The organism is Streptomyces sp. NPDC001828, from assembly GCF_042892175.1.
Taxonomy (GTDB): domain Bacteria; phylum Actinomycetota; class Actinomycetes; order Streptomycetales; family Streptomycetaceae; genus Streptomyces.
This window is the reverse complement of record NZ_JBIATV010000001.1, coordinates 1,073,440-1,477,680: the sequence shown is the minus strand read 5'-3', so window position 1 is coordinate 1,477,680 and position 404,241 is coordinate 1,073,440. Positions and strand designations below refer to the sequence as shown.

The following is a 404,241-nucleotide window of genomic DNA, read 5'->3' as shown; positions in this document are numbered from 1 at the left end:
AGAGGCCTTCCGAAGGGAACAAGGACGGTCGCGGCATGCCGGGGCATACGTGAGCCACTCACACGATCGGGAGGGCTCGTCTGCGGCGGATGAAGCACCCGTGCCGCTCGGCGACTCATCCAGTTCTACCGACGCCCCGATGGCCTGGCAATGCCCCCCTCCTACTAACGGACTTCGCAGCCAGCCCATACGGCCTCCCCACCACCGGCCGGGGCACGGCAGCCTCCGCACACTCCGCGGGCGGGCAAGGGCACGGCCAGAGCACGCCGACGGCCACTAGGCCTGCTCGTATGTGACCTAGGTCCTGTGGGCCGCCTCACCCGAGATGTCTCAAAATATTACGCATTGCGACTATTTGTAACCTTTGATGGTCGGAGCGCCGAGCCCGAGATGCTTTCCGATCGAAGGAGCGGGATCGGCCGGGCCACGTATCCGAAGGCCGTAGCCGCTCCCCCGGTCGGTCTGACGACAAGACCCGCCCTCGCCGGAACCGGGGCAGGGGAAGGACGTGCACTGCAGCCGTAACGATGCCGAACGGACGTCCGAGCATCCGGCGGCCGGTCGCCGGGCTCCGTCACCGTTCATGAAGTCGACCGGCCCCAGCAGCAGGTCGCTGGGGCCGGTACTCACGATGGCGGGAGCCTGTCGCTCAACCCACCTGCGTCCGGTCCCCGATGATTTCGTCGCCGAGGTTGCACCAAGCGGTGCTCTCCGCGCTGGCCCACACCCAGGGGCCGTAGTGGACGTACTGGTAGCCCCCGAGGGTCTCGCACGTGATCACTTCGCGGTATCGGCCCGAGTTGCACCAGGTCTTGTTCCCGTGGTGGCCCGCACTGCCGACCACCCGCTGGCCCCAACACGACACCTGCGCGGAGTCGCCGGCCAGAGGAACGGTGGTGGTCGCCGAGCCGCTGTCTGCCAGTGCGCTCGGCGCGATGGACAGCGCCCCTCCCAGAACGAGCGCTGTTGCGGCTGCGGTCCTTGCGATACGGCCTTTGATCATGCCGGTCTCCCAGTTGGCGATGAGATGTGCGATGGTCGTCCCCGCCGCGCGACGGACACCCGTGCACGCAACTGCCTTCGCTGTAGCGGTGGTTGCTCCTTCTCGCTCTGTCCGGCGGGACGCATACGATGCTGCCGCCGGACCCCTGCCACCGACAGGACGTCCAGCGGACGTTCAGCGGACGTTGTGCCGGATGGGCCACAGTCCCGCAGAGAAGGGAAGCCGTGGGGCGCGATGCCGCGCGGTGCGGGCCTTCTGGGAGAGGAGGAGGAGATGCCGGAGCGGTTCGACACGGTGCTGCGTGACTACAGGCGGCGGGCCGGCCTGACGCAGGAGGAGTTGGCGGACAGGGCCGGACTGTCGGCCCGGACCATCCGCGCGCTGGAACGCGGCCAGGGCCGGGTGCCGCGCGTCGCCTCGGTGCGGGAGGTCGCGAAGGCGCTCGGGCTGGGAACGGACGACCAGCGGCGCCTCCTCGCCACGGCCTCGGCCGACGAGTGGAAGGGCGCAGCAGGCCCAGGCCCCACGGAGCGTCGGCACTATCTGCCGTACGACATACCGGACTTCACTGGACGCACCACAGAGGTGACCCGTCTCGCGGATCTCCTCGGCGGCGGCACGAGCGCGGTGGTGGTGACGGCGATCGACGGCATGGCGGGCGTCGGCAAGACCACGCTGGCGGTGCACGCCGCCCATCTCATGGCCGAGCGTTTCCCGGACGGCCAGTTCTACTGCGACCTGCACGGCTTCACGCCCGGGCACGCGCCGACGGGACCGGCATCGGCACTGGAGGCACTGCTGCGCATGGCCGGCGTCGACGGCGCGCGCATCCCGCACTCCCTTCAGGAGCGATCGGCGCTGTGGCGTACCACGTTGTCGGGACGGCGGGCACTGGTGCTGCTGGACAACGCCGCCGATGCCGAGCAGGTACGACCGCTGATGCCGGGTTCCGCCTCGTGCGCGGTCATCGTGACCTCGCGGCGTCGGCTCCTGTCCCTGGAAGGTGCCGTTCCGCTGTCGCTCGACGTGCTGCCGGAGGCCGATGCGTGTGCACTGGTGGCCCGGATCGCGGGGCGCGGCAGGGTCGTCGACGCGCCCGAGGCGGTCGCCGAGATCGCCGAGTTGTGCGGCTACCTGCCGTTGGCCATCCGGATGACCGCGGCTCGGCTCGCCCACCGGCCCGCGTGGACGCCGGAAGACCTCGTGGCCGAGCTGCGCGCGGGCTCGCTACGGTCCGGGGAAAGCGGCAACCAGCGTGCGGTCAGTACGGCTTTCGCCCTCTCCTACGCGCGTCTGAGCCCCGACCTCCAGCGGCTGTTCCGGCTCCTCGGGCTGCATCCCGGTACCGATCTCGACGCCTACGCGGCCGCGGCGCTGGCAGGCACGGACGAGGCGACGGCACGGCAGGGGCTGGAGGAACTCGTCGATGTGCACCTGCTGGAACAGTACGAACCCCACCGCTATCAACTGCACGACCTCCTGCGGCGGCACACACAGGAGGTCCTGCGCGAGTCCGAGCCGCCCGCCCGGCAGGACGAGGCGGAGCTCCGGCTCCTCGACCACTACCTGTTCACCGCGCTCAACGCCCGCGAGGTGGTGGCCCCGGGACAGCGGCTGCTCGCGTTCGAGATCGACCGGCCGCCCGTGGACGCCCCGGACGTGAGCGCCCGGGCGCCGGCCCTGGCCTGGTACGAGGCCGAGCACGCGAACCTCGTCGCGCTGATCACCTGCGCCGCCGCGCGGGGCCGCGTCGAGCACGTCTGGCGGTACGCCCACGTGCTCCAGCACTTCTTCGACATCCGTGGACGCACCTTGGACTGGGTCGGTACCCATGAACTCGCCCTGGCCGCCGTCGAGCATCTCGACGACCGCCTGGCCCATGCCGAGATCCTCACCAGCCTCGCCATCGCCTGCTGGTACGCCGGACGTCACGAGGACGCCTTCAGCCGGGGCCTGGAGGCTCTGGCTCTGTGCCGCAAGATCGGTGATGCGTGGGGCGAGGCCGTCATCCTCACCAACTTCGGTGTCGCACAGAGTGCGTTGGGAGGCACTGAGGAGGCCATCGACCTCCACCGACAGGCCCTGGCCCTCTACGCCGACCTGGACGCCCCCTGGGGCGAGGCCCTGAGCCTGACGAGCCTGGGCTCCGTCTACGCCCGCCTCGGGCGGACCGCCGAGGCACTCGACCACCACCGTCGGGCCCTCGATCGGTACCGCGGCATCGGTGATCCCTGGGGCGAAGCCCTGACCCTCACGAACATCGGCACCGGCCACCGGCAGCTGGGACAGTTCGGTGACGCCGTCCGCCACCACGCCCGAGCGCTTTGGCTCGCCCGCCGGACCGGCGACCGACGCGCCGAGAGCGAGTTCCTCAACGATCTCGCTGTCACCTACCACGCGGCCGGCCGCCACGAAGCCTCCCGCCGTCGCCACCGGCGGGCGCTGAACATCGCCTCCGCCATCGACAACAGTCCGCAGATCGCCCGCGCCCATCAGGGCCTCGCCCATTCCCTCGCCGAGGACGACCCCGATGCCGCCCGCGACCACGGTCGGCGGGCACTCGCGATTCACGGCGAGCTCACCGCCCCCGAGACCTCCGAGCTCATCTCACGGCTCGCCACCTTCGACCAGGATCGCGACCGCCGCCAGGGCCTGTTGTGAAAGTCCCGCTTCCCTCTCGGTCGAGCAGCGGGATATCCGCATCAGGCACCCGGCGTACCGAGCAACCCGGTGGGGCCTGTCAGATCGTGGTCGGCAGAGCGATTTCGAAGAGGGTCTCCGCCGCTGTCCGTGCGTGCCGGCCGTAGTTCGACTCGCCCAGCACCATGGCGCGGCTCGCGGCGCCATCCGCGAGGGTCACGAGTTGCTCGGCGAGGACGGCGGGCTCGCGGCAGCCCAGTTCTGCTACCAGTCCGGTCACCAGTCGCACCATCAGCAGTTTCTGTTCGCGGGCGTAGGAGTGGACCGCGTTCTGGGGGTCGGGGAACTCCGCGGCGGCGTCGATGAGCGGGCATCCACGCACGGGATCCGTGCCGGTCGGGGGCGGGTCGAACAGTGCGAGGATTCGCTCCTTGGCAGGGATGTCCTCGCGTGCCGGCACGCCCTCCAGGGTGCGTCCCGTCGAGGACAGGTCCTTGAGATGGGCGAGGACGAGCTCGTCTTTGGTTCTGAAGTGCGCATAGAGGGTGCGCTTGGCGGATGGCCCAGGTAGCTGGAGGTGCCGTCCTTGTGGAGCGTGCCCGCCTATGCGGTGCGGAGCGTAGGGAATGCGGCCCCATCGCCTCGCCCCGTCTCCGGAACCGGCCGACGCTGAGACCTGCCGAAGCTGGTTACACACATGATCTGCGCTCGGCACAGCCGATGTGCTGTCACGGGCCGTCCGCACTTGCTGCCTCGTCGGCAGCGACGCAGTCGTTGCGGCGCACGACGAGGATGGCGGCGTCGTCACTCTGCTGATCCCCCGTGTGCCGCAGCAGATCAAGCCGCAACCGTTCCACCAGTTCGGGCGAGGGCAGATCGGCCCATGTGCTCAGGCGGTCGACCAGGGGATAGAAGACTCCCTTGCCGTCGCGTGCCTCGGTCACCCCGTCTGTACACAGCACCATCCGTTCCCCCGCGGGGAAGCTGCACCTCTGAGCCGTGCGCGCCTGCGGCGCCAAGTTGCCGAGCCCGAGCGGGAGTCCGGGGTCGTCGAGCCATATCTCTTCGGCCTTGCCACCACCGAGCCGGAAGGGTGCGGTGTGTCCGCACCCGACGATTTCAGCCCGCCCGGCCGGCTCCAGTTGCAGTACCAACGCGGTGACGAACCGCTCGCCGTCTCCGGTGTCCCGCGCGTAATGGTTGTGGCGCAAAAGCGCCTCTTCCATCCGGGTGCACACGCCGAGCAGCGAGGGTTGGTGGTACGCACCCTCCCGGAAGGAGGTGAGAACGGCGGCCCCGGCGTGGATCGCCGGGAGGCCTTTGCCTCGTACGTCCCCGATGAGCACCCGGGTGCCGTACGGCGTGGGCAGGACCTCGTAGATGTCACCGCCGATCAGGGCGTCCTGGGCGGACGACACGTACAGTCCATCCACCACCGCGTCGTCGGTGTGCAGCGGCAGTTCGCGCAGCAAGGTCCGCTGGGCGGCCTCGGCCGCGGACCGGACCCGTGCCAACAATTGCTCGCGTTCCCACCGGGACTTGCACAACAGGACGCAGGCGATCCCCGCCACGGCGGAGCCCGTGATCGAGGCGATCACGGTGGGGGCGCCCGAGTTGGCCAGCTCACTGGTGTAAACCACAGCCACCGAGGCGGTGTAGAACGCCCCCACCAGAACGACCTGCCGGGTGGTACAGAGCATCGCTGCTATGAGCGCCGCCAAGCCGGACAGATGGATGATCTGAGTTCCGGTGCCGGTCGCGAGGTCGATGACGGCCGTCACGCCGACCAGTGCGCACAGAATGGCCGTGGTCGGCTGCCGCCTGCGGTTGGACAGCCACTCATCCCAGCTCGGCCGGTCGCTGGTACCGCCGCGGGTTTGGGGTGTCATGGGGACTCCGGAACTCGGCGCTCGCGTACCGGATCACCACCACTCGGTGCGGTGCGCTTCCCACAATCCCAAGGGTACGCCGGTTGGTCCCCACGAACACTGTCGGAGCATATGTGCGATGCGACAGCGCGGGAATGTCGGAGACAGCGGGGCCCTTGGCGGATACCGACGAGCTGACCTCGCGGGGCGTTGGCTGTGACAGCTCCCTGATCATCGTCATCGGCAGTTCCACCCATGCGGTCGCCCTCGCCGAAAGGCGGCCGCGCCTCGGCACCCTGGCGCGCAGCGGCATCCCTCCCAGCACGTCCTGAGCCCCTCAGGCAGGCCGCAGGTCTCGGCAACCGCACTTGCCGGTAATGGCCCGCGGCCAGCCCCGCCCGCGCGCAGCAGTAGCGGGGCTGGCCGCGGCCACAACCGGGCCGAACACCGGCGAAGTCGTGCTCGCCAGCCTCCGGGAGCTCGGGCATCAGGATGTGCCGGGGTCGTGACCCGACCGGCCGCTTCGCTGTCCCACCGCAGCGCCACGCCTTCACGGGCCGTCCGGCCGAGAGGGCGTCCTCGCCCGGCCCGTCCGCCGTCCGAAGCCTCCCCGCCGAGAGCGGCCAGTGGCAGGTCAGCGACCAGTGGCGGGTCCGAGGTTGGGCAGGCCACCTGTCGGGGCGCCTTGCCCACGCCCCCTGCCCGGAGCGCCGGGTCACCGGCCGCCCGGGTCTGACTGGGTGAGACATCCTTTCGAGCCGCGGCACCCCCCGCGTGGTCGAGACATCCGGCGGCATGCTCAATGCGATCGGCCCAAGGCACGGATTCACCGCCATAAGCGTCCGCGATCGGTCATGTACAGCCTGGCGCGGTGAGCGCGCGGCCTGATCCTCACATCCGCGTCGCAGAACCGGGGCCGACTGAGCACAGCGCCCACCGCGTAGCAGCGGCTCGGTGGGCCTGTCGTCCCTACGCGTCCAGGTCGATGTCGCCGAATGGGATGGCCTGGCACGTCAGCGTGTCCGTGGCTGGCAGATCGAGTGACGGCTCGACCCGGTGGGTGACGTTTTTCCTCACGACCATGACCATGCGGAATAGGCGCGGTCGGCGAGCATCATGGAGGGGCCGGATCCGCGGCAGCGAAGACACCCTAAGGGCCGCGGCGCACCCGGCGGTCGGCCCACCGGCTTCTACAGCGAGCGGTACAGGAGGCACAACACCGTCGAACGCGCCATCAACCGGCTCAAGGGCTTCCGCGCCGTCGCCACCCGCTACGAGAGACAGTTCCTGGTTGGGCGAGGCCCGGCGGATCGGTAGCCGTCCGCCGGGCCCAACCATCAGGTGCGGTAGGCGAAGTAGACCGCGTTGGGGTACGAGGCGATGAGGCTCGCCAGCGACTTCCGATAGGTGTTCGTCGAGTGGTAGGTGAGGTACGGAGTTCCGGTGCTGCTCCGATAAGTCACCATCATGGAATGGTCCTTGGACCCGTCCCGGTCGAAGTCCATCTGAAGGACGTCGCCGACGTCCATCTGGTAGACGTTGGCCAGGTTGGTGGCACGCTGGTTGGAGAGCGTGAACCACGCGAAGTCGTTCACGCCGACCCAGGAGTTGGTCTGGAGGGCGCCGTCGTACCACCAGTTGCGATAGTCGGACGTCGAGCCGGGCGCGTTCTTCCATCCGCCGGCCTTCAGGGCCTGGCTGACGAAGTTGGTGCAGTCGCCGCCCGCGCCGTTGAACTGCCGGTAGGCCGGGTTGTAGTTCTTCCAGTACTTCTCGGCGTACGCGGCCATCGCGGCGTAGTCGTAACCCGTGCCGGTCTTCGTCTTGGGCTTGGCCGGCGCGGGGTACTTCGTGGACGCCGGAGTGCCGTCCGGGTAGGTCTGTCCGTCGTCCGTGACGGCGGCCTTGGCAACCGTCGGCTCGTTGACGGCGACCGGTCCGTTGTCCTTGGACTTGATCGAAGTCAACTCCCAAGCGGATCCTGCGGTGTTGGTGAGCGCGAGCTCGTACCGCGTCCGGAAGCCGGTCGTGGCCGGCTCGTCGCCACGGATCTTCTTGTAGGTGAGCGTGGTGTCCTCGGTGACCTCCACGGTCGCCCGGCGACCTGACACCGTCGCCTTGTTCACGGCGACGTGGGTGTCCGCGTCGGTGTAGCTCTCACCGAGTGCGTTCAGCCGTGCCTTGCGCGACCGCAGCGACGCCAGGGCCGCGTCCTCGTCCCGCTTCAACTGCGGCGACATACGGGCCTTGGCGCCGGTGGTCGTCGCAGTGTGGCGGCCGGCCCGGTCCTCAACCAGGGCCTGGCTGCGCTGCGTGAGGACGTCGCCGGCTATGCGGGCGAAGGTGCTGACGGTCGCGCTGTCCGCCGAGCCTGGCCTCGGGGCGGCACTGGCGAACGTGGTCGGCAGGAACGCCGACGACAGGATTCCGGCCAACGCGACGCCCATGGCAGGTCGGAATGTCTTTGATATCACTGTTTTCCCCTTGTCACCGGTCCACATGGACCTGGGGGGTCGAATTTTGGCATAAGTCGCCGCGTCTTCGAACCCGTTCGCAGGCCGCGACGGCAACCCGGCTTTGTTCGAAGGCCTCGGCGAACCCCTGGCTGGACGGATGGTGTGTGCGTCCGCCGTGCTCGGGCAGGCGCAACTGGCACGACGAGGCGTGACCAAGGACGGTCGCGTCAGCCGCCCGATCAGCAAGGAGGACGCATGGCGAACGAGTACGACGGCGAGGTCTTCGGGGTGACTTCGAAGCAAGGGCGACCCGATGGCGCCACCGGCCCCTTCACGTTCGACCCCGCCGTGGCGGACCGCTACCGGGCCGGCGACGTGGTCGAGCACGGCAGCGTCCGCTACCGCGTCGGCAGGACCCCGCCGTCCGGAACTCCGGGAACCGACGCGGCCGTCGGCTACACGCCGACCGCAGTCGACATCTGACGGAGCCTCAGTGCGGAACGTCACAGGTGCGGGGCCCGGCGGTATGCGCCGGGCCCCGCACCTGCACAGCTCTTCGGTTGGGCCGAACTCCTGCCGCCGGTTTCCTGCCGTCTTGCGCAAGCCCGCAGAAGCGGTTGCGAGCGGCACGAACAAACCGGGCCGCCCGCCCTGCGCCGGGTCTCTGCCGCCGCGCCCGCTGGGCTTGGTGCGGGAGGGGCGACCACAGGGACTTGTGGTACGACAGGCATGCCAAATAAGTTCTATATTCGCACCAACTATCCACACGCGGCGGCTGTGGCGATCATGGGGGACACAACTGCGATGGCTGACACCGACGACGCCTCCCGTGTTCCTGCGGAGTCCAGGGCCGTCCGGAAAGCGCGCAGGAAGGCGCAGAACCGCAAGAGGCTGGGAGTCGGCGCCGCCATCCTGGCGCTGGGCGCGACCGCTACCACCGCGTACGCCTTCACGGCGGGCAGCCCGTCCGACGCGGCCGAGCGGGCCAAGAAGGCCACGGCCTCCCCCTCCTCGGGGCCGGACGGAAAGGCCGGCCCCGGCAAGGGCAAGGAAGAGGCCTGGGACGGCAAGACCAAGGTGCTCGGGGACGGCTCCACCTCGTACACCGGCCCACAGCCCGGCCAGCTCAAGCCGCAGCGGCTGAAGCCGGGCGAGAAGCCCCCGCAGTTCGTGGTCTTCTCCTGGGACGGCGCGCTGGAGGGAGACGACCACCTCTTCTCGCACTTCCGCCAGGTAGCCGAGGCCAACAATGCACACATGACGTTCTTCCTGACCGGCATCTACCTGCTGCCCGAGAGCAAGCGGATGCTGTACCACCCGCCGCAGCACAGCCAGGGCTCGGCCGCGATCTCCTACCCCACCGTCGAGCACGTGAGGACGACCCTGGAGCAACTGCGCGGCGCCTGGGCCGACGGCGACGAGATCGGCTCGCATTTCAACGGCCACTTCTGCGGCCCCAAGGGCGGTGGAGACTGGAGTCCCACCGAGTGGAAGAGCGAAATAGACCAGGCGTACTCGTTCGTGAAGACGTGGAAGACCAACACGGGGTTCACCGACGAGGCGCCGCTCCCCTTCGACCCCGACCGTGAGGTCGTCGGCGGCCGCGCTCCCTGCCTGGAAGGGCAGAAGAACCTCATCACCGCGATCAAACCGTACGACTGGCGTTACGACGCGAGTTCGTCGGGCGACTTCCAGCTCTGGCCGAACAAGATCGACGGCATCTGGAACTTCCCCTTGCAACTCATGCCCCTGCAGGGCAAGGAGGTGCAAGTCCTCTCCATGGACTTCAACTTCCTCTACAACCAGTCCGGCGAGAGCACCCAGGGCGACCCCGCGAAGTACGCGGCGTGGCAGGAGCAGACGCGGAAGTCGTATCTGAACGGCTTCAACCGCGTCTACAACGGCAGCCGGGCCCCGATGTACATCGGCAACCACTTCGAGGACTGGAACGGCGGCATCTACATGAAGGCCGTCGAGGACGTCATGAAGGACGTCTGTCCGCGCGAGGGCGTGCGATGCGTGTCGTTCCGTGAACTGTCCGACTGGCTGGACGTCCAGGACCCGAAGGTGCTGGCCCAGTTGCGCCTGCTCGACCCCGCACAGGCACCGGACTGGAAGACGCTGGTCAAGTAGTCGAACGGGTCCGACGGGCAGAGCCGAGCCGGGGGTTGGTCTTCCTCCGGAGGCACTGCGGCGCGCGGTGCGCGGTGCGCGCCGTGGATGCCGGGATCACGTCGGCCGCGGTCACTTCAACACCTCCGTGTGGCGCCTGCCGGCTTGACGCGGGATGTCACTTCACCGCCCTGATGTAGTCCGACCACAGCCGCACCGCTCGGTCACTGCTCGGGGTTTTGGGCGCATCGCCGCCGAGGCCGGTCAAGGACAGCGGAATGAGATCGGTCAGGGACATCCGGTAGACGACCACTGCCGTCGATTCCTGTGCGGTGTTGGCCGCGAACCAGCCGACCGTGTTCCCGGCGGTGGTTCCGGTCTTGCCCCCGGTGCCCGGGTGCGCCGTACGCGCGCTCTTCGCGGTTCCTTGTGTCACCGCGTCCCGCAGGGCGTCCGTCACCGCACGGGCGGCCTTGGCCGACATAGCGCGGGCCGGCTGCGGCTTGTCGAGCGGCATCGCCGCACCATTGCGGGAAATCGCGCGCACGGAGTACGGCTCGGTGTGCATGCCTTCCGCGGCGAAGGTCTCGTAGGCTCCGGCGACGCGGATGGCGCTGGGCGTCGAGTTCTCGCCGAGAGCGAAGAGCGGAACGTGCGGGCCGAGGCTCGACGCGAGCAGGCCCGAGCGCTCGGCGAGGGCGTCGACCCGGTCGAGCCCGACATCAAGGCCGAGTTGAAGCATCGGGGTGTTGACGGAGTTGGCGATGGCTTGGCGCAAGGTGACCTGCCCCCAGTTCCGTCCGCCGTCGTTCTGGCCCTTCGCCACCTTGCCGCCGCGGTCCCAGTACGGGCCTTCGGGCGTCTTCACGGTGACGTCGTCGTTCCCGTTGTACTGGGCGGACGGGCTGATGGGGGTGCGGGGCTTGTCGCGCGAGCGCACGATGCCGTCATCGAGGGCGGTGGCGTACACGAACGGCGTGAAGACCGTCCCGACCGGAACGGTGGTCGCGTTCGACTCGTTGAAACCCTGCTTCAGGTAGTCGGGTCCGCCGTAGACCGCGAGCAGCCGGCCGTCAGGGGCGACGCTCGCCGCACCGATCTTCGCGTGCGCGTCGGTGGTGGGCCGCCGGGTGGCGTCGAAACTCTTCTGCGCCTTCTGCACGGCAGCGGTCAAGGCCGTCATGCGGGACTTGTCGAACGTCGTGTAGATCTGGTAGCCGCCCAGGTCGAAGTCGGCGTCCTTGATGTGACCGGCCCTGGTCGCATACGCCTTGGCCAGTTCCACCAGGTAGCCCGACTGGCCCTTGGCGTCGCCGGTGACGGTAGGCGCCACCGGCTCGGGAAACTTCGTGTACTTCGCGCGTTCGGCGCGGGTGAGAGCGCCGGTGGAGACCATCCGGTCCAGGGTCCAGCCCCAGCGATCCACGGCGCGCTCGTGGTTCTCCTTGCTGATGGCCGGGTCGAAGAGCGCGGCGCCTTTGAGGAGCGAGGCCAGGAAGGCACCCTCACTCGGATTGAGCTGGGAGACGTCCTTGCCGTAGTAGGCCTGTGCCGCCCGCTGGATGCCGTATGTGCCGCGCCCGAACCAACTGGTGTTGAGGTAGTCCTGGAGTATTTGCTTCTTGCTGGTCTGCCGGTCCAGCTTCACCGCGAGCAGGATCTCGGTGAACTTCCGCGAGACGGTGCGGTCCTGGTTGAGATACGCGTTCTTCACGTACTGCTGGGTGATGGTCGAACCGCCCTGGGACTCGCCGCCGGTGACCGAGGCCTTCAGGGCGCGCAGGATGCCGTAGGGCGAGACTCCGGAGTCGGTGTAGAAGCTCGCGTTCTCGGCCGCGAGTACGGCGGCCTGGACCTTCGGAGGCACCTTGTCGAGCGGCATCTCCTGCCGGCTGACCCAGCCCGTACGAGCCATCTTGGAACCGTCGGACCAGTAATAGACATTGTCCTGCTGTGTCGCGAAGGTATTGAGATCGTCCGGTATGTCGGTGGTCGCGTAGGCGTATCCGATCAAGCAGCACAGACCGAGGACACCGGAACCGGCGAGTCCGAGCCACTGCCGCCAAGACGGAACCCAGCGCCGCCAGCCGGCGCGGCCGGGCCGGGGGTAGGCGGGCCGCAAGCGCCTTGGCACGGTGCGCAGGAGGGCGACGATCGGCGAGAGTGCACGCCACCACCTCGCCATCGCACCGCTCGGGCCTCGCTTGGCGGCCGCGCGCCGACGCCCACGAGCGACGCCATGGCCGTCTTCCTCGCCACCCCGCCGCCCCAGCCCAGCCCCACCGCGCCTGCTCACACTCAGTGTCCCCTCTACTGCACTTCTCCCCCACACCCTAGAACAGGAGTACGCAGTGATCGTTGGGAGGTGGGGCGCGCTGGTGCGTGATGTGGCAGCAGGTGGCGCAGGCACAAGAGTCGCAACTGAGCCCCAAAGCGGGCATTCCGCTACGCATCGCGGGCCAGAGAGTATTCGGGCCGGTGCCCGCAGAGGTGGCGGGTCACATGGGCGAAGGCTCCATCGCCAAGACGCCCGACGCCTCCTCGATCCAGCGCTTCCGGCGCTTCCGGCGCGGCGTTGGCGGTACCAGGCCGCCCTGCACCAGAAGCGATCTCTGCTGGAACGTGGACGAAGGAAGAGGCGGTCCGTACCGCGCAACGGCTGTGGGCCAACGAGCAACTGCCCGGTGAACTGGCTCAAATCCTGCCCATCCCGGCCCACTTCGAGCAGGCGTCGGAGCTCGTCACATCCGACCGCGTACGCGACAACGTCAACTGCGGGCCGGATCCGGACGCCCGTGTGGCGGCGGTCAAGGAGTACGTGGACGCCGCGGCGAGAGCTTGATCAGAGGCTCGCCGCCGCGCCGGTCGACCCGCCGCTTCAGCACGATGAAGACCGCGTCCACCGCGGCACTCAGCCGCGCCAACTCCGCCTCACGGTTGATCGCTTCATCCGACAGCATCCCGGCTCCCCCAGAACGTGTGGCAGAGCCCCGCCCCGGCGGCACGCTGCACCCCGCGCGGTCGGCCCGCATGGGAACAGATCACTCACCTTGGAGGAAATCGGTAGCACGAGTGCGACGAACACGAGCATCTCCCAGAGGTCTGCGGGCAGCATGGCCGAGCCTTGCCCGCGCCGTGCCGTGCCGTGCCGCAGGTCCCTTGCCGACGTGAGAGATCGCCAAAGCTCAACCCACTGCCGTCCCATGGCCGTTCGGCCACGCCCCCGAGACGCTCCGGCCTACGGATCCGGCCTTTCGGGCCGGCCTCGGCCTATCCGACAGCGGCGTTCGGCGGTAGGTTATAGGTCGATCACTAACAGAGGAGTGAAGATGACACTCAAGGAAGACGTCGCCCGCCGCGCCGCCGCGCAGCATGCCGTGGCCGAGCACCTGCGCCTGACCGCCGCAGGACGCACCGAGGAATGGGTGGAGCTGTTCGCCCCCGACGCAGTGCTCGAGTTCCCGTATGCGCCGGCCGGCGTGCCTCAGCGGGTAACGGGGCGAGACGCACTGGTCGCACACATGAGCAATTTTCCCGAGACCTTCGACGTCGAGTTCGTCGACCTGGTCTTCCACGACACCGTCGACCCGGGTCTCGTGATCGCCGAGTTCCGCTCGAAGGGCACTGCCCTGGCGACCGGCAAGCCGTACGAGCAGACGTGCATCTCCGTCGTCCGGACCGATGATGACGCGCGCATCACCCACTATCTGGACTACTGGAACCCTCTGGTGGCGATCGAGGCACTCACGCCCGACGACGTGCCGTCCGACCCCGACCTCGGCGTGACTTTTGGGCGCTGAGAAGAGCCGTGTTTAACTGACGCCCATGCCCGCGCCCGGCACCAGCACGAAGAGCGACGAACGACGGCAGACCATCATGGCCGCCGCGGTCGACTGCTTCGCGCGAAAAGGCTTCTACGGTACGACGACACACGAGATCGCCCAGCGGGCCGGTATCTCTCAGCCGTACCTCTACCGCCTCTACCCGAACAAGGAAGCATTGTTCGCGGCGGCGGTCGATCACGTGTCCGTCGTCATGACCGAAACACTGGTCACTCACTCACCGGCCCAGGGTGGCGCCGCGCCGGCGCCCGAGGCAGCGGTGGATGCCGCACGCAACGCCTACACCGCGCTCGTCGCGGACCGCACGATCCTGCGCTTCCTCATGCACGCGAACTGTGCCGCCGGCGAACCGCTGGTGGCACAGGCGGTGCGCCGGTGCTACGCCAAGCAGGTCGCCACCGTCCAGCAACTGCTGGGCAACGACGACGCCGTGCGGCGCTGGTTCGGCGCCGGCATGCTCGACAACGTCGTCGCCGTGCTGGGCCTCGCAGACATCGACGAGCCATGGGCGCACACTCTCACCGCCCGATGAACCGACACCGGCTTCGGAACGACAGCCCCGAGCCTTCCCCGCAGACCGCCAGGCGCCCCCGGCCCCGGCACGGGCACGGGCACGGGCACGGGCACGGGCACGGGCACGGGCACGGGCACGTCACAGTCTTCGGCCGGACGGCTTGAAGCAACCGACCCGCTGGACCTACCGAAGCGACCGCCTGCCAGGCCACCGCCAGCCTCGTGTTCGACCGCACTGTGCGGGCCTGAGGATCAGCCACGGAGACGAGAAACACGCCTGATCCACCATCACGCACCCACTCGTAAAGCTTCATAGGCGGCGGGATCGGCTCTACGGCAGGATCGGAGGTCGGAGGCGGGACTGGAACCGAAGGGGTGTCGAGCGTGACAGAACCGATGGTGCGGGCGAACGAGACGACAGTGCCGGTGATGCCGTGCGTGTCAATTGAGGAGACGCTGGAGTTCTACCAGGCGCTCGGATTCGAAGTCACCTACCAGCAGGCCCGGCCCTATATCTACCTGGTGCTGGAATGGAGCGGCTTCGCGCTGCACTTCGGGACGCCGCCGAAGAACATCGACCCGGACCAGGAGGACGCCGGCGCATGCCTGGTCATAGTCGACGCGGTCGCGCCGTACCACGCGGAGTTCAGCCGGGCCATGCGCGCCACCTACGGCAGGGTCCTGGCCAAGGGCAGGCCGCGCATCACCCGGTACCGGCCCGGGGCGAGCCGATTCACCGTCATCGACCCGTCCGGGAACTCGATCATCTTCATCCAGCGGGACGAACCCGCCGAGCTGGAATACGGCGGCTCCAAGCACCTCACGGGCCTGGCCAAGGCGCTCGACCACGCCCGCATCCTCGCCGAGTTCAAGACCGACGACCGCACCGCCCTGCGCGTGATCACCACGGCCCTGCGCAGGCACGGAGACACCGCCCCGCCCTTGGAGGTGGCCCACGCTCTCGCTCACCTCATCGAGCTCGCCGCCGCCCTGGATGAGACCGATGGCGTCGACGAATGGCGCCGCCGGCTCAATGCCCTCGGCATCACCGACACCGAACGCCACCAAGTCGCCGAAGGACTCCGCGACGCCGACGCGCTCCACCTGTGGCGCACCGAGGCGAGTCCGGAAGTAGGGGCAGCGGACGCACTCTGACACGTTCATCGGGCCGGACCTCGCTGTCACGAACGGCCCGATGGTCGACGTTCGGCCTCGATGAGCTTCTTCGCTCCTCGCGCTGAGCCGGCCAGATTCGGGGTGAGGAGGGTTTGGGCGAGGCTGGTGACGCGGAGGGGGGAACTCTGCATACGCGCCGGTGGGGAGTTCGGCGATCCCTCCCGCGTTGGGCCGGTGACGTAGGCGAGCCGGGCGGAACACCGGGCCACACGGGGCGCGCCCAAAGTGAATGCCCTTGCTGGGCAAGGCACTTGTTCAGTCCACCAGCATGAGGTCGCCAGCGCGCCGCGCGGTCCGCGCCGACAAGGCGCCTATGCGCCGTCGTCGTCGGCGCGCAGGGAATCGATCATGCCCTGGAGGATTCCGAACGCCCTCGACTGCTCGGCTCCGGTCATGCCGGACAGCATTCTGACCTCGACGGAGCGGACCGCGACCGTCGCCTTTTCCAGGCTCCGCCGACCGCGAGGCGTGAGCCGCGCGGGAAGCACCTTCCCGACGGGCGCCGCAGCGGGCCTGGTCACATAGCCGTCACGTTCCAGGGTCTGGAGCAGTACGTTCATCGACTGACGGGTCACGAAGGCGCCGCGCGCGAGCTCCGAGTTCGACAGACCCGGCCGTTGCGCCAGCAGCTCCAGGCAGGAGTAGTGCGTCACGCTCATGCCGAGCGGCCGCAGCACCTCCTCCATGGCCACGCGCAAGGCGCTCGAGGCCTCTTTCAGCAGGTAGCCCAGTGATTTGTCCAGGTCGACGCCGGCACCCTTTTGACTCATGTCAGCATTCTGACATACCGTTGTCCGTGTCAGGAATCTGACACGAAGGCAAGGAGAGTCACCATGCCCGTCACCGGCCCCGACTTCATCTCGCTCCAGGCGCGCGACCTCGACGCGTCGCGTGTGTTCTACGAGCAGTACCTCGGCCTCGTCCGCTCACAGGCCGGGCCCCCGCACGCCGTCGTCTTCGAGACGAAGCCCATCGCGTTCGCACTCCGCGACATCGCGCCCGGCACCGATCTCGCATCCGTTCCGCAGCCCGGCATCGGAGCCGCGATCTGGCTGCACGCCACCGATGTCCAGGCCATCCACGACGCTCTCGCCGGCGACGGCCACACCATCGTCTCCGCACCCGTCGACGGCCCCTTCGGCCGGACCTTCACCTTCGCCGACCCCGACGGCTACCACATCACCCTCCACGACCGCGCCTGATGCGCCGGACGCCACCGGCGAGCACCGGCCGCCGGTGGCGCCGGGGCTCGAACACGTCGGCCTCACTCCCGGAGCCGGCATACGCCGCACCCCCGGCCGGCGCATCGGCGTCCACACCGCCGCGCCCGGCACCCCCGACCACCACGGGCTGCTCCTCATCGACATGACCGCGCCTCAGCCTGCCCCCGGTACGGCCCGACGGCGCGGTCATCTACCGCCGTCCTCCAGCAGTGGAAGGGGCGGCCGGGCAGCGCATGCCGAGCGGTGGCGGCGATTGCAGGTGGTACGTGTGGGCGTCAAGAGAGCGGGATGGTCACCTCGTCCTCGACCGGCGGATCGACCTCGTGGTCGAGGGTCCCGGTCGCCGAGTGGCAGCGCAGACGGATCTCGGCCGGTGTGACGTCCAGCCGCAGGAAGCATTTGAAGAACGGCGGGCTGTACGTCGCCGAACCCGGTGAGAAGAGCTGCGTGTAGAGCTTGCGCACCGGCAGCCGGAAACGCGCCCTGCGGTCGGGCCGCCGACCCGCACCGAGGAGACTGGCGACCAGGCGGATGCGCCGGGTGACGCGAACCGGCTCCCCCTGCGCGCGGACGGGCGGGACGCCCAGCCTTTCGGCGACCACCGCCAGGGCCTCGGCCTCGGTCAGCGTGAAGAAGCGCGGCATCCGCAGCCGGTTCCCGTACAGCCTGCTGTAGAAGGCCAACGAGTCGCCGCGCAGCGGATAGCAGCGGAAGTCGTGCTCCGTCACGCCGGCGACGGAGACCCGCGGGACCGTGTGCGTGGCGTGCATGAACGCTCCGCCGCCGCCGGCGACGACGTACTGGATCGTGCGCCCGCCGTCCACCCGAACCGGATACCGCTGGTAGTTGTGGATGTCGCCGCCGATCGCCGCGACGTAGTGGTTCTCCGGGTCGCGCACGATGGCGTCCACCGTGCCTCCGCCCTCGATGGCGCACGGGTGGTGCTCGCCGTCCACGTACAGCGGAGACCCCGTCACCAGGATCTTGGGCCGGTCACCGCGCGACACTTCACGGAGCCAGCGGCCTTGTTCGGCGTCGAGGGTGCCCAGCAGGCCCGTGTCGATGCCGATGATCCGTATCGGCCCGGCGTCGACGGCCCAGTACGGGCCCGGCTGGACGGCCTGTTGGGACGGCTCCGAGCGCAACGCCCGCGCCTGGGCGAGACGATGCTCGTCGGTGCTGCCCGGAGCGTGCCAGAGCAGCGAGCGCAACCAGGCCCGCGTCAGAGGGCGGGGGTGCGCTTCGGACGCCAGCGGCGGAGCCTCGCAGAAGACCCGCATGAAGCCCTGCAGGTCCTCGTACCAGTCGTGGTTGCCCGGTATCGCATAGATGGGCGCCGGATAGTTCTGGTAGGGGCGGAAGAACTTCGTGCCGTAGTCGTCGGTGCTCCCCACTGGGTAGATCACGTCACTGGCGAGCACGGCGAAGTCGGTTCCCTGACTGACCTTCAGGAAGCCGGGTATCACGGCGTATTGGGGATCGTCGCCTTCACCGGTGTCACCGATGACCATGAAAGAGAAGTGGTCGGCGTCCGTGCGGCGGACGACCGCGTCGGGGGGAGCGCCTACGGCCACGGCCTGCTCCACCCAGCGACTGCGGGTCCGGCCCGTCGGATCCCCGAACCAGGAGGCGAGGACGCCGTTCCGGGCGGCCCACAGCGTCCCGGGATTCAGCCACGACAGCTTTTCCACCCGAGCGGGCATCAGGCTTTTGTACGTGCCGAGTTGGGAGTTTCCCCAACCGGCGCCTTCCGGTGTGTCGCGTGAGGAGTGAGGCACGGGTGCACGGTAACAACCGGCCTTCCCTGTACCCGGAGCAGGGGCCCGCGCCCCGTGGCGGGGTTCCGACCGCGGTGCCGGCCTAGTAGTGCTCGGCGCAGCCGCCGGTCACTGGGCGCCCCGCCAACGAAAGCAGCAAAGATCGGGTGAAGGACGAGGAAGGCGGCGACCCCTGCGCCAAGCTCGTCGTGGGAGAGATGGCCTTCTGGGTGCCCGCACACGAAGCCGCATCGTCCTGGGTGAGAGTACGGCTCGCCGCGCTGAAAGGCCTGGGCGGGCTCCGCGACATCCTGGAGGCCGCCTGGCGCCAGGCGGCCACCGACCAACTGCTCGAAGCCCACCCCGAACTCGGCCCCGGCCGGCATTCCGATTCCGCCTGACCATGCCCCCAGTCACCGGCCGCCTGTCAGTAACGCCCCGCAGCAGCCGTCAGAGTTGGTTGATCGGCCAGACACGCACAGGGCCCGGTGCGCCCGGGCGAGGTGACGGGTCGCCTCCGGAGCCACCTGGTCAGGGCTTGGTGGCGGTGAGGACGAGGATGGCTTGGTCGTCGTCACCGTCGTCGCCTTCGTTGAATGCATGGACGGCTTGGACAACGGCGTCGATGACGTTCTGCGCGTTGGGCCGGGCGGGCGCGGTGGTCACCGCTCGGGAGAGGCGGGCGTCGCCGAACAGTTCGCCGTCACGACGGCGTGCCTCGGTGATGCCGTCGGTGTAGAGGACCAGGCTCTCGTCCGGCCCCAGGTGCAGCCGGCAAGGAGTGAGATGGGGGTCGGTCGCGACCCCGAGAAGCAGCCCTGGCGCGTCGACCGGGCAACTGGTGTGCCGCGCGTCCAGGTGCAGCGGTGGGGTGTGACCGGCGCGGACCAGTTCGATGTCCAGGCCGCCGGCGGGCGCTGGGGTGAGCTGGCCGTAGACGAGGGTGACGAAGCCGGTGCCGTGGCTGTCGGGCCTGTTGGTCAGCGCCCGGTTGATGGCTCTGACGACGTCCGCGGGGGCCGGCAGGAGCGGCGCGACGGCGCGAGCGGTGTGACGCACCAGGGCGGTAGTGGTCGCCGCGATCGCCCCGCGTCCGCAGACGTCGCCGAGCAGGAACGCCCACCGGTCATCCTCCAGCGGGAAGACGTCGTAGAAGTCGCCGCCGACATCGAGGCCCTCGCCGGCGGGGTGGTAGTAGGTCGCCACGTCCGCACCGGGAACGTCGGGCAGGTCCGGAAGGAGCAAGCCTGCCTGGAGGTCATGCGCGAGGGCGTGGCGATAGTTGTACTGGCGGGCGTTACGGGCCGCGGACGCGGCGCGGCGCACGAGCTCTTCGGCCAGGGCGACGGTGTGGCCGTCGAAGGCGTGCTCGCCGGTGGAGAGCAAGGTGACGGCGCCCAGGGGGGTTCCCCGGTCGGCCAGCGGTACGCACAGGTAGCCGGTGACCTCGAGGTCGTGCCAGGGGCCGGGCCCGGTGGGGGCACGCCGGGCGACCTCGCTGGTCGCGGAGGCGAGGACACGGGCGACGGCGTCGTCGGCGGCGTCGTAGACCGGGATGTGGGAAGCCAGGAGATCCCGGTCCGCCTCGGTGGGAGCGGCGGTCGCGATTCGGCGCACCCGGCCGCCCTCGATGATGTCGACGGCGCACAGCGGAGCCAGCTTCGGCACGCAGGAAGCGGCGAGGCGTGTCAGGACCTGGGTGACGTCGAGATCGGCGGTCAGTGCGGTGCTGGCCTCCAGGAGGAAGGCGAGGTCGTCGCGGGCTGCTTCCTCTCGGGCCTTGGCCTCCTTTTCGGCCTCCTCCGCCCGGTGGCGTTCGATGGCCAGGGCGGCGGTGTCGGCGAAGACCCGTGCCAGGGCCAAGTCGGCTTCCTGGGGCTCGCACGGCACCCGGTGATACATGGCGAAGGTGCCGAGCAGGGATTTGTCGCGGGCCAGGATGGGGGTGGACCAGCACGCCGCCAACCCGGCACGCTCGGCCAGGTCGCGGAACTCGTTCCAGAACGGGTCGGTGGCAATGTCGGTGACGATCACCGACTGGCGACGGTGCGCGGCGGTACCGCACGAGCCCACGCCGTCACCTGTGGCGATGCCGTCGATGGCCTGGTTGTAGAAGGCGGGCAGGCTCGGAGCGGCCCCGTGTCGCAGATGCCGGCCGTCGGCGTCGGCGAGCAGGACGGAGACCAGCACTTCCTCCGGAGCGAGGTCCTCGATGGCACGGGCCATGCCCTCCAGCACGTCGGGCAGGGGCGCCTGGCGGGCGATCTGCTCCAGCAGCACCCGGTGTTCGGCCGTCAGCCGCTGGGCCTGCATGACCTGGGTGGTCTCCACTCCGATCACCCGCACCCCCGTGACGTTGCCGCCGACGTCCAGGCTGGGCTCGTAGGTGAAGGTGAAGAACGCCTCTCGCGCATCGGCTCCCGTTCCGAGCAGCACGCGGGCGTGCCGGGCGGAGTAGGGCCGACCGGTGCGGTACACCCGGTCCAGGAGAGCGATGAACCCCTGCCCGACGAGCTCCGGCATCAGCTGCCCCAACGGCAGTCCGGTACGGATCCGGTCGGCGCCGATCGCAGTGAAGAACGCGTTGTTGGCCGTTTCGAGCATGTGGGCCGGCCCCGCCAAGCAGGCGAAAAGGGCAGCAGATTCACCGAACAGGGCCCGCAGATCATCGTCCCCGGCCTCGGCCGCGGTGCGTGTACCCGCCGAGCCCGCCGGCTGTGCCGCGGGCTGCTCCGGTACGCGCTTCATATACTTTGCCTCTCCTGTGTCCGCGTGGAGCCGTCCACGTCAGCAGACACCCTGTCATGACTGCTCACACTCGCTGCCAGGGCGTGGCCCGCCGTGGCGTACACGTCGAAGACCCGGTCCAGCCCCGTCAGAGAGAACAGACGAGCAACCGGATTGGGCACGGCGGCAAGTCGCAGTGCCCGCTCCTGGCCCGCCAGCTGGCGCAGCAGCCGTAGCAGCGCGTTGATACCCGAGGAATCGCAGAAGGACAGAGCAGTACAGTCGGCGACCACCAGGCCCCCGTCCCGCCCCCGGGCCAGTTCCCCGGCTCCGGCCTCATCCAGCTGCACCGTACTCTCGAAGTCGAGTTCGCCGCGCAACGCGAACACCACTCCCCGCTCTTCCTGCGTGACCTGCACCGAGAACACCCTTAGCTTCCTCCGTGTGAAGCGCCTGCCGACATCTCCCCCATCGTAGAAACCGACCTCGCACTCACGGCACCCGGGACCTGGCTCCACTCATGTCGTCAGCACGGGCGAATCGGTCCTCCGCCTCCGCGCCCCAGAGGCGGCCCACGCCCGGGGACGTCCTCAGCGGGAGTGCCTTTGGCCGCAGGGGGCCGCGCCACCATGGCACCGCATTCGCACGCTCCGCGCGTGGGAACACGCTTGCGCCCGTTTGTGGCGAGGTATCCGGGTCATCCGTTGTCGCGATGGAACACCCTGATCCTGGTAAGAGGAGTTGAGCGCTGTGGCAGGCGACGAGAAGGCGCAGTCGAAGGTCGAGCAGGTCAAGGGCAAGGTCAAGGAGGCAGCGGGCCGCGCCGTCGGCAACGAGCGCCTTGAGGCCGAGGGGCGCGCCGAGCAGGCCAAGGGCGATGCGCGTGAGGCCAAGGAAAAGATCAAGGATGTGTTCAAGCACTGACCTCGCCTGTTCCTGTGGCGGGGGCCGCCACCTTCGGGTGTCGGCCCCCGCTTCGGACATGTGGGGCGGCGTGACGCGCTCTGCCCAACGGGGCTGTCCAAGAAGTCCGGCAGCGGGGGGCACGGAGCTCGGGGCTCGATGACCGCGGGCCGGGCGCCAGTGGTCGCGTACTGCCGGAGCGGATCCCCATGACTGGCGGGGGTCGGTACCGTCGCGACGCCAGGCCCGGGAGCGTCGCCAGTCCCCGCCTATCGGGCGATTCCCGGTGTTCTCCCCAAGATCGCCATCGCTTCGGACGCCGGGTGGAGTGGCAGGTGTGCGAGCGTGCGAGGATTCCGCCATGCATGGTTTTCCCGACGGTCCAAAGGTGCTTGTCACCAGACTGGACGAGACACTGCTGGTCGCCGTGAGCGGCGACACGGACGCCGACGACGCCGATGCCCTCGCCGCGGTATGGGAAGCGGCCGACGTGGTCGGGCCGACAGTCACCGCGGTGGATCTGTCCGCGGTCGGCTTCGCCGACAGCATGCTGCTCAACGCACTCCTGGAAGCGCGGAGGCGGCATCAGGCCGTAGGGCGACGGATGGTCCTGCTCGGTCCTCTTCCGCCGCGCGCGCACCGGATGCTGTCCCTCAGCGGAGTGCTGGAACACTTCACCATCGTCGAGAACGGCCCCACGCAGACCGGTTGAAACCGATAACTCATACTCCCCCGCGGATACGGGTAGGCGTTCGTCACGCCAGAGAGACCACATGATCACACGTCAGGGACTACAGCCCAGGAATACCTTCATGGCCCTCCCGCCCGCACAAGACTTCGATGGTTCCCTCAGGGACAGCATCAGCTGGGGCGCTGATGGCTTTCCGATCGCTCACGCCCGCGAAGCGGTACGAGCGCTCCTCACCCGCGCCGGACACCCTGCCCACACGCAGACGAGCCAGGACGCCCAGCTCGTAGTCAGCGAACTGGTAACCAACGCCCTGCGCCATGCGCCAGGTCCCGGCAGGCTGGAACTCGGCGTGACCGACGACGCGCAGCTGCTGCGGATCCTCGTGCGGGACAGTTCCCCGCAGCCGCCGCAGCCCCAGGAGCGGGATACGACCCGGCCGCGAGGGCACGGCCTGTTTCTGGCGACCCTGCTGTGCACGGATTTGCGGACCACCACGTCCGACAGCGGCAAGGACGTCACCGCCGACTTCCCTCTCACGCCACGCTGACACTAACCCGCCTGCGGCCCTTGTCCGCGCACTTGCAGTCGCAGGTGCGCGGACCGGTCCTGCTTCGCGGCCGACACTCGCCGTCGGCGCACCGCACCGCGTTGTCCAGGAGGTGCACAGCGACCGTGAACGATGGCGGGTACCCGCTGCCGAACAGTGAACCCACTACGCAAGACCGCTCTGCCACGACGGACGGTTTGGCCTGCACCGGACCTAGGGAGTCGGAGCCCGTGGCGGCCTCGGCAAGGCGGGCGCATCGACGTGAGCGCGCCCACGAAGAGCCGCCGCGCAGTCTCGTCGTCGCGCGGGTCGTACGCGGAGATTGCACCGGGATGAGCACGGCGGACAGCCACCTTTGCCCCTACGGTGCCCCCAGCTCCGCGTACTGGCCCAACTGCCTTGATCCGCAAGGACTTTGATGCAGCGCGTCGGCACCGGATGGCATGTCTGGCAGCCGTTCGCGTCAGGCCGCGATGACGCAGCGCGAAGTCCCTGGCGACGGTCAGGCCGAAACTCTTCGACACCCCAGGCCCGAGCCGCACTCACTGAGGACCCCAGGTCATGAAGGGATGACAGGAGCCCAGCCGATGCGCATGTCCCCACCTCCTACCAGGGAACACGGTCGCCATGACGGTCCAGGAACTGGAGGCCGGGGTCGCCCGCCCGGGCCTCCAGGACGTCGACGACGGCCGGGATGCTCTCCTGGGGGTCGAGGGGCGCGTTGGGCCCGCCCAGACGGGTCCGGTTGTGACCGGGGTCGATGAGGAGCTTGGTGTGTCCGTCGTCGCCGTGGCGGGTGGCGTAGCTGCGCATCAGCTGGTTGAGGGCGGCCTTGCTGGCCTTGTAGAGCTCATAACCGCCCTCGGTGTTCAGTGAGACGCTGCCCTGTTCGGAGGACATGACCGCGACCGTCCCGCCGGGACCCACGAGAACGCGGAGCGTCTCCAGTGCGCGCAGCGGGCTAAGGGCGTTGGTCACCATCACCTCGGTGAACATCTCGGTCGAGACCTCTTCGATGGGGAGGTCGCCCCGGTCGATCGCGGCGTTGACGAAGAGCAGATCGAGCCGGCGGCCGGCCAGGCGCTCGCGCAGTGCGGCCAATTCCTCGATGCTCGTCATCTCCAGTAGTTCGACCTCCAGCCGTCCCCCGGAGGCATCAGCGGCCGCCCGTAGTGCGCCCCCGTCCCGACGGGCCGTGGCTACAACGTTCCAGCCCCGTGCGGCGAGTTGGTCGGCGAGGACGAGCCCCAGGCCTCGGGACGCGCCGATGACGAGGGCTCGGCGGACAGGTGAGACGGACATGTGTGCTCCCTCGGGGTGATGGGCCGGACCCGGAGGAGCTTAGACGAGACGTAGTGTCTGGACAATGCGTCCAGGCAGAACCCGGATGTGCCCCGGTGGGGTGACCACGGGAGTGCAGGTGGACGAGATGTCCGGCCGTGTTGGACGGGCAGAGCCCCTCGGCACGGCGCCCGGGCGGTCCTGGGCCGGCGCGGGCGGGTATCGTGCGCGTATGCCCGCCGCCAGTTCCCAATCCCGCAGGCCCCACTCCGGCAACCGGCGCGACGAGTCCGCACGCCTGGCGGTGCTCCACGCCGCGGACGATCTGCTCGTCGAAAGCGGCTTCGGCTCGCTCACTGTCGAGGCCATCGCCCGCCGGGCCGGAGTCGCCAAGCAGACGATCTACCGCTGGTGGCCCTCGAAAGTGGAGATTCTCCTCGACACCCTCATCGAGGACAGCGACAAGCGGATTCCGGTTCCGACGGAGAGGCCCACCGCGGCGAGCATTCGGCGCTATCTGCGCGGCTTCGCCCGCTTCGTCACCCGCGACCCCGCAGGAAAGGTGCTGCTAGCCCTTGTCGCCGAGGCACAGCACAGCGCCGATACGGCCCAGAGCTTCCACAAACGCTATCTCGGCCCGCGCCGCGCCCAGGAGCGCGAGATGCTCACGCGGGCGATCGAGGCGGGGGAAGTTGCGCCGCGGCTTGGCGCCGACGCCACGATGGACGCGCTCGTCGGCCCGATCGTGTACTGCGCCCTGACGGGTTCGAGCCTTCCCCGAGGCCTTGTGGACACCCTCGTCGACAATCTGCTCAGACCAGGCACCGATTGACCGCCGCCCGTCCGCCGCGCTCGCGCCGACCGCCCGGACCGAGTGCGCGGTGCCGTGGAGTGGCGCGCACCGAGCCGAGGAGGCTCAGGGCGTGGGCGAGCGGGAGCCGGGTTTCCGCGTGGGTAACTCCGCGCTGCTTTGGGTGAGTTCGCGGACGACAGCATGTAGCCGGGAGGGCCGGTGCAAGGCCCGTCGCATCGCGCAGGCCGGCCATGACCGCGCGGGCGGTCCTCGTCCACCGGGTGCGGAAGTGCCGGAACGTCCTTGCGGCACTCCCGATCAGTGCCGCAAGGGCGGTGAGGAGCGCTTCGGGACCCTCACCGACGGGAGGAATCGGTGGCCACCTTCCGGAGATGGAAGGCACTCCTCCCTTCGTTCCTGGTTCAGCGTCGTGCCTCAAGTTCGGACAGGGATTCCAACTCCTCGACCGGCCGCAGAAGCTGGATAGCGTTGCGTGGGGATTGGTGATGCCGAGCCGGTCCAGGCGCAGTTCGGCAAGCACCCGGCCGGCGGGAACCGAGTGGGAGCCGTCGTGGCCCAGGACGGCTACGTCGGTGGCACCGATCACCAACGGAAGTTGCTGATGGCGTTTGGCAGCCGACGGGGGCTCAGCTCGATGTGGGGGCGGATGTCGGCGTCTGGGTGCGCCGGGTGCGGCCGCCGGTGGGTATCCGGTCGAACAGCGGGGCAATCGGGCTCGACCGGTCTCCGTGGGGTGCTCACGACGCACTGTCGCGGGGTGAAGGCGCCGACGAGGAAGCTGGTGGCGCCCAGGAACCCCGCCCACGGGTCTGCCCGCCGGGCTCTTGCGGCTACGGGAAGCTCGGTGTCCACTGACACCGGACCCGGATCAATTGCCACCGAAGTTGGACCGGCTGCTTCCCACGCGAACAACTGGCGGGTGGCGGGCCAGTCATCCCCCTGGTCCCGGCCGAGGCCTGATCCATGGTCGGCGTGCTCGAGGGGTCGGTGCGGGAACCGGCGCTGGGACGGCACCCTCTTGGAGCACCTCGCGCGCGACGGCCACGAGGGCGACGACCCGCTCCCAGAAAGGGGCGTAGCACTCGTTGAACCGCTGGATCGCGTTCGCTTCGCCCCCGATCATGTCCTCCAGCGCCTGGTAGTTGTCGGACGTCGAGCGCCGCAGCCGGTCGGCGGCCGCCGCGGCCTCCTCGGGCCCTTCCAGCTCGACCACCCGCACGAGGTGGCGCAGCGTCGCGTACGCGTCGCGCAACCGTAGCCGCAGCTCTTTGAGGGTGGCCGTGCGCGACTCGGGGTCCGGGTCTGCATGGGCGTCGTTGACCTTCCAGTACAGGTCGCCCATCTTCTGCGCCTGCTCGATGACGTCGGCGTAGGCGGTGCGCCGCGCGGTGCGCCGCTGATCCGCCCGCTGGACCGCCGCCGTTGTCTCAGCCTGAATGCGGGCGGCACGCGTCGTACCCTGACTGGTCACCCAGCTCGCCACCACAGCGGTGCCCGCGGTCAGAACGCCTACCCACAGCGTGTTGTCGGCCATGGCGCCCATTCTCGGGCCGGGCCCTGATTTTGCGAAGGGCGCGACGGGCCAGGCAGGCTCCGAAAGAGACGCTGCCAGGAGGTGGGCGGTAGGGGCCGTGGTGGCCGTACGGGCATGCCCACTGGTAACCGGGCCGTTGCGGGCCCCAGGCCTGTGCGGAGGCCGAGCGAGTGGTTTCCGGCACCTCTCGGGGTTCTGACGTGGTGCGGGTGACCAGAGGAGAGTCAAGTCCGGCGGATCGAGAGTCCATCGAGCGCCTGACCGCCCTCGGCACCACCGCGTCCGCCGCACGGCTGGAGCGGTGGCGCCGGGCCGAACTACTGCCGGCACACGCACGACGGTGGCCGGGACGCGGACACGGCTCGGTGTCCGAACTCGCCGAGGAAGCCTCGTGCCGCCGTGCCGGCTCCCGGCAGCGCGCGCTGAGCTGGATCTATGCCAACCTCAGCCCCGTCAGAGCCCACAACCTGGCCCGCTGGTGGCATCGAACACCCGGCCCGCGTGGAGCAGTGCTCAGTGCGTCGGGCGGTAAGTCGCGATGATCACTCCGCTGCTGGTCGGCTGAGCGCTGACCAGCTCCAGTTTCTTCATGGCGGCGTCGTCGGCGAACAGCTTCTTGCGGCCCCCGCCGGCCACCACCGGGTGGATCAGCAGGACCAGTTCGTCCAGCAGGTCCTGCTCCAGGAGCGAACGCACCAGTGTGGGGCTGCCCGCGACGGTGATGTCCTTCCCCTCGCCCGCCTTGAGCTCATCGATCGCGGCCGCCAGATCACCGTTGATGAGCGTGCTGTTCGCCCAGTCCTCCACGCTGGACAGCGTGGAGGAGACGACGTACTTGGGCGAGTCATTGATCCACTTGGCGAAGCCGGCGTCCTCGCCGTCTGTCACCGTCGGCCAGTACCCGGCCCACTCCGTGAAGGTCGTCCGGCCCAGCAGAATCGTGTCGGCCGTCTCCAGCGTCTGTCCCAGCGCCGCGCCCATCTGCTCGTCGAAGGCGAACTGCCACTCGTTCGGCGACTGGGCTACACCATCGAGCGAGACGAACAGACCCGCGACGACCTTGCGCATGATTCCTCCGTGATGAGTTCGCGGGCCTCTGCCCGGTCCCGGCCGAACAGTGCTCCGGCCGAGGCGGGCCGATCCCGTCGGCATGTCACGAAGAGTATGCGGGCACCGAGGGGGTGGGCTTGTACAGAAGCGACAGCGGCTCCGCCCCGTCCAGAGCACTCAACTGCGTGGCGGTCCGGCCGATGAACCGGGTCAGGGACCGTGCCAGATGCGCCTGGTCGAAATAGCCCAACTGGTGCACGACCTCCTGCTTGGGCACTCCGTCCAGGATCAAAACCGCTGCCTCGCGGGCTCGGTGGATCTGCCGGATGGCACCCCGGGTGAGGCCGGTTGCCATGACGAAGCGCCGTTGGAGGGTCCGCTCGGTGACAGCGGGGGCCGCGCCGCCGAGCACCGCGGGCACGATCGGGTCGCAGTCCACGATGCCCTCACGCACCATGCGCCGCACGAACGCCTCCGCGTTGTCGTAATCGGGCACGTGCCAGGCGGAACCCTTCAGCCACACGGAGCGCCGGGTCACGTCCGGGATCTCCACGCTGCCACCCACAAGACGACTGATCGGCATGTGAGGCATGGAGGTCCCCAGGGCGAAGCTGATACCGAAGAACCTGGCGTCCTCGGGAACACGAGCCGGACAGGCCCGGGGCTCCGGACCCAGCACGGCCGCGTGAGTCTGGCCCTCGTGCTCCCAGAAGACAAGCTCCCCATGCGACGCCGCGATCGACGTCATCCGATCGCCCTCGAAGCTACGGCTGCGCCACACCCTCTCGATGTACGGCAACTCCGACGGCCGACTCTCGATCTCCAGACCCAACCGGATCGCCCCCGTTCACCGCCGCCCGCGCCGTCAGTGTGCCACGTCGCGCGGCAGCCCTTCCCGGAGTTCCTCGAACTCGGCCGGGTGCGTGGTCAGGCCGAGCGGTGATGTGGAGAAGGCCCTCCCATCACCAGGGTTGGGCCTTCCCGTGGCGGCGCTGTCGCTGGGCCGGTACAGCCGATAGAGATGGCTGGGCTCGCGCCGTAACGAACGAAGTGTGCTGATCAGTGGCCTGACGCCACGGGCTCCAGTTTGATGCTGAAGTGTCGGAGGATCGGGGACTGTCCGGTAACCCGGTAGCCGCGGACCGATTCAGGATTCTTCGCGATCTCTGCCAGGGTCGCGGCGACGTGGTCGTAGTGGCTGCGGGTGTAGACCCGCCTGGGAAGAGCCAGCCGTACCAGTTCGTAGGGCGCCGTCTTGACAGGGTTGCCGTGCTCGTCCTCCTCACCGAGGTACAGCGAGCCCAGCTCCGCCGAGCGGATGCCTCCGCGCAGGTAGAGCTCGCAGACCAGGGCGGTGCCGGGGTACTGGTGCGGAGGGATGTGGGGCAGGAGGCGCCCGGCGTTGACGTAGAGGGCGTGCAGACCTGAGGGTTCCACGATGTCGACGCCGGCCTCGCGGATGCGTGCGGCGAGGTAGGCGGCTATGTCGGCCCGCTCGGCGAGGTAGGACGGCTCGGTCACTTCGAGGAGGCCGCGGGCCATCATGTCGAGGTCACGTCCGGACAGACCGCCGTAGGTGGTGAATCCTTCGGTGGCGATGAGCAGACCCCCGCACCGCTCGGCCAGTTCGGCGTCCTTCAGGCCGATGAAGCCGCCGATGTGGACGATCCCGTCCTTCTTCGCGCTCATGACGCAGCCGTCGGCGAGGCGGAAGGCCTCCTCGGCGACCTGGCGCGGGGTGCGGTCGGCGTAGCCGGGTTCGCGCTGGGTCACCAGCCAGGCGTTCTCCGCGAACCGGGCCGCGTCGAGGATCATCGGCACGTTGTGACGGCGGCACAGTTCGGCGGTGCGGTGCAGATTGTCCATGCTGACCGGCTGGCCCCCGCCACCGTTGTTGGTGATGGTCATCAGCACGGCCCCGACGGGCGTCCGGTCCGCGTTCTCCAGGGCCTGTTCGAGGGCGACCAGGTCGATGTTGCCCTTGAACGGAAAGTCGCTGTCGAGGTCCTTCGCCTCGGCGCAGGGCAGGTCGTACGCCGTGCAGCCGGTCAGTTCGACGTTGGCGCGGGTGGTGTCGAAGTGCGTGTTGGACAGCACGCTCGTGCCGGGCCGCAGCAGCGAGGAGAAGAGGACGCGCTCGGCCGCGCGGCCTTGGTGGGCCGGCAGGATGTGGGGGTAGCCGGTGAGTTCGGAGACGACCTCGTGCCACCGGTAGAAGGAGCGGCTGCCGGCGTAGGACTCGTCGCCCTGCATTCCCGCGGCGAGCTGGTCCGCGGAGATGGCGCCGGTCCCGGAGTCGCTCAACAGGTCGATGGTGACTTCGTCGGCCCGCAGATCGAAGGGGTTGTAGGCGACCCGCTTCAGCGCGGCTTCGCGCTCCTCCCGGGTGGTGAAGGCAAGAGGTTCTACGACTTTGATGCGGTAGGGCTCCACGTGACTTCCTTCTGTGCGGTGTGCGGGCTGACGTGGGCGACGGCCTGGTGCCCGGGGTCCAGGACGCTCTGGGTGCGTTGCGCGGGCATCCAGGTGGTCCGCGGGTACTGCTCCTGCGGTGGCCGGACGCGGTAGGCCTCGGAGCTCAGGTAGGCGGTGAGCCGGGGTGGCCGGTTGCGCTCGTACACCAGGGCGAGGTAGGCGATCAGCCCGACGCCGTCGGCGAGGTTTCGCGGGGTGAGCGCTGCCAGGCTTCGGTTCAGGACGGTGGGGTCCAGGCCGGCCCGGGTCAACAGGGCCGTGGCGCGGGCGAGGGCCTCTTCGTCGTCGCGCACGTAGTCGCGTACGGGAATGTGGAGCGTGAAGCCGCTTGGCTTGCTGTCGCCTTGGGTGAAGGAGTGGCAGGTGAGCGCCGGCCGCCGCACCAGTCGCAGGGTGTCGTTGTCGCCGCGCTCGGACGGGGCGAGGGAGCCCGCGGCCGCGTGGAAGAAGTAGCGGATGTCGGCCGCTGCGGCTCCCGAGGTACCGCTGAGCGCGCAGGCGTCATCGGCTGACATGCGCGGGTGCCTCACGTAGACCTTGACGCGGGGGGACGTCCAGGCGCCCAGGTCCAGGGCGAGGAACGGATAGCCGGCCGCCGGGGGCAGTTGCTCGAAGGCCTGGCCGTAGCCGAGCCGCCGCAGTGCCTCGCGTACGGTACGGGCCGCGCTTTCCGGGCCGGAGGCGGAGGGATTCAGGTAGACCTTGACCCCCGGGACCCCTCCGGCGCGCAGATCGAGCGCGTACCACAGGGCCAGCGGGCCCTGGGCCGCAGTGGGGAAGAACAGGTCGGCGAGGGCGTCGAGTTGGTCGGTGTCGAAGCCCCAGCGGGCGCCCATCGCACGGATCACCGCGAGCCCGGCGCGGCCGCTGTCGACCATGTCGCTGTGGGCCCACCCGGGCTCTACGAGCACGCGCAGGGCCGGGGCGGCGTCCGGAGCGCAGGCGAGGGAGAACTCGACGGGGGTGTGGTCATCGGAGAGGAAGGCGGACGAGGCCGGCGGCAGGGACAGCGGCCGGTGGGCCGCGCCGGCGAGGGACTCGATCAGGACCTGTCCGTACAGCTCGGTGTCCGCCTCGCTCAGGCCCACCGTGGCGCCCAGGCGCCGCAGTTGACCGAGTACGTGGTCGCCGAGCGTCGTCTCGCCGGGGCTGCTCGCCGGTATGCCGGATCCCGGGCGGGAGGTCATCGTGCACCTCGCACGTCGTGGCGCGCGACGCGTCCGGACGGTGCGGGAGTACGGGGGCGTGCTCCGCCGACAAGGGAAGAGACGAAAGTCAGGCCGCTGCCGGGAGCGGTGGGTATTCGTTCCTGCGGCTGGTCGGGGTCGCCGCCCCCGCACGGGGTCCGTCGCCTGGGGGTGGTGCGCTGTGGGCCCGGTCGGGCGCTGGCCGATGGGGGCGCGGAGGTGCTTGCGAGGTCCACTGCCTCTCCTTCATCTTGTGTCACTCCAGACACTCCGCGCCGTCCTACCCAGGAAGTTGATCTTCTATGCAGGCTATATCAACTGCCCGTGCCACACGCATCACAGGGGGTGTGGGCTACTGGCCCGTCAGCCACTTCATGAAGCTGCTCCAGCGCCCGGCCTTGCCGCCGGGCTGCGACGCCCCGGGCGCGGGTGCGGCCGTGACGGGGGGTGCCTGGTGGCGGGGCACGGCCGTCGGCTCCGGCGCCGCCGCGGCGCGCGGGGTCACTGCGCTGAACCGGACGGGCAGGGAGGCCAGGGCCCGGTTGAAGGGGCCGGGCCGCCAGGCGAGGCTGTCGGCGGGGACGGCGAGTTCAACGTCGGGCAGGGCGTTGAACAGCGTCTCCAGGCCCGTCAGGGCGATCAGCCTGGCCGGCTCCTTCGACGGGCAGGCGTGCGGGCCCGCGCTCCAGGCGAGGTGACCGCGAGTGTCGGCACCCCGGTCCGCGAGCGCCGCGTTGGCGGCACCGAAGGACACCAGCACCAGGTCACCGGCGCGCACCTTGTCGCCGGCCACGTCCGTGTCGACCACCGGGTAATGGGGCGCGTAGTTGGACATCGGCGCATTGCGCCACAGAGTGTCGTCCACAGCCTTGTCGAACTGCCCCAGGCGCGCGAACTCCTCGTTGGTCAGCATCGTGTAGAAGGCGTTGCCGATCAGGTTGCCCTCCGGCTCGCCGCCCGCACCGAGGAGCAACACCAGCGTGTGCGCCAACTCCTCGTCGTGCAGCCGCGCCTGATGCTGCATCAGGTAGGACGTGACGTCCTCACCGGGCTGGGCGCGCTTGAGTGCCACCAGCTCGCTCACCGCTCCGAGCAGGACCTGACTGGCCGCCTCGGCGTTGACTCCGTCGAACATGCCAGAGATGCCGAACAGCACCCGGTCACCGATCTCCGCCGGGCAGCCGAACAGCTCGTTGAACACGTACAGCGGGAGCTGCTGGGCGTAGTCGCGGAGCAGGTCGGCGCTGCCGCGTGCGCTGAACTGGTTGATTAGGAACTGGGCTGCCTGGCTGACGATCCGGCTCAGCCGCTTGTTGCTGACGCGGGCGAAGGAGTCGGTGATGGCCTGCCGCAGCCGCACGTGCTCGGCGCCGTCGGTGAACATCGCGTTCGGCCGGTAGGCCAGCAGCGGCAGGACCGGGCTGTCGGGGCGGATGCAGCCCTCAGCCAGTGCACGCCAGCGGCGTGAGTCCTTGCGGAACGTCGTCGAATCCTGGAGCAGTTCCAGAGCCGCGTTGTAATCGGTCACCAGCGTCGCCTCCACGCCGGGGGCGATGGTGACCGGAGCGGTGGGGCCGAGCTCGCGCATGTAGCGGTAGTACGCGTGCGGATTGGCAGCGAACTCCGCGCTGTCCAGGGGTATGCGCTGCCCGCTGCCGTGTGCGGGGCAGCCGGGCGGAGGTACAGAGGGGGTAGTCATGCGTGCTCCAGGTCGGCGCGCTCGTGCAGATAGCGGACCAAGGTGATCAGGGCGTCGACGGACGACTTCTCGTCGCGTGCGTCGATGGTGACGACGGGGGTGTCGGGCAGCAGGTCGAGGGCCTCCCGGACTTCCTCCGGGGTGTGGACCGTACTGCCGTCGAAGTGATTGATGGCCACGGCGAAATCCAGGCCGTAGCTCTCGACCAGATCCATGATGTCGAAGGAGTCGGCCAGGCGCTCGGGGTCCACCAGGACCAGGGCGCCCAGCGCTCCGCGGGCCGTGTCGTCCCACAGGCTCACGAAGCGCTGCTGTCCGGGCGAGCCGAACAGATACAGGACGATGCGCTCGCTCAGCGTCAGCCGGCCGAAGTCCAGGGCGACGGTGGTGGTGGTCTTTCCCTGAACCCCCTTGAGGTCGTCGACGCGCTCCGAGAGCGTCGTCATCCGCTCCTCGGTGGACAGCGGCGTGATCTCGGAGAGTGAGCCGATCAGGGTGGTCTTGCCGACGGCGAAATGCCCGACGACCAGGATTTTCACTGCGGTCTGCTGTGCGCCGCTGGGCACGTAGGCATCCTCAGACAGTGAGAGCCTTGAGGCCATCGAGCACCTCCTTGAGCAAGGCCTTGTTGGTGGGTCGGGCCGAGGGCACCGGCGCCCGGGCCACGAGATAGCCCCCTTCGGCGAGGGAACTGAGCAGCACCTTGACCACCCCGAGCGGCAGCTGCGAGTACGCGGCGATCTCGGCGACCGAGAGGTAGCCGCTGGAGCACATGTCCAGGATCTGCTGCTCCTCGGGCGAGAGCCGCTGGGGGCGCTGCTGCTCGTCGGTGGCCGTCGTGACGAGAGTGATGAGGGCGAACTCGCCCTCCTCGGGCAGGTCACGGCCACGGGTGATGACGTAGGGCCGGACTAATTCGCCGGCCTCGGGCACGAACTCGGGCTCGGGCTCGGGCTCAGGACGTCCGGGTTCCGTCATGAGGTGACCGTGTCGCCGCGAAGGCCGGTCGACATCGCCTTGCCCAACCGGCTGACCAGCTGCTGCATCCGGTAGGTGATGTCCTGCATGTCGACTTCTACCGACGCCGCCACGGCAAGGTAGCTGCCGCCGCCCGCGGCGTTCAGGAACACCCAGCCCCCGTCGAACTCGATGAGGGTCTGGCGCCAGTTCGCTCCGTGCTCACCGCAGAAGAAGCTGACGGCCCGGCTGAGCGACTGCAGGCCGGAGACGGCTGCGGCCACCTTGTCGGCATCGCCCCTGTCGATCTCCGCAGTACGGGACATCTGGAGGCCGTCGGCAGAAATCAGGACCGCGTGGAGAGCATGCGGAATCTGCAGCGCGTCCTCAAGCATCCAGGACAGGTTGTCGCTCACTGGGCATCGAGTCCTTCGTGTGAATCGACAGTGGGATCGCCGTCGGCGGCCGGTACCTCCGCGCCTCGGCCGCTGAGAGTGCCACGCTGAAACGCGCCTATGGCCGCCACCCGTGCCTCTGCCGACCGGGCCGGCGGCGCTTCATCAGGCGAGCCCCCGCCGTCCGGAACGAGCGCCATGCCGCGCTTGTTCCGTCGCCGGGGCAGCCCGCCCTCCGTCGCCGTAGGAGCCGAACCACGGCTCGCGGCAAGGGCGTTGACTTCTCGCGTGGGAGTCTTGGGCTCGGGCATCTCGGTCAACAGCTCCTTCGGCACCATCACCACCGCGCGGACGCCGCCGTAGGGAGAGGTGCTGTCGATGGCGACCGTGAACCCGAACCGCGCACACAGGGCGCCGATCACCGCGAAACCGAACGCGGGAGGGTTGCCGAGCTCCGAAACGCTCACCGCAGACCCGCTGGACAGCAGAGCGGTGGCGTCCGTCCGTTCTTCCTCGCTCATGCCGACGCCGGCGTCGTCGATCACGATGCAGATGCCCCGGGGCACCGTCCGTACCTCGACCTCGACCATGGTGGACGGCTCGGAATAGCTGGTCGCGTTGTCGAGCAGCTCGGCCACCGTCAGCGCGATCGGTTCGACGGCACGGCTGGTCACCGCGAAATCGACCCGTGAGGCGATTTCGACGCGCTGGTAGTGCCGGATGCGGCCCTGCGCTCCGCGGATCACGTCATAGACGGATGCGGCCTCGCGCTGCCGGCCGAGCCAGCCACCGCACAGCACGCCAATGGACTGCGCACGCCGGTTGAATTGCGAGTTCATGTGGTCGATGTCCAGCATGTCCCGCAACACGGCCGAGTCGCCGTACTTCTTCTGCAGTCCGGAGATGGCCCGCTGCTGCTCCGCGGCGAGGCCTTGAAGGGTCCGCATGGCCGACTTCAGTACGGTGTTCGTGGCCTCCTCCGCCTCCTCCTTGGCCTGGCGGACCACCTCGTCGTAGCCGTTGCGCAGCTCGGTGACGGTTGACTCGAGGTCGGCGGCGCTGCCCTGCGATGCGGTCAGCTCACCTTGAAGGCCCTGCTTCTGACGACGTAGCGTCTTGATCGCTTTTCGCTGGCTCGTGATTACGGTGGCGGCGACAGCGACGCCGACGACAAGCGCCCAGACTGTCGGATCCTGCCAAAAATTCGTCATGTGACTCTCTATTGAGCGGCTGGAATCCAGCTCTCGATGTCTGCCCAAGCGGACCCTCGGCTGTGGGCAGACGTCACCGCCCGGAGAGCCCCCCTGGCTGTAGCCATGCCAAGGCGAAAGCTCACGTGGCATGTGCACGCGAGCGTACCACCGGAAGATCATGAGGCTCCGTCAAGTCCGCCACGCGGTCGCCCTGTTGGCGAAAAACGCATGTTCATGTCAGTGAAGAAGGTGTGCCCGCGAGGTGGAGACCCGTGGTGACGGAGCGCGCACCATGCCGCTCAGCCGTGTCGCACCTGGGTCTTGCAGCTCAGCGACGCATCTCGCCTCGCAGCGGGCTGCCACAGATATCCAGAGCAGGGCAAGTGCCATCCGGCCAACAAGCCTTCCTAGGGCACAAAATGGCCGATTCGAGAGCGAGCCGGCGACGAGTGACGCGAGCTGCCACTCAGGACATGCGACCGCAGCCTCACGGTCTGGGCTACCTTGCCGACCAGCAGCCCCGCCCAGAACGCCGCAACGCGAATTTGCGCAGCCGTCGTGGGGCATCTGGCAGGCGCTGCCGTGCGGGGTCGCCGACTTGCCGCCGCCGGTGGTGACGCTGACCAGGATGTGCGGGCAGTCGCCGTACAGGTCGACAGAGACAATCCGGCCGGCGATCCGGTGCGCGTGGATGGCCTTCGCCTTTCGACTGAGTGGCACAAGGAGCGACCGCGCCTTGACCACCGGGGAGAATCTGGACCTTCCTACGCTTCGGGAGCTCCGGCTGCCGCCCGGCGTCTTCGGCCACCCGACGCCCAAACCAATCCATCGGGCCTTCGGTCACGAATTCATCTTCAGAAGCCCTGTTCGATGCGCCCCGGACCCGGCGTCGGGTTTCTCATCACCACTGCCCCAGGCAGCTGGCGCACCCCGCCCGGAATACGGGCCGGGCACCGCCCCCTGGAGGAGTCATCGCACATCCGAGCGCCGCCACGTAGTTGGAGGAGAGCACGATGACGAAGAGGACAACGGCCAGGGTACTGGCCATGACGGCCCCGCTGGCGCTTCTCGCGCTGCCGCTGGCCCTCACCGGCCCGACGGCAAGTGCGCGGTCGAGCGACAGCACGACCTACATGGCAACGCTCAAGCCCCTCAACCACGCAACGGGCTCAGGCATGTTGATGCTTCAGCTGACCGGCTCCAAGGCCGTGATCACCGAGGACGTCAAGGGCCTCGCCAGTACGTTCATGAAGGCACCGTTCCCCCACGTACAGCACATCCACATCAACGGAATGGGCACGTGCCCCGACACCTCGGCGGACAAGAACAGCGACGGCGTCGTCAGCACCACCGAGGGCGGCCCCGCCTACGGAGCCATCGGCACCACGCTGGGCAAGACCGGCGACACCAGCCCGGCGGCCGGCACAGACATCAAGATCGCACCGTCCGGCGCCCAGTACCACTACTCCCGCACCATCACCCTGGACGCAGCGACCGTCGCCTCGATCAAGGACGGCAAAGCCGTCATCGTCGTCCACGGCATCGACCCCACGACACTGAGCGCCAAGGCCCAGGCCGAGCCGAGCGACCTCGTGCCGTCACTGCCGCTGGCCGCGACCTCCCCCGCGCTGTGCGGCCCGCTCGCCACCTCCCAGATGGCTATGGTCCCCGGCGGCGGCGTGAACACCGGCGGCGGCGGAACCTCCGGCGTACAGGAATCCTGGCTGTTCGTGACCGCCGCGGGCCTCACCGCGGCAGCCGGTGGCGCGATGCTCCTGCGCCGACAGACCAGCCTCGAAAAGTAGACCGTCACGGCCTGGCCGACACGACCCTTCGGTAACGGCCGCCGACACCCACTGGCGTCGGCGGCCACCGCCCTCCTCCTGACACCAGGAGGGACCCTGGCCATCGGGTCTCCAGCCAGCACCACGCGCCCCGGCCTCCGGCTTCGGCCGCGCTGCCTCCTGCGGGCCCGTCCACGGCCTCCACGCCCGGAAACCAATCGCCGAACACGTCCTCCGCGAACGCCTACTTCGAGTCGGTCCGCAAGGAGTTGGGCACCACCACACAGCTCACCGCCGCCCAGGACCTGGGCAACCCCGGGTACGAGTCGCCGGGCGGCACCGTCGTCATCCTCAAGGACGGCAAAACCCTGCGCGTCGACGCCACCGGGATGCCGACGGCCTCCGGGCCCCACAAGCTCTCCCGGGCCGAACTCGCCTACGAGATCGCCAGCGACATCCTCGGCTGCTGGAGCGAGTAGCCGTTGAAACCAACAGCCAGCAGCAAGGCAGGAACCTTACATCCCGCAGTAATCGCGCTACCGCATCAGACAAGGACATGACATGTCCAGATTCCCGACTCGCATCGTGCTTTCGGCGGCCGTGGTGCTGCTGGCCGCGGCAGGTTGCTCCTCGACGGCAACTCCGTCCACGCCGGCCGCGCCCACCGCGTCGACGGCGCAAAGCGCCCCCAGCAGCAAGGCCCCGCCACCTTCAGCACCCACAGCCGCAGCAGCACAGATCACAATCAACAACTTCGCTTTCAGCCCGGCGAAACTGACTGTGCACCCCGGGGAGACCGTCACCGTGGTCAACCACGACTCCGCAACGCACACCGTCACCGCGAGCGCCGGCAGCGCCTTTGACACCGGCCCCATCAACCCGGGCAAGTCAGCGACGTTCAAGGCTCCCGCCACCGCCGGCACCTTCGCCTACGTCTGCTCCATCCACGCGTCCATGCACGGCACACTGACGGTCGGGTAGGTGGCCCTCCATGGCGAGAATTCTCTTTGTCATGCGTGGTGCAGCAGCTGCGGGTCTCGCGGTGGACGCCTACGTCCACCTGGATCTGGCCCACCGCTACTCGCCGATCGCCTCGTCGATCCTCAGTGAAGGCGCCCTGTTCCGCATCGAGGCCGCCGCCGCCATCTTCGCGGCATTGCTCGTGGTGTTCTGGCGGCACCGGGCCGGAGACGCCTTCGCCTGGCTGACCGCCGCAGCCGGACTCGCGGCGATCCTGTTTTACCGCTACATCGACCCCGGAAGTCTCGGCCCGCTGCCAGATATGTACGAGCCCATCTGGTTCACCAGCAAAGTCTGGGCCCTGATCGGCCAGGCCATTGCGATCACGGCGCTGACTGCGCTGATCGTTGGGCAACGGGGAAGTCACAGTGGGCGGCGGCTCGGACCGGCCGCAGGGGACTCCCCCGGACAGGCTTGAACGTGCTCGCGGATCACTACGTCCGAGACATTCAGCTGCCGCTGCCGGGCGAACCCAAGCTGCCGCTAGAACAACCATGCCGTTCGCCGCCTGTTGAGCGTGCCGGACGAGGGAGCCCAGCCGGGCCGGACCCTGGGTGGAGTCGCGGCTGCGCTGGCGTCAGGCGGTTGATGTGATCGCGGTGAGCGTGAGACCGAGTCCGACGACGACCACGAGGAGCGCCGTCATCGCAGGGCCGATAGTGGCGAGTCTGCTCAGGACCCATTGCGCTCGGGGGGACAGGGTGTCACTGCGGGCTTCCAGACGGTCGCGGATGCGGACGAGGAGGAGTCCTGCCGCGGTGAGGGTGGCGGCCATGCCGAGACCGTAGGCGATGACGAGGAGCACACCGAAGGTCGTGCGTCCAAGAGCGACGGCTCCGAGCAGGACTACCAGCGCGGAGGGACTGGGGACCAGACCACCGGCGATGCCCATGCCGATCAAGCCGCCCTTGCCATGGGCGTGGTGGGGAGCATGCTGGCGAGGCGTGCCACTGAGGGCGTGCGTCTCCGGCTTGGTGAGTGTGGCGACGGTGCCGGGATGCGCATCTGCCGCTGGGGTGGGGCGGCGGCGCTGAGGCAGGCGCGGATGGAGGCCGCTTGGGGCGTGGTCGTGGGCGTGAGCCTGCTGTGCGTCGTGGTGTTCGTGCCCGCCGTCGTGATCATGATGATGGCTGTGGCCGTCATGGCTGTGGCCGTCGTGGCTGTGGCCGTCGTGGCTGTGGCCGTGATGGTGGTGGCCGTGATGGTGGTGGTGAGCATGGGTGGGTCGGCCACGCAGGTGGGAGATCAGCAGCCACAGGCCGATGCCGGTGACGATCAGGCCGCTTGCGGCTCCCAGCCAGGTGAGAACGGTTTCACCGGCGAGGTGGGTGGCGGTGGGGAGGGCGAGCCCGAGCACGAGGACGCCCGCGGTGTGAGTGAGAGTCACGGTTGCGCCAACGGCGACGGCGTCGCGTCTCGTTCCCCTGCGCCCCGCGAGGTAGGCGGCCATGATGGTCTTTCCGTGTCCGGGCAGCACGGCGTGCGAGGCGCCGAGGACAACCGCGAGGAGAAGGGCCAGCAGGCCCACAGGCACGGTGAGTTCACGCGCTCCGATCAGCGCGTCGAAGCGTGTGGTGATGGCTTCGACGAAGCCCGGCACCCAGCCGCTCCGGGGCGGGATCGCGGCACCGGTCCCGGCGTCGGAGCCGGCGATGAGGCTGTCGCCGGGTTCGGCGTGCAGGCGTGCGGTGTGCTGGTTCAGCGGGCTCGCGGTGGGATCGGGCGGATAGCGGCGCAGCTCGTCGGTGGGCGAGGTGGCGGGGAGTTCCGAACCACTGATCCGTACGCCTTGGCCCCGGGCGGTCATCTCCCGCCAACCGATGCGCTGGGTGTCGTAGGTGGTGCGGATGGTGAGGTCGGCTGCCTGGGTGAGGTTCGCAGGGGCCGTGTAGGTGCAGGTGAGGCGGCTGGTGTCGAGACCGGCCTGGCCCAGCTGGTAGGCGAGGTCCTGTGCGACCGGACTCCATGGGAGCGGGTGGCCGTTGACATCGGCCTCGAGTTGTCCGCCCAGCAGGGAGCAGGCACGGCGGCTGTAGGTGCGGAGCTCATCCAGGGACGTGTTGCTGTCGTGGTCGAGGTCGATGCGGGAGCGTTCCTGAAGGGTGGAGATCTCCGCGCGGTCGACGATGACCGTCGCCCCGACGTGGTCGGTGTGCAGGGTGAGACCCGTGTGATAGTTCACGGTGAAGTTACCGAGGGGGTGTGCGGGCGCGGCGCTTGCCGGAGAGAGCAGGACAGCAGAGGCGAGGGCCGCGGTGGCGGTGCCGATGGCCGTGCGGCGCAGGATGGGGTTCATGTCGTGGTGCCGATCCGGAGGAGCAGGGCACGCGCCACGGGGGCGTGCAGGGGATGGAAGTGGGGATCGAGCCGCAGAGCCGCCTGGATGTCGTCTCGGGCCGCGGCGTTGTCGCCAAGCGCGTGATGGATGACGGCGCGGTGGTAGTGGAACAGCGCGCTGTGCGTGCCGAGAGCGAGGGCCTGGTCTGCTTGTACGAGGGCCTCCTCATCGCGTCCTGCCTGGTGCAGGGCCCAGGCGTAGGCGTCGTGCACGGCGATGAACGGCCTTGTGTGCAGAGCTTCTTGACCCATGTCCGCGGCCCGTTCGGGACTGCCGTGATCGGCTTCGAAGAGGATCGCGTCGGTGTCGGCCGGGGTGTTGCCGGTGCGGCGGATGGCGTCCTGGGCACGCAGCAGTTCGTACTGCGTGTCGGCTTCGACTCGGTGGCCGAGGGACTCCTGGAGTTCGCCGAGGCCCAGCAGGTAGTGCGGCAGTGGCGCGACGGCGATGGCGGCCTCGTAATCGCGCACCGCGCCGAGCGAGTCACCGAGGGCTGTGCGGGCCCGGGCACGGGCTTCGAGGAGTGCGGAGTCGCCGGGGGTGGTGCGCAGCCCTTGATCAGCCTGTGCCAGGGCTCCTCGGGCATCACCGTCCTGCAGGAACAGGGCGGACAGGCACACTCGGGCGAAGGACTGTTCGCCGGTGGTGGCCGCGGCGGTCAGGGAGCGCTGCATGAGCTCGCGCGCCCGTGCGGTGTTGCCACGCAGCTCGAAGGTGTAAGAGGCGCGGGCCAGCGCCGAGGCGTCGGGGCGCAGGTCGTTCATGCGCTGAACCGCGGTGAAGGAGTCCTCGTAGCGGCCGAGTTGGGTGTAGGCGTCGGCGAGGACTCCGTAGGCGACCGCATTGTAGGGCGCTGTCGCGGTGGCCCGGCGGGCCCAGGTCAGGGCAGTGGGGAAGTCGTGGCGGGCGGCGGCCAGCGCTCCCATGGCGATCTCGGCGTTGGCGTTGCCGTCCGGCTGGACGGTCAGCGACTGTTCCAGTGCCTTCTGCGCGCGCAGGTAGGTGGCGGGATCCGGGGTGGTGCGGGCCTGTTGCACGTAGGCCATTCCCAGGGCTGCCCAGGCTCCGGAATCCCGGGGCAGATGTTTCACCCGCACGCGCAGAGCCTCGATCGAGCCTCTCGCCGCTGGTTGAGCGGCCGGTCCTGAGGCCGGATTCAGGCCGTCATCGCCGGGTGAGAGGCCCACGGCGCCGACGGTGAACATGACCGTGCCCAGGGCCAGCGCGGCGACGGCGCTGCGTACCGTTCGCCGGGCACGCCGTGGCCGGACGTCAGGTGCGGGGGCGTGCTGCTGCATGAGGTGTCCTCCCTTGGTGCGGTGCACGTGTCCGGTGGTGCGGTGCACGTGTCCGGCCCCACACCCCGAGGGCGGGGCCGGACATGTATGACTGCTGCTCTCCGGGGCGAGGTCAGCTGGTCTTCGTGCGGCGGCGCAGGCGCCAGCCGCCGGCACCCAGCAGGAGGACGCCGGCGGCACTGGTACCGGTGGCGATCGTCTGGCCGGTCACATCACCGCCGGCGGTGTGCTTCAGGGCGGACTGCTGGGCCCGGTCAGATCCGCCCGGTCCGCTGTTGACGGACTTGGTGTGGGGAAGTGCCAGGTAGGGGAATGTGGTGCCGAACGGCACCTCGTTGGCGTCGACCTGGTCGCCGTCGGCCAGGGCGGGGACGATCTGCCCGGTCTGGGCGGCGCCCTCGACGGCCTGCAGGGAGATGTCGATGGCGTCGTCCGTCAGCCGCCGGCCGTTCGGGAACCCGGCGAGGTCGCCTGCCAGAACGCCCAGTCGGTTGGGGTTCGCGGCCGGAGGCACGGCCATGTTGAGCCGCAGTTCCTCGGCCGGCACGATCCTGCGCAGGTTGGCGTCCTTGTTGAGGCGGTGGGCGTTGAGGTCGGCCTTGATCGGCCCGCATGCCTTGCAGATGCCGGTGAGGTAGATCTCGAAGAGATCCTTGCGCGGGGTGGCCGGTGCGGGAACCCCGTACACCTTCTGGATGAGCTTTGGCAGGATCGGGTCGAGGACCTTGTCCACGACCGGCTGGACGGTGCGGTCCTGGTCCGGGTTGAGGGTGTTGAAGGCGTCCTTGTACTTGAGCGGGACGACGACTTCGTTGACCAGCGGGTTGCCCAGCCGCGAGACCTGCTTCCAGCGGTCTCCGTGCTGGGAGCGGGAGTCCGAGACCTGCACGCCCTGGCGGTCGGTGGTCGACCAGATGCCGACCACCGGGTTGCGCAAGCTGTTGCCCTTGAGCGCGAGCTGCGACTTGGGGATCTGCAGGGCGACCGAGTTGACGTTGTAGCCGGCCAGAGTGTCCTGGCCGCGCTCGGAGAGGTTGCCGCCGTACAGGAGGTCGAAGACCCGCAGGTCCGCGAAGAACGGGTCCTCGGCCTGTCCTGCGAACGTCCTTCCGCCGCCGGGGAGGCTTCGGACGGCCTGGTTGCGCAGGGACGCGTAGTTCGGCATGGAGGCCGGCCCCACCCGCGACGGCGCGGCGGGGACGTCGTGGAGCAGGACCTTGCTGTCCCCGCCGTGGGAGAGCACCAGGTCGTAGACCTGACGGAAGTTGAGGTCCGGGTCGTTCAGGGAGGTGACGGGGCCGGTGTTGTAGAGGAACTGGTTGGCCGAGTCGCGGACCTTGTTGTGGAACCGCCAGGTGTAGGTGGTGTCGGAGACACCGTCTCCGTCGCTGTCGATCTTGATGTTGTAGCGGAGGTCCTCACCGAAGGCGTAGAAGTTCGGGCCGCCGTTGGGCTCCTCGAACGGGATCCAGTTCGCCAGCAGGGTCACGGAGTCGGGCTTGTCGGGGCTGGTGAACGCGTACACGTCGGTGTTGTCCGCCCGCGGGTCGCCCGCGATCAGCGGTGCCTCACGGTGACTTGAGGCCGCACTGACGCCTGGCGCCAGGGTCATGACGCCCAAGCCGGTCGCCAAGGCGCTTGCACCGAGGACGAGCAGGGAGTGGTCCAGTACGCGGCGCGATCGCGGCGTGCCGTGAGTTGCCTTCACGGAGATCCTTCCGAGCGGGAGCTCCCCCGGCCGGCGGCCTGGAGGGCGCGGCGGGGGAAAGAGGATGCGGCGGAATGACGTTCTGCATCTTGGATGCGTGAATCAGCACGCCCGGGACGCAGGAAAGGCAGCCGATGGGACTGTCGGGGGCTGGGACAGACCTCCAAGCGAACTGCGCAAGCGGCACGAAATCACGCCCGGTATGCCGCCGGGGCCATCTGCATACCCCTCCAGGGCTCTCGCGGGCCCGGGGCATCCGTTAAATCGCAGGCCAGGACGGCGCAACCGCACTGCGACGGCTCGAGAAACCGAGAGCGACACACCCTCGCGCCCTTAGCCCATATGTGCACCAGTAGCCCTATTGCAAACTTCTCGCAATAGCAGCAGGGCTCTGCGCCACTCAGAAACAACCTGGCCGGCCCAATGCAACCCGGTCCCCGCCGCCTACGACGTGATGACAGCACTCCGGTCTCCGTCTCACCCAAACCGGCCCACAACTGGACCCCGGGCCACGAAGCGCATGACGCGTCAGTCGGTAATGCCGAGGGCCCTCGATGCTTTCGTCGCACATCAACTCAACCCTGCCGTTGTCGCGAATCGGCCCGGCAGGGCGCGCACGTCCACTCGGTACGACGATCTTGCACCTGAGGGATGCGACGTCGAGCTGCTTGCCGTCGACGGTCCCACCGGACAGTTCGGGCACTCCCTTGGGTAGCCCGGCAAGGGACACGGCTAGCGCGCCAGAGCCCCTGGCCGCACACCCGCTGACCAACACGATTCCGTCGCCTTGCGGCGGACCACCCCGAGATCGAACGTCCCCTCCGCCGGGTTCCCGTAGTCGACCCCGTCGGGCCTGCGTCGGGCCGCCGTCGCGTGGAGACCGTACGACACCGCACCCGGCTGCTCACCGCTCGGCCCAAATCCCTGGCCGGCGCGGCTTCGTGGGCAGGCAGCGGCACCGTCACAGAGTTCTCACAAAGGCGGTTCCTAGCGTGCGATGAGCCGGTGCCGGGGCGAAGAGCTGGATCCCCGGCGGCCGCGGAACACGATGATCGGCGGATGAGAGGGATCGGTTGCCATGTTCGGCATTCGGCAGTGCCGCCCGGCCTCGGTGCTGGGCGTAGGACTCGCGGTGGCGCTCCTGGCCGCCTGTTCGGGCGGCGGCTCCGGGCACAGCAACGCGTCGGCCGGGACGACATCAACGGCTTCGGGTGGCTCCAGCACGCGTCCGAACATCGTGTTCGTCCTCACGGACGACCTGTCGTGGAATCTGGTGCAGTACATGCCGCACGTCAAGGAGTTGCAGAAGGACGGGACGTCCTTCTCGAACTACTACGTAACGGACTCGCTGTGCTGCCCGTCCCGGTCGTCGATCCTGACTGGTGAATTCCCGCACAACACCGGGGTGTTCACGAACAACGGCGATGACGGCGGGTACGCGTCGTTCAACCGCAACGGTGACGAGAAGAAGTGCTACGCGCCAGCGATGCAGAAGGCGGGATACCGAACCGGCTTCATGGGCAAGTACCTCAATGGCTACCTTCCCGCCGACAAGAACGGCACCTCCGCACCGTACGTGCCGCCGGGCTGGGACACCTGGGACGCGGCGGGCAACGGTTACCCGGAGTTCAACTATTCCCTGAACGAAAACGGCAAGGTCGTCCACTACGGGCATGACCCCAAGGACTACCTCACCGACGTGGTGGCCGGCAAAGCCCGCTCGTTCATCGACGCGGCGGCCACCGACGAGAAGCCCTTCATGCTTGAGCTGGCGACCTTCGCCCCGCACGCCCCTTCCACGCCCGCCCCACGTGACGCACACGCCTTTCCCGGCCTGAAGGCTCCGCGTACCCCCGCATACAACACCCCGTCCACTCCGACACCGAAATGGCAGAGCGGCCTGACGCCCCTGTCCTCCCAAGAACAGACCTCCATCGACCAGAAGTTCGCCAAGCGCGTCCGGTCGGTCCAGGCCGTCGACGACATGATCGCGGGCGTGCGCTCAGAGCTCGGATCCAAGGGCCTTGCGCGCAACACATACATCGTCTTCAGCTCCGACAACGGCTTCCACATGGGCGAGCACCGGCTGCGCCCGGGCAAGCAGACGGCGTACGACACCGATATCAAGGTGCCGCTGGTGGTGGCAGGACCGGGTGTCCCGGCCGGACACACCGTCTCCCAGCTCGCCGAGAACATCGACCTGAGCCCCACCTTCCAGGACCTCGCGGGCGCGGGCACCCCCACAACGGCAGACGGGCGCAGCCTCGCGCCACTCCTGCACGGGCAGAACCCGACCGACTGGCGGCAGGCAGTCCTGATCGAGCACCATCACCCGGTCTCGAAGACGGACGACCCGGACGCGGCCCCCGACAACAGCGGCAACCCGCCCACGTACGAAGCGATCCGCACGGCCAGCGCGCTGTGGGTGGAGTACGCCGACGGCGAGCGCGAGTACTACGACACCACCGCAGACCCGAACGAACTCCAGAACAAGGCAGCGTCGCTCTCCGCTGCCCGGCGCGACTCATTGCACGCGACCCTGGCCGCCATGCAGCACTGCGCCGGAACGACCTCCTGCGGGAAGGCGTCGGCCCTCCAGCCCACCGCAGGCGGATAGACCCGGCCGGCCTCGGCCGGGGTGATTCGGTGTGTATCCGAGGACCTCTTCCGGAACGTAACCACACATGCCTCAGCTTGAGCGCAACAAGCAGGTCGTCGTTGACCACTATCGGACGGCCTTCGGTGGAAATCTCCAGAAGGCGGTCGCCGAACACTTCGGAGACCGCTACGTCCAGCACAACGCCGACGTGGCCGACGACCCGGAAACCTTCAAGCTTCGGCACAGGGTTCACAACATGGGCCCGCCTCGCAGACGACTTGGCCAACGAGGACAGTCCTGCCACGGCCCATTCGGCCCGAGCCAACCTTCAGATCGTGCGGGCCAACCTCGACTGGTACGCCACCACGGCCCGCTACCGCCAGCGCATCCCCGGCGCTTCCTCGGCACTGCCACTGGTCACTTTCACCCTCACCGACACCCATCCTGACCACGACTGCACGACCCGGCCGCCCCATCCCTCCATCGCCTGGTGGTGGAAAGTCCGACACCACCACCAGCGCTCACATTTGCCCGTTCACCTCGATCGGGCTCGTGGCCGGCGCGACTGGGCCGTCACGCGGGGTCGCCGGTGATCTGGCCGTCTTCGAGATGCAGCCGCCGAGTGATTTGTACAGCTTCCAGGAGCCGGCGGTCGTGGGAGACCAGCAACAGGGTGCCGGTGTAGAAGCCCAGGGCGGATTCCAGCTGCTCGATGGCTTGCAGGTCGAGGTGGTTGGTGGGCTCGTCCAAAACCAGCAGGTTCACCCCTCGGCCTTGCAGGAGGGCGAGTGCGGCGCGGGTGCGTTCGCCGGGCGAGAGGGTGGTCGCCTCGCGCAACACGTGTGGGGCGCCCAGACCGAACTTGGCCAGAAGGGTGCGCACCTCGGCGGGTTCCGTCCCGGGCGTGGCGGCGCAGAAGGCGTCCAGCAGAGTTTCGGAGCCGTGGAACAGTTCACGGGCCTGGTCGATCTCGCCGGTCACCACGCCGGAGCCCAGCGCCTGGTGGCCGGTGTCCAGCGGGATACGGCCGAGCAACGCGGCCAGCAGCGTCGACTTGCCGGAGCCGTTGGCGCCGGTAATCGCGACGCGGTCGGCCCGGTCGAGCTGTAGCGACACGGGCCCGAGCTCGAAGTCACCGCGGTGCACGCGTGCTTCGCGCAAGGTCGCAACGACCGCGCCGGACCGGGGGGCGTCGGCGATCCGCATGCGCAGCTGCCATTCCTTGCGCGGCTCTTCGACCTCTTCGAGGCGTTCGATGAGCCGTTCGGCCTGCTTGGCCTTGGCGGCGAGGTTCTCGCTGTTCTCCATGCGCGCGCGACGGCCGAACTTGTCGTTGTCACGGCTGCGGCGCGAGGCGGTGCGCACGCCCTTGTCCGCCCAGGACCGGTGCACACTCGCACGGTCTTGGAGGGCTGCCTTGCGGTCGGCGTACTCCTCGTACTCTTCCCGCGCGCGCAGCCGGGCACGTTCGCGCTCCTGGAGGTAGGCGTCGTAGCCGCCGCCGAACAGGCGCACCTGCTGCTGGGCGCGGTCGAGTTCGAGGACCTGCGTGACGGTGCGGGTGAGGAACTCGCGGTCGTGGCTGACCACGACCGCACCCGCACGCAGGCCGCGTACGAACTGCTCCAGCTGTTCCAGGCCGACCAGGTCGAGGTCGTTGGTGGGCTCGTCCAGCAGGAACACGTCGTAGCGCGACAGGAGGAGCGAGGCCAACTGAGCGCGTGCGGCCTGTCCGCCGGAGAGCGAGACCATGGGCTGCTCCAGCCGGACGCCGAGGCCGAGCGTGGCGGCGATGTGCTCGGCGCGCTCCTCAAGGTCGGCGCCGCCCAGGGCCAGCCAGCGCTCCAGGCCGGTGGCGTATGCGTCGTCCGCGCCGGCGAGGCCATTGGCCAACGCCTGTGCTGCGCTGTCCAGGGCGTGCTGGGCCGCGGCGACACCAGTGCGACGGGACAGGAAGGCGTGCACGCTCTCGCCCGGGCGCCGGTCCGGCTCCTGGGGCAGATAGCCGATGGTCGCCCCGGCCGGGGCCGCGCGTACTTGTCCTTCCTCCGGCTGGGCGAGCCCGGCAAGCATCCGGAGCAGGGTGGACTTGCCCGCCCCGTTGGCCCCGACCAGGCCGACCACCTCACCGGCTGTGACGGTCAGGTCGAGGCCTGAGAACAGGGAGACGCCGCCGCGGCCTGCGGCGAGATTCTTGGCTGTAAGGGTTGCGGTCATGAGGTCACCTACCGGAAAAGGGTCCGTCACCTGAGGTGACGGGGAACGGGTGCATGAGGATCGGCACGCGCTCGGTATGGCGACGGGCAGGCGGGGTGCGGCACGTCCGACAGCGGACGCGGGGCCGGGACACAGGGGACACAGGGTTCCTCACCCGGCATCCAGAAGGGTCGGGGAGGGCGCAGAGGTCGCACGCACACCACCACCGCCGGCATGGCCGACCGCGGCAGGGCAGCACGGGAGAACGCCGTGCTGACAGCAGGGGCACGAACCTCAGATGCGCAAAGTCCACCTCAATCGGCGACAACAGAACCGCCAACCACGGTACACACCGACCGCATCAACAGGCCATCCATCTTTCGGCTGAGGCCCTACGAGGCAAGTCCCGGCTCTCTCCTCCAGCCCCCTGCCCGCTTTGCGAGGCCGGCGAATCGTCCCGTACGCTTTTCGGATCCCGTCGGCTCCGCCTCTATCGGATCCGGCCTTGCACGCTCCGAGGAGAATCCGATCCGCCAGGCCCTGTAGCCGCTCGTCTTGAGGCTCTTCCCAGTCGTCCGCCACGCCGGACGACTGACGTATGCCTCGACGACGGCGCCCTCCGATGGCCTGGGCTCCGTAACACCCTCTCTTGCTTCACCCTGTCGCGCTGCCGGCGTACAGGGGCCTGCCCAGGCACGCCCCTGCCCCGCTTCCCACCGCACGCGAACAGGAAACTCGTGTTCACCGACACCCGCCCGCGTCCCGCAGAGTCCGGCCACAGCACCACAGTCATCTTGGCCGTGGTGCTGATCGCCGAGCTGATGAACGCGCTCGATGCCTCCATCGTCTACACCGCCCTGCCCCTCATCCAGGCTGACACCGGCGCCTCCAGCGCCGCGATGCAGTGGATCCCCGCCGCCTACGCACTCACCTTCGCCCTCGGCCTGATCACCGGGGGCCGCCTCGGCGACCTCTACGGACGCAAGCGCGTCTTCCTCGCCGGAACAGCAGCCTTCACCTTGGCCTCGCTCCTGTGTGGGATCGCGACCGGTCCGCGACTTCTGGTGGCCGCACGCGCCCTCCAGGGCGTCGGCGCGGCGGTGATGGTGCCGCAGGTCCTGGCCACCATCGCGGTCACCTTCCAAGGGCCCGCCCGCGCCAGGGCGTTCGGCCTGTATGGCGTGGTCATGTCGCTCGGCGGCATCCTCGGGCCGGCCCTGGGCGCCGTCCTGACCGCTGCCGACATCGCCGGCCTGGGCTGGCAGATGATCTTCCTGATCAACCTGCCCATCGGACTGGCCACGCTCGTGTTCGGAAGCCGGTTCCTTCCGGAGTCCCGCGCACCGCGGGCCCAACGCCTGGACCTGGTAGGCGTCGTGCTCTCCGCCGCCTCGATGCTTCTGATCGCCTACCCCCTCACTGTGGGCGGCGAGCAGCACTGGCCTGCCTGGAGCCTGGCCATGCTCGCCGCCGGGGCCGTCGCTCTGGCCGCGTTCGCCCTTCAGCAGCGGGCCAAGACCGCCCGGGACGAATCGGCGCTCGTGGCCCTGCCCCTCTTCAAGAGCCGAGTCTTCACCGGCGGACTCGCCGCCCAGCTGGTCTTCGGCCTGATGCTCGGCGTATTCCTGCTGACCTGGGTCCTGTTCATGCAGGACGGCCTCGGCCTGACACCGTGGCAGTTCGCCCCGGCCAACATCGCCATCTCCGTCGGCGGCATGGCCGGCGCGATGCTCGCCTCCAAGTTTGCGGGCCGACACCTGCGCCGGGTCCCGCAAGCGGGAACGCTGCTGATCGCGCTCACTCTGGTCGGATACCAGTTGCTGATCTGCAGCCACGGCACCCACCTGCCGTTCGCAGCCGCGGCCGCCCCGATGCTTCTGATCGGGACCGGTCTGGGCGCCCTCGGCGCCGGACTGTCCGGGCTCACGCTCAGCCAGGTCGGCGTCGACAACGCCGGTTCCGCCGCCGGCCTGTTCAACACCGCCATACAACTGGGCACCGCCCTCGGATTGGCCACGGCGTCGGTCATATTCTTCAACCAAGCGCCCGCAGGCAGCCACGGCGTGGCCGTGACCACCGCCTTCGCCGGAACCATCTGGTACCTCATCGCAGCCCTGGCCCTGATGTGGGCACTCATGTTCACGCTCCCAAAACCCGCCAAGGACGCCTAATCCTCAAGTCCGCCTCTCGCCGGGGCGGGCCCTCGGCCCTATGCAGAACCGTCCATCTCCTGCGCCGCTCGCTCATTCTCGGCGCGGAGTCGTGTATCAAGGGCTGGCGCTCTGGGCGGAGCCGGCCAGGTCCCGCAGGTGCGGCTACGGGGCGATGGGGTCGGGCCGGTTCGGAGCGGGGCCAGCCGGTCGCCGATGATCTGCAGGGCCCATCGACGCGCTGGGAGCGCCCGTCACCGGTCGCGATGGTGCCCGGCAGACGAGCGTGGCCAGCCACGCCGGACGTTGTCGCCGCGCCCGGATGCCCCGCCCAGCGCTCGCTGGAACAGAACGGCAGGCGTGGGGCTTGCATCAGACCTTCAGTCCAGGCCCTATGACAGCGACAATCGTACTGTCAAGCAACATGGGGGGTGGCGGTGGCGCAGTCGGAAATCCCGGTGGCGTTCATCGGACTTGGTGGCGCGCTGGCCGGCGCGGCAGCCACCTTGGCCGTGGGTCGGATCTCGGGCCGGCACACCGTGAACGCTGCTGTGATTGCGAAGCTGGACGGGCTGCAAGACGAGTTGACCAAGTTTTGCTCTCCGTTCGTCGAAGCCAGGATCCATCTCTCCCCAGTTCTCAGTGGACAGGTCCCCGCAGATCCTTGGAGAGATCTGGCACCGCCGATGTCGCGGGGAGCACCACGCTGGACCTCGATGGTGGAGGAGCCGCTCCGGTTGTGGGAAATGCCGGGCAACGTTCGGCGAAAGGCCGACTACGTTGATGACGAAATGCGGTCGCATCAGTCACGAGGCGCCTTGCAACTCGTGCCTCTCGTGCACATGGCCGTCAGGGAGCTGTACCAGGAGACCCGGGTGCTGATCGATACCTACACGCGAGAGTTTCGGCTCCTGGCCAAGCGTGGGATGGGCGTCATGTAAAGCCAGCCCCGGGAGGACGCCTTCAGGATTGCCGGACTGCCCAATTCGCGGGGTGCTTACACCCCGTCTATGACTATCTGTCAGACAGTCCCCCCACGACATAGCAACCCCGTTTCGCTGGACTCCCCGGTGGGCCGGCCCGAAGCAGTTCGGCGGCAACCGATGCCGCTGGAGCACCAGCCTGCGCGACGGCCGGCCCTCCCCCATCACCTTGCGCGCGATCTCGTTCGCCGATCGGCATATGCGTCAACTTCACTTCCGAATCTGGGGTGTTGGGCGACAATTCCGGGTTGTCACACGCGCGGCCCGGAGCTCGACGGAGCGAGCCAGACGGCGCCCCCAACGCCACCGTGGCGGGAGGCACCGCCGGGTATCACCCCGTGCCGGTCCGGCAGGTGGTTCCTGATGCCCGTACCTTCGCGCGACCGGCTGTCAGGTGGGTTCGGCGCCGGCAGCGTAGCGACCTGCCACCAGTGATGCTGGGCTCGGTCTTCGGCGGGATCCGTGGCCGGACCCCGCGCGCCCGCCGACCTGCTGAGCCGTACCGTAAAGAGCTTCGAACGCCAGGCAATCACAGGCCCGGCACTGCGCACATCCGGATGCGGATCGCCTTGGCTCACCGGGCGTGGAGCGGCGCGGCGCCTCTCTTGGGCTGGACCGCTGCTGCCCCCGGCGGGTCGACGGCCGCGCAATGACTGTCCGGTGCTGGGGCTTTACCCGTCGTCAGGTAGTTGTCGACCGCGGCACGGACGCACGGGCTGCCGCTGCGGTCGTAGGAGGAGTGGCCCCAGCCGTCGTAGGTCAGCAGCGTGGTGGTGTCCTTCGACTGCTGATGGGCGTTGACCGTCCAGGCGTACGGCGTTGACGGGTCATAGAGCGCGTCGAGCATCAGAATCTGCGGAGCCTTGCGGATTTTCAGCGGGTGCTGAGGGTTGTTGACCGGATCGTGCACGCCAACGCACGCCGTGATGTCGGTGTGGCCGACTGTTCCGCCGCGCATGAGGGGAGCCAGCGCACGCTCCCGGGCCTCCAGCGCTTGATACTCGGCGAAGGTGCGGATCGGGAAGTTCCAGTCCGAACAGACCGCCGCCTGGTAGACGCTGTTCTCCTCCGGTCCGGCCGAAGTCCCCGGCCGGAGGGAATCGCTCTTGGGCTGCTCCTCCAGTCGACGCACGTAAGTGGCCAGCGATGCGTACTCGACCGGCCGGTACAGGGAGTACGACACGGTGTTGATCATGTCCTGCGCTCGCAGGCGCACACCGGGGTGGTCAGGATCAGTGACTTCGCCGCGGTCAGCCTTGGCCAGCACGTCGTGCCACAGCTGGATGACGTCCCTTCCGTGCAAAGCACAAGAAGGGGTTCTGCCGCACCAGCGCACCCATTCGGTGAAGGTGGCCTCCACGGCGGCAGACTCGGTGCCGGCGTAGTCCCAGATGCCCAGGCTGTGGTCCATGTTGCTGTCCAGCACCATCGTGCGGATCCTGTCGCCGTATCGTTCCGCGTACTGCTGTCCCATCAAGGTGCCGTAGGAAGCGGCGAAGTAGTTGATCTGCTGTTCGCCGAGCGCGCGCCGGATCCGGTCCATGTCCTGGGCCGTCGAAGCGGTGTCGACGTGCTCGGCGAGTGGTCCGGTGCGCCGGCGGCAGTCGTCGAGCAGTGTGCGGTTGTACGCTCCCAGAGCGTCGAACTCGGCCTGATTGACCGGAAAGATCGACGCCGGGTGGTCCAGCAGTTCGGTGGAGCACATCACCGGCCGGCTGCGGGACACACCGCGGGGATCCCAGCCGACAACATCGAAGCGGGCATAGATGTCAGGGCTGAACAGGTTCGTGCGCAGTGCGTAGTCCACCCCGGAACCGCCCGGTCCACCGGGGTTGATCAGCAGGACCCCGATCCGCTTGACCGGATCCGTCGCCTTGCGGCGAGCCACCGCGAGATCGAACGTGCCCTCTGCCGGGTTCCCGTAGTCGACCGGCAGACGCAGGCTTCCGCATTCCACGGTCGCGTCCTCGGGGCAGGCCGACCACTGGACCGTCGTGGCCGGCGCGGCTGATGCGGTTGCTGTAGGGAATCCAGCCAGCACACCGCCGAGCATCAACGCGCTGGTGAATAAGACCCCGAAGGTGTGAGCCATCGATCTCAAAATTACTCCCGAATTGTGGAGCGAAAACTTCAAACCTCGTCGCGGCGGAATGACGTCGGTGACCGGGCGACCGTCATGCGGTCATGACATCGCATCACCCCGGCGGGCTGGGCATGAAGTTCTGCTCGGCGTTGTCGGTCATCAGCCGGTATGTCGACTGCCGAAGTTCAGCACGAACCAATTTCGTGGACAAGAACCTATTTCGTCATGACGAACTGGCCATCTTCGCGGGCGTGGCTCGGCTCGTGCTGCGGCGCGACGAGGTCAGGTGCGTGTGATACGTACGGGACCCAATTAGCCAGGATTAGCCAGGCGCTCGTTGCGCCCCGTGCAGGTCGAGCGCCACAGCCTGGGTACGGAGCGCAAGACGAGAATGCCGCTCGTCCCCAAAACCTGGCCTTCGCCGACCGACCGTGGACCAGCCGACGAGGCGGGAGCGGGAGACTCAGCGGGCCAGCAGGTCACGGATCGCGGCAGCGATCTCGTCGGGTGCCTCTTCGGCCATGAAGTGCCCGGCGCGGGTCGGCCGGTGGTCCAGATCCGGCGCCCATGCCTTCCACACTCCGGCAGCGTCGAAGCCGAGTTGCGCTCCCCAGTCCTGCTGGATGACGGTGACGGGCATGGCCAGCTGCGATCCGGCGTCCACGTCCGCCTGGTCGTGCTTGACGTCGATGTCCGCCGAGGCCCGGTAGTCCGCGACGATCGACGTCACCGCCGCGGCGCTCGCACGCAGGTATTCGGCACGCACATCGGCGGGCATGGTGGTCGGGTCGTTGGCCCAGGCGTCGAGGAAGGAGCCGAAGAACGCGTCCGCGCTGGCGGCGATCATCGCCTCCGGCAGGCCCGGCGGCTGCGCCATCAGGTAGAGGTGGTAGCCGATCGCCGCCGAGGTGCCGTGCAGGACCTTCCACATGTCGAGCGTCGGCACGATGTCGAGGATGCCCAGGTGCGTGACGGTCTCCGGGTGGTCCAGCCCGGCGCGGAAGGCGACCAGGGCCCCGCGATCGTGGCCGACGAGGGCAAAGCGCTCGTGGCCGAGCGACGCTGCCAGCGTGACGATGTCGGTGGCCATGGTCCGCTTGGCGTACACGTCGGGGTTGGTTGCCGCCGGCTTGTCGCTGGCGCCGTAGCCCCGAAGGTCGGGACAGATCACCCTGTGCCCGGCGGCGAGCCGCTCGGCGACGTGTCGCCACATCAGGTGGGTCTGGGGAAAACCGTGCAGCAGCACGACCGGACTGCCGCTGCCGCCGACAGCTGCGACCAGCTCCAGACCGTCCGCACCGGGCAGCCGAACCTGCTCGAAGCCAGGAATCGTGAACGTCATACGGGACCACCTCTTCTGGTCGGGAACTTGACCGGATCAGCGTGGGCGAGAGCGATCAGCAACCGATCAGTGCGGTTGGGCGCGGGTGCCCATGGCGCGGAGGATGGGGGCATGCGAATCGACGTGCTCGGTGCGGTTCGGGCGCTCCATGACGATGGCAGCCCGGTTGACCTGGGCGGACCTCGCCATCGTGAGGTACTTGCCCGGCTCGTCGCCGCCGAGGGACAGCTGATCACCACCGACACCCTCGTCGACGACCTGTGGGCCGACCCGCCGGCCCGCGCCGTCGGCGCTCTCCGTACCTTCGTCGCCGCGCTGCGCCGCGCCCTCGAACCCGACCGGCCGCCCCGCACTCCGCCGACCCTCATCGTCACCGAAGGCCCCGGCTACGCGCTGCGCCTTCAGCGCGAGGACGTGGATGTCCATCACTTCCAGGACACGCTGGCCCGAGCCCGCCTCGACCCCGCGGCTGTGACCGACCTCGGCGCCGCACTCACGGCGTGGCGCGGACCGGCCTACGCCGATGTGCCGGGCTCCACCTGGGCGCAGCGCGAGCGGACCCGGCTGGAGGAATTGAGATTGGAGGGGGTGGAACTGCGCGCCCGCGTCCTCCTCGACTCCGGGCAAGGGACGGATCTCGTCGCCGAACTGGGTGCCCATGTCGCCGAGCACCCATGGCGCGAGCCGGCCTGGGAACTGCTCGCCCGCGCGCTGTTTCGCACAGGCCGCCAGGCCGACGCGCTTGCCAGCCTCCGCCGCGCCCGCGCCCAGCTCGTCGATCAGCTCGGGCTCGACCCCAGTCCCAGCCTCCAGTCCCTGGAAACGGAAATCCTCACCGGGTCGGTGCCCCTCGAAGGAGCGCATACCGCATGGACCCGCCCTGGTGTCCGGCTCGGCCCGCGCACTACCGTCGATCTGGCCCGCACCCTCGCACTGGCGGGCGGTGATGCCCTCCTGCGCTCACGGCGCGACCGCCTCGCCGCCATCCAGGCGGCGCAGCGCACAGGAGACCTCTTCCTGACCGCCCGCGTCATCGGAGCCTATGACGTGCCGGCCATCTGGAGCCGGGCCGACGACCCCGAGCAGTCCCGCGCGGTCGTGGCTGCCGCTGAGCGCACGCTCGCCGGACTCGGCCCGGACGGTCCCGCCGACCTGCGCGCCCGCCTCCTGGCCACGGTCGCCATCGAAAGCCGAAGCGCCGATCTCTCCGCAACCGAGCTGAAGCACGCGCAGCAGGCCGCGCGTCAGGCCGAAGAGCTGGCGAGGAACCTCCCCGATCCCGCCCTGCTCGCCTACGCCCTCAACGGGGTGTTCCTGCAGTCCTTCGGCAGCCCCGGACTCGCTGCGGCACGGGACAGGACCGGCGCCGAGACCCTCGACCTGGCCACTCGGCACGACCTGCCGAACTTCGCCGTACTCGGCCGACTGATCCGCCTGCAATCCGCCTCGGCGCTCGGAGACCTCGACGCCGCGACCGCGCACGCCCATGCGGCCGACCAGCTCGCCGCCACCAACGAGGCGCCCCTCGTCCCCGTCCTCACCGCGTGGTTCAGGGCCCGCGCCGCAGCCGCCCGCAGCACCGAACCGGGCGGACCGAGCGCGGCCACAGCGGCAGCCCACTACCGCACAGCCGAGGACACCCTGCGGACAGCCGGTATGCCAGGGCTGCACCGCGGCCTGTTCCCACTCGCCCTCCTGGGACTGCGCCTGCTGCACGACCGGCCCGCGCCCACCGACCCGCACCTCGACTGGGGCCCCTACAGATCCTGGACACGTCCCCTCGTGCTGCTCGCCCAGGACCGGGACGAGCAGGCCCGCGCGGCCCTCGCCGAGGTACCCGAACCACCGCATGACCACATGCAGGAAGCCATGTGGTGCCTGACCGCCCGTTCCGCCGTACTCCTCGGCGAACGCGGAATCGCCGCGCACGCTGCGGCTGCCCTGCGGGAAGCAGATACAGAACACGCCGGTGCGGCCAGTGGAATGCTGACCCTGGGTCCCGTGGCGCGATACCTGGCAGAGGCGCAGGCATGCGCCGCAGCGAGGTAAGACGCCGCTCGCTACACGTGTTCATTCCGCAGCCCCTCTGCCACCGGCCCCGTAGCGGGTGGCTGGTGGCTGGTGGCTGGTGGGGTGCGTAGCCGTGGACGTTCTCCCGTAGGGCCGAACATGATCAGATATTCGACCGGCCCGACGGATCCGGCGTTCGCGACTCCGTGGGAGACGCGGGTGTCGAACTCGATCGAAGGCGCCACCCCGCAGGCCACTGAGCGCTCTCTGCACCGCCTCGGCACGGCACTGCATATGTCAAAGGATTGGAGCCCTCGACCCGTCCCGGTCGCGTTCCCGATCAGCGGAATGAGTCGTCCAGCAGGTGCGGACTCGGCCCCGGTCCTTGCCACAACGAAATGTAGCGACGGTACGGGTGTTGGTCGATGTGGCCCCTTGAGCAGACCTGGTCCTTGCCGTGGCGAACGCGGGCGTGGGGATGGACCATCCTTCGATACAGGTGCGGGAGGGGGATGAGTGTCTTTGGCGCAGAGGCGGCCAGAGGGAGTGCCGTCTGCGCACGGGTTATGCCGGTGTCCGCTCACGTGGATGAACGGTGTTCGTGGGCGTCGTAGGCGGCGCGGGCGCCGTCTATGCGTTCCAGATGCTCGATGCTCCACTGGAGCAGCGGCGCGGTGGCCTGGCGCAGAGTGACGCCCATGGAGGTCAGCTCGTACTCCACATGGGGCGGCATGGCGTTGCGGACCGTGCGGGTGAGGATGCCGTCACGTTCGAGGTCGCGGAGTGTGGCCGTGAGCATCCGCTGACTGATGCCGTCGACGTCGCGTTTGAGAGCGCTGAAGCGCCGTGGGCCGCCGCTGAGGTGACGCACGATCAGCAGCGCCCATTTGTCGCCGACGATGGCCAGCACGCTGCGGGCCCGGCACGGGTCGTCGCCGTGCTCCTGGCCGTCGATGCGAGAACTCACGGGTTACCTCCGGGGAACCAAGGCACCTGAATGTGCCTGATTGATCGACCAGCACAGGTCGGCGCACAGTGGAGGAACGGTTCCTGAACGCTACCGAGGCACAGACAGGAACCGGCCCCTCCATGCCCTCCCACCAAACAAGGTCTGCACATGACGACATACATTCTGGTTCACGGCGCCTGGCACAATCCACAGTGCTGGCAGCGGGTGACCCCACACCTCGAAGCCGCCGGCCACCAGGTCCTCGCGCCCTCGCTGACCGGATACGGCGACAAGGCATCCCTCCTCGCACCGGACGTCGGCCTCGACACCCACGTTGAGGACATTACGACCCTGCTGCGGAGCGAGGACCTCCGTGATCTGGTGCTGGTGGGCCACAGTTACGCCGGAATGGTCATCTCCACTGTGGCCAACCAGATGCCAGAGCGGATATTGGGCACCTCGTCTACCTCGATGCGATGGTGCCCGAGCACGGTGAAAGCGCCGTCGACGTCCAGCCTGTGACACAGCAGCTGATCGACCAAGCCGCACGAGACGGCCACGGATGGCGGATCCCGCCGATGCAGCAGACCCCCAACGGCCTGTTCGGTGTCACCGATCCCGACGACATCGAATGGCTGACCTCTTTGCTCTCCGACCATCCCGTGCGCTGCCTGACGCAACCGGCCCAGCTGGACAACCCGGCGGTGAAAGCCATCCCGCGTACGCACATCCGCTGCGTCGGCAACCAACCCGCCGGCATCGTGCGCCGTCCCGTACCAGTGCCCCAGCCAGGCGATGCTCCCGCATACACCAGGGAGCTGGTCACCGGACATGACTGCATGATCACGATGCCTGAGGAGCTGAGCGAACTCCTCCTCGAATGCAGCCGCCACTGACCGAGTGCGGGGCCGGCGCTCACGGAACCCCGGCACGAATCACCGGGACGCACCGGCGGCCGGCACGTGCGGAGCGACCCTTCATGCCTGAGTCAGCGTCGCACACTGCGCGACGGGGGAACACGCTGTGCTTCTCCGAGGTCCTCACGTCCAAGAGGCGGCCCCTGACAGCCCCTCGAACTGCAGCCGTGAAACCACAGCACCTCAGCATTGAATCCCCTGATGCACACGCTGGCAGTCCCCGAGCGGCGCGTACACCTTTTGGCCTGACGGAACTGCACGGCTATTGATATAGCCGCTTAGCAGGACGACGTCCTGGACGACGACGTGCCCCATGACGCCGGCCTGCGGAGACTTACCAGCTGCCGACGATGGCGCGACCGTGGCCTCGGTCAGGGCGAAGGCCACGGTCGGTCATCTCAACCGCGGCACGGGTCAACTGCGGCACGGGGAAGGCCGACAAGCGCGAGACCCTGCTGGACGTCCTCGCCGCCGAACCCGATTTCGTCGCCTCACGTCCTGCCCGGACACCGATCGGCGACAAGAGCTACTTCGGCCGGGACTTCGAACACAAGCTGGCCGAGCAGCACATCCGGCTCCTGCGGCCGGCCCGCAAGGGCGAGCCGGAACGACCCGGCGCGCCACTGTTCAAGCCGTTACGGCAGATCCATCGAGTCGGGAACGAGACCTTCAAAAGCCAACTCGATTCCGAACGACATCGAGGACGCACACCAGACGGTGTCGTCGCCCGTGTCATGCATGCGCATCCTCGCGCCGACCGCCGCGATCTGGCACAACGACCCGACCGGACAGGCCGTCCTGCGCTAACTGACCGCCTATGACCACTGATCCCTTGGGAACGATCACCAGGCCGTGCTATTTTTGTGAGCAAGCGTTCAACTATGGAGGTCGGGATGGGACGCAGGCAACTCTGGGACCAGGACGAGGTGGTGGCCTCGGCCATGCGGCTCTTCCGCCACAGGGGGTACGCCGGCGCCTCGCTGCGGGACATCGAGGAGGCCACCGGACTGCACCCGGGGAGCCTGTACCGGACCTTCCAGAGCAAGGACGGCCTGTTCCGCGCCGCCCTGGATGCCTACAACGAGCGGGTGGTGCAGGGCCGGGTCCGGGTCCACCTGATGGAGCTGGCGGACCCCCTGGCCGGCATTCGCTCGTTCTTCACCTCCACAATCGAGACCGGCGCGGAGCCCGACCCGGGCTGCCTGCTCACCAACACCGCCGTCGAGTCCTTCACCGTCCCCCAGGCCGCCGCCGGCGTGCACCACGGCCTGGCGGTGATCGAAGGCGGCTTCGCCGACGCGCTGACCCGCGCCCGGCACCGCGGCGACACGCCGCCGGACCTCGATGTCGGGGCCACGGCCGCCCACCTGCTCGCGCTCTACCAGGGCCTGCTGGTGCTCGTCCGGGCCGGCCTGCCCCGCACCACACTGCACAGCGTCACCGACGGCGCGATGGCGTCGATCGGCTCCCTGAGGACTCCACGAAAGCAGGACGACCATGAGTGACACCCAGCGGCTTTGGAACGACTACGCCGCCTGCTGGTCGGCCGACCCCGCCGACCGGCTCGCCGCCCTCGGCGCGGTCGCGGTGGACGAGGTCACCTACCGCGACCCCGGGACCGAGGTCGCCAGCCTGACCGAACTCGCCGCCTACATGGCCGGTTTCGCCGAAGCCTTCCCCGGCCACCGGTTCCGCATTGACGAGGTGCTGGAGCACCACGACCGCTCCCTCGCCCGCTGGACCCAGCTCGGCGGGCAGGGCGAGACCGCATCGACCGGCATCAGCACCGCCCGCCACCACGAGGACGGGAGCCTCGCCGACATCACCGGCTTCTTCCTCCCGGCCTAGACGATTGATTTCGGCACACAGCGCCCGGAGACCGTGGCCCGGGACAGGTACCCGCTGCCTTCGCCCTGCTGGATGTCGGTGTGGTACATCCAGTCCACCGCGTGGTCGATGAGCTTGGCACGCGCAGGGTGTAGGTCAGGGGCGGGCAGGGCTCGGTGGGGTCGGTGCCGGCGTCGAGCACGTGATGACCACCCACCACGGCCGCCTGTGGGCGGACCGCGCGGACCTGCCGCGCGCCATCGCCGTCAGCTGCGGTGGCTACCTGCTCCTCAGCGGCTCCCCCGAGGCCTCGGCCCGTCCGCGATGGCGCCCCTGGCTCGTCAGTACGTGCTGGCGCTGCCCCGGTTCCTGACGGCGCTCTCCTCGGGTCTTGACCGGGTCACACCCTGGGAGCGAATGGTCTACGTACGCCACGAGCAGCCGACACTGCCGCGTATGTCACGAGGAGTGACGGTACGCCGCCTCGTCGCCACGGACTCCCACGCGGTGGCCTCGCTGGGCATCGACAGCGCCTGGATCCAAGCCAGTTGGGGAGGCACGGTCGGTCTGGCGGAGTCGGGGCACGCCTGGGGCGCCTCCCGCAAGGACCGGCTGCTCGCCGTCGCCTGCACGTACTTCCTCGGCAGCCGCTACGAGGACCTCGCCCTCATCACGGCCCCCGACCACCGACGCGAACAGCTCGCGCTCAGCTGCGTCGTCGCGCTCTGCGCGGACGTCGAGGCCCGAGGTCACCGGGCGAGTTGGACCTGCTCCCGCCACAACCGCGCCAGCCGCCTGCCAAGGGCACACTGCCCCCTTCGAGTCCGCGCTCATGCATCAGCCACCTGAGGCTCAGGCATGTTTGCCGATCGCTAGCGAATCATTAGCGCGGGGTGGGAAGTTCACGTGCGAACACGAGCACCGCCGATTGATCACTCGTTCGGGGTGTCCGTGAAGGTCCCGTCGAGCGTGCAGTGATCGGCGGTCGAGGAAGGAAGAAGGAGCTCATTCCGTGGGGTCTCACCGTCGTCCCAAGCCCGCGAGCCGCACTCGTGTGACCGTGCTCAGCGCGACCGCCGCCGCGGTCGTCGCCCTTACCTCGCAGGCCGCCCAGGCGGACCCGAAGCCCACCAAGGACGAGGTCAAGAGCAAGGTCGACAAGCTCTACGACGAGGCCGAGCAGGCGACCGAGGCGGCCAACGGCGCCAAGGAGAAGCAGGGCCGGCTCGAGAAGCAGATCGGCCAGATCCAGGACCGGGTCGCCCGTGGCCAGCAGGAGCTCAACACCCTGCGCCAGGGACTCGGTTCGCTGGCCTCGGCCCAGTACCGCTCCGGCGGCATCGACCCCTCCCTCGCGCTGTTCCTCTCCTCCAACCCGGACGACTTCCTCGACAAGGCCTCCTCGCTCGACCAGTTGAGCGCCACTCAGGCCGAGGCCCTGACGAAGATCCAGGGCAAGCAGCGCACCCTCGCGCAGCAGCGCAAGGAAGCCCAGGACAAGCTGAAGGACCTCGCCGACACCAGCAAGGTGCTCGACGACAAGAAGAAGGAAGTCCAGGGCAAGCTCGGCGACGCGCAGCGGCTGCTCAACTCCCTGACCGCGCAGGAGAAGGCGGCCCTCGCCTCGGACGAGTCGCGCGCCAACCGCTCCACCGAGCGCCCCAACCTCGGCAAGGACCTGCCCGCCTCGCAGGTCGGCGCCGCGGCCCTCTCCGCCGCCCAGACCCAGCTCGGCAAGCCGTACGGCTGGTCCAAGACCGGTATGGCGGCCTTCGACTGCTCGGGTCTGACGGGCTACGCCTACCGCCAGGCCGGCGTCAACCTGCCGCGTACCTCGCAGGAGCAGGCCAACGCGGGCACCCGGGTCGGGCGCGGCGAGCTCAAGCCCGGCGACCTGGTGCTCTTCTTCGGCGACCTGCACCACATCGGCCTGTACGCCGGCAACAACATGGTGCTGCACGCCCCGAGGACCGGCACGGTCGTGCGCTACGAGTCGATGGACAACATGCCGTTTCAGTTCGGTGTGCGCATCGGCTGACCTGCCTTTCCTCTCGTCAGCCGTCGGCCCACGGCCGAGTCAAACGTTCATGGGGTGGCCGGTTGCTCCGGGCCGCCGGCTCGTCCACGCGTCCGCATGCGGGACTTGTGAGAGTTGACCTCGGCCCTTGCCCGTAGCCGGTCGGCGTCCGCGTGACGCTGGTTCACGAATTTGGCGAGGAGACCAGCCTGATCGCCCGCAGCGGCGACGTCAGGCTCCTGAGCACGCTCGTCGACCATGTCGACGGCGTCCTGCGCGTCACCGTCGGCGCACTCGTCCACTCCTTGCAGGGACAGCCCGCCACACCGCCGGACGAGAGCGTCGGCGACTGGGCATCGTGTCACGGGTACCGCCACGGGTCAGGAGCCGAGGCGGTGTCCGCCCGACCTGGCCGCGCTCTCGGGTCGCGATGGTCGAGGAACCGTTGACCGTCCAGCACCCGACTCGGCGTTGCGGGCCGCCTGTTCGTCGGCCAGCGGGAGGTCGAGACATCGAGGTTCCCGCCATGCGCTCGGCGCGCACCGCCGTGGGCATGGCGACCGGCATCGCGCTGAGGGCGCTGAGGGAGCCGACGCAGCGCGACCTGTGCGACGTGGACGGAGGGACCGTCAAGAGCAGTGACGTCCCGCAGCGGTCATCCCGCCGGGATCCATCCTGACGCCCGCACTCCCCTGCCCTTGTCCCGACCGTCTGTCCTCTGCCGACCGGTCGGAGGCTGTAGCGATGCCGGGTCCCTGCGGCAGCGCGGGGCCCGGGCCGCAGCGGTCCCAGGGCACTGGGAACACAGGACTCCATGGGGCTGTCGCAATGCAGGCAGAATTGCATAAGTACGGTGCGCGATACGCGATGCCCTCAATTAATCCGCGCCTGCACACCACTTTGCACCGCAGCACCAAAAAGCATCACCGATGAATTCCCCCGCGTCAACGGCGAGATGCAAGCCTGGACGGTTGTGCCCGGCCGCGCAATCACTCCGTGCACGGAAGGGCAATTTCCGTTGCCCTCGCCCCGACGTCACCGCCCCGGCGCCCAGGGCGTCGGTGCGGGCGCCAAGCTCGGCGGTACCTCGAAAACTCGCCACCCCGGCAAGGCCGGTTCCGGCTGCGCGTCGCGCCGGAACCGGCCTCAGGCGGCCTGCGTCAGCAGACGGCGCAGGTCGTGCACGTGCGGAAACAGCTGCCCTCGCCGGAGATTGCGCCTGCGGCACCCTCCGACTCGACGTCCTGGATGGCGGTCTCGGTGAGGTCGATATCGAAGAGGTCCGTCATGTTTTCGGACATGGGAATTCCTTCCTCTGGAACCTGTCGAATCGCCGCCATTTTGGCGACAGAAACGGAATCTAGGCAACGGCGGGTGACATAGTCAAGGGGTTACGGGAGGGTTCGGGCGGGGTTAGTGTGGCGATGTAATGCCGAGGAAGAAGCCGGGAATTACCCAGTCCGTTTCATGGGGCATCAAGTTGGAGGGCGGGGCAGAGATGCGGCACGGCCATGGCGTGGAACCGGTGTTTCGCTGCGCGGACGGAGTGTTGCTGAGGACGCCACTCCTGGCCCGCTCCGGCGTGCGCGCCACCTGGCGGGACGGGCCCCGTGCCGAATCCGGCGGGCCTGGCCGGGAGGCCGATGAACTCCGCTCCCATCTCGTGGAGTTGCTTGCCGACCCACGCTTCCGCGAAGCGGTGGACGTCTCCAGCCCCTCGCTCGCCCGTACGGTGGACGCCGTTCTCGCGGGCTCGCCCGTGCCCCTCTCCGATCTGCGCAAGGCGCATCGGGCCGTGACCCGGTATCTGCTCCGGGCCGCGTCACGGCCCACCCCCTTCGGGCTGCTCGCGGGGGTGCTGTGGGGCTCGTTCGGCGCGGCCGCCAAGGGAGAGCTCACGGGCGAGGGGCACAGGGCGGTGCGGCCCGATGCCGGGCGGCTGGCCCAGCTGATCGCCCGGTGGGAGCGCGACCCCACGGTGCACCGCGAACTGAGTGTGGTGGCGAACGGACTGTGCTTCGTACGCGGGGGCCGGCTGGTCCTGCCGTTCGCCCCGGCCGCGCCTGGCCCGGATGCGGCCGGCTCCGGGGCCGGCGGCACGCCAGGAGACCGTCCCACGTCCCGGACGCTCCGCCACACCCCCGTCGTACGCGCCGTGGTCGAGGCCGCCGCAGGCCCGGTCCGCTGCGACGATCTGATCCGGGCCGTCGAAGCCCGGTTCCCCGGCGCACCCGACGGCGCCGTGGCCGGCCTCGTCGCCCAGCTGATCGGGGCGGAGGTACTGCTCACGGAGCTGCGTCCGCCGCTGGACGCTCCCGATCCGCTGGCTCACGTGGCGGCGCTGCTCTCGCCCGCCACGCCCGCCGCCGAATGGGTCGCCGGACTGCGCTCATCGCTTGACGACTACCGCCGCACCCCGCTCGGCGAGGGAAGTGGCGCCTGGCGCGGGGCACTTGAGCATGCGGCCTCGGGCCCCGAGCCCGGCCCGGGCACGGACGCCCGGGCCGCGAGCCGCCGGGCCCTGCCGGCGGACGCCGTTCAGGTGGACCTGCGCCTGGAGGGCACCGCCGTGCTCTCGCACGCGGTGGCCGAGGAACTGGAACGAGCGGGCGCCGCCCTGTGGCGCCTCGCGCCCCCGGCGCCGGGCCGGTTGACGGCGTACCACCAGGACTTCGTGGAGCGGTACGGGCTCGGCCGCCTCGTGCCCGTCAAGGAGGTCCTCGACCCCGACATCGGCCTCGGCGCTCCGGCCGGCTACCGGCTGCCGCCGAGTCACCGCCCGGACCCGGGCCCCGCACCCCTGGGGCCCGAGCGGCAGCGGTTGCTGCTCGGGCTCGCGGCCGAGGCGCAGGCACGCGGGGCGCGCGAGGTCGTCCTGGACGAGGAGTTGCTGCGCCGGTTCGAGTCGGCCGACCGGGACGGGACGGCCCGCACCGCGCGGCCGCCGTCACTGGAACTCGTCGTCACGGTGGCCGCGGAATCTGCCGCTTCGATGGACCGGGGCGACTTCACCCTGGTGCTCGTCGGCGCGGCCACCGCGTCCGGCGGCCTGATGGGACGGTTCGCCCATCTCTTCGCGCCCGCACATGCAGAGGCGATGCGAAAGACGGTGCGTGCCGCGCGCGAGTCCACCGGGCGGCTGCCCGTGCAGGTCCACCACCAGGCGTCGCATCACAGGCACGCCAACGTCGCCCAGGTACCGACCTGGCTGGACACACGGCTCGTCGTCGGAGCACATCCCGGTCCCGCCGCCCCCGGCGTCACCGACCTGGCGCTCGACTCCATCGCCGTCAGCGCCGACTCCGACGGGTTCCGGATCGTGTCCACGGAGCTGGGGCGGGAGCTGACTCCGTCGGCGCTCCACGTCCTCAACCGGGAGCTGACCGCACCCAACGCGGTGCGCTTCCTCATCGAAGCCGCCGCGTTCGGCCGCGAGCAGTGGCGGCTGTGGGAGTGGGGAGCCGCGGAGGACCTGCCGTTCCTGCCCGCCGTACGCATCGGTCGCACCGTCCTCAGCCCGGCCCGCTGGCGGCTGGAGGCGGACGGTCCTGCGCTCGACGCGTGGCGCGCGCTCTGGCGGGTGCCCGACCACGTCCAGCTCTCCGTGGGCGACCACCGCATCCCGATCAACCTCGCCGTCGCGTCGCACCGGGAGATCCTTCGCCGCCAGTGCGAGCGGACGGGTTCGGCCTTCGTCCACGAGCTGCCCCTCGGCGACCCAGCGGACGGAGGCTGGCTGCACGGGCCCGGTGGCGCCCATGAGGTGGAGGCCGTGGTGACGCTGATGCCCCTGCGGCCGGAGCCGACCCGGGCCCCCGTGCGCACCACCCGCGCCACCGTGCGCCGCGGCACCGGCGAGATCCCGCCCGGCGGCCCCTGGCTCTACGCGACGCTCTACACCTCGGCGGAACGTCAGGACGAGCTCCTGACCGGGCCCCTTCTCCGCTTCCTGACCGGGCCGGACTCCGGGCCGGGCGGACCGGAGGGCGTCGACCGCTGGTTCTTCCTGCGGTACGCGGACCCCGACCCGCACCTGCGGCTTCGGCTGCACGGCGACCCGGCTCATCTGAACGCCGTCGCCCTGCCCCAACTACACGATTTGGCGCGGCAGTTGGCCGCCGACGGGCTCGCCCGCGGGCTGCGCCTGGACAGCTACGCGCCCGAGACCGAGCGATACGGTGGTCCCGCACTGCTGGAGGCCGCCGAGGAGGTCTTCCACGCGGACAGCCGGCTCGTGCTGGAGCGGCTCAGGGCTCCAGCGGACGACCGGATCCTGTCCACCGCCCACGACGTGAGCGAACTGGTGCGGGCGTTCCACCGCGGCTACGGCGGCGACTGGCGGAGCTGGCTCACCGCCACCTATCCCAAACGGGAAGAGCACCACAAGGCGTTCGCCACCCGCAGGCGGGCGGCGCTCGCCACGATCACCCCGGACGGCCTGCCGGATCCGGTGGGGCGGCCCCACCTCGCTGCGCCGGAGCGCTTCGGGCGCCTGGTGCGCGCACAGGAGGAGCGGGGCACGCTGAGCGTCTCCCCCGACGGCGTGCTGGCCTCGCTCGTCCACATGCACTGCAACCGCCGCCTGGGCACGGACCGTACGGCCGAGGCGCAGACACTCGCCGTGGCCCGTGGCACCGTCCGGGCCCACCTCGACCGGGAAAGGGCCCGCGCATGACCGACGACCTCGTGGTGGAGCTGGCCGGACGACTGGCAGACCCGGCGGGACTGGCCGCACAAGTAGCCGCCGCCGAAACCCCCGAGCTGGCCAGGACCCGCTCCCTGTGGCACGCGCAGTCCCTCGCGGACGGCCATGCCGGAGTAGGACTGCTCTTCGCGACGCTGGCCCACGGCGAGCCCGGGTACGCCGAGGTCGCGCACGCCCATCTGTCTGCGGCGGTCACCGGGGCACGCAGGCCGCTGCGGGAGGGCCTGTACGCGGGGCTGCCCGCGGTCGCCTTCGCGGCCCGGACGGCCGTCGGACGCCCCGGCGAGTACGGCGGCCTGCTGTCCCAACTGGACGCGCAGGCAGCCTTGTTGGCGTACCGACTCGTCGAGGAGGACGCGCCCCGGGTCGCGGCGGGGACGGCGGGGGCCCCGATGGCCGGGTACGACGTGGTGGCGGGGCTCTCCGGCCTCGGCCGCCTGCTCCTCGCGGCGGGTCCTGAACACCGGGACACCACCGAACTGGTCCTGGCCCACCTCGTCGCACTCACCCGCCCGGTGACCGCCCCGGACGGCACGCGGGTGCCCGGCTGGTGGACCGGTGATCCGATCCTGTACAGCGAGCCGGACGGAATCCCCGGCGGGCACTTCAACGTCGGCCTCGCCCACGGCATCCCGGGTCCGCTCGCCCTGTTGTCCCTCGCCCTGACCGCGGGCGTGCGGGTACCGGGCCAGGAACAGGCGATCCGCACCGTCGCCGAGTGGCTTCTGGCCCGGCGCAGCCCGGACGGGGCGGGCTGGCCCAACGTGGTGCCGATGGAGGCCGAGTCGGCTGCCGCCGCCGGCGGCCGGCCCGAACTGGCCGAGGCCCGCACCGGCTGGTGCTACGGCACACCCGGGGTGGCACGCGCCCTCCAGCTCGCGGCGCTCGCGCTGAAGGAGCCCGAATGGAACCGCCAGGCGATCGGCGCGGTCGCCGCGGTCTGCCGCTCCGGTACAGCCCACGCCCTCGGTGATCCCACGTTGTGTCACGGCCTTGCGGGGTTCACCACGATCGTGTCCCTGATGGCCCGCGAGCCCGGAGGCTCCGAACTGGCCGTTTATATACCAGAGTTGACGGAGCATCTGGCGGCACTGGCCGACCCGGCCCGGCCGTTCCTCTGGGCAGCGGCCGAGCCCGGCGGCTCCGGCGTCGTGCACCGGCCGGGCTTCCTCGACGGCGCCGCGGGCGCGGCCCTCGCCCTGCACTCCGTGACCACTCCGCACGCGCCGCACGGTGCACTGCCCTGGCAGGCGGCCCTGCTGCTGTGCTGACGCCCACCGCGCCGCCCTCGCGCGGCGCCACCGGTTCCGGACGCCGTCCCGCCCGAAAGCCCCACAGCACCGGCCCCGCCGGGCGGTCCGCAGCCCCACCCCGAAGCGGCCCCGGGAGCCGAACCAACACGCATCACTCCCGTCAACCGAGGCCGCAACAAGGGATGTCGAGACAACCCGGCAGCCGAGGGAACAGGATGACAAGCCACGACGAGCTACCACTCAGTCTCGTCGTCGCGCTGGTCGTGAGCGAGGAGCGCACGGCATGAGCACGGCGGCAGCCACCTTCGCTCCTACGGTGTCCCCCACCTCTGCGCACTCGCCCAACTTCGCCAATCCGCACGGCCCTTGACGCTGCATGCCGACACCGGATGGCGTGTTTTGCGGCTTCACTTTGGCAAGAATTCCGTCTGTCAAGAAACGGTAATGCACGGGCAAAGTAGTGATGGCGGTCCGAGAGGACCGCTCCCCCCACCGGGCGGCCCGGAGCCCCTCCGTACGAACCGGGAACCTCTCCATCGAGCAGACCACACCGCGCCCGAACCCTGTCGAGACGGGCGCAGGAGGCAGGCCGACATGACGTCACCCATCCAGCACGCCCGCCCCTTCGCGACGACCGGCACGGCCCACCTCCGGCACCCCGGTATATGTGGGCCCATCGCTATGGCCGCCCAAAGAGCCCTCCACATAGGGAAGTTGACTCTCTCGCGGAGCCGGAGCGGTAGCCGTGAGCTCGAAGGGCGCGGCATATCGGCGAGGCAGGGCTCGGGTCACGAGTCTCACCAGCCCAACGGCCTCTGTCGCCCCTGACCCGGTGACCCCACCCGGTTCATGTCGGGCGACTGCTCAGGAAACCGACCTGCCGCCATGCCGTCACGCCCAGGACTCCCTTCCGGCGTACACGCCGGGTACGGGCTCCGTCGCCACGCCCGGCGCACACCAGGGGCCTCCGCCCAGGCCCGGCCACCGGGCCCCGCCCCCTCTCCCACCGGCCCGCCCCAGAGCAGAGGAACACCAACGTCCATGTCTCTTCCGCGCTCCTATCTGCGTTCCACTTTCGGAGGCCTGCGCCGGCCTCACGTACTCCGTCAGGATCTGCTCGCCTCCCTGGTCGTGTTCCTCGTGGCCCTGCCACTCTGCGTCGGGGTCGCCGTGGCGTCCGGTGTCCCCGCCGAACTGGGGTTGGTCACGGGCATCGTCGGCGGTCTCGTGGTGGGCTTCCTGCCCGGCAGCTCGCTGCAGGTGAGCGGTCCGGCCGCCGGACTGACGGTCCTGGTGTTCGAGGCGGTTCAGGAATTCGGCCTCGGCATGCTCGGCGCGATCGTGCTGCTCGCCGGCGCCCTTCAGATCGGGCTGGGCCTGCTGCGGTGCGGACGCTGGTTCCGGGCCATCTCGGGCTCCGTGGTCCAGGGCATGCTGGCGGGCATCGGGCTGGTACTGATCTTCGGGCAGCTCTACACCATGGCCGGCGCCCACCAGCCCCGATCGGGCCTGGGCAAGCTCCTCGGGGTGCCGGGCCTGGTCGTCGACGCCGTACGCTCCCCCGGCATGGCGACCGGAGTGGCCGTCGGGCTCGGAACCATCGCCGTGCTCGTCCTGTGGCCCAGGGTTCCCGCGCGACTTCGCGTGGTACCCGCGCCGCTGGCCGCCGTAGCCCTGGCGACCGGGGTCACCGCCGCACTCGGGGCGGACGTGGCCCATGTGACGGTTCGGGGTCTGACCGAGGCCATCCGGCCGCCCGGCCTCGACGACTTGGCGGCACTGGGAGGAGTTGCCGCGCTCGGGACAGCCCTCGCCTTCACCCTCATCGCCTCGGCCGAGTCCCTCTTCAGCGCGGCGGCCGTCGACCGGATGCACAACGGGCCGCGCACGCACTACGACAAGGAGCTGGTCGCGCAGGGGGTCGGCAACAGCCTGTGCGGCCTGCTCGGTGCGCTCCCCATGACCGCAGTCATCGTCCGCAGTTCGGCCAATGTCGCGGCGGGGGCCACCACTTCGCTCTCGCGGATCCTGCATGGCGCGTGGCTGTTGCTGTTCACGGCGCTGCTGCCCGTCGCCATCGGTGCCATTCCGCTCGCCGCCCTGGCGGGTGTGCTGGTGCACGCCGGCTGCAAGCTGGTCCCGGTCCGCGAGATCGGCCCGCTGCTACGGCGCGACCGGGGCGAGGCGCTGATCCTCGGCGCGACAGCGGTGGCGATCGTGACGACGAATCTGTTCGAGGGCGTGATCCTGGGCGTCGTTCTCGCGGTCGCCAAGTCGGCCTGGGACACCTCGCATGTCCACGTCGACGTCCGCGAGAAGGATCGCGGACACCTGGTGGTGGCGCTGTCCGGCACGGCGACGTTCCTGCGGCTTCCGCGCGTACTGGAGACGCTGGAGGCACTGCCGAAGGACCGTCCGATCGAACTGGATCTGTCAGGCGTCTCCCACCTCGACCTCGCCTGCCAGACCGCTCTGGAGGGCTGGGCACTGCGGCACAACCAGGCCGGCTGCGAGCCGGTGCGGCTGACCTCGGGCGGCCCCGGGGTGCCGGCACCCCGGTCCCGGAACGCGGGCCTTCCCGGCCCGGCCGGCGGACCGGTCACGGACGGCGTGCCGGAGTCCCTCGGAGCCACGGGGTCCGACGCCGGGAGCAGGTAAGCCCACCCATGTCGGGCGCGCCCGCGAGGGGTCCGTACGCGGACTCCCTCGCGGGCCACTGTGGCCTGCCCGCCCGGGGATCGACCTTCGCCCCGCACATTCACGCCAGTGGCTTTGACCAATCCTTGACGTTCAGTTGGCGTTCTCTTTACTGTCGCTGGGCGGGGCTGACGGGCACTGCTTCGTCTCCCCTCGACCAGGTTCCGCCAATGAGGAGGTCCTCGTGGACAAGCTCATCCAGCAGATGACCCAGGACACCGTCTGGGCCAAGTGGGTCGCCGCCAACTCGGCGCAGGGCGTCAAGGACGGCTGCATCAGCGCCACGGGCAAACAGGGCTGCATCAGCGCTTCGGGCAAGACCGGTTGCATCTCCTGACGCACGGCCCGACCGCGGGTGCCGCGGCCGGCCTCTCCGGCCGCGGCACCCGCCACCACGGAGGTTCGCATGAGTCCAATGCCCAGCCCCCATGTCGTGGACCGCGTTCGGGACATCCCGCTCTACCGCGAGAGCGTCGCCCGGGGCGACTTCCCGATCCTGGAGAAGACCCAGATCGCGCAGGGCTTCCCCGACAACTGGATGACACCCGCGCTCGCCGGCGCACTCGCGACGGGCGAAGCCGAGTACGTCCTGTCCACCGGCACCAATCACGCCCGGATGCAGCTCATCCGGCCGCCGCTCTTCCTCCTGCGCTCCTACTACCGGCTCTGGAGCGAACACCCCGACCTGCGCGCCACCTGGGAAGCGGGCGGCAAGCGCATCTCCCTCACCACCGTGCTCGCCACCGAGCACGTCGCCCGCGTCAACGCGAAGAACCCGGCGGCCACCCCCGGCGCACGCTGGCTCGACGACCGCACGCTCTATCTCAACCGCACCCACGACCCGGCCCACTGGGACCGGCCGGAGGTGTGCAGGATGCTCGCGGAGATCCGTGACATCGCCGACGCCCACCCGTCCGGCACATACCACCTGGACTGCTCGGGTCCCCATCTCGCCCATCTGGTAAGGAAGTTGGACGCCTGGGACCTGTGGGACGATTTCCCGCTCCCGGGCAGCATCGTCCACGCCTACGAATACACCCCGCTCAATGTCCGCGCCCTGCTGCGCGACCGCTTCGACTGCCCCGTCGTGGACCTCTTCGGCAGCACCGAACTCGGCTACCTCTACTCGAGCGACCCGCGCACCGGCCGCTACCGGCCGCACCTGCGGGACATGAGCGTCGAACTCGTTCCCGTCGCCCCCGGCAGCGGCATCCACAGTCTGATCGTCACCAGTCTGCGCAACCCCTTCATGCCACTGGTCCGCTACCGGTCCGGCGACTGCGTGCGCACCGCCGACGACTCCACCGACCCCGGGCTCATCACCGCCTTCTGCGGCCGGGAGAAGGAGCTCCTCGACACCCCGCACGGTCCCCTCGCCCAGGCCGATCTCGACGCACACGTCACGGCGGTCAGCGACCGGGTCTTCATCTTCCGGGTCATCGAAGCACCCGGATCCGCGGGCGAAGGGCAAGGCCAGGCGGCGCTCGAATACGTGACGTTCGACGACGAGCCGCTGGACGCCGCCCGGTCGCGGCGCCTCGCCGAGACCGTCCAGAACCTGCTCGGCAGGGACTGTGCGCCGGTCCACCGCACCCATGTCCCGATCGGCCGGTCGGGTAAGTACGCCTGGCTGGAACGCTCCCGCTGACACCGGCCACCCCTCCCCCACAAAGCCCCGCCCCGCCGGACCTCTCAGGAGGCAGCCCGTGAGCACGCCCACGCCCCGCACGTCCCATGCCCCGTCCATATCCGCACCGAGCGCCCGCGACCTCCTGGGCAGCGCGCTGTACGAGGAAGCCGTCGGGTACGCCGTCGCACGGACCGGATGCGCGCCCGGCCGGGCCGAGAGCCAGGTACGCGAGTGCCTGCGCTATCTCTACCTGGTCTCCCGCCACCGCGACCGGCTCGCGGGCCTGTTCCTTCCCGTCGAGCAGGACATCGACGAGATCTGGCACTTCCTCATCCTCCAGACCCACGAGTACCAGAGGCTGTGCGAACAGCGCCTGCCCGGAAGGCAGTTCATCCACCACCGCAGCATCGCCTACGGCGTCTACCAGGAACGCCACGCCCTCGACCGGGGACGCGAAAGGTCCGCGGAGGAGGCACTGCGGTGGATCCCGCTGTACACCGCGGCCTTCGGCCCCTTCGACGCGGACGCCATGCCGCACTGGACCGTCGTCCGCTTCCTCCACGAACAGTTGGGCATGAGCCTCGCGGAGATCTCCGCCCTGCCATCGCACACCCCCGGCCTGCGCCAACCCGAGCCGGCCGCATGACCGTCCTCGCGGCGCAGTACGACAAGGGGCCCGCTACGCCCCGGGTCCGACGCCGCCTCATGCGGGTGCTGGTGGCCTCGCAGGTCCTCGGCGGAGCCGGAACGGCCGCCGGCATCACCGTGGGCGCCCTGCTCGTGCAGGACCTGATCGGCTCCACCGGTCCGGCCGGCCTGCCCGTCGCCCTGTTCACCGCGGGTGCCGCGCTCGGCGCCCTGGCAACCGGCCGTGTCTCGCAACGGTGGGGGCGCCGCCCCGGCCTCGCCGCCGGACACGCGACGGCCGCGCTGGGCAGTGTCGGTGTGGTGGCCGGAGCCGGAACGCGCGCCACCCCGCTCCTGCTGGCCGCCCTGTTCGTCTACGGGGCGGGCAGCGTCACCACCCTCCTCGCCCGTTACGCGGGCAGCGACCTGGCTCCGCCACACGAGCAGGGCCGGGCAGCCGGCACGGTGTTGCTGGCCACCACGCTCGGCGCCGTCGCGGCACCAGTCATGATCGGCCCCACCGGGTCACTGGCGCGCCTGCTCGGACTGCCGGACCTGACCGGCCCCTTCGTCCTGGCGGCCGGCGCCTATGCGGCTGCCGCACTCGTCGTAGCTCTCCGGCTGCGCCCCGACCCGCTGTTCCTCGCGCGCGCCGCCCAGGAGGGCATGCCGGAACACGAGACGCCGGGACTCCGGCCGCACCCTCCCCGCCGGGCGGCCGTCGCCGCCGGCTCCGCGGTCATGATCAGCGGACAGCTCGTCATGATCGCCATCATGACCATGACCCCGATCCATCTGACGCACCACGGACACCACACCCAGGCCGTGGGCATCGTCATCGGGCTTCACATCGGCGCCATGTTCCTGCCCTCCCCCCTGACGGGCCGCCTGGTCGACCGCGTCGGAAGCCGTCCGGTCGCGGCGGCCTCGGGCGGTGCCCTCCTCGCCGCGGGGCTGCTCGCCGCCACCGTCCCGCCCGGCGGCACTGCCCTGCCGGCCCTCGCGCTCGTCGTGCTCGGCATCGGCTGGAACATGGCCCTCGTCAGCGGTACGACCATGGTCACCGAAGCGACCGCGCCCGAGACGCGGGCCTCCACCCAGGGCCTCGTCGACGTGGGGATGTCGATCGCCGGAGCAACCGGCGGCGCCGCCTCCGGCCTCGTCGTCTCCACGACGAGTTACCCGTTCCTCGCCACCGCCGGGGGCGTGCTCGCGCTGGCCGTCATCGCGCCGACCGCACTTCTCGCTCACCGGCGCGACCCCGCACACCACGACGGGAAGAAGCGCCCCGGCACACCGGACGCAGGGCGCGGCGGCCTGCTCCGTACGGCCAATGGCGACGGCGACGACCCGCACTGACCTGGCACCTCCCACATGCGCGGCCCTTCAGGGGCGCCATCATGTCCCGGGGCCCGAATCCCCCGCCCGCCGGTCCCGCCCTCACCGCCGTCGTGATCGGCGGGCCGCTGTGGGCGCACCACCTCGACCGATCGCGTCAACCGGGCCTGGGGACAGTGGAGTTCGAAGAGCAAGGCACGAATATTGCGCCGCGCGACATCCCCGCCGTTCTCGTACCCGACCTCGACCTCGACCTTGACCAGCGACGAGACTGGCCCAACTTCGGCCTGACGCCCATCTGACGCCCACCCGCCGCCCGGAGGCGTACGGAGCCCTCCCCCCTCCCGGCCCAGCCCACGCCCGGAGCGCTCACCGAGCAGCACATCCGCGTCTGAGCACACGCACCATCTGAGGGGCGCTTTCGTTGGCGGGATTCGCCGGCCGAAGCGCTCGGCGAAGACACCACCACAAAGGACAGGCCAGCCGCTGAACGGAACCGAGGTCACAAAGGCTGCGGGCTACCGAGGGACGAGGCCGGAGGTCGGCGGTGTCCGCGGCCGCAGTCGTTCACCCTGCGGCCCGAACAGGATCAGGTACTCGACCGGCCCGCCGGGTCCGGAGTTCGCCACCCCGTGCAGGGTGCGGGTATCGAACTCGGCGACGTCCCCGGCAGTCAGGACGAGGTCCTGATCACCGAGCGCGAGCCACAGCCGTCCGTACAGGACGCACAGCCACTCGTAGCCCTCGTGGGAAACCTGCCGAGGCCGTGCGGGCAGTTCCTCGACGGCGGGCAGGACGTGCTTGTGGGCGTGCAACCCGCCGACGTACCGGGTCAACGGCAGTACCGCCTTGTCGTCCCCGAAACTGTGCGGTGCCGTGCTGCGGCGCTCGGCCGAGGGCGCTGGCGCGATACCGGCCAGCTCGTCCAGGGAGGCGCCGTACTCCTTCGCCAGCTGCAGCACTACCTCCAGGGTGGGCTTACGCCGACCGGTCTCGATCCGCGACAAGGTGCTCGGCGAGATGCCTGTCGCGCGGCTGACACCGGTGAGCGTGGCGCCGTGCTGCTCGCGCACGGCCCGCAATCTGGGCCCCATCGCCGCCAACGTGCCGTCCAGGTCGTCGCCTGCCACCGTTCCAGCTCCTTCCAGCCGCACCACTGAACCGCCCCGGGCTGCGATCTTGCCAGACTGGCAACGCCGATCGCGTCCGGAGGCCGCCCCGCCGCATGATCGACGGGTACCCGCCTCCGTACGCGAACCGAGGAGAAGCCCATGCAGCCCGAGGCGCCCGCCGAAGTCCGCCACCGCACCATCGAGACCCCAGCCGGACGCCTGCACCTGGTCGAGCAGGGCACCGGCCCGCTGGTCCTGCTCGTGCACGGCTTCCCCGAGTCCTGGTACTCCTGGCGTCACCAGCTCCCAGCCCTCGCCGCGGCCGGCTACCGGGCGGTGGCGATCGACGTGCGGGGCTACGGCCGCTCTTCCAAGCCGGAGGCGCCCGACGCCTACCGGATGCTCGACCTGGTGGCCGACAACGTCGCCGTCGTGCGCGCTCTCGGCGAGGAGAACGCGGTGGTCGTCGGCCACGACTGGGGCTCCAACATCGCCGCCACCTCAGCCCTGCTCCACCCCGAGATCTTCCGCGCTGTCGGCCTGCTCAGCGTCCCCTACGCACCACCCGGCGGCCCCCGCCCCACCGACATCTTCGACCGGATCGGCGGCCCCGAGCAGGAGTTCTACGTCTCCTACTTCCAGGAGCCCGGCCGCGCCGAGGCGGAGATCGAGCCCGACGTCCGGGGCTGGCTCGCGGGCTTCTACGCGGCCCTGTCCGCCGACACCATGCCCGCCCAAGGCGCGCCCGACCCGCACTTCGTCGCCCACGGCGGCCGGCTGCGCGACCGCTTTCCCGCAGGCCCGCTCCCGGCCTGGCTGACCGAGGACGACCTAGACGTCTACGCCGGGGAGTTCGAGCGCACCGGCCTGACCGGCGCCCTCAACCGCTACCGCAACATGGACCGCGACTGGGAGGACCTCGCCCCGTACCGCGGAGCCCCCATCACGCAGCCGTCCCTCTTCATCGGCGGCGCACTGGACGCCTCCACCACCTGGATGGCCGACGCCATCGACGCCTACCCCACCACCCTCCCCGCCCTCACGGCCTCCCACCTCCTGGACGGCTGCGGCCACTGGATCCAGCAGGAACGCCCCGACGAGGTCAACCGCCTGCTGACCGACTGGCTCACCGCCCTCCAGGGTTGAACCATCGACGCAGAGTGCTGTTCCAGCGGCGCGAGGTGCCCTGCGGCCGGGATGACCACGGTCCGGCCCGCCTTGAGATCGCGGGCCAGTCCCTCTCCCTCGCCTCGCATGAAGAAATCGGGCAAGTCGTGTTCACCGACGCCGACCGAGGCGGGAGCGGTCAGTGGTCGCAGCGCGGCCGTTCCTTGGCCTAGCGGGTCCGTCGTCAGCGCCGGTTCGCTGTGGGCGAGTTGTCCGGTGAGCTGGTCGACGAGTACCAGCCCCTCGACCCGCTCCGGTGCCGGGACCGCGGTCTGGAGTGCCACCAAGGCGCCGAGAGAGTTTCCGGCACGGCGACGACGACGTCAGGCTGGTCGTCTGGTTCGACGACTGACGTCACCTCGCGGCCCAGATGACGATCCCGGCAATGTGGAGCGCGGCGAGATGGCTCGTGGCGGTCTTGTCGTATCGGGTGGTGTCGGCGTTCGGACTCTTATCCCCAGCTGCGTACGGACGAAAGCCCCCAGTTGTTTCCGATCCTGGTGCGCCATGCTGGCTCCATGACAACTAGGGGGTGGGGCATAGCGGCCGTGGCCTGGAGCGTGCTTGCTGTGCTGTTCCTGGGGATAACGGTGTCGACCGTGGCCTTCGGGCTCCTGCGGCTGGGACTAGCTGGGAACGAAGTCCAGGTTCGTCTTTCGCAGTGCCGGCTCAAAAGCACTCGAAGCGGAAGCTACGTTGAGTGCTCAGGTCGGATTGTGGGCGACGTGAGCATGGTCACCGTGACGGTTGGTTATGACGGCAAGCGAGGGGACGTAGTGCCCGTGGCCAGAACGCCGTGGGGAACCTTCGAGGTGGTGGACAAGAGCTTCACGTCGTGGGGGACGGCGGTTCTGATCCCGATCCTGCCTCTCGTTGCGACGGCGATGACGTCCTATTTCGCGTTGAAATCCGGCCGTCGAGCCAGGAGGCCGACGCCGTGACCTGCCTGCCCGCCTGCCGCCGTCACACCCGGATGGTGCCGGCCGTACTCCTTCCTGGCCGCCCGCGCGCCGGACGGACCGTCATGGACAGCGGTGCCGGACGCGGTCCGGCCGGGACCGCCGACGAAGCCCCCAACAGGCGCGTCCGCTGCGGTTCGACGAACCCAGGTCCCGGCTCAGCCTGGTCCTGCCACCGTCCCCGACGTTTCGCTGACCGCCGTGCGCACTTCTCCCGGTCGGGGAGATGCGGACCGTTCAGGGCATGCACGTGATCGGACACTAAAGGGCTCCTGTGAGAGGGGAGGGCAGCTCGGTGCATCCGAGTACTCGCGGACAAGATCCGCTCCGAGGAGCCTGCTGTCCACCGGCTTCGAGGTGGGGTTCTCCCCCGGGCCGCAGTCGTGGTCTCCCCTGCCTCGACCACGCACGACCACACTCGCCGAAGCACAGCAGACAAGCCTACCGACGAACTGGCCCTGGCTTGGCGCGAGTTATGGCATCCCCTGGCGTCGGCTCCGTGAGGAGCGTCCTACTGGCTCATCGGCCACGGCACCCCCGCCCCCTGAGGGACGGCCAGGAGGCGAAGGGGTGGTGCACAGTGGCTACGGGACGTGGAAAGCGGGGCGTTGTCTGCCGCAGGGCGCTTGCTGCTCCGCGACCGGACAAGGACTGTCGGTGCAGGCCCGTTGGCTCAGAGAAACCGGCGGATAGGAACGACTGCCAGTTCCTTGGCGCGCTGGAAAGGTGCGCGTCGCTTCCATCGTCCCCTCGTGATGAGTTCACTCTGCTCAAGGTCCTGTGCGAAGTGACGGTCCAGCGTTGCGGTGAACGTCTGGTCCAGCACGGCCAGCATGACTTCTTCATCGTGATCGAGGGAGCGGCGGTTGAAGTTGGTCGAGCCGACCAGTGCCAGCGTCCTGTCGACGGTGACGACCTTGGTGTGGAGCATCGTCGGCTGGTACTGGAAGATCTTGACGCCGCAGGCGGTGAGGTCCTCGTAGTAACGCTGGCCGGCCAGTTGGCAGACCCGCTTGTCGGTGTGCGGGCCCGGCAGCAGGATCTCGACCTCCACTCCGCGACGGGCGGCGGCGCACAACAGCTCGATGAAGTACGCGTCGGGCGCGAAGTAGGCGGTGGCCAGACGGATCCGTTCCTCCGCCGACTCGATCACCACACGGAACAGCGTCTGCATGTCCTGCCAGCCGAAACTGGCCGAGCCGCGCACCACCTGCACGACCGCGTCGCCCTGAGGCACGTGGGAGGTGAACCGGTCGCGGTCGTCGAAGAGTTCTTCGTGACACTCGGCCCAGTTCTGCGCGAACGCCGCAGCCAGACCGTCCACGGCCGGCCCGCGCACCTGGACGTGGGTGTCGCGCCATTCGTCCGGGTTGCGGGCGTCGCCGCACCACTCCTCGGCGATGCCGACACCACCAGTGAATGCCGTTTCCTCATCGACGACGAGGACCTTGCGGTGACAGCGGTGGTTCTGCTTCAGCGGCGACAGATAGAGGGGCTTGCGGAACCAGGCCACCTCCACACCGGCCCGCTCCATCGACTCCAGCTGGTCCTTCTCGATGAGCCGACTCCCGAATCCGTCCAGGAGCAGCCGCACCCTCAGCCCTTGCCGGGCCCGTTCCGCCAGCGCGTCGGCGAACTGCTGGGCGATCTCGCCCTTCCAGTAGACGAACGTCATCATGTCCACCGTGTGCTGGGCGGAGCGGATCGCGTCCAGCATCGCGGTGAAGATCTCGTCCCCGTTGCGGAGCGGGATCAGCATGTTGCCCTCGGTCGCGGCAATCCCGATGAGCCGCTCCAGCCTGCGTCTTATGAGCCGGGCCCGGTGCTCAAGAGTCGCACTCAACTCCCCCACGGCGTCGTCGGCGGCTGCCGCTGCCCGGACGGGCTCAGTTGCTTCAGGCGCGCCCGGCCCTGCGGGAGCGCTGTACGGGTGTGTCATGTCTGGACCTTCCTCGAACGACAGCCAAGAGGACGAACCAGACCGGCCTCGGCCGGGGTCGCCTGACGGTTGACTGTATTGACCCGCATGGTGCGCACGTCCGGTGGGTCCGGGCATCGCGGACGGCCGCTGTCGGACGCCCTCACCGCAGACGTGGCCCGCAGGCTCAGGACGGCCCCCGGGGGTGCGGGCCAACGCGACCGGCGACGTCAGGGGGGTGATTGCGATGGCGCCGGCAGCGGAACCCGAGGTACGGGACTCCCCGGCGTCGGCTCAGCCCGGTACCCGCCGTTCCACCGCGCTCATCCCGGGCGGCGCCAGGGCGGGGGAAATTTCCAGTACGGCGTCGGCGAAGGCGCGAACGCGCTGGTCCGTGTCGTCGCACGCGCGCCACACCAGACCGTGCTCGATCGGCGGCGCGTCGGTGATCCGGGCGAAGTGGATGTCCGGGCGCTGGTACAGCAGCGGCAGTTGCCCGTCGCCGGGCACCACGGCCCTGCCCGCCGACACCTGGCCGAGCGCCTCCGCGTACGTGGTGCACGGCTCGGGGCGCCGGCGGATCGGCCGGTCCGCCGGGGTCCTCACCGGCAGGTGCAGGTCGCTCCAGTAGCGGGGGACGGACTCGGGCACGCCGATGAACGTCTCGCCCGCGAGGTCCTCCATGGACACCTCTGCCCGGCCCGCCAGACGGTGGTTCACCGGAAGGGAGATGTACCTCTCACTGCGGGTGATCACCGCGCCCATGGTCATGTCCGGCTCGTCGACGGGCAGCGTGATCAGGAGCACATCGGCGCTTCCGTCACGCAACTGCGTTGCGTGGTGGTGCAGTTGGGTCTCGATGACGCGTACGTCGCAGTGCGGGTTCCGCTGTTCGAACACCTCGCGGGCCGCATAGAGGAAGCGGCTCGCCTGAGTCCCCATGAAGCCCACGGTGAGCGTGCCGTGCATGCCGCGCCCGGCCATCTCGGCACGGTCGAGGGCGCGTTTGATGCCCTCGTACAGCGGCACCAGATCTTCTCGCAGGCCGTGCCCGACGGGGGTCAGCGCGACGTGCCGGGAGGTGCGTTCGAAGAGGGCCACGCCGAGGCGACGCTCGATCTTCTTCACCGTCTTGCTGACCAGCCCGGTGGTGACGTGCAAACGCTCGGCGGTCCGGCCGAAATGCAGCTCCTCGGAGAGCGTCAGGAAGATCTCCATCTCCGCGCGTTCCATCGACTGCTCACTCCCCCTGATCGTTGAACTGCCGGACACGATCATGCCTCATCGTGAACCACGGCTCCACGGTGGCGAATACCCGCTCCGCCTGGTCAACGTGAGGGCGGCCCTCCGCTTGACGTCGACGGCATTGAACGTGAGTCAACGCTCGTTGCCGGACTGGCCGTTGATGATGCCGCCGCAGACGGCCATCGTTGACACGTACGCGATTCGGCCTCCTGGCGCCCCCATGTGGCCGAGATGGGCCGTTCCCGGCCATCGGGCCTGCCCGGCCCCCTGCACCTCCTTTCCCCGCTCCGTGCGCGCGTGCGTCGAGGCGCCCTGACCAGACCCGAGGAACGGAATGAATCGTTTTCCAGCAATCGCCGATCCCGAAGGCACCACGCCCGCGGGGCGACCGGAGCCGGCGGAAGGCGGGGCGAGCGCGCGGGAGACGCCGCGGCACAGCGCCCCCCGCTGGGTGCCGCTCGGAGCCATCCGGGCAGGCGCCCCCCGACCGCACCTCGCGGTGCGGTGGCACAAGCCACTTGCGGACGGCCCAACCTCGTCGCCCGCCGACCCCAGGCTCGCAATCCCCCGGCCCCCGACGTCGACAGCCCCCGAAGGCCACGGTCGTCCACTGCCGGGCTGAGGGCGACCGCGTACGCGCCGTACGGCGTCCCTCTCCATAGGCGCTCCGCCACACGAACGGAAGGTTCCCATGTCACGACAGTTCACGGCCGGCACCCTGCGCGGTGTCGACACCCTCGGCGGGGACCCTCCGGTGCTCTTCGTGAACGGCGGCCTCTCCACGCAACGGCAGTGGAAGCGCGTCATCACACGGCTCGACGGGCGATACCGCACCGTCACGTACGACGCACGGGGACGAGGGAGCTCCAACACCTCGACGGACCACTCGCTGCGCGGCGCCGTCGACGACGTCGACCGCGTCGTCGAGGCGACCGCACTCAGACAGCCGATCCTGGTCGGCTGGTCCCACGGCGCGACAATCGCTCTGTGTTACGCGGCCGAGTACCCGGAGCGGGTGAGCGGGCTCGTCCTCATCGACGGCGTCCATCCCGTGTCCGTCCTCGACGACATGGGCAGGGAGCGGGTCCGCAGACAGTGCCGTGGGCGCGGGCGATCCTCGCGGCTCCCGTCCGTTCTCGCCCCTGGGGTGAGGCTCGGCTCTCAGGACCGCGCGGATCTCGTCATCGAGACGGACGAGGTCAACGGTGACCTCGGCATTGGCTGGGAGGCCCTGCGCTGTCCGACCGTGCTGGTCGTCCCGGCGAGTGACACGGCCGGGGCCGCCGCGGTCGACGCCGTGGCGAGCGACGACAGTGTGACCTTCCTCGTGACCACGACGACCGACCGTGCGCGCATCCTCACCGAGGACCCCGACGTCGTGGCCGCCGCGATCGAAGAGGTGCGGCGCCGGCGCATGCCCGATCCGGACTTCCTCGCTCCCACCGCTCCCCTCAAGTTGGCCTCCCCGTCGCGGAGTTCCTGAGCCCTGGGGTTCGTAGCCCCTCTACGCCCCCGGCGTCCCGCAGTCGCAGCACGATCGAGGTCATGGACAGTTTCAACCGCGCCTTCACCGGCCGCGAAGCCGTCCTGCTCGAGGACCTGATCGCCGAGCGCTGCGTCGTGGAGAGCGAGCAGCCCGCGCCGAGCGGCGCTCGGGTCGTAGGCGCTAGGCCTGTGCGCGGTGGTGTACCGCGCTCGCGGAAGACCCCGGTACACGGTTCACCCGGCAGGAGGTCATCGTGGCGAGCGAGGGTCCGTTGGTTTGCCGAGCCGGCTTGGTGCGGCGCCGGAAGGCGACTGCGGCGAAGTGCTTGCGCGAGCGGGCTCGGCGCCGGCCTGTAGCGGCAGTGCGGCCACACCGGCCATCAGCCTCGCTTGAACGCGTTCAAAAAAGCTGAGAGGATGTGTTGCGCCGCAACCGGGACTGAGGGGGCAAGTGATGGTGAGTGCGCTGCTGACACCGCGCAGGCAGGCTCGACGGGCCGTCACCGATGGGCGCGGTTCGAGCGGGGGGACGGTGTCCACGCGAGTTCTCGACTGGGAACATCCGCGTGTTCAGTCCGCAGTGCGAAGCATCGGCATAGTGCTCCAGGAAGGGGCTGGGCCCGCAACGAAGGTGGCGGCCCTTCGCCGCGCACACCAGTGGATCTCCGCAACGGTTCGTCCTGTGTACTCGGTGCAGGAGGCGCGACCGGTATCAGAGGTTCTCCGGCTCGGCCGGGGCTCATGCAGTCAGCGCATGGCCGTCCTGGAAGGAGTCGCGCGGGCGTGGGGCATTCCCTCGCGCGTGCGTGGCCTCGTAGTGGACGGCTCGTTTTGGTACCCGCGCTTCCCCCGGCTGCGTCGACTGGTTCCGGACCAAGTCGTTCTGGCCTGGCCGGAGTTCCGTATCGACGGACTGTCGGAGGTCGATCACACCGCCGCACCCTGGCTGCCTGTGTCTGAGCTGTTCACCGGCGCCGGCGGCCCGCGTGGCCGGGGCGGCGTCTTCACGAACACCGGCCCCGAGACGCTCTTCGAAGCGCTGTCCAGGACGAGCGTCAACTGGGACAAGGGCACGGCCTGCCCCACGTCGAACGGCTCGTGCGACCTCTCGGCGTACCTGCTCACGGACCTTGGTCACTTCGCCTCCCGAGACGCGCTCTTCGCCCAACACGGCCAGACCCTGTGCGGCCCTGCGCGACTCCTGGCCGAGCCCGTCTTGGGCCGACGAGCGGCCGGCCTGTAGCACGCAAGAGGGCAGTGAGATCGTCGGCGTTTTCGATCAGGCGGTGACGGCAGCCGGGGCCCTTCCTCCGGGTCGGCCACGATCCACGTTGAGCGCGCGAGCAGGCCAGACGCCCATCCCGAGGGTGAGGGCCGGACGTCGTGGATGACCCGCACACGGCATCCACACCTGTCGGAGGCGAAGGCGAAGCCAACCACGTGGTGCGGCTCGGTACCCCCTGGGGGGCCCGCGCCGACGGTTCGCGCGGCGAGGGAAGACTATGTTGCCCCCGGTCTTGCCCTGCCGGCCCTTTGCGGAGCCGGACCGGTCCCTCAATCATGACGGTTGATCAAGGAGGGGAAGCAATGCGCGCGCAGGCTTCATCGGAGGCGGAGTACACCCAGGCCCGGGCGGCGTCGAGGCGCGGTGCCGAACGCGGTGGGACGTCCATGAGCGGGGCGATGCTCGCCCTTCAGCGCAGCGCGGGCAACGCCGCGGTCAGCGCCATGGTCCAACGCAGCCGTCACGAGTGCGGCGACGGGTGCGGCGGATCCAAGGCCGTGCAGCGCGCCAAGGCCAAGGACTGGAAGCTGGGTTCGACAAGCACCGAACTCGCCTCGGTGAAGGCCAGCCACCCCAACGATCCGCTGGTGGACACGCTGCACCACATCATTCCCAAGTCGCTCTTCCAGCCGTTTCTCGCGCTGCTGACCCCTGCTCAGACGCAGCAGATCACGACGGACCTGGCGCCTCTCGCTCCGGCCGCATTCGCCTCGCCCAACCTCGACAAGGCGCTCAAGAACGTCCCGGCCAACTTCCGCGTCGGCCCCCGGCCCGAGGACAGGTCCGACGACCCGGGCAGCGGCCTCGACGTGAACACCACCGCCTCGGGCAGCACTACCCCCCGCTCCGCGCAGCTCGAGAGCGCCTTCAACTACATGGAGAGCGCCATCGCCGCGGGCGCCGTGATCCAGGCGGAGTTCGACAACAAGTTCCTCGCCCCGATGGTCGACGCGTTCACCCAGCACGGAACGGCCATCAACATCGACCCGGCGCGCGCGACCTGGCTCCACGACCCCGCCGTGGGCAAGTACCACAAGCCCTGACAGCGCGGGGCCCTCACCCCGGTACTGCTTGCCTTCAGAGGCGCGGGGTCAAGACGTGCACCCGGGCCTTCGCGCCAGCTGCCGTGGCGTTCGCCGAGACGACCTACCGCACTGCACGCCAACGCAGTTGGAGTGCCGCACAAAGACCGCCGGGGCCTCCGGGGGTGCGCTCGTCAGGACAACTCCCGCCCGGCATTGCGGAAGTCCGGCTCCACCGCTTCCGCTACGGCCGGATCCAGCGATCACACCCAGGTTTCAGCAGGCGCTGTCGCCACCACACAGTCCGTCGCCCGCCCCGAGCGCCGGGGATCGGAGGGAGAGCCCAGTCCTCCAACTCGCTTACTACGGCTGGCTGTTCAGCACCCTCCGCCCGCAGGAGTCGCGCCGGACATCATCCTGCGTCCTTCCAGAACTGCGCACGTTGGCCCCTGTCTCACGCGCTCTTCAGCCGACGCTTGAGGCTCAGCATCTCCTCATTTCGGTCGAGTTCTGGGTAGAGCCTGCACAGGTCTGCGATCACCACACGGATGAACGCCTCTGCCGCCCCGCGGAACTCCTGGTAGGAAACGGAGACCACGGGCCCGCGTTCTTCGCGGATGCGCAGTACGTCGCCCTTTCTCGTGAAGGAGAACTCCCCCGCTCCCCCGGCGGCCGAGTACGTCCTCTTGGGGCGGCCCTCCAACTCCCCGCTGAGCACGTAGAAACAGTAGGCGGCGTCGAGCACGGGCCCGGGACGGCTGAAGTCCGCATCACCCGCCTTGAAGGTGAGCTCCCCCCAGAACAACTCCTCCGTCAGCTCATAAAGGTCCGCCACCACAAGCCTGCGGCGCAACACCGGGTTGTCCACACCGTCTCGAATGCCGACTACCCGATGCCCAAACTCGATCACGACATGCCCCTTAAATCCCCGTCCCGAAAAGGGAGTCTATGAGTCGCTGGGTGCGAGCGGCGAAGCGGCCGGCGGGCCTGCCGACGCCAACAGCCCGGGCAGTGGCTCGGGATACCCATGCCGCATCCGGCCTCGTGGGCTTCCGTGACCACAGGTATGCAGCCGGGCCGGTACTGACGGCCTCATCGGTGTATGTCCGCAACGGTCCACCTCCGACGTGCGGCACGGGCGCAACAGGCCGGACCCTCGCCGGCCCCTGACTCTCGCCACCCGGCGTACCGAACTCGTCTCTCCGCTCACCTGCCCTTCCGGTCTCGGAGCGGATGCCAACCGGGTTCCGACCTCGCTCGGCGGCCGGAACCCGCGCGTTGCGGACTCAAGAGCGTGCAACCGGTCGCGACCATCCAGTTGGGCAGGCGCTCCTCGGTCTGATGGCCCTCCGGTGGGGCACGGCCCCGTGGATCAGCGGGCGCGTCGGTTGCTGCGGATTCGATGGGTGACGGCCATCGTGGTGCCCAGGACGAGGAGTACCCCCGCGCCCCCGACGGCCCATGTCACGGCGGCATCGCTGCCGGAGTGGGCGAGTTCGCCGGTGGGGGCTGGGCCGTCCGGTTCACCCTCCGATGCGCCCACGAGTCCTGTTTCGGTCGGGCGGGGGTCGGGGGCGGGCGTGGGCTGCGAGGTGGCGGTGGGTTCCGGAGCGGGCGCCGCACTGGCCGACGATGACGGGCTCGGAGAGGGGGTCTGGGTGGGCGGGGTCGGATCGGGTGTGGGATCGGGGTCCGGATCCGGCGCGTGGGGCCGTACGATTTTGGACTCCACCCAGTTGTCGACTGGGTCGGGGCTGTGCTGCGTATCGGGCGTCGGGCCGAGCATGAAGAACGTCAGAGGCGCGTCGGAGGTGAACCTGATGCGTACCCGGAAGGCGGTTTCCCCCGGAGGCAGTACCACCCGGTCCAGGGGCAGGGCCGCGTCCACGTTCCCGTCGCGGTCCGGCTGTTCAAGCGGGGCGTCGGCCCATGCGCCGTTCACGCGCAGCTGGACCCGCATGTGCTCCATGACCAGGCGGGGGGCCGGATGGATGGTGTCTATCGCGAGGTTAACGTCGTAGTCGCTGAGGTCGTGGTCGGTGAGGTTGCCAATGACGAGGGTGAACTCCCCCCAGTCGCCGCCCGCTTCGAAGGTGTCCGGGACCTCCCGGACGACGGAGGTCATCTGCTGGCGCGGGTCGGCGGCGGGTGCGGCGGCCCGGGGGTGGGTGCCGAACAGCGGGCTGCGGTTGGGTACGTGCGGAGAACGCGCAGCCGGGCGTGTCTCTTCGGCCGATGCCGGCGCAGCTGCCAGCACGGTCGGGGTGACGGCGGCAACAGCCGCCAGAACTGCCATGCGCTTGTGGTTCACGTAGGTGCCGATTCCTGAGAGGCCCGTGAGGGGGTGAGCAGTACCTCGACTCTTGTTTAGGGATGCACCTCTATGTAGCCGTCTTCGGCCTATGAGCCCATAGAGTGCATTTATGGGTTGTATAGGGGCAGCCATCCATCGCGCCGTGTCACGGCACGGTGTGCAGCAGGGGGCGTCCGTCCCCCTCGGATACGCGAACGAGCCCCGGACCTTATCGATCCGAGGCTCGCGGGCTGTCCGGGCCACCGCTGTCACCGGCCGAGCTCGAAGTATTCGATGTCCGTGAACCGGATCTCCTCCAGGCGGCCGACCCAGCCGTCACCGTCCCGGAGTTGCGACGGCGATTGATCAGCCGCTAGTGGCGACCGAATGCGCGGGGAAGGGCAGTACTGACACCGAAGCGCCCGCGTTGACGGTGTACCGGTCGCCGGTGTAACCCGTGCCGGAGTACACGACCACCCACGACGCTCGCTTGTTCCAGATGGAGCGGATGGGAGCGCCCGTGTTGCCGGTGGAGTATTTCCAGGCGTAGCTGTTGTCGGAGTAGCCGATTCCGCTCCAGCCGCAGACCACGTTCACAGCAGCGTCGCACTGCGAATGAGACATGGGACGGAGAGCGGAACTCTCCGCTGCGGCGGTAGCCTGGCTCGTCAGCGACAGTCCGATAATGGCGGCGATGGCCCCGATTTTGAAGGTTGAACGCATAGTTTCTCCCCAGTTCATCGGTACATGGGACAGGGCTCAGTCTGCCCAATCTTGTGCCGCGCGGGTAGCCCGGTCGTCAAGGTCGGTGTCCAGCGCACGAGGGGCGACGTCGGACGGCATTGGAGTGTCAGCGAACCTCCACCAGCCACAGAGCTGATCACGAGACACTGCACTCTGTACCAACCGGACGCTGGCACTCAACGGGGCGTTCGCCCTGGTGAGATGTGATTGCTCCCGAGTCTGGTCCCGCGCCAGTTCGAGGTGGCTTCGTCAGTGAGGCGGCGGGTCGTGACGTCGACAGTCGCGGGGTGAGACGGCACTGTTTGATCAGCTCGCGGGCCTGCCGCGAGGTCGCTGCGGGACAGGATGTGGCGTCAGCCCCGCTGGTTGAGGTGCTCGGGCGTCCTGAAGGCGACGTTGGGCAGTCAGCCGCGCCGCGTTCAGGTTCCTTGAGGAGTATGCCCGGAGGCCGGCGGCGGTTGTTGAGATTGGACTCACGATGTTGTAGCGGCTGATCGACGCCGACACCAGTATCACGATGGCCGTCAGAACGGTGAGGTCAGCCCGGTGCCGTGTACCAGCGGCATCTTGCCGCCTTCGGATGCGGCGTCATATGCCCTACTGGACTGGTGAAGTGGTGAGGCACCATCAGAAAAGGCCTCACCACGGCGGGTTGGACGTTTACCGTGGACTTCCTCGGTGACCCTCTGGAGGTCAGATAAATGGAGTGGAAGCACCGCTCGCCGATCGGAGACGACGGGCAACAGCCTGACCGGCCCATCCCTCCCCCGCCCCCACCGCCCGCACCCAAGAAGTAGCCCGTGCCCTCCGCCGCACACGACGCCGCGCTGCTCGCCTCCATTGGCGTGCGGCGCGGTGCTCCCGTGCCCGCGCCCTACGCCGCCGCGCTGCGCGCCGTGCCCCGCCACCTGTTCCTGCCCGGCCGGATCTGGGTCCGCGACGGCCACGGCGGATACCGGCCCCTCGACCGCGCCGCCGACCCCGACGCCTGGGCACGGGCCGCGTACAGTGATCAGCCGCTCGTCACCCAGCTCACCGACGGGGTGCCGACGTCCTCGGCGTCGATGCCGTCGATGGTCCTGTACCAGCTCGAGCTGGCCGGCATCGGCGGCCTCGCCCGCCAACGGGACAGCAACAGCCGTGACGGCATCGAGGCGCCCCGGGTCCTTGAGCTGGGAACGGGCACCGGCTTCAACGCCGGACTCCTGTCCGCGCTCCTCGGCCAGGACGCGGTCACCACCCTCGAACTCGACCCCGCCCTCACCACGCAGGCTCAGCGGAATCTGAAGTCCGCCGGGTACGCGCCCACCGTGATCGAGGCCGACGCTGTCGCCGGCTGGCCCCCGGGCGCGCCCTACGACCGGATCCTCGCCACATTCTCCGTCGACCGCATCCCCGACCCGTGGCGGGCCCAAGTCCGGCCCGAAGGCAGCATCGTGACGCCCTGGTACTCGGACTGGACCGCCTACGGCATGCTCACTCTCGCCGTGGCCGCCGATGGGGCAGCGCAGGGCCGATTCCACCCTCACGGCTCGTACATGACGATGCGCACCCCCAACGGCCCCCACGCCGCCACGCGGCCCCCCTCTGAGCCAGGCGGACCCGCCCGGCGGCCCGATCCCGACACCGCGGCCACGGCCGGCACGCCGGCGACCAGGACCCGCCTGTCGCCCTGGGCCGTCAGCGGAGACCCCGACACCGAATTCCACCTCGGCCTCACCGTCCCCCACACGTCGTACGACTGGGACACGACCGGCGAGCACGCCCCCATCCGGTTCGCTCTGTACGGCGCCGACGGCTCCGTCGCAGCCGTCGACTACGACGGGCAGCAGGCCGACGAGTTCACCGTCACCCAGAGCGGACGACGCCGCCTGTGGGACGAGACCGAAGTCGCCTACGCCCGCTGGGAACGCCTCGGCCGCCCCGGCGTCGAACGCCATGGCCTGACCATCACTCCCGACAGCACCCACCACGTGTGGCTCGACGATCCCGGGCATCGCCTGACCGCCATCCAGTAGCCGGCGCCATCTTCTCCCCGCGCTCGCAGGGATGGACCCGACTTCGTGACGACCGGCTGGAATCGCCTTGCCCGCACCCCGGACGCGCGGGCCGGCTCGCACGGCCGCCGACCCCAAGACCATTGCTTCGCGCTCACCCTCACCCCTGCTCTCGATGATGCCGTCGGCCTGGCGGTGCACGCATATGGATTGTTGAACGATCCTTCAATAGGCTGGTTAGGCAGCAAGTCGTCTGCTGCGCGGACGCAGACAGCAACGGACCGGAGGGCCTCGGAAAATGAGCCGGTACCAGTTCGAACAGGTCGATGACCTCGGGCGGATCCTGTACTGCGACGACCCCGCTCTGCGGCTCGAGCGCGTGCTGATGAACCTGGAGACGACACAAGGCACAGTCGCCCTCAGGCACGCACATCACATGCCCGCCACCCTCTTCGAGTTCAGGCACGCCCTGGGCGTGGGCGACTTCGGGTATGTCGTGCCGGACGGAGCCTCGCTCGACGAGATACCCGATGAACCGCAGATCGAAGGCGCCATCCTGTTCGGCATGCGGCGCCTGCCCCCGGACTTCGCCGACCTGTGCTCGATCCCAGGATGGGAGCTGCACGAGATACCCGATGAACAGCCAAAACTGGCGGAGCGGTACGGATACACCTACTCCCGCCTGGAACTGCGGACGCCCGACGGTGAGATCTACTCCCGGACCTGGGTCGCGCACGACCCCGAGTGGTCGGCCGCCGCCCGGCGTCACGGCCGCGTCGTGTGCCTGTGCGGCGTGACACTGGGAATCCGCGCACCGTACGCGATGACCGAGGCACAACACACGCCCGGGATGCGCCACGAAGCGTTCCGCCTCGGATGTGCGGTGGGTCTGAACATCGGCGGACTCATCGCCTACGCCGACCACCACTGACGCGCGACACCAAGGCGGCATGCATCGATGCGAGCGGGGCCGCCGCCTCCCGCAGGAGATCACGTCGATGCTCGGCCATGGAGGGCCTGGCGAACCAAGTGCGAGGTACGCGGCTCCAGCTGCACGACCAGTCCAGTCGTGACTGGGAACCGGACGACGCGCTCCAGCGCACCGATCCTGCCGTGGAAGGTCGGAGCGCGAGCTGAGGAGCTTCGCTCGCACCGCGGTTCAAGCGGAGGAGAGACCGGCGTTCAGCCAGGCCGCCAGCCCGCTCGCTGCGTTTCCCGGCGGTAGGTGGCCGACACCCTCGATGCAGTGCGGCTCGGCCCAGCACACGGCCGGCCGTATCGGCCGCACCTGGTACGCCGCCCCCACCCGCAGGACTTTGCCGATCGCCGGCACAGGTGAGGCGAAGGCGACGTACGGCGAAGGCTCCCCGGGCCGGGCGTGCCCGGGGAGCCTTCGAGAGCACAGGAGACTCTTGTGCGGGACCTAGAGTGCGATCCACTCGGTGGAGGTGGTGACCTCCTTCAGGACATCGGGCAGCGGCTCGATGCCAAGGCCCGGGCCGGTCGGTACGGCGAGGTGGCCGTCCGCGAGGACGAACGGCTCCGTGATGTCGGTGGCGAAGTAGCGGTGGGAGCCGGAGGTGTCACCGGGCAGGGTGAAGCCGGGCAGGGCGGCGAGGGCGACATTGGCGGCGCGGCCGATGCCGGTCTCCAGCATGCCGCCGCACCAGACGGGGATGCCGTGGGCGCGGGCGAGATCGTGGATGCGGCGGGCTTCGAGGTAGCCGCCGACGCGGGCGGGCTTGATGTTGATGATGGAGCAGGCGCCCAGCGAGATGGCCGCTGCGGCGTGGGCGGCGGATTCGATGGACTCGTCCAGGCAGATCGGTGTGCGCAGCAGCTTGGCCAGCTGCGCATGCTGCACCATGTCGTCATTGGCGAGGGGCTGCTCGATCAGAAGCAGGCCGAAGTCGTCCAGTTTGGCAAGCTGTTGGGCGTCCACGAGGGTATAGGCGGCGTTGGCGTCGACCTGGAGCAGCAGGTCGTCGCCGAAGCGCTCGCGGACCGCGCGGACCGGATCGACGTCCCAGCCGGGCTCGATCTTGAGCTTGATCCGGACGTAGCCCTCGGCCAGGTAGCCCTCGACGGCGTCGAGGAGCTCGGGGATGGAGTCCATGATCCCGACCGAGACGCCGCACGGGACCCGCTCGCGGGCAGCGCCGAGGTAGGAGCCGAAGGACTCTCCGGAAATGCGGAGCTGAGCGTCCAACACCGCGCTCTCCAGCGCTGATTTGGCCATGTGGTGGCCGGTGAAGGGCTCCAGGAAGCGTCCCACCGCGGTGGCGTCCACGCCCTCCTTGGGCAGGGCCGGGATGAGGAACTTGCGCAGGACGTCCTGGGCTCCCTCGACGTACTCGGAGCAGTAGCGGGGCTCGGACATCGCCGCGCACTCCGCCCAGCCCTCACCCTCCGCGGTGACGACGCGGACCAGCAGCACATCGCGGCGGGTCTCCACGCCGAAGGAGGTACGGAACGGGGCGACGAGCGGCATCGCGATGCGCCGCAGCTCGACGCCGGAGATCTTCGTCTTCATTGCGGATGACTCCAGGGTGTTCAGGTGGCGGGGCTGGGGGTGCGGTGGACGACGTAACTGCGCCGGTCGTGGAAGCCGGCGACGCGAGCGCCATCGGCGAGCAGGCCGCCCAGGGCGTGCCGGACGGCCAGCCGCCAGGCCCGCGCGGCGCCGGGATCCGTGCGGCGCAGCGCCTCGATGTCGTCGGGGAGGTCAATCAGCACGATCTCGGCATCCGTTGTGCCAATTTCGGGTCGGCCTTCTTGGTTGATGACGCCATGGGCGGCGCCCGCGGGCAGCTCGAGCGGGCAGGATGCGGAGGGCGCGGTAAGGTCCCAGGCCGTCAGGACGCGGTCCGATTCGTCGCCGCCGTTAATCGCGTCGTCCATCTCCCCGTAGAAGGAGGTCAGGTACTCCTCGGGGCGTGCGCCGAGCTTGACGAGGTTGAAGTGGGCGTTGCGGCGGATGAGCGGATCGTAGGTCCAGGTGATCCGCTTGAGTCCCCGGGTGAGCGCCCACTGTCGCTGGTGCAGCTTCAGGGCGAGGCCCGCGCCGCGGCCTTGTGCCGCGCCGGTGATGTGGGAGTGCAGACTGGTGCCTATGGGGTCGCCGAAGAAGGCGACGGAGGCCCCGACCAGCCGGGTGTCCTCGTAGGCTCCGGCGACGTAGTTGCCGGCGTGGGCCAGGGCCCGCATGATCTCGGCGGAGATGGGCGCGGCGGCGGGCTCGGTTCCCCAGATGGCGGCGTAGAGCCGGGCGACGGCGGCGAGGTCCGCCATGGTGTGGAGCTCGCGGATCACTGGTTGGTTCACCGCACTGCTCCGACAAGGCGGGCCAGGAGCCGGGCGCGGGCCGGCATGGTGGCGGTGATGACGTGTTCGTGGTCGGCGTGTGCTCCGTCGCCGACCGCGCCGAGGCCGTCAAGGGTGGGGCAGCCGGCGCCGGCGGTGTAGTTGCCGTCGGAGGCACCGCCGACGGACGCCTGCTCCAGCGGGCCGAGGCCGAGCTGCGCCGCGTGTTCGGCGGCCAGGGCGAACAGTTCCCGGGAGGCATCCCGGTCCAGGGGCGGGCGGTTGGGGCCGCCGTCGATCTGCAGCCGGGCGCCGGAAGTCCGCGGCTGCAGGGTCCGGATGAGCTGGTCGACGGCTTCCTGCGCGGCGGCGGTGGGGACGCGGACGTCCACGTTCAACTCGGCGCGTGCGGGCACGGTGTTGCTCGCGGTACCGGCCGACATCAGCGTGGGGGTGACGGTGGTTCCGGGGCCGGTGGAGGCAGTCACGGTGTAGGCGATGGCCTCAAGGGCGAGCAGTTGATGGGCGAGTTCCGTGGCGGCGTTGACGCCCTTCTCGGGTTCGAGCCCGGAGTGGGCGGCACGGCCGTGGACGGTGATGTCGTAGTGGGACACGCCCTTGCGGCCGGTCTTCAGTACTCCCCCGGGCGCCGAGGGCTCCACGACGAAGGTGGCCGCGCACTGGCGCGCGATGTCCTCGATCAGCCGGCGGGAGGTGTCCGAGCCGGTCTCCTCGTCACCGGTGATCAAGACGCACAGGCCGTCGAGGGAAGGCAGCGAGGCAAGGGCGTGGAACATCTGGACCAGTCCGGCCTTCATGTCGAAGACGCCCGGCCCGCGAGCGATGCCCTGCTCCACGGACCAGGGGTGGGTCTTGAGGGAGCCGATCGGCCAGACGGTGTCGTGATGGCCCAGCAGCAGGATGCGCGGGGACCCGAAGGTCCACTGGACGTGGGTGACGCCTTCGACATCCAGGATTCGGGGTACGGCGCCGAGCAGGCGACGGCCCTGCGCCGCGACCACCTGGGCGCTGCGGGCCACGGCCGCGTGGTCGGCGGAGAAGGACTCGCACGTCACGAGTTCTTCGAGGTCGATGAGCATGGCGACAAGCGCCGCCGTGTCGTCCGCCCGCGCGGCGAGAAGTTCATGGTCGTGCGGCACGTTGTGTCCTCCAGGGTGGGATGACCGCCACGCTAGGCACGCGGAACAGAGCCGAGTTGGTGGCCCGGTGACAACCTGAGCCGCTCATTCGTCCCGCGAACCCAAAGGCCGGGAACGCCGGTGCCCGGCGGCCGTACGACCCGCCGGGCACCGTCTCGCGCTGAGCGGGCGTCAGCCCATGTGCTTGGTCATGAGCCGCCGCATGTTTCCGCCGAGGATTTTCACGATGTCGTCCTCGGCCAGGCCCCGCCGGACGAGCGTCTCGGTGATCAGGGGCATGCCGGCCGGGCCTTCGAGACCGGGGAAGTCGAACATGGGGTCCTCGTCGTCGAGGTTCTCGCAGCAGGGCGGGGTGACGTCTCTCATGACCTCGCGGACGAAGTCCGAACCGAGACCGACGTGGTCGATACCTGCGACCGAGACGATGTGTTCGATGTGGTCGGCGACCCGGTCGGCACTCACCTTCGCCTGGTCGTCGGTGAGGAAGTCGGGGACGAAGTTCACGCAGATCACGCCGCCGGTGCCGGCCACGCCGCGGATCTGGTCGTCGGAGAGGTTGCGGTGGTGATCGCGCAGGGCGCGGGCGTTGGAATGGGTGGCGATCAACGGCCGGGTGGCGAGCTCCAGGACGTGGGTGACACCGCTCGCCCCGAGATGGGAGATGTCGAAGAGCATGCCCAGGCGTTCCATCTCGGCCAGCGCCTCGGTCCCGGGAACGGTCAGCCGGCTGCCGGTGGCGTCCTCCCGGCTGCCGTCGGCGAGCGGGGTGCGTCCCCAGTGGGCGATCGAGGCCATCCGCACGCCGAGCCGGAACAGGGTGGCGAACAGCTCGACGGAGGCGTCGATGCCGGGTGCGCTCTCCAGGGCGAGGACCAGCGCGATCTTGCCCTCGGCAAGGGCGGCGTCGATGTCACCGCCGTTGCGGCAGAGGGCGACCTGATCGGTGTTGGCCTCCGCGAGGGTATGAGCGCATTCGATCATGCGGAGGGTCTGGCGGAGCGCCCCTTCGGGGCGGTACGGGTCGTCGATGAACACCGGCAGGACCTGAATGTCGATGCCGCCCTCGCGCAGCTGTGGCAGCCAGCGTTCGCGGAAGAAGCCACCCCACCGCCTGGGCGGGCGGGCGGCGACGGCCATGAGGAGGTCGTTGTGGGCATCGGCGACGACGGCGCGGCGGTGCAGTTCCAAAGACACGGGCAGGGCCTTTCGCGTGGGTAGATCTGGGGGCCGGTGGTCGTGCGCGGGGCGAGGCGTCGGCCGGCGGGCAAGGTCAGGCGCGTGCCAGACGCGGAACCGCGCCCAGGAGGGTACGGGTGTAGGCGTGCCGGGGCGTGGTGATCACGTCCTCGACGGGGCCCGTCTCCACCAGCCGCCCGTGGCGCATGACGGCGACGTCGTCGCAGACGTAGCGCACGACGGCGAGGTTGTGGGAGATGAACAGCATGGTCAGGCCGAGTTCGGTGCGCAGGTCGCGGAGCAGGTTGAGCACCGCGCCCTGGACGGAGACGTCGAGGGCGGAGGTGATCTCGTCGGCGATGAGCACCAGCGGGCGGGCGGCCAGCGCGCGGGCGATGGCGACGCGTTGCCGCTGGCCGCCGGAGAGTTCGCGGGGATGCCTGCGCGCATAGGAGGAGGGCAGGCAGACGAGGTCGAGCAGCCGTGCGACCTCCGCAGGTCGCTGTGTGCGCGGGACGCGCGTGCCCTCGGCGACGGCGTCCCCGATGTTCATGCGCGGGTTGAGGGAGGAGTGGGGGTCCTGGAAGACCATCTGGACGCGGCCTCGTTCGACACCGGAGATCGTGCCCCGGTAGGGGGTGAGGCCGGCGGCGGCGCGGGCGAGGGTGGACTTGCCCGAGCCGGACTCTCCGACCAGCCCGGTCGCGGAGCCCTCGGGCACCTCAAGGCTGACATCGTCGACGGCGGTGAAGGAGCCGAACCGTACGGTCACGTCGCTGATGTTCATCGTGCCTCCCAGCAGGCCACCGCGTGCCCGTTGAAGGTAGTGGCCAGTTCGGGGCGGGATGTCCCGCAGCGGGCAGTGGCCAGCGCGCATCGGTCGGCGAAGGAGCAGCCTTCCCCGACATCGCCGGGGGACGGCTGTCGGCCGGGGATCGTGGTCAATGGCCGGGAGCGGTCGGTGTCCATGTCCGGCAGCGAGCCGATCAGGGCCTGGGTGTAGGGGTGGCGGGCGTCGTGCAGAGTGTCGGCGGCGAGTTCCTCGACGATGCGGCCGGCGTACATCACGGCGATCCGGTCGCACAGTTCGCTGACGACGGCGATGTCGTGGGAGATGAACAGGGCGCCGGCACGGGTGTCGTCGACCACCTCGCGCAGCACCTTGATCACTTCGCGCTGGACGGTGACGTCGAGGGCGGTGGTCGGCTCGTCGGCGATGATCAGGCGCGGGGTGCCCATCAGGCCCATGGCGATGACGGCCCGCTGGCGCATGCCGCCGGACAGCTCGTGCGGGTACTGGCGGACGACCTGGGCGGGGTGCTTGATGTGCACACGAGCCAGGCGCTCGACGGCGCGGGCCCGCGCCTCGGCGCGGGTGGCGCCACCGTGCAGGGTGGCGACCTCGGCGAGTTGGCCGCCGACCCGCAGGGCGGGGTTGAGGGAGGAGGTGGGGTCCTGGAAGACCATGGCCAGTGACGAGCCGAGCAGCTTGCGCCGCTCGGCATCCGTGAGCCCGCCCAGGTCCGTACCGCACAGCCGGGTGCGGGCGCTGCCGGCGAGCCCCGGGTAGGGCACGATCTGCCCGATCGCGGCGGCCGTCATGCTCTTGCCGCTTCCCGATTCGCCGACGAGGCCGACGATTTCGCCCTCGCGTACGGTCAGCGACAGCTGCCGCACCGGTGTGATGCCGCCGGGGAACGCGACGGTCAGGTCGCGCACTTCAAGGACCGCGTCCGGCACCGGAGTGCCCTGGGCCGGCGCCGTCTCGGGGGCGACGCGCTTGCCCACGGGGTCGCCGGGGCCGGCGGCGGCCTTGGCGAAGGTGTCGCCCAGCAGCATGAATCCGAGACCGGCGAGAGCGACCGCGGTGGCCGGGGCGACCACGGCGGAGGGGGTGACGTAGACGTGGCCGAAGGCTTCGTTCAGCAGGCGTCCCCAGTCGTAGGAGGGTGCCTGGACGCCCATGCCGAGGAAGGACATCGCGGACAGGCCCAGTAGGGCGGAGCCCATGGACTGGGCGGCGTTGAGGATGAGGGGTTCGGCGATGTTGGGCAGGATGTGCCGGACCAGGATGCGGCGGCGGGGCACCTGGAGCATGCGCGCGGCGGCGATGTAATCGGCGCCCGCGATCGATGCGGTCAGGGTGTGGGTGAGGCGGGCGAAGGTCGGCGCGAGCGCCACCCCGATGCCCAGCACGGCGCCTTGCGCGCCGAGCCCGGTGATGACGGCGGTGAACATTGCCAGCAGCAGTGCGGGGAAAGCGATCAGGATGTCGACCGCGGCCACCACGACTCGCCCGGCTTTGCGCGGCAGAAGAGAGGGCAGCGCGCCGAGCACGACTCCGCACACGGTGCCGATCACGGTGGCGAGGAAGGCCAGGCCCAGCGTGAGCCGGGTGGCGACCAGGGTGCGGGCGAGCAGATCCCGGCCGAGGGCATCGGTGCCGAGCAGATGCCCGCCCGAGGCGCCCTTGTTGATCTGCGCGGGGTCGATTCGGGTGGCGGCCTGCTCCCATATCGGCGGGCCGACGAGGGCAAGAAGGATCATGACGGCGACCAGGGCGGCGCCGAGCAGGCTCGCGGGATTCCTCGACAGACGGCGCATCAGCCCTCCTGGTGGGTGGCGGCGGACAGTGCGGACTTCGGGTCGAGGAGGCCGAGGACGATGTCGACGAGGAAGTTGACGACCAGGACGAGCGCGCCGTAGACGAGGATCATCGCCTGGGCGACGGGATAGTCCTTCTGTGTGATGGCTTCGACGGTCCGCTGGCCGAGACCGGGCCAGGCGAAGACGTTCTCGACCAGGACGCTTCCGGTGATCAGCCCGCCGAGGAGCAGACCGCCCAGGGTCAGGGTGGCCGTCAGGGTGTTCGGCAGCAGATGTACCGCGTACAGCCGCCAGGCAGGCAGTCGTTTGGCCTGAGCCAGGCGCATGTAGTCCGTGTCGAGTTCGCGCAGGGTCTCCACCCGCGCCATGCGGGCGATCATCGCCGTCGGGGCGATCGACAGCGCGGTGACGGGCAGGACGTAGGAGGCGGGGCCGGTCATGCCGGCCGGGGGGAGCAGTCTCAGGCCGAGGGCGAAGACGAGCAGCAGCGCGAGGCCGTAGAGGTATTCGGGGATGGCGACCGCGGCGCCGGTGAGGGTCGTGAAGGCGGCTTCCGTGGCGCGCCCGCGTCCCTTGTGGGTGCGCACGGCGGCCCACACCCCCAACGGAATCGCCGCGAGGAGGGCGACGAGTGTGGCGAGCAACGCGAGGGCCAGAGTGTTGGGCAGACCCTGCGTGATGAGGTCGCTCACCGGCTGGGCGGAGAAGAACGACGTTCCCAGATCGCCGGCGCACACGTGCTGGACGTAGTGCGCGAACTGGGTCGGCAACGGGTCGTCCAGGCCCAGTTCGGCGCGGCGGGCATCGACGAGCTGTTTGGGTGCGGTGGGGCCGAGCATCTGCCGCAGCGGGTCGCCGGGGATCAGGTGGATCATCGCGAACGACGCCACGACGAGCACGGCGAGCGAGACGGCCAGCCGCAGCAGATGCCGGGCGAAGAACAACGGAGTCAGGCGCCGGGCGCGTCGCGGCCGAGTGGGAGCCGTGAGCGGTGTGTCGGTGAGGGTGCTCACTCGCCTGCTCCTGTCATCCGGATCGACGTCGGGTCGAACAGCCCCGCCGTGATGCGGAACGTGGCACTGTGCGCCGCGGTGCTGAGGGTCTTGTCGACGACGGGGACGAGGTCGGCGCTGTCGAACAGGGCGCTCTCCGACGTCTCCCACTTCGCGCAGCCCGCCGTTCCGGGTAGCTTGCTCGCCCGGGCGGTGAGGTCCTCGTACTTCTTGTTGGTGAGGTGGGCGAAGTTTCCGCCGTCGGGGGTGAAGGGGCCGGAGAGGGAGCCCAGCAGCTGGGTGGGCAGGGTGACGCCGAGCGGCGCCCAGTCCACGTCCCAGTCCTGGGTGACTGACTCGACCTCGCCGTAGGCGGCGTCCGACAGGGCCCGCAGCCGGACATCGACGCCGATCCTCTTCCAGGCGTCGGCCAGGTATTCGGCAGCCGCCGCCATCGTCTCCCCGGCCGAAGTGCCGTAGATCATGCGGATGGTGAGCTTCTGGCCGTCTTTGCGGCGGACGCCAGCGCCGGAACGATGCCATCCCGCCGCCTCCAGGGCCGCCTCGGCCGCCCTGGCGTCGAAGGGCGGCAGGTGTCCGGTGACGGTGTCACCCGGGCAGGGGCGCGGCGGCATCACCAGGCCGGTGGGCCGTTGCCCGGTGCCGCCGGTGGCGATTGCCCCGAGATCGCGCAGGTCGAACGCTTGGAGCAGGGCCTTGCGGACGGCGGGGTCATGTCCGGGATGCCCCTGGCCCTGGTGGAAGAAGAACTCCTGGGTCCCGTTGGGCTGGTCAGCGGTGGTGATGCCGGGGACGTTGGCCACCCGGGCACGGTCGGGGCCGGCGAACTGCGCGGCGTTCAGCTGGTGGGACAGCAGCAGGTTCGCGGCGGTCGACTCGCTGGTGACGACTTTGAGGACGACCGAGCCCGGCATGGCCGGGTCGGATGCCGTGGCTCCGCCGGGGCCCCAGGTGTAGTGCTCGCGGCGGGTGAAGGTGTAGCTCTGGTTCGGCCTGGCCGCCGTCAGCTGGAAGGGACCCGATCCGGAGGTGCCGCTCCTGAGCAGGGAGCGGTCCTTGAGCCCCTTTCCGCAGACCATGAACAGGTAGCGGGTGCTCTGCAGGATGAATGCGAACGGCTTGGGTGTGGCCAGGGTTACCGTGCCGGCGCCGTCGTCGGCCTTCGCCGTCAGGCCCTCGGGGACCACGACACCGTAGGCGGGTGACTTGGTGGACGGGTCGGTGATGTGGTCGACGTTCGTGGCGATGGTGCTGGGGGTGACCGGGCTGCCGTCGGCACACGTGACATCCCGGCGCAGGGTGAAGGTGACCGAGGACGGCTGGACGTTCCACCTCTCTGCGAGCCCTGAGGCGACTCTCCCGTCGGGCCCGATGTTCACCAGGGTGTCGTAGGCCAGCGACAGCGCGGTGTAGGTGTTGGTGTTCTGCACCTGGGCCGGATCGAGCAGACCGGGATCGCTCTTGATCGCGAAACTGAAGGCGTCACCACCGGCCGACCCGGCCTGGCCGCTGTTACCGCTGCAGCCGGCCGCCAGCAGCGACGCCGTGAGACACGCGGCCACCGCTCGGGCTCTGTTCATTCGGGGCTCCCTTGAGGCGGAAAGGTTGCCCCACATTCGCGACTGCTGGCCGGAAATGATTCAGACGGGACGACAAAGTCCGTGGGACGCCTTCGGATCCCCGCCCCAAGAGGGGGAAGCGGGGATGCCCCACGGGGCCACCGCACACCTCGGGCCACCCTGACTGCCCCGGGCCGCTTGCGGTCCGGGGCAGTCAGGGTTGCGGTCCGTGTGACTTGTCAGGAGCGCAGATGGTCGATGACGGCCCGGGCGGCCTTGCCGATCGCACGGTCCGCGAGCGGCTGCCGGCCCGCCGGGGAAGAGGTGCGCAGGAACACGCCCACGGCATACCGCTTGCCGTCCGGGTATTCCACGACACCGGCCTCGTTGCGGACGGCGAAGTCCGTGCCCGTCTTGCCGGCGATCCTTGTACCGCTTTCGGGAAAGCCGGCCACCAGGCGGTGCTGCCACACCTGCTGCCTCATGATGCTCCGCACCTCCGCACACGCCTCCGCCGGCCCCGCTTCGTCGCGCCAGATGGCGGCCAGCAGCGCGGTCACTTCGCGCGGGGTGCTCGAGGGACTGCGTGCCGGGTCATTCACGCCGAGGGCCATCAGTCGCTCGTCGGTAATGCCGGCGAGCTGGTCGTCGATGGAGGAGCCCGGCGCGAGGCCGAGTTCGCAGCGGATGTCGTCGTCCAGCGCGCGGCAGGAGGACACTCCGAAGCCGCCGAAGCCGAGCCGGTCCAGCGTGGTGCGGACCCGGCCGGCGCCGACCACGTCCAAGAGCAGGTCGGTCGCGGCGTTGTCGCTGATCGTCATCATCATGAACGCCAGGTCGCGGGCGCTCATCTCCACGTCGTACAGGCACCCGTCGGTGCCGGCGCCACCTGCCCGGTAGGCCGCTGACACCATGTGCCGCCCGGCCGGGTCCAGTTGCCCTGCGGCCGCCTGGCGGGCGTACTCCAGGGCGATGGGGATCTTGAAGAGGGAGGCGAGCACAACACGGTCATCTCCCCCATGGCCGAACTCGGCGCCCGTGTCGAGGTCACGGGCGTGGACGAACCCGTCCACGCCTGCTCGGGCGAAGGTGTCCGCGAGCACGGTGCGGACCTGATCTGCGCTGGTCACGTTGGCGGCTAGAGGCACGTCGTCTCCGTAGGGTCTGGGGCGGCCCCAAGGGGCGGGGTGTGGCGCAGGTGGTCGATGGCGGCCCGAGCCGCGCGTCCGATCGCGGCGTCGGCGGCGGGGTTTCGGCCACTCAGCGCGGGGGTGCGCAGAAAGACGGCGACCGCGTAGCGGCCCCCGCCGGGGTATTCGACGACGCCGGCTTCGTTGAGGACGCCCCAGAGCGCGCCGTTCTTGGCGGCGACATCGACCTCGTCGTCAAAGCCCGCCATGAGACGGTGCGTGGACAGCTGCCGGCTCATCAGATCGCGCACCTCGGCGCAGGCTTCGGCCGGACCCGCCTCATCGCGCCAGATCGCGGTGAGCAAGGAGGTGATCTCGCGCGGTGTACTGGATGCGGACCGGGCCGGGTCAAGCATGGCCAAGCCTCGGAGCCGCGCCTCGCTCACCGCTTCGAGCTGGGCGTCGATGTCGCCGTCCGCGTCGATGCCCAGCTCTTCCCAGACCGGGTCCCACAGGTCGCGGTAGCGCCCGACCGGCATCCGGGGGCACCCCAATTCGGCAACGAGGGCGCGGACATGGTCGGTGCCGAGGATTTCCATGAGCTTGTCGGTGGCCGCGTTGTCGCTCATGGACAGCATGAAGAAAGCCAGGTCACGAGTACTCATCGTGACGTCGTGCAGGCAGCTGTCCATGCCGATGCCGCCGCCCTCACGGTTCACGGCAGTGATCGTGTGCCGCGCCGTCCGGTCCAGCAGCCCGAAGGCCGCCTGACGGGCATAGGCCAGCGCGATGGGGATCTTGCGGATGGAGGCGACGATGACCGGTACGTCGGCCCCGAAGGCGACTTCGCGGCCGCTGTCGATGTCACGGGCGTGGAGGCAGCCGACGACATCCGCCTCGGCGAAGACCGACGTTACGGCGGCCGTCACCTCGGCGCCGTTGAGGGATGAGGACATGCTGGTGCTCCGATCGTGGCGCGGTTCAGCCGGTCTTGGGCGTGGCGCGGCCGCCATAGTGCAGATACGAAGGGCCGTCGGGGCGGATTTCGAACACCACCGCGTCCCCGATCGAGTCACCGTCGGCGCGGCCGACGAAGGTGGTGGCGTCGACCGCGGTCAGTTCCAGACTCCGCGGCCGGGCGAGCCCCACCAGGATCCCGGTCGGCTCGGTGCGCATCCGCAGCCGGCCCGCTCGGGAGGTCACGTGGATCCTGCTGCCCGCGCGCTCGTAGACGCCGGTGTACGCGTCCACGTCCGCCTCCACGGGCTCGGCGGGCGGACCGAGCAGCTCGGGTACCCGCAAGTCGCGCAGTTCGTAAAGGAGTTCACCGATGAGGCGGTGCTGGAACTCGACGCTGCGGCCGCCGTTGATCAGCACGGCGATGACCGTTCCCGAGCCGGGCAGCACCCACAGGGCGGCATGCTGGCCGATGGTGTCCCCGGTGTGGGAGGCCACCTCATGGCCGTCCCACTCGTCCAGGCTCCAGCCGATGCCCCACTGTTGCCCACCGGCGTAGGGGTTGGGCAGGTCTACCTGTGGTTTCCGCAGCATCGCCGGATCGGCGAGCAGCGCCCCCGGCGTCAGGTGGGCGCGGCCGAAGGAGACCACATCCGCGGCGGTTGAACAGATGAGTCCTGCGGGGCCCACCGACCGCGGCAGCCCCCACGCGGGCGCCGTGCCGCCATGATCGTCATGACCCATGGCGGCGCCGAACCGCAGCACGTCCTCCGGCAGCGTCCAGGTGTGGGCCAGGCCCAAGGGCGTGCAGATCTGCTCGCGCAATGCCTGGTCCCAGACCTTCCCGGTGAGCTGTTCGATCACCCGGCCGGCGATGACGAAGCCGGCGTTGCAGTAGGAGTGGGAATCCCCGACCGGGAAGGTCTGCTCCAGGCCGGCACACGCCTCGACGTAGTGCGCGAGGCAGTCGTCGCCGCGGCCGGTGTCCAGGAACAGATCGCCGTCGATGCCCGAGGTGTGGGTGAGCAGATGGCGCAGCGTGATCGTGGCCGTCGCCTCGGCGTCGCCCACCCGGAAGCCGGGCAGAACGTCGACGACGGGCGTGTCCAGCGTGATGAGGCCCCGCTCGGCCAGGAGCATGAGCTGCGTCGCGGTCCACACCTTGGTGACCGAGCCGATCTGGAACAGCGAGTCGGTACGGACGGGGGCGCCGGTAGCGGTGTTGAGGACTCCGGTGGCGCACTCGTACGTCTGACCGTCACAGTAGAACGCCAGGCTGGCGCCCGGGACCTTCGACTCGGCGGACAGCGCCGCGAGACGGCCCGCCCAGTGCTCCATGTCGGCCTTCACGCACGCCCTCCGGATGGTCGAGTGAACTTGGCCCGCAGCGTACGCACGGCAGACGCGTCCATGGTTGGTCCGTGCGTACGAACTGGCAGGTCACGGCATGGACCCACGGACGAATTGCGCGGGCGGTGCGGTTTCTAGGGTGGCGTGACCCTGGAGTCCACGAGGAGACGAAGATGCCGCTGATCGACCGTGACGACTGCGCGCTGGTGATCATCGATGTGCAGAGCGACTTCTACCCGCCCACGCGGCTCGACGTGGACCGGCCCCGGTTCCACGAGATGGTGCGGCGCATCGTCTGGATCACGTCGGTGGCCGACCGCCTGGGCATCCCGGTCGTGGTGACCGAGGAGGATCCCGACACCAGCGGCCGCACCGTGCCGGAGATCCGCGACGCGCTGCCTGCCAAGGCGGTCACCCTGCCCAAGAACGCCTTCGCCGTGTGGGACAACCCCCAGATCGCCGACGCCCTTGAGGCAACCGGCCGCACCACCATGGTCCTGGTCGGCATCGAGACCGACATCTGTGTCGCTCACTCGGCGATCCAGCTGCACCACGCCGGCAAGCGGGTGGTGGTCGTGGACGACGCCGCGTACTCGCCGGGCCCAGCACACGAGCGGGGGCTGCGACGACTGGCCGGCTGGGGCATCGAGACGCTGTCCACCAAGGAACTGTTCTACGACTGGGTACGCACCATCGAAGGCGCGGACGCCTTCCATGACACTCACGGGGACTTGACAGTTCCGCCTGGCGTGCGGCTCTGAATCTGCCGGACCGCGGTCAGCCGACCGAGGCGGTGGGGTCCGCGCCCGCAGGGCGGACCCCACCGCTGTCGCCCATACCCATCAGGCGCAGTTCGAGCATCGCGGCGAACCGGGCGGAGGGGTCCCGCAAGTCGATCCGCCCCACCTCGGTCACCCGGCGGATGCGGTAGCGGAAGGTGTTGGGGTGGACGAACACGCTCGCTGAAGCGGCGATGACGTCTCCGAAGGCGTCCAGCCAGGCACGGAGTGTCTCCACCAGATGGGCGTTGTGCTTGGCGTCGTAAGCCGCCAGCCGGGCGAGCGGGCCCGAAGGCTCGTCACGGTTGGCGATCGCGAGATCCCTCATCTCCAGCATGAGGGCGTCGACATACACATCGGCGATCGCAGCCACGCGCCGGGAACTCCGGCCGCTGAACAGCACTCGAAGTGCCCGGTCCGCATTGGTCCGCGAGCGGGCGAGGGCGGACGGCTCCGGCGCCATCGATCCGATCCCTATGAGGGCGCCCGTCCGCTCACCGGTGCGCTGCAGGAAGTTCGAGGCGACCTGTACCGCGCGCTCGCGGGCGTAGGCGGAGTCCGCCGCCACCGGAAACAGCGCATAGGCCACATCGCCCAGCAGGGCCACCGCCGAGCGCGGCTGGACCGCGGCCAAATGGACGGCGAGAGCTCCGGCCACGCGCTGGCGCTCGGCGGTGACGTGGGCGGGGTCCTCACCCTGGCCGGGAGCCAAGCCCATGGCCATGACAAGAGTGGGTTCGTCGACCAGCCCCAAGCGGCCGAGTGCCGCGATGGCGCCGGCGCCCCCTTCCAGCGCGGTGGTGACCAAGTCGGCGCGCAGCCGGTTCTCCGCGTCGCTGCCGGCCCTGAAGCGAAGCATGTGGAGGGCCACGAGCTTGGCTGCCTCCACGAAGGCCGTCTCCCGCTCAGGGGTCAGCGGCGTGCGCAGCGCCGCCCACACCGAGCCCAGGAATTCGTCGCCGGCCCGCACCGCCACCGCGACGCGCGGCAGCGCCACTTCCTCACCCAGGGTCGGTGCCGGCACGTGCACCAGGCCCTCGCTCCGGTACAGCTCCTTGAAGACGCCGTGCTCCTCGTGCAGGCGCAGGTAGCGCTCCGGCACCTGCCGGGCCAGGATGCTCTCCACCCGGGGGCCGTCCGCCTCGTCCTGCCGGCCGGAGAACGCCAGGATCCTCGAACGGCGGTCCTCAATGGTGACGGGGGCGTCCAACAGGGTGGCGATGGCGTTGGCCAGGGCGAACAGATCGCCGGACGGCACACCGCCCAGGGTCTGCTCCCCGGCCTCGCCGACGTCTCCTTCGGCCAGCAGGGTGCGCAGCATCGCCGCCAACTGGGCCCAGGACGCCCCGCGGGTAAGCGTCAGCAGAGCCACGCCGGTCTCGGCCACAATCGGTGCGAGATCGTCCGCGTCCTCGACCGGTCCCCGCACCACCAGGGCCACAGCGCGTTGGTCCCTGACATGGCGCAGGAGCCCGGCGATCTCGTCAGGTCCGTGGGCGCCGACGCCGAGCACGATGGCGCCGTCCGGATAGTGCTGCTCGTCGTGCGGATCGTGGATGCCGACGCCGCCGATCTCGATGGCCTTCCCGGCATCGCCGTGCAGCAGGTCCAGGAAAGTCGAGCCGAGATCCTCGAGCACACGGCTGAGACTCCTGGCGGGGTGCGTCGACATGTGTCTGATCATCTCCGCAGACTAGGACCGGCAAAGCCCCGCACCTTCGTACCTGCGGACGAGGATATGCCCGCAGCTCCGTCGGTCAGAACGAATCCGACGAACCAGGCTTCCACAGTCGGAACAGGGCCGCGTCGACCAGGGCGTCGGTGGAGTCGACCAGCGGCAGCACCCGCGCGGCCGCCCCACTGATCAGCGGGATCTCCGTACACGCGGCGACTGCCACCTGTGCGCCCTGTTGCTTGAGGATCTCGGCGGCCGAGGCGATCCACTGTTCGGGTCCGGCCAGGCATGAGCCCTGCTTGACCGCGCGGATCGCCGCGTCCACGTACTCGCGCTGGACGCGGCCGGAAACCTGAATGACGTTGAGGCCGAGCCGGGCGCCGGCCCGCTCGTAAAGGCCGGCCAGGCGCGTCCCCCGCGTCGCGAGGACGCCCACCTTCTCCACTCCGGGCGCCTTGCCCGCGGCGGCCCGCAGCGCCGCCTGGATCATGTCCAGCACCTCGATCCCCGTGGCCTTCGACAACTGCTCGACATAGGCGTGAGCGGTGTTGCAGGGGATGGCGACACAGCTCGCACCGGCCTGTTGCAGCCACCGCGCGCCCTCCACCAGCGCCGGCACCGGGGTGGGGCCCTCGCCCAGCAACGCCGAGGTCCGATCCGGAACCGCCGGATCGGCCCACATCAGCACCGGCAGGTGCCCCTGGTCGGAACCGGCCGGCGTCCGCTCGACGAGCCGACGGTAGAAGTCGGCCGTCGCCAGCGGCCCCATCCCCCCAAGAATCCCCAGAGCGGGACGAGTTCTCCTCACCGCTCCACCGCCTCGCATCCCATGGCACTCGAAGCGGACAACCGCGTGTGCGGCGGGGCGAACTCGGGATCACTCACGGGAAGCGGCCTTTCCATGACGACGGGCATTGTCGCGATCCTTGTCCCCACGCCGATGCGAGAGCTTGTCGCACAGGCCAAAACCACCGACCCGAATTGGGCCGGCCGCATCCAGCGGCGGCCGGCTCACCTTGCCCTCGGCTCACCGGGACCTCCGCGACCGGCGCCTGAACGGGCCGGCCGCATGAGGAAACCCGGCACACGTCCACCATGCTTCCGCCGCACCTCCGGCCCGGCGCCCCTCAGTCCTCGCGCGCGGCCTCCTGCGCCAGCAACTCGTCGAGGTCGCGGAGGCGGTCGAGACCCCGCACGGCCTGCACCATCCGGGCGTTGTGCTCAAACCGCTCGCGGTGGCGGTGCAGGAGGTTCCAGTATCCGGCTGTGAACGGGCAGGCGTCTTCGCCCACGCGCACGGACGGTTTGTACCGGCACGCGCCGCAGAGGTCGCTCATGCGGTCGATGTAGGCGCCCCCCGACGTATAGGGCTTGGTGGTCATGAGTCCGCCGTCCGCGTACTGCGACATCCCCACGACGTTCGGCACCATCACCCAGTCGTACCCGTCGACGAAGCTGCGGTGAAACCAGTCGGTGACGGCCCGGGGCTCCCATCCCCGCTGGAGCGCGAAGCTGCCCAGGATCATCAGGCGCGGGATGTGATGCGTCCAGCCGGTTCCCCTGACCTGTTCCAGCACGCTGGACAGGCAGTTGGCCTCGGTGCCCTCCGGGGACAGCTCCGTGAACCAGTCGGGGAGTGCCCGGTGGTGGCGCAGGGCGTTCCTGTCGCGGTACTGGTCACCGAAGTGCCAGTACAGGTGCCAGACGAACTCGCGCCAGCCCGCGATCTGCCGCACGAACCCTTCGGCGCTGTTGAGCGGAACCTCGCCCGACCGCCAGCGCGCTTCGGCCAGTTCGACGCATTCGGCGGGATCCAGGAGGCCGAGGTTGAGCGAGGACGAGAGCAGGCTGTGGCTCATCGTGGCGTCCCCCGCCAGGATCGCGTCCTCATACGCGCCGAACGTGGCGAGTCGGTGCTCGGCGAACCGGTGCAGCGCGGCAAGGGCCTCACGGCGTGTGGCGGGAAAGGCGCGCGGTGCGTCCTCTCCGACGAACTGGACGTCGCCGTCGCGCGACCAGCGGTCCAGATCGGCCCGCACCTCGTCGTCGATGTCGCTCTCCCTCGGCCGGTAGGGCGCGGGAACACCGAGCTCGGTGGCGCCGCGCGGGGGCGGCTGCCGGTTGTCATGGTCCAGGTTCCAACGCCCACCGGCCGGGCGGTCGCCCTCCATCAGCAGGTCGTGCCCCTGGCGGACCCACCGGTAGAAGTCCTCCTGACGCAGCTGTTTGGTGCCCCGGCCCTGCGTCCAGGACCTGAAGGCGTCGTGCGTGACGAGAAATCCTCGTGCCGGCAGGACGCGCACGGCAGGGAGGGACCGGACGAATCCGAGCGCCGCGTGCGACGTGGGGTGATGCACCGTCACCGGCCCGTCCCCCAACGCCTCCAGCCCCTCCCGGTACGAATCCGCCTTGACGTACCGCACCCGGTCGCCCAGCTCTGCGGCCCGGTGGCGCATCGCCGAAAGGATGAGGTGTGCCTTCGCGCGGTGGAAACGCCGGCGCCGGAACACACCGCGCGACTCGATCATCAGCAGCGGCACGTCCCGGCGCGGGCCGCCGCGCGCCGGGTCGATGAAGTGGGGCCCCAGCTGATCGCCGAACAGCCAGTGGGCCACTGCGGGTTCTTCGGATGCCATGCCACTCCGTCCGTCGCCGGCCACGCCTGTCTGTCTCGCGCGCGGCCGCCCACCGCCGATCCAACTGCACGGGGACGCCGTCGGCACGGCACGCCACACGAGCTGTCCGGGTGGACCGACGCGCGAACGATGCCGGAACATCCAGTCGGGGCCGATGCACCGAGAGCGCCCCGCGCCCGCGAAGCCGGCGGGCGCGGGCCGCATCGTGCCCTCGCATCAGGGAGGCCGGGACGACTCCGGCGCGGCAGCAGTCGGCGGGCTCGTCGAACCCGGGCGCGATGGCACGGAACTACTTGAGCCGGGCGAAGCATCGCTCGACCAAGTTCCGCTGGCGATAAGCGACTTGACCAGAATCGGGTAGCCGATCCGCCCTTGGCGCTGACGGTTGGCAGCCTGGTGGCAGCGTTCGGGGGTCGTGGCGGCCACGCCCCGGCGTCGCCGCAGATGGCGGATAGGCCTGCTGGAGTAGACCTTTCGCCCAGCGCGAATTCCGCTGCGGTGCGAGGGCGGCCCACGCCGGTGCACGGGACGCGGAGCGAGTCAGTACCCGGTCGAACGCGATGGCGTCATTGGCGGTGCCCTGTGTGAGCGCGATCGACAGCGGCAGGCCCCCGTCCGTCGACAGCGAGGTGGGACTGTGCCGGTCAGCCAGCCCACGGGACCGGCCGGGAGCCGGGCAGGGCCTCGACGTTGCCGGTGAAGCCGTACGCGGTGCGTCAGGCGAGCTGGGCAGTCGGGGCAGCGGGCGCCAGGCGGGGCGAGATTCGGCCGGAGCCTTCACCGACGCCTCGCCCGACGCTCAAAAGGATCACTCGCCCCTCTGGGGCTTGATGATCGTGTGAGTGATGACCTGCCCCTGGATGGTCTTGTACTCAAGAGTCTGCCGACCGTCCTGCGTCGCGACGGGCTTCGCGACGGGCTTGGCTGTCGGGGCAGGGGTCTCGTCGATGGTGGCGCCGTCGGTCTGGTCGTCGGACATGGGTGAAGCTCCCTCTACGTCATGTCGGATCCGAGCGTGGTCGATCCTCCCCGCCGAGGACCCGGGGTAGGCGATTGATTACGAGCCAAACCTGAGCAGGGGGGTGGCTCGAAACAGGGGCCCCGTCGCCAGTGATACCGCTGTGCGTGCGGGCTTGTCCGCTCCGCTGCACGGGCCCTGCCCCGCTGCACCCCGCACCACGAGGAGCCGTCCGTACGCCCCGGTCGCACCTCGTCAGCCGTCCGTGCCGGGGCTGCGACCCCGGCGCAAGAACCGGCGGCCGGCCTTGCCGCCCCCCCGGCGCCGAGCGGCTGCCACCTCGGGAAGCCGACGCGGGGCGACCGGACGCGGGGCGCGCACCTCCCCACCCCCAGCTCCAGCCACGCGGCCGAAGTGAACTCACGTCCCGTGGACGCTTCTTCGCACTCGACATGTCCTGCCGGGCTTGCCCACCTCCGCACGACCGATGACGCCCGGCCATGCCCCCGCGTGCCACTCCGCCAACTGTTCATCGCACAATTGGTGTTCTCTGCCGCCCCTCTGACAGCAAATCAACAACCAGCAGGGCAGGCACGCCGAGACCGACGCTACGTAAATGGGATGAGTATGTGGACTGCCCTGGAGCCCCCCGCCACCACCGTCGCCCCCGGTGACAGCGCCGTCGTCAGGCTGCGGGTGCGCAATACGGGGGACACCGTCGAGGAGTACCGGCTTACGCCGGTCGGTGAGGCGGCCGGGTGGGCGCGGGTCGAGCCGGCCGCGTTGCGGCTGTATCCCGGGGCGGAGGGCACTGCCGACATCACGTTCGCGCCGCCGCGTACCTCGGACGCCGTCGCCGGGCCGAGTGTGTTCGGTATCCGGGTGGAGCCGCGTGAGCGTCCGTATGAGGCGGATGTCGTCGAGGGCCGTCTCACGATCGGTCCGTTCGCCGAGATGCGGGCGGAACTGGTTCCGCGTTCGGTGCGGGGCCGGCGTCGCGCGCGTGGGCGCCTGGCCGTCGACAACCTGGGCAATCAGCCGCTGACGGCGTCGTTCTCCACCCGTGACAACGGGGACGCGGCCAATGTCGAGGCCAACCCGACCGCGGTGCGGGTCGATCCCGGCCGGGCCGGATTCGCCGAGGTGGCGCTCACGGCCGTGAACGTGACCTGGTTCGGCGGGACGCGTCAACACCCTTTCACCGTCTCGGTGTTGAGGTCGGGTGACGCGGCCCCGCAGGAGCTGCGCGGCACCTATCTCCAGCCGTCGGTGTTCCCGCGCTGGGTCCTGGCGGTGGGTTCGATCCTGCTGGCGCTGCTCGTCGCGTTCGTGATGATCTGGCTCCGGCACGACACCGGCGTCAAGAGCCAGGCGGCGGAGCAGGCACCGGCCAAGCAGGTGCCGCTCCCGCAGGGTTCGCAGAGCGCGCTGCCGTCCGCGCCGCCGTCCCCGTCGACGCAGCCGTCCCCGCCGCCGTCGGCCCCCGCGCCGCCGGCGCCCAAGCCGAAGCCGGAGAGCGGCGGTTCCGGAGGGGGCGGCGGCGGTGGCGGTCCGAAGAAGCCCACGTACGACCCGACGAAGCTGGTCCGGATCCAGTCCGGGCTCGGTAAGTACCTGACGACGAAAACCTCTGACTCGCGGGAGGGGCGTAACGTCACGACCTGGGCCGAGATCAAGGACAACCCCACGTGGGACCAGTACTGGTACGTCCGGCCGCTGCCGCGCGACGAGTTCGCCTTCACCTCCTCCTCCGAGCCGTGGGCCGTCATCGACAACCTGCGGGAGGGCAACCAGATCCAGATGTGGGGGGCCGTCGGGCGTGAGCCCAGTCTCACGAACGGGCAGATGACCAGCAACCAGAAGTGGGCAATCCAGCCGATCGAGGGGGCGGACGGATTTGTTCGCCTGATCAGCAAGGACGACGGATGGTGCATGTCCGACCTGTCACCCAATGACAAGGTGCTCCAAGTCGCGGAGGTCCGCCCCTGCGGAGCACTCCCCGCCGACCAGCAACGCTGGCGCATAGTCTCCTGAACAGATAGCCGGCTGCGGAGCGGTAGAAGCATGCCGACGACATCCCGCCGCCATGCGGACCAGACCAGGGCGGCCTGGAGCCCATCACGTGGACAGCTCCAGCCGGCCTCCCCGCGGTAGTGCCGGTTCACGCCTGCCGGCGGGCCCCGCGTCGTACCTGTCGGCGGGCCTCTGCGGAGCCGGGGTGACTGCCCGGCCCCGTCGAGGGCTGCCCGGCCGGATCCCTGCACGTCGGGCACGGCACGCCCGGCACTATCCGTACCGGCTCCCCCGCCGCGCCGGGCACGTCGCCGCGTGGCCCCCGACCGACGCCGGTGCCGAACCACCCTGCGTCACCACGCGGCTGCGCACCCCCGCTCGGCCGCCGGTCAACTCATGCACGACCGGACCGGCCCGGACGAGTACGAGCTGTCTCACTGCGTGCTGCTGCCCGGAGCCGCACTCGACACCCCGCCCCGTCCCGTCTTGACCACACCATCGGCGGGCTCCATACCGGCCCCGGCCCACCGGCCGGGCGGATGCTTCATCGCTCTCGAGGCCAGGAGGCACCCGGTGACCGTCCGGCAGTCGCACTCGCGTGACCCGAAACGAGCCGCCGGACCGGCTCTCCGCCACGAGGGCGAGACCCGCAGATTGATCACGAGCCGAATGCGGCCTCTAGTAGGCGTTGTCGACCCACCAGGACTGGTAGCCGGAGTTCTTTGACGGATCGTTGCAGGGGTAGCCACGCACGCCGTACTCGGAGTCGTCGAGGCAGTTCCACGGGGCATTGATTCCGTTGCGTACCACCTGGGTGGTGGCGCCGGAGCTGGTGGTGAAGAACTCCAGCGCCCACTTCTGGTAACCGTTGGCGAAGCTGGGGTTATTGCAGTCGTAGGTACGGAGGCCGTAGTCGGAGGACCAGTCGAGGCAGCGGCCGGTGTTGACGTTCTGGAGCTGGCCGTAGCCGGAAGACCAGTTGATGACGTGCCAGCGCTGCCAGCCGCCGTCGACGCTGGGCTGGTTGCACTCGTAGGTGCGCAGTCCGAAGTCGTTGGAGTCGTCGAGGCAGCCGCCCGTCCAGTGCGAGCCGATGACGTAGTCGTGTCCGACCTGCCAGCTGTAGGCGATGCCGCCGTCGGCGTGGGCAGCGGTGGCGCCGGTGAAGCCGATGCCGGCGGCGATCGCGAGTGCGGCGGTGGATCTTGCGAGGCGCTTTCCGAGCTTCTTGAGCATGGTGCCCTCCCTGACGTTTGTGGTCCAACAGACTGCGCGGCCGCACCGAACCCTCTCCGTGAACGGCCCTGCCCAAGCGCGGCCTTGTCCTGCCATCACGACCTTGTCCGGCCATCAGCCGGACGCCTTCGGCCGCTGTCTGGCGTAACGCGCTCGCGGGCGGTGCGTCCGCCGACGGGCCGGCCGACAGCGTGCCGCTTGCGACGGCGGTGACTCATCCGTCATCCGGTAGTTCAGGGTGTACGACCTCTGCGGGTCGCCGTCTTGGCCCAGCCCCTGTGGCCCCGCCAACCGATCGTTCAGCCACGGGCCCGGACCGCCACTGGGGGTCGGGCGACAGCCGTCGCGACCCTCACCGCTGCTGCCTGAACCGAACGCTTCACCGCTGTTCCCTTCATTGCGCGGAACCGCTGAGCACCACGGTGACGTTACGGATACCGGTCCTGCGACCGTCCTTGGTTCGTCCTAACCCCTGGCTGGGGACCCGGCCGATCACTGAGAGCCACATGGCCTCGCGCCCGCCGTCGGCAACCGCCTCCCGCGCGAACACCGCGTCCCTCCGTGCCGCCCCGGACTCAACTGGCCCAGGCAGTAAGGGATCAGGCGCGAAGCAGGTCGGCCGAGGCAGTCCAGAGGCGCTTGGCGATGGCGGGGTCGAGCGCCCATTCCTTGACACCGTGCGGGTGCTGCGCGAGATCGGCGTCGTCCGGCACGGTGTAGGCCTCTTGTGCGTCGTCGAGGTAGTGGCCTCCGGAGTGAGCGAATTCGGGGGCGACGGCCGCGACGATGCTGGTCGCGGCTCCCTGCTCGACCGTCTTGTAGGTGAAGACTCCGGCGGCCTCGGCCGCGGCGAGCGACTCCTTCTGTGCCGTTGTGAAATTCCGCTGCAGCCCCGTCGCGATACCGCCGGGGTTCACCGCATTCGCGACGATGCCGTCGGACGCCCAGAGACGGGTCGCCTCGACGGCGAAGAGAGAGTTCGCCGTCTTCGACTGGGCGTAGGCGATCTGCGGGTCGTAGCCGCGACGCTCGAAGTGGAGGTCGTCGAAGTCGATGCCGGAGCGCATGTGCGCCGTCGAACTGACCGAGACGATCCGTGCCCCCTCGCGGTCGGCCGCTCCCAGAGCCAGCGCGTCATGAAGGCCGCAGGCCAGGGCGAAGTGGCCGAGGTGGTTTGTCGCGAATTGGAGTTCCCACCCTTCACGCGTCCGCTCGAGGCCACCGGTAACCACGCCGGCGTTGTTGATCAGCAGGTGGAGCGGGCCACGCCACGCGTCGACGAATCGTGTGACGGAGTTCCGATCGGCCAGGTCGAGCCGGACGACCGGGGGACGGATCCCTTCGGTCGACTTCTCGATCGCGTCAGCGACGGTGTCACCCGCAGTCGTGTTCCGGACAGCGAGCGTCACTTCCGCCCCGGCACCGGCCAGTGCACGAGCTGTCTCGATCCCGAGTCCGGAAGAAGCCCCCGTCACGATCGCGCGGAGCCCGACGAGACCGACGCCTTGCAGCACCTCATCTGCGGTACTGGAGGCAGTGAAAGGCGTGGAGATGAGTGCGTGAGCCATGGCATCGAACTATACGCACAGGACTTGATTTGTATAGTTAGGATCCCGCCCTTACGGTGGTTCCATGAGCAGTCCTGATGCTGGCCCCCCGCCGCCGACGGTCGTCGATACCGCTCGCCGGACCCTGGTTCTGGACTCCGCGATGGTCACGTTCGCGCGGTTCGGTTACCGGAAGGCCTCGATGGAGGAAGTGGCGCGGGCGGCGGACATCTCCCGGCCCGGGCTCTACTTTCTCTTCTCCTCGAAGGAGACTCTGTTCCGAGCCGCGGTCACCCAGGCCCTGGAGCGGGACATCGCAGCGGTCGAACACGTCCTGGCCGAGGCCCAACGCCCCCTTCAAGAGCGCCTCGTTGAAGCCTTCGACCACTGGGCGGGCCGCTACATCGGCCCGCTGACGCGCGATGTAGCGGCGGTCATCGAGGCCAACCCCGACCTCCTCGGAGAGATCGCCGAAACCACACCTCGACGTTTCGAGGAACTGATCACAGACGCGATCGCCGTCGCGTCAGGACAAGACGCTGCCCCTCTGGTCGCACAGACGATGATCAGCACATCGATCGGCCTCAAGCATCAAGCCGAATCGCGGGAGTTCTACCTCGACCGGCTGAAGGTCGCTATCGATCTGCTGGTGCGCTAAAGGCGTCGTGGAAGCGGTCGTTCGGCGTATGCGGTCTTTGGTTGCGCGACCGCACTATCATCGGCCCCCGCCAGGCCTCTGGCGGGGCCGCAGTGGGTGCAGCTCCCGGGCAGAGGCTGTCCCCCACCGCTCGAATGCGGCTTCGGGTTGCCTGCTCCGTAGGACGGCGACAAGCCAAGGCGGATCCGTTCCGCCTATTCCTCATCCACCTCTTGGTCGGCCAATTCGTTGGCGCGGTCGATCTCGGGCATGTGCGTCTCCGCCCAGGTCCGCAGCCCGGCAAGCGCGGCTTCCAAGGACAGCCCGAGCTTGGTGAGTTGGTAGAAGACCCGTGGCGGCACGGTCGGTTCGACCCTGCGTGACACCAGCCCGTCGCGGGTCAGGCTTCGCAGCGTCACGGACAGCATCTTCTGCGAGACGCCAGGCATCCGCCGTCTCAGCTCCGCGAAACGCACCTCCCCCGGCGCGGCATCGGCGAGCGTCTTGACGGCCATGGATGTCCACTTCGTACCGATGCGGTCCAGCAACTGCCGCGTGGGGCACTGGGGATCGAACAGATCACCGCGCACCCCGCGACCTGCGGCCCGGGCTCCTCGGGTGGTCACCTGCGGCTCACCACCTTCCCCGAAAGTGCCGTCTGGGCAGCAGTCGGACAGTTACCTATCGTTGCGTGGTCACCAATGGTAACCACTTAGGGGAGCCGTCATGGCCGCCACCAGCGCACACCGACTCCGCCGTATCGCGACGAACGGCGTCCAACTCAACGTCGCCATCGCCGGGGACGGACCCGCTGTACTCCTGCTGCACGGCTTCCCCCACACCTGGCAACTCTGGAGCGGCATCATCGGGCAACTGGCCGAGCGATACCGGGTCATCGCCCCGGACCTGCGGGGCTTCGGTGCCAGCACACGAGCCGTCGACGGTTACGACGCCGGCACCCTCGCCGCCGACGCCGAAGGGCTGCTCGACGCACTCGGCGAGCCCTCCGCAGCGGTGGTCGGCATCGACGCGGGCACCGCCCCCGCCGTCCTGCTCGCGCTGCGCCGCCCCGACCTCGTCCGGCGCCTGGTCGTGATGGAGGCACTCCTCGGCCGCCTGCCGGGAGCAGAACACGCCGTCGCGGGCGGCGCACCGTGGTGGTTCGGCTTCCACGCCGTCCCCGGCCTCGCCGAGGCGGTCCTGGCCGGTAATGAGGCCCCCTACATTGACTACTTCCTCAACTCCGGGACGTTCGGGCGCGGAGTACCCGACGACATCCGCGCGGCCTTCATCCACGCGTTCACCGGGAGCGAGGCCCTGCGCTGCGCGTTTTCCTACTACCGGGCCCTGCCCACCAGCGCGCGACAGCTCCAGGACGCCGCCGCGACAGCCCGGCTGACCATGCCCACCATGGCCATCGGCTCCCATCCCGTCGGCACCGGACTCGAACGCCAACTCCACCCTCTCACCGACGACTTGGTCGGACACCACCTCCAGGACTGCGGCCACATCATCCCCCTCGACCGCCCCGACGCATTGCTCGCGCTCCTCTCCCCCTTCCTCGCCGCCGATCTGCCCCGCACTCCCGGCCCATGCGACAGGTAGTCACCGCGAGGCCGACACACACCGCCGTTCACACTCCTGCCCACGGTGTCGACCGTCGGCCGGCGGCGCCCAAGTCCAAGGCAGAAGAGGCAGTCAAGGCAGTCAAGGCAGCGGAGGCATCCCGCCTCTCCGGAAGGTCTCCACGACCAGCCGGTCCGGTGACCGTTGTGCGGGTGGTGGCAGTCGCAGGCCCTTCCGGCCCGGGGTGATCGAGCCGAGGACGCTCGGATGACGGGCCCCGGTGCTTCGCGGGTGGGTGGAGGGCAGGCCGTGTGCGGTAAGGAAGCCGAGGACCGCGAAGGCGTAAGCCTCCTTCGCATCGGAGGGCAGGCCCAGCTCGTCGGATTGGCGCAGTGCCAGGTTCGGGAGGTGTTCGGCGAGCATCGCCATCAGGACGGGGTTGCGGGTGCCACCGCCCGAGACGATCACCTCGGACGCGCCGACCGCGTCCACGGCGTCCGCGACCGTCCGGGCCGTGAGCGCGGTGAGCGTGGCGATCACGTCCTCGGCGGCCAGTGGGCCCAGACCGGCCAACGCGCCCTGCCAATACCCGGGTTGGAACAGTTCCTTGCCGGTGGTCTTGGGTGCGGACAGCGCGTAGTAGGGCTCGCCGAGCAGACGCCGCAGCAGCGCCTCGTGGACCGTGCCGCGCGCGGCCAGGGCTCCTTCCACGTCGTACGCGAGCCGTCCCCCGCTGAACTCCCGGGCCGCCGCGTCGATCAGCGCGCACCCCGGCCCGGTGTCGAAGGCGGTGCCGTCGGGGGCGGTGAGGTTGGCGATGCCGCCCAGGTTCAGCGCGACGGGCCTCCCCGGCCGGCCGCGCAGCCACAGCACGTCGAACAGGCTCACCAGCGGCGCGCCCTGGCCCCCGGCGGCGATGTCGCGTGGTCGGAAGTCGGCGACCACAGGCAGCCCGGTCGCCTCCGCGATCCACGCGGGCTGCCCCAGCTGCAGGGTGCCGTGCACCTGTCCGTCGACGGCCCAGTGGTAGCAGGTCTGACCGTGCGAGGCGACCAACTCGGCCCGCCCGTCGCACAGTTCACGGTCGGCGCGGAGGGCCGCCGCGGCGAACGCCTGCCCGATGCGGGTGTCGAGGCGGCACACCTCGGCCATCGTGGTGGCCGCCGGGGGCAGGGCGGCGGCCAGTGTCTCCCGCAGCCCGTCCTCGTACCCCTCACTCACAAGACCCAGCGGTGTCAGGACGAGGCTGTCGCCGGTGAGGCTCAGGTCGGCCGCCGCCGCGTCGATCGCATCGTGCGACGTACCGGACATCAGGCCGATCACCCGCATGTCTCAACTCCCCTTCCTGTACGAGACGTTGGCGAGCGCGATGACGCTCACCGCGCAGGCCGCCGCCGCGTAGTACCCGGGGATGTCGACGTTCCCGGTGCGTTTGACTGTTTCCGTGATGATGAGGCCCGCACACCCCGAGAACACGGCATTGGACAGGGCGTAGGCGAGTCCGAGACCGGTGTAGCGCACGCTGGTGGGGAACATCTCGGCGAGCATCGCCGGTCCCGGGCCCGCCATCAGCCCCACCACCGCGCCCCCGGCACACACCGCCACACCTTTGGCCGCGTTCGACGTCCCGGTGTCCTGAAGGAGGTGGAGCAGCGGCACCGCCAGGACGACCACGAGCCCCGCGCCGGCCAGCATCACCGGCCGGCGCCCGATCCTGTCGCTGAGCAGCCCCGCCGGGACGATCGTGGCCGCGAAACCGAGATTGGCCAGCACCGTCGCCAGCAGCGCCTGCCGGAAGGACGCGTTCAACGTGCTCTGCAGATAGGAGGGGAGCACCACCAGGAGGGTGTAGCCCGACGCCGCCCAGCCCATGACACGCCCGGCCCCGAGAGCGACCGCGCGCACCACCTCGGCTGCGGCAGGCCGCTCGAACTCCCCTTTCCGCCCCTGTTCCCGCTCCGCCGCGAAGGCCGGCGTCTCCGCCAGCCGCAGCCGCAGCCACAGTGCGCCCAGCCCCATCGGCAGCGTCATCAGGAACGGCAACCGCCAGCCCCAGTCGCCCAGTTGCTTCTCGCTGAGCAGTGTGGCGAGCAGTGCCGCCGCGCCCGCACCGCCCAGCAGTCCCAGCGCCACCGTGAACGACTGCCACGACCCGTACAGCCCACGCCGCCCAGGTGGCGCGAACTCGGTCATCACCGACACCGCACCCCCGAACTCCCCACCCGCAGAGAGCCCCTGCAGCACCCTCAAAAACGTGAGCAGCCAGGGGGCGACAGCACCGACCGTGGCATACGTCGGCAGCACACCGATCGCCGTCGTCGCTCCCGTCATCAGCACGATCACCACGATCAGCACCGGACGCCGCCCGACCCGGTCACCGAGCCGGCCGAACACAGCCGCCCCCACCGGCCGGAAGAAGAACGCCAGCGCGAACGACGCGTACGTCTTCACCAGCGCCTCCACCTCGCTGCCGCCCTCCGGAGTGAAGAAACGCGCGGCGATGATCGTCGCGAAGTAGCCGTACACACCGAACTCGTACCACTCGATGAAATTCCCCACCGAGCCCGCGACCAGCGCTCCACGCGACCGCCCGGGCCGGAGGGCCTCCAGACCCGGACCATGTTCGGGAGCAGTCATGAAATCCCTTCCTGGAAGACCGGAGGACATCCGTGACGGGCCAACCCGCAGACGGATAACGAGTCTTACTCCAGAGAGTGCTGACCGCCCGCGGCTTTCAAGACGACTGACCGTCAGCCAGCCGACATCCAGCAATGGCTTGGAGACCGCTGGTCCGTCAGTCCTGTGGCAGTTCAGCGAGCCAGCGATCGTCCTGGAAGGCGGCAGGGACCCAGTCGATCGTGATGCTCGATGTGTCGCCGTCATGGATGATCAGCCCGTACTCCTGGAACTTGGCGCTGAACTCGATCAGTGCGTCCGGGCAGGCGAAAGGGTCGTCGTGCTGGTCGCAGCGCACGTTGGCGCGGCCGTTCATCGCTTCGCAGCAGTGGTGGGTCATGACCTCGGCTTGACCGACAGCGTCGCGAAATAGTGGGACATGTATTGAGCGGATGCGTTGGATTGGTGCGGCGCTTCCGTGAAGCCGGTGAGGATGAATCCCGCGGCGAGTTGCCCGGCGATCTGGTCGGTGAGGGTGTGGCTGTATTCAAGAGGGGCATCCGCGCCGAACTTCGTGGCGCGTTCCTCGGCCGAGTAGTGCGTGACATCGCTGTAGGGCAGCTGGTGCACGACGACCATCTCGCCGCGCTCGTCGAGCGCCTCGTGGTCGAACAAGTACGCATCAGGGTTGAGGAAGCCGGCGAGCAGAGTTCCGCCCGGTCGCAGGACGCGGAAGCACTCACGCCACACCGGTGCCACGTCCGGTACGAACAGGTTGGACACCGGATGGAATACGACGTCGAAGGTTGCGTCGCCGAACGCGCTGAGGTCGCGCATGTCCCCCAGAACGGTGCGCAGTTCCAGTCCGTCGCGCGCCGCCACCATCTGGTCCTGGCCGAGCTGGAGGGGTGAGTTGTCGAACACCGTGACCCGCGCCCCTGCGGCGGAGAGGATCGGACCCTGCTGGCCACCGCCGGAGGCCAGGCACAACACGTCCTTGCCGGTCAGATCGGTCGGCAGCCAGGAGCGGTCGACCGGCTCATGCCCGATGAGAACAATCGACCAGTCGCCCGTGCGGGCACGCTCGACATCCTCAGTGCTCACCGGCCTCGACCACTCGTTGCCCTCTTGGACACACTTGTCCCAGGCCGCCCGATTGTGGGCAGCGGGGTCGACATCATCGTCCCGCACGTTCAACTCCCTGCTGCAGCCAAGCGGACACCTGCGGCACTGGCAGGTCGGTGCCGCCAGCCAACACGATTGCGGGGTTCGGGCTCAACGAAATTACTGACCCTGCGGTCGTGATGTCGTGAGGGTTGTTGGACCGGTGGCTGGGGCAGCACCAGAAGTGGTGCTGCCCTGCCGCTGGCACAGCAGCCCGTTTCAGTGGGCGCCGGGCTTGGCGGCGACGCGTTCCAGAACGGCGTCCAGCTCGGCGCGCGACCACCAGGAGCCGGCCCTCATCACTCCCGCGATCTCGCGGAGAGCGGTGTGGCTCTCCAGCGGGTCCCCGTCGAGGAGGACCAGGTCGGCAGGCATCCCGGCGGCAACACGGCCGAACTCGCCTTCCTCGTCCAGGAATCGGGCCGGCTCCGTGGTCGTCATCCGCAGGATGGTCAACGGGTCGAGGCCGGCCTCGGCGAGGTGGTCGAACTCGTCGTGGAGTGCGAAACCCGGGATGACCCCCGCTGCCCCGCACGCGTCGGTTCCCGCGACCATGGGGACTCCGGCGTTGGCGAAGGTCTTCGTCATCCTCAACTGGGCGGCCCAGTGATGGTGCAGGGCGTTGCGGGTGACGTCGGGGAGTTTGGAGAACTTCTTCGCCGACTTGTCCCAGGCGCGCAGTTCCTCGGCGGCCATGTAACGGCGCCTCGGGTCCTCGGTATGTTCGGTCGAGTCGCCGAACTGCTGCGTGTGGACCCTGATCAAGGTCGGGCACTGCCAGGTGGTGTGCTCGGCGAAAAGGGCCGCCAGCTCCTCCGCCTTCTGCTGATCGTAGGAGCCGTCGGCGAGGGCGTAGGCGTGGGCTTCCCGTTCGGACGTGCCTGTCGCCGGGTTCGTCACCAGCCCCTTGATCAGCTTCGTCGCCAGCGCTTCGGCGCCGGGGACCTTGATCCTGGGGATCGGCGGGAGATTACGCGTGGCATTGCTCGCGCGGACCTCGTTCTCCAGGGAGGACGCCGCGGCGAACACGGTGACACCGGGGCCGAGATGCTCGATCGACCACACCCCTGCGCGGGCGGCTTCGCGGGGGTCGAGGTCCGCCGGGAGATGACCACCCAGCCGGATTCCGAGGCGGTTCGCCTCCTGGAGGGCGGCCAGGAAGGTCTCCCGGGTCGTCAGGGCCGCTTTGATGAAGTCGGCTCCGTCCCGGTGCTGTTCCCGCACGGCCTGAATCGCGCTCTCGGTGGTGTTCGCGTTCAGCGGCGTCAGCAGGTCACCTGCGGTCGCCTTGAGTTCCGGCGCGCCGTTCGGCCGTGGCAGTGTGCCCATGCGCCGGGACTTGAGCAGTTCCCTGTTTCCCGACATCTGGCGGAAGCCGACGACGCCATTGGCGAGCATCAGCGCATACGTGCCGTCGACGTCCTTCGGTGTGTTCAGGGCGTGCAGGTGCATGTCCATGAACGCCGGGACGACGAACCGGCCCTGTCCCTCCACCACGTGTGCGTCCGAGGCCGGGGCCCCGGTCGCCGTCACCGCCGTGATCCGGTTCCCCTCGACCACCACGTCCTGTCCGGTTGTACGGGACCCGTCCAGCGGGTCGACCACGATGACGTCCCGCACCAGCACCCGTCCGGTGATCGAGGACGGGTCGACGTACCTGCTCATGTCTCTCCCTGCTGTCATGGCTGCTTCGGGACTCGGGATGCGGGATGCGGGGGGGCGGCAGTCACCCGGCGAACAGCCGCTGTGCGTTACGGGTGGTGAGGTCCCGCCAGGTGTCGGTGGAGGACGGCTGCGCCGCCGAGTCGACGGACGCGACCTGAGCGAGCGCCCCTTCGGCGGGTGTCCAGCAGTAGTCGCTGCCGTACAAAAGGCGCTCGGTGCCGAACGCCGCGTCGAGGGCCGGGATCTGGCGCGGGAAGGGCGTCCCCGCCATGTCGTACCAGAGGTGCCCGAAGTGCTTCAGGGCGCTGTGCGGGCCGCCTTCGGGGCCACCACCCATGACAGCGCCGAACATGTCCATACGGTCGGCGACCAGTGGCAGCACTCCCCCGCCGTGGGTCAGCACCCAGCGAATCCGCGGATAGCGTGCGAGGACTCCCCGCAGGAGCAGGTCGCTCGCCGTGCGGGCGGTGTCGAAGAGGAACTCCAGCATCGGCCGCGGCCGCCCCAGGGACAGCTCGTCCGCGTGGGGCGGTGACGTGGGGTGGACGAAGACGACGGCTGCGCGGCGGTCGAGGTCCTCCCACAGCGGTTCGAACCGGGGGTCGCCGAGGTAGACACCGTGGTGATTGGACTCCACGGTCACCCCGTCCGCGCCCAGTACGTCGAGGGCGTGGGCGGCTTCCGCGAGCGAGCTCTCCACGTCGGGCAGGGGAAGGGACGCGAAGTGGCCGAACCGCTGGGGCCGTTCGGCCCGCACTCGGGCGCCGAACTCGTTGACCTCCCGGGCCAGCGACCGCGCCGCGTCGTCGTCGCCGAAGTGCACGCCGGGAGAGGAGATCGACAGGTACGACTTGTCGATACCGGAGCGCTCCATCAGGTCGAGGTGCTGTTCGACGCTCCACGAAGGCCAGCCGGGCATCCCGTCGGGGTGCTCGATCCCGGCGGACCGAGCGGCGGTCACATAGCTGTCGGTGACGAAATGGGCGTGGACGTCGATGAGGCCGGTCGGGGTCATGCGGGCTCCCTTGGATGCGGCTGCGTACCTGAACGAGCGTAGGAAGGGAGCCGTACGCTGGCATGTGTGATGCCGATGAATGAAACGGGGAATTCCGCCGGAGGCGACCGGCCGAGACGCGGAGGGAAACCCGCTGCGGGGCAACCTGTCATCGACCGGGCATTTGCCCTGCTCAGGGCTTTCGACAGTGACCATCGCGCACAGACTCTCGCGGAACTCGCACAGCGCAGCGGCACGCCCCGCAGCAGCACCCTGCGGCTCGCCCGTTCGCTCGTCCAGGTGGGTGCGCTGGAGCGCCTCGACGACGGCCGCTATGTCGTGGGGCTGCGCCTGCTGGAGACCGCTTCTCTGGCGCCGCGCGGCCACGGGCTACGGTCCGTGGCCATGCCGTACATGGAAGACCTCTTCCACGTCACCCGCCAGCACGTGCTGCTTGCCGTGCGCGAGCAGGGTGAGGCGCTGCTCGTGGAGCGGCTTTCGGCGCTCGACGCAAGCCCGGTGCGCTATCGCGTGGGCGGCCGTCTTCCGCTCGCGTCCACCGGCGCCGGACTGGTGCTGCTGGCCTTCGCCCCGACGGACGTTCAGGAGCAGGCGATCGCCGGCTACCAGCCCGGCGAGGGAGATGAGGACATCTGCACCTCGACCGACCTGCGCCGGGTGCTCGCCGAGGTCCGGCGCGGTGACCACGCCTTCGGCCGGCAGCGCCACCCGTGGAGGCTGTACACCGTGGCCGCTCCGGTCCGCAGCGGCAACGAGGTGGTGGCGGCGTTGTCGGTCGTGGCGCCCAGTACCGGCTTCGCGGAGGCCGGCTACGGTCCGGCCGTGCGCGCGACGGCCCGGGCGATATCCCGCCGACTCGACGAGGACGGACAGCGGGCGGGCCGCCCCGGCACCTTCGTGTCGCCGGATTGACCCCACGCGCCGCTGATGGGACCGCGAGAACTCCGGCCGGTACGGAGCATGCTGGAACCTTCTGGTGTGAAGTGCTCTTGACGCTGGGCCAGGGTGCGGCGACGGCAGGGATCGCTGCCCCCTGTGGGCGCCGTCGTCTCGTGGACGCCGCGCCTTTCGTCTCTTCCTTCCGGTCGTCTCGTCTCTTCCTTCCGGTCGTCGTCACCCGGCGAGGGCAGGGCTACGGCGCAGAGTGAGCGTCTCGCAGACCGTCGGGGCTTCGGGGTCGCAGAAGTCCGTCACGTCCCGTGCGGGTCAGGCAGGACTGGCGAGTTCCCGGTCCTCGTCCTCGACGGCTCCGGAGGCGGCGACCACCGTGGAGTGGGCTCCCGAGGAGCGCCTGCCGCGACGATCGGCGAGCAGGGCGAGGCCGATCCCCACGACGACCCAGGCCCCCAGCACCATGGCGGGGAAGCCGCCGCCCGTCCCGCCGAAGAAGGCGTTGGCGCGCAGGAGGCTGCCGGAGGCGCCCGGGGGCAGCAACTGGCCGGCGGCCGCCCATCCGTTGGGGAGCCAGTGCGGACCGGTGGCCAGGCCCGAGAGTGGGTTGCCGAGCAGCATCATGAGAGCGCCGCCGAGGGCGAAGCCGGCGATCCCCAGGCGGGCCTGGAGGCCGAGAAGGACCGTGGACATGGCGGCCATGCCGAGGATGACTCCGAGGGCGGTGAGCCCGTAGTTGCCGTCGATCGAGTGCGTACCGAACTGCAGGACGGCGGTCACGGCCGCGCCGGCCACCACGGAGAACAGCAGCGCCCCCGTGAGTCGGATCCGAAGCCCGCGGTGGCCGGGGAAGACGCTGCCGAGGATCAGGGCGGGGAAGATCCCGCCGAAGATCATCGGCATCAGCGCTGCGGTCAGGCCCGCGCCTCGGGGGTCGTCCTGGGTGAACGGCACCAGTTCGTGAACGGTGGCCCGCGTATTCTTCTGGGCCGCTACGCCGTTACCGAGCGCGGTGAGGGCGCTGGTGGCCGAGGGGCCGCCGGCGGTGGCGGTGTAGACGTCCACGCCGTGAGGGGTGAGCGCGAGACCGCCCGAGACGTCCCCGCTCTTGACGGCCGACGCGACGGCATCGGAGGTCTCGTAGCGGCGGACGTCCCAGGTGGGGCCGTCGACTTTCTTCTGGAGGGCCTCGACCGCCTGAGCGGGCCCGGTGACGCCTACGGGCACGTGGTGGGGGCCGCTGTGGAGCGAGGGCAGCGCGAAGGCGCACAGCATCGCTGTGATGAGGGCCGCCAGTCCGAGGACGACCAGGGTCAGCTTGCGCCCCGTTCCGGGCGGGGTGGGGTGGTGCGACATGGTGGGGTCTTTCCGTGCTGGGCCGCAAGCGCTCCATCGGCGGGGCCCTCGGCCTGCGGGGGTCGTGGAGGCAATCGGCCTGGGGCAGGGAGACGGAGGCCGCGTACGCCGGTGCGTCGATGGGTGTTCGCGCTGCCGTGTCGGGCGGCCGGGGCCTACTGGGCCGTAGCCGCCCGATGTCCGATGTCCGACTGGCGACGTCAACCGACGGCAGGCGTCACCCGCACGTACTCAGGCCTGAGCCGCCGCCGCGGCGACGATCCAGTTCCTGAACTCGACGGCGTAGTGGCGGAGATGGTGGTCCAGGACGTCGTCCGGGCACGTGACGGGGAAGTAGACCGACAGGTTCGCTGTGAAGCCGTCGGTAGTGTCGCCGAACTGGATCAGAGCCCGCCCGACGATCGTGCCGTCGGTGAGGAAGAGGTTGGAGGACATCTTGCGGGGATACTCGGACTCCGGGAGGAGCTCGTCCGCGTCCTCCGCCCAGGCCATCTCGTCCGTTCCCCAGCCGCCCATGTAGAAGTCGGCGACGTGGGGCCCGATGTTCTCCACCACGCGCGCCCCGATGTCGTCGGTGCCCATCACGTAGTGCTCGGGGTGCGCCGCGAGGAGCGCCTTCTCGTCGCCGGCGAAGGCCTTGTCCATCCAGGCCAGGAACGCGGCCGATGAAAGACCCTGGGTCGTGAGCACCGTCGTGCCCGCCTTGAATCGGCCCTCGGACGCGAGGGCGCTCTCTCGCAGGAAGGCGTTGCCTTCCTCGATGTCCTCGGCCAGCAGGTCGAGCAGGCCCTGGCGGCCCAGTCGCGTCCGGAAGCGGTCCAGGGCACGGCGGGCGTAGAACAGCTCGAAATCGTCGATGGTCCCGGCGCCGGCGGGCCCCGAGGTCAGCGTGACGGTCACGGGCGGCGAAGTCTGATTGTCGGTCATCGTCGAACCTCCATAGAATGCGAATGTAAGTTCACGTTCGCATTTCGAGAGTACCCAGAGGACCGCTCCCCTTGTCAACGGAACCCGCTGAAGTCACCGCCGATACGATGCGGAACATGACCTCTGAGCCCGACCGCCCAGCCCGCTATCGGGAGCCCCAGCAGGCCCGTAGTGCCGCGACGCTGGCTCGCGTCCTGCAAGCGGCCGAGCACATCGCGTCCTCGGCGGGCCTGGAAGAGATGACGATCGCGGGCGTCGCGGAACGCGCCGGCGTCTCGGTCGGCACGATCTACCGCCGCTTCGAGGACAAGGAGCAGTTGATCACCGCTCTCACCGAGCGGATGCTGGAGCGGCGCGAGGAGTACGTGGCCGAGCAGCTGGGGAAGGCCGAGCCGTCGCTCGCCGGTGTCATGGACGCCTACGCGCACGCCCTGCTGCGGTCATTCGCCGACAGCGCCATCTTCCCGGAGCTGCTGCGCGTCCGAGGAGCCCGCAGTCTGGACCGCGGCGGCCGCACCATCCTCGAGATCCACCGCCTCCTGCTCGAAGCGGCAGCTCCCTACGCCGACCAGATCCGGCGCTCCGACCGCCAGGCGGCGCTGGACACCGTGGCCCGCGCGATCCTCGGCGCCTGCTTCCACAACTCCGTACGCCCCGACCCCGTCACAGGCGAGACGGCTCAGCGGCGATACGCGGACGAACTCAGCGACATGGCGATCACCTATCTCCTCACTCCCAACCGCCCGCGCACCACGCTCACTTAGGCGTCGTCCCAGTGGTGCCAGGCGCGCAGTCCCTGGATGGGGCAGCGAGAGCCCCCACTCGTGCCGTGCGTCAGCCGCTCTGGCGATCGTCGATCGCGACGGACAGGTGCGGCCATCTTGTTACGAGCCGCGACAGCTCGTCCGCGATCGACGCAGCCGCCGTGCGCACGGGCTCGTCGGGGCGGAAGTGGACCGTCGTGCCGGTCGTGCCGTCGTCGGCGATCGGTATCAGGCCGGTCGTGGGAATGCCGTGTTCGTAGCGCTGGTTCCAGGCCCCGCCCGCACGGCGGTTGGTGTGGACGAGCCATTGGCTGAGCGCCGCGACGACGGACATACCGCGGCGTGGATGGCCGTCGGGAAGCAGTTGCGCGTCGGGGTGATCGAAGAACCGGAGGTCCTTTGTCGCCATGACCGGCTTCTTCACGGCTCGTCCATGGTCGTCGAAGCGGGTGTCGGTGCCTCGCCCGTCGTCCGCGACCGACACCGATCCATCGGCATGGCAGGTGATGGTGCAACGCCCTGCGCCCCTCGCCTCCGCCTCGTCGGCTGCGTACGCGACGACTTCCAGGATCAGGTGCCGCGTACCACTCGGCGCGAACGTGGCCCAGTCCTGCCGGATGCGCGTGAGGTGGTGGACGTCCACGGTGCTCGTCCAGTCGTGCGTCGTGTTGCGCCACGGAACCGTTGATCTGTCCATTCAGGAAGTATCCACACGGCGCAGACAAGTTCGAGACGTGGGCGGCCACCGCACGCCGCAGGTCAACTGGATGCCGCCGGCCGCAGGTTGTTCATGAGCAGGCCGAGGGTGAACTCGAAGCGGTCGTGTCCGGTGCCGGAGATCAGCTCGGCGGCATGGCGTCGAGTCTGCGGGAATCTGTCGGCAGGCAGTGCGGTGAAGCGGTCCAGCAACTCCTCGTCGCTGAGCACCCATTCCTGATCCTGGCGCCGGCGCCGTTGCCGGACCAGTGACTGCTCCAGCGCGTAGGCGCTGACGTAGAGGGAGAGCGCGTCGCGGGCCCATGCGGCCGTCCTCGGTTCGATTCCGCCCGCGAGCAGGATCACCAGGATTCCTTCGCCGACCCGCAGTGTTTCCAGGTTGGTCGGCACCATGGCCATCGCGGCGCGCGAGACCCCGGGGTACTCCAGGTACAGGTCGCGGATCTGTGTGTACACCCCGAGCAACTGCTCGCGCCATGCGGCTGGGTCCGGTTCTGGGAGCACGACCCCGGCGTAGAGCCGGCCGATCAGCAGATCGTCGATGTCGTCCTTGTTCACGATGTGCGCGTACAGCGACGACGGACCGGTGCCGAGCACGGCGGCGACCCGCCGGATGGTCAGCGCGTCATACCCCTCGGTGGCGACGACTTCCAGCGCGGCGTCGGTGATCCGTCCGACGGTGATCGGCTTCTTGCGCGGTGCCGACGCGGCGGACTCCGCCGGAGGTTGGGCATGGCGAGCTGAGCGGCGTTGGCGGGGATCGGCGGTCATGCCGACCACTATAGCTTGACACGAACTAAGTTCGTTGAATAGAACTTAGATCGTCAAAGCGAACTAAGTTCGTTCCGGTGTCATGGAGGTGTGTGATGCGAGTTTCCGTTATCGGAGCCGGTCTGGGAGGCCTGGCTCTCGCGCAGGGTCTGCGTGGCACCGGGATCGAGGCCGACGTGTTCGAGAGGGACGCGGGGATCGGCGCACGGTTCCAGGGCTACCGGCTGATGCTGAACCCGATCGGTTTCCAGGCGGTGCGCGACTGCCTGCCGACGCGCTGGCACCCGCTGCTGGACGAGATCGTCATGGACGCCTCCGCCGAGCAGCTGATCCTGGATCCGCGGCTGAACGAGATCGGCAGGCTCGGCATGGGCCGGACCGGCATCGTGGTCGACCGGCAGGTGCTGCGGCACCTGTTGCTGACCGGCCTCACCGTGCACACCGATGCCGCGCTGACCGGGTACCAGGTGCTGGCCAACGGCAAGGTCCAGGCCCGGTTCGCCCGGCGCGACCCGGTCACCGCGGACCTGCTCGTCGGCGCGGACGGTGTCACCTCCGCGGTCCGCGGGGTGCTGTCGCCGGGGACCACCCCGACCGACACCGGCGTCCGGTTCGTCATCGGACGCACCCCGCTGACCGACGAGTTCACCGGCCTGTCCCAGGCGTACGGCTCGAAGATCACGGGTGACGGCGTCAGCCTGCTGCTCGGAGCGATGCGCTTCCGCACCCCGCCCAGGCTGGCCGCCGAGCAACTGGCTCCCGAGGTCACGCTGCCCGACATGGGCGACTACGTGCGCTGGGCCATGATCCTCCCGCCGAACGGCGCGTCCGGAGATCGGACCGCGACCGCGCAGGACGCCGTGCTTGCCAGGATGGAAGGGTGGCACCCGGAGCTGCGCGCGCTGATCGAGCAGGCCGACCCGGACAACAGCACCCTGCTGTCCATCCGGACCGTCAAGCCCGGCGAGCGCTGGGCGTCCGGCCCGGTCACGCTGCTCGGCGACGCCATCCACGCCACCTCCCCCACCGGCGGCAACGGCGCGAACACCGCGCTGCGCGACGCCGACCTGCTGCGCCGCTGCCTGATCGAGGCGGGCGAAAGACGCCAAGACCTGCTCAGCGCGGTCGACGCCTACGAGCGGCAGATGTTCGAGTACGGCGCCGAGGCCGTGCGCAGCAGTCTGGAGAAGCTGCCCGCCTTCGCCCCCGGAGCGAAACTGTCCTGACGTCGAATGCCAGTGGTGATCGACCAGCGGCCCGTAGCCGGCCGCCAGGTCGAACGCGCCACCTCGCGCCGGAGATGTCCGCGGTCTTGAGGGTGTCGCCACCCCGTCGGAACCTCGTGGATCAGGAGGATCCCACCGTCCCGGGGGCCGAGGGCGGTTGAGCGGGCTCGGACGACGCGGGTGACTCCTCAGAGGCCGATGCGGGGGGATGCGTGGCGATCGAGGACGAGGACCGCGTGGCGGGCGAGGACGGTGGCCGTGTGGCGGGCGAGGAGGGAGGTCGCGTGGCGGGCGAGGAGGGGGGCCGCGTGGCAGCTGAGGAGGGGGGCTGCGTGGGGGGCGAGGACGACGGGGCGGACGGCGGGACCGACGCGGGCCCGCAAGGGTTCGCCGAGGAGGTGTCGGCGGGGAGGGAATCGCACGGCGACGGACTGGCCGCCGAGGACGACTCGCCGGCGGACGGCAAGTCGGACGGACTGGAGGAGGGGGTGGTCACCGGCGGCTTCGTCTTCGTGTCGCCGGTGCCCGTGTCGCCCTTGTGCCGTTCGAACCAGGCACCGCCGTCCGGGTCGTACACGACGAATTTGTTCACCACCCGCGCGGCGGGTGCCACGACCACGACGTTCGAGGGCTGGTACCCGGGCCACGCCTCTCCCGTCCGCTTCGGTGTGCCCTTCTGCGCTACGGGCGGCAGCAGCGGGTTGCCGCAGGCGCAGCGCACCCGTGGCACGCCGCGGTCGTCGACGAGCACCGCGGTGCCGGCCTGCAGCACCGCCTGGTAGCTGGTGGGGGCACCACCGCGATAGCCGTGGTTGGTCACGCGGGTGTCCAGCCGCAGCTGCACGGGCGTGAGGGAGTGCAGGTAGCCGGGGACGCCGGACGGTTCGATGCCGAGAACGGAGGCGAACGCCTTGTTCTTGGCCGGGTCCTTCTGGAGCGCGCCGACCTGTTTGTCCACGTCGCAGCTGCCGACCTTCCGCGTTCCGCCGTAGAGGCCGGGCGCGGCGCCGTCGACACCGCGCGTCACGTTGGCCGAGGCCGACGAGCTCGGCAGCGCGACCGGGGAAGGCGGCGTCGAGTCGTTGCGGGCCGTCGACTCGGTGAAGGGGTCGGGGCCCGACTTTCCCGCAGGCTGGAGGAGGATCTCGCCGCCGGCTTTCGATGAGCCGTCGGGGCGAGTGAGGACGACGGCCAGCACCGCCGCCGCCACCACGACGGCGGAGATCGCCGCGATGCGCGGCGCGGACTTCCACCACGGGCGGCCCGGCCCGGGGCCCGCGCCGGAGCCTTCGCCCGGCCGCCCGCCCCCGCCGTGCCCGCCACTGCCGCCGGCCGGCCCGCTCGGCGGGGCGCTGCTCGGCGGCCCCGACGGCCGCTCGGCCCCCGGAGGCGGCGTCGACCCGGCACGGGTCGCACCCGCCTGCGTGTCGTCCGGCCCGGAACGGCTCGGCTGTGAAGGGCCCGAAAGCGGGCCCGAGGGCGGTCCTGTGGGTCGTCCTGACGACGGCGGCTCGACGCTCACGAACACTTCTTCCCTGCGTAGGGGGATCTGGCGTAGGGGCTCTGCGGCGTACGTTTTGTTCCTCTACGCGCCTATTGTGTGCCCCGGCTTCCGGGGGCCCGCAAGCTGACGCGGTCGGCCCTCCCGACGGGCGAGCCGGTCCGGCGCTGCTTAGCGTGACGACGTGAGCGAGCAGACACCACCACGGCGGACAGCGGCGCAGCGACCGGAGCAGCGCCGACGGGCACCCCACGGCTGGCCCCACGCCCTGGTGGCCGTACTCGCCTCCTTGGTGGCCATGGCCGTCGTAGCCGGGCTCGGCCTGTGGGCAGCGGGCGCCGCCGACCTGCCCGACGGGGCGTTCCCGCGTGTCGTGGCGGCCGTCGTGGTGATGGCGGTAGGTGGTTCCGTGGGGCTCTCCGGTGACGCCGGGGTGATCGCAGGGACGAACGCCGGGCTCTCCGTGCTCCCGCTCTCCGTCAGCCTCGTCGGGGCTCTGTTGATCGCCGCCGGATTCCTCCGGCCGCTGCGGCACCGGGCCGTCGCCGACGTGAAGGAACTCGCCGGCTGGGCCGCCCGCATCGCGGTGATCTGGCTCCTGCTCCTCATCGGCCTCGGCCTGCTGGCCCGGCACCGCTTCACGATCGCGCTCGGGAACGGCACCGTCGGCGACATCGGCGGCCTCCTGGACTCCTCGCCCAAGGTCGGGTTCGAGACCGACGTGCCGCTGACTCTCGTCTTCGGACTGCTGTGGCTCGCGGGCGTCCTCGCGCTGGTCCTGCTCGTCTCGCGCGGGGCGCCGCTCCCCGCCCGTCTGCTGCGCTTTCAGGAGTCGGTACGCCCCGCGGCCTTCGCCATGCTGGTCCTGCTGCTGTCGTATGTCGCTCTGGGATTCGTCATCGGTCTCGTCGTGGCGGCGACACGGGGACATGCCGCCGAGACGCTCGCGGTACTGCTGCTCGGGCTGCCGAACCTCGTGTGGCTCGCCTTCACCCTGGGCATCGGCGCGTCGTGGGAGGGCCGGGTGGACGGCCCATTCGGACTGCCGATGCCTCAAGTCCTGGGCGACGTACTGCGCACACCGAAGGACACCACGCTCAGCCTGAACACGCTCGCCGTCCACGACGGCCGGGTGTGGTGGCTGCTGGTCGTCGCGGCGGTCCTGGTGCTGGGCGCCGCGTTCCTGATGGCAGCCCGGTCCCCGGTGCGGATGCGGGCCTGGCAGCACGCCGTGCACATGGCGGTTGCGCTGACTCTCACGGTGCTCGCCGTCTGCCTCCTGGCCGGCGTGTCCGCCCACTACGGCCTCTCGCTCCTCGGCATCGGGGATCTCGGCGGCGGGCTTTCCGGCCTGGTGGAGCTGCGGCCCCAGCTGTGGCGTGCTCTCGTCCTGGCGGTGGCCTGGGGCCTGGTCTCGGGGTTCCTCGGCGGCCTGTTCGCGCGGCGGGTGCACCGGCGGGGCGAGGTGGAGGCCAACCCCGCCTGAGCCGGGCGCGGGTCAGCCGGCCAGGCTCCGGAAGACCGGCCGGGCCCAGCGGGGCGGCTCGGGAGGCGCGCCGGGATCAGCCGGCATTCCCACCACATGGCGATCCACCCTCGTCGGGGGATGGCCCGAGGCGGTGCCTCCCGTGGCCGCGGCCCGCAGTGCGGCGGTGAATTCGAGGCAGGAGCCGTACCGGTCCTCGGGACGCTTGGCCAGCGCCTGCGCGAGGACCCCGTCGAGGGCGACGGCGACGCCGGGCCTCTTCTCCGTAAGGCGCGGCGGCTCGTCGTACTGATGGGCCCAGAGGAGCGCGATGTCGTCGTCGCGCTGGAACGGCGGCCCACCCGCCATGGTTTCGTACACGACACAGGCGAGGCTGTAGACATCGCATCGACCGTCCACCGGGCGGCCCGATATCTGCTCCGGGGCCACGTAGTCGAGGGTGCCGACGAACTGGCCCACGGTCGTGAACCCGGTGAGTGAGAGCGACTTCTTCGTGAGGCCGAAGTCCGTGAGGTAGGCGTGCTCCGGGTGGTCACTGTCCGTGCCCTTGGCCACGAGGATGTTGCCGGGCTTGACGTCTCGGTGGACCAGCCCGTGGTCGTGTGCTGCGTCGAGCGCGGACGCGACCTGCGTGGCGATGCGGAGGGCGGCTTCGACGGAGAGCGGCCCCGCGTGGTCGAGCAGGTGGCGCAGATCGCGTCCGGGGACGTACCGCATGGCGATGTAGAGCACCCCGTCCGTCTCCCCCGCCTCGAAGACCGGCACGATGTGCGGGTGCTCGATCGCGGCGGCCACGCGTGACTCGTACGTGAAGCGCTGCCGGAAGGTGTCGTTGCGTGCGAGCTCGGGGGCGAGCAGCTTGAGGGCGACGGTCCGGTCGAGGCGCAGGTCCTTGGCGCGGTAGACGACGGCCATGCCGCCCCGGCCGATCTCGCCCTCGACCCGGTAACCCGCGATCCGCTTCCCGATCAGTTCGGAGGGCCGCCCGGAGTGTGGGCTCGAGCCGGGCTCCCCCGGAGCGTGCCTGGAGTGTGGACTCGGGCCGGGCTCCCCCGGCTCGGGGGCCATCAGGCCTCACCGGGCCGGAGCGGCGGATCGGGATCGGTCGCCTCGGGAGGGCGGAGCGGGGTGGGCCGCCCGCCGTGCGTGGCCGGTCGCTCGTTGTGCGGGGCGGGTCGCTCGTTGTGCGGGGCGGGTCGCTCGTTGTGCGGGGCGGCGGTCACCCCCGGATCGGCCACGACGGGGGCCACCTGCGTCGGCTCGGCCGCCGCCGCCCCACCGGCACCCGGGCCCCGCCGGTCCGGTTCCTCCCCCGGTTCCTCCCCGTCCGAAGGATGCTCCGTCCCCGACCCGGCTACCGCCTCGACCACCCGCGTCTCCCCCGGCCCCGCCCCACCCCCGGCACCGCCGGTCACGCCCGGCACCATGGCGGTGGGCACCGCATCGGGCGAAGCCACCCCCGACTCGACCACCCTCGTCGGATCCGGCCCCGCCCCACCGCCGACACCAGCACCCCCATCAGCACCCGCACCCGCACCCGTCTTGGTCCAAGTTCCAGCCCCGCCCCCCGCCGCCTCCGCTGTTCCACCATCACGCCCCTCGACGTTCGGCCCCTCCCCCGCCGCGTACGTACTGAGCTGGACCCCGTCGCAGTACACCCACCGCTCGTGTTCGGCGTCGTACAGCCATACCGATTCGCCGTCCACGACCACCCCCACCCGCAGCCCGCGCGTCCGGCGCCGGAAGGATTCCCCGTCGGCACTGCCGCCCGCCAGGTCCTCCGCCGCGCGCCCGTAGTCGGCGAGGGCGTCCTCGGTCCTGGCCAGGAGCGGGCGCGGGTCCGCCGTCCGGGTCAGCGGCCCGCCCGCGCCCGGCGGATCCTGCGGCACCGCGACCAGGAGCCGGCCGTCGACCCACGCCGACCAGCCGTTGGCGCAGACGATCCGCCCCCAGTCGCCGAGCCGGTCGACCAGCTGCACGGGCAGCAGCCCGTCCAGGGGCGTCGTCGGACGGTCCACGTCGGGGGCGTCCCAGGCGGGCAGTCCGTCCTGGGGGACGACATGTGTGGGGCGGAAGTCCGCAGTGGTCATCGCCGGCGCTCCTACTTCCGCATGACGGCGGGTTCGTGGCGGCGCAGCAGCCTCGCGACCGCGTATCCGAAGACGACCGAGAGGACGACGAGCATGCCCATGTTGAGCAGCCAGACACCCGCGGAGTGCCCGAACAGCGGGTCGGTGGTCAGATCCCCCGGAACGATCCTGCCGAGGCCGATGGTCCCCGCCATGGCGCCCAGTGCCCAGCGCGACGGCACGAGCCACGCGAGCTGCTCGACGCCGGGCACCCCGTTCAGTTTGAGGAGTGCGCCGCAGAACACCACCTGGACGATGGCGAGGAGCACGAGCAGCGGCATCGTCACCTCCTCCTTGCGCACCAGGGCCGATACGAGGAGTCCCAGCATCATGGCGGTGAAGGCCAGCAGGGCCACCGCCAAGGTGACCTCCACCAGCGGTGGCAGGAGCACGCCTTCACCGCCGGGTGCGTTGAGGTCGACACCGAGCAGGGCGACCAGGGTCAGGACGACGGCCTGCAGCACGGTGATGGTGCCCAGCACGACGACCTTGGACATCAGATAGGCCGATCTGGAGAGCCCCACCGCCCGTTCTCGCCGGTAGATGACGCGCTCCTTGACCAGCTCCCGGACGGCGTTGGCGGCGCCGGTCAGGACTCCGCCCACGCAGAGGATGAGCAGCGCGTTCATCGCCGTCTCCTGCGTCAGCCTGCTCCCTGCGAGGGCGCGTGCCATCGCGCCCATCACGAACGGCAGCGCGATCATGATCGCGAGGAACGTCCGGTCCGCGCCGAGCGCGGCCGCGTACCGCCTTACCAGTGTGCGGAGTTGGGACCCCCAGCTCTGCGGCTTCGGCGGCGGCGCGAAGGATGCGGGCGCGGCCGCGCCGGTCCGCGCGAGGGGGCCGGGGAACGGCTGCGCGGAGGAGTTGGCGATGTACTGCTGGTGGAACGGCGATTCCCGGTAGTCGCGGGCCCAGTCCCGGTCACGTTCCCCTTCGAAGGCTTCGAATGCCTCCGGCCACTGCGTGAAGCCGAAGAACGGGAGCGCGTCCCGGGGCGGTCCGTAGTAGGCGATCTTGCCGCCCGCAGCCAGAACCAGGAGGCGGTCGCACACGTCGAGGCTGAGCACGCTGTGCGTGACGACGATGACCGTGCGGCCGTCGTCGGCGAGGCCGCGCAGCATGTGCATCACCGAGCGGTCCATGCCGGGGTCGAGCCCGGACGTCGGCTCGTCGAGGAAGAGCAGCGATGGTTTGGTGAGCAGTTCGAGTGCGACGCTCACGCGTTTGCGCTGGCCGCCGGAGAGGCTGTGGATGGGCTGGTCGACGCGTTGTTCCAGGCCGAGTTCGCGGATGACCTCGTCGACTCTGGCCCGGCGTTCCGCCTTCTCGGTGTCCTGGGGGAAGCGGAGTTCGGCGGCGTATCCGAGGGCGCGGCGCACGGTCAGCTGGGCATGCAGGATGTCGTCCTGCGGTACGAGACCGATGCGCTGGCGCAGCTCCGCGTAGTCGCGGTAGAGGTCGCGGCCGTCGTAGAGGACGGTGCCGCCGTCCGCGGGGCGCAGCCCGGTGAGGGCGTTGAGCAGGGTGGACTTCCCCGCGCCGCTGGGCCCGACGACGGCCAGCAGGCACTTCTCGCCCACGGGGAAGGAGACCTGGTCGAGGAGTGTCTTGCGGCCCCGGTCCACGGTGACCGTCAGGCCCTGGACGTCGAGCGACACCTCGCCCGTGTCGACGTACTCCTGCAGTTCGTCCCCCACGAGGCAGTACGCGCGGTGGCCGACGCCGACGATGTCTCCCGGCCCGACCGGGGCGCGGGCCACTGGCTGGCCGTTGAGGTAGGTGCCGTTGTGGCTGCCGAGGTCGACGATCTCGTACGTGCCGTCCGCGAGGACCCTCAGTTCCGCGTGGCGCCGGGAGACGACCAGGTCGTCGATGACCACGTCATTGTCGTCGGCGCGGCCGATACGGACCGTGCGGGCGGGCAACGGGCGTACGGTCGTCGGCTGCCGGAAGGTGCCCGTGGCCGAGGGCATGCTGACGGAGGAGGGGCGCTCGGCGGCGATCGGCTCGGGAGGAGCACGGCCGACGAGCACCGCACGGGGGCCGTCCGTGACGTTGCCGAAGCGGATGACGCTGCCCGGCCCGATGTCCCATTCCTGGATGCGCCGCCCGTCGGCGTACGTGCCGTTGGTGCTGTGCTCGTCCTCGATCGTCCAGTGGTCGAGCTCGGCGTGAAGGACGGCGTGATGCCACGAGACGCGGGCGTCGTCGAAGACGACGTCACTCAGGGGGTCGCGCCCCACGTGATAGTCCCGGCTCGGACTCATCACCGTGGAGCCGATGTCCGTCTCCAGGACGAGCTCGGGCGCAGTCGCCGCACGGGGCCGCCGCTCTCCCATGACCCAAATTCTACCTATTAGCCCACTTTCCCGCCTGGGCCGGGGGTGGCCGCGCCCGCCTGGGCCGGGGGTGGCCACACGCTCCGGATCACCGGACAGCACGGCTACGGCCCCAGCTCGGCCCTGACCACGGCGCCGGCCGACCCGACGCCGACCGCAGCGCACCGGCGCAGACGCGGCGCGACGCACGACGCACGACGCGCTCAACAGCGGAGCCGTGGACGCGCCGCGGCTGCGGCAGATTCTCGCCGGCCTTCCCGAGCCGCAGGCCGCCGACGGACGGCCACCTGGCCTCGCGGTCGCCGTGGCCAAACTGGCTCCGGCCGGGGGCCCGACCCCCGCCGACGGGGCCTGTTCTGTCCCCTCTGCGTACCGAACGTGGCCGGCCGCCCAGCGATTCCCGCTTGAAACGGTTCGAAAAGCGCTCCATTTTCGGGACCTGATCCGCTTGCTTGGAGTGCACTTCAAGGCCATAGCGTTGAGACAGCTGAACCGAATACCCCACGCGTCGACGCACCTTCCCGCACGACCAACTGGAAAGACGCCAAGTGGTAGACAACCAATTCACAACGCATGCAGAACTTTTCGATCTGCGCGGAAAGCGCGCGCTCGTCACCGGTGGCACCCGAGGCATCGGGATGATGATCGCGCGTGGCCTGCTCCAGGCGGGCGCCCGCGTGGTCATCAGCTCACGCAACGCGGAAGCGTGCGCTCAGGCGCAGGAACAGCTGTCCGCCTTCGGTGACGTGCGGGCCATCCCCGCCGACCTGTCCCGGCACGACGAGTGTCGGCGACTGTCCGACCTCGTCACCGCCGGCTCGGAGCGTCTCGACATCCTCGTCAACAACGCGGGCGCCATGTGGGACGAGCCGCTGGAGACGTTCCCGGACGAGGCCTGGGACACGGTCGTCGACCTCAACCTGAAGTCGCCGTTCTGGCTGGTCCAGGCGCTGCTGCCCGCGCTCCGCAAGGCGGGAACCGCCGACGATCCCGCGCGGGTCATCAACATCGGCAGCATCGCCGCCATTCACATCCCTCAGCGGCCCAACTACTCGTACTCCAGCAGCAAGGCCGCGCTGCATCAACTCACCCGAGTGCTCGCCAAGGAACTGGGACCGCAACACGTCACCGTGAACGCCGTGGCGCCGGGACCGTTCCAGTCGGCGATGATGGCTGCGACGCTCGATGAGCACGGCGAGGCGATCGCGGCGTCGGCCCCACTGCGCCGGATCGGCCGCGACGACGACATGGCGGGTGTCGCCGTGTTCCTCGCGAGTCGGGCGGGCGCGTACCTGACAGGCGCCGTGATCCCCGTCGACGGTGGTATCGCCACCACCGCATAGGGGCGAGGCGACCGTGCTGGTCGCAGTCCTCAACGAGTGGCTGTGACCAGCACTTTCACACCAGACCCTGGTCGTGAAGGTGAGGCGCCCAGGTGGTCGACGGCACGGCAGACGGCACGACGGCCGCACGGCCCGTTCAACTACGAGGGAGGGGGAGGAAGTCGCCGATCCGCCGTCGCAGTGCCATCGCGTCCAGTCCGTGCGCCGCCACGTGTTCGCCCGAAGTGCCGTAGCGGCGCAGCTCCTCGCGCGCCGTGCCGAGGGGCAGGATGCGATGGGGCACGTTCTGCAAGGCCTCGTTGGCGAAGGGCACCGATGTGCCGGCCAAGTACGGTTCGACCAGCACCACATCCGCCACGTCCATGCCCGCCACGGCAGCCCGCAGACCGGCCCCGTCGAAGGGGCGAACCGTCGAGGCGTAGAGCACGGTCACGTCCAATCCCTCCACCGCCTCAAGCGTGGCGTCGAGCAGCGGGCCTACCGCGACGACGACCCCGGCGCGGCCTTCGCGCAGCACCCGGAACCGGCCGGGGGGCGTCGGGTGGGCGGTGCGGTTGGACTGTTCGCTGAGCCGTACGTACACCCGGCTGTCTCCGTCGGCGGCCGCATGCCTGATCAGCGTCTCGGCCTCGTCGGGGTGGCCGGGTACGTGAACTGTCCAGCCGTCGAGGGTGTCGAGCAGGGCGATGTCGCCAGGCGCCTGGTGGGTGCGGCCGCCGGCAGCGATGTCGTACGAGGCGCCGGAGCTGACCAGTACCGCACCTGCTGCCTGGTGGCCCAGGTCCAGCTTCACCTGCTCGAAGGGGCGCTCGACAAGGAAGCTCGCGAAAGTGTGGACGACCGGGCGCATCCCGGTCAGGGCCAGGCCGCCGGCGACGCTGACGAGCAACTGTTCGCGGATGCCGACATCGATGACGCGGTCGGGATGAGCACGGAGTGCGTCTTTGAACCGGTCGCTCGAGATGACGGCCAGGACGACGGCCAGGCGGGGGTCTTCGTCGAGAAGGCGGCTGGTGACGTCGGTGAATCGCTCACGCATGGTGTCCATCGAAGAAGTCATCTTCTTTCAGGAGTTCAGAAGTATTTCAGTACTTGCGCTCGACGCGGGCGACGACGGCCAGTGGCCGCCCGGGATGCGGCGTGGTGAACGCTTGGTGGAGGGCTTCGTGATCACGGCCGTCCACGGTCATGGCCGCCCAGCCTTCGGAGGCGAAGCGGGAGGCGAGGCCGCCCCGCCAGCCGAGCGTGTCGGAGTCGTTGTCGATCGCGAGGACATGCAGGCTTTCCAGTCCAGTGGCCCCGGCGAAGGCGATCGCTTCGTGATTGCTGCCCTCGTCCATCTCGGCGTCGCCGACAAGCACCCATACGTTGCTGCCGGTCAGCTCCTGCGCCCGCAGTCCCAGGGCGGTGCCCACCGCGAGCGGCAGCCCGTGGCCCAGTGAGCCCGAGCCGATCTCGACGCCGGGGACGAGCGTCCGGTCCGGGTGGTGGCCGAGCGGCGAGTCGAAGGATCCGAAGCCCGGCAGCCACGCCTCGGGGATGAAGCCCTTGGCAGTGAGCACCGCGTAGAACGCCATCGGACCGTGCCCCTTGGAGAGCAGGAAGCGGTCCCGGTCGGCGGCGTCCGCGGTCTCGGGGGTCACCCGCAGCACACGGTCGTAGAGCACCCACAGCGCATCAAGGGTGGAGGTGGCGGCCGGGCCGTGCTTCTCGTCACCGGTCATCAACGACATCAGTCGTTGCAGATCGTCATAGTCGTACGCGGTGTCCGCGCTGGTCGAAGACATGACGAGAGTGTGCAAGTTCAAGCGCACTTGAAGTCAAGCAGTACGATCGACCCTCGTGAACTCCTCTCCCTCGCAACACGATCGCCTGACGATCGGCGACCTCGCCACCCGCAGCGGCGTCGCCACGTCGGCCCTGCGCTACTACGAGGAACTCGGACTCATCCGTTCCGAGCGCACCACCGGCGGACAGCGCCGCTATCCACGCGCCATGCTGCGCCGCGTTGCCTTCATCCGCGCCGGCCAGCGCGTCGGGCTGTCCCTGGACGAGATCCGCGCCGCCCTCGCGCGACTCCCCCAGGACCGCGCGCCCAACGCCACTGAATGGAATGCCGCCGCCCGCGCCTGGACCCACCACGTCGACGAACAGATCGCCCAACTGGAGCGCCTGAAGCGCAAACTCGCGGGCTGCATCGGCTGCGGCTGCCTCTCCCTGCGCAAATGCGGCCTCTACAACCCGGACGACACGGCCGCCGACAAGGGCCCCGGCGCGCGATACCTCCTCGACGAAAAGACCGCCGAGCCCCGCCAGCCCTGACCGGGCCACGCGTGGCCAACAGGCTCTGCCGTCACCGCGAGCTGCTCCATGACGGACGGCCGGGCGTGTGCGGCGCATCCGCCCGGCTGCGACTACGGCTTGAGGGGACGGACAGGTCAGTCCTCGAGTCGAGCGAGGGCCAGTGTGTGCGCGTGGTCGAGTGCGTCAGCAGCGGCGCAAGGGATGTCCGGCTGCACACCGGTGCCCTCCCAGTTCGCGCTCGAGACGGGGTTGATGGCGCGGCCGACAGGGATGGTGGCTTCCAGGTGTGGGTGCACGGTCCAGCCCTGGCACGGATGTGCGCCGCCACGGGTGCGCTCGCCGACCACTACGGCGCGGCCGAGCTGCTGAAGATCATACGCCAGTTCCTCGGCGGCGGAGAAGGTGCTGTCGCTGGCCAGCACGTACAGGGGCTTGCTGCCGCCGAAGCGCGCACCGGGAACGTGCGGCAAGCTCCAGGACTGCTCGCTGCGCTCGCCGTCGCGCCAGTACATGGTGTTCAGGTGGGTCCGCTCGTCGAGCAGGTAACTGCACACGAACGCGACCGTGTCCGGGTCGCCTCCCCGGTTGGCACGCAGGTCCACGATCAGCGCCCGGGCACGGGAGGTCAGGGTGAGTGCGGCGCTCAGCGGTTCGGCGGCCCACTCCAGCGGAAACAGCATCGGTGCCAGCTCCAGTACGGCGACCCCTCCGTCGAGCAGCTGCACCCGGGGTGCGCCGCCCAGAGACGTATCGAATTCCCTGCGCATGGACTCCAGGGTGGCCGCCCCTCGCTTCGGGGGCACCTGGCCGGCGTGGTGCTTCAGTCTGAGGTGCCGGTCGCCATTGGCGGACTGGAGGTCCTCGGTGACCAGCCGGGCGAGTTCCTCGGCGTCGTCCACGTCGTAGGCGCCTTCGGAGAGGCGTCGTCGCAGCAGGCCGGCGAGCTGATCGGCTATCTCGGGGAACACGTAGTGCTCGGTCAGCAGCCGGACCGTCTCGTTGATAACTGGTGCCGCCGGCAGCTTAGTTGATGTCGTCATGGCAGGGAGTAGAGCACTGCCCTCGCGAAAGCGTCAACGAATCCTGACATGTGCAGCATGCGCGAGCAGCCTCCGTCTCCGCTGCCTCCTGAGAACGTCCTGGAAATCAGGGCGCCTGAGCAGTTCGCGGCGCTCGCTCACCCGTCGCGTCAGCGGTTGCTCTTCGCCCGGCCTGCCACCACACGCCAGGTGGCGGCGCGGCTCGACGCGTAGAAGGGCAACCTCGCCCACCACCTCAAGGCGCCCGCTCCCCCGCCAAGACCTACCTGACACCGCGTCACCTACGTCTTGGCCCCGCGCAGCCGAGCGAACTCGGCTAGACGCGCAGGGCCGCCCATTCGTCAACAACGCACCAGCTGAGCCGAGTTGCAGCCTGCCCGCGCGATACGGTGCTGTCGTGTCTCGATCGAGCGAAGCCGGATCAGTCTCGTCTCCCGTCACCGCGGACGACGTCGGCCTTGCCGTGCGGCTCGCCGTGGGCATCCTTCGGGACGCACCCGCAGAGGGGTGGAGCGGTAAGGCCGGTTCGCTGGAGTGGGACTGCTGGGAGACCGTCGAACACCTCGCCAACGACCTGCTCTACTACGCCGTGCAACTGGGGCCACAGTTGCCGCCGTTGGACACCCATGTGCCTTTCGCGTTGAACCGGAAGAGGCCGGACGGCCCCGCGGTCTTCGTCTTCGCGGAACGTGACGCGGGTCCGGCCGGCCTCTTGCAGGTCCTTGAGGCGTGCGGCGCGCTGCTGGTCGCCATGGTGCGTACGGCGCCGCCCCAGATCCGCGCCCACCACGCCGCCGGGGTGTCGGACCCCGAAGGCTTCGCGGCGCTGGCGTTGCAAGAGACGCTGGTGCACATGCACGATCTAGCAGAAGGCTTCGGCCTCGCCTGGACCCCGCCCGAGGCTCTCTGCTCGCGGGTACTCGGCCGCCTGTTTCCAGAGGCTCCGGGCGGCGCGGATCCCTGGCTCACCCTGTTGTGGGCCACCGGCCGCGCCGAACTGCCGGGGCACCCTCGTCTCACCGCTTGGCGCTCGGACAGCACACCGCAGTCATAGGAGCGGATCGGCCTCAGCCACCTCCAGGCTGGTGCTCGTCCCCCGAGCGCGGCGAGAGCCCACCCGGCCGCCCGTTCCAACCGGCGCGCGGAGCAGGCCCGTTCATCGGCTCTCCTGCACGACAACCCGGCCCGCTCGACGCCGCCCTTACTCGACCGCCGCCGCCATGTCGCCCCAGCACACAGACGGGGGCGCTCCGATCGGCGAGCATGGCGCCGCGTTTCGTGGTGCGCCACCAACGGAGCCTGCGCGGAGTCCCTGCCGTATGTCCGGGGTCCTTGCTGTACGTCCGGAGTCCTGGCTGTTGAGGTCGTCCAGCGCGCGCACGACCTCTAAGTCGCTGCTGACCTGAACTCCCTTGCGGCGAGGCGGGGTTGAATCCCCACTCCCTCCCAAGGCCGCCCGTCAGCACACCGGCCAGTACCGAGTGCCACCAAGAAGGCCGACAAGTCACCCCAAGCCCGCAAAAGGGTCATACCGGAACGTTGGCGGAAACTGCTCGGATGCATATCCAGCCGTCAACTGCCAACCACTCATATCGAACGAATGGAGCCATGTCGCACGAAGATCACGCCACATTCAAGATCATTGCCGAGTGGACCTCAAGTGGATACAGGGTGAATCTGGGACAAACGCGAATCGAAGCGCTCACGAGGCGTCATGGCTTGATCCATCCGTGATCCATTGACGCACTCAGATCAACTACCTAGCTTGGTTGTTCGCGGATCAACTGTATGGAATACGGTCACCAAAACCCTCAATTGCACAGTCGCCGGCGCCGATTACCGACACAGACGAATACGCCAGACATTCCACGTCGGAAACGCCAGGAACCGTAGCTACGTGCCGAGCTACGCACCACGCTACGTACCGTGACACGTACCGATCTCCACAGTTCGAGCGGCCACCACCGGCCGCGTTCGTTGCCCTCTGCCGACAGAACCCAACCTACTGAAGTCCGTTCATGCAAGCGTGAAAGGATGTTAAAGATGGTGGACTGGTCCCGCAGCATCGTGGTGGTGGTGAGCCCGGATTCATTTATTCGTGGCGTGGGCCGCCGCATCGTGGATGAAATACTTGGTGCCGACTGCGAAGAGATTGCCTCACGGGTCATTCAACCCGGAAGTCTTCTCCTCGATACCATCTACGACGATCTGGCTCGCAACAGAATACACTTCGGCACCTACCGATACCGCGCGATCGACGCACTGTACGGTCTCGGCCCCTCGCTGGCGCTCCTTTTGCGCGGCTCACCAGGTATCCATCAGCGCTTCACCGAACTCAAGGGCTCCGGTGCTCTGGAGCGAGCCTCCCCTTCCTCTCTTCGCCTCCGGTTCGGGGCCGTCAATACGATCCTCGGGCTTATGCACGCATCCGACAGCCCCGAGGAAGCCGAGCTCGACTGGCAGACGTTCTTCGCCAGGGACTGGAACAACCTCGGCCACAGCGATGTCCCTGACGACCCCGCCCAATTGGCCAACCCCGGCGCGCGGGTGCTCGCCGATCTGCTCGACAGCCCTCCCGGCACCGGGGAAAGCCGGGGATTCCTCCAGGTGCGCGACCAACTCAGGCGCACGCTGATCGCGCACCTGTGGGAACTCCTGCCCGCCTCGGAAGCCCTCCCCGCAGCCAAGAACCTGGCCGAAATCAACGGCGCCATGCTGGACGACGATCTCGTCACGCAGATCGCCAAGAGCTTGGACGGCACAGCCGACTTGCTCCTCCGACGGGCCCTCACCGCGAGCTTCACGCCCGAGGAACCACCGCTGGATGTTGGCCGGCTCTGGCGCGTGCTGGAAGGTCACGGCATCCACGTAGACCCCTGGTCCCGTGCCGTCCTCACGACGTCGCAGCATTTCCCGCCGCTCACCGGCCCACAAGCAGAACCCTCGATACCGAGCGGCAACGCTCATGGATGAGACAACTGCCGCGCGGCTCTGGACCAGCGTGGATCAGGTCCCGTCCCGCACACCTCGGTGGGCCGCGGAAGAACAGCGGCGGGTCCACGACAAACTCCTGGATACGGAATCTCCCTACCCTTGCCATTTCGGTTCCATCGGCGAGAGCAAGGGGAGCAACTACTACACCTACTGGGATCAGTCGGCGGATTTTCCCAGCGAAGCGGCCGCCGTGGCGCACGACCTGGAGTCGTTCATAGGATTTCAGCGCGCCCTTCCTGACACTCGTCTTTCTCTGCTCATCTTGGTCGGCCCCGCCCAGGGCGAGGCGGAACTCGCCATGTACCGCGCCCAGTTCTGGCACATACTCTCCACCCTGCACACGTCGGACCGAGTTCCTCAGCCTGCCGACGCACCGGAAGACCCGGAAGATTCACAGTGGGAATTCACCTTCGCCGGTGAGCCTCTCTTCGCTTTCGGCACTTGCCCTGCCTACGGCCCCCGTCGCAGCCGCCAACTCGGCAAAGGGTTGGTAATCGCGATGCAGTGCAGGAGTGTCTTCCAATCCATCAGCGGTTCCACGGCAGCGGGGCGCGCGGCCAAGAAGCGTATTCGCCACAGTCTTTCCACGTACGAGGACGTCCCTCTTCTCGCGGATTCCGGAGACGGGACCGGATCCACGACCCAGAAGTGGAAGCAATATTTCCCCGAGGTCGACGGTCGGCCTCTGAGCGGAAAATGCCCCATCGTGTGGGAGAAAAATTGACGCGACCGGCCACAGCAGCCATATCCGCACCTACGCTCGTCGTCGACGAGTCGCTTCCCGCGAAGTGGCCCGACCAGACCTTCCTCGCCTCACCCGCATGGCTGGAAATGATGGGTGACCGGCCGCCGGGTCGCGGCTACTACTTCCGGCTCGTGCAGGACGGCATCACCCTCGCCGCGACCACCGGGTATCTGATCGACGATCAGGAATGCTACGAGTCGTTCAACATCCACGATCTGATGTGGCGCGATCCGCCGGTCTTCCCGGACCAGCGCAGGACATACGTCCGGCCGCCGGAGCGGGACGCCTCGTTCCCCTTCCTCGCGATCGTGCAGCCCGGCTATGACGCGGACGTGGTGGCCGACGCGGTTCACCACCGCCTCACCGCCGAGGAACGGGTCCACGGCCTTCTGACCGCTGTCACGGAGTGGGCGCGCCGGGCCGGCGCGGTCTGCGCGGCCGTTCTCTACGCCTCCGGCCCGGTACTGCCGGCCGTCCTGGGTGCCGACCCCTCCTGGTACCGGGTGCGAGGGACCGTACGGTCCGTCCTCGACGTCCCGGCGGGAGACTTCGACGACTACGTCGCCGGACTCACCAAGACCAGCCGTCAGAAGGTCCGTTGGGACCTTCGGGACCTCTCTGTCGCCGGAGTCCGTACCACCCGTGCCGACGGGGCCCGCCTCGGTTCGGCGGAGGTACGACTGCGCATGAACCTCATCGAGAAGTACGGGGGTTACAGCACTCGGGACATCGAGCGTTCACGGCTCGAGCGGCTCCGGTCGCTCTTCCCTCCAGAACGCCTCCATCTGTTCCACAGCAGTACACGGGACGACGAGATCCTGGCCTTCAGTCTCTTCATCTCACACGGCGATCAATGGCACGTTTTCTGGTGCGGTTTCGACTACGAGAACCCCGCATCACGCAGAACCTACTTCGACGTGATGTTCTACTCCCCCGTCCGTGCCGCACAGGCTGAAGGGATCCGGACGATCGACTACGGCCTCGGCTACGAGCAGAGCAAGAAGTGGCGTGGCTGCCGCGGAGCCCAACGTGACATCTGGGTCACCGATCTCAGCGGAAATCTCACCCCCTCTTTCGAAGCCGCCCTGCGCCATGGAGAGCCGGAGTTGACTCCAGCGGACGCACGGGACACCGATGCGGGTACGTAATGCAATCGCCGCCAGTCGATTGGGGACGCCGTCTTGAACGCACAGATCATGCACAAGGACGTTGACAATTCGACATTGATCGAGGAAGTCTTCGCAGCCGGATACGACTTCATCACCGGTGTACCGGACTCACATCTGGCCGGCTTCCTGAGCGCGCTGGAACAGCATGAGCGAGCCGCCGACTGCTATCTGCCCGGAACACGTGAGGACAACTGCGTCGGGCTGGCCGTAGGGGCCCGCCTCGCCGGTGCGACGCCCCTGGTGTTCATGAAGAGCGCCGGCCTCGGCACCTGCATCGATGCGCTGACCAGCCTGGCGCTGGTGTACCGGATCCCCCTGGTGCTGCTGGTCTCCTGGGCCGGCCACGACGGGCGTGACGTGCCCCATCACAACGTCATCGGCCAGCCGGCCCCCGCCGTGCTCGAAGCGCTCGGCATACCCGTACTGCACTGCCGATTCAGTGATTCGGCCGGCGTCGCGGAGCAACTGCGCACGGCCCATGAGGAGTCGGCTGCCTTTCGGGGGCCCGTCGCGGTGCTGTGCGCGCCTGATGGAAAGTGAGGAAGAGTGCTGAACAGGGACGAGGCTCTTGTCCTGATCAACCGGACGGCTCATGATGTCAGCGCGGCGGTCTTCATCGGAAATGGGCTCAACCCACGAGCGCTGCACGCGATCGCGGACCGCGACGAGAATTTCTACATGATGGGCAGTATGGGCCTCGCGCTCCCCCTGGCCATCGGATTCTCACAACGGTCGAAATCCACCGCCATAGCCGTCGAGGGCGACGGAAACACCCTGATGGGCATGTCCGCGATGGCTCTGGCTCCGACCGCTCGCGGAACTCTCGTCCACGTCGTCCTGGACAACGGGGTGTACGCCAGCACCGGTGGGCAGAGGTCCCCGGCCCACGCGTTCTCTTTCGTCAAGGCCGCCGAGGCCGCCCGATATCAAACAGTGGTTTCGGTATCGGACGGCAGCGCGCTCTCGAAGGCACTGTCCTCGGCAGTCGATGCTCAACACACCAGCTTCATTCACGTCCGCACGACAACCGATTCCGGTCCGCCACCGCCCCGGGTTCCCTATCACCCGGCCGATATCACCAGTAGGTTCACCGCCTGTTTCCATGAAAGCAAGGCCTGTTGAGATGAGGTGGCACTATGAATGACCTGCGTATGGGCATCGGTGTACACAGCCCCATCACCGCGCTGCTCGCAGAGGAGGCCGGTGCGGACGTCCTCTGGCTCGGCAGCCTGGAGATGTCCACCAGCCGGGGAGTCCCGGACCGCGAGGTCCTGGAGCCACACGAGATCGCCGGAATCATCCGCTCGGTGCGAGCCGTCACGTCACTGCCGATCTATGTCGATGCCGACACCGGCCGGGGCAGTGATGAGCTGGCCGTCCTCGCGACGAAGCTCTTCGAAGAGGCCGGCGCCGACGCCATCTGCGTGGAGGACAACCTCTTCCCCAAGAGGAACTCGCTCGACGACCGCTTCGGCGGGCGGGAGTTGCTGGACACGGAGGCGTTCGCCGACAGGATTTCCGCCATGGTCGACGCGCGACGCTCCCTCCTGGTCATCGCCCGGACCGAGGCACTGGTGGCGGGCCACGGTGCGGATGCGGCCGTCGACCGGTTGCGTCGGTACGCCGACGCCGGTGCGGACGCCCTGTTCGCCCAGGCGAACCGGGCCAGCGCCGACCAGTTGCTTCCGGTGGTGAAGCAGATCGCGCCGCTGCGCCCGATGGTGCTGGCACCCACCGTGCTTCCCGGCACCGATGCCCAGGCGTTCGCGGAGCACGGCTCCGTGACCGTCATCTTCGCGAACGTCGTCATGCGCAGCCTGGTGGCACAGACCTCCCAGGTACTGCGCGAGGTGATGGCCTCCCAGCGGCTGGACGCGGTCTCGTCCGAACTGGCCGATGTGGAGCGGCTGTTCGAGCTGTCCGAACGCGGCCTCTCATCCCCGAGCGGGCCGGTGGAACAGGAGAAGGCAGACGTCGTTCCGCACCCGGCGGCCCGCGTCGCTCCCCTGCCCGCGGTCGAGCCCGAGCCACGAACGGCCGCTGAGCGGGCCAAGGTCCTCATGGCCGAGGCAGCCTTCGACTACTGCGCCGGCGCGGCCGGGGACGAGTCGGGGATGCGGCGCAACGTCGAGCGCCTCGACGCGCTGACACTCACCCCGCGCGTGCTGTGTGACGTCTCGGAACGGAGCACCGGGACCGAGCTCTTCCAGAAGCGCCTGGCCGCGCCCGTCCTCGTCACACCGATGGGACTGCAGGCGCTGTGCCACCCGGACGCGGAGGTGGCAACCGCTTCCGCGGCGACCTCGCTGGACCTGGGCTTCACCCTGTCCATGTTCAGCTCGCGGCCCGTCGAAGAGGTCGCCGAGGCCGCTCCCGGCCTCTGGCAGCAGATCTACCTCCTGCGGGAACGCGCCGTCAGTTGGTCCATGCTGCGCCGGGCCGAGGACGCCGGGGCGGGAGCGGTGGTGTGCACGGTGGACGTACCTCTCGTGGGCCGCCGCAAGAGGGACGCGCGCAACGGCTTCCGCCGATTCGACGCCGCGCCGCCCGCGATCATCCAGGACCCCTGCTTCGTGGACCTCCTGAAGCAACGGCAGCGCCGGTCACCACTCACCGCCGCCGAGCTTGTCTCGGATCTGTTTCCCGACCCTTCCGTGTCCTGGGCCGACATGGCGGAACTGCGCTCGCGCACCCGGCTTCCCCTGGTCGTCAAGGGGATCCTGCATCCGGAGGACGCCGTCCGCGCGGTGGACGCCGGAGCCGACGCGATACAGGTGTCCACGCACGGCGGCCGACAGTCGGACCGGCATGTGGCCTCCGTGGACGCGCTGCCGGACGTCGTGGCGGCCGTGGGCGACCGCGTGCCCGTGCTGTTCGACTCCGGTGTGCGCAACGGGGTGCACATCGCCTCCGCACTGGCCCTCGGCGCGCGTGCCGTCCTGGTGGGCAGGCCCGTGTTGTGGGGGCTCGCCTCCGGCGGGCGGGACGGGGCCCAGAGCGCGCTGCGGTCCCTGCTGGACGAACTGGAGCACGCCATGGGCCTGCTCGGAGCCTCCTCCGTCGCCGGCCTTGGCCATGAACTGATCAGTTCCCGGGAGCGGGCATGACCTCATCGAGTACGAGCAGCACCACCGCACACCACCACTGGGACGAGGTCTGGAAGACCAGCGGAGGGCGCGCCGACTGGTCGACGGTCGACCCCTGGGTCGCCGACACCGTGGGCCTGTTGCGCGACCGCCAGGTACGTACGGTGCTCGACCTGGCCTGCGGCATCGGGCGGCACGCCCTCTTCTTCGCCGAGTCCGGCTTCACGTGCTGGGCCGTGGACGCGAGCGAGACCGCGATCGAGCAGACCCGCACAGCGGCGGAGCGGGCTGGCCTGAACCTCGATCTCCGGGTCGGGCCCATGAGTTCGCTGCCCTATCCCGACGATCACTTCGACTACGTGCTGGCCTACAACGCGATCTACCACGGAGACCGGAACGCGGTACGGGCGACAGTCCTTGAGATTCACCGGGTGCTGAAGCCCGGTGGCCTGTACCAGCTGACGATGTTGTCGCGACGCAATCGCGGTTACGGCCAAGGCACCGAAGTCAGCGCCGGGACCTTCGTCCAGCCGGACGCGGCCGACGACAAGGTGCACCCGCACTTCTACTGCGATGCGGCGGACCTCGTCTCGCTCAACGAACCGGCCGCGCTGCTCAAGGCACATGACGAGGAGCACACGGCCCCCGGGTCGTTCCACTGGCACTGCCTGTTCGAGCTGCCCCAGGAGGCGGGGGGCCGCGAGTGAGGCAAGGACGCCGGGCGGCAGTGCTGGAGCGGATCTCGGACCAAGCGCAGCTCCAGCCGTTCAAGGGCAGGAACTTCCGATATCTGTGGGCCGGGTTCGCGGTCTCGCTCCTCGGCGACGGCATGATGTTCGTCGCTCTGCCCTGGCTGGTGCTGTCACTCAATGACTCCACCACGACCCTGGCCGTGGTCGGTGTAGTGATGGCGGTGACCGCGATTCCGGCGGCCCTGCTCGCCGGCGCGTGGGTCAACAAGTACGGGGCCCGCCGGGTGATGCTGGCCGGGGATCTGGTGCGTGCGCTCATGCTGGCGGCGATCGGTCTGCTGAGCCTGACGGGCCTGCTCACCACCTGGCACCTCTACACCGGGCTTGCCGTCTTCGCCGCGGCTGAGGCCGCCTTCGTCCCCGCGTTCAACACCATGGTGCAGTCGCTGGTGCCCCCGGAGCACCTGGTCGGCGCCAACTCCGCCGATCAGGTCATACGTCCCCTGATGTGGCGGCTGATCGGGCCGGCTCTGGGCGGTGCGCTGGTCGCCACGTCCAGTGCGGACTGGGTGTTCGTCCTGGACGCGTGCACCTTCGTCGTGTCCTTCGGTTTCGTACTCAAGGTGCGTGCCGAACGCGAGCCGCTGGAGCAGGACGAGCCCCGGGGTCTGCTGGCGGACAGCGTCGACGGCTTCCGGTACGTGTGGAGTCACAAGTGGCTGCTCTACGCCTTCGGTGCCGGCGCGGTGACCGTGGTCGCCGTCATGGGGCCGTGGAACGTCCTGGTGCCGTTCATCCTCCACAACGACACGGCGCATGGCGCGGAGACCTACGGCCTGGTCCTGGCCGTAGGCGGGATCGGCCAGATCGCCGGAGCGCTTCTCGTCGGCGGCAGACCGCTCGATCACCGGGCGCTGTGGTGGCTCTACCTGGCATGGGGCGTGATGGCTGGCGGGCTCGTGGGCTTCGCCTTCGACGCGTCGCTCGTCCCCGCCCTGGTGGGCAGCTTCGTGATCAATACCGCGCTCGCCGTCTCCGCGGTGCTGTGGGGCGCACTCCTGCAGACCGCGGTGCCACGGGCCTTCGTGGCCCGCATGTTCGGGATCGACTGGGCGCTGTCCCAGGTGCTGGTGCCCATCTCGTACTCGCTGACCGGCGCGTTCGCCGAAGTCACCTCCACCGACACCGTGCTGGTCGTGGCCGCCGTGGGCGGGCTGATCTGTGTCCCGGCCCTGCTGGCAGTGCGGCAGGCCCGGCGAATACCGGAAGTGAGGAACCCTTGAGTGACGACATCACGGACCTGCTGGCGCGGCGCTTCTCGTGGCCGGACGGGAGCGGAGTCCTCCTGGCGGGCTCCACGGCGGAAGGCGTCGCCATGCGCGGCTCGAACGTCAACGTCCTCGTGCTCGACGCACCGGACGACTGGCTGCCGGCGGACGACGGCACCGAATCGGTAGTGCGGCCGATGAGCCTGGCCCGCAACTACCTGTGCTCCCGGGATCCCGTCATCAACATGGACATCCTGCGCTCGGAACCCCTGCGCTCGTTGGCCGAACTCGCGACGGGCATGGCCCGGATCCAGGATCCGCTCACACCGGACCTCGAACTCCCCGTGCTCGACGCCCTGGAGATGCGCTTCCTGTCCAGACTGCGCAGTGGCCGCATCGTCAGCGGCGCTCCGGCGATCGAGCACTGGCGGCAGCGGACACAGGTGCGGTGGCTGCCCGAATTCCACTGCGCCACCACCTATCTGACAGCGGATCACTTCCGCAGGAAGGCCATGACCGCCCATGCCGACCAACTGCCGGTGGACGCCTCTGTTCTGCTGCGCCTCACTGTCGAGCACCTGCTCATCAGCGCCCTGGCCGGCTGCGGGCACGTATTGCACGAAGTGAAGAACCTCGGGCGCAACATCACCTCCGTCCTGGCGAACGGGACGCGGGGCCCGCGCCTGTTCGAGGAGGCCGCGAGCCTCCTGGAACACGGCATGAAGCCCACCCCCGAGCTCTTCGCCTGGATCGACGCGTGCTCGGCCGACCTGCTGCGGTGGCTTCCGTCCAGCACCCATGGGCGTTCGGCCGCCGCGTACCTCGCGGGGCAGGGATACGTCCAGCTCGCAGGACAGGGATACGTCCAGGAAGGGCGGTCATGACCATCACCAGCCTCACCCCACCCGATCTCCCGCCAGCGGTCCGCGACGCCGTCGACGGGCTGGCCGCCCTCAAGACCGTACGATCCATCCGCATCGCGGGCTCACGCGCTCGGGGCAGGCCCACCAGCCCTGCGAGCGACTGGGACGTCCTCGTATACGTCGAAGACCCGCCGGCGCCGGAGGAGCTGCACCGTCTCCTGCCGGCCGACGCCGGTCCCCAGGAGTCCGTCGAGCTCGTCACCGCGAACCTCGGACACCCCTTCCAGGAATCGGAATACACGATTCCTGTCTCGCCCAGGATCGACGTCTGTTTCCGCCCACTCGCCCACGTGCGACGGGAGGAAACCCTGGCCGCCCAGGGCGCGTTCACGGTGTACTCCTATCCCAAGATCGCCAGCGGTGTGCCGTCGTACATCCTGCTGAGCGAAGCCGCGCTGTCGGCTCCCGTCCACGGCGACGTCGGCTCCCCGGCCCGCCCCACGGAGCTGGCCCTCAGCGCGGGGCCCTGGTGGCGGGGGCGGGCGTCATGCGCTCTGCTGCTGGCGATCGACCACGTCACCGCCGGAGAGAAGCTGGGCGCCCTGGAGCACATACTCGCCGCGGCCACCTCCCTCGCCCACTCCCGTCTCATCGCGCGGGCCCAGTGGTACCCCATCACCAAGCGCCTCCTGAACGAACCCGGCGCCCTCGACGACCGGGCCCGCCAGAGCCTGAACCAGCTGTCCGCCGACCGGCTGAGCCCGGATGTCGTGCATCAGGTGGCGGAAGACCTCGGGCTCGACCCGGAGGACGGCCTCGACTGGCTGGCCAGGGGCGAGCACATACGGCCGGGCGGCCCGGACACGCATCCCACGCAGACCGGCCAGCGCTGATATTCAGAGGAAAGGCGTCCACCATGCCGGACATCCAGCTCTACGACTGCGACACCCACTTCACCGACCATCTGCCCGAGCTCTGGGCGGAGATCGGGTTCTCCCCCGCCGAGGCTCCCGAGGTGGTCACCGACGCGGGGGCGACCCGGCTCAGGCTCGGCGACCGTCTGTTCCCCCGCCCGAGCGGACAGGGACACGGCAACCCCAAGGGCCTCGGCCATCTCATCGGCCCCGGCGAGGACGAGGACCGGGCCGTCTTCATGACCAAGCACAACATCGCGGCGGCCGTCCTCCAGCCCGGCTTCGTCGGCCTGTCGGTGCAGGCCGTCGAGGACGCCGAGACCCGTCTGCGGCTGCTCGACGGCTACAACCAACTGGCCTCACGCTCCTGTGCCCGATCCGCGCTCTCCCTGAAATGGGCCTTCCTCGCCTCGGTGGAGGATCCGGGGTGGAGCGAAGAGACGCTCCGCCAGTACGCCGACGACGAGAACCTCGTGGGCGTGGTGGTGAGGCCGACCGCTCGCACGGCGGCCGCACGGCTCAACTCCCCGGAGACATCACCGCTGCTCGAAACGGCGGCGCGGCTGCGGCTGCCGCTGTTCGTCCACGGAGGCACCGGCTGCTATCAGTGGTCCCCGCTGGCGGACGCCTTCGCGGACTACGCCATGACCCACGCCTTCGGCCACATGGGAGAGCACATGATCGCCATGGCGGACCTGGTCACCCGGCCCGACGGACTCCCCGACGATCTGCGCGTGGTCATGCTGGAGTCAGGCATCGCCTGGATTCCCAGTGTCCTCGGACGGCTGACCAGCCACACCCGGCGGCTCGCCGACAACGCGACGAGCCCGACCGACATCTTCAGGAAGCACTTCGCGGCGGTGCCCGATCCCGACGAGGAGCATGTGGGCTGGGCCATAAGGCAGTTGGGCGTCGAGACCGTGCTCTTCGGGTCCGACTATCCCCACTGGGACACCGTCGAGGCCGGCGTCTGGCTGACGGAGTTCTCGGGTTTCTGCCCCTCCGGGCAACTCACGGCGAACACCTCACGGTTCATCCCCCGCCTCGTGAATGAGTCCGCATGAGTACGGCAGGGACGAACGCCGCGCGGACCCGCACTCCGAGGGACGGAGACCGGCCCGTCCGTATTCTCGTCGTCGGCTGCGGAGACCTCTCGATCCGGGTGCTGCACGGGCTGACCGGGACCTCCCAGCCCCGGCACCTCGCACTCCTCGGACGTGACGGGGAGTCGGTGGTCCGCACGGCGAACATGGTGTCGCTCGCCGCCGCGCAGCTGGGCAGGCCTTGTACGGTCGATCCGCTCGTCCAGGATCTCGATGACATCGCGGGCGCCGCGGAAGCCATCGCGCGGTTCGCACCGGACATCATCTTCGCGGCGGTCAGCCGGCAGTCCTGGCACGTGATGTCGGAACTCCCGGCCGACCGCTTCGCCCGCGTCAGCGCCGCCCACTTCGGACCGTGGCTGCCGATGCACCTGGACCCGGTGCTCAAGCTGATGAAGGCGGTACGCGCCGCCGGTACCGGAGCGACGGTGGTGAACGCCGCATACCCGGACGCCGTCCACCCGGCGCTCGCCGGGGTCGGCCTCAGCCCGGATCTGGGCATCGGCAACGTGGCGAATTCCGTGCCCGCGCTGGCGGCGATCGCCGCCGATCACCTCGGCTGCGCGGCGGCCGAGGTGCGACCGCGCTTCGTGGCGCACCACTTCGTGGGCCACCGGCTCTCGCGCACCGGCGACAGCGGCGGCGCCAAATTCGACCTGACGTTCTGGAACGGGGCCGACGAGGTCACCGATGAGCTGCCGGGGGACGCCATGTTCCATCCGATGAGGAAGGAGTACCGCAGGACGGGCGGCAAGGACGGACAGCTGATGACGGCGGCCTCCGCCCTCAGCGTCCTGGAACCCCTGGCCACCGGTACCAGCGCCAGGGTCCACGCACCCGGCTGGCACGGCCTGCCCGGCGGGTATCCGGTACGGATCACCCCGCACGGAACCGAACTCGACCTGTCCCCCAGGCTGAGCGAGGAGGAAGCCGTGGAGATCAACCGGGACGGTCAGCGCCACGACGGAATCGCCCACATCGCGGAGGACGGCCTCGTCGAGTTCACCGACGAGTCGGTGGAGGTCATGCGGGAGGAACTCGGCTACACCTGCAAGGAACTCGCGCTCGCCGATGTCGAGGAAGCAGCCGAGGAGCTCGCCGCACGGTACGCGGAAAGCTGCCGGATATGAGCGACCGCACCAGGAAGGTCCTCGTCCTCGACCACATCGGCTATCACTACTACCAGGCCGCCGACGGACGCCCGTTCCTGCCGGCGCACGAGAACCGGGTCAGCCTCGTCACCGATGTCCGCAAGGTCGACCAGGCCCGTGGCGAGGAGCTCGAAGCCGTCGTCGGCATCCCGCGTGGTGACGAGGCGCTCCTGGAAGCCGCAGCGCGTTTCCACCACGGCGCGGGAGATCCCGTAGAGCGCGTTGTCGCCATCAGCGAAGGGCTGCTGCTGGCCGCCGCCAGGCTGCGGGACAAGTTGGGGGTGCCGGGTCCCACGGAGCAACAGGTACTGGGCTACCGCGACAAGGTCACGATGAAGGAGCGGCTGCGGGCCCAGGGCATCCGTGTCCCCGACTACGCGCCCTTCACCGAGGACGACGCGGAACACCTCCTGAAACGGTATGGGCGAGTGGTGGCGAAACCGCGACGCGGTGAGAGCTCCGCGGGAATCGCCTTCCTGGACAGCCCCGACGACCTCCGCAGTTTCGTCGCCAACCGCCAGGAAGTTCCCGGAGGTTACGAAGTCGAGGAACGCATCGACGGAACGCTCTTCCACATAGACAGCGTCGTCAGCGGCGGAGTCCCACTCGCCGCGACCGCGGGCCGCAGCATCGAGGAGACGACTTCCTACCGCCACCTGGGGGCATTTCGGGATGTCGCCGTCGGCCCGGGCTTGACGCTCGACCGGCTCCTTCGCTTCAACCGCGAGGTCCTCGCCTGTTATCCCGATTTCAGCGGCGTCACCCATCACGAGGTCTTCCTCAACGACGACGAGGTCTGCTTCTGCGAGATCGGCGGACGCCCGGGCGGCGGAGGCATCATTCCCGGCTTCCATTCCCGCACCGGCGTCAACCTCGACGAGGTCGCGATCAAGGCGCATTTGGGCGAGGAGATCACGCAGTGCGCTCCCCCGGCGGACCACCTCACCGGCTACGCCCTGGTGTACGCGCCGGCCGGGGTACTGGAGGCCGACCTGACACTGCCCACGGTCGACTGGATCATCGATACGCAACTGCGGTTCCAGGTGGGCGATTTGATGCCGCAGCCGGCCGGCTGGCATCAGGCGGCGGCCACGGTGACGGTCCGGGGGAACTCCGAGGACGAGGTCCTCTCCCGTCTCGACGAGGTGATCGCCCTCGTACAGGACAAGTTGCGCGGCGGCACCACGACACAGAGGTGAGGTGAGAGGACGTGGCGGAAATCCAACGGCTCGCCATCGATCTGGCGCGGCGCGCGGCGACGGAGATCCAGGACACGGCCGGCCGGGCGTACCGCGTCAGCCAGAAGAGCAGCGTGGACGATCTGCTGACCGAGGCGGACCTGCGGGCGGAGTCCGTCATCACGGAGATCCTGCGGGAGGCGCGGCCCGGCGACGCCGTCCTGGCGGAGGAGTCCGGCTATCGGGCCGGCCGCACCGGAGTGACCTGGATCGTCGATCCACTCGACGGCACCGCGAACTTCGTCCGCGAATCTCCCCACTACGCCGTGAGCATCGCGGCGGTGTCCGACGCGCGGTGTCTCGCGGCCGCCATCGTGCGACCGGCCGACGGGCAGTGGATAGCGCTCCTCGACAGCGCGCTCGACGGTCACTTCACTCCGGTACCGCCCGCCGCGGACCTTCGCGTGGCCGTCGGCCTCCCTTACGGCGCCGAGGAGCTCATCGAGGCCCGTGCGATCCTCGACCTCGTCGGGCAGCGGTACGAGGTGCTCCGGACCGGCTCGGCGGCCTGTGACCTCCTGCGGGTCGCCACCGGCTCGGTGGACGCCCATATCTCGGTGGCGCTTCCGTGGTGGGACACGGCGGCGGGTCACGGTCTGATCCGCGCGAGCGGCAGGACCGTGGTGCACCGGCGTTCCTTGAGGCGGACCAGAGTCGATATTTCCGGCAGGCCCGAAGTGGTGCGCTCACTCAGCCGTCTCCTGGCCGCGCACCACCACGTGAGCGAGCGTTCGGCATGAGCGATCAGGAGCCCTCTCACGGGCGTGGCCCTCTGCTCCTGGTGATCAGCCGGCGACGAAGCTTCACCCGGCACGTGCTGAGCCGGAGCGACATCGACACCATTCTGCTGCGCCCGGAGTCCTCCTCGGTCGAAGTACCGGACGGCCAGGACCCTTTCGTGCTGCGCACCGATGCGCCACCGGCTGTGGAAGCGGCCCGGTTCCGGGAATGGACCGAGGATCGGGGCCTCGCTTTCCCTCGGTACTTCTGCAACCCGGACGAAGCGGTCCAGTCCCTGGTCCACCGGTTCGCGGCCGCGGCCGGGCTGCCGCACCTGTCACCGGAGCAGGTGCGTCTGACCACCGACAAGATCGCGATGAAGGAGCTGTTCGCCGCCGCCGGGCTGCCCGCGGCGCGATTCCGGCCGGTCGCCACTGCGGGAGAGGTGAAGGAGTTCGGCGACCAGTGCGGATGGCCCCTCATCGTGAAGCCGGCGGTCTCCGGCTCCTCCATGAACATCTGGAAAGTGGACACCGATGAGCTGGCAGAGATCGATCTGGCGATGGGCGAGCGGACGGAACGCCAGTGGATCGCCGAGGAGTACATACGTGGAACCGAGTATCAACTGTGTGCCCTCGTCCACAGAGGTGAGGTGCAGGACGCGTTCATCGCGGTCAATCCGGCCCCGCTCCTGGAGACCCTCAGCGGCGCGATGAACGCCGACATCACGTTGGCCGCCTCGGAGCCGGGGCCCCTGGACGGGCGGGCGGTGGCCCAGCGCATCGGCGACGCCCTCGACTTTCGCGACGGCTATCTCCATGCGGAGTTCTTCATCAGAGAGGACGGATCGTTCGTCATGGGAGAGATGGCCGCGCGGCTGGGCGGAGCGGAACTGCCCGCCGGCCACGGTCTCGCCCGTGGATTCGACATGCTGGCGGCCGTGGCGGACGTGTACGTGGGGCGCCGCCCGAACTTGGCGTACACACGCGACCGTGCGGTGGGGGAACTACTGCTGCCGGCACGACGCGGCTTCGTCTCGCACATCTCCGATCTGGCGGAACTCAAAGCCCTCCCCGGGGTGGTCTCCGGGGAAATCACCGCGGCGGTGGGCGACTACCTCGACCCACCACGGGCGTCCAACGCCTCCAGCGGTTATGTGCACGTGGAGGGAGAGAATTCGAGAATCGTCCGGGACCGGATGGCCGATGTACTGTCCGCATTCCGGCTGGAAGTTGTCGACTTGCCCAACTGAGGCCCCGTTCCCCTAAGTTGTTCGAGTAGGCAGTATCGACTCGCTCGAAAGGTCGCTCCATGGTTGCAAGTGTCGCTGTTCTGTCCGACATTCACGGTGTGTTGCCTGCGCTCGAAGCGGTCTTGAGCGAGCCCGACGTCATGTCGTCGGAGCTGATCGTCATCACCGGGGACCACGCGGCGGGCCCGCAGCCGGTCGAGGTCCTCGACCGGCTGCGGGAGCTCGGGGACAAGGCACTCCTGGTACGCGGCAATGCCGACCGCGATCTCGTGGCGTTGGCCAGGAACGAGGAGAAGGCCGTCGAAGAGGCGTGGGAGATCGACCTCTGGGCCGCTCGACAACTGCGCCCCGAGGACGTCGAACTCCTGGGGGACCTGCCCCATCCGGTCACGTTGGACGTGGACGGATTCGGCAAGGTGGTCTTCTGCCATGGAACGCCGCGTGACGACAACGAGGTCGTGCTCGTCGACACCCGCCTCGACCGCTGGGAGGAGATCTTCGCCGAACTGCCGGACGACGTGAGGACCGTGGTGTGTGGACACACCCACATGCCTTTCCTGCGTCTCGTCCACGAACGGCTCGTGGTCAACTCCGGGAGCATCGGGATGCCTTACGGGCGAACCGGCAGCCCGTGGGTTCTGCTCAAGGACGGCCAAGTACACCTGCGGCACACGCGGTTCGATGTCGACGGCGCCGTGGACCTCGTGGCCAAGGGGTCCGGCTACCACGACTGCCGCGCTTGGGCGGACCATTACGTCCGGGCCGTCACCACCGACGCCGAGGCGCTGCGTACGTTCGGCCCTCGGGACGGGCGACAGGTGTCCTGACGGCATTTCACCGTTCGGGGGCGGCCTCGGTGGTCACACGCCCTACCAGTAAGGCGAGTTGTGCCCCTGGACCGCGCCGGACCCAACCCCCGAACGGGTAGCCTGGCTCACTCAGGAGTGGCGGGCATCAGCGCGGTAGAACCGGGAGGCGACGGCCAACACGGCTTCGACGGCCTCCGGTTCGCCTACCGTGATCCGCACTCCTTCATCGGGGAACACCTTGACCATGACTCCGCTCTCCTCGCAGTCATGGGCGAAGTCGCGGGTCCGCTCGCCAAGGCCGAGCCACACGAAGTTGCCGTGGGGGTCGGGCACTTGCCAGCCTGCCGCACGCAGACCATCGACGAGCAGGGAGCGGCGCAGAACGAGTTCCGCCACTCGCTCTGCCAGAGGCTCCTGTGCCCGCAACGACTCCACGGCTGCCCGCTGAGCCAGTGCGCTCACTCCGTACGGCAGCGCGCGACCCCTCAGCGCCGCGGCCACCGGCTCATGCGCCACGGCGAAGCCGATACGCAATCCGGCCAGTCCGTACGCCTTGGAGAAGGTGCGGAAGACCACGACATTGGGCCGTTCCCCGGCTATTTCGACGCAGTCGAGTGCCTGCGGCCCGTCGGCGAACTCGCGATAAGCCTCGTCGATCACTACGAGAACGTTCTTCGGCACCCGATCGAGGAACTGCTCCAGCTCGGCCCGCCCGACGACCGAACCCGTTGGATTGTTGGGGTTGCACACGAAGACCACGCGGGTGTTGTGCGTGAGCGCGTCCGCCATCGCATCCAGGTCGTGACGATCCTCGCGCAGTGGTATCGCCACGGGGACGGCACCCGCCAGTCGTGCCATCGTGCGGTACCCCTCAAAGGAACGCCACGCGAAGACGACTTCGTCGTCCGGTCCGTCGACGTACTCCATCAGCAGGTTCTGGATCAGCGCGACGGACCCCGTCCCCACCACCACGCGTTCCTTCGGCACCCGAAGCCGATCGGCGAGCTCGGACCTGAGCTCCGCGCACGCCGCATCGGGATACCGGTTCACCTCACCCGCTGCTTCCTGCAGGACCTTGAGGACACCCGGCAGCGGTGCGAAGGGGATTTCGTTGGCCGACAGGTTGTAAGGAGTACGCCCCGAGGTGCGAAGTCGCTCTGCGGAGTGCTTGCCTGCGTCATTGCCGCTCTGATTCGACATCACTCCAACCTAGTGCTCCGCCCTGAGGACATCGCTCTCGGTTCCGCAGGCACCCATACGCTGGGTTCACGATGTCCAGATGGGGTCGTCCGGTGCCGGCCGCCCCGAGAAGCGCTGGAGTGAGTCGCCGGCAAGTGAGAGCCTCCCGCGTGCGACGGTGATGAAGTTGTTCTGCGCCGATTCGACACCCTCGCGCAGGACGAGCCAGTTCTCCTCGGGGGTCAGGCCACGTTTGATCATGGTGTGGAGACGCCATATCTGCTCATCGAGGGCGTGTCCGGCTTCCGCCGTTTCCTTGTCGGCGACCAGGTTCATCATGCTCAGGGCCTCATTCCACGGCCGCCAGTCGATGGTGGTGGGGAGCACCACGCCCTGAGGCACCGAGTCGGGTCGACCGGCTTCCATCTCGCTCAGGTCCACTAGCAGAGCCGATGATTCGCGCAGCACACGCGCACACGTCCCGGACACCTGCTCCCGGACCCAGTGTCGGCCCTGTGCCCTGCTGGTGACCGTGCTTCCCGTGACCACACCGATCAGTGTGGCCACGACCGCTCCGGCCGGGGCGACCAGCAGACTCCAAAGCGCGGACATGAACTCATTTTGACGTGCTGGACGACTGACCGCAGGCGCTTGCAACAACCCAGCGGCCTTGCCTCGCAGGACGCAGCGGGCCGGGGCGGGCCCCCTGGCGTCATGGCTTCATGGCTTCATGGCGTCATGGCGTCATGGCGTCATGGCGTCATGGCGTCATGGCGTCATGGCTTCATGGCGTCATGGCGTCATGGCTTCATCCGGTCCAGGTCCAGTCGGCGACCTCGGGCAGGTCGATGCCGTGTTCGCGGATCCGGGCGTGGTGGCGGGTACTTGATGTGCTGGTTGACCATGGAGTCGACGATGTGGACGAACGCCTCGTAGCAGGAGAACAGTCCGTGGCGGCCGGTGAGGTTGTAGCCCTCCAGCCAGCCCTGGCAGACGTGCTCGGACAGGATCTCCATCACCCTTCCGTCGGAGCTGAGGTGTTCGTCGGTGGCCAGGACGTCGGCCTGCCATGCCTTGCCGGTGACCTCGAACAGTGCCCCCAGGCGGTTGGACTCGGTCTCGTCCGGGCCGACCACCCGGAAGTTGCGTTCCTCGGCGGTGTCGGCCATGACCTGAGCGAGCAAGCCGCCCAGGACCCGGGTCGGCTCGCGCAGGGTCGCGCCCGGCTTGTCGACAGGCACTGCGAAGTGCTCGAGGGGCGGCACGGGCAGTGCGCGGGTGAGCAGGCCGCCGTTGGCGTGCGGGTTCGCGCCGAGGCGCAGCTCGCCACCCGGGACACAGGCCAGAACCTGCTAGCAGGTCTGATTGGTAGAGATGTGTACCGCGCGCTGGTGCTGCGCATACGTGCCCATGGTGCGTGTGGAACCACGGTCACCGCCCAAGCCGGGTGACGGAGTACGTCGTGGTTGACCGGCCCCAGCTGCTTCCCGCCGTGGCTCATGGGCCGGGCCAACGGGCACCGGCCACAAGCGGATCGGCCTTACGTGTCGCACCCGGGACCGGGGAGTGCCTCGCGTGCGCGCCCCCCTGACCACGTGCCGCCGCACCTCCCCCTGGCCCCTCACGCCGGCGGTGCCGCGTGACGACGGGCTGCCTGGTCCGTGCCGGTGCCCGGTGCCGCTCGGAGTCCGGCCCGTGATCCGTATGGCCGGGGACCCGGGCCGGCTCCGCCAGGCACGCGCAGGGGCCCGTGATGCCGTGCGCGTCCCCGCGACTCGGCTTCTCGTGGTGCGAACTCCACTGTACGACCGGCCTGTTCGGGATCGCCCGCCCCGACTGAGATCCGGCCGAAAGCACGATGCCGCGCGTCGGGCCATCTCGCCGAACCCTCGTCGGAAGCAGAGCGGTGACCTCCTGGAAGGCCGTGGAGACGCGCCAAAGCGCTCGGACCGTTGGCGCGTGGGACACGGGGTGAGCGCGGTGAACACGGCAGCGGGCGAGCCGGTCGGTGAACTCGCGGACGACCGGGAACCGCGTGGCCCGATCGTATCGACTGGTCTGGACCTGCGAGAGGGCGTTGTCTCAGACTGCCGTGATGGACGAGCCACGGCGCACCCCGCGCCTCGACATCCCGCTGCATCGCTTGGACGTCCCCCTGCCGCATCTCCTGCCCTTCGCCATCGGCACCTTCGAGACCATCGGAGCCCTGTCGCGCGCCAACTTCCCGCACCGCCACACCTTCTACGAGATCGTCTACGTCACGGGCGGCCGTGGCGTCCACGTACTGGACGCCGCCCAACGGGTGCTGAATCCACCGCAGTTGTGCGTCATCGCTCCCGGCCAGGTGCATCACTGGATGGACGCGGAGGAGCTCACCGGCCACGTGGTCCTGTTCAACGAGGACTTCCTGCTCTCCCGGCCGCAGGACGTGACCGCTCTGCGCACTCTGTCGGCCGGCCCGGGCCACGCCCCGGGTGACCAGTCCGGGCCCATCGAGGCACTCCTGGACGAGATGGGGAGGGAGTACCAGCTGCTCCGGGCCGGCTACCGGAAATTGCTCCGCGCCAGTCTGCAGATCCTTATCGTCCGTGCGCTGCGGACCTGTTCGTCCGCCGAGGAAGCGACCACGCGCAACCGGGCGGCGGAAGTGGCGGCGGACTTCACCCGGCTCCTCCGGCTGCCCGGCGGCGTCCTCCGCTCGGTCGAGTCCTACGCGCGGGAACTTGGCATTTCCCCAGGCCACTTGCAGGCCTTGGTGCGGCAGTCCACCGGGTTGACGTCGGGCAGGCTGATCCGGCTGCAACGGGCCCTGGAGGCCAAACGCCTGCTGACCGGAACGGAGTTGACGGTACGTCAGGTGGCCGGGGCGGTCGGGTTCAAGGACCCCGCGTACTTCTGCCGGTTCTTCCGAAGGGAAACCGGTATGTCACCCGGCGAGTTCCGGACCGAGGCCGGAGGAAAACACCACGATCCACGGATCGAGTCCATCGCATCCTGTCCGCAGCCCTCATAGCTTGACTGCAGACCGCAGGTACCGCCGGCCGGTCTCCACAACAGGCCGGCCTGCGGTGTCTGTGGTGCCACGCCGCCGGCGCACGACGACAGGCGCGGCCCGGCAAGCGCACCACTCCCCCGCTCCTCACCCCTGCCTACAGGAGAGCCGCGATGCCCACTCCCGAAGAGCCGCTCGAAGAGGCCGCCGACAGCGCCGCATCCTCCCGGATCAGCCGGAAGACGGTTCTGCGCGCGGCTGCCGCGCTCGGCGCGACCCCCCTGCTCGCCCATGGCGGAATAGCACTGGCCCGCGATCGCAGAACAGCGGCGAAGCCCCTGGCCGCGACTCCGCAGTGCCACGACGGGGACGAACCGACCATCGAGCAGATCGAGGGCCCCTACTTCAAACCCAACTCTCCCCTGCGCACATCCCTGATCACCGACAGCACCAGGGGCACGCGTCTGACGGTCACCGGATACGTCTTCAGCCGGACCTGCCGGCCGATCGCCGGAGCGCTCCTCGATTTCTGGCAGGCCGACGACAACGGCGACTACGACAACACGGGATACACGTTTCGCGGGCACCAATTCAGCACCGCGCAGGGCGCGTTCAGCCTGACCACCATCGTGCCCGGCCTCTACCCGGGACGCACCCGGCACATCCACGTCAAGCTGCAGTCCCCCGGGCAGCCGATCATCACCACCCAGCTGTATTTCCCCGGGGAACCCCGCAACAACACGGACACGATCTTCGACGCCCGCCTGCTCATGAACGTCCGTCAAGCCGGCCCGGCCCGCGAAGCCACGTACGACTTCGTACTGGACGCTCCCCAAGGCCCCACCACGCCGCCCACCACACCCCCCTCCGGCACCTGGGCCGCAGGCACGCCCTACCGCGCCGGAGACGTCGTCACCTACGCCGGCTCCTCGTACCGCTGCATCCAGGCCCACACCGCGATCGCGGGATGGGAGCCCCCGAACGTCCCGGCGCTGTGGCAGCGCAGCTGACACCCGGCCGGTCATTCGCCGCCGCGACCCTCACCGCAGCCACCGCCGTCCCCCCTCAGCGGCGTCGGCCGTGAGGACGGCCGCCGCTGCCTCGGCAACCGTGACGACCATCAGCTGTACGGTTCCGGCGGCGGCCTCCTCGGTGGCCTGCTCGGCGGGCTGCTCGGCGGGCTGCCGGGGATCCTGTAACCCCCGCCGCCGGAATGCGTCGTTCGGTCGGGATCAAGCACTCGGGCCGGGCTTCTGTGGCGCCTCATGGATCCGGGTGAGCAGGGCCATCAGGTGATCCCGTTCCTCCCGAGTGAGGGGCGCCAGCAGCTCGGCGTTGGCGGTCTCCGCCAAGGCACCGCAGCGGGCGAGGACAGCCTCGCCCTCCGGGGTGACGGTGACGGCGTTCTTGCGCCGGTCGGCGGCGTCCGGGGTGCGCAGGACAAGGCCCGCCTGCTGGAGGTGGTTGAGGATGCCGACCATGTCCTTGGGGTCGACTGCGAGTCGGCGGCCCAGCTCGGCCTGGGCCACGGGACCGTACTTGGCGGTCGCGGCCAGCACGGCGTGGTGCATGAGCTTCAAACCCTCCACGGCGATCGCGTCGGCGACCAGGCTTCGGCCGCGCGACGCGACGCGACCGAGGAGCCAGGTCGGCATGGACTGGATTCGCTGGAGAGCTGACGTCATACGGTCGAGCATATCCACAATTCATTGGACTCCCCAATGACTTCTCCCCTACCGTTGGGGCACCCAACGAAAACGGATCCGGGGAGGTCTTGTGCTGCGCGTTCGCCATGAAGTCAACGGTGGACCCGGGGTGTTGTTAGCCGAGGAGGTGAACGCACCGGAGGCGGGCGCCGGTCAGGTGCTGATCCGGGTCGAGGCGATCGGGATCACCCTGCCCACCGTGCGCAGGATCTGGGAGGCCCGCGAACCGATCGCGCTCGGCGGCGAGGTCGCCGGAGAGATCGTCGCCCTGGGGGCGGGAGTCACCACCTTCGCCATCGGAGAGCGCGTGACCGGACTGTGCTTCAACCACGCCTACGCCGAGTTCGCGGTTCTCAACACCGCGATGGCGTCCCGGATCCCGGGTGGCGCCGACGCCGTGGAAGCGGTCGCGCTGGTCCGCAGCGGGCTCGTCGCTCGCGGCGCCTACGAAGCCGCACACCCGGAGCCGGGCGAATCGGTCCTGGTCACGGCGGCGGCCGGCGCGGTCGGCACGCTCGCCCTCCAGTACGCCAGGGCGGGCGGTGCCTCGCGCGTCGTCGCGGCAGTCAGCAGTCTCGACAAGGCCGACTTCGTGCGGGCCATGGGCGCCGACGAGGTCGTCCGGTACGAGGACACCGACTGGGGCGGTCCGTATGACGTCATCCTCGACGGCGTCGGCGGCGACCTGCTCACCCCCGCCGTGCGGGCCCTGGCGACGGGCGGCCGCCTGGTCGCCTTCAGCTCCGGCGGCGGCACGGTGGAGGCGTACGAACTCCTGGTCCGCGGCGCCTCGTTGATCGGATTCCAGATCCGCGCCATCGCTCTCGGCAAACCGGCTCTGTATGACCGCTGGCTGCGCGAACTCTGGCAGATGCGCGACGCCGGCACCCTGCGGACCGCCGTGCACGAGGAGATTCCCCTCGCTGAGGCTGCCCGCGCCCACGCTCTCATCGAGCAGCGCCGCAACCTCGGCAAGGTCGTCCTTGTCCCCTAGCGCTCTATGCCCACGTAAAGACGTCACGCTGCTGTCCCGCCGCACACTCGAGACGCGCTCACATCTGTCCGACCGCTTCCAACGGCCGCAGGGCGGCGGCCCTGCGGGCCGGTACGGCGGCCGCGAGCGCCCCGGTCACCAGCGAGACCAGAGCCAGCAGGGCCAACGTTCCCCAGGGGGGTGTGAGGGTGTACCCGGTCATCGCGCCGCTGGTCAGCGAGCCGACGGCCCAGGCACCGAACACCCCGCCCACCAGGCCGAGCAGTGTGCCGAACGCGGCCACGGTCACCGCCTCCACCCGGATCATCCGCCGGACGCCGGCCCGGTCCATGCCGATGGCGCGCAGCACCCCGATCTCGCGGGTGCGCTCGGCGACCGACATGGCCAGCGTGTTCACGATGCCGAGCAGCGAGATCACCGCGCCGATGGCGAGCAGCCCGTACATCAGGGTCAGCAGCTCACTCATGACTCCGCCGGCCTCGTCGACGAGCGCCTCGCGGTCCTTGACCTGGACCAGCGGACTGTTGCCGGTGGCGGTGCGCAGCCGGGCCTCGGTGGCGTCCGACGCCGCGCCGCTTTCCGTGCGCACCAAGATGCGTTGGACGCTGCCCGGCTTGAAGCTGTCGCGCTGCACCTCGCCGCGCGCGCCCAGCACGTCCTGAGCGACGGGGTTGTCCCGGTAGACGCCGACGACCGTGTAGTCCTTGAAGTCCTGGCCGGGGCCGATGCGGGCCTTGAGCGTGCTGCCCGTGCTGAGCCCGGCTTCCCGGGCGACACTGTCGGAGACGGCGATCCGGCCGGTGCCGAGGCCCTCGGCGGATCCGCTGGTGAAGTCGAGCTTCACGACGTCGTGCAGAGTGGCGGGATCCACGCCGGAGATGTCGCGGACATTTCCGCCGGTGAACAGCGTGGAGTCGGCGACGGCGGCCGCCGTCCGTACGCCGGGGGTGTCGGCCACGCGCTTGAGGGCGGCCGGGTCGATGGCGGTCATGGACGTACGGGCCCCGATCACATAGTCGGCGCTCAGCCCGTCGGCGGCCTGCCGGTCCAGGGCCTGCTCGGTGGAGTTGCCGATCACCGCGAGCCCCGCGACGAGCGCGGTGCTGACCATCAGGACGGAGGCGGTGGCCGCGGTGCGGCGCGGGTCGCGCAGGGCGTTCTCGCGGGCGAGGCGCCCGCTGACCCCGAGGCGCCCGGTGAGCCGCCCGCCGAGGCGGATCACCGGCACCGCGAGCAGCGGCGCGAGCGCGATCATGGCGGCGACGAGGAGGGCACAGCCGAACATCGCGTTCTGCAGATTGGCGTCCGAGGCGTCCTTCGCCCCGGTCAGCGACATCAGCAGCCCTGCCCCGGCGAGGAGCAGGACCAGGCCCGCGATCCCACGCACCCGGGAGGCGGCGGGAGTGGGCGGCTGCTCGGCGGAGCGCAGCGCCTCGATGGGCGCGACCTTCGCCGCCCGCCGTGACGGCAGCCACGCGGCGAGCACCGTGACCCCCACACCGACCCCGAGCGCCGCGAGTACGGGACGTACTCCGATCACCAACGGGCCCTTGGGCAAAGCATCCTGACTGGTACTCAGCACGTCGGGCAGTACTGCGGCGATGCCGAGCCCGAGGACGAACCCGGCGGCCGACGCGGCGAGCCCGACCAGGGCGGCCTCCCACAGCACCGAGCGCACCACTTGGCGACGGGTCGCCCCGATCGCCCGGAGCAGCGCGATCTCACGGGTGCGCCGCGAGACGAGCATCGTGAAGGTGTTGACGATGAGGAACGAGCCGATGAACAGCGCGGCCCCGGCGAAGATTTTCGGCATCTTCTGGTAGCCCCGGGTCATCAGGTCGACGTTGGTGGCCTGTTGGGTGGCCTGCGCGGTCCCGGTGGCCACCTCGGCCCGGTCGGCCGGGAGCGCGGCGGTGACGCCGGCCGCGAGCGCGACCTGGTCGGCGCCGGGCGCGGCGGCCAAGTCGATCGAGGTGAAGTGCCCGGGGGTGGCGAACAGCCGCTGCGCGGTCGCGGTGTCGAACAGGGCGAGGGTGCCGCCCGCGGTCACCCGTGAGTCCTTGGTGTCGACGATGCCGACGAGCCGCTTCTTGAGGACCGGCCCGTCGGTGGCGAGCGTGACGAGGTCACCGACGCGCAGGTGTCCGGCGGCGGCGGTACCGCGGTCCACGACGAGTTCGTCCGCGTGGGCCGGGGCGCGCCCGGTCACCAGCGGATGCCGGTGGTCCGTGCCGTCCTTCCCCGGCACGTACGCGCCGGCGAGGTTCGCCCACGCCTTGCCGCCCCGCAGCGGGCTGCCGTCGGCGGCGTTCAGGGTCGCCGAGCCGTCGACCGACGGCTGGACCTCGGCGATCCCGGGCAGCGCGGCCAGCTTCCGTACGAGTGCGTCGTCGAGCGCGGACTCGCCGTCCTTGCCGGGCGCCCCGGGCGGGGGTTCCTTCGGGGTGACGGTGAGCGCGATGCCGGCGAAGTCCTTCGAGGCGGCGGCGCGGTGGGCTGCGGATGAGGACTCGGCGAAGACGAGCGAGCCGCAGACGAAGGCGACGCCGAGCGTGACGGCGAGCACCGTCATCAGCAGCCGGGCCTTGTGCGCGAGCACGTTGCGCAGGGCGGTCTTGAACATGGGGTTTCTCAGTCCTGGAGGAGTATTCGGCTGCGGGCCGTATGCGGCTTGTCGCGCGGTTCCCCGCGCCTCTGGCGGCACTGGTGCCGGCCCGCACCGGAGCATTCGGGTTCGGGGGCCGGGCCCCCGGTGGCTCGGGGTCAGCTCGTGCGGGCCCGCACCTCGAACCCCGCCATCCGGTCGAGCACCCCCTCCGCACTGGGGCGCAGCATCTCGTCGACGATCCGCCCGTCGGCCAGGAAGACGACCCGGTCCGCGTACGACGCGGCGACCGGGTCGTGAGTCACCATCACCACGGTCTGCCCCAGCTCACGCACGGAGTCGCGCAGGAAGCCGAGCACCTCGGCCCCGGCGCGGGAGTCGAGGTTGCCCGTGGGCTCGTCGCCGAAGATGATCGCGGGCCGGGAGGCGAGCGCGCGGGCCACGGCGACGCGCTGCTGCTGGCCACCCGAGAGCTGCGCGGGCCGGTGACCCAGCCGGTCGGCCAGGCCCACCATGGAGATGACACGGTCGAGCCACTCCTTGTCGGGCCTGCGGCCCGCGATGTCCATGGGGAGCGTGATGTTCTCCAGGGCGGTCAGCGTGGGCAGCAGGTTGAACGCCTGGAAGATGAAGCCCACCCGGTCCCGGCGCAGTTCGGTGAGCCGGCGGTCGTCGAGGCTGCTCAGCTCGGTGGTGCCGATGCGTACGGACCCGGAACTGGCCGAGTCGAGTCCGGCGGCACAGTGCATCAGGGTGGACTTGCCGCATCCGGACGGCCCCATGATCGCGGTGAACTCGCCCTCCCGGAAGCCGATGCTGACCTGGTCGAGGGCGACGACCCGGGTGTCCCCGCCGCCGTACACCTTGCACAGGTCGGTGGTGGCGGCGGCGATGCCAGGATCGGGGTAAAGAGCCCGTGCGGTAAGGGGGTTGACGGTCAAGGAAGGCTCCACTTCGAGCGGTGCGAACGGTGCACTTCGAAGGGTGTCCGGCGTATGTATCGGGACCTCGGCACGCATGTATCGGGGAGCGCGCCGCTGTGCGGCAGTCGTGCGGCGATGGCCGGGCGCGCCCGGGAGCGGCGGAACTCAGAGCCGGAGCGTGGCGACGGCGCCGCCGTCGGGGGCCGGGGCGTTGTGCAGGCTCAGCTCGCAGCCGAGGACGCGGGCCTGGCCGAACGCGATGGTGAGGCCGAGCCCGTGGCCGGCGCCGCGTTCCCTGGCGCCGGTGTGGAAGCGGCGGGGTCCGTCGCGGAGCAGGTCGTCGGGGAAGCCGGGGCCGTGGTCGCGTACGACGACGGTGCGGCCCTCGACGGTGACCTCGACCGGGGTGCCGCCGTGGCGGTGGGCGTTGACGACGAGGTTGCCGACGATGCGCTCCAGGCGGCGCGGGTCGGTCTCGACGTTCTGCTGGGTCTCCGCGACGCTGACCGAGGTGTCGAGTCCGGTACGGGTGACGGCCTCGCGGACGACGGCGCCGAGCGGGACCGGGACCGGCGCGGACTGTTCGGCGCCGGCGTCGAGGCGGGAGACTTCGAGGAGGTCCTCGACGAGGCCGCGCAGATCGCGCACCCGGCCCCGGATCAGGTCCTCGGTCTCGCCGTCCGGCAGCAGATCGACGGCGGCGAGCAACCCCCCGACAGGGGTGCGCAGTTCATGGGCGACATCGGCCGTGAACTGCCGCTCGCCGCGCAGCCGTCGCCCGAGGCTGTCGGCCATGAGGTCGACGGCGGCGGCGATGTCGGCCACCTCGTCACGGCCCCGGGTGGGCCCGGTGCGGGCGTCGAGGTCCCCGGCGGAGATGCGTACGGCGGTCTCGGAGACCCGCCGCAGCCGACGTCCGACGAGCCCGGCCCCGTACACCGCGAGGGGTACGGCGGCGGCGACGGAGGCGAGCGAGGCGATGGCCATGGTGGCGTCGAGCCGGCGCAGGTCGTAGAACTCGGAGTTCATGTTGACCTCGACGGCGAGCACGGGGCTGCCCGGCCCGTCGACCCGCTGGGCACCCCAGACGGTGGGCCCCGAGTTCCCGTCGACATGCCCGTCGTACGCGGTGTGCCGTTCTCCGTCGGTCGGGTGGCGCAGCGAGGCGGGGAGCTCCCCGGGGTCGAGCTGGGCCCCGTCGGCGAGGGTGCCGGTGCGATGGTAGGTATCCATGGCCGAGTACACGGAGTTGAAGGCGCGGGCCTGGGCCCGGTCGCGGATGTCGTGTGCGGTCCACAGGTGGACGAGCACGCCGACGGCCAGGGCGACGAGGCAGGCGGTGGCCGCGGCGAGCGCGGCGATCTTCCAGCGCAGGGAGGCGGCCGCGGGGGCCTGCCGGCGCGGCGAGGCGGGCGCGGCGTTCTCGCGACTTGTCGACGTGGAGGGGCGCACGCGCGTCATCGCCGGAACTTGTAGCCGAACCCGCGGACCGTCTCGATCCGGTCCCGCCCGAGCTTCTTGCGCAGCCGCTGCACACACAGGTCGACGACCCGACTGTCCCCGTCCCACCCGTATTCCCAGACGTTCCGCAGCAGGGTGTGCCGTTCCAGGACGACGCCGGGGTGGGCGGCGAACTCCAGGAGCAGCTTCAGTTCGGTGGGGGTGAACGCGACGGGCGTCCCGGCGATGCGGACTTCGAGCCCGGCGGTGTCGATGGAGAGCTCACCGAAAACGAGCAACTCGCCATCTTCCAGCGCTTGTTGGGCTTCCGGTGACGGAGGTGGCGCATACGTGGCCCGCCGCAGCAGCGACCGGATGCGAGCGACCAGGACGAAGGTGTCGACGGGCTTGACGACGTAGTCGTCGGCCCCGGCCTCAAGGCCGGAGACGACATCGAGCCCGTCCCCCCGCGCGGACATCATCAGAACCGGAACGAGGCTGCTCTCCCGCACCCGTCGGCACAGCCCGATCCCGTCGAGGCCCGGCAGCATCACATCGAGGATCAGCAGATCGAAGGTCCCGGCCCGGAACGCCTCAAGCCCCGCGAGTCCGTCGGCGGCGGCCTCGACCTCGTACCCGTACCGCCCAAGCGCCACGGCGAACGCCCGCCGCATGAGGTCGTCGTCCTCGACCAGCAACACGCGAACGGGCCGTGCGTCGGCCGGGGCAGGGCTGGGCGAGGACACGGGGCGGCTCCTGTTCGAGGGCGAGCCCTTCCGTGCAACTCGGTCATATCTGTACGCAGCGGGCGGCTCGACGGATCGAGAGGAACGATACGACAGGGGGTGGGGCGTGCGCCCGCCCCTCAGGTGGGGGGTGTGATCCGATGGCAAACGAAGCGGTGGGTGATACGAGGCGGATACAAACCCGGCGGATCCCTTTCCGCCCACGCCCGCCCGATGAGGCCGACCCCGTTCGCGACAACCACGTCACGCCGGCGCCGGGGCGAAACGGCGAGCCGGGCGAGCTAGGTCCGGGCACGCGAGGCGTGTGAGAGCGCGCCCATGCTGATGTCGATGACCGTGCGGAGCTGCTTCTGACTCGCCCCGGCCCGGCTCATCACGGCCAGCGACTGGTTGACCGCCGCCAGGTGGACCGCGAAGTCGTCGGCATCGGCTTCGGACAGCCGTGCGGCGTTCAAGGCGGTCCGCAGGCGCGCTCGCTGAAGGCCCAGAGCTTCGGCCGCGCGTGCGGCGATGGCGGGGCTGAGCACCGGTGCCGCCATCGCGGTCTGAGCGATCAGGCATCCATCCGGTACGTCAGGGTCGGCGATGCGTTGCAGGGTGACCTCGAAGAACGCCCGTACCGCGTGCAGCGGGTCCTCGGACGCACGTGAGAGCACCTGGTCGTACCTGGCTCCGTACCGAGCGGCGTAGCGGTCCAGGCAGCGCAGGTAGAGCGCGTCCTTGTCGCCGAACGAGGAGTAGATGGAGCTGCGGTTCAGTCCGGTCGTCCTGGAGAGATCGTCGAGAGACGTGTCGGCGTATCCGGCCCGCCAGAACTGGACCATCGCCGCGTCGAGCGCGACGCCCACGTCGAACTGCTTCTTCCCGGCCATCACGCATGCACCTCGTTCTTGGACCAGCCGTTGCGGCTCTGCCCATTCTATCTTGAACCAATCAGTCCAAGATGCAATAGGCTCACGGCATGACCGACGACGCCATGGCCTCGAACCGCTCCCACGACCAGAACCCGGTCCCCGGGTTGCCGCTGTACGACCTCCCGGGTTTCGCTCACCGCTGGGTGGACGCGGAAGGAATCCGACTCCACGCGGTGGAAGGCGGCCGGCCGGCCGGTCCCACGGTCGTCCTGCTCGCCGGATTCCCGCAGACCTGGTGGGCCTGGCGAAAGGTGATGCCGGGCCTTGCCGAGCGATTCCACGTGATCGCGATCGACCTGCCGGGGCAGGGCCACTCCGAACGCCCTCAAGGGGGCTACGACACTCACACCGCGGCTTCGCGCGTCCAGGCCGCGCTCACCGCGCTCAACGTGCGGAAATACTGGCTCGTCGCCCACGACATCGGGGCCTGGGTCGCCTTCTCACTGGCCCTGAAGTACGAAGAGCGCCTGCACGGTGTCGCTCTGCTCGACGCCGGCATTCCCGGCATCACCCTCCCGGACTCCATCCCGACGGACCCCGCCCGGGCCTGGAAGACCTGGCACTTCGCCTTCCACCTGGTGCCCGAACTGCCCGAGACCCTGCTCACCGGCCGCGAGCGTGCGTACGTCGGCTGGTTCCTGAAGGTCAAAGCCCTGTCCCCGGAGACCTTCGACAGCGCCGAGATCGACCATTACGCCGCCGCCATCGCGGCCGAGGGAGGACTTTCGGCATCTCTCGCCTACTACCGCGATGCCGAGGAATCAGCGCGTAAGAATCATGACGCGCTCGAACGAGGGCCCTTGAGGATCCCGGTCCTGGGGATCTCCAGCTCCCACGGCTCGATCCCCGACATGGCCGCCTCCATCAGCCCGTGGGCAGAGAACGCGACCGGCGCCTTCATCCCGCAGGCCGGACACTTCATTCCCGACGAGCAGCCCAACGCGACTGCGGCCGCGTTGACCGCGTTCATCGATCAGGAGCGTGCCGGGTAGTTCGTCGCGCGCCGGCCAGTCCGGCGAGGACGGTGCGTGGTGGCGAGCCGGGAGCGTTCGCACACCCCCGCCCGCCGCGCCCGGCCCGCCTCACCGGCAACGGAACTCCTGGGCTCGACGACGCACCCGGTTCAGCGAGGACAAGCGGGTGGTGGTGCGGTCCGCTTCCGGAATCGCCCGGTGCGCGCACCCTGTCCCGCTCCCCCTGATTTGGTACCGTTCAAAGGACACGAAAATCGATCGGATGTTCGTTTACTGGGATCTCCGAGACGTCCGTTGTCGGCCGTAGACGCTCACGTTCTCCGACGTGCGGCGCGCCACACAATCGGACCGGGTGAAAGCTCATGGCAGGAACCGAGCACGCGAAGGCGCTGGACACCGCGCTCGCACAGATCGAGCAGAAGTTTGGCCGGGGTGCGGTCATGCGCCTCGGTGACCGGCCGAACGAGCCCATCGAGGTGATCCCCACCGGGTCGACCGCGCTGGATGTGGCGCTCGGCGTCGGCGGCCTGCCGCGCGGCCGCGTGGTGGAGGTCTACGGCCCGGAGTCCTCCGGCAAGACGACCCTGACCCTGCACGCCGTGGCCAACGCCCAGAAGGCCGGCGGCACCGTGGCGTTCGTCGACGCCGAGCACGCCCTCGACCCCGAGTACGCCAAGAAGCTCGGCGTCGACATCGACAACCTGATCCTGTCCCAGCCCGACAACGGCGAGCAGGCCCTCGAAATCGTCGACATCCTGATCCGCTCCGGCGCGATCGACTTGATCGTGATCGACTCCGTCGCGGCCCTGGTGCCGCGCGCCGAGATCGAAGGTGCGATGGGTGATTCCCACATGGGTCTGCAGGCCCGCCTGATGAGCCAGGCCCTGAGGAAGATCACAAGTGCCCTCAGTCAAACGAGGACGACGGCGATCTTCATCAACCAGCTCCGCGAGAAGATCGGCGTGATGTTCGGCTCCCCCGAAACCACCACCGGTGGCCGGGCACTGAAGTTCTACGCCTCCGTACGCCTCGACATCCGCCGCATCGAAACACTGAAGGACGGCACCGACGCGGTCGGCAACCGCACCCGCGTCAAGGTCGTCAAGAACAAGGTCGCCCCGCCCTTCAAGCAGGCCGAGTTCGACATCCTCTACGGCCAGGGCATCAGCCGCGAAGGCGGCCTCATCGACATGGGCGTCGACCACGGCTTCGTCCGCAAGGCCGGCGCCTGGTACACCTACGAAGGCGACCAGCTCGGCCAGGGCAAGGAGAACGCCCGCAACTTCCTCAAGGACAACCCCGACCTCGCCAACGAGATCGAGAAGAAGATCCTCGAGAAGCTCGGAATCGGGGTTCCGGCGAAGCCCGCGGCGGCCGCGGACCCGGACGCCGCCCCGGTCCCCGCTGCCGCCCGGGCCTCGGCGGGGAACCCCGCCTGACAGACACGGGCGCGGCCCGGTTCTTGCCGAGCCCGGTGGCCAGGTCCGAGCGGACACACGGTTCCCCTCGGGGAGATGGTCAGCGCGGTGAAGTCGGCGGTGGAGAGCGGGAGTTGGGGTGGAACGGACAATCCCTCCGCGACCTGCCGGAAGAACATGCCCCGGTCTACCGGACGTCACCTGAGCCCAGCACAATCGCCCTCATGACGATCACCACCGGTGTGCCCGCGCCCACGCACCACACACCCCTCGCGCTGGCACGGGGGTTGCTGACCGGCGCAGTGGTCGGAGCATCGCTCGGCGCGCTGGTCGTGGGCGGGATCATCGCGAACGCGGCGCTGTTCACCGCCGGGCTGGTACTGCCCGTCGTCTACGGGCTGTTGTTCTTCCTCGCCGGTATGCCGAGGCGTGCCCGGGAGGCGGCGGTCGTCCCCCGCACGGCGCTCGCGACGATCGAGAGCCTCAAGGCCGTCGGGGGCGAGTCGAGCGACGTATCGGTGCGGTTCGAGCTGTCCGTCGTACCGGACGACGGGCCGGCGTACCGGGTGGAGATCACACAGGACGTCAACCTCGTGGACCTGTCCGACTACCGGCCGCGCGGCGTCGTGGTGGTCCAGTACCCGCCCGACCGGCCGTGGCGCGTCCGGATCGTCAAGCGGCCGACGCCGGAGTGGGAGGACCGGGTGGCCTCGGCCCACCTCGACCCGGCGCCTGTTACGGCCACGGCGGCCGCGCCCCCGGAGGGCTGTGCCTTCGGCTTCATGGTGCTCCTCGGCCTGCTGATCGGCGCGGTCGCTGTGGTCCTGCTGTTCCGCGCGGACCTCTTCGACCCGGACGACACCGACGCCGCGCAGCCGTCGGTCTCCTCCACGTCGTCGACCACGGTGGTGACGTCGGGCTCCGGAACGATCACCCTCGGCCCTGGCCAGTCGTTTCTCGACAAGGGTGAGTTGGACCGGGCTGTCGGCTCACTCACCCGAGGTCAGGACAAACGCCGGGCCATCACGGTCGTCGTCCAGGAGCGCATGTTGTCGGTCCTGTTCTCGCCGACGGACACACAGGCCCCGGGGCTCGACCCACGTGCGCTGCCCTACGACCGTTTCCCCGCCCTGGTCGAGGAGGCCAGGACCACCCTCGGTGTCCACGCCCCCACCTGGCAGATCAGCGCTGACCGGCTCACCGGGCCCTCCGTCATCAGAGTTGTCGTGACCGGGCCCGACGGCATGGCATCGCTGGAGGCGGACGGTCAGGGAAGGGTGGTGCGCCGCACGCCCGCACAGTGAGGTGGCCCGAGACCGAGCGGCTCCGGACGGCAAGGGCGAACCCGCTGGCCGACCGGAAGCAGCAGGAGGACGACGGAGGGCCGGCACGGATATCTCGTGCTGTGGTGCGGTGTGTTCGGCACGGTCGCGCTGGTCGGCCTCTGCGGGCCGTGGGCCCTGTCCGGCGCGTACCATCTGCCGGGGAACGGACGCGACAGGAACCGCCGTCCCGACGCGCTGGCCGCCGTGGCCGCCTCAGGCGAAGTCCGTTGCGGTGATGCCGTCCGGATGTCCGGGAGGCCACTCCACCAACTCGATCCGGTACCCGTCCGGGTCCGTGAGCCACGATGTCCTCGGGCCGTGCGGGCCGCCCGGGTACTGGAGGGGTCCGGGTGCGAGGCCGGCTTCGGTCAGGGTCTCCAGGGTGGTGGCGAGCGTCTCCACCTGGATCGCGAGGTGGTCGAAACCGCTGCCCACGTCGACCGGCGCCTCACCGGGCCGGTGGACCAGTTCGAGCGAAGCCGCCGGTTCCTCGGGGAACTTGAGGATGACGAGGCGTGCCCCGTCGCCGGGCTCGACCGTGCCCAGTTCTTCGTAGCCCAGGGCGGTGTAGAAGCCGAGCGAGCGGTCCAGGTCGGTGACACGGTAAGAGACGAAGAGCGTCTTCATGCGGTCTCCTCGGGTCGACGCACCCGGTAGCGGAGGTGCGTGACGTCTCGATCCGCGAGCCGTCGGACGAGTTGCAGCTCGATCCAGCGAGGGCTGGGCACCGGCCCGTCCCCTGCTCTACGGGACCGGATCAGTGCGGACGGGGGTAGATGCCGCACGAGGTGATCGGCTTGCCCTTCGCGTCGTCGAGGCAGACGCCGGCGTAGGAGCCGCCCCCGACTACGTTCGCGGGCAGCGTGGCGGGGACCGAGGTCACCGTGTCGCAGTGGGTGCTGCTGCTCCTGGCTCCCAGCGGGTGGGCGAAACCGTCGAACACGCTGTACCAGACGCGTCGGCAGCCCTTGGACGTCAGCGTCCCGGTGAACGTGGCCGAGCGGTTGTACCAGTGCAACGTGCCCTTGATGGAGCTCCCGGCCCCATCGGTGACGTACACGGCGGAGGGTGGCAGAGCGGCGGGAGCTGCCGCGACCGACGGCGCGGCGAGCGCCGTGGACGCGGCCAGGAGCGCCGTCGTGACGAGGGTCAGAACGGGGGGTCGGCGCAGCACGAGCACGTCTCCTTCGCTGTCGTCGGGACGCCGTGACAGACGCCCCCGACGCCGAATGGTGACCGGAGCTTAGCGCGCCGGGACCCCTTGCCAGGGCCGGCTGAACGGGCGTGCGGAAGCGTGTGCGCGGCGCCTGTCGCTTCAGCATCGTACGGTCGCTGGGTGCGGTCCGAGCGGTTGGGCGCATTGGGCGAAATCTGGCTGGCAGGACGCCGTCAACAGCATCTTCACGGCTGGGGCAGGCTATTCCTGTCCGGTGACCAAGCCCGCACCTCGTACGGCCGAGAATCCGCCGCCCGCGACCCGGCCCTCCACGCGCACGGCCAGGATCCGGCCCCGCACGCCCTTCGCCCTGGTGATGTCCAGCGTCCTCCTGCTCACCTGCGGCCTGGGGGCCCCGGCGGCCGCCGCGCCGCCGCCGCCGGTGGCCGTGCCTTCCCTTGACGCGAAGGTCTCGGCCGTCCCGAGCGCCAAGCTCGGGCGCAGTTGGCACGCGGGCTGCCCCGTCCCGCCGTCCGGGCTCCGGTTGGTCCGGATGAACCACTGGGGCTTCGACGGCAAGGTCCACCCGGGCGAACTCGTCGTCGGCGAGCAGGCCGTGACCCCGATCCTCCGCGTCTTCGAACGCGCCTTCCAGGCGCACTTCCCGATCCGGCAGATGCGGGTGATGGCCGAGTTCGACGGCAGCGACGTGGCCGCGATGGCCGCCGACAACACCTCCGTCTTCAACTGCCGTTCCGTCACCGGAGATCCCGCCGAAGTCTCCCAGCACTCCTACGGCAATGCGGTGGACATCAACACCCTGGAAAACCCGTACGTCGACGTGAACGACGTCGTGTATCCACCGGCCGGCGCCGTCTACCTCGACCGGAGCCGGCACGACCAGGGCATGATCCATCCGGGCGACGCGATCAGCACGGCCATGCGCGAGATCGGCTGGCTATGGGGCGGACGCTGGTCCCCACCCGACTACCAGCACTTCTCGGCCAACGGCCGCGCCATCACGGCCGGGCCGGGCAGCAACCACGTGCACTGAAGGGTACGCGGCCGGGCGACGGCGCACGGCCCCGGTGACAGCTCCGAATTCGTCGATCTCGCCATCACACAGGACGGCAAGTCCGTGCTGACCTCGGCCGGGGCCCCGTACCACCACCCCTCCTTCCTGCTGCCGGACCTGACCGAAGGCCACGCGTATCCCAGTACGCACTCCCCCGACGCCGTGGCCATCTCCTCGCGCGGCGACATCGCGGCAGGCGTGGCGAGCAACGAACCCGACCCGGACGTCTACCTGTATCGCGCCGGGGCCGACACCCCGTACCGCACCGTGTCACTCGCCCCCGCCACCGGATATGGCGCCGGTTTCCTGCGACCGCGCGGCCTCGTCTGGACGCCGGACGGAACGCGCCTGTTCGCGATCAGCGGGCACAACGAGGAGGAGAACCTGCGGCTGGTGGTCATCCCTTCGGCGAACCGGCCGACGGCCGGCTGAGACCACGAGGTGGGCATCCCGCTCCACTTCCCCTGCCGCCTCGTTCCGGATGGATGAGGCGGCTCTCGTGCGCGAAGACAACCGCCTGTATCCGGTCGCGGAGTTCGAGCTTTTGCAGGATTCGCCCCAGGTGGGCCTTCACGGTGGCCTCCGCGAGGTGCAGGGTGGCCGCGATCTCGGCGTTGGTCAGGCCGCGGCCCACCTGGACGAGGACCCCGCGCTCGCGCGTACTGAGCCTGCTCAGCCGCTCGTCCGGGTCGGCGCTCGTACCGTCGGGGATGTGTGGGCGGAGGTGCTCCAGGAGCCGGCGGGTGATCCGTGGGGAGACCACCGCATCGCCTGCGGCCAACTTGCGTATCGCGGTGAGCAGTTGCTCAGGTCTGGTGTTCTTCAGGAGGAAGCCCGAGGCCCCGGCGTTGAGTCCCGCGAAGGCGTATTCGTCCAGGTCGAAGGTGGTCAGGATCAGCACTCTGCTCTGCGGGGAGACCCGGATGACCTGCCGGGTCGCCTCGATCCCGTCGGTCCCGGGCATCCGGACGTCCATGAGGACGACATCGGGGCGCAGCTGACGGGCGAGTCGTACGGCCTGGATGCCGTCGGGGGCCTCACCGACCGGTTCCATGTCGGGCTCGGCCTCCAGGATCGTGCTGAAGGCCATGCGGAGCAGGGCTTCGTCGTCGACGATCAGGATGCGGATCGTCATGCGGACGCCACCTCGCCGCTGCCGAAGTCGAGGCAGGTGTGGACTTGCCAGCCCCCGCCCGGGAGCGGTCCGGCCCGCAACTCTCCCCGGTAGGCGGCCGCGCGCTCGCGCATGCCGGGGATGCCGTGGCCCGACGGCGGGGAGGAGGGCAGGGGCGGGCACGGTCCGCTGTCGGTGACGTCCACCGTGACGGTCTGGGCCGAGCACCGTACGCGGACCTTCGCGTGTGTGCCGGCGGGTGTGTGCTTCAGGGTGTTGGTCAAGGCTTCCTGTACCAGGCGGTAGACGGTCAGTTGTGCACTGGCGGGTATGTGGGTGTGGCCCCCTCGGAGCTCGACGCGGGTCGGCAGCCCGGCGGCACACATCTGGTCGGCGAGGGTTTCCAACTGCCCGATGTCGGGCGGCGGGTGGCGCTCCGCGTCCGGTTCGTCGGTCCGCAGGATGCCCAGGGAGCGCCGCATGTCGGTCAGGGCCTGCCGGCCCGTCTCGGAGCTCCGGAGCATCGCGGTGGTGGCCCTGTGGGGCGCCCGGTGCTGCGCGTGGACGGCGGCGTCGGTGAGCGCGACCATGACGGACAGGTTGTGGGTGACGATGTCGTGCATCTCCCGGGCGATGCGTGTCCGCTCCTCGGCGACCGCCAGCCGCGCCTGCTGGTCCTGCTCCCTCTCCAGGCGCGCGGCCCGCTCCTGCACGGCCCCGAGGTAGGCGCGCGTGGTCCGCACATTGACACCCAGGACGGCGGCGGCGACGACCGTCGCGGTCACCGCGACGAAGGGGGCCAGGAATGCGCCTTCGGTCGCCCAGCGCAGACATGCGAGCAGAGCCCCGAACTCCACGATGGCACCGGCGACGAGCGTGCCGCGCCGGCTCGAGTGCGCGGCCACCGTATACAGGGCCACCAACAAGGCTGCGTCCGCCGGTAGTTGAATGCCCGTCAGCCACTGGGCGAAAGCCGAGGCTGTCACGACGCCGAACACCGTGAGCGGGGCCCGGCGCCGCCACACCAGGGGCAGCGTCAGGGCGGCGGTGAAGGCGAGGGCCACCGGAAGCTCGTGCGGCACGCGCGTGGTCACGATGTGGAGCAGGAGCAGCGCCGGCAACAGCGAGTCCCACAGCGTCGGCGGCATCCGGGAGCCCCAGCGCCGGGCGGCTCTCATCGGTCGCGCCACTCGTGCGGCCACCTCGGTCATCGCACGTCCCTGTCGGTCGATTCAGCGTGACCCTGTCACGGTAGGCCGCGGTCCGGCGGAGCGCATGAGCCCACCGTCTGATGGCACCGCGCCGGGATACGACCTCAGAAGGAGTCCCGCTACCTCCCCGGTCGTAAAACGGCCCCCCGCCCGGCGTGCTCCGTTGCGACTCAGGGCGCACAGGCGGCTTGCCTCCGTGCGACCGCGGCCGCACAAAGGGCATGCCTCGGACGGCGACTCCGGGTGCATACGACGGCGACCGTGGGGCGATGTGGCAGCACGTGCCCCGCGCCGACGATGGCCGGGTGACCGAGATCATCACGGGGCTTTACATGTCCCCTTTGGAATTCCTTGTCCTGCTGGGTGCCGTCGCATTGGTGGTGGCGCGCTGGCTTCCCCACGCCGTCCGCCCACGCGTCACGATCGCCGCGGGAGCGGTGTGCGTCCTTTCCGCGATCGCGCTGAGTGTGATGGGGGTCCGCTGGCAGATGCTGCCGGTACTGGCGGGCGCCGCCCTCGCGTTACCGTTCGCCGTGGCTCCTCTGGTGCGACGTCGTACCGGCCGGCCTGCGTGGCGGGCGCGATGGTGGCTGGCATTGCCGGGATCGTTGGCCTGCGTCGGCCTGATCGCCACGGGCCCGGTAGCCGCCTGGGCCTTCCCCGTCCCCGTGTTCCCCGAGCCGTCGGGACGTTTCGCGGTCGGCACCCGCGTGATGCAGTGGACCGACCCGAACCGCCCAGAGACCGCCACCGCCGACCCGCACGACCGGCGCACCGTCGTCGTCCAACTCTGGTACCCCGCGCGGAAGAGCCCCGCAGGCACGCAGCGGGCGCGGTACCTAGGGCGCACGGAGGACGAGGCGCGCACCGTTTCCGACGCCCTCGCCCGCGCGGCCGGCTTGCCCGGCTTCCTGGTCGACGGCGTCCCTCGTGCCCACACACATGCGGTCTTCAACGCCTCGGTGGCCGACGGGGAGGCACGGTTCCCGCTGGTGCTGTTCTCCCCCGGTTCGGGCGGCGTGCGCACCCAGAACACCGCCTGGGCGGAGGAACTGGCCAGCAACGGCTATGTGGTCGCCGCCCTCGACCACCCGTACGACTCCGCCGCCGTCGTCCTCGACGACGGTCGAACGATTCGCACCACACTGTCCTCAACCGGCGACCGGGACAAGGACGACAAGCTGGCCGCCGACGCGACGGCGGTCCGGGCCGGCGACCTCAGCTTCGTCCTCACCCAACTGGGCCGTCTGGACCGGGGCGAGATCGCCGGCCCGCTGACCGGGCGCCTGGACACCGGCCGGGTCGCGGTGACCGGCCACTCCATGGGTGGGGCTGCCGCGCTGCAGGCCGCCAGGCAGGACGACCGATTCGCCGCGGTCATCGACATCGACGGCTACCCCCACGGCCCCAACTCCCCCTCCCTCGACCGGCCGACGCTCGCGCTCACCCAGACCATCACGTCCGAAACCGACCCGCGCTACATCCCCCGGCTCACTGACGTCCTCAAGCTCAACAGCGCGACGAGCTACCGCCTCACCATCCCCGGCGCCGCCCACCTCAGCTTCACGGACGCCCCCCTGTATCTGCCGCCCGTGCCCTCGATCGTCGGCTCTCTGGGCCGCACCAAGAGCCCCCGCGTCGCCGCCGCAGCCACTCTCGCCTTCCTGGACAGCACCCTGCGGCACAAACCCGGTGACCCGGCCGGCGCGCTCCCGGCCTACGGCGACCTCAGCGTCTACCGCCCGGGCAACAGCCGCTGATCCGCCTTGCCGCGACAGCCCGGTGGCCCGGTGTTCATGAGGTCGCCGGGAGGTTCGGCTCGGGCGATCGCATGGACTGAGCCGTGGCTACGGCCGACCGACCCGCTCCCCTGCGGCTGCTCGGAAGGCTTCCAGCAGGACAGACCCGGGATACGTCCCGAACTCGGCGTACTTCCAGCGGTAGTAGCACGACCAGTAGCTGACCACGCGCCGCTCAGTGCGCGCGAAGAAGGCCGGATTCCGGGCGATGAACTCCCCGTAGAGGCGACGCTGGGCAGAGCCAGGGGCGGACATTCCGGGAAGCCCTCGGACGATGGCCTCAAGGATCTCCAGCACGTACTCGCCGGCCAGCTGCAGGACGAACGGGACCACCCAGGGCTCACCGCACGCCACGATCTGCTCAAGGTGGCGTTGGCGGACCCGACCGTCGTGGTGCCGGGTGTAGAGGCAGTGCAGGATCACCCGCTGGGTTGACGTCAGAGGCTGCTGCCGGTCGGCCTCCGGTTCGTCGTTGTAGATGCGCGAGGGAATGGCGACCGTCTCGCCCTGCACCTCGACCTCGAACGGCGACACCGGCGATACCGGCGACAAACCAGCATCTGGCACCACGGCCAGAACATCCCGCACGTCATCGGCAAGACACGACGGAAAGGCCGCCGCCAGAACGTTCGCGACGTTCGAGGGATCCTGAGATATCTGCACAGGGCAAGGATAGACAGCGCGCCTTGCGGCCCATCGGGCCCGTCCCGGCGTCAGGGGACCGGTCACACGCCGGTGGAGGCCCTCGCCGAAACGTCCGGCGCTCGCGGTGTCCTCCGCATCATGGCGACCTTCGGCGCCGGAGGGCGGATCCGTCGCGGACGAACAGCAGCAGGACTCCCAGGACGGCGACCAGGCCGACGAGGATGCCGGTGCGGCTGCCGGCGAAGCCACGGATGCGTTCCCAGACGCTGGTTTGGGGGGCCTTGGCGGTGTCCGCCAGCCAGAGCGTGCCGTCGGTCGCCTTCGTCGCCCGGACCGCCGACTTGTCGATCGTCTCCGGAAGCCCCGGTATCCGCCGGTTCATGTCCGCAGCACTGAGTTCGGTGGGCTTCAGCTTGCTGAAATCGACGCCACCGGTGCGCATGGTGTACGTGACGACGGTGTCGCCGACCCGGGTGGTCTGCTTGTAGGTGAAGTCCCCTTCGCGGATGGACCTCAGATACGCGTCGTACACCTGCTGCGGCCGCCAGGCTCCGTCCTCGACCGCGGGCCCGAGGCCCCCGGAGCCGATGAGCTTGTCGAACGATGTGGTCTCGCCCTTGTCGTGCCGGTCGCGGATCCACTGAGCCACGATCCGGGCCAGGAACGCCTGGCGCAGCGGGGCGTATTCGGGGGCGGTGTTCACGGCCTGCGCGATCTTCGGAACGACCATTTCCTGTTCCACTTGCGCGTTGCGTGCCGTCTTCTGCGGATCGGCGTTGCAGGAGGCCTGCCCGAGACCGGCGACGTTCTCGGGCTTGGCTTTCACGTCGAGGGTCGCTTTGAGAACGTAGAGCGAGGAACCGTCCTGCCGCACTTCGATATCGCCGGGAACGATCCACATGCGTGACGAATAGCAGACCGGCCCGTCGGAAATGCCGATTCTCCGCCAGTACTCCGCACCGAATGCGGTCTTCGGATCAAGCAGCTTTCCCTCGCTCTGCTTCATCTGCCAGTCCGCCTCAAGCAGGGCGCGCCCGGCATTGGTGCGGCCGAGCTGAGCATCGATGATGCGGTCGGGTTCGCTCGGGTTGAGGTTGACCCAGAACTTGTCGGGGCTCAGCGCAAGCCAGGTCCGCAGGGCAGCCATGCTGTCGGTCAGGGCCTGGCGTCCCGTGCGCGGGTCCTGGCTCTGTTCGTCCTTGGCGGGCTGCCCCGAAAAGGCGTATTTCACCGAGGAGTTGCCGTCGTCCGACAGATAGCGGAGCTGGAGGCTGGAGAAGTCGATGCCTCCGTTCTGCTGTGAGGCGAGTGCCCCGGTGAGGGCGTCCGAACTCGGGCCGCAGGGGCCGGCGGCCATGGGCAGCGCGGAAAGGCCCATGGCCTGCGGGCTGTTCAGATGCGAACAGGGAGATTCGAGGCCCGCCTTGTTGAGGGCCTTGTCGATCTGCTCCCCTGCATGCTTTTTGTACGAGGTCTCCAGTGGGCTTTTGAGGTTCAGCAGTGTCGTGCTGGCAAGCTTGGCTTGCGCTGTCTTGTACGCGTCGTACGGGACGATGAACAGTCGCTTGTCAAAGCTGTAGCCCCACTTTGCGACCTTCTTGACGCACACATTGCAGAAGCCCCGTGGGCCGGCGATCCCGGCACCGGCTTTTCCCTTCATCCACTGGACGACCTCCTTTATCGTCCCGCGTTCGGCGTCGGTACGCGCAATATGGATAAGCGTGTTCGTCATGGTGCGCTCGAACCACTCGTTCATGGCGTCTTCGGAGTGTCGGTCGGATCCTCGGCTGCCGGTGGCGAGTCTCAGCATCTGTTCGTTTCCGTAGGGATCGACCAAAGGCCTGCCAAGCTCTTCGGTGAGCCGGTCGTAGGCGTAGCTCTCGCCATCGAGCATCGTGGCCTGCAGCGGGTACTGCCACGCGGCTGGGGTGCTGGGCTTTCGAATTTCCTCGGGCAGTCGAGACATGAAGTCGTGGTAGCGGTCTCGAACCCACAGCGCGGACTCCGGGATGTCCTTCACCGTCTCGATCCACGAGAAGGTGAAGATCGCCACCTGGGTGTTGATCGGGCGCTGGTCCTTCGGGAGCAGTTCGAACGCCCTCATAGCGAGGTAGAGCTCCTCGCCCAGGGCGTTCTCCACGATCTTGTCGGCGACTTCGGGCAGTTCATCCCCCTTCGGCGACTCACCGGCCTGCACCACGAACGGCCCGTTGACTTCGGACGTCGGGGACGGTTCCGCAACAGCCCGCTGAACTCCCGGAGCGACGGCGGGAGCGAGGATCAGCAGCAGGAGGGCGAGCAGCACGCCCAAGCGCGAGAGGCTACGCCGCACGGTCACGCTCCCCCGTAGGCGGGACGACATTTGTCGCCGCGAAGTAAGCGGCCAGCTCCGGGCGCTGCCCGCCGACGGCTCCCTCGGCTCGACCGGTGTGCAACTGCCGCTCTTCTGCGCCTTGTTCAGCGTGCACTTGCCGCTCGGCCCTGCGGAGTACGAACACACCCGCTGCGGCCAGCGCGCCGAGGGCCAGTACGGCGACGACGACGGCGCCCGTCGCGGACGTGGCGGCCGAGCACGTGGGGTGCGACCGCAGATCCCGCAGGCTGATGGATGGCTTGTAGCCGACACCGACACTGCAGGCCGATGCCGATGGCGCGGTCGGCAGTACGGCGCACAGGGCCAGGACCATGGCCGTGACCAGGCGTGCGGCCAGCCTCCGTCCGGCGCGCGTCACAGCCCCACCGCCTTCGGCTCGCCCTTGGCTCGCATCACTCGTGCCCTCAACTCGGCCCCCTCGTCCGCCATTTCGGGATCGCCACCTGCACGCCAAGCCGCCAAGTCCAGTTGCGCGCACTGGAGTCGGTGCAGTCCCAGTGCGACGCGCCAACCGTGGGCGCGCCAGGTGCGCACCAGCGTCCAGAACCTCAGCGAGGCCGAGGCCAGGATCGGCGCCTCGACGGGCGCGATGTGCCGGGCGTGCGGGCTCACCGGCGATACGGTCCCGGCATACGTGCCCTCCGGCCCGGCGCTCCCGGCATACGTACTCTCCGGCGTGACCGTCCCGGTGTACGCGGTCCCCGAGGGCACGGGCCCGGCGTGCCCGACCTCGGCCGCGAGTGCGTCCCGGAGCAGTCCGGCCCGTGCCCGCAGCCCGACCAGCAGGAGCGCCAACACCAGTGCCAAGAAGGGGAGTTGGGGCACCAGCCAGAAGAGCGGCGAGATCACGAGGGTGTCCAGAGTGCTTCCCGTCTGGATGTGATCGCTCACCTGACCGGCGAGCCAGCCCGAGATGGTCTCGGCCCCGGCCGAGCCGCCGATCCCGGCAAGCAGCCCAGCCACGACGAGCTTCCCCCGTCGCCGGGCTCCAACGGCGGCCCCGAGGCCGGCGCCTACCAGTGCCCCGAACGTCACTTGCCCGCCGAGCAGGCCGATCGACTGGCGGATCCAGTACTCGAAACCGCCGGTGGGGCCGAAGAACGCCCCCAGACTGCCGTAGATCTTGATGAAGAGGATGCTCTCCACGAAGTTGTAGCCGAGACCGACCGCCGCGCCGAGGACCAGGCCCGTCACCATGTCGGTGACACGGTGACGCAACAGCATCAGGAGCAGCGCGACGCCCGCCGCGACGACGAGCCCGTTGGCGAGGCTGAGGTGCACGACCAGCAGGTCCATGGTGTGGCTGAGATTCTTGGTGAAGCCACTGAGGTCGGTCGTGCCCGCCTTGGGTCCGAGGTAGCCGTAGATGGTCCCGAAGCCAAGGCTCGTGTACGCGCGGCCGAGCCCGAAGACGATCAGGGCGCCCCATCCGAAGGCGAGGAGCAACGCTGCCCATGACAGCCGGCCGAACCGCACGGTCGCGCGCAGCGAAAGCAGCACCAGGGCTGTGCTCGGCAGACACAGCAGCGCGATCGGGAAGTAGGTGAACACGACCGTCAGGGGGATCAGCCCGAACGGCAGCAGCAGGCAGCCCAGGGTGATCCACGTCAGGACGATCGCGCGTCGGCCGTCGCCCGGTTCGGCCTTGCGGCGGGTCAGCGCGGCGAAGATCTGAATCGCCGCCCCGGCCGCGATGCCCGCGAGCACGGCCCAGAACACGAGCCGGGGCGTCGAGAGCAGCTTGCCGATCGACCCGGACGAGCCGGGGAGTTCGTAGAAGATGGACAGAGCGGGTTCGTCGGGCAGCAAGTGCGGGCGGATCAAGTTGAGCACCAACTCGATCAAGTAGAGCGCGATGGCCAGCCGCGCGATCAGCAGGGCCCGGGCCCGCAGCACGGGATCGTCACCAAGGGCCACCACGCGCCTCCCGCTCACGACCCACCCCCGATCAAGCCCGGCAGGTCGGTGGGAAGGTCGGTCGGCAGATCTGTCGGGAGATCGGTCGGCAGATCTGTGGGGAAGTTGGTGGGAAGGTCCGTGGGGAGATCGCTGGGTAGGCCGGTGGGGAGGTCCGTGGGGAAGCCGGAGGGCAGGCCGCCGCTACCAGGAGCGGACGGCAGGGGCGGCATGGAGGGCAGCGACGGCAGGGCGGTCGGCAGCCCCGACGGGGTCGGCAGGCTGGGCACGGCTGTGGCGTTCGCCCCGGTCAGATCCACCACGAGCGCCACGGCGAGCATGGTGACGCCGAGCGCACCCCCGATCGTCAACAGCCGTGCATGCACTGGCACTTGATTAGGCACCGATCCTCCGCCCCGTTACACCGTTCGCGTCGTCGGACAGCTGAGCTCTCTGGACGAACAGTCACGCACAGCCCTGCCGCGCAGGGAACCCGGAACGATCCGGGGTCGGCGCGGCTGGGGCCAGGAGGGGTGGGGGCATGCCGTCGCCCGTCGGGCTCAGCCGACGGGCGACGGTTCGGGATGGTCAGGTCCCGGGTGGGATTGGAGGGAGCGGATTCCGACAGTGCAGGTGAGTCGGAGGGTGAAGCTCTGGCTGGGGCTGTGCCAGGCGGTCGGTCGGCGGGCCAGGGCAGACCGTCCTCATGGGCGGGGTTCCCTGAAAGAGGGTCGACCGTGGGCGGGATCTGGCCCGGACCCACGACGTGCCGTTCGCGTTCCACCCCCGCCGCCGGCAGGCAGTCCCCCCGGCAGAAGGCCGGCGGGGGACAGCCGGCTTACTTGTCGCTGCTGAACTGCGGGTCCTTGGCCTGGTTGTAGATCTCCTTGCCCGACGCGTCGTAGGCGTGGACGTAGGGGCTCGGGCCCATGAAGTGGGGGCCGGGAGGGGTGTCCGAGGAGAGCGCGGCTCCGTAGACGAACGCGCCGCCCGCCATGCGAGCCGGGTACTGCTTCAGGTCGGCACCGTAGCTGATGGTGATCTTGGCGATGCCGGGCGTGTAGTGTCCGGCGCCGAGCATGAGGTACTTCCCCTTGCCGGCGGGCGCGAGCATGGAGTCGAAGTACTCGACCGTATGACCGGTCCCCCACAGGCGGTCGTTGATGAATGTCGGCGGCGAGTCCTGACTCGTGCCCTTGTCGCCCTTCGACTGGCACTGCACGTACTGCTCGGCGGAGTTGACCGCCACGACCACGCCGTCCCAGTCCTGCGAGGCGACGGGCGTGCGGACCGCGATCACCGCGTGGTACTTCGACGCGTCCGACCCGAGGCAGGAGGACAGGATCCTGGTGACGGTCCCGGCGTCGATCGGGGTCGTCGACCCGTCGGTGATGGTGAAGGCGTCGCCCTTGGGCGCCGTCGCGTCGCGGCCCGAGGACGGCGCCGAACCCGCTCCCCCGGACGAGGCGCCGTGTGACGCGCTCGAGTTCGGTGCCGGACTGGAACTCGCCGGCCCTACCCCGCCATGTGCGGGGCCGGCGACGCTCGGCTTGGCGTCCCCCGTCCCGCCGAGGGCGAATACGGTCGCGACGCTCAACGCCGCCACACCGGCACCGACCCCGAGCGGCACTCCCCATCTGCGGCGCAGCGAAGTCTCGTTGTCCTGTGGACCGATCATCATCAGTAGTTCCTCTCGGGTCCGCCGCTGGTTCGGCAGATCACGATCGGAAGGAGCCGCGGGGATGCCCTGCATGTCGTTCATCGTGCGACCTCCTTCGCGTTGACGGGATGCTTGGAACTGAACGGCGCCGCGACCGCGGCTCCGCCGAGGTCGGCCCCCAGCCTCCGCCGCGCCCGGTGCAGTCGGGACTTCACGGTGCCGACCGCCACCTTCAGCACTGCCGCGGCCGCCTGCTGGTCGAGTCCCGACCAGACGCAGAGTTCGACCACCTCGCGTTCGTGCCGCGGCAGCCGGCCCAGCGCCCGGTGGATCTCCGACATGCGGCGCTCGTCGTCGATCCGGCCCGCGACGCGGTCCGCGTGGTCGCCCACCGACTCGTCATGCGAGACAAGCCGGTGCAGCAGTGCTTCGGCCCGTCTCAACCGCCGCCTGGTGTTCGACAACTGGCCGTTGGCGATCCCCAGCAGCCACGGCAGCGCCGAGTCGCGGTCGAGCACCGTCTCCGATCGCCGTCGCCAGGCATGCAAGAACACGGCCGACGTGAGGTCCTCGGCCTCGGACCAGTCGGCCGTCCGCCGGAACAGATGGTTGTAGACGGTCTTGCCGTGACGGTCGAAGATCCGACCGAACGCCTCGCGATCGCCGTCGACAGCCCTCGCCCACAGCTCCCGGTCGGATATCTCACCGACCGGTACGGCAAGACCAGCGTCGTTCAGTTCCATGACCTGTCCATGTCCGGCACTCGGCCGAAGGTTCCCACTGAGCGAAGTCCGTTCCGAGAGGCAGCTGTAACCTGCCGCGAAATCATGCCTCTTGATGGCATGTCCTTGCTTGAGCCCATTTCGCATTCGTGGCGACGCGGCGCCGGACCAGCACGAGCCGGCGATACCTCATGGGGCCGCTGTCGGTCTGCGGACCGGGCCCCGGCTCATGCCCGCCGGACGGTGCCGGCGCCTCGTGTCCCTCACCGCCGTGCTGGGGGCGAGCCACCGAACCCGTGACGCGCGGCTGAGGCCGTCAGCCCTCACAGGCACCGGAGATTAGGGTCAACAGGGCACCAGCCAATCCGAGGACCAGCATTTGGAGGCTGACGTGACCCGCTTCCCGGTCGAGCACCTGACTCTCCGCGCGGGTCTCACCGTTCGGGGTCTGGGCCCGCGTGCATGGGGGTACTGGGTCTTTTCGACGGTTCGTGCACTGCGGGTTGTTGCTGCTGGACATTGAAAGGAACGTCATGGGTGTCTTCGGGTGGATCCACAACCGGACCGAGCAGAAGATGGAAGAGGCGCGCGTGGAGGCGTACGACAAGGCCATCGCCCGAGGCGCCGGCGAGGCAGAGGCGAACGCCGAAGGCGAACGGGCCGCGAAGCGCCGCCGGAGGATCCGTCGGGCCACCCTGTCGTGAGTCCCCTTCAGCAACCGCGCGGGAGCAAGTGACGGGGGGCGCTCGCCCAGCGGTACCAGTGCGGCGACCGCCGCACTGGCGCGACGGCGTCAGATGATCTCGAACGCGGTCTGAAGGCGACGAGCCAAGCGCGCCGAGCCCTCCGAGCGCCTTCCCGTATCCCGCTGACGTCCAGGCCCCGTAGGCGGGCGAGGTCCGTTCCCCGCGCATAGCTGCGGGATGGTCCACCGCCGGCCTTACGACGGAAGCCCCCGAATGCGGGATTCATGGGGCCGCAGCGCCTTCGTACCGTAGTACGCAACCGCATCACGGCCTGCCCCAGCGTGGGGGTGCGGAACGTGCTGATCTCGATGGGCACCGAGTTCGTGGATCTGGACTCGAAGGAGCAGGTCACCCACATCGGCGCGGTTGGCCTCGGCTTCCCTGCGCAGGCCCGCGCAAACGGAACAGTCCTGATCACTGAGCACCCTGGCCTCCTCATCCTTCAACGCGCCCCCGCGATACGCCAGTTGCCCCGCGCACGGGACTTCCACGCTCGCCCCTCATCGCGTTCCCCCGAAAGAGACTCGCTACGGGCCGCCCGGCAAACGAGGACAAAGTGGATGCGTACGTCCTCCTACAACGGCCCTCGGCATGCTTCCAGGACGGGAAGTGTCAATCGTCGCTCCGCGCCCACTGCGCGGCCCGGACCGTCCCCTCCTGGATCTCGTGCTGGGGCAGTCGGAGGTCGAATACCTCCTCCAGGGCGTGGAAGTACAGCTCGAACTCGCTGATGAGTTCGGGGTGGTCCAGTTCGGCACGGCGTACGGCCTGATTGAGGAAGTCGAGCTGACCGCCTCGGAAGTAAGGGGCACAGCCGCGCTCGTACCAGATCAGCTCCAGGACGCCCCAGTCGTCGTCGATGCGGCGGCCGTCGCGCATGTAGTCGAACGTGTAGATGGCCTTCGCGGAGGTGGCTGTCAGGCGCACCGTCTCGGTGACGCCGAGCTGGGCCAGCGCCTCAGGAGCGGGTCCGAATCCGGGGGCCTCGTGGTACATCAGGAACGCCCAGCTTCCGGCCTGGCCGAAGCAGCAGGTCTCCCCGACGATGTCCCAGAAGTCGCGGGTCCCGGCGTCCGTGCCGCGCAGGTCCGCAAGAGTGGTTCCGCCGGCTATCTGAGCGGGGTCGGCTCCGTAAAGCAGGGCGATCCGTTCGGCACTGATGTTGTCGCCTCGGAAGAAGGCCAGGTGGGTGTAGGGATCCTGCTCCCGCCAGCTCTCGGCGATCCAGGCGAGGCCCTCCAACGGGTCGCGTCCGCACGGCCGGGAGGGCTGCGCGCCGGCCATGCCGCCGTTGCGGAATCTGCTGCCCCAGATCGGGTCGATCCGGTCGAGCAACTCGGCCTGCCTGACGACGAGTTCGCCGTCCGGACCGCAGCCCGAGGACATCGCGGTGCGCTCGGCGAGCTTGCGGACGGCGTCCTCTGCGGCGAAGTACAGCACCTGGTCCAAGTCCTGGGTGGCGAAGACCTCCCGGTAGGGGCCGATGTGACCACGCACCGTCCCGTCGTCGTCCAGCACGAGGAAGAGTCCACCGCCCGGCTCAACGACACGCTGCTCGTACTGCTCCCGTGAGGTGCCGGTGGGCGGAAGCATCGCGTCGTCGAGCAGGTCGGAGCCCGCGACCACCTCGTGCCAGGCCTGCTTGAGTGTGTACGCCGTGATCTGCATGGGCGTCAGTATGCGACCGAGCACTGACACAGCCGGCCGACCTGCGACGACGCGGATCCGGCCGCCCGGCCAGGGGGTCGGCACTGATGCCGCGTGGGAGCCACAGGTACGCGTCGTGCCGGGATACCGCACCCCGCCGTCGCGCCGGGAGCGGCACCCGGCGCGTCCCACACATCCTCGTGACATCGCTCACAGGAATTTCACAGGCAGCGGGGGCAACCTTCCGCAATTGCCCGAATTCTGACCCGCGAGGGATCCGCAACGCGGCTATATCTCCTATTGGTTGCGCTCATTGGCACCTACGATTCACGAACTGTCGCACCTGCGTGGAGTACTGCCGCCGTGCGACATCCCATTTTCTTCAGACCCAGAAGAGGGCTGTACGTGCAGATACGTCGAATTCTCGCTACAGCGGTCGTGGCCGCCGTGACCGCTCCCGCCGCGATGCTGTCCGTCTCACCGGCATTCGCCGACACCAAGTCGGCCAACCAGACTCAGAACAAGCCTTCCGTCGCCGAGCTGGAGCAGGCCGTCAAGGGCGCCCAGAAGGCGTACGACGACGCCGTCGTCGCCGAGAAGGCCCTCGTCCAGGCGCTGACCGACACTCAGGTTCCCACCTACCCGCTGCTTGCCGCATTCAACGCCGCGCAGAAGACGGCGGATGAAGCGGAGGGCAAGAAGTCCGCGGCGGACAAGGCCGTCACTGAGGCGAAGGCGAAGCTCGCCGCTGCCGTGAGCGACGAGGACAAGTCCGCCGCGCAGCAGGCGCTCACCGGGGCCGAGGCAGCCGCCAAGGCCGCCGCCGACGCGAAGTCCACCGCCGACCAGAACGTGGCCGCCGCGAACAAGGCGCTTTCCGACGCGCGGGTCGAGATCTCCAAGAAGATTTACAAGGCGCAGAACGCGATCACGGACACTCGCGCCAAGAAGGAGGCTGCGGAGAAGGCTCTCGCCGACGCCAAGAAGGAGACGGGCGGCGAGGACTGCGTTCCCGCCGGCGGGCTGACCGCCGCAGCGGTCGGGCTTCCCTCCAAGATCCCCGCCGGGGCGTCGGTCGACTTCACCCTCCGCCTGGCCAACAGCACGGGCCGCACCCTCGACCAGGTCTTTCCGATCGCCTACCCGCACGCCACGGACAAGAGCGGCACCAAGACCGTCGACCACCTGCTGCACCTGCAGTGGTCCAACGGCACGGGCTGGCACGACTTCAACGGCGAGCACCACGCCGGCGCCGTCAAGGCGCTCAAGACGGGTGCGGGGACCGACGTCAAGCTGCGCCTCACCATCGACGCCTCGGCTCCCGCCCAGGGCACGGGCGTCGTCTTCATCAACGCCGACTACACCAACAACGACGGGTCCTGCGGTGGGGTCCCGGACTCCGGCATGTACCCCTTCCAGATCACCGCGGCGGGCAGCAAGCCTTCCACCGTTCCGGCCAAGCCGGAGCCCGCCACGTCGACCCAGGGCAGCAAGTCCCCGGCCCCCGTCGCAGCCAACGGCAGCACGGGCGGCACGGGCGGTACCGAGGGCGCCGGCAGCACCAACGGCTCGCTCGCCAAGACCGGCTCCTCCTCCGCGATGCCGCAGCTCGCCCTCGCGGGTGGTGCCGCGGTCGTCCTCGGCGGCGGTGCCGTGTACCTCGTGCGTCGCCGCAAGGCCGCCGACAACGCCTGACCTCACCCCTGAACAGCCGTGCCCGCTCGCCGGCGATGGTGAGCGCGGAGCGCGCTGAAGGGGTATGCGTCAGCCGAGCAGGCGGCTGATATTGGCCGCCTGCTCGACCAACGGCGTCGCGCGCCGCCGCGAGTTTCGCCCGGTTCCGGCCGATCGCCGTGTTCTGGTACGCCGATTCCACCGCGAACCGGACCCCGACCGGGTTCGTGTCGTGCTGGCGGGAACTGTCCACCTCCGCCTCGACAAGCTCCGCGCGGTGGCCCATCCCCTCACCGGGCACGCCGACACCCCGCCGCTTTCAGCGACGCACCCCTGGGGGTGTGGTACCCGTACCCGTGCCAGTGCCCGTGCCCGTGCCCGTGCCCAAAAAGGGTTCGACCAGTGGGTATTCGTTTACCAGACTGGGCCGGTGCAGACACCATCAGCCTCTCCCGCCAACATCCGTGCCATTCTCTTCGACTCGGGCGGCGTGCTGATGCAGCCGATCGGCGGTCGTTGGAACCCGCGAGCCGACTTCGAGCAGACCGTCCTCGCCCATGCCCCGTCGATCACACCGGACAAGTTCGCGGCGGCCATCCGTGCGGGCGACCACTTCTTCGACGCCTCTCCCTCGACACCTGACTACGACGAATACCACCGGGTGATGCTCCATCACCTCGACGTGGACCCGACGTCGCAACTTCTGGCCGACCTCCGCCGCGAAGTCCCCCCGGCCGCGTTCCTGGAGACGTACCCGGACGTCGTGGAGACCCTGGACGAGTTGACTCGGCGGGGGGGTGCGGATGGCCATAGTGTCCGACGCCTGGCCCGATCTCCCGGACCTCCACGCCGGACTCGGGATCGGCCACTACTTCGAGGCGTATGCGATCTCCGCGGTCCTCGCTGCGACAAGCCGGATCCGCGCATGTACCACCATGCCAGCGCCGCGCTGGACCTCCCTCCCGCACAGTGCCTGTTCATCGACGACGACCCCGACCTGGTCGCCGCGGCGATCGAACTCGGCTATGAGGGACGCGCACTGTGCCGGGACTCGGCCGTCCCGGACGTGCCTTCGATCACCTCCCTGACCGAACTACTCGATTTCTTCTGTCAGTTCCGACCCCGGCCCTGCTGGGGTGTGCCCGCTGCGCTGGGGTGTGCCCGCTGCGCGGCGACGGAGCTTGGGGCGTCCTCGGGGCCGGCCGAGGCGTCGGCCCCATGCGACGCGTCAACTCACTTGCAAGATGGGCGCGTTGGGCATCCGGCCCGCCATGAAGCGCTCCGACGCCGTCCCTGTCAGGCGCCGGTCGCTGTACGCCCAGGGCGTGCCGGGGCGCACAGGGCGTAGAGGACGAAGGTGTCGATGGCGATCAGGATGACTGCCCAGAACGGGTAGTACGGGAGCCACATGAAGTGCGCGATCAAGCTCAGGCCCACGACAACGACGGCAACCGCTCGCGCCCATACCGCTCCGGACAGCAGCGCGCAGCCGGCGAGGAGCACGACGATCCCCACGATGAGATGAATCCATCCCCAGCTCGTCAGGTTGAACGTGAAGGCGTAGTTCGTGGTCCGGACGAAGAGATCGTCCTTGGCGATGGCGGCGATTCCTTCGAGGATTGCCATGGCTCCGCCGATGATCATCATGATCGCCGCGAAGTAGACCCACCCGGACTGCGGCTCATGCGACGGCCTGCTGTCGCGGGTTTGCCGGGCCTGCGGCTCGTTCACACTGCCGGCCATAGTGCCTCCATGGTCAGGGGAGTCGCTCAGGCCTACGGAGCAGGTCTGTCGGCAGCTCCTCTCCCAGCGTTCCACGACAACCCAGGTCCCGCTCCTTGTGCCGCCGTGGGCCGCCTGGCCCCGGGAGGAGCGGAGGCTGCCCGGCCCGGCGAGGGCCGGTTCAGGTCGCGGGTGCAGCGGGGCGGGCGGCCGTCTGCACGGCGTCCCGCGCCGGCCCGGGCAGCCGTCTACACGGCTCGTCGCCGTCCTCGAATCGTGCGGTCACATCAGGGCGATGCGGGGCTCGACCGTGTCGAGGGCGACGACCGACGAGACGTGCCGGGTTGCGCCCTAGCCCGTTTCGCCGACAATGCCACTCACACCCGTGCGCTCGACCGTGGAGACGACCCGGACCAGCGCGGGAGCGCTAGGGGCGGAGCCGAAGCCGAACCGTACGGGCGGGGAGACAGGGGCGAGCGGGCCGAGGTCGTTACCGTCGAACCGGGCCCGGGCGGTGACGATCGGCAGGAGGTCACCGGCCGCGTACCACTGACGGCACCCCGGGCGGGAACTCCCCCGGGTCCGGACACCGGCCATCAGCCGGGAGGGCACGTCCGACACGGCCGCCCACAACGGCCTTCTGGCCAGCGATCGTGGAACCACCCGTAGAGCAAGACCCAGCGCGCTCCGACGCCCGACGGTGAACCGCAGGTCCAAAGGGCCCGCCGCGACATCCCACACACCGTCACGCACGCTCACCCGCACCGCAACGCTTCGGACCTCATCGAAGTGATAGACCGACGACACGTACTCGGCCGTCTCGGCGGTCGGCGCCAGGAGCATCCGCCATCCATCGGCGCGCTCCAGCATCACGTCGCTGAACGAACCGAACGGGGACCGGGGCCAGTGGCCCACCACCACCCGCGTTCCCGAACCCGTCCCCACAGCAGCGATCCATCCATCAAAGGTCAGCCGTTCGCTATCCACCCCGCCTGCATACCGCACGCTCCTCCTGATCGGGTGCTCGGCGCCCCGAGCCAGTGCCACCAGCGTCCGGGATCACCCGAAGCCCCTCCCCCGGCACCAGACGTCTCCAGTGCATCGGCCGCACCGGTGGTTGGGGCAGGCAGGGCGAAGGGGGACTCTGCCAACTGACCATATTGGGCCGCGAGTTGGTGACCCTGGCCACGCTTGGCGTCTACCAGAGTGGACGAGGGTCGCGGAGCGCCTCCGGCGTCTGGTCGGGCAGGCATCTACCCTGGTCGATCGATCGCGTGCGTCGTCGAGATTCGAGGCGGTCGCGGTCTTCTCTGTTACCGGTTCCACCCAACTACGACTTCGAACCCGACCCGGGCATGCTGCTGCGAAACGCCCCTCAAGTAACGCTCCGACTGCGGAAGTTGGCCCGAAAAAGCCGGAGCGACGACAGCGCAGGCGCCGCCGGAGGGCAGGCACCTGCGTTGCACTGCGGCGAGCGCGATTCAGGACTCAGCACTACGCCAGGTCTAGCGCTCCGCCGCGATCGGCATCAGGAGCGATCAGGAGCGAATGGTGAGCCATGCGCCGAGACCGCTGCACCCGCGCGCGTCATACGTGGTGCTGCGGTAGCCCGCCGGGATGGGCGAGTACGGGCAGGTCCAGATGCCGTTGCGCACCAACTGGTGGTACCAGCCGCCCACTCCGCTGCAGCCGTTGCGGTCGTAGTTGGTGATGACGTAGCCCGACACGATCGGCGACCCCGAGCAGGTCCATATCCCGTCACGGACGGGCTGCTGCAACCACGCGCCCGTGCCGTTGCAGCCGCTGCTGTTGAACATCGTGATGACGTATCCGGGCGGAACCGCCACCCCGGGGCAGGTCCATCCCCCCACCGCGGCGGTCCGCGCGCCACTGTCCGCGGCGCCCGCCGTGCCGGCGCCCGCGCCGGTGAACACCGCCGCTATCAACGCGACGGCCCCCACCATCGCGGCCATCCTGCCGCGGAACACCGCTGTCAGGGAACGGCTCCATCTGTGTCCGGCTTGACCCTTCACTGCACACCAGCCCTCTCGGTTCGCTCAGTTGATGCCGGCCGGCGCCGTCCATGGACAGCACCGGCCAGTCGCCCCGTGATCAAGTCGAGGCGTCAGAGGCGAACCTAGACGTCCAGAGGCTCACGCCACCCCAGCCCGTTTCGCGGGTGATCGATTCCAGCCACTGGCGATGCGGTCGGGAGCGTTGCCCACGGCCCTCAGTGGCGGCACCTGGACGACCACGCTCATCGGCAGTCACCGGCTGAGGGCTGGCGCTACGAGGCCCCGCACGCTCGCGGCTCGGCCCCGCGAACCCCCGCAGCGCTGGGTGGCGGCGTACGAATTCCAGCCCCTGGATCAGGCTGGTCGATCGGAGGCGTACCGGGCGAGCGTGGTCTCCACCGCCTGCTCGACGGCGTAGCGGATGTCAGAGGCCGAGGGGTCCCAGTCGGTCAGCAGCATGCGGGGCCACAGGACGTAGTTGGCGATCATCCCGAGGAACTGGTTGGCGGCGCTCCCGGCGTCCGGGACGTCGGCGTTGCCGGCCTCGTGCTCCGACTCCAGGTAGTGCTGGACCGAGGTGAAGTAGGGCAGCTTGCCGAGCTGGAACTGCATCTGCCCCAGTTCGGGGAAGCGGGGCAGCTCGGCGATGACGATGCGGAACAGGGCCGTCATGCCGGGCCGGCCGATGAGGTCGGCGTAGCGGTGGCCGATGGAGGTCAGGCCGGAGCGCAGGTCTCCGGCCTGAGGCCGCGCGACCGTGTCCGTGGTGTCGCGCTGCCAGGACTCGGTGACGATGGCCTCGAAGAGGGCTGCCTTGGTGGGGAACTGCTTGAAAAGGGTGGACTTCGAGACGGCCGCCCCTTCGGCGATACGGGCGAGAGAGGTTCCGTCGTAGCCGCGGTTCAGGAAGAGGTCCGTGGCCGCGGAGATGATCGCCTCACGCTTCTGCAGGGCGAGACGGCGGTGGTGTGCGGAGAGCTCTGCTGCCATGCGTGCAGTATGCCCCAGATCCGAGGCGAGTCACTTGACTCGCCTCTCTTGGCGTGCCTACGCTGCGATGGAAAGGCGAGTCAACCGACTCGCCTCTGATGGCGGCGCCCGGTGTCTCTCTGGTGCCGTGCGATGAGGGAGCAGCTGATGACAGCCGACAGGATCGCTTTGGTGACCGGGGCGAACCGTGGCCTGGGCCGGAGTACGGCTCTCGCGCTGGCGGCGCGCGGGGTGCGGGTCGTGGTCACTCACCGCGGTGATGTGGCGGGGGTCGAGGAGACCGCACGGCAGGTGCATGGCGCGGGTGGAACTGCCGCTGTCATACGTCTCGATATCAGCGACATCTCCTCTTTCGGAGCTTTCACTTCCGAGCTGAGCGCACTGCTTCAGCGCTGGGGGGCCTCGCGGCTCGACATCGTGGTCAACAACGCGGGGGTTGGCGTCTTCGGTCCGCTGGAAGCTGTTACGGCCGACGACTTCGACACGGTGTTCGGCACGAACGTACGGGGCACGTTCTTCCTCATCCAGTCGCTCATGCCGCTGCTGGCCCAGGGCGCCCGGGTCATCAACGTCTCGTCGTCGTTGACTCGCCACACCAGTCCCGCGACGTCGGTCTACTCAGCTTCGAAGGCCGCCGTCGAGGCTCTGAGCCGCACTCTGGCCGCAGAGCTCGGCCCCCGAGGCATCCGGGTCAACTCCATTGCCCCGGGACCGACCGCCACCGACTTCAACGGCGGTGCCATGCGGGATGACGCCGACATGCGCCAGGGTCTGGCCGGGCAGACCGCGCTCGGCCGTGTCGGCGAACCCGAGGAGATCGGCGACGCCATCGCCACGCTGGCGTCGGAGGACCTGCGCTGGATGACGGCCCAGCGCATCGAGGTCTCCGGCGGCATCCTCCTCTGAGCGACCGGGCGGGCCTGCCCGCGGCCATGCCGGATTCATTCCGCGCGGTCCCGTCCTCGTCCAGCTGCGGGGCATCCGGGGTCGCGCGGCGGGGGCAGGACGCCGGCGGCCCGGGTCGAGGCGGTGACGCTGCAGCGGCCGAGCAGGTTGCTCATCCCCGGCACCGCCGACGCCGCCCACCTGGGGGCCAACATCGCGGTCACCGAGATCGCGCTCGACGCCGCGCCCCTCACCACCCTCGACCGCATCAAGTGCCGCTCCAGAGTTGCCATCGGCTGACCGGGACCGGCATGGCCCAGGCCGCCCGCACACCCCCGCCGACCCGCTGGTTCACAGCCCGCCTGCCCCCGGGACAGATCATGACGGACGTGAACGCCCAGCCACTATGCGCGGCTCTCCAACCGCTGCGTGAAGCTGCCCCGGTGAACAGCGACGCGATACAGGTCGGCATGGAACTGGAGTGGGCCAAAGCCGCACTCGAGGAGGAGGAAGATACTGCGGACCTCCTGGATACCGACAACCTCGGCGGCGTGCTGAGCGCGTATCCAGCCCCCGGAGGCCTGCTGGTCTGGGGCAGTTCGTTCGAAGGGGACACCTTCCTGTGGACTACGGACGGCACCAGCCCCCAGGAGTGGAAGGTGACGGTCGCGACCCACAACAGCGACTGGTGGCACTACACCGCGGGAGCGGTCCAGTTCACAGCCGACCTGATCTCCGGAACCCTCGAACCCTGGGGACTTCCTCGTGTGCGCCCCGAAGTCGTAGCGGTCGCCGGCGGAGCGTAGGCCTCGCGCGGGACCACGGTCGTCGGCCTGCGGCTCGGCCCGGACGGCTCCCCCAGCCTGAGCCACCGGACAGCATCGGCACCCCGCCACTTGGGCAGCGCCGCACGGCCACCACGGCCGGCGGCCTAAGTGACCGGCCCGGTAGGCCAGTTGCTCGCGGCCGGGACCGCGTCAGGCGCTTGCTCGGTGCTCGTCCCGGGGTGGGGACGGCGGAGCGGTCCGGGCCGCCCGGGGGCCGCTCTCGGGGGTGGCCGGGACCCCCTTGCCTCCGGGGTGGCGCAGGGAGATGAGGAAGGCGATGCCGAGCGCGATGGCCATGCCGTAGAAGACCCACTGGTTGGCCTGGGCGAAGTCCATCCGCACGCTCGACATGGCGTCACGCGCGGCACTCGCGGCCTGCCCGGTGCCGGTCGGCACACGGGCATCGCTGTTGCCCGTCACCGCCTCGGCGATCTGCTGGGCGACTCGGTTCGCCGTGGCCGGTGGCTGTCCTTGGGACGTGAGCGTCGAGACGACGTTTTCCGTCATGCGGTGGGTGAGAAGCGTCCCCAGGACGGCGAGGCCCACACTCGCCGCGTAGTTGCGTACCGTCTGCGTGATGCCCGTTACCTCGCCGTAGGAGGCTCCGATGGCACGGTTGACCGCGTCCGTGGAGGCGGGCGCGAGGATGAAACCGATACCCGCACCGGCAAGAGCGACGTAGGGCCACTGGTCGTGCATCGACAGGTGGGTCAACTTGCCTGCCCACAGGGCGAAGCCGACGGCGCCCAGGAGGGTGCCGATCTTCATGGCCGGCCGGGCGCCCTGCTTGTCCAGCATGCGGCCGCCCCACTGGGAGGCGATCGCGAAGCCCGCGAAGAAGTACAGCAGGTACAGCGCCGCCTGGTTGGGAGAGGCGCTGAGCGAGACCTGTGCGTAGACCGAGGAGAAGAAGAAGACGGGGACGAAGGCCAGCATGGCGAAGAACAGCACGAGAGCGTCCACGGTGAAGGCCTTGTCGCGGAACACCGCGAGGTTCACCAGCGGGGACCGCTTGTTCCGCTCGTAACGCCAGAACAGCACCAGCACCAGCAGGCCGCCCGCGATGCAGCCCCAGGTCGCCGCGCTGTCCCAGCCCCAGGACGCGGCCTGCTGGAAACCCAGGACGCTCAGGCCCATGCCGACCGCGATGAGGACGGCACCGACGCCGTCCAGCGTCTCGTCACGTCGCCGGTTCGCGATGCGCGCCATCATGGTCAGGACGAGGGCCACGACGGCGACGGGCACGTTCACCCAGAAGATCGCCCGCCAGGTCCAGTCCGTGAGCCACCCGCCCAGCAGCGGGCCGATGGCCGTCAACGCGCCGGACAGTCCGAAGAACAACGCCAGGGCACGGCCACGCCTCTCCACCGGAAACACAGCCACCACCACGGCCAGGGCCGCTGGGAACAGGAGCGCCGCTCCCAGACCCTGGGTCGCACGGAAGAGGATCAACCAGCTCTGGGCGAAGTCCCCCTTGGGTACGCAGCCGCAGAGCACGGACGAGATGACGAACACCAGGGTGCCGATGATGACGATCCGGCGTGGCCCGAAGAGGTCCGCCAGGCGACCGCCCAGGGCGAAGAACGCCGCCAATGACAGCAGATAGGCGTTCACCACCCACTGCATCCCCGACGAGGACAGGCCCAGCTCGTTGACGATGTCCGGAGCCGCGATGGAGACGATCGTCTGGTCGATGAACGTCATCGAAACCGCGAACAGCATCGCCGCGAGGGCCAGTGTCTGGTTCGGGGTCCTGGGCGCCGGTTCGACGACTGCGCCCTGAGCCGAAGGGGAGCCACTCACCAGTACATTGTCGGCCGCCTCGCGAGGCCTCGCATCCTCAGGACGATCACCGAACGTCTCCGCGCTGTTACCGCATCTCCGCGACCACCCCTGCCGGTGCCGCGAGCGGCGTCGCGGCTCCGCGCGGCCGCCGTTCAGTGTGTGAGCAGGAAGTGCGCCTCGGCCGCGAAGGCGAACAGGGAAACCGCCATCGCGACGATTCCGGTCGCCATGGTCGTCCGCTGGACCTGCTGCTCCTTCTCCGGGGTGCGTCCGCGCCTGGCGTAGGCGGTGCGGATGCCGCGGAAGTCGGCCACGACCGCGAGGCCGAGGAAGAAGGGGATCAGGAAGACGAACACCGCCATGGTCTCTCCTCGTTCGGGTCGGCAGCCGGTCGGCCCGGGAGCGGAGTCGCTCCCGGGCCGGTCACACGCGGTCCACGCGTGTGCGGAACTCTACTTCGGGCCCGCCCACGAGCAGCCGGCCTGGAAGCTGCACTGGCCTCCGAAGGTGGTCGGCCCCTGCGGGGCCCAACCCGCGCCACCCGCCCAGCCGCCGAAGTAGTAATAGCCTCCGGAGCTGCGCTGGCCGACGCCACCGGTCGCACCCCACGGCCCGTCCGCGGCGGTGACGCTGCCCAGTTGGAGCTTCTGGTCACTCGGCTTGGCGGTGTTCCAGCCGACGGACACGCCCATGTAGGCGCCCGCCTTTCCGGAGAACAGTTGCTTGGCTCCCTTGATGGTGTCGAAGGTCATGCCCCCCGACATCGTGAGCGAAGCGTTGCCGTTCTGGAACCCGGCGCTGACGCAGAGGATGAGGCAGAACGACCCGCTCACATAGACGTGCTCCCACAGTTGCTGCTGGATGGTCGTGCCGGATTTCGTGTACGGGTCGTCCGTGCTCTCCTTGCCCTTGCCCGTGCCGAGGACCGCGATCATGTTGAGGGTCTGGTCCGCCTTGGAGCCCTTCTTGGGGCTGCCGAGCAGACCCGAATCCCCGGCGTCACTGCAGAAGTTCACCATCTTCTCGCCGGCCGGGGACATGGAGCACTCCTGCCTGATCCAGTCCGCGATGAGTCGTTTGTACGTGGGCAGTTTCTTGCTGCCACCGGGGTTGCGGTAGAGCAGTTCCCGGTAGGTGGGCAGCCGTACTCCGTCGAGGGTGGGCCGCCCGTCGTCGCTCTTGCCGTTGCTCAACTTGCCGGTGTGCGAATCCCCCTGGGGACCGCAGGGCACGCCCTGGACGCCCTCGCACTCCTTCTTCGTGCAGTTGCGCAGGTCGTAGAGACAGGTGTTCTGCGTGCCGGGCGGGTCGGTGCCGGCCGGGTCGGACAGGTTGACCGGATTGTCGTCGCTGTAGGAGTAGCCGTTCCACTGCTGCGGCTGGGTCTCGTCGAGCACGGGATCCGGGTTGACGAAACGGCCGGAGACGGGCTGGTACTCGCGGGCGCCGAGGTTGGTGAGCCCGGTGGCCGGATCCTGGGTACCGCCGACGAAACCGTGCTCACCGGCCCACTGGGAGGGCTGGGTGCCGCGCGGCACGCCGAACGGGTCGACCGGTCGCCTCGTCTCGCCGAGCGAGGCCGAGTCGAGTGCGAGCACGGCGGTCCCGTGGTTGTCGCTGGTCTGCCAGGTGAGGGCGTTCGCCTGCCGAACGGCGGTGAGGCCGTTGGGCAGGGCGTAGGTGCGGGCGGTGGTGACGGCGCCGGTGGCGGTGTCCAGGGTCAGGTCGTCGGGGCCCAGGTGGAGCGTGCTTCTGCCGGGGTCGTGGCGGATGAGCTGGTTGCCGTCGGCGTCGTAGACGTAACTCGTATTCGATGGACCGCCGTTGGGGGTGAGCGAGGTCAGCTCGGACTGCGCGTCCCAGGTGAGCTTCGTGGTGCCGGCCCGCGTGGTGATCGCGGTGGTGTTGCCGGTGGCGTCGTACTGGTATGAGCTGGCGCCGGGATTGCCGGGGCCGCTGCTGGTGGTGGAGAGCAGCGCGTGGGCGCCTCCGGTGCCGCCGCCGGTGTTGGGGGCGGTGGTGGGCTGGTTGTCCTGTCCGGCGGGGGCGAACACCTGGTTGGTGGTGACGTCCTTACTGGTGTCGCCGGTGGTGTCGTGCTGGGTCAGACCGGTGCGGTTGCCCGTGCCGTCGTAGGCGTACGAGGTCCAGTACGCGGCCGGCCCGCCGACGGTGGTCTTTCCTGCCGGCGCCCCGCTGGTGGGGGTGGTGTTCTTGCAGCCGCCGGTGCCGGGCACGGACGGTTGCGGACGGGAGGTGACGCCGCCGGTGTCGGTCCAGGCGGTGGTGAGTCGGCCGAGGTAGTCGTAGCCGAAGCACTGCAGGTCGGTCTGGGCCGGGGTGTTGTCGGGGACGTTCTGGATCGCGGTGATCTGCCCGGCCGGGTTGCGGCTGTAGGTGGTCTGCTGGACGGCTCCGGTGGCGGCGGTCTGCTTGTCGACCCAGGAGGAGAGGAGGTTGCCGGTGGCCTGGTCGTAGGTGTCGGTGACGACGACCTCGGTGCCCCACGGGTTGACGGTGGTGCGCACCGCCCGGCCGAAGGCGTCGTAGTCACTGGACAGGTCGTAGGTGGTGGTCGGCGAACCGAAGCTCAGCAGTGGCCCGTTGACGTCGTAGCTGTAGGTGAGTGACTCGGCGGGCAGGTCGCCGCGGGCGTCCGTCGTCGAGGCGGTCAGGTCGCCGGTGATCGGGTTGAACGCCGACGTCGAGGTGTAGGCGCGGGCGAGGCCGCCCTCCTGTCCGGGGATGGTGACGGTGGTGGCGGTCGCCCGGTAGGCGCTGTCGTAGGCGGTGACCTCGCTGGTGTACGCCTGGTCCGTCCTGCCGTCGAGGAAGCGAGTCGACTTGACGGCCTGGCCCTTGGCGCCGCTGACGCTGTCGAACGTCCAGGCCGCGACCGGCACCCGGTCGGTGGACGGGGGCGTGACGCTGTAGGAGGCGGTCTTGCGGCCGAGCAGGTCGTAGTCGTAGCTCAGGACCTGCTTGCGGGCGTCGGTGGCGGTCGCGAGGCGGCCGTCGGCGTCGTAGGTGCGGCTGCTGGCGCCGGTGTCCGGGTCGCTCGCGGCGACCTGGTGGCCGCGCAGGTCGTAGCCGTAGGACCAGTGGTTCTTGGTGGTGCTGTCGGTGCGGCCCGCCGTTTTGCCGTCCGGCGTGTACGTCAGCCTGGTGATGTCGGCGTCGAGCGGGCTGCCGGTGGCCGTCGGCGTCTTGTACTGCCACAGCTCACTGGTGCGGCCCAGGGCGTCGGTGACGGTGGTGGTGGCGGTGCCGCCCTGGGGCGGTGTCGTGTCGGTGCGGTCGGCGCCCGGGTAGGCCTTCGTGGTGCGCCATTGCTCCACGGCGTAGGAGGTGAAGACGGTCGCGGTGGGGCGCCCCTGGCCGTCGTAGAGGGTGCCGGTCTGGCCGGGCACCTGCTTGTCGTCGACGGTGACGAGGCCGGCGCCGGGGGCCGCGGTGTCGTCGTAGTAGGGGGAGCGGGTCTCCACGGGCCAGCCGTGCGAGTCGTAGAGCGTGTCGGTAACGACGCGGCCGGTGTAGGCGGAGATCCCCGGAGTCGCCTGGGTCTGCCGGCTGCGCCCCAACCCGTCATAGATCACGGTGGACTTGGCGTAGTGGGCGCCGTCGTTCTCCAGGGTGGAAGTGGTGACGGCGGACGGCGCGGTGCTGCCGTTCACCGCGTACGCGAAGGTGGTGTTCGCCTTCTGGGTGGTGGTGCGGCCCGGCTGCCAGACCGCGGTGAGCCGGCCGAGCGCGTCGTAGGTCTTGGTGGTGGTCCTGCCGTTCATGTCGGAGCTGGTGAGCTCCTGGTCACGGCCCACGTCGAGGGTGGTGGTGGCGGTCCAGTCGGTGGTGGAGCCGGGTGCGGGACTGGTCACGGTGACGGTGGCGGGCACCTCACCCGGTTTGGCCGGGAGGTAACTCGTGCTGGTGGTCGCCCCGTCGGGGTGCTGGGTGTCGGTGGCGTTCGGGTCGGTGACCGAGGTGGCGCGGCCGTAGGCGTCGTACGCGCTGGTCTTGGTGGTGACGTACACCGCGTCGCCCGAGGCGTCGTAGCGGTCCAGTTCCTGGGCCGCGGTGGCGTCGCCCTGGGCGCCCGCCTTGCCGAACGGCTGGTTGTCGTAGAGGGTGCGGTCGGCCTTGACCGTGGTGTCCTTGCCCGGCGTCGCGGTGCAGGCGCCGGCGCCGTGCAGCGTCGTGACCTCGTCGGCGAGTCCGGTGACGAGGGCGTTGCTGCTCACGGCGTACGAGGTGAGGGTGCACTGGTCGGGCTCGCCGTCGGCGGCCACGAGGACGCTCGTGGTGCGGTTGGCGTGGTCGGCGTCGCTCTTGGTCGTGGTGACCTTGGCCCGCCAACTCCCGTCCGCCTTCTTCTCCTTGGCGCTCTCCACGATGGTGGTGGCGCGGTAGCGGGCCACCAGGTCGGGCAGACCCGCGCCGCGCGCGTGGGTCGCGGTGGTCGCGGGGCCGGTGGCGCCGGTGACCGTGTACGCCGTGAGCGAGCCGCCCGCCCTGTCGTAGGTGTCGCTCTCCAGTACCGACCCGGACAGCCAGTCGGCGTCGGTGACCTGCTCGCCGAGCGAGTCGGCGACCTTGACCGATCGGGTGGCGCCGCCCGGCAGGGTGTCGCCGTCCATGCCCTGGAGGTATTTGGTCGTGGTCTGGGTGACGGGGCCGTCCTGGCCGTCACCCGTGGTGGTGGTGACGGTGGCGAAGCCTCGGAACTGGTCCCAGGTGCGGGTCTTGGGGTCGATGACCTCGCTGGTGCCGTAGTGCCAGGCGGCGGGCCCGTACTGGTACTTGGTGACGCGCGAGGGGCTGTGGGCCACCGGGTCGTTCTCGCTGACACCGGCCACGGTGTAGTGGTTGAACCAGTCGGAGACGGGATCGGCGCCGTAGACGCTGCCCGGCGGGAACCACTTCACGTTGTAGCAGGTCATCGTGTCGGTGTCGGCCGACGCCGGCATCACCTTCTTCACCCGTGAGCAGGCCGGCAGGTTGTAGTCGACCTGGATCTGCTCACCCGTCTCGGTGGTGACGGTCTGGATGCGCGGCCGGTTGAAGGCGGTCGGCGCCGGGACCAGATTGGTGCCGTCGACCCGGTTGGGGAGTTCGACCGGAGTGAAGGACACCTTGGGCAGCGCGACGGCCGAGGCGCCGTCCTGCCCGGTGCGCTGGATGCTCGCGAGCCACATGGCGGGCTTGTTGCTGTCGGCCGGGTCCGGATAGCTGTGGGTGAGGGTGTAGCTGTCGACGTTCTTGTACGCGCCGTTGGAGAGCACCTGGGTGGTGATCGAGGCGAGCCGGATGTTGGTCCAGAACGTGGGTCCGTACTGGGTACACGTCCCGGTGGCGGCACAGTTCTGGTCGTACGGCACGTCCGGCCAGTGTGCGGCGTTGGCCGAACCCAGCGTCGCGTCGGTGCACTTGAAGGAACCGGCGGTGGAGCAGCGCCCCTCGGGCGCCGGGGTGAAGGTCACCTTGGCCGCCGGCTTGAGGGCGCCCTTGGCGGTGACCTGGTCGGCGAGGCGCTGCCCGTATCCGATGGAGGTGAGGGCGCCGCCGCGGATGTAGGAGGTCTGGGTGCCCTTGCCCTGGTTCTGGGCGCCGCCGCGCGCGTAGTAGTTGGACTGCGTGGTGTAGGTGTACGTCGTCAGGTTGCCGTGCGGGTCGACGGCGTAGTCGAGGTTCCAGCGCCAGGCCATCTGGCACCAGGAGGCGTTGCCCTTGGCAGAGTCGTAACAGGGGTCGCCGCTCTTGGGGGAGTAAACCGGTTCGGTCCAGGCCGAGTTGGCCGCCGGGTCGCTCTTGTCGCCGCCGGGCAGGTGGTTGAGGCCGAAGTAGTAGACGCTGCCGGAAGTGGTGGAGACCTTGATGTACTCGCCGTCGTGGGCGCCGTTGGCGGCGCCGGTCAGGAACTCGACCTTGGAGCCGTCGTCGTCCTTGAGCCGCCAGGTGCCGGACGTGTCGTCGCGCACCAGCTCGCTGGAGTGCCCGTTCAGCGAGAGGCTGGCGTTGTGGCCGCCCCAGCAGGAGTCGGCGGAGTACTTGATGCCGTCCTTGTCGCAGTTCTTGTACGAGCGCTCCACGAACCCCGGCGCGTAGTCCCAGCCGTCGCCGATCCAGGAGGACTGGGCGTTGGTGGAGGAGGTGCGTCCGTCGACGGCGGACGAGCTGTACGACAGGGCGATCTGCGGGGCGTCCTGGCCGATCGACGGGGGCACCTGGATCGGATAGCTGTACGCGAAGCCTCCGCCGCTGGTGCCACCGGTCCAGGCGTCGCTGGGGTTGAGGCTGCTGGCGGTGTAGTCGCCGCCACCGCCGCCGGAGGCGGTCTCGGCGGCGAAGAGCATCGGCTGGGTGACGCCGGAGGAGGCCCCTGCGGGCACGGCGACGTCGGCGACGAGCCGGCCGGTGCTCGCGTCGTAGCGGGAGGGCACAGGCGTCCGCTGTCGGCAGCCGTCCACGTCGGGGGTGGTGAGAGCGCAGCCCGGCAGGGTCACCAGGTGGGCGCGGGCCGCCGCGTCGGCCCCGTACGTGGCGTCGAGGCGACGGACGTCGACACCGATCCGGATCCGTCCCGGGGCCGTGCCCTCGGCCCGGTCCACGGTGACCACGGGACCGCGCTCGCCGAGGGCCCGCGCCTTCGCGAGGTCGACCACGGCTGTCTTCAGAGCGGCACCGGTCGAGGTAACTGCCGTGGCCGCAGCGGTGGTTGAGGGCGCTGCGGGGCCTTGCCACTCCCCCGGCACCGGATAGTGCGGCTTGGTGTCGGCGGGCCCGGGGGCGGCCGCGCCGTGTACGGGCTCGGTGTGGGGAAGGCTGGTGTGGGGCGGGACCCATCGCTGGTGCGGGTCGACGGGCCTGGCGGCGGCCATCGCCTCGGCGGTGGCCGGTGCGAGCAGCGCGGCGGTGCTCGCCAGCACGCTGACCACCCCGACCCACCGGCGCCCTCTTCGACGCCCCGGTCTCCAGCCGTTCCCCGGTCTGCCCCAAGCCCCCACGACGCTCCCCCTCGTACCCGAAGCACGCAAAATTGGCCGCCGTGTCTGAAACAGGCGGCGTCGATCGGGGTGAACGTAACGCCGGAACCGAACACCAGACCCGCACGTGCCCCACACTTGACGCACTCATTAACTTCGGTCTCTGAGACAACAGTTGACGCACCATCACGACTGCGGACATAACCGTCATCCCCGCTTGACCTGGGTGGCTTCAGCCCCGCTACTGTGCCCCCTCCATCGGCGCGCAGCGGCGCGCCAGACCCGGGAGGGGCCCTCATGGGGGGTATCAGCGCCTACTCGCACGACCCACGACGACGCAGACCGCGGCAGCGCGCGGCGGTCGGACTCATCACGGCTGCACTGGCCGCCACGGTGGTCGCACTGCCGTCGCCCGCCGTGGCGGCCGGCCCGCCGGAGCCGGCCGGCGGCGACGCCCAGCACATCCAGCAGCTCCCGCCCGACGAACGGGCCGGCCTCACAGCGAAGGCGCAGGCCGCCGCGAGCGGGCATCCGGTCGTGATCGATGCCCTGACCACGCCGTATGCGCAGACCGTCGCCAACCCCGACGGCAGCCTCACCGAGACCTCGACGCCGGTACCCACCCGGGCGAAGGTCGACGGCACATGGGCCGCCGTGGACGCGACGCTCGGCGCACAGGCCGATGGCACCCTCGCCCCGAGGACCGCCGTCAACCACCTCACCCTGTCCGGCGGCGGCAGCGGCCCCCTGGCCACGCTCACCAGCGCGGCGGGCAAGAGCCTCGCCGTCACCATGCCGTTCCCCCTGCCGAAGCCGACGGTGGCCGGCGACACCGCCACCTACCCGAATGTGCTGCCGGACGTCGACCTGACGGTAACGGCCACCGAACTCGGCGGTATCCGTGAGGTGTTGGTGGTCAAGACCGCCGCCGCCGCGGCCCTTCCCGCGCTCGCCACCCTCCACCTGGCCACGTCGGGTCCCGGCCTCACTCTGGGTTCCGACGCCCAGGGCGCCCTGCAAGCCGTCGACACCGCGACGGGCCGCACGCAGTTCACGGCCCCGGCGCCGCAGATGTGGGATTCCAGCACGACGCCACCCACCACCGCGCCCGCCGCATCCGCCAAGACCGCCAAGACCGCGAAGAGCGCGCAGAGTCCGATGAGCGCGGCGGGAGCGGCGATTCCCGCAGGGGGCCAGGGCTCCCCCACGGACGCCAGCACCGCCGACGGACCCGGTCCGGGCGCCCAGTCCGCCACCATGGCGACCGCCGTGTCGTCGGGCAGCGTCGACATCACGCCGGATGCCGGCATCCTGCACGGCAGCGCCACCCACTACCCCGTGTACATCGACCCGTCGTACATCCCCTGGAGCCCGGGCGACCCGGCGTGGACGTGGATCCAGTCCGCCCACACCGGCAGCAGCAACTACGGCGTCTTCGGTTCCTCGCACTCCCAGCAGCCCGGCGTCGGCGTGTGCGGCACCTATCCGGGCGGCGGCAGTTGCAGCCCGGCCGACAAGGAGCGCACCTACTACCAGTTCAACATCGCGGCCCTGGGCGACAACAACGACGTCGTCGGCAGCGCCGAGCTGCACGTCACCCAGACGTACTCGGCGGACTGGAGCTGCACCAACAAGTACGGCATCCGGCTGTACTACTCCAAGGACACCATCGGATCCGGCACCGACTGGAACAGCCACCCCTCGGACACCTCCACCGGCCTCACCGACCAGGTGGGCGGTACGGGCTCGTCAGGTTGCGGCGGCGACGTCGCGTTCGCGTACAACGTCAAGTCGCAGGTGCAGAGCGCGGCCGACGGCAACTGGAAGACGATCACCTTCGGCCTGTACGGCGACGAGGGCGACGCCAACGGGCTCAAGCGCCTTTCCAACAAGGCGAGCCTCGCGGTCACCTACGACCACACGCCCAACCTTCCCTCGGGGATGACGAGTTCACCGGTTCCTGGCTACGCCTCCGCCGACACCACCCAGCCGTGCGAGGCGACGAACAACCCCACCGACAGGGCGTTCGTCGGCACCCCCGGCCTGACCTCCGGTCTCCAGCTCAAGGCCACCGTGTCCAGCCCGACCACTCCGCGCCAGCCGGTCCGCGGCTACTTCGAGACCTGGGACGACTCGGTCAGCGGGCTTCCCGACACCGACCACGGGACCGGCTACAGCAACGGCGGCGGATATGTGTCGTCGGGCAGCCAGGTCTCCTTCACGGTGCCCAAGTCCGACTTCACCGACGGGCACGCCTACGCCTGGGACGTGTCGGCCAGTGACGGCCTGCTCGCCTCCGACTCCACCAAGCCCTGTCACTTCCGGGTCGACCTGACCGCGCCGACGGTCAGCACTCCCGCCGCGCCGGACTACCAGGTGGGCAACCTCAACACGGTCTTCCCTCCGGCGGGCAACGGGCAGACGGCCAACATCTACGCGGGCAAGGGCGGCTGGGTGCCCTTCACGGCATCCGACCCCGCCCCTGCGGTCGGCCTCGCCTCCCAACTGGCCTGTCTGCGCTGGGGGTTCGATCCCACACTGACCACCGCCGCCTGGCAGTGCGGCAGCGCACTGCCCAAGGACTTCCTGGCCGCGTTCCCGCAGCACTGGGGCACCAACATCCTGTACATCCAGGCCAAGGACAACGCGGGAAACCTCTCGCAACTGGCGACGTACGCCTTCTACGTGCCGTGGAACCCGAACGGCCCGGCCCCGGTGTTCGGCGACACCACGGGTGACGGCTCCGCCGACATCGTCACGCCGGGCGACGACGGGAACCTGTACGCCCACACCGTGCCGGGCAACACCCAGGCAACCAGCCCCGCCGCCTCGCTGGCCGCGCGCGTCGCGAACACGCCGGACGGCGACAGCTGGGCGGGCTACCGCATCACCCACCGGGGCAGTCTGCGCGGCGGTCTCAACGTCGACGACCTGATCGTCCACAAGGACGGCGCGGCACAGCTGTACTTCTACTACAACCCGGGCAACACCGGCACGGACGGCCGCTTCGACAAGCGTTCCGTACTGACGAAGCCGGCCTGCAAGGACGACGGCTCGGGCGGCTACTGCAGCGGATACGCCGCCGACTGGTCGACCACCACCCGCATCGCCGCGCTCGGCGACGTTTCGACCACCGCCCTGGACGCGGGCACCTTCCGCGACCGCACGGGGCTGCTGACCGAGGAGTCGACCACCTCCGGCGACTCCGCGCTGTGGTTCTACCCCACGGTCTCCGACGGCCGGCTGGGCTCACCGGTGCGGCTTGCCGCGACCGGCTGGAAGGATCTGGAGCCGATCGCTCCGGGCGACTGGAACCACTCGGGCCACCCTGGTCTGTGGGCCCGCAACCGCACCACCGGTGACATCACCGCGTACACCTTCACCACCGGCACCACCCCGGCCCCCGGCAGCACGACCACGCCCCCGGAGACCGTGCCCACGCTGACCGGCATCGTGACCGGGCCCAAGCTGGGCAACCTCTCGGCCACCGACGACCCGGTGATCGGCTCCGACGGCGACCTCACCGGGGACGGCGTCGCCGACCTGTGGTGCGTCACCAAGGGAGGCGTTGTGAACACGTGGGCGGGCCACACCCCCGACGGCACCTCGGGCACGGCCGTCGACTACTTCCTGTCCCCCGTCAACAGCGGAACCACGGCGGGCGCCCCCGACCAGTGGCGGCTCAACGGCAACGGGGCGGACACGGCCGGCCTCAACGCGGCCACGGCCGTCGGCGCGGTCGGCTGGTCCGCCGACCACACCGGAATCTCGCCGGGCGCGGCCACCTTCACCGGGAACGGCAGCTACCTCAAGGCCGCGGCGCACGCCCTGGACACCAGCAAGAGCTATACCGTCTCGGCGTGGGTCAAGCTCGACTCGCTGACGGCCACCCAGGCCGCGGTGAGCCAGGGAACCGCCACTCACCAGGCCTTCTATCTGGGGTACAACGGGCCCAAGAAGTCCTGGCAGTTCATGACCACGACCACCGAGGCCGCCACCACCACCTATCCGGTGGCACTCGGCGGCCCCGCGCCGGCAGCCGGTACCTGGACCCATCTGACCGGCGTGTACGACGCCGACACCGAGGTGATGTCCCTGTACGTCAACGGCATGCCCACCGGCACGGCCGACCGCAACGCGACCCCCGTCTACAACGCGTCGGGACCGCTGACCATCGGGGGCAACATCACGGTCGGCAGCACCAGTCCCTACGACCAACTGACGGGCGCGGTCTCCGACGTCCGCACCTTCCCGGTCGCCCTCACTGCGGCTCAGGTCAAGTCGATGTACGCCAACTCCTAGCAGAACTTGGTGCGTTGGGGCCGGTCCGCCTGTGGCGGGCCGGCCCTTTCGACCGGTCGGCACGGCTTGGCGTACGCCGTCATCGGTCGCCGCGCAGCGCGGCGGCGAACGGACCGTCGCCCGAGATCTTGATCCGGCCCGCCGTGATGCCTTGTTCGACGCCGAACGCTCCCTCGCCGAGCTCGCGGCAGGTGTCCGAGTCGAGCACGAGGCGCGCGTCCGGTTCCTCGGCGGGCCCGTCTCCGTACGCCGGGCCGCCACCGCCCAGGCGCAGGTGGAACACGCCCTCGTCCAGGACCACTTCGACGACCGTCGGAGCCTCCGGAACCGGGAGGCGGCACAGGAGCGGCAGAGCGAACCAGTGGGCCCGTACCGCGTCGGTGGGCCGGCGCTCGGCGAGGTCGGGGGCGCCCCATTCGGTGAGTGCCGTCAGGACGGGCAGCAAGCCCGCGCCTCGCGGGGTGAGTTCGTAGACCGTCGCCGCCGCCGGCGGCGGGAGCTTGCGCCGCGTCGCGAGACCCTGCGCCTCCATGTCCTTGAGCCGAGCGGCCAGCACGTCCGTGGAGACGCCGGGCAGGTCGGCGTGCAAGTCGGTGTAGCGGCGCGGTCCGCCAAGGAGTTCCCGGACGATCAGCAGGGTCCAGCGGTCCCCGACCGCGTCCAGGGCGCGGGCGGACGCGCAGTACTGGTCGTAGCTTCGGCGGCGTTGCTGACGTGACGACATGCGTCGCAGTCTAGACAAGTTGTTGGACATTCCAAGCTCCTACTTGGTAAAACCAAGTGAGGCAGTCGCGGTACGAGCGAGACCAGTGGGGCCCGGGCGGTCTGGGGCTCTTGAAGAACCAGGGAGGGCGCGCCATGGAGTTCCGGCAGTCGAGCAAGCTCAACGAGGTCTGTTACGAGATCCGCGGGCCGGTGATCGAGCAGGCCAACGCCCTTGAGGAGGCGGGCCACAGCGTGCTGCGCCTCAACACCGGAAATCCGGCGCTGTTCGGCTTCGAGGCACCCGAGGAAATCGTCCAGGACATGATCCGGATGCTGCCGCGGGCCCACGGCTACACCGACTCGCGCGGGGTGCTCTCCGCCCGTCGCGCGGTGGCCCAGCGCTACCAGGCGCTCGGTCTGAGCGAGGTCACGGTGGACGACGTCTTCCTCGGCAACGGAGTCTCCGAGCTGGTCTCCATGGCCGTGCAGGCACTCCTGGAAGACGGCGACGAAGTGCTCATTCCCGCCCCCGACTTCCCGCTCTGGACCGCCGTCACCACCCTCGCGGGCGGCAAGGCCGTGCACTACGTGTGCGACGAGTCGGCCGACTGGTACCCGGACCTCGACGACATGGCTGCCAAGATCACGGACCGCACCAGGGCCGTGGTCATCATCAACCCCAACAACCCGACGGGCGCGGTCTATCCGAAGGAGGTCGTCGAAGGCATCCTCGACCTCGCGCGCCGCCACCAGCTGATGGTCTTCGCGGACGAGATCTACGACCAGATCCTGTACGACGACGCCGTGCACCACTGCGCCGCGTCCCTCGCTCCCGACCTGGTCGTGCTGACCTTCTGCGGGTTGTCGAAGACGTACCGGGTGGCGGGGTTCCGTTCCGGCTGGCTCGTGGTGACCGGCCCGAAGCAGCACGCGAAGAGCTACCTGGAGGGGCTGACCATGCTCGCCTCCATGCGGCTGTGCGCCAACGCCCCGGCGCAGTACGCCATCCAGGCCGCGCTAGGCGGACGTCAGTCCATCAAGGAACTGACCGCACCGGGCGGCCGCCTCCTCGAACAGCGCGACCGCGCCTGGGAGAAGCTCAACGAGATCCCCGGCGTATCGTGCGTCAAGCCGAAGGGCGCCCTGTACGCGTTCCCCCGCATCGACCCCAAGGTGCACCCCATTCACGACGACGAGAAGTTCGTGCTCGACCTGCTGCTCCAGGAGAAGATCCAGGTCGTGCAGGGCACCGGCTTCAACTGGCCCCGCCCCGACCACTTCCGGATCCTGACCCTCCCCCACGCCGACGACCTGGACACCGCGATCAGCCGGATCGGAAGGTTCCTCAGCGGGTACCGGCAGTAGACGGTTCCGGGCCGGGGCGCCGACACAGCCGGCTCACCGCCTACCACAGTGCTCCAACTCGGCGGCCCCTTAATGATGTTGTCGCCGTGATCGTTCCCGTCCTCACATACGATCCGCTCGATCGGGATCGCACCCGTACAGGCTGCGATCGCCGTACTCGAGACGGGAGTTGAGCCGTGGCGGCTGCGGACGTGGTGCGGGAATCGGCGCGGGCCGGGCGCATGGTGTTCTTCGAGGAGTCGGCGCGGGACGGTGCGCAGGCCAAGACGTTGATGACCGCCGATTTCCGTGTGCGCCTGGCACGGGAACAGGGGGCGGTGTTCGGCGTGGACGGGCCGCGACACGTGGTGTTCGCGGCGGGCTTCCCCTCAGTGTGTGCCCAGGAGTTCGAGGCCACCCGTCAAGTAGCCCTGGAAGCACAGGAGTCGGTGAGTCCGTCGGCGATCTGCCGGGGCACGGCGCAGGACGTGCGGTTGGCCCTGAGCGCGGTGCGCGGGGCCGCGCACGCGCGCGTGATGGTCATCGTCGCGGCGTCGGAGGCGACGGCCCGCGCGTTGGTCCACACCGGGGCTCGCGACGCACTTGCCGGGGGTCTCGACGTGGTCAAGGAGGCGGTGCACCTGGCGGACGGCATCGCGGTCGACGTGTGCCTGGTGGACGCACCGCGCGCGGACCACGCTCTGGTGGCCGAATACACCGGGGCCCTGACTGCCGAGGGCGCGGGCACGATCGTGCTTGCCGACACGGTGGGAGACCTGCTGCCCGGGCAGACTCGGAAGCTGTTCCAGCAGGTCGCGGAGGGTGCGGGCGCAGAGTCGGTCCTGGTCTCGCATCTGCACAACGACCTTGGTCTGGGACTGGCGAACACCCTGGCCGCGTTGGAGTCCGGAGTGCGGGTCGCCGCCTGTTCGTGGCTCGGCATGGCCGAGCGCAGCGGGATGGTGGCCACCGAGCAGCTGCTCTTCCTGCTCGCTCACGACCCGGCCAAGGCGGCACAGGTGCTCGGGCCCGGCTGCACCCCGTGGTGGACGACGCCCGACCTGGCCCGGCTGCCGGGGATCGCGCGGATGGTGTCCGCCGAGACCGGTGTACCGCTCACCGTCACGACGCCCATCGTGGGCACCGGGGTCGCCACGATCTCCACCGGCACCCCCTTCACCCATCCCCAGACCTTCCAGCCCTTCGATCCAGAGCACCATCTGGGCCTGCCGCCGACCGTGGTCCTGACCCACCTGGCCAGCCGGCGTGTGCTGCGGGCCGTCGCCCTGCGCCTCGGGTACGACCTGCACCCGGACCACACCGGCACCGCCCTGGCCTGGGTCAAGGACCGCGCCTACCGGCTCGGCCAGGCCGTCGTCGCGGACACCGACTTCGCCACCTACCTCGAAGGCCTCACCGCCGGCACCCCCGCCTCCGTACCCGCACCCCACCCCGCATCCGCACCTGCCTCCTGAACGGACGAAATCCCATGCCGGCCATCGCCCCGCTCGACCTCGGCACCGCAGCCGACGCCCTGGCCACCGGACGGGCCGCCGTCCTGCCCAACCCCAGCCCGCTGACGTACGTCGTCGCGGCCACCGACCCGCAGGCCGTCAACAACGCCAAGGCCCGGCCCGCCGGTCAGGAGGTGGCGCTGTGGGTGCACAGCGACACCACATGGGCGGAGCTCACCTCCGCACTCGATCTGGCGCCGGCCGCCCTGGCGACGGCGCTGGTCCTGCTGCGGGTCGAACTGGTGACACTGCTCGTGCCCGTACGTGCCGACACCGCGCCACCCGCCTGGGCAGCCCCCGCCCTTCGCGACGGCCACCTCCTGCTCTTCGGCGCCCACTGGCCGCCCCTGGCCCGCCTGCTGGCGCGCTTCCCACGCCTGTACGTCAGCAGCGCCAATCGCACGGGACAGTCCCCCGCGCCCACAGCCGCCCACGCCACAGCGATGTTCGGACCCGACATCCCCGTCGCCGACGCCGACGAACTGCGCAGCACCGGCACCCCTCATGCCGCCACCACCATGCTGCGGATCGCGCCCGACGGAAGCCTCACCCACATCCGCCACGGAGCTCAGGACCGAGCCCACGGACCGGACCCGGACCGCTACCTGGCCCACCTCGACCGGGCACGAGGAGAAGGGTGCGGGTGCACCCCTGCGCCACGTGATCACGCCATCGGCCAGGAAGTGCTGCCGCACGAGTGACCGGGGCCCGCAGTCTTGGTGTGCCGCACGGCCGGAAGTCGTCCGTGCGGCCCCTGCCCCGTTGATGCCTCGGCGCATCGCCGGTTCCATGAGCACAGCCCGGCGGCGCTGTGCCGCCGGCAGGACGTGCCAGGGGGTTGGGGAGAGGATGCGGCGGTTAAGAGCGCTCTCGGTCATATCGAGGGCACAGAAGAGCGGAACATCTCGAAGAGCGAGTGCGGCGGCGCTGTTCAGCGTCGCCGCACTCGTCGTCTCGGTGGCTCCGGCCACCGCGGCCCAGGGCGCTGCGCCGCCCGGCCCCGCAGAGGTGGCCCCGGGGCAGCACACGGCGACACCCGGAATGGTGCGGGGCATCCGAGAGCAGGCCCCGGCCACGGGAAGCGCGCCCGAGGCGGCCCGCGCCTACCTCGCGGGAAAGCAGGGCCGTTACGGAATCGCTTCCCCGGAGCGGGACTTGGACCCGGTGGGCACCGTCACCGGCGGGGGCGGCCAGGAGACGGTGCGCTTCCAGCAGAAGCACCAGGGCGTGCCGGTGCTCGGCGGCCAGTACCTCGTCCGCATGGAGAAGAAGGACGGACGACGGGTCGTCACCGGCACCTCGGGTCAGTACTTCACCGGGCTGCGGACCGGCACGACGCCCGGCATCAGTGACGAACTGGCCGTCGAGCGGGCGGTCGACGCGGTCCTCACGGAGCTGCACGCGCGGAAGTTCACCCCGCGCCAGGCCGTGGCCGAGGACGAGCCGCAGCTCACCGGCACCGCACGCGGGCTGGTCGTCCTGCCGGCCGGGAACGGGGTGCTCGCCCGGCACATCACCGTACGGGGCAAGGACCCGGCGAGCGCCGAGCCGGTGTCGCGCGAGGTGTACGTCGACGCGCAGGCCGGATTTCCGGTCCTTCAGTACAGCGGGATCCAGACGTTCGGCGCACCCGCCACGGCGGCGGGCAAGAGCCCCGCACCACACCTAGCTTCCGCCACCGCTTCCGGTGTCCCGGGCTCCGGTGTCCGGCTCGACGGAAAGCCCGTCGAGCTCCAGGTGGACCGTGACGAGGCGCGCAACGCCTATGTCCTGCGCGACCGTTCACGGATCCAGGGTGACAACGTGCTCGCGACCTGGGACGCGCGCGGCAAGTGGGCGAGTGACCTCGTCGGCACCTGGCCGGAGGACATCCTGGAGGTGTCCTCCGCGACCCCGGCCTTCGGCGCCGAGGCCACCGAATCCGGCGCGGTGGACGCACACTGGGCCGCCGGCCAGGTGCACGACTACTTCAAGAACAACTACGGCCGCGACAGCCTGGACGGGCGCGGCATGACCGTCAACTCCCTGGTGGGCGTGACCGACTACGGGCAGCCGTACGTCAACGCCTTCTGGGACGGCCAGAAGATGGTGTACGGCACCGGTGACGCCGAGTACCGGCCCCTGTCGGCGGGGCTCGACGTGGTCGGCCACGAGATGACCCACGGCGTCATCGAGAACTCCGCGGGTCTCGTCTACGCGGGCCAGTCCGGCGCGATGAACGAGGCCATCGCCGACTACTTCGGCAACGCCATCGAGAACGACGCGTACGGCACCCCCACCGACAGCCCCGACTCGGGCCTCCTCGGCGAACGGCTCTGCCGGACGAAGGCGCCGCGCGCCTGCGCCCTGCGTGACCTCAACGACGGGCGGGCCACCGCCAAGTCGTTCCTCGGCGTGGGCTTCGGCACCGACAACGGCGGTGTCCACCTCAACTCGACCATCTTCTCCGGTGCGTTGTGGAACATCCGGCAGGACCTCGGCGCGAGCGTCGCCGACCACGTGGTGTACAAGGCGCTCACCGAGTACCTCACCCCGATCGACGGCTTCACGCAGGGCCGCGCCGCCGTGCTCGCGGCGGCGAAGGACCTCAAGGTTCCCGCGAGCGGCCTCAAGGCCGTACAGCGTGCTTTCAACGCCCATGGCATCACGCCGGGCTGGGAACTCGCCCTGGGCGTGGACTCCGACCAGCTCCTCGACCGGGTCAACACGACCAACTCGCGGGTTGGCGCGGGCGGCGGCTGGTGGACGGCGTCCAAGTCCGACGAGTCGGGCTCGGAGGCGTACTCGGTGTGGGCCGGGCGGGCCGACGGCAAGGGGCAGTTGAAGCTGATGAGCCCCAACGACGGGCGCTACCACGTGAATCCGGGCACTGACGGAAAGACCGTGGTGTGGCAGGCGTACGGGGCGAACGGCGTGGACATCCTGGCCCGGCCGCTCGCGGGCGGCCCGGTCCGCACCCTGTGGCACACGAGCCGGAGCGTGGGCGCCTCGACGGCCGTGGACGGCGACACCGTGGCGTTCCCCTACTACAACTACGGCGGCCGGCCCGGCATCGCCTACCTGAGTCTGAAGGACCCGGCGAACGTGGTCCAGCTCGGTGGGGGCACCTACCACCGGACGTACTTCCCGTCCGTGAGCCACGGCAAGGTCGTCTACCAGGACATGCAACGGGTACGCGGCACACCCGTCACGTACCAGTACACGACCCGTGTCGTCGACGTCGCGGCCGGTACCGACACGGTGGTCCAGCAGGCGCCCGCCGGAGCGAGCCTCGGCCCGACGGCGGTCAACGGCACCCACGTGTACTGGCTCACGGACGAGACCGACGGCGACGGCACCACGGCGTTGCGCCGGGCCGGGTTCGACGGCTCCGGCGCGGTCGACCTCAGCCCGGAGGGCGGCCGGGACTCGCTGAACGCGTACGACCTCACGGCCTCCGAGGACGCGGTGACGGTGGGAGCGCGGACGTACGACCCCGAGTACCGCAACGAGTCGCTCGCCAAGCTGTGGCAGTTCTCGGCGGGCGCGGCGCCCTCGGACGACGGCGCGCGCAAGGGCCGGGTCTCGTGCAACCGAGGTGATCAGCTCTCGGCCGCGGCGGCGGCCGGCGGCCAGGTGGTGTGGATCGACGCGACCACCGGCATCAGTCAGGTGGTGACGCGCACCCGGCCCACCGGCCGCTGCGCCTGACCGGTCGAATGGGCCCGGCGGCCCCCTCCGTCACCAGACCCGGGGGCCGCCGGGCCGCACTTCATATCCAGCCCCGCCGGGCCGCGATCACTCCCGCCTGGAAGCGGTTGGCGGCGTTCAGCTCCTCGTGGAGGCGGCTGATGCGGCGCCGCATCGTCCGTACCGACCAGCCCAACTGCCGTGCTATCGCGTCGTCCTTGAGGCCGCTGACGAGCAGGGTGAGCATCTGGCGGTCCTCCTCGCTGAGCGGGTCGTCGGCCGGGGCGTCCAGTGGGGTGGCCGTGCGCCAGCACAGTTCCCAGTAGTCGATCAGGGCGTCCAGAAGGGCGGAGGGGCGGATGACGGCGGCCCGTACGTCCGTCGTGAAGTCGAGGGAGAGCGGCATCAGGGCCAGGCGCCGGTCGGCGACGGCCAGTTTGACGCGCAGCCCCGACAGGACGCGGGCCTGCTCACCGTGGGCCACCAGATCGCGGATGTCGGCCAGGACTCCGGGCCACTCAAGGGCCTCGGGGGCGTACACCGCGCGGTAGCGGACGCCCCGGGTGAGCGCGGTCGACTCGATCGGGTTGGACGTGGTGAGGGCGTACGGCGGACGGTCGAGGGTGATGACCTCCTCGTGGGCCTCCTGTTGGAGTTGGACGAACCAGCGGCCCAACGCCTCGCCGCCGCTGATGACTTCGATCTGTTCGGATCCACCGTCCTGGGCCGTGGTGAACAGCCGGGAGAGGTCACCGGCGGCCGCGCGTACGGCGTCGAGGTCGGCGGTCCGGGACCGTACGAGGGATTCCAGCGCCGCTGCGGGCTCAATTGCCGCGTAGCGACGGCGAGTTCCGGAGAGCCGGCCCACCAGGCCGTTCTCGCGCAGCCGGTCCAGGGCGCGGGCGGCCCGCTCGGGGGAACAGGACAGCTCGTGGGCCAACTCCCCCGGCGAGGCGGTGTGGTGGACGAGGATCGCCCGGTAGACGCTCTCGTCGAACGGGTCGATTCCGGCGGCGGTCAGCTGGGGCATGGACCGGATCCTGGCCCGTATGTGCCAGGGGCAGCAATGGGCCACGCCAAATCGTTGTCTGGACCACTGGATTCCGATTACTTGGTCCAGCATGACCCCTCGAAGAACCCTCACCGCCGCGCTCACGGCCGCCGTCCTCGGCGGCCTGCTGTCCGCGGCGCCGCAGTCCGCCGGCGCGGACCCGCGACAGGACCCCGAGCAGCGCGTCATCGTCACGCTGTCCGGGGAAGCCGCCGCCTCGGGCCGGGGCGCCCTGCGCTCCACCGACGCCCGCGACGTCGGCACGGAGCGCGCCGCCCTCGCCGCCCGCCAGCAGACGTTCCTCGACCGGGCCAGGGGCGCCGGCCTGCACCCCCTCGCGCCACGGAAGCTGAACCTCGTGCTCAACGCGGTCGCGGTGACCGTGAAGACCTCCGAGGTCGCCGCGCTGAAGCAGGTGCCCGGGGTCGCATCCGTGGCCCCCGACACCAAGATGCACGTCCTCACCGATGCGAGCGTGCCGCTGGTCAACGCTCCCCAGGTGTGGCAGCGCAAGGACCCGGCGGGCAACGGCGCCGACGGGAAGGGCACCACCGTCGCCGTCCTCGACAGCGGTGTGGACTACACCCACCCCGACCTCGGCGGCGGTTTCGGCGAGGGCCACAAGGTCGTCGGCGGGTACGACTTCGCCAACGGCGACAGCGACCCCATGGACGACAACGGGCACGGCACCCACGTCGCCGGCATCATCGCCGGCAAGGCCGCGGCGAAGGACGGCGTCACCGGCGTCGCGCCGGGCGCGAGCATCCTCGCGTACAAGGTCATGGACGACGCCGGGGAGGGCTACACGTCCGACATCGTGGCCGGTATCGAGGCCGCGATCGACCCGGCCAACCCTCACCGCGCGGACGTCATCAACATGAGCCTCGGCGGCCCGGGCGACGGCACCGACCCGCTCGGCGCGGCCGCAACGGCCGCCGTCGCGGCGGGCGTTGTCGTCGTCGCCTCCGCCGGCAACGAAGGTCCGGGCAGCGGCACCGTCAGCACTCCGGCCGCCGCCGACGGCGTCATCGCGGTGGGCGCCTCCATCAGAGGTCTGCGCATACCCGGCGCCGCCTACAAGGGCGGCGAGAAGATCCAGGCCTACCGGGGACTCGTCTCCGCGAACCCGCCCGTGAAGCCCGTCACCACCCAGCTCGTCGACGTCGGCCGGGGCACCCCGGAGGACTGGGACAAGGCCGGGGACGTCAAGGGCAAGGCCGTCCGCGTCGACATGCTGGTCGCCCAGTCCGCCCAGGACCTCTACCTGAGCGAGATCGAGATGGCGCGCGAGGCGGAGCGGCGCGGAGCGGTCGCCCTGTTCGGCGGTCCGTCCGGGAGCGGCGGCCCGGTGTTCGCCGCACCGCGGTCCCAGGAGCAGGAGCGGCCCCGCTCCCCCGCTCCCGACGGCTCCGTACCGCTCGTAGCGGGGACCTCCCTCAAGGACTCCGGCGACTCACTGCGCATGGACAGCATGATCATGCTGGGCATGGACTCCACCCAGTACGCCGAACTCGGCCGCCGCCTCGCCAAGGGCAGGGTCGAGGTGACGATCACCGGCACGGACGTCACCGACCAGATGGCCTCGTTCTCCTCACGCGGCCCCGACCAGCGGTGGGACCTGAAGCCGGATCTGGTCGCGCCCGGCTACGACATCCGCTCCACCATCCCCAAGTCCCTTTACGCGCCGGGCTATTACCGCATGTCGGGCACGTCGATGGCGGCGCCCCACGTCGCGGGCGCGGCCGCCCTGCTGCGCCAGCTGCACCCGGGCGAGGCCCCCCAGAAGGTCACCTCCGAGCTGGTGGGCTCCACCAAGCGGCTGGGGGACTACGGCACGACCACCGTCGGCTCCGGCCGCCTCGACGTCGCCGCGGCCGCCGACACGGCGGACACCGGCATCACCACCACGCCGGCGAGCCTCTCCTACGGACTCGCCGACCTCGCCACGCACGCCGTGGGCGGCAGCAGGAAGCTCACCGTCACCAACTCCGGCACCAAGCCCCGCACGGTCCGGCTGAAGGCGAGCGGCAAGGCCGGTGTCAGCCCTGCCACCCTGCGCGTCCCGGCGGGCGGCAGCGCCACGGCGACCGTGACCCTGCGGGCCGACCGTCCGGCGGGCGAGGCCGAGATCACCGGCGTCGTCACCGTCACCCCGGAACACGGCGCCGCCCTGCGCGTCCCGTACCTCCTGGTCGTACGGCAGCTGTTCCTCCAGGCCGGCCCCGACCCGAGCGACGGCACCTCCACCGCCGTCGTCATCACCCCGGCCCCGCTCGCCAAGCCGCCCGTCCTGACCGTCACCCCGCCGCACGGCAGGCCCTACACGGTCACCACCGCGCTCCGCTCCGGGAACGCCTACGAGGCACAGATCACCGGGCGCGGAGTCGGCGCCCATCTGGTCGCCGCGACCGCCCGCACCACCGACGGCAAAGTCCTGACCAGCAACCAGGACGGCTTCGAGGTCACTCCCGAGGACAGCCGCCGTTCCCGCTGGCAGCCCGTCGGACCCAATGCGCAGAGCGGCGACATCACCACCGCGCCGAGCGCGCCCGGCGCCGCCGTCCTCACCCAGTACGACAAGCTCGGCCCCTGGTCGACCACGGACAACGGTGCCACCTGGCAGCAGCACACCCGGCTTCCGCTGGGTGACGCCGACGGCCGGACCTTCACCGCCATCGACCCGAAGAACGCCAAGCGCTGGTGGTACGCCTCCAACAGCAGGTCCGGCATCCCCCGCAAGGGCTCGGTCCTGCGCACCGAGGACGGCGGCCGCACCTGGCAGACCCTCAACACCCCGGACGCGTACCTCACCGGCTTCCTCACCGACGAGGCCGGCAAGACCCTCGTCGCCGTCACCGCCACCGACCTCTTGATCAGCAAGAACGGCGGCGACACCTGGACCACCGAGCCGCTCGGCATCCCCGTCGACGCGGTCTACGACGTGGCGATCGGCGGCGACAGCCTCTACTTCTCGGCGGGCAAGTCGCTCTGGAAGCGCGACGGCTTGTCCTCGGGCAGGCCCGGCAAGGCCACCAAGGTCTACGAATCCACCGGCGGCCGCACCTCCGTCACCGTCGTCGCGGACAGCCAGGTCGTGGCGATCCACGAGATCGGCTCGGGCATCGTCGGCTCCTTCGACGGCGGCAGGAGCTGGGCCACACTGGACGACCACGGCTACGGCGCCTCGGGTATGACCCTCACCGGGGGCGACATGTACGTCGGCTACGGCAAGGACATCAGGGTCGGCCGCGACCACGGGCGCCGGTGGAGCACCATCCCGTCCGTGAACAAGGCCTCCACCACCTCCGACTTCGACCGCTGGGCCGACGGTTCGCTGACCGTGTCAACGGACGCCGCCGGTGTCTACCGGGGCACCGCCGACGGCAAGGACTACCACCGCCTCGGTGTCCAGGGCGGCACCGTCAACTCCCTTGCCGTCAGCGGCGATCAGCTGCTCGCGGCCGGCATCCAGGGCACCCACCGGGCGGCGCTGCCGGTCGCCGGCGCGGAGTGGGGGACCACCGGCGGCGAGGGCATGATCGGCGTCGAGACGCGGCTGCTGCAGACCTCGGCCAAGAACTCGCGGATCGTGTGGCGGGTGCGCTACGGCGCCTGGGGCGACTTCCATCTGCAGCGCAGCGGCGACGCGGGCGCCACCTGGCAGGAGAAGGGCGAGAGCAACGGCACGGTGTTCGCCATGGCCGTGCACCCCGCCGACCCCGACCGCGTGTACGTCTCGTACAGCAATCTGCAGGGCACGGGCCTCTTCTCCACCGAGGACGGCGGCGCCACCTGGAAGAACCTGCTCAACGACCGGACGTACTTCACCGCCGTCGCCGGCGACCCGAAGAACCCCGACCGGCTGTGGCTCGGTGCTCCCGACGGGCTGTACCGATCGGACAACGGCGGCGACGACATCACCAAGGTCGCCGACGGCCGCGTCGACACCATCGAGTTCGCGGGCCCGACGATGCTGACCGGCGGTGACGCGATCAAGGTCTCCACGGATGGCGGCCGCACCTTCCGCACCGGCGACACCGGTCAACTGCCGCTCCGCGTCAGCGATCTGCTCCAGATCGGCGGCACTCTCTACGCGGCCACCACCAGCTACTGGGACGCGGCCCTGCCGCGCGGCGGCCGGGGAGTCCTGCGCTCCACCGACGGCGGCCGCAGCTGGCAGAACATCTCCAACGGCCTGCAGAACCTGAACGCCACCAGCCTGGCGACCGCCGGCGGCTGGCTGTACGTGGGCACGGTGCAAGGAGGTGTGCACCGGCTGAAGCTGTGAACACGCACACCTGATCACGGGGAGGGGCGCGGGCTACCAGGGGCCGCCATCTCTCCCCGTGATGACGGCGAGGCCGAATGCGCGTACCCAGCACGGGACTTGACGTGCCCCGCTCGCCTGGAGCGGGGCACGTCGGTCACACTTACGGTCCGGTCAGCAGCTCAGGTTGTTGCCCGCGGGCACCCCGAGGATCGACACGAAGCTCTGATACGCGTTGATCCGGCTCTGCACCTGGGCGGGATTGCCGCCGTTGCACTCGATGCTGCCGTTGATGCTGCGGATGGTCTCACCGAAGCCGGCGCCGTTGACCATGGCGTTGTGCGGGGTCATGGTGCCGGGGCCGTTCTGGGTGTTCCAGTACCACAGGCCGGTCTTCCAGGCGATCGCCGAGTCGGTCTGGACGAGGTTCGGGTTGTTGAGCAGGTCGATGCCGAGCGCGTCGCCCGCCGCCTTGTAGTTGAAGTTCCAGCTCAGCTGGATCGGACCACGCCCGTAGTAGGCGGACTGGCCGGCCGGGCAGCCGTAGGGCTGGGTCGTGTCGCAGTAGTGCGAGTAGTTGGCGGTGTTCTGCTCGACGATGTAGACGAGGCCGCCGGTCTCGTGGCTGACGTTGGCGAGGAAAGCCGCGGCCTCCTGCTTCTTGACCGTGTCGCTGCCGGTGTTCGCGAAGCCCGGGTACGCGCTGAGCGCCGCGGTCAGACCGCTGTAGGTGTAGAACGAGTTCCGGTTCGGGAACATCTGGTTGAACTGGGCCTCGCTCACCACGAAGGAGCCGTTGGACGGCGGATTCGTCGGGCCGCCGCCGCAGTTGTACGGGTCCCAGAACCAGGTGCTGATGACGGGGTCGTAGCCGGGGTTGTCGTGCTCGGCGATGTAGTAGTTGCCGTCCGTGTACCTGACGATGTCACCGGCCACATAGGCGTGGCCCGCCGCCCAAGCCGGGTAGTCACAGCTTCCACCGGTGCCGCCCGAGCCCCCTCCGCAGGCCCCCTGGTCGGCCCAGACAGCGGCAGCGCCGGGCGTCTCGCCCTGAGTCCACCACTTGGCCTGCCAGTTGTGACTGTTGTACGAGGCCGACGTACCACCGGTGTAGACGGACGAGGAATTCCAGGCGCCCGCGCAGGTGGCGGCGGCGGAGGCGGTGGATGCCAGTGGCACGAGGACGGCTAGTCCTACCGCGACCGCGAGCGCGGTGAGAAGAGCCATGAGCCGTTGTCTCGACACGCGACCACTCCTTCTAGGAGTCGAGTGGGATCTGGGCAGACTCAAGCGGAATGGCCTGCACCTGTCAAGGTCCAGACCATTCCGCGTCCACCGGCGTCACGAGCGGGCAGCGGGGAACGGCACGGCGAGCGTCACAGGACACCGCGCGGTCGCGCATCGCCGGGCGGGCAAGGGGTGTTGAAGGCTGAGCCGCCGTGGCCTGCGGCGTTCATCTGGCTGAGGACGCGGAGGTGTGGCTCTTCCCTGCGGCCGCCGCGCACGGGCGGACGCCCACCTGGTGAGCAACGGCGAGAACCCTGGGCCGGCCCCCGTGACCAGAAGACCTAGTCGGGGACGGTGATACCGAGGCGGTCCGCGACGGTGGTGAGGGCCGCTCCGAGCGGGAGCGCGACGCGCGTGACGGCGTGCTGGTCGCCCCGGGTCGGATCCCGGTTGACGATCAGCACCGGCCGGTCTGCCTGAGCCGCCTGGCGGACGAACCGGAGTCCGGACATCACGGTCAGGGAGGAACCCAGGACCAGCAGCGAGGACGCCTCGCGGACCAGCGTGCGGCAACGTTCGACCCGCTCCGGCGGCACGGTCTCGCCGAAGAACACCACGTCCGGCTTGAGGATGCCGCCGCAGCGCTCGCAGGGCACCACGCGGAAGTCCTTGACCTGCTCGTCGGTGAGGTCGGCGTCACCGTCCGGGTTGACGGCGGCTGCCACCGGCTCGAAGCCCACGTTGGCCTCCTCCAGGCGCGTCGCCAGTTCGCGGCGCGGGCTGAAGGCACCGCAGGAGAGGCAGACGACCCGGTCCAGACTGCCGTGGAGCTCCACGACGTCCTGGCTCCCCGCGGCCTGGTGCAGGCCGTCGACGTTCTGGGTGATCACACCCGAGAGCAGGCCGTGCCGCGCGAAGGCCGCCACGGCCCGGTGCCCGGCGTTGGGGCGGGCGCGGCCGAAGGTGCGCCACCCGAGATGGCTGCGCGCCCAGTACCGGCGCCGGGCCTGAGCGCCGGCCGTGAAGTCCTGGTAGGTCATCGGGGTGTGCCGGCTCAGGCTCCCGCCCTCGCCCCGATAGTCCGGGATGCCCGACTCCGTGGAGATGCCGGCCCCGCTGAGTACCAGCACGCCGCCGGCGCTCAGCGCATCGACGACCGGCCCCAGATCCGTGGTGCCCGGCGAGAGCTCCCCGGTGGGGGTCCAGTTCAGAGTGGGACGCATGCGCATGCGTCCAGGGTACGGAATGGGCCGCCATCACCTGGAACACGCGGCATCGGTTCCCCACCGGACGGCGTCACGGCAGGTTCCTGCCGCGCCGCACCAGTGCCGCTGGATCAGGCGCACGCCGACCGCGACGGCATCTAGTCAGCGCCGACGTGCTTGCCCGGTTCGATGATCATGTCGAGCACCGATCGCACCACCGTGAACGCCCTCGCCGTCTCGGCATTCACGGAGGCCTCGCCCGACTCGGAGGCAACGTCAGCCCGAGAGAGGAGCCGGTCCTCCTGCTGGATCGCCCAGTCGCGTGCGCCGCGAATGCGCCTCAAGAGTTCATCTGCGTCCACCACGTCAGCCATACGCGATTTCTACCCACAGGGGCTCCGCGATAGGCACGAGGGACGGGTACGGGCGGGATCCGCCCGTGGCGGCCGACGCGGGTACCCGGGCGAGCGGGTACGCGAAGGCTCTCGCCGACGCCCCTGCCTTCGGCCGCACGGACATTCCCGGCCGGGGCGGGGAGCGGTGGCGAGAGGATTCGGACAGGATGGTCACCATGAAGACCATCGCCTTCCCTCAGACCGAACTGCGGGCCTCCAACGTCGTCCTGGGCCTGATGCGTATCGCCGAACTCGAGGACGAGGACATCCGCACCCTCTACGGCAGCGCACGGGACGCCGGCATCAACACCTTCGATCACGCCGACATCTACGGACCCTCACGCCACGCGTGTGAGGAGCGCTTCGGACAGGCCGTCAAACTGTCCGCCGCCGAGCGCGAGTCGATCGTCATCCAGAGCAAGGTCGGCATCCGGCCCGGCTTCTTCGACTTCTCGAAGGAGCACATCGTGCGCACCGTCGAGGAGTCGCTGGCGGCCCTGCGCACCGACTACCTCGACGTCCTCCTGCTGCACCGCCCGGACACTCTCGTCGAGCCCGCGGAGGTGGCCGAGGCCTTCGAGGAACTGCACGCGGCCGGGAAGGTCGTGAACTTCGGGGTCTCCAACCACACACCGGGACAGATCGAGCTGCTGAAGACCGCGGTACAGCGGCCACTGGTGGCCAATCAGGTCCAACTGAGCATCACCCACTGCCCGTTGATCGCCACGGGCATCGCGGCGAACATGGGCGGGCTCGACCAGTCGCTCGACCGCGACAACGGCCTGCTCGACTACTCGCGGTTGCACGGCATGACGCTGCAGGCATGGTCGCCGTTCCAGAAGGGGTTCTTCGACGGGGTCTTCATCGGCGACGTCGAGCACTACCCGGAGCTGAACTCCGTTCTCGACGAGCTGGCGGCGGCCTACGGAGTGACTCCGACAGGTATCGCCGTCGCCTGGATCACGCGCCATCCGGCGAACATGCAGGTGGTACTGGGCACCACCAATCCGGGCCGGGTCGCCGAGTCCGCGGCGGGCTCGGAGATTCCGCTCACCCGCGAGGAGTGGTACCGCCTCTTCAGCGCCGCCGGCCACGTGATCCCCTGAGCGCACACACGGCGTGAGCGGCACAGAGCCGCGCTTCCCCGTCTCTGTCCTGGAGGGTTGAGGACGGAGAGACTGAGGACAGAGACCATGTACGCGAACGGCAGCGCACGAGTGACGGACCGGAGGAGCCGACGTGACCGACGAGGATCGCAGCCCGCACCAGCCTGCTCAGGCGCTGTTCGACGTGCTGGGAATCGCTTACGAGGAGGCGTTCGCCGCTTCCGAGGCACACCACGCGTCGTTGCGGTGGCTGCTCGACGAGGTTGCCCCCGGAAGCCGGGTCCTCGACGTCGGCAGTGGGACGGGCCGTCCCACTGCCGAGACGCTCACTGCCGCGGGGCACGATGTGCTCGGCATCGACATCTCCCCCGTCATGGTCGAGCTCGCCACCCGGCAGGTGCCCGGAGCCGAGTTCCGGTGCGCGGACATCCGTGCCGTCCCGCTGAGCGACGCTTCATTCGACGCCGTATGCGTCTACTTCGCTCTGCTGCAGATGTCGCGCGAGGAGCAAGCGCACCTCGTGGCCCGGCTCGCACGTGCGGTGAAGCCCGGCGGCCAGGTGGCTCTGGCGACCGTGCCCGTGGACGCCGAGGGGGTCGAGGTCGTCTTCATGGACCAGCCCGTACGCGCGACGAGCTTTGCCCGCGACGACTTCGTCGCCATGGTCACCCGCGCGGGCCTGACCGTACGGGCCGAGCAGTCCCTGATGTTCACCCCGGCCCGTCCCGGCGCCGAGCCGGAACCGCATCTGTTCCTGCACTGCCGGCGAGACCGGGTGCCCGGCACTTCCGACAGCAGCTAGTCCCAGCGCGATGCCGGGTCGGCGGCGGCCGGTTGTTCCCTGCCGTCGTCACAGGAGGTGCCGCGCTTGAAGATCTGCGACGTACTTGTCGATCAAGTCCCGTGTCAGGTGCGGAATGTCGTGCTCGTTGTTGAGCTTCGCCCTTCGGACCGCCGCGCGGAATTCGTGTGCCGGCAAGGCGGAGCCCGGCAGGTGCGCTTGGGGCTGGGCGAAGGCGTGGAGCAGGGGGAGCACGGAGTGCCGCTTCTGGCGGTCGGGCAGGCGCAGCATGGCGGTCTCGAAGCGCTGGAGCCATTCGTCGTAGTCGTCGACGCGAGTGAGGGGGTGGCCGGCGGCCGCCAGCCAGTCGATGAAGGTGTCCAGTGAGATTCCGTCGTCGTGCGGGTTCACGACGTTGAAGGTCCGGTACCCCGTCCGTGTGCTGTCGCCGAGGGAGGCCATGGCCTGCGCGGTGAAGTCGACGGGAAGCGCGTCGTAGTGCGCGCTGCCGTCACCGCTGCCCGGCCCGTAGAAGCTGCCCGGCGCTATCCCGGTGGCCAGCACGCTGACCAGGAGTCGTGTGAAGACGTCGGGGATGTTGACCTGGCCCCGGTAGCGCGGGTGGGCGAGGATGAGGTTGGAGCGGAAGACCGCGACCGGCAGGCCGAACGTGTGGTGGGCCTCGCGCAGAAGCACTTCGCCCGCCCATTTGCTGGCCGCGTAGCCGTTCGCGTACGCGTCGTCGATCGCGCGTTCCGGGCAGGCCGCGCGGATGTCGGACGTCTCGTCGGCTGCCGCCGGGGAGTCGAAGGCGACGGCGACCGTGGAGATGAAGGTGAACTGCTTGAGCCGGGAGGTGACCGCCAGCTTGATCAGTTCTGCCGTACCCAGCACGTTGGGCCCGAACAACTGGCCATAGGGCAGGACGTGGTTGACCAGTGCCGCCGGGTGGACGATCAGGTCCACGGTCTCGGCGAGCCGCTGCCAGGTCCGCTCGTCGAGCCCGAGGCCGGGCTCCCCCACGTCGCCGGCGATCACTTCCAGGTGGTCCCTGGCCAATTCGTCGTAGTGGGCGCGGAGTTGGGGGTCGCCGCTGTCGAAGGCCGCGTCCAGCCGTGCACGGGCCAGCTCATTGGTCTTCCCGCGCACGACGCACACCACGGTCCCATCGCGTTCCGCGACGCGCTGGAGCCATTCGAGACACAGGAATCGACCCAGATAGCCGTTGGCGCCGGTCAGCAGGACGGTCCGCGCTTCTGGCGTCCGCGCTTCTGGCAGCGGACCGGACGGCCTGCCGGGACTGTTCAAGTGGGTGGGGTCAAAGAACGCGTCCAGGCTCAGGTCCTCGGCGACGAGCCGGGTCACGTCCTTTCCATGGACGGTGTCGGCGGTCGGTCGCGGGCGCTGCGATGCCCGCGCCCGCTCGATGTGCTCGGCCACCTGTTGGAGGGTGTTGACCGGGTTGATGATGACGTCGACGGGGACGTCGACACGGTAGATCTCCTTGAGCAACTGGGAGTACGCCACCGCCGAAAGGCTGTCTCCGCCCAGTTCATGGAAGTGCGTTCCGCTCTGTACGTCGCCCTCCTGGTGCCCCAGCAGCGCAAGGGCCGCCTGGCGGACCGTGTCCAGTACCGGGTGGTCCGGTCCGGTCCGGCGCAACGCGCCGAGTCGGTCACTCTCACGGTCGGTGATGTCGGTGTACAGCGCTTCGAGCCGCTCGCCATAGTGGCGCGTGAGAGCGGGCCGCAGAGGCTTGCGAAGCCCGGAGAGCAGACCGTTCTCCTGACTGAACGGCTCCACCTCGACGAGGAAGTCCCTTGGAATCTCATGGGAGTTGAGGCCACTCTGCGCGGCCGCCTCCCGCAGGGATTCACGCAGGGCCGTCCTGAGACCGTCGGTGTCTCCACGGACATCGGCGACTGCCTGTTCGGTGGGCACGATGACGGCGAGCAGGTAGGGACGGGTGCTGTTGGCGTACAGGAAGACCTGCCGGACGAGCGGGCTGCCGGCGAAGACGCCTTCCAGACGGGAAACGGCCACGAACTCGCCCTGCGACAGCTTCAGAACGCTGGAACGACGGTCCACATAGGCCAGTTGATCGCCTCCGGTGCGGGCCATGATGTCGCCCGTACGGTAGAAACCTTCCTCGTCGAAGGCCTGCGCTGTGGCGTCCGGCCTTCGGTAGTAGCCGGGAACGAGCCGGTCGGACTTGATCAGCAGCTCACCCCTGGGGTGAGGCAAGTCGGTTCCGGAGTAGCCCAGTTCGGGCACGTCCACCAGCTTGTGTGCGGTCACCGGCGGGCTCAGGATCCGGCCGTCCAGGGAGATGATCCCGGCTTCCGTCGACCCGTAACCGTCGAGGATCCGCACCTGTAGACAGCTCTCGGCGAACGTCTTCATTTCCGTGCTGAGGGGTGCCGAGGCGTTGACGGCCCACAGGAGGCGGCCTCCCACGGTCTTCTCCCGCAACTCCGCTTTGACCGCGTCGGCAGCGACAGTCCCGCCCTCTTCGCCGCTCTCGCTGTCCACACCGGCCAACTCGGTCCGGTAGCGCTGGAAGAGCATGTCGCAGATGCGGGGCACCATGATGAGTTCGGTGGGCCGGACCAGGGCCAGATCCTCGAAGAACGTCGACAAGTCGCTCGACGCCGTGAAGTAGGCGATGCCGCCCCTGGCCAGCGTGCTGAACAGCACCCCGCGTCCCACCATGTGGCTCAACGGCATGAAGTTGAGAACGATGGAGGGCCGCGCCTGTTGGTCGGGGACGAAGTCGACCCAGAAGTTCTTGGCCAGACGCTCGGTGTACATGGCGCCCTTGGGGGTGCCCGTACTCCCCGAGGTGTAGATCAGCGTGTTGAGTGCGTCCGCCCCCGCCGTCTGCCGGAAGCGAGGAGCCGTCGGCAGAGTCCTTCCACGGGCAATGACGGATGCCAGCGTGTCCAATGTGACGCCGTGGCCCTGCGCCGCGAGTTGGCTGCTCGCACGATCCATCAACTCCCGCTGTGCGGAATTGTCTTGACGATGCCTCAGAACGACGATTCTGCGCAGCGAAGGGGCGTCCGCCGCGACCTGTAGTGCGACTTCGAGATGCGCCACGTCGACGGCCAGCACACGCGGGGCGGCCTGCGCGACGATGGGCGCCAGGTGGGCGGCGGTCGCACCGGCCGGCAGGGGTACGCATACGGCGCCTGACCGGATACACGCCAGATCCACCACGGCGTACTCGGCGCTCGCAGGGCCGAGCAGCGCGACGAAATCGCCCGGCCCGAGGGGCTCTGCGGGGTGATGAACCCACTCGGAGGCCACGGCGCCCACACGTTCCCACAGCTCGCCGTAGGTGACCGTGTCGAACCGCTCCAGCAGGCGCATCTCGGTGCGCCCCGTCTCCGGGTCGGTGACCGCCTCCACGGCACGTTCGCCCAGGGCGGGGCGGTCCGCATAACTCTCCATGACGGTGGCCACGAGTTCGGCGAGCGTCAGCTCCGGCTCACGCAGTGCGTCGGTGACGGAGTCCAGGGGCGCGGCGTCGCGAAACTGCGGGTCCCTCGCGTATAAGGACGCGCTGTGCCGCGCGGTGCGTAGGTCGAGTTCAGCGGTGCGTAGGTCGAGTTCAGAGGTCAACGGATGTGCGGACATGCCTGTGTGGTTTCCTGTCGCGCTGGTGGGATGAGGAAGGCTGGCGCCGGTTTCCGCGCTCTTCATGAGCCGGCGACATCGGTGTCGTGGGTGAGCCGCACGATGGCGGCCGCCGCGGCGCGGGCGGCGTCCCCGTCCCGGTCCTCGATCGCCGAGACGAGTCGCCGGTGCAGCCCGGCGTGCTCCTGCGCGGCGGCCGCGTCCCAGGGCAGTCCGCCCAGAGTGGCGGTGAGCGCTGTGCCGAGGTAGTCGTACACCTCCATCAGGAGGTCGTTTCCGCTCGCCCGGACAACCGCCCGGTGAAACAGGGTGTCAACGTCCTTGGCCGCGGTCGGGTCCTCACTCTCGCAAGCCGCCTCCGCGTCGGCCAGGAGATCTCGCAGCTGCTCCAGTTGCTCTTCGCTGCGGCGCAGGGCAGCGGCTCGCGAGGCGAACTCCTCCAGGACGGTGCGCAGTTCGAGGACGTCGTCGCGCTGCGCGGCACTTGCGCGCCGCACCATGACGGACTGGAGCTCACTGGAGGCGCGGACATAGGTGCCGTCACCCTTCCGGGCTTCCAGCAGCCCCAGGTGCACGAGCGCGCCGACCGCCTCCCGCAGCGTGCTGCGCCCGACGCCGAGCTCCTCCATGAGGGCCTGCTCCGAAGGAATCCGCGTCCCTACCGGCCATCCACCCGCCTCGATATGCGATCGGAGACCGTCCACGAGCTGCGAGGCCAGGCTGGCCGACCTACGTGGTGCGCTGATGCGTTTCATGGGAGCAGTCTATACAGACATCAGACGTTTGAACATCGCCTCCGTGAGGCGGCGGAGACGATTTTGGGGACGGCCTCTACGACGCGGACGAGTCGGTGGTTCTCGTCGGAACCACGGAGCCACCGACTGGGGCCGATCCTCAGCGCCTGGACGACCCATGCTGCCGCTCGGACTAGGGGGTGGCGTGCCGCAACACGTGGCAGGCCGGCCATGGGAGTTCGTTCAAGGACGGCGGCTGCCACGGATCAGCCAGAGGATGAGCAGACACCCTGGCAGGGCTATGGCCAGGTAGATCGCCACCGCTTCCGCCAAGCTGCCGCCGCTCGATCTCCATGTGGTGCAGAGCAGCAGGCCGAAGAAGACGAAGATGGCCATGACCAGCCCGGTCGAGAGCGGGATGCGGTGGCGCATGAGGTGCTCCTCCGTGGGGGGTTCTGGTTCAGTGCACTTCACGTCGGCACTCTTGCCGGTGGATGCAGGAACCCGATGTTCAGTCACCTGCAGTCGATCATGAGCGTGCGCCGGCCCCTACGGGACGAAGGTCCTCAGACGTAGGCCGAAGGTCCTCGCCCCCAAACCACCTTGTCCTAGGCGCATTTGACAGGCGGTCCGCATTTTCCACACCCGCACAGGGGGCAATGAGGAACGTTCACGACGAGTACCGCCCCGGCCGGCGCCCAGAACCACAGTCCTGCGCCGGCCGTGGACGTCCGTCGCCCCTTCTCGGCCTCTCAGTGCAACTGCTCGGCGAGCCCCACGATGATGCCCTCCGGGCCCCGGAGGTAGCAGAGCAGATAGCTGTCCTCGAACCGGGCGATCTCACCTACGAGTTGGGCGCCGTGAGGGCGCAGGCGGGCAACGGTGTCCTCAAGGCTGTCGACGGCGAACATGACGCGGTGGGTGCCCACGATGTTGTGCGGCCGGTCGCGCGGCTCGGTACTGATCGCCTCGGGGCTGCGGTACTTCGCGAGTTCGAGCCGGCTGTGGCCGTCCGGGGTCCGGAGCATCGCGATGTCACAGTGGACACCGTCGAGCCCGGTGCACTGATCGGCAACCAGGCCCTGCACCTCCGCCCTGCCCTCCAGCTCCATACCGAGCTCCGCAAAGAACGCGATCGCGGCATCCAGGTCCTCGACCACGATGCCGACGTTGTCCATCCGCTGAATCGCCATGCTGTCTTCCCCTTGTCCTTCATGCGGCCTTCTTCGTGCGGCCGGTGCTGTCCGCTGATGTTCCTGGGACGGAGCCGGTGGCACGTTCTCGACACTCTCAGACCGCCGAACGGTAAAAAGTTCTGGATCCGGCCTCAGCGCCGCGCTACAGCAGACCAGCGACTCACGTGAACGTGGGTTCTGGGAGACAAGCCCAGATTCGCCGCCGAGATCGGCGAGCGCGGCGGCCGACTGTGCCGAGTCGACCTCTGGGCCGCCGGCAAGGGGCTGACCCGGAGATCCCTGTGGAGGAGTTCGTCGGGATCCTTGAGGGCATCGCCGCACTGCTCGACATCGAGGAGGGCTGGCCCCCGCCCCCTTACAGAGCCTTCAGCGATATGACGCGTCGTCAGAACTGTTGCGGCGGGGGCCATTTCCGGCTCGGCAGGCCGAAGGAGCGGGCTCGACGGTTGTGGCCGTCGGCAGATTGACCGAAGGCCGCATGCCCGACGACCGCAAGGGGGCAAACTACACGGATGACCGCATTCACGAACGCCGCCACCCTCATCCTTGTCCCTGCCCTCCTGACCGGCGCGACGACGGCGACCGCCTACGCCGAAACCGGTCCCACCCAGGTCAAGGCGGCCTGCGCACCAGCGGCGCTCGGCTACGAGGCACGCGCCCGGGCACCGATCGCGAGCAGCGTCGTGCTCATCACCGTCACCAACAAGAGCGGCGCCGCCTGCACGATCGACCGGTTCCCCAGCGTGACCTTCGGCGACCTGGACGGCTCGGCCCGGCCGGTGCCGGCCACACAGAGCGGCCCGAGGCAGCTCGCGGCCAAGGGCAAGCTGTACGCGGCGCTGCGCACCGACGACCGGAGCAGCCCGGCCCGGTACGTACGGAGCCTGGCGGTCAGCGCGGAACCCGCCGCCGAGGGGACCCGCTTCACCGCGCGGCAGATCGGAGCTCCGGCGACCGGGATCGCGGTGTACGACCCGATCACCACACTGTGGAAGCAGTCCGTGGACGAGGCAGTGACGTCGCTCCCCGCATCCTGACCACGGCCCGCCGCTGGCACGGTTGGGTCCAGCGGCACGGCAACGACGGCTTCATCGCGGACGCGTGGGACGCCCTCTTGGCCGTCACCAGCGCGGCAATGCCCACGATCATGGCGACCCGGCGGTGCGGGGGGCTTGGCGGGCGGGGCGGTCCTGTCTGCGGCGACCCTGCACCAGATGGTCACCGGCCGCCAACAGGAACCGCGCCGATGCGCTGCCGGTCACCGGTCAGGGCTGGATGTTCTCCAGGTCCTCCAGGAGGCCGGGGTGCTTCGGCTCCCAGCCGAGGGTCTCGCGGGTGTGGGTGCTGGACGAGGGCTGGTCGGCCTCGAAGATCGCGCCGAGAGGGCCGTACGTCTGCGACGGCACCGACTCGACCGGCAGGCCGAGCCGTCGGCCGATGACCGCGGCGATGTCCCGCACCCGGTCCCCCTCGTCAGCCACGGCGTGCCACACGCTGCCGCCCTCCGCTCGTTCCAGGGCGAGCCGGAAGAGGACCGCCGCGTCGAGCGCGTGGACGGCCGGCCAGCGCTGGGTGCCGTCGCCGGGGTAGCCGGACACCCCGCTGCGGCGTGCGATGTCGGTCAGCAGGCCCGCGAACCCGCCCGCGCCCTGGTTGTGGACCGTGCGCGGCAGGCGTACGGCCGTACTCCGGACCCCTCGCGCGGCAAGGGCCAGGACCGCGTTGACCGTGCGGCCGCGACCGCCGACCGGCCCGTCGGTCGGCACCGGGTCTGCCTCGGTGGAGGCGCGGCCAGGGGCCTGGGGCGTACCCGAGACGGTCACGAAGGGGCGGTCGCTGCCGACGAGTTCATCGCCGAGGGCCGCGAGGGCGGCGCTCTCCTCGGCGACGTTCCGCGCGAGCGCCTCGGGGCTGCTGAAGTCATTGCCGAAGGCCAGGTGGACAACCCCGTCGGCTTGTGTGGCGCCGGCCCGGAGGACGTCCAGATCGGCGAGGGTTCCCCGGAGCGGCTCGGCGCCGGCTGCCTCGACGGCGAGCGCGGAGGCGTCGGAACGGGCGAGCGCGAGGACGGTGTGGCCGTTGCCGAGCAGTTCGGCGACGACGGTGGACCCGATCAGGCCGGTGGCGCCGGTGACGAAGACACGCATGGAAGGCCTCCTTCAAGTGATGGGACTCTTGTCCCATCACACGCTACCAGGCGATGGGACAAGAGTCCCATCACGTATGCTGAACCCATGGGTAGGTGGAAACCAGGCGCACGCGAGCGCCTCGTCATGGCCGCGGTCGACCTCTTCACCGAGCAGGGGTACGACGCCACGACGGTCGCGCAGATCGCCGAGCGTGCCGGGGTCACCAAGAGCACCTTCTTCCGGCACTTCCCCGACAAGCGCGAGCTGCTGGTGGCCGGGCAGGAGACGCTCAGCCGACTGCTGACCGAGGGGATCGCCGAAGCCCCTGGCGGCGCCACCCCGCTCGAGGCGGTCGCCGCCGGTCTTGAGCGGGCGTCGAGCGCGATGGGCCCCGTGAACCGCGAACTCGCCCCGCGTCTGAAGGCGGCCGTCGCGGCCAGCGCCGAGCTGCAGGAGCGTGACGCCCTCAAGACCGTCAGCCTTGCCGCCGCGATGACGGCCGCCTTGGTCGAGCGCGGCCTGCCCGACCCCACCGCGGCCCTCGCGAGCGAGCTGGGCGTCCTCGCGTTCAAGCGCGGGTTCGCCCAATGGTCCGAGGGCGACCGCGACGGCGAGGACGAACTCGCCGGATACGTCATGGCGGCCCTGGACGAGCTGCGCGCGGTGAGCGCGTCGCTGGGCTGACCGGACGGCGAGCGACACGCCGACCTGCACGCGGGCATCCCGCTGGGACACAGATGGCCGCGCACGATGGACGAGGCGACCGGTCGGCGTGTGTGGGGATCCTTGTGAGCGAGGGGCCAACGGCACGGTGGTTCTCCCGTGCCGCGCGGCGCTCCTGTGACGTCAGACGGCGCGGCTCACGTGGCGGACCAGCCACATCAGCAGGGCGTCCAGGTCGGCGATGGCCGAAAGGACCCGATCGGCCGCCGCCGGGGTGTGCAGCCACTCCTCGCAGCCGAGCGGCCGGGCGGCGATCAGCGAACGGTGGCGCAGCAGGTTCGTTCGGGCGTGGTCCACCGGATAGCCGCGCGGAGGGCGGCTCATCACGTCGCCGGAGACGTCGTAGCCCTTCTCCCCCAACTCCTCGACCAGGGCGGCCAGTTCGCGCCCGCTGCCCTCGGCGACCACGGCCTTGCGGAACAGGTCCACCTGGCCGGGATCGGGGTACCACCAGGCGCCCTGGATCCGCAGGCCGTCCAGAGAGAACCGGAGACCGATCTCGACCTTGCGGCCGAGCCGGATCACCGCGCCTTGGTTCTGCCACCACCAGGAGTTGGTGCGGTAGTGCCAGACGGAGAAGTCCTCGTACCGGGGGTCCCTGTCCGCCACCGTGTTCAGCAGGGAGATCATCGGCTGCCGGACCAGGCGTTCGCGGTCCGCGCGACAGCGCTCGCGGGTCGCCTGGGTCGGTTCGCCCTGAAGCTGCCACAACACGTCCATGGCCCGCTCCGGCCAGCCGGTGAACTGTCCGCGCATGCGCGCAGGATAGCTCAGCCATGATCCGCACTCGGGAAGAGCGAGACGGGCAGGGAGCCGTAGCCCCAGACATGGTGGGATGTGTTGCGGCGGGGCGCGCGGTCCGGCTCGATGTGCCGTGCGCGGTGCGCGAGTTCATCGAGGAACACGGAGAGCAGGAGGCGGGCGAGCGGGGCGCCCAGTCAGAAGTGCACGCCACACTCGCGTAGCGGCGGGCCCGGCGCTGGCGACGGCCGTGCGGGAGGCGGCCGGTCGCCCTTTCTCCCCCGCTGCCCAAATCCCCTTTCGCGCCGAGTTGTTCGAGTACGAGGTCGACGCTTACGTCCTGCTCCTGCTGGCCCTAGACCGCGCACTGGCCAGCCACAGCGTCGGGCGCAGGCCCGGCCAACTGCTGTGGGCGCCACCGGCGCGGTCCCCAGGGCACGGGAGCCCTTGTTGAACAGCATGGAGGCCCCTTGTACACGGGCCCGGAGACGGAGGCGGGGTGACGTCTCGTACGACGTGGCGGGGATTGCCTCGTTGCCGGGTGGCCCGCTAAGGACGCCGACCCAGCGAGCCGGTCACCGGGCCAATCGCGGGTGTCGGTCCGCAGGACGGTGCGAGCGACACCGCCCACGTACGACACCTGGGCCGCGCTGGTTCACCACCGGGGCCCAGATGCCGTTCCTCGAGCGGGCAGGCGCCGGACATCTCTAGCGACGTACCTTGAACCTCAGGTGCAGCACCCTGTCGCCCTGAATGACCACGTGTGGATCCTCCAGCAGATGCTGTTGGTCGATGCCGCCGAAGTAGCGTCTGCCCGCGCCGAACACGACCGGGACCACGTCCATCGCCACCTCGTCCACGAGACCGGCCGCGAGGATCTGGGCCCCTGCTTCGCCGGCGTTCACGGCGACGATCCGGTCCCCGGCGAGGTCCTGGGCCGTCTTGATCGCGGCCGCCGCGCCATCGACGAAGTGGTAGGACGCCTCGGGGTGCCACCCCTCGGGCTTGGGCCGGTGGGACACCACGACCACGTGATCTCCGGCGGGTGGCTTGCCTTCCCAGCCATTGACCTGGTCGAACAGGTTGCGGCCCATCACGATCGTCCCGATCGACTCCCACATGGAGCGGACGTAGTCCGCCGACGCACGCGAGACCTTGAAGCCGCTGTCCGCTCCGGAATGGTCGTACTGATCGTCCCCGCCCACGGTGATCGGGACGTCCCCGCTGAAGTACCACTCATGAAGGGGTCCGACCTCGCCCCTCTCGTCGGCGATGAAACCGTCCACCGACACCACGCTGTGCATGATCACCGTGCCCACGGGCCCTCCTCGACTTCTTCTCGCGCGTTCGCCACGATCTTCTCGCGCCGACGGGATCCGGGCATGTAAGAAATCAATCGGCGGGCATCAAGCCGATGTCGTGCGGGCCTCGCCGCCCGGTTGGGGATCGGCGCATCAGGGCCAGGTACTCCGTCGGGGTGTGGCCCGTGAAGTCCTTGAACTCTCTGCTGAAGTGGGCATGGTCGAAGTAGCCCGCCGTTTGCGCGAGCTCCGACCAGTCGACAGGGCTCAGGGCGTCCACAGACACGATCAGCTGCGCGAAGCGGTAGATCCGCGCCATCCGCTTCGGTGTGACACCGACATGAGTCTTGAACAGGTTGGCCAGGTGATTGCCGCTCACCCCGGCTGCCTCGGCCAGCGAACCCACCGGGATCGCCCCGTGCGAGGCCTCAAGACGCCCGCCTGTGTGCTGGACCAGGTCGAGGCCGCGGGCCGGGGCGTCGGTAAGTCGCGACCGCAGCTCCTCTTCCAGCGCCCGCAGCGTCTCGGCGGCCGACGCGGCGTCGCCGGTCCGGTTTCGAATCCGGTCCACAGAGTGTTGCCAGACGGCATCGAGCGGGGCCCACCGGTTACGCAGCTCGGCCGTCGGCATGCCGACGAACGGCGACATGCCCCAGGGTTTGAAGTGGACCCCGACGAGCCGCGCCCGCGTGGGGTACTCGAAGAGGAAGCGCCTGGTCCATACGCCCATGAACCACCCGTCCGTGAACACGACGGGCGGCACCGAAGGGTCGGAGTCCCACAGGCGGACGGGCCCGTCCAGGTGAAGGAACAAGTGTGCCGACGGCATCGGCGGGACGTTCATCAGGCGGTGCTGCGGCACCCCGGTCAGACAGTAGATGTCGTCGATGAACCGGTCGAGCGGCGGAGCGGGGACCCGGCCGAGGTATTCCATGGCCCCAGTGTGGCCGCCGGAGCGGTCAGTTCGCGAGGGTGGTGTGGCCCGCCCCTGCCATGCCCTCTTACGGTCAGGGGCACATGTGGGCGCACGCGTCTCTTGCTCTCTTGGCTGACGGCTCGGTCGACGTGCCAGAGCGGCATGGCCGAGCTGTCTACGACCTGCCGCCCATGGCCAGCGCGGTGCGCGCCAGCCCTCGCAGCCAGGCGTGGGCATGGTCGGTGTCGTAGCGCTGATGCCACGACAGGAATATGGGCGCGGACGGCAGTTCGAGCGGGAGAGGGAGCACGACGAGGCCGAGGTCGGCGACCGCTGACCTCGTGGTGGCTTCGGGGACGCTGACCAGGAGATCGGAGCCGCGCGCGAACTCCAGCGCGGCCGCTTCCGTCGGCGCGGTCGCCACGACCCGGCGAGTGAGGCCGAGCTGCGCGAGGGCGTCGTCGAGGGCATTGCTGAGGTTTCCGCGTCGCGACACGGTGACGTGCTCTGCGGCTGCGTACCGCTTCGCGGTGACGGTCCTGAGCCGGGTGAGGGGATGTCCCTGCCTCACGACGATGACCAGGCGGGTCTCTCCCACGCTCTCCGCACGGATGTCCGGTGCGGTCGGGCGGTTGGCGTTCGCCTCCAGGTCTACCTCGCCGCGCCGCAACTCCCGGGTGTCGATGCTCGATTCGGCGATGAAGCGCAGGCGCACGCCCGGTGCCTGGGCACGCACGGCCGCGAGCAGTGCCGGCCCGCTCAAGGTGACCAGGGAGTCGTGCCAGCGGAGTGTGAACGTGCGCTCCAGCGTTGCCAGATCGAGCTCACGGCTGGGTGCCAGCACCCCCTGGACCTGGTGCAGCAGCTCGTGCACCTGTGCCCGGACGGCGACGGCATACGGCGTCGGGGTCATCGTGCGGCCCGTGCGCACCAGGATCTCGTCCCCGGTCGAGCGTCGGATCCGGCCCAGACTGCGGCTCATGGCGGGGGCGGTGACGTGCAGGCGCGCGGCCGCCCCGGCCACGCTCCCCTCCTCGAGCAGCGCGTCGAGCGCGGCGAGCAGATTCAAATCCAATTGCATGCGAGTAATCCTAGACGTTCCTAACATGCATTTGAAGTTAATTGAAGGCCTCTATACCTTCGATACCAGAGCGCAGGACGGAACGCACCGCTCGGCTCAACTGGCCTCATCAGCACACTTCTTAGGGAGTACCACCATGTCCGAAACGCTTCAGACGTCCGCCGTCGCCACCTCCGACGCCGACCTGCTCAGCCAGACCGCGCTCGCCGTGCGCGCGGCCGGCTCGGCGCTCAGCGAGCGCTTCGGCGATGTGGTCCCCTACCGGACCCGCGAAGAACTGATGACGGCGCTCGCCGCCAACGACGACACCGCTCTCGACATCCTGCGCCCGCGCCTCACCAGCCTGCGCCCGGAGGCAGGCTGGGTCGAGGACGAGCTGGACGGCGGGGCACTGCCGGCCGGCGAATGGTGGGTCGTGGATCCGGCCGAAGGCAACGTCAACCACCTGCACGCCCTGCCGGAGTGGGCGGTCACTGCCACCCTCGTACGGGAGAACCAGCCCGTCCTCACCGTGGTCCACCTGCCGCTGACCGGCGAGACCTACACCGCGCTCAAGGGCGGGGGCGCCCACCTCGACGGCCGGCCGCTGCACGTCTCCGGGACCGAGGAGCTCGGCCTGGGCATCGTGGCCACCAGCCAGGCACGGCCGGACGAGGACGAGAAGGTCGTGCGGCGCGTCGGCTCCTCGATCACCGCGATGCTCTTCGACGCCCTCGTCGTCCGCACCGCAGTGCCCGCGACCCTGCACCTGACGAACGTGGCCGCCGGCCGCATCGACGCCTTCTGGCAGTTCGCCGGCGCCCGCGCGGACCTGCTGCCCGGGGCGCTGCTCGTCACCGAGGCCGGCGGGCGGATCTCCGACGCCGAGGGGCGCCCCTGGACCCCGCAGAGCGAAAGCTTCCTGGCCGCCGCGCCCGGCATCCACGCCGAGGCAGTCGCCACGCTCTCACGCTGACCGCGCACCACCACCCGCACGCAACGACCCACACGCACGGAGGACCAGATCATCATGACCACCATCGCAGTGCTCGGAAACGGCCGTGTCGGCGGCAACCTCGCCAAGGCCCTCACCCAGGCAGGGCACGAGGTGACCGTGGCGGACCGCGCACCGGGCGCCGCCGCCGACGCAGCCCGGACGGCCCGCGTCGTCATCAACGCGACGCCGGGCGCCGGCTCGCTGGACCGGCTCGTCGCCCTGCGCGAAGAACTGCGCGACACGATCCTCGTCGACGTCTCCAACGCCACCATCGACGGGCCGGACGGACTGCCCGCCGACCTGATCTACCCCGGCTCGAGCCTCGCCGAGCAACTCCAGGAAGCGCTCCCCGAAACGCACGTCGTCAAGACGCTCAACACGATGCTCTTCCCGGTGATGACCGCGCCGGCCACCCTCACCCAGGCACCCGACGCCTTCCTCTCCGGCGAAGACCCGGGGGCGAAGCAGACCGTCCGCGAACTGCTCATCGACCTCGGCTGGCGCGAGGAGTGGATCACCGACCTCGGGGGGATCCAGACGGCCCGCGCGACGGAGGCCGCGATACTTTTCGTGCCGCACGTGATTCGGTCAAGCGGATTCGCGCCCTTCGCGATCTCGATCGCCCGCTGACCCACACGCGGTGCGCTGCCTGCGCACAGCGCCGGCGCCGGCCGACATGACGCTGCCCCGGCATCGATGACCGGGCTGCCTGACCGCAACCGCCCGTGCAGGCGGCGGGGCGGCGGGGCGGCGAAAAAGCTGGTGCACGGGGTCGACGGAACCGGGTAACCTCTTTGTCATGTTCTTCCAAACACCGATTTACGAGTGAGAGCGTGACGGGCTGCTGCTGACGTCGTTCGGCGTCGCCGCCCGTCCCCCACCGATCAATCCGTAGATCACTTCCATCATTACCGGGAGAACCCGTGACCGTGAGCAAGAACATCAACAACCCCGTGGGCATGGGCGGCGGCCAGCGCAAGAAGCTGTCCCGCGCCGAACGGCAGAACAACGGCCCGCACCGCAACCTCGACCGCCAGGGCGCGGCCGAGCAGAAGGCGGAGCTGGTGCGCAAGATGCGCGAGAAGACCGGCGCGGCCGAGGCCGCCGAGCAGGCGGGCGACGACACCCCCCAGAGCTGACGCTCCGCCGCCGCGAGGCGGCACCACACGAGGCAGGGCCCGGACCGCGACACGCGGCCGGGCCCTGCTGCCACATCAGGGCGCGGTCGCCGCAGCCGGTCCCGCTCAGCTACCGGCCGGATCGGACGATAGCTCGCGGGCCTGTCCCAATTAGCTCCCGTCGGATCGGACGGTGGCTCCCCGGCGGTCCTGCCGGTAAGGCACTCCGGAGGGACAAATCCCTTTCGCACAGGCCGAGTTGGGCCAATCCCCCGCTTCCCGCCCCGTACGCCGTCGCCCGGGCGCCATTGCGGAGCGACGGCTGCCCGCCCCTTGAGTATCCGTACTCATGTACAGGCGCGGGTTCGCACCGGCACTGTGTGGGACATGAGCAACCTGCCCGCCGCTCCTCCCGTCGATTCAGCTGTCTACCGGGACACACCCGACCACCTCCATCGGGGCGCGGATGCCGCTATCGGCTGTGCGCTGGTTCTCTTCGAACTGGTGGCGCTCATGGTCTGCGTGGCCGTGTGGCCGTTCGTCGACCACATCGAGCACGACCCCGCGGCCCCCCAACGCCCCTACGTGTTCTGGGACTACGCACCAGCCATCGGCATCCTTGGCGCCGTCGTGGTCGTCATAGGAGTGCTCGCTGCCAAGGGCCGGGCCACGATCACGGCCATCTCTCAGATCATGGTGGGCCTACTGGTGGCCGCGGTACTCGTCGTCGGCTCCGTGGCCCAGAGGCACGAGGACCACCGGAACAACTCCGCCCCCGCGCCGACCGGCCGAGCGTGGATTGCGCCTCCCGGATCGGCAACCCATCACACGGCCATGCCGGCCGACCCGGTACCGGACCACTCCCGGCGGAGCTGCAACCTCTCGATGGCGGCCGGAGCCCGAGCCTGCGCGGCCGGTGACCGACTAGGCACTGTTTCTCGGCTCTCCTGACGCGAGTGGAACGCAGGGACAGACCCGTGGCACCGGCCCCCAATCGGCATTCACGGTTCAGGCGGTGATCGACGGGACGGTACTCGTCAAGCACCACGTGCCACCGAAATCTCAGCTGTGTACTGCCGATCGTGGCCATCTGCCTGGCTTCTTCGATCCCGCTGATCCCAGCCGTCGGGCGGGCTGCGCGAGCCGGGCCGCTGCCGTAAGCGGTCCCTCACTCACGGATACGGCAGCGCGCCCCGCTCATCTCTTATTCGTCACCGGACAGTGTTTTGCTTGGTGCGGGAACCCGGCTTTTGGAGACCGGCCGATCGCTGTCCGGTCGACAATCGCGGCTGGTGGTGGCAGATAATGGACGTGTGCGTGTTTCACGCCGGGTTTTCCGGTCTGGATGAGGAGCGCCCCCATGGCGTGGCCCCCGGGCGGCTGGGCCGGCGGCGGATGCGCCCGGCCCCCGGACCCGGGCCAGTCAGGTGTAACGGGCTGCGGCCCGCCTTTCCCCTCCGAAGGGAAGAATCCAGTGACTGCCACTCGCAACCGTCGCGTCGCCATCTGGACTGCGGCGTTCACTCTTCCACTCTCCGTCGCGCTCCTGGCCCCGGCAGCCCACGCCGCTGACACGGCCACCCAGCCGTTCGGCCCCGCGTGCTCGTCCGTGCCCAAGGAGGGCGCGGGCAGCCTGGCCGGCATGGCCAAGGACCCGGTGGCAACCGCCGCTTCGCACAACCCGGCACTCTCCACCCTGGTGACCGCGGTCAAGAAGGCGGGCCTGGTCGACACGCTGAACAACGCGAAGAACATCACCGTGTTCGCGCCGGACAACGCCGCTTTCGCGAAGGTCCCGAAGGCCACCCTGGACAAGGTCTTGGCCAACAAGGCCGAACTGACGAAGATCCTCACCTACCACGTCGTCGGTGAGAAGCTCGCGCCGAACCAGCTGAACAACGGCTCGTACACCACCCTGGAAACGAGCAAGCTCGTCACGTCCGGATCGGGCACTTCGTTCAAGGTCAACAAAACTGCCAACGTGGTCTGCGGCAACGTGCCCACGGCCAACGCCACCGTGTACGTCATCGACTCGCTCCTCATGCCTCCCGGCATGATGACGAGCAAGTAACCCGCAAGCCCGCGGACCGCGTTGACCCGTCGTAACGTCGGAATCGCGCTCTGGCCGCAAGGCGCGGTCTGCGGCCCCGCAAATTACTCACCAGAGCCCTGCTCTCCTTCAGCTCCGAAGGTGACCAGGGCTCGTAGAGCGGAAGGAATACCTCCGGCGCCCGCTTGATGGAGAGCTTTACCCGGATGGGTCAGGCCCGGCGCGCTGGCGGTCGGCGCCATGGTCGGGTTCGCCGCGCTATTGGACAGTGACGACAACGGAGTGCCAGCCGCTCGCCCCGTCGGGAATGGTGGGAGTGCGCTTCTCGGTCTGAACCGTGCCGGTACGGTCGGTGGCGCGGACGGTGAAGGTGTGGCTGCCGGACGCGGTGGCCTTCCATGGGAATGACCACTGGCGCCAGGTGTCGGTCGTATCCTGCGCCGCCAAGTCGGCCTGCTGCCACGGCCCGTCGTCGACGCGGACTTCGACTCGGTCGATGCCGCGGTGCTGGGCCCAGGCGACGCCGGCGACCATCACCGTGCCCGGTGCGAGGCGGGCGAACGGCTTCGGGGTATCGATCCGCGATTCCGTCTTGATCGGTCCCCGCCGCGCCCAACTGCGCTTCACCCAGTACGAGTCGTAGGCATCGAACGTCGTCAGCTCGAGGTCCTCGATCCACTTGCATGCCGATACGTAACCGAAGAGACCCGGGACGAGCATGCGGACGGGAAAGCCGTGCTCGAAGGGCAACGGCTGCCCGTTCATTCCGACCGCGAGCATCGCGTCACGGCCGTCCATGACGTCCTCGACCGGGCTGCCGATCGTCATCCCGTCCACCGACCGCGCCACCAGTTGGTCCGCCGGGCCGCCTTTCGACGGCGGCTGAACCCCCGTCTCCCGAAGGAGATCGACGAGCCGGACGCCGATCCAGCGGGCGTTGCCGACGTAGGGGCCGCCGACCTCGTTGGACACGCAGGCCAGGGTGACGTCCCGTTCGATGAGCTCCCCGGCCCGCCCCTGGATCAGATCGTCGAAGGTGACCGTGCGCGGCCGCGACACGCCCTTGCCATGAATGTTCAGACGCCACGTGGTGGCATCGACCTTCGGCACCACCAGCGCCGTGTCGACCCGGTAGAAGTCTCCGTTCGGGGTGAAGAAGGGGCTGATCCCCGGGATCCGCAGCTCCGCTCCCTTCGGCACCGGGGCGGCGGGCGACGCGGGGCGGGGCAGGACCACCTTCGAACGCGACGCGATCGCGCTCTGACCGCTGGAGCCGTTCAGCGACAGGCCGAGCCAGCCCGCTCCCGTGGACGCCGCCGCGGCCGCGGTCGCGGCCACGACGAAACCGCGGCGGTCCCAGCCGTCGTCCGATGCGGCTGAGGGCTCGGCAGTGGGAGCGACCGTGGGTTGCTGGCCGGAGCAGTGCGTTCGCAGGCGGCCGATCAGCCAGTAGAGCAGACCGGCAGCGACCACCGCTCCGACGACTGACGGCAGCGCGTCGCCCAGCCCCGTGGAATCCGGACGGCTGGTAGCGGCGAGCGCCCCGACAACGCCGAAGACCAGCACCCCCGCCGCCCCGGTCCGCCGATAGCGCAACGCGATGATGCCGAGCAGCGCGGCGAACAGCGCCAGCACCGCCAGGATGCCCAATTGAAGGACAAGCTTGTCGTTGGTCCCGAAATGGCGGATCGCCCAGTCCTTGACCGGCGGAGGGGTACGGTCGATCGCCGCACCCCCCACCGCGACCACCGGACTCGCCTGCGGGCGCACCGCTGCCGACACCAGCTCCGCCACCGCCAACGCCGCGTAACCGGCCAGCAGCCCGCTCAACGCGGCCAGACACACTCGAATCCAGGCACTCCACGACCTCGGCATAGCCAGCATTCGACACCGCGCACCAGCAGGACTCCTTGCAATGGCATGCCGGGAGAGCCAGGAGCCACACGGAAGGCCCAACCGACAGACGCCTCACCCGGCAGCGGCCGCCAACCGCACACGCCCCGGACGATCGGGCTGAGCCAGATCGATGGGTCTGCTGAGTGAGTGCAGCGGTGACCACGCGGGGCTGCACGGAACCCCGGTAGCTGGGTTGATCACCCGCGTTCCTGCCTCAACGCTGTCGCCGCGAGTGCGGCGGTGAGACCTTCGGAGGCAATGGCGGCAAGGCCGAGAGGGTCGGTCCAGTTGCCGATATCGTCGCCGATCTGCGGGAGGCCGACGGTCCGGGAGAGCGCGTAGGCCAGGACAGCCGCTGCTGTGATCACACCGCTGGCAGCCCACACCGTCGAAGTGTCGTAGCGAGGGAGCACGAGGGCCAGGCCAAGACAGAGTGCGGTCAGCACGATGAACAGGGCCCCGATGTAGGGGGCTTCCCGAAGATGCTGCGGGATGACCGGTACGTGGACCGCTCCCGCGACAGCCAAGAGAAGGGCAGCTGGGAACCGCAACGGATGGTGCAACGGTCCCCGACGCACGTCGGATGATCCGGTCGACATCATGGTGAGCCGAGCCACGGAGACCTCCTCATGAGTGCCTGGCCTTGGTGCTTGGACCAGTGGTCAGTAGTGCGCGGTCTGCCGAAGGAGCGAGGGACGGCTGCCGCGGCCTCCAGCCGTGGCGGGATGACCTCTCAACGGCCTTCGACAGCCGGATCACCAAGCCAAAGGCGTCACCAAGCTCAACGACGCTCCATTGAGTGATTCGACGCCACACAATCTGCGGATTGGTCGTGTACGCGCAGCAGACGGGACCAGGGCAAGGGTCCAGCAGACTCCGGGTGCCGGCTGAGCGGCGGGCGGGCTACGCGGCGCATGGCCTCGGTTGATCGCCCGGGTTCCGCGACGGAGAGCGGAACCCGGGACGGCTGCCGAGCACCGACCATCTGCTGTCAACCCGTCCCCAGCGGCGGGACTGCCCGCAGCCCCGGGGCCACTGCGAGCGGCTGCGTGAGGCCGCAGGTCCCGCGTGCCGGCCGGGGTGCTCCCGGGCCCACCGGAAGGGGGCCGGGCCGCGAGTGAGCAGGGGAACTGGGCCGCGGCCTACCTCTCGGCTGATACCAGGCCGCCTGACGCTCTCACCGGCCCGCGACGCCGTCGAGAGCCTCTGGCCCTTGCACGGGTCGCCGAGCGTTCAGAGACGAGGGCCGCGGCACAGTTCCACGGCTGGGGCTGGCGTGTTGGCGGTTGGACGGGGGTGCGATGATGAGCCGCTTCGCCCGGGCAGCCGTGCCCCGAAGCGTCCGCGGGTGTGGACCTGCGGCGAGTGGCATCCCCTGCGCGGAGCCGCTTGTGGAGACTTTCCCTGGGGAGGGACCCGTGGCGTCCAAGCGTGCCGTCATCTCTACCGCCGCGTCCGCAGTCGGCGCCGTGCTCCTCGCCTCCGGTAGCGCCCATGCCTGCAGCATCGGCGACTTCACCGCGAAGGCGACATGCGACACCAGCACGGGCGAGGCCCGGGCCGCCATCACCGTCACGGACAAGGACCCTTCGGGCACCCCTGCGGACATCACCGTGCGAATCCGTATGGCGTCCGGTTTTGACGGCGAGGTCCTCGGTACCGGGCACATCGACCACCCCACGGCGGCGGGCGCTCGCACGACGATCCTGGTGCCGTGGCTTTCCGGCTACCAATGGAACGTTTCGGTGACGGCCGGCAACCTCACCGACGAGCGGCTGACAAGCCTGCCGATCTCGCCGGACGTCCCCTGCGCGCCGGCCGCCTCCCACTCGTCCGGCGCCTCGTCCAAGCCTCACCGCACGGCGTCGCCGACCGCCACCGCGAAGCCCACGTCGTCGGCGGCCGCACCGTTGCCCGCGGCCTCCCCGGCCTCCCCGGCCCTCCCGACCACCCCGTCATCACCCCCGACGGGCAGCGCGCTCGCCGAGACCGGAGGCGGCGGCAACGCCCCTCTGATCGTCGGGTCGGGAGTTGCGGTGATCGCAGGCGGGGCAGGGGTGCTGCTCGCGCTGCGCCGACGCACCGCTGCCGGACGGCACTGACCCAGGAGCCGGCCGCCGGCCGGGCGCAGACTGCGTCGCACCCTCGCGCCTACGCGGGATCACGCCCGGCTGGGCCCGTCCCCGCGGACTACTTCTCGCGCCGGCTCAAACGTCCGGGCCACCAGGCCTTGGGCCCGATGTCCCGGACAAGCGCTGGAACGAGGAGTGACCGAACGACCAACGTGTCCAGGAGCACGCCGAACGCCACGATGAAGGCGATCTGCACGAGGAACGCGAGGGGGATGACGGCGAGCGCGGCGAAGGTAGCGGCGAGCACGACGCCGGCCGACGTGATCACTCCTCCGGTTGCGACGAGGGCCTTGAGGATGCCGTCGCGTACACCGTGTTCCAAGGACTCCTCCCTCGCCCGGGACATGAGGAAGATGTTGTAGTCCACGCCGAGCGCTACGAGGAAGACGAACCCGTACAGCGGTACAGAGGCGTCGGTCCCCGAGAATCCGAAGACGTGACGGAAGACGAGCGATGAAATACCCAGTGTGGCCAGGTAGTTCAGAGCGACCGTCGCGACGAGCAGGACGGGCAGGAGGACGGACCGCAGCAGTGCGATGAGGATGATCAAAATGATGGCCAGGACGACGGGCACGATGAGGTCGCGGTCGTGTTCGGCGGTGCGCTGGGTGTCGTACTGCTGAGCGGTGTAGCCGCCGATGAGGGCGTCCGCGCCGGAGATGTCGTGGAGCGTCGTGCGGAGTCGGGCAACGGTGTCCTTGGCCGCGTCGCTGTCTGCGGGGTCCTTCAGTGTCACGGCCACGCGGATCTTGCCGTCAACCACGTGGGCGGCACCGGTGCCGGGTCGGCCCTGCTCGCCGAGCGCGGCGGCACCGGCCACGCCGGGGGTCGACTTGGCCCGGTTCAGGATCTCGTCCTGGTGGGGGGCGCCGGCGATCACCACGGTCGGGTTGCCCGAGCCGCCGGGAAAGTGCTGGGCGAGGGTGGCCTGAGCGGCCACCGACGGCGCGTCGTTGACGAAGATCTCGTCGAGCGGTACGCCCTTCGAGTTGAGCGTGGGTGCGAAGGCCGCACAGGCGAGGAGCACTACCAGCGCGACGGCCCAGATTCTGCGGGGCGCCCTTTCCACCTTGCGGGCGATGCCGTGCCAGACGCGGTGGCCACCGCCCGCGGCCTCGTTGGGGCGTGGGCGGGCAGGCCAGTAGGCGGCGTTACCGAGCAGCACCAGGACCGCGGGGAGGAAGGTCAGCGTGCTCAGCACGGCGCAGACAATGCCGATCGCGCCGACCGGGCCCAGCGCCCGGTTGTTGGTGAGGTCGCTCAGCAGCAGGGCGAGCAGGCCGAGGACGACCGTGCCGGCGCTGGCCACGATGGCGCCGGTCGAACGTCGCAGGGCCGCGCGCATCGCGGCGAACCGGTCGGTGGCGTCGGCGAGTTCCTCGCGATAGCGGGCGGTGAGCAGGAGGGCGTAGTCGGTGGCGGCTCCGATCACCAGGATGGAGAGGATGCCTTGGACCTGTCCGTCGACGCGTACGGCACCGTGTTGCGCGAGGGCGTAGACCACGGCACAGGCGGCGCCCAGCGCGAACACCGCGCCCAGGATGATCACGAAGGGGAGCAGGATGCTGCGATAGACCAGCAGGAGGATGACCAGGACCGTGACCAGGGCAACCATCAGCAGCAGGCCGTCGATTCCGGCGAAGGCGTCGGAAAGGTCGACCTGGCTGGCTGCTGGTCCCGCTACAGCGACCGTGGTTCCGCTGACCGCTGCCGCCCTCTTCTTCACCGCGTCGATGGTCGCGGGAAGGTCGTCTCCGAGATCGGGGCGCAGCTGCACTACGCCCTGGAGGGCCTGTTGGTCGCTGGAGGGAAGGGCGGGAGATGCCTGACCTACGACACCGGGCGTTCCCTTCAGAGATGCCAAGGCCTGGGTGGCCTGGCTCAACTGCTCTTTGTTCACGGGGCCGTTGCCTCGGGCGGTCCAGACGACGATCGCCGGCAGCGTCTCGTCCTCCTGGAACGCGCGCTGCGCCTCGATCACGCGGGTGGACTCGGCATTGCGGGGCAGGAAGGCCGCTTGGTCGTTGGTCGCGACCTGGCCGAGCCGTCCAGCGTACGGGCCGAGTGTGCCGCCGATGGCAAGCCAGATGATCAACAAGGCGAGCGGCACCAGCCATCGAGCGCCGTGTGAGGTGCGGAACATGGTTCTCCCAGGAGCGGTAGCCAGAAGACTCAACGAAAAAGTATCTCAATGATTGAGTTAGATTTTGAAGCACGGAACTTCGTCACTACTTCCGCTGGGACACAGGGGTTGGATGCAGACTCCCGGGGACTTCAGGCCTGCCCCCTTCAGGACTGCTCCTGTGACCGTCCGCTCCCCGCGAGTTCCGCGTTGAGAGTGCCGAGAAACGCCAGCACCAGGGCCAGTTCGTCTTCGGTGAAGGTGCTCCGCACCCGCTCGGTGGCCTCCGCGAGCGGGCTGAAATACGACCGTGCCCGCGCCTGAGCCCCTGGCACATACCGCAGATGGACAACCCGCCGATCGGAACTCTCACGCACCCGCGTGATGTGTCCGGCACGCTCCAGCCGGTCGACGCATGCACTCACCGCACCAGAGGTGAGCCCCAGCCGCCGGCGCAGCATGCTCGGCGTGACGGGCGCCGTGGAATCGAGGATCGTGGCGAGCGCCTGGACGTCGGTGGGATGAAGCCCCTGGCCGACCGCGAACCCGTGTACCAGCCGATTGATCTCCCCATTGAGACGGCGCAACTCAACGGCGAGTGCCCGCAGATCCGGGTGCGGGGCCGCTGCCCTGGGCTCCCGTTCCGCGGGGCCGGCACTTGCACAGATCTCGTCCGGTTCACGGCTGTCCACCCGGACACCCTATCCGCGCGGGGTGGAGGCCCCTGTCCGCTGGGGCCCCGGGACTCGGTGCCGCGCAGCGCCGCCTCCTTCAGTGCGGACCGGCCCACCGTGCGTTGGCCGTGTTGCTCCCGCCGTGTGGCAGGGACGGCTGAGAGTGGACCGCCGCGCGTCGTGCGACTGCCTCTCGCGCCGCCTGGCGCGGGTGGCGGCGCCGCCAGTACGGGTTGTCGTGCGGGAGACGGCTCGTGACACGTCCGTACATGCCGAACGTGAGGATGACCAATCCCATGATGAAGCTGAACACGACGTTGGTCATGCCGAAGCCCAGGAAGTTGGCGGGCTTGTCGAGGATGAAGATGTGGGCGTAGCCGCTGAGCAGGAAGAGGGTTCCGACGCTCATGTTGACGGTGGAGGCGACGTTGCCACCCACGATCGCCCCGGCGATGAGGACGAGGCCGAAGACGACGGAGAGCAGGCTCAGGACGCCGTTGGTGCTCATCCCGGCGATGTGACTGCCGTTGGTGTTGAAGGGACTGAGCTGATCGGCGAATCCGAGGCACCCGAAGGTCAGGAGTACCAGGCCGCAGAAGGCGGCGCCCCAGCGGTACACCTGGGCGAGCTTGTGATCGGTCGGGAGTTCGTCGTGGAGTTTCATACGATGCGACACCTCTCTGTGCCGAGGTTTTTGTGCACGTTCATGAGCTTCTTCCGGTTCAGCGGCACAGTCGGTTGCACCCGGCGGGGAATTCACTGGATCGGCCGCCGGGCCGGTCGGCCTGGGTGCATCCGTTACGGCACTGCTGGGGGAAGCTTCAGATGTAAGGACCGCTCGGCAGGCGGCTCGCAGCCGATTCGGGAGCAACTCATGGGATCTGATCCGACAGCCGGTCTCAACTGTCTGGTGACGGGGGCGACCGGCTACATCGGTGGCCGTCTGGTGCCCGAACTACTTGCGGCGGGCCACCGGGTGCGCTGTCTGGCGCGGACGCCGGAGAAGCTTCGCGACTATCCGTGGATCGGTGACGTCGAAGTGGTGCGGGGCGATGTGAAGGATGCCCCTTCTGTGGCCGCGGCGCTCCGGGGCATCGATGTGGCCTACTACCTCGTGCACGGACTGGGGACGGGCCGCGACTTCGAGGAGACGGACCGCCACTGTGCGCAGACCTTCGCCGACGCTGCCGATACAGCAGGCACGCGTCGGATCGTCTATCTGGGCGGCCTGACGCCGAACGGTGTGCGGCCGGAGGACCTGTCTCCGCATCTGCGGTCGCGGGCCGAGGTCGGGCAGATCTTTCTGCGATCACGGGTGCCCTCACTGGTGCTGCGGGCGGCCGTCGTCATCGGCTCGGGCTCGGCCTCCTTCGAAATGCTGCGCTATCTCACCGAGCGCCTGCCGGTGATGGTCACCCCGAGCTGGGTCGGCACGCGCATCCAGCCGATCGCCGTCCGTGACGTCCTTCGCTACCTCACCGGAAGCGCTTCGATCCCCGAGGGCCTCAACCGCGCGTTCGACATCGGCGGCCCCGACGTCATGACCTACGAGGAGATGATGCGCCGGTACGCCGAAGTAGCGGGACTGCCCCGGCGGCTGATCGTGCGCGTCCCCATGCTCACACCACGCTTGTCCAGCCACTGGATCGGCCTGATCACCCCGGTGCCGCGCGCCCTGGCCCGCCCGCTGGCCGAGTCCTTGCGCCACGAGGTCGTCTGCGACGAGCACGACATCGCCCAGTACGTGCCCGATCCGCCGGGTACCCCGCTCGGCTTCGACCGCGCCCTGGAGTTGGCTCTGCAGCGGATCCGCGACGCCCAGGTCACCACGCGTTGGTCGTCCGCCACACTGCCTGGTGCACCCAGCGACCCGCTGCCCACCGACCCGGACTGGGCGGGCGGCAGCCTGTACACCGACAAACGGCAGGTGTCGGTCGACTGCTCCCCAGCGGCTCTGTGGCGGGTGATCGAGGGCATCGGCGGCGAGAACGGGTGGTACTCCTTCCCGCTGGCCTGGGCCGTGCGCGGCTGGCTCGACCGGCTGTTCGGTGGTGTGGGGCTGCGTCGCGGCAGGCGGGACGCGGAGCGGCTGAGAGTGGGTGACTCACTGGATTTCTGGCGCGTGGAGGAGATCGAGGCAGGGCGACTGCTGCGGTTGCGGGCCGAGATGCGGCTGCCCGGCCTCGCCTGGCTGGAGCTGTGTGCCGAGCCGGCTCCAGGCGGACGTGCCCGGTACCGTCAGCGCGCCCTCTTCCACCCGCGGGGACTGCTGGGGCACCTCTACTGGTGGAGCGTTTCTCCCTTCCACGCCTTCGTCTTCGGTGGCATGGCCCGCAACATCGCCCACGCCGCCTCGGGGACACCGCCCGCGCGGCGGCGGTACATCCGAGGCCGCAAGAGCTGACCTCGTACACCGCCGAGTTCGGGCGCATCCGCCGCGCGGCCCGTCGCGGAAGTCACAGTCAGACATCCGCTTTGGCGCGACGTACGGGTCACCCAGAGCTTTTCTCACCACTCTCAAGGGGTCGGTATGAGCGTCTCCGTCGTCCTGTTCACCTCCGACCTCCGCGTACACGATCACCCGCCGCTACGAGCCGCGATCGCTTCAGCCGATGAGGTGGTCCCCCTGTTCGTGGTCGATGACGCCGTGGCCGGTTTCACCGTCCCCAACCGCCGGGCCTTCCTCGCGGACTGCCTCACCGATCTGGACGCCTCACTGCGCGAGCGCGGGGGACGTCTCATCGTCCGGTCCGGCGACGTGTACGCCGCGGTACGACAGGTGGTATTGGAGTGCGACGCCGACGAAGTACACATGGCGGCCGGCGTCAGCGGCTACGCCGCCCGGCGCGAGGAGACGCTGCGGCGCATGCTGGAAGCCGAGGGCAGACGCCTGTACGCGCACGACGGTGTCATCACGGCTGTCGCGCCGGGCTCCGTCACCCCCGCGGGCTCCGACCACTTCTCCGTGTTCACCCCCTACTGGCGGCACTGGGACCAGCAGCGGCAGCGCACGCCTCTGGCCGCACCTCGAGCAGTGCGCGTGCCGCCTGCCCTTTCCGCCGACCCCCTCCCCCAGCGGCACGAGGTGGGCGGGATCTCACCGGCTCTGGCGAGTGGCGGCGAGAGTGAAGCACGTCGCCTCCTCGCCTCCTGGCTGCGCACCGGCATCGACGCCTATGAAGAGCGCCACGACGATCTGGCGGGCGACGCCACCTCCCGACTGTCACCACACCTGCACTTCGGGACGCTCTCCCCCGTGGAGGCGGTCCACCGGGCCCGTCTCGTCGAAGGCGCCGGGTCCCGGGCGTTCGTGCGGCAGTTGTGCTGGCGCGACTTCCACCACCAGGTGCTGGCAGCCCGCCCGGGCGCGTCCTGGCAGGACTATCGTCCGCGCAACGACCACTGGCGTACGGAGGCCGCATCGAGCGAGGAAATCGAGGCGTGGAAGCAGGGACGAACCGGCTATCCCGTGGTCGACGCGACCATGCGCCAGCTCGCCGAGGAAGGCTGGATGCACAACCGCGGCCGGCTCCTGACCGCCAGTTTCCTGACCAAAACGCTGTACGTCGACTGGCGCGTCGGTGCCCGTCACTTCCTCGACCTCCTGGTCGACGGCGATGTCGCCAACAACCAGCTGAACTGGCAGTGGATGGCGGGCACCGGCACCGACACCCGCCCCAACCGGGTGCTCAACCCCGTGCTCCAAGGCAAGCGTTACGACCCCGAAGGCAGTTATGTACGCCGCTGGGTCGCCGAACTCGCCGACCTGCCCGGCGCCGCGGTGCACGAACCTTGGAAACTCCAGGGGCTGGAGCGCGCCCGCTTCGACTACCCCGATCCCCTCGTCGACCTCGCCGATGCTCGTACGCGCTTCCAGGAGGCACGCGCCTCCCAGTGAGCGGGGATTACGCCAAGAGGCACGCGCCTCCCAGTGAGCGGGACTACGCCAAGAGGCGGGACTCGATGGTGTGCAGGGCCGGACGCAGTCCGGTGAGCCGCCCCCACCCCGTCGCGAGCGGTGTTCCAGCCCAACCGGGGCCGGCCAGCAAGAGGTGTGGGTGCTGGCGTGCCCCCTTCACACCCCATTCGATCCCGGCGACCTGACGGGCCAGCTCCGGTTGCGCTGTCGACCGGCTCTGGGACCAGAGCACCACCAGAGCCGGGCCGAGGCGGCGCACCGCGTCCGACAGGGCGCCGGCCGGCAAGGCAGGACCGAACATCCGCACCGGCAGAGCGCGTTGAGCCAAGCCGGCGGCGAGTGCCTCCAGCGGCAGGCTGTGCTGCTCCTGAGGGGTGCAGGCAAGGAGCACAGGAGCGAGGCCCGCGCTCTCGGGGGGTGTCTCCGACAAGCGGCGCAGGGCGCAGGACACCTGCCACGACAACAGGTGCTCGACCTCGATGTACCTCTCCCCGGCGGTCGCCCACTTACGTCCGACCGCATGCAGCGTGGGCATGACGATCTCCTCCCAGGCGGTGACCAGGCCGTGCTCCTCCAGCGCGGCGGCGAGTCGCTGGGCGACGGCCGGCGCGTCGAGGCGAACAGCGGCGCGCGCCAGCCCCCGACATTCCTGCCTCACATCACCCAGCGGCAGCGCATCGCGCCCGCCAGGCGTCCGGCCGCCGGCGAGACGCGCAGGAGGGGCAGGTGTCACAGCACCGGTTGGTTCCGTGCCGCGCGCGTCGAGCGCCGAGCGAGCAGCTTCGGCGGGCGGGACTCCAAGCGCGGCCAGCCGGCACATCTCCTGGATGGTTGCCACATCGCCCGGAGTCCACCGGCGATGCCGACCGTCCTCCCGACGGGCCGGTCCGATGCCGTAGCGGCGTTCCCAGGACCGAACCGTGGCCGGTGACACCCCCAGGACACGGGCGACCGCCCCGGTGGTCAGCACGGTGCTCACGCCTGACTCATCCGGTGCGACATCGCGAGCGGGCGAACTGCTCATGCTTCCACTCTACGCAGGGCAGCCCGGCTGAACGCTGCAAGTCATAATCGCCGGCCGAAGCCAGGACCCTGTGCAGCTCGCATCCCGGCCGCACTCACTCGGCAAGCGTTGCAACTGGCCCCCAGCGCCCTCGACGCGCAACCCTCCATGCCCAAATCGATGCACAAACGCTGCGTATTGGCTGGCGCGCTGCACCGCTATGACGATGCAGATGTAAGAGGTCCACTGGGCCGGCCGGCACCCAGGGCATCACCCGGCCGGCATGGCGCCGAGCCAAGGGGTTTGCATGAACACCACACGCACGCGACCGTGTGCCCTCGATCCCGGCCGGCCCCGTGACGAGGAACAGACAGACGTCGACCTCGGCGCCGGTCTCCTGTGCGGCGACCTGAGCTCCTTCGCCGCGATCTACCACCGCTCCTCCGGCACTGTCCTTGGACTGGCGGTCCGCAAGCTGGGCGACCGCGAGGAAGCGGAGGATGTCACCCAGCAGGTGTTCCTGGCGGCCTGGCGCGGCAGGCACGGCTACGATCCGGCACGCGGCCCGGTATCCGCGTGGCTCATCGGAATCACCCGGAAGAAGATCGCGGACGCACTCGCCGCGCGAACCCGGCGGACCCTCGCAGCTACGACTCTCGCTGCCCGCAGCGGCCCGGACAGCCCCGGCGGACACGAGGAGGCAGCGGTACATCGGGTGATGCTGTCCTACTCGCTGCGCAGCCTTCCCCCTGCGCAAGGCCGATTGGTGGCACTGGCGTACTACCGGGATCTGACGCACACACAGATCGCCCAGCTGACAGGACTGCCGCTGGGCACCGTCAAGAGCCATATCAGGCGCGGTCTGCTCACCCTGCGCCGCCAGCTCAACGAGGCCACCGCGGCTACCGCTTGAAGCAGAACGGGCCACAGATTCCAGTGGCCGCATTTGCTCTGTCGCATGTCACAGGAGGGAATGTGTCTCCTCAGGCGTGCGACGAGCCCAGTCACTTGGCGGGCAGTGAACGGGCGTAGTCAACGCCTCGGCGCACCCATGGAGCGAGCTGGCGCTTGGTTCGAAGGTTTTCAGGGGCTACCCGCAGCCACCCTCGCATCGGCCGCCCACCCATGACGGCCACTTCGGCCTTGGCAGCGGCAACGAGCCGGTCAGAGGTGGCCGGGTCGACACGGACCAGGATTCCTCCCTGCCTGCTGACGGCGAGGCACATGTGCCCTTGTAGGAGAAAGGCAAGGCCTCCGAACATCAACCGCTCGCTTACGCCCCGCTCGGCAGCCATGCATTCCCGCATGCGTTCGGCGAGATCCTCGTCGTAGGCCATGAGTCATGGTGCCAAGCGTTGTCAGCCATCGAGACAGCCGACACGCTGGAGGGCGGTTACCAGCGCACACTTCCAGGCCGCGCCTGCCGCGAGGAAGAGCCTGGCCTCTTTCTTCGATTTCGCAGGTGCATGGCGGAAACCCCCTCACCACACAGCGGCGTATGGACCAGACGTAGGCCCGTATGATCACACCGGTTGACACCGTCGGCATCCAGGAATTCTCGTGACCTCCGTCCTTCCGCCGCCCCGTACCGCCGCGGGCCTGCTGGCACCTCAGTTGCTGAGCCGCTTCGAGGACGGCGAGTGTTTGCACGCGCTCATCTGGTCGCCGGGCCCGGGCTGGCGGATGGCCAGTAGCGCGGTGCTCGGCGGAGGCATCGGTGAACGTGCCTGGGTCCTCAACGCTCAGGTGTCTCACGGCTACCGGCGTAACGATCCGGACCTGCACCTCGGAGCCCTGGCCGGCGAATTCGGCGCTCGTGGGTTGGGAGTCGGTCTGATGACGGCCGCCGACGTCTCGCGGTACGCACTGGCAAGTGACGGTGACGTCGATGCCGTAGTGACCGCGGGCATCGAGGTGCGCGGGTGGGCCGCCTCGCCTGCCGAGGGAACCGTTGTCCCAACTGCTCCCGGCACGATCAACATCGTCGCCGCTCTCCCCGTGGCACTGTCCGACGCCGCCCTGGTCAATGCGGTGGCAACGGCTACCGAGGCCAAGGTCCAGGCTCTGCTCGACTCCGGCTACGACTGTTCGGGCACGCCTACCGACGCCGTGTGCATCGCAGCCCGGTCCCCCTCCCCCGAGCTTGAGGTTCACGCATTCGCCGGCCCCCGTTCGGTGTGGGGCGCCAGCCTGGCCCGCGCCGTCCATAGCTCCGTGCTCCAGGCCGTCCAGGTGTCCTGAGCCGTCGGCGCCAAAGGCCCAGCTGCCGCCGATCCGCGCATGCGTCGGACCGGCTGCAGGACTGGCGCGTCTTGTTCGCCGGGGTGTCCGCGCCGGTCGCACTTCACTGGGACGGATCCTGGGAGCGCATGCGCCATCGCCGCTCGGCGTAGGCGAGGTCGTCGCTCCACAGCCGCGCGGCGGTGGCGCGCATCAGCGGGCGCAGCAGTGGGGCTGCGCGCCGGGCGATCGCGAAACCGGGGCGGTGTGATGTGGCGATCACTGCTTCGACGACGGCTGTGCGCGGGCTGCTGTGCCCGGGTGAGGTCAGTGGCGTCGCGTGTGTTTCGACCACCGAGTTCTGCCCCTCTCCGTCCGTGATGTGCATGACGACGGTGCGGGGGCCGGGTGCGGTGAAGACGGCCCTGACGGGCACGACGAGTCGAGTGGTGAGCCGGAAGGAGACGTCGACCACGAAGGCGTCCGCGTCAGGGCCGGCGTCCGGTGCTGGGCTTTCGGTGACCTGAAGATCGACGAAGGCGTAGGGGTGGAACCACGCGCCGTGCCAAGGGTCGAGTCGGTTGGCCACGATGTCGGCCGGTTCGCATCTGCCCATCCCGGTGTAGACGGCGCTGACGGACCGAGACAGGGCGGGTCGCTCGGGGATGACGGGGATGGGGAGCGGCTGTTCCGCGCCGGCCGCATCCAGGCGGACCCACACGAGTACGCCGTCGTCGTAGGCGGGAAGTGGTTGCCATCCGGCAACTCCCTTGGCGCTCAGCGCCATTCCGTGCCAGTGGCAGACCAGGACCCCGCAGCGCACGGAACTGTCTTTCAGGGGTGCGCCGAGATGAGGGCATGCTCCGGGCGCCGCGACTACCCGGCCGCCCGTGTCGCGCCAGAGAACAATCTCCCGCCCCGCCACCGTACGGCCCAGGGGTGTGCTTGCCGGTACGTCTGTGCTGGCACCGACGACGTACCAATTGCCCGAAGGACGGCTTTGCGCTCTCTCGAGCGCGGACTCGATGACGGCGGGGCGGGCGTCGCGCCAAGTGGGCCGCTGGCGTTCCCAGGCGACGGGGTGCCGGCGAAAGCTCAGAGGGTAACGGCGCACACCCGGCTTCCGGCCCATCACACCAGCCCCCGGCGTGCTGCCGAAGTCCCCACGGCTGCCGCGTGCGCCATGTCCGCATGCAAGCGGTTCGCCCTTCGGCAGCTCGTCAGTTGGTAGCGCGCTCGTGCATGAACGACGCGGACCAGGCCGTCGAGGGCCACCGTAAGCCTTCGCCGGCGGGGCACCACCGCGCGCCGGTGGAGCACCGTGTATCCGTCGGCGGCGATGGCGTCGAGGATGCCGGCGTACAACACGAAGGCGGTACGGATGCACGGGCGGGATTCTGCCGCGAGCATGGGCACTCCTGGCGCTGCCTGCCGGTAAATGCCGCGCGTCATCGCTTCGAACGCCCTGAGTGTCTGAGTGATCCGGGCATCCCGCCGGCCCGTGTCGCGACTCCATCGCAGGCGCTCCCGGTCAACGCCGTGGGCCCGCAGCAGGTCCCCCGGAAGGTAGACGCGTCCTCGGTCCAGGTCCTCGCCGACATCGCGCAGGAAGTTCGTGAGCTGGAAGGCGACACCGAGCTCGGCCGCGTGCGTCTCCGCCTCGGCTCTGGGCACCACGGTCCCCAGTACAGGGAGCATTTGGAGGCCGATGACAGCAGCCGAGCCGTGCATGTAGCGACGCAGGTCCGCGTAGGTGGCGTAGTCCGTGACGGACAGGTCGTCACGCATCGCGTTCATGAAGTCGGTGAAGTGCTGGTGCTCGATGCCGTAACGGCGTGCGGTGTCCGCGAGTGCGCGCACGACGGGTTGATCGCTGTGGCCTGCCTTCAGGCCCGTCTCCAATTGGACCGTGAGTTGGTGAAGGGCTGCTGCCCGGCTGGTCACAGACCCTGTGACGTCGGCGGAGTCAACGATGTCGTCGGCCCAACGGGCGAATCCATACAGTGCGTGGACGGCGCTGCGCCGGTCAGCGGGAAGGAGTCGGGTGGCGAGGAAGTAGGTCTTGCCGTGCTGTGCGTTGAGTAGTCGGCAGTGGGTGTACGCCTTGCGCAGGGACGGGTCGGTGATGGCTGCGGCGTCGAGTTCTCGGGCGGTCAAGACGGCGCTCCCTTGGTGTAGTTGCGTGCCGACTGTGCGAGACGGGTACGGGGCGGGCAGCCAGTGATCCGTGCTGCGGCGAGCTTTCCGGAGAGCAGCACGGTGGGCACGCCGACGCCGGGCGTGGTTCCGCAGCCGCCGAGCACAACGTTCTCGGTGCCGTGGACGAGGTTGCGCGGCCGGAAGGGGCCCGTCTGGGTGAAGGTGTGGGCGGCGGAGAAGGGCGAGCCGGCCCCGTGTCCCTGAGCGGTCCAGTCGGCAGGCGTGACCAGGCACTGTTCCTCGATGGATGAGCCGATGCCTTCCAAGCCCCGCCGCTCGAGCTCGTCGAGAATGACTGCTCGGTACTGAGGTCCGAGGTCTCCCCACTGCGCGGGACTTGGCCCGATGTCGGTGTTGGGGCAGGGCGCGAGGATGTAGTGCAGGTGCTTGCCCGGTGGTGCCAACGACGGATCAGTGGCGGTGGGACGGGTGATGAGGAGAGAGGGATCAGCCATCAGCCGGCCCCGGCGCGTGATGTCATCGAACGTCTCGTGCCAGGCGGCGCCGAACGAGATTGTGTGGTGGGCCAGTTGGGGCCAGGTGCGGTCCGTCCCCGCGTGAATGATCACGGCGGAAGGCGCGCGTCGTAGCGGCGCGGATCGGCGTGGAGTTCGGCCCAGCAGCCGGTAGGCCGCGGGCAGGTCGGCAGTGAGAACGACGGCATCACAGGGGACGCGTGTGTCTTCGGTGACCACGGCGGTGACACGGTTCCCGGTGCGTTCGAGCCCGGTGACGGTGTTCTGGTACAGAAACTCGGCGCCCGCCGCTTCGGCTGCGTCGGCCATGGCTTGAGGCAGGGCGTGCATGCCGCCGCGGGGGAAGTAGACGCCGGCGATGGTGTCCATGTAGGCGATGACCGCGTACGCGGCGAGGGCTCGTGCGGGGGCAACTCCGGCGTACAGGGACTGGAAGGAGAAGACTCGGCGCAGCCGCTCGTCCTTGATGAACCGGCCGATCTGATGGTCCAGGCGGCCGAACCCGCCAAGGGCCGCGAGCCGGGCGAGGTCCGGGGTCAGGAGTTGCAGGGGCGAGTCGAAATTGGTGTCGATGAAGTGCTTCATCTGCGCCCGGTAGAGGCGGTGCAGCCAGCTGCGCAGTCGTAGGTAACCGGCTGCCGCGTCGGAGCCCGCGAAGTCTTCGACCGCTTGCGTCATGGCGTCGGCGTCGGTGTGGACATCGAGCATGGAGCCGTCAGCGAAGGATGCCCGGTAGGCGGGGTGAAGGGGGATGAGTTCGACTCGGTCGTGGAGGCTCTCACCGACCGCGTTGAAGGCTTCGTCCGCCAGCTCCGGCATGGTCAGCACGGTGGGTCCCGTGTCGATGAGGTAGCCGCCGCGCTGGAGGCGTCCTGCCCGTCCGCCAGGCAGCGCGTCGCGTTCGACGACGGTCACCCGCCGGCCGCTACCCAGGAGATGGAGCGCGGCCGACAATCCGGACAGCCCTGCTCCCACCACGACAACGTGATCGGTGCGTCCCCGTACGGTTTTCACGAGGAGGCCACCTCGTCCGCGCCGGGCCGGGCCGGAACCGCCTTTCGCGCGAGCTCGCGCGGGGCATCCCGTGTGTCCTTCCCGACGGCCGCGTGCATCAGCCCCAGCAGGTGGTCGCGGGCGACGGGATCGATCGCGGCACTGCCCAAGTGGCGCAGGCTCTGGGCCAGCAGACAGCCGACCCTGTGGTGTACGAGTGCGGCGGCTCCCGTGCTGTCGAGGACCTGGCGGACCTCGTCCATGCCCGTCTCGTCGAGATCCGGCCGTCCGACGTTGTTGCGCAGGACCTCTTGGGCTCGAGAGTCGCCTTGAGCCTCAGCGCGGGCATGTGCGAGGGCGATCAGGTAGGTCGGTTTCCCGGACCGCACATCAGCCCCCACGGGCTTGTCCCCGCCGCCGGGGGGTCCGAGGACGTCATCAAGGTCGTTGCGCAGTTGGAAGGCGAGCCCGATGCGGCGTCCGGCGGCGCGCAGGGCGTGCGCTGTGGCTTCCTCCGTCCCCGCGAGGAGGGTTCCGAGTTGGATGGGCCGCTCCACGGTGTAGAGGGCGGTTTTCAGATAGGCAGCGCGGATGCTGCGGCTCAGAGACCTGTTCTGCGTCAGCTCGCCCTGGACGTCCAGGTACTGACCGGCCACCATCTCCATGCGCATCTGCGCCCATACGGCGCGCACCCTGCCGGCCTGTCCCGTGGGCAAGTCGAGCGCGGCGAGTTCGTCGTCGGCCCAGGCCAGGGCGAGGTCGCCGGCGAGGATCGCAGCCGATTCACCGAAATGAGTGACGATCGCCTTCGGTCCCTTGTCGTACTGCGCAGCAAGGTCGACATGCACCGCCCGGTGTCCTCGGCGCGAGGGAGCAGCGTCCATCACGTCGTCATGGATCAGCGCACACGTCTGGATGAGTTCGAGGGCGGACCCCAGCCGGAGGGCAGCGACGACCTCATCGAACGCGGGCACTCCCCCGGCTCGCATGCTCCACCACAGAAACTGCGGCCTGATCCGGCCCCCTCCGCCCAAGGTGAACCGGGCGACTCGGGCGGCGATGTCCCGCCCGAACGTCTCGTGGGCATCGTGCGCCTCTTTTACCCGTTCTGCCAGCAGCCCCTCAAGCCGGCACTGGACGGAGCCGTGTACGTCGAGGTCGATCTCCCGCACCAGCGTCGTCAGCCGCTCGTCGGCCGACCGCATCGCCCGAGCGCCTGCCGATTCCTCAGCGTACGGCCGCGTCAGGCCAAGCGCGAAGCGATCCGTGCTGGCACCCGCTACCTCGTCGGGGCGCATGGCTGCTCCTCTGCGTGGGGTTCGGCTAGGAATATCGTGAACTCATTCCCTGTCCGGGCCGCGTTCGGATGCGCCAAGGCGTCAATCGGAGTAACCACCCCGGCGAGAGGTCTGAGGGTGCCGAGCGGCCCTCGTCGGCCACAAAGCGTGCGTGGCGCGCATCCAGGAACCCCGCGCGAGTGGAAGGGTCTCCAGGAGCTGACGGCGAATCTCGGGAGGCGGCGGTGGAGCGTGTGGACGTGGCCATCATCGGCGCGGGCGCGGCAGGGCTGTCCCTGGCCGACCGTCTTTGCGCAACAGGCCCCCGCTCGCTTGCTGTGCGGCTGATCGACGCTCCGCCCGGCCCACTCCGTCCGCCGCGGCGCACCTGGTGTTTCTGGGAGGCGGGCGCCGGGCGGTACGACGCGGCCGTCACCAAGGCCTGGACCAAGCTCCGCGTGCACAGTCCGCAGGGAACCGCCTTCGACGACGACATCGGACCGCTCCGGTACAAAATGATCCGCTCCGACGACTTCGAGCACCTGATTGCCGGTCATCTCGCGGAACGTCCCGGATTCACGCAGCGCGAGGGGGTCGTCGAGACGATCGACGGCGCGGTGGACGGCGCCCGCGTCCTCCTGCGTACCGCCGACGGGGCGCGGGAGTCACTGTCAGCACGATGGGTGTTCGACTCGCGTCCGCTGGAGAGTCTGCCATCGGCGCGCACAACACTGCTGCAGCATTTCCACGGCTGGTTCATCCGCACGCCCCAGCCCGTCTTCGACCCCGAGCGCGTGGAGCTGATGGACTTCCGCGTCCCGCAGCCGCCGAACGGGCTGGCATTCTGCTACGTGCTGCCAACCAGCCGTCACGCAGCCCTGGTGGAGTACACCGAGTTCTCAGCAGGGCTACTGCAGGACGAGGAATACGACCAGAGGCTCCTTTCCTACGCACAGCAGGTCCTGGGTGCGCGCGACTTCGACGTCGAGGACACCGAACACGGTGTCATCCCCATGACGGACGCGCGGTTCGCGCGTCGCAGCGCTCCCTCCGTGTTCCGGATCGGCGCGGCCGGTGGAGCAACCCGGCCGTCCACCGGATACACCTTCGCCACGATCCAGCGGCAGACAAGCGCAGTAGCGCGAGCCCTGGCCCAGGGCCGCAACCCGTCACCGCCGCCCCCTCATTCGCGACGGTCGCAGGCTATGGACGCGGTCTTTCTGCACGGTCTGGCCCACGGACGCCTCGACGGCAGCGAGTTTTTCGCGCGCCTGTTCTCCCGTGTTCCGATGGCACGCCTGCTGCACTTCCTCGACGGCGACACCACCCTGCTCCAGGACATCTCCATCGGCCTGCACACCCCCATCGGGCCGATGCTACGCAGTGCGGTGGAGTTGCCGACGCGGGGACGGCGCCATTTCCTCGCACCTTGACCAGCGTTTCGCAGCGCGCCCGTCCTCAGGAGAATCATGTCGACCGCCATCTTCCTCGCTCTCAACACGGCTGACCCACGTGCAGCATTGCCCGGCCGGCAGCCCGTTCTCCTGGCCACGTCTCGGGGCTTCTGCCGCACGCCCGGCCGCAGCACCCCGATCTCCCCCAACGGTCCTTGGTGCACTGCCCACTTGGCGCTTCACGGCAGTTACGGAGCTCCCCCTCGCAGTACCGCATGGCCGCGTCCGGGCGAGGCGGCGCGCGCGTGAGGCGGGCAGGTGGTGGTCCTCCAGATGCCAGAGACCGCCGAGCGCACTGCTTCCCGGGGAGGCCTGGGTCGCCCAGAGTCGCTGGTGAGCCTCCTGTCGCGGCGGTGGTGGGAGGAGGCATCGCGGGCATCGCGGCGGCAACGGCACTGGCCGAACGTGGTGTCCGGGTCACCCTGTTCGAACGCGACCAGGTCCTGGGCGGACGCCTCGCCGGATGGTCCACGACTCTTGAGGACGGGTCCACCGTCACCATGAGCCGCGGCTTTCACGCCTTCTTCCGCCAGTACTACAACCTGCGAGCGCTGCTGCGACGTACGGACCCTCATCAGACGCGCATGACACGTCTGCCCGACTATCCGCTCTGGCACGCCGACGGGCTCAAGGACAGCTTCCGCCACGTTCCCCGTACTCCCCCGTGGAGCGCCCTGGGGTTCGCCGTCGCCAGCCCCACCTTCCGTCTGCGTGACCTTCCCCGGATGAACGCGGCCGGCGCGCTCCCCCTAATGGACGTGCGTGTGCCGGACGTCTACGACCGCCTGGACGCCACAAGCGCCCACGACTTTCTCGCCTCCATCCGCTTTCCCGAAGCAGCCCACCACTTGGCGTTCGAGGTGTTCTCACGCAGCTTCTTCGCCGACCCGCGCAGACTGTCAGCGGCCGAGATGGTGCTGATGTTCCATATCTACTTCCTCGGCTCCGCCGAAGGTCTTCTGTTCGACGTGCCCAACGAGCCGTTCCCCACCGCTCTCTGGAATCCGTTGGGCGCCTATCTGGAACGCCTTGGTGTCGACGTGAGGTGCTCCACACCCGTCGAACACATCGCCCCGCACGGCGACGGCTTCCGCGTCACCGCGCCCGGCCTCGACCGAAGGGTCGACGCCTGCGTCCTGGCCCTGGACACCGGCGGTCTCCAGTCACTCGCCACGAACAGTCCCGCCATCGCCGACGCGTCCTGGCACCAGCGCGTCGCCCGCCTGAGGACAGCTCCCCCCTTCCTCGTCTCCCGGCTGTGGCTGGATCGCCCCGTCAGGTCCGACCGTCCGGGCTTTCTGGGCACCAGCGGCTTCGGCAGCCTGGACAACGTGAGCGTGCTCGAGCGCTGGGAGCGGGAAGCCTTGCGGTGGTCACGCCGGGCTGGAGGATCCGTGATCGAACTGCACGCCTACGCCGTCGACGAGAACGCCGACCGTGCCGCCGTACAGGAGCACCTCGTCCAGCAGTTGCATGCGGTCTATCCGGAGACCCGCGGCGCACGGATCATCGACGCGCGGCACGAGTGGCGTGCCGACTGCCCGCTGTTCCCAGTGGGCGGATACGCCGATCGTCCGGCAGTTCGGACGAGCCACCCGCATCTCATGGTGGCTGGGGACCTCGTGCGGACCGGACTGCCAGTGGCCCTGATGGAACGCGCCGCTACCAGTGGCATGCTCGCCGCCAACGCCCTCCTCGAGCGATGGCGGGTACTCGGACACACGCTGTGGACCGTCCCCGTCCGCGGTCGCAACCGCCTTCTGCGACAGTTCGCCGAGCGCCACAGACGGCATACCGACTCCGGCCGGTAACTCGTGAACCATCCCGCTCCGGTCGGTGCCGGATGCGCCGGACGGCGGAGTTCGACGGGCTCAGCCGCGCGGCAGAGCAGGCGCATGCCGGGCGATGGAACTGTTGAGCGCTGTGGCGAAGGCGCACCAGGCCGCATACGGGAGGAGGGCCTTGGCCGCGGCACGGTCAGATCGCGCGGTACGGCGGATGAGTTCCGCGTTGCTGAGGTCGAGCAGTACGGTGCCGACCACAGCCGCTCGGGGGCTGCGCAGACGGAAGAACAGCCAGTTCCATCCAGCGTTGAGCGAGAGGTTGGCAGCCAGACTCGCGGCAAGCCGCGCGCGCTCCCGCCGAGTAGGCGCGGCGCCCAGCGCACGACCGCCGGCGTAAGCGATCGTGGCGTACAGCGGAGTCCAGACGACTCCGAACGCCCACGACGGCGGCTGCCACGCCGGCTTGGGCAGAGATCTGTACCAGACGCTGTCCGCGTCGACGGCTCGTGCTCCAAGGAATGCCGCACCGGTCACCGCTGCACCAGTGGCGCCGAAGCGCAGCCAGGCGGCGGGGGTTGGCGGCTGCTTACCGTTGTGCTCACTGATCAGCCTCATGCCTCTACGTTTGCCCGATTGTCTCGGCCCTACCTCGGATTCATGCGGATGCCTGGGGAGGGCTGCGGCTTGAGGCCCGATCGCTGCGGAGTACCGCCCACCACGCCATCGCCGTTCGCCTGCCCGGTCAGCTGAGCATCACCGTCTACGAGCGCACAGCACTGAACCCGTGCCTGAAGGCACCGCGCTCGGCCGATAGCGGGGAGGCGCTGCCGATACGAGGTGAGGCGGCGAGGCAGCCGACTCGGCTTCCGTCAGCTCCGGGACGCGGGGCACCCGTTCGGATGAGCGACCAATCCTCTGGACCGTCGGCTCCGAACCAGAAGTCGTGATGAGAAACCTGAGCAGCAAGGGCGGGCCGCTGGTCGGCCCGCGCTGTGCGGCCGTGGCCGGGCGTAGGCCGACCGCTCGCTCGATCTTCACCGGTGCGGTGATCCCGCCGCTCTCGGTGGGCGGCGGCCCCGACATCCGCTTGGCGCCCTCACCACTCAATCCGTTTCAGCACCGCCGGCGTACCCCGCCGACGGCAGCTCCGGCGATGCCGCGCGACGCGCAGAGCATCCGGCTGCCGCTGTCGGCCCCGGCGGGCAACTCCGTATCCCCGTCCTGCCATTGGTTTTCCCAGGCATGTGCCCCGTCAATTCTGGAGTCATCGTGAATGCCCTGCGTTTCCGTCGTACCGCGATCGTCGTCACTGCTGCCGCAACTCTCCCGTTCGCGCTGAGCGCGTGCGGTGGCAGCGACAGCAAGAAGGACAGCTCCGCCTCCTCGGAAGCGGCCACTCCGCCGGCTTCGCAGTCGACCACTGGCGGAAACTCCTCGAACGGTGACGCGTCGATGACGGACAAGCCGTTCGGCACCGCGTGTGCGTCCGTGCCGAAGGACGGTGCGGGTTCCTTCGACGGCATGGCCAAGGACCCGGTCGCCACCGCCGCCTCGCACAACCCGGCGCTGTCCACCCTGGTCGCCGCGGTCAAGAAGGCCGGCCTGGTCGACACCCTCAACAACGCCCAGAACATCACCGTGTTCGCCCCCACCAACGACGCCTTCGCGAAGATCCCGAAGGCCGACCTCGACAAGGTCCTCAACGACAAGGCCATGCTCACCAAGATCCTCACGTACCACGTCGTCGGCCAGAAGGTCGCCCCCAAGGCGCTCGAGAACGGCTCGTTCGACACCCTGGAGAAGGGCAAGGTCACCACGGCCGGCTCGGGCACCGAGTACAAGGTCAACGACAGCGCCAACGTGGTCTGCGGCAACGTGCCCACCGCCAACGCCACCGTCTACATCATCGACACCGTCCTCATGCCCAAGTAGCCCCAACATGCGGGAAGTTGAGCAGTCGTGAGGAGGGGCGGGCCGCATCGCGGCCCGCCCCCATTCCCATTGATGACGCAGGTGAAAAAAGGAGGCGCGGTTGTGGGCGCGATTCCACAGCAGGGACAGTTCGTGCCCGATTTCTCTCTGCCCGGAGGCATCCTGACCCAGGGACACTTCGAGCGCGGCGAGTACCGGCTGTGCGCGGAACGCGGCCGTCCCCTGGTACTCGCCTTCTACCCGGGTGACGACACGCCGGTCTGCACCCGCCAACTGTGCTCGTACTCCAGCGGCCTGGAGACGTTCGCCGACTGCGGTGCCGACGTGTGGGCCATCAGTCCGCAGAACCTGGACAGCCACGAGTCATTCGCCCGCAGACACCAGCTCGCCATGCCCTTGCTGGCCGACACGGAACGCTCCGTAGCGCGCGCCTTCGGCATCACCGCCCCCGGGGTCGGACTGCGGCGGGCTGTCTTCCTGATCGCCCCCGACGGAACGCTCTTCTGGAAGCACGTCACCCTGCTCGGCGCCACTTTCCAGAGCGTGGACACCCTGGCCCGACAACTCGTGCGCCTTGCATCAGCTTGAGACGTGTGCGTGGGCCGACTGCGACGACCCAGATGCCGCCGGGGGCCGGGGCCACTCCCCGATGGCGATGCTTCAGAGCGCTGCCGGATACGGGCCTCTGCGCCCCCAGCGGGCGGCAGCGGCACCAGCGGGGAGAGCGTGCCGACGCCTCTCCCCAGGCACCTCCACAACACTCAGGCAGTGGCGACGTCCATCAGTACGAGCGGGGTCGAAGTCGGGGCGGTTGAGCCGCCGGCGGGTTCCAGGGTGATGCCCACGCCGGATGCCCGGTCGACCGGCCCGGTGAGAAGGACGGCCTCGGTGGTGCGTGCTGGGTCCATCAGTCCGGCCGGGCGCATGGTTCCGGCGTCGTTGAACCACAGTTGGTAGACCTTGCCGGCCGGCGGGTGCGGGAGCCCAGAGGCCACGAAGGCGGCCTGGTTCTTGCTGTGGGCCACGACGAGCGTGCCGCTCGCGCCGTTCTTCAGGGTGGCGGTGGTGGCCTTCGCGTCGGGTGCCGCGAGGACGTCGGCGAGCCGCTGGGACTGGCGTTGGGCCGTGTCGGCCCGCTGCTGGGCGTCGTCGGCCTGCTGGTGCTGCCAGACCGCGACCCCGCCAAGACCGGCCGCCGCCGCGAGGCATGCGGCCAGTGCGAACCGGGACCAGGGCGCTCGACGCGGTCGGCTGCCGCTGGGGCCGGTCCGGCCGGGTGTGCGGGGGGATTCCTGGCGGACGATGGCGATCCGCCGCAGGACCGTGGCCTTCAGCTCCACCGGGGGCCTCACCGACACGGCGAGTCCGAGCCGGCCGGCGGTCGCGGTGAATTCCCGCACCTCCTGCGTACATGCCGCGCAGGCGTCCAAGTGGCTCTCGAACGCGCTGTGTTCATCCTCCGGCAGTGCGTGGAGCGCGTAGGCGCCGGTCAGCGTGTGCAGGTCAGCTGTGATCATGCGGTCACCCCCAGGCAGTCGCGCATCCGGATCAGTCCGTCGCGCATTCGGGTCTTGACCGTGCCCAGTGGCACGGTGAGCAGTTCGGCGACTTCCCGGTAGGTCATGCCGCGGTAATAGGCGAGTGTTACGGACTGGCGCTGGAGTTCGCTGAGGGCACGCAGACAGCGGCGCACCTGTTCCCGCTCCAGGCGCCGGTCGACCTCTTCGGCGACTTCGTCGAACGCCGGGGTCTGTTCCAGGAGCGCGGCCTTATGGTCGCGTGCGCCGGCTGCCTGGGCGGAGCGGACGCGGTCCACGGCCCGGCGATGCGCGAGAGTGAGCACCCAGTTCATGACGCCGCCCAGTTCGCGCCGATAGCGCGCGGCGGTCTGCCACACGGCCACCATGACCTCCTGGGCGACTTCCTCCGACTGTGCTGGATCACGTACGACGGCGCGTACCACCCCGAGCACGGGGCCGGCCACCGCGTCGTAGAGGGAGCCGAAGGCTTGCTGGTCTCCCTGTGCCACGCGGTCGAGCAGGTCGGGCAGGTCGGGCCCCGCAGAGGGCAACCCGCTGATGTGCACCGGTTCTTTCACGCGGTGATCCTCCTGAGAATCGATCCGTACACACACGATTCGGAACCGGTGCGCCGATGGATTGCTGCAGATCACTGGTGTCCACGGAAAGCCGGGTGAACCGTTGGCAGGCCCTTCCTCGGAGCCGCGCCGAGGCGGCCCTGCGCGGACACCTGCCGGACCAGCACGGGGCGCCACCTCTGGCGAGGCGAATCCGAGAGAGCCGCGAAGCCACCGAGAGGCAGTCACCAAGAAACCGGAAGCCTGAACGGAGCTTGGACGGCGATCTTTAACGTGCCGGAAATTCGCGATGAATCCGTGTCGAGCGACAAGGATTTACGCATGGAAAAACTACCTCCGGAGCGATCACTCTTCAATTCCAAAGGGAGCTCAGGGAAAGGCACATGGCCGCGCTGGACCGTCGACCTGTCGCGCATGAACGGAGTACATGCAGCGTGCAGCCTCAGGCGCCGGCCTGGGGGATCCCACCGCGCTTAAGAGTCTTTGCGGTGCGGGCTGGCTGAAGGCAGGAGGAATCGGCATTGATCGACTGGATCAGTGCGACTGCCCGCGCCTTGCGTCGTCACCCCTGTGGTGATCACCTTCTTTCTCTCTTCGCTGCCGGTATTGGTTCGGTTCAGATCCGCTGCCGGTTTGGTCCGGCGGGAAGAAAAAAGCTGTTTTCCCTCGTTCGGTCGATCGAGTGAGGTCTGAACTGCGGAAAGGCAGCCGGGTTGCGTCCTTCGTCAAGTCCGGTCTCTGTGGGCCTCCTTGACGTGGTGTGAGGCGGGGCGTTTCATACGTGGCTGAGCGTCGGGCCCTCTTCTGCCTCGGGCCCAGCGTCTGCCGTCAGACGCGTCGTCGACGCCTTCAATCCCTGTAGCGCGGAACGCGGAAGCGATCCCGTCCGGACGCCATGCCTGCGCGTGTGCCGTTTTCTCTCGGCCTTCGACGCACGCCTTGCCCGGACCCGCTTGCCAGTTCGCCATGCCGTGCAGCCCAGTCAGAGGAGTGGTCATGAATGAATCCCGGTCCGAGCCCCAGCAGCGGGAACCCTCCGGCATGGATCGCCGAGGAGTGATGCGCGGCGCGACCCAGGTGGGCCTCGCGGCCTTGGCCGCCGGTGCGGTCCTGAGCGTGGCCGAGCCGGCCCAGGCGGCCCCCTCGCGCGGCGTCGTACCGATGGCCGAGGAGCCCGCTGGAGCGGTCGGCCCGCACGAGCCGCTGGTGGTGCACGTACGCGACGCGTCGACCGGCGAGATGGACTTCTTCCACGGCGACCAGCACCGCCAGGTGCACGACCGGGAGTTGGCCGCGGCACTGCTGCGTCACGCCCGCTGACCCGAACGTCCCCCGGCCACGGCAACTCCTGCCGCGTCGCCATCGACCAACCCGGATGAGGTTTGATGTCCTCCCACCGCGAAGCCCCGGAGATCTCCAAAGACCCGGTCGCCGACAGCACCGACGTCTACGCCTTCGTCAGCCCCGACGCCCCAGGGACCGTCACGCTGATCGCCAACTACATCCCGCTGCAGAACCCGGCGGGCGGGCCGAACTTCTACGAGTTCGGCGACGACGTGCTCTACGAGATCCACATCGACAACGACGGCGACGGCCGCGCGGACGTCACCTACCAGTTCGAGTTCACCACCAGGATGCGCCGCCCCGACAGCTTCCTCTACAACACCGGGCCCATCCTCACCCTGGACTCACCGAACTGGAACCGCTACCAGACCTACACCCTGACCCGCTGCGAGAGCAGCGGCCGGCGTTCGGTCCTCGGCCGGAACCTGGCCTGCCCGCCCTGCAACATCGGGCCCTTGTCCACCCCGACGTACGCGAAGCTCGCCCAGCAGGCCGTCCACACCCTCGGCAAGAACCGCAAGGTGTTCGCCGGCCAGCGCGCGGAGGGCTTCTACGTCGACCTGGGGTCCATCTTCGACCTCGGCAACCTGCGCCCCTTCCAGAACCTGCACAACCAGTTCGGCACCAGCGCGTTCAGCGAGCCCGCCGACGGGGTCAACACGACCAAGGAACTCAACGTCCACTCACTCGCGGTTCAGGTCCCCACCACCGATCTGACCTTCCACGGGCGCCCCGTCAAGGACCCCGCCGATCCCCACGCCACGGTCGGCGTATGGACCAGCGCCAGCCGCCGCAGGGCCCGGGTCATCGAGCCCCGGCAGGGCAAGGACCTGGAGACCGGGCCCTACACCCAGGTCTCCCGCCTGGGCAACCCGCTGTTCAACGAAGTCCTCGTCCCGCTCGGTCACAAGGACGAGTGGAACGCGGTCCCGCCGGCCGACGACAAGCGCTTCGCCACCTACGTCGCGCACCCGGAACTGGCCAAACTCCTGCCGACGCTCTACCCCGGCGTCTTCCCCTCGCTCGACGCGTACAACAAGTCCGGCAAGCCCCGCGCGGACCTGCTCGCCATCCTCCTGACCGGCATCCCTACGGGTGTCGTCCCAGGGTTCCAGAACTACACCGGCCCCACCCAGGCGGACATGATCCGTCTCAACACCGCCATCCCCGCGGCCAAGAGCCCCAACATCCTCGGCCTCATCGGCGGTGACCCGGCCGGCTTCCCCAACGGTCGCCGCGTCTACGACGACGTCGTCACCGTCGAGCTGCGCGCCCTCGCCGGAGCAACGCTCCCGCTCGTCGACAAGAGCTTCACCCCCGACGCGGCGTCCTCGAAGGTGACCGACGGCCTCACCCCCGCCGACGTCACCAACCCCTACCTCGACACGTTCCCCTACCTCGGCGTGCCCTACGACGGCTACCACCACCCCGCCTCCTGACCCATGCCCCAGCGGCGGGGCCGCGATCGCGACGAACGCGGCCCCGCCACTCCGAACCGTGAAGAGGCTCCATGCACTCCCACACCACTCACCCCTCCACCCCCGGCAGCGTCGTGCTGGACATCGGCGAGACCACCGCGGCCCTCATCATCCACACCGCTGCCGAGCACGAAGGACTCGAAATCCACGTCAGCCCCACCGGCCGGCCCCAACAGCGCACCCACGCAGCCGTGCGACCCCGCCACCTCGGCGACCGCACCATCCACTGCGCCCTCATCCAGCCCCTCCCCGCAGGGGACTACACCGTATGGAAGGAGGACAACACCCCCCACGGCACCGCCACGCTCGCCGGAGGCAGCGTCACCGAATACCAGTGGTAGGAACACCACCGAACTCGCCGGCCGGTCGGGTCGGCTCTTGGCTCCGGCGCGGATGAGTCAATACCCCTGTGTGCCCCACCGCGACCGCCGAGGAGCAGCACTCCTCACGCTCGCGGGGCATCGGGCAACTCTCCTGTCGGCGAACCGAGTTGAGCCACGTGACGCGAGAGGGGGGGTCTACTCGACGGTCCGGGCAAGGATGCCGAGCGTGGCACGCAGACCCGCCTCGGGGATCACCGGAAAGATCCCGGCCTCGCGGTACTTGTCGTCGATCTCGCTCCAGTCGTAGTACGACGTGACGGCGGTACCGGACTCATTGGGTTCGAGCCGATAGCCGTAGAGGTGTCGGATGGGGGGCTGGATGGTGCCCGAAATCGTCCACTCCAGGACAGCGTCCCGTTCATAACGCGTGATGATCACGGTCACGTCGTAGCGGCCCATGGGAAGGTCCCCCAGAGCCTCCCGGTCCATGTGAACGACGAATTCGTCCCCCACCGCACCCACCGGGCCGCCCTCGGCGGACTGCAGCATTCCTGAGCTGTCGATGCGCACGTGCCCCTGCGGGGATCGCAGCACGTCGAAGATCACGGAGGGGGTCGCGGCGATCTGGCGCGTGACCTCGAATCGTTCTGATGTCATGCACCACCTTTGCACGTCTACTCCAATCGCCCCTCTGCGAGGCCAGGGAGGACGCTGGCTCACGGGTTACAGCCGGCTCGACGAGCACCTCGTCATGCACGCCCCAACCCGCTTGCAGGGAACGGACGTTGGCTCAGCGCCCGGCGTTCCGCATCAGGTCGTCGCGCCCGCTCGTCGCTCATAGCGCGAGCGCGCGAGGTGATGGGCCTTGCGGAGCAGCTCGCGGACCGCCGCGTCGGTCCCCCGGCCCGGGTTCACCACCGCGAGCCATCCGACGGAGCCGTAGACGGGGTGTGCCATCACCACATCGGTGACGCCGGGGTCCTCGTCGGTGGCCGGCTCGCGCGGCGCGTGGCCGGTCCAGCTGGTGAACGATTCCTTCCCGGCGGCCACATTGACGCGGAACGCGTCCGGGCGGTCCAGTCGCGACCTCTCGTCGCCCGGCTGGTCCTTCGTCACGATCGTCGCGAACGGTTGAGCCGCTTGCGGAATGACGCCCTCAGGAGAGTAGTAGAAGAAGGTGTCCCCCCAACTGATCTCCGGTGAGCCGTCGCCGGGCCCAGGGCTGACAGTCAGAGTTCCGTCCAGGCCCGCTACGAAGTCGATGATCTCTTCCATGGTCATGTGCTCAAGCGTTTCATTAAGGTGCTTGTGGAGGCTTGAAGCCGGAAGACAGAGGATCACCAGGTGTCAACTCTCAAGTCGTCGGCGTTGCGCACTGTCGACGTCGCACGCCGTGCGGGGTACTCCGTGCAGCAGGTACGCAATCTCGAGCGCGACGGGGTCCTGCCGCCGGCGACACGCTCAGCTGCGGGCTACCGGATCTACGGAGAGATTCATCTGCGGTCCGCTCTGGCCTATCGAGCCCTCGCGGCCGGAGTGGGGCCGGTTGAGGCCAAGCGGATCGTTCGTACCGTGCACGAGCGCCCGACCTCGGAAGTGCTCGCACTCCTCGACGCCGCCCACGCCCGGCTCGACCGGGAACGTACGGATCTCAAACACGCCAAGGAGGCCGCCTCGGCGATCTCCACCGAGCCGATCGGGGACGTACGCCCATCGGATTCGATGGGCGTCTCCGAACTCGCCGCCGCGCTCGGGGTGCGTCCATCGACCTTGCGGCACTGGGACGCCGAGGGGCTTGCGGTTCCGGACCGCGTGCCACCGCGAGAGACCCGGCGATACTCACCGGCCCAAACTCGGGACGCCCGCATCGTGCACCAGCTGCGCGCCGCCGGGTACCGCATCGACCAGCTCCGGACCTTGATGCCCGACCTGCGCCACGGGCACCGGTCGGCAGACGTCGAAGCCGCGCTGGCCGCCCGAGATGTGAGCATCGCGGCGCGCTCCCGCGCCCTCCTCGACGCGACCGTCGCGCTTGGCGCGGTCCTCGCTGCCTGCCGGCTGTGACTGTGAGGTCTGCCGGCTTTGACTGTGAGGCTCCGCCGGCACCGGTAGTCCGCCACGAGCCGGAATGCGGCACGGCGACGCCCGCCCCCGCACCCCGGATGTTCGAGACCGGCGCTCAGCCCCTCGCGTCGCTGTCAGGACCGCGTGAGCCGGGCTGCGAGATAGGGCGCGGTGGCGCTGCGGCGGGCCTTCGCCACCTTGGCCGGCGGGCCCGCCGCGACCACGCGGCCGCCCGCGTCGCCGCCGCCCGGCCCGAGGTCGATGACCCAGTCGGCGGTGGCGATCGTGTCCAGGTCGTGCTCGACAAGGACGACCGTGTTGCCGGCGTCGACGAGCCGGTGCAGCTGTCGCAGCAGCAGCGCGATGTCCGAGGGATGCAGCCCTGCCGTCGGCTCGTCGAGCAGGTAGAGCGCGTGTCCGCGGCGGGCTCGCTGCAGCTCGGTGGCCAGTTTGATGCGTTGCGCCTCACCACCGCTGAGCTCCGTCGCGGGCTGGCCCAGCCGCAGGTACCCCAGTCCCACTTCGCGCAAGGTCTCCAGACTGCGGGAGGCGGCCGGGACCGAGGACAGGAACTTGGCGGCGGCGTCGACGGACAGCGCCAGCACTTGCGCGATGTTCTTTCCCCGGTAGGTGACTTCCAGCGTTTCGGCGTTGTACCGGGCGCCCTGACAGGTCGGGCACGGCGCGTACGTGCCGGGAAGGAAGAGCAGTTCCACCGCGACGAATCCTTCGCCCTGGCAGGTCTCGCACCGCCCTTCGGGCACGTTGAAGGAGAACCGCCCGGCCGAATAGCCGCGCGCCACGGCCTCGTCCGTCACCGCGTACAGCTTGCGCACCGCGTCGAACATCCCCGTGTACGTGGCCAGGTTGGACCGGGGAGTCCGGCCGATGGGCCGCTGGTCGACCAGGACGAGGCGATCGAACGACTCGACCCCCGCCGCGTCCTGGACGCCGATCTCAAGGCGCGCCTCGTCGGGCTCCTCGGGTACGAGTCCGAGGTGGCCCCGGACGACCTCGGCGAGCACCTGTGTCACCAGCGTCGACTTTCCGGAACCGGACACGCCCGTCACCGCCGTCAGTACGCGCAGCGGTACGTCGACGGACACGTCGTGCAGATTGTGGCGGGAGACGCCGCTCAGGTGCAGCCAGCCCTGCGGTATGCGCGGGCGGTGATCGAGCGGCTCGGCGCGCCCGAACAGATGCCGGCTCGTGGCCGACTCCCGGACCCGCTCGAGCCCGGCGACCGGGCCGCTGTACAGCACGCGTCCGCCGCCCTCGCCCGCGCCGGGGCCGATGTCGACCACCCAGTCCGCCCGCCGTACGACGTCCATGTCGTGCTCCACGACGAACAGCGAGTTGCCGGCCGCCTTGAGGCGGTCCAGCACGTCGAGGAGCGGTTCCGCGTCAGCCGGGTGCAGACCTGCGGAGGGTTCGTCGAGGACGTAGACGACGCCGAAGAGACCCGAGCGCAGCTGGGTGGCGATGCGCAGGCGCTGCGCCTCGCCCGGCGACAGGGTCGTGGAGCGGCGGCCGAGGCTGAGGTATCCGAGGCCGAGGTCGAGCAGTACGTCGACGCGCGCGACCAGGTCTCCGCAGATCCTGACCGCGACTTCGGTCGTCTCCCCGGATCGCGCGGTCGACGTGGTGGCGTCGGCTTTTGCCCGCGCGGCGACAGGCCGCAGCAGCGCCGCGACCTCGCTGAGCGGCATCGCGTTGATCTCGGCGATGGAACGCCTGGCGAAGGTCACGGCGAGCGCCTCTGGCCGCAGTCCGCTGCCGTGACATTCGGGGCAGGGCACGCTCCTGACGAACCGGAGCGCTCGTTCGCGCATCTTCTCGCTCTTGGAGTCGGCGAGTACGTGCATCACGTGCTTGCGGGCGCTCCAGAACTTGCCCTGGTAGCCGTAGTCGACGCGGTCCTCCTCCGGCTCGATGTACACGGAGGGCTGCTCGTCCGTGTACAGGAGCCAGTCCCGGTCCTTCTTCCTGAGCCTGCGCCACGGACGGTCGATGTCGATCCCCAGACCGCTCACGACACTGCGCAGGTTGGCGCCCTGCCAGGCACCCGGCCAGGCGGCGATCGCCCCCTCGCGGATGCTCAGGGAGGGGTCCGGGACGAGCAGCTCCTCGGCGACGTCGTGCACGACGCCCAGTCCGTGGCACTCCGGGCAGGCGCCGGCCGCGGTGTTGGGTGAGAACGACTCGGCTTCCAGGCGCGCGGCCCGGGGCGGGTACGTGCCGGCACGGGAGTACAGCATGCGCAGCAGGTTGGACAGCGTGGTGATGGTGCCGACCGTCGAACGCGAGCTGGGCGAACCGCGTCTCTGCTGCAGGGCCACGGCGGGTGGCAGTCCGGTGATCTCCTGCACGTGCGGTGCCCCGACCTGCTGCAACAGCCTGCGGGCATACGGTGCTACGGACTCGAAGTAGCGGCGCTGGGCCTCCGCGTAGAGCGTGCCGAACGCCAGCGAGGACTTGCCCGAACCGGAGACGCCCGTGAAGGCGACCATCGCGTCCCTCGGAACGTCGACGTCGATGTTCCGCAGGTTGTTCTCACTGGCGCCCCGGACATGTACGAAGGGGTCGCTCGCGTCCTTGTTCACCGTTCCTGACTACCTGATCTCGCCGGCAACCGCGCGACAGCCACCGTTACCGGTCCCCCTCGCGCGCCCCTCCGGCGGGCCGCTCCCAGGGAACACGCGAAGGTGCTTCGCCGTTGAGCAGTACGTGGGCGCGGAGGGAACTGTGACCCCGGGCCTAACCCTTTGCCCATGAGGACGATCGTTCGGCTGAAGCCTCATGGAGCCCCCGCCGCGAGGCGACCGCCCTTCGCGCCCACTCCCGACCCGCCCCGGCTCGGGTACTGGTCGTCAGGCGACCTCCTCCTCGGGGTGCTCCTCGACGGTGTGGGAGTTGGTGAGGCTCAGCGCGCCTCCGGCGGCGATCAGGCCGACGACCACGGCGAGAAGGGCGTAAGTGATCCGCTCGCCGTGGAAGAACGACGTGACGAGGCCGCTGCTCCAGGTCCCTGCCGGGAGCTGGGTGGTGACGAGGGCGGCGATCAGGGTGCCGACCACCGCGGTGCCGACACTGGACCCGACCTCCTGTGCCGTGTCGTTGAGAGCGGCACCGATCGAGGTGCGGTTGCTCGGCATCGCGTCGACGAGGGCGACCGCGCAGATCGTCATCACGGTGCGCAGCCCCACGGTCATGAGGACCATGCAGACCGCGATGGCGGCGTACCCGTGGTAGACGCCCCAGGAGAGACCGGCCAGCGCGCCGGCCAGGCAGGCCGCACCCACGAGGCAGGCGACGCGGTGGCCGAAGCGGCGCGCGAGCCACTCGGACAGGGGGGTGGCCACGAGCATCGTCACGATGATCGGCAGGTTGGCCAGGCCGGCCCGCACCGGGCTCCATCCGTAGGCGTACTGGAAGTGCAGGATGAGCCCGAACATCACGCTGGCCATCGCGATGGACGTGCCGACCTGCGCGATCGCGGCGCCGCGGACGGTTCCGTCGGAGAACAGACGCAGGTCCAGCATGGGTGCCGCGCTGCGGCGCTCGTGGCGGACGAACGCGATCGCGGCCACGACCGCGCCCGCGATCGAGGCGAGGGTGGCCGAGGAGAGCCAGCCGTGGTCGACACCGCTGGTGAGCGAGTAGCAGGCGAGTCCGATGGTGGCGACGCTCAGGACGGCGCCGGGCAGGTCGAGCGCGTCCTTGGTCAGGTCCTCCGGCCGGTCGGCCGGGACACCGAGGCGGACGCCGATGCAGGCGATCAGGGCGATGGGGGCGTTGACGACCAGCAGCCACTCCCACCGCACGTGGGCCAGCGCGGTGCCGCCGAGCAGCGGTCCGAGGACGAACCCGGACATGCCGACGACGATCATCACGGTCATGGCGCGCATCCGCAGGGCCTTGTCGTCGAACAGGCGGAAGACCAGGGAGTTCGTGATGGGGGCCATCGCGGCGGCGGCTATGCCGAGCAGGGCTCGCAGCGTGATGAGTTCGCCCGCCGTTGAGACGAGGACGACGCACAGGCTCAGCGAGCCGAACACGGCGAGCCCGATCAGCAACACCCGGCGGCGGCCGAGCCGGTCGGCCATCGAGCCCGCGGTGAGCAGCAGGCCGCCGAAGGTCAGGGAGTACGCGCCGGTGACCCACTGCAGTGCGGTCGTGCCGCCGCCGAGGTCGCGGCCGATCGTCGGCAGTGCGATCGAGAGCAGCGTGTTGTCGACCATCTCGACGAAGAAGGCCAGGCAGAGGGCGGCCAGAGGGATCCACGCCGCGCGCAGCGACGGATAGGCGCGCGAGGGCGTTCGAGGCGGGGCGGTGGTCATGGCAGTCCTTGTCATCGAACAGCGTTCGGGTATCGAACAGCGTACGATACGGTACGATAGAACAACGTTCGATGCGATGCAAAAACGAGGGGACGAGGCCAATGACTCCGCAGCAGGACCGCTCCCGTGGAGGGCGTCGGAGGGCTTCGCACTCGATGGAGTCCGTCCTCACCGAGGCGGTGGCCCTGCTCGACGAGGCAGGAGCGCCGGCGCTGACGTTCCGGGCTCTCGCCCAGCGGCTCGGGGGCGGCGTCGCCAGCATCTACTGGTACGTCGCGAGCAAGGACGAGCTGCTCGACCGCGCCACCGACCACGTGATCGGGGCCGCGCTGGCCGACATCGAAGCGCTTCCGGCCCACGACGACCCGATCGACGAACTCCGCGCGATGGCCCTCACCCTGTTCGACGCGATCATGGAGAGGCCCTGGCTCGGCGCCTATTTCATGCGCAACACCGACGTCCAGGGCAACGCGCTGCGCCTCTACGAGCGGCTCGGCCGGCCGACCCTCCGCCTGGACCTCACCGCGCGCCAGCGGTTCCACGCCGTGTCCGCGATCGTGGGGGTCGTCGTCGGCTCCGCCGTCGACCTGGGGCAGGAGCCGCCCCAGGAGGTCCTCGACGGCGCGGCGGACCGCGACGAGTTCCTGGGCCGCTTCGCCCAGGCCTGGCGGGAGCTCGACCCCACGGAGTTCCCGTTCGTGCACGAGATCGTCGACGAGTTCGACGGCCACGACGACATCGAACAGTTCCGCTCCGCGCTGGAACTGACCCTGGCGGGCCTGCGCCTGCAAGCGGAGGCCTGAGCCGGGCAGGGGCCCCGTGAGGCTGGGCCGCCCGGTTCAGCCTTCGCTCAGCCGCCACTCCGAGGGCGTCGGGTTACGGGCTCCGCCACCTTCCCGCTAACGGCAACTCCCCCTCTGCGAGCGGGAGTTGTCCCACCCGCCCGTCATGCGTGGCACGCCTGGCACGCCTGCCAAGCCCGGAAGGTCATCGCGGAACTCGCCCCAACCGGCGCGCCGAACCCCAACTGCCCGAGTTGACCAACGCCCACCGGCCAACAGACCTAACGCCGCTCTTCGGGAGCTGGAATCGGCGAGTCCGCCGGCCGCCACTCTCGCCTGATCAACCCGAACACCCACGAGTCGGACACATCGCCGTTCACGACGCAGTCCTCCCGCAAGGTCCCTTCGCGCACGAATCCGACCTTCTCCAGGACCCGGGCGGATGCCACGTTGCGCGTATCGGCCTCGGCCTGAACCCGGTTCAGGTCCAGGGTCTCGAATGCCCACCGCAGCACGGCGTGCGCCGCCTCCGTCGCGAAACCGTGGCCCCACATCGCCTCGTTGAGGCAGTAGCCCAACGACGCGCTGCGGTAGTCCGGGTTCCAGCCGGTCAGACCGCACCAGCCGACGAAGGCCCCGTCAGAAACACGGTCGATGGCCACCCGCGCCCCGGTTCCGTCCTCCGCCATCTCCCGGCACATCGCGATGAAGCGCTCGGCGCGGGCCCGTTCATTCCACGGCGGGGAATCCCAGTAGCGCATCACGCGGGTGCTGCTGTGCAGCGCGAAGAGGGGATCCGCGTCGGCGCCGGTGAAAGGCCGCAACCGCAGGCGAGCGGTACGCAGCACGGGGGTGGCCAAAGTCATGCGCACCATCTTGGGTCCTCTCGGGGCGGCCGGAACACCGAATATCCGCTCTCGGTCGCTCCTCACGACGGAGGCACCGCCAGCCAGCAGATCACGCACCGCACACATCGGCCTGCCCGGCAGCCGACTTGGCGTGCCGGAGCCGCAAGGGCGGGGTCGTGCCAAGGGGTGGACCTGGCGGCCGTGCCCGGACCAAGGTGTGGCACTGTGATCTGGGCCCGCACGCCCGCCGGAGCAGACGTCGGAAGGAAACCGATTGTGAGCGACCCCAAGGACAGGCTGGACGCACTGCGGGCAGAGATCGAGCGCCGCAACCCTGGGCAGCCCGAGTTCCACCAGGCCGTACGAGAGGTCCTGGACACCCTGGGCCCCGTCCTCGCGGCCAGTCCCCAGTACGCCGAGGCCGGGCTCGTCGAGCGTCTCCTCGAGCCGGAGCGGCAGATCATCTTCCGGGTGCCGTGGACGGACGACCACGGCCGGGTGCACGTCAACCGCGGCTACCGCGTGGAGTTCAACAGCGCGCTCGGCCCGTACAAGGGCGGTCTGCGCTTCCACCCGTCCGTGGACATCGGCGTGGTGAAGTTCCTCGGCTTCGAGCAGATCTTCAAGAACGCCCTGACCGGCCTCGGCATCGGCGGCGGCAAGGGCGGCAGCGACTTCGACCCGCACGGCAAGTCGGGCGCCGAGGTCATGCGCTTCTGCCAGTCGTTCATGACGGAGCTGTCCCGGCACATCGGCGAGCACACCGACATCCCGGCCGGTGACATCGGAGTCGGCGGCCGCGAGATCGGCTACCTGTTCGGCCAGTACCGCCGCATCACCAACCGCTGGGAGGCCGGCGTCCTGACCGGCAAGGGCCAGGGCTGGGGCGGTTCCGTGATCCGCCCCGAGGCCACCGGCTACGGTGCCGTTCTGTTCGCGGCCGAGATGCTCAAGGCGCGCGGGGAGTCCCTCGACGGTCTCAGCGCGGTCGTCTCCGGCTCCGGCAACGTGGCCCTCTACACGATCGAGAAGCTCCAGCAGCTGGGCGCCAACCCGCTGACGGCCTCCGACTCCTCCGGCTACGTGGTCGACGACAAGGGCATCGACCTGGCGCTGCTCAAGCAGATCAAGGAGGTCGAGCGGGGCCGCGTCAGCGAGTACGCCACCCGGCGCGGCTCCTCCGCCCGCTTCGTACGCCAGGGCCGGGTCTGGGAGGTGCCGGCGGACGTGGCGTTCCCGTCGGCCACGCAGAACGAGCTGAACGCGGACGACGCGCGCACGCTCATCGCGAGCGGCGTCAAGGCGGTCTCCGAAGGCGCGAACATGCCCACCACCCCCGAGGCGGTGCGCCTCTTCCAGGAGGCGGGCGTCGCCTTCGGCCCGGGCAAGGCCGCCAACGCGGGCGGTGTCGCCGTCAGCGCGCTGGAGATGGCCCAGAACGCGAGCCGGGTGTCCTGGAGCCGCGAGCGGGTGGAGGACGAACTCGCCGGCATCATGCGGTCCATCCACGCGGTCACGCACGAGACGGCCGAGCGGTACGGCGCTCCGGGCGACTACGTGACCGGCGCCAACATCGCCGGCTTCGAGCGGGTCGCGGACGCGATGCTCGCCCAAGGCGTCATCTGACCCGTTCCGCATGATCCCCGCCGCCGGCAGGACTGGCGGCGAGGTGGACGGTGCGGTCTCGCCACGGCGAACGGCCAGGCCGCACCATCGCCGGAAACACGCGTCTGCCGTCGGCCCGTTCGCCCGCGGGGTCGAGGCGGGACCGCAGGAGCGGATCCCCAAGACTCCGGGGCCGACCGGTACGCGTCGCTACGAGGTCGACCACTCGATCAGGGGCGGCCGGACAGCCGCACACAACGGGTTTCCGTGGGTGTCCGTCAGCCCCAACCTCCCTACCAGCAGGCCACCTTCGACGGCCGCCGCGAGAGTCCCGGGCGCGACGGCGTCGAAGCACAGCTTCGCCCGCCGGAACATCGTGAACGCCTCGTGCTCGTCGACCGTCCCCCAGGACAGGTAGACGAACCGTCCACCGGGACGGCCCTGCACATAGGGTCCCCGCAGGTCCCAGCTCCCTTCAACGGGCGTGGCCGTGACCTCCAGCTCCCACTCCGCCGACAGCGCGTCTCCCGGGTGCGGCCCGAGCAGCTCGGCGGGCCGCTCGCGCCGCTGCACGGCGACGTGGATGTCGCGGTGTCCGAGCCCCGATTCCCGGCCGGGCAGATGTGATCCCTCGATACGAACGAGCATGGCTCCATCATCCACCGGCGGCAACTGAGCACCCGCACAAGGGAGTCAGCGCCGGTCCGGTTGAAGATGCACCCGGGCCGACGCCGTGGCACCGGCGGTAGGCGCCCCGGTCCGGCAAGGGCAGATGAAGTTCTTCCCTCGATATCCCCATGTCCATGCTCACTGCACCCAAAGCGCCGGATGCTGCGCTAGCCGCCCGGTCGTGCTGAGGGGGCGGGCGGGACACACGAGCCGTTGGGGAGACGCACAGTGATAAGACGTGCAGCACGATGGGCGGTTGCCGGGGCGGCCGCGTTCGCGTTAGCGGTGACGGCGCCCGCAGCCGCGCCCGCGTTCGCGGACCCGGCTCCGCAGCTGGATCTGAAGGTCCTCCTGATCGGCGGCGGCCAGGGAGATCCGACCACACTCGCGTGGCAGAACGCGCTGGACACCGAGGGGGTCGCGTACAGCCTGGTGAACTCCACCGGCGACGTGGGCAGCGAGACCGTGTCCCTGCCACCACTGTCCAGTGGCACGCACGGCTACTACAACGGCGTGGTGTTCGCGGATTCGCCGGCCTGGTTCAGCGCGGGGCAGTTGACGGCCCTGGACAGCTACGAGTCGAGCTTCGGCGTGCGGCAGGTCGACGGATACGTGTATCCGTCGGCCTCGGTGGGTCTGACGCCGGCCGGCTCGGGCGCGGTGAGCGGTACCGCGCAGCTGACGTCCTCCGGTCTGGCGGCGCTGCCGGAACTGAAGGGCCCGGTGCCGTTCGAGGCCGGCACCTACGGCTATCCGGCCACCCCGGTGAGCGGCGCGCCCGTCACGCCCTGGCTGCAGAACGCGGCGGGGCAGACGCTGGCCGCCGTCTACCAGCACCCGGCCACCGACGCACAGGCCGGCGTCGCCGAGCTGGCGCTGACCTTCAACTACAACGCCACCCAGCTGCCGTGGCTGCTGCTGGCTCCCGGACTGATCAACTGGGCCACGCAGAATACCCACTTGGGCCTGTACCGGAACTACTTCGGCCAGGACGTCGACGACGTGTTCATCGCCGACAACGAGTGGAGCACCAAATATCAGTGCACCCCGGCGGCCACCGAGCCGAACGACGTGCTGTGCCCGCCGGGCGTGGGCGGCAACGCGGCCGACGCGCCGCCCGACACCCAGATGAGCGCCGCGGACGTGGACTACGTGGCCAACTGGCAGAAGCAGACGGGCATCAAGCTGGAGTTCGCCTTCAACGCGATCGGCGCGTGCACCACGCCCACCGCCGCTGACGCGTCGAACGCGAACTGCTCGGGCAGCACCACGGTGAACGGCACCACCTACACCGACCCGGGCCAGACCGTCGACCCCGACTACCCCAACGACGCGGCCTTCGTGAACGAACTCATCAAGCAGCAGGCGTCGTTCAACTGGATCAACCACACCTGGTCGCACATGTTCCTGGGCTGCACGGTCGCGGCGCCGCAGCCCGCGGGCGTACCGGTCGCGGGCACGGGCGGCTCACTGGCCTCGGGCGGCTACAGCTACGAGGTCACCGCCGCCACCGCCTACGGCGAATCGGAGCCCTCCACTCCGCAGCAGGTCACCGTCGCGGCGAACGGATCGGTCGCGCTGTCCTGGCCGGACGCCCCCAACGGCGGCGGCCCGAGCCTGGCGGAGCTGGAGTCCCGGTACTCCGGCGGTACCGGCTTCTGGGGCTACGACATCTACCGCGCCCCGGCGGGCTCCACCGACTTCGGCCTGGTCGGCCAGGTGAAGGAGGACCCGGCCGGAGGGGCCGCGTCCTACTCCTTCACCGACACCGGAGCCACGAGCCCGGGCGGCGGCCCCGGCAGCACGGCGACCTACCCGACCGCGACCGACCCCGGCATCGGCTGCGCGAACGCCGCCGGCTGGGTGCCCGCCACCAGCGCCACGGCCGACTCCAGCATTGAGCAGGAGATCGGCCTGAACGACGCCTTCGCCGCCAACAACGGCCTGACCAACTTCTCCGCCCACTCCGTCGTCACCGGCGAGCACTCGGGCCTCGAGAACCCCAACACCCCGCGGGCCTTCGCCGACACCGGCGTCAGCGTCTTCGGCGCCGACGCCTCGCGCCAGCCCCAGTCGTACACGATCGCCGGCACCAGCTCGGGCGGGGCCGCCAACAGCGCGGCCTCGGCGCCCCGTTACCCCAGCAACATCTACTACAACGCGGCCAACTGGGCCGACGAGCTGAACGAGTACAACACCGCCTACGTCGCCTCCGGCTCCTCGATCGGCGACAGCCAGTACCCGGCCGAGACCGGCAAGTGCTCCGGCACGCCGTCCACCACCTGCACCACGACTCCGGCCACCGAGGCGACCGTGCTCGCCTCCGAGTCCCGGATCATGCTCGGCCACGTGCTGGCCGACGACCCGCGGATGAACTACGCCCATCAGTCCAACCTGATCGGACCGGCCTCCAAAACCGTGGACGGAACCACCTCCGACTACGGCTATACGCTGCTGACCCTGCTGAGCAACATGCAGGCACAGTACGGGAGTTGGTACACCGCGCCGCTGGTCCAGATGACCGATGCCACGCAGTCCCAGGTGCTGGCCGAGTCCGCGGCCTGGACCGCCGCGAAGAAGGCCGCCACCGTCACCGCCTCGGTCCAGAACGGCTCCGTCGTGATCAGCAACTCCGGCGGTTCCGCAGTGTCCGTACCGGTCACCCTGCCCTCGGGCAGCACGGTGAACGGGGCGCCCTTCGGCGAGTCCTACGGCGGCACCCGATCGGCCTGGACCCCCGTCGGCGCCGGCGGCTCGATCACGGTCACCGTGCCCGCGAGCGGCAACGACCCCGGCACCGCACCCGTGATCACCGGACCGACCACCGCGTCCGCCACCGTCGGCACCGCGTTCAGCACCACCGTCACCACCACCGGCACCCCGGCCCCCGCGCTCACGGAGTCCGGCACCTTGCCGTCGGGGGTCTCCTTCAAGGACAACGGCGACGGGACCGCAACCGTGTCCGGCACCCCCGGGGCCGGGAGCGGCGGCAGCTACCCGCTCACCATCAACGCCGCCAACAGCGCGGGCAAGGCCACCGGTCAGCTGACGATCACCGTCAGCCAGCCCCCTGCCTTCACGAGCAAATCCAGCGCCGTCGCCGTCATATTGGCCCCGTTCACCTTCAAGATCACCACCACCGGCAGCCCGACCGCGACACTCACGGAGAGCGGCACCCTGCCGGCGGGCTTCAAGTTCACCCCGGCGAGCAACGGAACGGCGACCATCACCGGTACCACCCTGCTCCCCGGCACGTACCACCTCACCCTCACCGCCAAGAACACGGCGGGCACCACCACCCAGCCCTTCACGCTCACCGTCGCCCTGTAAGGGCTCGCGGAACAGCGCGGTCCGCCCCGCGAGCGAAGCGCGGCGGACCGGGCTGGAAGGGCAGATCGGCTGGTTGCCATGGGGCGGTCGCGCGTCGTGGACGGTGGCGCCGGTGGGCCCGCGGCGTGGCAGAATCCCGGCACGTGATCAGACGAACGATGCGCCTCACACCGTGTCAGGGCCGCCGCGACCGGGAGGCGTCATGAGTGGGCGCCCGGTGCTGATCGTGGACGCCGCGAACGTCGTCGGGTCCGTACCCGACGGGTGGTGGCGCGACCGCAAGGGTGCGGCAGAACGGCTGCGGGACCTGCTCGCGGGCCGGGACGCCGACGAGGAGGTGGTCCTCGTCGTCGAGGGAGCCGCCCGGGGCGTCGAGTCCGTACCCGGGGTGCGGGTCGAGTCCGCGGCCGGCAGCGGGGACGACTTGATCGTGGAGCTCGCCGCCGCCCACGCCGACCGCCCCTGCACGGTCGTGACCGCCGACCGCGCGCTGCGCGACCGGGTGCGGGCGTACGGCGTGGAGTGCGCCGGTCCTCGTACGGTGCGCCCGGCCTGACCGCGCGACTCATCGCGAGCCGGCGGTGCGCGATCCCGATCGGGGCGGCCGACCTCGGAGGAACACCTCAGTCGGCCGCGCGACCGTCAACTGAGGATGTTGATCTGGGTATTGCGGATGGTCGTGCCGAGCGGGCACTGGACATCGGTGCGCACCCGGCCGCCACTGACGACGATCGGTGGCGAGGTCTTGTTCTGCCCGTAGGTGCAGTTCAGACGGAGAGCGAACGTGCCGTTGCCCGAGCAGGCTCCCCAGCCCCAGGTGTTGCCGCTGCCCGCGTCCACGCCGGAGCCGCAGCTGTACAGGCCCGAGGCCGGCGCCGCCGATGCCGTGCTCGATACGACCAGTCCGGGTACCACCGCGCTCACCAACAGGGCCCCCGCCGCGAGCAGTCGGCGTCCTCGGCGGGCGGGACCACGGGATCCGGCGACCGGGATCGCAGGGGCAGTTGTGCCGTGTGACATGACGGTTCCCTTCGGTTCGGACGGCCTCGGGAGCCTTGTGCCACCCGGTCCGTCATCTCCTTTGTAGGAGGCGCCGCCCAGCCCGGAGTCGCGGTGTGCAGCGGACCCGTCGCCGGTGCACGGCACTGCCGCGTCCGGGCTTGGGTGTGCTATGCGCTCGTCGCTACGGCCCCGGATCGCCTGTCGTCCGAAAACCGCCTCGCCGAGGGAGAGGAAACAGGCCAGAGTGGAGTAAATCCCGACAGGAGCGCGGGCGGAGAACGGCCCCGCGAGCGGGGGTGCCGCGTGGAGAACAGCGCCTTGGTCCGTCCGGCGACCGTCCGGTGGACCCCGTGGCAGGTGCAGGCGGGCTGGCTGTTGCGGGCCCACCGGCTGTGCCACGCCGACCCGTCGTCGCGGCAGTTGCCCGAGTTCGCCGCCGCGTACCGCGACGGACACCGGGGCGCGGCCGGAACGAGCCCCAGCTCGCTCTCGCGCTGGGAGACCGGCCGGGTACCGGTGGGTCAGGAGGCCGTGCGCCGGTACGAGGACGTCCTGGGGCTGCCCGCGTACTCCCTGCTCGCCCCGATCCAGACGATCGCCCGGCACGAGGGCGGGGCAACCGCTGCGGTCTTCCTCCGAGGGGGAGCCTGCCCTTCGACGTCCGGATCCGTGGAGACCGACATCGAACCGCTTCTGGACCGAGCACTGGACGGCGGGGTGCTCACCGGCGAGGACTGGGACGAGCTCACCTTGTGGGCCACGTACGGCGGAGGACGCGTGTCGCCGGGGCGGGTCCGCAGCGCGGTCGTGCGGCGGCTGCTGGAGGAGACGCTGGTGTCCGGTGGTGTCTCCTGGATGCGGCGCTTCGAATCTCTGGGACGGCTGATGGCCGATCCGCGATGGGGCCCGGAGGTGATCGCCGTCTGTTCGGGAGCGGCCGAGCAGCCCGGCCATGCCGGTCTGATCGAGACGGTGTGCGCGCTGGACGGCAGCCCGCACCCGGACGCCGCACGAGCGGTGCTGCGTCAGCTCACCGACCCGACCACTCCCGACTGCCTGTACGGAGCCCTGCTCGCCGGCGCCCGCAAGACCCGCAAACGTCACTTCAGCGCCGAGCAGACGCGCGTCCTCGTGGACGTGGTCGACGGCATCCTGGCGGGCGGCCCGGGCCAGGCGCTGTCGCTGCCCGCCGTGGAAGCCGCCGCCGTCCTGCTGCCCGGGCTCCCCCTCTCCCCCGCCCACGCCGCGCGGCTCGCCGGCGCTGCCGCCGACCACGGCGAGACCGTACGAGCGATCGTGAGGCACGGCTCTCTGGTGGGACCGGAGTCCGCCGCGATCAGCGTCACCCGGCTCCTCGCCCGCCTCTCCGTCGACGTTCCCGTACAGATCGCTCCCGCGTTGAGGGATCTCCTGGACGACCTGCTCCACCATCCGGTGGCGGACGTCCGCCTGTACGCGGCGATGCTGCTGCGGGCCAGCCCGTACGGCTCCGAGGTGGCCACCGCGCTCGCCGCCGAGCTCAGGCAGCCCAGCACCGTACGCGCGGAGGACCGCGCCGTACCCCTGCTGTACGCGTTACGCGTCCTCGGCGGCCCCGGCCAGCGCGACGTGGTCGCCGGTCTCACGCTGGCCCAGGGTTTGCCCTCGGGTGTCGTCGTGGCCGCCGTTCACGCGCTGGGGCACGTGGGCGGGCGCAGCCCCGAGAGCTACTGGCGTGCCGTCTTCGCCCAGCACACCCGGGCGACGGCCACGGACGCGGCCGAACAGCACAGCGTGATGAAACGGCTGGTCTACGGCTTCGCCATGGCCGGCGAACTCCCTCTGTTCACACGGCTCGTCGAAGAGCAGGACCGGGCCGCACCCGCCCAGCACCTGTCCGAGTGGTGGACCGGGCTCGCCCCTCATATCAGTGACAGTGCCCGGCACGGATGAGGCACCGCCCATGCCGTCGGCACGGTCTCGGCCCAGCACGCCGGTCATACCCGTACCGGAAGCGCTGCCAGGCCCCGGATGAGCCGGGTGCGGCGCCACTCGAGCTGATCAGGTGGCACGGCGAGACGGATGCCGGGAAACCGGAGCAGAATCGCGCGCAGAGCGATCTCGGCCTCAGCCTTCGCCAGGGGCGCGCCGACGCAGCGGTGAATGCCGTGACCGAAGCCGAGATGGGCGGCGGCACCGCGGTCCAGTGCGAGTCGGTCGGGAGAGGAGAACCGCAGCGGGTCGCGGTTGGCGGCACCCAGGGCAATGAGTACCGGGGCCCCGGCGGGGATCTCGGTGCCACCCAATGTGCACGCCTGCGTGGCGAATCGGAAGGTCGCGGTGCTCACCGGGGAGTCGAACCTGAGCAGTTCATCCAGTGCGGTCGTAACGGCTTCAGGATTCCTTCGCAGACGATCCATCTGATCCGGGTGCCGAAGGAGTGCCAGGACCGCGTTGCCGATGAAATGGGTCGTGGTCTCATGGCCGGCGACCAGCAGAAGAATCGCGAGGGAGACCAGTTCCTCCTCGCTGAGGCGGTCGTCGCCGTCGCGCGCCGAAACCAGGCGGTCCAGAAGGGAGTTGCCCGGCCGTGTTCGCTTGGCTTCGATGAGCCCGGCCATGTAGTCGGCCATGGCGTGCGAAGCGGCGTCGATGACCTCCGGTTTCCCGGCCGCGAACAATTCGCCGGACCACCGTTGGACCCGAGCCTGTTCTTCCTCCGGTACGCCGAGCAGTTCGCAGATCACGATGACGGGCAGCGGCAGCGCCAGGGCCGCGATGAGGTCGACCTCCCCTTTGGGCCAGCGGTCCAGCAGTTCGTCGGTGACACCGGTGATGAAGGGCCGCATCTCGGCTACGGCCCCGGTGGTGAATGCCTTGGTCACCAGCTTGCGCAGGCGGGTGTGCCGGGGCGGATCGCTGGCCAGCATGTTGTGCGCGACCGCCGGGTGCAAGTCGCGCCGTGATCCCTTGTCCGCGAAGAAGGCGGCGGTGTCTTTGGAGAGCCGGGCATCGCTGAGTGCTTCGCGCGCTTGCGCGTAGCCGGTGACCAGGTATCCGGAATGCCCGGAGCCCGTGGACATGAGTTGCACGGGACATGCGGAGCGCATCGCGGCGTAAGCGGGATAGGGATCGCGGAGGAACTGCGGGTCCGTAGTCGGATCGGTCATACTTCAGGCTCCAACCGGTCTCGCCTGGCCACTGGCAGTAACACGCGCAGCCGTTTACGAATGCCCCCACCACCCGGTGGAGCAACTGTCTCCGCGCGCAAGGATCGTAACGTGGACGATGACGCCGAGTGTCGAACGCAGTCCGGCGTCCAGCACGGCAGCCTCGATGGTCCACCTGGTGTCCCGTCGCTTGGCGCCGCAAAGTCCTTACCCGCACGGGGCATTGGCCCGGCTCAGCGCGCACATCGGTGTCCGCCCGGGACCCGGGCCGGGCAGCGCCTCTGAAAGGATCCCCCGCATGCCGAGTCCCACCGCAGAAGAACTCCTCGCCTCGGTCGGAGGCCTGTCCCCCGAGTGGGCGCAGTACATCGCCGACCACATCGACGCGTGCCGACGGCTGCTCGCGGCAGGCAGCGACATGGACACCGTCCAGCAGCACCTCAAAGACCAGGACGTCTCCATCATCAGCGCGGTCCTCGTCACCACCAGACTCATCGGCGACCACCCCCGCAGGCTGGTGGCAGCACGCGAGATAGTCGAATGCAGCCCATCACGAACACCCAGCGCGGGAAAGGAGATCTGATCCGCCGAGCCGGCAATGCCCGTGGACGCGTCGCCTTGCGGGATGCGGCGACGGGCGAGGAGCAAAGGGCCAGTACTTGACTAGTCGTCAACTATCGCTACGGACAGGCTATTTACCGTCGCATAAGGACCCGGGAACCTAGCCCGTGCCATTCGTGCGCGCGGCGCTAGGGCGCGGCGGGCGGGGTCGGGGTGGGGTCGCTCCACTCTCCGGCGATCCAGGCGTCCACGCGCGACCACTGGTCTGTCAGCCAGGACTCGCGGGCCTGGCGTTCGGCCGGTATCGCGTGGTCGGGTACGCGCCACCAAGTCGCGCGTACCGCCGTGCGCAGGGGGATCGACCGCCACAGTCGGGCCGGCGAGTCGATGCGGTCGAGCCCGGTGTGCGCGACGAAGACGACTGCCGCTCCGGCGTCGCCCGCCCCGGACAGCGCCGCGAGCGAGCCCTCCATCCTGGGCGGCAGTACGTGGTGCTGGCGGCGGGCGCGGGCCGCCCGCTTGAACTGGCCGGTTCGGTTGAGCCAGCCTATGGCCCGCCGCCTGCGGCGCTCGGTGAAGTTGCCGCCCTCGGGGAACACCACAAGCACCTCTCCCGGGTGCAGCGCGGCCGCCAGCGAACCGATGGCGTCGGAGGTGCCGGCCTCGGCCCGGTGCGGTACGAAGCAGTGGGGCAGGCGGCTGAGCACGATGTCCAGGCAGGGGTCCCAGCGGAGGAACTGCTTGAGGACGACCTGGGGACGCAGCCCCGCGCCACAGAGGAGGCTGTGCACCAGCAGGATCGAGTCCCCGGGGCCCGCATGGCGGGCGAAGACCACCATGCCGTCGCGCGGCCGCTCCTTGCTCGACGGAATCGGCGGCTCGACCTCCACCCGCAGCGAGAAGATCCACCCCGAGCACTTGACCAGGAAGCCGAGCAGCCGCGCCAGCACCAGGTAGTTGAGCGTCACCAGACGCTCCTCACGGTCTCGGCCGCCGCCCAGACAGCGCAGCCGAACGACACCCGCCGCGAGCACGCCCGCGAGGTCGGCGCAGACGTACACGAAGGCGTAGAGGGCAAGCCGCTGTGGCTGCCACATCCGTCCAGACCGTCCGGCGAGCAGCGACAGCGGGGCGAGTACCACCGTCACGAGCAGCAGGGCCGCGGCGACGGGGAGCAGGACCAGGAACGCGGGCACGCTGACGCACCGTCTGGCCACATCACGTGCCCCGGCCGCGCGGCTCATGGAGCTTCGTCCGTGCGGGGCTTCCCCGCGGCTTCCAGATAGGCGGCCGACGCCTCGTACGCCAGCTCCATCCGCCGGCCGGAGAGGCCGAAGTCTCGGTGCCGGAACTTCCGGCCCGCGATGTCTTCCCCCTTGCCGGACGCCGCTCCCGTGGGCAGGAGGTGCACCTCGACGCCCGGGGGCAGGTCGGTCATGTCCCGGGTGAAGCGGTGGCGGCGGGCGATCTCGAAGGCCACGGCGGCCACCTCCCAGGGCGCCCTGGGAGCTTGCAGCGGCTGCTCGATGCGTCCGACCTGGAGCACGTAGACGGTGCGGGCTCCGGCGGCGACCGCGCGGCCCACGGGGATGCTGTTGATGAGGCCGCCGTCGAAGAAGTGCTCGCCGTCGACTTCGAGCGGGGGCAGCAGTCCGGGGACCGCGCACGAGGCCATAACCGCCGGGACCAGGGGCCCTTGGGTGAACCAGTGCTCGGCGGCGCTCTCGATGCTCGCCGCGACGCACTCGAAGGGCACCGCGAGGTCCTCGATGCGGCCCGCCGGGAGCCACGTCTCCAGGAGTTCGCGCAGCGGCGCGGAGGAGTAGACATGGGTCCGGTTGCGCGCGGCGAGCCGCAGGCGCTGGAGCACCGACCCGGAGAAGACGCCCGACCGGCCCAGGCTCCCCCACAGCTCGCCCAGCTGTGCCACGGCCCGCGCCGTGGGCTCGGCCGCGATCGCCGCGCCGTTGATGGCGCCCACCGATGTCCCGACCACCAGGTCCGGGCGGATTCCGGCCTCGATCAGCGCCCTGAGCATCCCGACCTCGTAGGCGCCGAGCGCCCCTCCGCCGCCCAGGACGAACGCGCAGCGGTAGTCCGTGCCCGGCCCCTCGGATCGCCGTGTCACGGCATCGTCACCCATATCCACCACCTGCCCCGGCCCGGCCGTCCCATCCGCGCCCCGGCCGGGCCCGCCGCCGCACTCCGCTCCTTCGGCGCCGCGTACTCGGCGCCGGGCGGATCCCCGTCACGCCCGCGGCACTTCGGGGTACGACGGCGGGTCCGCCCCGCCGGACATCAGGAGCGGCGTTCGCCAGGGATGCGCTCCAGGAGGCCGCGCAGGTCGTCCGCGTGCTCCTCCTCCTGCGCCAGCAGCTCCTCGAAGACCCGACGGGTGGTCACGTCCCCGTTGCCGAGCCACTGCACGATCTCGGTGTACGACGCGACGGCGACGCGCTCCGCGATCAGATCCTCCTTGATCATCTCGATCAGGTCGGTGCTGGCGTCGTACTCGGCATGGGACCGCGAGGTGAGGGTGTCCGGGTTGAAGTCGGGTTCGCCGCCCAGCTGCACGATCCGCTCAGCGAGCTTGTCCGCGTGCTGCTGCTCCTCCTGCGCGTGCTCCAGGAACTCGGCGGCGACCGGCTCGGAGTACAGCCCGGAGGCCGTGTAGTAGTGCCGCTTGTAGCGGAGGGTGCAGACGATCTCCGTGGCGAGCGCCTCGTTGAGGACGACCAGTACGCGTTCCAGGTCGGCGCCGTAGGCGTCGGTCACCGGGCCCTGGTCGATCTGCTGACGTGCCCGGTCCCGGATGGTCTTGATGTCGGTCAGGAATTCGGCCATGAATACATCGCTCCCAGGTCTACGGTCTTAGGTCGTCGAAGCGCGGTTGCTTCTGCTAACCACTGCCCTGGCACTCCTACCCAGTTATCTCGATTCATCTGCCGTGGCCGCCCACGCCTGGTGCGGAAGGCCCGGCCGTCGGCGTCGACCACGGCGTCCGCCCTGGCCGACCGGGCATCGATCCTCCCCGTCAGCCCGGCCGGGTAGAACTCCACCCGGGTGGGCGCATACGTCTGTGAGCGGTGCCCGCAGTCAGGCAGCCGGGGTGCTCTGTGTTGCCCGGTAGCGCGATGGCGGTGTTCCGTAGCGGCTGACGAAAGCCTGGCGGAGCGTCTCAGCGGTCTTGAAGCCGCACTGGGCGGCCACGCTCGCCACGGGCAGCGAGGTGGACGTCAGAAGGTGAGCGGCGGCTTCGGTGCGCGCGTCGCGGACGTATCGGCCTGGTGTCTTGCCGAGGTGGTCGACGAACAAGCGCGTCAGGTGGCGTTCGCTCACCCCCGCCGCAACTGCCAGCGTGGTCGCGCTCAGGTCGTCGGCCAGGTGGCCGGCGATGTGCTTGACCGCTCGCCCGACGAGGCTGTTCGTGGGGTCCGGGGTGGCTGTGAACATGCTCATCTGCGCCTGGTTGCCGGGCCGTTGCAGATAGGTCACCAGGCCGCGGGCCACGGCACGCGCCAACTCCGCGCCGTGGTCCTCCTCGATGAAGGCCAGGGTGAGATCCAGGGCGCTGGTGACGCCGGCCGCCGTGGACACGCTTCCGTCGCGGATGTAGATCGGTGCGGGATCCACGGTCACGTCCGGGTAGGCGGATGCCAACCGCTCGGCGTACCACCAGTGAGTCGTGGCGCGTTTGCCGGTCAGTAGCCCGGCGGCGGCCAGGACGGTCGCCCCTGTGCAGACCGAGGCCACTCTGCGGCTCTCCCTGGCCAGGCGCCGGACGTGGCCGACGATCCGCGCATTGCCCGCCGCGGTCTCGTGGCCGACCCCTCCCGAGACGATCAGCGTGTCCAGTGGCCCCCGGAGCCGCTCAAGGGATCGCTGACCCTGCAGCGTCAGCCCCGAGTCGCAGGCGATCGCGCGGTTTCCCGGGGTGGCAACGGCGACCGCGTAGGCGGGGTGGGCTCCGTGCCGGTTGGCGAGGGCCAGGCTCGTCGTGACGCAGGCGATGTCCAGCAACTCGGCCCCGTCGTAACCGACGACGGCCATCAGTCGGTCCTCCATGGCCACGACCCTATGTCGGAATGACTTGTATCCCAAGAATTCCGACCTGGCCGCCCTCTGCTCTTGGCACTCCCCCGGCGCGGAGCCGAAGGTGACGGCATGACCAAGACGCTCGCCTTCGTGCTCTATCCCGGCATCACCCCGCTCGACATGGTGGGGCCCCTCCAAGTCCTTTCCGCGCTGGCCCAGATCGACCCGTCGTTCGAGGTCGTCGTCGTGGGCCAGGACCTCGCCCCCCTGGGCACCGACACTCCGCTGAAGCTGACGCCGAGCCACACGTTCGCCCAGGTCGCCGAGCCCTTCGCCTTGATCGTCCCCGGCGGGACCGAGCCGACTCTCGCAGCCCTGGCCGACGAACCTCTGCTGAGCTGGCTCCGCAAGGCCGCGCTGACGGCCGAGGTCGTCGGTTCGGTGTGCACCGGCTCACTGATCCTGGGTGCCGCCGGCCTGCTGGACGGCCGTCGGGCCACCTCTCACTGGGGCTTCCGCGACCTGCTGGCCAGGTTCGGCGCCACGCCCGTCGCCGAACGCTGGGTCCAGGACGGCCCCGTACTCACCGCCGCCGGAGTGTCGGCCGGGGTCGACATGGCGCTTCACCTGGTCGAACGCCTCGCGGGCGAGCGGATTGCCCGAACGGTCCAGCTCTTCATCGAGTACGACCCGCAGCCGCCCCTGGGCGGAATCGACTGGAGCGCCACCGACCTCGACTTCTTCAAGCCCCAGGCCCGGGCCATGGTGGAATCGGCGCTGCGGGACCATCCCGCGCTCCTGGCCCGCCTGACCACCTGACCACCACCGCGACGTCGGAGGCCCGGGCCCGATGACGTGACGCAGCACGGGGCAAGCCCACGAACGGCCCCATGGGCGCCGGTGTACCGGCGGCACGAGGCCGTTCGCCCTTCGGTCGACACCGACCAGGCATCCGGCCGATGCCGATGACCGCCTCGGCCTGCTTCCGACCGCGAGGAACTCGCAAAGCGGGGGCCGCTGTTCAGAGGCGCTTCGCGCTGCGCAGGGTCTTGGCGTAGTACCCGTTGCCGTCCAGGCGCGAGACCCCGCCGACATCGCCGATGGTCGGGCCGTTGATCTCCTCGCGGCTGGACACGAAGATCAAGTGCCCCTCGGTGTCGTGGCCGACGACCATGCCCACGTGGTCGAGTCGCTGGCCGGTGCGGGTGTCGAGCTTGAAGAACACGAGGTCGCCCGGCTGGAGCTGGTCGATGGCGGAGGGCCGGTCCTTCGGCGTGATGCCCTTGAGCGGCAGGACGTCCGTGCCCTCCTTGGAGCGGGCCATGCCGTTCGCCGTGCGCGGCAGGCCGTTGCCGGACTTGTCCGAGGACATCAGCGGGTAGCGGGACCGGAAGCCGAGCACCATGCGGATGAAGCCCGAGCAGTCCAGGGACCGGGCCCGTACGGCGTCCGGCTTGCCGACGACGCCGTCCCGGAAGGGGTAGGGCGCACCGAGGTAGTCGTAGAAGTCGGACTGTTCGAGGCGCGGGTCGCCGCCTTCGGCCCCCGTTGTGTTGAGAGGGCCGAAGTTGGCGTCGCCCGCGATCACTCGGCCGTCCTTCTCCTTGCGCTCCGGCGCGCCTGCCGCGTACTGGAACGCCATGGCGAAGATGTCGTCCTCGCGGCTGTCGGCGTACTGCTTGTGCCAGGCCTTGAACCATTCCTCGTTCTCGGCGCCCTTGACCCAGGGCTTGGGCATGAGCCGCACCCAGTCGGTCGTGGAGACCTTGGACGCGGTCGCGGCGGGCTCGGCGAAGGTGCGCTCGGGGCCCTTGAGCGTGGCGGTGCGCGCGCCGTCGGTCAGGACGGCCTTGATCTGGCCGTCGGGTCCTCGCAGGACACTGCGTGCGGGATGGTCCAGGCGGGCCCAGCGGTCTCCCGCCGTCTGCGTGCCGGCTGCCTGCTCGCGGTTCCCGTTCAGCACGCCCACGTTGCGCACCTGGGTGACACCCGGCTCGTCCTTCTTGCGCAGTTCGACGGTGAGGTATCCCGAGGCTCCGACGAGCCCGAGGATGGTGATGCCCGCGAGCACGGGGCGGGTCTTCTTCTTCCCAGCCATGGTTCTTCCTCGATTCTCAGGCACCGGGCATGATGCCGAGCAGCAGCCCGGCGGCGACGACGATGTAGGCGAGCAGGGAGACCGTGGCCGTGGCCAGCAGGGTCGGCCCCCTGGGCTGGCGCACCAGCTGGTAGGCGATGAGACCGGGCACGATGAAGCCCAGGGTCTGGTTGCCGTACATGAGCGGGAATTCGATCGACAGGACGATGATCACGGTGGCCTGGAGCAGTACGCCCAGGAGCACCACCGCGGCGAACAGCCGCTTGCCGTAGAGGATGACCAGCCGTTGCATGAGTTTGGTGCCGGCATACGTCAGAGCGGTCACGCCGACGACCATGGCGGCGCGCTGGAGGTCCTCGATGAGGGTCAGTGCCAGCCAGCCCGGCGTGATCATTCCGCCGGGAGAGAGGTTGGTGGTGAGGTAGCACATCAGGGAGAACAGCAGGCCGATGGCGATGCCTAGTGCGGCCATCTCGGGGGTCAGGGCTGCGGTGGTCAACGGGGGCTCCGGGCAGAAAAACGAGGGGTGAGACGGGGCGTTCGCGGCGTGCGGGCGCGGCGGGTCACGGCTGGTGGGGCCGGCGTGGAGGCGCGGCGGATCACGGCTGGTGGGGCCGGCGTGCGTGCGGGTCGGCCGGAGGGGCGGAGCCGAACCGGCCAGGCCATTGGGTGTCGGCGGGCTCGGGCTCCCCCGGGCCGGGCCCGTACGCCGCCGTCGGATTCCCGCCTCCGTGGCCGAAGCCGGGATGCGGCATGGTCGGGAACTCCATGGTCTGGGCCGCCTGATGGCGCTCCTCGTGGGCCACGGGGTAGGCGGCGTACGGGTCAGGACGAGCCTGCTGGGTGACCGCCTGGGGCGGAGTGTGCGGTCCGGTCGTGGCGGTGGCGTCGTCCGCCGGGAGCTCCGCGAGGAACTCGAGGAGTTCCTCGCCCTGCCCGTGGATGTTGCCGATGGCGACGAGGGACGACCCGTCGGGCATCGCGTCCAGCACCACCGGCATGAACTCCTGGGCGGCGCGCTTCTCGCCGCCCAGGTCCACGGCCCTGTTCCGCCACTCGGCGGGTATGGCGTCGATGGCGCTCTTGGCGGGGTGTCCGATGACGAACACGTGCTCCGGCTTCAGATCGGGGATGATCTCACCCATCTGGCCGTTGCGCTCGACGCGGTCGGGGCGACAGTTGATGACGACGTTCAGCGGGCGGTTGACAGCTCCCAGGTCGAGCAACTGGTTGACGTTCATCAAGGTGGACTCGGGGTCGTTGGCGGCGAAGACGTTGGCGAACGCGAGGCGGTTGCCCGTGGGCGTCACATAGCGCTCCACGGAGAGCACACCGGGGTCCGGCGGCGCGTCGTACATGCCCTGCAGGGCGACGGCCCGTTCCACGCCCAGGAGTTCGGCCACCGTCAGCGCGATCGCGACGTTCTCCTTGAAGGTGAACCAGCTGAAGCCGCGCAGCTCGGCGTCGGAGACGGAGTCGGGGTCGGCGTAGATGAGCCGGCAGTTCCGTGCGTCGGCCTCTTCCTGGAGGATCGCGAAGCGGTCCTTCTCCGCGGTGACGCAGATGCCGTCCTCCGGCATCGAGCGGCACAGCGAGCGGGCCACGTCGTCGAGGGTGGGGCCCATCTCGGCGAGGTGGTCCTCGCGGACGTTGCACAGGATGCCGATGGTCGAGCGGATCAGCTTGCTCTGGTTGACCTCCTGGAGGGCAGGCATGACGGCCATGCACTCGATGACGAGTGCGTGCGGCCGGTAGGAGGCGGCCCGCCTTACGATCCCGATCTGCTCCACCACGTTGGCGATGCCGAACTTGCGGTAGACCGGCTCCTCGGTCGCGTCGGGGTGGATGAAGCGCGCGGCCGTTCCCGTCGTCTTGGCCACCGTGACAAGACCACCGCCGCGCAGGGCACCGGCGCACAGACGGGTGATGGAGGACTTGCCGCGGATGCCGTTCACGAGGACCCGGGCCGGGATGGCGTGAAGGGCGGCGTAGTGCCTGCGCTGTTCGACGATGCCGGCGATCAGCAGACCCGCCCCGCTGAACAGGAGGACGAAGTAGAGGTAGAGCACGGCCTTGTCACTTTCCGCCGACGCGGGGGTCCGCGGTCCGGTGCGTTTGGTTCTGTCGGTGGGCCAGCGCCTGCTGACGCAGGAGTTCGAGGCTGCGGACCACGGCGCCCACCTCGTCCTGGTAGCGGGGGTACAGCACGGTCTTCAGGTCCCCGTCCGCGAGCTTCTCGGCGCTCGTGGCCAGGGCGCGCAGCGGCCGGACGACCACGAGGTGGATCCATCCGAGGCAGACGATGACGGCCGCGAGTCCGAGCAGTCCGGCGAGGACGCTGCGGTCCTCGCGCTCGTACGGGGCGATCTGGAGGTGCCCCGCGTCCTGTCGGCTGACGAGGGTCCAGCCGATGTCGGCGGTGACACCTCCGCCGGAGAAGGGGGCGGCCGCGGCCACGGTGACCTTGCCTCCGCCACGGATGAGAAGACCGTTCTCGACCGGGCCCGCTCCGACCCGGACGTTGGCCGCCCGGACCAGGTTGTCGAGCGCCTCGCCCGGCAGTTTCTCGAAGGCGGTGAACCCACCGCTGGAGGCGATGGTCAGGCCGTCGGCGTCCACCACCCGGACCTCGCCGAGACCGGGCCGCACGAGCAGCGAGTTGAGGAACTGGACCCGGATCTCCCCGACCAGGGTGCCGCCCTTCCCCTCGGCGACCGGCGCGGAGGCCTGGAGGACGGGCAGTTTGCCGCCCTTGCCGGTGACCTGGACCTCCGGCTGGTCCTCGCCGCTGCTCCAGGCGTGCGGCTCTCCTCCCGCTCGGGCGGAGACGGCGCCGGAGGGGTCGACGACGTAGAGGGACTGATAGCGGCTGTGTTTGGCCAGGGCGTCCTTGAGCAGGCCGTCCGTTCCGCGTCCGCCACCCTCGGCGATGAGGTGGGTGACGGAGACGAGGTCGGCCTGGGCTTCGTTGAGGGCCCTGCGCAGTCGGTCGGCCATCATGTCCGTGCGTTCGCGCTGGTCGTTGACGATGGTGGTGGGCACGCTGACGGTCGCGTCGGTGCGGTTCAGGAGCAGCCCGACCGGAACGCACCAGAGGAGGAGCAGCGCTCCGGTGATGACGAGCGGACCGCGTGTGCCCGTCCGGAGCCCGCGCCGCTGGGCGGGGAGGTCCGCGGCCGAGTCGTCTCCGGTCAGCCGGCGGCGCAGACGTTCCAGGGCGATGCCGATGCGGGCTGCCTCGCCGCGTCGGGGCACCGAGACCGGCCGGTGCAGATCGCCGCGCGCCAGCCTGCGGGACTCCAGGAACAAGTGGAGCAGGGGGCGTTGCACGTTCCGCCACAGCACGGTGACCGCGAGAAGCCCGAGGAGCACCAGGGCTCCGGCCGCGGCCAGGCCGAGCAGCGCGCGGTCGGACTGGCCCGCCTCCTGCCGGATCACGGGCAGCAGGGACACGACGCTGAGGCCGAGGCCGGCCGCCACACTCTGTTTGTCGTCGGGGTCGGAGGAGGCGAGCGAGGCGTAACCGGCAGTGGCCACACGTCCGTTGTGCTCGCCGCCGATCAGCGTGCCGCTGACACCGGGGTAGCCCCGGGAGCCGGGCGCCTTGGCGCGGACGGGGTGTTGCTCGGTCCGCGTCGCGGCCTGGTCGGCCAGCCGGGTCATCTGCTGGTGGCGGAACGCCAGTTCCGCGCGCTCCTGGTCGGAGTTGAGCGACTCGGCCCGCTCGAAGCCCGCCGTGGCGAGCACTTCGCCGTCCTCGGCCACGACGGACATGCTGCGGAAGGGGCCGAGGTTGATGTCCGGCACGTTCAAACTGCTGGCTGCGACCAGGAGTTGCTGCGGTTGTCCGGGCTCTTCCAGGACCACCATGGTCATCAGGCGGACGTCGCCGGTCTCCAGCCGTACGATGCGCGGCTTGAGGGCTTTTCCGCCGGTCAGCGTGTCCTCGTCCAGCCAGGCGAGGGGGATGGTCTCGCCCCGGGCCGCGAGCACCTCGCCGCTCTCCAGGTCGAGGACGGTGGTGCCGGTCCACTTCTGGTAGGCGCGGCTCAGGTCGGACAGGACGCGTTCGGGCTTGACGGGGCTCCCGGCGTTGACCGCGGTCGCGGTGCGCTCCAGGTCGGCGAGGCGTTCGTCGATCGACGAGCGGAGCGCGATCGCACCGTCCTCCGCGAAGTATCGCTGCGAGGAGAGCACGGCCTTGGGTACGACGGTGTCGCCGGTGGGCCCGAGCACCTTCGCGGTCAGCCCGGACAGGGCGAGGATGAGTACGCACAGAACCGCGATCGGCGGCCGGATGCCGCCGAGCAGCGGCATGTCCGCGCGCCGTCGGCTTCGTCGCCGCCCTCCTCGCACGGAGTACGGCGCGTTCTTCGATTTCACGTCTGTTCTTTCCTGATTCCTGCGGCTCGGGCTCCCGTGGCACGGCACACGGAAGAGCGTCGGCGGGCCAGTGGCGCGCCGCCGCCGGGGGTAGTCGGGTGTCTAGGGGCCGGGGTCGGCTCAGTCCTTGAGGGCCAGCTCGGCCAGACCGTCGCGGGCCGGGGCGCCCCGGTTGAAGAGGAATCCCTCGGTTCGGGTCGCGGCGAGGTGGTAGCGGGCGCGGCGGTCCGCCGGGAGCTCGTCCGGGTGGTCGAGGGCCCCGCGGACATCGACCAGCCGGACGTCCTTCACGGCGTCGCGGGGCAGTTCCTCTTCGGAGTCCTCGGGCTCGGGCGGGATGTCGACCAGGGTCGTGCGGTACCGGGCGGCGACGTCCCAGCCCTTCTTGGTCTCCCGGAACTCGAACCAGCCGATCGCCCCCTCCTCCGTCAGTCCGGAGGGCGATGAGTGGCGGGCGAGCTGGTTGCCGAGGCTGTAAGCGACCCAGGTGCCGTTCACCTTCTCGATCGGCTGCACCACGTGCGCGTTGTGACCGATCACCAGGTTCACGCCGGTCTCCTTCGTGAGGCGCTGGGCGAGTTCGAGCTGGGGGACGCTGGGCTCGTTGTAGTGCTCGAGGCCCCAGTGGACGGAGAGGATCACCACTTCCGCCCCCGCCTCACGGGCGCGGGCCTCGGCCTTCTTGATCTCCTCGATGCCGAGCCGGTTGAAGGCCCATTTCTCCTTCTCGGGCGCCGGGTTGCGGAACGACTCCCCGGAATAGGCGAGATGAGCGACCTTGACCCCGTTGACGTCACGGATGTCGGGCTTCTCCGACTCGGCGGGCGTACGCGACGAACCGGCGTGGCCGAGCCCCGCCCTGTCCATGGCGTCCAGGGTGCGGCCGACGGCCTTCAGGCCGTGGTCGAAGGTGTGGTTCGAGGCGGTGGAGCAGGTGTCGTACCCCACATCCTTGAGGGAGGTGAGGACCTGAGGAGGCGCCAGGAATTTGGGAGAGCCCTCGAAGGGCCCGTTGGGGCCGCCCACAGGGGTCTCCATGTGACAGATGGCCAGGTCGGCCTTGCTGACCACGGGTCGGATACCCGCCAGCTGCGGCCCGAAGTCGAGCCCCGCGGTCCCCTTGCCGGTCCTCTTCGCGTCCTTGGCCGCCTGGTCCACCAGGTCGGGATGAATGAGAACATCTCCGGCAGCGGCCACCGTGAACGAGCGTCCGCCGGGCTTGACCTGCGACTCCGACGGGTTCGCGGCGCAGGCCGTACCGAGCACGGCGAGTGCGGCGAAGACAGCCAGGGCACGACTTGTAGGGAGAGATTCACGGAATGTCACCAACTGATCTTCGCATGGCGAAACCGGCCGAGCGTCCCCGTAGGATTACGAGGGCATTACTTTTCCTTTGCTTCCTTTGCCTGACCGGATCCATTGTGACTCTTGTCGCATGCGGGCCCGAGAAGCGTGAAGACAATGAAAAGGGAGGCTCGGCGTCGCGTGAACTCGTCGACCTCGACAGCCGGATCGTCGACTACGCCCGGAAGGCCGCCGAGCGCAAGCCGTACACACCCCCATCCGCCGACGAGAGGGAGCACATCGCACAAGGGGTCGGGCATTTGCTGGACGGCGATGTGGCCCTCGCGGAAGAACTCTTCGACAGCGCCGGATTCCGCCTCTCCCGCCTCACGGACGCCGCCTCAGGTCGGCGTTACGACGAGGTCGCCGCACGGACGCCAGGACCCCGCGAACGCTGGGGCCGGCTGTACGTGAACGCCGACGCCGACGTCCGCTGGAGCGTTCAGGTGCCCCACCCGGTGTCCGACAGCGGCACCGAACGCCTGGGGGCGCGGCTCCTGGAGGAGACGCCCCGGGGCGCGCTCGTTCTCGCGGGCGCCCACCGCACGGCGGGCCAGGGCGACGCGGCCGACGTGGCACACCGCACGGACAGCGTGTTCCACGCCGTGATCACCGAGATGAACAAACGCGATATTCCCGGCTTGCAGTTGCACGGCTTCGCGGCGGGAGAAGAGCGCCCCTACGACGCCATCCTGTCCACCGGCGCCGCCCGGAGTGCGTCCAGGAGCGCCACGAGACTCGCGAGGCACATGAAGGACCAGGACCTCCGGGTCTGTCAGAGCTGGTCCGACCAGTGCCCGCTGGAGGGCACCACCAACGTCCAGGGCGAGGACGCGAAAAGGCGCTCCGGGACCTTTGTCCACGCCGAACTCTCCCCGTCCGCACGCAACGAGGGAAAGGCGACACAAGCCCGTACGGCTCTGCGGGAACTGCTGATGGAATGGAGTGAGACCGAACCGAACTCTCCGCATTCTTCACGCCTTGCCGTGCGCCGGGACGCCCCCTGACCGGGCTGCGGACGGCACACCGGTCAAGGCCGGCGGGAGAACGGGAACCAAGGACTCAACCCGGACGACACCTGCTTCCCTAAGAGGCGTCCCGAAGTAGCGCGCCGGGAAGCCGAAGCCAGGTCGAAGCCAACCGGTGTGTCCCGCCGGGCCTGTTGGCGTTGGGCATCAGGGCCGTGCACCCATGATGGCGAGTGCCTCGTCGCACAGGCTGGCGGCGTTGGCGGCTTCTCCTTCGAAGGCGCGTTTCCACAGGATGTAGGACAGACCGCTTTCGGCCCGGCGGCGAGTGTGGGGTGCGGGTGCGGTCACGCGTTCCAGGCGGGCGGTCAGTGTGTCGATCATGGGGGTGAGTTTCGCCTGTCGTGTCACGCGTGCCAGTGCGGAGTCGGGCTCATTCACGCATGCGGCGATCAGTCTGCCGAGTCCTTGGGGCAGTGCAGTGATGATGCGTTCGACGGATGCGGTCAGGTCCGCCAGTGGGTCGGCGGTGTCGGGTGCGGCGTGCAGTGACCGGTCGGCTCGCAAGGCGTCCACGACCATCTCCTCCTTGCCTGGCCAGCGGCGGTAGAGCGCACCGAGGCCGACTCCGGCGGCCGCGGCGATGTCCTTCATCCGCAGGCCCTCGTAGCCATGGGCCTGTAGCAGGATCAGGGTCTGTTCCAGGGCCAGGGGGGCGATGTCGGGGTGGCGCCTGCGGCCGCGCTGAGCGTTCTCCATCCTCTTACGGTAACGTCGATTATCGGAAATGATGATTCTCGGAAAGGTGTCGTCATGGCTCCCACTGCCCCCACTCGCGCACTCGTCCTCGGCGGCGGAGGCGTCACCGGCATGGGCTGGGAAATCGGCGTCCTGGCCGGGCTCCTCGACGAAGGCGTGGACCTGCGCGACGCGGACACCGTGATCGGCACATCGGCCGGTTCCTTCATCGGCACCAACTACACCTCCGGCACCGACTGGGAGACCCTCTTCGCCGACCAGGACCACGCCGGCGAGAACGAACCCGTCATGCACACCGACCCGGCCGTCTACGAAGGCTGGACCCAGGCATTCATCACCGGCGCCGGCGACCCCGAAGCGGTGGGCGCCGGATTCGGCCGGGTCGCCCGCACCTTCGGCGCGGGCGTCGACACCGAGACACGCCGCGCGGTCGTCCGCTCCCGCCTGCGCAGCACCCACTGGCCCGCCGCCATGCGGGTCGCCGTCACCGACGCCGACACCGGCCAGCTGCGCCTGCTGGGCCCCGACGCGGGCATCGACATCGAGACCGCCACCGCCGCCAGCGGCGCCGTGCCCGGCATCTGGCCCAGCGTCCACTTCGACGGCCGCGAATGGATCGACGCCGGCATGGTCTCCGCCGCCAACGCCACGCTGGCCGCAGGACACGACCGCATCGTCGTCCTCGCCCCTATGCCCGAGGGCCACGCCGGTATCCCCAGCGCCCAGGACGACGTCGCGCGCCTCAACGGCACCGGTGCCCACGCCTTCCTCGCCGCCCCCGATGCCGCCGCCCGCGAAGCCATCGGCCCCAACCCCTACGACCCCACCCGCGCCCGCGCGGCAGCCGACGCAGGCCGCCGCCAAGGCCGCACCCTCGCCCCCGACATCAAGCACATGTGGAGCTGAAGCACGGCGGCGAAGCGGGCGCTGGTGGATCACTCCCGGAGCGATCCACCACCCCATGACGATCATGATGGGGACTGGTGTGATTACGGCGTCGGAGCCGTTCTGGATGGAACCGTTCAGTGGTCTGAGCCCACGCGTGTTCGCCACGGCCCCTAGCCGGTTCGCAGCGCGGCCAGGAGTCTGGATCGCAGGAGCTGTACGGCTGGGAAATGCTGGCCCCGGCGGGTGATGAGGCCGAGCCGGGCGTGTGTGGCGGCGTCGGTGAGCGGCACGGTTCGCAGGCCGGTGCCCTGTGCGGAGGACGAGCTGAGGACGGCGATGCCGAGACCGCGCTCGGCGAGGCGGAGCAGGGTGGCCGGGGAACTGGCGCCGATGTCCACGCGTGGGTCGAGGCCGATCCTGTGGCAGGAGTCCTCGTAGGCGGCGCGGATGCCGGTACCCGGGGAGAGGCAGAGGATCTTCTCGCCCCGGAGGTCGGCGAGGCGCAGTCCCGTCCGGTCGAGAGGGTGCCCGGCCGGAAGGAGGGCGGTGACCGGCTCGTCGAGGACGACGCTCACCTCCAGGCCCGGGGCGGTGTCGCCCGCGTAAGCGATCAGGGCCACGTCGAGAGAGCTGGAGAGCACCTGGGCCTGGAGGTCGTCGGAGTCACCCTCGTGCAGGCTGAGCTCGATGCCCGGGTGGGTGCGGCCGAGGTCGGCGACGGTGTCGAGGAAGGCCGGGATCGAGCAGCCCATGATCATGCCGAGCCGGACCCGGCCACGGACGGCGTGGGCGAACTCCGCGGCGGTGTGCTGGATGGCCTCAAGGGCGGCGAGGGCGTTCTTCGCAAGCGGGAGAACGGCCTCGCCGGCCGGGGTGAGGCGGATTTGACGGCCGGAGCGGTCAAGTAGCCGCTGGCCCAACTCCGCCTCCAGCTTGGCCACTTGCGTGCTGATACCGGACTGGCTGACGTGCAGGCGATGAGCGGCGGCCGTGAAGGTGCCCTCGTCCACGATGGCGGCGAAGTAGCGGAGCTGATGTATCTCCATAACCAATGATGATAGGTGCCATCCCATCCATGTGTTGGACGGATGGACGAGGCGGCTGGAGGATGGAGGCATGACGACGACCAAGACTCCGCGAGAGCTTGCCGAGACCTACTTCACCGCCTGGGAGGCGGGCGACTTCGAGACCCTGCGGGGGGTGCTGGCCGAGGATGTCGACTTCGTCGGGACGCTGGGCAAGGCGTCGGGGGTGGAGGAGGCGCTCGCCGGCCTGAAGGGGCTCGGTCAGGTCCTCGAGAAGATCGACGTGAAGGTGCGGGTGGCGGAAGGCGATGAGGCGATCACCTGGTTCGACCTGCACACCAGCGTTGCACCGCCCACCCCGACGGCGAACTGGATGCACGTGCGGGACGGGAAGGTCGCCCGGATCCGGGTGACCTTCGACCCCCGCGACCTGCTGGCGGGATTCGAGAAGCAGAACTGAACGGGGCGGCGCCTGGGCCGCGTTGATCTGGACTCGGTACGTGACCGAGCGGGCGGCCCGGCCTGCCTGACGCAGTGTCAGGCCGCCCGCACCGGCGGGCATCCCGCCGGGTCGTCGGGCCCGAAGCGGCCGGGGCCAATTCGGCCCTCGCCCCCTACTCGTACCTGTACTTCAGCGACTCCGCCTCCGCCTGCTCGATGTCGGCGATCGTCAGCTCCGGCATGCGCAGTTGGGCGAGCGTCACCTCGGCCGACGCAGGCTGGGCGTCCGTCGACAGCCACTGCTCGGGCTTCCAGGCCGCGCTGCGCAGCAGCGACTTGGGGCAGTGCGGGTAGACCTCCTCGATCCCCAGGACCAGCGCACTGGCCGGCGGCTTGCCCACGGCGGTGAGCTGCGACAGCAGCTCCGGGCGGGTGGAGACGCAGGCCCGGCCGTTCACCCGGAGCGTCGTGGTGCGGCCCGGGATGATGAACAGAAGCCCGGCCCGTCCGGTGGCGATGACGTTCCGCAGGGTGTCCAGACGCTTGTTGCCGGTCGCGTCCGGTATCGCCACCGTCCGCGCGTCCAGGACGGCCACGAACCCGGCGGGGCCGCCGCGCGGGGAGACGTCACAGTTGCCCTCGGCGTCCGCGCTGGCGACGAGGACCAGCGAGGAGCATCCGATCAACCGCCTTGTCTGCTCGGTGAGTTCGTCCATCTGCTTCCGCACGGCCGCGTCGCCAGGGTGTTCGTAGACCCGGCGCAGCGTCTCCTCGTCGGGCACGGCGTCGTGGCGGAGCGAGTCGAAGGCACTGCTGGCAAGAGGTGTCGTCATGACTCCGACCCTAAGGGGCCCGACCCACGAGTGATCTTGGCGGGTGAGTGCCAGTGCGCGGTGGGACGGCAAGCCGAGTCAAGGTGCCTCAGCTGGTCCTTTGGCCCTTACTCAGGAGTACGCTGGAGTTACCGAGGGCACTTCGCACGCGGGCCACAGTGCCGGCGTCGCCCTCGGGGATCGTTGACACCGGGCCACTGTCCACGGACGGCGACCTTGAGACGGGTTCGCGCCATGTCCGCGCCCATTGATCTTCTGCCCCAGCGCGATCCCCTCGCGACTCGTAACGTCCGGCTGGCACTCAAGCCCGCAAGCTCTTCCCGAGGCCTCCTGGACGGCGCCTGGTGGCCGCGTTCGCGCGATCTGCTGCGTGAACTCCCCCCGCTGGTCGGTGCGTTGGACCCCCTGTGGGGCCGGATCACCCGCATCGCCGTGAACCCCCGGCGCTGGCCCGTGGTCCCGCGCGGGATTCCCGTGGCCGGGCATGTGGTGAAGGCCGGCTGGTTCACCCGGAGGAGCGAGCGCTGGTAACGGCTCTCCCAATTGTTCGCCACGAACTGGTAGTTGCCGGTCCCGCCGGAGTCGTCGTACGGCCCGGTGGCGTGCGCGGCCCGTGCGGCGGTGTGCAGGCGAAGGCCCGCCCCACGGTTCCCGACCCAGCCCGCACGCCTCGGTGAGCCGCGCTCCGGGGCGCTATGGACACGGATCCGTCGGCCGTCCTAGATTCGTCCTAGTGCGAGGTCAGCCGGGGGATCAACGCTCATCGTCGCGTGCCGGGGGAGCTATGAGATTCGGCTTACTGGGGCCGTTACATGCCCAGATCGCCGGACGTGCGGTCGCGTTGAACGGGCCGCGCCAGACCAAAATGCTGGCAGCGCTCCTGATCGACGCCAACAACACCGTCGCCATGGAGCGTCTGGTCGCCGTGATGTGGGACGTCGGCGCTCCCACCACCGCGGTCCGCCAGGTCCAGGACGCCGTCTCCGGGCTGCGCCGCAACCTCGTCGCCTGCGGAGCACCCAGCTCCTTGATCAGCACGCGGCGCGGCGGCTACGAGATCCATCTGGACCGAGAACAGCTCGACCTGCTGGAATTCGACCACGAGCGACACCTCGCCGAGCAGCACACGTCCCCGATCGACACAGCGGCCACGCTGCGGCGGGCGCTGGCCTGCTGGCGTGGAAACGCCCTGGCCGACACTCCCAGCCAAGTCCTGGAAACCGATGCGGCACGGCTGAACGCACAACGCGCGGCCACCCACAAAGAGTGCCTCGCCATCGAACTCGACCTGGGCCGCCACCGCGAGGTCATCGACGAACTGACCGTACTGTTCCGCGATCACCCCTACGACGAACAGGTCGCCGAACACCTGATGGTCGCCCTCTACCGGTGCCGAAGACAAGGCGAGGCGCTCCAGATGTACGAGCGGCTGCGCCGGACCCTGGCCGAGGAACTCGGCGTCGACCCCACCCCGCCACTCAGGACACTGCATCAGCGCATCCTGGCCGCTGATCCCGCCCTGGCGGCTCCGGCCCCCGTGCGCGGCCCCTCGGACACACCACCGGAGAGCCCCGCCCCGGAGGCCCCCGGCGCGGCAATGGCGATGCCTGTGCGTCAACTGCCCTTCGACGTACCCGACTTCGTGGGCCGCGCGGAGGCGCTGGCCGAGATCTCCGGACTGCTCGACGGGTCGGCGCCGAACCGGGCCCCGGTGGCCGTCGTCGTGGGTGGTCCCGGGGTGGGCAAGTCCTGCCTGGTGACGCACGCCGCGCGACTGGCGAGCGCCAACTTCCCCGACGGCCAGCTCTACCTCAACCTCGCGGCGACTTCGGACGAGCCACGGGACCCGGGGCTGATGCTGGCCGAAGCGCTGCGCGCGCTCTCGATCGTCGGCAGCGCGATCCCCAACGGCCTGTCCGAACGTGCCGCGCTCTACCGGTCGTTGCTGGTGGACCGTCACATGCTGGTGGTGCTGGACGATGCCGGTCACGCCGATCAGGTGCTGCCCCTGCTGCCCGGCGCCGAGGGCTGTGCCGTGTTGATCACCAGCCGCACTCTCCTGACGCAGCTCCCCGGCGCCCGGCACATCGACCTGGACGTGCTGAGACCGGCGGAGGCACGGGAGTTGTTCACCGGGATCATCGGCAGGCGGCGGGTCGAGCGGGAACCGGGTGAGGCCGACGCGATCCTCGACTGCTGCGGCAACCTGCCGCTCGCGATCCGTATCGCCAGCGGCAAACTCATGGGCCGCCCGGCCTGGTCGCTGCGGGTGTTGCGGGAACGGATCGAGGACGAGTCCCGGCGGCTGGCCGAGCTGAGGCTCGGGGACCTCAGCGTGCGGGCCAGCGTCGAACTGAGCCTGAGGCTGCTGCCGGCCGACGCGGTGCGCGCGCTGAGCCTGCTGGGTCTGCTCGGCCCCCACACCCTGCCCGGCTGGGTGGTCGGACCACTGCTCGACCGCTCGGACGCCGAAGAGGTGCTTGACACCCTCGTCGACGCCAACCTGGTGCGGCTGACCGCGACCGATGCCATCGGTGAGCCGCGCTACCGACTGCACGACCTGATTAGGACCTGTGCCGTGGAGATCGCCGCCACCCTGCCGACGGCGGACAAGCAGGACGCGATGGTCCGGGTGCTGTCCGTCTGGCTCGATCTGATCAGGCACGGCACCGACCGGCTGCCGGCCGGGCTGCTGGCCGCCGCGCCAGGCTCGGCACCGCGCCGATCGCTGCCGGACGCGGTCACGGACCGGCTCATGGCCGATCCGTTCGGCTGGTTCGACGCGGAGCGCGACAACCTGCTCGGTGCGGTGAAACTGGCCGTGGACTGGGGCCTGGACGAGTTGGCCTGGGAGCTGGCGGCCGGCCCGGCGACCTACTACGACCACCGGTGCCTGTACCAGGACTGGCAGCACAGGCACCGGCTGGCGCTGGACGCGGCGGAGGCCGCCGGCAACGCGCGCGGCGCGTCGGTGCTGCTGCGCGGCCTTGGCCAACTGCACATCTACCAGGACGAGTTCGACCGTGCCACTCACGTCCTCGAATCCTCCATCGAGCTGTGCCGGGACAGCGGGGACAAGCGCGGCGAGGCGCTGTCGGTGGCGATGCTCAGTACCGTCAGCCGGGTGCAGGGCCGTGACGACGAAGCGCTCGAACGCGTCGAGCACGCGCTGGCCATCGCGGTCGGTGAGGGAGATCTGCATGTCGAGGCGCAGCTGTCCTGCTCCATGGCCGTGATGCGCCTCATGCAGGACCAGCTCGAAGAGGCGGAGACCTGGTTCACCAGGGCCCTACGTCTGGCGAGGGAGCTGGACGACGAGCATCGCGAGGCCGTCGTGCTGCGGCGGTTCAGCAGGCTGCACGATCGGCGCGGCGATCCGGACGAGGCACTGCGCTGCCTGTGGCAGGCCTTGGCCACCTTCGAGGAGCTGTCCGACGAGCGGTGCACCGGCTACACCCTGCTGGAGGTCGGCCGCGTGTACGCCGGCCAGGACGACCGGAACCAGGCCGGCCCGGCGCTGGAGCGCGCCGCGGCCCTCTTCCACCGGCACGGCGACCGCCAGGACGAGGCCACGTGCTGGCAACTGATCGGCGACCTGGACGCCGCGGCGGGCCTCCACGACATGGCGCGCCAACACCGGAGGCGCGCGCTGCGGCTGTGGGAGACGATCGGCGAAATGAACGAGACGGAGGCTGCGGCGCGACCGTCGTCCCCATGAACGCGGCCGCATGGAGCATGCGTATCCGACCTGGTCCCGGGCGGTCGGCTTCGACTACTGGACAGCGCCCCCGCGCGTCAACTCAAGTGCGTTCCGAGACAGGGTAGTTGAGGCCATCTCCGGGGATCCGGACCCGCAGCCGAACGCGCCAAGGCCCCCACCCAAGCCTCGGGTGGGGGTGAGCTGTCAGGCCTGGGGAGCGTCCATCCTCTGCCAGTCCTCGAGCGGCTTCGTGCGCAGCATCGCCCGATACACGCGGCGGGTGAACACGGCCGCCCCCTCGCCATACTCGTGCAGCTCTTCGAAGGCCTCGGCCGCGGAGTCGTAGACGAACTTCTTGCCCTTCGCGTTCTTGATGATCCACTCCCGGTCGGCGCTGAGACCGATCCCCGTGGGCACAGTCATCGGAGCCCCCTCCCTGATCGTCGGTGCGGGCGTGATCATAACCGCGACGCCGAGCGGATACGGACTCGAATAGGTAACCGGCGGCGCTGCGAACCCAGGCCGTCCGACCAGCCCGAAGGCGACCGGATACAGTGCGCGCGACGGCAACCCGGTTGATTGAGGAGCGGAAGTGTGACCGACGCCAGCGAGACTCGATCCGCCGACGGTTCAGCGCACGAGACACGGCCGAGCCGACTGCACCGCATCATGCGCTTCCTGCCTCTGATCGCCCCCGTCCTGCTGTGGACCGTGCCCTGCTGGCTGCTGCTGTACGCCGGCCAGCACTGGCCGCTCCCCGTTCGACTGGCCGGCACGGCCCTGTTCGTCCTCGGCCTGGTCGGTATGCCGCTCGCGATGATGCGCGGCCACGGGCGTCGGCAGCAGGACTGGGCGGCCATCGTCGGGGACACCCTGCTGGGCGCCATCTGGGTCCTGTTCACCTGGTCCGTCGTGCTCGGCATCCTGCTGCGGCCGGCCCTGACCGCAGCCGGAGTCGGCGACGGCCAGGACCGGGCCCGGATCGCCACCTGGGCGGCCCTCGGCACGGCCGCCGTGCTGCTCGCCTGGGGATACGCCGAGGCCCGCCGCGTACCTCGGGTGCGCCGCCTCGAAGTGCAACTCCCGCGCCTGGGCGCCGGGTTGGACGGCACACGTGTCGTCCTGATCACCGACACCCACTACGGCCCACTCGACCGCACCCGCTGGTCGGAACGGGTCTGCGAAACGGTCAACACGCTCAACGCCGACCTGGTCTGCCACACCGGAGACATCGCGGACGGCACGGCCGAACGCCGTCGCGCCCAGGCCGCCCCACTCGGCACCGTGCGAGCCACCCGGGCCCGGGTCTACGTCACCGGCAACCACGAGTACTACAGCGAAGCCCAGGGCTGGGTCGACCTGATGGACGAGCTGGGCTGGGAGCCGCTGCGCAACCGCCATCTGCTGCTCGAACGCGGCGGCGACACCCTCGTGGTCGCGGGCGTGGACGACGTGACCGCCGAATCCTCCGGCCTCGCCGGCCACCGTGCCCACCTCGCCGGCGCCCTGCGGGGCGCCGACCCCGAACACCCCGTCCTCCTCCTGGCCCACCAGCCCAAGTTCATCGACCGGGCAGCAGCCGAAGGCGTCGACCTCCAGCTCTCCGGCCACACCCACGGCGGCCAGATCTGGCCCTTCCACCACCTGGTCCGCATCGACCAGCCCGTCCTCGCGGGCCTCAGCCGTCACGGCACCCGCACCCTCCTCTACACCAGCCGCGGCACCGGCTTCTGGGGCCCGCCCTTCCGCGTCTTCGCCCCCAGCGAGATCACCCTGCTCGTACTCCGCTCCCCGCACCAGCCCCCCACGCGGTAACACGAGGCGACGGCTGGAGTCGCGGCAACTACCGCCCCGGAAGGGGTAGTCGGCCCGGCGCGGTACCCACGCAACCGCCCCCCATCAGGCCCCGTGGAAGAGGCCATCTAGGCTGGCGCGGTGACTGATGAGAAGGAGCGGGTGCAGCCGTCGGGCGTGTGGGCCACGGCGGTAGGGGTGGCCAGGGTGCGGGCGCTGGAGACCGAGCGGGAGAACGCGCTGTTCCGCGACCCCCTGGCGCAGGCCTTCGCCGCCGCCGGCGGCCTGTGGCCCTCCTCCGCGCCACTGCCCGATGACGAGGGCGCGCGACGCCGTCGGCTGGCCGTGTCGTTCTCCATCGTCATCAGAACGAAGTTCCTCGACGACCTGTTGCGACAGGCCTCCGATTCCGGGGTCCGGCAGGTCGTGCTGCTCGGCGCCGGGATGGACAGCCGGGCATTCCGGATGGACTGGCCCGAGGGCACCCGGCTGTTCGAGGTCGACACCGCCGCCCCACTGGACTTCAAGGCTTCGGTGCTGCGCCAGGAGCAGGCCGTCGCCCGCTGCGAGCGGACCACCGTCGCGGTGGATCTGCGCGAGGACTGGCCACGCGCACTGGCCTCCGCAGGGCACGACCCGACCTTGCCGACCGCGTGGATCGCCGAAGGGCTCCTGATCTATCTGCCCTCGGACGCGGTGGAGCTACTGCTGACCCGGATCAGCGCGCGGTCGGCGGCAGGCAGTCGGATGGGTCTGACGTTGGGCTCGCGCGGCGTGATCGAGCGCTTCGGCGCGGACGCCACCCCGGGATCGGCGGCGTCCATGTGGGTGTCGGAGATGCCCGACGACCCGGTGGCCTGGCTGGCCGGGCACGGCTGGGACGCCGAGAGCCACACCCTGCGCGAACGCGCTGCCGCCTACGGCCGCCCGATCAGCACCCCGCCCCAGCGCGAGGAGCGACCCGGCGGCCTGATCTCGGCGGTCCGTCGCTAGAGCGCCTCCCGGTTTCCTGGAGCCGGGCCGGTCCTGACACCGTCGGCGCCCCGGCCACCCACGGTGGCGAGGCCGCCGTGCGAGAGCGGCGAAACGGCTCCGGGCGCTGTCAGCGCAGGCCGAAGCGGTCGCTCCAGGCGGCCATGTCGGCGGCCGTCGTATTGCCACCGCAGACGACCAGGCCGAGCCTGGCGCCTTCGCCGACGTGCTCCAGCACTTGGCGCGCCGCGGGCACCAGGCATCCCGCGGCGGGCTCGGCCCACACCTTGGCGTGGTTGGCCAGGTCGAGGCTGCCCTGGACGGCCTCGGCGTCCGTCACGGTGAGGACATCGGTCACCAGGGCCGCGACATGCTCGTAGGTCAGTTGTGAGGCACTGGGGGCGCTCAACGTCGAGACGATCGAGGACAGTTGGACCGCTACCGGCCCGCCCGAGGCCAGGGCCGCGGACATGGCTTGCGCGCCTTCGGTCTCCACGCCCCAGATCCGTACACCGGGACGGCGCGCGTGCAGCGCGGTGGCGACGCCGGAGATCAGCGCTCCGCCGCCGATGCTGACGAGTACGTCGGTGAGCTCCCCCGCGTCCTCCGCGAACTCCAGGCCGACCGTGCCCTGGGCCGCCACGACGACGGGGTCGTCGAAGGGGTGGACCAGGGTGAGCCCCTGGCTCCGGAGTTCCTCCGCGAGGGCGAACGCGCCGTCCATCGTGTCCTTGAGGATCACGCTCGCTCCCGCGTCCTCGGCGATGTCCACGGCGCGGCCGGGAGCGGACCGCGGCATGACCACGGTCGCCTTGATGTCCAGCGCTCCGGCCATGACCGCGACGGCGATGCCGTGATTTCCGCCGCTCACCGCTACGACTCCGGCATCGCGTTCAGCCTCGCTGAGCGCGAGCAGCTTCGCCGTCGCACCGCGCGCTTTGAACGAGCCCGTGCGCTGCAGAAGCTCCAGTTTCGCCGTGACCGGCGCGCCCAGGAGCGCCGAAAGACCCGGGCTCACCACCGTCGGGGTCCGTACGACATGCCCGGCGAGCCGCTCGGCCGCGGCTTCCACCTCCGCGACACCGATCAGCACATCCGCCTCCGTCACATGAAACGAGTAAGCCGCGACGAACGTGCCCGATCCATCCCATCCACAGCGGCAGGGCGGCAGCCATTCGGGGCGCCCCACCACCCGGGTGGCGGCCGCGCGGCAGTTCGATCATCCTACGCCGCGCCGTGGCTTGGACGACCCGGCCGCACACGGCTCCGCCGGTCGCAGGCAGCCGCATGCGTCAGCGCACGTCTCGGCGTCAGATGGTGGCGTGGCGTCCCACCACGCCGGGGCGGCACACAGCACAGGTGCGGGCAGCCAGAACGTGACGCAGCCCCGGCCGAAGGCTCGGCCGGGGCTGCGTGGAAGCGGGGCGGTATGGAAGCGGGGCGGGTGTGCTCAGGCGCGGGCGTCGCCGCTGAGGACCCACAGGTGACCGAACGGGTCCTTCACCCGGCCTTGCCGCTTGCCGTAGGGGCGGTCCTCGACCGGGATGACGATCTCCCCGCCCAGCTGGGCCATGCGGTCCGCCGTAGCCGCAGGATCCGGCAGATCGAGCATGAGCAGAACAGGCGAACCACCCACGGACAGCGGGTCGTGCCAGCCCCACTCCTCCACGCTCTGCGCCAACGCGAAGACAGCCGCCCCCAGCGAGAACTCGGCGTGCATCACGAGCCCCTGGTCATCAGCGACCCGCTCGGACAGGACGGCCCCCAAGGCCTTGGTGTAGAAGTCGATCGCCGCATCGGCATCGGAGACAAGCAGCTTGGGCTGGAGTTCACTGGTCATGACTCGATGATCCTGTTGGAGGGCGCCCGTCGGCTTGTAGATTTCGGCCCTCCTCCGCGAGCCAGGCCGTCGGGGTCGTCCGCATCAGGTCCTGGAAGTCGCGCACCAGATGACTCTGGTCGTGATAGGCGCTCTCCGCCGCGATCTGCGCCCAGGAGCCGGCCCCCTCCCCCGCCCGGCGCAGAGCGATGTTCAGGCGAGCCACACGTGAGGCGAACTTCGGGCCGATCCCCACCTCGCTCCTCATCACCTGACGCAAACGGCGCGGACTGAGGTGGACCTGTCGCGCGACCTCCTCCACCGGCACCTGTCCGTGGCCGGCCCGGATCACCCGCAACGCCTCGACGGTGTACGTGGAGACCCCGGGCCGCTCGGCCCGCCCCAGCTGGTCCAGAAGCCGCCTGCGCATCAGCGCGGCCCTGCGGTCGGCCGGCCGATCTGCGAGTTCCTCGGCAAGCAGGCGCAGCCACGGCAGAAGCTCGTACGCGTCCAGGCCGCCCGCGTCCACATCACTCAGCGGGACACCGGTCAGCCGCTGGGCGGCCGCGATCGACAGCTCCACCAACACGACCGGCTGATCAGGGCGCAGGAGGAGAGAAGGCGTGCCCGTACCCGGCCGCATCATGCCCGTCACCACAGCCTGCGCACGCCGAGCGTGCCCGCCGTAACCGACATCGATCGGCGTCCCGAGACTGACGACCAGCCGGCAAGACAGAACCGGAAACGCCCGGTGCAGCCGAGGAGGTCCCGTGTGCTCGCTGACAGCGACCACACCGACACCCGCCACCCGGCATGCCTGAGTCAACTCCACCCCACCAGCATCCCACCAATCCCGCCCCCGCGTCCGAGATCGCCACCGCTCCCGCGCCCAGCCGCTGGACCACCACACCCCGAGCTGCGCCCTGAATCGCCAACACAGGCTCTAAGCAAGGAAGTTGAGAGCAGATCGGCGACCGGACAGAAGAGATCCCCCGTCACTTACGGTTATCAGAGCTGCCGCAGCAGACGAAGAGGTCCAGCACTCTGCGACACGTCGTGTCGTGCCGGTCGAGAATCGGGTCGCCGGCGAGTATCGCGCAATGCAGGCGCTGCAACCGTAGCGAAGGGTCGATACCCAGCTCATTCACCAGGTTCCGACGCAGCGCGGTGTACGCGGACAACGCCCTGGCGGGTCGGCCGGCCCGGTACAGGGCCACCATGCATTGGGCGTGCAGCCCTTCGTGGAGCGGGTAGCGGGCGATGAGCGTGGTGAGTTCGATCGTCAGGTCGGCGTGGAGACCGAGGCGCAGTTCCGCTTCGATTCGGCGCTCCAGATCCCCCAGCCTGCTTTCCTCCAGGCGAGTCGCCTCGATTTCGAGGAACCGCCCGGCACATGTGTCCACCAGCGCGGGCCCTCGCCACAACGCGAGCCCCTGGCGAAAGAGGCGGACGGCGGTGTCGTCATCACCCCGCTCGAAAGCGCGCCGCCCGGCGACGGCGCAGCGTTCGTATTCGAGGGCGTCGACGCTGCCCGGCAGCGCGTCCATGAGGTATCCGCCGTTGCGCGTCGCCAGGATTTCCTTGGGACCACGAACGGGTTTGGGGTCGAGGGCGTCATCTATGTTGCGACGGATACGGAGGATGTACGTCTGAAGCGTGGTCATGGCGCTCCGCGGAAGTTCTTCGCCCCAGAGTTCTTCCATGAGTTGCGATGCGGGGATGACCTGGTTCGCCGAGAGGGCCAGCAGTGCGAGCAGTTGTCGCGGCTTGTCAGCGGTGGGAACGACCGACTGCCCGTTGACCGAGGCCTCAAGCGCCCCCAGAACCTTTACTTCCATAGCATTCCTCCAAAGCAGGCCAAATGAGGAGCATTGATGATCACCCTAACTTCTCGTTCTTAAGAAGGATCTAGGGGCATAAGTCCTAGCCCTTACGCAGGAACAACCCTTGCGCATCTCTTTGCCAAGAGATTGCTACTTGTATGGTTTCCCTCGCCCAAACCCCCTTCCAGGGCGCACCCTTCGGCCACTCAGAGACCCCCTCAAGGCCTTCACGGCATAGATCCTTGAGTTTCTCTTTACTCAACGGCATTCGACGGACCCGGCGGGCAGCGGTGATGTCGAATTACCGCGCGACCCTCCCCGTCAAGCCAATATTGATTTATTCGAAAACTAAACGACTCAGCGCGGCGCGCATCAGTCACCACCGATTGCGTCAGCTATTGCGGATTGCGTAAGCCGTACGGCAGAACCTGCCGATTGAGCGAATGAGCTCCTGCCGGACATCGGGCCACCACATCGCGGGGTGACGGACAACATGCCGGTGCCGCAGACTCGTAGAGGCACAACGCACGTTTCAGCGGACGGAGTTGAGGGACGGACATGAGCAAGGATGACGTGGCCAGCTGTCGATGCGGCCACCTGTGGACGGTCCATCTCGAGGGCAATTGCGACGGTGCGGAGGGCAGTTGTGACTGCCGTGGGTTCTACCATGCCGGCTGGCGCCGCAACACAACCGACACGTGCCGCCACTGCCACCACGGCAGATCACAGCACTCCGGGGTGCGCTGCGAAGCGAGCATCGGCCAAGACACCGTGACCCACCGCCACTTCGGCAGCGAAGGCGATTCGTGGACGACAAAGGGGACGGTGGACATCCCCTGCCCCTGCCAGAGCTTCTACTGAGGTCCAGGCCCGTGGCCGCCACGGGGGCCCCGTGGCGGCCACCATGTCGCACGAGCAGCGACGGAAGTTCAGGTACATCTTGATGAACCGGCGACGGGCTCGGCTCGGCTCAACAAGGCTATACGCAGGGCTACTTCACGAATTTCCAGGTGATCCCGTTGAGCACACCGACGTCCAGCGACGCGAACTTGCGGAATGCGGTCTGGCTGAGGTCGATATGGGTCGAGGCGCAGGAAAGGCACTTGTCCCGCACCGGAATCTTGATCGTCTTCCCCTGATAGGTCACCTGGACCGAAACGCCCTTGCACAGCGGGTCGTTGTTCGGGTTCGCCGTGGTCCACCAGGCGGGCGACACCGCGACCAGGTCCTGGCTCGACGCGTCGATGAGTGTGCCGCAGGCACCGTAACCCTTGTCGTTGTAGTACGTGGCCTTTCCTGACATCGGCTGGCCGATGGGTATGTCGGCGTGCGCCGTGCCGGCGCCGAACGCGACACCGACCACTGCGGCAGCCACGACTCCACTCCATCTCGTGAGTCTCATGGGGCGACACCTCGCTTCTGTTGCGGCCCTCTTGGTTGTGAGAGCGCTCTCATGCGGCGGGAGCATGGTCGGCACGGCTGCCGAGCATCAAGGAGCCGACGGGGTGCATGGCGTCAAACCGCCCCACATCAGTCGCAGTTGACGATCACTCAGGGAGCAGGTGACGTGGCACATGGCGTCTCTGACCCGGTGGACGCATACATAAATTCCACGACCGGAAGAAGGCGAGATGCGCACGTCCCGCGCCAAGGGGACATCAGGGTGACCGGACTGGAAACGTTCGCCTGGGTCGAGGTCGTCACCGACCCGGAATCGGTGGCTCGGTTCGCGGATGCCGAACTGGACGAAGTCCGCGTCGACGCCCCTGTGATGCCACCTGGTCTGGAAAGTCTGCGCGCCGAGCGTGACGCGCAGCGCGGACGGGAAGGCTTCGGCGCGCTGGCGGGCCGCGACATCGTTTACTTGAGGCGCCCTTGGGACGAGGACGACGAGCCGACCGTCTACTTGATGGAAATCGGGCCCGACGGACGCCGAGTCCGCCAAGTGGAGCTCGCCCCGGACGGAAGCGCCGTGCGCAGTGGCCCTGATGACTGGGCGTTCAACCCGCCGGTCGTTGACCTCTTCGACCCCGCCCTGGCGAGCCAGGAGATCGGCCGTAACGAGTTCGAGAAGCAGTGGGCGGCTGCAGACGGTCTGAATCAGTCGGTGAGCACAGCTAGCTGCGATTGCCGGTGAGAGTGCAAGCGCTCGTGCGAACCGCTGCCCGGCGCGTATGCGGCGCCGGGCAGGTGGACCGTCCACGTCGTTCGGTCCGGCTTAGCCGTTCAAGGGCGACACACGGCTGCCTGCCCTGGCCAGGGGGCCGCCGCCCCCTAGTCCTGGGCCAGCCTCGCCGGGAATCCGCCCGTCGCCACCGGGCTCCAGCGGACCGGTGTGACGCGGATCAGGGACTTGCCCTGCTTCACCATCGCCTCGCGGTACTCCGCCCAATCCGGGTGCTCTCCGCTGATGCTGCGGAAGTAGTCCACCAGCGGCTCGACCGATTCCGGGGCGTCGATGACCTCCGCCGTGCCGTCCACCTGGACCCAGGGGCCGTTCCACTCGTCCGACAGCACGATCACGCTGACACGCTCGTCCCTGCGGGCGTTCCGGGTCTTGGCGCGCTCGGGGTACGTGGACAGGACCAGGCGGCCCGCGTCGTCCACGCCGCAGGTCAGCGGCGAGCCCTGCGGGCTGCCGTCGGCGCGTCGGGTCAGCAGGATCGCGCGGTGCCGGGGGCGGAGGAACTCCAGCAACTGGTCACGTTCGACAGGGGTGTTGGAAGCGATGCTCGGGCTCATGTACCGCACCCTACGACAGGCGGTGCCGACCCGCGCGGCGACACCGCCCCGCCACGGCCCAGGGTGTCCGGGCCGTGGCACGAGGGGCTCCCGCGCGGCGTGACGTGTTCCCGTTCACGCGCGTACGACTTCAAGCGCGTACGACTTCACGCGCGTACGGCACGGCCGACCCGGCCGCATCCGGTGTCGCTCACTGCTGGACGATCTCGTCCGCTCCGAACCGCAGGGCGCAGTCCCATGTCTCGGCGTCGCTGAACATCAGCTGCACCAGTTGGATGGACCACTTCCAGTCGCAGTTCTTCACCCCGAACAGCGCGCCCAGGGTGTCCCGCAGGGGCATGCCGATGTAGCGCCGCTTCAGGCCCACCCGGGACGGGACCCGTACCGAGCTGAGGTCCTCGGCCGTGACGTGGGCCTGCTGCACCAGCCACTCCTCGATGAACGGCTGGTTCACCGGCCGTCCTTGCTCCTTGGCCGCGCGCACGAGGCTGTCGCGCAGGGCGTCCGCGGTGCCTCCGTCACAGAGGCCGACCAGCCAGCCGGCGAGCTCGGGGGCGAGTACGAACGAGGTGTCGTTCGTCTGGCCGGAGCTCTGCTGCTTGCGCCACTTGTCGATCTTCTCCATCGCCCCGTACTGCTCGTCCCCGGTGAAGTCCTCGTGGTCGGGGCCGCCGCCGAAGTTCTCCAGGTTGGCCGCCTGAGTACCGGGCGATCCGCTGCTGCTGACCATGGTGGCGTTGGACGTGCCGTCGGTTCGGGGGAACGTACCGGCCATCGTGTAGATCAGGCCGTTCAGGTCGTCGGGCGAGGACAGGTCGAGGTCCATCTGCCGGGCCGTCCTGATGACGTCGTAGTAGTACAGGTGCGCACCCGACTCCTTGATCGCCCTCTCCACCGTCTCGCTGAGCAGCACGCTCTCCACGGAGTTCTCCACCGCGTCGACTCCGCCGAGTTCGGCCAGCAGCCCCGTGTGGTTCTCGCCGACGTTCCCGAGCCCGACCTGCCCGGCGATCCGGTCGCCCTTCAGCTCGGTGAGTACCTGCCAGGCGTCCGTGAGCACCCGCTTGTCGGCGTCCAGGTTGTGGATGATCAGACTGTCGAGCCTTCCCTCGAACAGGGCGGCGACCCGCTCGAGCCGGGCGCGCAGCACCGCGGCCGACTCCCCCGACCGGACATCGAACTTGTACAGGATCTCGTAGCTGTCCCTCGGCCGGCCGTGCAGCACCTCGGAGACCGTCTCGATGTTCCGGTAGCTCTCCGCCGTATCGAAGCGCCGGTACCCGGCCTCGACGGCGGAGGTCAGCTGTTCCTTGCTCCGCCCGTCCACGCCGAAGACGAGCCAGGGCTTGGCCCCTTCGGTCTCGGCCTCGTCCGCGGGCATCCGGGCCACCACGGGGGAACCCTGGCGCGTCGGGCCGGCGGACGTGGCAGTGCGCTGGACCGTCGCCGAGTGGGACATCTCCTGACGGGCATTCACCTCGGCGCCGTCATCAATGCGCACGCCCGTGAAGCCGGCGCCGAGGCGGGCCGGTGCTGCTTCCGGCTGCCCGCCGTGGCGCTGTTCAGCGCGGTCGGCGGTGTGCGCGTGCTGGTCCTGGGACCAGGCGTGGCCGGACCGGCGGAGCATCTGGACCACGGCTCCGTTGCCGGCCGCGTTCTGGAGAGCGAGAAGGCCGGGGTTCGATCCGCCCTCCTGAGCGGGGGTCCGGATCGTGACCCGTCGAGGCGCCTTGCTCTGGGGAGTCTGGGCCTTCTCGTTGGCGTGCATCGAGTCCTCTCACGGGCGCGGCAGCCGGCACTGCGGATGGCACGGACAGCCGCTCCGAGTCGACGCGGGCCCGGCGCCCTTTCGTGCGGCCTCCGAGCCGGGATCGTCACCAGCGGCCAATCCCCGCACGGCAGTTGACGGGCTTCATGGCCCTCCAGCCTATAACCGCCCCCGGAGCCCACCGGCGGAAGGGGGCGGCCGGATGGGGCTCGATGGCACCGCGTGGCTCCGCGGCCGTTCCGGACCGTGGACCCGTGGGAGACACCCGGAACCGCGGATCGCCGAACCGCCCACGGCGCCTGAAGGATTGATGAATCATGGGGCCGTGACCGAAGGTATGAGCGATACGGCCCCGGACGGCGAGATGAAGGCACTCCTCAGGGCCTTGGACGCACAGCGGCGCCATGTTCTCGGCATCGTCGACGGCCTTGACGAGCAGGCTCTGCGAAGGCCTGTGCTGCCCTCCGGCTGGCACTGCCTGGGGCTCGTCCAGCACCTCACCCTCGACGTCGAGCGCTTCTGGTTCCGTGCCGTCGTCGCCGGGGACGAGGAGATCATCCAGGGTCTGCCGAGCGGCGACGAGGGCTGGAACGTGCCGCCGCACAGGTCGGCCTCGGACGTGCTCGACGCATACCGGCGGGAAGTTGAGATCGTCAACGCCCTGACGGCCAACGGCCTGCCCGAGGCGGCCCTGGCCTGGTGGCCGCACGACCTGTTCGGCGAACCGCATCTGCACACCCTGCGCGACGTCCTGCTGCACGTCATCACCGAAACCGCGTGCCACGCGGGCCACCTCGACGCGGCACGCGAACTCATCGACGGCCGCCGCTGGCTCGTCCTGACGTAACCGCACTCCGACTCCCCCACCCCGGCGGCCCGCTACGAGCCGCCGCTCCTGGCGTGCCTCCGCCGTGGCTGTTGGCGGCGGAGGCGATGAAGCGAACTCGCCCGCCACCTCGTCCGCCCCGGGTGGGTTCACTCGCTCCCGCGCCGAATCCCAAATCTTCCTCCAAGGAATCGAATCAGAAGCAACAAACATTGACGTAATCAAACAACGGGGCTACGTTCCGCCCCAGTCGCACCACGGCAACTCGCGTCTCACGCCCGCCCTTTGAGGACCACCCCACACCCCTCGGGAGCACAGCATGCGCAGAGCGCCCCTCCCCCACACAAAGACCGGCGCATCAAACCGCGGCCCCGGTGCCCGCGTGCGCCGGGCCGCACTCTCCGTCCTGGCCGTCCTCACCGTCGTGCTCGGCACGCTGCTCGCGCTGCCGGCAGCCTCCCAGGCCGCCTCGTCCCTGCCCTGCGACATCTACGGCAGCGCCGGTACCGCGTGCGTCGCCGCCCACAGCACGACGCGCGCCCTCTTCTCCTCCTACAACGGCCCGCTCTACCAGGTGAAGCGGGCCTCCGACGGCGCGGCCAAGGACATCGGTCTGCTCGCGCCCGGCGGTTACGCCGACGCCGCTGCGCAGGACGCCTTCTGCCAGAACACCACCTGCTCGATCGGCAAGGTCTACGACCAGACCTCACGCCACAACGACCTCCTGCCGGGCCCGGCGGGAACCGCCGGCATGGGAGCCGACCGGGGCGCCGACGCCGCCGAGATCGCGGTGACGGCCGGTGGCCACAAGGTCTACGGCATCTGGATCTCGCCCGGCGTCGGCTACCGCTCCACCGGCCAGGCCTCGGGCACCGCCGTCAACGGCCAGGCCGAGGGCGCCTACATGGTCGCCAGCGGCACCCACGTGGGGTCCGCCTGCTGCTTCGACTACGGCAACGCCGAACGCACCCCGGCCGACACCGGCAACGGCCACATGGACGCCGTATCCATCGCCACCACCTGCTACTTCGCACCGTGCACCGGGTCCGGCCCCTGGGTCGAGGCCGACCTGGAGAACGGCATGTTCCAGGGGGCCAACGGCTCCAACACCGCCAACCTCGGCAACAGCACCCCGTACGTCACGGCCATGCTCAAGAACAACGGGCAGACCAGGTACGCGCTCAAGGGCGCCAACGCGCAGTCCGGCGGCCTGTCGACCTGGTGGGACGGAGCCCTGCCCAACCGTGGCGGCTACGCCCCGATGCAGCAGGAGGGCGGGATCATCCTGGGTACCGGCGGTGACAACAGCAACTGGAACCGGGGCACGTTCTTCGAGGGCGTGATGGTCGCCGGCTATCCCACGGACGCCGCCGAGAACGCCGTCCAAGCCGACATCGGCTCGGTCGGATACTCCGGCCAGACCGACGAACCCAACGGCGATCAGCGCAAGTTCACCGGCCCCGGCGGCGCCTGCGTCGACGTCGCCGCCGACGACACCGGCGTGAACGGCGCCGCGGTGCAGCTGTGGGACTGCCAGAAGTACGCCGAGGACCAGCACTGGGCGCACCTCGCCGACGGCACACTGCGCACGCTCGGCCGCTGCCTGGACATCAACGGCAACGGCACGGCGGGCGGGACCAAGGTCGAACTCTGGGACTGCGACGGCGTCGGCGGGCAGAAGTGGGTTGCCCGGTCGGACGGTTCGCTGCTGAACCCGCAGTCCGGCAGGTGCCTCGACTCACCGAGCGGCGCGACCGCCAACGGCACCAGGCTCCAGATCTGGGACTGCAACGGCAGCCCCGCGCAGAAGTTCCAACTGCACTGACTCTGTACCGACAACGGCACGGACACAACGCACCGGACCGAGCGGTCACCTCAGGTACCGGCCGCCCGCACCGCCTCCTGGAGCCAGGAGGCGCAGTCGGGCGAGCCGAGCAGATCCGAGTGGCCGCCCGGGAAGGTACGGCTGGTGAACCGGTCCGTCGTGACGTTCCGCCAGTCGGCGATCGAGTCGTCCGTCGTCAGGGGATCGTCGGCTCCCCGCGCCGCCCATATCCGGCAGGGCAGCGGGGGCACGTCGGCCGGGTCGAACTCGCCGAGCAGGCGCAGATCCTGCGCCGTCGTCTCCGCGACGACCTCCCGCCATTCGTCCGAGGCCGCCCCGGCCAGCAGACCGGGGTCCACCTCTTCGAGGTAGGCGGCCGCCTCGGACGGGCTGCTCACAGCCTGCTCCGGCAGTTCGAGGCGGCCCGGGGCCGCGGCGCCCGCGGCCACGAGCGAGGCCACCTCGACGCCGGACTCCCGCAGGCGCGCCGCGGTGGCGCAGGCGACGTAAGCCCCGTAGCTGTGGCCGAACAGCAGGGGGCGCTTCACCGCGCGCCGGACGATCTGCTCGGCACAGGCACCGACCACCGCCTCGAACGACGCGGCAGGAACCCCGAAGCCACGGCCGTGCCGGCCCGGGTAGCGCACCAGCCAGGATGCGGGCCCCAGAGCACGGGTAAGCGGGCGGAACTCTCCGCCGAAGGAACCCGCGCCGGGGAAGAACACCGCGTCGGTCATCACAGCCTCCGTATCTCCAGGGCAGTCACCGGGCGGGCTCGTCCGCCCGTGCGCTCGTGCTCGGGTCTCGTCGCGAGGCACGCCGGGCAAGCACCGCGGTCACCAGGAGGACGACGGCGAACAGGGCCCAGCACAACCACATGGGCGGCCCCGCGAGCACGGTCACCGCGACCACCGTGACGGCACACAGCGCGGCGATCAGCCGGGGCGGCCCCTGCCCGGCGAGCTTCGTGTACGAGGCCGCGCCCAGGCCGTACAGGACGAAGTAGATCCCGCCGGACAGGACGAAGAGCAGCTGGAACGACATGACACCAGTCGCGCCGAGGACCGCGATCAGCGTCAGGGCCGCGCCCACCGCCAGTACGGCCGTGACCGGATTTCCGTCCCGTTCCCGTACGCGGCTCAGCGCCCCGGGCAGATAGCCGCTGCGTGCCATGCCGAACACCAGCCGGGACAGGGCGAGTACGGAGGCACATACGTTGGCGGTGATGGCGGCGACGACCAGGGCCAGCGTCACCGGCCGGCCGAGGTCCCCCAGCGAACGCTCCGAAAGACGCAGCAGAGGGGCCTGGTCCAGCGCCTTGTCGCCCGGGTCCACCGCGCTGAACAGGCCGAGCAGCACCAGTCCGTACAGGGCGACCACGATCACGTACGAGGCCGCGAAGATGCGCGGGATGGCGTCCGGGCGCTTGTGTTCCTCGAAGGTGAAGGCCACGGTCTCCCAGCCGGTGAAGGCGACGTAGACGGCCGTCAGGACGCTGCCCAGCTCGCCCAGCGGTGGCACCTCGACGCTCGGTGCCCGCACGCCGTGCACGCCGAGGGCGACCAGTGCGGTGCAGGTGACGAGGACGAACAAGGCCAGGACGAGCGCCACTTGGACCTTGCCGGAGACGTTGGTGCCCAGGCATCCGATGACCGTGGCCGCCGCGAGGACGGCGACGGGGAAGAGCCAGGCCAGGCTCGCGACGCCGGAGAACTCGGCGACGTAACGCCCGCCGGTGATGGCGGTGGCCGGGATGCCGGCCACCAGCGCGAGTGTGGCGAGCAGCCCGGCGGACCGGCCCGTCGGCCGTCCGAAGGCGACCTCCGAGTAGTGGGACACCCCGGAGGCGGACGGATAGCGACGGCCGAGCCAGGCGTAGCAGTAGAGGAGCGGGATGACCGACACCGCCGCGATGGCCCAGGGCATCCAGGCCGAGCGGCCCAGTTGCTGGTAGCTGGTGCCGGGCAGGATCATCATGCCGCTGCCCAGGATGGTGGAGAGCGCCAGGAACGTGCCCACGGCGCCGCCCAGTGACTTCTGCAGTCCGCTCACGCCAGGTCCTCCCTGCACGGGGTGGCCGCCAGCAGGCCGTCGAAGGTGCGCTCCACGACGGCGGTCCGCGTCGCGTCGAGCGCGTGTCCTGCGGGCGTGACCGTCAGCTGGAACTCCTCGGTCACCCGGTGCCGCCAGGCGGCGCAGCATTCGGGTGGGATGAACCTGTCGTCGCGGCCGGAGAGCACATGCAGTTGGCCGAGGTCGCCGTCGGAGCCGATCCACTCGGCGAGGCGGTCGGCCACCACGGCGTCGCGGCGCAGACCGTGTGCGATCTCGGCCAGCATGTCCTCGTCGTCGAGTAACTCCTGCGGGAAACCGTCGTGGGCGAGCACCTGGGCGATCGCGCGGTCGGGAAGGTGTGACATCGTCGGTATGCGTCCTGATGAGTCGGGGCACGGCGTATTGATGACCAGTACCCGCGTCGGCACGCCGATCCTCGTGCCGAGGGCGGCGTGCAGGCAGATGGCGGAAAGCCCACCCATGGAGTGCCCGGCGAGGACGATCCGGCGGCCGGACACCTGCGCCACGGCCCGCTGGACCTCCCGCACGGCCCGGTCCTGCCACCGGCCCGATTCGAAGTCGGCCACGGAGTCCGCGTTCGACAGGGTCAGTACGGTCATGCCGCGGGCGGCGGCGATGTCCCTCAGCAGTGCGAGGGTGGCACCGCCGCCGCCGGCGGCCGGGAAGCAGACGCACACGTCCGGCCCGGCGGAGGGCTCGTTCACGTGCCGAGTTCCTTCGCGTCGACCACCTCCACCTCCAGCTCGGTCAGCCCGAGCATGAAGTTGGAGTGCAGGCGCCGGGGCGGCTCGACCACCGCGAACGCCTTGTCCCAGTCGGCCAGTTCCTCGATGAACGTCTGGATCTCCAGGGTCGCCACGGGCGCCCCGACGCACCGGTGGACGCCGGCGCCGAAGGCGATCTGCTTGTTCTCCGAGCGGTCGATCCGGAAGGTGTCGGGGTGGTCGAAGACCTCGGAGTCCCGGTTGGCCGACATGTTCCACAGGGCCACGAAGCTGTTGGCCGGAATGGTGTGCCCGCCGACTTCGAAGTCCTCCACCGTCAGGCGCTGCACATAGCTGTTGGTGGAGGTCCACCGCAGGAACTCCTGCGTGGCCACGTCACAGCCCACTTCGCCGCCCGTCACCTTCCGCCACTCGTCGCGCTCCTGGTCGATGGTGTGGACGGTCAGGCTCGCCGTGTGCGGGGTGGTCTCGTTTCCGCCGACGGCGACGTTCAGACCGTTGAGGACGGCGACGTCCCGGGGCATGGTGCCGTCCGCGACGCACTGGGCGAGGAAGCCGATCATGTCCTCGGCGGGGCCGCCGGCCGAGCGTTTGACGATCAGGTCGTCGATGAATTCCAGGACGTCGAGCTGCGCGTCGACCAGCGCGTCCAGCGGGCGCGAACCGGCATACGCCTCGTCGCGGTAGCCGATCATCGTGCGGGTGGCTTCCAGGAGGTACCGGGCGTCCTCGGCGCCGATGCCGAAGAGCACCTCGAGAACGCCCTTGGGCAGCTCGGGCGCGATCACCTTGCTGAAGTCGAGCCGGTCGCCGACGGTCAGGCTGTCGAGGGCGCCGCGAATGTTGCGCCGCACCGTCTGCCCGACCCGGCCCAGCATGTCCCGGCTGAAGCCGCTGGTCTTGATGGGTTTGCGGATCGCGGTGTGCTCGGGCTGGTCGGAGACGATGAGCATGCGGCCGGAGGCCGAGTCCTTCTGCGGCAGGTACGAGCCGTCGATCATGGTGCCGTACGCCGAGCTGAGCCGCTGGTGGTCGACGTAGGCCGCGTACACGTCGGCGTACCGGGTCAGCGCGTAGAACTCGTAGCCGTCGTCCCTGCGGTGCAACGAGACCGGGGCGTTCTCGCGCAGCCCGGCGAGGTAGGCCCAGGGGTCGTCGTCGGCGAAGAACTCGGGTGAGTACAGCGGGCTGTCCTCAACTACCAGCATTCTCTGCTCCGATCAGGTCGGCGATGCGTACCGGGGTCCGGCCCTCGAAGAAGACGTGTCCCGGGACCCTGACTCCCGTGCGTTCCTTCAGGAGGGCGCGGCAGCGGAGCACGGCCAGTGAGTCGACCCCGGCGGTGAAGATGTCCGTGTCGGCCTCGACCTCGCGGTCGAGCACGGTGCGCAGGCAGTCGGTGATGGCATCGGGCGATATCTGTGTCATGTCTCTTCGACCTTCTCTGTCAGTCGGTATCGGTCCATGAGGGTGGGGACGTCGACCTTGCCGCCGGCCTTGACCGGGTAGCGGCCCACCAGACGCACCCCGATCGCCGGCGAGAAGTCCTGTACGACGGACTCGATCCGGTCTCGGGCCAAGGGGTCGTCGAGGGCCGCGGGGTCGGTCCGGACGAAGGCCACCGTGTGCCGTTCGTCCTGCGCCACCCGGCAGTCGAGGACGCGGGGCAGGGTGGTGATCCGCTGTTCGAGCGCGGCGGTGTCGACCCGCATCCCGTTCACCTTGACCTCGCCGTCCAGCCGCCCGGCGAACACGAGGTCGCCGTTCTCGTCCGGGCTCACCAGGTCCCCGGTCCGGTACGTCGGCTGCCCGGCCGGGTCCTGGAACCGGTGGACCAGAGCGCCGTCCTCCAGGTAGCCCAGGCAGACGAACGGTCCGCTCACCACCAGCTCCCTGGCGTCCGACGGGCCGTTCGCCGGGGTGCGCAGGGTCTGCCGGCAGCCGTCCAGGGGGCGGCCGATGGGGATCGTGGGCGCCGCGAACTCCTCGGGCAGCCGGTAGTGGTGGGTGGCGAAGGTGGCCTCGGTGGGGCCGTACAGGTTGACGAAGTGGCCCCGCAGGCCGGCTTGCCTGGCCCGCCGGTAGGTCGACATGCGGAACTGCTCGCCGCCGCTGAACAGCCAGGGGATGTCCGCGACGCAGTCGGGTACGGCCTCGACGACGGTCGTGATGACGGCGGCGGGCAGGAGGAGGCGGCTGATGCCGTAGGTCTCGACGAGGTCGGGCCAGGCGAAGACGTCGTCGTTGACGTGCGGCAGGCACACCACTCGCCCGCCCGTGGCGACCGTGCGCCAGGTGTCGAACCACCAGCCGTCATAGGTGGGCGTGGCGAAACTTCCCGCCGTGCGGGGACCGCCTCCGGGCGCGTCCGGGCCGGGGTCGCCGGGCACGTCCAGGTCCCGGCAGCCGAAGAGCGCCAGCAGATTGCCGCGCGTCACCGCGACGGCCTTGCGGCTGCCGGTGCTGCCGGAGGTGAAGTTGACGGCCACGACCTCCTCGGGGATGCGTTCCCCGGGCGGCCGGGGGCCCGGCGGCGCGGTGATCCCGACCGACGGGGACGGACCGGAACGGACCTCGACCGTGAGGTCGGGCCGCACCCGGTCGAAGTCGCGCTCGGTCAGGGTGTGGTCGTCGGCGACGGCCACACAGCCGGCCCGCCAGGACCCCAACTGCCCGGCGAAGCAGCCGAGTTTGTGCGGAGAGCGGATGCTCACCACACGGGCGGGGCCGTGGGCGCGGATGGCTTCCTCGATCCTCGACGCCAGCTTCCCGATCTGTGCCCCGGTGTATTCGGTGCCGTCCTCGACCCACAGGGTCGCCGACGACGCCCACCGGTCGCCGTGGATCACCTCGTGCCACGTGTCCGTCATGAGGCCAGTCCCAACTCGTCGATGACCGCACTGATGCTGATGAGACTCAGGCGGACGTCCCACTTGTCGGGCGTGGGGTCGGCGCCCAGGGCGTCCAGGGCGTCCGGCCGGAACACGCCGCTGGCGGCGACGAGTTCCCGCCATCGCGACAGCGTCCGCCGGTCGGACGTCGCCGCGAGGCCGTACGCGGTGAAGCCCTGTTTGGCACGGTCCAGAACCGCGCGCGGGACGAGGTCGGCGTACGCCGCCTTCAGGCACGCCTTGCCCTCGAAGTCCGCCACCTTCTGCTCGTCCGGGACGGTCAGGCCGAGCTCCACCACGGAGTTCCCCAGGAAGGGGTAGCGGCCCTCCACGGAGTTCGCCATGAGCATCGTGTCGCCGTGGTCGCCGAGCAGATGACCGCTCAGCTGCACATACACGTCGGCGATGGAGCGGAGCTGCATCGGGCTCAGCCCGGCGGTCTCCCGCTCGTCGAAGGGGATCAGCCGGTCCCGCCAGTACTCCCTGCCGACCAGGGCTTCGGCCGCCTTCGGAGTGAGACACATCTCGCGCCGGCGGGCGGCCCTGGCCCGGTCGACCTCCCAGGAGAAGTCGGCCCTGCCCCAGGCCTGTTCGTTCTCCGCGTGACTCGGCGGGGCTTTTCTGCGGGCGCCGTCGAAGGCGTAGGAGTCGTAGCCGTAGAACAGCTCGTCGGCGCCCTCGCCCGAGATCACGCCCTTCAGCCCGGTGCGCCGGGCCTCGCCGGCCAGCATCAGGGCCGCCACGTTGTACGTCTCGCGCTGCGGATAGCAGCAGTGGCGCACCATCTCCTCGAAGCGGTCGGTGACGTCGTCGGGTGTGCAGCGGATCTGGTGGTGCTCGCTGCCCACCTTGTCGGCGACCTCGCGCTGGTACCGCCCCTCGTCGAGGGCGACGTCGTCGAAGAGCACGGAGAACGTACGGGTGGGCTCCCGGCGCATGCGGGACGCCTCGACCACGAGGGCCGTGGAGTCGAATCCGCCGCTGAGGTACGCGCCGATCTCCACGTCCGCCCGCAGACGGTCCGCCACCGCTCCCCGTACCGCGCCACGGATCTGTTCCGCGGTGGCCGGGCGGTCCGGCACGCTGAACTCCCCGTACCGCCAGTACCGCACGGTCTCGGGGGCGCCCTCGCCGAAGCGGACCAGACATCCGGGCGGTACGGCCTGGACGCCCTCCACCAGCGTTCGCGGAGCCACGATGTTGCCGAGCGTCAGATACTGGTCGACCGCGCCGACGTCGAGCCGCCAGGGGCGCTCGACACTCTGAACGAGCGGCTTCAACTCCGAGCAGAAGTGCACGTGGGTGCCGACCACGGTGTAGAAGAGCGGGCACACACCGAAGCGGTCCCGGCCCAGGTAGAGGCGGTCCTCGGCCCGGTCGTGGATGGCGGTGGCGAACTGTCCGTCGACCATTTCGAGGCCGGCGGGCCCGTACCGGGCGAACAATTCCGGCAGTACGGCCACGTCGACCCGGTTGTCGGGCCGTGCGCCGCCGAGCCGTGCACGCAGGGCTTCGCCGTTGTAGATCTCGCCGTTCGTCATGGCCACGTACCGGCCGCTGGGGTCCTCGGCCGGCTGCCAGCCGTCCTTCAGGGCGGTCATGCCGAGGCGGCCGAGTTTCACGGACAGGGTGGGCGTACTGAGTGAGTAGGTCTCGTCCGGTCCTCGGTGGACGAGCCGGGCGTGCATCGCGGCCGCCACGGCCCGGTCCAGGGTCTTGTCCGGGGCGTAGGTCCCGCACAGGCCACACATCCGTCACACGCTCCGTTCCCGCAGTCGGTCGGCGAGGTCGCGCAGGTCCGCCGCCCGAAGCACGTCGCGGACCCCGGCATCGGCCCAGCCGAGCTTCTTCAGTCCGGACACGAGCACGACCGCCGAGGCCGAGTCGCCGCCCACGTCGAAGAAGTTGTCGTCGAGCCGTGCGTCCTCGACTCCGGTCAGGGTGCGCACCAGGCGCAGCACCTGCTCGTCCGGAGTGTCGGGCGCGCCCTCGGTGGCGTGGCTGCGGCGGCCGGACCGCAGGGCGTCCCGGTCGACCTTGCCGTTCACGGTGTGCGGGAACGCGTCCACCCGCTCCAGGACCGAGGGAATCTTGTAGGGGTCGAGGAGACCCTCCAGGTGTCGCCGTACGGTGCGGGGGCCCGGGTCGCCCCGGTAGTAGCAGACCAGCGTGTCGAGGTCGGCGGGGTCGCCGTCGTCGTGTGCCTCGGCCACGACCACCGCGTCCCGCACGTCCGGATGCCGGCACACCGCCGTTTCGATCTCGCCGGGGTCCAGGCGGTAGCCGCGGACCTTGACCTGACGGTCGAGGCGTTCCACGAAGTGGAGCCGGCCGTCGCGGAGTTCGACGAGATCGCCGGTGGCGTAGGCACGCGTGCCGTCGGGGCCGAGGAAGGGGCGTACTCCCTGCGCGGTGAGATACCCGGCGGCCACGCTGGCCCCGGTGACGACGAGTTCGCCCCGACGTACCCGGTCGCCGGTGGCGCCGGTGACGGGTTCCCGTACGAGGTAACCGCAGTCGCCCACCAGGTCCCCGAGGGGGACCGCGTCGCGGCATTCGTCGGGGTCGAGCGCGTCGCTGAGCAGGTTGCACACGGTGGTCTCGGTGAGACCGTAGGCGTTGTGGAAGCTCGCCACCTTCGACCAGGTACGGATCACGGCGGGCCGGCAGGGGCCGCCTCCGTTGATCACGTGCTCCAGGCGCATGGCGTCACTGGGTTCGGTCACCGTCAGGGCGAACGGAGTCGTCTTGAGGTGGGTGATGGCGAAGCGTTCCAGGGTGTCGCGCAGGACGGCGCCGGGCGCCAGGTGCTCCTCGTCCAGCACCACGAGGCAGCCGCCGGCGGTGAGTGTCCAGAGGATCTCGGTGATGCAGCCGTCGAAGGTGAGCCGGGCGAACTGGAGGGTCCTGCTGTCCGGCCCGACGCGGAGGCGGGTGACGTGGTCCCGGATCACCGGGGTGAGCGGGGCCGTCCGGACGAGGACGCACTTGGGGGTTCCGGTGGATCCCGACGTGTGGATCGCGTACCCGATCTCGCCTGCCGCGAAGGGGAGTTGAGGGGTCCTTCGGCCCGCCGCGACGGGTGCACCGTCGCGGGTGTGCCAGTCGTCCGGGATCGGCGCGAACTGCGCCGGTCGGTCGCCGTGCGGGCCGCGTGCCATCAGCCGCACGCCGAGCAGGCCGGTCTTCTCGGCATTGGACGAGGCACTGTCGCGGTCGTCGACGAAGACGAACGGCCGCGCGGCCTTCAACGCCCCCGCCATCGCGATGACCGCTGCCGGGCCCCGGCCGCTTTCGAGGGCGATGAACTCACCCGGTGCGGTGAGGTCGCGCAATCGGCTCGCGAACTCCTCGACGCGGGTGCCGAACTCCCAGTAGGTGATGGACGCATCCGCAGTACGCAGCGCGTCGTGGTCCGGGAATTCCCGCACCGCACGGTCGATGGCGTCGACTACGGACTCGTCTTCTTTTAACTCGGCTTCGGGCGCCATGTCAGCCTCCTTCACTGTGAGTTGTGGGGCGGCGCGTCTCCTGGGGGTGCGCCTCGTCCTTGCGCACGGGGTGGGTCAGGGTGCCGACGTGTTCCACGACCGCCCGCACCGTGTCGCCGGCGGAGAGGGGTGCGGCGCCGGGGGTTCCGGTGCAGATCACGGTGCCGGGTTCGAGGGTCCTTCCGGCGCTGAAGTACTCCACGAGACGGTCCAGGCCGAACTTCATGTCGGCGGGCGTGGCGGCCGCCACGGTCTCTCCGTTGCGCACGGTGGCGACACGGAGGGAGGCGAGGTCGGCGTCACTGAATTCGTCCAGGGTCACGAGGACGGGCCCGACGCTGCAGAAGGTGTCGAACCCCTTCGCCCACGGAATGTGCCGGGGATTCTCCCGGATCACGTCTTCGGCGGTCATGTCGAGGACGGCGGTGACACCCGCCACGACGGAACGCCATTCGGACCGATCGACGTTCTTGCAGGGGGTTTTGATGACGAGCCCCAGCTCCGCCTCCGCCGTGACGCGCCCGGACTGCCGGGGCAGTTCGATGTGGCCGCCGTTTGCGATGAGGCAGTTGGCGGGGCGCAGATAGGAGCCCGGACCGGAACGGGGCTGCTCGGACTCCAAGTCCTCCGAGTGGCGACGGTAGTTGAGCCCGGCGCCCCAGATGTCGGCGCCCGGATCGACGATCGTGGCGGCCAGCTCGAAGTCCGGTCGCACGGGGGCGAGTTCGGCCGCCTGGCGTTCGACGGCCTCCCGCAGCGCCCGCAGGTCCGCGTCGCCGGTCAGCTCGCTGATCCGGGTGACGTTCTCGTGGCCCTTGATGCCCGACAGGGCGAACCACTGCCCCTCGTGTCCGACGGCGATGGCCGGGCCGGAGGCGGATGTGATCGACTTGGCGATTCTCATGCTGCTCTCCCACGGTAGGGCGGGCCAGGACCGGCCCACCGATCAACTGGGTGGCTGCCGCCCGTGTCTCAGGCGGTGATCCTGTGTGCGGCGAGGCGGAAGTCGTCCTTGCGCGGGCTGTGATCGGCGATCTCGACCGCGGTCTCCATCAGCCGTGCCCGGTCGGTGTGGTACTCCCCCGCCAGCTCCTCCACCAGCGGGAAGAAGCCCGAGTGGATGCCGATCACCGCGCCCAGGACCTGCATGGTGCGGTCCTCGGGCAGGGCGACCATGTTCTCCCGGCAGTACGCGGCCAGCTTCGCCAGTTCCGCGTAGTCGAAGAGGTCGGACCCGAGGAGCTTGACGGCACCGGCCAGCGACTCGATGGCGGCGTTGCCCGATCCGCGGCCGATGCCGTCGAGAGTGGCATCGACGATGGTGGCCCCGGCCTGGAGCGCGGTGAGGCTGTTGATGTTGGCCATGCCGAGGTTGTCGTGCCCGTGGAAGCCGACGACCGGGAAGCTCTGACGCACCGCGCTCACGTAGGTCTGGACGTCGGCGGGGAGCATGGCGCCGTAGGAGTCGACGACGTAGACGCCCGCGATGTCGGGGCTCAACCCGTCGAGCAGCCGCACGAGTTCCCGCACGGGCGTGGCGCTCGACTTCATGAGGTTGAGATAGACCTCGCCGCACAGCTCGGTGGCGCGCCGCAGGTAGTCGAGCTGCTCGGGGACCCGGTCCGGCTCCATGCCGATCCGGATGAAGGACATGCCCCGGTCGCTCAGCTCCGCGACGGTGCTCAGACGCGTGAACTCCGGCTGGGCGAACATTCCCCAGGGCTTCTCGGTCAGGGTGGCGGTCGCGATCTCGGCCCACCGGTAGTGGTCGATGTTGCACGCCTTGATCCCGCTGCGTTCGGCCTCGAGACCGATTCCGTGACCCACTTCCACTTTGGCCACCGGAATGTCGTTCAACCGGGTGAGCAGGTTCGCCACGAACCCCTCGTCGAGCTGGAAGTCGACGGCGTACGAGCCGTCGCGCAGCGTGCAGTCGAGCAGGTTGATCGTCGGCGCTTCGTCGAGCCGACCGTCCAATAAGGACATGACGTCACTCCTTGGTTCAGCTGGATTGAGAGACCATGCGGAACGCCCGAAAGAGACGGGTGGGAGGTGCGAAGTAGGGGGCGGTGGGCGGGAAACGGCACGGGAGGCCCGCAGGACGCGGGTACTCGGCCGGGCGCGTACGGGCGGAGAAGGCAGGAGGCGGGCGTCGCCCTAGTCCCCTGCGTACAGCCGTTCTCTCCCCACTTACCGCCCCCAGGTTCCCTCGGGCCTGCTGCGTACTCGATGTGGGTGCCGACCGGGATCGCATCTCTGGATCACAAGCCGACCGGCACGTAGATATACGCGTTCCCAACCGCCGGTGCCATAGACAGCGCAATACCCTTTGTCCGAATCGCATGCCCGAAATCCGGCGCCCGGCGCTCCCCCGGTCCCGGGTGGCGGCAGCACGCCCGGCGTTCCGTGGGGCCGCTCGCCCCTGGTGGCGGCCCCGTCCGCCGGGCCAGGTCTCCGGCCCCGCGGACGACCGCCCTGTAATCGCGGCCACACCAACAGCCTTGCGCGCGTGGTGAGTTCAGGTCGACGTGCCGCCGGACCCCCGGTGCCCTCTTGACGGTTCGCCCGTCTCACCTTCAGGATTCGCGCCGGCGTCCGCCGCCTCACGGGCCTACAGGGTCGGCGGGCCCCGCAAGGGGCAGCCGGCGTCTCCTCGCCCAGAGCAACAGGAGCACCGAGCACACGGCGGCGCACGCACACCACGTCGAGACGTATTCCTGCCGCCAGAGCGCGAAGGACACCGCCGCCCCGACGGCCACCAGGACGCCGAGAAGAACGAGGCCGCGGTCACCGGACAGGAGCAGGGAGCCGATGGTGGCGAGGAAGTAGCCGACGATGACGAGTCCCGCCTGCCGCAGTCCCAGGGAGTACCCGACGGTGTGTCCTCGGATCTCGGCGGTGACGGTACGGGTGGCCAGCGCGTGAGCGAGCGCCGCCGAGGTCGCGGCTCCCGCCGCCAACGGGACGAGCAGGCGCCGCCGAGCGTGCGCGGGCGCGGCACACAGCACGGCCACGGGCAACCACAGGGGCAGCAGCGGGAGCGCGATGACGGCCCAGGCGACAGTGGCGGACCCGGTGCCGCCGTTGTCGTGCCAGACGGCGGCCTCGACGATCTGGTGGAGCCCCAGGAGGAGGGGCAGGGCTGCCAGCGGCAGGTCACGGGGGCGGCCGGCCGCCATGGCCACGGACACGGCTCCCACCGAGGTGATGGCCCCGCCCGCTACGAGGTCGGCCGTCGCACTCCAGCACATGGCGGCAACGCTACGGTCGCCCCGCCTGGGGAGCGCGACGGACGCTCCGGCGGACCTCGGGGATATCCGACGACACCCCCTCCTTCGCCGGTGGGCGGTGGCGCGGGCAGGCGTCTAGGCGTGGCCCCCGATGGTCAGCTCGACCTCGTCTCCCTTGTGGATGAAGTCCCGGATCAGCCAGGTGCGGGCGTCGATGCCGGTGCCTGCCCCGGTGGTGTAGGCCGGCACGGAGAGTACGGGGCTCTGCTCAGTGGTGCGCAGGTCCGCCTCGGTGACCACGTCGTCGGACAGGCGCAGTTCCAGTTCGACCGACCGGGGGTGCGCCGCGAAGTCGGACGGGTCGGAAAGCCCCTGAACGTGCAGGCGGGCCCCCGGAAAGAGGTGGGTATGGCCGCACACGGCCAGGTAGGTGTCCGCTCGGGCCGGTCCGGTGGAGGGCTGGGTCATGGCTCGGCTCCGCAGTCGGGGGCGATGGGCGGTGGCCAGTGTGGCGGTCCGGGCGGGCGGGCTGCGGCATTCCGCGGCGGCGCCGCTCCGCTGCCACCCGGTCGGAGCCCAGCGCGTCCTGGCGACGGCTGCCCCCGTCAGTTCCTTGGCAACAGGCTGCCGAGGGGCCCGAGGTCCAGGTTGAGGTCCTCGGGAGTCAGGTCGTAGCGTTCGCACAGTTCGGCCATGCGGTCCTGAAGGATCATCAAGGTCAGGCCGATGCGCTCCTCCTGGTCCTCGGTCAGGTCCTCCTGGTCGACGCGGTGCAGCGCCGTGCGTTCCATCAGCTGGCGCAGCAGCTCCACGATGGTGAGCACGAGCCGGATCAGGTCGCGTTCGACGGTGTCCGGGTCGGTGTGGAGGCGTGCCGCAGGAGAGCCGGGTCCCGTGGACGCGGGGTCGGCGCGGAGGCCCTCGGACACCGACGGCAGGAGGTCGAAGGCGCGCCGGAAGTCGTCGTCCTGCGCCGCGGTGGCGGCTTCGGCCTGTCGCGGGTCTGTCATGGGGTCTGCCTTCCATAGGCCGTACGGTCCGCCCGTCGTGGGGCGTGGCGCCCTCTCACCAGGGAGAGGGGCTGTCCGGGGTGATCGAGTGGATGACGGCCCGCAGGTTGATGCGTACGAGATCGACGTCCGCCACTGACAGGACGAGGTCACCGGTCAGGACGGCGCCCCCGTTGAGCAGCCGGTCGAGGAGGTCGATCAGGGCCACCTGACGGCCGCCGAGCAGATCCTCGTCGGCCTCGCTCGGGGCCCACGCCGGTTCGCTAGACACGGTCGCGCTCCTCGTCCCGCTCCGCACTCCGGCCCGTCGCCCGGCCGGGGGTGGCGAAGGAGTACGGAGCCCAGGGCCCGGTCACCTCGACGTGCACGCCGGCGGCCGCGTCACCCAGCCCCGTCAGCTCGGCCCGGAACGTCTCCGCACGCCCGCTCGGCACCAGGTAGGCCTCGTTGCTGATGTTCTCGCCTGCCTTCGTCGCCAGCGGTCCGCCCTGCTGGGGCCGGTGGGCGACGCGGTCGCGGGCGTACAGCGCCGCCGTTTCCGCCACCCGGGCCGCGACGGCTCCGGCCGCACGGAAGGTGTCCTGCCGGCTGCGGCGCTGCGCGCGCCGCTGCTGAAGGAACGCCCGGCCGGGGCTGACGGGGGCGCCGGACGCGGCCGGCTCCTCCGCCGCCGAGGAGGGAGGCGGGACGGCCGGTACCGGCAGGGCGTAGACCTTCACTCCCCATTCCTGATGGCCCGTCAAATGATCGAGCAGCGAGCCGAATTCGCCGGATCCCTGCCGGAGCATCTCGGCCACGCGCTCGGTGTCCACGTACACGGTGGCCAGCCGCATGGGCAGCACCGTGGTCCGGGCGCCGGCCTGGGCCACGACACCGTCATGGATCCGGGCCAGCGTCTCCAGGCGGTCGAGCTGCTCCAACTGGTTCTTCAGCGCCTGCTCGTGGAAATCGACGGCCGGCACGGGCGAGGCCAGGACGGCCAGCCCCTCGCACTCGATGGTCCGCAACGGCTCGCCGTAGAGGCCGGTCGCGCCCCGCGCCACGTCCCGCATCGCCTGGTCGGCACGGCCGACGGCGTACACGTACCAGAGCTGGTCGTCGCCGGTCGCGGGCAGGGCGCCGTGCGGCTCTGTCTCGTGGTCACGCATCCCGGTCCTCCCCGGCCGTCTCGCCGGCCGGCAGCCCGGCGGCGGCGCGCAGCTCGTCCAGCTCCGCCCGCAGCCGGGCGTTCTCGGCTTCGAGTCCGGCGCGCGGCGGGGCGCCCGCGGCGGCCGGGGGTCCCGCATGTGCCCGGGACGACAGCGAGGGGTCGTGCTCCCACCAGTCGATGCCCATCTCCTTGGCCTTGTCGACGGAGGCGACGAGCAGCCGGAGTTTGATGGTGAGCAGCTCGATGTCCAACAAGTTGATCTTGATGTCACCGGCGATGACGATGCCCTTGTCCAGCACGCGTTCCAGGATGTCCGCCAGATTGGCCGACGATCCCTGCGGCTGGCCGTACGGGGAAGCCCCGGTCGAGCCGCCTAGCCGCCCGGAGATGGATTCAGACATGTGGTCACCTCTCTACGTACTGCTCGGGGCGGGTGTCGCTCAGCCGAGTTCCTGCTGTCTTCGCTTGAACTCCTCCATGCGGTCCAGGAGTTCGTCCTCGCGGCGGTCGTGCTCGTCCTCGTCGATGCGGCCTGCCAGGAGCTCGCTCTCCAGCGCGGCGAGCTCCTGGCGGACCTTCTCGGGGTCGTAGTACTCGCGCTCCGCCGTCTCGGTCACCTGCTCCAGAACCCAGAAGGTTCCGCGCAGGGGTGCCAGCGGCAGGGTGAGCAACTGCGAGACAAGTCCCATGTGATGGGTCGGCCTCCTTCCCGGGGGGGGGCGACTCTCAGACGAAGCTGTACGGCGGCAGCGGACCGCGCAGGGTGAGCTGGAACACCGGCTCCAGATGCTTCGCCATCGCGTCGACGCGATCGCAGAACGCGGCGGCGGACGCCCGGGGCACGAGGAACGACACGTTCAGGAAGTGCGACTGCGGCACGTCCGCGGTCGCGTACTGCTGCGCCGAGGGCGCGAGGCCGTCGATGACGGTGCTCGCGTCACGCTTCTCCAGGCGCTCGACCTCCTGGGAGATCGCCTGGCCGAGGGCGACCTTGTCGCCCTGCGCCTGCGGGTTGCTCCTCGTGCGCTCGTTGAGATCCCGTACGAGGTCCGACTCGGCGACCACCTCGCGCAGCAGGTCGCTCTCGTCGCGGGAGGCCTTCAGGTTGTACTCGACGCAGTCACCGATCGCCTCCAGACGCTGGAGGTAGGCGTCGGCCTGTGCGTCCAGCTCGGCGAGCACGGCCTCGTCGTTCGGCCCGACGAGCCCGAAGCGCATGGGCAGGACGGACCCGTCGGCGAGCAGCCGTTCCTGGACCGCCTGGTGGGCCATGACGTCGCGGCGCTTGGCCCGCAGGTCCGCCGGGGCCTCGCTGACGACGGCGGTCAGCTTGTCGCTGCTCAGCGTCCGGAGCGTGCTCGGCTCCTTGCCGACGCCCTGGAGGCCGTCCAGGTTGAGCGACCGGTCGGCGGGGAGGATGGCGTAGATGTAAGTGGACACGGATCAGGCCTCTCGACGACGGCTTGCGGTTCGGCGGGTGCCGGAGGACGACTTGCGCTGAGCGGGCTCGCGCTCGTCATCGTCGTCGCCCCCGCCCTTCAGGGAGTCGGATATCGCCTCGACGGCACCGCTCAGTGCCCCTTTGGTCTTACCGTGGGCCCCGCTCTCCGTGGCGTCGCCGATCAGGTCGGTGATCTTGGAGGGAGCCTTCTTGCCGGACTCCAGGTCGAGGCGGTTGCAGGCCTCCGCGAAGCGCAGGTAGGTGTCGACACTGGCCACCACGACACGAATGTCGATCTTGAGGATCTCGATGCCGACGAGGGAGACACGGACGAACGCGTCGATCACCAGGCCGCGGTCCAGCACCAGTTCAAGGACGTCATAGAGACCGGAGGAACCTCCGCCGGATCCTCCGGTCGGAGCGTTTGCCTGCGGTACGACAGTCATGGCGAGTCCTTCCTGTTGCTGATATTCCGGCGCACGACTTCGGTGCGCGGTTCATTCGTGCGGAGTTCGCCCGGCTCTTCTCAGCGGTCCACCGCGCCGCGCTGATAGCGACGGGTGCGCTCGTAACCGGTGAGTTCCCCGCGCTCGTCGAGCTGCACCCGATAGGAGGCCATGACGCTGCTGGTGTCAGGAATCCTTTCGAGCTCCATTACCTCGATATCCGCCGTCCATCCGGAATCGGACGGTTTGATGGCGGACACCGAGCCGGAGGGGCAGCGCAGGAGCTCACAGAGTTCCTCGACCGCTTTCCCCATCACCACGCGCATGGACGGCTTGGACGGTGGCCGCTTGGCACGCGTCCGGGGACGCTCGCCCTCGCGCGGCTCCGACTTCCCGTCCGCCGACGACGGCTTTTCCCCGCTTCTCTCGGAGGTCCTCTTGGACGTCGTGTCCGAGGCTGTTTCGGAGGCCATGCGTTGCTCCTTTCCTTGCTTCTCCCGCACAAACGGACCGGCTTTTCTCCGATGTGCGTGTCGTGGCCGCTTGCCCGCCCTCAGACGTCATATGCCTCCGCGCCGACGCCGAATCTGTGGGCTGGGTCATCGCATGCGAGCCCCATGCGCGGGTAGCGCGCGGGGGCTTTACGGGCGCCCCATCGGCCCGGGCGGCGGGACGCCTCCAAGGCCTGCGGAAGCGGAGGCGAACGCAGATGCGCGGGCGGCCGTGGCACGGAGGAGACCGGGGCCGAGGGGTCTGCGACCAGAGGGGACGCCGCCTGCTCCCTCGGCAAGACACGGTCAAGCTGCCGGGCCGCTGCGGCGGATCCGACGCCCCCGGCGGCGCAGGCGCCTCAGTGATCAGCGCCGGGCAGCTGTACGCCGGGCTCGCGGCTGTTCGTCGTCCTCAGCGGGCTGCTCGGCCTCGCCGTCCTCGTCCTCGTCCTCGTCCTGGACGTCGTCTTCCTCATCGTCGAGGTAGTCGTACTCGCCCTCGTCCTCGTCTTCGCCGTCCTCCGGCTCGGCGTCGTCCGCCCGGCCGGCGCCGTGGCCCTCGGGCAGTTCGTCCTGCTCGTACCCGTCGTCGTCGGCACGGGAGCGAGCGTGCCCGTCGTCGGGCTCTTCCTCGTCCTCGTATTCGTCGTCCTCGTCGTACTCGGGTTCGTCGTCGCCGTCGTCGCCGTCGGCGCCGTCGTCCGGAGCGTCTTCGTCGGCGTACTCGTCGAAGTCCTCGGCGGAGTCGTCGGCGTGGCCGTCCTCCGTGCCGTCGTCGGGACCGGTGCGGTCGGCTTCCTCCTCCCGCGCCACCGCGTCGTCGTGGTCGACCACGACCTCGCCGTCGCGGATCTCCCCGCGCCAGCCGTCGGTGGCCTCGCCGCGCATCATGATGAACTTGCGGTACAGCTTCAGGTCCAGCCGCGCCCGCCTGCCCTGAGCACGCCAGATGTTGCCCGTCTTCTCGAACAGCCCCTGGGGGAAGTACTCCAGGTTCAGCAGGACCCGGGTCAGGTTGTCCGTGATCGGGTGGAAGGTGACGACGCCCTTGACCGTCCCCTTCGCGCCGTCGGTGGTCCAGGCGATGCGCTCGTCGGGTATCTGCTCAGTGACGTTGGCCTTCCAGCTCCGGGTGGACTTGGCGACCTTGACCCGCCAGTTGGTCGTGGTGTCGTCGCTCTTCTCGACACTCACGACGCCCTTCGCGAAGGTGCTGAACTCCTGGAACTGGGTCCACTGGTCGTAGGCCTCACGCACGGGCACGCCGACGTCGATGTCCTCGACGATATTGACGCTCTTGGAGCCGCCACCGCCCTTTCGCCCCTTGCCGAAGAGCCCCGACACCTTGTCCTTCAGGGCGCCGCCGCCCACGGAGAGCGCGGCCTTGGCCGGCGAGCCGCCGTCCGCGAGCACCTTTCCGCCCTTGGCCAGCGCGTTCATGAGGCCGCCGGACGAGCCGTCACTGTCGCTGCGGCCCTCCCCCATCCTGGCGAGGCCGGCACCCAGCTTCTCGCCGAGCCCGCTCACCGCGTGCTCCGCGCGCGTCTGGAGGTAGTTCCCGAGCTCTTCCTTGAGGCGGCCCGCGGCGGGGTGACCGGCGATCCGGTCCTTGATCGATTCCGGCGTCTGCTCAGGCATCGTCGCCTCCGCGCGTCGAGGTCTTACGTGCGGCCGTCTTACGGGCGGGGGCCTTGCGGCCCGCCGACTCCGAGGACTTGCGCGCGGTGCCCCGTGCGGCGCTGCCGGAGCCGCGCGTGCTGGAGCTCTCCGCCGCCTTGCGGCGCGGGCGCTGGGCGTCCTCGTCATCGGACGCCTTGCCGGAACTCTTCGACCGAGGCCGCGACGAACCACCGGAGCTTTCGCCCCCACGGGCGGCGGGCTTGCGACGCGCCGCCTTCACCGGCCGCTCCTCGTCGGGAGCGTCCTTCGCGTCCTGCTCGTCCGCATCCTGGACGTCGTCGACGTCGTCCTCGTTCGGCTCTTCGACGTCCTGCCCGGACTGGAGGGCCTGAGTACGGTCGCGCAGGCTGTCGGCAAGGGAGCCGGCGCGCTTGGTCAGCGCGGCGGTGGCGGCGCTCTTGGTGGCACCCACCAACTCCGTGCGCACCTGGTCGCTGAGACCGCTCAGCACCGGATTGTCCTTGACCAGCTGGAGCATCTGTTTCGGATCCAGGCTCAGCTTCTTCCCGGCCAGATACATGCCGAGGCCCAGAGCCAAGCGTGCCTTCTTGGTGCGGCCCAGCAGGTATCCACCTGCAACCGCCATCCCTATCTTGGCGTTGTCACTCATGTAATCCACCTCAGTTCTTTCGCACGAATTCGGGCGGTTCCCGAATTCGCGCAGACACCCGTATACCGATTTCGCGGATTCCGGTATCGATGCCGATCCCGACGACGGCAGCCAGGCCGAATGAGCCGACCGACAGACCGCAGAGTCCATTCAGCGCATGAACCTCGTCACATGGACGTCATCGAGCCCAGCAGCACCGCGATCCCGGACGAATCAGGACATGGGTCCCAGTTGCCGCTCAGGGACGAGGCCGCAGAGAGTTCTTCTTTTCTCTGCGCGATCGCCGGGGCACAACGGGTGTCTGCTTCCGACAGTGCGACACCATGCGCGGTATCCAGATTTTCGACCCGACGCTGACCGGGTTCTCCGGCCGAATGCCCACCCGTGCCGCATTCACACGGTGCCAAAGGGGGATGAATCATGGGTCTCACTGAGGACATGCCCCAGGGGGTTCCGGGTAGAGGGGCAGGTTGGTCCGATCCGAACCGGACTCACTGGTGCCGCTCCCGCATGATCGGGCTTGGCATCCTTGTGCCGGTTCCACCCCAACCGGCTGCTTGGCCGTGGCCCTCGTCGTCGCGCTCACGGATGCTGGGCGAGCTACCAGTGGTTCGCCTCCGAATTCCGGCACGCGAAAGGACCATTGCGCGCTGCGGCTTCGGTGCGGGGCGTGATGGGGTGACCGGCGCGGTACGGGCCCCGACGTCACGCCACGGGGCCCCGGTCCGCAGCCGCCACAGCGGAGCCGCCGCTGACCGGGGGCGGTAAGGCCCGTTTTCAGAACGGGCCTTACCCTTCCGGGCTTACTCCTCCGGCCTTACTCTTCCGAGCGAAGTCCCGTCGCGCCTACGGCTGCTTCACGTCGAGCAAGTCCACGACGAAGACCAGGGTTTCGCCAGGACGGATCGCCGGGCCCGCCCCACGGTCGCCGTAGCCCAGGTGAGCGGGGATGACCAGCCGACGGCGACCGCCGACCTTCATGCCCTTCACTCCCATGTCCCAGCCCTTGATGACCTGACCGGCCAGCAGGTCGAACTCGAACGCCTCGCCCCGGTTCCAACTCGCGTCGAATTCCTGCCCGGTTGACTGCGCCACACCGACGTAGTGGACGGAGACGCGGCTCCCCTTCACCGCCTCGTCCCCCTCCCCCACCCACAGATCCGTGATCTCCAGGAACTGCGGCCCCCTGCCACGGGGGACGTCAACCACGGGCCGTTCCAGATCCCTGCTCATCGCGCACACTCCCAATCGATTCGGGCCCCGGAGGTCCGGGGCCACATCTCACGTCGGCACCAGCCACCCAGCGCGACCCGCACAACGCTACCCACCCCGGGATGCGGACCCCTCAAATGACCTGCGCCGCCCCGTGCGTGAGATCACGCGCACCCCGCGCGGCCATGCGTACCGTTCCCCAGGGCCCTCGCACACCCGGCCCGGTTCAGCGGCCGACCGCGTACCCCTGCATCCCCCGCGGGTTCGCCGCCGCCGACAGCACGCCGGTCCGCGCATCGCGTGCGACCGCGCACAGCCTGCCTTCGGACCACGGCTCCCCCACCAGGACGTCGTGACCGCGTCGCCGCAGTTCCTCCACCGCCTCCGGCTTCATCCGTGACTCGACAGTCACCAGGCCGGGGCGCATGCCACGTGGGTAGAAGGAGCTCGGGAAGCTGTCGTTGTGCCAGTTCGGTGCGTCGATGGCGCCCTGGAGGTCGAGGCCTCCCCTGGCCCCGCCACGCAGCGCCACCGCGAGGAAGAAGTGCAGCTGCCACTGGTCCTGTTGATCGCCGCCCGGGGTGCCGAAGGCCAGCGTGGGTACTCCGTCGCGCAACGCGAGAGACGGACTCAGAGTGGTACGAGGGCGGCGGCCGGGAGTGAGCGAGTTCGGCAGTCCCTCGTCGAGCCAGGCCATCTGGAGCCTCGTGCCGAGCGGAAAGCCCAACTCGGGGACGACAGGGTTGGACTGGAGCCATCCACCACTGGGCGTGGCGGCGACCATGTTGCCCCATCGGTCCACGACGTCGAGATGACAGGTGTCGCCCGAGGTGGCACCGTCCTTCGCCACGGCGATGTCGCCGGGTTCCCGTTGGTACACGCCGCTGTTGACGGTGGGTTCGCCCGCTCCGAGAGAGCTCTCGCCGGACGGCGCGGGCTTGGCATCGCGCACGTAGCGGCTCAGCCGGGGCGTTCGCCCGCCGGGGCTGCCGGGGCGCAGCTCGTGGGACGCCCGGGGGCCGATCAGTGACTGCCGCTGTTCGTTGTACGCGGGCGCCAGGAGGTCTTCCAGCGGCACCTCTGCCCCGTCGCCGTACCAGGCCTCGCGGTCGGCCATGGCGAGCTTGCAGCCCTCGATGAGCAGATGGGTGTAGTCGGCGGACTCATAGGGCGGCAACTGCGTTGGCAGGAGCGCGAGTTGCTGGAGCATCGCGGGGCCCTGGCTCCACGGACCGGGCTTGCAGATGGTCCATTCCTGCCATTCATGGGTTGCCGGAGCCTCATAGGTCGCCGACCAGCCGGCGAGATCGGTGGCCGTCAGGGTTCCGGCGTGGCGCACTCCGCTGGTGTCCATGGTGGGCCGCTGAGCCTGGCGTACGAGCGCCTCGGCGATGAAGCCGGAGCGCCAGATCTCCCGTGCCTTCTCGATCTGGGACTCCCGGTCCCCCGCATCGGACGCCTCGGCCACCAGGCGTTTCCAGGTCGCGGCGAGTGCGGGATTGCGGAACAGCTCGCCCGGCCGCGGCGGGCTTCCGTCCGGCAGGTATATCGCTGCCGAGGACCGCCACTCCGTCTCGAACAGTGCTCGGACCGTCGCCACGGTCTCCCCTACGCGCTCCACCGGCGCGTGCCCGTGCTCCGCGTAGCCGATCGCGTACCTCAGCACGTCGGCGAGCGGTTTGCTGCCGTGATCGCGCAGCAGGAGCATCCAGGCGTCGAACGCGCCCGGCACAGCGGCCGCCAGCGGGCCCGTGCCCGGCACGAGCTCCAGGCCCAGTGCCCTGTAGTGCTCGACCGTGGCCCCGGCCGGGGCAGCACCCTGCCCACAGAGCACCTGGACCTCACCGCCCGCCGGGGCGAGCATGATGGGGACCTCTCCCGCGGGACCGTTGAGGTGCGGCTCGACCACGTGCAGGACGAAGCCGGCGGCGACGGCGGCGTCGAACGCGTTGCCCCCGTCCTCCAGGACAGCCATCGCGGACTGGGAAGCCAGCCAGTGTGTGGAGGACACCATCCCGAAGGTTCCCTGAAGGGTGGGGCGGGTCGTGAACATGCTGTGCCACCTCTCTGCTGCTGCGGACCGGAAGGTCAACTGCCCATCCGAATATGGCATTCGGACCCGTGGCGCACCTCCCCCTTCGGCGCCGTCATATCCGCGTCGTGTCGTCGAGGACGCCGCGTTCACGGCACGGACGTCCAGGCACCTGGCGTCCTCCGGTTGCGATGGTTCGGGGCCGACCTAGGGTGACAGCATGATCAGGCACCGTGTCCGCCGTGCCGCCCCACTCCGGCCGCGCGCCGGGCGCAGTCCCGGCGCCAGGACGCTTCGATGACCCGGGCGGGGCCGTGGCGGTGGCTCGCGCGGCAGCCGGGGGCGGCGAAGTACGGGCGCCGGGCGCTCTGGGGCGCGCTCGCCGGCCTCGGCGGTTTCTCCGTGGTGCGATACGGCTTCGAGCAGCACGTCATGGCCCTGTACGCCCTGTTCGGCGCCCTGCCCCTGACCTTGTTCTCGCAGATCCCGGGGCGCGGCCGGCACCGCTCGCGCATTCTGCTCGCCGCACTGCCGGCCGGTCTCGTGCTGGTCACCGCCGGCACCCTGCTCGCCGCGCACTCCTGGAGCGCGGCCATCGGCCTGTTCTTCGTCGCCTTCACCGTGTCCTACCTCGGGGTCGGCGGCCCCGGCGCCGGTGGGCTCGCCACGTCGTTCCAGCTCTACTACCTGCTGCCGTGCTTCCCGCCCTACGCGCCCGACACCCTCGTCCAGCGGCTCGGCGGCATCGCCATCGGCGTCCTGCTCGCGGTGCTCGTCGACCGACTGCTGCCGCCCGGACCGCTGCCGGCGACCTACCGCTCCCTGCTGTCCGACGCGATGGCGGCCGTGGCCGACTACGCGGACAGCACGGCCCGCCTCACCATAGGCGCGGCCGTCGGCGACGAGGTGTCCCGAAGCAAAGCAGCCGCGGATCAGGCCCTTCAGGCCACCCGGCTCTCGCGCGTCGAGGCCCCCGAGCGCCCCACCTCGGCCTCCCTCCGGGACCGCGCGCTCATCGACACCCGAGCGGCCCTGCGGCACATCACCACTCAGCTCGACCGGCTCGCCGCCCGCCCCTACGGCACCGACTCCGGGGCCGCGACGATCCTGGACCGGTCCGCGGCCGCCCTGCGCCGTGCGGCCCGCGTAGTGGCCGACGGCAGGGCCGGCGCGCCCGAGAGCGAACTCACCGCGGCCCTCGCCGGCTACTGGGAGGTACGAGGCCGCGACCTCGCGGCCACCTCGCCCCGCAGCCTGCGGCGGGACGCCATCGTGCACGCGACCGGCGGCGCCACCCTGCTCCTGGCAGAAGGAGCCAGGCTCTCCTGCGGTGCCCCGCTCGACGAGCGCTGGCGCGGGCCGGCGGGCCCCTTCCCGTACGCGGTCATCAGTCGTCCGGCGCGCTGGTGGCGCAGGCTGCGCGTCCACCTCACCCCGCGTTCGGTGCTGCTCCAGAACGCGCTGCGCGGCGCGATCGCGCTGTTCGGAGCGCGCCTCATCGTCGGCGCCCTCGACCTTCCCCACGGCTTCTGGGCCCTGCTCACCACGCTCAGCCTGATGCGTACCTCCGCGTCCGACACCCGCGGCGCCCTGCTGCCCGCCTTCGTCGGAACGGCGGCGGGCGCGGTCGTGGCCACGGCCGTCGTCATGCTGGTCGGCGATGTGCCGGCCTTCTACATCGCCGTCGCACCCGTCGTGTTCCTCGTGGGCTTCGCGGTGGGTCCCCTGCTCGGCCCGGCCTGGACCCAAGGCGCCCTCACCTTGACGCTGGTGGTCATCTTCGCCCAGGTCGTGCCGACCAACGCCCGTCTTCCGGCGGTGCGGCTGATGGACGTGGTGATCGGCGGATCGATCGGAGCGGCGGCCAGCATGCTCGCCTGGCCGCGCGGTGCCCAGGGTGAACTGCGGCGCGGCGTGGCCGAGTTCCTGGCGCGCTGCGCGGAAGGCTGCGTGGCCGTCACCCAGCGCCTGGGCCCGCGCTTCCCGGACGGGCCGCCCCTGCACCCGGCCGTCCGGGCCATGCAGCTGGCCCAGGCCGCCTACACCCAGCACCGCACGGAGCGGGCTCTGCCCCAATCCCCGCCCCTGCCTTGGGAGTTGGCCATGGCGCCGGGCTACACGACGGTCAGCGGGGGCCAGCTCCTGCTCGCCCGGCACACCTCCGCCGGTCCCTCGCTGCCCGAGGCAGCGGTCGATGAGCTGACCGCGCTGGCCCGCCGCGTAGCGGGCGACTGCGCTCGTGCGGCCGAGACGATTCGCGGCCAACGGCCCGCTTCCGCACCGGCCCGCGACGACTACGGCGCGGAAGAGTCGGCGGTCCTGCGCCACGGCGTACGACACCCCTTGGTGCGCAGCGCTCCCGAGGTACTTCTCATCGCCGATGTCGAGGCCTGGCTCACCGGAATCGCCCACGAGGCGGTTCGCGTCGAGCAGGTCTTCGCCGGGGCGGACACCGGGTCCGACCAGGGCGCCGACGTGGCCTCCTGAGACCCGTACGGCGGGTCGGCGCCGGTCCGGTCGCCGGGATCGTCGAAGCGGGAGTACGTCGGGAACGTCCGCTCCGGCAGCGACCGGCAGGCGTCTACTCGGCGCCCGGTACCGCTCGCTGGCTCGGGCCGTCGTACGAGGCCAGGGGGCGGATCAGGGCGTTGTGCGCGAGCTGTTCGGTGATGTGGGCGGTCCAGCCGGTGATGCGGCTCATCACGAAGATCGGCGTGAACGTCGGGATGTCGAAGCCCATGAGGCGATAGGCGAGCCCGGCCGGATAGTCGAGGTTCGGGTGGATGCCCTTGCGGGCGGTCATGGCGTGTCGCAGGGCCGCGTGCAGTGTGGCGAGCCGGGTCGCCTCGGGGTCGGCGGCCCGGGCCACCAGCCGGTCGAGGGCGTCCTGCATGATCGGTACGCGCGAGTCGCCGTGCTTGTAGACGCGGTGGCCGAACCCCATGATCTTGCGCTTGGACGCCAGTGCCCGGTCCAGCCACTCCCCGGCCCGCCGCGGGTCGTCGACCTCGAGGAGCATGTGCATCACGGCCTCGTTGGCGCCGCCGTGGAGCGGCCCCTTGAGTGCGCCGATGGCGGCGGTGACGGCGCTGTACAGGTCGGAGAGGGTGGAGGTGACCACGCGGGCGGTGAACGTGGAGGCGTTGAAGCTGTGTTCGGCGTACAGGACGAGGGAGATCTCGAAGCAGCGGACCACCTCCGGCTCGGGAACGCGGCCGAAGCACATGTGGAAGAAGTTCTCGGCGTATCCGAGGGACGGGTCGGGCTGGATCGGGGCGAGCCCGTGCCGCCTGCGGTGGTCGGCGGCGACCACGGTCGGCAGCTTCGCCAGCAGGGCGAGGGATTTCGCCCGGTTGGCGGCCGGACTGCCGTCGTCCTCGGTGGGGTCCTCGGCGCCGAAGAAGCTGACGGCGGTGCGCAGCACATCCATGGGGTGGCAGGTCTCGGGGAGGCGCACCAGGAGTTCCGTGGTGGTGCGGTCCAGGGGGCGCAACGCCCGCTCGCGGGCCCGGAATTGGCCGAGCTGTACGGAGTCGGGGAGTTCGCCGTGCCAGAGCAGGTAGGCGACCTCCTCGAAGGAGTGGCGGGCGGCGAGGTCCTGCACCGGGTAGCCGCGATAGGTGAGGGAGTTGGTCGCCTGGATGACGGTGGAGATCTCGGTGGTGTCGACGACGACACCGGCGAGCCCGCGGTGGACGTCCGGTGTGGTGGGCGGAGCGGTGGTCATGTGGTCCTCCAACAGGGAGTGCGGGCCGCGCGGACGGACGGGTGTCAGTCGCCGGGCGGGAGAGTGAAGTCCGCGACGGCCGTGTCGTAGGCCGTGTAGTCCTCGTAGCCGAGGACCTCGTAGAGCCGGGACCGGGTCTGCATGCGGGGCACCAGGGACTCCTGGGTGCCCTCGGCCGCCAGCGTCCGCAGCCCGTCCTCGACGGCCCCGTTGGCGAGCCGGAGCAGGGTGACGGGGTAGAGGGCGATGTTGTACCCGAGGTTCGCCAGGGCAGTGGTGGTGAGCAGGGGGCTCTTGCCGAACTCGGTCATGTTGGCGAGCAGCGGTACGTCCAGGGCCTCGCGGAACGCCGCGAACTCGGCTTCGTCGGCGAGCGCTTCGGGGAAGACGGCGTCCGCTCCGGCGTCGACGTACGCCTTCGCCCGGTCGATCGCGGCGTCCAGGCCTTCCACCGCGCGCGCGTCGGTGCGGGCCATCAGCAGGAAGTCGTCGTCACGCCGGGCGCCGACGGCGGCGCGGATCCGCTGAACCATCTCGTCGCGGGTCACGAGCGTCTTGCCGTCGAGGTGCCCGCAGCGCTTGGTGCTGGTCTGGTCTTCCAGGTGCATCCCGGCGAGCCCCGCGTCCTCGAAGAGCTGGACGGTGCGGGCGGCGTTGACGGGTGCGCCGAAGCCGGTGTCGGCGTCGATGAGGACCGGCAGATCGGTGACCCGGGTGACCTGCTGGGCGCGGGCCGCGATCTCGGTGGAGGTGGTGAGGCCGATGTCCGGCAGGCACAACTCGGCGGCGAGGACGGCCCCGGAGAGGTACACGGCTTCGAAGCCGTGCGCCTGGATCAGCCTGGCCGAGTACGGATTGACCGCTCCCGGCATGCGCAACAGGCGCCCCGAGGCGAGCCCTTCGCGCAGGGCGCGGCGGCGTCCGGCCGGCGTGGTGTGGGTGTGCAGCATCAGAACAGTCCCTTCGGGAGTTTCGTGTCGTACGCGGCGAGCGCTTCGGCGTCGGTCTCCGGGAAGAGGCGCGTGAGTGCCTGCGTGTCCAGTTCGGCCAGATGGCTCGCCGCGTCGAGGAACGCGTCCTGCGCGTCCCGGGTCACGGTGTCCTCGGTGAGGGTGCGGAACTTGCCCGTGTAGCCGTGGCGGTCGAAGGGCCGGGCACCGGCCGGATGGGCGTCGGCGACGGCGAGTTCGTCCTCGACGACCGTGCCGTCGTCCAGGGTGATCACGGCGCGCCCGCCGAACGCACGCCGTGCCGGGTCCGGGTCGTGGTAGCGCCGGGTCCACTCGGGATCCTCGACCGTGGAGATCTTCTGCCACAGCCGGACGGTCGCCGGACGCCGGGCCCGGTCGCGGGCGTAGGAACGTTCGTGATGCCAGACGCCGTCCTCAAGGGCCACGGCGAAGATGTACGGCACCGAGTGGTCGAGCGTCTCGCGGCTCGCGGCCGGATCGTATTTCTGCGGGTCGTTGGCGCCCGAGCCGATCACGTGGTGGGTGTGGTGGCTGGTGTGCAGCACGGCGGAGCGCACCCGGTCGAGCGGGCCGATCCTGTCGCGCAGCCGCCGCGCGAGGTCGATGACCGCCTGCGCCTGGTACTCGGCCGAGTGCTCCTTGGTGTAGGTGTCGAGGATCGCCCGGCGCGCCTCGCCCGGTTCGGGCAGCGCGACCGTGTACGACGCCCCGGGCCCGTCGAGCATCCAGGCGAGGAAGCCGTCCTCGCCCTCGTAGACCGGCGAAGGCGCTCCTTCCCCGCGCATCGCGCGGTCCACCGCCTCGATCGCCGCCTTGCCCGCGAAGGCGGGGGCGAACGCCTTCCAGCTGGAGATCTCGCCCTTGCGGGACTGTCGCGTCGCCGTGGTGGTGTGCACCGCCTGCCCGACCGCCTGGTACACGGTCTCCGTCGGCAGCCTCAGCATCGCCCCGATCCCGCACGCCGTAGCGGCGCTGAGGTGCGCCACGTGGTCGATGCGGTGGGCGTGCAGGCAGATGCCCTTCACTAGCGCGACGTGGATCTCGTACGCCGCGACGATGCCGCGGAGCACGTCCGCCCCGGAGCGTCCGGTGTGCTGGGCGACGGCGAGCAGCGGCGGGATGTTGTCGCCGGGGTGGGAGTAGTCCGCGGCCAAGTAGGTGTCGTGGAAGTCGAGTTCGCGTACGGCGGTGCCGTTGGCCCAGGCCGCCCACTCCGGGGAGACCCGGCCGCGAGCGCCGAAGACGGAGGCACCCGGGGTGGCCTGGTGCGGCACGGCCTGCGCGCGGGCGACGGCGACCGGGCGACGGCGCAGCGAGGCGATCGCCACCGCCGCGTTGTCGATCACGCGGTTGACGGCCATGGCGGCGGCTTCCGGGTCCAGCTCCGCGGCGTCTTGAGTGGCGGTGGCGGCGGCGGCCAGCTTCCAGGCGAGCTGCTCCTCGCGGGGCAGCCGGTCGGCGCTGGGGTGGACACGTACCTGGTGGTCGATCACGGGGCTCCTCGGGGCGTACGGCGGGCCGAGACCACCGACTCGGGGGATCTCGCGCACCTCTCTCCACGATCATTTCCACGTCGTGGCCCGCCGACTACCCCTCCAATCTGCGAAATCCGTCCGCCGGGGAGCCGCGAAACTGCGAATTCTGCGAAAGTTGCGGATGGTAGCTTCGCAGTGCGGTGCCTGTGCGGGTACAGGCGAAGGCGCAGGTGAAGGTGCCAGTGCAGGTGAAGGAACGGCGGCGAGTGGGCCGGGACCGATCCGGCGGAGCGAGTGCTCGGACCGGGTCCGGCGGAAGGATGCGTATTGCCCATGGGACGGCCTCCCGTACGGAAGATCTACGCGCACGCCAAGCTGCGGAGGCTGCGCACCGAGCGCGGAATGAACCAGGTGGAGCTGGCGCGCGCGCTCGGCATCTCGACGAGTTACCTCAACCAGATCGAGCACAGCCAACGCCCGTTGACCGCCCCTGTCCTGCTGCGGCTGGCCGAAGTCCTGGGCGTGGAGCCCGAGTTCTTCTCCGAGGCGGCCGAGGAGCGGCTCGCGACCGATCTGCGGGCGGCCCTGAGTGACGAGGCCACCGGTGTGTCCGCTTCGGCGGAGGAAGCCGTGGAGGTGGCCCGCGACCATCCCGACGTCGCCCGTGCGCTGGTGGCTCTGCACCGGCGCTACCGGGACGCCGCCGAGCAGGTGGCCGCGCTCGCCTCGGCCTCCGCCGACGGGCCGGCCGCCACGCTGCCGCCGGCCGAACCGCACGACGAGGTACGGGACTTCTTCTACGCCCATCACAACCACATCGAGTCACTCGACACCGCTGCGGAGCGCGCGGCACGGGACTGGGGGCTCGGCTCCACCCGCCCGGCCACGGAGGCTCTGCGGCGACGGCTCGCCGAGCACCACCACGTCACGGTGCTGGACGCGGCACCGGAGCGGTCGGCGGACGCCCGCCGGTTCGACCCGACGAGCCGCCTGCTGTTCCTCTCACCCTGGCTGACCGAAGGCCAACAGGCCTTCCAACTCGCCACGCAGCTGGCCCTGTTGGAGTTCGGGACGCTGCTCGACGCCTTGGTCGACGCCGCCGACCTGACCTCCACACAGGCCGGGGCACTGGCCCGCATCGGCCTTGCCAACTACTTCGCCGGGGCCCTGCTGATGCCGTACACGGCGTTCCGGTCCGCAGCGGAGGAGCTGAGCTACGACATCGAGCTGCTCCAGGCGCGTTTCGGCGTCGGGTTCGAGACCGTCTGCCACCGGCTCAGCACCCTGCAGCGCCCGGGGCGGCGCGGGGTACCGTTCTCCTTCCTGCGGGTGGACCGCGCGGGCAACGTCTCCAAGCGCCAGTCCGCCACCGACTTCCACTTCTCCCGCCTCGGCGGAACCTGCCCGCTGTGGACGGTGTACGCCGCGTTCTCCTCCCCCGGCCGCATCCTCACGCAGGTCGCCGAAATGCCCGACGGCAAGCGCTACTTCTGGGTCGCGCGTACCGTCACGCGCGGTGGCGCCGGGCACCACGCGCCGCGCGCGGAGTTCGCCGTCGCCCTGGGCTGCGAACTCCGGCACGCCCAACGCCTGGTCTACGCCGAGGGCATCGCACTGGACGACCCCCGCGCGGCCACACCGATCGGCCTGGGCTGCCGCATCTGCGAGCGCCGCGACTGCGCCCAACGGGCCCGCCCACCGGCGGGCGGTCGACTCGCCGTCGACCCGGACCGGCGCACCCACGTGCCCTACCCGGTGAACTCCGCGAGAGACCAGGGGTGAAGAACCGAACTCCGATCGCGTCGGCCCACCCTCCGACCCCTCTTACGCAGGCCCAACGCCCTTGCTGCGCAACCGAGTTCGCCCAGCCCGGGATGCGGTCGTCGGCCGTGTTCCGCGCCGAGGCCTCAAGCCGCCGCGCCGGCGGGCGAGGCGTCCTCTCCGGCGGACCGGCGCGAGACCGACGGCAGTAGTTCGCTGGTGAGGAAGGCGACCACGGCCGCGAGGATCACCACGGGCATCAGGCCGGGGGTGTCGAGGAGCAGGGTGACGAGTACGACGCTGCTCACGGGGAGCCGCAGCGTGGCCGCTGTGGCCGCCGCCATTCCGGCCGCGATCGCGGGGAGCACTCCGAGGCCGGGGAGGGGCGAGAGCAGGACGCCGGCGGCGGCTCCCAGGAAGAGGGCGGGGAAGATGGGGCCGCCCCGCAGGCTGCCCAGACACAGAGCGTAGGCGGCTCCCTTGAGGAGCAGGACGCCGAGCAGCGCACCGATGCTCCAGGCGTGCGGGTGGGCGGCCAGGGTGCTGAGCATGCCCTGGCCGGACGTGGCGACGTCGACGGGCGAGCGGCCGGTGAGCAGTGTGTAGAGGGCCGCACAGGCCCCGGCGGCCAGCGCGCACAGTACGGTCCGTACGACGACGGCGTGCCTGGTGTACGCGGCCACCTTGCGTCCCCCGGCCATCACGAGACGCATCGCGACGGCGATGGCCACCGCCATGAGCAGCGACCACAGCACGTCTGCGGCGTCCAGGTGCGGGGGCGTGGCGGACAGTTTGAGGCCGAGGCTTCCTGTTTCCAGTCCGGTCCAGCGTCCGAAGCCGGTGAACACCAGGGCGCCGACTCCGCTGGACAGCAGGGCGGGCAGCATCACGGCGAACAGCCGGGGACCGCCCACGCCCGCGATCTCGATGAGGAGGACGGCGGCGATCAGCGGGTTGCCGAAGATCGCCGAGACGGCCGCGGCGGCTCCGGCCGCACCCAGCAGCGCCGTGCTCTGCGCGGTCGCGGGTGCGCGTACGAGATCGCGGAACAGCAGTGCCAGGCCGCCGCCCATGGCGATCAGCGGTGCTTCCGGGCCGAGGACGGCACCGAACGGCAGGCTCGCCGCCGCCGCGAGGATTACGCCCGGCAGCGCGTTGGGAGAGGGCCCTCCGGTGTGCAGGCCGGCGGCCGGGACGTGGCCGCCCGCGCCGGGGAGCCGCACGGCGACCAGGCCGACGATCAGGCCCGCGACCAGGAAGAGGGGCAGGGGCCACCACCAGGTCGGCGCGTCCCACCCCAGGTCGTGAGGGAGGTCCGTCCACAGGAGGCGTTCCAGTTCGTGCAGCCCGACCAGGAACCAGAAGGCCGCGAGGGAGACCGGGATGCCGATGAGAGCGCAGAAGACGAGCACCTTCGGATAGCCGGGAGCCATCAGCAAATCCCGCAGGTGGTCTGCCTCTTGGGGCTGGGGGCCCGTGGGCGCGGCAGGATCGGATCGAGGGCCGGGCTTGGCCATCGGTGTCTCCCTTTCATCGATCGACCTGGCGGTCCGGGCACGGCCGGCCGCGCGCCCGGGGTGGGCGTGGCCTCGCCGACTCGTCCCGTGGCCCGAGCGGGAGCGGCCAGGGGTGACGGCCGGGCCCAGCGGCGGGCCTCTCAGCCGCACAGGTCCATCGCTATCCCTGGTCTTCGCCGAGCGCAACACGGACGCGTGTCCGCTGACATGCGGCCATGTGGGTGTGCCGGTATGAAGGAAGTAGGACATCCATGATCGGAGCGGAGCATGGACAACTATCCCCTTCTGAACCTGTTCTGGACGATGCTGTGGCTCTTCCTGTGGGTCATGTGGTTCTTCCTGCTGTTCAAGGTGGTCACGGACATATTCCGGGACCACAGCCTCAGCGGCTGGGCCAAGGCGGGCTGGCTCGTTCTGGTGATCGTCCTGCCCTATCTCGGCGTCCTGGTGTATCTCGTCGCCCGCGGCAAGAGCATGAGCGCACGGGACGTGAAGCAGGCCAAGGAGCACGAGGAGGCCGTCCGCCAGTACATCCAGAAGACGGCGGGATCCGGCAGCAACCCGGTGGATGAGCTGGGCAAACTGGCCGCGCTCAAGGACCAGGGCCACATCACACCGGAGGAGTTCCAGCGCGCCAAGACCAAGCTGCTGGCCTGACGCCCCGGGCCCCGCCGCGACGCCCTGCCCCACCCTGGCCGGCCCTGACCGAGGGCAGGGAAACGCCTCAGCCACGGCCGAAGCGCGGGAATCGCGCCGACCGCCAAGGCGCCGGACGTTAGGCGGGGCAGGTCCGCGGGCGGGCTCCGTTGGGCAGGGCGGTGTCCGGGAAGGGCCGCTAGGGTGGAATCAAGCGCCCCAGCCCCCCAGCGCCGCCATCTGGCCGCCGGACTGTGGCAGGCGGCGTGCGCTTCGCCCTCCCCCGGTCCTCGCCACCCCTCCCACGCTCGTACCGAGGGCGCCGGGCGCGGCGCGCGCCGGCCGACGAGCGCCCAGGCACAGCCACCGACCGCACAGCCCGCGCCGCCCTGCCCGACCCAGGAAGCGCTCATGGGCCTGACCCTGCTCGGCGGACACACCTACGACGAAGCCGCGCACCTCATCGGCATGGCACCCGGCGTCGTGGCCCGGCAGCTGCGCGAGGCTCTCCGGGCCGAGCGGAGGCACGCAGGCGTTCCGCCGACCGCCTGATTTCCCCCGGGCCCCCGCCCGGCCTCTCGGCGGCGGGCAACCGCATGGGCGTGGCCGCCCTCAGGCCCTCCGCACGCCGGAACCCGCCGGAGCGGAAAGCCGGCCGGGACCAGATTCCCGGGCTCTGGCCTCGGGGGCGGGGGGATGCGCGACGGCACGCCGCTGGGCGGGCGGTGCTACGGAATCGCGTCCCGAATGAGCACCTCCCCCGGCCCCGGAGGTCGGCCGCGGGTGCCGCCCGTTCGGCGCCGGCCCGGATGACGGGAAGACCGTGCCATGCGAGTGGTATCGGCCAGACCTCCGTCACGCCGGTAGTCATCGGGCCCCGGCCGGCGGGATGTTGGCCGCATGAAACCGGTCCGCCTCGCTGCCGCCGTCCTTCTGCTGACCCTCCCTCTGTGCACCGCCGCCCTCCCCGCACGGGCCACCGCCCCCACCGACGCCAGCGTCATCGAGCGCATTGCCCCGGGGATCGAGTACCGGGCGTTCAACGTGGCCACGGCGCACGGCCCGACCCGGATCCATCTGCTGACCGTCGACCTTCGACGTCCAGGGGTACGGGCCGGCCTGCTGTATCCCGGCGCCGTCACCGACCGGGAGCCCGTGTCCGCCATGGCCGACCGTCAAGGGGCCGTCGCCGCGGTCAACGGGGACTTCTTCAACATCACCGAGAGCCAGCACCCCGGCGTCCCCGCCACCGGCGCCCCCTCCGGAGCGGCCGTACTCGACGGCCGGCCTCTGAAGGCGGCGGTCCCCGAAGGACAGCGCTTCGGCGGGGCGTTGCCCCCCGGCGCGAGCGGCGAGGACGTGTTCGGTGTCGGCACGGACGGCAGGGCGCGCACCGCACGCCTCACACTCCACGGTCATCTCCGCACCCGGCACACAGCGCTGCCGGTGCGAGGCCTCAACCAGTACGCGCTCCCCGAAGGAGCGGTCGGCCTGTTCACCTCGCAGTGGGGCAGCGCCTCACGCGCCCGGGCCGTCTGCGGAACCGACCGCGACCGGGCGGCCCCCTGCTCGCACGAGGTCTTCGAGGTGACGATCCGTCATGGACGCGTCCAGCGCACCAGCACCACCCCCGGCAACGGGCCCATCCCGCCCGGAACTCTCGTCGCGCTCGGCCGCGAGGGCGGCGCCCGGGCCTTGCGCTCCCTCACCCCCGGCACCCCGGTCGAGACCGGCTACCGCCTCGCCTCGACCAGCAGGGTCCCCTTCGCCTTCGCTCTGGGCGCCTACCCCGTGCTCACAGCGCACCAGCCGCTGCCCGGCCTCGACGCGGTCACCGCCGAACCCCGTACCGCCGTCGGCGTCGCCGACTCCGGCCGCCTCCTGCGGGTGATCGCCACCGACGGCCGGGAGTCGACCGGCACCGGACTCACCCTCGCCGAACTCGCCCGGCTGCTGGGGTCCTTGGGCTGCCGCGAAGGCGTCTACGTCGATGGCGGCGCCTCCACCACCCTCGTCACCCGCAACCCCACGACCGGCCGCACGACCGTACGCAACACCCTCGACCACGGCCAGCAGCGGCGCGTCCCCAACGGCCTCGCCCTCTACGGCCCCCGAACCCGGGGCGGCTCCGGGTGACTCGTCAGGGGATGATGTCGTCCTCATGGCAGCGCGGCCCTCGGGCCGGCCCGCGCGCAAACCCGATGGCGTCCCCACGGGACCGACCCCGGCTGAGCGGGTAGGGACATCGAACGTGCCGCTACGGATGGAGAAGCCCCTGTGACCAGCGATGACCTGCACACCCGGATCACCCAGCTCGAGGCGCAGCTCGCGCGGCCGACACCGCCCCCGATCGGCGGACAGGTCAGCATCCCGCTGGAGCCGATCCACCACCACGCCTACACCGGCGACGGCGGCCCCTGCACCACCAGCCTCTTCGGCGAACCGTGCGCCGAACCCGCCGACCACCATCAACTGCGCGGCCAACACCCCTGAACACCGGGCCGACCCGAGCCGTACGCGGGCCCGCCCCGACCAAGCCCGCCCCGACTCCGCTCGTCCGGCTACCGCAGCGCTCAGCGTCGCCGATGGGTCAGTGCACGGACGGGGCTTCCGTACGGTCTCGCACGATGATCTTGCCGGTGTTCTCGCCACGCAGCATCCCCAGGAACGCGTCCACGATGTGCTCGAACCCGTCGACGACCGTCTCGTCGAGGGCGAGCCGTCCGCTCTGCAGGTGCGGTACCGCGAACTCGTACAACTCCTCTTGTACGTCACGGTAGTTGCTGACCAGGAAGCCCTCCATGCGGATGCTCTTCTCTACGATGTCGGCGTAGTTGAAGCGCGGCGACGGCGCGTCGGGGGTGTTGTACTGGCCGATCGTGCCGATGCGCACGATGCGCCCGAACTCGCGCAGCGCCCCCACCGCGGCGGCCAGTTGTTCGCCGCCGACGTTGTCGACGAACAGGTCGATGCCGTCCGGTGCGGCCTTGCCGAGGAGGTCGGCCGCAGGCCCGTCGTGGTAGTCGAAGGCGGCGTCGTAGCCCACCTCTCGCACGAGGTGCTCGGCCTTCGCAGCCGAGCCCGCGCTGCCCACGAGACGTCCGGCGCCGAGCAGTCGGGCGAACCGCCCGGTCGCCGTGCCGACCCCGCCCGCTGCTGCCGACACGAACAGGTCGTCGCCCGCCTGGAGGCGGGCGATCCGGGTCAGCCCCACATAGGCGGTCAGACCGGTGCCGCCGAGGGTGCTCAAGTACGCGGTCAGGGGCACCCCTTCGAAGCGGGGCAGCTGCCGGACCTCCTCGGGCGTGACCACCGAGTGGGTGCGCCAGCCCTGCCGGTGGAACACGACCTCGCCCTCGGCCAGCCGGGGCGTGCGCGAGGCGATGACCCGCCCGATGGCGCGGCCCTCCAGCGGTGCGTCGAGCGCGAAGCCGCCGGGTACGTCGTCCATCATTTCGCGGTGGTACGGGTCGACCGACCAGTAGAGGTTCTCGACGAGCGCGCTGCCGGGGGCGGGGCCGGGAAGGGGGGACTCGACGAAGGTGAAGTGCTCGGCGGTGGGAAAGCCGTGGGGGCGGGCGGTCTGGTGCACGGTGAGCGCGGTGTCGTTCATGCCCGGACCGTAGGGCGGGAATGCCCCTCGGGGGCAGCCGGTTGGGCTCATACGACCCACCGTTCCATGAGCACTTCTCATACATCGAGGTGAGCGCCCCGTGGCCCGTACGACCGGCTCCGATCTCGTCCCGCAGGAACTGCGCGTCCTGGTGGCGGTCACGGACACCCGCAGCTTCTCGGGAGCGGCCGGCACACTGGGCCTGACGCAGTCCGCGGTCTCCCACTCGGTGCGCGGCAGCGAGCGCAAGATCGGTGCCGTTCTCTTCGAACGCGGCCGTTCCGGCGCCCTCCCCACCCCTGCCGGCGAGAAGGCCGTCGCGCATGCCCGCCGTGTCCTGCGCCTGCTGGACGTCCTGACCGCCGAGGCGCGCGGTGCGGCCCGGCCCGAAGCCGCGGAGGGAGTGCTGCGGATCGCGGCCTTCCGCAGCGCGGCCCTCCATCTGCTGCCTCCCGCACTGAAGCGGCTGCGCGCCCGGCACCCGGGGATCGAGCCACGGGTGCGGATCGTGCGCGAGGTGGGGCGCGGCACCGCGGGCGAAGTGGCCGACGGTAAGGCCGACATAGCCATCGCCACGCTGGGCGGCTCCGGGCTGTTTCCACCGGGTCTGGTCACCGGCGGGCTCCTCGAAGAGCCGTACGCCCTCGTGCACGCGACGGGCCAGCGCGCCCCGCGCTCGCTGCCCCTGGTCGACTGGACCGAGAACTGCGGCTCGTACACCCGCGACTGGTGGGCCGCCCAGGACTGGATCCCGAAGGCGACGATCGAGGCCGAGGACGACGGAGCGGTGCTCTCCCTGGTGAGCGGAGGTCACGGAATGGCGATCATGCCCGCGCTCTCCTTGGTGGGAGCACCGCACTCGATCGGGATCACCGATCTCGGCCCCCAGCGCCCGACACGCATGGTCGGCTATGCCACCACCCCGGAACTGGCCGGTTCCGCCGTCGTTCGCGCCTTGGTGAGAGAACTGCGGGCCACGGCCCCCGAGGGGATGGGCCTCCTGAGCAGCGGGGTGTGATCAGGTCCGGCGCTCCTGACGAAGCCTCAGTTCTGTTGTGCGTCAGGTGAGTTGTGAGTGTCGGTCGTCGGCTTCTTGAATCGCTGGCGGATCCAGATGACGGCCACCGCCAGCAGGGGCGGCCCGAGGACGACTGCTTTGACCGCGGCCTTCGAGGCCAGCCAGGCGATGCCCCAGAAGTGCCACCCGAAGAAGTGCCAAGCGGCAACCCAGACGAGCAAGGCGATGCTCACGGACAGCAGGACAGCCAGGACGGTTTTGACAGCGGTGGGGGTGGTCGTTGTCTTCCCGGAACGGTCGGTCATGTGTCTGAGCATATGAGCCCCCGCCGGGCGGGAGTTGACCGCCTGATTTCAGCCTACGGGGGTGCCGATCCGGTCGCGTTCGAGTGCGGAGCGCAGCTGCGCCAGTGCTCGGGCGGCCGCTGCCGTCGCGGCCGTGTCGAGAGCACCCTCGAACAGTTCGCGCAGGCACGTGGCGAACGTCGCCTCGGCCGTGGCGAGGAGTTGTGAGCCGTCGTCGGTGAGGGCCAGCAAGGAGGACCTGCGGTCCGCCGGGTTGGCCTGGCGGACGATCCACCCCTGCTTCTCCAGACGGTCGATGCCCTTACTGGTCGCGCCGACGCCGATGGCGAACTCCGTAGCGAGGTCGGCCACCCGGGATCCGGGGCGTTCCCGCAGAAAGCGCAGGAACTCGAACTGTGAAGTGACGATCCCGTGCCGCTGGCGCAAGCGGTCGTTCAGCGCGTTGTAGAGGCGCGTCTCGCAGCGCACCAGGTCCGCGAAGAACCCCTGGAGATCGTCCGCACCTTCCGTCGTTTTATATGCCACGGCATATAGTGTAGAGGAAGATACATCGACGGGAGAAGCACAGATGAGCAAGGAACAGCTCGCCAAGGTCGACGCGATGCTCCGCCTGCCCCGCCCCCAGGGGGAGCGCTCCGTTGAGGAGCTGCGCGCCGGGTTCAGGGCGCTGATGGACCAGATGACCGTGCCGGACGACGTCCGCACCACGCCGACGACGCTCGGCGGCCGACCCGCTCTGCACGTCGAGCCGGACGGCGGGGCGCGCCCGGGCACGATCCTCTACTTCCACGGCGGCGGCTTCGTGTTCGGCTCCCCCCGGACCGCGCTGTCGCTGACCGCGCAGCTCGTCTCGCGGACCGGATTCGGCTCGTACTCGGTGGACTACCGGCTGGCCCCCGAGCATCCGTTCCCGGCCGGGCTCGAGGACAACGTCCGGGCGTACCGCGCCCTCCTCGACAGCGGACTCGACGCCTCGGCCATCGCGTTCGCCGGGGACTCCGCCGGCGGCGGCTACTGCGTCACCACCGCCCTCGCCGCCCGCGACGCGGGCCTGCCGCTGCCGGCCGCGATCGTCGCCTTCTCCCCCGGCGTCGACATGACCCGCACGGGCGAGAGCATGACGACCAAGGAGGGCATCGATCCGATCTTCACCCGGGCCGCCGTACAACACACAGGGGCCATGTACCTCGCGGGACAGGACCCCGCCCAGCCCCTGCTCAGCCCGGCCGTCCACGCCGACCTGAGCGGCTTCCCGCCGATGCTCATCCAGGTGGGCACCAACGAGATCCTGCTCGACGACTCCACCCGGCTCGCCGCCCGGGCCCGCAACGCGGGGGTCAATGTCATCCTCGACGTCACCGCCGACGCCCCACACGTCTTTCAGGCCTTCGCCGGCGGCACCCTCGACGAAGCCGACCAAGCACTCGACCGCGCGGCCCTCTTCCTCAACCAGCACATCCGCACGCCCTGATCCAAAGACGTCAGGGGCAGGGCACGGTCAACTCGCAGCACCCATGGGGCCGTTCTGCGGAGCCGGCCCAGGGAGACCCCGTCGAGGTCGGGCCGGCTGTGATCCACGGTATCCACCGTGCGGGAGTGACGCCGGTCCGCGAAGCACCGGTACTCGATGGCGGCCCCATCCGAACCGCCCGCAGACGCGGCGCGTCGCGCTACTGCCAGGCGGTCCGGGTGAGCTCGTATTCGACTTCGCCCTGTTCCGAGCCGTCGATCGCGTCCGGCCAGTCGCCGGTGAAGTGACGGAGGAAGGTCAGTCCGGACTTCTCCATCACACGCCGTGACCGGGTGTTGACCGTCATGGTGTTCGCGGTGACCCGCTCGACGCCGAGACGCGTGAAGCCCTCCCGAATCAGGGCTCTCGCTCCCTCGGTGGCGTAACCACGGCCCCAGGCGGCCTTGTTCAGCCGGTAGCCGAGTTCGACCGTGGCCGAGCTGTGCTCGTCCACGGGGCGGAACTCGAACCACCCGAGGAAGAGCCCGGTGGCCTTTTCCTCCACGGCCCAGAAGCCCCGGTTTCCCCAGCACGAGTAGTCGCGCAGGAGCCTCGGCAGGGCGCGCTCCGCAATGTCCGCGCGGCTCGCCGGGCGGCCGCCGTTGATGAACCGCATGACCTCCGGATCGTTGTCCAGGGCCACCAGGTCGTCGACGTCGGCTTCGGTGAAGGGGCGAAGGACGAGCCGCTCGGTCTCCAGAAAGATGTCCATCGCGCGATCATCACCACCTTCGGGCGGGACCGCCACCGGATATCCACCGCAGGCCACGGGGCCGGTTTCCCCGTGCCCCGATGGAATCCAAGGGCACCGAGCGGGTCGTTCCGTCGCCGAACTCCCCGAGGGATCCGGTCGCCTAAGCGGCCACCCTGTCGTCGGCCTTCTGCGGAACGAGGGACATCAGCGCGTCGGCGAAGTGCGCCGGAAGCTCCCCGCGCACGTGGGACAGCGGCCCGACCGGCTCGCTCAGCGACGCGAGCGCCAGTTCCGCACGTCTTCGCGAGGAGTCCGATTCGTTCGGGCTCTTCCCTGTTTTTGTGTAGCGCGTGTTGCAAGCGGATGGCACCCCTCCCGGAACCCCTTGACGCACCTCTGGCGGACTTATTTTCTTTCTGCACACAACTTGGAGGTGTGACCGTGCTCCGCCCCTTCGCCCTGACCCTCGCCGCACTCGCCGGTGCCGCCCAACTGGCCTTCGCCGCACCGGCGTCGGCCGCCTCCACGACGTACTACGTGGACTGTTCCGCCACGACGAACGGCACCGGTTCCCAGACGTCCCCGCTCAACTCCCTGCCGGCCGCGAACGCCCTGACGCTCACGCCCGGCGACGCCCTGCTGTTCAAGCGCGGCGCCACCTGTAAGGGGCAGCTGTATGCGCGCTTCTCCGGCAGTGCCAACACACCTGTCACGTACGGCAGTTACGGTGCGGGCGGTGCCGCCCGCATCGACGCGAACGGCAACTACGCGGCGGTCTGGCTGAAGAACGCCTCGTACGTCACCGTCCAGGACCTGGAGCTGACCACGCCCGGCGACAACACCACCGCGCGGCGCGGCGTATGGGCGCAGGCCGTCGACTCCGGCGACCTGACCGGAGTCGTCCTCCAGCGCCTCGACATCCACGACGTGCGCGGCACACTGCCCGCGAAGACGGGAGGCGCCGCCGCCAACGGCAAGTACGCGGGCGCCTCCGGCGGGATCGTGGTCGAGGCGCTCGGCAGCACAACTCCCTCCGCGTTCAAGGGACTCAGGATCGTCGACAACAAGATCCACAGCGTGGACCGGGCCGGCATCTACTTCTGGTCCAACTGGTGCCGCAGGCCGGACATGGTCGGCTTCTGGACCTCGCTGTGCACCGCCGACTGGCATCCGCACACCGGAACCGTCATCCAGGACAACACCCTCACCGACATCGGCGGCGACGGCCTGGTCGTCAAGACCAGCAGCGACGCGCTCGTGGAGCGCAACGACCTGGACGGATTCAACGAGCGCGCCGGGTCCGTCAACGCCGGCATGTGGACGGCCAACAGCGACTTCGTCACCTTCCAGTACAACCGGTCCGCACATGGCAACACCACTGCGGACGGCCAGGGTTACGACGTCGACCACTCGACGAACCACGTCACGTTCCAGTACAACGTGTCCTACGACAACGACGGCGGCTTCTTCCTGCTGTGCCCCTACGGCGCGGGGGTGCCGGGTCAGTCCAAGGACTTCGTGGTCCGCTACAACCTCTCGGTGAACGACCACGCCCGCACGTTCCAGGTGTGCTCCGGCGGCCTGGTGCGCGGGCAGATCTACAACAACACGATCCAGCTGCCGGGCGACGCGAACCACCAGATCGTCACCGCGCCGGCCACGAAGGCCGGCGATCTGGACGTCGCCTTCACCAACAACCTCCTCCGGGGCGCGAGTTCGTCGTCCTCCGCGCGGTGGACGCTGAACGACTCGGCGTTCCGCATCGACCACAACCTCCTCTACAACGTCCCCGTCCCGGCCGCGGCGACCTCCACCATCACCTCGGCGCCGCTGCTCGCCGCGCCCTCCACCACCTCGTACGACCCGGCCGGCTTCCAGCTGCTGCCCGGCTCGCCCGCGCGCGGTGCGGGCAGCCCGATCACCGGCAACGGCGGCCGGGACTACTTCGGGACCGCGCCCGCCATCCCGCCATCCATCGGCTTCCACGAAGGACCCTGACACTTCCCATGGCCACCACCCATTCCCGCACCACCCAGGACACCGGGGGAATCAGCCCCGAAAGAGCCCGGTTCACCAAGCGATGGACGCCGCGCCTGGTGGCGTTCGGCGAGTTCATCGACGGGTACGACCTGCTCGTCATGGGCTCGGCACTGCTCTTCCTCAAGCCCGCATTCCATCTGACGGCCAACCAGGTCGGCTGGCTCGGTGCCATCGCGTTCATCGGCGCGGCCGTCGGGCTCGTCGTGTTCGGCGACCTGTCCGACCGGTTCGGGCGCAAGGTCATCTTCGTCATCAACCTGGTCTTCTTCGTCGTCGCCTCACTCGCCGCCGCGTTCGTCACCGAGGTCTGGCAGCTGATGCTGGCCCGCTTCCTCATCGGCGTCGCCGTCGGCATGGACATACCGACCTCGCACGCGTTCCTCGCGGAGATATCGCCGAAGGCGCGGCGCGGCCGCATCGCGGGCTCGCTGCCGAACATGATGTGGCTGAGCGGCGCGATCACCAGCGTGCTCATCGCGCTGGCGCTGCGCGACGTGGCCGGGGAGAACACCTGGCGCTGGCTGTTCGGGCTCGCCGCGATCCCCGCGCTCGGCGTGCTGATCGCCCGTCAGTTCCTGCCGGAGTCGCCGCGCTGGCTGCGGGCACAGGGGCGCCACGAGGAGGCCCGGCAGGTGTTCGCGCTCCTCGGCGTCGAGGAGCCGCCCGCCCCTGCCGGACCGGTCGAGAAGAAGCGAGAACTGCGGGAACTGTTCGGCAACGGGGCGGGGTTGCGGCTCGCGGCCGTCACCGGCTTCTTCGCACTCCAGGCCTTCGGCGGGGCCGTCGCCACGGTCGCGGGGCCGATCGTCATGGAGGCCAGCGGCATCGGCGCCGAGAACTCGCTGTGGTTCTCACTGGCCGGATTCGTCGCGGGCCTCGTCGCGGTGATCGCGGGCGCCCGGCTCATCGACCGGATCAACCGCAGGGCCCTGGGCATCTGGGCCTGCCTCGGCGTCTTCGTCGCGGGACTCGGCATCGCCTTCCTCGGCCCGAAGGCATCCGGGCTCCTGCTGACCTTCTACGTCCTGTACTCCCTGCTCACCTGGTTCGGGCCCGGCGTACTGTCCTGGGTGTGGTCGTCGGAGGCGTTCCCGACGCATCTGCGCGGCATCGGCACCGGCATCGCGCAGGCCGCCACCCGCCTGATGATCGCGCTGAACGTGGTGCTCGTCCCGAACCTCCTCAAGGAGTTCGGCCTGCGTACCGTCGCGCTCTACGCCTGTGCCTACGTACTGGCCGCGATCATCGTCGCCGCCTCCCCGTTCCTCGCGACGACCGGCAAGGAGCTGGAGGCGATCAACGCCAATCGGGAATAGGCGAGTTGACGAGACACCACTGCGAGGAACGGAACGACGTGACCGACGACCGCCGCACACCCGCGGGCCTGCGCCGCGCCAACACCGCCGCCGCGCTGCGGGCCGTACTCGACGAGGGGCCGCTGCCCCGCGCCGACCTGACCGAGCGGCTCGGTCTCGCGGCGGGCACGGTCAGCCGGATCGTGGCACCCCTGGTCGCCGCGGGTCTGCTGCGGGAGCTCCCGGCACTGTCCGGCGCCGGTGGCCGCCCCCGGATACCCGTCGACCTCGTGCCCCGCGCGCGGTACGCGATCGGCGTGCATCTGGGGCGGCAGCGCACTACCGCGGGTCTGGTGGATCTGCGGGGCCGCGTCCGCCGAGTGCGCACCCACGAGCGCGGACCGGGACAGGCACCCCACATCATCGACGGGGCGGCCGAGTTGGTGGCCGTCCTGCGCAGGGAGGCAGGTGCGGTGCCCGTCCTCGGGGTCGGCGTGGCAACAGGCGGCTGGGTCGATCCGGCGACCGGCGTGGTCGTCGACAACGAGGCTCTCGGCTGGCAGGACGTCCCGCTGCGCGCGCTCCTGACAGGGGTGCTCGGCGCGGACCTCCCGGTCGTCGTGGACTCGGGGGCCCGTGCCCAGGCCACCGCCGAAGTCTGGTTCGGCTGTGCGCGCGGCGCCGAGACATCGGCGCACCTGTTCACGGGCAACGTGATCGACGCGGCCCTCGCCCTGGGCAGCCGGGTGCACACGGGGGCGCGGTCGGCCGCCGGCATGATCGGACATCTGCCGGTCCGCGCCACGGGCCCGGCCTGCGCGTGCGGACGTCGCGGGGTGCTGCAGGCGGTGGCGTCCGACCGGGCCGTGGTCGACGCGGCCGCCGCCACGGGAATCGTGGCGGCGGGCGAGGGCCTGGAGCGGCTCAGTGCCCTCGCCGCCGCCGGGACGGAAGCGGCCGACGGCCTGCTGCGCGAACGGGCCCGGCACATCGGAACAGCCGTCGCCCATCTCGTGGACCTCTTCGACCCGTCCCTGGTGGTGCTGTCCGGTGGTGTGCTGCCCTACGTGGACGAGGTGCGCGCCACGGCAGCCGGCCTGGTCGGCGGAGCCTGGGACCCGGACCGGGTCCAGCCGACGGCGCTCGGCCCGCACGCCCTTGCCGCCTCCTCCGGGGCGCTGCTCCTGGCGGCCTACTACGCCGACCCGCTGGCCTACGAGAGCATCGGCGCGCCGGCCTTCGCGAGCACCGGCGCCGGCACCACGCAATGGCGCCCCGCCGTGGACAGACCCCGCACCATGGAGAGGCAGGGACGACCGTGAACGCCGCGCCCGCCGACGCGTCCGACCCTACGAGCCCGCGGCCGGTCTCCCTCCGCGTCACCGAGCGCACGACCTGGCTCCTGGTCCGGCAGGGTCACGGCTGGGGCGAGGTGTCGGACATCCCCGAGGCGGAGGCGGCCCGGCTGCTCGGCATGGCCGCACGCGGCGACGCCCTGCCGGACACGTTCGCCGGCCGCACGGTGGCGGGGGGCCTGCGCACGGCGGCGGCGGACGCGGCGGCACGGGACGCGGGGCTGCCCCTCGCGGACTGGCTGGCCGAGCGGACCGGCCGGCCGGTCCTGCGCAGGACGATCCCGCTCTACGCCAACATCAACCGCGCACTGAGCGACCGCACTCCCCAGGCCGCCGCCGAGACGGCGCGTACGGCGGTCGCGGCGGGCCACACGGCGGTCAAGGTCGCCCCGTTCGACGGCCTCGCCGGGCCCGGCCAGATCGCCCGTGGCCTGGAGATCGCCCGGGCCGTGCGCGACGTCCTCGGCCCGGAGCGCACCCTCCTGCTGGACGCGCACCATCTGCTGACGGTGGACGAACTCCTCGTTCACGCACAGGAGTTCACGGATCTGCGGCTGGGATGGCTGGAGGACACGGCCCGCCTCGACGACGTGACGGGCCTGCGCCGCGTCCGCGCGGCGATCGACGCGCCGCTGGCCGGCGGGGAGTTCGCGGCGGCGCCGGCCGAGGTGCTGCCCGCGCTGCGCTCCGGCGCGCTCGACGTCCTGATGCCGGACGTGAAGCACGCGGGAGGCCCGCTGCGGGTGCTGCGCCTGGCCGCTCTCGCGGCGGACCACGGGGTGTCCGTCTCGCCGCACAATCCGAGCGGCCCGGTGGCGACGGCGGCGAGCGCCCACGTCAGCGCGCTGCTCCCGCCCGGCGGGCCGCCCCTGGAGACGATGTTCGGCGAAGTGTCGTGGCGCGGGACGACCGTGACGCCGCCGGAACCGCTGACCGGGGCGACGTACGCGCTTCTTCCCGATCCCGGGATCGGCATCACCCCCCGCACGACCGAAAGGTGACCACCATGACCACCGCACTCGTTCTCGGCGCCGCCGGCGGGGTGGGCCGGGCCGTCGTCGCCCGCCTGCTCGCCGACGGCACCGCCGTCATCGCCGTCGACCGGAATCCGGCGGTGAGCCAACTCCCGGGTGTGACAGCCGCGTTCGAAGGTGATGCCACCGACGAGAGCCTGCTCGCCCGCGCTCTCGACGCGGCTCCCGAACCCCCCTCGGTCCTCGTGCACGCCCTGCTGAGCGAACACCGCGCTCCGCTGGCGGAGTTGGCGCCCGAGCATTGGCACCGGCTGTTCGACGAGGGCCTCGTGTCGGCGTGGCAGGCAGCCGCCGCACTCGTCCGCCGCAAGCCCGCCGGGGTGCCGGCCTCGGTCGTCCTGATCGGCTCGGTGCACGCGCACGGCGCCGTGCCCGGCTTCGCCCCCTACGCCGTCGCCAAGGCGGGACTCGGGGCCCTGGCACGTGCGGCGGCCGCCGAGTGGGGGCACCTGGGGATCCGCACCAACGTGGTCGAGCCCGGCTTCGTCGCCGTCGAGCGCAACGCCCACCGCTGGCAGGACTCCGAGGAGCGGGAACGCATCAGGGCGGCCTACCCGCTCGGCCGCCTCTGCTCCCCCGAAGAGGTCGCCGAGGTGGTCGCGTTCCTGGCGGGGCCGTCGTCCTCGTACGTCAACGGAGTCTGTCTGCCCGTGGACGGCGGCGCCCTGGCCGTCCTGCCGGAGGTGCACCCCCGGACCGAAGTGGACCAGGGCTAGCCCTCAGGCGGCTCTGAGCCGGGGCTCGGGCGCCGGGGTCAGAGAGGCGTGGTCCAGCGGCGCCGAGGGGTCGATGGACACGTCCAGCGGCGCGGGTTCGGCCCCGGCACGGACCAGCAGGTCTCCCACGGCCGCGATCATGGCCCCGTTGTCCGTACACAACGTCATGGCGGGCACCCTCAGCTCGATCCCGGCGTCGGCGCACCGCTGTTCCGCGAGGGCCCGGACGCGGGAGTTCGCCGCCACGCCGCCCACCACGACCAGCGTGGTGACGCCGTGGGCCCGGCAGGCGGCGAGGGCCTTGCGGGTCAGGACGTCGGCGACGGCCTCCTGCAGGGCGGCGGCCCCGTCGGCCACGGGCGGTCGCTCACCGCGCAGCCGGTACCGCTCGGCCCAGCGGGCGGCGGCCGTCTTGAGCCCGGAGAAGGAGAAGGCGTACGGGTCGTCGCCGGGCCGGGTCAGCGGCCGGGGGAACGCCACGGCGCGCGGGTCGCCCGTGCGCGCCGCCCGGTCGATGGCGGGCCCGCCCGGATACGACAGGCCGAGGATGCGGGCGACCTTGTCGAAGCACTCGCCGGCCGCGTCGTCGAGCGTGTCCCCCAGGTGCAGGATCGGCTCGCGCACCAGATCCCGCACGAGGAGCAGGGAGGTGTGCCCGCCGGAGACGATGAGCACCACGCAGGGGCTGGGCAGCGGGCCGTGCTCCAGGGTGTCGGCGGCGACGTGGCCGGCCAGGTGGTGCACCCCGTACAGCGGCACCCCTGCGGCGTAGGCGAGCGACTTGGCGCCGGCGAGGCCGACTTGAAGGGCCCCGGAGAGACCCGGTCCGGTGGTGACGGCGACCGCGTCGATCTGGCCGACCCGCAGCCCGGCCCGGTCGAGGGCCTCACGCACCACCGGGTTGAACGACTGCAGATGGGCGCGGGCGGCGATCTCCGGCACGACGCCGCCGAACCGCGCGTGATCGTCCATGCTCGACGCCACCACGTGGGCGAGCAGTCTTCCGTCCCGCACGATGCCCGCGCCGGTCTCGTCGCACGACGACTCGATCCCCAACACCACCGGTCCGCCCATCGGCCTCTCCTTTTGCATCCAGTGCGTAGTTGCAATATATGTGCAAGAAGGAGTGGACAAAGGCCCGGGGATGCATTCCATCCCCGGGCCCGTAAGGCGTCCGGTCGCCACTCAGGGTCGGTCAGGCGGCGGACGTTACCTGTGCGGCAAGGGACTTGCCCTTCGCCGCAGCGTCGGCGAGGGCCTTCTCGCGGGACGCCTCCGCGAGGGGGATCAACTCGGCCATCGCCGGGTTGGAGGCGGCCAGCGTCAGCTCCGGCACGATGAAGTCGACCTCGGCGCCCATCATTTCGGACAGGATCGCGGCCAGGAAGTTCTGCACGTACTCGAAGGGCTCACGCGGGGTGCCCGGGCCGTACGCGCCGCCACGGCTGGCGACGACGGTGATCGGCAGACCCTTGACCGTCGAATCGGGCCCGGCGGTGCGGCCCATCACGGCGACCTGGTCGATCCATGCCTTCAGGGTCGAGGGGATCGTGAAGTTGTACATCGGCGCGCCTATCAGGACCGCGTCCGCCTGCTCCAGCTCCGTCACCAGCTTCATGCGCTCGGCGAAGGCGGCCGCCTGCTCCGGCGTGTGCGCGGAAGGGTCGACGAACGCGGCGGAGGCGGCGAGACCGTCCAGGTGCGGGACGGGGTCCGTGGACAGGTCGCGGTAGATGACCGTGCCCTGCGGGTGCTGAGCCTCCCAGGCCTGGCGGAAGGCGTCGGTCACCGCGCGGGAGGCGGAGGCCCCGGCGGGGAACAGGGACGAGTCGAGGTGCAGAAGGGTGGCCATGAGGACCTCCAATGTGGTGGCACTTTTCGTACGCCACTAGTGATAGCACAGTCACTTACTTTTTTTCACCCCCTCACAACGGGGTAGTACCCTGAAGCCATGGCGGACGAGGAAGAGCGCGACAGCGGGCAGCGGCACGAGCCGGACGCCTGCGGCCGGGTGGGCGACGGCATTACGCAGGTCTTCGGGCTCCTCGGCAAGCGCTGGACGGGTCTGATCGTGTCCGCTCTCACCCAGGGCCTCGACCGCTTCACGGATCTGCGCCAGGCGATCCCGGGCATCAGCGAGCGCATGCTCGCGGACCGGCTGATGGAGCTCGTCTCCGCCGGGCTCGTCCTGCGCGAGGTGGAGGAAGGACCGCCGGTCCGCGTCTCCTATCGGCTCACGGAGTCGGGGGCCGCCCTGGAACCCGCCCTCACGGAACTGGCCCAGTGGGCCGAGAAGTACCTGCTCAAGGGCAAGGGCGGCTGCTGAACCCCGACGCGTCGGGACACCAGCCACGCCGGGGTGCCGCGCCTCGCCGCCCCGGCCGGGGCGGCGAGCCGGTCAGGCGACCAGACGCAGCCAGGCCTCGGCGAGCGCGGCGTGGCCCGCCGGCGACGGGTGCACGCCGTCCACGGACCAGTGCCCCAGCTCGGTCGTCGCCGCCAGCTCGGCGAACATGCCGTCCGCGGCCAGCAGATGAGCCCCGTAGGCGCGGGCGAGCTCGCGCACGACCCGGATCTTCGGATCCAGGTCCGTGCGCCACTCCTTGCGTTCCTTGTCTCCGACGAGCGCGGCACCGGCCCTGATGACACCGTCGATCGGCAGGAGGAACGGCTCGATGAGCATGAGCTGGGTGCCCGCATCCGCGAGCGGGGCGAGCAGCCGCTCGTAGCCCGCCGCGAACTCCTCGGCCGTGATCACGTAGCCGTTGGGGTCCAGCGTGTGCCAGCCCATGTCGTTCACGCCGACCAGGATCGACACGACGTCGGGGCGTACGTCGAGCACGTCCGCCTGCCACCGCGCTTCGAGGTCACTCACCTTGTGACCGCCCGTCCCGGTGTTGAGCCAGGTCACGGGGCGGTCCGGATGCCGCAGGCCCCACTGGCCCGCTATCCGCATCGGATAGCCGAACCCGAGGCCGTCCTCGCTCTCCCGGCGTTGGCAGTCGGTGATCGAGTCGCCGGTGAACATGACGGTGCTGCCCGGTCGAAGGGTGATGGTCATGGGTGCTCCATGGAGTCGTAGCGGGAGGGAAGGAGGTGGTGCGGCTGAGAGGTCAGGTCCGCGAACGCCACTGAGAGGTCAGGACCGCGCGCCGCCGAACCACCGGGAGGCCGCGCTTTCGAACCCGGCGGCGGCGAAGCCGTGGTCGCCCGCCCAGGCGACGGTGCCGTCCGGGCGGACCAGCAGCGCACCCAGCCCGAGGTCGTCCGCCGGCGTCCCGGCCGCGTAACGCAGCCGGTTCCGCCAGCCCGCCGCCGGGCCGCTCAGGCGGCGGTCGGAACTGAAGTCGAGGACGACACCCAGCCCGTCCCGCATCAGCTCACCGAGACAAGTCCCCTCCCCCAGGCGGAAGTTGGGTGCGTTGCGGCCCACCAGCGGATGCGCGTCGCCGAGGTCGTAGCGGATCGACGACCCCGACACCTTCTCGAAGACGTACGTCGTCCCGTCGCGGGTGCCGAGCAGGTCGCGGACCACGCCCTGGATGGCCTGGCCGTGCCGGTCCGGCCTCATGATCGACACCTGGGCGCGCGACCAGTCGAGCACCTGGGCTCCGACCGGACGGCGCTCCTGGCCATAGGTGTCGAGGAGTCCGTCCGGCGCGTGCCCCCGCGCGGTCGCCGCGAGTTTCCAGCCCAGGTTCACGGCGTCGCCCATCCCGGTGTTGAGGCCCTGACCGCCGAGCGGCGAGTGGATGTGAGCCGCGTCGCCCGCGAGCAGGACGCGCCCGCGCCGGTAGGTCGTCGCCTGCTTGGCCCGGTCGGTGAAGGTGGAGGCGAGGCGGACGTCGCTCAGGGTGACGTCGGCGCCCGACACCCGGCGCAGCACCGCCTGAAGGTGTTCGCGGGTCGGTCGGCGCGTGCGGTCGAAGGCGCCGCCGTCGAAGTCCATCATGGCGAGGTGTCCGTCGATGGCCATCCGGATGTACATGCCGGTCGGCGTCAGGTTGATCCCGGGGCGCAGCTTCTCCGGATCGGCGAGCGTGCCGATGACGGTGTATCCGGTGAACTCCGGTTCGGTGCCCGCGAATTCGAAGCCCGCGAGACGTCGCACCGCGCTCCGGCCTCCGTCGCAGCCGACGGCCCAGCGCGCCTCGAAGCCGGCTTCGCCCGAGGACACGACGACGTGGTCGTCGTCCTGTGTGACCGCGTCCACGGTGACGCCGCGCCGGATGTCGACGCCCAGTTCGGCCGCTCGCTCGGACAGCAGCGACTCGACCGCCTGAAGGCTGATCATGGTGAAGTCCGGGGCCGGGCCGGGCAGCCGGAAGGGCAGGGCGGCCGTGTCGACCTTGGCCGGATCGAGCACCATGCCGGCGAAGTGGCCCACCATCCGCGGTTGTGACGACCCATCAGATGAGGTGGGGGTGCCGGGCCCGTCGAGGACGAAGGACGCCGACATCAGCTCGTCCAGCAGACCGCGCCGGTAGAACGCCCCGACCGAGAAGCCGAACAGGCCGCGAATGCCCAGTGGTTCCGTCCGCCACGGCGAGTCCGGCTCCGACTCCTTCTCCAGCACCAGTACGGAACAGCCCGCGAGGCCGAGCTCGCAGGCGAGGAAGAGGCCGACCGGGCCCGCGCCCACGATCACCACGTCGTGCATGAGACATCCCCTTACCGAAGTCGCCGCCGGGCGGTCGCCCGGCCGGACCTCTCGAAAGGTGCCAGTCCCCGCCGACACCGGCCCGACAAGCCGCCGGCCCCCTCCGACAGGTCACCGACAACGGGGCGGGCCGGGCGGGCCGCTCAGCCGTCCGTCACGCTTCCCGCCCACACCGAGGGGATCCGTCCCGCCCACGGGCTCGCCTCTTCGAGTTGGCCCGCGAGACGGAAGAGGCGGCCCTCCAGTCCGTAGCCCGCCGCGAACTGCATGCCGATCGGGAGCCCGGTCTCGGCGTCCGCCGTCAAGGGCACGGACATGGCCGGCGTACCCGTCACGTTGAACACCGCGGTGAACGGCGACAGGTCGAAGAGGCGGCGAAGCCAGTCGAGGCCGTCCATCGCCTCCACTCCCCGGGTGTGGGTGCCCAGGGGTACGGGCAGATCCGGCACGGTGGGGGTGAGCAGGACGTCGTACGCGTCGAAGTGCGCCGCCATGCTCCGCGCGACCCGGTTGCGGATCGCGAGCGCGGTCACCAACTCGGCGCCGGTGACCCGCCGCCCGTAGTGGTAGCTGGCCAGGGTCGACGGTTCGAGGGTGGTGGAGTCGACGGGACGGCCGAGGGCTTCGGCCAGCTCGTCGATCGAGGCCGTCAGGTTCGCCGTCCACTGGCGGGCGTTGGCCAGCAGGAACTCCTCCCATTCCGCGCCCAGTTGGATCTCAGCCTCCTCCACGCGGTGGCCGAGGGATTCCAGCAGCCGCACGGTGCGCGAGAGGGCTTCCGATACGGGCGCGGTGGTGCGGTGTCCACCCCACCCCTGCGCGAGGACGCCGATCCGCAGGGAGCCCGGGGGCCGGGTGACTTCTCGTGCGTAGGGCCGGGGCGGCTCCGGCGCGACGTACGGGTCGCCCGGCTCGGGGCCGCGCATCTGGTCGAGCAGCACCGCACTGTCCCGTACCGTGCGGCTCACGCTGCCGTGCACGGCAAGGCCGTTGAAGATCTCGTCGGCGAACGGCCCCACGGAGACCCTGCCTCGGGTGGGCTTCAGACCGAAGAGGCCGTTGTACGAAGCCGGTATGCGGATCGAACCGGCGGCGTCGGTGGCGTGCGCGACCGGCACGACACCGGCGGCGACGGCGGCGCCCGCGCCCCCGCTGGAGCCGCCCGCGCTGCGGTCCAAGTCCCACGGGTTGCGGGTCGTGCCGTACAACTCCGTTTCCGTGGTGGTGTTGTAGGCCATTTCCGGGGTGGTGGTCCGCCCGAAGGTCACGAGGCCGGCGCGGCGGAAGCGCGCCATCAAGAAGGAGTCCGCGACGGAGACGTGACCGGCCGCGAGCCGGCTGCCCATCTCCATGCGCCGCCCGGCCATGGCGACCGCGAGGTCCTTGATCAGGAAGGGGACCCCGGCCAGCGGCGCGGCGCCCGGGCGGGGCTCGTCGTCGGGCGTCCAGGTCTCCGCGATCGCGTTGATCCGCGGCTCGACCGCCCGTGCGGCCGCACGGGCTACCAGCTGGAGCTCCGCCGGGCTCACCTCCCCCTTGGCGACCAGATCGGCGAGGCCGACCGCGTCGAAGCTCACGTACTCGCTGATTTCCACTGTCTCTCCCAGGGATTGGAACAATACCGATGAGACCCGTTCGATACCGATCGGTATCGTTCGGGCCGGGCTGGTACCGTAGCAGGAAGTCAGAGCCCCGCAACCGACCGGACCTCACGGAGCAGCAGTCATGGCATCGACCGCCAGAAGGCCGAGCAGGGTGGCGAAACTGCCGCCGCGCGAGCGCATCCTCGACGCGGCCGAGGAGCTCTTCCAGAGCGAGGGAATCCTGCGGGTGGGAGTTCAGGCGATCGCCGAGAAGGCCGAGACCACGAAGATGGCGATCTACCGACACTTCGAGACCAAGGACGCACTGGTCGCGGAGTGGCTGCGGATCGTCGCCGCCGACTACCAGGCGGCGTTCGACCGGGTCGAGACCGAGCACCCCGGCCGCCCCAGGGAGCAGATCCTGGGCGTGGCCCGTTTCATCGCCGAAGGGCTTCCGACGCTTTCGCACCGGGGGTGCCCGTTCATCAACTCCCTTGCGGAACTGCCCGACCGCTCCCATCCGGCCCGCCAGGTGATCGAGCGGCACAAGGCGCGCCAGACTCGTCGACTTGTCGGCCTGTGCACCAAGGCCGGCCTCGACGATCCCGAACAGGTCGCGGCGGAGATCACCTTCGTACTCGAAGGCGCGCAGGTCAGTACGCAGAACGGGAGCATCGACCGGGTGGGAGACCGCCTGATGACGATCGTCGCGGCCATCGTGGATCGGCACCACTCCCCCGCCGGCGCGCCTCGCAGGACCGGCGGCTGACCGCCCCGCCCTCGACCGTCTCCGCCCCCGCAGGGCCGGGGGGGGCCGGGCCGTGTCAGGGGGTTGTCGGCGATGGTCGGTGACTTGTCGGCGAACTGTCGGTGGCCGAGGGGACATTGGATCTCGTTGGAGCCGGGCCGACGACGGCCGCGGCGCCCGACACCCCACCGTCCCGACTCGCTGGAACGGCGCTCCCGGCGTGACACCCGCCGGGCGTCGATCAAGGGTCCCCGGCTCAGAAGGAAACCCCATGACCACCGACGTCACGATCATCGGCGCAGGGCTCGGCGGCCTCACACTGGCCCGCGTCCTGCACCTCCACTCCATAGCCGCCACGGTTTACGAGGCGGAGCCCTCCCCGGCCGCACGCTCACAGGGAGGGATGCTCGACATCCACGACTACAACGGCCAACTCGCGCTGGAGGCAGCTGAGTTGATGGATGAGTTCCGTGAGCTCATCCTGGAGGGACGGCAAGCCATGCGCGTCCTCGATCCGGACGGGACCGTCCTGTTCGACCAGGCCGACGACGGCACGGGCGGCCGACCCGAGGTGCAGCGCGGTGAGCTGCGCCAGATGCTGCTCGACTCGCTCCCGGCCGGCACCGTGCGATGGGGCCACAAGGTCAGGAGCGCGCGCACCCTCGGCGACGGACGCCACGAGGTGAGATTCGCCGACGGCAGCACGGTCGTCACCCCTCTGCTGGTCGGCGCGGACGGCGCGTGGTCACGTGTCCGGCCCCTGCTGTCCGACGTCACCCCCGAGTACACCGGCAAGTCGGTCGTCGACACCTATCTGTTCGACGCCGATACCCGGCACCCGGCCGTCGCGGCGACGGTCGGCGGCGGGTCGATGATCGCCACCAGGCCGGGCAGGGAGATCTTCGCCCACCGGGAGAAGGGCGACACACTCCACGCCTACCTGGGACTGGCCGAGCCGGAATCGTGGTTCGCGGCCATCGACTTCCACGATGGCGCCGCGTCCACGGAGCGGATCGCGAAGGAATTCGCCGACTGGGCGCCGGAGCTCACCGCCCTGATCACCGAGACCGACATCGCCCCCGTCCTGCGCCCTCTCCACACCCTGCCGACGGGGCTCCGATGGGAGCGGGTGCCCGGGGTCACCCTGCTCGGGGACGCCGCACACCTCTCGGCCCCCAACGGTGAGGGCGCCAATCTGGCGATGCTGGACGGCGCCGACCTCGGCGCGGCCCTCGCCGCACATCGCAATGACACCGAGGCCGCTCTCATCGCGTACGAGCAGGCCATGTTCCCCCGCAGCGCCGAGACCGCCACCTTCGAGGGTGTCGAGGCCCACCGGGCCGACTCCGACAACGACGCCCTCCACGACCTGATGGCCGCGGTCGTCCGGCACGAGCAGTCTCCGTGAGGCACACGTCCGGCCGCCGTGGGCACAACGGCACCTGCGGGTCGCGCACGGTGGCCACGACCTGATGTCCGGCGAGCCGGGCCGGTCCGCCGGACGGTCGTCAGCTGTCGTAGCGGTTGGCCAGGGACCGGACCGTCTCGGCCATCCGAGCCCGGAGTTCGGCCGGCTCGATCACCTCGATGTCGGTGCCGAGTCGCAGGAACTCCCCCAGAGCGTGGTCGATCGACTCAATGGGCACCCGGGCTCGCGTCCACCCGCCGCCCGCCGGCGTCACACCGAGACGGCGGGCCCCCTCCTCGGTGAGCCTCACCAGCGCCTCCCCGGTGTGCAGCCTGGCTCGGAAGTCGGCCAGGTAGCCCTTCCAGTATGCGACCAGGTCGAACCCGTCCGGGACATCGAACTCGTCCTCCAGCAGCCCGAGTTGGACGATCTGGTCGACCCGGTACGTGCGGATCCCGGAGGGCCCTGAGGCGACGAGGTACCAGCGACCGGCCTTGAGCACCAGCCCGTACGGCTCCACCCGTCGCTCGATCTCCTCCGGCGCCCGCCACCGCCGGTAGCGCAGAACCACCGCCCGCCGAGCCCACACCGCCCCGGCGACCGCAGTCAGATGCGGGGTGCGGTCGGCCTCCCCGTACCAGCCGGGGGCGTCGAGCAGGAAGCGCTCCTGGATCCGTCCGGCGTGCTCCCGCAGCTCCGCCGGGAGGGCTGCCCGCAGCTTGAGTCGCGCGGTCGCGAGCGCCTCGCCGAGGCCGAGCTCGGCCGCGGCACCTGGCAGTGCGGCGAGGAACGCGGCCTGCGCCTCGTCCGCCGTCAGCCCGGTCAGCCGGGTGCGGAACCCGTCGACAAGGCGGTAGCCGCCCGCGTGCCCGGCGTCGCCGTACAGCGGGATGCCGGCCGCCCCGAGCGCCTCGACGTCCCGGTAGACCGTGCGCACGGAGACCTCGAGCTCGTCGGCCAGTTGCCGGGCCGTCATCCGGCCCCGGTTCTGGAGCAGCAGAAGCAGGGTGACAAGGCGGCTCGCACGCATGCCACCCAGTATTCACTGACACTTGATGTCAGTGAAGCGGCCCTAGCCTGCGGCCCATGAACGACTTCGACTTCCTGCACGGCTTCTGGGACGTGGCCGGCCGCCGTCTCACCACACCGCTAGGCCCGGGCCATGACGCCTGGGTGGAGTTCCCCGGCAGGGCGGTGGTACAGCCGCTGTTCGGCGGGGCCGGCGACATCGACGAGATCACCTTCCCCACCCTCGGCCGCCAGGGCGCGACCCTTCGGCTCTTCGACCAGGAGACGAAGCTCTGGTCGATCCACCGGTCGGACAGCCGCACCGGCCGTCTGGACCCTGCGGTTCGGACCGGGGCATGAGCATCGTCGAGTTCCGGCAGTACACCCTGCGCCCCGGCGCCCGGGAGACGCTGATCGAGCTGTTCGAGCGCGAGTTCATCACCGGACAGCAGGCGGCGGGCATCACCGTCGGCGGCCGCTTCCGCGACCTCGATGATCCCGCCCGGTTCGTCTGGCTGCGCGGCTTTCCGGACATGAGACGCCGCAGGCTCGCACTGGAGGCCTTCTACACGGGCCCGGTCTGGCGACGGCACCGCGACGCGGCCAACGCGACCATGCTCGACAGCGACGACGTCCTGCTCCTGCGCGGCCCCGGCTTCACGGCGGATCCTGGCCTCCGCGAGGTGTCGGCGACCGTGTGCCACCCCTCCGACACCCGGTCCTTCGACACGTACGCGGCCCAGCACCTGACACCCACTCATGCGCTGCACAGCACCGAACACGCCGAGAACGACTACCCCCTTCTGCCCGTCCGCACCGGGGAGGACGCCCGCCTCTGGTTCGGCCAAGCCGAGCCTCCACCATGGCCGACGCGCCGTTTGCGACTGGAGCCGGTGACGGGTTGAGGGTGTGCGAGCGGGCGGCACCGGCACGGGTTGGACCGGGCCGGGCGCGAACTCCGCACCAGCGCACCTTCCGGCCCCTACAGAGGTGCCAGAACGCGACGGAGCGCCGCCCGGCCCGCGGGTCCCCACGCGGGCTTACCGCCGGGCAGGCCACGATCCCCGGCCCTCCCGACGAGAATGAGGAAGAGACATTTCAGCGCCGCCAACCCACCCGCGCGCCGGATCATCGCCGGATCCGCCTGCGCGTACGCGTCGAAGAACCGTGCGGCCGCCCCCGTCGGGAGCAGCACCCACGCCGCAGCGAGATCGACCGCGGGGTCGCCGACACACATGTCGCCGAAGTCGATCACGCCGGAGAGCGTCCCCTCCGAGACGACGACATTCGCCGGATGCAGGTCGCCGTGCAGCCATACGCGCGGTCCCTCCCATCGGGGAGCCGCGAGGGCCTCGTCCCAGATGGCCCGGACATGCCGGAGCTCAGCGGCGGCGCCTTGGGAGGCGACTTCCGCGAGTCCCTTTTCGAAGCCGTCCGTGAGGCGCTCAAGGGGCACACCGCGATCCGTACTGACGGGCGCCCCGGTGGGTGCCTCCGTATGAAGCGCCCGGAGGAACCCCGCCAAGGCATCGGCTCCACGGGCGTCACTGATCGGGACGCGGTCGGCCGGCTCGCCGGGCACCCACGTCGCGATGGTCCACGGCCGCGGAAAGCGCACGGACACTTCGCCGATCCGCAGCGGCGTCGGGACCGGGAGCGGAAGGCGCGCGGCCAGACCGGGCAACCAGCGGTGCTCCTTGCGCAGGAGGTCCGGCGCACGCTCAGTGCGAGGCATGCGCACGGCCAACTCCTCCCCGAGTCGCCACAGTTGGTTGTCCCAGCCGCCGTCGACCTCCCGCAGTTCCAGTTCACCCAGGTCCGGATGCTGGTCACGCAGCAGGGAGCGCACCAAGCTCTCATCGATCTCGAAGCCGTCCATGGCCACACTCAACAGCCTCCGCGTATCGCGGCCCCCCTTGGGGTCGCCGGGGCGGAGAGCGCCTGGCACCACCCGGCCGAGTCTCATGCCACCACTGCGCTGGTAAGCGCCATAGCCACGGGCGGGGTGTTGGCCGCCACCCCGGCGAACGCGGCCATCACGGATCTGGGGATCCACTTGACCACCGGACACAACGTGGGGTTGTACAACGACTACAACGTCATCGACAACGCCGACAAGGCCACTCAGCAGGACCTCATCTACAACGCGAATCCGAGCGTCACGGACGGGATCGAAGTCGACTGCTGGAGCGACAAGGGAAAGATGCTGGACCAGGGCAACCGCTGGTACCACACGAAGACCGAGTACTACAACCACCTCGGGTACTCGCTACACATCTACGCGTGGACCTACGCCCCCTACGTGGACGGCGAGGCCGGAATCCGGGCGGGCCTGCAGAAGTGCGGCTACTAGGCGGCCGTTGTCGGGCGCCTTTCGTGTCCTCCACGGGGGCGTGGGGCGGGGTGCTCTGACGGATGCGAGCGGGAACGGCCGCGGCCGTTCCCGCCGGTCCGCAACAGGCGTTGTGGCAGATGACTCCGCACAAGAAGACCGACAGCCGGGCCACCCGTTTGCGCGAGGCCTCACGCGGCGGACGACCATCGGGCTTCGACGAGGAGAGGTACAGGATCGGCCGGACAAGTCCTAGGCGTCCGATACGCCTCGTTGGCCGGGGATACGGCCGCAGAGCCAGTTGCCCGGGTCCTCCGGTGCGTCGCTGATCCAGAACTGACGCCACAGCAGCGCGAACTCCTCGCGGCTGAGGTGACCGTCGCCATTGAGGTCGAGCCTCTCAAAGACGCCCGTCATGTCGACGGGCTGACCGTTCCAGGTCTCGACGAGCATGCGGTGTTCGTCCGGGGAGATGCGGCCGTCGCCGTTGGCGTCCACGGCGTCGAAGACGGTGTCGGCGGTCGCGGTGACCTCCGCGATCATCGTGGGCAGCCGGTCCACGAGGGAGAGCAGTTCGTCCATGTCGACGCTGCCGTCGCCGTCGGCGTCCCCCGCGTCCAGCAGTGCCGCCCACCACCCCATCAGCAAAGCCTCGACTCTGGCGCGCAGCTCCGTCCCCGGGCCCACAGCCGGCAGTCGAGACCAGCGGGCGACGAGGGCGACGAAATCCTCCTCGCGCAGATATCCGTCGCCGTCCGCGTCGAACGCGGCGAACATTCCCTTGAGCTTGAGCTCCTGAAACGCATTGGCCATGAGCGGCCTCCTTCGACGCCGAACCGACGAACAGCCGGTAAGCACGATAGGTCGGGGGTCCGCCCCGTCTCCACGAGCACATGTGCGCGAAGGGTCAGCCGTGCCAGGTGGGCGCACCCCTGCGCGGCCAACCCCTGTGCAGCGCGGCCACCAACTATCGCTGTACGCAAAACATGTGACGGATAGTCATGAATGCCGTCGCCATTCGTGGTCAACTGACCTCAGCCATTGCTCGCTCAAGCCTGTTGTGGGGTTCTGACCATGCGGAAACTGATTGCGTGGGCGTTCATGTACTCGCTCGACGGCCTTCTCGCCGACGAAGGCACTGAGTACTGGGACTTCTGCTTCGGCCTGCCTCCCGACCAGGCGGAGCTGGCGCAGAAGCTCGACGTCTTCCGAAGTGCGTACGCCCACCTCATGGGCCGCAACGCCTACGAGGGCATGTCGAAGGCCCTGCCCGCGGCCCCCGACCACCCTTTCTCCGACCTCATGAATGCCGGACGGAAGGTCGTCTTCTCCCGGACCCTGAAGACCGTCGATTGGGGCAACACCACCATCGCCGCCGGTGAAACGGCAGAGGAGATCAACAAGCTCAGGCAGGGCGGCGAAGGCCACATCGTCGTCTGGGGCGGCGTCAGCCTCTGGCGGTCGCTCATGCGGCTCGACCTGATCGACGAGTTCCGCCTCGACCTGCATCCCTACGTTGCGGGCGAGGGCACCCGGCTCTTCGACGACGTACCCGAGTCGTACCGTCTCGACCTGGTCTCCAGCACCCCGTTCGACAACGGCATCATCGGGCTGCAATACCGCCGCCCTCGCTGAACGGCGGCAACCCTGCGGAGGCACCTACGCCCTATGCGGCACCGGCGTGAGCCCGATGCGTTTGCGGCTGCGATCGCCGGTGTGAAACTGGACGAGTGACGGACATCGAACCGGGGACGGACGGGCGCCTGGAGCGAGCCATCCTTGAGCTGCTGGACGCTCGGAGCCCGGACGCCTCGATCTGCCCCTCCGACGCGGCGCGGGCTGTCTACGAGGGGGCCGACGACGGCTGGCGCACGCTCATGGAGCCGGCCCGGCGCGCAGCCCGGCGGCTTGTCGCGGCGGGCGAAGTGGAAATCACCCAGGGCGGCCGCCCGGTCGAGCCGGCAACTGCTCGCGGCCCGATCCGTATCCGCCGCGCCCGCCCCCGCACCTGAGACCTTCGCCCAGAATCGCCCGCCGGACCACTCGTCGGCGGTCGGCGCCGACGAGTGGTCACCAACTCGAAGAGTGGTCACCGACTCGTCAACTGGCAGGCGCCGTCCGGTCGGAGAGCGCGGCGACTACGGACGGGCCCTAGGTCGCCAGCGGGTGGTCAGGACAGGATCTCGATGTACCCCTCGGTCCCGTGCACGCGGATCCGCTGACCGTCCCGGATCAGCCGGGTGGCCCGGTCCACGCCCACGACGGCCGGCAAGCCGTACTCCCGGGCGATCACCGCGCCGTGCGTCATCAGTCCCCCCACCTCCGTCACCAGACCGGCGATTCCGACGAAGAGCGGTGACCAGCTGGGGTCGGTGAAAGTCGTGACCAGGATGTCGCCCGCTTCGAGATCGGCATCCGCCATGTCCAGGATGACTCGGGCCCTGCCCTCGACGGTCCCGGCGGAGACCGGCAGGCCGATCAAGGCGCCGGCCGGTGCGTCGTCGCGGCGGTAGGACCCGGTGACGGCCTCGCCGTCGGAGGTGAGCACCCGGGGAGGCGTGAGCGCCTGGTGGGCCCGGAACGCTTCCTTGCGCTGCTGGATGAGCCCGCCGTCCACCCGGTTCGAGCGGACCGCGTCCCGAAACTCCTGGAACGTCAGGTAGAAGACGTCCTCCTGCTCGGGAACCACACCGGCCCGCACCAGGCGTTCGGCCTCGCCCAGCAGTGCCTGCTTGTAGACGAAGGAGCGGCTCACGATGCCGTACTTGGGGTACTCCCGGTACCCGATGAAGGCCCGGACCTGGTCGATCATCCGCTTGGTGGCTTCGGCCCTCCGCTCTCCGTCCGGCAGGGCCCGAAGCCGTGCCAGCACGTCCTGTTCCTTCCGCAGGGCCCGCTGGCGCCCCTCCTCGAAACGCCGCCCGGCGGCGCCCGGCTGGAAGTTCCTGACGTTGTCGAGGATCGCGGGCACGAGCGTGGTGGGGCGCTCGCGCCAACGCGGCCTGGTGATGTCGATCTCGCCGGCGCACCGCATGCCGTACCGGTCGAGGTAGGCCTCGATGGCGTCACGCGCTTCGGCGCCGCCCGCGAGCTTCGCCAACTCGTCCAGGAAGCCCTCGTCCTCCACGTCCTGGAGGAACGCGACGACGTGCGGGTGCGGGCGGATCACGTCGGCGACGTCGAGGAGCGCGAGGCCCATCTCGGACGTGATGTTGTCGGGGGCGGACAGTGTGAGTATGTCGGCCGCGTTCTTCTCGCCCAGCCACTCGTGCAACTTGTCGTTGAGCCACCACGTGGCCTCCATCCCGGCCATGATCGCCTGGATGTTCAGCGGGTCGCTGAGGACTCGCTTGTGCTCCTCGAAGGCTTCCAGGAGGAAGTCGAACAGCTCCGGTCCGGTCTTGGTCCGGATGTCGCGCTCCAAGGCGGCGTTGGACGCCCGGTTGCGCTCGATCAGCTCGGTGACGATGGCCGGGTCGGGCGACTTCGGCGCGGCCTCGCTGGGGGCGGAGTCCTGGGAAGCGGGCTCGCTCGGAGCTGAGGCCTGGGAAGCGGGCTCGCTCGGAGCGGCTGCCCCAGGGGCCGGGGAGCTCGGGGCGGGTTCGCCCTGGGCAGGTGCGGTCGGAGCGGGCCTACCGCCGGCCGGCGACCCGCCGGGGCCGGCGTCGGGAAGCGTGGGGAGGAAGTCCTCACGGTCCAGGACGGTCTCCAACGCGTCCCGGGTCAGCGGGTCGCCCCTCCCCATGAGGTCCAGGAGCCCGTCGCGGCTCGCGGGCGAGGCAAGCCGCCGGGTGACGTCGACGAACAGCCTCCCTCCGGCCTCGTGCATCGCCACCATGGCCGTCAGCTGCCACACCGAGAGACCGAGGGGCTTCATGGGGTCGGTCATCATCTGCTGATGCCCGACGGAGACGTAGACGTGGTTCTCCGCGTCGTCGGCCTCGGGGATGGGGAACAGCGTCGTGATCGGCCTGCTCTGCACGATCTGGAAACCGTCGTCGACCAGGCACCATTCGATGTCCTGCGGGCGGCCGAAGTGGGCTTCGATCCGCCGTCCCAGCTGTACGAGCCGCACGACCTGCGCATCCGTCAGGGCCGGCTGCTCCTGCCGGTCGGCCGCGATCGCCACTTCCCGCGTACCGCCACCGGGCAGAGCGTCGATGGCGCGCTGTTTGACGGCGATCGTCTTGTCGATGATGTCGCCGTCGCGCACCTTGAAGACGTCTGGGTTCACAAGCCCTGAGACCAGGGCCTCGCCGAGACCGAATCCGGCGTCCACGGTGGCGACCGTCCGGTTGCCCGTGACGGGGTCGGCCGTGAACAGGATGCCGGACGCCTGCGGGAAGGCCATCTGCTGCACGACGACAGCCATGTGGACCGAGCCGTGGTCGATGCCGTTCCGCCGGCGATACGTCACGGCCCGCTCGGTGAAGAGCGAGGCCCAGCACCGGCTGATGTGCTGGAGGATCGCAGTCGGCCCCATGACGTTCAGGTACGTGTCCTGCTGACCGGCGAAGGACGCTGTCGGCAGGTCCTCTGCCGTCGCGCTGGAACGCACCGCGTAGGCGGACCGCTCTCCGATTCGGGTGAGCGCGCGGGTGATCGCCTCCGCGAGATCGTCCGGGATGGCGATCCCTTCGACGGTCCGACGGATCTGTGCGCTGAGCGTGCGGATCCCGTCCTGGTCGTCAGGGCTCAAGCCCGACAACTCGTCGAGCAGACCGCCCATCGACGGCTCTTCCGCAACCACCCGCCGGAAGGCGTCCGTGGTGACGCAAAAGCCGTCGGGCACTCGAACGCCCTCGATCCGTGACAGGCCGCCCAGGTGCGCGCCCTTGCCTCCGACGACGGCGACCCGTGTCTGGTCGACCTCGTGGAGACCCACCACGTACTGCTCATTCACTGCGATACCTCCGGGGCCGCCGTATTCCGTCGCACTGCGGTGGCAGGTCGAGTCACCGGCGCATCGGGCTCTGTCGAGCCTCGTGGCGGGCGGGCCTCCGCGTCGGGCCGACTTCCCTCCGGCGGATGGAGCGACCAGCGCGGAGCGCACCCGGCCGATCCCACCGCTGGTTCGACGTCACCGCGCCCCTCAGACGTCGACAACAACACATGCACGTCGTGCCCTCATTTCCGCAGGTTGTGGCCTCGGCCGACGATTGTGCGCCCTGACCGGGGCCTTGCGGCAAGCCCCCCAACGGGCTATAAGTTGAGAGTGGCCAGGAGAGATCTCTCCTGGCCTTTGCCGTTGCCGCCCTGGAGAACCGACCGCCCGCTCGCGAGGCCCGGGGTGAGGGACGTACGGGCCGTCGGTGATCAGCCGTCGGCCGCAAGGCGGTTCAGCCACTCCCCCAGCAGATGTTGCTCGGCGACGCTCAGGTTCGACTGGTCGGGCAGCGCGGCGCGCAAGGCGCGGGCGGCGCCGGCCGGGCCCGGGGCCCGCACGGACGGCTTCTCGTTGGTGACCGCGGCGACCATGGCCTCCCGCAGGGCGGTCAGAAGGGCCGGGTTGCGCCGCTCTTCGGGCAAGGACAGCCAGGTGAGCACCGCGCCCCGGGCCGTGGCGTTGATGATCTGGGCCGCGAGGTCCTCGTCGACGCGGAGCCAACCGCCCGCCGCGAGCCGCCGGATCCTGGCGCGCAGAATCTCCATGCCCGCCCTGAAGGCGGCCGAGTCGGCCCTGGACGGTTCGCTGTACATCAACGTGAACAGGGCGGGGTTGGCCAGACCGAACTCCGCCGCCACGTCCCACCCCGCTCTCAGATCCTCGATGGGGTCCTGCGGGTCGGGGTCGACGCGCTTGGTGGCGAGGAACGCGGTGAAGCCGTGCTCGGCCACCGCGTCGAGCAGCCCGTCCTTGTCGCCGAACAGCCGGTAGATGGCGGGCGGCTGAAGGCCGGCCGCGTCGGCGACCGCCCGGGTGGTGACCGCGTCGCGGCCCTCGTTCGTCAGGAGGCCGATGGCGGCCTCGATGACCCGCTGCCGGGTCTGCTCCCGAGCTGGAGACGCAGTCTCGGACCGACTGGTCGGGGCGCCGTCTTCCCCGCGTGCACGTGATGCCATGAATCAACGATAGCGCATCATGGATTTCATCGATATTATCGGTGATACCGTTGATGAGGTTCCACCGGAACCACACCTCTTCGCAAGCATGGGAGCGCACATCATGATCATCGTGACTGGAGCCACCGGACAGCTGGGGCAGCAGATCGTCGAGGGGTTGCTCACGCGCGTACCGGCGGAGCGAGTCGGCGTCAGCGTCCGCGATCCCCACAAGGCCCAGGCGCTGGCCGACCGGGGCGTACGCGTGAGGCGGGGCAGCTTCACCGACCCCGCCGGCCTTGCCCACGCCTTCGAGGGCGCCTCTCAGGTACTCGTCGTCTCCGTCGACAAGATGGGCGAGGAGTGCGTCAAGCAGCACCGCACCGCGATCGAGGCGGCCGTCTCTGCGGGCGCCCGCCGCGTCCTGTACACCAGCCAGATGGGGGCAGGCGCGACATCGCACTTCCAGGCGTGCCGTGACCACGCGGCCACGGAGGACGAACTGCGCGCTTGCGGCGTGCCGTTCACCTCGCTGCGCAACGGTTTCTACGCCACCAGCGCCGCGCACTTCCTCGGACAGGCGCCGGAGTCCGGCACCCTCGCCCTCCCCGCCGACGGACCGGTCGCCTGGACCGCGCACGCCGACCTCGCCGAGGCTGCGGCCGTCATCCTGGCCGACGAAGGCCGCTTCGAAGGCCCCACACCGCCGCTCACAGCGGGGCAGGCACTCACCTTCGACGACATAGCCGCGATCACCGCCGAGCTCACCGGCCGCACCATCACGCGGACCACCTCCCCCGACGACCAGTTCCGGAAGGAGCTGACGGGCCAGGGCGTCCCGGCAGAGACGGCGGACCAGCTCCTCGGCATCTTCGCCGCAAGCCGGGCCGGCGAGTTCGCCATGGTCGACCCGACGCTGGCCAAGCTGCTCGGCCGCGAGCCCATCACGCTGAAGGCGGTACTGCGCAAGCATCTGTCAATGGGCTGATCCACCCCAGGAAGCCGAACTCGCAACCAACGGTGGATACCTAACTGCCTTACAGCTAGCGGTAGTTGTGGCCCAGAACACGGCCAACTCCCTATGACCCCCTGGCCGGCCGGGGCGGGCACGCCTTCCCGGTGCCGGGTCAAGCGGGTCGCGGGGTCGGGGACCAGACGCCCATCCACTGTTCGGCACCCCACGCCTCGTACCGCCGCACCTCGGCGAAGCCCAGCTTCGCCGCGAGGCGCATCGAGCGGTCGTTGGCGGTCTGGGTGCAGAGCACCACCGGCTCGCCGGGAAGCGCGTCGGCGAACCAGCCGAGCGCCGCCGCACACGCCTCGGCGGCGTAACCGTGCCCCCAGGCCTCCGGCAGGAACAGATAGCCGAGTTCGACCTCGTCGGCATTGGGACGGACCTGACTCCGACGCGCCGCGTCGCGTCGGTTGAGCTCGATGATGCCGATCATCGCTCCGCCGAGTTCGATCACGAAGAGGCCGGGACGCCCCTCGGGCGTCGCGGGCAACTCGCGCTCCAACTCGTCGCGCGGTCGCGGGCCGCCCACATAGGCGCCCACCTCCGGCGAGGTGAACAGCTCGATGAACGCCGCACGGTCCCGGGCCTCCGGCTCGCGGAGCACGAGCCGCTCGGTCCTGATCGGGCCGGGCAGCCAGTTGACGGACTCCTGTTCAGTCATGGCCCCGGAACTTACCCGCACCACCCATCGACGGTCCTGCTTTCCGTTCCGCTTGGGCAACCAGGCCGATCCTCGTGCCCACCGGCGCCGAGGCCCGAAGGGGGACCGCCGACGACCGCCGAGCGCCCGGGTGGGGACTGGGTGTGCGGCGGCGGGCTTGAACCGCCGGAGCCTCCCGGCTCCGGCGTTTCATCAGGCGCGGGCTTCGATCGTCAGGTCGCCTTGGGTCTGCGAGCGGGCGGAGTCGCCGGCGAGATAGCCGTGCGGGTAGCCCAGATCGATCGCGCCGGCCTCGTCGAGACGGGCGAGTTGGGACGCGCTGAAGTCGACCTCAAGAGCGCCCAGGTTGTCCTCCAGCTGCGCGGGCGTTCGGGCGCCGATGATGGGCGCCGTCACGCCGGGGTTCCGCAGCGTCCAGGCCAGGGCGACCTGGGCGGATGTGCGGCCCATCTCGGCCGCGATCTCCTTCACCACATCGGCCACGGCGAGGCTGCGTTCGGTGACCCAGCCGAGGGCGTGGTTGAAGCTCTTGCGCGTACTCTCCTCGGATCCGGTGCTCGTTCCGGTCACATCGTCGCGGCTGTACTTGCCGGTGAGCACCCCGCCGCCCATCGGCGAATAGGGGACCACCCCCAGACCCATCTCCCGTGCCATCGGGATCAGTTCACGTTCCCCGGCGCGCTGGATCAGGCTGTACTCGATCTGCAGCGCGACCAGGGGCGACCAGCCGCGCAGATCGGCGATCGCCTGCATGCGTGAGGCCTGCCAGGCCGGGGCGTTGGAGATCGCCACGTACAGGACCTTGCCCTGCCGGACCAGGTCGTCCATGCCGCGCAGGATCTCCTCGACCGGCGTCGTGAAGTCCCACACGTGGAGGTAGAGCAGATCGATGTAGTCCGTATTCAGCTGTCGCAGACTGGTCTCCACCGACGCGAACAGGTTCTTGCGGTGACTGCCCCCGGAATTCGGGTCACCGGGCCGGCGCAGCGTCGTGTACTTCGTCGCGAGCACCAGGCTTTCGCGGTTGTCCCGGGTGAACTCGCCCAGCAGACGCTCGGAGCTCCCGTCGGTGTACGTGACGGCTGTGTCGATGAAGTTGCCGCCGCGCTCGACGTAGAGGTCGAACAGCTTGCGCGCCCCGTCCTGCTCGGCGCCCCAGCCCCATTCGTTACCGAAGGTCGCCGCGCCCAGGGCCAGCGGGGAAACCCGCAGTCCCGAGCGGCCCAGCAGCCGGTAGGTGTCGAGGGTGAGTGACATCGTGTCTCCTGCGGTGCTTGTGATCCGTTGTCGAAATCGAGTCTGCGACCGCCTCAAGCCTCGGGTAAGGGAGAGACGTTCCTGGGAACGCCAGTCCCACCCTGGTTGTTGGACCGGGCATGATGACCCGCACCGTCGACCCGACACACGAGCTGGCCGCCTTCCTCCGGACCCGGCGCGAAGGCCTGGACCCGGACGATTTCGGCCTGCCCTCTCGCCAACAGGCCCGGCGTACACCGGGATTGCGCCGCGAAGAGGTCGCCGAACTGGCCGGCGTCAGCATCGACTACATCGTGCGTCTGGAACAGGGCAGGGGGCTGCGGCCCTCGGCGCACGTGGTGGAGGCCCTGTCGGGGGCCCTGCGCCTCTCCCCTGCCGAACGCGCCTACCTCTTCGACCTCACCCAGCAGCGCCCGCGCGGCACCGACAAGCCCGCGACGGCCGCCGCACCATCGCTGGCCCGGCTGGTCACCGACCTGTCCCCACTGCCGGCCATGCTCCTCAACCACCGGTACGACATCCTGGCCTGGAACGACGAAATGGCAAGGCTTCTGGTGGACTTCAACGCCCTGCCGCCGGCACACCGCAACGCGATGTGGCTGTGCTTGATGCACCCGGAGGTGCGGGCGCTGTACGTGGATCGCGAACGCGTCGTGCGGGAGGGGATCGCCCACTTGCGCGCCGCATGGGCCGCGCACCCGGAGGACCGGGCGCTGAGCGACCTGATCGCCGAATTCACGACCCGTGACGAGGAGTTCGCGCGCCTGTGGGCCGAGCGGGACATCAAGGTGAGCGGCCGCGGGCACAAGGTGCTGCGGCATCCTGTCGTCGGCGTGATCGCCGTGGACTTCGAGGTTCTCGTACCACTCCAGGATCCGGACCAACGCCTGGTGATCCATCGCGCGGCGGACGAGGAGAGCCAGGCGGCTTTGGACCGGTTGTGCGCGCCGTGAATCCCATGGCCGAGCCACGCTCCCCCACAGCCGGAGGCGTGGGCACGGACAGTCGTGCCGCCATCCGCCGTGACATCCGGCCGGCAACGAACCCGGCGAGCGTCGCGGCCAGCCGCTGCGACGCTCCCGGGTGCGCAGCCGAGCACGAGCGGACCTTCACCTTGTCGATCCGGGGCTGCCGGTCCGGGCTTTGGCAGCCCCTATCCGATGCTCAGCGGCGGAGCGCTCACCTGATCCGGAGCGGGTGGCGCGGCGGGGATGCGGACCTCTTCGACGCTTCCGGCCCCGTCGAAGATGGCGAGTTCGTTGCTGCCGGCCTGGGCCTTCCACTCGGGGGCGACGGCGGCGTACGTGGTGACGTCGTGCCAGCAGCCCCGGGTGTGGAAGAGCTGGCGGAGTGTTGCCTCGGGACGCAGGCCGGCGGCCCGCATCACCTGCGGCATGAAGGCGTGGTCGCTGCGGTGCCCGGCCCAGATGCGGTGCAGGCCCAGCTGCCCGAAGCCGTACGCCATCAGCAGCCGCCCGGCTTCGTGGCCGTGCCCCTGCACCGGGCTGCCGGGCAGCAGCACCAGGCTGGTGAGCATGGCGTTGCTGCCGTAGTCCTCCATGAGCAGCCCGATCGTACCGACGAGGCGGTCGTCGTCCGGGGCGCAGACGGCAAGGGTGTACTTGCGCCGGGGATGTGTGTGGGGCTGGGCCAGGCTCTGGGCGAAGGTGTCGTGGGCCTGGCGCGCGTCCATGCGGTCGATGCCGAGGTAGCGGGTGAACACGCGGTGCGTGAGGATCCGGGCGAAGGCGTCGTGGTCGTCGGCGTGCAGTTCCCGCAGCCGCAGATGGTCGCCTCGAAGGTCGGGGACTCGGTTCACCGGGTGGCTCCGTGGGGTGCGGGCACGGTCATCGGGGTGGGGATCAGTGCGTCGAGGTCGATGTAGTGGCGGCCCGACGGCAGCGGTTCGCCGAGCAGGATCCGGCGGGCCGTTTCGGCCACGAGCGCGGCACCCAGCATGACCCCGCCGGCCAACTGCGGCCAGCTGGAAAGGGTTTGACCGATGCGGCTGAGCGCGTCGGTCATGGCGGCGCTCAACCGCTGTCCGTCGACGATGTCGAGCAGCAGCCGGATGGCGTCCTCCTGCTCCAGGTCCCGGACGTCGGCGGCGGTCACCTCGCCGACGCGGCCGTGGAAGAGCGGGCGGTCGGGTTCGAGGTCGAAGCGCTCGATGTCGAGCAGGCCGCGGTCATTGGTGTCCATGAGGACGGGTACGCGTCGCCGGCGCGCCTGCTCGCGCGCGGCGATCTTCACCCAGGGGGTGTCGCATTCCTCAACCAGGATGTCCAGGCCGTCGTCCTCGTCGCCGAAGAAGGCGTCGATGGTGTCCTCGGTGATCCCGCCCCGGTGGATCTCGATGTCCAGGTAGGGGTCGAGCTCGTACATGCGGCGGGCGCACAACACGCTTTTCTCCAGGCCCAGTTCATGTACTCCGGCCCGCAGCCTGTTCAGGTTCGACAGGCTGATCCGGTCGAAGTCCGCCAGGCGGAACGCGCCCCCGACGCCCTCCATGGCGCAGGTCAGCGCGGCACTGCTGCCCACCGAGAGCCCGATGACGCCCACCCGGTGTCGCAACAGCCCCTCCTGCTGCTCACGGGTGATCTTGTCCCGGTTGCGGTCGGTACGGACGAGGCGGAACTCCGCCTCGGGGAGCACATGGACGAGCCGTCCCGACCACGGGTACCAGACCCACCTGCCGTACGACTCCGGCCGGCCGGCCAGCGTCTCGTCGACCGCGCGGTCCAGAGCCCGCCCACCGAGAGCCTCGTGCGGAGCCAGGCAGCGCAGCAGTTCCGCCACCTGGTTCTCGATGCGGTCATGGACCTCACGCAGCCGGTCCGACTCGCGCAGCGCGGCCAAAGCCGCGGCATCCACGGAGCGGGCCGGGTCGAGGATTACGGGGTGAAACGATTCGCTCGTCTCGCGATGCGCAGGCAGCACGAGACAGTCCGGCCCTGGGCCGGACACCCTCTGATCAGTCACAGCCAGGACGCTAACAACGGGGCGATCTTGCTATCGCACCCGTCACCCGCTGGGGCGCAGTCGAATTGATCTTCTACCTGAGTGCGCCGACCGCACGCCATGTGCGCCCCCACGGCCCGGGTCGCCGGCTCGCTCGGGGGCTGCCGAGCGAGCCGTGCGAATCGCCGCAGGGACGCGGTCGCCGGCGGCGGCCGGGCATCGGCGGCCGGACTCGCCGGGGCCGCGAATGCCGAGGGCCGCGCCGGGCGCGCTCACCTCATGACGTGGTGGCGGCCTGGTTCGCCGTGTCGGCGGCGCGGCGGTATTCGGCGTTGATGCGCTGAGCCTCTTCGAGTTGATCTTCGAGGATGATGATGCGACAGGCGGCCTCGATGGGGGTGCCCTGGTCGACGAGCTCCCGGGCACGGGCGGCGATGCGCAGCTGATAGCGCGAGTAGCGGCGGTGCCCGCCGCCGGAACGGAGCGGCGTGATGAGACGGGCTTCACCGATGGCGCGGAGGAATCCCTGGGTGGTGCCGAGCATCTCGGCGGCCCGGCCCATGGTGTAGGCGGGGTAGTCATCGTCGTCAAGACGGCTGAACGAGTCGTCTGCTGTCACTTTCACCTCTTTGTCCGGGCACGCGTTGAGGGGCTCTGGTGCCGTGTGGCACCAGAGCCCCGAAGGAACTACACCATCCGCCGACCTTGCTACTGCGTCGGCCTTCTGTTTCCGCTTGCCGGTCCGTGAGTGGACGGGGTATGCGGGGATCGCGGTTGCTTGACCGGAGACCACCTCACTATCGATGTCCTGCGGTACCCGGGCCCACGTTCTCCGCCCGGGCGATCCTGATGGCGACTGCTCCTCCGTTCTTCCCTCTTGTGGAGCCAAATCCGGTTCGTGTTGCTAAACCTGCGTATGTGCTTGCGTACTGCCGCCCGGCAGTTCGTCCCTGCCGGGCCCCTTCGACTTCTTGGGTACGACAGAAACCATAGCCACCCCAGCACCCAATGTCTACTCTGGCCAACATAGATTTCTGGGCGTTCGACAGGCAGGTAATCGCCCTCGAACAGAGACGGGCCTGACCAGGGACGAAGGGCGGGAAGGACGGACACGGGAGCGCCACGGCGAGGCGGGCGAGCGCGGCACATGGGCGCGCAGGCGGTCACTCCCTGCTGTTCACACCCCGCTGAGCGACAGCTTCACCGCGAAGCCGAGGAAGAGCGCGCCGGCCGCCGACGCGGCGCCCGCCGAGAGGCGCTTACGGCGGCGGAACGCGGCCGCGAGGCGGGTGCCGCTGAATATCAGGGTCGACAGGTACAGGAAGCTGCCCAGCTGGAGCAGCGTGCCGAGCAGCAGGAAGGACAGGGCGGGGTAGGCGTACCCGGGCTGCACGAACTGCACGAAGAACGACAGCATGAACAGGATCGCCTTCGGATTGAACAGGCTCAGCATCAGCGCCCGCCGGTAGGGGCGCTCACCCGCCGTCTCCGTCGTCGCCGCGGCCTGCTCCGGCGCCTGCTCGTGCCGGGAACGCCACATGCCCACCGCCTGGCGGAGCATGCCGAACGCCATCCAGGCCAGATAGCCCGCGCCCGCGTACTTGATCACGGCGAACAGCAGCGGTGCCGTCTGCAGCAGCGAGGCCGCGCCGAGCGCGGACAGCGTCATGAGGACCGTGTCCCCGGTGAAGATTCCGGCGGCGGCCACATACCCGGTACGCACCCCGCGGCGGGCTGCCACGGACAGCACGTAGAGCGAATTGGGGCCCGGCAGAAGGACGATCAGTGCCAAGCCGGCGAGATAGGTCGGAAGATCGGTCACACCCAGCATGGAGCCGAGTGTCGCATGCGCCTCCGACACCCGCCGCAGCACTCCCCCGCGCTGCGGCGGCACCGCCCGGGCACCGTGGACCAGCACGTTCCAAGGGGCCGGGAGGCCGGCCGCGAACCCTCGGATTCCGTCGCCCCGTTGTCAGTCGGTGGAGCTACGGTCCGTACCAGCACGAAGCTCGGGAGCATATGTCCACCAGGAGCAGGGGGAAGACAGCATGACCACACTCGACAACCGGCCCAACACCGCCCTCCTCGTCGTCGACGTACAGAACGGCGTCGTCGAAGGGGCCCACCGGCGTGACGTGGTCGTGGCGAACGTCGCCGGCCTCGTCGAGCGGGCGCGGACGGAAGGGGTTCCGGTCGTCTGGGTCCAGCACTCCGACGAGGAGCTGACCCGGGGAAGTGAGGACTGGCGGATCGTTGCGGAGCTCGCCCCGGGGGACCGGGAGCCCCTGGTCGAGAAGTGCTACGGCGACGCCTTCGAGGACACCACCCTGGAAACCGTCCTGTCGGAGCTCGGCGTCGGGCGGCTCGTCGTCGCCGGCGCGGAGACCGACGCGTGCATTCGCTCGACGCTCCACGGCGCGTTCACCAGGGGGTACGACGTGACCCTGGTCGGCGACGCTCATACGGCGGGCGACAAGACGGCATGGGGTGCTCCGACGCCCGCCCAGGTCATCGCGCACACGAATCTGTACTGGTCCTTCCAGACGGCACCGGGGCGGCGGGCCGGGGTGACCGAGACCAAGGACGTCGTCCTCGGCGGCACACCCTGAGGACCGGCGTTACTCGGCAGGAGGTACTTCCGCACCATTCGGCCTGTAGTGGGCGGACGAACTGTGCTGCCCGCACGCCGACTTGATCGGGGAGGTAAGCTTCCGCGCTAACGTCCCGGGAACGAAAGCGTTAGCGATGCGTTGGCGTTCCCTGGAACGGTTGTGCACTCTTCCATGGAGCCTCCCGGCCGTCCGAATCCGTCCGGTGCTTCGTCCGCCCGGCACCGCGTGCCCACAGTTCGCAAGAGGACCCGATGCACGCCAACAAGCAAGGCCAGACGCCCGAGCGCAGCGGCCCCGGCCACTCCCGCGTTCAACCCGCGCGCACCAGTCGTGTCCGGGGGTTCGCTGTGGTGTCCGCAACGGCCGTCACCGCCGTGGGCGCCGTGGTCGGTGCCGGCGTGGGCAGCCCGTCCGCCGCCTCCGGCGACAACCTCCAGGCGTCCGCCGCCGATTCGACACTGCTCGCCGACCT

General features: G+C 69.9%; 358 protein-coding genes and 4 pseudogenes (1 of these 362 only partly in view). 159 read left to right on the top strand and 203 right to left on the bottom strand.

All coding sequences use genetic code 11. The annotated features are described in order from the left end of the window. Nucleotides 1-649: 649 nt before the first annotated feature. A complete protein-coding gene (locus ACFYZA_RS06855) occupies nt 650-1,003 on the bottom strand; it encodes a hypothetical protein (protein WP_382597020.1) in 354 nt (117 codons plus the stop codon). A 273-nt stretch (nt 1,004-1,276) separates the two neighbouring features. On the opposite strand from ACFYZA_RS06855, the gene ACFYZA_RS06850 reads away from it, so the two are divergent. Beyond that, nucleotides 1,277-3,664 carry an ATP-binding protein gene (locus tag ACFYZA_RS06850; RefSeq protein WP_388487930.1) on the top strand — a complete coding sequence of 796 codons (2,388 nt, stop codon included), beginning with the start codon at nt 1,277-1,279 and terminating at the stop codon, nt 3,662-3,664. Nucleotides 3,665-3,743: 79 nt separating this feature from the next. Here the strand turns inward: ACFYZA_RS06850 and ACFYZA_RS06845 are convergent, their stop codons facing one another. Further along, a complete protein-coding gene (locus ACFYZA_RS06845) occupies nt 3,744-4,103 on the bottom strand; it encodes a hypothetical protein (RefSeq protein ID WP_388487929.1) in 360 nt (119 codons plus the stop codon). A 268-nt stretch (nt 4,104-4,371) separates the two neighbouring features. Next, entirely contained in the window at nt 4,372-5,532 is a 1,161-nt protein-coding gene (locus ACFYZA_RS06840) for a PP2C family protein-serine/threonine phosphatase (protein ID WP_388487927.1), read from the bottom strand. 155 nt (nt 5,533-5,687) lie between these two features. On the opposite strand from ACFYZA_RS06840, the gene ACFYZA_RS06835 reads away from it, so the two are divergent. Then, nucleotides 5,688-5,843, top strand: a complete 156-nt coding sequence (locus tag ACFYZA_RS06835; protein WP_388487925.1) for a hypothetical protein — start codon at nt 5,688-5,690, stop codon at nt 5,841-5,843. A 1,005-nt stretch (nt 5,844-6,848) separates the two neighbouring features. Here ACFYZA_RS06835 and ACFYZA_RS06830 read toward each other — a convergent pair. Then, on the bottom strand, nt 6,849-7,958 hold the full coding sequence (locus ACFYZA_RS06830) for an amidase domain-containing protein (protein ID WP_388487922.1): 1,110 nt from the start codon (nt 7,956-7,958) through the stop codon (nt 6,849-6,851). Between the two features lie 264 nt (nt 7,959-8,222). On the opposite strand from ACFYZA_RS06830, the gene ACFYZA_RS06825 reads away from it, so the two are divergent. Continuing rightward, the gene (locus ACFYZA_RS06825; protein ID WP_382597030.1) at nt 8,223-8,450 is read left to right on the top strand and encodes a hypothetical protein; all 228 of its coding nucleotides are present in this window, start codon (nt 8,223-8,225) and stop codon (nt 8,448-8,450) included. 321 nt (nt 8,451-8,771) lie between these two features. After that, entirely contained in the window at nt 8,772-10,100 is a 1,329-nt protein-coding gene (locus tag ACFYZA_RS06820; protein ID WP_388487920.1) for a hypothetical protein, read from the top strand. A gap of 157 nt (nt 10,101-10,257) precedes the next feature. Here the strand turns inward: ACFYZA_RS06820 and ACFYZA_RS06815 are convergent, their stop codons facing one another. Together ACFYZA_RS06815 and ACFYZA_RS06810 are read right to left on the bottom strand one after the other, a co-directional pair. Then, nucleotides 10,258-12,264, bottom strand: a complete 2,007-nt coding sequence (locus ACFYZA_RS06815) for a transglycosylase domain-containing protein (RefSeq protein WP_388487918.1) — start codon at nt 12,262-12,264, stop codon at nt 10,258-10,260. Nucleotides 12,265-12,886: 622 nt separating this feature from the next. Beyond that, nucleotides 12,887-13,039: a hypothetical protein gene (locus tag ACFYZA_RS06810; RefSeq protein WP_388487916.1), complete on the bottom strand. Its 153-nt coding sequence runs from the start codon at nt 13,037-13,039 to the stop codon at nt 12,887-12,889. 369 nt (nt 13,040-13,408) lie between these two features. Between ACFYZA_RS06810 and ACFYZA_RS06805 the strand changes: the two genes are divergently transcribed. The 3 genes from ACFYZA_RS06805 to ACFYZA_RS06795 all read left to right on the top strand — a co-directional run bounded on the left by ACFYZA_RS06805 (nt 13,409) and on the right by ACFYZA_RS06795 (nt 15,589). Beyond that, nucleotides 13,409-13,879 carry a nuclear transport factor 2 family protein gene (locus ACFYZA_RS06805; protein ID WP_388487913.1) on the top strand — a complete coding sequence of 157 codons (471 nt, stop codon included), beginning with the start codon at nt 13,409-13,411 and terminating at the stop codon, nt 13,877-13,879. 25 nt (nt 13,880-13,904) lie between these two features. Beyond that, on the top strand, nt 13,905-14,453 hold the full coding sequence (locus tag ACFYZA_RS06800; protein ID WP_388487911.1) for a TetR/AcrR family transcriptional regulator: 549 nt from the start codon (nt 13,905-13,907) through the stop codon (nt 14,451-14,453). A 365-nt stretch (nt 14,454-14,818) separates the two neighbouring features. After that, the gene (locus tag ACFYZA_RS06795) at nt 14,819-15,589 is read left to right on the top strand and encodes a glyoxalase (protein WP_388487910.1); all 771 of its coding nucleotides are present in this window, start codon (nt 14,819-14,821) and stop codon (nt 15,587-15,589) included. Nucleotides 15,590-15,921: 332 nt separating this feature from the next. Here ACFYZA_RS06795 and ACFYZA_RS06790 read toward each other — a convergent pair whose 3' ends face one another. Further along, nucleotides 15,922-16,380 (bottom strand): MarR family winged helix-turn-helix transcriptional regulator, encoded by a 459-nt coding sequence (locus ACFYZA_RS06790; RefSeq protein WP_388487907.1) that lies wholly within the window; start codon nt 16,378-16,380, stop codon nt 15,922-15,924. 63 nt (nt 16,381-16,443) lie between these two features. Here ACFYZA_RS06790 and ACFYZA_RS06785 point away from each other — a divergent pair, with 63 nt between their 5' ends. Next, complete coding sequence (locus ACFYZA_RS06785) at nt 16,444-16,812, top strand: VOC family protein (RefSeq protein WP_388487905.1); 369 nt, start codon at nt 16,444-16,446, stop codon at nt 16,810-16,812. Nucleotides 16,813-17,108: 296 nt separating this feature from the next. Here the strand turns inward: ACFYZA_RS06785 and ACFYZA_RS06780 are convergent, their stop codons facing one another. Next, complete coding sequence (locus ACFYZA_RS06780) at nt 17,109-18,611, bottom strand: metallophosphoesterase family protein (protein ID WP_388487904.1); 1,503 nt, start codon at nt 18,609-18,611, stop codon at nt 17,109-17,111. Between the two features lie 146 nt (nt 18,612-18,757). On the opposite strand from ACFYZA_RS06780, the gene ACFYZA_RS06775 reads away from it, so the two are divergent. Next, on the top strand, nt 18,758-18,991 hold the full coding sequence (locus ACFYZA_RS06775; protein ID WP_388487901.1) for a hypothetical protein: 234 nt from the start codon (nt 18,758-18,760) through the stop codon (nt 18,989-18,991). A gap of 130 nt (nt 18,992-19,121) precedes the next feature. Here ACFYZA_RS06775 and ACFYZA_RS06770 read toward each other — a convergent pair whose 3' ends face one another. Together ACFYZA_RS06770 and ACFYZA_RS06765 are read right to left on the bottom strand one after the other, a co-directional pair. Continuing rightward, nucleotides 19,122-21,338, bottom strand: a complete 2,217-nt coding sequence (locus ACFYZA_RS06770) for a GAF domain-containing SpoIIE family protein phosphatase (protein ID WP_388487898.1) — start codon at nt 21,336-21,338, stop codon at nt 19,122-19,124. Continuing rightward, the gene (locus tag ACFYZA_RS06765; RefSeq protein ID WP_388487897.1) at nt 21,335-21,745 is read right to left on the bottom strand and encodes an STAS domain-containing protein; all 411 of its coding nucleotides are present in this window, start codon (nt 21,743-21,745) and stop codon (nt 21,335-21,337) included. Before ACFYZA_RS06765 ends, ACFYZA_RS06770 begins: the two co-directional genes overlap by 4 nt. A 322-nt stretch (nt 21,746-22,067) precedes the next feature. Here ACFYZA_RS06765 and ACFYZA_RS06760 point away from each other — a divergent pair, with 322 nt between their 5' ends. The 3 genes from ACFYZA_RS06760 (at nt 22,068) to ACFYZA_RS06750 (ending at nt 23,458) form a co-directional block, all read left to right on the top strand. Further along, nucleotides 22,068-22,241, top strand: a complete 174-nt coding sequence (locus tag ACFYZA_RS06760; RefSeq protein ID WP_382594102.1) for a CsbD family protein — start codon at nt 22,068-22,070, stop codon at nt 22,239-22,241. Nucleotides 22,242-22,608: 367 nt separating this feature from the next. Continuing rightward, nucleotides 22,609-22,932, top strand: a complete 324-nt coding sequence (locus ACFYZA_RS06755; RefSeq protein ID WP_382594099.1) for an STAS domain-containing protein — start codon at nt 22,609-22,611, stop codon at nt 22,930-22,932. A 61-nt stretch (nt 22,933-22,993) separates the two neighbouring features. Continuing rightward, nucleotides 22,994-23,458, top strand: a complete 465-nt coding sequence (locus ACFYZA_RS06750) for an ATP-binding protein (RefSeq protein ID WP_388487895.1) — start codon at nt 22,994-22,996, stop codon at nt 23,456-23,458. A 606-nt stretch (nt 23,459-24,064) separates the two neighbouring features. On the opposite strand, the gene ACFYZA_RS06745 is transcribed toward ACFYZA_RS06750, so the two are convergent. Beyond that, complete coding sequence (locus tag ACFYZA_RS06745) at nt 24,065-24,760, bottom strand: SDR family NAD(P)-dependent oxidoreductase (RefSeq protein WP_388487893.1); 696 nt, start codon at nt 24,758-24,760, stop codon at nt 24,065-24,067. 211 nt (nt 24,761-24,971) lie between these two features. Here ACFYZA_RS06745 and ACFYZA_RS06740 point away from each other — a divergent pair, with 211 nt between their 5' ends. Continuing rightward, the gene (locus tag ACFYZA_RS06740) at nt 24,972-25,571 is read left to right on the top strand and encodes a TetR/AcrR family transcriptional regulator (RefSeq protein ID WP_388487890.1); all 600 of its coding nucleotides are present in this window, start codon (nt 24,972-24,974) and stop codon (nt 25,569-25,571) included. A 913-nt stretch (nt 25,572-26,484) separates the two neighbouring features. On the opposite strand, the gene ACFYZA_RS06735 is transcribed toward ACFYZA_RS06740, so the two are convergent. From ACFYZA_RS06735 to ACFYZA_RS06690, 10 genes are all read right to left on the bottom strand, one after another. Continuing rightward, nucleotides 26,485-27,087 carry a hypothetical protein gene (locus ACFYZA_RS06735; protein ID WP_388487887.1) on the bottom strand — a complete coding sequence of 201 codons (603 nt, stop codon included), beginning with the start codon at nt 27,085-27,087 and terminating at the stop codon, nt 26,485-26,487. Between the two features lie 513 nt (nt 27,088-27,600). Further along, nucleotides 27,601-28,155: a dihydrofolate reductase family protein gene (locus ACFYZA_RS06730; protein WP_388487886.1), complete on the bottom strand. Its 555-nt coding sequence runs from the start codon at nt 28,153-28,155 to the stop codon at nt 27,601-27,603. A gap of 85 nt (nt 28,156-28,240) precedes the next feature. Beyond that, nucleotides 28,241-28,720: a helix-turn-helix domain-containing protein gene (locus tag ACFYZA_RS06725; RefSeq protein ID WP_388487883.1), complete on the bottom strand. Its 480-nt coding sequence runs from the start codon at nt 28,718-28,720 to the stop codon at nt 28,241-28,243. A 476-nt stretch (nt 28,721-29,196) separates the two neighbouring features. Continuing rightward, nucleotides 29,197-30,570 (bottom strand): tryptophanase, encoded by a 1,374-nt coding sequence (locus ACFYZA_RS06720; RefSeq protein ID WP_388487882.1) that lies wholly within the window; start codon nt 30,568-30,570, stop codon nt 29,197-29,199. Next, the gene (locus ACFYZA_RS06715; protein WP_388487879.1) at nt 30,543-31,799 is read right to left on the bottom strand and encodes a tryptophan dimethylallyltransferase family protein; all 1,257 of its coding nucleotides are present in this window, start codon (nt 31,797-31,799) and stop codon (nt 30,543-30,545) included. The genes ACFYZA_RS06720 and ACFYZA_RS06715 overlap by 28 nt, the downstream gene beginning before the upstream one ends. A gap of 352 nt (nt 31,800-32,151) precedes the next feature. Next, nucleotides 32,152-33,498 (bottom strand): cytochrome P450, encoded by a 1,347-nt coding sequence (locus ACFYZA_RS06710; RefSeq protein ID WP_388487878.1) that lies wholly within the window; start codon nt 33,496-33,498, stop codon nt 32,152-32,154. After that, nucleotides 33,495-34,100, bottom strand: coding sequence for an ATP/GTP-binding protein (locus ACFYZA_RS06705; protein WP_326739823.1), 606 nt, complete (start codon nt 34,098-34,100; stop codon nt 33,495-33,497). Before ACFYZA_RS06705 ends, ACFYZA_RS06710 begins: the two co-directional genes overlap by 4 nt. Continuing rightward, nucleotides 34,075-34,476 (bottom strand): DUF742 domain-containing protein, encoded by a 402-nt coding sequence (locus ACFYZA_RS06700; RefSeq protein ID WP_382594068.1) that lies wholly within the window; start codon nt 34,474-34,476, stop codon nt 34,075-34,077. The genes ACFYZA_RS06705 and ACFYZA_RS06700 overlap by 26 nt, the downstream gene beginning before the upstream one ends. After that, on the bottom strand, nt 34,473-34,871 hold the full coding sequence (locus tag ACFYZA_RS06695) for a roadblock/LC7 domain-containing protein (protein ID WP_388487876.1): 399 nt from the start codon (nt 34,869-34,871) through the stop codon (nt 34,473-34,475). The genes ACFYZA_RS06700 and ACFYZA_RS06695 overlap by 4 nt, the downstream gene beginning before the upstream one ends. Beyond that, entirely contained in the window at nt 34,868-36,061 is a 1,194-nt protein-coding gene (locus ACFYZA_RS06690) for an ATP-binding protein (RefSeq protein ID WP_388487875.1), read from the bottom strand. Before ACFYZA_RS06690 ends, ACFYZA_RS06695 begins: the two co-directional genes overlap by 4 nt. Nucleotides 36,062-37,056: 995 nt before the next feature. Here ACFYZA_RS06690 and ACFYZA_RS06685 point away from each other — a divergent pair. From ACFYZA_RS06685 to ACFYZA_RS06670, 4 genes are all read left to right on the top strand, one after another. Next, nucleotides 37,057-37,848, top strand: coding sequence for a hypothetical protein (locus tag ACFYZA_RS06685; protein ID WP_388487873.1), 792 nt, complete (start codon nt 37,057-37,059; stop codon nt 37,846-37,848). A gap of 248 nt (nt 37,849-38,096) precedes the next feature. Next, nucleotides 38,097-38,306: a hypothetical protein gene (locus ACFYZA_RS06680; RefSeq protein ID WP_388487872.1), complete on the top strand. Its 210-nt coding sequence runs from the start codon at nt 38,097-38,099 to the stop codon at nt 38,304-38,306. Nucleotides 38,307-38,388: 82 nt separating this feature from the next. Then, nucleotides 38,389-38,808, top strand: coding sequence for a cupredoxin domain-containing protein (locus ACFYZA_RS06675; protein WP_388487871.1), 420 nt, complete (start codon nt 38,389-38,391; stop codon nt 38,806-38,808). A 10-nt stretch (nt 38,809-38,818) separates the two neighbouring features. Further along, complete coding sequence (locus tag ACFYZA_RS06670) at nt 38,819-39,265, top strand: hypothetical protein (protein WP_388487869.1); 447 nt, start codon at nt 38,819-38,821, stop codon at nt 39,263-39,265. A 159-nt stretch (nt 39,266-39,424) separates the two neighbouring features. Here the strand turns inward: ACFYZA_RS06670 and ACFYZA_RS06665 are convergent, their stop codons facing one another. From ACFYZA_RS06665 to ACFYZA_RS06655, 3 genes are all read right to left on the bottom strand, one after another. After that, a complete protein-coding gene (locus tag ACFYZA_RS06665) occupies nt 39,425-41,143 on the bottom strand; it encodes a nickel/cobalt transporter (RefSeq protein ID WP_388487868.1) in 1,719 nt (572 codons plus the stop codon). Next, entirely contained in the window at nt 41,140-42,483 is a 1,344-nt protein-coding gene (locus ACFYZA_RS06660) for a hypothetical protein (RefSeq protein WP_388487867.1), read from the bottom strand. Before ACFYZA_RS06660 ends, ACFYZA_RS06665 begins: the two co-directional genes overlap by 4 nt. A gap of 112 nt (nt 42,484-42,595) precedes the next feature. Then, entirely contained in the window at nt 42,596-44,095 is a 1,500-nt protein-coding gene (locus ACFYZA_RS06655) for a DUF4331 domain-containing protein (RefSeq protein ID WP_388487864.1), read from the bottom strand. Nucleotides 44,096-45,269: 1,174 nt separating this feature from the next. Here ACFYZA_RS06655 and ACFYZA_RS06650 point away from each other — a divergent pair. After that, complete coding sequence (locus ACFYZA_RS06650) at nt 45,270-46,808, top strand: sulfatase (RefSeq protein WP_388487862.1); 1,539 nt, start codon at nt 45,270-45,272, stop codon at nt 46,806-46,808. Between the two features lie 555 nt (nt 46,809-47,363). Here ACFYZA_RS06650 and ACFYZA_RS06645 read toward each other — a convergent pair. Continuing rightward, a complete protein-coding gene (locus ACFYZA_RS06645) occupies nt 47,364-49,007 on the bottom strand; it encodes an ABC-F family ATP-binding cassette domain-containing protein (RefSeq protein ID WP_388487859.1) in 1,644 nt (547 codons plus the stop codon). 716 nt (nt 49,008-49,723) lie between these two features. On the opposite strand from ACFYZA_RS06645, the gene ACFYZA_RS06640 reads away from it, so the two are divergent. Both ACFYZA_RS06640 and ACFYZA_RS06635 read left to right on the top strand, forming a co-directional pair. Beyond that, nucleotides 49,724-51,157, top strand: a complete 1,434-nt coding sequence (locus tag ACFYZA_RS06640; protein ID WP_388487857.1) for an MFS transporter — start codon at nt 49,724-49,726, stop codon at nt 51,155-51,157. A 416-nt stretch (nt 51,158-51,573) separates the two neighbouring features. Further along, entirely contained in the window at nt 51,574-52,077 is a 504-nt protein-coding gene (locus tag ACFYZA_RS06635) for a hypothetical protein (protein ID WP_388487855.1), read from the top strand. A 616-nt stretch (nt 52,078-52,693) separates the two neighbouring features. Here ACFYZA_RS06635 and ACFYZA_RS06630 read toward each other — a convergent pair. After that, the gene (locus ACFYZA_RS06630) at nt 52,694-54,211 is read right to left on the bottom strand and encodes an alpha/beta hydrolase (RefSeq protein ID WP_388487852.1); all 1,518 of its coding nucleotides are present in this window, start codon (nt 54,209-54,211) and stop codon (nt 52,694-52,696) included. A gap of 92 nt (nt 54,212-54,303) precedes the next feature. Here ACFYZA_RS06630 and ACFYZA_RS06625 point away from each other — a divergent pair, with 92 nt between their 5' ends. Next, nucleotides 54,304-54,498 (top strand): hypothetical protein, encoded by a 195-nt coding sequence (locus ACFYZA_RS06625; RefSeq protein ID WP_388487849.1) that lies wholly within the window; start codon nt 54,304-54,306, stop codon nt 54,496-54,498. A gap of 167 nt (nt 54,499-54,665) precedes the next feature. Here ACFYZA_RS06625 and ACFYZA_RS06620 read toward each other — a convergent pair whose 3' ends face one another. After that, nucleotides 54,666-55,544 carry an alpha/beta fold hydrolase gene (locus tag ACFYZA_RS06620; RefSeq protein ID WP_388487847.1) on the bottom strand — a complete coding sequence of 293 codons (879 nt, stop codon included), beginning with the start codon at nt 55,542-55,544 and terminating at the stop codon, nt 54,666-54,668. 111 nt (nt 55,545-55,655) lie between these two features. On the opposite strand from ACFYZA_RS06620, the gene ACFYZA_RS06615 reads away from it, so the two are divergent. Further along, nucleotides 55,656-57,593 (top strand): BTAD domain-containing putative transcriptional regulator, encoded by a 1,938-nt coding sequence (locus ACFYZA_RS06615; RefSeq protein ID WP_388487845.1) that lies wholly within the window; start codon nt 55,656-55,658, stop codon nt 57,591-57,593. Between the two features lie 11 nt (nt 57,594-57,604). Here ACFYZA_RS06615 and ACFYZA_RS06610 read toward each other — a convergent pair. Then, a pseudogene (locus ACFYZA_RS06610) lies at nt 57,605-57,784 on the bottom strand (hypothetical protein); the annotation flags it as partial. 350 nt (nt 57,785-58,134) lie between these two features. Next, entirely contained in the window at nt 58,135-58,521 is a 387-nt protein-coding gene (locus ACFYZA_RS06605) for a winged helix-turn-helix transcriptional regulator (protein WP_388487842.1), read from the bottom strand. Nucleotides 58,522-58,671: 150 nt separating this feature from the next. On the opposite strand from ACFYZA_RS06605, the pseudogene ACFYZA_RS06600 reads away from it, so the two are divergent. From ACFYZA_RS06600 to ACFYZA_RS06570, 7 genes and pseudogenes are all read left to right on the top strand, one after another. After that, nucleotides 58,672-59,399 (top strand): annotated as a pseudogene (locus ACFYZA_RS06600) (alpha/beta fold hydrolase). A 914-nt stretch (nt 59,400-60,313) separates the two neighbouring features. Beyond that, a complete protein-coding gene (locus ACFYZA_RS06595; protein WP_388487841.1) occupies nt 60,314-60,925 on the top strand; it encodes a TetR/AcrR family transcriptional regulator in 612 nt (203 codons plus the stop codon). Beyond that, entirely contained in the window at nt 60,918-61,268 is a 351-nt protein-coding gene (locus ACFYZA_RS06590; protein ID WP_100576454.1) for a nuclear transport factor 2 family protein, read from the top strand. Before ACFYZA_RS06595 ends, ACFYZA_RS06590 begins: the two co-directional genes overlap by 8 nt. Nucleotides 61,269-61,452: 184 nt before the next feature. Beyond that, nucleotides 61,453-61,620, top strand: coding sequence for a hypothetical protein (locus ACFYZA_RS06585; protein WP_388487838.1), 168 nt, complete (start codon nt 61,453-61,455; stop codon nt 61,618-61,620). 83 nt (nt 61,621-61,703) lie between these two features. Then, nucleotides 61,704-62,096 carry a hypothetical protein gene (locus ACFYZA_RS06580; RefSeq protein WP_388487836.1) on the top strand — a complete coding sequence of 131 codons (393 nt, stop codon included), beginning with the start codon at nt 61,704-61,706 and terminating at the stop codon, nt 62,094-62,096. A gap of 163 nt (nt 62,097-62,259) precedes the next feature. Next, nucleotides 62,260-63,285: an NlpC/P60 family protein gene (locus ACFYZA_RS06575; protein ID WP_388487835.1), complete on the top strand. Its 1,026-nt coding sequence runs from the start codon at nt 62,260-62,262 to the stop codon at nt 63,283-63,285. A gap of 505 nt (nt 63,286-63,790) precedes the next feature. Continuing rightward, nucleotides 63,791-63,943, top strand: coding sequence for a hypothetical protein (locus ACFYZA_RS06570; RefSeq protein ID WP_388487832.1), 153 nt, complete (start codon nt 63,791-63,793; stop codon nt 63,941-63,943). A 481-nt stretch (nt 63,944-64,424) separates the two neighbouring features. Here ACFYZA_RS06570 and ACFYZA_RS06565 read toward each other — a convergent pair whose 3' ends face one another. Beyond that, nucleotides 64,425-64,565 carry a hypothetical protein gene (locus tag ACFYZA_RS06565; protein ID WP_382594038.1) on the bottom strand — a complete coding sequence of 47 codons (141 nt, stop codon included), beginning with the start codon at nt 64,563-64,565 and terminating at the stop codon, nt 64,425-64,427. A 248-nt stretch (nt 64,566-64,813) separates the two neighbouring features. On the opposite strand from ACFYZA_RS06565, the gene ACFYZA_RS06560 reads away from it, so the two are divergent. The 8 genes from ACFYZA_RS06560 to ACFYZA_RS06525 all read left to right on the top strand — a co-directional run bounded on the left by ACFYZA_RS06560 (nt 64,814) and on the right by ACFYZA_RS06525 (nt 75,816). Continuing rightward, nucleotides 64,814-67,939 carry a lantibiotic dehydratase gene (locus tag ACFYZA_RS06560; protein ID WP_388487829.1) on the top strand — a complete coding sequence of 1,042 codons (3,126 nt, stop codon included), beginning with the start codon at nt 64,814-64,816 and terminating at the stop codon, nt 67,937-67,939. Further along, entirely contained in the window at nt 67,936-69,240 is a 1,305-nt protein-coding gene (locus ACFYZA_RS06555; RefSeq protein WP_388487828.1) for a lanthionine synthetase C family protein, read from the top strand. The genes ACFYZA_RS06560 and ACFYZA_RS06555 overlap by 4 nt, the downstream gene beginning before the upstream one ends. Before the next feature lie 1,023 nt (nt 69,241-70,263). Then, complete coding sequence (locus tag ACFYZA_RS06550) at nt 70,264-71,880, top strand: SulP family inorganic anion transporter (RefSeq protein WP_388487826.1); 1,617 nt, start codon at nt 70,264-70,266, stop codon at nt 71,878-71,880. A 223-nt stretch (nt 71,881-72,103) separates the two neighbouring features. Then, nucleotides 72,104-72,256, top strand: a complete 153-nt coding sequence (locus ACFYZA_RS06545) for a hypothetical protein (RefSeq protein ID WP_388487824.1) — start codon at nt 72,104-72,106, stop codon at nt 72,254-72,256. Nucleotides 72,257-72,325: 69 nt separating this feature from the next. Continuing rightward, nucleotides 72,326-73,567: a hypothetical protein gene (locus ACFYZA_RS06540; RefSeq protein ID WP_388487822.1), complete on the top strand. Its 1,242-nt coding sequence runs from the start codon at nt 72,326-72,328 to the stop codon at nt 73,565-73,567. 58 nt (nt 73,568-73,625) lie between these two features. Then, nucleotides 73,626-74,195: a hypothetical protein gene (locus ACFYZA_RS06535; protein WP_388487819.1), complete on the top strand. Its 570-nt coding sequence runs from the start codon at nt 73,626-73,628 to the stop codon at nt 74,193-74,195. Next, nucleotides 74,192-75,535, top strand: coding sequence for an MFS transporter (locus ACFYZA_RS06530; protein WP_388487816.1), 1,344 nt, complete (start codon nt 74,192-74,194; stop codon nt 75,533-75,535). The genes ACFYZA_RS06535 and ACFYZA_RS06530 overlap by 4 nt, the downstream gene beginning before the upstream one ends. Nucleotides 75,536-75,576: 41 nt before the next feature. Continuing rightward, on the top strand, nt 75,577-75,816 hold the full coding sequence (locus tag ACFYZA_RS06525) for a hypothetical protein (RefSeq protein ID WP_388487813.1): 240 nt from the start codon (nt 75,577-75,579) through the stop codon (nt 75,814-75,816). A gap of 216 nt (nt 75,817-76,032) precedes the next feature. On the opposite strand, the gene ACFYZA_RS06520 is transcribed toward ACFYZA_RS06525, so the two are convergent. Beyond that, a complete protein-coding gene (locus ACFYZA_RS06520) occupies nt 76,033-76,644 on the bottom strand; it encodes a helix-turn-helix domain-containing protein (RefSeq protein ID WP_382594013.1) in 612 nt (203 codons plus the stop codon). 141 nt (nt 76,645-76,785) lie between these two features. On the opposite strand from ACFYZA_RS06520, the gene ACFYZA_RS06515 reads away from it, so the two are divergent. After that, nucleotides 76,786-77,772, top strand: coding sequence for an alpha/beta fold hydrolase (locus ACFYZA_RS06515; protein ID WP_388487811.1), 987 nt, complete (start codon nt 76,786-76,788; stop codon nt 77,770-77,772). 539 nt (nt 77,773-78,311) lie between these two features. Beyond that, entirely contained in the window at nt 78,312-78,734 is a 423-nt protein-coding gene (locus ACFYZA_RS06510; RefSeq protein ID WP_388487808.1) for a hypothetical protein, read from the top strand. A gap of 691 nt (nt 78,735-79,425) precedes the next feature. Here ACFYZA_RS06510 and ACFYZA_RS06505 read toward each other — a convergent pair. Beyond that, entirely contained in the window at nt 79,426-80,691 is a 1,266-nt protein-coding gene (locus ACFYZA_RS06505; protein ID WP_388487806.1) for a phosphatidylserine/phosphatidylglycerophosphate/cardiolipin synthase family protein, read from the bottom strand. Between the two features lie 273 nt (nt 80,692-80,964). Further along, nucleotides 80,965-81,903, bottom strand: a complete 939-nt coding sequence (locus ACFYZA_RS06500) for a LysR family transcriptional regulator (protein ID WP_388487804.1) — start codon at nt 81,901-81,903, stop codon at nt 80,965-80,967. A gap of 703 nt (nt 81,904-82,606) precedes the next feature. On the opposite strand from ACFYZA_RS06500, the gene ACFYZA_RS06495 reads away from it, so the two are divergent. The 4 genes and pseudogenes from ACFYZA_RS06495 to ACFYZA_RS06480 all read left to right on the top strand — a co-directional run bounded on the left by ACFYZA_RS06495 (nt 82,607) and on the right by ACFYZA_RS06480 (nt 85,728). Next, nucleotides 82,607-83,398, top strand: coding sequence for an alpha/beta fold hydrolase (locus tag ACFYZA_RS06495; RefSeq protein ID WP_388487801.1), 792 nt, complete (start codon nt 82,607-82,609; stop codon nt 83,396-83,398). Nucleotides 83,399-83,854: 456 nt separating this feature from the next. Continuing rightward, a pseudogene (locus tag ACFYZA_RS06490) lies at nt 83,855-84,301 on the top strand (transglutaminase domain-containing protein); the annotation flags it as partial. 51 nt (nt 84,302-84,352) lie between these two features. Beyond that, nucleotides 84,353-84,643, top strand: coding sequence for a hypothetical protein (locus ACFYZA_RS06485; protein ID WP_388488016.1), 291 nt, complete (start codon nt 84,353-84,355; stop codon nt 84,641-84,643). A gap of 344 nt (nt 84,644-84,987) precedes the next feature. Beyond that, a complete protein-coding gene (locus ACFYZA_RS06480; RefSeq protein WP_382593988.1) occupies nt 84,988-85,728 on the top strand; it encodes a hypothetical protein in 741 nt (246 codons plus the stop codon). Between the two features lie 433 nt (nt 85,729-86,161). Here the strand turns inward: ACFYZA_RS06480 and ACFYZA_RS06475 are convergent, their stop codons facing one another. The 3 genes from ACFYZA_RS06475 to ACFYZA_RS06465 form a co-directional block, all read right to left on the bottom strand. Continuing rightward, nucleotides 86,162-86,617: a hypothetical protein gene (locus ACFYZA_RS06475; RefSeq protein WP_388487799.1), complete on the bottom strand. Its 456-nt coding sequence runs from the start codon at nt 86,615-86,617 to the stop codon at nt 86,162-86,164. Between the two features lie 462 nt (nt 86,618-87,079). Then, on the bottom strand, nt 87,080-88,003 hold the full coding sequence (locus tag ACFYZA_RS06470; RefSeq protein ID WP_388487796.1) for a hypothetical protein: 924 nt from the start codon (nt 88,001-88,003) through the stop codon (nt 87,080-87,082). A 363-nt stretch (nt 88,004-88,366) separates the two neighbouring features. After that, nucleotides 88,367-88,624, bottom strand: a complete 258-nt coding sequence (locus tag ACFYZA_RS06465) for a peptidase inhibitor family I36 protein (protein ID WP_388487793.1) — start codon at nt 88,622-88,624, stop codon at nt 88,367-88,369. 920 nt (nt 88,625-89,544) lie between these two features. On the opposite strand from ACFYZA_RS06465, the gene ACFYZA_RS06460 reads away from it, so the two are divergent. Next, nucleotides 89,545-90,762, top strand: coding sequence for a protein-L-isoaspartate O-methyltransferase (locus ACFYZA_RS06460; RefSeq protein WP_388487791.1), 1,218 nt, complete (start codon nt 89,545-89,547; stop codon nt 90,760-90,762). A 277-nt stretch (nt 90,763-91,039) separates the two neighbouring features. Then, complete coding sequence (locus tag ACFYZA_RS06455; protein WP_388487789.1) at nt 91,040-91,672, top strand: hypothetical protein; 633 nt, start codon at nt 91,040-91,042, stop codon at nt 91,670-91,672. Between the two features lie 492 nt (nt 91,673-92,164). Here the strand turns inward: ACFYZA_RS06455 and menC are convergent, their stop codons facing one another. The 11 genes from menC to ACFYZA_RS06400 all read right to left on the bottom strand — a co-directional run bounded on the left by menC (nt 92,165) and on the right by ACFYZA_RS06400 (nt 104,996). Beyond that, complete coding sequence (gene menC / locus ACFYZA_RS06450) at nt 92,165-93,274, bottom strand: o-succinylbenzoate synthase (protein WP_382593970.1); 1,110 nt, start codon at nt 93,272-93,274, stop codon at nt 92,165-92,167. A 20-nt stretch (nt 93,275-93,294) separates the two neighbouring features. Next, nucleotides 93,295-94,032 carry a GNAT family N-acetyltransferase gene (locus ACFYZA_RS06445; protein WP_388488013.1) on the bottom strand — a complete coding sequence of 246 codons (738 nt, stop codon included), beginning with the start codon at nt 94,030-94,032 and terminating at the stop codon, nt 93,295-93,297. Nucleotides 94,033-94,061: 29 nt separating this feature from the next. Next, nucleotides 94,062-95,144, bottom strand: a complete 1,083-nt coding sequence (locus tag ACFYZA_RS06440; protein WP_388488010.1) for a M20 family metallopeptidase — start codon at nt 95,142-95,144, stop codon at nt 94,062-94,064. Between the two features lie 231 nt (nt 95,145-95,375). Continuing rightward, a complete protein-coding gene (locus tag ACFYZA_RS06435; RefSeq protein WP_388487787.1) occupies nt 95,376-96,398 on the bottom strand; it encodes a dipeptidase in 1,023 nt (340 codons plus the stop codon). A 76-nt stretch (nt 96,399-96,474) separates the two neighbouring features. Next, nucleotides 96,475-97,167: an ABC transporter ATP-binding protein gene (locus tag ACFYZA_RS06430; protein WP_382593964.1), complete on the bottom strand. Its 693-nt coding sequence runs from the start codon at nt 97,165-97,167 to the stop codon at nt 96,475-96,477. Beyond that, nucleotides 97,164-98,984 (bottom strand): dipeptide/oligopeptide/nickel ABC transporter permease/ATP-binding protein, encoded by a 1,821-nt coding sequence (locus ACFYZA_RS06425; RefSeq protein WP_388487784.1) that lies wholly within the window; start codon nt 98,982-98,984, stop codon nt 97,164-97,166. Before ACFYZA_RS06425 ends, ACFYZA_RS06430 begins: the two co-directional genes overlap by 4 nt. Beyond that, complete coding sequence (locus tag ACFYZA_RS06420; RefSeq protein ID WP_388487782.1) at nt 98,984-100,000, bottom strand: ABC transporter permease; 1,017 nt, start codon at nt 99,998-100,000, stop codon at nt 98,984-98,986. Before ACFYZA_RS06420 ends, ACFYZA_RS06425 begins: the two co-directional genes overlap by 1 nt. Continuing rightward, complete coding sequence (locus ACFYZA_RS06415) at nt 99,997-101,580, bottom strand: ABC transporter substrate-binding protein (RefSeq protein WP_388487780.1); 1,584 nt, start codon at nt 101,578-101,580, stop codon at nt 99,997-99,999. Before ACFYZA_RS06415 ends, ACFYZA_RS06420 begins: the two co-directional genes overlap by 4 nt. A 218-nt stretch (nt 101,581-101,798) precedes the next feature. Further along, nucleotides 101,799-102,689, bottom strand: coding sequence for a serine hydrolase (locus ACFYZA_RS06410; RefSeq protein WP_388487777.1), 891 nt, complete (start codon nt 102,687-102,689; stop codon nt 101,799-101,801). Between the two features lie 8 nt (nt 102,690-102,697). Next, nucleotides 102,698-103,645: a serine hydrolase gene (locus ACFYZA_RS06405; RefSeq protein WP_388487774.1), complete on the bottom strand. Its 948-nt coding sequence runs from the start codon at nt 103,643-103,645 to the stop codon at nt 102,698-102,700. A gap of 25 nt (nt 103,646-103,670) precedes the next feature. After that, nucleotides 103,671-104,996 (bottom strand): serine hydrolase, encoded by a 1,326-nt coding sequence (locus ACFYZA_RS06400; protein ID WP_388487771.1) that lies wholly within the window; start codon nt 104,994-104,996, stop codon nt 103,671-103,673. 173 nt (nt 104,997-105,169) lie between these two features. On the opposite strand from ACFYZA_RS06400, the gene ACFYZA_RS06395 reads away from it, so the two are divergent. Further along, nucleotides 105,170-105,757, top strand: coding sequence for an isochorismatase family protein (locus ACFYZA_RS06395; RefSeq protein ID WP_388487769.1), 588 nt, complete (start codon nt 105,170-105,172; stop codon nt 105,755-105,757). Between the two features lie 16 nt (nt 105,758-105,773). On the opposite strand, the gene ACFYZA_RS06390 is transcribed toward ACFYZA_RS06395, so the two are convergent. From ACFYZA_RS06390 to ACFYZA_RS06375, 4 genes are all read right to left on the bottom strand, one after another. After that, nucleotides 105,774-107,447, bottom strand: coding sequence for a PucR family transcriptional regulator (locus tag ACFYZA_RS06390; protein WP_388487767.1), 1,674 nt, complete (start codon nt 107,445-107,447; stop codon nt 105,774-105,776). Between the two features lie 85 nt (nt 107,448-107,532). Continuing rightward, nucleotides 107,533-108,276 (bottom strand): aspartate/glutamate racemase family protein, encoded by a 744-nt coding sequence (locus tag ACFYZA_RS06385; protein WP_388487764.1) that lies wholly within the window; start codon nt 108,274-108,276, stop codon nt 107,533-107,535. A 301-nt stretch (nt 108,277-108,577) separates the two neighbouring features. Beyond that, nucleotides 108,578-110,086, bottom strand: coding sequence for a cryptochrome/photolyase family protein (locus tag ACFYZA_RS06380; protein ID WP_388487762.1), 1,509 nt, complete (start codon nt 110,084-110,086; stop codon nt 108,578-108,580). An 808-nt stretch (nt 110,087-110,894) separates the two neighbouring features. Further along, nucleotides 110,895-111,065 (bottom strand): hypothetical protein, encoded by a 171-nt coding sequence (locus ACFYZA_RS06375; protein ID WP_388487760.1) that lies wholly within the window; start codon nt 111,063-111,065, stop codon nt 110,895-110,897. A gap of 600 nt (nt 111,066-111,665) precedes the next feature. On the opposite strand from ACFYZA_RS06375, the gene ACFYZA_RS06370 reads away from it, so the two are divergent. After that, complete coding sequence (locus ACFYZA_RS06370; protein WP_388487758.1) at nt 111,666-113,078, top strand: hypothetical protein; 1,413 nt, start codon at nt 111,666-111,668, stop codon at nt 113,076-113,078. A gap of 657 nt (nt 113,079-113,735) precedes the next feature. Here ACFYZA_RS06370 and ACFYZA_RS06365 read toward each other — a convergent pair. Together ACFYZA_RS06365 and ACFYZA_RS06360 are read right to left on the bottom strand one after the other, a co-directional pair. Beyond that, nucleotides 113,736-114,293 carry a hypothetical protein gene (locus ACFYZA_RS06365; protein WP_388487756.1) on the bottom strand — a complete coding sequence of 186 codons (558 nt, stop codon included), beginning with the start codon at nt 114,291-114,293 and terminating at the stop codon, nt 113,736-113,738. Nucleotides 114,294-114,892: 599 nt separating this feature from the next. Then, complete coding sequence (locus tag ACFYZA_RS06360) at nt 114,893-115,861, bottom strand: SDR family NAD(P)-dependent oxidoreductase (protein WP_388487753.1); 969 nt, start codon at nt 115,859-115,861, stop codon at nt 114,893-114,895. 64 nt (nt 115,862-115,925) lie between these two features. Here ACFYZA_RS06360 and ACFYZA_RS06355 point away from each other — a divergent pair, with 64 nt between their 5' ends. Further along, nucleotides 115,926-116,498: a TetR/AcrR family transcriptional regulator gene (locus ACFYZA_RS06355; RefSeq protein WP_388487751.1), complete on the top strand. Its 573-nt coding sequence runs from the start codon at nt 115,926-115,928 to the stop codon at nt 116,496-116,498. A gap of 194 nt (nt 116,499-116,692) precedes the next feature. Here ACFYZA_RS06355 and ACFYZA_RS06350 read toward each other — a convergent pair whose 3' ends face one another. After that, complete coding sequence (locus ACFYZA_RS06350; protein ID WP_388487748.1) at nt 116,693-117,103, bottom strand: winged helix-turn-helix transcriptional regulator; 411 nt, start codon at nt 117,101-117,103, stop codon at nt 116,693-116,695. A gap of 100 nt (nt 117,104-117,203) precedes the next feature. Between ACFYZA_RS06350 and ACFYZA_RS06345 the strand changes: the two genes are divergently transcribed. Further along, nucleotides 117,204-118,082, top strand: coding sequence for an alpha/beta fold hydrolase (locus tag ACFYZA_RS06345; protein WP_388487745.1), 879 nt, complete (start codon nt 117,204-117,206; stop codon nt 118,080-118,082). 102 nt (nt 118,083-118,184) lie between these two features. Here ACFYZA_RS06345 and ACFYZA_RS06340 read toward each other — a convergent pair whose 3' ends face one another. The 6 genes from ACFYZA_RS06340 to ACFYZA_RS06315 all read right to left on the bottom strand — a co-directional run bounded on the left by ACFYZA_RS06340 (nt 118,185) and on the right by ACFYZA_RS06315 (nt 124,503). Continuing rightward, nucleotides 118,185-119,372: an anhydro-N-acetylmuramic acid kinase gene (locus ACFYZA_RS06340; RefSeq protein ID WP_388487743.1), complete on the bottom strand. Its 1,188-nt coding sequence runs from the start codon at nt 119,370-119,372 to the stop codon at nt 118,185-118,187. Nucleotides 119,373-119,375: 3 nt separating this feature from the next. Further along, entirely contained in the window at nt 119,376-120,680 is a 1,305-nt protein-coding gene (locus ACFYZA_RS06335) for an MFS transporter (RefSeq protein ID WP_388487741.1), read from the bottom strand. 157 nt (nt 120,681-120,837) lie between these two features. After that, nucleotides 120,838-121,059 carry a DUF6980 family protein gene (locus tag ACFYZA_RS06330; protein ID WP_388487739.1) on the bottom strand — a complete coding sequence of 74 codons (222 nt, stop codon included), beginning with the start codon at nt 121,057-121,059 and terminating at the stop codon, nt 120,838-120,840. Beyond that, nucleotides 121,056-121,850 carry a class I SAM-dependent methyltransferase gene (locus ACFYZA_RS06325; protein ID WP_388487737.1) on the bottom strand — a complete coding sequence of 265 codons (795 nt, stop codon included), beginning with the start codon at nt 121,848-121,850 and terminating at the stop codon, nt 121,056-121,058. Before ACFYZA_RS06325 ends, ACFYZA_RS06330 begins: the two co-directional genes overlap by 4 nt. Nucleotides 121,851-122,042: 192 nt before the next feature. After that, a complete protein-coding gene (locus ACFYZA_RS06320) occupies nt 122,043-123,488 on the bottom strand; it encodes an amidohydrolase family protein (protein WP_388487735.1) in 1,446 nt (481 codons plus the stop codon). Between the two features lie 61 nt (nt 123,489-123,549). Beyond that, nucleotides 123,550-124,503: an amidohydrolase family protein gene (locus tag ACFYZA_RS06315; RefSeq protein ID WP_388487733.1), complete on the bottom strand. Its 954-nt coding sequence runs from the start codon at nt 124,501-124,503 to the stop codon at nt 123,550-123,552. Nucleotides 124,504-124,653: 150 nt separating this feature from the next. Here ACFYZA_RS06315 and ACFYZA_RS06310 point away from each other — a divergent pair, with 150 nt between their 5' ends. Beyond that, nucleotides 124,654-125,415, top strand: coding sequence for an IclR family transcriptional regulator (locus ACFYZA_RS06310; protein ID WP_388488008.1), 762 nt, complete (start codon nt 124,654-124,656; stop codon nt 125,413-125,415). A 294-nt stretch (nt 125,416-125,709) separates the two neighbouring features. Here ACFYZA_RS06310 and ACFYZA_RS06305 read toward each other — a convergent pair whose 3' ends face one another. Both ACFYZA_RS06305 and ACFYZA_RS06300 read right to left on the bottom strand, forming a co-directional pair. Next, nucleotides 125,710-126,750, bottom strand: coding sequence for a hypothetical protein (locus tag ACFYZA_RS06305; RefSeq protein ID WP_388487731.1), 1,041 nt, complete (start codon nt 126,748-126,750; stop codon nt 125,710-125,712). 231 nt (nt 126,751-126,981) lie between these two features. Continuing rightward, entirely contained in the window at nt 126,982-127,677 is a 696-nt protein-coding gene (locus tag ACFYZA_RS06300) for a hypothetical protein (RefSeq protein WP_388487730.1), read from the bottom strand. Nucleotides 127,678-127,793: 116 nt separating this feature from the next. On the opposite strand from ACFYZA_RS06300, the gene ACFYZA_RS06295 reads away from it, so the two are divergent. After that, entirely contained in the window at nt 127,794-128,441 is a 648-nt protein-coding gene (locus ACFYZA_RS06295; RefSeq protein WP_388487727.1) for a TetR/AcrR family transcriptional regulator, read from the top strand. Between the two features lie 70 nt (nt 128,442-128,511). Here ACFYZA_RS06295 and ACFYZA_RS06290 read toward each other — a convergent pair whose 3' ends face one another. Together ACFYZA_RS06290 and ACFYZA_RS06285 are read right to left on the bottom strand one after the other, a co-directional pair. Beyond that, the gene (locus ACFYZA_RS06290; protein WP_382589620.1) at nt 128,512-129,138 is read right to left on the bottom strand and encodes an ATP-binding protein; all 627 of its coding nucleotides are present in this window, start codon (nt 129,136-129,138) and stop codon (nt 128,512-128,514) included. Between the two features lie 62 nt (nt 129,139-129,200). After that, nucleotides 129,201-129,929, bottom strand: a complete 729-nt coding sequence (locus tag ACFYZA_RS06285; protein ID WP_388487725.1) for a TetR/AcrR family transcriptional regulator — start codon at nt 129,927-129,929, stop codon at nt 129,201-129,203. Between the two features lie 95 nt (nt 129,930-130,024). Between ACFYZA_RS06285 and ACFYZA_RS06280 the strand changes: the two genes are divergently transcribed. Next, nucleotides 130,025-131,155, top strand: coding sequence for an FAD-dependent oxidoreductase (locus tag ACFYZA_RS06280; RefSeq protein ID WP_388487723.1), 1,131 nt, complete (start codon nt 130,025-130,027; stop codon nt 131,153-131,155). A gap of 121 nt (nt 131,156-131,276) precedes the next feature. Here the strand turns inward: ACFYZA_RS06280 and ACFYZA_RS06275 are convergent, their stop codons facing one another. Beyond that, nucleotides 131,277-132,677 carry a DUF6777 domain-containing protein gene (locus ACFYZA_RS06275; RefSeq protein WP_388487720.1) on the bottom strand — a complete coding sequence of 467 codons (1,401 nt, stop codon included), beginning with the start codon at nt 132,675-132,677 and terminating at the stop codon, nt 131,277-131,279. 163 nt (nt 132,678-132,840) lie between these two features. On the opposite strand from ACFYZA_RS06275, the gene ACFYZA_RS06270 reads away from it, so the two are divergent. Then, entirely contained in the window at nt 132,841-134,142 is a 1,302-nt protein-coding gene (locus ACFYZA_RS06270; protein WP_388487718.1) for a streptophobe family protein, read from the top strand. A gap of 12 nt (nt 134,143-134,154) precedes the next feature. On the opposite strand, the gene ACFYZA_RS06265 is transcribed toward ACFYZA_RS06270, so the two are convergent. Genes ACFYZA_RS06265 through ACFYZA_RS06255 form a run of 3 tightly spaced genes read right to left on the bottom strand, consistent with a single transcriptional unit; the run spans nt 134,155 to nt 138,613 of the window. Further along, the gene (locus ACFYZA_RS06265; protein WP_388487716.1) at nt 134,155-135,210 is read right to left on the bottom strand and encodes a serine/threonine-protein kinase; all 1,056 of its coding nucleotides are present in this window, start codon (nt 135,208-135,210) and stop codon (nt 134,155-134,157) included. Then, the gene (locus ACFYZA_RS06260; protein WP_388487713.1) at nt 135,210-136,232 is read right to left on the bottom strand and encodes a hypothetical protein; all 1,023 of its coding nucleotides are present in this window, start codon (nt 136,230-136,232) and stop codon (nt 135,210-135,212) included. Before ACFYZA_RS06260 ends, ACFYZA_RS06265 begins: the two co-directional genes overlap by 1 nt. An 11-nt stretch (nt 136,233-136,243) precedes the next feature. Beyond that, nucleotides 136,244-138,613 (bottom strand): FHA domain-containing protein, encoded by a 2,370-nt coding sequence (locus tag ACFYZA_RS06255; RefSeq protein WP_388487711.1) that lies wholly within the window; start codon nt 138,611-138,613, stop codon nt 136,244-136,246. A gap of 548 nt (nt 138,614-139,161) precedes the next feature. On the opposite strand from ACFYZA_RS06255, the gene ACFYZA_RS06250 reads away from it, so the two are divergent. Further along, nucleotides 139,162-139,956, top strand: a complete 795-nt coding sequence (locus ACFYZA_RS06250) for an SDR family oxidoreductase (RefSeq protein WP_388487710.1) — start codon at nt 139,162-139,164, stop codon at nt 139,954-139,956. Nucleotides 139,957-140,092: 136 nt separating this feature from the next. Here the strand turns inward: ACFYZA_RS06250 and ACFYZA_RS06245 are convergent, their stop codons facing one another. Both ACFYZA_RS06245 and ACFYZA_RS06240 read right to left on the bottom strand, forming a co-directional pair. Further along, nucleotides 140,093-141,004 carry a transketolase family protein gene (locus ACFYZA_RS06245; protein WP_388487707.1) on the bottom strand — a complete coding sequence of 304 codons (912 nt, stop codon included), beginning with the start codon at nt 141,002-141,004 and terminating at the stop codon, nt 140,093-140,095. Nucleotides 141,005-141,041: 37 nt separating this feature from the next. Then, nucleotides 141,042-141,743: a transketolase gene (locus ACFYZA_RS06240; RefSeq protein WP_382589592.1), complete on the bottom strand. Its 702-nt coding sequence runs from the start codon at nt 141,741-141,743 to the stop codon at nt 141,042-141,044. 55 nt (nt 141,744-141,798) lie between these two features. Between ACFYZA_RS06240 and soxR the strand changes: the two genes are divergently transcribed. Then, complete coding sequence (soxR, locus tag ACFYZA_RS06235; RefSeq protein WP_388487704.1) at nt 141,799-142,278, top strand: redox-sensitive transcriptional activator SoxR; 480 nt, start codon at nt 141,799-141,801, stop codon at nt 142,276-142,278. Between the two features lie 116 nt (nt 142,279-142,394). Here the strand turns inward: soxR and ACFYZA_RS06230 are convergent, their stop codons facing one another. After that, entirely contained in the window at nt 142,395-143,300 is a 906-nt protein-coding gene (locus tag ACFYZA_RS06230) for a S41 family peptidase (RefSeq protein WP_388487701.1), read from the bottom strand. Between the two features lie 397 nt (nt 143,301-143,697). On the opposite strand from ACFYZA_RS06230, the gene ACFYZA_RS06225 reads away from it, so the two are divergent. The 17 genes from ACFYZA_RS06225 to ACFYZA_RS06145 all read left to right on the top strand — a co-directional run bounded on the left by ACFYZA_RS06225 (nt 143,698) and on the right by ACFYZA_RS06145 (nt 161,322). After that, entirely contained in the window at nt 143,698-144,354 is a 657-nt protein-coding gene (locus ACFYZA_RS06225; protein ID WP_388487700.1) for a hypothetical protein, read from the top strand. A 989-nt stretch (nt 144,355-145,343) separates the two neighbouring features. After that, a complete protein-coding gene (locus ACFYZA_RS06220) occupies nt 145,344-146,273 on the top strand; it encodes a nucleoside-diphosphate kinase (protein WP_388487698.1) in 930 nt (309 codons plus the stop codon). Beyond that, nucleotides 146,266-147,018, top strand: coding sequence for a YqcI/YcgG family protein (locus tag ACFYZA_RS06215; protein ID WP_388487695.1), 753 nt, complete (start codon nt 146,266-146,268; stop codon nt 147,016-147,018). The genes ACFYZA_RS06220 and ACFYZA_RS06215 overlap by 8 nt, the downstream gene beginning before the upstream one ends. Continuing rightward, on the top strand, nt 147,015-148,187 hold the full coding sequence (locus tag ACFYZA_RS06210) for a GNAT family N-acetyltransferase (RefSeq protein ID WP_388487692.1): 1,173 nt from the start codon (nt 147,015-147,017) through the stop codon (nt 148,185-148,187). The genes ACFYZA_RS06215 and ACFYZA_RS06210 overlap by 4 nt, the downstream gene beginning before the upstream one ends. A 33-nt stretch (nt 148,188-148,220) precedes the next feature. After that, on the top strand, nt 148,221-148,748 hold the full coding sequence (locus tag ACFYZA_RS06205) for a thiamine pyrophosphate-binding protein (protein WP_388487689.1): 528 nt from the start codon (nt 148,221-148,223) through the stop codon (nt 148,746-148,748). 6 nt (nt 148,749-148,754) lie between these two features. Next, nucleotides 148,755-149,330 carry a thiamine pyrophosphate-dependent enzyme gene (locus tag ACFYZA_RS06200; RefSeq protein WP_388487686.1) on the top strand — a complete coding sequence of 192 codons (576 nt, stop codon included), beginning with the start codon at nt 148,755-148,757 and terminating at the stop codon, nt 149,328-149,330. 14 nt (nt 149,331-149,344) lie between these two features. Further along, on the top strand, nt 149,345-151,315 hold the full coding sequence (locus ACFYZA_RS06195; RefSeq protein ID WP_388487685.1) for an alpha-hydroxy-acid oxidizing protein: 1,971 nt from the start codon (nt 149,345-149,347) through the stop codon (nt 151,313-151,315). After that, nucleotides 151,312-152,001 (top strand): class I SAM-dependent methyltransferase, encoded by a 690-nt coding sequence (locus tag ACFYZA_RS06190; RefSeq protein ID WP_382589563.1) that lies wholly within the window; start codon nt 151,312-151,314, stop codon nt 151,999-152,001. Before ACFYZA_RS06195 ends, ACFYZA_RS06190 begins: the two co-directional genes overlap by 4 nt. Nucleotides 152,002-152,021: 20 nt before the next feature. Then, complete coding sequence (locus ACFYZA_RS06185; RefSeq protein ID WP_382589560.1) at nt 152,022-153,269, top strand: MFS transporter; 1,248 nt, start codon at nt 152,022-152,024, stop codon at nt 153,267-153,269. Next, the gene (locus ACFYZA_RS06180) at nt 153,266-154,138 is read left to right on the top strand and encodes a hypothetical protein (protein WP_388487682.1); all 873 of its coding nucleotides are present in this window, start codon (nt 153,266-153,268) and stop codon (nt 154,136-154,138) included. The genes ACFYZA_RS06185 and ACFYZA_RS06180 overlap by 4 nt, the downstream gene beginning before the upstream one ends. Beyond that, nucleotides 154,135-155,010, top strand: a complete 876-nt coding sequence (locus ACFYZA_RS06175; RefSeq protein WP_388487680.1) for a nucleotidyltransferase family protein — start codon at nt 154,135-154,137, stop codon at nt 155,008-155,010. The genes ACFYZA_RS06180 and ACFYZA_RS06175 overlap by 4 nt, the downstream gene beginning before the upstream one ends. Before the next feature lie 23 nt (nt 155,011-155,033). Next, on the top strand, nt 155,034-156,095 hold the full coding sequence (locus ACFYZA_RS06170) for an amidohydrolase family protein (protein WP_388487677.1): 1,062 nt from the start codon (nt 155,034-155,036) through the stop codon (nt 156,093-156,095). Then, nucleotides 156,092-157,264 carry a hypothetical protein gene (locus ACFYZA_RS06165; RefSeq protein ID WP_388487675.1) on the top strand — a complete coding sequence of 391 codons (1,173 nt, stop codon included), beginning with the start codon at nt 156,092-156,094 and terminating at the stop codon, nt 157,262-157,264. The genes ACFYZA_RS06170 and ACFYZA_RS06165 overlap by 4 nt, the downstream gene beginning before the upstream one ends. Beyond that, entirely contained in the window at nt 157,261-158,484 is a 1,224-nt protein-coding gene (locus ACFYZA_RS06160) for an acetyl-CoA carboxylase biotin carboxylase subunit family protein (protein ID WP_388487673.1), read from the top strand. Before ACFYZA_RS06165 ends, ACFYZA_RS06160 begins: the two co-directional genes overlap by 4 nt. Before the next feature lie 11 nt (nt 158,485-158,495). Next, nucleotides 158,496-159,263, top strand: coding sequence for an inositol monophosphatase family protein (locus ACFYZA_RS06155; protein WP_388487670.1), 768 nt, complete (start codon nt 158,496-158,498; stop codon nt 159,261-159,263). Next, the gene (locus ACFYZA_RS06150) at nt 159,260-160,495 is read left to right on the top strand and encodes an ATP-grasp domain-containing protein (protein WP_388487668.1); all 1,236 of its coding nucleotides are present in this window, start codon (nt 159,260-159,262) and stop codon (nt 160,493-160,495) included. The genes ACFYZA_RS06155 and ACFYZA_RS06150 overlap by 4 nt, the downstream gene beginning before the upstream one ends. Nucleotides 160,496-160,554: 59 nt before the next feature. Then, a complete protein-coding gene (locus ACFYZA_RS06145) occupies nt 160,555-161,322 on the top strand; it encodes a metallophosphoesterase family protein (protein WP_388487666.1) in 768 nt (255 codons plus the stop codon). Between the two features lie 111 nt (nt 161,323-161,433). Here the strand turns inward: ACFYZA_RS06145 and ACFYZA_RS06140 are convergent, their stop codons facing one another. The 3 genes and pseudogenes from ACFYZA_RS06140 to ACFYZA_RS06130 form a co-directional block, all read right to left on the bottom strand. After that, a complete protein-coding gene (locus tag ACFYZA_RS06140; protein WP_388487663.1) occupies nt 161,434-162,504 on the bottom strand; it encodes a histidinol-phosphate transaminase in 1,071 nt (356 codons plus the stop codon). 66 nt (nt 162,505-162,570) lie between these two features. Beyond that, nucleotides 162,571-163,095, bottom strand: coding sequence for a hypothetical protein (locus ACFYZA_RS06135; protein WP_388487661.1), 525 nt, complete (start codon nt 163,093-163,095; stop codon nt 162,571-162,573). Between the two features lie 269 nt (nt 163,096-163,364). Beyond that, nucleotides 163,365-163,835: pseudogene (locus tag ACFYZA_RS06130) on the bottom strand (phosphoketolase); the annotation flags it as partial. A gap of 743 nt (nt 163,836-164,578) precedes the next feature. On the opposite strand from ACFYZA_RS06130, the gene ACFYZA_RS06125 reads away from it, so the two are divergent. Together ACFYZA_RS06125 and ACFYZA_RS06120 are read left to right on the top strand one after the other, a co-directional pair. Next, nucleotides 164,579-165,496, top strand: coding sequence for a helix-turn-helix domain-containing protein (locus tag ACFYZA_RS06125; protein ID WP_388487659.1), 918 nt, complete (start codon nt 164,579-164,581; stop codon nt 165,494-165,496). Nucleotides 165,497-165,648: 152 nt separating this feature from the next. Then, a complete protein-coding gene (locus tag ACFYZA_RS06120) occupies nt 165,649-166,485 on the top strand; it encodes a carbohydrate-binding protein (RefSeq protein WP_388487657.1) in 837 nt (278 codons plus the stop codon). Nucleotides 166,486-166,707: 222 nt separating this feature from the next. On the opposite strand, the gene ACFYZA_RS06115 is transcribed toward ACFYZA_RS06120, so the two are convergent. Further along, nucleotides 166,708-167,160 (bottom strand): MarR family winged helix-turn-helix transcriptional regulator, encoded by a 453-nt coding sequence (locus tag ACFYZA_RS06115; RefSeq protein WP_388487654.1) that lies wholly within the window; start codon nt 167,158-167,160, stop codon nt 166,708-166,710. A gap of 91 nt (nt 167,161-167,251) precedes the next feature. Here ACFYZA_RS06115 and ACFYZA_RS06110 point away from each other — a divergent pair, with 91 nt between their 5' ends. Further along, a complete protein-coding gene (locus tag ACFYZA_RS06110) occupies nt 167,252-168,175 on the top strand; it encodes a zinc-binding alcohol dehydrogenase family protein (protein WP_388487652.1) in 924 nt (307 codons plus the stop codon). A gap of 58 nt (nt 168,176-168,233) precedes the next feature. On the opposite strand, the gene ACFYZA_RS06105 is transcribed toward ACFYZA_RS06110, so the two are convergent. The 5 genes from ACFYZA_RS06105 to ACFYZA_RS06085 all read right to left on the bottom strand — a co-directional run bounded on the left by ACFYZA_RS06105 (nt 168,234) and on the right by ACFYZA_RS06085 (nt 174,761). After that, nucleotides 168,234-170,798, bottom strand: a complete 2,565-nt coding sequence (locus ACFYZA_RS06105; RefSeq protein ID WP_388487650.1) for an ABC transporter permease — start codon at nt 170,796-170,798, stop codon at nt 168,234-168,236. A 140-nt stretch (nt 170,799-170,938) separates the two neighbouring features. Further along, the gene (locus ACFYZA_RS06100; protein ID WP_388487648.1) at nt 170,939-171,721 is read right to left on the bottom strand and encodes an ABC transporter ATP-binding protein; all 783 of its coding nucleotides are present in this window, start codon (nt 171,719-171,721) and stop codon (nt 170,939-170,941) included. 147 nt (nt 171,722-171,868) lie between these two features. Continuing rightward, on the bottom strand, nt 171,869-173,164 hold the full coding sequence (locus ACFYZA_RS06095) for a sensor histidine kinase (protein WP_388487646.1): 1,296 nt from the start codon (nt 173,162-173,164) through the stop codon (nt 171,869-171,871). Next, nucleotides 173,161-173,817 (bottom strand): two-component system response regulator CseB, encoded by a 657-nt coding sequence (gene cseB / locus ACFYZA_RS06090; protein WP_388488006.1) that lies wholly within the window; start codon nt 173,815-173,817, stop codon nt 173,161-173,163. The genes ACFYZA_RS06095 and cseB overlap by 4 nt, the downstream gene beginning before the upstream one ends. A gap of 353 nt (nt 173,818-174,170) precedes the next feature. Then, complete coding sequence (locus tag ACFYZA_RS06085; RefSeq protein WP_382589505.1) at nt 174,171-174,761, bottom strand: TetR/AcrR family transcriptional regulator; 591 nt, start codon at nt 174,759-174,761, stop codon at nt 174,171-174,173. Between the two features lie 89 nt (nt 174,762-174,850). Here ACFYZA_RS06085 and ACFYZA_RS06080 point away from each other — a divergent pair, with 89 nt between their 5' ends. From ACFYZA_RS06080 to ACFYZA_RS06070, 3 genes are all read left to right on the top strand, one after another. Next, nucleotides 174,851-175,795, top strand: coding sequence for an alpha/beta fold hydrolase (locus ACFYZA_RS06080; RefSeq protein WP_388487644.1), 945 nt, complete (start codon nt 174,851-174,853; stop codon nt 175,793-175,795). Between the two features lie 344 nt (nt 175,796-176,139). Continuing rightward, the gene (gene recA, locus ACFYZA_RS06075; RefSeq protein WP_388487642.1) at nt 176,140-177,216 is read left to right on the top strand and encodes a recombinase RecA; all 1,077 of its coding nucleotides are present in this window, start codon (nt 176,140-176,142) and stop codon (nt 177,214-177,216) included. Between the two features lie 203 nt (nt 177,217-177,419). Beyond that, on the top strand, nt 177,420-178,499 hold the full coding sequence (locus ACFYZA_RS06070; RefSeq protein WP_388487640.1) for a hypothetical protein: 1,080 nt from the start codon (nt 177,420-177,422) through the stop codon (nt 178,497-178,499). Between the two features lie 234 nt (nt 178,500-178,733). On the opposite strand, the gene ACFYZA_RS06065 is transcribed toward ACFYZA_RS06070, so the two are convergent. Then, complete coding sequence (locus ACFYZA_RS06065) at nt 178,734-179,147, bottom strand: VOC family protein (RefSeq protein ID WP_382589493.1); 414 nt, start codon at nt 179,145-179,147, stop codon at nt 178,734-178,736. 130 nt (nt 179,148-179,277) lie between these two features. After that, nucleotides 179,278-179,694, bottom strand: coding sequence for a hypothetical protein (locus ACFYZA_RS06060; protein WP_388487637.1), 417 nt, complete (start codon nt 179,692-179,694; stop codon nt 179,278-179,280). 256 nt (nt 179,695-179,950) lie between these two features. On the opposite strand from ACFYZA_RS06060, the gene ACFYZA_RS06055 reads away from it, so the two are divergent. Together ACFYZA_RS06055 and ACFYZA_RS06050 are read left to right on the top strand one after the other, a co-directional pair. Continuing rightward, nucleotides 179,951-180,730, top strand: a complete 780-nt coding sequence (locus tag ACFYZA_RS06055; protein ID WP_388487635.1) for a M15 family metallopeptidase — start codon at nt 179,951-179,953, stop codon at nt 180,728-180,730. 84 nt (nt 180,731-180,814) lie between these two features. Continuing rightward, nucleotides 180,815-181,183, top strand: a complete 369-nt coding sequence (locus ACFYZA_RS06050) for a hypothetical protein (protein WP_388487633.1) — start codon at nt 180,815-180,817, stop codon at nt 181,181-181,183. Here ACFYZA_RS06050 and ACFYZA_RS06045 read toward each other — a convergent pair. Together ACFYZA_RS06045 and ACFYZA_RS06040 are read right to left on the bottom strand one after the other, a co-directional pair. Continuing rightward, nucleotides 181,149-181,886: a response regulator gene (locus ACFYZA_RS06045; protein ID WP_388487631.1), complete on the bottom strand. Its 738-nt coding sequence runs from the start codon at nt 181,884-181,886 to the stop codon at nt 181,149-181,151. The genes ACFYZA_RS06050 and ACFYZA_RS06045 overlap by 35 nt on opposite strands. Then, the gene (locus ACFYZA_RS06040; RefSeq protein ID WP_388487628.1) at nt 181,883-183,076 is read right to left on the bottom strand and encodes a sensor histidine kinase; all 1,194 of its coding nucleotides are present in this window, start codon (nt 183,074-183,076) and stop codon (nt 181,883-181,885) included. Before ACFYZA_RS06040 ends, ACFYZA_RS06045 begins: the two co-directional genes overlap by 4 nt. Nucleotides 183,077-183,345: 269 nt before the next feature. On the opposite strand from ACFYZA_RS06040, the gene ACFYZA_RS06035 reads away from it, so the two are divergent. Further along, a complete protein-coding gene (locus tag ACFYZA_RS06035; protein WP_388487627.1) occupies nt 183,346-184,836 on the top strand; it encodes a dienelactone hydrolase family protein in 1,491 nt (496 codons plus the stop codon). A gap of 87 nt (nt 184,837-184,923) precedes the next feature. Here ACFYZA_RS06035 and ACFYZA_RS06030 read toward each other — a convergent pair whose 3' ends face one another. The 7 genes from ACFYZA_RS06030 to ACFYZA_RS06000 form a co-directional block, all read right to left on the bottom strand. Then, nucleotides 184,924-185,538 (bottom strand): hypothetical protein, encoded by a 615-nt coding sequence (locus ACFYZA_RS06030; RefSeq protein WP_388487624.1) that lies wholly within the window; start codon nt 185,536-185,538, stop codon nt 184,924-184,926. A 118-nt stretch (nt 185,539-185,656) separates the two neighbouring features. Continuing rightward, a complete protein-coding gene (locus tag ACFYZA_RS06025; protein WP_388487622.1) occupies nt 185,657-187,831 on the bottom strand; it encodes a hypothetical protein in 2,175 nt (724 codons plus the stop codon). Between the two features lie 10 nt (nt 187,832-187,841). Next, nucleotides 187,842-188,252 (bottom strand): hypothetical protein, encoded by a 411-nt coding sequence (locus ACFYZA_RS06020; protein WP_388487621.1) that lies wholly within the window; start codon nt 188,250-188,252, stop codon nt 187,842-187,844. Then, complete coding sequence (locus ACFYZA_RS06015; protein ID WP_388487620.1) at nt 188,249-189,829, bottom strand: PrsW family glutamic-type intramembrane protease; 1,581 nt, start codon at nt 189,827-189,829, stop codon at nt 188,249-188,251. The genes ACFYZA_RS06020 and ACFYZA_RS06015 overlap by 4 nt, the downstream gene beginning before the upstream one ends. After that, nucleotides 189,826-190,161, bottom strand: a complete 336-nt coding sequence (locus ACFYZA_RS06010) for a PT domain-containing protein (protein ID WP_388487617.1) — start codon at nt 190,159-190,161, stop codon at nt 189,826-189,828. Before ACFYZA_RS06010 ends, ACFYZA_RS06015 begins: the two co-directional genes overlap by 4 nt. A gap of 467 nt (nt 190,162-190,628) precedes the next feature. After that, nucleotides 190,629-191,552: a hypothetical protein gene (locus ACFYZA_RS06005; protein ID WP_388487616.1), complete on the bottom strand. Its 924-nt coding sequence runs from the start codon at nt 191,550-191,552 to the stop codon at nt 190,629-190,631. Next, the gene (locus ACFYZA_RS06000) at nt 191,549-192,193 is read right to left on the bottom strand and encodes an RNA polymerase sigma factor (protein WP_382589454.1); all 645 of its coding nucleotides are present in this window, start codon (nt 192,191-192,193) and stop codon (nt 191,549-191,551) included. Before ACFYZA_RS06000 ends, ACFYZA_RS06005 begins: the two co-directional genes overlap by 4 nt. 512 nt (nt 192,194-192,705) lie before the next feature. Between ACFYZA_RS06000 and ACFYZA_RS05995 the strand changes: the two genes are divergently transcribed. Further along, the gene (locus tag ACFYZA_RS05995; RefSeq protein WP_382589451.1) at nt 192,706-192,876 is read left to right on the top strand and encodes a hypothetical protein; all 171 of its coding nucleotides are present in this window, start codon (nt 192,706-192,708) and stop codon (nt 192,874-192,876) included. Nucleotides 192,877-193,530: 654 nt separating this feature from the next. On the opposite strand, the gene ACFYZA_RS05990 is transcribed toward ACFYZA_RS05995, so the two are convergent. Continuing rightward, nucleotides 193,531-194,586, bottom strand: a complete 1,056-nt coding sequence (locus ACFYZA_RS05990) for a hypothetical protein (RefSeq protein WP_388487613.1) — start codon at nt 194,584-194,586, stop codon at nt 193,531-193,533. 384 nt (nt 194,587-194,970) lie between these two features. Between ACFYZA_RS05990 and ACFYZA_RS05985 the strand changes: the two genes are divergently transcribed. Together ACFYZA_RS05985 and ACFYZA_RS05980 are read left to right on the top strand one after the other, a co-directional pair. Beyond that, complete coding sequence (locus ACFYZA_RS05985; protein WP_388487610.1) at nt 194,971-196,260, top strand: LPXTG cell wall anchor domain-containing protein; 1,290 nt, start codon at nt 194,971-194,973, stop codon at nt 196,258-196,260. Nucleotides 196,261-196,324: 64 nt separating this feature from the next. Beyond that, nucleotides 196,325-197,587: an HAD family hydrolase gene (locus ACFYZA_RS05980; protein ID WP_388487608.1), complete on the top strand. Its 1,263-nt coding sequence runs from the start codon at nt 196,325-196,327 to the stop codon at nt 197,585-197,587. Here the strand turns inward: ACFYZA_RS05980 and ACFYZA_RS05975 are convergent. The 4 genes from ACFYZA_RS05975 to ACFYZA_RS05960 form a co-directional block, all read right to left on the bottom strand. Next, on the bottom strand, nt 197,536-197,982 hold the full coding sequence (locus tag ACFYZA_RS05975; protein WP_388487606.1) for a hypothetical protein: 447 nt from the start codon (nt 197,980-197,982) through the stop codon (nt 197,536-197,538). The genes ACFYZA_RS05980 and ACFYZA_RS05975 overlap by 52 nt on opposite strands. A gap of 330 nt (nt 197,983-198,312) precedes the next feature. Beyond that, nucleotides 198,313-198,966 carry a hypothetical protein gene (locus ACFYZA_RS05970; protein WP_388487604.1) on the bottom strand — a complete coding sequence of 218 codons (654 nt, stop codon included), beginning with the start codon at nt 198,964-198,966 and terminating at the stop codon, nt 198,313-198,315. 533 nt (nt 198,967-199,499) lie between these two features. Then, a complete protein-coding gene (locus tag ACFYZA_RS05965; protein WP_388487601.1) occupies nt 199,500-199,949 on the bottom strand; it encodes a hypothetical protein in 450 nt (149 codons plus the stop codon). 381 nt (nt 199,950-200,330) lie between these two features. After that, the gene (locus tag ACFYZA_RS05960) at nt 200,331-200,966 is read right to left on the bottom strand and encodes a TetR/AcrR family transcriptional regulator (RefSeq protein WP_388487600.1); all 636 of its coding nucleotides are present in this window, start codon (nt 200,964-200,966) and stop codon (nt 200,331-200,333) included. A 147-nt stretch (nt 200,967-201,113) separates the two neighbouring features. Here ACFYZA_RS05960 and ACFYZA_RS05955 point away from each other — a divergent pair, with 147 nt between their 5' ends. The 3 genes from ACFYZA_RS05955 to ACFYZA_RS05945 all read left to right on the top strand — a co-directional run bounded on the left by ACFYZA_RS05955 (nt 201,114) and on the right by ACFYZA_RS05945 (nt 202,657). Continuing rightward, complete coding sequence (locus ACFYZA_RS05955) at nt 201,114-201,872, top strand: SDR family NAD(P)-dependent oxidoreductase (protein WP_388487597.1); 759 nt, start codon at nt 201,114-201,116, stop codon at nt 201,870-201,872. Nucleotides 201,873-201,995: 123 nt separating this feature from the next. Continuing rightward, nucleotides 201,996-202,151, top strand: a complete 156-nt coding sequence (locus ACFYZA_RS05950) for a hypothetical protein (protein WP_388487595.1) — start codon at nt 201,996-201,998, stop codon at nt 202,149-202,151. 80 nt (nt 202,152-202,231) lie between these two features. Continuing rightward, nucleotides 202,232-202,657 carry a hypothetical protein gene (locus tag ACFYZA_RS05945; protein ID WP_388487593.1) on the top strand — a complete coding sequence of 142 codons (426 nt, stop codon included), beginning with the start codon at nt 202,232-202,234 and terminating at the stop codon, nt 202,655-202,657. A 171-nt stretch (nt 202,658-202,828) separates the two neighbouring features. Here the strand turns inward: ACFYZA_RS05945 and ACFYZA_RS05940 are convergent, their stop codons facing one another. The 3 genes from ACFYZA_RS05940 to ACFYZA_RS05930 all read right to left on the bottom strand — a co-directional run bounded on the left by ACFYZA_RS05940 (nt 202,829) and on the right by ACFYZA_RS05930 (nt 211,386). Beyond that, nucleotides 202,829-204,400, bottom strand: a complete 1,572-nt coding sequence (locus tag ACFYZA_RS05940) for an MFS transporter (RefSeq protein ID WP_382589667.1) — start codon at nt 204,398-204,400, stop codon at nt 202,829-202,831. A gap of 215 nt (nt 204,401-204,615) precedes the next feature. After that, nucleotides 204,616-204,825 carry a hypothetical protein gene (locus ACFYZA_RS05935; RefSeq protein WP_388487591.1) on the bottom strand — a complete coding sequence of 70 codons (210 nt, stop codon included), beginning with the start codon at nt 204,823-204,825 and terminating at the stop codon, nt 204,616-204,618. A gap of 90 nt (nt 204,826-204,915) precedes the next feature. After that, nucleotides 204,916-211,386, bottom strand: a complete 6,471-nt coding sequence (locus ACFYZA_RS05930; RefSeq protein WP_388487589.1) for an RHS repeat domain-containing protein — start codon at nt 211,384-211,386, stop codon at nt 204,916-204,918. 354 nt (nt 211,387-211,740) lie between these two features. On the opposite strand from ACFYZA_RS05930, the gene ACFYZA_RS05925 reads away from it, so the two are divergent. Beyond that, the gene (locus ACFYZA_RS05925; RefSeq protein ID WP_388487586.1) at nt 211,741-215,745 is read left to right on the top strand and encodes a LamG domain-containing protein; all 4,005 of its coding nucleotides are present in this window, start codon (nt 211,741-211,743) and stop codon (nt 215,743-215,745) included. 79 nt (nt 215,746-215,824) lie between these two features. On the opposite strand, the gene ACFYZA_RS05920 is transcribed toward ACFYZA_RS05925, so the two are convergent. Further along, entirely contained in the window at nt 215,825-216,487 is a 663-nt protein-coding gene (locus tag ACFYZA_RS05920) for a winged helix-turn-helix transcriptional regulator (protein ID WP_382589400.1), read from the bottom strand. Between the two features lie 116 nt (nt 216,488-216,603). Between ACFYZA_RS05920 and ACFYZA_RS05915 the strand changes: the two genes are divergently transcribed. The 4 genes from ACFYZA_RS05915 (at nt 216,604) to ACFYZA_RS05900 (ending at nt 222,998) form a co-directional block, all read left to right on the top strand. After that, nucleotides 216,604-217,815 (top strand): pyridoxal phosphate-dependent aminotransferase, encoded by a 1,212-nt coding sequence (locus ACFYZA_RS05915; RefSeq protein WP_388487583.1) that lies wholly within the window; start codon nt 216,604-216,606, stop codon nt 217,813-217,815. A gap of 176 nt (nt 217,816-217,991) precedes the next feature. Continuing rightward, nucleotides 217,992-219,269, top strand: a complete 1,278-nt coding sequence (locus tag ACFYZA_RS05910) for a 2-isopropylmalate synthase (RefSeq protein WP_388487582.1) — start codon at nt 217,992-217,994, stop codon at nt 219,267-219,269. Between the two features lie 14 nt (nt 219,270-219,283). Continuing rightward, a complete protein-coding gene (locus tag ACFYZA_RS05905; protein WP_388487580.1) occupies nt 219,284-220,009 on the top strand; it encodes a hypothetical protein in 726 nt (241 codons plus the stop codon). A gap of 148 nt (nt 220,010-220,157) precedes the next feature. Further along, nucleotides 220,158-222,998, top strand: a complete 2,841-nt coding sequence (locus ACFYZA_RS05900) for a M4 family metallopeptidase (protein ID WP_388487578.1) — start codon at nt 220,158-220,160, stop codon at nt 222,996-222,998. 61 nt (nt 222,999-223,059) lie between these two features. Here the strand turns inward: ACFYZA_RS05900 and ACFYZA_RS05895 are convergent, their stop codons facing one another. Then, nucleotides 223,060-224,007 carry a helix-turn-helix domain-containing protein gene (locus ACFYZA_RS05895; protein WP_388487575.1) on the bottom strand — a complete coding sequence of 316 codons (948 nt, stop codon included), beginning with the start codon at nt 224,005-224,007 and terminating at the stop codon, nt 223,060-223,062. A 91-nt stretch (nt 224,008-224,098) separates the two neighbouring features. Between ACFYZA_RS05895 and ACFYZA_RS05890 the strand changes: the two genes are divergently transcribed. After that, nucleotides 224,099-228,316, top strand: coding sequence for a S8 family serine peptidase (locus ACFYZA_RS05890; protein ID WP_388487573.1), 4,218 nt, complete (start codon nt 224,099-224,101; stop codon nt 228,314-228,316). Between the two features lie 153 nt (nt 228,317-228,469). On the opposite strand, the gene ACFYZA_RS05885 is transcribed toward ACFYZA_RS05890, so the two are convergent. The 3 genes from ACFYZA_RS05885 to ACFYZA_RS05875 all read right to left on the bottom strand — a co-directional run bounded on the left by ACFYZA_RS05885 (nt 228,470) and on the right by ACFYZA_RS05875 (nt 231,101). Next, nucleotides 228,470-229,522: a glycoside hydrolase family 19 protein gene (locus ACFYZA_RS05885; protein ID WP_388487572.1), complete on the bottom strand. Its 1,053-nt coding sequence runs from the start codon at nt 229,520-229,522 to the stop codon at nt 228,470-228,472. Between the two features lie 341 nt (nt 229,523-229,863). Continuing rightward, on the bottom strand, nt 229,864-230,751 hold the full coding sequence (locus tag ACFYZA_RS05880) for an NAD-dependent protein deacetylase (RefSeq protein ID WP_388487570.1): 888 nt from the start codon (nt 230,749-230,751) through the stop codon (nt 229,864-229,866). A 134-nt stretch (nt 230,752-230,885) separates the two neighbouring features. Then, a complete protein-coding gene (locus tag ACFYZA_RS05875; RefSeq protein WP_382589375.1) occupies nt 230,886-231,101 on the bottom strand; it encodes a hypothetical protein in 216 nt (71 codons plus the stop codon). A gap of 197 nt (nt 231,102-231,298) precedes the next feature. Between ACFYZA_RS05875 and ACFYZA_RS05870 the strand changes: the two genes are divergently transcribed. Continuing rightward, nucleotides 231,299-232,228, top strand: a complete 930-nt coding sequence (locus ACFYZA_RS05870; protein WP_388487567.1) for an aldo/keto reductase family oxidoreductase — start codon at nt 231,299-231,301, stop codon at nt 232,226-232,228. Nucleotides 232,229-232,361: 133 nt separating this feature from the next. After that, nucleotides 232,362-233,030, top strand: coding sequence for a class I SAM-dependent methyltransferase (locus ACFYZA_RS05865; protein WP_388487565.1), 669 nt, complete (start codon nt 232,362-232,364; stop codon nt 233,028-233,030). 48 nt (nt 233,031-233,078) lie between these two features. Here the strand turns inward: ACFYZA_RS05865 and car are convergent, their stop codons facing one another. From car to ACFYZA_RS05845, 4 genes are all read right to left on the bottom strand, one after another. Beyond that, nucleotides 233,079-236,648, bottom strand: a complete 3,570-nt coding sequence (gene car, locus ACFYZA_RS05860) for a carboxylic acid reductase (RefSeq protein ID WP_388487564.1) — start codon at nt 236,646-236,648, stop codon at nt 233,079-233,081. A 62-nt stretch (nt 236,649-236,710) separates the two neighbouring features. Beyond that, nucleotides 236,711-237,403 (bottom strand): FadR/GntR family transcriptional regulator, encoded by a 693-nt coding sequence (locus tag ACFYZA_RS05855; protein ID WP_382589364.1) that lies wholly within the window; start codon nt 237,401-237,403, stop codon nt 236,711-236,713. Nucleotides 237,404-237,625: 222 nt separating this feature from the next. Further along, nucleotides 237,626-237,814: a hypothetical protein gene (locus ACFYZA_RS05850; protein ID WP_382589361.1), complete on the bottom strand. Its 189-nt coding sequence runs from the start codon at nt 237,812-237,814 to the stop codon at nt 237,626-237,628. A 320-nt stretch (nt 237,815-238,134) separates the two neighbouring features. After that, the gene (locus ACFYZA_RS05845) at nt 238,135-238,575 is read right to left on the bottom strand and encodes a VOC family protein (RefSeq protein ID WP_382589358.1); all 441 of its coding nucleotides are present in this window, start codon (nt 238,573-238,575) and stop codon (nt 238,135-238,137) included. Nucleotides 238,576-239,090: 515 nt separating this feature from the next. On the opposite strand from ACFYZA_RS05845, the gene ACFYZA_RS05840 reads away from it, so the two are divergent. Further along, a complete protein-coding gene (locus ACFYZA_RS05840; protein WP_388487561.1) occupies nt 239,091-239,615 on the top strand; it encodes a DUF4232 domain-containing protein in 525 nt (174 codons plus the stop codon). 228 nt (nt 239,616-239,843) lie between these two features. Here ACFYZA_RS05840 and ACFYZA_RS05835 read toward each other — a convergent pair whose 3' ends face one another. Then, nucleotides 239,844-240,725 (bottom strand): SDR family oxidoreductase, encoded by an 882-nt coding sequence (locus ACFYZA_RS05835; protein ID WP_388487559.1) that lies wholly within the window; start codon nt 240,723-240,725, stop codon nt 239,844-239,846. 87 nt (nt 240,726-240,812) lie between these two features. Between ACFYZA_RS05835 and ACFYZA_RS05830 the strand changes: the two genes are divergently transcribed. Next, the gene (locus tag ACFYZA_RS05830) at nt 240,813-241,391 is read left to right on the top strand and encodes a TetR/AcrR family transcriptional regulator (protein WP_388487556.1); all 579 of its coding nucleotides are present in this window, start codon (nt 240,813-240,815) and stop codon (nt 241,389-241,391) included. A 162-nt stretch (nt 241,392-241,553) separates the two neighbouring features. Here the strand turns inward: ACFYZA_RS05830 and ACFYZA_RS05825 are convergent, their stop codons facing one another. Next, entirely contained in the window at nt 241,554-242,186 is a 633-nt protein-coding gene (locus tag ACFYZA_RS05825; RefSeq protein ID WP_388487554.1) for a DUF2461 family protein, read from the bottom strand. 71 nt (nt 242,187-242,257) lie between these two features. Here ACFYZA_RS05825 and ACFYZA_RS05820 point away from each other — a divergent pair, with 71 nt between their 5' ends. Next, nucleotides 242,258-242,395: a hypothetical protein gene (locus tag ACFYZA_RS05820; RefSeq protein WP_388487551.1), complete on the top strand. Its 138-nt coding sequence runs from the start codon at nt 242,258-242,260 to the stop codon at nt 242,393-242,395. Nucleotides 242,396-242,878: 483 nt separating this feature from the next. Here ACFYZA_RS05820 and ACFYZA_RS05815 read toward each other — a convergent pair whose 3' ends face one another. The 3 genes from ACFYZA_RS05815 to ACFYZA_RS05805 all read right to left on the bottom strand — a co-directional run bounded on the left by ACFYZA_RS05815 (nt 242,879) and on the right by ACFYZA_RS05805 (nt 245,469). Then, complete coding sequence (locus ACFYZA_RS05815) at nt 242,879-243,490, bottom strand: dihydrofolate reductase family protein (RefSeq protein ID WP_382589340.1); 612 nt, start codon at nt 243,488-243,490, stop codon at nt 242,879-242,881. Nucleotides 243,491-243,563: 73 nt separating this feature from the next. Next, nucleotides 243,564-244,406, bottom strand: coding sequence for a helix-turn-helix domain-containing protein (locus ACFYZA_RS05810; RefSeq protein ID WP_388487549.1), 843 nt, complete (start codon nt 244,404-244,406; stop codon nt 243,564-243,566). Between the two features lie 157 nt (nt 244,407-244,563). Further along, nucleotides 244,564-245,469 carry a LysR family transcriptional regulator gene (locus ACFYZA_RS05805; protein ID WP_382589335.1) on the bottom strand — a complete coding sequence of 302 codons (906 nt, stop codon included), beginning with the start codon at nt 245,467-245,469 and terminating at the stop codon, nt 244,564-244,566. Nucleotides 245,470-245,605: 136 nt separating this feature from the next. Here ACFYZA_RS05805 and ACFYZA_RS05800 point away from each other — a divergent pair, with 136 nt between their 5' ends. The 5 genes from ACFYZA_RS05800 to ACFYZA_RS05780 all read left to right on the top strand — a co-directional run bounded on the left by ACFYZA_RS05800 (nt 245,606) and on the right by ACFYZA_RS05780 (nt 249,634). Then, nucleotides 245,606-246,424 carry a 3'(2'),5'-bisphosphate nucleotidase CysQ gene (locus tag ACFYZA_RS05800; protein ID WP_382589332.1) on the top strand — a complete coding sequence of 273 codons (819 nt, stop codon included), beginning with the start codon at nt 245,606-245,608 and terminating at the stop codon, nt 246,422-246,424. Between the two features lie 54 nt (nt 246,425-246,478). Next, complete coding sequence (locus ACFYZA_RS05795) at nt 246,479-247,075, top strand: NADPH-dependent F420 reductase (RefSeq protein ID WP_388487545.1); 597 nt, start codon at nt 246,479-246,481, stop codon at nt 247,073-247,075. Between the two features lie 293 nt (nt 247,076-247,368). Beyond that, nucleotides 247,369-247,584, top strand: a complete 216-nt coding sequence (locus ACFYZA_RS05790; RefSeq protein WP_388487544.1) for a DUF6243 family protein — start codon at nt 247,369-247,371, stop codon at nt 247,582-247,584. A gap of 366 nt (nt 247,585-247,950) precedes the next feature. Then, complete coding sequence (locus tag ACFYZA_RS05785) at nt 247,951-248,514, top strand: DUF6234 family protein (RefSeq protein WP_388487542.1); 564 nt, start codon at nt 247,951-247,953, stop codon at nt 248,512-248,514. 523 nt (nt 248,515-249,037) lie between these two features. Beyond that, entirely contained in the window at nt 249,038-249,634 is a 597-nt protein-coding gene (locus ACFYZA_RS05780; protein WP_388487540.1) for a fasciclin domain-containing protein, read from the top strand. Nucleotides 249,635-249,871: 237 nt separating this feature from the next. Here ACFYZA_RS05780 and ACFYZA_RS05775 read toward each other — a convergent pair whose 3' ends face one another. Next, entirely contained in the window at nt 249,872-251,497 is a 1,626-nt protein-coding gene (locus ACFYZA_RS05775) for a molybdopterin-dependent oxidoreductase (protein WP_388487537.1), read from the bottom strand. Nucleotides 251,498-251,706: 209 nt separating this feature from the next. After that, a complete protein-coding gene (locus ACFYZA_RS05770; protein WP_388487535.1) occupies nt 251,707-252,126 on the bottom strand; it encodes a hypothetical protein in 420 nt (139 codons plus the stop codon). Nucleotides 252,127-252,927: 801 nt separating this feature from the next. On the opposite strand from ACFYZA_RS05770, the gene ACFYZA_RS05765 reads away from it, so the two are divergent. Further along, complete coding sequence (locus ACFYZA_RS05765) at nt 252,928-253,611, top strand: LAETG motif-containing sortase-dependent surface protein (RefSeq protein WP_388487533.1); 684 nt, start codon at nt 252,928-252,930, stop codon at nt 253,609-253,611. An 88-nt stretch (nt 253,612-253,699) separates the two neighbouring features. Here ACFYZA_RS05765 and ACFYZA_RS05760 read toward each other — a convergent pair whose 3' ends face one another. The 3 genes from ACFYZA_RS05760 to ACFYZA_RS05750 form a co-directional block, all read right to left on the bottom strand. Next, nucleotides 253,700-255,784: an MMPL family transporter gene (locus tag ACFYZA_RS05760; RefSeq protein WP_388487532.1), complete on the bottom strand. Its 2,085-nt coding sequence runs from the start codon at nt 255,782-255,784 to the stop codon at nt 253,700-253,702. A gap of 146 nt (nt 255,785-255,930) precedes the next feature. After that, complete coding sequence (locus ACFYZA_RS05755; protein WP_382589664.1) at nt 255,931-256,431, bottom strand: MarR family winged helix-turn-helix transcriptional regulator; 501 nt, start codon at nt 256,429-256,431, stop codon at nt 255,931-255,933. 103 nt (nt 256,432-256,534) lie between these two features. Further along, complete coding sequence (locus ACFYZA_RS05750) at nt 256,535-257,101, bottom strand: DUF4383 domain-containing protein (RefSeq protein WP_388487529.1); 567 nt, start codon at nt 257,099-257,101, stop codon at nt 256,535-256,537. Nucleotides 257,102-257,311: 210 nt separating this feature from the next. Between ACFYZA_RS05750 and ACFYZA_RS05745 the strand changes: the two genes are divergently transcribed. Further along, nucleotides 257,312-258,841: an SDR family oxidoreductase gene (locus ACFYZA_RS05745; RefSeq protein WP_388487527.1), complete on the top strand. Its 1,530-nt coding sequence runs from the start codon at nt 257,312-257,314 to the stop codon at nt 258,839-258,841. 126 nt (nt 258,842-258,967) lie between these two features. Beyond that, nucleotides 258,968-260,335, top strand: a complete 1,368-nt coding sequence (locus ACFYZA_RS05740; RefSeq protein ID WP_388487525.1) for a cryptochrome/photolyase family protein — start codon at nt 258,968-258,970, stop codon at nt 260,333-260,335. A gap of 43 nt (nt 260,336-260,378) precedes the next feature. Here the strand turns inward: ACFYZA_RS05740 and ACFYZA_RS05735 are convergent, their stop codons facing one another. Next, nucleotides 260,379-261,380, bottom strand: coding sequence for a MerR family transcriptional regulator (locus ACFYZA_RS05735; protein ID WP_382589298.1), 1,002 nt, complete (start codon nt 261,378-261,380; stop codon nt 260,379-260,381). 286 nt (nt 261,381-261,666) lie between these two features. Between ACFYZA_RS05735 and ACFYZA_RS05730 the strand changes: the two genes are divergently transcribed. Further along, the gene (locus ACFYZA_RS05730; RefSeq protein ID WP_382589295.1) at nt 261,667-262,272 is read left to right on the top strand and encodes a sigma-70 family RNA polymerase sigma factor; all 606 of its coding nucleotides are present in this window, start codon (nt 261,667-261,669) and stop codon (nt 262,270-262,272) included. 91 nt (nt 262,273-262,363) lie between these two features. On the opposite strand, the gene ACFYZA_RS05725 is transcribed toward ACFYZA_RS05730, so the two are convergent. Then, nucleotides 262,364-262,696, bottom strand: a complete 333-nt coding sequence (locus ACFYZA_RS05725; protein WP_382589292.1) for a TfoX/Sxy family protein — start codon at nt 262,694-262,696, stop codon at nt 262,364-262,366. A gap of 223 nt (nt 262,697-262,919) precedes the next feature. On the opposite strand from ACFYZA_RS05725, the gene ACFYZA_RS05720 reads away from it, so the two are divergent. Continuing rightward, complete coding sequence (locus ACFYZA_RS05720; RefSeq protein ID WP_388487522.1) at nt 262,920-263,600, top strand: adenosylcobinamide amidohydrolase; 681 nt, start codon at nt 262,920-262,922, stop codon at nt 263,598-263,600. Between the two features lie 103 nt (nt 263,601-263,703). On the opposite strand, the gene ACFYZA_RS05715 is transcribed toward ACFYZA_RS05720, so the two are convergent. The 4 genes from ACFYZA_RS05715 to ACFYZA_RS05700 are packed head-to-tail and all read right to left on the bottom strand — an operon-like array spanning nt 263,704 to nt 268,545. Continuing rightward, nucleotides 263,704-264,711, bottom strand: coding sequence for a DUF5914 domain-containing protein (locus tag ACFYZA_RS05715; protein ID WP_388487520.1), 1,008 nt, complete (start codon nt 264,709-264,711; stop codon nt 263,704-263,706). Further along, nucleotides 264,711-265,736: a phytoene/squalene synthase family protein gene (locus ACFYZA_RS05710; protein WP_388487518.1), complete on the bottom strand. Its 1,026-nt coding sequence runs from the start codon at nt 265,734-265,736 to the stop codon at nt 264,711-264,713. Before ACFYZA_RS05710 ends, ACFYZA_RS05715 begins: the two co-directional genes overlap by 1 nt. Next, nucleotides 265,733-267,268, bottom strand: a complete 1,536-nt coding sequence (crtI, locus tag ACFYZA_RS05705) for a phytoene desaturase family protein (RefSeq protein ID WP_388487517.1) — start codon at nt 267,266-267,268, stop codon at nt 265,733-265,735. The genes ACFYZA_RS05710 and crtI overlap by 4 nt, the downstream gene beginning before the upstream one ends. Further along, the gene (locus ACFYZA_RS05700; RefSeq protein WP_388487515.1) at nt 267,265-268,545 is read right to left on the bottom strand and encodes a polyprenyl synthetase family protein; all 1,281 of its coding nucleotides are present in this window, start codon (nt 268,543-268,545) and stop codon (nt 267,265-267,267) included. Before ACFYZA_RS05700 ends, crtI begins: the two co-directional genes overlap by 4 nt. Nucleotides 268,546-268,769: 224 nt before the next feature. On the opposite strand from ACFYZA_RS05700, the gene ACFYZA_RS05695 reads away from it, so the two are divergent. Together ACFYZA_RS05695 and ACFYZA_RS05690 are read left to right on the top strand one after the other, a co-directional pair. After that, complete coding sequence (locus ACFYZA_RS05695) at nt 268,770-269,957, top strand: lycopene cyclase family protein (RefSeq protein ID WP_388487512.1); 1,188 nt, start codon at nt 268,770-268,772, stop codon at nt 269,955-269,957. Nucleotides 269,958-270,193: 236 nt separating this feature from the next. Beyond that, nucleotides 270,194-271,789 carry an FAD-dependent oxidoreductase gene (locus ACFYZA_RS05690; protein ID WP_388487510.1) on the top strand — a complete coding sequence of 532 codons (1,596 nt, stop codon included), beginning with the start codon at nt 270,194-270,196 and terminating at the stop codon, nt 271,787-271,789. 60 nt (nt 271,790-271,849) lie between these two features. On the opposite strand, the gene ACFYZA_RS05685 is transcribed toward ACFYZA_RS05690, so the two are convergent. After that, nucleotides 271,850-272,377, bottom strand: a complete 528-nt coding sequence (locus ACFYZA_RS05685) for a TspO/MBR family protein (protein WP_388487508.1) — start codon at nt 272,375-272,377, stop codon at nt 271,850-271,852. Between the two features lie 654 nt (nt 272,378-273,031). Between ACFYZA_RS05685 and ACFYZA_RS05680 the strand changes: the two genes are divergently transcribed. Together ACFYZA_RS05680 and ACFYZA_RS05675 are read left to right on the top strand one after the other, a co-directional pair. Further along, the gene (locus ACFYZA_RS05680) at nt 273,032-273,694 is read left to right on the top strand and encodes a fasciclin domain-containing protein (protein ID WP_388487506.1); all 663 of its coding nucleotides are present in this window, start codon (nt 273,032-273,034) and stop codon (nt 273,692-273,694) included. Nucleotides 273,695-273,796: 102 nt separating this feature from the next. Beyond that, nucleotides 273,797-274,282 (top strand): peroxiredoxin, encoded by a 486-nt coding sequence (locus ACFYZA_RS05675; protein ID WP_388487503.1) that lies wholly within the window; start codon nt 273,797-273,799, stop codon nt 274,280-274,282. 173 nt (nt 274,283-274,455) lie between these two features. Here ACFYZA_RS05675 and ACFYZA_RS05670 read toward each other — a convergent pair whose 3' ends face one another. Next, nucleotides 274,456-275,211 (bottom strand): anti-sigma factor domain-containing protein, encoded by a 756-nt coding sequence (locus ACFYZA_RS05670; RefSeq protein ID WP_388487501.1) that lies wholly within the window; start codon nt 275,209-275,211, stop codon nt 274,456-274,458. Continuing rightward, complete coding sequence (locus ACFYZA_RS05665; protein WP_382599349.1) at nt 275,208-275,792, bottom strand: sigma-70 family RNA polymerase sigma factor; 585 nt, start codon at nt 275,790-275,792, stop codon at nt 275,208-275,210. The genes ACFYZA_RS05670 and ACFYZA_RS05665 overlap by 4 nt, the downstream gene beginning before the upstream one ends. Nucleotides 275,793-276,313: 521 nt before the next feature. Here ACFYZA_RS05665 and ACFYZA_RS05660 point away from each other — a divergent pair. The 4 genes from ACFYZA_RS05660 to ACFYZA_RS05645 all read left to right on the top strand — a co-directional run bounded on the left by ACFYZA_RS05660 (nt 276,314) and on the right by ACFYZA_RS05645 (nt 278,955). Next, a complete protein-coding gene (locus ACFYZA_RS05660; protein WP_388487498.1) occupies nt 276,314-276,478 on the top strand; it encodes a hypothetical protein in 165 nt (54 codons plus the stop codon). A gap of 310 nt (nt 276,479-276,788) precedes the next feature. Next, nucleotides 276,789-277,112, top strand: a complete 324-nt coding sequence (locus tag ACFYZA_RS05655; RefSeq protein ID WP_388487495.1) for a hypothetical protein — start codon at nt 276,789-276,791, stop codon at nt 277,110-277,112. Between the two features lie 65 nt (nt 277,113-277,177). After that, a complete protein-coding gene (locus ACFYZA_RS05650) occupies nt 277,178-278,575 on the top strand; it encodes a DUF4331 domain-containing protein (RefSeq protein ID WP_388487493.1) in 1,398 nt (465 codons plus the stop codon). Nucleotides 278,576-278,646: 71 nt separating this feature from the next. Next, nucleotides 278,647-278,955 (top strand): hypothetical protein, encoded by a 309-nt coding sequence (locus ACFYZA_RS05645; protein ID WP_388487490.1) that lies wholly within the window; start codon nt 278,647-278,649, stop codon nt 278,953-278,955. Nucleotides 278,956-279,132: 177 nt separating this feature from the next. Here the strand turns inward: ACFYZA_RS05645 and ACFYZA_RS05640 are convergent, their stop codons facing one another. Both ACFYZA_RS05640 and ACFYZA_RS05635 read right to left on the bottom strand, forming a co-directional pair. Continuing rightward, nucleotides 279,133-279,594, bottom strand: coding sequence for an SRPBCC family protein (locus ACFYZA_RS05640; RefSeq protein WP_388487488.1), 462 nt, complete (start codon nt 279,592-279,594; stop codon nt 279,133-279,135). A 153-nt stretch (nt 279,595-279,747) separates the two neighbouring features. Beyond that, entirely contained in the window at nt 279,748-280,218 is a 471-nt protein-coding gene (locus ACFYZA_RS05635; RefSeq protein ID WP_382599357.1) for a DUF6194 family protein, read from the bottom strand. A gap of 63 nt (nt 280,219-280,281) precedes the next feature. Between ACFYZA_RS05635 and ACFYZA_RS05630 the strand changes: the two genes are divergently transcribed. Then, nucleotides 280,282-281,001: a MerR family transcriptional regulator gene (locus ACFYZA_RS05630; RefSeq protein ID WP_388487485.1), complete on the top strand. Its 720-nt coding sequence runs from the start codon at nt 280,282-280,284 to the stop codon at nt 280,999-281,001. A gap of 134 nt (nt 281,002-281,135) precedes the next feature. Here the strand turns inward: ACFYZA_RS05630 and uvrA are convergent, their stop codons facing one another. Both uvrA and ACFYZA_RS05620 read right to left on the bottom strand, forming a co-directional pair. Continuing rightward, nucleotides 281,136-283,604 carry an excinuclease ABC subunit UvrA gene (gene uvrA / locus ACFYZA_RS05625; RefSeq protein WP_388487483.1) on the bottom strand — a complete coding sequence of 823 codons (2,469 nt, stop codon included), beginning with the start codon at nt 283,602-283,604 and terminating at the stop codon, nt 281,136-281,138. 267 nt (nt 283,605-283,871) lie between these two features. Then, nucleotides 283,872-285,341, bottom strand: a complete 1,470-nt coding sequence (locus ACFYZA_RS05620; protein WP_388487480.1) for an MFS transporter — start codon at nt 285,339-285,341, stop codon at nt 283,872-283,874. Between the two features lie 155 nt (nt 285,342-285,496). Between ACFYZA_RS05620 and ACFYZA_RS05615 the strand changes: the two genes are divergently transcribed. Then, on the top strand, nt 285,497-286,144 hold the full coding sequence (locus ACFYZA_RS05615; RefSeq protein ID WP_382599365.1) for a TetR/AcrR family transcriptional regulator: 648 nt from the start codon (nt 285,497-285,499) through the stop codon (nt 286,142-286,144). Between the two features lie 260 nt (nt 286,145-286,404). Here ACFYZA_RS05615 and ACFYZA_RS05610 read toward each other — a convergent pair whose 3' ends face one another. After that, nucleotides 286,405-286,989 carry a GNAT family N-acetyltransferase gene (locus ACFYZA_RS05610; protein WP_382599367.1) on the bottom strand — a complete coding sequence of 195 codons (585 nt, stop codon included), beginning with the start codon at nt 286,987-286,989 and terminating at the stop codon, nt 286,405-286,407. A 258-nt stretch (nt 286,990-287,247) separates the two neighbouring features. On the opposite strand from ACFYZA_RS05610, the gene gdhA reads away from it, so the two are divergent. After that, a complete protein-coding gene (gene gdhA / locus ACFYZA_RS05605) occupies nt 287,248-288,597 on the top strand; it encodes an NADP-specific glutamate dehydrogenase (RefSeq protein ID WP_388487478.1) in 1,350 nt (449 codons plus the stop codon). Between the two features lie 189 nt (nt 288,598-288,786). Here the strand turns inward: gdhA and ACFYZA_RS05600 are convergent, their stop codons facing one another. Beyond that, nucleotides 288,787-289,224, bottom strand: a complete 438-nt coding sequence (locus ACFYZA_RS05600; RefSeq protein ID WP_388487476.1) for a DUF5990 family protein — start codon at nt 289,222-289,224, stop codon at nt 288,787-288,789. A gap of 306 nt (nt 289,225-289,530) precedes the next feature. Between ACFYZA_RS05600 and ACFYZA_RS05595 the strand changes: the two genes are divergently transcribed. Together ACFYZA_RS05595 and ACFYZA_RS05590 are read left to right on the top strand one after the other, a co-directional pair. Further along, nucleotides 289,531-292,575: a putative Ig domain-containing protein gene (locus tag ACFYZA_RS05595; protein ID WP_388487474.1), complete on the top strand. Its 3,045-nt coding sequence runs from the start codon at nt 289,531-289,533 to the stop codon at nt 292,573-292,575. A 202-nt stretch (nt 292,576-292,777) separates the two neighbouring features. Beyond that, nucleotides 292,778-293,131 (top strand): NTP pyrophosphohydrolase, encoded by a 354-nt coding sequence (locus ACFYZA_RS05590; protein ID WP_382599375.1) that lies wholly within the window; start codon nt 292,778-292,780, stop codon nt 293,129-293,131. Between the two features lie 86 nt (nt 293,132-293,217). On the opposite strand, the gene ACFYZA_RS05585 is transcribed toward ACFYZA_RS05590, so the two are convergent. Continuing rightward, on the bottom strand, nt 293,218-293,595 hold the full coding sequence (locus ACFYZA_RS05585) for a hypothetical protein (RefSeq protein WP_382599377.1): 378 nt from the start codon (nt 293,593-293,595) through the stop codon (nt 293,218-293,220). A 285-nt stretch (nt 293,596-293,880) separates the two neighbouring features. Between ACFYZA_RS05585 and ACFYZA_RS05580 the strand changes: the two genes are divergently transcribed. Then, nucleotides 293,881-295,509: a hypothetical protein gene (locus ACFYZA_RS05580; protein ID WP_388487472.1), complete on the top strand. Its 1,629-nt coding sequence runs from the start codon at nt 293,881-293,883 to the stop codon at nt 295,507-295,509. A 44-nt stretch (nt 295,510-295,553) separates the two neighbouring features. Here ACFYZA_RS05580 and ACFYZA_RS05575 read toward each other — a convergent pair whose 3' ends face one another. Then, on the bottom strand, nt 295,554-296,726 hold the full coding sequence (locus tag ACFYZA_RS05575) for a cytochrome P450 (RefSeq protein WP_388487470.1): 1,173 nt from the start codon (nt 296,724-296,726) through the stop codon (nt 295,554-295,556). Nucleotides 296,727-297,024: 298 nt separating this feature from the next. Between ACFYZA_RS05575 and ACFYZA_RS05570 the strand changes: the two genes are divergently transcribed. Beyond that, nucleotides 297,025-297,309 (top strand): hypothetical protein, encoded by a 285-nt coding sequence (locus ACFYZA_RS05570; protein WP_382599383.1) that lies wholly within the window; start codon nt 297,025-297,027, stop codon nt 297,307-297,309. A gap of 166 nt (nt 297,310-297,475) precedes the next feature. On the opposite strand, the gene ACFYZA_RS05565 is transcribed toward ACFYZA_RS05570, so the two are convergent. The 4 genes from ACFYZA_RS05565 to ACFYZA_RS05550 all read right to left on the bottom strand — a co-directional run bounded on the left by ACFYZA_RS05565 (nt 297,476) and on the right by ACFYZA_RS05550 (nt 301,352). Continuing rightward, nucleotides 297,476-298,483 carry a 1-acyl-sn-glycerol-3-phosphate acyltransferase gene (locus tag ACFYZA_RS05565; RefSeq protein WP_388487468.1) on the bottom strand — a complete coding sequence of 336 codons (1,008 nt, stop codon included), beginning with the start codon at nt 298,481-298,483 and terminating at the stop codon, nt 297,476-297,478. A gap of 44 nt (nt 298,484-298,527) precedes the next feature. Then, entirely contained in the window at nt 298,528-299,415 is an 888-nt protein-coding gene (locus ACFYZA_RS05560; RefSeq protein ID WP_388487465.1) for a patatin-like phospholipase family protein, read from the bottom strand. A 170-nt stretch (nt 299,416-299,585) separates the two neighbouring features. Next, nucleotides 299,586-300,131: a bacterioferritin gene (locus ACFYZA_RS05555; protein ID WP_388487463.1), complete on the bottom strand. Its 546-nt coding sequence runs from the start codon at nt 300,129-300,131 to the stop codon at nt 299,586-299,588. A gap of 252 nt (nt 300,132-300,383) precedes the next feature. Beyond that, nucleotides 300,384-301,352: a GlxA family transcriptional regulator gene (locus ACFYZA_RS05550; protein WP_382599392.1), complete on the bottom strand. Its 969-nt coding sequence runs from the start codon at nt 301,350-301,352 to the stop codon at nt 300,384-300,386. Between the two features lie 99 nt (nt 301,353-301,451). On the opposite strand from ACFYZA_RS05550, the gene ACFYZA_RS05545 reads away from it, so the two are divergent. Further along, complete coding sequence (locus ACFYZA_RS05545) at nt 301,452-302,141, top strand: DJ-1/PfpI family protein (RefSeq protein ID WP_388487461.1); 690 nt, start codon at nt 301,452-301,454, stop codon at nt 302,139-302,141. A gap of 202 nt (nt 302,142-302,343) precedes the next feature. On the opposite strand, the gene ACFYZA_RS05540 is transcribed toward ACFYZA_RS05545, so the two are convergent. The 5 genes from ACFYZA_RS05540 to ACFYZA_RS05520 form a co-directional block, all read right to left on the bottom strand. Next, on the bottom strand, nt 302,344-303,420 hold the full coding sequence (locus tag ACFYZA_RS05540) for a C40 family peptidase (RefSeq protein ID WP_388487459.1): 1,077 nt from the start codon (nt 303,418-303,420) through the stop codon (nt 302,344-302,346). Nucleotides 303,421-303,436: 16 nt separating this feature from the next. Beyond that, complete coding sequence (locus ACFYZA_RS05535; RefSeq protein WP_382599398.1) at nt 303,437-303,919, bottom strand: poly-gamma-glutamate biosynthesis protein PgsC/CapC; 483 nt, start codon at nt 303,917-303,919, stop codon at nt 303,437-303,439. Nucleotides 303,920-304,019: 100 nt separating this feature from the next. Next, nucleotides 304,020-305,489 carry a poly-gamma-glutamate synthase PgsB gene (gene pgsB, locus ACFYZA_RS05530; RefSeq protein ID WP_388487457.1) on the bottom strand — a complete coding sequence of 490 codons (1,470 nt, stop codon included), beginning with the start codon at nt 305,487-305,489 and terminating at the stop codon, nt 304,020-304,022. Between the two features lie 7 nt (nt 305,490-305,496). Next, complete coding sequence (locus tag ACFYZA_RS05525) at nt 305,497-307,737, bottom strand: HAMP domain-containing protein (protein ID WP_388488003.1); 2,241 nt, start codon at nt 307,735-307,737, stop codon at nt 305,497-305,499. 186 nt (nt 307,738-307,923) lie between these two features. Beyond that, nucleotides 307,924-309,129 (bottom strand): CapA family protein, encoded by a 1,206-nt coding sequence (locus ACFYZA_RS05520; protein ID WP_388487454.1) that lies wholly within the window; start codon nt 309,127-309,129, stop codon nt 307,924-307,926. 95 nt (nt 309,130-309,224) lie between these two features. On the opposite strand from ACFYZA_RS05520, the gene ACFYZA_RS05515 reads away from it, so the two are divergent. After that, entirely contained in the window at nt 309,225-310,154 is a 930-nt protein-coding gene (locus ACFYZA_RS05515; RefSeq protein ID WP_382599404.1) for a hypothetical protein, read from the top strand. Between the two features lie 168 nt (nt 310,155-310,322). On the opposite strand, the gene ACFYZA_RS05510 is transcribed toward ACFYZA_RS05515, so the two are convergent. After that, entirely contained in the window at nt 310,323-310,874 is a 552-nt protein-coding gene (locus ACFYZA_RS05510) for a TetR family transcriptional regulator (RefSeq protein ID WP_388487451.1), read from the bottom strand. 54 nt (nt 310,875-310,928) lie between these two features. Between ACFYZA_RS05510 and ACFYZA_RS05505 the strand changes: the two genes are divergently transcribed. Then, nucleotides 310,929-311,780: a patatin-like phospholipase family protein gene (locus tag ACFYZA_RS05505; protein ID WP_388487449.1), complete on the top strand. Its 852-nt coding sequence runs from the start codon at nt 310,929-310,931 to the stop codon at nt 311,778-311,780. 152 nt (nt 311,781-311,932) lie between these two features. Here ACFYZA_RS05505 and ACFYZA_RS05500 read toward each other — a convergent pair whose 3' ends face one another. Continuing rightward, on the bottom strand, nt 311,933-312,808 hold the full coding sequence (locus ACFYZA_RS05500; RefSeq protein ID WP_388487447.1) for a LysR family transcriptional regulator: 876 nt from the start codon (nt 312,806-312,808) through the stop codon (nt 311,933-311,935). A gap of 70 nt (nt 312,809-312,878) precedes the next feature. Between ACFYZA_RS05500 and ACFYZA_RS05495 the strand changes: the two genes are divergently transcribed. Further along, nucleotides 312,879-313,247 (top strand): nuclear transport factor 2 family protein, encoded by a 369-nt coding sequence (locus ACFYZA_RS05495; RefSeq protein ID WP_388487445.1) that lies wholly within the window; start codon nt 312,879-312,881, stop codon nt 313,245-313,247. A 154-nt stretch (nt 313,248-313,401) separates the two neighbouring features. Here the strand turns inward: ACFYZA_RS05495 and ACFYZA_RS05490 are convergent, their stop codons facing one another. Next, nucleotides 313,402-314,061: an MSMEG_1061 family FMN-dependent PPOX-type flavoprotein gene (locus ACFYZA_RS05490; protein WP_388487444.1), complete on the bottom strand. Its 660-nt coding sequence runs from the start codon at nt 314,059-314,061 to the stop codon at nt 313,402-313,404. 234 nt (nt 314,062-314,295) lie between these two features. Between ACFYZA_RS05490 and ACFYZA_RS05485 the strand changes: the two genes are divergently transcribed. Both ACFYZA_RS05485 and ACFYZA_RS05480 read left to right on the top strand, forming a co-directional pair. Next, nucleotides 314,296-314,592 (top strand): DUF5994 family protein, encoded by a 297-nt coding sequence (locus ACFYZA_RS05485; RefSeq protein ID WP_388487442.1) that lies wholly within the window; start codon nt 314,296-314,298, stop codon nt 314,590-314,592. A 334-nt stretch (nt 314,593-314,926) separates the two neighbouring features. Next, complete coding sequence (locus ACFYZA_RS05480; RefSeq protein ID WP_388487441.1) at nt 314,927-317,779, top strand: BTAD domain-containing putative transcriptional regulator; 2,853 nt, start codon at nt 314,927-314,929, stop codon at nt 317,777-317,779. A 186-nt stretch (nt 317,780-317,965) separates the two neighbouring features. Here ACFYZA_RS05480 and ACFYZA_RS05475 read toward each other — a convergent pair whose 3' ends face one another. After that, entirely contained in the window at nt 317,966-318,184 is a 219-nt protein-coding gene (locus tag ACFYZA_RS05475) for a hypothetical protein (RefSeq protein WP_382588299.1), read from the bottom strand. A 171-nt stretch (nt 318,185-318,355) separates the two neighbouring features. On the opposite strand from ACFYZA_RS05475, the gene ACFYZA_RS05470 reads away from it, so the two are divergent. Further along, a complete protein-coding gene (locus ACFYZA_RS05470; RefSeq protein WP_388487438.1) occupies nt 318,356-319,576 on the top strand; it encodes a metallophosphoesterase in 1,221 nt (406 codons plus the stop codon). Between the two features lie 120 nt (nt 319,577-319,696). Continuing rightward, a complete protein-coding gene (locus ACFYZA_RS05465) occupies nt 319,697-320,548 on the top strand; it encodes a class I SAM-dependent methyltransferase (RefSeq protein WP_388487437.1) in 852 nt (283 codons plus the stop codon). Between the two features lie 109 nt (nt 320,549-320,657). Here ACFYZA_RS05465 and ACFYZA_RS05460 read toward each other — a convergent pair whose 3' ends face one another. The 5 genes from ACFYZA_RS05460 to ACFYZA_RS05440 form a co-directional block, all read right to left on the bottom strand. Continuing rightward, the gene (locus tag ACFYZA_RS05460) at nt 320,658-321,635 is read right to left on the bottom strand and encodes a threonine/serine dehydratase (protein ID WP_382588293.1); all 978 of its coding nucleotides are present in this window, start codon (nt 321,633-321,635) and stop codon (nt 320,658-320,660) included. 342 nt (nt 321,636-321,977) lie between these two features. Then, nucleotides 321,978-322,367 carry a VOC family protein gene (locus tag ACFYZA_RS05455; protein WP_382588291.1) on the bottom strand — a complete coding sequence of 130 codons (390 nt, stop codon included), beginning with the start codon at nt 322,365-322,367 and terminating at the stop codon, nt 321,978-321,980. Further along, nucleotides 322,357-322,935, bottom strand: a complete 579-nt coding sequence (locus ACFYZA_RS05450) for a helix-turn-helix domain-containing protein (protein ID WP_388487435.1) — start codon at nt 322,933-322,935, stop codon at nt 322,357-322,359. Before ACFYZA_RS05450 ends, ACFYZA_RS05455 begins: the two co-directional genes overlap by 11 nt. Before the next feature lie 406 nt (nt 322,936-323,341). Continuing rightward, complete coding sequence (locus ACFYZA_RS05445; protein WP_388487433.1) at nt 323,342-324,184, bottom strand: BTAD domain-containing putative transcriptional regulator; 843 nt, start codon at nt 324,182-324,184, stop codon at nt 323,342-323,344. A gap of 976 nt (nt 324,185-325,160) precedes the next feature. Beyond that, nucleotides 325,161-325,571, bottom strand: coding sequence for a cysteine/serine endopeptidase inhibitor (locus tag ACFYZA_RS05440; protein WP_388487431.1), 411 nt, complete (start codon nt 325,569-325,571; stop codon nt 325,161-325,163). A gap of 261 nt (nt 325,572-325,832) precedes the next feature. Here ACFYZA_RS05440 and ACFYZA_RS05435 point away from each other — a divergent pair, with 261 nt between their 5' ends. Beyond that, nucleotides 325,833-326,306, top strand: a complete 474-nt coding sequence (locus ACFYZA_RS05435; protein ID WP_388487429.1) for a hypothetical protein — start codon at nt 325,833-325,835, stop codon at nt 326,304-326,306. Between the two features lie 137 nt (nt 326,307-326,443). On the opposite strand, the gene ACFYZA_RS05430 is transcribed toward ACFYZA_RS05435, so the two are convergent. Both ACFYZA_RS05430 and ACFYZA_RS05425 read right to left on the bottom strand, forming a co-directional pair. After that, nucleotides 326,444-326,911, bottom strand: a complete 468-nt coding sequence (locus tag ACFYZA_RS05430; protein WP_382588279.1) for a PPOX class F420-dependent oxidoreductase — start codon at nt 326,909-326,911, stop codon at nt 326,444-326,446. A 190-nt stretch (nt 326,912-327,101) separates the two neighbouring features. Continuing rightward, complete coding sequence (locus ACFYZA_RS05425; protein ID WP_388487427.1) at nt 327,102-328,679, bottom strand: aldo/keto reductase; 1,578 nt, start codon at nt 328,677-328,679, stop codon at nt 327,102-327,104. Between the two features lie 337 nt (nt 328,680-329,016). Between ACFYZA_RS05425 and ACFYZA_RS05420 the strand changes: the two genes are divergently transcribed. Then, nucleotides 329,017-329,526, top strand: a complete 510-nt coding sequence (locus ACFYZA_RS05420; protein WP_388488000.1) for a DinB family protein — start codon at nt 329,017-329,019, stop codon at nt 329,524-329,526. 361 nt (nt 329,527-329,887) lie between these two features. Further along, nucleotides 329,888-331,330, top strand: coding sequence for an arabinofuranosidase catalytic domain-containing protein (locus tag ACFYZA_RS05415; protein ID WP_388487425.1), 1,443 nt, complete (start codon nt 329,888-329,890; stop codon nt 331,328-331,330). 50 nt (nt 331,331-331,380) lie between these two features. Here the strand turns inward: ACFYZA_RS05415 and ACFYZA_RS05410 are convergent, their stop codons facing one another. The 24 genes from ACFYZA_RS05410 to ACFYZA_RS05295 form a co-directional block, all read right to left on the bottom strand. Beyond that, nucleotides 331,381-332,067, bottom strand: a complete 687-nt coding sequence (locus tag ACFYZA_RS05410) for a thioesterase II family protein (protein ID WP_382588273.1) — start codon at nt 332,065-332,067, stop codon at nt 331,381-331,383. 25 nt (nt 332,068-332,092) lie between these two features. Further along, on the bottom strand, nt 332,093-333,382 hold the full coding sequence (locus tag ACFYZA_RS05405) for an APC family permease (RefSeq protein ID WP_388487421.1): 1,290 nt from the start codon (nt 333,380-333,382) through the stop codon (nt 332,093-332,095). Continuing rightward, nucleotides 333,379-334,110 (bottom strand): thioesterase II family protein, encoded by a 732-nt coding sequence (locus ACFYZA_RS05400; RefSeq protein ID WP_388487419.1) that lies wholly within the window; start codon nt 334,108-334,110, stop codon nt 333,379-333,381. The genes ACFYZA_RS05405 and ACFYZA_RS05400 overlap by 4 nt, the downstream gene beginning before the upstream one ends. Next, nucleotides 334,107-335,339, bottom strand: coding sequence for a cytochrome P450 (locus ACFYZA_RS05395; protein WP_388487416.1), 1,233 nt, complete (start codon nt 335,337-335,339; stop codon nt 334,107-334,109). Before ACFYZA_RS05395 ends, ACFYZA_RS05400 begins: the two co-directional genes overlap by 4 nt. After that, entirely contained in the window at nt 335,326-335,559 is a 234-nt protein-coding gene (locus ACFYZA_RS05390) for an acyl carrier protein (RefSeq protein ID WP_382588265.1), read from the bottom strand. The genes ACFYZA_RS05395 and ACFYZA_RS05390 overlap by 14 nt, the downstream gene beginning before the upstream one ends. Continuing rightward, nucleotides 335,556-337,001 (bottom strand): AMP-binding protein, encoded by a 1,446-nt coding sequence (locus ACFYZA_RS05385; protein WP_388487411.1) that lies wholly within the window; start codon nt 336,999-337,001, stop codon nt 335,556-335,558. The genes ACFYZA_RS05390 and ACFYZA_RS05385 overlap by 4 nt, the downstream gene beginning before the upstream one ends. Beyond that, the gene (asnB, locus tag ACFYZA_RS05380) at nt 336,998-338,773 is read right to left on the bottom strand and encodes an asparagine synthase (glutamine-hydrolyzing) (RefSeq protein WP_388487410.1); all 1,776 of its coding nucleotides are present in this window, start codon (nt 338,771-338,773) and stop codon (nt 336,998-337,000) included. Before asnB ends, ACFYZA_RS05385 begins: the two co-directional genes overlap by 4 nt. Nucleotides 338,774-338,776: 3 nt before the next feature. Then, a complete protein-coding gene (locus ACFYZA_RS05375; protein ID WP_388487408.1) occupies nt 338,777-340,513 on the bottom strand; it encodes a non-ribosomal peptide synthetase in 1,737 nt (578 codons plus the stop codon). Nucleotide 340,514: 1 nt separating this feature from the next. After that, a complete protein-coding gene (locus ACFYZA_RS05370; protein ID WP_388487406.1) occupies nt 340,515-341,417 on the bottom strand; it encodes a fumarylacetoacetate hydrolase family protein in 903 nt (300 codons plus the stop codon). 68 nt (nt 341,418-341,485) lie between these two features. Beyond that, a complete protein-coding gene (locus ACFYZA_RS05365) occupies nt 341,486-342,499 on the bottom strand; it encodes a hypothetical protein (RefSeq protein WP_382588255.1) in 1,014 nt (337 codons plus the stop codon). Nucleotides 342,500-343,116: 617 nt separating this feature from the next. Continuing rightward, entirely contained in the window at nt 343,117-343,764 is a 648-nt protein-coding gene (locus ACFYZA_RS05360; protein ID WP_388487404.1) for a DUF6629 family protein, read from the bottom strand. A 114-nt stretch (nt 343,765-343,878) separates the two neighbouring features. Next, entirely contained in the window at nt 343,879-344,211 is a 333-nt protein-coding gene (locus ACFYZA_RS05355) for a hypothetical protein (protein WP_388487402.1), read from the bottom strand. Nucleotides 344,212-344,348: 137 nt separating this feature from the next. Continuing rightward, on the bottom strand, nt 344,349-344,753 hold the full coding sequence (locus ACFYZA_RS05350) for a gas vesicle protein K (protein ID WP_388487400.1): 405 nt from the start codon (nt 344,751-344,753) through the stop codon (nt 344,349-344,351). Nucleotides 344,754-344,808: 55 nt separating this feature from the next. Then, entirely contained in the window at nt 344,809-345,024 is a 216-nt protein-coding gene (locus ACFYZA_RS05345; RefSeq protein WP_388487398.1) for a gas vesicle protein, read from the bottom strand. Next, a complete protein-coding gene (locus ACFYZA_RS05340; protein ID WP_388487395.1) occupies nt 345,017-345,901 on the bottom strand; it encodes a GvpL/GvpF family gas vesicle protein in 885 nt (294 codons plus the stop codon). The genes ACFYZA_RS05345 and ACFYZA_RS05340 overlap by 8 nt, the downstream gene beginning before the upstream one ends. After that, a complete protein-coding gene (locus ACFYZA_RS05335) occupies nt 345,894-346,304 on the bottom strand; it encodes a gas vesicle protein (protein WP_388487393.1) in 411 nt (136 codons plus the stop codon). Before ACFYZA_RS05335 ends, ACFYZA_RS05340 begins: the two co-directional genes overlap by 8 nt. A 39-nt stretch (nt 346,305-346,343) precedes the next feature. After that, nucleotides 346,344-346,592 (bottom strand): gas vesicle protein GvpG, encoded by a 249-nt coding sequence (locus ACFYZA_RS05330; RefSeq protein WP_382588239.1) that lies wholly within the window; start codon nt 346,590-346,592, stop codon nt 346,344-346,346. A 37-nt stretch (nt 346,593-346,629) separates the two neighbouring features. Further along, a complete protein-coding gene (locus ACFYZA_RS05325; RefSeq protein ID WP_382588237.1) occupies nt 346,630-347,343 on the bottom strand; it encodes a GvpL/GvpF family gas vesicle protein in 714 nt (237 codons plus the stop codon). A 3-nt stretch (nt 347,344-347,346) separates the two neighbouring features. Further along, on the bottom strand, nt 347,347-347,790 hold the full coding sequence (locus ACFYZA_RS05320) for a gas vesicle structural protein GvpA (RefSeq protein WP_382588235.1): 444 nt from the start codon (nt 347,788-347,790) through the stop codon (nt 347,347-347,349). An 80-nt stretch (nt 347,791-347,870) separates the two neighbouring features. After that, nucleotides 347,871-348,263 carry a gas vesicle protein gene (locus ACFYZA_RS05315; RefSeq protein ID WP_388487389.1) on the bottom strand — a complete coding sequence of 131 codons (393 nt, stop codon included), beginning with the start codon at nt 348,261-348,263 and terminating at the stop codon, nt 347,871-347,873. Nucleotides 348,264-348,647: 384 nt separating this feature from the next. Beyond that, nucleotides 348,648-349,919: an SRPBCC family protein gene (locus ACFYZA_RS05310; RefSeq protein WP_388487387.1), complete on the bottom strand. Its 1,272-nt coding sequence runs from the start codon at nt 349,917-349,919 to the stop codon at nt 348,648-348,650. Next, nucleotides 349,912-350,571: a hypothetical protein gene (locus ACFYZA_RS05305; RefSeq protein WP_388487385.1), complete on the bottom strand. Its 660-nt coding sequence runs from the start codon at nt 350,569-350,571 to the stop codon at nt 349,912-349,914. The genes ACFYZA_RS05310 and ACFYZA_RS05305 overlap by 8 nt, the downstream gene beginning before the upstream one ends. Nucleotides 350,572-351,417: 846 nt before the next feature. Continuing rightward, nucleotides 351,418-351,804 (bottom strand): FKBP-type peptidyl-prolyl cis-trans isomerase, encoded by a 387-nt coding sequence (locus ACFYZA_RS05300; protein WP_382588227.1) that lies wholly within the window; start codon nt 351,802-351,804, stop codon nt 351,418-351,420. 205 nt (nt 351,805-352,009) lie between these two features. After that, nucleotides 352,010-353,836, bottom strand: coding sequence for a gamma-glutamyltransferase family protein (locus tag ACFYZA_RS05295; protein WP_388487383.1), 1,827 nt, complete (start codon nt 353,834-353,836; stop codon nt 352,010-352,012). A 276-nt stretch (nt 353,837-354,112) separates the two neighbouring features. On the opposite strand from ACFYZA_RS05295, the gene ACFYZA_RS05290 reads away from it, so the two are divergent. Beyond that, complete coding sequence (locus ACFYZA_RS05290; RefSeq protein ID WP_388487380.1) at nt 354,113-356,302, top strand: FUSC family protein; 2,190 nt, start codon at nt 354,113-354,115, stop codon at nt 356,300-356,302. Between the two features lie 94 nt (nt 356,303-356,396). On the opposite strand, the gene ACFYZA_RS05285 is transcribed toward ACFYZA_RS05290, so the two are convergent. From ACFYZA_RS05285 to ACFYZA_RS05275, 3 genes are read right to left on the bottom strand one after another with little or no spacing between them, the layout of a single operon-like run. Continuing rightward, on the bottom strand, nt 356,397-357,542 hold the full coding sequence (locus ACFYZA_RS05285) for a bifunctional 2-methylcitrate synthase/citrate synthase (RefSeq protein ID WP_388487377.1): 1,146 nt from the start codon (nt 357,540-357,542) through the stop codon (nt 356,397-356,399). A gap of 44 nt (nt 357,543-357,586) precedes the next feature. After that, nucleotides 357,587-358,492, bottom strand: coding sequence for a methylisocitrate lyase (gene prpB, locus ACFYZA_RS05280; RefSeq protein ID WP_388487375.1), 906 nt, complete (start codon nt 358,490-358,492; stop codon nt 357,587-357,589). Beyond that, complete coding sequence (locus ACFYZA_RS05275; RefSeq protein WP_388487373.1) at nt 358,492-360,006, bottom strand: MmgE/PrpD family protein; 1,515 nt, start codon at nt 360,004-360,006, stop codon at nt 358,492-358,494. The genes prpB and ACFYZA_RS05275 overlap by 1 nt, the downstream gene beginning before the upstream one ends. Before the next feature lie 315 nt (nt 360,007-360,321). Here ACFYZA_RS05275 and ACFYZA_RS05270 point away from each other — a divergent pair, with 315 nt between their 5' ends. Then, complete coding sequence (locus ACFYZA_RS05270; RefSeq protein WP_388487371.1) at nt 360,322-361,770, top strand: short-chain fatty acyl-CoA regulator family protein; 1,449 nt, start codon at nt 360,322-360,324, stop codon at nt 361,768-361,770. Nucleotides 361,771-361,895: 125 nt separating this feature from the next. Here the strand turns inward: ACFYZA_RS05270 and ACFYZA_RS05265 are convergent, their stop codons facing one another. Beyond that, on the bottom strand, nt 361,896-363,266 hold the full coding sequence (locus ACFYZA_RS05265; protein WP_388487368.1) for a chloride channel protein: 1,371 nt from the start codon (nt 363,264-363,266) through the stop codon (nt 361,896-361,898). A gap of 267 nt (nt 363,267-363,533) precedes the next feature. On the opposite strand from ACFYZA_RS05265, the gene ACFYZA_RS05260 reads away from it, so the two are divergent. The 4 genes from ACFYZA_RS05260 (at nt 363,534) to ACFYZA_RS05245 (ending at nt 366,395) form a co-directional block, all read left to right on the top strand. Then, entirely contained in the window at nt 363,534-363,923 is a 390-nt protein-coding gene (locus ACFYZA_RS05260) for an SHOCT domain-containing protein (RefSeq protein WP_382588211.1), read from the top strand. Nucleotides 363,924-364,313: 390 nt separating this feature from the next. Continuing rightward, nucleotides 364,314-364,454 (top strand): hypothetical protein, encoded by a 141-nt coding sequence (locus ACFYZA_RS05255; RefSeq protein ID WP_382588209.1) that lies wholly within the window; start codon nt 364,314-364,316, stop codon nt 364,452-364,454. Between the two features lie 348 nt (nt 364,455-364,802). Then, complete coding sequence (locus tag ACFYZA_RS05250) at nt 364,803-366,038, top strand: phosphodiester glycosidase family protein (protein ID WP_388487365.1); 1,236 nt, start codon at nt 364,803-364,805, stop codon at nt 366,036-366,038. A 141-nt stretch (nt 366,039-366,179) separates the two neighbouring features. Then, entirely contained in the window at nt 366,180-366,395 is a 216-nt protein-coding gene (locus tag ACFYZA_RS05245; protein WP_388487363.1) for a hypothetical protein, read from the top strand. A 97-nt stretch (nt 366,396-366,492) separates the two neighbouring features. Here the strand turns inward: ACFYZA_RS05245 and ACFYZA_RS05240 are convergent, their stop codons facing one another. Further along, a complete protein-coding gene (locus tag ACFYZA_RS05240) occupies nt 366,493-367,515 on the bottom strand; it encodes an NADP-dependent oxidoreductase (protein ID WP_388487361.1) in 1,023 nt (340 codons plus the stop codon). 100 nt (nt 367,516-367,615) lie between these two features. Between ACFYZA_RS05240 and ACFYZA_RS05235 the strand changes: the two genes are divergently transcribed. Beyond that, nucleotides 367,616-368,533 carry a LysR family transcriptional regulator gene (locus ACFYZA_RS05235; protein ID WP_388487360.1) on the top strand — a complete coding sequence of 306 codons (918 nt, stop codon included), beginning with the start codon at nt 367,616-367,618 and terminating at the stop codon, nt 368,531-368,533. A gap of 26 nt (nt 368,534-368,559) precedes the next feature. Here the strand turns inward: ACFYZA_RS05235 and ACFYZA_RS05230 are convergent, their stop codons facing one another. Next, nucleotides 368,560-368,838 carry a hypothetical protein gene (locus tag ACFYZA_RS05230; RefSeq protein ID WP_388487357.1) on the bottom strand — a complete coding sequence of 93 codons (279 nt, stop codon included), beginning with the start codon at nt 368,836-368,838 and terminating at the stop codon, nt 368,560-368,562. Nucleotides 368,839-368,886: 48 nt separating this feature from the next. Further along, nucleotides 368,887-369,363 (bottom strand): MarR family winged helix-turn-helix transcriptional regulator, encoded by a 477-nt coding sequence (locus ACFYZA_RS05225; RefSeq protein WP_388487355.1) that lies wholly within the window; start codon nt 369,361-369,363, stop codon nt 368,887-368,889. A gap of 43 nt (nt 369,364-369,406) precedes the next feature. Here ACFYZA_RS05225 and ACFYZA_RS05220 point away from each other — a divergent pair, with 43 nt between their 5' ends. Then, nucleotides 369,407-370,309 (top strand): alpha/beta hydrolase, encoded by a 903-nt coding sequence (locus ACFYZA_RS05220; RefSeq protein ID WP_388487352.1) that lies wholly within the window; start codon nt 369,407-369,409, stop codon nt 370,307-370,309. 199 nt (nt 370,310-370,508) lie between these two features. Here the strand turns inward: ACFYZA_RS05220 and ACFYZA_RS05215 are convergent, their stop codons facing one another. After that, a complete protein-coding gene (locus tag ACFYZA_RS05215; protein ID WP_388487350.1) occupies nt 370,509-371,060 on the bottom strand; it encodes a GNAT family N-acetyltransferase in 552 nt (183 codons plus the stop codon). Between the two features lie 417 nt (nt 371,061-371,477). On the opposite strand from ACFYZA_RS05215, the gene ACFYZA_RS05210 reads away from it, so the two are divergent. The 5 genes from ACFYZA_RS05210 to ACFYZA_RS05190 are packed head-to-tail and all read left to right on the top strand — an operon-like array spanning nt 371,478 to nt 377,482. After that, a complete protein-coding gene (locus tag ACFYZA_RS05210) occupies nt 371,478-373,040 on the top strand; it encodes a hypothetical protein (RefSeq protein WP_382588190.1) in 1,563 nt (520 codons plus the stop codon). Nucleotides 373,041-373,048: 8 nt separating this feature from the next. Further along, nucleotides 373,049-374,398 carry an MFS transporter gene (locus ACFYZA_RS05205; RefSeq protein ID WP_388487348.1) on the top strand — a complete coding sequence of 450 codons (1,350 nt, stop codon included), beginning with the start codon at nt 373,049-373,051 and terminating at the stop codon, nt 374,396-374,398. 38 nt (nt 374,399-374,436) lie between these two features. Next, on the top strand, nt 374,437-375,699 hold the full coding sequence (locus ACFYZA_RS05200; RefSeq protein WP_388487347.1) for an ROK family protein: 1,263 nt from the start codon (nt 374,437-374,439) through the stop codon (nt 375,697-375,699). Next, entirely contained in the window at nt 375,696-376,733 is a 1,038-nt protein-coding gene (locus ACFYZA_RS05195; RefSeq protein ID WP_388487345.1) for an enolase C-terminal domain-like protein, read from the top strand. Before ACFYZA_RS05200 ends, ACFYZA_RS05195 begins: the two co-directional genes overlap by 4 nt. A gap of 5 nt (nt 376,734-376,738) precedes the next feature. Beyond that, a complete protein-coding gene (locus ACFYZA_RS05190) occupies nt 376,739-377,482 on the top strand; it encodes an SDR family NAD(P)-dependent oxidoreductase (protein ID WP_388487343.1) in 744 nt (247 codons plus the stop codon). Between the two features lie 3 nt (nt 377,483-377,485). On the opposite strand, the gene tsaD is transcribed toward ACFYZA_RS05190, so the two are convergent. Continuing rightward, the gene (gene tsaD / locus ACFYZA_RS05185) at nt 377,486-378,556 is read right to left on the bottom strand and encodes a tRNA (adenosine(37)-N6)-threonylcarbamoyltransferase complex transferase subunit TsaD (RefSeq protein WP_388487341.1); all 1,071 of its coding nucleotides are present in this window, start codon (nt 378,554-378,556) and stop codon (nt 377,486-377,488) included. A 121-nt stretch (nt 378,557-378,677) separates the two neighbouring features. Next, nucleotides 378,678-379,334 (bottom strand): FMN-dependent NADH-azoreductase, encoded by a 657-nt coding sequence (locus ACFYZA_RS05180; protein WP_388487340.1) that lies wholly within the window; start codon nt 379,332-379,334, stop codon nt 378,678-378,680. Between the two features lie 99 nt (nt 379,335-379,433). Between ACFYZA_RS05180 and ACFYZA_RS05175 the strand changes: the two genes are divergently transcribed. Then, a complete protein-coding gene (locus tag ACFYZA_RS05175) occupies nt 379,434-379,808 on the top strand; it encodes a winged helix-turn-helix transcriptional regulator (RefSeq protein ID WP_388487338.1) in 375 nt (124 codons plus the stop codon). A gap of 72 nt (nt 379,809-379,880) precedes the next feature. Here ACFYZA_RS05175 and ACFYZA_RS05170 read toward each other — a convergent pair whose 3' ends face one another. From ACFYZA_RS05170 to ACFYZA_RS05160, 3 genes are all read right to left on the bottom strand, one after another. Then, a complete protein-coding gene (locus ACFYZA_RS05170; RefSeq protein ID WP_388487336.1) occupies nt 379,881-380,543 on the bottom strand; it encodes an SGNH/GDSL hydrolase family protein in 663 nt (220 codons plus the stop codon). A gap of 78 nt (nt 380,544-380,621) precedes the next feature. Further along, complete coding sequence (locus tag ACFYZA_RS05165) at nt 380,622-382,142, bottom strand: FAD-dependent monooxygenase (protein ID WP_388487334.1); 1,521 nt, start codon at nt 382,140-382,142, stop codon at nt 380,622-380,624. Between the two features lie 143 nt (nt 382,143-382,285). Then, on the bottom strand, nt 382,286-383,737 hold the full coding sequence (locus tag ACFYZA_RS05160; RefSeq protein ID WP_388487331.1) for an amidase: 1,452 nt from the start codon (nt 383,735-383,737) through the stop codon (nt 382,286-382,288). 130 nt (nt 383,738-383,867) lie between these two features. On the opposite strand from ACFYZA_RS05160, the gene ACFYZA_RS05155 reads away from it, so the two are divergent. Continuing rightward, nucleotides 383,868-384,494, top strand: a complete 627-nt coding sequence (locus tag ACFYZA_RS05155) for a TetR/AcrR family transcriptional regulator (RefSeq protein ID WP_388487329.1) — start codon at nt 383,868-383,870, stop codon at nt 384,492-384,494. A 250-nt stretch (nt 384,495-384,744) separates the two neighbouring features. Further along, nucleotides 384,745-385,881: an FAD-dependent oxidoreductase gene (locus tag ACFYZA_RS05150; protein ID WP_388487327.1), complete on the top strand. Its 1,137-nt coding sequence runs from the start codon at nt 384,745-384,747 to the stop codon at nt 385,879-385,881. Between the two features lie 100 nt (nt 385,882-385,981). Here the strand turns inward: ACFYZA_RS05150 and ACFYZA_RS05145 are convergent, their stop codons facing one another. Further along, nucleotides 385,982-386,911: a helix-turn-helix transcriptional regulator gene (locus tag ACFYZA_RS05145; RefSeq protein ID WP_388487325.1), complete on the bottom strand. Its 930-nt coding sequence runs from the start codon at nt 386,909-386,911 to the stop codon at nt 385,982-385,984. Between the two features lie 56 nt (nt 386,912-386,967). Between ACFYZA_RS05145 and ACFYZA_RS05140 the strand changes: the two genes are divergently transcribed. Next, entirely contained in the window at nt 386,968-387,249 is a 282-nt protein-coding gene (locus ACFYZA_RS05140) for a hypothetical protein (RefSeq protein ID WP_388487322.1), read from the top strand. After that, nucleotides 387,246-387,794, top strand: a complete 549-nt coding sequence (locus ACFYZA_RS05135) for an NIPSNAP family protein (protein WP_388487320.1) — start codon at nt 387,246-387,248, stop codon at nt 387,792-387,794. The genes ACFYZA_RS05140 and ACFYZA_RS05135 overlap by 4 nt, the downstream gene beginning before the upstream one ends. Nucleotides 387,795-387,871: 77 nt before the next feature. Here the strand turns inward: ACFYZA_RS05135 and ACFYZA_RS05130 are convergent, their stop codons facing one another. Continuing rightward, a complete protein-coding gene (locus ACFYZA_RS05130) occupies nt 387,872-388,768 on the bottom strand; it encodes an aminoglycoside phosphotransferase family protein (RefSeq protein WP_388487317.1) in 897 nt (298 codons plus the stop codon). Nucleotides 388,769-388,894: 126 nt separating this feature from the next. On the opposite strand from ACFYZA_RS05130, the gene ACFYZA_RS05125 reads away from it, so the two are divergent. Then, nucleotides 388,895-389,242: a hypothetical protein gene (locus tag ACFYZA_RS05125; protein ID WP_388487315.1), complete on the top strand. Its 348-nt coding sequence runs from the start codon at nt 388,895-388,897 to the stop codon at nt 389,240-389,242. A gap of 231 nt (nt 389,243-389,473) precedes the next feature. Here the strand turns inward: ACFYZA_RS05125 and ACFYZA_RS05120 are convergent, their stop codons facing one another. After that, a complete protein-coding gene (locus ACFYZA_RS05120) occupies nt 389,474-390,034 on the bottom strand; it encodes an EF-hand domain-containing protein (RefSeq protein WP_388487313.1) in 561 nt (186 codons plus the stop codon). Between the two features lie 261 nt (nt 390,035-390,295). On the opposite strand from ACFYZA_RS05120, the gene ACFYZA_RS05115 reads away from it, so the two are divergent. After that, on the top strand, nt 390,296-390,856 hold the full coding sequence (locus tag ACFYZA_RS05115) for a dihydrofolate reductase family protein (RefSeq protein WP_388487310.1): 561 nt from the start codon (nt 390,296-390,298) through the stop codon (nt 390,854-390,856). 95 nt (nt 390,857-390,951) lie between these two features. Next, the gene (locus ACFYZA_RS05110; RefSeq protein WP_388487309.1) at nt 390,952-391,233 is read left to right on the top strand and encodes a DUF3253 domain-containing protein; all 282 of its coding nucleotides are present in this window, start codon (nt 390,952-390,954) and stop codon (nt 391,231-391,233) included. Nucleotides 391,234-391,391: 158 nt separating this feature from the next. On the opposite strand, the gene ACFYZA_RS05105 is transcribed toward ACFYZA_RS05110, so the two are convergent. Beyond that, on the bottom strand, nt 391,392-394,124 hold the full coding sequence (locus ACFYZA_RS05105; protein ID WP_388487306.1) for a PEP/pyruvate-binding domain-containing protein: 2,733 nt from the start codon (nt 394,122-394,124) through the stop codon (nt 391,392-391,394). A gap of 413 nt (nt 394,125-394,537) precedes the next feature. Beyond that, nucleotides 394,538-395,284: a TetR/AcrR family transcriptional regulator gene (locus ACFYZA_RS05100; RefSeq protein WP_388487305.1), complete on the bottom strand. Its 747-nt coding sequence runs from the start codon at nt 395,282-395,284 to the stop codon at nt 394,538-394,540. 103 nt (nt 395,285-395,387) lie between these two features. Between ACFYZA_RS05100 and ACFYZA_RS05095 the strand changes: the two genes are divergently transcribed. Beyond that, entirely contained in the window at nt 395,388-396,251 is an 864-nt protein-coding gene (locus ACFYZA_RS05095) for an SDR family oxidoreductase (RefSeq protein ID WP_388487303.1), read from the top strand. A 139-nt stretch (nt 396,252-396,390) separates the two neighbouring features. Here the strand turns inward: ACFYZA_RS05095 and ACFYZA_RS05090 are convergent, their stop codons facing one another. Beyond that, a complete protein-coding gene (locus ACFYZA_RS05090) occupies nt 396,391-396,939 on the bottom strand; it encodes a GNAT family N-acetyltransferase (RefSeq protein ID WP_388487301.1) in 549 nt (182 codons plus the stop codon). A gap of 192 nt (nt 396,940-397,131) precedes the next feature. Then, nucleotides 397,132-398,196, bottom strand: coding sequence for an aldo/keto reductase (locus tag ACFYZA_RS05085; protein ID WP_388487298.1), 1,065 nt, complete (start codon nt 398,194-398,196; stop codon nt 397,132-397,134). Nucleotides 398,197-398,315: 119 nt separating this feature from the next. Between ACFYZA_RS05085 and ACFYZA_RS05080 the strand changes: the two genes are divergently transcribed. Then, a complete protein-coding gene (locus ACFYZA_RS05080; protein ID WP_388487297.1) occupies nt 398,316-399,149 on the top strand; it encodes a helix-turn-helix transcriptional regulator in 834 nt (277 codons plus the stop codon). A gap of 200 nt (nt 399,150-399,349) precedes the next feature. Here ACFYZA_RS05080 and ACFYZA_RS05075 read toward each other — a convergent pair whose 3' ends face one another. The 4 genes from ACFYZA_RS05075 to leuE form a co-directional block, all read right to left on the bottom strand. Beyond that, nucleotides 399,350-400,015 (bottom strand): GNAT family N-acetyltransferase, encoded by a 666-nt coding sequence (locus tag ACFYZA_RS05075; protein WP_388487294.1) that lies wholly within the window; start codon nt 400,013-400,015, stop codon nt 399,350-399,352. Next, complete coding sequence (locus ACFYZA_RS05070; RefSeq protein ID WP_388487291.1) at nt 400,012-401,178, bottom strand: ThiF family adenylyltransferase; 1,167 nt, start codon at nt 401,176-401,178, stop codon at nt 400,012-400,014. Before ACFYZA_RS05070 ends, ACFYZA_RS05075 begins: the two co-directional genes overlap by 4 nt. 256 nt (nt 401,179-401,434) lie before the next feature. Continuing rightward, on the bottom strand, nt 401,435-401,776 hold the full coding sequence (locus ACFYZA_RS05065; RefSeq protein WP_382588136.1) for a MerR family transcriptional regulator: 342 nt from the start codon (nt 401,774-401,776) through the stop codon (nt 401,435-401,437). Between the two features lie 558 nt (nt 401,777-402,334). Continuing rightward, entirely contained in the window at nt 402,335-402,988 is a 654-nt protein-coding gene (leuE, locus tag ACFYZA_RS05060) for a leucine efflux protein LeuE (protein ID WP_382588134.1), read from the bottom strand. A 217-nt stretch (nt 402,989-403,205) separates the two neighbouring features. Between leuE and ACFYZA_RS05055 the strand changes: the two genes are divergently transcribed. Next, complete coding sequence (locus ACFYZA_RS05055) at nt 403,206-403,766, top strand: isochorismatase family protein (RefSeq protein WP_388487288.1); 561 nt, start codon at nt 403,206-403,208, stop codon at nt 403,764-403,766. Nucleotides 403,767-404,119: 353 nt separating this feature from the next. Further along, on the top strand, nt 404,120-404,241 hold the beginning of the coding sequence (locus ACFYZA_RS05050) for a transglycosylase SLT domain-containing protein (RefSeq protein WP_388487286.1). Its footprint extends 562 nt past the window's final position; 122 of the gene's 684 nt are visible here — the first part of the coding sequence; the start codon lies at nt 404,120-404,122; the stop codon falls past the right edge of the window.

Coding starts and splice junctions, on each gene's coding strand:
- ACFYZA_RS05830 (WP_388487556.1), top strand. CDS start 240,813: ATGGGTAGGTGGAAACCAGGCGCACGCGAGCGCCTCGTCATGGCCGCG.
- ACFYZA_RS05735 (WP_382589298.1), bottom strand. CDS start 261,380: ATGAGCAGTTCGCCCGCTCGCGATGTCGCACCGGATGAGTCAGGCGTG.
- leuE (WP_382588134.1), bottom strand. CDS start 402,988: ATGCTGGGTGTGACCGATCTTCCGACCTATCTCGCCGGCTTGGCACTG.
- ACFYZA_RS06800 (WP_388487911.1), top strand. CDS start 13,905: ATGCCCGCGCCCGGCACCAGCACGAAGAGCGACGAACGACGGCAGACC.
- ACFYZA_RS05165 (WP_388487334.1), bottom strand. CDS start 382,142: ATGCACGACGTGGTGATCGTGGGCGCGGGCCCGGTCGGCCTCTTCCTC.
- ACFYZA_RS05875 (WP_382589375.1), bottom strand. CDS start 231,101: ATGGCTGACGTGGTGGACGCAGATGAACTCTTGAGGCGCATTCGCGGC.
- ACFYZA_RS06035 (WP_388487627.1), top strand. CDS start 183,346: ATGTGGCAGCACGTGCCCCGCGCCGACGATGGCCGGGTGACCGAGATC.
- ACFYZA_RS06355 (WP_388487751.1), top strand. CDS start 115,926: ATGAGCAGTCCTGATGCTGGCCCCCCGCCGCCGACGGTCGTCGATACC.
- ACFYZA_RS06715 (WP_388487879.1), bottom strand. CDS start 31,799: ATGACCTCCCGCCCGGGATCCGGCATACCGGCGAGCAGCCCCGGCGAG.
- ACFYZA_RS05525 (WP_388488003.1), bottom strand. CDS start 307,737: ATGCCGCTGCTCGGCGGCATCCGGCCGCCGATCGCGGTTCTGTGCGTA.
- ACFYZA_RS05445 (WP_388487433.1), bottom strand. CDS start 324,184: ATGGAAGTAAAGGTTCTGGGGGCGCTTGAGGCCTCGGTCAACGGGCAG.
- ACFYZA_RS05370 (WP_388487406.1), bottom strand. CDS start 341,417: ATGAGAATCGCCAAGTCGATCACATCCGCCTCCGGCCCGGCCATCGCC.
- ACFYZA_RS05255 (WP_382588209.1), top strand. CDS start 364,314: ATGGGCCTGACCCTGCTCGGCGGACACACCTACGACGAAGCCGCGCAC.
- ACFYZA_RS05610 (WP_382599367.1), bottom strand. CDS start 286,989: ATGACTTTGGCCACCCCCGTGCTGCGTACCGCTCGCCTGCGGTTGCGG.
- ACFYZA_RS06290 (WP_382589620.1), bottom strand. CDS start 129,138: ATGGACAGATCAACGGTTCCGTGGCGCAACACGACGCACGACTGGACG.
- ACFYZA_RS06805 (WP_388487913.1), top strand. CDS start 13,409: ATGACACTCAAGGAAGACGTCGCCCGCCGCGCCGCCGCGCAGCATGCC.
- ACFYZA_RS05840 (WP_388487561.1), top strand. CDS start 239,091: ATGACCGCATTCACGAACGCCGCCACCCTCATCCTTGTCCCTGCCCTC.
- ACFYZA_RS05155 (WP_388487329.1), top strand. CDS start 383,868: ATGGCATCGACCGCCAGAAGGCCGAGCAGGGTGGCGAAACTGCCGCCG.
- ACFYZA_RS06810 (WP_388487916.1), bottom strand. CDS start 13,039: ATGCTGTCGGATGAAGCGATCAACCGTGAGGCGGAGTTGGCGCGGCTG.
- ACFYZA_RS06230 (WP_388487701.1), bottom strand. CDS start 143,300: ATGACGACATCAACTAAGCTGCCGGCGGCACCAGTTATCAACGAGACG.
- ACFYZA_RS06625 (WP_388487849.1), top strand. CDS start 54,304: ATGACATCGCATCACCCCGGCGGGCTGGGCATGAAGTTCTGCTCGGCG.
- ACFYZA_RS05300 (WP_382588227.1), bottom strand. CDS start 351,804: ATGAGCAGGGATCTGGAACGGCCCGTGGTTGACGTCCCCCGTGGCAGG.
- ACFYZA_RS06645 (WP_388487859.1), bottom strand. CDS start 49,007: ATGACCGCAACCCTTACAGCCAAGAATCTCGCCGCAGGCCGCGGCGGC.
- ACFYZA_RS06590 (WP_100576454.1), top strand. CDS start 60,918: ATGAGTGACACCCAGCGGCTTTGGAACGACTACGCCGCCTGCTGGTCG.
- ACFYZA_RS05955 (WP_388487597.1), top strand. CDS start 201,114: ATGACAGCCGACAGGATCGCTTTGGTGACCGGGGCGAACCGTGGCCTG.
- ACFYZA_RS06330 (WP_388487739.1), bottom strand. CDS start 121,059: ATGACCCACCACTGCTGCGAAGCGATGAACGGCCGCGCCAACGTGCGC.
- ACFYZA_RS05900 (WP_388487578.1), top strand. CDS start 220,158: ATGCGGCGGTTAAGAGCGCTCTCGGTCATATCGAGGGCACAGAAGAGC.
- ACFYZA_RS06175 (WP_388487680.1), top strand. CDS start 154,135: ATGACCATCACCAGCCTCACCCCACCCGATCTCCCGCCAGCGGTCCGC.
- ACFYZA_RS05455 (WP_382588291.1), bottom strand. CDS start 322,367: ATGACCAGTGAACTCCAGCCCAAGCTGCTTGTCTCCGATGCCGATGCG.
- ACFYZA_RS05750 (WP_388487529.1), bottom strand. CDS start 257,101: ATGAAACTCCACGACGAACTCCCGACCGATCACAAGCTCGCCCAGGTG.
- ACFYZA_RS06215 (WP_388487695.1), top strand. CDS start 146,266: ATGGATGAGACAACTGCCGCGCGGCTCTGGACCAGCGTGGATCAGGTC.
- ACFYZA_RS05480 (WP_388487441.1), top strand. CDS start 314,927: ATGCTGGCAGCGCTCCTGATCGACGCCAACAACACCGTCGCCATGGAG.
- ACFYZA_RS05855 (WP_382589364.1), bottom strand. CDS start 237,403: ATGAAACGCATCAGCGCACCACGTAGGTCGGCCAGCCTGGCCTCGCAG.
- ACFYZA_RS06425 (WP_388487784.1), bottom strand. CDS start 98,984: ATGCGCCGTCTGTCGAGGAATCCCGCGAGCCTGCTCGGCGCCGCCCTG.
- ACFYZA_RS06340 (WP_388487743.1), bottom strand. CDS start 119,372: ATGCGGGTGATCGGCCTGATGTCCGGTACGTCGCACGATGCGATCGAC.
- ACFYZA_RS06700 (WP_382594068.1), bottom strand. CDS start 34,476: ATGACGGAACCCGGACGTCCTGAGCCCGAGCCCGAGCCCGAGTTCGTG.
- ACFYZA_RS06385 (WP_388487764.1), bottom strand. CDS start 108,276: ATGCGAGGCGGTGGAGCGGTGAGGAGAACTCGTCCCGCTCTGGGGATT.
- ACFYZA_RS06145 (WP_388487666.1), top strand. CDS start 160,555: ATGGTTGCAAGTGTCGCTGTTCTGTCCGACATTCACGGTGTGTTGCCT.
- ACFYZA_RS06440 (WP_388488010.1), bottom strand. CDS start 95,144: ATGCTCATCGACCTCGAAGAACTCGTGACGTGCGAGTCCTTCTCCGCC.
- ACFYZA_RS06115 (WP_388487654.1), bottom strand. CDS start 167,160: ATGACGTCAGCTCTCCAGCGAATCCAGTCCATGCCGACCTGGCTCCTC.
- ACFYZA_RS06785 (WP_388487905.1), top strand. CDS start 16,444: ATGCCCGTCACCGGCCCCGACTTCATCTCGCTCCAGGCGCGCGACCTC.
- ACFYZA_RS05975 (WP_388487606.1), bottom strand. CDS start 197,982: ATGGCCGGCAGTGTGAACGAGCCGCAGGCCCGGCAAACCCGCGACAGC.
- ACFYZA_RS06165 (WP_388487675.1), top strand. CDS start 156,092: ATGAGTACGGCAGGGACGAACGCCGCGCGGACCCGCACTCCGAGGGAC.
- ACFYZA_RS05890 (WP_388487573.1), top strand. CDS start 224,099: ATGACCCCTCGAAGAACCCTCACCGCCGCGCTCACGGCCGCCGTCCTC.
- cseB (WP_388488006.1), bottom strand. CDS start 173,817: ATGCGGCGGGCGTTCGCCGTGGCGCTTGGGCGGTACGGGTACGAGGTC.
- ACFYZA_RS05500 (WP_388487447.1), bottom strand. CDS start 312,808: ATGGAGATACATCAGCTCCGCTACTTCGCCGCCATCGTGGACGAGGGC.
- ACFYZA_RS05170 (WP_388487336.1), bottom strand. CDS start 380,543: ATGACCATCACCCTTCGACCGGGCAGCACCGTCATGTTCACCGGCGAC.
- ACFYZA_RS05745 (WP_388487527.1), top strand. CDS start 257,312: ATGGGATCTGATCCGACAGCCGGTCTCAACTGTCTGGTGACGGGGGCG.
- ACFYZA_RS06665 (WP_388487868.1), bottom strand. CDS start 41,143: ATGAACCCCATCCTGCGCCGCACGGCCATCGGCACCGCCACCGCGGCC.
- ACFYZA_RS06005 (WP_388487616.1), bottom strand. CDS start 191,552: ATGAACGACATGCAGGGCATCCCCGCGGCTCCTTCCGATCGTGATCTG.
- ACFYZA_RS06095 (WP_388487646.1), bottom strand. CDS start 173,164: ATGACGCGCGTGCGCCCCTCCACGTCGACAAGTCGCGAGAACGCCGCG.
- ACFYZA_RS06515 (WP_388487811.1), top strand. CDS start 76,786: ATGCAGCCCGAGGCGCCCGCCGAAGTCCGCCACCGCACCATCGAGACC.
- ACFYZA_RS06710 (WP_388487878.1), bottom strand. CDS start 33,498: ATGACTACCCCCTCTGTACCTCCGCCCGGCTGCCCCGCACACGGCAGC.
- ACFYZA_RS05835 (WP_388487559.1), bottom strand. CDS start 240,725: ATGCGTGTCTTCGTCACCGGCGCCACCGGCCTGATCGGGTCCACCGTC.
- ACFYZA_RS05205 (WP_388487348.1), top strand. CDS start 373,049: ATGGCCACCACCCATTCCCGCACCACCCAGGACACCGGGGGAATCAGC.
- ACFYZA_RS06405 (WP_388487774.1), bottom strand. CDS start 103,645: ATGTCCTCATCCCTCAACGGCGCCGAGGTGACGGCCGCCGTAACGTCG.
- ACFYZA_RS05285 (WP_388487377.1), bottom strand. CDS start 357,542: ATGACCACCGCTCCGCCCACCACACCGGACGTCCACCGCGGGCTCGCC.
- ACFYZA_RS06815 (WP_388487918.1), bottom strand. CDS start 12,264: ATGGCGAGGTGGTGGCGTGCACTCTCGCCGATCGTCGCCCTCCTGCGC.
- ACFYZA_RS06040 (WP_388487628.1), bottom strand. CDS start 183,076: ATGACCGAGGTGGCCGCACGAGTGGCGCGACCGATGAGAGCCGCCCGG.
- ACFYZA_RS05490 (WP_388487444.1), bottom strand. CDS start 314,061: ATGACGACACCTCTTGCCAGCAGTGCCTTCGACTCGCTCCGCCACGAC.
- ACFYZA_RS05215 (WP_388487350.1), bottom strand. CDS start 371,060: ATGGACATCTTTCTGGAGACCGAGCGGCTCGTCCTTCGCCCCTTCACC.
- ACFYZA_RS06725 (WP_388487883.1), bottom strand. CDS start 28,720: ATGCCGATCAGTCGTCTTGTGGGTGGCAGCGTGGAGATCCCGGACGTG.
- ACFYZA_RS05575 (WP_388487470.1), bottom strand. CDS start 296,726: ATGACCGATCCGACTACGGACCCGCAGTTCCTCCGCGATCCCTATCCC.
- ACFYZA_RS06705 (WP_326739823.1), bottom strand. CDS start 34,100: ATGGCCTCAAGGCTCTCACTGTCTGAGGATGCCTACGTGCCCAGCGGC.
- ACFYZA_RS05670 (WP_388487501.1), bottom strand. CDS start 275,211: ATGATCACAGCTGACCTGCACACGCTGACCGGCGCCTACGCGCTCCAC.
- ACFYZA_RS05115 (WP_388487310.1), top strand. CDS start 390,296: ATGCGGAAACTGATTGCGTGGGCGTTCATGTACTCGCTCGACGGCCTT.
- ACFYZA_RS05145 (WP_388487325.1), bottom strand. CDS start 386,911: ATGCGTGCGAGCCGCCTTGTCACCCTGCTTCTGCTGCTCCAGAACCGG.
- ACFYZA_RS06465 (WP_388487793.1), bottom strand. CDS start 88,624: ATGTCTCATTCGCAGTGCGACGCTGCTGTGAACGTGGTCTGCGGCTGG.
- ACFYZA_RS06265 (WP_388487716.1), bottom strand. CDS start 135,210: ATGGCCCCCGAGCCGGGGGAGCCCGGCCCGAGTCCACACTCCAGGCAC.
- ACFYZA_RS05620 (WP_388487480.1), bottom strand. CDS start 285,341: ATGACCACCGCCCCGCCTCGAACGCCCTCGCGCGCCTATCCGTCGCTG.
- ACFYZA_RS05080 (WP_388487297.1), top strand. CDS start 398,316: ATGATGACCCGCACCGTCGACCCGACACACGAGCTGGCCGCCTTCCTC.
- ACFYZA_RS05135 (WP_388487320.1), top strand. CDS start 387,246: ATGAGCATCGTCGAGTTCCGGCAGTACACCCTGCGCCCCGGCGCCCGG.
- ACFYZA_RS06065 (WP_382589493.1), bottom strand. CDS start 179,147: ATGAAGACGCTCTTCGTCTCTTACCGTGTCACCGACCTGGACCGCTCG.
- ACFYZA_RS05055 (WP_388487288.1), top strand. CDS start 403,206: ATGACCACACTCGACAACCGGCCCAACACCGCCCTCCTCGTCGTCGAC.
- ACFYZA_RS05425 (WP_388487427.1), bottom strand. CDS start 328,679: ATGCACGCCAACGAGAAGGCCCAGACTCCCCAGAGCAAGGCGCCTCGA.
- ACFYZA_RS06525 (WP_388487813.1), top strand. CDS start 75,577: ATGTCCCGGGGCCCGAATCCCCCGCCCGCCGGTCCCGCCCTCACCGCC.
- ACFYZA_RS06505 (WP_388487806.1), bottom strand. CDS start 80,691: ATGACACACCCGTACAGCGCTCCCGCAGGGCCGGGCGCGCCTGAAGCA.
- ACFYZA_RS06820 (WP_388487920.1), top strand. CDS start 8,772: ATGGCTGACACCGACGACGCCTCCCGTGTTCCTGCGGAGTCCAGGGCC.
- ACFYZA_RS05570 (WP_382599383.1), top strand. CDS start 297,025: ATGCCGAGTCCCACCGCAGAAGAACTCCTCGCCTCGGTCGGAGGCCTG.
- ACFYZA_RS06615 (WP_388487845.1), top strand. CDS start 55,656: ATGCGAATCGACGTGCTCGGTGCGGTTCGGGCGCTCCATGACGATGGC.
- ACFYZA_RS05640 (WP_388487488.1), bottom strand. CDS start 279,594: ATGACATCAGAACGATTCGAGGTCACGCGCCAGATCGCCGCGACCCCC.
- ACFYZA_RS05870 (WP_388487567.1), top strand. CDS start 231,299: ATGAAGACCATCGCCTTCCCTCAGACCGAACTGCGGGCCTCCAACGTC.
- ACFYZA_RS05120 (WP_388487313.1), bottom strand. CDS start 390,034: ATGGCCAATGCGTTTCAGGAGCTCAAGCTCAAGGGAATGTTCGCCGCG.
- ACFYZA_RS05935 (WP_388487591.1), bottom strand. CDS start 204,825: ATGGCGGTGTTCGTCTTCCTGATCCCCTTCTTCCTCGGCCTCGCGGTC.
- ACFYZA_RS06000 (WP_382589454.1), bottom strand. CDS start 192,193: ATGGAACTGAACGACGCTGGTCTTGCCGTACCGGTCGGTGAGATATCC.
- ACFYZA_RS05795 (WP_388487545.1), top strand. CDS start 246,479: ATGACCACCATCGCAGTGCTCGGAAACGGCCGTGTCGGCGGCAACCTC.
- menC (WP_382593970.1), bottom strand. CDS start 93,274: ATGAAGACGAAGATCTCCGGCGTCGAGCTGCGGCGCATCGCGATGCCG.
- ACFYZA_RS05700 (WP_388487515.1), bottom strand. CDS start 268,545: ATGCGCCCCGACGAGGTAGCGGGTGCCAGCACGGATCGCTTCGCGCTT.
- ACFYZA_RS05740 (WP_388487525.1), top strand. CDS start 258,968: ATGAGCGTCTCCGTCGTCCTGTTCACCTCCGACCTCCGCGTACACGAT.
- ACFYZA_RS05230 (WP_388487357.1), bottom strand. CDS start 368,838: ATGACCGACCGTTCCGGGAAGACAACGACCACCCCCACCGCTGTCAAA.
- ACFYZA_RS05310 (WP_388487387.1), bottom strand. CDS start 349,919: ATGCCTGAGCAGACGCCGGAATCGATCAAGGACCGGATCGCCGGTCAC.
- ACFYZA_RS06170 (WP_388487677.1), top strand. CDS start 155,034: ATGCCGGACATCCAGCTCTACGACTGCGACACCCACTTCACCGACCAT.
- ACFYZA_RS05645 (WP_388487490.1), top strand. CDS start 278,647: ATGCACTCCCACACCACTCACCCCTCCACCCCCGGCAGCGTCGTGCTG.
- ACFYZA_RS05430 (WP_382588279.1), bottom strand. CDS start 326,911: ATGAGCCCGAGCATCGCTTCCAACACCCCTGTCGAACGTGACCAGTTG.
- ACFYZA_RS06670 (WP_388487869.1), top strand. CDS start 38,819: ATGGCGAGAATTCTCTTTGTCATGCGTGGTGCAGCAGCTGCGGGTCTC.
- ACFYZA_RS06295 (WP_388487727.1), top strand. CDS start 127,794: ATGACCTCTGAGCCCGACCGCCCAGCCCGCTATCGGGAGCCCCAGCAG.
- car (WP_388487564.1), bottom strand. CDS start 236,648: ATGTCCGCACATCCGTTGACCTCTGAACTCGACCTACGCACCGCTGAA.
- ACFYZA_RS06790 (WP_388487907.1), bottom strand. CDS start 16,380: ATGAGTCAAAAGGGTGCCGGCGTCGACCTGGACAAATCACTGGGCTAC.
- ACFYZA_RS05410 (WP_382588273.1), bottom strand. CDS start 332,067: ATGACCGACGCGGTGTTCTTCCCCGGCGCGGGTTCCTTCGGCGGAGAG.
- ACFYZA_RS06335 (WP_388487741.1), bottom strand. CDS start 120,680: ATGACTGCTCCCGAACATGGTCCGGGTCTGGAGGCCCTCCGGCCCGGG.
- ACFYZA_RS05600 (WP_388487476.1), bottom strand. CDS start 289,224: ATGCTCGTTCGTATCGAGGGATCACATCTGCCCGGCCGGGAATCGGGG.
- ACFYZA_RS06395 (WP_388487769.1), top strand. CDS start 105,170: ATGCCGCTGATCGACCGTGACGACTGCGCGCTGGTGATCATCGATGTG.
- ACFYZA_RS06360 (WP_388487753.1), bottom strand. CDS start 115,861: ATGGCTCACGCACTCATCTCCACGCCTTTCACTGCCTCCAGTACCGCA.
- ACFYZA_RS05995 (WP_382589451.1), top strand. CDS start 192,706: ATGGGTGTCTTCGGGTGGATCCACAACCGGACCGAGCAGAAGATGGAA.
- ACFYZA_RS06730 (WP_388487886.1), bottom strand. CDS start 28,155: ATGCGCAAGGTCGTCGCGGGTCTGTTCGTCTCGCTCGATGGTGTAGCC.
- ACFYZA_RS06370 (WP_388487758.1), top strand. CDS start 111,666: ATGAGTATGTGGACTGCCCTGGAGCCCCCCGCCACCACCGTCGCCCCC.
- ACFYZA_RS05260 (WP_382588211.1), top strand. CDS start 363,534: ATGGACAACTATCCCCTTCTGAACCTGTTCTGGACGATGCTGTGGCTC.
- ACFYZA_RS05980 (WP_388487608.1), top strand. CDS start 196,325: ATGCGTCAGCCGAGCAGGCGGCTGATATTGGCCGCCTGCTCGACCAAC.
- ACFYZA_RS05800 (WP_382589332.1), top strand. CDS start 245,606: ATGTCCGAAACGCTTCAGACGTCCGCCGTCGCCACCTCCGACGCCGAC.
- ACFYZA_RS06745 (WP_388487893.1), bottom strand. CDS start 24,760: ATGTCCGTCTCACCTGTCCGCCGAGCCCTCGTCATCGGCGCGTCCCGA.
- ACFYZA_RS06240 (WP_382589592.1), bottom strand. CDS start 141,743: ATGTCTTCGACCAGCGCGGACACCGCGTACGACTATGACGATCTGCAA.
- ACFYZA_RS05495 (WP_388487445.1), top strand. CDS start 312,879: ATGACGACGACCAAGACTCCGCGAGAGCTTGCCGAGACCTACTTCACC.
- ACFYZA_RS06540 (WP_388487822.1), top strand. CDS start 72,326: ATGAGTCCAATGCCCAGCCCCCATGTCGTGGACCGCGTTCGGGACATC.
- ACFYZA_RS05690 (WP_388487510.1), top strand. CDS start 270,194: ATGGCCGCGTCCGGGCGAGGCGGCGCGCGCGTGAGGCGGGCAGGTGGT.
- ACFYZA_RS06500 (WP_388487804.1), bottom strand. CDS start 81,903: ATGGAACGCGCGGAGATGGAGATCTTCCTGACGCTCTCCGAGGAGCTG.
- ACFYZA_RS06690 (WP_388487875.1), bottom strand. CDS start 36,061: ATGACGAATTTTTGGCAGGATCCGACAGTCTGGGCGCTTGTCGTCGGC.
- ACFYZA_RS05960 (WP_388487600.1), bottom strand. CDS start 200,966: ATGGCAGCAGAGCTCTCCGCACACCACCGCCGTCTCGCCCTGCAGAAG.
- ACFYZA_RS05150 (WP_388487327.1), top strand. CDS start 384,745: ATGACCACCGACGTCACGATCATCGGCGCAGGGCTCGGCGGCCTCACA.
- ACFYZA_RS05180 (WP_388487340.1), bottom strand. CDS start 379,334: ATGGCCACCCTTCTGCACCTCGACTCGTCCCTGTTCCCCGCCGGGGCC.
- ACFYZA_RS06655 (WP_388487864.1), bottom strand. CDS start 44,095: ATGACCCTGGCGCCAGGCGTCAGTGCGGCCTCAAGTCACCGTGAGGCA.
- ACFYZA_RS05385 (WP_388487411.1), bottom strand. CDS start 337,001: ATGACGGACACGTGGCACGAGGTGATCCACGGCGACCGGTGGGCGTCG.
- ACFYZA_RS05785 (WP_388487542.1), top strand. CDS start 247,951: ATGAGCAACCTGCCCGCCGCTCCTCCCGTCGATTCAGCTGTCTACCGG.
- ACFYZA_RS05540 (WP_388487459.1), bottom strand. CDS start 303,420: ATGGCTGGGAAGAAGAAGACCCGCCCCGTGCTCGCGGGCATCACCATC.
- ACFYZA_RS06150 (WP_388487668.1), top strand. CDS start 159,260: ATGAGCGATCAGGAGCCCTCTCACGGGCGTGGCCCTCTGCTCCTGGTG.
- ACFYZA_RS05885 (WP_388487572.1), bottom strand. CDS start 229,522: ATGGCTCTTCTCACCGCGCTCGCGGTCGCGGTAGGACTAGCCGTCCTC.
- ACFYZA_RS05315 (WP_388487389.1), bottom strand. CDS start 348,263: ATGGCCTCCGAAACAGCCTCGGACACGACGTCCAAGAGGACCTCCGAG.
- ACFYZA_RS05130 (WP_388487317.1), bottom strand. CDS start 388,768: ATGGACGGCTTCGAGATCGATGAGAGCTTGGTGCGCTCCCTGCTGCGT.
- ACFYZA_RS06750 (WP_388487895.1), top strand. CDS start 22,994: ATGATCACACGTCAGGGACTACAGCCCAGGAATACCTTCATGGCCCTC.
- ACFYZA_RS06675 (WP_388487871.1), top strand. CDS start 38,389: ATGTCCAGATTCCCGACTCGCATCGTGCTTTCGGCGGCCGTGGTGCTG.
- ACFYZA_RS06375 (WP_388487760.1), bottom strand. CDS start 111,065: ATGTCCGACGACCAGACCGACGGCGCCACCATCGACGAGACCCCTGCC.
- ACFYZA_RS06380 (WP_388487762.1), bottom strand. CDS start 110,086: ATGGCATCCGAAGAACCCGCAGTGGCCCACTGGCTGTTCGGCGATCAG.
- ACFYZA_RS06855 (WP_382597020.1), bottom strand. CDS start 1,003: ATGATCAAAGGCCGTATCGCAAGGACCGCAGCCGCAACAGCGCTCGTT.
- ACFYZA_RS06650 (WP_388487862.1), top strand. CDS start 45,270: ATGTTCGGCATTCGGCAGTGCCGCCCGGCCTCGGTGCTGGGCGTAGGA.
- ACFYZA_RS06280 (WP_388487723.1), top strand. CDS start 130,025: ATGCGAGTTTCCGTTATCGGAGCCGGTCTGGGAGGCCTGGCTCTCGCG.
- ACFYZA_RS05650 (WP_388487493.1), top strand. CDS start 277,178: ATGTCCTCCCACCGCGAAGCCCCGGAGATCTCCAAAGACCCGGTCGCC.
- ACFYZA_RS05685 (WP_388487508.1), bottom strand. CDS start 272,377: ATGAGGCTGATCAGTGAGCACAACGGTAAGCAGCCGCCAACCCCCGCC.
- ACFYZA_RS05555 (WP_388487463.1), bottom strand. CDS start 300,131: ATGGCCGAATTCCTGACCGACATCAAGACCATCCGGGACCGGGCACGT.
- prpB (WP_388487375.1), bottom strand. CDS start 358,492: ATGCTGCACACCCACACCACGCCGGCCGGACGCCGCCGCGCCCTGCGC.
- ACFYZA_RS06160 (WP_388487673.1), top strand. CDS start 157,261: ATGAGCGACCGCACCAGGAAGGTCCTCGTCCTCGACCACATCGGCTAT.
- asnB (WP_388487410.1), bottom strand. CDS start 338,773: ATGTGTGGCCTGTGCGGGACCTACGCCCCGGACAAGACCCTGGACCGG.
- ACFYZA_RS06555 (WP_388487828.1), top strand. CDS start 67,936: ATGACCGACGACCTCGTGGTGGAGCTGGCCGGACGACTGGCAGACCCG.
- ACFYZA_RS05085 (WP_388487298.1), bottom strand. CDS start 398,196: ATGTCACTCACCCTCGACACCTACCGGCTGCTGGGCCGCTCGGGACTG.
- ACFYZA_RS06685 (WP_388487873.1), top strand. CDS start 37,057: ATGACGAAGAGGACAACGGCCAGGGTACTGGCCATGACGGCCCCGCTG.
- ACFYZA_RS05375 (WP_388487408.1), bottom strand. CDS start 340,513: ATGGCGCCCGAAGCCGAGTTAAAAGAAGACGAGTCCGTAGTCGACGCC.
- ACFYZA_RS05635 (WP_382599357.1), bottom strand. CDS start 280,218: ATGACCATGGAAGAGATCATCGACTTCGTAGCGGGCCTGGACGGAACT.
- ACFYZA_RS05880 (WP_388487570.1), bottom strand. CDS start 230,751: ATGCGCATGCGTCCCACTCTGAACTGGACCCCCACCGGGGAGCTCTCG.
- ACFYZA_RS06470 (WP_388487796.1), bottom strand. CDS start 88,003: ATGGCAGTTCTGGCGGCTGTTGCCGCCGTCACCCCGACCGTGCTGGCA.
- ACFYZA_RS05350 (WP_388487400.1), bottom strand. CDS start 344,753: ATGACAGACCCGCGACAGGCCGAAGCCGCCACCGCGGCGCAGGACGAC.
- ACFYZA_RS05140 (WP_388487322.1), top strand. CDS start 386,968: ATGAACGACTTCGACTTCCTGCACGGCTTCTGGGACGTGGCCGGCCGC.
- ACFYZA_RS05925 (WP_388487586.1), top strand. CDS start 211,741: ATGGGGGGTATCAGCGCCTACTCGCACGACCCACGACGACGCAGACCG.
- ACFYZA_RS06190 (WP_382589563.1), top strand. CDS start 151,312: ATGACCTCATCGAGTACGAGCAGCACCACCGCACACCACCACTGGGAC.
- ACFYZA_RS05365 (WP_382588255.1), bottom strand. CDS start 342,499: ATGTCCTTATTGGACGGTCGGCTCGACGAAGCGCCGACGATCAACCTG.
- ACFYZA_RS06285 (WP_388487725.1), bottom strand. CDS start 129,929: ATGACCGCCGATCCCCGCCAACGCCGCTCAGCTCGCCATGCCCAACCT.
- ACFYZA_RS06045 (WP_388487631.1), bottom strand. CDS start 181,886: ATGACGATCCGCATCCTGATCGTCGACGACGAAGCCCTGCTCCGCATG.
- ACFYZA_RS06195 (WP_388487685.1), top strand. CDS start 149,345: ATGAATGACCTGCGTATGGGCATCGGTGTACACAGCCCCATCACCGCG.
- ACFYZA_RS05895 (WP_388487575.1), bottom strand. CDS start 224,007: ATGCCCCAGCTGACCGCCGCCGGAATCGACCCGTTCGACGAGAGCGTC.
- ACFYZA_RS05585 (WP_382599377.1), bottom strand. CDS start 293,595: ATGTCACACGGCACAACTGCCCCTGCGATCCCGGTCGCCGGATCCCGT.
- ACFYZA_RS05510 (WP_388487451.1), bottom strand. CDS start 310,874: ATGGAGAACGCTCAGCGCGGCCGCAGGCGCCACCCCGACATCGCCCCC.
- ACFYZA_RS06070 (WP_388487640.1), top strand. CDS start 177,420: ATGACGATCACCACCGGTGTGCCCGCGCCCACGCACCACACACCCCTC.
- ACFYZA_RS05850 (WP_382589361.1), bottom strand. CDS start 237,814: ATGCGCCACCGCATCCCGCTCTCGACCGGGCTGGTCATGGCCATCTTC.
- ACFYZA_RS06255 (WP_388487711.1), bottom strand. CDS start 138,613: ATGGGAGAGCGGCGGCCCCGTGCGGCGACTGCGCCCGAGCTCGTCCTG.
- ACFYZA_RS06445 (WP_388488013.1), bottom strand. CDS start 94,032: ATGGCGGACCTCGCCGCCGTCGCCCGGCTCTACGCCGCCATCTGGGGA.
- ACFYZA_RS06660 (WP_388487867.1), bottom strand. CDS start 42,483: ATGCAGCAGCACGCCCCCGCACCTGACGTCCGGCCACGGCGTGCCCGG.
- ACFYZA_RS05440 (WP_388487431.1), bottom strand. CDS start 325,571: ATGAGACTCACGAGATGGAGTGGAGTCGTGGCTGCCGCAGTGGTCGGT.
- ACFYZA_RS05175 (WP_388487338.1), top strand. CDS start 379,434: ATGGCGGACGAGGAAGAGCGCGACAGCGGGCAGCGGCACGAGCCGGAC.
- ACFYZA_RS05270 (WP_388487371.1), top strand. CDS start 360,322: ATGGGACGGCCTCCCGTACGGAAGATCTACGCGCACGCCAAGCTGCGG.
- ACFYZA_RS05090 (WP_388487301.1), bottom strand. CDS start 396,939: ATGACTGAACAGGAGTCCGTCAACTGGCTGCCCGGCCCGATCAGGACC.
- ACFYZA_RS05095 (WP_388487303.1), top strand. CDS start 395,388: ATGATCATCGTGACTGGAGCCACCGGACAGCTGGGGCAGCAGATCGTC.
- ACFYZA_RS05775 (WP_388487537.1), bottom strand. CDS start 251,497: ATGCTGGCTATGCCGAGGTCGTGGAGTGCCTGGATTCGAGTGTGTCTG.
- ACFYZA_RS05545 (WP_388487461.1), top strand. CDS start 301,452: ATGACCAAGACGCTCGCCTTCGTGCTCTATCCCGGCATCACCCCGCTC.
- ACFYZA_RS05485 (WP_388487442.1), top strand. CDS start 314,296: ATGTCCGCGCCCATTGATCTTCTGCCCCAGCGCGATCCCCTCGCGACT.
- ACFYZA_RS06220 (WP_388487698.1), top strand. CDS start 145,344: ATGGTGGACTGGTCCCGCAGCATCGTGGTGGTGGTGAGCCCGGATTCA.
- ACFYZA_RS06305 (WP_388487731.1), bottom strand. CDS start 126,750: ATGTCGCACCACCCCACCCCGCCCGGAACGGGGCGCAAGCTGACCCTG.
- ACFYZA_RS06510 (WP_388487808.1), top strand. CDS start 78,312: ATGACAACTAGGGGGTGGGGCATAGCGGCCGTGGCCTGGAGCGTGCTT.
- ACFYZA_RS05265 (WP_388487368.1), bottom strand. CDS start 363,266: ATGGCCAAGCCCGGCCCTCGATCCGATCCTGCCGCGCCCACGGGCCCC.
- ACFYZA_RS06365 (WP_388487756.1), bottom strand. CDS start 114,293: ATGCTCAAGAAGCTCGGAAAGCGCCTCGCAAGATCCACCGCCGCACTC.
- ACFYZA_RS06315 (WP_388487733.1), bottom strand. CDS start 124,503: ATGACCCCGACCGGCCTCATCGACGTCCACGCCCATTTCGTCACCGAC.
- ACFYZA_RS05940 (WP_382589667.1), bottom strand. CDS start 204,400: ATGCTGTTCGCGGTTTCGATGACGTTCATCGACCAGACGATCGTCTCC.
- ACFYZA_RS06480 (WP_382593988.1), top strand. CDS start 84,988: ATGCGCGCGCAGGCTTCATCGGAGGCGGAGTACACCCAGGCCCGGGCG.
- ACFYZA_RS05355 (WP_388487402.1), bottom strand. CDS start 344,211: ATGACCCAGCCCTCCACCGGACCGGCCCGAGCGGACACCTACCTGGCC.
- ACFYZA_RS06825 (WP_382597030.1), top strand. CDS start 8,223: ATGGCGAACGAGTACGACGGCGAGGTCTTCGGGGTGACTTCGAAGCAA.
- ACFYZA_RS06630 (WP_388487852.1), bottom strand. CDS start 54,211: ATGGCTCACACCTTCGGGGTCTTATTCACCAGCGCGTTGATGCTCGGC.
- ACFYZA_RS05990 (WP_388487613.1), bottom strand. CDS start 194,586: ATGCAGATCACGGCGTACACACTCAAGCAGGCCTGGCACGAGGTGGTC.
- ACFYZA_RS05550 (WP_382599392.1), bottom strand. CDS start 301,352: ATGGAGGACCGACTGATGGCCGTCGTCGGTTACGACGGGGCCGAGTTG.
- ACFYZA_RS05420 (WP_388488000.1), top strand. CDS start 329,017: ATGAGCGATACGGCCCCGGACGGCGAGATGAAGGCACTCCTCAGGGCC.
- ACFYZA_RS06740 (WP_388487890.1), top strand. CDS start 24,972: ATGCCCGCCGCCAGTTCCCAATCCCGCAGGCCCCACTCCGGCAACCGG.
- ACFYZA_RS06570 (WP_388487832.1), top strand. CDS start 63,791: ATGCGCTCGGCGCGCACCGCCGTGGGCATGGCGACCGGCATCGCGCTG.
- ACFYZA_RS06085 (WP_382589505.1), bottom strand. CDS start 174,761: ATGGCCGGGAAGAAGCAGTTCGACGTGGGCGTCGCGCTCGACGCGGCG.
- ACFYZA_RS05590 (WP_382599375.1), top strand. CDS start 292,778: ATGAGTGGGCGCCCGGTGCTGATCGTGGACGCCGCGAACGTCGTCGGG.
- tsaD (WP_388487341.1), bottom strand. CDS start 378,556: ATGGGCGGACCGGTGGTGTTGGGGATCGAGTCGTCGTGCGACGAGACC.
- ACFYZA_RS06415 (WP_388487780.1), bottom strand. CDS start 101,580: ATGAACAGAGCCCGAGCGGTGGCCGCGTGTCTCACGGCGTCGCTGCTG.
- ACFYZA_RS05805 (WP_382589335.1), bottom strand. CDS start 245,469: ATGCAATTGGATTTGAATCTGCTCGCCGCGCTCGACGCGCTGCTCGAG.
- ACFYZA_RS05320 (WP_382588235.1), bottom strand. CDS start 347,790: ATGACTGTCGTACCGCAGGCAAACGCTCCGACCGGAGGATCCGGCGGA.
- ACFYZA_RS06550 (WP_388487826.1), top strand. CDS start 70,264: ATGTCTCTTCCGCGCTCCTATCTGCGTTCCACTTTCGGAGGCCTGCGC.
- ACFYZA_RS06120 (WP_388487657.1), top strand. CDS start 165,649: ATGCCCACTCCCGAAGAGCCGCTCGAAGAGGCCGCCGACAGCGCCGCA.
- ACFYZA_RS05250 (WP_388487365.1), top strand. CDS start 364,803: ATGAAACCGGTCCGCCTCGCTGCCGCCGTCCTTCTGCTGACCCTCCCT.
- ACFYZA_RS05730 (WP_382589295.1), top strand. CDS start 261,667: ATGAACACCACACGCACGCGACCGTGTGCCCTCGATCCCGGCCGGCCC.
- ACFYZA_RS05810 (WP_388487549.1), bottom strand. CDS start 244,406: ATGGAATACCTCGGCCGGGTCCCCGCTCCGCCGCTCGACCGGTTCATC.
- ACFYZA_RS05335 (WP_388487393.1), bottom strand. CDS start 346,304: ATGTCTGAATCCATCTCCGGGCGGCTAGGCGGCTCGACCGGGGCTTCC.
- ACFYZA_RS06830 (WP_388487922.1), bottom strand. CDS start 7,958: ATGGGCGTCGCGTTGGCCGGAATCCTGTCGTCGGCGTTCCTGCCGACC.
- ACFYZA_RS06565 (WP_382594038.1), bottom strand. CDS start 64,565: ATGTCCGAAAACATGACGGACCTCTTCGATATCGACCTCACCGAGACC.
- ACFYZA_RS05295 (WP_388487383.1), bottom strand. CDS start 353,836: ATGTTCACGACCCGCCCCACCCTTCAGGGAACCTTCGGGATGGTGTCC.
- ACFYZA_RS06530 (WP_388487816.1), top strand. CDS start 74,192: ATGACCGTCCTCGCGGCGCAGTACGACAAGGGGCCCGCTACGCCCCGG.
- ACFYZA_RS06455 (WP_388487789.1), top strand. CDS start 91,040: ATGAGCCGGTACCAGTTCGAACAGGTCGATGACCTCGGGCGGATCCTG.
- ACFYZA_RS06105 (WP_388487650.1), bottom strand. CDS start 170,798: ATGTTCAAGACCGCCCTGCGCAACGTGCTCGCGCACAAGGCCCGGCTG.
- ACFYZA_RS05305 (WP_388487385.1), bottom strand. CDS start 350,571: ATGAGTGACAACGCCAAGATAGGGATGGCGGTTGCAGGTGGATACCTG.
- ACFYZA_RS06595 (WP_388487841.1), top strand. CDS start 60,314: ATGGGACGCAGGCAACTCTGGGACCAGGACGAGGTGGTGGCCTCGGCC.
- ACFYZA_RS06245 (WP_388487707.1), bottom strand. CDS start 141,004: ATGGACACCATGCGTGAGCGATTCACCGACGTCACCAGCCGCCTTCTC.
- ACFYZA_RS06320 (WP_388487735.1), bottom strand. CDS start 123,488: ATGAGCAGGTACGTCGACCCGTCCTCGATCACCGGACGGGTGCTGGTG.
- ACFYZA_RS06850 (WP_388487930.1), top strand. CDS start 1,277: ATGCCGGAGCGGTTCGACACGGTGCTGCGTGACTACAGGCGGCGGGCC.
- ACFYZA_RS06300 (WP_388487730.1), bottom strand. CDS start 127,677: ATGACCGACAATCAGACTTCGCCGCCCGTGACCGTCACGCTGACCTCG.
- ACFYZA_RS06390 (WP_388487767.1), bottom strand. CDS start 107,447: ATGTCGACGCACCCCGCCAGGAGTCTCAGCCGTGTGCTCGAGGATCTC.
- ACFYZA_RS05725 (WP_382589292.1), bottom strand. CDS start 262,696: ATGGCCTACGACGAGGATCTCGCCGAACGCATGCGGGAATGCATGGCT.
- ACFYZA_RS05655 (WP_388487495.1), top strand. CDS start 276,789: ATGAATGAATCCCGGTCCGAGCCCCAGCAGCGGGAACCCTCCGGCATG.
- ACFYZA_RS06260 (WP_388487713.1), bottom strand. CDS start 136,232: ATGACCACTGCGGACTTCCGCCCCACACATGTCGTCCCCCAGGACGGA.
- ACFYZA_RS05340 (WP_388487395.1), bottom strand. CDS start 345,901: ATGCGTGACCACGAGACAGAGCCGCACGGCGCCCTGCCCGCGACCGGC.
- ACFYZA_RS06140 (WP_388487663.1), bottom strand. CDS start 162,504: ATGTCGAATCAGAGCGGCAATGACGCAGGCAAGCACTCCGCAGAGCGA.
- ACFYZA_RS06770 (WP_388487898.1), bottom strand. CDS start 21,338: ATGAAGCGCGTACCGGAGCAGCCCGCGGCACAGCCGGCGGGCTCGGCG.
- ACFYZA_RS05615 (WP_382599365.1), top strand. CDS start 285,497: ATGGAGTCCGTCCTCACCGAGGCGGTGGCCCTGCTCGACGAGGCAGGA.
- ACFYZA_RS06345 (WP_388487745.1), top strand. CDS start 117,204: ATGGCCGCCACCAGCGCACACCGACTCCGCCGTATCGCGACGAACGGC.
- ACFYZA_RS05905 (WP_388487580.1), top strand. CDS start 219,284: ATGCCGGCCATCGCCCCGCTCGACCTCGGCACCGCAGCCGACGCCCTG.
- ACFYZA_RS05395 (WP_388487416.1), bottom strand. CDS start 335,339: ATGCTGGTAGTTGAGGACAGCCCGCTGTACTCACCCGAGTTCTTCGCC.
- ACFYZA_RS06585 (WP_388487838.1), top strand. CDS start 61,453: ATGACCACCCACCACGGCCGCCTGTGGGCGGACCGCGCGGACCTGCCG.
- ACFYZA_RS06620 (WP_388487847.1), bottom strand. CDS start 55,544: ATGACGTTCACGATTCCTGGCTTCGAGCAGGTTCGGCTGCCCGGTGCG.
- recA (WP_388487642.1), top strand. CDS start 176,140: ATGGCAGGAACCGAGCACGCGAAGGCGCTGGACACCGCGCTCGCACAG.
- ACFYZA_RS05915 (WP_388487583.1), top strand. CDS start 216,604: ATGGAGTTCCGGCAGTCGAGCAAGCTCAACGAGGTCTGTTACGAGATC.
- ACFYZA_RS05845 (WP_382589358.1), bottom strand. CDS start 238,575: ATGGCGATTCAGCGGATGGACAACGTCGGCATCGTGGTCGAGGACCTG.
- ACFYZA_RS05240 (WP_388487361.1), bottom strand. CDS start 367,515: ATGAACGACACCGCGCTCACCGTGCACCAGACCGCCCGCCCCCACGGC.
- ACFYZA_RS05945 (WP_388487593.1), top strand. CDS start 202,232: ATGACGGACGTGAACGCCCAGCCACTATGCGCGGCTCTCCAACCGCTG.
- ACFYZA_RS06135 (WP_388487661.1), bottom strand. CDS start 163,095: ATGTCCGCGCTTTGGAGTCTGCTGGTCGCCCCGGCCGGAGCGGTCGTG.
- ACFYZA_RS05290 (WP_388487380.1), top strand. CDS start 354,113: ATGACCCGGGCGGGGCCGTGGCGGTGGCTCGCGCGGCAGCCGGGGGCG.
- ACFYZA_RS05760 (WP_388487532.1), bottom strand. CDS start 255,784: ATGTTCCGCACCTCACACGGCGCTCGATGGCTGGTGCCGCTCGCCTTG.
- ACFYZA_RS06580 (WP_388487836.1), top strand. CDS start 61,704: ATGTCACGAGGAGTGACGGTACGCCGCCTCGTCGCCACGGACTCCCAC.
- ACFYZA_RS06735 (WP_388487887.1), bottom strand. CDS start 27,087: ATGGCCGACAACACGCTGTGGGTAGGCGTTCTGACCGCGGGCACCGCT.
- ACFYZA_RS05390 (WP_382588265.1), bottom strand. CDS start 335,559: ATGACACAGATATCGCCCGATGCCATCACCGACTGCCTGCGCACCGTG.
- ACFYZA_RS06125 (WP_388487659.1), top strand. CDS start 164,579: ATGGACGAGCCACGGCGCACCCCGCGCCTCGACATCCCGCTGCATCGC.
- ACFYZA_RS05475 (WP_382588299.1), bottom strand. CDS start 318,184: ATGACTGTGCCCACGGGGATCGGTCTCAGCGCCGACCGGGAGTGGATC.
- ACFYZA_RS05220 (WP_388487352.1), top strand. CDS start 369,407: ATGAGCAAGGAACAGCTCGCCAAGGTCGACGCGATGCTCCGCCTGCCC.
- ACFYZA_RS06080 (WP_388487644.1), top strand. CDS start 174,851: ATGACCGACGACGCCATGGCCTCGAACCGCTCCCACGACCAGAACCCG.
- ACFYZA_RS05820 (WP_388487551.1), top strand. CDS start 242,258: ATGGTGGGATGTGTTGCGGCGGGGCGCGCGGTCCGGCTCGATGTGCCG.
- ACFYZA_RS06840 (WP_388487927.1), bottom strand. CDS start 5,532: ATGACACCCCAAACCCGCGGCGGTACCAGCGACCGGCCGAGCTGGGAT.
- ACFYZA_RS06430 (WP_382593964.1), bottom strand. CDS start 97,167: ATGAACATCAGCGACGTGACCGTACGGTTCGGCTCCTTCACCGCCGTC.
- ACFYZA_RS05825 (WP_388487554.1), bottom strand. CDS start 242,186: ATGCGCGGACAGTTCACCGGCTGGCCGGAGCGGGCCATGGACGTGTTG.
- ACFYZA_RS05330 (WP_382588239.1), bottom strand. CDS start 346,592: ATGGGACTTGTCTCGCAGTTGCTCACCCTGCCGCTGGCACCCCTGCGC.
- ACFYZA_RS05100 (WP_388487305.1), bottom strand. CDS start 395,284: ATGGCATCACGTGCACGCGGGGAAGACGGCGCCCCGACCAGTCGGTCC.
- ACFYZA_RS05360 (WP_388487404.1), bottom strand. CDS start 343,764: ATGTGCTGGAGTGCGACGGCCGACCTCGTAGCGGGCGGGGCCATCACC.
- ACFYZA_RS06495 (WP_388487801.1), top strand. CDS start 82,607: ATGTCACGACAGTTCACGGCCGGCACCCTGCGCGGTGTCGACACCCTC.
- ACFYZA_RS05715 (WP_388487520.1), bottom strand. CDS start 264,711: ATGGGCCGGAAGCCGGGTGTGCGCCGTTACCCTCTGAGCTTTCGCCGG.
- ACFYZA_RS05190 (WP_388487343.1), top strand. CDS start 376,739: ATGACCACCGCACTCGTTCTCGGCGCCGCCGGCGGGGTGGGCCGGGCC.
- ACFYZA_RS05505 (WP_388487449.1), top strand. CDS start 310,929: ATGGCTCCCACTGCCCCCACTCGCGCACTCGTCCTCGGCGGCGGAGGC.